Source organism: Mesorhizobium ciceri biovar biserrulae WSM1271 (assembly GCF_000185905.1).
GTDB classification, from domain to species: domain Bacteria; phylum Pseudomonadota; class Alphaproteobacteria; order Rhizobiales; family Rhizobiaceae; genus Mesorhizobium; species Mesorhizobium ciceri.
In genome coordinates this window covers 1,184,063-1,631,895 of record NC_014923.1, presented here as the reverse complement: position 1 = coordinate 1,631,895, position 447,833 = coordinate 1,184,063, and the positions used below count along the sequence as shown (strand labels likewise).

The following is a 447,833-nucleotide window of genomic DNA, read 5'->3' as shown; positions in this document are numbered from 1 at the left end:
CACGCCCAGGCCGGCGACGAGCAACGCCAGCCCTGCACGCCCAAGAGATTCTCGGCTGGTCAATCCTCGCCACATCACGATACGTGCCACCCCCGTGCGCAAACGCATGTTCTCGCCTCAACCTTGGCGGATCGATTTTAAGGAAAGGTTGCGTCAGGCATTCCGGTGCCATCGCTAACCGGCAAACAATTGCCGGCATGATTAAGGATCGGTATGCGCGAGCGGGCGAGCGTGGCGCAACGCTACCAGCGCACGAAAAACCGTCCGCCGAGCGCGCCAAGCAATGCGAGCGCTGCAATGGCTATCGTGTACCAGGTGGCGACGAAAAGCGGCGAATCGTCGAAGCAGTGGGCGGCATAGAAGGTTGCCGCCAGCCCGCCGGCGAGCAGGCCTGCCACCGCACCGGCAAGCACCGGCCGTGTCGGCGCCCCGTAGCGCAGCATCCACAGGAAGATGGCAAGCGGACCGAGGCCGATCAGCGGGATGAAAGCCATGCAGATCATCATGTTGGAGCCGACCATTTTGGTTCCCCACAGCGCCTCCGGCACCATGAAAAGCTCCAGAACCACCGCCACGGCTACCAGCACTGGCGCCGCAGCCATCCCAACCATCGCCCGGCCCGTTGATGCACCCGGCGTCGACAAGGCACGGATCAGGGCGAAGGCGCTGACGGCAAGCACGATGGTGAAGACGAATTTGGAAAGGAAGCGCATCGTGTGCGCGGCCGCCATGAAATCCGGACGTGGGCCGATGGTCAGCAGGAAAACGACGGCCGCGATCACCGCTGCCGCACCGGCGGCCAGCCACCAGGCCGATTGCAGCGGCATCGCCTTGCTGGTTGCATCGGCGTCCAGCGCCTTGATGAGATCGTCCGTTCTCATGTCATTCCCGCCCGAACCGCCCCTGCCCGAATCGCTTGGCTATCGCGGCAAGTCCGCGATGCAGCGACACCCGCACCGCCGTCTCACTGATGCCGAACTTTGCCGCCGTCTCGCCGATGGACCGCCCTTCCACCGACACGGCCGAGACCACGGAGCGCTGAGCCGGCGACAGACCGTCCAATGCACGGTTGATGTCGCGCTCGCTGACGGTCTCGGTTTCCGGCTCGGCGAACGTCTCGGCGATATCGTCGACGTCGATCTCGATGCGCCGTCCGCGCCGCCTGAACGCATCGATCAGCTTGAAGCGGGCAATCGCATAGACCCACGGCAACACCGGCGCATCCTGACGCCAGGTATGTCGTTTCACATGAATGGCCAGCAAGGTTTCCTGCACGACATCCTCGGGATCGACCCCGCCCTGCACGATCTTGCGCCTGGCAAAACCGCGAACCAGCGCGGCAATCCGGTGCAGAAAGTCGGCGTAAGCCCTTTCATCTCCCGCGATCGCGGCCCGCATCAGCCGGGAAAGTTCGGCCTCGTCCTTGCCGCTCACAAGAGTTCACTCCCCGATTTTCGCGTCTCGGCGCTGATTTGTTACGTGGCCGGCGAAATAATGTCCAAGCCAAACTGTCGGCAAATCACGAAAGTTTGCGGCATCGCCGAACCGTGAGCATCACGCGGAATTGTCCGTTCGGCACCGGCCTTTGCACGTCAGCGACCGATTGAAGCACATCAACAATGTTGACTATAGCTGTCAGGTATCGATAGGTGCAGCCGTGACAGACCTAGGACCCCCGAAATCGAGGACAATGCCATGAAATACGCTCTTTCCACCCTCGCCGGCGCCGCCGCGCTGGCAATCAGCCTCATCGCCGGTCCGGCAAAGGCGGAAGAGGATGGCATCATTGTCTACAACGCCCAGCACGAAAGCCTGACCAAGGCGTGGGCCGAAGGCTTCACCAAGGAAACAGGCATCAAGGTCACCGTGCGCAATGGCGGCGACAGCGATTTCTCCAACCAGATCGTCGCCGAGGGCGCTGCTTCGCCCGCAGACGTCTTCCTGACCGAAAACTCACCGGCCATGGCGCTGGTCGAAAGCGCCGGCCTGTTCGCGCCGGTCGACGCGGACACGCTGGCGCAGGTTCCCCAGGACTATCAGCCGGCCAGCGGCAAATGGGTCGGCGTTGCCGCGCGCAGCACGGTCTTTGCCTATAACAAGACCAAGCTGACTGCCGACCAGTTGCCCAAGTCGATGCTGGACCTCGCCGATCCGAGCTGGAAAGGCCGTTGGGCCGCCTCCCCCTCGGGCGCCGATTTCCAGGCCATCGTCAGCGCCCTGCTCCAGCTCAAAGGTGAAGCCGCTACCGCCGACTGGCTGAAAGCGATGAAAACCAATTTCACCGCCTACAAGGGCAACAGCACGGTGATGAAGGCGGTCAATGCCGGCGAGATCGAAGGCGGCGTGATCTATCACTATTACTATTTCGGCGATCAGGCCAAGACCGGCGAAAACAGCAAGAATGTCGCGCTGCACTATTTCAAGAACCAGGATCCGGGCGCCTTCGTCTCGATCTCCGGCGGCGGTGTGCTGGCTTCGAGCAAGCATCCGAAGGAAGCCCAGGCGTTCCTGAAATGGCTGACAGGCAAAGGCGGTCAGGACGTGCTGAAAACCGGCGATTCCTTCGAGTACGCGGTCGGCAAGGGTGCGGACTCCAACCCGAAGCTGGTGCCGCTCGCCGATCTGCAGGCGCCGAAGGTCGATGCCACGACGCTGAACTCCAAGAAGGTCACCGATCTGATGACGGCAGCCGGCTTGCTTTAGTTGCCATTCGTCCTAAAAGGACACCCGACCACGCTCCCGCGGGAATTCGCCTTCCGCGGGAGTGATTTTGTTTTTCGAGATGGCATTCGTCGATGACGACACGCTGTGTTCCCGACCGCGATCGCGGTCCTTCAATTGCTGCCGCTGGACGGCAACGGCACGGCGTCTGACCTGATGCAGTCCGCGGTCGATCTCGCGCATTCGGGCCTGCCTTCGGGCACAGGCCGAAGGGCTCGGCGACGCGCACCGCTTTGGCTGGTCCTCGCCGCCATCTTCGTTGCGCTGCTGGCGCTGGTGCCGCTTGCCTTCATCATCTGGATCGCGGTGCAGACCGGCTGGGAAACAGTCTCGGCACTGGTCTTCCGGCCGCGTGTCGGCGAGCTTCTGGTCAACACTGTCCTGCTGGTCGCGCTCTCGGTGCCGATCACCATCGTGCTGTCGGTTTCGCTGGCCTGGTTGACCGAGCGCAGCGACCTGCCGGGCGCCCGGCTCTGGGCCTGGCTGTGCGTGGCGCCGCTCGCCATCCCGGCTTTTGTGCACAGCTATGCCTGGGTCACCATGGTGCCGGGACTGCACGGCCTGTGGGCCGGCGTGCTGGTTTCCGTGATTGCCTATTTCCCGTTCCTGTATCTGCCGGTGTCGGCGGCGTTGCGCCGTCTCGATCCCGCCCTGGAAGACGCCGCCGCCGCACTCGGCCTTGGGCCCCGGCGCGTGTTCTGTCGGGTCGTGCTGCCGCAATTGCGGCTCGCCATCTGCGGCGGCTCGCTGCTGGTCGGCCTGCATCTGCTGGCCGAGTACGGCCTCTATGTCTTCATCCGCTTCGACACCTTCACCACGGCGATCGTCGACCAGTTCCAGTCGACCTTCAATGGACCGGCCGCCAACATGCTGGCCGGCGTGCTGGTCAGCTGCTGCTTCGTGCTGCTCGGCCTCGAAGTGCTGGTGCGCGGCGAGGAGCGCTATGCCCGTGTCGGCTCCGGCGCGGCGCGCCATCAGCAACGCACAAGCCTCGGACGCGCCACCCTGCCTAGCCTGCTCTTGCTTGTCGTCATCACGCTTTTGGCGCTCGGCGTGCCGTTCGTCACCATTGGCGGCTGGCTTGCCGCCGGCGGCGCCGCTGTCTGGCGCTTGGACGAGATCGGCCTGGCGCTTGGCCAGACGCTGTTCCTGGCGCTCGCCGGCGCGTTGCTCGCCACCGTCGCCGCCATGCCGATGGCCTGGATCTCGATCCGCGCGCCGGGGCCATTGCAGCGTCTTCTGGAGGGCTGCAACTACATCGTCGGCTCGCTGCCCGGGGTCGTCATCGCACTGGCGCTGGTCACCATCACCGTACGCATCGCGCTGCCGCTCTACCAGACCTTGTTCACCATCCTGGTTGCCTATGCGCTGATGTTCCTGCCGCGCGCCCTGGTCAGCCTGCGGGCATCGATCGCGCAGGCGCCGGTCGAGCTCGAACGCGCCGCTTCCAGCCTCGGCCGGCCGCCGCTGCAGGCGCTGTGGTCGACGACGATCCGCCTGTCGGCGCCGGGTGCCGCGGCCGGCATGGCCCTGGTGGCGCTCGGCATCATGAACGAACTGACCGCCACCCAGATGCTGGCACCGAACGGCACCCGCACGCTGGCGATGGCTTTCTGGTCCTACAGTGGCGAGATTGATTATGCCTCGGCGGCACCCTACGCCTTCATCATGGTGGCGATGTCGCTGCCCTTGACCTGGCTGCTCTATGTCCAGTCGAAACGGATGGCCGGACGATGAGCTTTCTCGAAATCAGCGGCCTGCACAAGCAATACGGTCCCGTGGCGGCCCTTGCCGGCGTCGACCTGAGCGTCGCCAGCGGCAGCCGCACGGCGATCGTCGGTCCTTCCGGTTGCGGAAAGACGACCCTGCTGCGGCTGATTGCCGGCTTCGAGGCTCCGGACCAGGGCCACATCACGCTCGACGGTGCCATATTGGCCAACGGCGGCGCTGCGGTGCCGGCATATCGCCGAGGCATCGGTGTGGTGGCGCAGGATGGTGCCCTGTTTCCGCATCTGACCATTGGCGACAATATCGGTTTCGGCATGGGCCGCGGCGAGGACAAGCGCGCTGAGCGCATCGTCGAGCTCGCCTATATCGTCGGGCTCGACAAGGCGATCCTCAAACGCCGCCCGCACGAGCTTTCCGGCGGCCAGCAGCAGCGTGTGGCGCTGGCCCGGGCCATGGCGATGAAGCCCAGGCTGATGCTTCTCGACGAGCCGTTCTCGGCGCTCGATACCGGCCTGCGCGCCTCGATGCGCAAGGCGGTGGCCGAACTTCTGGAGGCCGCCGGCATCACCACCATCCTGGTGACGCACGACCAGGCCGAAGCGCTGTCCTTCGCCAGCCAGGTCGCGGTGATGCGCGACGGCAAGTTCTCGCAAATCGGCACGCCGCGCGAGCTCTATCTCAAGCCGAAGGACAGGATGATCGCCGAATTCCTCGGCGACGCCATCATCCTGCCGGCCAAGATATCAAATGGCTTCGCCAACTCGCCGCTCGGCCGCATCGCGGTCGACACCCATGACAGCCGCGATATCGCCCGCATCATGCTTCGCCCGGAGCAGATCGCGCTGAAGAGAACGTCGCGCGAGGGTATGTCCGGCACCTCGGACATGCTGTTCGGCGAGGTGACGGAATCCGAATTCGCCGGCTCGATGTGCACGGTCGCGGTGCGGCTCTTGAACAATGCCGATCCGCCCGATGCGGCAGCGATCGGCAACACGCCGCTGGTCCTGCGCAAACCGGGCATGGACGCGCCGGCGGTCGGCGAGATCGTCCGGCTGACTGTATCGGGAAAGGCGCATGTCTTCGCCTGAACGCCGCGTGGGTGGAGCGTAGGCATATCTTTCTGATTAGCCGACGCGCTTTCCGGCCTGATCGAACCAGTGCAGCTTTTCTGCCTTGGCAACCACGCGCAATTGGTTGCCAACCGTGGCGGTGGCGCGACCCGCGACCCGCACGACGATCCTGCTGCCACCTGCAGCACAGTGAAGGAAACTTTCGGCGCCTACCGGTTCGACTGCCTCGACCAGCGCCGGCAGAATGAGCGCGCCGGACGGTGCCTCGGCTCCGAAGGTGACGTCGGCATCCTCGGGGCGGAAGCCGAGCGTGACGGCGTTCGCAGGCGCAAATTCAATCGTCTTGCCATCAGCCAGCGCCGGACCAGCCGGCCCTTGCGAAAGGGGCAGGAGATTCATCGGCGGCGCGCCAATGAAGGAAGCGACGAAGGTCGAGGCCGGCCTTTCGTAGACGTCGAGCGGCGCCCCCATTTGCTCGACCAGTCCGGCATTCATGACGACGAGGATGTCGGCCAACGTCATCGCCTCGAGCTGGTCATGCGTGACATAGACCGACGTGACGCCAAGCGAGCGCTGCAGGTTCTTTATCTCGACGCGCATCTGGCCACGCAATTTGGCATCGAGATTGGAAAGCGGCTCGTCGAACAGGAAAACCCTCGGATTGCGCACGATGGCACGACCCATGGCGACACGCTGGCGCTGGCCGCCGGAAAGCTCGCGCGGGCGGCGGTCGAGCAGCGCCGAAAGTTCCAGTATTTTCGCCGTCGCGCGGACCCGGCTGTCGATCTCATCTTTCGGCGTGCCGCGGTTGCGCAGCCCATAGGCCATATTGTCGTAGACTTTCATATGCGGATAGAGCGCGTAGTTCTGGAACACCATGGCGATGTCACGCTCGGTCGGACCGGTTGAGTTTACGATCTTGCCGTCGATCGCAACTGTTCCCGAGGAGATGGTTTCAAGCCCGGCGATCATTCTGAGCAGCGTGGACTTGCCGCAACCCGACGGGCCGACCAGCACGCAAAGCTCCTTGTCGGGAACCGCGATTGAAACGCCCTTCACGGCCTCGAAACCGCTGGGGTAGACCTTCTTCACATCCTTCAGATCGACGGTCGCCATCAGCTTCTCACTTTTCGGAATCGACCAGGCCGCGAACGAACCAGCGTTGCATCAGCACCACGACCAGGATCGGCGGCACGATGGCCAGCATCGCTGTAACCATGACCAGGTGCCATTGCGTATCGGCATCGGCGAAGGAGACCATCTTTCTGAGCGCGATGACGATCGTGTTCATGTTGCTGCTGTTGGTGACGAGCAACGGCCACAGATACTGTGTCCAGCCATAAATAAAGAGGATGACGAACAGCGCCGCGATATTTGTCCGCGACAGCGGCAACAGGATATCGAAGAAGAAGCGCCACGGCCCCGCACCATCGACCCGCGCCGCCTCAACCAATTCGCCAGGAATCGTCATGAAGAACTGGCGGAACAGCAGCGTGGCGGTGGCCGAGGCGATCAGCGGGATGATCAGGCCCGCATAAGTGTCGATCATGCCGAGATCGACCATCACCTTGTAGGTTGGCAGGATGCGCACCTCGACGGGGAGCATCAGGGTGATGAAGATCAGCCAGAAGAAGGTCATGCGCAGCGGAAAGCGGAAGAACACGATCGCATAGGCAGACAGGATCGAGATGAATATCTTTCCCACCGCGATGCCGAGCGCCATGATCGTCGTGTTGAGCAGCAGCCTGCCGACGCTGACGCCGCCGATGCGGCCGACACCGCCGAACAATGCCTCGCTGTAATTGTTCCAGAACTGATCGCCGGGCAGGAGCGGCAATGGCGGCCTGAGGATCGTTTGCAGCGTCTGCGTCGAGGCAACGAATGTGTAGTAGATCGGGAAGGCGACGATCAATATGCCGAGGATCAGCATGGCGTGGGCGATGACGGTGCGGAGCGGTGACTGGCCGATCATCGCTCGCCCTCAGCCGTAATGGACTTTGCGTTCCACATAGCGGAACTGGATGGCGGTGAGCGAGATGACGATGACCATCAAGATAACCGACTGCGCCGCCGAGTCACCGAGGATCAGATTGACGAAGCCGTCATTGTAGACCTTGTAGACCAGCGTCTCAGTCGTCTTGCCCGGACCGCCCCCGGTGACGGCATGGACGATGCCGAACGTGTCGAACAGGGCATAGACGGTGTTGACGACCAGCAGGAAGAAGGTCGTCGGCGCAAGCAGCGGGAAGATGATGGTCCAGAATCGCTTGGTCTCGCCGGCGCCGTCCATGGCCGCCGCCTCGATCAAGGCTTTCGGCACCGCCTGCAGGCCGGCGACGAAGAACAGGAAATTGTAGCTTATCTGCTTCCAGGCAGCGGCGGACACCAGCAGGATCATGGCGTGGGTGCCATTGAGCAGTGGATCCCAGGCGATGCCGAAACTCCTCAGCATGTAGGCCAGCGACCCGATCGAAGGGTTGAAGAGGAACAGCCACAGCATACCGGCAATCGCCGGCGCCACCGCGTAGGGCCAGATCAAGAGCGTGCGGTAGAGACCTTTGCCGCGCACCACCTTCTCTGCCATGACCGCAAGCAGGAGCGCCACGCACATGGCGACGATAGCGGTCGCAAGGGAAAACACCACCGTGACCTTGATCGAGTTCAGGTAGGCCGGATCGGCAAGCACTTTCCTGAAATTGGCGAACCAGACGAACTTGGTCCTCAGCCCGAACGGATCCTGCCTGAGCATGGATTGGTAGAACGCCTGACCGGCCGGCCAGTAGAAAAAAACGAGCGTGATGGCCAGTTGCGGCGCCACAAGCAGGTAGGGAAGGACCTTGTTGGGGAACACGACGCGAGGGGTCACGGAGCCACTCCGAGGTGATGAGGCGGGGGGCACCATGCGGCACCCCTCTCCGCCAAGATGGCTTTGATGAGCGTTTCGGACTGGGCATCATCGACCATTGGCGAAATCGCAAGGCACGGCAAAACTCCCCTCACGAGGGGAGATGCCCGGCGGGACAGATGGGTGCGCCGTAGAGCAAGGACCTGCGCTCGCTCTAATTCCCCAGCGCTTCCTTGATCGCGGCATTGCCACGCGTAACCGCATTGTCGAGCGCCTGCTGCGCGGTCTGCTGGCCGGCGAGCATCTTCTCGAACTCCTCGTTCTGGATATCGCGCACCTGCGGCAGATTCGGCAGACGTACGCCCTTGGAATTGTCGGTCGGCGTCTTACCCGTCATCTGCAGGATCGGGGTCTCGCGGCCGACATTCTTGTCATAGAAACCGGACTTCTTGGTCGCTTCATAAGCCGCCAGCGTTACCGGCAGATAACCCGACTTCTGGTGCAGGTATTCTTGCACCTCGGTCTTCGACAGGTAGGCGAAGAAGGCCGCGACGCCCTTGTATTCCTCATCGGATTTGTCCGCGAAAACCCACAAGCTGGCGCCACCCGGCGTCGTGTTCTGCGGCGCACCCTTGGCGTCGCTGTCATACGGCAATTGGCCAATGCCGTAATTCATGCCGGACTTGACGATATCGCCAAGTCCGCCGGACGATTCGGTCATGATCCCGCATTCGCCCGCAAGGAAGATCTGCTTGGCTTCGGAGGTGCGGCCGCCATATTTGAAGGTGCCGTCCTTGGCGAGGTCCGCCAGCGCCTGGAAATGGTTGACGAAAATCGGCGCGTTGATCTTGAGCTCGACATCGCCGCCGGCCAGACCGTTCTGCTGGGTGGCCCATGACACGTCATTCCAGGCCGCGAAATTCTCCAGATGTATCCAGGTCAGCCAGGTCGAGGTGTAGCCGCAGGCGGCCGCGCCGCTCGCCTTGATCTTCTTGGCGTCTTCCCACACTTCATTCCAGGTCTTGGGTGGGCTATCGACGTCGAGACCAGCCTTCTTGAAGATATCCTTGTTGTAATAAAGGATCGGCGAGGAGGAGTTGTAGGGGAAGGAGAGCATGGTGCCGTCCGGCTTCGAATAATAGCCGACTATGCCTGGCAGATACTGGCTCTTGTCGAAGGTCATTCCAGCGCTGGTCAACACATCGGCTGCGGGCTTGATGGCACCTTCGGCCGCCATCATCACGCCGGTGCCGACGTCGAACACCTGGATGATGTCTGGCGCCTGGCCCGCGCGGTAGGCGGCAATGCCGGCATTCAGCGTCTCGGGATACGTGCCTTTGAACACCGGAACGAGCTCATAGTCGCTCTGGCTGGCATTGAAATCTTTGGAGATCTTGTCGACGACTTCGGCATTGGCGCCAGTCATGGCGTGCCACCAACTGATCTGCGTGACGGCAAAAGCGGAGGTTGAGGAAAGCGTCATAAAGGTAGCGGCAACACCGGCCGCGAAGCCGAAGGACTTCATGTTTCATCTCCCGTTTGTCATTGGCGAAAGGGGGCACTCCCGCGAAGGCAATATGTGTCGCTCATGACAATCAGACAACGGTTTTGTTGCAGATCGACGAACTTCACCCTTTACCTGACGCAACGCTCGCCTCCGCTTGGAGGCATGGAGAGCGATGCGGTTAGCCGGCTTAGCGCGACGACAAGCGCGCCAGGAACCACCGTCGGGACCGTCAAGCTGGCTTTCGGCGTGTCAGCCCTGATTGCAGCCGCAGCAACCCGAAGAGACACGCCAAGGTTGCAGCCGACTTTATCGATCCCTCAACGGCAACGCGCTACTCAATCCTGCTGCCCTGTTTATTTCCAAAGCTCAGGTGAAATAAATGCTGACGGTCTACAATTGTATCGTCAACGAACATGATCTGAGACTGGTCGCACTCGCCGCGCTGATCTGCGGAATTTCCTGCTTCTCTGCTGTCAACCTGCTTCAGCACATAAGCCGTTCCACAGATCGGAACCGGCTTGCCTGGCTGATGATCGCGGCCACTTCGACCGGCTTTGGCATCTGGGCAACGCACTTCATCGCCATGCTCGCATTCACACCGGGCATACCCAGTGCTTATGATCCGGCACTCTCCGTGCTTTCGCTCGCTGCTTCGGTCACTTTGACGGCAGCCGGCATGTGGATCGCCACCTTGCGGGATGAGTTCGACTATCATCTCGTCGGCGGCGCCGTGCTGGGCGGCGGTATCGCAGCCATGCACTACATCGGCATGGCGGCGTTCGAGGTTCAGGGCCGTATCGAGTGGAACCTCTTGCTTGTCGCCGTTTCCCTGCTGGCCGGCGTAACGCTCGCGGCGCTGGCGCTGCGTGTCGTGCAGCGCCGCCCCTCCTTGAAGGCGACATCCGGCGGCGCGGTGCTGCTGACGCTGGCGATCTGCATCCTGCATTTCATCGGTATGGGTGCCGTCTCGATCTTCCCCGATCCCTCGATCGTCATATCCGAATACACGATCGAGCCGACCTCGCAGGCTTTCGCCGCCGCCGCCGCCACACTGGTGATCCTGGTTCTGTCGGCATCGGCGCTGTGGATCGATTTGCGCTTCCGTCGCCAGAAGCTCGAGGTCGACCGCATGCACGGCCTGGCCAATGCCGCCGTGGAGGGGCTGATCGTCTGCGACGGCAACCGCATCATCAGTGCCAATGACAGCATTGCGGCACTGACGGGCATAGCAACAGCGACCCTGAACGGAATGCAGCTTGGCGATCTCTTCGGATCCGATGTGTCGGGCTTCGGCGAACAGCCGCAGGAGGCCGAATTGAGCGGTCGCGATGGCACGAGCATTCCTGTCGAGCTGATCGCCAGGAGCATCGACTACTGTGGCAAACCGCACAACGTGGTCGCGGTCCGCGACATTCGCGAGCGCAAGAAGGCGGAACAGGAGATCCTGCGGCTTGCCCGTTTCGATCCCTTGACCGGACTGGCCAATCGCCGCAGCTTTTCCGGCCGGCTGGAGACGGAAATCGCTGCGATGGTCCGGACCAGGAAAGGCGGCCAGCTTGCGCTTCTGCTGCTTGATCTCGATCGGTTCAAGGAGGTCAACGACCTGTATGGGCACGGCGCAGGCGACGCCATGCTGCAGAAGGTTGCGCAGTGCGCGACCGGTATCCTTCGTCCAGGGCAGATGGTGGCGCGGCTGGGCGGCGATGAGTTCGCCATCATCGCGCCGAACCTGGCCGACCCGTTGGAGGCGGGCCGTATCGCCAACGCCGTGCTGACCGCCATGCGCGAGGAAAACCGGCTCTCGGTCGGCGGCGGCCTTGTGTCGGCAAGCATCGGCATTGCGCTGTATCCGTCGGATGCCGAAAACCAGGCCAGCCTGATAAGCCACGCCGATACGGCACTCTACCGGGCCAAGACCGAAGGCAAGGACACTTACCGTTATTTCGAAGCATCGATGGGGGCCGAGGCCCGCGACAAGCGCGTCATGGAGCACGAACTGCGCCAGGCGGTCGCACGCCAGGAGTTCTATCTCGTCTACCAGCCGCAGAAAGAGATCAGCAGCGGAAAGATGGTCGGCTTCGAAGCGTTGGTCCGCTGGCGGCATCCGACGCGCGGCGACGTGTCGCCGGCCATATTCATCCCGGTGGCCGAAGACAGCGGCGCCATTGGCCAGATTGGCGAATGGGTGCTGACGGCTGCCTGCGAGGAAGCCGCCCGCTGGGAAAATCCGCTGACAGTGGCCGTCAACGTTTCGGCGGTGCAGCTCCACAACACGAATTTCAGCCGCAAGGTCCACGAAACATTGCTGAATTCCGGCCTGGCGCCCGGCAGGCTCGAGCTTGAGATCACCGAGACGGCGCTTGTCAAGGACATGCCGCGGGCGCTGGCCACCTTGCGGCAGGTCAAGGCGCTGGGCGTGCGCGTGGCCATGGACGATTTTGGAACCGGCTATTCCTCGCTCTCCAACCTCCGCGCCTTCCCCTTCGACAAGATCAAGATCGATGGCTCCTTCATCAAGTCGGTCGACAAGAACGGCCAGGTCGCGGCGATCGTGCGCGCCGTCCTGGGACTTGGACGTGGTCTCGGCCTGCCGGTTCTGGCGGAGGGGGTCGAGACGCTCGGCGAACTGAAATTCCTGGACGCCGAAGCCTGCGAGATCGGCCAGGGCTATTATATCGGCAGGCCAGCTCTCATCGAAGAATTCGGCGAGCTGACCGGTGTCGTCGCACCCGCTGTCGGCAGCAAACCCGCTACCTTGCGCGACAGAAGCGTTCTGGCCTTCGCACCGGCACCTGCGCTAGCCACACGCTAGACTAGAGGCTCTCGGGCTTGAGTGCCGTCTCGACCAGCCGCCTGGCGTCCGGCCCCGACCATTCGGCCGGGCCGTTCATATGGGCGATCAGGCAGCCCTCGCCGTCGACCAGCATGGTGACAGGAAGGCCTAGCGCCAGGCCGCGCTTCTTGAGGTCGTTGAACAGCGCCATCGTCGAATCCCGGTAATAGCCAAGCGTCGCGACGCCGGTATCGCTGAGGAACTTCTTCGGCTTCACATCGTCGCCGGCATCGACATTGACGGCGATCACTTGAAAGGCGTCGCTGCCCTTTTCCTTCTGCAGCGCATCGAGCGCCGGCATTTCGGCACGGCACGGCGCGCACCATGTCGCCCACAGATTGAGCAGCACCGTCTTGCCGGCATGATCGGCAAGCGTCATCGGCTTGCCGTCCGGGCCGTTGAAGGCAAGGCTCTTCAGGGATTGTGGCGGATCGGCGGGCAAAAGTGCCGCGACCTCACCGGTGGCCGAAGCCGCGACCTTCTTGGCGCGGTCGCTCTTGGCCGCGCAGGCTACGTCGTCCTTCCTCTCACCCACGGCAGCTTGTGCCGGTGCATTGTTGCCAGACCGGCTCTCGCTGACATATACCGCGACCGCGCCCGCCAGCGCGCCCGCCACCAAGGCGGCGAGGATCAGGCGCGGGGCCGGGAAGAATCTACTACCGTCTGCCATTTTCTCAAAACTGCTCCGAAGCACGGGTTATAGCCATGAGCGACAAGAAAACCAGCAACCAGATGTGGGGCGGACGTTTTGCCTCGGGTCCGGCCGCGATCATGGAAGCGATCAACGCGTCTATCTCCTTCGACCGCAAACTCTATGCGCAGGACATCAAAGGCTCGATCGCCCATAGCGAGATGCTGGCGCAAACGGGCATTATTTCGGCGGCCGATCAAGAAAAAATCGCTGACGGGCTGAACACGATCCTGAGAGAGATCGAGGCCGGCAGCTTCGAGTTCTCGACGCGGCTCGAAGACATCCACATGAACATCGAGGCGCGGCTTGCCGATCTGATCGGCCCGGCCGCCGGCCGGCTGCACACCGCCCGCTCGCGTAATGACCAGGTCGCGGTCGATTTGCGGCTCTGGGTCAAGGACGAGTGCTTTCGCGTCGCCGAGGCGTTGAAGGGGCTGATCAGGGCGTTGCTGGAGCGGGCCGAGGAGCATGCGGCGACCGTGATGCCGGGCTTCACCCATATGCAGGCGGCCCAGCCGGTGACCTTCGGCCATCACTGCATGGCCTATGTCGAGATGTTTTCGCGCGACCTGTCGCGTGTCCGCGATGCGATCGAACGCATGGACGAAAGCCCGCTCGGTGCCGCCGCACTTGCCGGCACCAGCTTCCCGATCGACCGCCACCGGACCGCCAAGGGGCTCGGCTTCCGCGAGCCGATGCGCAATTCGCTCGACAGCGTCTCGGATCGCGATTTCGCGCTCGAGTTCCTTGCCATGGCCGCGATCTGCGCCACGCATCTGTCGCGGCTGGCCGAAGAGATCATCATCTGGTCGACGCCGCAATTCGGCTTCGTCAGGCTGTCGGACTCGTTTTCCACCGGCTCGTCGATCATGCCGCAGAAGAAGAATCCCGATGCCGCCGAACTGGTGCGCGGCAAGACCGGCCGCGTCACCGGCCATCTGGTCGGCCTGCTGACGGTGATGAAGGGCATGCCTTTGACCTATGGCAAGGACATGCAGGAAGATAAGGAATCGGTATTCGACGCCGCCGAGACGCTCGACCTGATGCTGGCGGCGATGACCGGCATGGTCTCGGACATGACGGTCAACGCAGCCGCGATGAAGAAGGCCGCCGGCTCCGGCCACGCGACAGCAACCGACCTTGCCGACTGGCTGGTGCGCACGCTCGGCCTGCCGTTCCGAGAGGCGCATCATGTCACCGGCCGGGCGGTGGCGCTGGCCGAAGACAAGAAGGTGGGGCTGGAGAAGCTTTCGCTGGAGGATTTGCAGTCGATCGATCCCGGCATCACGGCCGACATATTCTCAGTGCTGGCGGTGCAGAACTCGGTCAAGAGCCGCACCAGTTTCGGCGGCACCGCGCCGTCGGAAGTGAGGAAGCAGATCCGCGCCTGGAAAAAGCGACTGGCGAAAGCGTAATGCCGGATGTTGCGCCAGCAATATCCCGGACATGCGACCAGCAATATCCGGACGTTGCGCCAGATATTGCGACGAGCAATATCTCGGGGTGCAATGCGCCGAGAACTCGGCTAAAAGCGGCGGCTGACAAACGTTTCGGACGGATGGATCGATGACCGGAAGCAGGATTTTGGTGACGCTGACGCTGCTGGTGGCGATCGCGGCCGTCTCGGCCTGCGGCAGGAGGGGCGGTCTCGACACGCCCTATGAGGCGGCCGTGCAGGCGCGCAAGGATGCCTCGAAGGCCCATCAGCCCGTGCCGCCGGAGCCGGAAAAACCGGTCAAGGACAAGAAGTTCATCCTCGACCCGCTGATCTAGGCCGACGAGAGCGGGGCCTTCCAACCCGATCTCATCTTGCCGCAACTTCCGGAATCACTCCCGTGAACCATTTCGACTACCGCGACGGCGTGCTCCATGCCGAGGACGTGGCGATACCAGATATCGCCGCACAGGTCGGCACGCCATTCTACTGCTACTCGACGGCCACCCTGACCAGGCACTACCGGGTGTTTGCCCAGTCCTTTGCCGGGCTCGACACGCTGGTCTGCTACGCCATGAAGGCCAATTCCAACCAGGCCGTCCTGCGGACGCTGGCGAAGCTCGGCGCCGGCGCCGACGTGGTTTCGGAAGGTGAATTGCGCCGGGCGCTGGCCGCCGGCATTCCGGCCGGCAAGATCCTGTTTTCGGGCGTCGGCAAGACTGCGCGCGAAATGGACTTTGCCCTTGCCGCCGGCATTCTCTGCTTCAACGTCGAGTCCGAGCCTGAACTTGAGCTGTTGTCGGCGCGAGCCGTTGCCCTTGGCAAGGTGGCGCCGATCTCGCTGCGCATCAATCCCGATGTCGACGCCAGGACCCACAAGAAGATCTCCACCGGCAAGGCCGAGAACAAATTCGGCATCCCGTGGCAGCGGGCGCGGCAGGTCTATGCCCGCGCGGCAACGCTTCCCGGCATCAGGATCACCGGCATCGACACCCATATCGGCAGCCAGATCACGGAGCTGCAGCCCTTCGACGACGCCTTCGCCCTGCTTGTCGATCTGGTCGGCGCGCTGCGGGCGGACGGCCATGCCATCGAGCATATCGACCTCGGCGGCGGCCTCGGCATCCCCTATCGCGTCGACAACAACCCGCCGCCGCTGCCCGATGCCTATGCCCAGATCGTCAGGAAGCATGTCACCAAGCTCGGGCTGAAGGTGATGTTCGAGCCGGGCCGGCTGATCGTAGGCAATGCCGGTATCCTCGTCTCGGAAGTGATCTTCGTAAAGGAAGGCGACGCCAAGAACTTCCTCGTCGTCGACGCCGCCATGAACGATCTCATCCGGCCGACGCTCTACGATGCCTTCCACGATATCCGTCCGGTCGTGCAGCCGCCGGCGGACACGCCGCGCATGATGGTCGACGTCGTCGGCCCGGTCTGCGAGACCGGCGATTATATCGGCCTGGACCGCGATCTGCCCAGGCTGAAGGCCGGCGACCTGATTGCCGTCTCCACCGCGGGCGCCTATGGCGCGGTGCAGGCCGGTACCTACAACACCCGCTTGCTGGTTCCGGAAGTGCTGGTCGACGGCGACCGGTTCCACGTCGTGCGCCCACGCCTGACCTATGACGACCTGATCGGGCTGGATTCCGTGCCCGACTGGCTTGCATAGAAGCGCCGGAAACACACCGACCCGTCACAGGGAGCAATCATGACGAACGGCATCACCGTCACACGCGAGCGCATTGCCGCGATGGAACCGCGCATCCGCCCCTATATCAGGCACACGCCGGTGCTGCGCGTCGACATGGCCGACTTCGATCGGCAGCCGCTGGCCGTCGACCTGAAGCTCGAATGCCTGCAGCATTCCGGCTCGTTCAAGGCGCGCGGCGCCTTCACCAACCTGCTGGAGCGTGCGGTCCCAAAGGCCGGTGTCGTCGCAGCATCGGGCGGCAACCATGGCGCGGCCGTCGCCTATGCCGCCATGCGGCTTGGCCACAAGGCGACCATCTTCGTTCCCGAAGTGAGCCCGGCGGCCAAGCTGGAACGGATCCGCTCCTATGGCGCCGAGCTGATCGTCGGCGGCGCCCGCTATGCCGAAGCGCTGGCCGCCAGCGAACGGTTCGCCGAGGAGACCGGCGCCTTGCAGATTCACGCCTTCAACCAGGAGGAAACGTTGGTCGGCCAGGGCACGCTTGGGCTCGAAATCGAGGCCGATTTGCCTCGGATCGACACGCTGCTGGTCGCTGTCGGCGGCGGCGGCCTGATCGGCGGCATCGCTGCCTGGTTCGCGGGCCGCATCCGCATCATCGCCGTCGAGCCGGAAGGAGCGCCGACGCTGCATCGCGCCTTCGAGGCCGGACACCCCGTCGATGCGCCGGCCGAGGGCATCGCCGCCGATTCGCTGGCGCCAAAGCGCGTCGGCGAAATGATGTTCCCGATCGCCGAGGCCTATGTCGAACGCTCGATCTTGGTCAGCGACGACGACATCATCGCCGCGCAGAAGGCGCTGTGGAACCGAACCCGCATCATCTCCGAGCCGGGAGGTGCGGCCGCCTTTGCCGCAATCCTGTCGGGCCGCTATGCGCCGGCGCAGGGCGAACGGATCGCCGTGCTGGTCTGCGGGGCGAATGCAGACCCCGCTACCTTCTAAAGGGCCTGCTGCCTTCTAAGGCGATGCAGGATGGAACTATAACGGTCCACTTCACGTTTTTTCGAACCGCCTCGCCTTTGCCGTGTTTGCTGGTATTCTTTGAGTCGTGAGGCGTCGGGCTATCTGCCCGCTCCACAGCATGATCCCGAAACATGGAATCCCTTCGGAACAGATCATGCTCAAAGGGATAGGGCCGCATCCCGGTTTCGGGATGCCATAGGCTCAAGGAAGGGCCGATGACGCAACGACCCACCTTCAGCAGCGATCGCGGCCTCGCCGGGCGGCTGGCTTTGAGCAGGCTGGCCACGCGGGTCTCGATGGTGGTCGAGCGCGGCTGGCCGTTGCTGCTTCCCCTCGTCATCGTTGCCAGCCTGTTCCTCAGCATCTCCTGGCTCGGGCTATTCTCCCGGCTGCCGGATATGGCGCGCATCGGCCTGGTCGCTGCCTTTGCCATAGCAGCACTGGCCGCGCTTTATCCCCTGCGTTTCTTCCGCCTGCCGGGCGCCGGCGAAATCGACCGCCGCATCGAGGCAGCCAATCAACTGTTGCACAGCCCGGTGCTGGTGCAGACCGACCGGCCAAGCGGCCGGGAAAGCAGCTTCTCGCAGGCGCTATGGCGCGAACACCAGAAGCGCATGGCCGGAAAGCTCGACAACCTCGGCGCCGACCTGCCGCGCACGCGCGTGCCGGAGCGCGACCCTTGGGCCCTGCGCGCGGTAGCGGCACTTTTGCTCGTTACCGCCTTCGCCTTCTCCTTCGGGCCGACGGGCGGCAGGATCAGCGACGGCTTCAATGCCCATGGCGCGCGCGATATCGTGCCGCCGCGCATCGACGCCTGGGTGACGCCGCCGTCCTACACCGGCAAGCCGCCGATCTTCCTGACCGCCGACGCCAACCAGGCCATCCCGACCTTTACGGTTCCCGAAGGCAGTGACGTTTCGCTGCGCGTGACGGGCGGCTCAGGCGAGGAAACGCTCGGCTACGCCGACAAGAATGGCAATTCCCGCGCCATCGACCCGGCTGCGCCGCAGGCCGCCGCCAAGCCGGCTGCAAGCCCGGCGACGCCGTCCAAGGTGCGCCAGTTCACCAGCAAGCTGACCGGCGACGGCACGCTGACGCTGACGTCGGGCGAGGACCAGCTCGGCCGCTGGGCCTTCGCGGTCGTACCGGACAAGCCGCCGCAGATCCGCTTCGTCGGCGAGCCCAAGCGCGCCGCCAACGGCGCCTTCGAGCTCAACTACCAGATCGACGACGACTATGGCGCCGCCACCGCCAAGGCGGTGTTCGCGCTTGCCGATCCGCAGGCGCCGAATGCGCGTCCACTGTACGGTGCACCTGAAATGCCGCTGACGCTGCCGCGCCGCGGCGGCAAGTCGAACGCCGCCAGGACCTCGAAGGACCTGACCGAGCATGTCTGGGCCGGCAGCAGCATCAAGCTGACGCTGGTCGCCACCGACGATGCCGGGCACACCGCATCCAGCGAAACCAAGACGCTGCTGATGCCGGAGCGGCCTTTCGCCAATCCGCTGGCACGCGCCGTGATCGAACAGCGCCGCCTGCTGGCGCTCGACGCCAACGCCAAGCCGCGCGTGCTAGACCTGATGGACGCCATCACGCTGCGGCCGGAAGACACCTTCGACAACATGTCCCATTACCTCGCCATCATGAGCGCCCGCACCCGGCTGAAGATGGCCGACAGCGACGATCAATTGCGCAGCGAGGTCTCCTATCTCTGGGAAATCGCGCTCGGCATCGAGGAAGGCAATCTTTCGGCCGCCGAAAAGCGGCTGCGCCAGGCGCAACAGGCGCTGCAGGACGCCATCAAGAATGGCGCCAGCGACGCTGAAATCGAAAAGGCGATGAAGGAACTGCGCGAGGCGATGAACCAGTTCCTGCAGGAATTCGCGGAGCGCGCCAAGCAAAATCCCAACGCCCCGCAGATGCAGCAGAATGGCCAGGAACTGCGCCAGAGCGACATCGATCGCATGATGGACCAGATCGAGAACCTGGCGAAGTCCGGTGATCGCGACAAGGCCCAGCAATTGCTGTCGCAACTGCAGGACATGATGAACAATCTGCAGGCCGGCCGGCAGCAGCAAGGCGGCCAGCAGGACAGCGAGATGCGCCAGCAGATGGACAAGCTGGGCGAGATCCTGCGCCGTCAGCAGGAGATGATGAACGACACCTTCCGCATGGATCAGATGCAGCGCGGCGAGCGCCAGCGCGGGCAGAACCGTGACGAGCAGCTCGGCGAAGGCGGCCAGGATGAGGACAGACCCGGCGTCGGCGAAGACCGCGATCCGCTCGCCCGACAAAAGCCGATGACGCCCCAGGAGTTCGCCGATGCGCTGAAACAGCTGCAGCAGGGCCAGGGCCAGTTGCAGAGCGACCTCGAACAGCTGAAGAAGGGCCTCGAAGGCATGGGTATGGAGCCCAATGAAGGATTTGGCGAGGCCGGCAAGTCCATGGGCAATGCCGAACAGGCACTCGGCGAAGGCGAAGGCGATGCGGCCGTCGGCCATCAGGGCCGGGCGCTGGAAGCGCTGCGCAAGGGCGCCAAGGACATGATGAAGCAGATGCAGGCCATGCAGGGCGACCAGGGTGGCGGCGAGGAAGGCGGCCGCCAGCAGAACGCCGATCGCGATCCGCTCGGCCGGCCGCGCGCCAGCCAGGGTCCCGATTTCGGCGATTCGGTGAAGGTGCCCGACGAGATCGACGTCCAGCGCGCCCGCCAGATTCTGGAAGCGATCCGCAAGCGGCTCGGCAATGCGCTCAGCCCTGACATCGAACGCAGCTACCTGGAACGGCTGCTCGAGCTGAAATAGAGCAATTCCAGGAAATGTGTGAAGCGGTTTTCCGTCCGGAATTGCGAAAAAACAAGGGGATCGCCGCCCCCGTCCATCCCACCTGAAAGCCCTCTCGCACGGTTGCACCACCATGCCCAGACTTGGCGCCGTCACACCCATCCTGCGCATCTTCGACATTGCCAAGGCGCGTGAATTCTATGTCGGCTTCCTCGACTTCAAGGTGCAGTGGGAACATCGCTTCGCCGACGACGCGCCGCTCTACATGGCGATCGGCCGCGACGGCTGCGTCCTGCATCTCAGCGAACATCATGGCGACGGTGCACCCGGCATCGCCGTGCGCATCGAGGTCGAGGACATCACGGCTCTTCATGGCGAGCTGATCGGCAAGAACTACCGCTTCGCCAGGCCAGGCGTGGAAGAGACGCCTTGGAAGACCCGCGAGGTATCGGTCGCCGATCCGTTCGGCAACAGGCTGCATTTCTACGAGGATGCCGCCGGCTGACTGAGCCTGTTGACGAAGGCTTCGCGGATCGCATCCTGCATGCCGTCGATCGCCTCGCCTGACGCGTTCGGGTTGCGGTGCATCACCACGTTCGAGGAATCGATGGCGCCGAATCCGTCCGCCGTGGTCAGTTCACGACAGCCGTCCGGAATGTTGCTGCGCGAGATCGGCGCGATCGCCAGTCCGGAGGTGACGGCGAGCTTGAGGCCGCCGGTGGTGTCGCTGGTATAGGCGACACGATAGGCAAGATCGCGCTGCTCCAACGATTTGATGGCGAAGTCCTTGCACCAGCCGGCCCGGTTGTAGAGCGCGATCGGCACCGGCTGTTCCTCATGCATGTGATGCAGCGACGATGTCACCCACACGGTCGGGTCGTGCATCAGCACTTCGCCGCCGGCGGGATCCTGCCATTCGAACACCACGCACAGATCCAGCTCGCCGGCAGCGAGCGCCGCCATCTGTGCCCCGGAATGGGCATAGCGCACGGTGACCTCGACCTGCGTATGACGCTTCGAGAAAGCGCCGAGCGCGCGCGACAGGATGGCGTGGCCATATTCCTCCGGAATGCCGATGCGCACCGGCCCGCCAAGCGGCGCTGCTGCCATCGATGCCGACGTCTCGTCGAGCAGCGAGACGATGCGGCGGGCGTTGACGATGAGTTCGACGCCGCGCCGCGTCAACGCGACGCCGCGCGAACCGCGCTCGAACAGGCTGGCGCCGATTAGATCTTCGAGCTTCTTCATCTGCATCGACACCGCGGATTGGGTGCGGCCGGCCTGCTCCGCCGCCTTGGTGAAATTGCCGGTCTCGGCAATCGCCACGAAGGTGCGCAGGAGGTCGCTGTCGAGGGTCGGCCGCATGAAATCCGCCATAAGAGAATTTGATTGCTGGCATCATTCCAATTCGTTTGCAACATGTCAAACGGCGGATGATAGTCGCCTCACCCATTGGATATGCGGCTGCGAAATCAGCCGCGGACCAATCAAGAGTCCTCACTCGTGCCCGCTGCCCGAAACGGTGGCGGGTTCTTTTTACCCCGCAGGCGGCAGCTTCGGATCGTACGCGCAGGAGCCTGGATGCAGATGCAAAATCGGATGGTGGGCGGCATCCTGAGCCTGTGCCTCGGCGTGCTGGTCTTTTCGCTGCAGGATCCGCTCGTCAAAGCCGTGTCGAGCGGTTATCCAGTGACCGAGGTGATGGCGATCCGCTCGATCGTCGCTCTGCCGATCCTCATCGTTCTGGTCCATGCTGATGTTGGCTTGCGGGCGATCCTGTCGAAGCGATTCGGCATGCTGACGGTGCGCGCCTTCATCCAGTTCACCTCCTATACGATGTACTACCTGGCCATCGCCGCCTTGCCGCTTGCCGATGCGGTGGCGCTTTATTTCATGGCGCCGCTGTTCATCATGGTGCTGGCCGGACCCTACCTTGGCGAGCGCGTCTCCTGGCAGACACTGGCAACCGTGCTGATCGGCTTGTTCGGCGTCCTCGTGATGCTGCGTCCCGGCGCAGGGCTGTTCGACTGGGCAGCGCTGCTGTCGCTGGGCTCGGCGGCGCTCTATGGTTTTTCGCAGCTGATGGCCCGCAAGATCGGCGACACCGAATCGTCCACCGTGATGGCCTTCTATCAGAACGGCGCCTATCTGGTTGGCGCCGCCGTGGTTGCCGGCGCGTTTCACCTTGCCGGCATAACCCACGCCGTCCACCCCAGCTTGGAATTCCTGGTACGGCCATGGCTTTGGCCGACGCTGCCGGATTTTCTAAAGATGGCCGCCTGCGGCTTCGTCGCCTCCGCCGGCATGATCCTGCTGTCGCAGGCTTACCGGATGGCGCCGGCCAACCGCGTTGCCACCTTCGAATATACCGGCATCCTGTGGTCGCCGCTGTGGGGTTTCCTGTTCTTCGCCGAGGTGCCGCGGTCGACGACCGTGATCGGTGCCGCCTTGATCATCGGCGCCGGCCTGCTGGCGCTCAGCACCGAACGGCGCAAGAGTACTCCACCTGTGCTCGCTGCCGCCGACCCAGCCTGATCAGGCGAAGCAGATCAGCGCCCGTTCGACGCGCGAGCGGATTTCAGCCAGCGTGAAAGGCTTCTGCACGACATCGAGGATGATGCCGTTCAATTCCTCGGCGCGCTCGCGCTGGTCGGCATAGCCGGTCATCAGCACGATCTTGATGGCGGGAAACAATGCTGCCGCCGCTATCGCCATCTCGATGCCGTCCATCTCCGGCATGCGGATATCGGAGACGACGAGATCATAGCCGCCACGCGCGGCCTGGATCAGCGCAAGCCCCTGCGCGCCATCCGCCGCGATATCGATTGTGTGCCCGGCGCGTTCAAGCGCGCGGGCGGCCAGGGTGCGGACGGACTCATCGTCCTCGACGATCAGAAGCTTTGCCATGGCCGGCATATTTGGCCGCCAAAAGTTGACTTTTCCTGAAAGCGCTGAGGATCAGCAAACCTTTTTGCTGCCGCTCAGGCATCCCCTTTGACGACACCGACAAAGGGCAACTCGCGAAAGGCATGGGCTACATCCATGCCGTAGCCGACGACGAAATAGTCGGGGCAGTCGAAGCCGACATAATCGGCATTGAGTTCGGTCTGGCGGCGCATGCGCTTGTCGAGCAGCACGGCGATCGAACAGCTCTTGGCGCCCCGCGACAGCATCAGCTCCCGGGTGAAGCTCAGCGTCTTGCCCGATTCGAGAATGTCGTCGATCAGCAGCACGTCGCGGCCGGCGACCTCATTGTCGATGTCGCGCAGCACCCTCACCTCACCGCTGCTGGTGCCGGCGCCATAGCTGGAGATGAAGATGAATTCCACCTCCGGCGACAGGCCGACATCGTGCATGGCGCGGATGAGATCTGCGGCGAAGATGAACGACCCCTTCAGCACCGAGATCACCAGGAGGTCATGGTAGTCGTGTCCGGCAATCTCCTTGGCGAGTTCGAGATTGCGCCGCGCGATCGCCGATGCAGAAAACAGGACTTCGATGTCCTTGCCGCGTACAATTGGCATTTTTCGCCCCGCTGATTTTCTTGCCTAAACGCGTTCACGCCCAGCATGTGTTGAGATTCAGGTCAGGCTGAGTCGAAAACGGTGGTTTCCGAGAACCGGAGCGGAGCGTACTGAAGTACGTGAGCACCGGAAGCGCAGGAAACCGCCGTTTTCGGCCAGTCTCACCTGAATATCAGCACACGCTATTCGGCGAAGGTGACCGATACAGTTCTTACACCGTTTCTAGGCACGTCGAGCCGGCTGGCAAAGCCGAATCTTTCGCCAGAGGCCAGCGAACGGCCGGATGTCCCCAACGTATAGCGGGTGATGTGCCCGTCATTGCCGGTCACCCGGATTTCAAGCGGCGGCAGCTGCGCCGGTTTGGCGCCGTCATTGGCGGCCTCGCCATCGACGAACAGCGCAGGGTTCGGTCCGGAAGCATCGACGCGTGACGTGACGCCCGAAATGCTGAGCGCCGACGCTTGCGCGCTGGACAGGAACGGCACCTGGCGCACCAGCGCGTGCCCGCCCGAAACCCAGAAGGCGGCCAAGGCAGCGCCGATACCGGCGATCCAGAAGATCGGCCCGCCGCGCGAGGCTGGCGGCCGCTCCGGCGGGGCTTCGGGCTTGCGCAGCATGTCCATGCCCTCGATGGGTGGCATGACGATCGCACGCGGCAGCGGCGAAACGCTTTCCACGGCAGGTGCAGGGCGCGGCATCACCACGTAATCGGCATCGATGATGTCGGCGGCCGAACCGCGCATGAACCGGTCCGCCGCGGCAATTGCCGCCGGATCGGTCATGATTTCGCCGGAAACCGGGCGCGCGGTTCGATCGTCAGCCATCATGGCCCCAGCATTGCAGCACGTGTTCGCTTTTCGTTTCTTTTGCGTAAACACAAATGGTTAACGCTTCCCCACCGGAGCCCTCGTGACGAGTCGAAAGAGCCTAGGAATTAACCGCCGGTTAACCATGCCGGCCGATGGTCTTTACCCAGAACAGGCCGGCTCACTGCCGTGCCGAATTTCAGGTCGTCGAAATTGATTCGCTTCGAAAATGTCGGCCTCCGCTATGGCATGGGTCCGGAAATCCTCCGCGACATCTCCCTGCACATTCCGGAGCGCTCCTTCCAGTTCCTCAGCGGGCCTTCGGGCGCCGGCAAGACGACCTTGCTGCGCCTGCTGTTCATGTCGCTGAAGCCGACGCGCGGGCTGATCACCATCTTCGGCAAGGATCGCTCCCGCATTTCCCGCACCGAGCTGCCGCATCTCAGACGCCGGATCGGCGTGGTGTTCCAGGATTTTCGGCTGCTCGACCACATGACCACCTATGAGAACGTCGCGCTGCCGCTGCGCGTGCGCGGGCGCGAGGAGGCGAGCTACCGCACCGATGTCACCGAGCTGTTGAAGTGGGTCGGGCTGGGCGAACGCATGCATGTGCTGCCGCCGGTTCTGTCCGGTGGCGAGAAGCAGCGCGCCGCGATCGCGCGGGCGCTGATCGAGCAGCCGGAAATCCTGCTCGCCGACGAACCGACCGGCAATGTCGATCCGCCGCTGGCGCGACGCCTGCTGCGGCTGTTCATCGAACTCAACCGTCTCGGCACCGCCGTGGTGATCGCCACCCACGACCTCGGCTTGATGGAGCAGGTCGACGCGCGCCGCATGATCCTGGCCGGGGGAAGGCTGGATATCTATGACTGAACTGTCCGCCGAACATTTTGTGGAAAGGGAGCAGGACGCCGAGGCGACCGAAGCAAAGCCGCGCGCCCAGCGCAGGATGGCGCCGATCGTGCCGGCGCAGAACATCGCCGGCCGGGCGCTGGTGCTGGTCATCGCCATCATGACCTTCCTGTCCTGCCTGACTTTCGGCGCGGTGACGCTGGTGCGCGACACAGCGTCCGTCTGGGAAAACCAGATTTCACGCGAGGCAACGATCCAGATCAAGCCGGTCGACGGCCTCGACATGGAAGCAGCCCTTACCCAGGCCTCCCAGATCGCCGGCGAATTCCCCGGCGTCAAGGCGACCCGGATCATCGACCGCGAGGCGACCGCGCGGCTCCTTGAGCCCTGGCTGGGCTCGGGCCTCAACATCGACGAATTGCCGGTGCCGCGACTGATCATCGTCACCATCGACGAGAACAGCCCGCCCGATTTCGCCGCCATACGCGCCGCGATCACCCCGAAACTGCCGAGCGCATCGCTCGACGATCACCGCACCTGGGTCGACCGGCTGGTGGCGATGGCCCGCACCACGGTGACCATCGGCATCGCCGTGCTGGCGCTGATGCTGTCGGCGACGGTGCTGACGGTGGTGTTCGCGACGCGCGGCGCCATGGCCGGCAACGGTCACATCATCGAAGTCCTGCATTTCGTCGGCGCCGAGGCACGCTTTATCGCGCGCGAATTCCGCCGGCATTTCCTGGTCACCGGCATGAAGGGAGCGGCGGCCGGCGGTGCTGCGGCAGTGCTCGTGTTCATCGTCTTTTCCTGGTGGTCGTCGCGCAATATGGCGACGCCGCAGGCCGACCAGGCGACCGCCCTGTTCGGCAATTTCGCCATCGGTTCGGCAGGCTATCTCGGTGTCGTCTTGATGGTGCTGGTGATCGGCGGACTGACGGCGGCAACCTCGCACGCCACCGTCGTTGCCTATCTCAGCGACATCGATGTCCGCCAACCGGATGCAGGCTAATTCATGTCGTCCAAAGTGAGAACCGGTTTTGGGACAACGATATGGATAAACAGGGTGATCACGAATAGAGAATTCGCGTAACGCAAAGTGCGTCTTTTACCTACCCAAGGCCGCATTTCAGGACTAACCATATGGTGATGGACGCGCGGGATTCGACCGGTACGGCTGGGCAGATGCCAGTGGTGGTTGCACGTTCGCATGACCGCCGCGCTGTGAGCCGTCTAAGAGCCACGTTGCGCCTGTCCGCCCTCTCCGTCCTCATCCTCGCAACTTTGTTTGCCGGCGGTTTCGGTTGGTTCGCCAACAAGGTCAGTCACCTGACGACGCCCGCCAATCCGGCCAGGGCAGACGCGATCATTGTCTTGACCGGCGGCCAGTCCCGCCTCGATGCCGCGATGGATCTGCTGGCGTCCGGCAAGGGCGAACGGCTGCTGATCAGCGGCGTGCATCCTTCAGCCAGCCGTCGCCAGCTGCAGGCGGCAACCGGCGGCGACAAGAATCTGTTCTCCTGTTGCGTCGACATCGACCGCGCCGCGCTCGACACGATCGGCAATGCCGAGGAAAGCGCCAAATGGGTCGAGAGCCACGCCTATGGCACGGTGATCCTCGTCACCAACAATTATCATATGCCGCGCAGCCTGCTGGAAATGGGCAGGCTGCTGCATGGCGCCAAGCTCGAGCCCTATCCGGTGGTCAATTCCAACCTCGACAATGGCGGCTGGCTGACCAAGCCGCGGGCATTGCGCGTGCTGTTCACCGAATACAACAAATATCTGCTTGCGCTGGCGCGCGGCATCGTGCCTGTCAAGCCGACGCCCAACGGCATCGCGCTGGCCGAAACCGCGGCCGGCGGCTGATTATTCCCCTGCGGCCGCGCCCGAATTTCCCCTGAGCCGTGCGATCTCCTGCTCAAGGCGTTCGATACGCTTGTCCCGCTCGCCGAGTGCCGCCGCGACGTCGGCTGCCGCGAACCGTTGTGGAATATGCTGCGGGCAGTTGGCATCCCAGGCCGAGACCGTGAACAGGACGACCTGCTCGGGGCGCGCTCCGTAGCCTTGCGGCATCAGCTTCGCCATCAGTTCGGCATCGTTCTCGACGACGCGCGCGGTGCCCCAGAGCTTGATGCGCTGGCGGTGCATATAGTCGATCAGGAACAGGAACGCCCTTGGATTGTCGGCCAGATTGCCCTGCGTGATGAACTGCCGGTTGCCGGAAAAATCCGCGAAGCCGATCGTATGTTCATCCAGCACCTTGAGGAAGCCGGCCGGCCCGCCGCGATGCTGGACATAGGGCTGCCCCTCGCGGTTGGCGGTCGACAGGAAGACGCTGGTCTGCATTTCGATGAAGGCGGCAAGATCCGGGGTGATGCCGGCCTGCCAGCCGCCACGCTCCTCGACGCGGGCATAGGACTGACGTGAGCCCTTGCGGGCCTGGATCGCCTTGACGGTCGGCGTGAAGGCGACGTCGCAGGTGACAGCATGCGCGTTCATGGAAAGCTTCCTTGCGGCAAGATGCTAAAGTCCGAGCTCCGACAGTGTCGGGTGGTCGTCCGGCCGCCGGCCGAGCGGCCAGTGATACTTACGATCGGCCTCGCCGATCGGCAGGTCGTTGATGCTGGCGATGCGCAGACGCATCAGCCCGTGTTCGTCGAATTCCCAGTTCTCGTTGCCGTAGCTGCGGAACCATGAACCGCTGTCGTCGCGCCATTCATAGGCGAAACGCACGGCGATGCGGTTGCCGTGGAAGGCCCAGACCTCCTTGATCAGCCGGTAGTCGAGCTCGCGGCTCCATTTGCGCGTCAGGAAGGCCTGGATGGCGTCGCGCCCTTGCAGGAACTCGGCGCGGTTGCGCCAGCGGCTGTCCTTCGTATAGGCGAGCGCAACCCGCGCTGGATCGCGTGAATTCCAGGCATCCTCGGCCATGCGCGCCTTCTGCGCTGCGGTCTCGGCGGTAAACGGCGGCAGCGGCGGGCGGGCTTCGGACATGGCAACTCCTTTGCGGGCCATGCTGCAGGCAGGGCCGACAGACTGGAATATAAGCCTTCCATCATTCAAAGGCAGATGGCATATTCGTAACTTGTCCTTCCATTTTTCGGAAGAACCTATGGATCGTCTCGAGGCCATGTCGCTCTTTGTCGCCGCGGTGGAGGCCGGTAGCCTTTCCGCGGCCAGCCGCCGTTTTGGCATTCCGCTGGCGACGGTCAGCCGCAAGATTTCCGATCTCGAGCGCCATCTGAACACACGCCTCCTGAATCGTTCGACGCGACGGCTGACACCGACCGATGCCGGCCAGGCCTATCTTGCCGCCTGCCGCCGCATCCTGGACGACGTCGGCGAGGCCGAACGCACGGCCGCCGGCGAATACAGTGTTCCGACCGGCGAACTGGCCATCACCGCGCCGGTCGTCTTTGGCCGCCTGCACGTGCTGCCGGTCGTCACCGGCTTTCTCGCCGCCTATCCCGACGTGGACATCCGCCTGACATTGGCCGATCGCATAACCCAGTTGGTCGAGGACCATTTCGATCTCGCCATCCGCATCGGCCGATTGCCCGATTCGAGCCTGGTCGCCATCGGCGTCGGCGCGATCCGCCGCGTCGTCTGCGCCAGCCCGGCCTATCTGGCCGAACACGGCACGCCAACGACCCCGGAGGATCTGGAAACACACGATTGCATCACCTTCGAGGGGCTCGCCTCCGCCGCCAGTTGGAGCTTCATCAAGGGCAAGGCCGAAATCCCGGTTCGGGTCCGCTCGCGGCTTCAGGTCAACACCGCCGAAGCGGCCATCGATGCCGCGATTGCCGGCGTCGGGCTGACGCGTGTGCTTTCCTATCAGATCGAAGCCGCGCTGCGGTCCGGCGCGCTGCGCGTCCTGCTGCAGGAATTCGAGCCGGCGCCATGGCCGGTAAGCCTGGTGCATGCGGGCCATGGCCTGCTGCCGGTCAAGCTGCGCGCCTTCCTCGATTTTGCCGCTCCGCGCCTGAAGGCGCGGCTGGCGCGGCTGATGTAGCGGAACCAGGCCAACCCATCGGTGGCCGTTCTTCGTCGCCAACCAAAGCGCCTGCGGCCATTTCCTTTTTTCCCGCGCTTGGTGTAACCAACGCTCACCTCCTCACCGGGCTCCCCCAATGCTCTACATCAGATCGCTGACGTTCAATTTCGTCTTTTACGTCAACCTGATCGTCCAGATGATCCTCTGGACCCCCTACTATTTCCTGTCGCCCCGGCACCGCGCCTGGTTCGTGCCGAAATTCTGGTCGCGCACCTCGATGTGGCTTTACGAGAAGATCGCCGGAACGAAGAACGAGATCACCGGCCGGGAAAACCTGCCCGAAGGCTCCTTCATCCTGGCACCAAAGCACCAGTCGTTCTGGGACGCGATCGCCTTCTTCCCCTTCCTTCAGGACCCGCTCTACATCCTCAAGCGCGAGCTGACCTGGATCCCGTTCTTCGGCTGGTACATCATGAAGATGCGCATGATCCCGGTTCATCGCGGCAGCCGTTCGAAAGCACTGAAGGCCGTGGTCGCCGCGACCAAGGAAGAGATGGCGCGCAACCCTCGCCAGCTCATCATCTACCCCGAAGGGACAAGACGCGCGCCGGGCGACGAACCGGCCTACAAATACGGCATCGTCGAAATCTACACGCAGCTTGGTGTTCCGGTGGTGCCGGTTGCCCATGTCGCCGGCCTCTATTGGCCGCGCCGCAAATTCCTGCGCTATCCCGGCACCATCAAGGCGCGTTTCCTGCCGCCGATCCCACCGGGACTGAGCAAGGACGAATTCATGGCCCGGCTGATCGGCGAGACCGAAGCTGCCTGCGACCAGTTCCTGATGGATGCGGCGCGCGGCCCGAACCCGCCTGCCTTGCCGCCGACAGCGGTGAAAAGGCTGCAAGAGCTGGACAACGCCGCAAGAACCAAAGTCTGAACCGGAAGTCTCCGGCCGGCAATTCTCAGCCGAACACCGCCAGCGCGGTGGTCAACGCCAGCGTCGCGGCAAAGACCAGGTTGATGATCCGCGAGGCCGCCGGCCGGCGCAGGAAGCGCGCGAACCCAGCCCCCGCGACAAGCCACAGAGCGTGGATGGCAACGATCATCAGGGCAAGAACCGCCAGCTTCAGCCATAGACCAGGCTCAGTGGCGCCCTGTTTGGACGAAGCACCGGCGAACACGGCAGCGATCGCCACATAGGCCTTTGGATTGGCGACCGCGAGAAGAAATCCAGCCAGCCATGTGGGACGCGAAGTCTCGGCGGCGCGCGCGGCCAGCGGCGGCGCCGTAGCGATCTTGAAGGCGAGATAGAGGATGTAGGCCGCGGAAACCAAAGCCAGCAACGGCGCCAGCTTCGGCATCGAGGTGAGCACTGCCATGACCCCGGTCGCGACAACCAAAAGCACGGCGATCGTGCCCAGGATGATTCCCCAGGCATAGCCCAGGGAATGGCGCAAACCGAAGGCGGCACCAACGGCGGTGACGCTTATCGTTGCCGGCCCCGGGCTGCCCATGACGACGGCTGAGGCAAGCACGAGCGCGCACAACTGGCGCCAAAGATCCGGCTGCAAAAGAAGCGGCTCAGTCATTTCACCCTCTGTCTTGCCCCGTGCGAAGGAGGCTATGGGAAGACAAGAGGGTCGTCTTGGACGTTCGTGCGAGGAGCGGCCGCCGAAACTTCAGTCGCTCGCTTTGTCGAGTTCGGCCATGTCGGCGGCGCTCAGCTTCAGCGACGCCGCCTTGATCAGGCTGTCCATCTGCTCGGGCTTGGTGGCGCTGGCGATCGGCGCGGTGACGCCCGGCCGAGCGATCACCCAGGCAAGCGCGACTTCCGCCTGCTTGGCCGAATGCCTTGATGACACCGCGTCGAGTGCCGCAAGGATGCGCATGCCGCGCGCATTGAGATAGTCCTTCACGCCGCCGCCACGCGGGCTTTGGCCGAGATCGGCCTCGCTGCGGTATTTGCCGCTGAGGAAACCTTTGGCCAGGCTGAAATAGGTGATGACGCCGATGTCCTCGGCCACGCACAGATCGCGCAACGGCCCGTCAAAGGATGAGCGATCGTAGAGATTGTATTCCGGCTGCAGCACCTCGTAGCGCGGCAGACTGCGCAGGCTCGCCACATCGAGTGCCGCACGCAACTGGCCGGCGTCGAGGTTAGAGCACCCGGCATAGCGAATCTTGCCCTTGGCGAGCAGCTTCTCGTAGGCGCCAAGCGTTTCCTCATAGGGCGTCGCAGGATCCGGCCAATGCGACAGATAGAGATCGATGAATTCGGTCTGCAGCCGCTTCAACGATGCGTCGACGGCCTTTTCGATGTAGGCGGCGGACAGGTCCTTGTGCCCCTGTCCCATATCCGAACCGACCTTGGTGATCACCACGACCTTGTCGCGATTGCCACGGTCTTTCATCCATTTACCGATGATGGTTTCCGATTCGCCGCCCTTGTGGCCTGGAACCCAGCGCGAATAGGCGTCCGCCGTATCGATGGCGTTGAGGCCGGCGCCGACGAAGCGGTCGAGCAGGTCGAACGAGGTTTTCTCGTCGGCAGTCCAGCCGAAGACGTTGCCGCCCAGAACCAGCGGCGCGATGGACAAGTCGGTGCGACCGAGACGACGTTTCTGCAAGGCGGATCTCCGGGATGATTGGGCGGGCAAATGGCGCCCGCGGTCTGAGGGTTGGAGCCTAACCTAGGTCTTGCCTGAACGAGGTCAAAGGCCTGACGGCCTTTTTCCGCAGAGCCAGCTTCACAAAGGCGCGACCTGCAGCGCCACCTCTTCCAGCCAATGATCGCGAATGCCCAGCGCCTCGAGATGCTCCAGCGTGCTCAGCACATAGTCCTCGTTGTTGCCGGACTGGCCGACCGCACCGCGCACCACGGCCGCCGCATCTGCAGCGTCAAGCGCTCCGGCATATTGCTCGTGCTGGCGGTCGACAATGTAAACCACCGCGTCGACCGTACCGCCGCCGTCGAGGCGAACCTTGAGCAGACGCTCCAGATAGACATTGGTGACCAGCTCGCGCTCGCGCAGATAGGCCATAACCTCGTCGCGCAAGTCGCCGGGGACGCGGAATGCGAGGCCGACGCAGGACCCGCCACGATCGAGGCCGAGCACCAGCCCCGGCCGCTCGCGCGTGCCGCGATGCACGAAGGAATAGACGCACAGCGAGCGCCGGTAGCCATGCAGGCGGGCACGCTGTGTTTCGACATGCGCGAATCCCGGCCGCCAGATCAGCGAGCCATAGCCAAACACCCAAAAATCGCCCATATCGCCGCGCCTGATTGCAAAAGATGCCAACACCGCACCCGGACCGGTGTTTTTTCCGCCCGTCCCGTCTAACTATTCGTCTGTCCACCTGGCGGAATCGACTACCCGTCCGCAATACCCATGCGTTAACGAGAGCCAAAGCATGACGTCAAGTGACGAACGCCAGCCGAACAAACGTCGCCGCCTGATCTGGCTTGCAGCATTCATCGTCGTGCTGTTCGCGCTCTACAGCGGCGGCTGGTTCTATCTGGCTGACCGCGTCAGGAGCGAGGCCGACAAGGCGGTTGCCACGCTCAACAAGAATGGCGTCGAGGCCGGCTGCGCCAATCTCCAGGTCAGCGGCTATCCCTTGAGCTTTACCGTCTCCTGCGACAACCTCGCCTATGAGGACGATGCCAAGAACATTGCGGCCTCAGCCGGCAGTTTCAACGCAGCCGCCCAGATCATCCAGCCTCTGTCGCCGGTTGCCAATCTGCGCGGCCCGCTCAGGACCTCCGTTCCGGACATGGTGCCGCTGTGGATCGACTGGGACAATCTGCAGGCCAATTTCAAATTGTGGTGGCCGCTGCCGCGGCGGATTTCGCTGGAGGCAGAGGGCCTTTCCGGCCAGACCGATCCGGCCGACGATACCGATCCGGTGCAACTGTTCAGTGCCGGCAAGGCATCAGGTCAGTTGCAGCCCAACGGCGAGGATATCGACTATCTCGGCAGTTTCGGCGATCTCGAGGTCGACCCCGACGCAATTGGCGGGCGCGTGCTTCCGGCGTTCGATGCCAGCGGCGACGTGACATTGAAGAACGGCGTCGCACTGATCGGCACGCGGGTGAAGAGCCTTCGTGGCCAGGCGATCGAAATCCGCAACCTTGACCTGTCGTCGGGGACGGCGCGCATCACCGTTTCGGGACCGCTCTCCGTCGATGCCGAGGGCTTGGTCAACGCCGACCTGATGATCAGGTTGAAGGACCCGAAGGCGGTGGCGGCCATCCTCGGTACCGCCATACCCGAGCAGAAAAGCCAGATCGAGCAGGGTTTCTCTGCCCTGGCGGTGCTCGGCAACGAACCGTCCATGCCGCTGAAGGTGGTCAGGGGCAAGGCCTCGCTCGGCTTCATTCCGCTGGGCAAGATCAAGCCGGTCGAATAGCTCAGCCATGGCGAAACCCGTGAAGCTGCTGAGCGTTGGCGCTTTGACGCTCACCATCCTGCGCGTCGAGACGCTGCCCATGCATCAGGGCAAGTTCATGGCCTCCGACGGCGTCCAGATCGCCTCGGGCATGGCCACCAGCGCCGCCTGCGCCGCCCATCGCCTGGGCGCCGAGGTATCGCTGTGGGCGAGTGCCGGCGACGATGCCGTCGCCGACCAGCTCATCGCCGGCATAGAGGCCGAAGGCGTCGATTGCACCTTCGTGCGGCGCGTCAGAGGTGCCCGCTCGGCGCTGGCCTCGATCCTGGTCGACGCGCATGGCGAGCGCATCATCGTGCCGTTCTATGACAGGCTTGCCCAGGCCGATCCCGACGTCCTGCCGGTCGCCGACCTCATGGCATTCGATGCCGTTCTGGTCGATGTCCGCTGGCCGGGTGCGGCGGCACTCGCCCTGAAGGCGGCGCGCGCCATCGGCCGTCCGGCGATCCTCGATGCCGACACCGCGCCGCTGGAGGTCCTTGAGCAGTTGTTGCCGCTCGCTACGCACATCATCGCTTCGGAGCCGGCAGCGCGCATCGTCTGCGGCCAGGCGCTCGATCCGGAAACGGCTTGCGCCGATCTCGCCAGCCGCAGCGACGCTTTTGTCGCAGTGACAGGCGGCGCGGCGGGCAGTTGGTGGCACGACCGTCGCGCTGGCTGCGTGCGCCATGTCGCGGCGCCGAAAATCAAGGCGGTCGACACGCTTGCCGCCGGCGATGTCTTTCACGGCGCCTTCGCCGTCGGGCTGGCGGAAGCCATGCCGGTCGAGCAGGCTTTGCGGTTTGCCAGTGCGGCCGCGGCGCTCAAATGCCTGCGCTTCGGCGGCAGGCTTGGCGCGCCGAACCGAGCCGAGACGCTGGCCATGGTTGCGCAGACCTGGCCTGCCTGAGACAGACCTAGCCCTTCGCGGGGTGCTCGACCGCCTGACGGCCGAAATCGGGAACGTCGATGTCCTGGCCGGCTTCGATGATCGAGCGGCGCACGGCGCGGGTGCGGGTGAACAGGTCGAAGAGCTTTTCGCCATCGCCCCAGCGGATCGCGCGCTGCAGCGACGCCAGATCTTCCGAGAACCGCGCCAGCATTTCGAGGATGGCGTCCTTGTTGTGCAGGCAGACATCCCGCCACATGGTCGGATCGGAGGCGGCAAGGCGGGTGAAGTCGCGGAAGCCGGAAGCCGAATATTTGATCACTTCGGATTTGGTCACCGACTGCAGATCATCGGCGGTGCCGACGATGTTGTAGGCGATGATGTGCGGCAGATGCGAGACGATGGCCAGCGTCATATCGTGATGCTGGGGATCCATCGTGTCGATGTTGGCGCCGCAGCGCCGCCAGAACTCCGACAGCCTCTCCAACGCGTCCGGGTCGGTGTCGGGCAGCGGCGTGAAGATGCACCAGCGATTGTCGAACAGGTCGGCGAAACCGGCGTCGGGGCCGGATTTTTCTGTGCCCGCCAGCGGGTGGCCGGGAATGAAATGGACACCTTCAGGCACATAAGGCTGCATTTGCGCAATGACAGACGCCTTGGTCGAGCCGACATCGGTGAGGATCGCGCCCGGCTTCAGCGCCGGCGCGATTTCCTCGGCAACCGTGCCGGACGAGCCGACCGGCACCGAAATGATGACCAGGTCGGCATCGCGGACAGCTTCTCTCGCATCGGTGCTATAGCTATCGCCCAGCCCAAGCTCCTCAGCCCGCGCCAGCGTCGCCGCACTGCGGGTCGAGATGGATACGTGGCGGGCGAGGCCCTCGCGGCGGATGACGCGGGCCAGCGACGAGCCGATCAGGCCGATGCCGACCAGCGCGATCTTTTCAAACATCGGTGATGTCATGGTTTCTAGCTTTTCAGGAATGTCGTGAGAGCGGCGACAACGCCGCGATTGGCCTCTTCGGTACCGACGGTCATGCGCAGCGCGTTGGGAAAGCCATAGCCCGAAACGCGCCGCAATATATAGCCGCGCGCCGTCAGATAGTCGTCCGCCGCCGCTGCCGAATGTTTCTGGTCCTCGGGAAAATGAATGAGGATGAAATTGCCGACGCTGGGCGTCACCCGCAACCCAAGCTTTGTGAATTCCTCACTCAGCCAGGCCAGCCAGGTCTCGTTGTGCGCCACGCTGCGCTCGACATGGGCGCGATCGCGAATGGCGGCGATGCCGGCCTCGATCGCCGTCGCATTGACGTTGAAGGGGCCGCGTACGCGGTTGATGGCGTCGACGATGTGCATCGGCCCGTACATCCAGCCGATCCGCGCCCCGCCAAGGCCGATCTTGGAGAAGGTCCGGGTCATCACCACGTTCTCTGCGCTGCCGACCAGTTCGATGCCGGCCTCATAGTCGTTGCGGCGGACATATTCGGCATAGGCCGCGTCGAGCACCAGAAGCACGTTCTTCGGCAGTGCGGCATGCAGACGCCGCACCTCCTGGAATGGCACATAGGTGCCGGTCGGATTGTTGGGATTGGCGAGGAACACGATCTTGGTGAGCGGCGTGACGGCGGCCAGGATGGCGTCGATATCGGCGCGCTCGTCTGTTTCCTTGATCGTCACCGGAACGGCGCCCGCCGACTGGATGTAGATCTTGTAGACCATGAAGGCGTGCTCGGTGATGACGGCCTCGTCGCCGGGCGCCAGATAGGTCTGCGCCAGCAGGCCGAGGATTTCGTCGGAGCCGTTGGAGCAGATGATGTTCTGCGGGTTGAGGCCATGCACCTCGGCGATCGCTTCGCGCAGCCGCCTGGCGGTGCCATCTGGATAGACGTCAAGCTTTCCGGCAATCTCGCGCGCGGCTTCGATCGCCTTCGGCGAGGGCCCGAGCGGGTTCTCGTTGGAGGACAGCTTGTGGACCTTGGCGACGCCGGCAGGCGCCGTGCTCTTGCCCGGCACATAGGCGTCTATGTCCATGATGCCCGCGCGCGGGGTTGGACGTGCCTGGTCCGGTGTCTGGCTCATGTCGCAAAATCCGTCGAGAACGCTTCCTGAGGGAAGCCGCAGCGGAAATACAAGCCGTGGCCTGCAATGTCGAGAGGCGACAGCCTCCCGCCCAAGGCAGGCCGTTGACGCCGGCGCGCCACAGCCCTAGAAGGGGAGCGAACTTCCGTGGTGATTTGGCCGGTCGGCTTGCAGCCACGTTAAACAACTTGCTAAAGGGCCGTTTGCATCCTGTAACCGGCTTTGCGACCGCAATGCCGGTTTTTTGTTGTCCGCGCCGGCCGGACACCCGTATCGGCATCGACTTTCGACGAGTGCGATGCGTGGGCTCAAAGTGTGAGATGGATGTCATGGCCGTTCTGCGTGCCCGCAAAACCAACAACGAGGTCGACCAACCGTCGAGCCCGGTTTTGCGTTTTGGATCCGACAAGCCGCTCAAGCTGGACGCCGGTACGCTGCTGTCACCGTTCCAGATCGCCTACCAGACCTACGGCACGCTGAACGATGCCCGCTCCAACGCCATCCTCGTCTGCCATGCGCTGACCGGAGACCAGCACGTCGCCAGCACCAATCCGGTGACCGGCAAGCCTGGCTGGTGGGAAGTGCTGATCGGCCCCGGCAAGATCATCGACACCAATCGTTTCTTCGTCATCTGCTCCAACGTCATCGGCGGTTGCCTTGGGTCCACCGGCCCGGCCTCGACCAATCCCGCCACCGGCAAGCCCTATGGGCTTGACCTGCCGATCATCACCATCCGCGACATGGTGCGGGCGCAGCAGATGCTGATCGACCATTTCGGCATCGAGAAACTATTCTGCGTGCTCGGCGGCTCGATGGGCGGCATGCAGGTGCTGGAATGGGCGTCGAGCTATCCGGAGCGCGTCTTCTCGGCACTGCCGATCGCCACCGGGGCGCGCCATTCCTCGCAGAACATCGCCTTTCATGAGGTTGGCCGGCAGGCTGTCATGGCCGATCCGGACTGGCATGGCGGCAAATATTTCGAGCACGGCAAACGCCCGGAAAAGGGCCTGGCGGTAGCGCGCATGGCCGCCCACATCACTTACCTGTCGGAAGCCGCCCTGCACCGCAAGTTCGGCCGCAATCTGCAGGATCGCGAAGCGCTGACCTTCGGCTTCGACGCCGACTTCCAGATCGAAAGCTATCTGCGCCATCAGGGCATGACCTTCGTCGATCGCTTCGACGCCAATTCCTACCTCTACATGACGCGATCGATGGACTATTTCGACCTCGCCGCAGACCATGGCGGCCGGTTGGCCGACGCTTTCGCCGGCACGAAAACCCGCTTCTGCCTGGTGTCCTTCACCTCGGATTGGCTGTTCCCGACCGAGGAGAGCCGCTCGATCGTGCATGCGCTCAACGCCGCCGGCGCATCGGTATCCTTCGTCGAGATCGAGACCGACCGAGGCCACGACGCATTCCTGCTCGACGAGCCGGAACTGTTTGCCGCGATAAACGGCTTCATCGGCTCGGCGGCCCGGGCGAGAGGGCTGAGCGCATGATCTCAAAAAATTGCAGGCTTTTCCGATCGGGATCACGCGCCAGGCGGGAGGCGAAGCCATGAGCGTCAACCGCGACCAGCGCGTCGACCTCGAAGTCGTCGCCAACCTCATCCCGCCACAGTCGCGCGTGCTCGATGTCGGCTCGGGCGACGGCTCGCTGCTCGAACTGCTACAGGACACCAAGCAGGTCGACGGTCGTGGACTCGAGCTGTCGCAGCGCGGCGTCAACGAATGTGTGGCGCGCGGCCTCTCGGTCATCCAGGGCGATGCCGACAAGGATCTCGAATTCTATCCCGACAAGGGCTTTGACTTCGTCGTCCTGTCGCAGACGCTGCAGGCCACCCGCAACCCCAAGCTGGTGCTGGACGAACTGCTCAGGATCGGCAACCGCGCCATCGTCTCCTTCCCCAATTTCGGCCATTGGCGTGTGCGCCTGTCGCTGTTCCTCAACGGCCGCATGCCGGTGACCAAGGACCTGCCCTATTCCTGGTACGACACGCCCAACATCCACTTCTGCACCATCCGCGATTTCGTCAATCTGTGCGACGAACTCGGCGCGACAGTCGAGAAGGCAACCGCCCTCGACGCCGCCGGCCAGAAGATCGGCCTGTCGATGCCGTGGTGGTTCTGGAATTTCTTCGGCCAGCAGGCAGTGTTCTTGCTGAAACGGTAATTTCCGCACCGATCAAAGACCCGACTCGCCAAGCAACAGTGTGTTTGCCGCCGAGCAAAGTCGCCCTGTATGACGATCGCGAACCAGTGTAAATGGCGTCGACTGTTTGACAGCGGGCTAGTGCGGCTATAGCCACACTGACGGCTCGGGGGGGCAAAAATGGTCGAAGAACGCGCAACTTATTCACTCGTCGTCGAAATGGAGAATGCAAAGTCGATCGACTGGGACGAGATCGGCGTTGGGATGAAGGCCTTGGCTCGGGAAATCTCATCGGTTTCAGCAACCGGTTCAGCGCGACCAAGGATCGTCATCTCTCACGGCGGAGCAGAGTCGGACAAAGAGGCGTTGCGTCGTGAGATTTCGAATGAGGCCCCGCAGCTCGGTCAGGTTGCCGAACTCGTCTTCACAGCTTTCCCTGGTGGCCGATATTACGACCTGAAGAACAACGGTATGCTGGCATCGGATGGAGATATCGTCATCTTTCTGGATTCCGACGTGGTCGCGGAACCAGGATGGCTATCAGGACTGCTTGAACCCTTTGAAAACTCTGAAGTTATCTGCGCAAACGGATATACATACCTTTCATACGACGACTTCTTTTCAAGAACCTTTGCGTTGATCTGGTTTTTCCCGATGGCCCGTGGAGACGGTCGATTTGCCTCGAAGCGAGCGATCAACGCCAACAATGTAGCGTTTCGACGCGAGTGGATCCTCGGCCACCCTTTTCCAAAACATAACGGCTTCAAGGTTTCCTGCACTTTGCTGATGCGCGAACTGCTGCGGGAAGGCCACAAAATTCATAATGTCAACGCACGCGTTTATCACTATTCGCCGCGGGGCTGGCGGTTCTTTTACTGGCGCGCCCTGGTTACAGGTCGCGACGCCGACCGGAAGTTCGTTGCGCTCAATTCGCCGAGCCGCACGCGACGGATAGTCAAGTCCTTCAGCCGGTGGCTCACCATGTCATGGCGCACGACACGACGGATCGTAGGCCATGCCCGGGAAACCGGGATGCCGCTTTGGCAGGTTCCCTTTTCTCTGATTGTCGGTCAGGCATTTTATGGTTTGGCGTTTTGGGGCCAGTTCAGTTTCGCAACTGGCATGGTTCGCGACAAAATCGAAACGGTGCCAGACTATGTTGGGCATAGCTAGACGCTGTACCGCCATTCCTTGAACCGCAGTTCAGCGTCCAATTGATCCTTGATCCGGCGATTGCTCCAGAACATCCGTGGCCTTGTGCGGATGTTCGACGCCGTCGACGAACACCACATCGGCCTCCGAATTGTCCGTGCGCAGCGCCAGTATCGCTTGGTAGGCCGGCGAATTGTACCAGCCATGCACATGCTGCCTGTCGGGAAATTCTATGATGATCAGATGGCCAGGCCAGTCGTTCTCGATCACCTCCACATCGCCGCCATGGACCAGAAAACGGCCGCCGAAAGGTTCCAGCGTGGCATCTATCCTATGCAGATATTCGACGATCTGAGGACCCATTGTGGCTTGGCGCATATGGGCGACGGCGTAAGCGGCCATGACTGAACTCCCCTTGTCATCGAAGCCGAGTTGCCGGCCTCTGCATGGGCAATCTGACCAAAGGCCGAGCGCTAAGCGATTACGTCTGAGGTAATGGGATGTATGCTATCTGTCATGATGGGTTGCTTCCACGGTGATTCGTAATGCTATGTGCGGCGGTGCTGTTGCAATTGGAACGCTAAGAGCGGGGATTCGTTGTCTCGCCTGGATTGAGTACCGGCACGGTGGGTGACAGGGGCAGTCGTTTTTTATAGCGTCGCGCCGACTGTGATGTGGTGTAGAGAAAGGGAAGTCCAATCCATTCGACCGTTCTGAAAATCGAAAAGTCCTGGACAGACGCGCAACCCTGCGCAGGAAACAGCTGACAGACATGGCCGGGATCGATCCAGTACCTCTCATCACGGTCATTACGCCGACCCACAACCGACGCGAAACAGTGTTGCGCGCCGTGGAAAGCGTATTCTCCCAGAGCATGTCGAGGTTTGAGCACATTGTCGTCGACGATGGTTCGACCGATGGGACCGAAGCGGCGCTGGCCCGCATCCAGGACCCGCGGCTGATCTATGTCGGGGCGAAATGGCGAGGCGCCAACGCCGCCAGGAATGCCGGCATCGAGCGGGCGCGGGCACCATTGGTGACGTTCCTCGATTCCGACGACATCTACTTGCCGCACCGGCTTGAACGAACCCTGACCTGGTTCGATGAAAATCCTGCACTGCAAGTGCTGATCAGTTCGTTCGTGTCCCTGAAGGGCAATCGCATCACAAACTGCGCCAACCCAGAGGCATTCGTGAGCCCCGCAATGCTTGAGCGGACGCTGGTTGGGCAGACCATCTTCATCGCCGGCTCCGCGATCACTGCTCGCCGTGAAGCCTTGCTGGCCATCGGCGGCTACGACAGCGACATCACCCGCATGCAGGATCGCGAATTGCTGCTGCGCCTTGCCCGGCGCTTCGGCGCGCAACTGTCCGAGGACCTCGACTGGACGAAATACAATTCGGAGAACTCGATTTCCGGCCGCCGTGACGGCTATGTCGAGGCCTATGCGAACCTGATGGGCAAACATCCTCATATTGCCCACGCCTACCCGCACATTCCGCCTTACATGATCTCGCGGCAGCTCATCGCCGATATCCTGCGAGGCAGGATACCGGAGGCATTCCAGGGCTATATGGCCAACCGTTCGTCGAAAGCGCTTGGCTACTCGCTGCCGGAATTGATGCAAGGCTATGTCCATGGCCGACGCTGGCGCCGCGATCTCTCCAACGAGTTTCGCAACCAATGTGGCGCCCGGCTCGCCTGAACCCAGAGCAACTCCAGGAAAATCGTGGAACGGTTTTCCCTCCGGATTGCGTGAACCGCACTATCGAGAGCTCAGCGGTCAAGTTCGGGAAAATACGGATCCGATAAAAACCGCCTGTCCCGTTCGCCCTGCAGGCAGTCTATCGGCTTGGCCGCGTCGACGGGGGTGATTCTCGCCTTGTCCCGAATGCCGCTCACTTCGAGGATCAGCTTGCGCCGGATGGCTGTCGAAAACTCCGCGGCGGCATAGATGGGCAGCACGAAGGAACCGGGCCCGCCGGTCACGCATTGCGCGTAATACTGGTCGAGATGGCTGAAGGTGGGCGACGGGCTGATCAGGATCGGCAGGCCGTTGACGACGATGCCTTTGGCAGTCGCCGCATCACGCGTCGCGGTGACTGGCGGTCCGATATTGTTCGGTCCGTCGCCCGAAATGTCGATGACGCTACGTTCGCCCTGGAAAGACGTGCGGTCGAAAAGCTCGGCACCGAAGGCCAGCGCGCCGGAAATCGAAGTGCCGCGAAAGCTGCGGAACGGACGCGCCGCGACCTCGTCGGCAAAGCTGTTGGCGCTCTCGGCACTATCGATGATCTGCCAGCCGATGACCGCGTCGTCGCGCACCGTGCCGGCCCACTCGAAATAGGTCAGCGCTATGCGGCCCGTGGCGCCGGCGCGGACAGCCTTGATGAAGTCGGGATGCCGCAGCGCCTCGACATAACCGGCGCGCTGCAGCGCGAACTCCTTCTCGTCCATCGACAGCGAGATGTCGACTGCCAGCACCAGCTCGACGTCGACGGCGAGCGCATCCCGCGGCGAGGCGGCGGGGGCAGCCTGGGCGCAGGCAAGACAGGCAAGCAGGCGCAGAGCATCAAGCATGGCCGTCGCCAGGTTGTTCTCCCGAAGAGCTTCCCTCGCGATCACGGCAAAATAAAGCTTTGCTTCCCCGTCCGGATATCAGCTCATTTCTTGCGGCGGGCGGCGACTGGCGGCGGTTCGATCGCGCCGGCTCTGACGCGGGCGGGCTTCAGCGCTGGCGCACCGGAATCCTTGACGATCGTCAACGCGCGCGGGAAGAAGTGGTCGTTGTGCTGGCCGCGCCCGATGTTGAGGATCGCTGTCGCCGGCAAACGCTTCTCGAGCATCGACAGCACGCGTCTTAGCGATGGGCCGTCGAATGCATCCAGCGCCTCGTCGATGATCACCCATTTCGGCTGCCGCAACGCGAGCCTGGCGAAGGCCAGCGAGCGCTGTTCGTCATCGCCCAACTCATGGTCCCAACGCCCGGCGCGGTCGAGCGATGAGGATAGCCGTCCCAGACCGACCTCGGCCAGCACCGCCGAAATGTCGGCATCGTCCGCCGGCGCGGGGCCGTTCGGGTGATCGAGGACTTCGCGCAACGTGCCGACCGGAAAATAAGGCACGCGCGGCACGAATATGGGGGTTTCTCCCGCCGGCAGGCCGATCCGGCCGCTTCCCCATGGCCACAGGCCGGCAATGGCACGAAAGAACAGCGTCTTGCCCGCACCGGGATCGCCGGTGATCATGACGCGCTCGCCGGGGCGGATTTCGACATGCGGGTCGGCGAGCCTGGTACAGCCCTCCGGCGAGGCCACTTCGAGCTTCTCGAAAGTCAGGCTGCCACTGACGTTTTGGCCAAAGGCGATGCGCTTTTCGGTGTCGTGCAGCGCATCGGTTTCATCGAGCGCGATGCGGAAATCGGCCACGCGCATCAGCGTGGCGCGCCAATCGGCGATGCTGCCGATGTTGTTGATGAACCAGCGCAAGGAGGAGTGGACCTGGTTGAAGGCGCCGACCGCCATCATCAGCCCGCCAAAGCTGATATCACCTGAGAAATAGACCGGCGAAGCAACCAGTATGGGTGCCACGACGGTGATCCAGCCATAGGTGTCGGTCACCCAGGACAGATTGATCTGGGCGGTGTAGATGCGCCGCATGGCGCCCAGCACCGTGCCGAGATCGAGTTCGAGCCGCCGCCTGGCGTCGGCCTCGCCATGATACAACGCAATGGCATCGACATTCTCGTTGACGCGCACCATCGAGGAGCGCAGCTCGGCTTCGCGTGTATAACGGTCGCTGTTCAGGCGGATGAGCGGCCGCCCGACCAGCCAACTCAGCCAGGAGGCGATGCCGGCGTAAAGGATGGCGGCCCAGACCATATAGCCAGGTATGGCCAGCGAGGTCCCGCTGATGTGGAACACGAAGCCCGAGGACAGCTCCCACAGCACGCCGACGAAGGACACGAGCAGGATGCACGACTGCAGCAGGCCGACGCCGAGATCGGTTGACAGATCGGACAGATGCGCGGCGTCCTGCTGCATGCGCTGGTCGGGATTGACGCCGATGGCGCCGGCATTGGCCAGACGGAAGGCGCGCGCCGGCCGCATCCATTGATCGATCAGATCCAGCGTCAGCGCCTCGCGCAGCTTGAGCCTGATCATCTGGTTGAGCCAGGTCTGGCCGATATTGAGCACCAGAAGTCCCCCGGCTATGGCCGCGAAGACGAGGAGCTGGTGCAAAAAGGCCGCCATGTCGCGGCGGGCAAGCGCATCGTAGAAAGGCTGGTTCCAGCGGTTGAGCAGAACCTGGCCGATCGACGTTGCGATGATCACGGCCATGATGCCGACCGATGTCCACAGCAACCATCTGCGAACCGGCGATCCCGCAAGCGCCCGCCGGATCGTCATCACCTGATCGTGCAGGCTGCTGGCCTCGACCGCCACGGCAACCGGCTGAACGGCGGCGGCATTGTCCGGTTGATCAGCCATGGCCGAGGTCCTTGCGTCAGTGCTGCAACCGGATGGAGAAACTTGACAGGCGTTCGTATGGGCTGCCGGATGGGCTGTCGGTCTGCTTGCGACAGATAGGCAGGGAAACGACGTCAGGCACGCTTGCCGCGATCACGAAGCCGTCACCCGCGCAGCCAAGGGCTTGGCATCCGCTTTGTGACGGCCAAGCCGGGTGGCGCCATGCGGCGACAGCACCGGCACGAAGACGCGGCGCGATGCGCGCTGCGCCACCGGCACGCCTTGATAGAGCCGCTTCTGCGCCTCGACCACGATGACCCCGGAAAAGATCGGCCACAGCCGCCGGCCGGCGCGCTCCAGTACATTGTGGAAGCGCATCATGAAACGGCGCCGCGATGGCGGAAAGAACAGCGCATCGGACCAGGCGGCGGGCGTGAAATTGGCCTCGCGCAGCAGTTCCGTAAGCTGGCCTCGCGAAAAGGGCCGGCCGTTGCCGAATGGGGTGTGCTCGAAGCGCGCCCAGACACCGCGCCGGTTGGGCACGACGATGACCACCCGGCCGGCCGGCGACAGCACGCGCCAGATCTCGTTCAGCGTCTCACGCGGGTTCTCGACATGTTCGAGCGAATGGACGAGCAGCATGCGGTCGATGCAGGAATCGACCAGCGGCAGTTCCTCGTCGAAGACCAGTGCCGTCGCCGTCGGCCCCGTCGCCGGCCACACCACCGCGCCTTGCGTTGCCGGCATGAAGGCGAAGACCCGCTCGGCGTCGCTGCCGAACCGCTCCAGCCACGGCAAGGTGTAGCCCAGACCAACCAGCCGCTCGTTGGGAACGGCCGCCCATATCGACGACAACGCCATGGTGATCGAACGCTCGGCGAACCGGCCGAGCGTTGTCGAATAGAACGAGCGAAGATCGACGATGTCGGAATGCATGGCAGGGATGTAGCCGTGATGTCGCCAGGTTTCAACAAAAGGCCGCGACGACCCGACATTCCGGGAATGTCATTCGACATCCGGGATGACATCGACCCGCAAGCGCCCTATGTCTGCGGCCATAACGGAGAGATGTGATGCCGGTCGAAATCGAACAGTTCATGTGCCGCAGCGACAATTTCGGCGTGCTGGTGCATGACCCCAAAAGCGGCCAGACCGCGATCATCGATGCGCCCGAGGAAGCGCCAATCTTGGCCGCGATAAAGCGCACCGGCTGGACGCCGACGATGATCCTGACCACACATCATCACATGGATCACGTTGAGGCCAATCTGGCGCTCAAGGAGCGCTTCAAGCTGCGCATCGTCGGCCCGGAGGCCGAAAAGGCCAAGATCCCCGGCATCGACGAGACCGTCGAAGACGGCTCGGTTCTCCATCTTGGCGATGAAAGGATCGAAGTCATCGCCACCCCCGGCCACACTGCCGGCCACGTTTCCTATTATTTGCCGGCCTCGAGCGTGGCGTTCACCGCCGACACGCTGTTTGCGCTGGGTTGTGGGCGGCTGTTCGAATGCAAGCCGCCGGTAATGTATGATTCGCTGAAGAAGCTGGCTGCACTTCCAGCTGAAACGGCCATCTATTGCGGCCACGAATACACGCTCTCCAACGCCCGTTTCGCGCTGACCGTCGATCCGTCCAATTCAGCATTGAAGGAACGCGCCGCCAGGATCGAAAAGCTGCGCGCCGAGAACAAGCCGACGCTGCCGACGACGATCGGCGAGGAACTGTCGACCAATCCCTTCCTGCGCTGGCACGATCCGGCGATCCGCAAGCATCTTGGGCTGGAGAAGGCTTCCGACGCCGAGGTCTTTGCCGAAATCCGCAAGCGCAAGGACAACTTCTAGCGCCCGTGATATCGTCGACGCCGTGACCAGCTCCGCCGAAATCATCGCGACGCTCGGGCTGAAGCCGCATCCGGAAGGCGGCTGGTATGCCGAGACCTTTCGCGATGGCACTGGCGGCGCGCGCGGCCATTCGACCGCCATTTATTTCCTGCTTGAGGAGCATCAGGTTTCGGCCTGGCACCGGGTCAAGGACGCCGCCGAGGTCTGGCATTTCCATGCCGGCGCCCCGCTGGCACTGGCAATGTGGGAAGAAGGCAGCACCGTTGTGGAGCAGGTGCTTGGAATCGATCTCGCAGCCGGTGAGCGGCCGCAGATCGTCGTGCCGGCGGGCTGGTGGCAATCGGCGCGCAGCCTCGGCGAATGGACGCTGGTCGGCTGCACCGTCGCGCCGGGCTTCGAGTTTGCCGCCTTCGAACTGGCAGCACCCGGCTGGCAGCCGAAACAACCGTAGCTCAATAAGAGCCCGGATATAGCAGGGACCCAAGCGTGATCGCGAGTTGGGCGGCGTAGTACAGCGCCCAGACGGCGAAGCGCATCCAGGCGCGGTGCGGCGAGATGGCGGCCACCAGGAATTTCTCCGTGGCGAGCAGCCCGTCGGATGCCATGAACAACAGCGCGCCGCCGATCACGGAGACGTTGCTGGTGGTCAGCGCCGAGATACCCATTGCCAGGATCGCAGCGACATAGACGGCGATCGGGATACGCAGGCCGGGACCGACGCGCCGCCACAGCGCCGCCAGCATGACGGCCGCAAACACCGCCATGGCGAGCGCGATCGCTCCGCGCCACGACTCGACGCCAAGCACCCCCAACCCGCCACCGCTGCGCAGGAACAGCGCGACATAGACGATGTGGGCGACAAGAAAACTGGCCAGCCCGCCGAGGAAGGCCTTTTCACCGTCGCGCGACAGGAATGCGTCGCCAACGGCGCTGAGGGCGAGCGCGGCGGCCAGCAGCAGCGGGCCGCCCTGCAGCCCGGCCAGCACGGCAAGCATCGCCACGGCGAGCGTCTTTGCCGCCGAGCGGGCGAGCGTTGGTGGCATGCCAAGCGTAAAGGCGTAGATCACCGCCGCCGCCAGCGAAAAGATCAGTGTCGCATTGGCATTTGCGTCGATGCCGCCGGCAAACGGCATCGTCATGCCCCGGCTCCGCTTTGGGGTGCCCTGGCTCCGCTCTCAGCCGCCGGTTTGCGCAGGAACAGCGACTTCGCTGCAAGTGCGGCCCCGCCGGTGATGAGCACGCAGGCGGCGAGGATGCGCAGCGACGGCTCGGCGACGCCGGCCGCGATCAGCACCAGCGTCGACAACAGCGGCGCGGCGTAGCTTGCAGCACCCAGCACCTGGATATTGCCGCGCTTGACGCCGATGTCCCAGGCATAGAAGGCCGCCCCCACCGGCATCAGGCCGAGGCCGAGCACGGCCAGCCACTGGCCGGCACCGTCAGGCAGAACCGTCTGTTCCAGCGCCAGGTGGCAGGCGAGCGACAACACCGCGGTCGCTGCGCAGAACCAGGTGACGATGCTGGTCGGCACCGACGGGAAGCGCCGCGACAACAGCGAATAGGACGACCACAGCACGGCACAAACGGCGGCCATCGCATAGCCGAAGGCGTAACGGGCGTCGAAGGCGAGGCCCCCGCCCTTGGTGACGATCAGCACGGTGCCGGCAAGGCCGAGCAGCGCGCCGACGACATGGTTCCAGGCCAGTTTTTCGCCCGGCATCAGCGCCGAGCCAAGCACGATCAGCAAAGGCCATAGATAGGCGATCAGGCTCGCCTCCACCGCCGGCGCATTGCGCAGCGCGGTGAAATAGAAAAAGTGGTAGCCGAACAGCCCGGCAATGCCGATCAGCCACACCTGCGGCGGTATCCTCTGGCTCTTGTCGGGGGTCGGCATGAACAGCCGCGCGACCAGCCCGACACCGGTGCCGATCGAGAAGGTGATCGCCGACAAGAGGAACGGCGGCACCTGGCCCGACGCATCGGTGAGCAGTGCGAGCAGCGCCCACATGGCGACCGCCGAAAAGCCGATCAGTGTTGCGCGCCCCATTCTGTCTCCAGTGGCGCGCCAATTCTGCGCCTGGCTATTGTACCGCTTCGAAACGTCCGGCGCTGATGGTCAAGGTGCCGATCTGCGTGCCCACCGTGGCATGGATCGGCGCATATACGCCGGTTTGGCCGAGCGGTGCAAACGTCACCATCATGCGGCTTTTGTTCTTGAGATAGTTGAGCGCCTTGCGGCCCTTGCGATAGCCAGCCACCGGCGCGAAGCCCATCCGGCAGGTAACCGTGTCGCCCTTGTAGCCCGGCACCGAGATCGTGCCCTTCGAAGCGTAGGTCAGCGTCAGATCGGCGCGCATCTCGCCGTCGTAGAACTTTACTGTGCGGCCGCAGACCTGGTCGAGGCTGTCGGCATGGATGACGGTGGCAGCCATCGGATCGAGCACCGATGCCAGGTCGCCGGCACCGAGCGGCACCCAACTCTTGGGGTCGCGCTTGCCCGGCGCCGGGACGACCTGCGTCGAGGTGACCCTGCCATTTGCAAAGCGGATGTCGACCACCGATGCCTTCTTGCCGGAGGTGTAATCGGCGCGGAATGCCTGCGGCACCATCCTCTTGCCCGCAATCGTGCCTTTGGATGAGATCGTGCCACGCGTGTCGTCGAACAGTTTTGCCAACCCTGCCGCGCTGACGCTGCCTTCGATCGCGTAGGCGCCGTTCTCATAACGGCTGGAAAACGTTGATTTCGCTATCGAAAGTCCAAGGAACGACACCGTATACTCGCCCTTGAACGACTGCGGCGAGGCAGCAGACGCGGCGGACGGCAAGGCTGCGGCAAGCATGGCGGCAAAGGCATGTGACGAACGAAGCATGGCGGGATCGGTCCTTGATTTTCGGCCGGAGGCGGGCAACTCCGGTCTGGCATGTCCCTATGAGACCGCTTATAGGATGAATTCCGGCCTTAATATGAAAATGCCGGGCGCGCCGTGGGCAATGCAGGAGCTTGACGCCTCGGCGAAATGCAACTATGGAACGCCAACTTTTTCCATAAGGCCGCCTGACCAGAACCGCGCGCCACCCGGCGTGGGCTTGAGTGTTTGGCAGACCCCGAGAACTGAAGGTTAGAACAATGTCCCGCACCTGCGAACTCACTGCCAAGGCAGTCATGTCCGGCAACAATGTGAGCCACGCCAACAACAAGACCAAGCGTCGCTTCCTGCCGAACCTCGTCAATGTGACGCTGATTTCGGAAGCGCTGAACCAGAATGTGCGCCTGCGCATTTCGGCCAACGCACTGCGTTCGGTCGAACATCGCGGCGGTCTCGACGCCTTCCTGGCCAAGGCCGACGTCAAGGAATTGTCGCAGCGCGCCCGTCTGCTGAAGAAGCAGATCGCCAAGAAGACCGCCGAGCAGGCTGCCGCTTAAACAGTTCAAAGGCGGGGGACGACCGCCCTGGCCAACATCTTGTTGGCCTTGGGGCATCGGATCGAAGCCGCAAGGTTTTGGCAATCCGGTGCCCACATACGAAGGCGAGCATCGCCCGCATGGGCATGATGCTTGGCTGGTTCCATTACCCAGGATAAAAAAATGACTTCCTTCTCGCGGTATTTGCCCTTCGTGGCCGCCATGGCGCTTGTCGTCGTGGCATCGAACATTCTCGTGCAATTCCCGATGCAGGGCCAGATCGGGGGCCTCTCGCTGGCCGACCTTCTGACTTGGGGGGCCTTCACCTATCCCTTCTCGTTCCTGGTCACCGACCTCGCCAACCGCCGCTACGGACCCACTGTGGCGCGCCGGATCGTCCTTGTCGGCTTCATGACGGCGGTGATCTGCTCGATCCTTGTCCCGCCCTTCCTGTTCCGTCACGGCCTGATCGAATTCGAGACCGCCGCCGACCGGCTGGTGCGTATCGCGGCCGCGTCCGGAGCGGCGTTCCTTTCCGCGCAACTGCTCGATGTCACCGTGTTCAACCGGCTGCGCCGGCAGAGCTGGTGGCGGGCGCCGATCATCGGCACGCTGGTCGGGTCGGTGTTCGACACCGCCGTGTTCTTCACCGTCGCTTTCTCGGCTACCTTTGCCTTCGCCGGACCAAACGACGGCTTTGCGTTGGAAAACGCACCCTTGATGGGCGTCTTCCATGTCGAGGCGATGCGCTGGATCTCCTGGGCGCTTGGTGATCTCTCGGTGAAACTGATCATCGCCGTCGTCGCACTCATCCCCTACCGGCTGCTCGCCGCCCGCTGGAGCCAGCCCGCGGTTGCGGCTTAAACCATGATCCCGAAAAGTGGGACCCAGTTTTCGGAAAAGATCATGGTCGGACAAAGATCATGATCCCGTGGATCCAGCTCGATTCAGCGAAGACCCCAGACGGCGGACAAGAACTTCGCCTCAAGCGGCGCGGCACCGAATTCTCGATCATGCTGGGCACCAACGAGCTCATGAACAGCCGCCTCAGCGGTTCCGAGGAAGCGCTGGCAAAACTGTCCTGCGGGCGGATTGCCGGCCATAGCCAGCCAACAATCCTGATCGGTGGGCTTGGCATGGGTTTTACCTTGCGCGCCGCGCTTGCAGAATTGGCCAATGATGCCGGAATCGTCATCGCTGAACTGGTGCCGGCCGTTGTCGCCTGGGCGCACGGTCCGATGGCCGAAATCTTTGGCGGCTGTCTCGAGGATCCGCGCGTCACCATCCAGGAGACCGATGTCGGGCAGCTGATACGCTCGCAGCCCGCGGCCTGGGACGCCATCCTGCTCGATGTCGACAACGGCCCGGAAGGCATCGTCCACAAATCCAACGACGCGCTCTACAGCCTGCAGGGCCTCGCAGCCGCACGCAGCGCCCTCAAGTCGGGCGGCGTGCTGGCGGTGTGGTCGCACGGCCCCGACATCGGCTTCACGCGGCGGCTGAAGCAGGCAGGCTTCGGGGTCGAAGAGGTCAGTACGCGCGCCAACGGCAAGCGCGGCGCGCGCCATATCATCTGGATCGCCACCAAGACGTAAAGCCGGCGGGCTCAATCCTGGTGCAGGATGAATTCCAGATAGAGGTTGCGCTGCAGGATCGAGTGGTTGTCGTCGGAGATCAGCGACACCATCAGCGCGCCGTCGTCGCGGGTCCAGACGTCGAGCCCTTCCATATTGTCGATCTGGTAGCCCATGTCGGCCTCCAGCAGCACCGGCCCGTCGGCGACCGCGCCCTTCTCGACGCTTTCGCCATAGATGCGCCGCAGCCGCATCTTGACGCCCCTCGCCATCGAGAAACTGCGCTCCAGAAGCAGCAGATCGCCATCCGGCAGGAAGGCGCCGTCGGTGATGTCGAAATCGCCGTTGCGCTTGACAGTAAAGACGCCCTTGTGCGGCCCCTCGATGATGGCGGCATAGATGTTGCCGGCCTTGTCGAGGCTCTTTTCGGAGACCACGACCAGGCCGCCCTCATGCTGACCGTTGGCATTGGCGTGGGTGACGGTCTCGAAGCCGCGATTCTGGCGCAGCTCCTGGGCCGGAACGACGAAATCCAGCGGCTTGAACGGCGCCTTCATGTCGTTGGCGTCGATCTTGAACTGGGCGACGCGGTGGCTGCGCTCGAAGCCGACGGTGGCAATGCCGTCCTTGACCGCGAGGCCTTCCGCATCGACCTCCCATTTCCTGTCGATCGGCCGGCCGGTCTCGTCGACCATCTGCTGCATGCGGAAATTCTGGATGCCGGAGGGCCGCTTTTCCGCGTCGCGGACCACCGTGCCGAAGAACCAGAAGCCGGTGTCGGCAACGCCGATGAACTCACCGCCGGCCTTCAGGAAGCGGAAGGCCGACAGCGCGCCGAAATCGCGTGTCGGCGAGGTCATCTCCAGCCCGCCGACGAATTCGAAAGGGCCGAATTGCTTGTCGGCACGGCCAATGTGAAATTCGGTGATCGGGCGGGCCGAGATTTCGACCGGTTCGACAGAACCAGAGTCGGGCGAACCGGCTGCCGCCGAAGCCACACCGGAAAGCAGGGCGATGGCGGCGAAAAGCGTCTGCTGAAAGCCGCCGCGCCTGGAGATCATCCGGCGCGCCGCATACCACCGCCGCGCCGCGTATCCTTCGCGCTTTCCTCGGCAAACAGCGAAGCCAGCTGCTCGGTCATGGCGCCAGCCAGCTCCTCGGCATCGACGATGGTGACGGCGCGGCGGTAGTAGCGCGTGACATCGTGGCCGATGCCGATGGCCAAGAGTTCCACCGGCGAACGCGTCTCGATCAGCTCGATGACGGCGCGCAGATGGCGTTCGAGATAATTGCCCGGATTGACCGACAGCGTCGAATCGTCGACCGGCGCGCCGTCCGAGATCATCATCAGTATCTTGCGCTGCTCGGGCCGGGCGATCAGCCGGTTATGCGCCCACAGCAGCGCCTCGCCGTCGATATTTTCCTTGAGCAGGCCTTCGCGCATCATCAGGCCGAGATTGCGCCGTGCCCGCCGCCACGGATGGTCGGCCGATTTGTAGATGATGTGGCGCAGATCGTTGAGCCGGCCAGGATTCGGCGGCTTGCCGTCCTTCAGCCATTTCTCGCGCGCCTGCCCGCCCTTCCACGCCCGCGTGGTGAAGCCGAGGATCTCGACCGAGACGCCGCAGCGCTCCAGCGTGCGCGCCAATATGTCGGCGCAGGTGGCGGCGACCGTGATCGGCCGGCCGCGCATCGAGCCGGAATTGTCGAGCACCAGCGTCACCACCGTGTCGCGGAACTTGGTGTCGCGCTCCTGCTTGAACGACAGCGGCTGCATCGGATCGATGACGACCCGCACCAGCCGTGCCGGGTCGAGATAGCCCTCTTCCAGGTCGAAGTCCCAGGAGCGGTTCTGCTGCGCCATCAGCCGGCGCTGCAGGCGGTTGGCCAGCCGCCCGACGACGCCGGACAGGTTGGCGAGCTGCTTGTCGAGGAAGGCGCGCAGCCGGTCGAGCTCTTCTTCTTCGCACAGCTCCTCGGCGCCGACCGTCTCGTCGAAAGCGGTGGTGAAGACCTTGTAGTCGATCTCTTTCGGCAGATTGGTGAAGGGATTGTCGTTGCGGCGCGCTTCGCCGGGTGTTTCGGCATCGGCGTCGTCATCGTCGGACAAATCGTCGGCGGTGGCGTCGGAGGCTTCCGTCTCGGCCGACTGCTCGTCATCGGCCGAAGCTTCGGCATCCTCGGACTGCGACTGTTCGGAGCCGGAATCCTCTTCGCCGCCCTCCTCGCTCTGCTCCTCGCCTTGCGGCTGGTTGTCGTCATTGTCCTCGGAATCTTCCGTCTCCTGGTCGTCGCCGAGTTCCTCGGCCATCTCCATGGAAGCGAGCATCTCTCGCACGACCCGGGCGAACGCCTGCTGGTCGCCGAGCTTGGCCGACAATCCGTCGAGGTCGGCCTTGGCCTTCTCCTCGACCCAGGGGCGCCAGAGCTCGACCAGCCGCTCGCCGCTTTTCGGGACCGGACGGCCGGTCAGCTTCTCGCGCACCATCAGGGCAAGAGCTTCCTCGATCGGCGCGTCGGCCTTGTCCTTGATGTCGACGAGGTTGGCCTTGGCGTATTTGTCCTCCAGCATCGAGCCGATATTGTCGGCGACGCCCTGCATGGCGCGTGAGCCTATCGCCTCGACGCGAGCCTGCTCGACCGCGTCATAGATGGCGCGGGCCGCCTTGCCTTCCGGCGCCAGCTTGGTGTGGATGCGCACATCATGGCAGGCGCGCTTCAGCGCCATGGAATCGCCGAGGCCGCGGGTGATCGCGATATCGGTCTTCGATGCCTTCTTGGGCAGCTCCGGCAAGCGCGCGCGGCTGCCGGCGAGCGCCGGCCGGTCCTTGGCGAAACCGACTTCCAGTTCCTTGTCGCCGGCAATGGCGCGCATGCAGACGGTGACGGCACGCTTGAAGCTGTCGGCTTCAGAGCCCGTCTTCGACTTGTTGCGCGTGTTGTCGCCCGGACCCGCCATCATCTATCTCTATTGTACCGCTGGCCGCTGGCCAAGCTGAGTGCGCAGGAGGCCGATAATCTCTTCGACCGAGATCGTAAAATAGCCGCCTTTCCCACTGTCATATGCCTGTCTCCAATGACTGTATCCGTGGTCAAACCCGTCGGGAATTGGACGAACACCCTCAAGTTCAACCAGACTTTCTCTCAGTACGTCAGCCGCTACAGGGAGGTGAGGGATTGTTTGCAGCTGCTTTCCGTCATTAGGTATCGGCGCGTCAGAGACTGAGATCGATACGATCGGCTGACTTTCGCCTTCCAGATAATCGACAGCGCCTATGATCACACGCGAGGATACTGGTGTCGCGCCGTGATACGTCCAAGTCTGCCCAGGTTTGAGTGGTTGGTTCTGGGCCATGGCTGCCTGACTGAGACCAAAGCAGAGGAATACAAGACTCCAGGGGAACGTCCGGTGGGTCGTTCCCATGGAGCGGTCTTAGCCCAGCACCACGTTGGCGGCGCTCTCGGGCAGATCCTCGCCGAAGGCGCGCTGGTAGAACTCGGCCACCACCGAACGCTCCAGTTCGTCGCACTTGTTGAGGAAGGTCAGCCGGAACGCCATGCCGATATTGCCGAATATCTCGGCATTCTCTGCCCAGGTGATCACCGTGCGCGGGCTCATCACGGTCGACAGATCGCCGTTGATGAAGGCCGAGCGCGTCATGTCGGCGACGCGCACCATCTTGTTGACGATGTCCTTGCCCTTGCCGTCGCGATAGTGCTTGGCCTTGGCCAGCACGATGGCGACTTCATTGTCGTGCGGCAAATAGTTCAGCGTGGTGACGATCGACCAGCGGTCCATCTGCGCCTGGTTGATCTGCTGGGTGCCGTGATAGAGGCCGGTGGTGTCGCCAAGGCCGACCGTGTTTGCGGTCGAGAACAGCCGGAAGGCCGGATGCGGGCGAATGACCCGGCTCTGGTCGAGCAGCGTCAGCCGGCCCGACGATTCCAGCACGCGCTGGATGACGAACATCACATCCGGACGGCCGGCATCGTACTCGTCGAAGCACAGCGCGACATTGTGCTGGTAGGCCCAGGGCAGGATGCCGTCGCGGAATTCGGTGATCTGCAAACCGTCCTTGACGACGATCGCGTCCTTGCCGACGAGATCGATACGGCTGACATGGCTGTCGAGGTTGACGCGCACGCAAGGCCAGTTGAGGCGGGCGGCGACCTGTTCGATATGGGTCGACTTGCCGGTGCCGTGATAACCCGACACCATGACGCGGCGGTTGTAGGCAAAGCCCGCAAGGATCGCCATCGTCGTGTTCTTGTCGAACAGATAGTCCGGATCGATGTCCGGCACATGCTCCGATGTCACCGAATAGGCCGGCACCACCATCTTGGACTCGAAGCCGAATTTCTCCTTCACCGACACCGTCGTGTCGGGCAGGTTGGCGATGTCACGATCGACCTTGTTCATATCTCTCAACGTCTCCACGGGCGAAACGTCTGATTTCGCCGGCAATCGATTTTGTCCGGGGGCGGTCTTAGAGCCTTTTCCAACCTTATGAAAGTTGGAAAACGACACGAACCGTATGGCCGCTCAGCACAGGCCCGCCTGTTTGAGCACGCGATAGGCCTGCAGCACATCGCGGAACCGGTCTTCCGAACCTCTGTCGCCACCATTCGCATCCGGATGGTGCAGTTTCACCAGTTCCTTATAGCGCGCCTTGATCTCCTTGCCAGTCGCCTTTGTATCAAGACCAAGCGTTTCCAGCGCCTTGGCCTCAAGCGGCTTGGCCTTGCGCTCGCGCGCCTCGCGCGGATCCTTCGGTCCCTTGAACAGGTCAAACGGGTCGCGCATGCGGTTATAGTAGCCGGCCCGGCCGGAACGCATCTGGGCCATATCGGGCGACGATCGCGTCGAGGCCCCGTTGGCCCCCATCTTCCAGGTCGGCCGGTGCCCGGTCATGGCTTCCTTCTGGAAGCGCGCGACCTCGGTGTCCGGCACGCCGGAAAAGTAGTTGAAGCCCTTGTTGTACTCGCGCACATGATCGAAGCAGAAGTGGAAATACTCGCCTTCCTTCATGCGCCCGACCGGCGCACGATGGGTGCCCGCTTCCTTGCAGCCGTCCCACTGGCAGATCGGCGAGTGCGACTTCAACTCCGCGTCCTTGTCGGGGCGGACGCGAATCTTCTCGAAATATTTGGGGTACGGCTTCATCTTACCCATTTATGGGGCGTTCGCAGATGCGAAACAAGAATTGACATTTTCGCGATCATCGCCCTAACCGCTGAATCGCGGCATAAAGCAGGCGAATGGCGGATTTTGTTGCGCGGCGGCGGCCCCTCGCGAAACCGATTTTCGGTTTCCAGGCCGAGATGCCAACGATATGTGGTGAAGGGAGATGGCGATGTCCATACAGGCGACCATGGAAGACAAGCTCAACAAGGCATTTTCGCCGGACAGGCTGGTTATCATCAACGAGAGCCATCTCCATGCCGGCCACCACCATCACGGCTCCGACCATCACGGCACTTACGACGGCACCGGCGAGACGCATTTTCGCGTCCGCGTCGTCGCTTCCGCCTTTGCCGGCATGAGCCGCATCGACCGTCACCGCGCCGTCAACGAACTGCTTGCCGACGAACTGAAGGCCGGCGTGCACGCGCTGGCGATCGAACCTGCGGCTCCCGGCGAAAAGACCCGCTGGTAGGTCGCTTCCCCGCGCTCAGAGCACCGCTTCGATGAGGAACGGCCCGCGCCGTGACAGCGCACTGTCCAGCAACGCGTCGAAGCGCTCGCACGTATCGGCGCGAGCCGCCTCCACGCCCATGCCTTTGGCCAGCGATACCCAGTCGAGCGAGGGATGGTCGAGGTCGAGCATGCGCCTGGCGTTCTCGCCGATGGCGCCGACGCCGACATTCTTCATCTCGCCATGCAGGATCGCATAGGTTCGGTTGGAAAACACGATCGTCACCACGTCGAGCTTTTCCCGCGCCTGCGTCCACAATCCCTGCACCGTGTACATGCCGCTGCCGTCGGCTTCGAGATTGACCACCTTGCGGTCGGGACAGGCGATTGCCGCCCCGGTCGCCATCGGGATGCCGCCACCGATCGATCCGCCCGTGCCCATCATGTAGTCGTGCGGCGCGGCAAAGGCCGACAGCGCGAAGAAACGCCTGGCCGAGGTGACCGCTTCATCGCAGACGATAGCATCGGCCGGCAGTTTGCGCGCCACCGAAAGTGCGACGGCATCTTCCGTCAGCTTGCCGTTCGGCGTTGCCTCGTCGGGAAAAGCGGCCGCCAGCACCTTGTGTTGCGACGGCTGGATGCCAAGTTCGTCGCGAAGCGCCTCCAGCGCCGCATGCAGATCGTCGCCATGGGCGGCCAATGTCAGCACCTCGCAGCCTTCCCGGACAAGCCGTCCCGGTTTTCCCGGATAGGCGAAGAAGGCAACCGGCTCCTTTGCGCCGACCAGGATCAGAACATCGACGTCGCTCAGCACAGCCATCGCCGCATCGACCGGATAGGGGATGCGGATCGGCGCGGCACGCCCGCGCCCGCGTTGCATCCGTGCGATCAGAACCTCGCCGAACAGCCGGACGTCGCTGCCCGCCGAGATCTGCCCGGCGATGGCAAGCGCATCGGCGCGAGCGGCCTTTCCGCGAACGATCATGCCGGCCCGGCCCGGAGCGGCACGGATCGCCGCGGCGACCTTGCGTACCGCGTCCATATCGACGGCCGGCGCTGGCACCAGCCTCACCTTGCCGGGCAAAACCGCCTCGACTTCGCCCCAGGCGGCATCCGCCGGCAGGATCAGGGTCGCGACGCCGGGTGGTGTCAGCGAGGCGCGAAAGGCCGCTTCAGCTGCCGGCACGACATCGGCCGGACCCTTGACGCGGCCGACCCAGTTGGACATCGGCGCCGCAAGGCTCTCGATATCGCTGGTGAGTGGGGCATCGAGCGGCAGATGGTAAGAGGCGTGGTCGCCGACGATGTTGATCATCGGGCTGAAGGCACGCCGGGCATTGTGCATGTTGGCCAGCCCATTGGCCAGGCCGGGACCGGTATGCAGCAGCGTCGCGGCCGGCCGATCGGTCATCCGCGCATAGCCATCGGCGGCACCCGTCACGACGCCTTCGAACAGCCCGAGCACGCAACGCATTTTCGGCTTGCGGTCAAGCGCTGCAACGAAGTGCATTTCGGAGGTGCCGGGATTGGCGAAGCAGACCGTCACATCATTGGCCAGAAGCACGTCACACAGGACATCGGCGCCGTTCATGCAATTCCCTCCCGCTCAAGATCGCAGAGCAGTTGCACCCGCGAGCACCTGCAGCAATGTCTTGCCGCTACTTTTGATCTAATCCAGTGCCGTAAAGATCAGCCAACCGTCGATTTCAGGAATGCCAGCGCGGCCGCGGTCAGCGCGTCGCCGTCCTCGCCGAAATCGCGATTGATCGACATATGCGTATAGGCGCTGCCGTCGAACAGCGTAACCTTGGTGCCCGTCGAGCGCAGGCGCTCGGCAAAGGCCTTGGAGTCCTCGCTCCGGCCCGATGCCCGCGAATAGGCGATGAAAGTCGGCGGGTGCTTGCGGCCGTCGACATAGCTGGCCGGCGAAAGTGCCGCCCATTGCGCGGGATCGGAAAAGACGCGGGCATAGGCCCGGACCATACCGCCATTTTTGGCAAGTGCTGCAAGATCATAGGCCCTGGTGTCGTCGAGGATGAGCGCGGCTATGCCCGGCAATCCGCCGCGCATGCCGGTCAGCGCAACCAGATGGCAGCCGGCCGAATGGCCCATGCCGACGATGCGGTTGGGATCGCCGCCATGCCGGGCGATGTTGGCCCTGATGTAGGCATAGGCCTTTTCGACGTCACCAGCCTGGGTGGCGACATTGGCCTGCGGCAGCATGCGGTAATCAATGGAGACGAAGCAGAAGCCGTTGGCGAGCAGGAAGGCCGGTTTGGCGTCCACCTGACTGCGTTTGCCAAACTGCCAGGTGCCGCCATGAACGAAAAACACGACCGGCAGGCCGATTGCACCATCGGGCGCGTAGATGTCGAGCTTGGCCGGCCCGTAGTCGAAGGTTTCTGGCGTGGGCCGGCGTGTTTTCCACGCGGCCGACGCTTCCAACGGCAGCATCGCCGCCATGGAGGCCATGATCAGGCTTCGTCGATCGATCATCATTGTCTCCTGGCAAAGCAAGACTGCACGCGGCCGCCCCAGCCGTCCAGTCAGGGGTTCGCAACACACCCGCTACCCGCGCTGAATACGGCTCCGCAACGAGCGCTTTGGTCTCGCGGAGTAGCCTCAATCCTTAAGATCGCGGCCACCTCTTCACATGAAGGGAACAAACGGTGCCCCCCGGCAGTTGAATGCGTGGTGAGCCGAATGGAAGCCACAGCGGCTCCGAGGGCAAAAGCATCATGCGAGAGAACCAGTCTGACGTCTTCGATCTCTTTTCGGAAATTTACACCAACGCGGCGCAGGAAGAGATCAGCATCCAGCAATATCTCCTTGCCTGCCGCGAGGACAAGTCGATGTATGCCTCGGCGCCTGAACGGATGGTCGAGGCGATCGGCGAGCCGAACCTGGTCGACACCAGCAAGGATGAGCGGCTCGGCCGTATTTTCTCCAACCGGACCCTGAAAGTGTACCCCTCCTTCGCCGATTTCTACGGCATGGAGGATACAATCGAGCGCATCGCCGGCTATTTTCGCTATGCGTCCCAGGGGCTCGAGGAGCGCAAGCAAATCCTCTATTTGCTCGGCCCGGTGGGCGGCGGCAAATCCTCCCTTGCCGAGCGGCTGAAGAAGTTGATGGAACAGCGCCCGATCTACACGCTGAAGGTCGGCAACCAGGTCAGCCCGGTTTTCGAATCGCCGCTTGGCCTTTTCCATCCCGATCGCATGGGCGACCTGCTGGAGGATAAATACGGCATTGCCCGGCGCCGCTTGAATGGGCTCATTTCGCCATGGGCGGCCAAGCGCCTCGACGAACTTTCCGGCGACATTTCCAAGTTCAGCGTCGTCAAGCTGATGCCGTCGCGACTGCGCCAGATCGGCATCGCCAAGACCGAGCCCGGCGACGAGAACAATCAGGACGTCTCGGCCCTGGTCGGCAAGGTGGACATCCGGCAATTGGAAAACTTCAGCCAGTCCGATCCGGACGCCTATTCCTATAGCGGTGGACTGAACCGGACCACCCAGGGCCTGCTTGAATTCGTCGAAATGTTCAAGGCGCCTATCAAGGTCCTGCATCCGCTGCTGACGGCTACCCAGGAAGGCAGCTACAACGGCACCGAAAATTTCGGCGCCTTTCCCTACCAGGGGATCATCGTGGCCCATTCCAACGAGTCGGAATGGCTGCAGTTCAAGAACAACAAGAACAATGAGGCTTTTCTCGATCGCATCCTCGTCGTCAAGGTGCCGTATTGCCTGCGGATAACCGAAGAGCGGCAGATCTACGAGAAACTGTTGCGGGAGAGCGAATTGGCCGCCAGTCCCTGCGCTCCAGAGGTGCTGGACATCCTCAGCCGGTTTACCGTCTCGACCCGCTTGGCCGAGCACGACAATTCGCCGCTCTACACCAAGATGCGCGCCTATGATGGCGAGAACCTCAAGGAAGTCGACCCCAAGGCAAAGTCGGTTCAGGAATATCGGGACGCCGCCGGCGTCGATGAGGGCATGGCAGGCGTCAGCACGCGCTTTGCCTTCAAGATCCTGTCGCAGACCTTCAACTACGACACCGAAGAGGTGGCCGCCGACCCCGTGCATCTCATGTACATCCTGGAGGAGGCAATCAAGCGCGAACAGTTTCCGAAGGAGACGGAAGCCGCCTATCTGGAGTTCATCAAGTCCGAGCTGGCCGCGCGGTATGCCGAATTCATCGGCCATGAGATCCAGAAAGCCTATCTGGAATCCTACAGCGAGTACGGCCAGAACCTTTTCGACCGCTACATCGCCTATGCCGACGCTTGGATCGAAGACCAGGACTACAAGGATCCCGACACAGGCCAGATCCTCAACCGCGAGGTTTTGGACAACGAGCTTTCACAGGTCGAAAAACCGGCCGGCATCGCCAATCCCAAGGACTTCCGCAATGAGGTGGTGAAATTCACCCTGCGCGCCCGTGCAAGAAACCATGGCCGCAACCCGGCGTGGACAAGTTACGAAAAGCTGCGGGAAGTCATCGAAAAACGCATGTTCGGCCAGGTCGAGGACCTCCTGCCGGTGATCAGTTTCGGCTCCAAGCAGGACAGTGTCACGGAAAAGCGGCACAATGAATTCGTGCAGCGGATGGTCGAGCGCGGCTACACCGAGCGGCAGGTGCGTCGCCTTGTGGACTGGTACATGCGGGTGAACAGGGCGGGTTAGAGAACCCGGATGGTTCCATGCCGATCTTCATCGACCGCCGCCTGAACCCGAAAGACAAAAGCCTCGGCAATCGCCAGCGCTTCCTGCGACGCGCGCGCGAGGAATTGAAACGCAGCATACGCGATCAGATCCGCACCGGCAGGATCACCGACGCGGATTCCGAGCATGCCGTGCGCATGCCCGAAAGAGGCACAAGCGAGCCGAGCTTCAACAACGCCCGCGACAGCGGCAGGCGCCAGCACATCTTGCCGGGCAACAGGCATTTCTCCGCTGGAGACCTGATCCCCAAGCCCGGCGGGGGCGGCGGGGGAGCATCGTCGCCGGGAAACAAGGCATCTGAAGACGACTTTCGTTTCGTGCTGTCGCGCGAGGAAGTGCTCGATCTTTTCTTCGAGGATCTCGAGCTCCCGGACATGGTCAAGCTCAACCTCAAGGAGATCCTTGCCTTCAAGCCGCGCAGAGCCGGCTTCGCCGCCACAGGTTCGCCGACCAACATCAATGTTGGCCGCACGATGCGCAACAGCCACGGCCGCCGCATTGCGCTGAGGCGCCCCAAGCAGGTCGAACTGGATGCGATCCTCGAGGAAATCGCCTCGCTCGAGTCGACGCCATCCAGCGCCGACGCGCGCCAGCGTATTGCGGCATTGCGCGAAGAACTCGACCGGCTGGAACGCCGCCGCCGCCGGATTGCCTATGTCGATCCGGTCGACATCCGCTTCAACCGCTTCGATTCCCGGCCGGTGCCGAACGCCAATGCCGTCATGTTCTGTCTTATGGACGTGTCCGGGTCCATGGGCGAGCGCGAGAAGGATCTGGCCAAGCGCTTCTTCGTCTTGCTGCACCTGTTCTTGAAACGGCGCTACGACCGCATCGAGATTGTCTTCATCCGCCACACGCACCTGGCTCAGGAGGTCGACGAGGAAACATTTTTCTACAACACCCAAAGCGGCGGCACCGTCGTTTCCACCGCGCTGGAGGAAATGCACCGTATTATCACCAGCCGCTACCCGGCCCATGACTGGAACATCTATGCCGCCCAGGCCTCGGACGGCGACAATTTCGCCGGCGATTCGGAGCGATGCATTTCGCTGCTCAATGGCGAGCTCATGCGGCTGTGCCAGTATTTTGCGTATGTCGAGATCATCGACGAGCGTGAAGCTCATATTTTCGGCTCGACAGAAAACGGGACATCGCTGTGGCGTGCCTACAACTCCATCGACCAGAAATGGCCGAACTTCCAGATGAGCCGCATCGCCACACCCGCCGATATCTATCCGGTTTTTCGCCAGCTCTTCGGCAGGCAGCCGGCCGCCCTCAAGAGGGCATGAGGTTCCCGATGGCCAGACAAGCGAGCAAATCCAGCCTGCTTTTTTCAGGGTCCGACTGGGATTTCAAAACATTGTCGCGGGCCTATGACGCTATCGAGGCACTTGCGGTCGAAGAGCTTCATCTGGACACCTATCCCGTTCAGATGGAGATCATCTCGTCGCAGCAGATGCTCGACGCCTATTCGTCCATCGGCATGCCATTGATGTACCGTCACTGGTCTTTCGGCAAACATTTCCTCCACCAGGATCTGCTCTATCGCAAGGGCGGGCGGGGGCTTGCCTATGAACTGGTCATCAATTCCAATCCCTGCATCGTCTATCTGATGGAGGAAAACACCATGGCCCTGCAGGCCCTGGTGACGGCCCACGCAGCGCTCGGGCACAATCATTTCTTCAAGAACAATCAGCTGTTCAAACAGTGGACGGATGCGGGTGCGATCCTCAGCTACCTGGACTTCGCCAAGGGCTACATAGTCCGCTGCGAGGAGCGGCACGGCCTCGCCGCCGTCGAGGCTGTTCTCGATTCCGCCCACGCGCTGATGGATCAGGGCGTGTTTCGCTATCACCGGCCGCCGAGGTTGTCGTCGGAACGGCAACGCGAAGGAATTCGCGAGCGTCTCGAATACGAGGAGCGCTCCTACAACGACTTGTGGCGTACGCTGCCGGCCTCGCAGCAAGCGGCCAACGACAAGGGCCAGGACCCAGAGTGGAAGAAATCGCTCAATCTGCCCGAGGAAAACCTGCTCTATTTCCTGGAAAAGAACAGCCCAGTCCTGGAGCCCTGGCAGCGCGAGATCATCAGGATCGTTCGTGTCATCGCGCAATATTTTTACCCGCAACGGCAGACACAGGTGATGAACGAAGGTTGTGCCACTTTCGTGCACTATACGCTGATGAACATGCTGTTCGACCGCGGCCAGATCAGCGAAGGAGCCATGCTCGAAATCCTGCGCAATCATTCCAACGTGGTCTTCCAGCCGGCCTTCGACGATCCGCGTTTTTCAGGCATCAACCCCTATGCTCTCGGCCTCGACATGATGCAGGACATTCAGCGCATCTCGACCAAACCCACGGCCGAGGACCGCGATTGGTTCCCCGACATGGCCGGCCAGGGCAACTGGCGCGAGGTCCTGCTGGACGCCTGGGCCGAGCATCGCGACGAATCCTTCATCCGCCAGTACCTCAGCCCGGCCTTGATCCGGAAATGGCGGTTTTTTGTGCTCGGCGACGCTGCCGACCAGCCGCATTGCCTGGTCGCGTCCATCCACGATGAGCGCGGCTACGCCAAGATACGCGCCGCGCTCGCCAACAGTTATGATCTCGGCGCGAACCGGCCGGACATTCAGGTGGTGGATGTCGATCTGCTCGGCGACCGCCATTTGCGGCTGCAGCACAAGGTCAATGACGGCATCCTTCTCGAGGATGCCAGCCGCGACGCCACGCTTCGTCACATCCGCAGGCTTTGGGGTTATGAAGTCAGCCTGGCGGCCATGGATGCCGAGACCGGCGCGACGATCCACGAACGCTCGACGAGCCAGATCGCGGGATGACGGCACCCGGTCTCCCGGCGCACATCAGGCGTCGCCGGCTGGCCTGATCCTCAGCCTTGCGATCCGGTTCTTGTCGCGTTTCATGACGATGAAGCGCTTGCCGTGGAACGTAAAAGCCTGCTTCTCCTCGGGGATCGATTGCGTCTCGTGGATGACGAGGCCGGCAATGGTGGTTGCCTCCTCATCCGGCAGGTTCCAGTCGAGAGCCCGGTTGAGGTCACGGATCGGCACCGTACCGTCGACGACCACGGAGCCGTCGGCCTCCTGCTTGACGCCCTGTATGTCGACATCGTGCTCGTCGGCGATCTCGCCGACGATCTCCTCGATAATGTCCTCCAGCGTCACCAGCCCTTCGACCTCGCCATATTCGTCGACGACGACGGCGAAATGCGCCTTGCGGCGAAGGAAGGCGTTGAGCTGTTCCTGCAAGGTCGTGGTGTCGGGCACGAACCAGGGTTTCGAAGCGATCTTCATCACGTCGATCCTGGAGAAATCGTTGCCGACTTCGTTCAAGGCGCGCAGCAGATCCTTTGCATGCAGCACGCCGACGATGTTGTCGAGCGAGCCTTTCCACAGCGGCATGCGGGTGTGCGGGCTTTGCAAAATCTCGCGCACCACCGCTTCCGGCGCATTGTCGGCATTGACCGAGCGCATGTTGGTGCGGTGGACCATGATGTCGGAGACTTCGAGCTCGGCGAGATCGAACAGGCCGCCGACGCGGTCGCGATCCTCGCGCACCACCTGGCCGTCGCGGCGGAAATCGTCGACCGCGCCGCGCAATTCGTCCTGGCTGGAGCGCTGCGGCTCGATGCGCGAAAGCTCGTACCCGAACATGGCAAGCAGGCGCGTGCGCACGGCAACGAGCAGCACGATGAGGATGGCAAGGACGGCGACAACGATCCAGCCGGGCTCGTTCATCTCCGGTCGCTTTCCTTTGGGTGGTTCTCCCTCAGAAACGACAGCACTTCCGATGCCGGAACATCCTTGGCAATGAAAGCCTGGCCGACGCCGCGCGTCAGGATGAAGGTCAGCGCGCCGCGCGACACCTTCTTGTCCTGGGTGATGAAGGCAAGCAGCGCCTCGGCGTCAGGCAGATCGCCCGGGATGTCGGCTATTCGCCAGGGCAGGCCGACGGCGCGCAGATGCGCCTCGACGCGCGCGGCATCGTCGGGGCTGGCCAGATTGAGCCGCGACGAGAACCGGTAGGCCAGCGCCATGCCGATGGCGACCCCTTCGCCATGGACGAGGCGGCTTCCGTCATATTGGGTGGCGGCTTCCAGCGCGTGGCCGAATGTGTGGCCGAGATTGAGCAGCGCGCGGTCGCCGGTCTCGAACTCGTCACGCGCAACCACGTCGGCCTTGGCGCGGCAGGCTTCGGCAATCGCCTGCGCCCTCTCCGGCCCGCCGGCAAAAACCTGGACCCAATTCTTTTCCAGCCAGGCGAAAAATTCCGGCCGGTCGATGAGCCCGTATTTGGCGAGCTCGGCATAGCCGGCGCGGAATTCCCGGATCGGCAGCGTGTCGAGCACCCCTGTGTCGGCCAACACCAGTTTCGGCTGATGGAAGACGCCGACAAGATTCTTGCCGCGTGGGCTGTTGATGCCGGTCTTGCCGCCGACCGAGGAATCGACCTGCGCCAGCAGCGAGGTCGGAATCTGCACGAAATTCATGCCGCGCCGCACGATGCCGGCGGCAAAGCCGGCAAGGTCGCCGATAACGCCGCCGCCGAAGGCGATGACGATGTCGCCGCGCTCCAGTTTCGCAGCCAGCACACCGTCGACCACCTCTTCGAGGTGGGCAAAACTCTTGGTCTTCTCGCCAGGCGGCAGGGTGATCACTGCGGTCTGGATGCCACCCGTTTCGAGGCTGGCCTTCAGCGCACCGAGATGCGCTGCAGCGACATTGGCGTCGGTGACGACCGCGGCGCGTGTGCCCGGCAGCCGGCGCGCAATCTCGGCACCCGCGCGGGCCAACAACCCCGAGCCGATCAGAATGTCGTAGGTCCGGTCGCCAAGGCCTACTTCGACGACAACGGGTGCCTCGATGCTCACTGTTCCACCTCGCCCGTCGCAGCCGCCTGATCAATGCCGAAATGCCGGCACAGCGCGTCCACCACCTCGGTAGCGATGACTTCCTTGCGGTCGTCGCGGGTCGGCACTGTGACGTCCGATGTCGCGTAGACCGGATAGCGCTCGCCCATCAGCCGCTCCAGCACGGCGCGCGGGTCGGCGCTTTTCAGGAGCGGCCGGTTCTGTTTCTTGGCGACGCGATCCATCAGAAGGTCGAGTTCGGCCTTCAGCCACACCGAGACGCCGTGCGCTGCAATCGCCTCGCGAGTCTGCGCATTCATGAAGGCGCCGCCGCCGGTCGACAGCACCTGCGGGCCGTTTTCCAGCACGCGCAGGATGACGCGCTGCTCCAGCGCCCTGAATTCGGTCTCGCCGTAGCGCTCGAACAGTTCCGGAACGGTCATGCGCGAGACGCTTTCGATCTCCTGGTCGCTGTCTATGAAGGGCAGCGCCAGCATCGTCGCCACCTTGCGGCCGATCGCCGTCTTGCCGGCGCCCATCAGTCCGACGAAGACGACGGAACGGCTGCCCAGCCTGCCGAGCAACGCGGCGTGGTTCTCGTCTGGAGGATTTGCTGGCAGCGCGTTCATCGGATGTTTCGAAGGCCCTCTTTGCCGGCGTATCGACATGAAAAGCCCGTTTGCGTCAAGCGTGGCAAGTGCCTTGAACCCGATATGGACTGGCAGGGTCTGCATCAGAAGTTGCTAACAGGCCCCAGCTTCTTCCTTGAATTGGCCGGATTGGCGTCCCATAAGGGGACAGGGTTTGGAAACGCAGAACAAGAAGACGGGCGAAAATTGATGCCGACACTGTTTCGCTTTGTCGTGGTAACGGCGATTCTGGCTGGCATTGCCTATGGTACGATGTTCGCACTGGTGATGTTCGTCGAGCCAAAGAAGGGGGAAATGAGCGTGCGCATCCCTCCGGAAAAGCTCAATCCCAAGAAAAGCTGAATGACAAGACAGGCTGAATGAACAGCGCCGCCCGCATCGAAGCCTTTCTGGAAATGATGAGCGCCGAGCGGGGCGCGGCAGAAAACACGCTTTCCTCCTACCGCCGCGACCTCGAGGACGCTTCCGGCGCGATCGATGGCGGGCTGGCCGGTGCCGCCGCCGCCGATATCCGCGCCTATCTCGACGACATTGCCGCCCGCGGCTTTGCCGCCACGTCGCAGGCGCGCAAACTGTCGGCGATCCGCCAGTTCTTCAAATTCCTCTACGCCGAAGGCCTGCGCGGCGATGACCCGACCGGCACGCTGGACAGCCCGAAAAAGGGCCGCCCGCTGCCCAAGACGATGAGCGAGGCCGACACCGGCCGGCTGATCGACCGTGCAGCAATTGAAGCCGGCGATGTCTCGTCGGGCGATGGGGACAGCCTGGCATCACTGCGCCTGCATGCGCTGGTCGAGGTGCTTTACGCCACCGGCCTGCGCGTTTCCGAGCTGGTCGGCTTGCCGGTGACGGTGGCGCAACGCGACGACCGCTTCTTCATGGTGCGCGGCAAGGGCGACAAGGAGCGCATGGTGCCGCTCTCCGCCAAGGCACGCGCGGCGATGAAGACCTGGCTTGCCGCCCGCGCCAAGGTGCCAGCCTTCGCCGACAGTCCGTTCCTGTTTCCGGCCGCCTCGGACAGCGGCTATCTCTCGCGCCAGGTCTTCGCGCGTGACCTGAAAGGGCTGGCGGCAAGGGCCGGCATTGCCTCGGCGAAGATCTCGCCGCACGTGCTGCGCCATGCTTTCGCCAGCCATCTCCTGCAGAACGGCGCCGATCTGCGGGCCGTGCAGCAATTGCTTGGCCATGCCGACATATCGACGACACAGATTTACACCCATGTGCTGGAAGAGCGGCTGGTGCGGCTGGTCAACGATCATCATCCGCTTGCCGACTAGGCCTCATATCGCTATGTGAGGACGACATTTCACCGCCCGGAGCCTTAGATTCAAGGGTTCCGTCAGCCACTGCCTTCCGACGTATCGGTCCGCTCACGCATGTATAATTACCTCGATTTCGAAAAGCCGGTGCAGGACCTCGAGGGCAAGATCCTCGAGCTGAAGAAGCTTGCCGAGAATGGCGAGGCGGTCGATGTCGGCGACGAGATCAACCGTCTCGAGAAGCGCTCCCGCGACGCATTGCGCGATGCCTACAAGGCGCTGACGCCTTGGCAGAAGGTGCAGGTGGCGCGCCATCCCGACAGGCCGCATTGCGTCGACTACATCAAGGGCCTGTTCACCGATTTCACGCCGCTGGCCGGCGACCGCAATTTCGGTGAGGACCAGGCGATCGTCGGCGGTTTCGCCCGTTTCCGCGGCGAACCCATTGCCATCATCGGCCAGGAAAAAGGTTCCGACACAGCCAGCCGCCTGAAGCACAATTTCGGCTCGGTTCGGCCGGAGGGCTACCGCAAGGCGGTACGGCTGATGGAACTGGCCGACCGCTTCAAGATCCCGCTCCTGACGCTGGTCGACACGGCCGGCGCCTATCCCGGAGTCAACGCCGAGGAGCGCGGCCAGGCGGAGGCTATCGCCCGTTCAACCTCGACCTGTCTTGGCCTGAAAGTACCGTCGATCTCGGTGATCATCGGCGAAGGCGGTTCGGGCGGCGCCATTGCCATCGCCACCGCCAACCGCGTCTACATGCTCGAACACGCCATCTATTCGGTGATTTCGCCGGAAGGTGCCGCCTCGATCCTGTGGCGCGACACGACACGATCGAAGGACGCGGCGACCAACATGAAGATCACCGCGCAGGATCTTCTGGAACTGAAGATCATCGACGCCATCATCCCCGAGCCGCTCGGCGGTGCGCATCGCGGCGCCGAAACCGTGATCGCCGCGACCGGAGACCTCATCGCCAGGACGATGAAGGACTTCGCCGGCGCCAACACCGATTTCCGCGAACAGCGCCGCGAAAAATACCTGGCCATGGGCCGCAGTCTCTGACCACAGGCACCCTTGGCCGCAACAATGTGGCGGAGCGGAGCATTTTTGCCACAAAAATGCCGCTGCATTCGGCTCAATGAGACTGCCGCAGGGGGATGCGTCGGCACTTGCGGTAAGGAATTTATTAGGGTTAACGGGCTTAGGGTCCGTCGATGCGCAGTGTAGCAGCCGGGGCAGGAAACGTCCTGGCGCCAGAGAAAAGACGATATCCGTAGCCATGTTTGTCAAGCTTGCCCGCACCGGAATCCTGATCGCTGCCCTCGGCGTTGCCGGCTGCAACAATTCGTCGATGAAGGATTTTGCCCCGGAGGCCAACAAGCCGCTGCCCGACAAGATCCTCGCCGACATGAGGGCCAAGGGCATGGTCCGCACCTCGTCGGTGATGGCCCGCATCTTCAAGGAAGAAGGCAAGCTCGAGATCTGGAAGGCCAAGACCAACGGCCGCTATGACATGGTCGCCAGCTACGACATCTGCAAATGGTCGGGCAAGCTCGGGCCGAAATACACCGAAGGCGACCGCCAGGCGCCGGAAGGCTTCTACACGGTGCGCCCGGCGCAGATGAATCCGCGCTCGAACTACCATCTGTCCTTCAACATCGGCTATCCCAACGCCTATGACCGCGCCAACGGCCGCACCGGCTCCAATTTGATGGTGCACGGCGCCTGTTCATCGTCGGGCTGCTATTCGATGACCGATGCGCAGATCGAGCAGATCTATGCCTTCGGCCGCGATGCTTTCCAGGGCGGCCAGACCGAGTTCCAGATCCAGGCGTTTCCGTTCCGCATGACCGCCGCCAACATGGCGCGCTACCGCAACGACCCGAATTACGACTTCTGGAAGATGCTCAAGGTCGGCTACGACAATTTCGAGATCACCAAGGTGCCGCCGAAGGTCGATGTCTGCGAGAAGCGTTATGTCTTCAACCAGGTAGCCGCCGACGGTCAGACATTCGATCCGACTGGCGCCTGCCCGGCGACGACGCAGCCTGATTCGCTGAAGAGCGCCTACAATTCCTACATGAGCACCTATGACGCGGCGTTCAGCGGCGCGGTCAAGGCCAGCGTGCCGGCGCCCAAGCCGACCATCGCCGGTATCAAGGAAGCCAGCATCGTCTCCGACTGGTCCAAGCGCCGCGCACGCGGCGAACGCGTACCGATCGATCCGCCGTCGCTCAACAATGACGGCTCGGTCACCGAGACGGCACGCATGGGCCGCATCGATTCGCCCGCCGGCCGCAAGATGGCGGCTCTTGATGCCGAAAAAGCTGCCAAGCAGAAGGCCGAGGAGCAGAGGCTGGCTGCCATTGAGGCGGCCAAGCAAGCCAAGGAAGCCGCCAAGGCCCAGGCTCTGGCCGAAAAGGAGGCCGAGAAGGCCGCCAAGGAGGCCCCAGTCGCCACCGCGACCATCGCGGCCCCTTCGGAAGCGGCGCCAATGGCTGAAACGCAAGCGGCGAGTGCCGACGAAAGCCGGGTGACGAAGCTGAAGAACAAGCTGCTCGGCATGTTCGGCGGTTGATATCGCCCGTGGCTGATCGCGCCGCTATTTATGACCTCAAGGGGCTGAACTGCCCCTTGCCCGTGCTCAAGGCCAAGAAGCGCCTGGCGGGGATGCAACCGGGCAGTCGGCTCTGGTTGGAGACCACCGACCCGCTCGCCGTCATCGACATTCCGGCATTCTGCTCCGAGAGCGGCCACCAGTTGATTGAAACGGCCGCGGTCTCCGGCGGCCATCGCTTCCTGGTCGAGCGCGGCGCGCCGTAATCGTTGGGGGCTACCGCCCGGCGATCGCCAGCGGATTGTTTTCCAGCGCCGCGCGGTCGGGCGTGTCAACCGACGGCCGGTCGGTGAAGGCGGCGAACAGCCTGCGGATATAATCTTCCGGCATGTCGAGCGTGATCAGCACCAGCCGCGTGCCACGCTGACCATCCGGCCAGGACGGCAATTGCACCGGCGGATGCAGGATCTTCTGCACGCCATGGATCACCAGCGGCCGCGACGGGTCTTCCCTGAGCTCGATGACGCCCTTCATGCGCAGCAGGCGCTCGCCATGGGTCGAACGCAGCAGGTCGAGGAACATCTCGATCGCCGAAAACGGCACCGGGCCGTCATGCACCAGCGAATAGGAGCGCACGCGCTGATCGTGACGATGGCCGTGGTCATGCTCGTGATCATGACCAGCATGATGGTGATGATCGTGCGCCGCTTCCTCGCCAAGCCAGCGCCGCACGTCGGCGGATTTGGTTGCCGGGTTGTAGAGGCCGCAATCAAACAGCGCCGCCACGCCTGTCTCCGCGTCGTCGGCATCGAGCAGTTCGGCGCCCGGATTGATCTGCCGCAGGCGCGCCCGCAGCATTTCCAGCTCATTGGGGTCGGTGGCCAGATCGGCTTTGCTGAGCACGATGCGGTCGGCGACGGCAACCTGCTTGACCGCCTCGACATGGGCATCGAGCGTGGCGTTGCCATTGACGGCATCGACCAAAGTGATGACGCCGTCGAGCCGGAAGGCCTGGATCAGCGCCGGATGCGCCATGATCGACTGCAGCACCGGCGCCGGGTCGGCAAGGCCGGTGGTTTCGACGATGACGCGGGCGAGCCGGGCGATGCGGCCGGTCTGCAGCCGGTCGACCAGGTCGGCCAGCGTATCGACCAGTTCGCCGCGCACCGTGCAGCACAGGCAGCCGTCCGACAGCTGGATGATGCCGTCGGAAGACTGCTCGACCAGCAAATGGTCGATCGCCACCTCGCCGAACTCGTTGATGATCACCGCCGTGTCGGCCAGCGCCGGATCCTTGAGCAGCCGGTTGAGCAGCGTCGTCTTGCCGGCGCCGAGGAAGCCGGTCAGCACCGAGACTGGGATCGGGAAGCCGCTGCCCATTGGCTAGTTCGCAACCTTGACCGGCTGGTCGCCCTGCGCGGCGGAGCCGGCAATCTTCGGGCCGGTGCCGGCCGGTGCCGGCCTGTCGGGCCGCCAGCTCGGGATCGGCACATCGGCAAATTCCTGCGCGCCCTGGTCGAGGATGGCCTTCGGCGCCGGACCGGTGGCGCCGCCAAGGCCGACGGCAACCAGCGTCGGCACATGGTCGAGCTTTTCCTGATAGGGTGATTTCGGCACGTTCTTGGCGGCGGCCGGCGGCGCCTCGGACTGCTCCTGCGGCGTCTTCTTCTTGCAGACCTCGTCCTGCATGTCGTTGGGTGAGACCGTGTCGCCATAGGGCGCCAGCGTGGTGACGGTGGCCGAGCCGGCGACAGGCGTGTCGAACCCCTGATCGAGCAGTTTTGCCGCCGTCTCCGCGCGGGTGACCGCCGACTTCTCGCCAAGCACAACCGCGACCAGCGTGCGCCCGTTGCGCGTCGCCGAACCGATCATGTTGAAGCCGGAAGGGCAGACAAAGCCGGTCTTCATGCCATCGGCGCCGGGATAGCGGCCGATCAAGAGATTGTAGTTGGGGATCGCCTTCTTGCCGACGGCAAGGCCCTCGATCGAGAACCACGGCACATATTGCGGAAATTCGCGGCGGATCGCCATCACCAGCACGGCGAGGTCGCGCGCCGTCGTGTACTGATCCGGCGAATAGAGCCCGTTCGGATTGACGAAATGCGTGCCGTTCATGCCGAGCCGGGTCGCCTCGGCGTTCATCCGGTCGGCAAAGGCCGCCTGCGAACCGCCGACATTTTCGCCCACGGCCATGGCAATGTCGTTGGCCGATTTGACCAGCATCATCTTCAGCGCATTGTCGAGCCGCATCACCGAGCCCGGCTTGAAGCCCATCTTGCTTGGCGGCTCGGCGGCGGAGTGTTTGGTCACCTTGATCGGCGAATCGAGCTGTACCTCGCCGGCCGCGATCGCCCGAAAGGTGACGTAAGCGGTCATCAGCTTGCTCAGCGATGCCGGATACCAGCGCTTGAACGCATCCTGATGCTGCAGGATCTTGCCGCTGCCGAGGTCGAACACGACCACCGGATTGGCCAGCGCCGGCCCGGCCACAACCGACAGCGCGATTGTGCCAGCCGAGAATAGTTTGAGGAAATGCCTGTACCGCATGATCAAATCCGAAATCGCCTCTTGCCGTAGTCGCCCCTGGCTCCGTAAGATTTCGTTACGCGATCGCCAGCATATGGTCCGACCCTCAAAAACCGGACCCCATTGTTGCGGTGCTATTTACTCTATGTGACGCCAAGATGGCAAAGTGCCTGGCGATCACAATTGCAAGGCAGCGGCCAACACCCGCCGTCCCAACAGCGAGATGGAACCATCATGCCAATCCTGAACCGTGCCGCCGAAATGCAGGACGAAGTTGCCGGCTGGCGCCAGCATCTGCATCAGACGCCAGAACTGAACTTCGACGTCTTCAAGACCGCCGCCTTCGTCACCGAGAAGCTGAAGGCCTTCGGCTGCGACGACGTGGTCACCGGCCTCGGCAAGACCGGCGTGGTCGGCATCATCCGCGGCCGCCAGGGCGAAGGCCCCACTATCGGCCTGCGCGCCGACATGGACGCGCTGCCGCTCAACGAGATATCAGGAAAGCCCTACGCCTCGACCATCCCCGGCAAGATGCATGCCTGCGGCCATGACGGCCACACGGCGATGCTGCTGGGTGCGGCCAAATACCTCGCCGAGACGCGCAACTTCACCGGTTCGGTGGCGGTGATCTTCCAGCCGGCCGAAGAGGGCGGCGGCGGCGGCAACGAGATGGTCAAGGACGGCATGATGGAGCGTTTCGACATCTCCAGGGTGTTCGGCATGCACAACATGCCGGGCCTGCCTGTCGGGCAGTTCGCCATTCGCCCGGGCCCGATCATGGCGGCGACCGCCGAATTCACCATCACCGTGCGCGGCAAGGGCGGCCACGCGGCGATGCCGCACGGCACGATCGACCCGATCGTCATCACCAGCCAATTGGTCGGCGCCTTGCAGACGATCGCCTCGCGCAGCACCGATCCGGTCGAGGCCGTGGTGGTGTCGGTGACCAAGTTCCACGCCGGTGACGCCTACAACATCATCCCCGAAACCGCCGAAATCGCCGGCACCGTGCGCACCTTGCGAAAAGAAATCGCCAAGAAGTCCGAAGAGCGCATCCGCAGCATTTGCGACGGGCTGGCGACCGCGTTCGGGGCCAGGATCGAGGTCGACTACCAGGCGAATTATCCCGTGACCTTCAACCACGCGGAAGAGACGGTGTTTGCCGGTGACGTCGCGATGAGTGTCGCTGGCGACGCCCATGTCCACCGCGGCATCCAGCCGGTGATGGGCGGCGAGGATTTCTCCTACATGCTCGAAGCCCGCCCCGGCGCCTTCATCTTCATCGGCAATGGCGACACCGCCGGCCTCCACAACCCGGCCTACGATTTCAATGACGAGGTCATCCCGCACGGCATGAGCTACTGGGTGAAACTGGCTGAAACCGCGCTGGCCGCCTGACAGCGGCAGCGCAAAGCCGGCCGAATTGCCTTCGGCCGGCCTCTTGGCGAAACGATCCGAAGCGGCTATGTGTCTGGCCGCGTGGTCCCGTAGCTCAGTAGGATAGAGCGGCAGATTCCTAATCTGTAGGTCACAGGTTCGATTCCTGTCGGGATCACCATGCTTTTCATCAGCTTAGCAAATTGACGTCGTACTTTTCGCGAAACAGTACGACGAATTCTAATCTCGGCGGGAATGCATCACCGAACAAGGAACGATCAGCTTCGCTACGAAGAGCGGGCACTACAATGGCCCTTTTGTCTGGCCGAAGGCTGCCTGCAGGATCATTAGGAGCTGATGGTTGACCGTGGTGCGCTGTGACCTAGCTTAAAGTTCATGATGGACAGTCCTAAGCCCGGAAATGGCGAATTGTCCGCACCGGCGAACTCTCGCGAGGTTGCTATGCAGAGGCGCAAACCGGCGTTTCAGAGCCCTGCATGCGTCCTTGGTCGGCCATTGCCCGCTACGGAATATCAACTGCGGCGATCTGTCGGCACGCGACCGGCGCCCCGCCATCCGCAACAATTCGCAAGGACCAGAAGGATCCCGAAGAAAGCGACGCTCCGAGAGCGGTAAGGCCTTGGCGAATACCAAGGCGAATGACCAGACATCGCTTTATGAACTTGGCAATACACCCAGAACGCACGGGCACGGCAATGCCAAATTATCTTGCCGAAATGTATGCAAACGACGTAAATCTGGCCATTCTGAGCGCAGTGGTAACGCTTGCATCGGTGGGCGTCTATCTTGTGCTCCGGCGTATCCTTGCCGCGGTGCGACGGCGCCGCCTTGCAGCGTTTGACGAAGGCAGATCCGGTTTCGCCGACGAGGCTTCTTGGGAATGGGAAAGCCCGGCCGGACTTGTCGCCGGGCCTGCTTCTTCCAAGGCTGCCAACCCCTTGCATGCGGTCGGCCTGAATGTTCGGGCTCAAAATACCAACTACTCTCGGTTCGGAGTGCGAATCGAACATTTCGCCGCGACATCCGAACCCAGCGGGTGCTCGTCAGTGGTCGAGACCGGTGCTCCTGCACCGAACAGAGTGCAGTCTGGCCGGCTTGCAGCATCCATCAGCGCGATCGCGGAACGTGGGAAGCGGATTTGCGGGTCGGCATGGAACCGATTGCGCCATAAGGCTTCACCGCCAAAAATTGCTCCGTTGGCCTATGATGCGGATCGCGGTTTGAATTTCACAGCTCAGTTGAGAGATCCCGACCCGGCCATGGCGCCTGCCTCAAACCCTGTCGTTCGCAGGCCGATCGTTCTTGTATCGCGCTTGGGTCTCGCCGCCATTTGTCTGGCTGCGCCGATTGGCTATGCGATGACGAGACAAATCTGGGTCGAAAGCGCTTCCGCCATCTCGCAAACCCAAGACCAGGCCCATCGAGACCTTTCGCGCCCGTTGGGATTTCAGGCGAGTGCCGAATTGCTTGGCCCGGATCTCACGGCTAACCAGGCGCAAACCGGGACGGATCGTGCTCAGGCTGCCGCTGCGAGACAATTGGCCGACCAGGAGCACCGGGCGGCGGAAGGCGAGCGTGCCAGGAGCGCCGCTCTGCAGGGAGCGCTCCTCGAGGCGAGCAAGCAGATCCACACGCTGAGGGCAAGCATGGCAGCTGCCGATGACGCGCGCGAGGAGCGGTTGCGCAATGAACTCGCGGCAGCCCGCACTCTTGACGCGTTGCGGCGCATTGCGGGAGAGGTCCGCACGATGCTGAGCGAGGCCGCCAGCTATGTCCTTAAGGAGATGCCCGCTGCTCATCTCGAGCAGGAGCAAGCCCAAAGGCAGGCGCACGATTTCTCGCAAGCGCGCGTCCAAATTGAACAGCTTGAGACCGAGGCCGCCAAGGATCGCGCCACGGCCAAGGCTTCACTGGCGCAGGCGAGCGGCATACTCGACGACGAGCGCCGGAAAGCGGAGCTGCTTCGTGGCGATCTCGCCGAAGCGAAACTGGCCAATGCCGCACTCATGAAGCGTACGGCTGCGGCTGAGCGGGAACAGACCGACGCGGTCACAGCGAGACAACAAGTGGAGCGGACCGCAGCTGACACGGAGCGAACGCTCGCACGAGAACGCGCTGCAGCAGCAGCGGCCGTTGAGGAGCTGAAAGAAGCTCGCATCGAGCGCCAGGCGGCTGAACTGGAGCGAGCCAAGGCAGTCTCAGCGAAAGAGCGTGCCGAGCAGGCCGCAACCGAGACGGCACAGGCTCTGGCACGGGAACGTACTACAGCCGTCATGAATCGTGAGGATCTCGACAGAGCACGCATCGAGCGCGAAGCCGCCGCCCAAGCTCTTTTGGTGCGTGTCGCTAAGCTTCAGGAGGCTCTGGACGAGCAACGCGAGGCCACTGTTTCTCTTGCCCGCGACTTGGCTGCGGCGCGCGGGGACAACGACAGGCTCAGGACTGAGCGCCGCAGCGCGCAGATCGAATCGCCCCTGAAGCCGCGTTCTGGCCGCGCGGCAGCCAGCCAGGTGAAGGCCGTCAGCAAGAAGATTGGCAAGGTTCGCAACCCTTCGCGGATGACCCGGGTGCGTTCGATCACACTTCCTTATTCGCTCTTGCCAAAACACGTGACACCGCAGTGATTTCCGATTGCGCGGTCCCTTCCGTGGAAGGCCATTTTTGATGCCCCGCACCCCTTCGTAACACACCCGAGGCCTGCTGCCATTTCGGCCAAAGATGAATGGCCTCTCGAATTCACCCTGCTTCATCAGCGAGGTGTTCTGCGCGGTGCGACGTCAGGCCGATCACGCTGCCTGTCGCGTCCAATTCGCATTGGATCGCCGCCTGCCGCGTTTCCACGCTGCCTTGCCGCGCATAGTCGATGCTGACCTCGATGGGGGCCGAGATCGTCGCCCGACTCAACTGATGTACGAAGCCCGCGCTGGTGACGCGCACGCTGGTCGCCCCCAACGGAGCGGCGGCCGACTCGATGGCATCATGGCAGGCCCGAACGACTTTATCCGGGACGCCCGGCAGCGCCTCGGTTCGGCTGACTGTTGATTGAGTTTTGCTGTCGCCGGGAGGCTGGAGAGCGGCCGGGAGGTCGAGCGACTGTCCGCCCCTTGCGGACGCAACAGCAGTAGCGGTGGCCGAACCTACCGTCCCCGGGGCTGTCGTAGTGCCGCTTGTGCTGGTCTCGCCGTCGTCCGCCGACGAACTGGAGCCGCGGGCGTCGTCGCCAGTCCCTTTGTGCGAGCCGCCCTGGTTGCCGCCGGCGTCATGACCTCCGCCGCCACCATGGCCACCAGAACCATGGCCGCCGTTGCCATGCCCTCCGCCTTGCTGACCACCGGTTGCAGCTCCTGCGCAAACTACCGCGATCGAGCAAGCTAAGACGAAATACGCACAGGTGAATCCACGCGATTGACGCACGACGACCTCCATGGATGCGTCGGTCCAACCGTCTTTCCGCGGCGTGCAGTCAGAACGGCGCGAACCGCCGCCGCCCCCGAGGCAACCTCGCGATTGCCGCGCCCCCGAAAGAACTAGGGGATCAATCCGGTGTATCAAGGATACTTGGCCGGTAAGCACCGATGAGAGGGCGCTTGGCTGGCGAGTGCCGTATCATTCATGTCGAGGCCGACCGTCTGGATGACGCCACAGACGCCTTCATGACCCAATGACCGGAGTCCGAGGAGTGGCCGAGCCGAGGCCCCGGCGAATGCAGAGATCAGCGAATACGCTTACCGCGCCCAGGTCAGCGCACCTCCTCCGAGCCCATCGGCGACACCCAGGCGATGTCGGGTGGGATGGCCTCCAAAAGGCCCCCGGAGGCACGAAAAAGCGTTCGCTTGAGCACTCGCCGCGATGGCGGGCCAGACGGATCACCCCGCTTCAGCCAACCCGCACGACAAAATGCTTCGTCACCGGCTCGATGATCTTCCAGGTTCCCTTGAAATCCGCTTCCACGACGAAGGCATCGCCGGGGCCGACCTCGACCGGCGTGCCGCCGTCCGGCGTGATGATGATGCGGCCGGCGATCATGTGCACGAACTCATAGTCGGTATAGGTGGCGTGATAGGTGCCGGGCGTCGCCCGCCAGGTGCCCGACAGCACCTTGCCGTCCGCGGTCGTGTGCTGGACGGCGGTTTGCATGGTCGGCCTGCCCTCGACGACGATCCAGCCGGCCAGATCGCCTGCGTCCGCGTGTTCGACGGTGCCGAATTTGAGGATTGTCTCGCGTGTCATGTGCTGAGCTCCGTTTGGGGATTGCGTGGCGCTGTTTGCCTGGCCGGTCAGATAACCGATGCACCTGCCGCGAGCAATGCCGGCGCCATACGGCCGGCACCTTGGCTGACGGTGCATCAACAAAAACCCGCCTGTGCGGCGGGTCACTGGCGCAAATCAGCACCATAGGCAAAAATGTACCATAGCTGAGGTCACCGAGTCAAGAAAAAATTCCTAATTATATACTTGACGTACCACGACCAATTTGCGAAAGTGAATGCAAGGAGTTACCGCAATGTTCGATCTAACCAACGCCATTTACCACGACGCCGACAAGGCCCGCGAGCATTTGGAGGCTATCCATTGGCCCCATGGTCCGTTCTGCCCTCATTGCGGCAATGCCAATCCAGAGCGCATTACGAAGCTGGCGGGCAAGTCCACGCGCCCCGGCGTCTACAAGTGCAACGAATGCCGCGCGCCGTTCTCTGTCACGGTCGGCACCGTCTTTGAGCGTTCCAAGATCGGCCTGCACAAGTGGGTGCTGGCTTCGCATCTCTATGCCTCGTCAAAGAAAGGCATGAGCGCGCACCAGCTGCACCGCATGCTTGGCGTCACCTACAAGACCGCTTGGTTCATGGCGCACCGCATTCGCGAAGCCATGAAGGAAGACGTTGCGTCATCCGGCCCGCTTGGCGGCGAAGGCAAGACTGTCGAAGCGGACGAAACCTATATCGGCAAGCGCGAGACACCGCGCGTTTCAGCACAGCGCAAGGGCCGCCCCTTCACCAAGAAGGGCAAGGGCGGCGGCGCTCAGAAGCGTATTGTAGTTGGCCTTGTCGAGCGCGGCGGCAAGGCCCGCATGTTCCATTTGAACGACGCCACGGCCTCCACCGTCCGCGATGTGCTGGTTCGCAATGTCTCGCGTGACACGACGCTCTATACCGACTCGTCTCGCCTCTACACCGTGACCGGCGGGGAATATGCCTCGCATAAGACGACCAATCATTCGGCTGGCGAATACGTTCGCTACGAAGGCGCGGAGACGATCCACTCCAACACGATTGAAGGCGTGTTCTCTGTCTTCAAGCGCGGCATGGTCGGCGTGTATCAGCATTGCGGCGAGGCCCACTTGCACCGCTACCTTGCCGAGTTCGATTTCCGCTACAATCGCCGCACCGCGCTTAAAGTCTCGGATGCAGAACGCGCCGAAGACTTGCTTCGCATGGCCCGCGACAAGCGCCTTACCTATCGGCGGATTGGTGAAGCCGGTCACGCCTAAGCAGAAGGCACGCAAGCTACTTCTGCTGCGCAAAAAGAAAGGCCTGTGAAAACCGGGCATGGCGCCGGATTCAGCTTGCAGAGTCTGTTCTTTATCCGTTCCATTGAAAAGCCGAGGTGATTCGCAGTCACCTCGGCTTTGATGCAACCAAGCCACAGGACGGCTAGGCACATGAGAACGAGCACCAAACTAAACTTACCGGTGATTCCGTCAAGCCGTCCTGTGGCCCCACACAGGAAAAATACGCATGACCACTACCCATCAAGTCACCTGCCATACACCTGATAACAACGATGCCGACCGTCGCATACAGGGCCTAGGCGGCCCGGACGGCGGCGGCTGGTATCAGCCGCTCGACTACCTGATTGCCGGGATCGAGAGCGGTGCCTACAAGCTGTGGACAGTCTCCCCGGACGGCAAGTCCGTTTGGATCGTTGTCGCTCAGCGCCCCAACGGCAGGAAATACCTCAAGACCGATCCTGATGGCGTTGAGCCGAATAATTTGTTGGCGCTTCGCCGCTGCCAGTAGAGCCATCCGGCGCTACCGGCTTCTTGCCCTTCCCGGTCTTATGATCGGGAGGGGTTTTCAACAGGCGGCGCAACACCTCGTCGCCCTTTTCCTGGTCCTTGTCTTTGGGGGGTTCTGACATGCAACAACCATCCTTCGAACCTATGTACACCGCTATCGGCAGGGCCATGACCACATGGCAAGACGTCGAACTACAATTGTTTCTACTATATGCTCGATTGATAACCCCCCGAGGGAATTTCCATTCCCTAGCCGCAGCGTTCTACACCGTAAAGAATTTTAGCACTCGCGCCGATATGGTGACAAATACCGTGCTGATCAATTTCGGTTCCAAAAGCCCGTTCTACAAAGCGTGGCAGAAGCTCAGAACGCCCGAACTCACTGAGTGCAACGGGTTGCGAAACAGGATTGCGCATTTCAGACTTTCCAATTCGGGGAGAGGCCTATTCCTCGTTGATGAGATCATCAACATTGCGGGAATTGATTTCGATTCCCGAATTGATTTTCACCTCAAGAGGGAAACTAAGCACCTGTCAGTCGAGGATGTTGAGGCGCTCACGCCACGCTTTGCTAATCTCGCTGTCGGTCTCAGCCAGACAGCCGTTGACCCGTATGGCCACTAAGTCGGCAATGTCATCGGCGCGCGAGTGAGCTATTTCTACCTCGTCCCGCATCCAAAAATACTCATTTACCACTTCGAAAACCAAATCTCGAAGCAGGTCCTTATCTGCCGGCCTGTCGGCGCGAATCATAGGATTTTGTTCCTTGGTACGTCAAGTATATAATTAGGAAAAAATTCCTATCGCGAAAAAGCTGGCGGCGCAAAAGCTGCCAGCACTGGCTGCCACGAGGCCGTTTGTTGATTTGAAGTCAGAGCCCTGCCATGCGGCGCACGCCGCGCCCTCTCGACGGGCGGGTTAGGGTTTGTGGCGCGCCGAAACGAGTTCCGCCTTGCGCCTTGCCGTCTCCAGCCCGAGCCCGATGAAGGCGCGCGCGTGCTTGGCCAGCGCCATGTTGTCCGTCCACAGATTGCGCCAGATGGCGGTCTTCTTCGACAGGTGCTCATCGACGATTTCCGAAGAGAAGGATTCGAAGCTGAGATCGTCGCTGTAGCCGATCGCCGTCAGCGCATCGAAGATCGCGGCGAAATCGATATTACCGGTGCCGAGGAAGCCGCGATGGCTTTCGCCGATATGGACATAGCCGATCTTGTCCGCGGCTTGATGGATGGCCAGCCCGACATCGGCCTCCTCGATGTTCATGTGGAACGTGTCGAGATGCAGGAAGATGTTGTCCGAGCCAGTGTCCTCGATGAAGGCGAGCCCTTGCGCGGCGGTGTTGAGCAGGTTGCTTTCGAAGCGGTTGACGATCTCGAGGTTGAGCGTGACGCCGGCCGCCTTGGCTGTTTCGGCAACCTTGGCCAGCGTGCCGGCACTGCGCTGCCATTGATCGCGCGTCGGCGCCTCGACCTGCAATCCGTGGCTGGTCGAAAGAATGCCGGCGACCTTCCGGCCGCCGAGGTCACGCGTCAGCGCGATGGTGTCGTTGAGGATTTCGACGCCGCGCGCGGCAATTGCCTTGTCGGCGCTCGAAATATCGCCATCACCAGGCAATCCGATGCTGATCGCCACGCCGAGGCCAAGATCGGCGATGCGCCTCGCGAGCCCGCCGATGTCGACATTGGCGGGGTCGAGATAGGAGAATTCGATGAGGTCGAAGCCGGCCTCCCTGGTGTTGGCCAGCGTGCGCTCCAGATCGGCCTGAGCCGAGCTCGCCGACCAGACGAAAGAATGGATTCCAATACGCGACATCATCGTCTCCGGTGCTGACAAGGTGCGGCCGGGTCATCCCGGCCGCACCGGCCTTGGGAAGAATTTAGCGGGCTGCGGTCCAGCCCTTGTAGTCCTTCAGGTTCTCGGCCGTGATCAGCTTCGGGTCGAGCAGAACGGTCGGCTCCGCCGGCTTCTTGCCGGCCAGCAGTTCGGCCGCCATCGTCAGTGACTGGCCGGCCATCACATAGGGATCCTGCGAGGCCGAGGCCTTGATCATCGAGGTGCCGGAAGAGAGTTCCTTCTCGATATCGGGCGCGCCGTCGACGGCGGTGAAGATGAACTCCGAACGGTTGAGCTGCTTGGCCGCGAGCTGGGCGCCGATCGCCGTCGGGTCATTGATGGCAAACACCGCATCGATCTTGTCGAAGCGGGTGAGCAGCGACTGAAACACCTTCAGGCCGCCGTCGCGCGAGCCTTCGGCATTCTGGTCGTCGGAGAGGATCTTGATGTCGGGATGCTGCGAAAGCACGTTCTTGCAGCCCTTCACCCGCTCCAGGATCGAGGACGATGCCGGTCCGTTGAGGATGACGTAGTCGCCCTTGCCGCCGGTGTGGTCGACCAGGTACTGGCAGGCCTCTTCGCCGGCCTTGACGTTGTTGGTCATCACGGTGACGTCGGCGCCCGGCGCCGAAACGTCGAAGGCGGCAACGACGATACCTGCGGCCTGTGCCTTCTTCACCGCCGGCGCGATCGCCTTGGCGTCGACGGCATTGAGCATGATCACGTCGACACCGGCGGCGATGAACGAATCGACCTGCGAGACCTGCTTGTTGAGGTCATAGTCGGCCGATACCGAGGTCACCTCGACCTTCGGGTTGATCTTCTTGGCCGCGTCCTCGATGCCCTTGATGGTGGCGACGAAGAAGGGATTGCCGAGCAGGCCGACCGAGATACCGACCTTGTTGAGGTCCTTGGCCGAAGCAGGCGCGATGGCGAGCGACGCGAGTGCGACGCCGCAGAGCAGTTTGGCGATGGTCTTCATTGCTTTCCTCCGATTGCCCCGCGCCTCTCACGGTGCGTTACACAAACCGGTCGTTGACGCCGGCGACTAAGGTCAATCACGTTCTTGCTCCTGCCTGGAGCCTGTAGCGGTCGAGGGCGACCGCCACGATGATGACCAATCCCTTGATGATGTACTGCCAGATGTCCGAGACACCGGCCAAGATGAGCCCGTTGGAGAGCACCGCGATGATCAGGCCGCCGATCAGCGTTCCCCAGATCGAGCCGACGCCGCCGACGAAGCTGGTGCCGCCGAGAATGACCGCGGCAATAGCGTCGAGTTCGTAGGACTGGCCCAGCTGCAAGCCGTTGGCGGCGTAGAGCCGGGCCGCCGACATGGCGCCGCCGAGGCCGGCCAGCAGGCCGGAAACGCCATAGACGAAGAGCAGCACCAGCGGCACCTTGATACCGGTCAGCCGCGCCGCTTCGGCATTGCCGCCGACGGCGTAGATCCAGGTGCCGAGCACGGTGCGCTTGAGCACCAGCCAGGACAGCACCACCACCGACAGTGCGATGATGACCAGCCACGGGATGCCGAACAGCGAACCGTTGCCGATGAAATCGAACGGCAGGTCCGAATTGAACACCGTGGTGTCCTGGCCGAGCAGGCGGGCGACACCGCGCACCGCGGTCAGCGAACCCAGCGTGACGATGAAGGGCGGCAGCTTGATGTAGGCGATGAGCAGCCCGTTGATGAGGCCGAAGCCGAGGCCGACCAGAATGGCCGCCGGCACGCCGAGCAGACCCCAGTCCGGCACCAGCGATACGATCACCGCCACCATCGCCGATGCGGCGAGGATGGCGCCGACGGACAGGTCGATGCCGCCGGTGAGGATGACGAAGGTCATGCCGGCCGCCAGCACGATGTTGATCGACGACTGCTGGGTGACGATCAACAGGTTGGTCTCGGTCAGGAAGCGCGGGTTCAGGAACTGGAAGCCGGCCGCCAGCAGGATCAGCACCGGCAGCATGCCAAGGGCAGCGAAAGCCGTGCGCAACCGTCGGCTCGTGCCGGTCGCCTGGCCGACTGCGCTGATCTCGGTCGCCTTGTCGGTCATTGCTGGGCCGCTCCCGTTGCAAGTTCCATGATTTCCTCCTGGCTTAGCGGTTCGCCTTGCGATGCCGTCACCTCGCCCGATATCGTGCCGTCGCGCATCACCAGCACCCGGTCGGCGACGCCGATCACCTCGGGCAGTTCGCTGGAGATCATCAGGATGGCGATGCCCTGCTTGGCGAGATTGTCGATCAGCCGGTAGATTTCCGATTTCGCTCCGACATCGACGCCGCGGGTCGGCTCGTCGAGGATGACGACCTTCGGCTCGGTCTCGAGCAGGCGGGCGAGCAGCACCTTCTGCTGGTTGCCGCCCGACAGCGAGCCGGCATTGGCCTGCACCGAACTGGTGCGGATGGAGAGATCGGCAACGGCCTTGGAAGCGCGCCTTTCGGCGGCCGCGAAGTCGCGCAAGCCGCCGGCGCGCGAATCCCGCGCCAGCACGCCCATGCTGATATTGTCGGAGATCGACATGTCGAGGAACAGGCCGAGTTCCTTGCGGTCCTCGGTCAGATAGGCGATGCCGGCATCGAGCGCCTCGCGCGGCGAGCCGATGGTTACAGGTTTGCCGTCGAGTTCCAGCGTGCCTGAAATGTGCCTGTCGGCGCCGAAGATCAGCCGCGCAAGCTCTGTGCGGCCGGAACCGACCAGACCCGCCAGCGCCAGCACCTCGCCCTTGTGCAGGTCGAACGAACAGTTTTTCAGGAGACGGCCGTCGGACATGGCGCGCACCGAGAGCGCCACCGCGCGCTTTTCGTCCGGCGGCCGATGATCCTTCTTGTAGAAAGCCGACAAATCGCGGCCGACCATCATCGAGACGAGGCGCGAGGCACTGAGGTCGGCACGCTCGAGCGTGCCGACATAACCGCTGTCGCGCAGCACGCTGACGCGGTCGGCAAGCTGGTAGACCTCTTCCATGCGGTGGCTGATGTAGATGATGGCGATGCCTTGCGATTTCAGCGTCGCGATGACCTCGAACAGCCGGTCGGTCTCGCCCGAGGTCAGCGACGTGGTCGGCTCGTCCATGACGATGATGCGCGCATTGGTCGATAGCGCGCGGGCGATCTCGACCAGCTGGCGCTCGCCGAGCGACAGGCTGGAGACCATGTCGCGGGCCGAAAAGGAAACGCCGAGCCGCTTGATGATCTCGCTGGCGCGCCGCGTGCACTGGTCGCGATCGACGATGCCGAAGCGTCGCGGCTCGTTGCCGAGGAAGATGTTCTGCGCCACCGTCAGATTGGGCGCCAGCGACAGCTCCTGATAGATCACCGCGACGCCGCTGGCGCGCGCCTTGATCGGATCGCCGGTCGCAGCCGGCATGCCGTCGATCAGGATCTCGCCGCCGGCATCCGGCCGATAGGCGCCTGAAAGCACTTTCATCAATGTCGACTTGCCGGCGCCGTTCTCGCCCATCAAGGCGTGCAGCTCCCCGGCATGGACGCTGAGCGAGACATCGTGCAAGGCACGGATCGCGCCGAACGTCTTGGAGATGTGCCGCATCTCCAGCACCGGCTGGCGCGCCGTCTCGGCCTGGGCAATCGCACTCATCGCGCACCTCCCACTGCCGCACCGGCGACGCCCTGGTCCATCGTGGCGTCACGCCAGTTGCTGCGATAGCCTGCCAACCCGGTGAAACGCGACGCGTGCACCGGCTCTGGAACTTCGGCGGCGAATTCGCGCCCGACGCTCTCGAAGGCGAGCGCCGCTGCACCCGTGGCGCTGCCCTCCAGCGTGGCGCCCTGCAGGAAAGCCTGGCCGGGACGCAACTGCGCCAGCAGGCCGGCCAACACACCGCCTGTGTTCAGCCCGCCATCGACGATCACCGTGTTGTTCGAATGGATGAGGTCGAGCGACAGATCGACCATCAGCGCGACGTAGAGCAGCGCCGCCGCCGCGCGTTCCTCGGCATCGGGCGTGCGCCCCACCAGCCGGCCGGACTGACTGGGCATCGGCCCGCCTGGCGCGAAGCTCGGCAGCGCCATGATGCCGGCATCGATCACCCGCTGCACCACCGGACCGGCGATCTCGCCTTGCCAGCCGCCGCTGATGGTTGCGAATTCGCGCCCGCCCATGAAGCGGATGGTCGGCACCGGGCCGCCGTCGACATCGACGTTGACCAGCATGTCGCGATCCCGGTCGAGTGCGTCGAGCGGGCAGTCCGGATTGAGCACGACGACCCAGGTGCCGGTCGAAACGACGGTGACCGGGCCAAGCTCCTGCCGGCGATAGGCATAGAGCGCCGCATTCGAATCATGGACGCCGTTGTGGATGGCGATCGGTCGCGCCGCAGCGCCGAGGCGGTGCTCGCCGATAACGGTGCCGGCGCGCTCGAAGCCAGGCATCCGGCCACGCCAGCCCTGCGCGTCGACCAGCGAGGAAAAGTCCTGGCTCCGCGGCGCCCACAGATGCGAATGGCAGCCGAGATAGGACACTTCCGAGACCGCCCGCCCGCCAAGGCGCCAGCTCCAGTATTGCGGATAGCCGAGGATCGATTTCGACGTAGCGAACGCGTCGGGATCGACCTCCTGCAGCCACAGCATGTGGCGGCCGTAGTTGAAGCCGAGCGGCAGCCGCGGCGAAAAGGTCTCGGAAAAGTCCGGAATGCGGCGATCGATCCGCGCGGCAATCTCGGCCGGCGGCTCTTGCTCGTAATCGAGGATCGGATGCGTCAGCGCCGCTTCGTCGACCAAGGCAAAGGTGCAGCCATGGCCCGACACCATGACCCCTTCCATTCCATGACCGTCGACCGTATCGGCAACGGCGCTGAGCGCCCAATGGTGGAGCGCCGCCTCGTCGAGCACGCTGAAGACGCCTTGGCGCACCCATTTCGGCTGTGTCCGGCGCTCGTCGATGATCCGCCCGTCCTGGCCGAAGACGAACAGCTTCGAATTGGTCTTGCCGAAATCGAGGACAGCCACCTTCACTGGATGGCTCCCGAGGCTATCCGCACCATGACGCCGGCGTCCTCCAGCATGCGCGCATCGGCGTCGGAGAGACCGTCGTCGGTGACCAGCGTGCCGATGCGGGAAAGCGGCAGCGCGACGTTGCGCGCGTGGATCGACAGTTTGCGGCTGTCGGCCAGCACCACGATCTGGTCGGCGCAAAGGCTGAGATCGACGATCGAGCGTACCAGCAGCGGGTGCGATTCCATCACGCCTTCCTGGCCAAGGCCTTGCGCGCCGAGAAAGAATTTGGAGGCATAGAAGGGCACGGCCTGGCTGAGCGAATGGATGATGCCGGGTTCGCGATGCAGATCACCGCCCGCAACCGTCAGGCTGCAATGGCCGTGGTCGCTGAGATAGGCCGCCAGCGGCATCGAGTTGGTGTAGAGGCGGATGTTGCGCTCGGCGAGCTTGACGCCCAGATGGAAGCAGGTCGAGCCGCCATGCACGATGACGGCGTCGCCGTCGCGCACCATGGTCGCCGCGAGAGCAGCGATCTGCCGCTTGGCCTCGACCGCAAGGTCGCGGTTCTCGTCGTAGGGCCTGGCGTAGGCAACACCGGCCTGGGAAGCGCCGTCGAGCGCCGAGATGCCGCCATAGACCTTCCGCGCTTCGCCGGCCTCGTCGATCCTGTCGATATCGCGCCTGACCGTCGCGGCTGAAACGCCAAGCCGCTCCTGCAACTCGCGCACCGAAGCGAACGGACGATCCCGCAACAGTTCGACGATCTGACGCTGACGGCCGGAGTCGCTCAATTCTTTCCTCCCGGATGCCATTTTCCATGGCAATTGGCGTAACTTACTCAACATTAGTCGGATTGCAAGCGTGTTTGATGACAGTAGATCACTATTGACGTAGATCACTCGTTTCTGCGATATCAGCGCCAATTCGATCCCGGCAACGGGATTTCGCGCAGGACACGGCCGAGCCGTTGGAGGAAAAGCGCCATGGCGACCCAAGCTGACGCGCAGGAACTGGCGGCCTTGCGGGCGCTTTCGGCCAGCATCGGGCGGAGCCCGCATCTCACCCAGGCGGCAGGCGGCAACACCTCGCTGAAAGCCGGCGACACGCTGTGGATCAAGGCCTCCGGCACCTGGCTGAAAGACGCGCTCGTCGATGACATCATGGTGCCGGTGGCGATGGCGCCGCTGCTGAAAGCCGTCGAACAGCGCGATCGCGCCGCCGACCAGCCGCAGGGTTTCACCATTGCAGCGCTCAACCCGCGCGGCCTGCGGCCATCGATCGAGACCACGGTGCACGCTTTGATGCCGCAGCGCGTCGTTCTGCATGTCCATTGCGTCGACACCATCTCGCTTGCCGTGCAGGCCGATGGCGAGGCCGAGGTCGCCAAGCGGCTCGATGGCATCGAATGGGCCTATGTGCCCTATTTCCGGCCCGGCCTGCCGCTTGCACGCGGCATTGCCGAAAAACTGCGGCCTGGTGTCGACGTGCTGATCCTTGGCAATCACGGTCTGGTCGTCGCTGCCGAAACCGTCGCCGGGGCGGAGCTTCTGCTGCGCCGTATCAGGTCATTGCTGGCCCGGCCGGCGCGCGCGACCGCCGCACCCGACCTCGACGCCTTGGCCGCGCTCGCCGGCGACAGCGGCTACAGATTGCCGGCCGATGTCGAAGCGCATGCGGTTGCGCTCGACCCTGAGAGCCGCCGCGTGGCGCAGGCCGGCAGCCTCTATCCGGACCACGTCATCTTCCTCGGCCAGGGCTCCGTCGTGGCGAAGCCAGGCGAGGCCGTGGCTGATGTCGTTGCACGACTGGGCACGTCGCCTGCGGCGATCCTGTTTCCCGGCGCAGGCGTGCTGATGCGCGGCGACGCCAGTGCCGGCGCCGATGCCATGCAACGCTGCCTCGCCGACGTGACGGCGCGCATCGACATCGCCGCGCGGCTGAACTATCTCACCGCTTCCGAGAATGACGAGTTGGTCAACTGGGACGCCGAGCAGTATCGCCAGAAGCTCAACGCGGCTGGCGGCTAGCATGGACATGATGCCACTTGTCATCGGCATCGACATTGGCACATCAGGTGCGCGCGCCGTCGCCATGCGCCCTGACTTTTCCATAGCCGGGCATTCGGCCGTCCCACTCGACAGGTTTGGCGGCGATGGCCGAGCCCCCACGGCGTGGTGGCAAGCGGTGAAGGCGGTGCTGACGGAGCTGCTTTCCGGCATCGACCGCACGGCGGTCCGCGCCATCGCCGTCGACGGCACCTCCGGCACGCTGCTGCCGGTCGACGCCGCCGGGCGGCCGCTGGCCGAACCGCTGATGTACAACGACAAGGTCGATGACGACGACATCCTGGCCGCGATCGCCCGCACCGCGCCGGCTGCAAGTGCAGCGCACGGAGCGACATCCGGCCTCGCCAAGGCCCTGCGCTTCCAGCATCTGCCGGGTATTGCAATGGTGCTGCATCAGGCCGACTGGATTGCCGGAAACTTCTCCGGCCGCTTCGATGTCAGCGACGAGAACAATGCCCTGAAGACAGGTTATGATGTCGAGGCCCGCCGCTGGCCGGAATGGATCGCGGCGACCGGAATGCGCATGGAGTTGCTGCCGCGCGTGGTCGTGCCGGGCGAGGTCACGGGCGCCCTCACCGCGGAAGCCGGGGAACTGTTCGGCTTGCCGCGCGATGTGGCCGTCGTCGCCGGCACCACGGATGGCTGCGCCTCGTTCCTGGCGACCGGTGCTGCCGCGATCGGCGACGGCGTCACTGCGCTGGGATCCTCGCTGACCATCAAGATTCTGTCCGACCGGCCGATTTCGGCGCCGCGCTTCGGCATATACAGCCATCGGCTCGGCAACGCCTGGCTGGCGGGCGGTGCCTCGAACTCGGGCGGCAAGGTGCTGGCCCAGCACTTTCCGCTCGCCCGTATCATCGAACTCAGCGCGACAATCGACCCGGAGACGGGCACCGGCCTCGATTACTATCCGCTTCCCGCCACGGGCGAACGGTTTCCGATCGCCGATCCGGCGCTGCCGCCTCGCCTTGCGCCGCGGCCGGCGGACGACGCCGATTATCTGAAAGCGATGTTCGAAGGCATCGCCGCGATCGAAGCGCTCGGCTATGACAGGCTTGCCGAACTCGGCGCGCCCACGCTGATATCGGTCAGGAGCGTCGGAGGCGGGGCAGCGAACCCGGCCTGGACGGCAATCCGGCGTCGCAGGCTCGGCGTCGATTTCCTGCCCGCGCTTTCCGACGAGGCCGCCGCCGGCACGGCGCGGCTGGCGCTGATGGGTGCAAGCCGGGCAGGACTCCTATGAGCGCGAAAACGATCGAACGTCTCGACGGCCTTGGGCCGCTGGCGGAGCGCTATAATGTGTTTCTGCTCGACCAGTTCGGCGTGCTGCATGACGGCACGCGGCCCTATCCAGGCGCGGTGGCAGCGCTATCGGCGCTGAAACGCGCCGGCAAGACCGTGGTGCTGGTTTCGAACTCCGGCAGGCGGGCTCAACCCAATGAAAGCCGGCTCATGAAACTCGGCTTCGAAGCGGGAAGCTGGGATCATTTCGTTTCTTCCGGCGAGGTGGCGTGGCGATCCTTTGGGGAGATGGCGACGTCGGGAAAGCTGCGCCCGGGGACAAAATGCCTGCTGATCAGCCGCGACAATGACCGCTCCGCGATCGAAAGCCTGCCATTTGCGCTGACCGGGTCCGGAGATGAGGCCGAGCTGGTGCTGATCGCGGCCAGCGAGGGTGACCGCTTTGACCTTGACCATTATCGCAGGCTGTTCGCGCCGGCGGCGGAGCGGCGGGTGCCGTGTTTCTGCACCAATCCCGACATGATCATGCTGACGGCCGTTGGCCCTCGCTTCGGCGCCGGCCGGCTGGCCGATCTCTACGAGAGCCTGGGCGGCAGCGTTACCCGCATCGGCAAGCCCGACACGGCGATTTTCGAAGCCGCGCTGGCGCTGGCCGGCGAGCCGGACCGTCGCACCGTGGTCTGCGTCGGTGACAGCGTCGAACACGACATATCGGGGGGAAACAGCACCGGCCTCGCCACCGCGCTGGTGCTGAGCGGAATACTGGCGGACACACCGGATCTCGCCGCTGTTTTCAACGAACAGCAGGCCTGGCCGGACTACATCATGGACAGCTTCAGCTTCCGCTGACCGCTTCCAGCATGCGCCGCGCGCTCTCCTCGTCGGTGATCAGGATGGTTGGGGCGATGAGGGTCATGGCGCCGAGCAGCGCTTCGGTTTTCTCCTCGCCACCGGAGGTGAGGATGCGGATCGGTGCCTTGCGCAGACGGTCGACATCCACCGACATCACGTGGCTGTTGACGGGGTGGTCGACCAGATCGCCGTTGCGGTCGAAGAAATGGAACAGGAGGTCACCCACGGCGCCACGCGCAAGCAGGGCCTCCCGATCCGCCTCCTTGAGGAAGCCACCACGAGAGAAGGTGGTGGCCGAGGCGATCCCGCCGACGCTCAGCAGAACGGCATCGAGCACGTCGGCCATTTCGAAAATCTCCTGCAGGCCGCAGCGCTCGATCAGGGCGATCTTGGTCTCGACGCTGTCGACCACGGCTGGTGTCGGCATCAGATAGCCGTCGCCCTGGAATATCTGAGCGAAGCGCCAGGCGAACTCGGCTGGGTTGACCCGGCGCACGACGCCGACACCGCCAAGCAGCGAAATCACCTTGAAGTCGGTGAGCGACTTGGCGCTGATGAAAGGCAGGCTCGAGAACAGCGTCTGCCCCCAGCCGACGCCGACCCGCATGCCGGACTTCATCGTGTCCGACAGGAAGCTGCCGGTCTTGGCGCTGATCGCTGGTATCGGATCGGCATCGGCTGCCGAAAGCGGCGCCACCAGCGCCTGCTGCAGCCCGAACGTCTTCTCCAATGCGCGCTCAAGCCGCACGATTTCCGACAATTCGCTCTCGATGGTGATCTTCACTTCGTTGCGCGCCCGGGCATCCGCCAGCATGCGAACGATGGTGACGCGACCGACGCCGAGCACGTCGGCGATCTCGTTCTGCGTCATCTGTTCGACGAAATACATCCAGGCGGCGCGAATCCTGAGGCGATCCGTCCGGCTTTCGCTGGCGACCTGCTCGGTTGCCTCGCCTCGACCGTCTTCGCTTTCGCCCTGTCGTCGTCTGCCCAAGTCTGTCTCTCCCCCTGCGGCGACGGACGAGGGCGCCGCCGCCGATTCTGCATGCTGGTCTAGTATCGCCTATTGATCTACCTATCGATAGGAACAATGTAGAGAGTGGCGGCTGCCCCGGTCGGCTATCCGCAGCAAATTTCAAGGCGATCCGCGATGCTCCGACAAATCTCCGAAGATGTCCGCGTCAATCTGAAGGACCGGCTGCGGGAAGTCCGCGAAATCATCCGCCAGAGCCGCCATGACGGCAGCGGCGATGCTAGTATCCTGCGCGAAGCAACCAGCCATCTGCCACCGTTTCCAGGCAAGGGCATCGAAGGCCTGCTCAGCCATGCCGCGAGTGCCGTCGACGAAGCACTGTCGATCGCCGAAGCTTTCGTCCCGCATGAGCGCCCGATCAAGGTGGACGGCACCACGGTGAAGGGCCTCGGCACCTATTTCCCGGTCGGCAACGAGGATCGCCAACTGGACGCCGAGCGCCTGTTCCGGCGCGATATGTATTATCTGACCAAAGCGGTGCTTGCCGGCCTGAACATCGACAATGCCCGCATCCACGAAGCCGATTTCGCGGCCGTCCATGCCACGATGCGCAAGCGGCATGGCGATCTCCTGGCCGCATTGGCCGCGCCGGGTGCCGGACTGCAGGCAATCGCGGCCACCTGCTCGGCGCTGCTGGTCGAGTGCCTCAATCAACGTCCCGTTCGCTTTGCCGAGACCGTGCCGGGAACGCCGGCGGGCGGCCGGGCGCTCGACATAAGCTGCCTGGCGCCGCTCGCTTTGGCCTGCGGCCTGGCGACCACCGGCAGGGACGGCGCGCCGGAGCCGGATATGCTGGAGATCGCCATCCTGGCGGCGGATATTCGCCACGATCGCATCGTTCAGGCTTGCGCCAAGGCAAACCCGATCAGTGAATTGACACCGGTCTTCGCCACCTTGCTTGCCCATCTGCCGTAGTCAGCCGGCCTGGGCTAGCCTTCGGCGGCCATGGCCATAATCGCTTTCTTGGCGCGCTGGATCGAAGCCGGGCTCATCGAGAGTTCGGTCAGCCCCATCTTTACGAAGGTCGCAATCAGATCCGGACGGCCGGCCGCCTCACCGCACATGCCGACCATGATACCGGCGGCGACGCCGGCTTTTGCCGTCATTTCGATCGCCGACATGACGGCCGGATTGGTGACGTCGTTGAGCTTGGCGACGGTCGGATTGAGCCGGTCGGCGGCCATGATGTACTGGGTCAGATCGTTGGTGCCGATCGAGAAGAAAGCGACCTCCTTGGCCAGCGCCGGGGCGATGAGCACGGCGGCCGGGGTTTCGATCATGACGCCGAGATCGAATGATGCGTGCGGCACGCCTTCGGCTTTCAGCTCGGCCGTGCATTCGTCGACCAGCACGCGCGTCTGCCTGACCTCCGAGAGGTCGGACACCATCGGCAGCATCACCTTGATGTTGCCGTGCACGGCTGCGCGCAGCAGCGCCCGCAGTTGGCGCTTGAAGATGTCGGGCCGGTCGAGACACATGCGGATGCCGCGCCAGCCGAGGAAGGGATTCTCCTCGTCGGGAAATTCGATGCCGGCAATCGGCTTGTCACCGCCGATGTCGAGCGTGCGCACAATGACCGGATAAGGCGCAAAAGCCTTGGCCAGCGCCGCATAGGTCTCGGCCTGCATGTCTTCCGAGGGCAGATGCATATGGCGCATGAACAAAAGCTCGGTGCGGAACAGGCCGATGCCCATGGCACCAGCCTCTTGCGCCGCTTCGATTTCCTCGAGTGAGCCGATATTGGCCGCCACCTCGATGATCCTGCCGTCGGCGAGCTTCGGCGTCACCGTCTTGAAGACGGTCAGCCCGGCGCGCTCCTTTGCCGCCGCTTCGACGCGGCCGGCGAAATCGGCACGGGTCGCCTCGTCGGGGTCGATGATCACATGGCCGGCATTGCCGTCGAGCGCGACGTCTCGCGCGGTACGCAAGGCATTGACCTGGTCGCCGAGGCCGAGCACTGCCGGAATGCCGTGCGAGCGCGCGATGATGGCGATGTGCGAGGTGGCGCCGCCATGGCCGCACACCACGCCGCCGATACGCTTCAGCGGCGCGCGTGCCAGATCCCAGGCGCCGATGTCGTCGGCGATCAGGATAGCCCCTTCGGGGATGTTTTCGAGGCTGACATCGTCTTGGCCCAGCAACACCAGGCAAATCTGCCGCCCAACGGCGTGGACATCATCTGCCCGCGCGTTGAGATAGTGATCGTCGACGGCGCTGAATTCGGCGGCAATGGTGGAGGCGGCGGTGATGACGGCGGAAACCGCGTCGTTGCCGCCCTTGATCAGGCCCTCGGCCTCACCAGTCAGGCTGTCGTCGGCGGCGATATCGCGCAGCGCGGCGACGATGCCGCGGTCTCCAGCCGACAGGCTGTCCTGCGCCAACGCATGATCCATGCGGGCCTGGACCGCGCCGACAGCCGTGCGGAACCTGTCGATCTCGCCTTTTATCTCCTCGGCCCGCAACATGCGGCCCTGTCCGGCGATATCGGGTGGGAAATGCGCAAAGGCCGGGCCGATGGCGAAACCTTCGCTGGCGGCCACGCCACGCAAGCGGTTTGCCCCGCCAGGTGCCGCCGGCACGGATCCCGGCGCGGGTGCCGCTTCCTGCCCGGCATCGTTGGCTGGGCTCTGCGCTTCCGCTTCATCATCGAGGCCGGCCCGCGGATTCTCGAGATAGCCGATCAGCGCCTCGAGCGCCTCGATGGCATCGGCGCCATTCGCCCGCACCGTGACTTCCTGGTTCTCCTTGACCGCCAGCAGCATCAGCTTGACCGAACTCTTGGCGCTGACCGCCTTGCCGTCCTTGATCAGTTCGACGTCGGATTCGAAGCCCTTGGCGAGCTTCACGAACCGCGTCGCGGGACGGGCGTGCAAACCTTCATGCACTCTGACGATGGTCGAGCGTTCCATGGCAAATACTCTGGTTTTGGGCGCCGCTCCCAACATGGGCCGCGGCGCGAATGCTGTCAGGCGGCGATGGTGATGATCGCGCCGGTCTTCAGGGCGGCCACGAGCGCTTGCGGATCGACTTGCGACGCACAGATCTCGCCCGGTCTCTCGGCCTCGGTAGCGCCGTTGAACGAAATGACGACATGACCCATTTCCAGCACCTTGCTCCACGCGCTGGAGCCGACCGCTGTGATAACAGCGGCAACCGGGCCGAGGGTGATCGAAGCGCCCTTGGCGGGCGCTCCGTCACTTGGTCCCTGCTCCGCCTTGTGGAGCACCGAAACCTCGGCAAGCTCCGGCGGCGAGCCATCCGCAAACAGGATGACCACGCCCCCTTCGGCAAGGTCCGCCACTTCGGGGCCGATGGCAGTGACCCGTGTTCTCAAAAGAACCGTCATATGGCGAACCTCATTTTCTCAAACTTTCCCTAGAGCGGTGAACCGCTCTGTCTCTTTGTTTTGACGCAGTTTCCAAGGGAAAGCATTGTGCGCTTTTCCCGGAATTGCCTTAGAACACGATCAGGCTGACGACCCAGGCGATCAGCACCGAGACCGGACCCATGATCTGGCGGCTGATGAGCACCGCCGGAACGCCGATTTCGATCGTCTTAGGCTTGGCCTCGCCGAGCGCCAGGCCGACGGGGACGAAGTCGCAGCCCACCTGGGTATTGTAGGCAAACAGCGCCGGCAGTGCCATTGCCGGCGAAATCGTGCCGTTGGCGATCTGCGGGCCGATGATGGCGACGCCGATGACCTGCGCGATGACAGCGCCTGGCCCGAGGATGGGCGACAGGAACGGCAGGCCGCAGATCGCCGAGATGATCAGCAGGCCGACGATGTTGTTGGCCAGCGGACCCATCGGCTGCGCCAGCACATCGCCGATGCCGGTATACAGGATCAGACCGATGAGCATGGTCACGAAGGCCATGAACGGCAGCACGTTGCGGATGACCTGGTCGATGGTGCGGCGGCCGGCATTGAAGAAGATGCCGACGATACGTCCCATGACGCGGCCGATCGTGCTGATGAGGCCGATCAGCCCACCTTCGCTCGGCAGCGGCTGTGGTGCCGCGGTCGCATTGTTGTTTGAACTCATCGCTGCTGCTCCCCCTGCAGTCGTGATCGTTTCGGATCCGTCCGCCATTGTGATGTTGGCCGGCTTCACGCCCGAAACGTAGATGTCCTCGGTGATGAACTGGGCCAGCGGCCCGGATTGACCGACCGGCGTCAGATTGACGGTCGGGATACGTTTGCGCGGATAGACGCCGCATCGTGCGGTGCCGCCGCAATCGACGACGACAACCGCCATCTCGCTTTCGATCGGCGGTGCCCTGAAGCCGTCGACGGCCTCGGCGCCGGTCATGTCGGCGATGAGCTGCGCCACCGGGTGAATGCCACCACCGGTGACGGAAACCACCTTGCTGCGCTGTTCGGTCGGCTCGATGATGAGCGGGCCACCCCAGCCGGTTTTGCCCTGGGAGATTTTTACGGCTTTATATGTCTTGGCCATGATGTCCTCCCCGCCCTTACAGCTCGACGCCTTGGCGGCGTGCCATGATCGCGGTGATGCGTTCGGTCAGCATGCCCTTGAGCAGGATGACGACGAGGCCGACGATGGCGTACCAGATCGCCACCTTGACGTGGTAGCCGGCGACGACGACGCCCTTCTTTTCCAGCTCCAGCAGCGCGACGAGAATGCCACCCCAGACGAAATACTCGCCGGGATTGATGTGCGGGAACAGGCCGAGCGGCGGGTGCACATAGGACACGGCCGCGTCATAGAAGGCTGGCTTGTGCTTTTCTTCCAGGAACGATCCGAACGTATAGGCCATCGGATTGGTGAGGAAGAACACCGCCAGCAGCGGCAAAAGCGTGTAGCGCGTCAGCGCGATCCGGCCGGCGCCGCGCGCCAGGCCATGCACGCGCTCTTCACCGACCAGTTCGGTGACGGCATAGAAGGCCGTCATCAGCACGACCAGCGTCGGAATGATGCCGGTGACGAAGCCGGCGAAGACCTCGCCGCCCTTCTGGAAGATGCCGATGAAGTACTTGCCGATGGCGGTCAGCCAGCCGAGCTGCTCTTCCTGCTGGACGTCCTTCAGCTTTTCCTTGAACTGATCGACGGTGATCGGTCCGCTGTCCGCTTGTGCGAGGACAACGAGATGGTCGGAGGCATGCTCGACAGCGAGCTTGCCATGCAATGCGGCATCCGAAACCATGGCACCTGCGACATGCAGATTGTGCACGGCCATGTCGGCATGCTGCGCCAACAACGAAAATACAGACATTTCTCCTCCTTATGCCACCCGCCGGTTGATCCCAGTCGGTGCGCGGCGTCCTCTATCCCTTTGATTTAGAGCCCGAAATCATCCGGCTCTAAGCCCTTGCTACGTTCAAACCGGACAGGCCCGGCTTCTTCCCCGGCTCCGACCGTGTCTTGTCGATCTGCTCGATCGCCCGTTTCACGGCCTCGGCCACACCGGGTTCCCCCTCCCCCATGATTGCAGGGTTGGACCGGAGTCGATCGAGGGGAACACCCTCGAATTCTTCATGTCTCTTGAACTTGGTGAAGACGGAACGGCCGCTCATCACCATCAGGCGGCGCACGACCAGATCGGGCGTCACCACCACGAGCGCGATGGTGCCCTTGGCCAACCGGCCGCGAAAATTGCCGGCTCCGACGAAGCCGTCCTTGTACTGGTCGGTGACGCCCCTGAAGACATCCGAATAATGCCGCATCTGCAGCCAGACGCCGAGCGACTGCAGCGCCCACACGATAACCAGCAGAAGCAGTCCCCACTGCCAAATCGCCATTCGGTTCTCCTCCCGAAGCCTCAGTTGAATCGCACCTTGGACCGGCGCGTGACAACAGCAAAGTGAGAACATTTGTTTCCGAGAATGTCAATATGTATGATATTGGCCTCTGAAGCGGTCATCCACAGGGCCGCTGACAGATTTCGGCGGCGGCGCGCTTGTGCTAGGCTGACCGGGAAACAGGATACGAGGAAACATGGACCTGCCCTTCAGGGACGAACTGGCCTTGATGCCCGATCTTCGCCATCGGCTGCGGCAGTTGCGCTGGTTCCGCGCCACCTTTCGCGGCAGCGCCAAGGTGGTCTCGGACACGTTCGGCGTGCGCTTCGAGATCGACGAGGCCAAGCTCACCAGGGCCTTTCTCGACTGGGTCGAGATCATGGAGGGGCAGAAGCGCTTCGCCGCGATCGACCGCGCCGACTTCATCGTCTTTGCCGCCGGCCTCGTGCTGCGTGAGCTGATAAAACAGGCGCCGGCCAGGGAAATCTCCGGCCTCACGCAGCTGATCGAGACGGAAACGAACGCCGGCACGCTGGAAATCGTCCGCTTCTGGCCGGAGGGTTTCCTCTACACCAACTACTGCGTCTCGGTGATTTCGGCGATCCACGAGCAGGAATTCGGCACGACACCCGGGATCGACAAATGCGCCGACGATTTGCGCACCTGGTGGTCCTATCGCGAGAATGTGACCGAGATGCCGGCCTATGCGGTGGCTTTCCTCGACCGCTTTCTCGGCGCCGAACCCAACTGGATCACCCCGGATCGCGCGCAGTCCCGGCAAGCCATGCAACGGGCGCTCGGGTCTTCCCGTGCGAGCGATGCGTTGCGCCAGCTTTGAGCCCGCTCTTCGCGTCCCCAAAAACGCACGTGCTATTGAACATTTGACTTTTTGCCGATAGCGATGTGCGAAAATTGACTCGAGAGGGAAACGCGTGGCGCGACCAAGGCCTATTATTTTCGATTGCGACGGCGTTCTTGTCGACAGCGAGCCTCTGGCCGCCCGCGCCTATGAGCGCGTCTACGAAAAGCACGGCATGCCCGGCGTCAACACCAGCATCATCGCCCAATGCATCGGCATGAAGCAGTCCGATATCATCGCCAGGATCAAAGATTTGACCGGCCACCAGTTTCCGGCGGCGGCGGACGGCGACATCTGGGCCGAGACCAAGGTGCTGTTCTCGCAGGAATTGAAGCCGACACCGGGAATCACTGCCTTTCTGGAGGCGCTCGCGGGCGATCGCTGTGTCGCCTCGTCCTCCTCCGTCGAGCGCATAAACCACAGCCTTGCGGTGACCGGGCTGGCGCGTTTCTTCGGCGATGCGATCTACAGTTCCTCGATGGTCAAGAACGGCAAGCCCGCGCCGGACATCTTCCTCTTCGCGGCGGACAAGATCGGCGCCAATCCCGTTGACTGCATCGTCATCGAGGACTCGCCCTTCGGCATCCAGGGCGCGATCGCCGCCGGCATGACGGCGATCGGCTACACCGGCGGCGGCCATACCTATGCCGAGCACGCCGCGCGGCTGACGGCTGCCGGTGCCGATTTCGTCTGCGCCGACTGGCAAGAAGTTAGCCGGCAATTGGCTAGGTTTGGTGTGCCGGCCTAGTTTAGACGATACTTTGTGAATCCACGGCTGGCCCATTCGCCAGGCGGCACGAGTGAGCCCACACGGAAGTTGAAGGACAGGACCCTCGTCGCATCGGCGTCGACTTCGCATCGGAAATTTAGGTTGTACCAAGCGTTTCTGGTGCTGAAGGCGGCCTGCGGAGGATTGAGAACATTGCCTTTGTCCAGCGTAATGGTTGGCACCCATTTGACCGTATAGTCGGCACTTTGCAGTTCCCGGCTCAGAACGTTGCCGCAAAGGGTGGCTACCCGCTGACCGCGCGGCACATTCTCCATGGAGCTTGTAGCGAACGCATTGCCGGTTGCCCCTTGCGAGTAAAGCTTTCTGACGCCCGGAAGGCCGGAATAGATTGGTGATCCTGCAACGTCGTCGTTGGTGGGATTTGACCTTCCAGCATTCCCGATCGGCGCTTTGAAAGCTCTTGCGGGTTTGAACGTCATTGTCTTGGCAGGTTTGGACTTTGCCTTTCCAGTCGAAGCTGGAGGCGCCGGCTTGTCACCGGTCTCAGCCGTCAATGGCTTTGGCGTCACGACGGCTTGCTTTTCGTCAGGTTGCGGTGCGAGTTCTTGTTTGTCCGGCTGCTGTTTGTCGGTGTCCTCGGTCGCCTGCTTTTCCTCGCTTTGCGCGGGCTTTTCGTCCGGCGCAACGGTGGCCGGCTTCTCGTCAGGCTTGCTGGGGTCTGCCTTCTGCTGTGGCGTTGCAGCCGGGGCGGGCTCCGTCGGCGCGGGTGTCGGCGCGACAGGCGGCTTTGCAGCCTCATCCTTGGCCGGCGACGGCGTGTTGGGTTTAGCGCTGCTTCCGTCGAGCGATTTCTCCGGCCCGGTATCTTTCTGGCCGTACTGGAAAACGCGCTTCAGAACCTGGTCGTCTGGCGGTTTCGGCGGCGGCGGCTTTTGTTCAGGCGGCTTTTCAGCCTTCTTTTCAGGTGTCGGTTCCGGCGGCTTTGGAGCAGGTTTCGGCTTGGGCTTCTCGGGCGGCGGCACGATCGCGACATTGACGGGCTGTTCCTGCTGAACCGGCTGCTGCTCGGGTCTCGGCAGGCCATAGATCAGAAACGCTGCGATGAGCGCATGCAGGATCAGCGATGCGGGCAAAGCCCACAGCAGATGCCGCCGCCGTTCTCCTGTTTCGCCCTTCATCCGCACCGATGTGGAATGAAATAGCGGCGGCTTCAAGCAGAGGTAGTGGATTGGCTTGATTTAACCGCTGACAGGTTGGTGATCGGATGACGACGCGCAGACCTCAGGTCAGCCAGTTTGCCGCTGGCGCGGGATCCCGTCCAGAAACCGTTCGTCCAGCCGCGTCTCGCCAAGCCAGTTCAGCCGGTTGATGCTGATGAAGCCGGCATCGATCGCGTCGTTCTCGTCGCCCGGCTGGCTGTCGTGAGCCCGCCCGCGCGGCACGGTGATGACCGTGCGGTCGCCGTCGCTCTCCACGATCTCGGCCTTGCGGGCGATCTTGTCGCGACCGATGCGCGGCTGGCGGATTTCGGCCGGCAGCGAGGTCGGCAGGTTGATGCTCAGCCAATGACCCTCAGCGGCCCAGTCGGCGCGCGATTGCCACAGGGACACGATCAGCGCGCCAAGCCATTGGTCGTCGCCATCGGTGAAATCAGGATTTTTCACGCGTGAGAAGCCAATGGCCGGAACGCCCCAGAAAGTCGCCTCCCGCGCGATGCCGAGCGTGCCGGAATAGGCAAGGTCCTCGGCAACGTTGCGGCCATCGTTGACACCCGACAGCACCAGATCTGGCTTCTTCGTATCGGCGAACAACCAGGTCATGGCGCTTACCACGCAATCGGCCGGGGTGCCGGAACAGGCGTACCAGTTCGGTTTGAGGCGCCGCATGGTCAACGGCCTGGCAATCGTCAATGACGAGCCGGCGGCGGTGCGCTTGCCGTCGGGCGCGACCACCCAGACATCGCCGCTCAACGCGCTGGCGGCCGCGACCAGACGGGCAAGCCCCGACGCTTCGATGCCGTCATCGTTGCAGATCAGAATTCTCATCGTTTTCTTGCCTCCGACACCACTATGCGCTGGCCGGTGCGGCACTGCGTGCGCAGCGAGGGGATGTGGGTTTGCAGGTCGCCGAGAAGGTCCGGCGTGCAGGAATGGCCGAGTGCCGCGGGACGGCCGGCCTTCTCCCAGATATCGACATTGCCCGACAGCGTCGGATGGGTCGGCATGCGTACCCAGTCCGCCCGACCGGCCTTGTGCAACAGATCGCCCGGCGAACCTGACGGCAGATGCCCGGTAAGCAGCACCGGAAAACCGGAATGGTCGGCACGCGGCAAGAGGCGCGACGATGGGCCGGCTTCACCCATGCCGTCATCCGCCAGCAGCGGCATGGACGGCAGGGGATCGGCATCGGTCCAGTCGGCTGCGTCTTGCAGGCGGCGGCGCAGCAACGTTGAAACGCCCGGCAACAGGGCTGCCGTGGCGCCGATCTGCGCTTCCAGGGACGAGCGCATGCCGGCATGGATGGCGAACGGCCCTGGCAAGGCCGCGATCAGCTCCAGCGACCGACCCGAGAGCGGCGTCGGCAAAAGACACCCGCCCGAATGCCTCGCAACCCATTGCGAGATTTCGCGCGCACGCGCCGCCCCCGGCACCGGATCGGCGCCATAGGAAGCATCGAGGACAAGCAGGTCGCAGTGCGGGATCGTGTCCATGACGAAGACATTGCTGTCCGGCACCACATCGGCGGAATAGGCGACGCGGCTCTCGCCATCGTCGACGGCAAACCAGACGCCGCCCACGACATGTCCGGAGCGTCCCGTCCGGATCGTAAGATTGCCGCTGTTCAACGTGTCGCCGGGTTCGAACAATTCGATGCGATCTTCGGGAAAAGGAAACCGCCTGAAATCCTCGGGCTCAGCATAGCCCGCGAGCGTGGCAGGCGCCTCGTCGCGGGTCTCGGCCGTCATGAAGATCGGGCCGGCATAGCCGCGCGACAGCAGCCAGCTCAGCGCGCCGACATGATCCTCATGCGCATGCGAGACGAACAGCGCATCGATGTCGGCGACCGAGCCGTTCAGCGCCGGATAGTAGTCCGCCCCCGAGGCGCCGACCTTGATGCCGACGTCGAGCAGGATGCGATCCTTGCCGCTGCTGACAGCAAGGCTGGTGCGGCCCTTTTCGCCAAAACCACCGAGCAGGTCGAGCATCATCACGATGCCGCCCCCGCCGCCGGGATCAGCCAGCCGGAGCGTATCCGCAGGCGTGCCTGGGCTCCGCTCTCCAGCGCGACTGGATCGGGCTGTTCGAAATGCAAGGTGAGGTCGGGATTGGTCGAAGGCGTGAATTCGATGCGCGCCGAGCCACCCTGGTAGATCACCCGCTTGACCAGACCATCGAAGCCGGGACCGTCCGGCGACACGTCGAGATCGGCCGACCGGCAGCAGACCTTTGCCCCGGTTCGCGGCCGCTCGCCTGGCCGGCAGCGGACAATCAGTTCCGCGCCGAGAACGCGGACCTTGCAGTGCCCTCTTTCTTCCGCGCTCAACACATCCGCAGGCAGCAAAATGCCCTGCGAAATGAAGGAAGCCACCATTTCATTTGCCGGCTCATGATAGAGTTCGCGTGGCGTCGCCAGCTGGGCAAGACGCCCGCCATCCATCACCGCGATCCGATCGGCCAGCGCCATCGCCTCGGCCTGGTCATGGGTGATGTAGACGATCGTCGTGCCCGTGCGCTTGTGGAAGGACGCGAACTCGTCCTCCATCGAAGCCCTCAGATGCACGTCGAGATTGGCCAGCGGCTCGTCGAACAGAACCAACGAGGGCGCGGCGACAAGGCAGCGCGCCAATGCCACGCGCTGGCGTTGGCCGCCGGACAGATTGGCCGGCCGACGCTCGCCCAGCCCTTGCAGATTGACGAGGGCGAGTGCGTCTTCAACCTTCCGGCGGGCGACGGCCTTGTCGAGCTTCGCCACCTTCAGCGAATAGCCGATGTTTTCGGCGACCGTCATGTGCGGCCACAGCGCGTAGTTCTGGAAGACGATGCCGACGCGCCGCTTTTCCGGCGCGACGCTGCCGCCCTTGCCCGACACGACCTCGCTGCCGATACGGATCTCGCCTGACGTCACCTTCTCGAATCCGGCAACGAGCCGCAGCAGCGTGGTCTTGCCGCAGCCGGACGGCCCGAGCACTGCCAGGAACTCGCCGTCGCCGACATCGATCGATACGTCCTTGACGGCATCGAAATTGGCGAAGCTCTTGGTCACATTGTCCAGGCTCAATCGCGCCATGGCAGCACTCCGGTCGGAAGGTAGGGGGCAAGCAGATTGGTCACCAGCATCAACAGGAAAGTGACCGCCACAGTGATGACGGACATCGCCGCCGCATAGTTGGAATCGCCGCCCTGCTCGAAGGAAAACATCACGACACCGATCGTCTCCGACCCGGACGACCACAGCAGCGCCGAGACGGTGAGTTCGCTGAGCGCCGTCATGAAGATCAGTAGCCCGCCGGCGATCGCCGCCGGTGCCACCAGCGGAAAGATGATCGTGCGCATGCGCGTGAACAGCCCGGCGCCGGCCACTTGCGCCGCCTCCTCCAGCGCCCGGTCGATCTGGTGATAGCCGCTGATGGTCGGCCGCAATGCCAGCACCAGGAAGCGGGCGAGATAGGCGTAGAGGATGATCCAGACGGTGTTGTAGAGCTGGATGCCGGTCAGCGGGATCGGCCGCAGGAACATGAGCAGCGAGGCGATCGCCAGCACCACGCCGGGCAAGGCATAGGGCAGTTCGACCGACAGATTGAGCAGCCGCACCCAGCGCTGCTTGCCCCAGGCGATCAGATAGCCGATCGGCACGGCGACCAGAACCGCGAAGAAGGCCGCCGCGATCGACAGCCAGAAGCTGTTGAAGAAAGCCCTACTGGCGGCATCATGCTCGAACAGCACGAAGCGATAATTGTCGAGCGTCGCCGTCTTGGCGGTGAGCGCAATGCCGTAGCCCGGCACCAGCGATGTCAGAACCAGCCCGAACAGCGGCAGGACCAGCACCACGATGATCAGCAGCCACATGCCGGCGTGCACGGCGGGCCGCCAGCGGCCGAGCTCATAGGGCTCGGCCGGAAGCGACGTGGAGCTGATGCGATAGTCGCGGCGGCGGCTCATGATCTCCTGGGTAAGGATGCCCGCCATGGCGATAATGCCGATCAGCACCGATAGGAATGCGGTTTCGCCGAGCACGGCGGGGCCGCCGCCGGCCAGCTTCTGATAGATCAGCGTCGGCAGCACGAGATAGTTGGCGGGAATGCCGAGAAAGGCCGGAATGCCGAAATTGCCGACGCATGAGACGAAGGCAAGAGCAGCGGCCGCCATGATCGACGGCGTCATCAAGGGCAGCACGATGGTGACCAGCACGGTGAACCAGCCGGCACCGCCCGCCCGCGCGGCTTCGACCAGCTCGCGCGGCAGCTTGCGCAGCCCGGCGCGCACCAACAGGAAAACCAGCGGGCCATACTGCACGCCGAGCAGCAGGATGATGCCCGATGTCGAATAGAGCGGGTTCCTGGTACCGAGCGGCGGTGCCGCCCCGAACAGCTTGAGGAACGGGCTTGCCGGGCCGAACAATTGCAGCCAGGCCAGCGCCGTCACCTGCGGCGCGATCATCAAGGGCATGACGTAACAGAGCACCATGGCGCTGCGAGCGCGGATATCGGTCAGAGTGACGAGGACGGCCACCAGCGTTCCAGACAGCACCGCAAGCAGGGTGCCGCCGATACCGACGACCAGTGTGTGCCAGGTGGCGATCCAGGTCGCCGGACTGGCGAGCCCCGCCTTTATCGCGACGGTCGACAGCGTGCCGCCGGGCGCCACGATCTCCTTGATCAGGCGCAGCATCGGCAGCAGGGAAAGCAGGGCGATGACGATGGCTACCGCCGCCGTCAGGACCATTTCCTGGCCCCGGCTTTCCCTGATCCGTGTTGACATGATTGCGTTTCCTGGGGTCGATCAGCCGAGGCGATCGGGGTTTTGCCCGTCAGGGATACCGCTGGGACGGCACCCCTGACTGGATTGCCGGCTCAGCCGCCGAACAGTTCCGAGAACTTCGCCTTGTCGGCGTCGGTTTTGGCGACGATTGCCTTGGTGTCGAACGGCATCACCTTGACCTGGACGCCTTCCGGCAGCCATTCGGGGCGGCCGACCGAGGCGCGCGCCGGCAGATAGCCCATCGAAAGCGCAAGCTTCTGGCCGTCATCGGAAAGAATGAAGTCGACGAACTTCTTGGCGCCGTCGACATTCCTGGCAGTCTTCATGATGGCGACCGGTTCGGTCACTGCCGGCACACCTTCCGAGGGGAACACGAACTCGACCGGGGAACCCTTCTTCTTGGCGTTCATCGCCATGAAGTCGACCAGGATGCCATAGGGCTTTTCGCCCGATGCCACCGACTTCAGCACCGCACCATTGCCGCGCACGCTGACGGTGTTGTTGGTCTTCAGCTTCTGGAAGAAATCCCAGCCATAATTGGCGTCGCCGACGAAGCCCGAAAGCAGGTAGGCGGCGGCACCCGAATAGAGCGGGCTCGGCATGACCAGGCCATCGGCATAGGCGGGCTTGGCAAGATCGGCCCAATGCTGCGGCTTCTCGGTCGCAGCGGTGTTGTAAACGATGCCGGTGGTGATCAGCTTGCTGCCGAAATAGGTCTTGTCGGCGTCATAGGCATCCGCTTCGATGCCATCGAGCTTTGCCTCGGGATAGGGCAGTAGCCGGTCGTCCTTCTTCAACAGCTCCATCGAGACCGCATCGGCGATCAGAAGCACGTCGGGCTGCGGGCTGCCGGCGGCAAACTCGGCCGCCATCTTGGTCAGGATGTCGCTCGTTCCGGAGCGATAGATATTCACATCGATACCCGGCTGCGCCTTCTTGAAGGCATCCACGGTCTTGGCCGCGTCGGCTTCCGGCTGGGACGTGTAGAGCGTCAGTGTTTCGGCGTTTGCCACGCCGGCAAACAAAGTTGCTGCGAGCGCCAGCTGGCTGGCCAGCAGCTTGATGAAGTGCGTCTTCAATGAGACCTCCTGTCTTTCTGTGCATGACCGGTCCGGCTCTGGCCGGCTCCCCGTCTCTTCCTCCCTGCACGGCGCATATGACTGGTGGATGACACAGCGCGGGAAACCCACAAAATATGTTCATATGTACGATGTCAATTACAAATGAACAGAAATGTGCGACAATCGACACGCCGCAGATCCGGCATCAGTTGACATCCGGCCGGTATTTCCTTGATGAGCACCGGTCAGGCCACGGCTCATGAGGGACAGGAACCGATGACCACAGAAAAACCCAGACAGGCTCGCCTGCCGATGGTCTCGTCGGACCTTACCGTCAAGACGGCATGGCTCTACTATGTCGAAGGTTTCACCCAGGAACAGATTGCCGAAAAGCTCGATGTCTCCAGGGTGAAGGTCATGCGTACGCTGGCCTCCTGCACCGCCGAGGGCATTGTCGTCACCATGATCAACGCGCCGACCGCCGGGCAGGTGGCGCTCGAGCGGGGACTGGAAAAGCGCTGGGGTCTGAATGCCGCCGTCGTCATCCCGACGCCTTCGGCGCATGACCATCTGGAGAAAGCCATCGGCCATGCCGTCGCGGCCTATCTCGGCGAGCAGATGCAGGACGGCATGACGCTCGCCATCGGTGGCGGCGCGACCCTGCATGCCAGCCTCGGCTTCCTTGCCCGCCGGCAGTTGAAGCGTGCCTGTGTGGTGGCGCTCGTCGGCAGCCTGCCGCACTCGCAATGGATCAATCCGTCCATCGTTGCCGCCAAGGTAGCCGATGTCTTCGAGGTCGACAGCTACCAGATCACCGCGCCGGTCACGGTCGACAATCCCTCGCTGCGCGATCTCCTCTGGGCACAGCCGACCCTGCAGGATGTACGCCAACGCGCGGCCGCCGCCGACATCGCGCTGCTCACCGTCGGCGACATGTCGCCGGACGCCACCATCTTCCGGCATGGCATCGTTCCGTCATCGCTGATCGCTCCGTTGAAAGCGAAGGGCGCGGTCGCCAACATGCTGTGCTATTTCGTCGATGCCAATGGCCGTTTGGTGGACCACGAGGTAAACGGGCGTGTCATGGCCATCGATCTCGATGTGGTCGGCAAGGTGCCGAATGTGGTTCTCGCCGCGGGCGGCAAGCGCAAGGTCGCGGCGATCCTCGCCGCACTGAAAGCCGTCGACACCAATGTGCTGATCACTGACAGCGATACCGCCACGGCGCTGCTTGCCAAGGGCGGTTAGATCAGCCCGCGCTCGCGCAAAAAATCCTCGACGCCGACATGGGTCATGGATTCGAATTCGGCGATCGCCTCGGCCACCCGCTTGCGCTGCGCCGCCAACAGTGTGAACACCTGCTTCATCTCGCCGGAAACACCAAAACGGCTCCACCGCTCGGCGATATGCGTGGGCAGACCGATGTCGGCGCAGAACGCGTCCAGACTGTCATAGCCGAGGCTGGCGACGAGCTGCCTGGTCTCCTCCGCCGACATGCGAGGCTCGAAGGCGTGGTCGTGCAGGCGCTGCGCCACCAGCTTGATGTCGGATGGCGACGCACCCATGACCTTGCCGAACAGGGTTTTGACGTCAGATGGGTCGAATGCAGGCATATTTGGCCTCCCTGGATCGCAATCCAGATAGAACATGGGTCAAGGGTCAGCGCCTGACAAGTCGTTTCTGTCGCAAGCCGGCGCATCAGTCGGCGCCGGCTTCTGCTTGGTGGATCAGACCAGCAGGCCCATCGGATTTTCAAGGAGGTTCTTGAAGGCGACCAGCAGTTCGGCACCCAGCGCACCGTCGACGGCGCGGTGGTCGGTCGACAGCGTCACCGACATCATGGTGGCTATTCTGATCTCGCCATTCTTGACCACCGCCCGCTCCTCGCCGGCGCCGACCGCCAGGATGGTCGCGTGCGGCGGGTTGATGACCGCGGCAAAATCCTTGATGCCGAACATGCCGAGATTGGACACCGCCGTGGTGCCACCCTGATACTCTTCCGGCTTCAGCTTGCGGCTGCGCGCGCGACTGGCCAGATCCTTCATCTCGTTGGAGATGGTGGACAGCGTCTTTTCGTCGGCTTTGCGGATGATCGGTGTGATCAGCCCGCCGGGGATCGACACGGCAACGCCGACATCGGCGTGCTTGTGCTTGACCATGGCGCTTTCAGTCCACGAGGCATTGGCATCGGGCACTGCCTTCAGCGCCATCGCCATCGCCTTGATGACCATATCGTTGACCGACAGCTTGTAGGCCGGAGCATCACCCTTGTCGGTCTTCTTCACCGGGGCTGCCGCATTGATCTGCGTGCGCAGCGCCAGCAGCGCATCGAGCTCGCAGTCGAGCGTCAGGTAGAAATGCGGAATGGTGGTCTTGGCCTCGACCAGGCGGCGCGCAATGGTCTTGCGCATATTGTCATGCGGGACGAGGTCATAGGAGCCCTGTTCGAACAGTTTCAGGACCTGATCGTCCGACATCGCCTTTACCGGCGCGGCAGGAGCAGCAGCCGGCACGCCAGCCGGAGCCTTGGCGGCAGGCGCCGCCTGGGCGCCGCCACCGGCAATCGCCGCGTCGACATCCGCCTTCACCACCCGGCCATGCGGACCGGTGCCAGATACGGTCGAGAGGTTCAGGCCGGCCTCACGGGCCAGGCGCCGGGCAAGCGGTGTTGCACGGCCGGCCGATGGCGATTGGCCGATCTCCCCCCTTGTGGGGGAGATGCCAAGTGGCGGCAAAGAGGGCAGGGCAGAGGGGTGAGTGACAGAATGAGACGTTGGCGCGACAGCGCCCCCCTCTGTCGACTTCGTCGACATCTCCCCCGCGGGTGTGGAGATTGGCGCGACGTCCTGCTTTGCCGCAGCAGCATCAGCCCCATAGGCCTCACCGTCGGCATAGATCCACGCCACGGCAGCGCCGACCGCAATATCGACACCCTCTTTGCCGGTGACATCGCGCAGGACGCCGCTGGCCGGCGCATCGATTTCCATCGCCGCCTTGTCGGTCTCGATCTCGAACAGCACATCGCCCTTCTTGACGTGCGCGCCCTCCTCGGCAAACCAGCGCGAGATCTGTCCGGTCGCCATGTCCATGTCGACCTTGGGAAGAATGACTTCGGTCGGCATATCTCAGCGAACCCCTTTCACGAGGTCGCGCGCGGCAGTGATGATGTCCGGAATTTGCGGCACCGTCACCTTCTCGAGTTCCGGATTGTAGGGGATCGGCGTTTCGGCGCCGCCCAGCCGCACGATCGGCGCGTCGAGATAGTCGAACGCTTCGCTCTCGGCGATCATGGCGCTGACCTCGGCGCCGATGCCCAGCGTCTTGACCGCTTCGTAGACGCATAGCAGCCGCGACGTCTTCTTGACGCTGTCGATGACGGTCTGCTTGTCCATCGGCCGGATGGTCCGGAGATCGACGACTTCGACGTCGATGCCTTCGCTCTCCAGCACGGCTGCCGCGTCGAGCGCCTTCTGCACCATGATCGAGGTGGCGACGATGGTGAGATCCCGGCCTTCGCGGCGGATATCGGCCTTGCCGATCGGCACAGTGTAATAGCCTTCGGGCACCGGGCCCTTCATCTTGTAGAGCAACTTGTGCTCGAAGATCATGACCGGATCGGGATCGGCGACCGCTGCCAAAAGCATGCCCTTGGCATCATAGGGGGTCGCCGGCTGGATGACTTTCAGACCCGGCACATGGCCGAGCCAGGCTTCGAGGCTCTGGCTGTGCTGAGCCGCCGCACCGGTGCCGGAACCGGCGGGAAAGCGCATCACCACGGGAACAGAAACCTCGCCGCCCAGCATGAAGCGCATCTTGGCCGCCTGGTTGACGATCTGCTCCATGGCAAGCGTGGCGAAATCGGAAAACTGGAACTCGAAGATCGGCCGCATGCCGGTGAGCGCAGCGCCCACCGCGACGCCCGCGCCGCCCAGTTCCGAAATCGGCGTGTCGATGACGCGGTCAGCGCCGTAACGTTCGACCAGGTCGCCGGTGACCTGGAAGGCGCCGCCATAGACGCCGATATCCTCGCCCATCAGGAAAACGCGCTCGTCCATGTCCATGGCGATCGCCATGGCCTCCTGGATCGCCTGGGCGTAGCTCAGTTCACGCACCATCGCGTCCATCACGCCTGCTCCGTATACACGTAATTTCCCGTCTCGCTGATATCGGGCGAAGGGCTCGCCTTGGCGAACTCGATGCCCTCGGCGATCTCTTGCGCCACGGCATCGCGAATGGCCTCGATGCCCTTGTCGTCGATGAAGCCGAATTCCCTGAGCTCGCTTTCGAACAGGGTGATCGGATCGCGGTTCGACATCCAGTCCTCGATCTCTTCCTTGGTGCGATAGCGGTTGCGGTCGCTCTTGGAATGGCCGCGATGGCGATAGGTCTTGGACTCGATCAGCGTCGGCCCCTCGCCGGCGCGGGCTCGGGCAACAGCCTGATGAGACGCCTCGGCGACCTCGGAGAAGATGTTGCCGTTGACGATGACGCCCGGCATCGAATAGGCGGCGGCGCGCTCGGCGATGTTCTTGACCGCGGTCGAGCGGGCTGTCGATGTCGACATGCCGTAGCCATTGTTCTCGCAGACGAAAATGACAGGCAGCTTCCAGACCGCCGCCATGTTGAGCGCCTCGTGGAAAGCGCCTTCATTGTTGGCGCCATCGCCGAAGAAGGAGACCACGACCTTGCCGGTCTTCATCATCTTGGAGGACAATGCCGCCCCGACGGCGATCGGAATACCGCCACCGACGATGCCATTGGCGCCGAGATTGCCCTTGCCGACATCGGCGATGTGCATCGAGCCGCCACGGCCCTTGCAATAGCCTGTGGTCTTGCCGAAGAACTCGGCGAACATGCGCTTGACCTCGGCGCCCTTGGCAATGCAGTGGCCGTGACCGCGATGCGTCGAGGTGATCTGGTCATCCTCGGCAAGCGGCATGCAGATGCCCATGGCGCTGGCTTCCTGGCCGATCGACAAATGCATGGTGCCATGGATGAGGCCGCGCGTGTAGCACTCCTCCGCCCCCTCTTCGAAGCGGCGGACCAGGTACATCTTGTGGAGCACCTGCTTGAGCTGCTCGGCGCTGTACTGGCGGTAGACGAAGGGCAGATTGGCGCGACTGTTAGTGACGGCTTTGCTGGCTGTGGCCATGATCACGCTCCCACGGTCCCATAGACGAGCTTGTCCTGGCGAGCGCGCAGTTCGGCGATCTTGGAGCCCGCCGCGGGCGCTGCATTCGCATAGGTTATGAGTTCGCCCTTCTTGATCGGCGCGGTGACCGAGCCGCCCTGCAGCAGGCCGCAGGGAATGGCCTTGGCGGCGCGCGCCTCGGGCGTCGTCATGATCCAGGCGCGGTAGCAATATTCGCCGATCGCATCGAGCTTCTCGCCGGGCTTCATGTCCTTCTTGGCCATGGCGGCGACTTCGGCCACCGGCTTTGCCAGCGGCACCATGTCGGCCTTGCCGTAGAGCACGACGCGCGCGCAGGTCAGCGGCACCTCGAGCGAGGTCAGGTGATAGGGACGATGGAAAGTGAAATACGGGCCTTTGCCCATCTTCAGATCTTCCATGCGCTCGGAGATGCGCGGATGCGACATGTCGGCAACGACGAAGACGCCGGGCGCGACACCCTTGCCGATCGAATAGTCGACGACGCCGACCTTCGACAGAACGCCGCCATCCTTCTGCGGCACCAGCACCTTGGACAGTTCGCCAAGCGTCGCCGCCGGGCCATGCATGCCAGCCTTGTCTGGAACCAGGCCGGTGGCATTGGCGATTGCCGCCATCTCGACCATGGTCTTGGAGCCGTCGACGAATTCGACCAGCATGCGGACATTCATGTGCCGGCGCTTGGCTTCCTCCTCATAGTCCGGGGGAATGGCGTCGATGTTGAGCGGATTGTTCTTGCCCTTGCCGGCGGCAACGATCGGGTGACCCATGGCCGAGACGAACTCGATCAGCTCCATGCAGGAGGACGGCTCATCGCCGGCGCCCAGTGAATAGGTGACGCCGAGCCGGTCGGCCTCGCTTTTCAGATAGGCGCCGATGGTGACGTCGGCCTCGACATTCATCATCACCAGATGCTTGCCATGCTCCATGGCGCGCAGCCCGATCTCGGCGCCAACGGCGGGAACCCCGGTGGCATCGATGACGACGTCGATCAGATCATTGTTGATGACAAGGTCGGCGTCGTTGGTGACCGCCACCTTGCCGGCTTCCATCGCCGACGTCATAGCCGAAGCATTCGACACTTCGCGCGCATGCCCGGTTTCCTGGAAAGCGATATCGACGGCCTTGCTGGCAGCCGGCAGGTTCAGTTCGGAAATGGCGCCGATCTCGATGCCCGACATATGGGCGACACGAGTGACGATGTCGGTTCCCATCTCGCCCGAGCCGATCAGGCCGATGCGGATAGGCTTGCCCGACTTTGCGCGTTCCTCGAGATCGCGGGCAAGACCCGTCAACGAAACATTGGAAGCCATACCGCTCGTTCCTCCCATAATGCAGGCTTGTTCGATTGCCTGACGGGTATTGAACATCTGTATTTCTGTCAAGACTAATGTCCATATTCCCGTGCTTTTTGGACACTTTCACCGTAGTCCGGCGGGACGAGAAAGAGGCTGGGAAACCCGATGCCGCGCAGTCGCCGTCAGTGCGCGGATGGGCATCGGTTGGGATCGTTCAGTTCAGCAACGGCGCAGCCTGTTGCGCTGCCGTGCAATAGGCCGGCACATGCGACTGGCGGCATCTTGGCCCTCGCGGGAAGTCTTGCTCAGTGTCCCGCTAAGCCTGCCGGAGACGGGCAACCCGCCGCGTCGATCGGAAAATCATGGAAATGCACGACCACGGCATCCGCATCGATTAAGATCACGGCATAGGCGGGTGCTTTTCTGCCAGCGCCCAGCGGCACCAGCAGGCAAACGGAACGCTTGGATTATCCTCTACTGTGCCGTCCAGCCGCCATCCATCGGCAAGGTGGTGCCGGTGACCTGCCTGGCCGCGTCCGAACACAGGAACAGCGTCAGCGCGGCGAGCTCGTCGACGGTGACGAATTCCTTGGTCGGCTGGGCGGCGAGCAGCACATCGTGCTTGACCTGTTCCTCGGTCATGCCGCGCGCCTTCATCGTGTCGGGAATCTGCCTTTCGACCAGCGGCGTCCAGACATAGCCCGGCGCGATCGCATTGACGGTGACGCCGTCGAGCGCTGCTTCGAGCGCTACCGTCTTGGTGAGGCCCGCAATGCCGTGCTTGGCCGACACATAGGCCGACTTGAACGGCGAGGCGACCAGCGCATGCGCCGAGGCGGTGTTGATGATACGGCCCCATTTGCGCGTCTTCATGCCCGGCAGTGCCGCCTTGATGGCGTAGAACGCGGCGAGCAGATTGATGCGGATGATGGCTTCCCACTTGTCATCGGGAAACTCCTCGATCGGCGCGACATGCTGGATGCCGGCATTGTTGACCAGGATATCGAGACTGCCGAAGGCAGCCTCGGCCTCATGCACCATGGCGCTGACCGCCGCGCCATCCATCATGTTGGCACCGGAATAGCGGCACTTGACGCCGAAATCCCTCTCGATGCCGGTGCGCTCCTGCTCGATGGCAGCCGCATCGCCAAGGCCGTTGATGGTGACATTGGCGCCTTCGGCGGCAAAGGCGCGGGCGATGGCCAGGCCGATGCCGCTGGTCGAGCCGGTGACGAGGGCGTTCTTCGAAGACAGGAAACCCATGATGATCTCGCAAGAGGTGGGAGGGAACGAACGGGGCCGCCTTTGTGCGCCGCACCATGACAGTGCCATAGCCATATGTCGGTGCGATTACAGGGTTGAAACGGCCGTCGACAGGCCCCTTGGGCGGCTGTCAGGCGGCTGACACGGCACTGTCATGGTGCCGTGCAACATAATCCGGAGCGCGCGCAGTCATTCCTGAACCAAAATGGGGCTACAGCCTTGCAGATCGCCGATGTCATGAAGCGCGCCTATGCGATGCCGCTGACCAACCCCTCCTTTCCGCCCGGGCCGTACCGTTTCTTCAACCGCGAATACGTCATCATCACCTACCGCACGACGCGCGAGGCGCTAGAGGCTGTCGTGCCGGAGCCGCTGGAAATCGACGAGCCGCTGGTCAAATACGAATTCATCCGCATGCCTGACTCGACCGGTTTCGGCGACTACACCGAGACCGGCCAGGTCATCCCGGTGCGCTACAAGGGCCAGCACGGCGCCTACGTCCATTCGATGTATCTCGACGACGACGCGCCGATCGCCGGCGGCCGCGAACTGTGGGGCTTTCCCAAGAAGCTTGCCAATCCCAAGATCGTGCATGAAGGCGAGGTCATCGTCGGCACGCTGCACTATGGCAGCGTTCTGTGCGCCACCGGCACGATGGGCTACAAGCACAAGGAAGCCGATCACGGCTCTGTCCTCGCTTCGCTGGCCGCGCCCAATTTCCTGATCAAGATCGTCCCGCATGTCGACGGCACGCCGCGCATCTGCGAACTGGTCCGCTACCACCTCACCGACATCACGCTGAAGGAAGCCTGGACTGCGCCCGCCGCGCTCGATTTGCGGCCGCATGTCATGGCCGACGTGGCGCGGCTGCCGGTGCTCGACATTGTATCCGCCGTCCACTTCACCGCCGATCTGACGCTTGGGCTGGGCGAAGTGGTTCACGATTATCTCGCCGACCGCACCTGAGCTGCACAAGCCTTTCAGAGCCCAAACAGAAGTCGGAGACCAAAGCCGTGCTCGAACGCAATCGCAACAAGGAGGCCACCGCCACCATCGCGGAGATCTCGGCGCAGTATGACCGCGTCGCGCTGGTGTTTCAGGGAGGCGGCGCGCTCGGCGCCTACCAGGCTGGGGTGTACCAGGCATTGGCAGAGGCCGGCTGCGAGCCGAGCTGGCTTTCCGGCGTGTCGATCGGCGCCATCAATGCGGCGATCATCGCCGGCAATGAGTCGAGCCGCCGGCTGCAGCGCCTCGAGCAATTCTGGCAGACGATTTCGGGTCGCAAGATCTGGGCCTATACGCCGGAAGGCGACATCTACCGTGATATCCGCAATCGCACCAGTTCGTGGATGACCATGGTCATGGGGCAGCCGGGCTTCTTCAAGCCGCGCAATCCTAACCCCTGGATGGAGCAGCCCGGCGCCGAGGGCGCCACCAGCTTCTACGACACGGCCGAGCTGAAGGAGACGCTGCAAAGCCTGATCGACTTCGACATCCTCAACGACGGCAAGAAGCGGTTGAGCGTCGGCGCGGTCAATGTCCGGACCGGCAACTTCGTCTATTTCGACACCGACAAGGTCCGCATCGAACCGGAGCACATCATGGCCAGCGGCGCGCTGCCGCCGGCGTTCCCGTCGATCCGCATCGAAGGCGAATATTACTGGGACGGGGGCATCGTCTCCAACACGCCGCTGCAATATCTGCTCGACCAGGAAGAGGACCGTTCCTCGCTGGTTTTCCAGGTCGACCTGTTCAGCGCGCGAGGCGTCCTGCCGCGCCGCATGCCGGACGTGCTGTCGCGCCACAAGGACATCATGTATTCGAGCCGCACACGGCAAAACACTGATAATTTCAAACGCATCCACGGTCTCAAGATGCGCCTGCTCGATGCACTGAAACGGGTGCCGAAGGAGTTGCGGACGCCGGCCGAGGAAGCGCTGATCGAGGACTATTCGGACGCCGGCACCGTCAACATCGTGCACCTGATCTATCAGCACAAAGGCTATGAGGGTCACGCCAAGGACTATGAGTTCTCAGGCACCTCGATGCGCGAGCATTGGGAGACAGGGTTGGAGGACACGCAGCGCACCTTGCGCCATCGTGAGTGGCTGACGATGCCGACCAATGTCGACGGTGTCGCCATCCATGACCTGCATCGCGAAGACCCGACGTAGCCAGGCCGGTTATGCCCAACGGTTCAGCGTTGTTGGCCAGGATTCGTTTGAACGGCCATCGCCAACGCTCGAGATTGGCCGACGCCTCCAAACTTCGTCATCCCTGGGCGAAGCAGGAGCGAAGCTCCGTCGCGGAGACCCTGGGATCCATGCCGTGATCTTTGCCACGGAGTGCAGCGGAGCAGAATTCTGCACCGCGGCAACGCTCAGGAGTCGCGGCATGGATCCTATGGTCTGCGCCGCGTCGCTTCGCTCCCTGCTCCGCCACAGGATGACGAAGCGAAAGGCGTTTCGGCCAATTTCCTAGGCATGTTCCACGTCAACAGAAACGAATACGTCTTCGCCCCTTGAACGCAGTGCTCACTTAAAGAAAAAAGGCAGCGCCGGTCACCCGGCGCTGCCTTTTCTTTGGACGCTTATACGCTCGGCTCAGAACACCTGGCGGAAGATGATGAACAGCACGAAGGCCAGCGTGATCGAGCACGGCAGCGTCAGCACCCAGGCAAGCAGCAGATTGCGCACCGTCGCCCATTGCAGCCCCGAACCGTTCGCCGCCATCGTTCCGGCAACGCCCGACGACAGCACATGCGTCGTCGACACCGGCAGTCCCAGCCGATCGGCCATGCCGATGGTCACCATCGCCACGAGTTCGGCCGCCGCACCCTGGCCGTAGGTCAGATGGCTCTTGCCGATCTTCTCGCCGACCGTGACGACGATGCGTTTCCAGCCGACCATGGTGCCGAGGCCGAGCGCCAGCGCGACGGCGACCTTCACCCAGATCGGGATGAACTTCGTCGCGTTGTCGACGGCCTTGTGATAGTCGGTGACCGCTTTCAGATCGGCCGCCTCCATCGGCAGCAGCTGCTTCTTGTCGATTAGCTTGAGCGCTTCGCCGATCAAATAGATGTCGTTGCGGGCGTTGCTGACCAGATCGGTCGGCACCGTCTCGACCGAGGCATAGGGCTGCAGGCCAGCCGTCGTGTTGTGGATGTAGGTCTGCAGCGCAACCGTCGTCTGGTCGTTCCAGGTCCTGGTGCGCACGGCATCCTGGACGGCGGCCTTGGCATCGGTGACGGTGACCCCGGGCTTGGCATATTTGCCCAGCGCCGTTTCGACGCTGACCGAGGCAGACTTGTAGGCTTCGAGATAGTTGATGTCGGGGGTGCGGTTCAGCGCATAGGCCGTCGGCACGACGCCGATCAGGATCAGCATGATCAGGCCCATGCCCTTCTGTCCGTCATTGGAGCCATGCGCAAAGCTGACGCCGGTGCAGGTGAAGATGAGCAGGCCACGGATCCACCATGGCGGCGGCGTGTTGCCCTTCGGCGCCTCGTAGAGCGCCGGATTGCGCACCAGCAGCTTCATTACATAGAGCAGGATCGCCGCGGCGAAGAAGCCGATGATCGGCGACACCAGCAGGGTGACGCCGACATTGGTCGCCTGCGACCAGTCGACGCCGCTGGTGGCGCTGCCGGCGGGCGCCATGAACTGGTTGGCAAGGCCGACGCCGATGATCGAACCGACCATCGTGTGCGAGCTCGACGCCGGCAGTCCGAGGAACCAGGTGCCGAGATTCCACAGGATCGCCGCCACAAGCAGCGCGAACACCATGGCGAAGCCCGAGGACGAGCCGACCTGCAGGATCAACTCGACCGGCAGCAGCGACAGGATGCCGAAGGCGACCGCGCCGCTGGAGGTGAGAACCCCGAGGAAATTGAAGGCGCCCGACCACATGACGGCGAATTCGGCCGGCATCGAGCGCGTGTAGATGACCGTCGCCACCGCATTGGCGGTGTCATGGAAGCCGTTGACGAACTCGAAGCCGAGCGCGATCAGCAAGGCGATGCCAAGCAGGATCCACGGCACGGTCTTGGCCACCGCAAGATCCTGGCTGAGCGCGTAGCCGACATAGGCGATGCCGACGAGCACCAGCACGCCGAAGGCCGGCAGGAACCACTTCGCGCTGCCCGATTGATCCAGCGGATGATCCGGTCTCGGAATGCCCGCCTCGCTAGAAACTATGTCCACCATGTCCCACTCCAGATGCATTGCAGCAAAGAACTGGGAAGACGCTATGTCCGCACGATGAACCCTGTGTGACGCCGGCGAACGCCGCGTTCACGAACAGGCCCGCCGAAAAGCGGGTGGGCGGCGCCTATTTGGCAATCTCGAGCAGGGACGATACCAACAACTGGCGCTCGTCTTTCGACAGGACATCCGAATCGAAGAGGTTCATGCTGCGCAATCCCTCGATGGCGAGATAGCAGATCAACAGCGATTTGAGATCCGGCGTCTCGCCCTTCAGCCGCTCGAAAAGCTGCCGCTTGAAGGTCTTTATCGGCATCATGAAATCGGGATCCTCGGCGATAGCCGAGAAGATCCAGGACGCCGACGGCTGCTTTTCCTCGCAATCATTGGCCGACAGCCTGATGTAGACGGCCAGGGGATTTTCGTCCTTGTCATTTGTGCGGGCGGCTTCCAGCGCGTGCTCGAACTCGCGCAGATAGCCTTCGACCAAACCTTGCATCAATTTGGCCTTGGTCGGGAAATTGTAGAGGAGCCCTCCCTTCGACACGCCGGCACGGCTGGCGACGGCATCCAGCGACAGGCTGCCTGGTCCGGATTCCCGGGCAACATCAGCCGCCGCGGCGAGAATCTTCTCGCGCGAATTCGGTCTTTGGGCTCTCATGGTGCCTCCCATCGCAAGCTTAGGCCCAATTGACAAGACCGTCCAGACGGTACAGGAAGACCGCCATTATTTGAAATCGGGACCCGCAGTCGGTATGTGTCCCGATATCCGCGCTTCGCGCCGGATTTCGACTGAGGGGACTTCCTTGTTCAAGCGCATACTCCGTATCTTTATCATTGTTCTGGTTCTGGCCCTGCTCGTCGTCGTGGTCGGCGGCATCGTCGGCTTCAACTTCCTGCGCGACAACGGCATCAAGCAGTACTTCGCATCGATGAAGCCGCCGGCGGCAACCGTTTCGACGACCATCGCCAAGCCTTCGGCCTGGACGCCAGGCGTCGAGGCGATCGGCACGGTCAAGGCGGTGCGCGGTGTCGACCTGACGGTCGAGACTACCGGTATCGTCAAGGACATCCTTTTCCATGCCAACCAGAAGGTGGCGGACAATGCGGTTCTGCTGCAACTCGATGACGCCGTCGAGCGCGCCGACCTCGATGCACAGAAGGCGCAAGCCGCGCTAGACCAGACCTCACTTGCCCGCGCCATCGAACTGACCAGGCGTGGCGTTGGCTCCGACTCGACGCTGGACACGGCGCGTGCGGCGGCCTCGGCCTCGGCATCCCAAGTCACCAAACTGCAGGCCGTGCTCGACCAGAAGCAGCTGACGGCGCCTTTCGGCGGCACGGTGGGTATCCCGAAGATCGATGTCGGCCAGTATCTGGCGCCCGGCACCGCCGTGGTGACATTGCAGGACCTCGACACGATGCGGGTCGATTTCACGGTTCCCGAACAGCAACTCGCCTTGCTCAAGATCGGCCAGACGATTCGATTGGGCTTTGGCGGCGAGGACAGGCCATTCGCAGGCGCCATTCGTGGCATAGACCCGAAGATCGACTCGTCCAGCCGGCTGGTGAACATCCGGGCGGAAGTCGCCAATCCCGATGGCAAGCTGACCCCCGGCCAGTTCGTGCAGGTGCGTGTCGAACTGCCCGAAGAGCAGAACGTGCTGACCCTGCCGCAGACGGCGCTGACGACAAGTCTCTATGGCGACTACATCTTCGTGGTGCAGCCAGCCAAGCCCGCCGAGACAGCGCCAGCTGCCAAGCCGGAGGAAAAACCCGCTGCGCCGGCAGCCGACAAATCGGCTGACGCCAAGCCTGCGGACACCAAGCCGGCCGATGCCATGAAGCCGGCGGCTGATGCAGCCAAGCCTGCCGCCGATGCGGCAAAGCCAACTGACAAGGCTGCCGATGGGGCCAAGCCGGCGGCGGAAGGTGACAAGCCCGCGCTCGTGCTGTCGCAGGTGTTCGTCAAGCCCGGCCGCCGCAATCAAGGCATGGTCGAGATCGTCGAGGGGCTGAAGGCCGGCGACGAGGTCGTCACCGCCGGTCAGAACCGCCTCTTCAACGGCATGTCCGTCGTTGTGGACAACACCATCGACCCGACCAAATCGGCGAACAAGCAGGCCGACCAGCAATGAGCTTTTCAGATCTCTTCATTCGCCGGCCTGTTCTTTCGACGGTCCTTGCTTGCATGATCCTGCTCCTGGGTTTCCAGGGCATCTTCAACCTGTCGATCCGGCAGTATCCGAAGGTCGATGAAACGGCCATCACGATCACCACGGCCTATCCAGGCGCCAGCGCCGATCTGATCCAGGGCTTCATTTCCGCCCCGATCGCCCGCGCCGTCGCCTCGACCGAAAACATCGACTACGTCACCTCGTCCAGCCGCCCGTCCTCCAGCACCGTGACGGTGCAGATGAAGCTCGGCTCGAACCCCGACGTCGCGCTGACCGAAGTTCTGTCCAAGGTCCAGGGCGTGCGCGGCACTTTGCCGGACGCGTCGAAGGACCCTGTCATCGTCAAGGGCACCGGCCAGCAGTTCGCGATGATGTACATCTCGATGCAGAATCCGAACATGACGAAGGAGCAGCTGACGGAGTATATCGAGCGCGTCATCAGACCGCGCATGTCGACGGTCGAAGGCGTCGCCGACGTGCAGATCTTCGGCGCCCAGGAATACTCGATGCGCGTCTGGATCGATCCGGTCAAACTTGCAGCGCGCGGCGTGACCGCCTCCGAACTGCTGACGGCGATCAACAATTCCAACTTCCTGTCGGCGCCTGGCAACACCCAGAACGAGTATGTCGTTTCCTCGATCACCGTGCGCTCGACATTGCAGACGCCGGAGGCATTCGCCGAGCTGCCGCTGCGCTCGACCGACGGCAATGTGGTGCGGTTGCGCGACGTGGCTCGCGTCGAACTCGCCGCCGAGAACACCGATACCAGGGTCTCGTTCAACGGCAAGCCAGGCACCTTCCTCGCCATCTTCCCGACGCCGGCGGCCAATCCGCTGACCACGGCGGCTGCGCTCACCAAGCTGGTGCCGCAGATTCAGGAGACACTGCCGAAAGGCATGACGATCGAGGTCGTCTACGACGCGACCGGGCAGATCAGCGCCTCGATTGAAGAGGTGTTCAAGACCATCGGCGAGGCGGTTGCCATCGTCGTCGTCGTCATCCTTCTGTTCCTTGGCTCCTTCCGGTCGGTGATGATGCCGATCATCACCATCCCGTTGTCGCTGATCGGCGTCTGCTTCCTTTTGTTCGCGGTTGGCTACTCGATCAACCTTCTGTCGCTGCTGGCCATGGTGCTGGCGATCGGCCTGGTCGTCGACGACGCCATCGTGGTGGTGGAGAACATCCACCGTCACATGGAAGAAGATCACATGTCGCCGATGCAGGCTGCGTTCAGCGGTATGCGCGAAATCGCATCAGCCATCGTTGCCATGACCATGACGCTGGCCGCCGTGTTCGCACCGCTGGCATTTACCGGCGGCCTGACCGGCGCGCTGTTCCGTGAATTCGCGGTCACGCTCGCCGGCTCGGTGGTGCTGTCGGGTGTCATCGCCATCACCATCACCCCGATGATGTCGGCACGCCTCTTGAAGTCCGGCACGCCGGGCCGTTTCCAGCGCATTGTCGACGGCACCTTCGCGCGCGTCGAGCATGTCTATGAACGCGCCGTCACCGGATCGCTGAACTATCGCCCATTGACGCTGATCATCGTGCTTGCGCTTGTCGGCGTCACCGGCTTCATGTTCACCAAGACCTCGAGCGAACTTGCCCCGGAAGAGGACCAGGGCTTTCTGCTCTCGATTGTGACGGCGCCGCGTTATGCGACGTCCGATTACACCGAGACATACGTCAACCAGATCCTCGGCCTGGTGAAGGATATTCCCGAAACACGGGCGCAGTTCTCGGCCGTCGCCTTCGGCGGCACGACAAACAGCGCCTTCGTCGGCTATGCCTTCAAGGACTGGGCGGAACGCAAGCGCAATTCGAAGGAACTGCAGGCTGACATTACGGCCCGTATCGCCAAAGTGGCCGGTGTCGAGGCCTTCGTCTTCGCACCGCCGACGCTGCCGGGCTCCGGCGGCGGCCTGCCCATTTCCATGGTGGTGCGATCGACCGGCGCTTCCTCGGAAGTGTACGAGGTGGCCGAGCAGATCAAGAACAAGGCGCAGGCCTCCGGCCGCTTCATCGTCGTGCAGAATTCGATGGCTTATGACGCACCGGAGGTGACGGTGACCATCGACCGCGACCGCGCCGCCGCGCTGAACCTGCCGATCGCCGATATCGGCCGCACGCTGACCTTGCTGGTCGGCGGCGCCGAAGTGGCGCAGTTCGACCGCGATTCCAACAGCTACGACATCATCCCGCAGGTGCCGCAGGAGTTCCGCGACGACCCCGACAAGCTCGGCGAATATTTCGTACGCAGCGTGACCGGCGAGATGGTGCCGCTATCGGCGGTGGTCAAGATTTCGACCAATGCGGCGCCGGCGGCGATCGAGCAGTTCAACCAGCTGAATTCGTCGACGATTTCGGCGCTTCCGCTGCCCGGCGTCACCACCGGCGACGGGCTGAAGGCGCTGGAGGACATCGCCAAGGAGAGCCTGCCCGACACGTTCTTCATCGATTATTCCGGTCAATCGCGGCAGGAAAAGGAACAGGGCAACACCATCCTGATCGCTTTCGCGGCCGCAGTTGTCGTCATCTATCTGGTGCTGGCGGCGCAGTTTGAAAGCTTCCGTGACCCGCTGATCATCATGATGGCGGTGCCGTTGTCGATCTTCGGCGCGATCGTGCCGCTCAATCTGGGCCTCGGCACGCTCAACATCTACACGCAGGTCGGCCTGATCACACTGATCGGTCTGATAACCAAGCACGGCATCCTGCTGGTCGAGTTCGCCAACCAGCAGCGTGAAAAGCATGGCATGCGGCGGCGCGATGCCATCATCGCCTCGGCCAAGGTGCGCCTGCGGCCGATCCTGATGACGACGGCGGCGATGGCGCTCGGCGTTGTGCCGCTGATCACGTCCAGCGGCGCTGGTGCCGCGGCCCGCTATTCGATGGGCCTGGTCATCTTCACCGGCATCCTGGTCGGCACCATGTTCACGCTCTTCGTCGTGCCCATGTTCTACACCTTCATCGCCAGCAAGGACCTGCCTCATCTGGCGGAGAAGCCGGACCCCAAGCTGATGCCGGCACTGCCGAGCTAGGACGGTCTAGGGAGTCCCGCCCAGAAATGCGCGGGGCCAATCGATGGAAACAAAAGAAAAGAGGCCGGGAAATTCCCGGCCTCTTTTCTTTTTGGCTGGGCTCGATACCGCCGGTTTGAACTGTACGCAATACCGCAGCGTTTCCGGAGGGAGCTTTGAGGCGCGGCAGCATGCTGCCACGCCACCGTTTCCAGCCTGCTACTTGACGATGACGATGCTGGTGTTGGTCGCCCCGAAGGTTTCGACGAGCTGGTAGAAATCGGCGGCGTTGTCGGGGTGCAGCCGCACGCAGCCATGCGAAGCCGGCTGGCCGAGGCGCTTGATCGCATAGGTCGCGTGCACCGCATAGCCGCCGCTGAAGAAGACCGAGTGCGGCATCGGGGCGTTGTCGTATTTCTTCGAATACCACATTTCATGCATGCGGGTCGGCTTGAACGAGCCGGTCGGCGTCACATGGGCCCGGTCGCCGGTGGAGACTTTCCAGGCGAAGGTCGGCCGGCCGTCGACGGAGACTTCCATGATCTGCTGCGAAAGCGAAACGCGCGCCACGATCTTGTTGGCGGCATGCGCGGCGCCCGAGCCGAACAGCAGTGCGGCACCGGTCAGCGCGGCGGCGGCGATGTTGATGAGCTTGGCGGAAATGGCGGTATGCATGAAGAAAATCCCCTCTCTCTGCCGGTCCAGCCGGCTCCAATTCGATGGCTGCTTATCCCAACGTCATGTTTCGGAGAGATTTCGCAAAATGCTCATTTGTGTTTCGAATCTGTTTCCACTGGTTAACAAACGCCAACCCCATTAGAGCCGTCGGTGGCCCGCCAGCGAGACCCTAGCAAGACCCAGGTCAGGAACATGGGTATCCGTCGCTAAACGAAAGTGCGAATTAGCAGTATTCGAAAGGACCCCCGCAGATCTCGAAACCGAACTGCAACAAAGCGAGGTTTCAAGCGGCATGATCCGGATACGGGCCGCAAGCAAAGTTGACGCAACGAAAACAGCCGGTAACGAACATGGGAACGAAATCGAACGCGCTGTCCTGGCTTTTCAGGATCAGCATCGCGGCAGCGGTCATCTGCGGCGTCGGCACGGTTGCCGGCACCCCGCTGACAAGCCTCGGCGCGATGACTTCAGGCGAGATTTCGACCCTGCACGCCGCACTGTTTTTCGCCACGGTCTGGATTGTTTCCAGCCTGCGCATCGCCCGGCTAAAGGCCCTCTGGCGGGTCGGCCTTAGGCTGACGGGTTTGCGCGGCGCCTCCGGCAACTTGCTGCCGAGAGGACCGAAGGCCCGCGCCGAGACGGGGGGTTCCGTGGGCGGCGCGGGCGCTTCGGGGGTATCCTGAAGCGACCAGCAACAAACCATTTTGGGGAATTGGTACGATGAAAACGAAATTTGCCGCTTCGGTGCTTTCCGCACTGCTTTACGCCCAGGGCCTGCTCGGCTTTGCCGGCCTTGCCACCGTGCTGCTCAGGGACCGCGCCCACGCTGGCGAGCTGACCATGGGCAGTGACATGCCGGTGGGTCCATCGCTTCTGCTGGTACGCTGAGCGCCAAGACCATCGGGGCCGGAGATCGAAAATCCGATGCCCGAAACCAGAGACTGCGTCAGTGCCCGGCAATCAGTCCGCGAATTGCCGCGGCGGATCGAACCGGTAGCCGGCGCCGCGTATGGTGGTGATGGTTTCGGTGTCGAGTTTGCGGCGCAGCCGCACGATGCGCGAATCGATCGAGCGATCGAAGGCATCGGCGTTTTCGGCCGGCGCCGCGGCGATGATGTCGTCGCGCGTCAAAACCTTGCGCGGACTGGCCAGGAACAGCCTGAGCAGCGCCACCTGACCGGGCGAAAGCTGTTCCTCCGTGCCGGAGCGATGCATGACCATCGCCGATCTCAGATCGACGGTCGCGTTCTCCAGCACGATCAGTTCCTGGGTGCCCCTGCCGCGGCGCGAAAGCAGGCCGCCGACACGGGCGGCCAGTTCACGGACATTGAGCGGGCTCTCGACGACGTCGGCCGCACCAAGCTCCAGCGCCAGCACCTTGTCGACAAGATCGGCCGGGCGGCAGATCAGGATGAAATCCGGTCCGCCCTCACCGCCTCCTCCTTGGCCGCCATAACGTCTGAGCAGGTCCCGCCCCTCCGCCTGGCTGAGGCTGTCGCCGACGACGACGACGTCGATGCCCTTTCCCGACAGCAGAGATTCGGCTTCCCAGGGCTGGCGTGCCTGATGCACGTCATGGCCGCGCCGTTCAAGATGGTCGGCGAGTTCGGTCGCGACCACTTCGGCTACCGAAACGAGCGCAATGACGGATCGTGCGGCCATGTTTTCCAACCGTTCCCTGGCAACCCGGATATGAGTGCTGGACATGATGTTTATACCCAATCTACTTTCCACTGAAAGTGGGAGCGAAAGCATCGTGCGGGCAAGAATTGTCATCGTCGAGGATGAGCCCGACCTGAGGGACGCTGTCGCCGAATACCTTGGCGCCGCCGGATATGACGTGGCCACCGCTGAAAGTGCGGCCGCCGCGCGCAGCCTCGTTGAAACGCAGTCGTTTCATCTTGCCATTCTCGACATCGCCATGCCCGGCGAGGACGGCCTCTCGCTTGGCCGCTGGCTGCGTTCGAAACTGCCGATCGGCATCATCTATGCGACCGCGGCCGGCACCGCGCTCGACCGCATTGTCGGGCTGGAACTCGGTGCCGACGACTACATCGTCAAGCCTTACGAATTGCGCGAGGTGCTGGCCAGGGTGCGCAGCGTGTTGCGCCGGGTTCCCCAGCCCAAAGAGCTGCAGGACAAGAGGGCCGGGGCGGATCGCCGTTCCGTTGCCTTCGGCCCCTTCCAGGCCGATCTCGACGGCAGGCTGGTCACCGGCGCCAATGGCGTGGTGATCGACATGGCCAAGAGCGAGTTCGACGTGCTGGAGATTTTCCTCACCCGCGCCAACCGGCTGCTGACCCGCGCCGCTATCTCCGAGGCGATCGGTTTCACCGAAGATCCGGAATCGTCACGCGCGGTCGACATTCGCATCATGCGGCTGCGCAAAAAGATCGAGGCCGATCCCGCCAATCCGAAATTCCTGCGCACGGTGCGCGGCGAGGGCTATATCTTCTCGCTGCCGGCCGGCGACGGCAACTGAGCACCGGGCCAGAAGGATGTGGTTGCTCGCCGGTCGGATTGGCGCGACTCCGGAATGACAGCACAAGATGATCGCTGAAGCAGCAAGCACCCATATGCAAGGGTTCCGGCAGGGCGCGGCGATGGCGGCCGTGCGCGTCGTTCGCCGGCTGCGTGAGGCCGGCGACTGGCAGCGCGAGATGGACGGCATACTGGAAACGCTCTGCCGGGCCATGGATTGCCAGCGCGGCATCCTGTTTCGCTTGCGCGAACTGCCCGGCCAGGGCTTCGCCCAATCCGTCGCCGCCTACTGGATCGACCCTCTTTTCGGCGGCGAACTGGCATCACCGACCGTCATCATGCAATCGATCGTCAATTCCGACCCGCTGCTGGAGCGGCTTGCCGAGGACGAGAGGCAAGGCAAGATCTTCGCCGGTCATACGCGCGACCTCGAAGGCTTCCTGAGGACCGATTTCGAGAAGCAGAACATCAAATCGTTCCTCTCGGTCTCGGTCTTCGCGCACGGCCATCTCTGGGGCACGCTGGCGGTCAATGACTGCATCAACGAGCGTGCATGGACCGACGAGGAAGAGGCGACGCTGCACATCATCGCGCTGGCCATCGGCGACGCCATAGAGCGCTCGCCCTCCGACGCCCACGCCAGCGAGGTCATTCGCCGCACCATGCTGCAGGCCTCGCTCGACGCCATTGTCGTCATCGACGAGACCGGCTCGATCATCGAATTCAATCCGGCCGCCGAGAAGATGTTCGGCTTCCAGCGCAGCGACATCCTCGGCAAGGACCTGCTCGATACGATCGTGCCGATCTACTACCGCAAGGGCTATGCCTCAGGAGCCGAATACATGTCCGGCCGCGGCGCGCCGATGGTCGGCCAGCGGCTCGAGACGGTGACCCAGAATGCCGCCGGCGAAGTGTTCCCGATCGAGCTGACGGCCACCGAGATGCGGGTTGCCGACCGCCGCCTGATCTTCGGCTCCATCCGCGACCTGCGCGACAAATTGCGCGCCGAGGAGGAAATCGGCCGGCAACGCGAGAAGCTGCACCAGAACGAGAAGATGGCGGCGATGGGTTCGTTGCTGGCCGGTGTGTCGCACGAGCTCAACAACCCGCTGGCCGTGGTTGTGGCGCAATCGACGCTGCTGCACGAATTCGCCTCCGATCCGCAAACCAAGGTGCGCGCCGAAAAGGTCCGCGCGGCCGCCGAGCGCTGCGGCCGCATCGTCAAGAGCTTCCTGTCGATGGTCCGCCTCCATCCCGCGGCACAAGCCGAGACCGACCTCAACCAGGTGATCCGGGCGGCACTTGAAGTGACCGCCTATGGCGCGCGCTCAAGCGGCATCATCATCGACACCGATTTCGCCGCAGGCCCGCTGCTGGCCATGGCCGACGCCGACCATGTGACGCAGGTGGCGGCCAATTTCCTCATCAACAGCCAGCACGCTTTGGCTGGCATTGCCGGCGACCGGCTGATCAAGGTGCGGACGTTCCGCAGCGACCGGGATCATCCCTGCTTCTCGGTCGAGGACAATGGGCCCGGCGTGCCGGAAGCGATCCGCGGCCGCATCTTCGAATCCTATTTCACCACCAAGCCGGTCGGCGTCGGCACCGGCATCGGCCTGTCGATCTCGAAATCGATCATCGAGCGGCACAATGGCAATGTCTGGTTCGAGGAAGTGCTCCCGAGAGGCGCGCGTTTCGTCGTCCAGCTGCCGGCCATCGTGGCCGGCCTCGCCACCGCCGGCGACAACCAGCCGCGATCGAGCGGCCTGCGCCATGCCTTGATCATCGACGACGAGCCGGATGTCGCCGGGTCACTCTCCGACATCCTCGAACTGATGGGCATCAAGTCGCGGATCGTGCCGGTCTGGGAATCGGCCGCCGCCACCTTGAGCGGCCACATGCCGCCGGACATCGTTTTTTCGGACCTGCGCATGCCCGGCGTCAGCGGCATATCGATCTATCGTGAGCTGCTCGCCGAAAAGCCCGATTTGGCGCGGCGTTTCGTGCTGGTCACCGGAGACCTGATCGGTGCCAAAGCCGAAATCGAAGCCTTGCCGGCGCACCAGCGACCGCAGATTCTGGAAAAGCCGTTCAGCACGCTGGATGTGCGCAGCGTGCTCTCCGCCATCGCCGAACAGGCGGCCTTGAAAGGATAAAAAAAGAGGCTCCCGGGGGCGGGAGCCAAAAGGAGCGCACTGGAGGGCGCTCGGGGAGGTCAGAGCATGATCCACAAAACGGGAACGGTTTTCGGGACCATGCTTCGACGGAAATCAGAAAATATTCGGCGTGCCGGTCAACGGCGCGGCATTGGCGATCATGCGGATCGCCCGGCTTTTGTGTGTTCCGGACTGTTCGGCGATGGCGCGCAGGCAATCCATGCTCTCGGCACCCCAGGCCTGGCCCTTGCAGGCGAAGTCGGTCAACGGCACCGGCAGACGCGCGGTCCTGGTCGTCGTCTGCGCGCCGTCGATGAGATTGGCCGGCGGATTCAACGAAGCGAAGGCCGGCCCGATTGTCGGCGTGAACGCCATGCCGACGAAGGCGCAAGCAGCCAGCACCATGAACATCGCCATGGGGTGGTCGCTGGCCCGCTGGCGCAGCGCCAGTTTCGGACGGCGGTCATTGCGCTCTGGAGCCTGAAGGCGGCTCTCGCCGCGGATCGTCTGGATTTTTGCATGCATTACCTTCCCCTTCGCTGAGTTTCTTTTGGCGGTGAAATGAACTTATCCGCGCTTTGTAACGGTGATGGGGTGGCGAAGGATTGGCACTGTAACGAATTCGAAACAGCATTTCGGGCGAAGTCGGGCAAAATCGGGCATGGCTTCGACGGCGCCGAGGCTCGAGGCGCAACTTGACCGATCTTACCGAACAGTCTTTCGAAAAGATCAGGCTCAGCCCGGAGCTTGAAGCTCGGCAATGATCTTGTGCGCGGCGATGCGCCCGGCAATGATGGCGCCCTCGACATACCCCGGAAACGATGGCGAGAGTTCTGAAGAGGCGAGATACACCGGCGGTGCGCCGGCAAGGATCGTTCGCTCGGCGTCTGTCGCTGTAACATCGACAATAAGATCGCTGTACGCGCCGCCGCTCCAGCGATCTCCTGTCCAGTCACGCAAACTGAAATCGATGACGTCACCGGCATCCGGACCAAGGGCTGCCTCCAGCCGGCCGGTCACCTCCGCACGCAGTTCCGCCTCGCCGAGGTCGCGCCAACGCAGCGCGAGCGAGCCGCCGGCGAACACGACGAGCGCCGCATGCTCCGCATCCTTGCCGGCGTCGCAGGCAAACAGCCCCGGCGGCTCGAGCCACATCACCATGCCGCTCAAATGCCGCGCCCGCCAAAACGGTTTGGCATAGCGCACCAGGATCTTGATAGCCGCGCCGCTTTCCCAGGCGCCGAGCGCCCGCCCCAGTCCGGCCGGCAAAGCGGGGGCAAAGGCGAGCTCCGTCACCGTCGCCGGCGGGACGGCCAGCAGAACCGTGCGCGCCTCGACGGCACCCCCGGCCGAAACGACAAGAACACCTGGCGAACTGTGCTCGATGCGCGTGACCGGCTCGCTTAGCCGCAACCGATCGCCAAGGTCGCGGGCCAGATCGTCGGCCAGCGAATGCATGGTTTCGCGCACAGAATATTGCAGTTCCGTCACCTCGTTGGTGACCCGCCGGTCATTGTCGATCAAATACCAGAGAGGAATCTGGTCCAGCGCCATGCACCAGAGACCTTCGATCATCGAACGGAAAGCCATCCTTGCATCGGCCGAATCGTGCTGGCAGGCAAGCCAGTCGGCGACGGTCAGTCCGGCAATCGAGGCATCGTCCGGATCGATCCCGTTCATGCGCTCGCGGATCGCCATCGCGGCATGATAGGTCCGCTCAGCTCGTTGTGCGGACATCGTCGGCTGGGTGATGAAGTCGCCATCGACATAGGTTTCAACCAGCGTCTTGCCGCGCGCCTCGACCATGGCCATCAATTCCGGCATGTCCTCGCACAGGAACTGGCCACCACTATCGATGCGTTCGCCAAGTCCGTTCAATCGGGACTCGACGCGTCCGCCGACGCGGTCGCGTGCTTCGAGCAGGATGAAATCGATGCCGGCCTTCTTCATCTCAAGCGCCGCCGACAGGCCGGTGAAACCCGCACCGACGATGACGACATCGGCTCGCTCGAATTCGCCGCCCTCATCCGTGAAGGTCTTCAGCATTGCCGGCTATCCACCCAATCGTATCCGGCTTCCACCGACGAACTATGTCCTTGTCGACATATGCCGGCGGGCCGAACACACCATGCCGCAGGCTGTCTCTAACCTATCGTTTTCTCGAGCATATTGAGCCAGTTGCGATAGGCGATTTTTTCGATCAGCGCGCGGCCGAAACCGCGTGCCGCCAATGCATCGATCAGCTTCGGCAGGCCGGCGACATCGCCGATGACGGCCGGGATCATGGCGCCGTCGAAATCGGAGCCAAGACCAACGCCATCCTCACCCAGCGCCTGCAGCAGCGAATCGATATGGCGCACCATGATATCGAGGCTGGTGTCGGCATTCATGCGACCGTCCTCGCGCAGGAAGCCGGTTGCGAAGTTCAGCCCGACCATGCCGCCGGTTTCGCGGATCGCGCCGAGCTGCCAGTCGGTCAAGTTACGCGAATGGCCGCAGATCGCGTGCACGTTGGAATGGGTCGCCACCAGCGGCGCATCGCTGAGTGCGGCGACATCGCGAAAGCCCTTCTCGTTGAGATGCGACAGGTCGATCATGATCTTCAACTGGTTGCAGGCCTTGACCAGCGCCTTGCCGGCATCGGTCAGGCCAGGGCCGGTGTCGGGCGAAGACGGGAAGCGGAACGGCACGCCGTGGCCAAAGGCGTTCGGACGGCTCCAGACGATGCCGAGCGAGCGCAGGCCGGCTTCATGCAGCACGTCGAGCATGGTGAGCTCGGGATCGATCGCCTCGACCCCTTCGATGTGGAACACCGCGGCGATCGACCCTTGCGCCATGGCATTGCGCACATCGCCGGCGCTGCGGCAGACGGTGAGCGCTCCGGCCCGTTCCAGCCTGAACAGGATCGAGGCCATCGCGATGGTCGAGGTCAGCGCCTCATTGCGGGGAACCTCGGGCGGCAGCGGTTCGGCGGCGCCCGGCGCCAGGGGCACGGCGCCGCGCCTGGATTTCTCGACAGGCGGCGGAAAGATGGCGAACATGCCCCCGGCGAAGCCGCCGGCTTTCGCGCGTGGCAGGTCGATATGGCCGCCCGATTTCCCCTCGATGAACAGTTTTTCGACGTCCGTGTCTTTCGACTGATGGAGCCTGAGCAACGTATCGTTGTGGCCGTCGAAGACGGGAACGAGATCGGTTTCGGTCATTGGGGGATCATTCGGTTCGTTTGTCGGCGCGGCTAAGATATATCCTATCTACTTAGGCAGGATGCGCCACCCGCGCAAATGCCAAAGCCGCCCCGGTGGGATGGCAGCCGCTTGCCGCGCCGTTTCCAAGCAACGAATCCCTACCGCTTCAGCACGTCGGCCCATTCCTGATGGCGGCGGAACTGGGCGTTGGCGAACGGGCAGAGCGGGATGATCTTCTTGCCCGCCGCACGCGCATCCTCGACGGCGCGGGTGACAAGCCGAAGCCCGGCACCCTGGCCGCGAAAGACGTCCGGCACTTCGGTGTGGTCGATGATGATCTGGTGCTCACCGATCTTGGTGAAAGTCATCTCGGCCTCGGCGCCATCGGGTCCACGCAGGACGTAGCGGCCCTTGGAACCGCGATCCTCAAGTTCGATCTCAGGCAGTTGGTCAGGCATTGCTATGCTCCTTGGGCAGTATCGGCAAAGAACCGCCGTGCCGCCTCGATCTCGTTTGGCCGCACCTCGTGCCCGCCATCGTGCCATTCCACTGTGACATCGGCGCCGTCGGCACGCAAATAGGCCTCGAGCCGCGTGGTCAGGTTCGGCGGGCAGATCGGATCGCGCTTGCCGGCGGTCACCAGGATATGGCGGCCGGCGAGGCTGCCCTTGACCTCAGGTTCGAACGGGATCAGCGGATGCATCAGCACCGACGCGTCGAACAGCGCTGGAACCACGAACACCACCGAGGCCAGGACATTGGCGCCGTTGGAATAGCCGAGACCCAGCACGGCCGATGGCTTCGCTGCTTCAACATGGGCCTTGACGAAGCCCGCCATCTTGGTCGTCGCCCGCGCCAGGTCGTCCATATCGTAGATGCCCTCGGCGGCGCGGCGAAAGAAGCGCGCGGCACCTTGTTCCGACACATCACCGCGCGGCGAGACGATGGTTGCCTGGGGCGCGAGATCGCGCCCCAGCGACAGAAGCTGATTCTCATCGCCTCCCGTGCCATGGAAGACGAACAGCAATGGACCGCCCGGCGAACCGGGCAGCACCTTGTGGATGTAAGCGTCCTTGCTCATGGTCTCAGCCTTCCAACTTCTGCAGATGCTGCTCGAGATAGGGCCGCAGGTGCTGGTGCTGCGTCGGCAGCTTCAGCGCCTCGCCCAGATGAGCGGTATCCTCGTCGCGATCGAATCCCGGCTCGTTGGTGGCGACTTCGAACAGCACGCCACCCGGTGTGCGGAAATAGATCGCCCAGAAGTAGTCGCGGTCGATCACCGGCGTCACTCCATAGCCGGTATCCATCAACGCCTTGCGCACTTCGAGCTGCCTGGCGCGGTTCTCGACCGCGAAGGCGACGTGATGGACGGAGCCGGCACCGAGATCGGCGAAGGCCGTGCTCGGCAGCGATTCGATGTCGATGACATCGGCGCCATTGCCGTTCTTCACCGCCAGCCGCCTGAGATTGCCGGACTTGTCGACTTCCTCATAGCCCATGAACTTCAGCAGCTCTTCCGTGGCGCCGCCATCCATCAGCCTGAGCGACACGGAATGAAAGCCTCGGATCGCCTCATCCGTGGGAACGCCGCCTTTGGACCAGGGTGCTCTGCTGTCGCTCTTGCACTCGACCAGCGCGAAGCCGTCACCATCCGGTCCGGCAAAAGCCAGGCGCTTCTCACCGAAGGTTTCTTCGCGCGAGAGGCCGGTGACGCCCTCATCGGCAAAGCGTTTTTCCCAATAGCCAAGCGTGCCTTCCGGCACCGAGTAGACGGTGGTTCCGACTTCCCCGACCCCATGTCGGCCCTTGCCGATGTCGGGGAAGGGGAAATAGGTCATCACCGAACCCGGCGTACCGGCCTCGTCACCGTAATAAAGATGGTAAACATCGGGCGCGTCGAAATTGACGGTCTTCTTGACCCGGCGCTGACCGAGTTTCCTGGTGAAGAAATCGTTGTTCTGGCGGGCATCCCTGGCCATCGACGTGACGTGATGCAGGCCCTTGATCTGGTCGAGCATTGTCTTGCTCCTTCCCTTGGTACATGTGCGGCCCTCGCCGCTGTCCACGCCAATATGAGGACCAGGGCAGTTTCCGCAAAGGCGGCAAACACAGAATGGACTGTGTCATAAAAGTGAACGATGGAACAAGGTTCGTTCACCAATTGGCTCGCAGGTCAGACTTGCGCCATGGCCAGAATTCGGTTCCATAAACGGCGTTCGACATCCCGGGACAAAGGTATCGTGAGTGATTGGAAAAGCCAGGCGGCCTAACATTCTCCTGATCACATGCGACCAGTGGCGCGGCGATTGTCTGTCCGCCGCCGGTCATCCGGTCGTGCGAACGCCGAATGCCGACGCTTTGGCCGCGGAGGGCGTGCTGTTCAAGCGGCATTATGGCGGCGCGGCGCCCTGCTCGCCCGCCCGCGCCTGCCTCTACACCGGCCTCTACCAGATGAACAACCGCGTCTGCCGCAATGGCACGCCGCTCGACGCTCGCCACGGCAACATTGCGCTTTCGGCTCGCGCCCTGGGCTATGATCCGACGCTGTTCGGCTACACCGATGTGTCGCTCGATCCGCGCCTGCTGGCGCCGGGCGATCCGCGGCTGCAAAGCTATGAAGGCGTGCTGCCGGGCTTTACGGTGCGCCAGTTGCTGCCCGAGCATCAGAAGCAATGGCTATCCTGGCTGGAACTACAAGGTGTCGACGCCAGCGCCGGATCTCCCGACATCCATCGCCCGGTGGCCGACGGCGCGGTCGGAACCACCGTCGACAACGCGCCGCCCGTCTACTCCGGGCAGCAAACCCCGGCGGCCTTCCTGACCGGCGAATTCGCGCGTTGGCTTGGCGAACAGGAGCACGCCGCGCCGTGGTTCGCGCATCTTTCCTTCATCAGCCCGCACCCGCCCTTCATAGTGCCGGAGCCCTACAACACAATGTACGATCCGGCTGACGGCCCGGCCTTTCGGCGCGCGGCAAGCTGGCAGGAGGAGGCGGAAAACCATCCCTATCTAGCCTATGATCTCGGCCGGCAGAAACAGATGAAATTCCGCCCCGACGCCAGCGGCAAGGTGCACGACTGGAGCGAAGACGATTTTCGCGTCCTCCGCGCGATCTATTACGGCATGATTTCCGAGGTCGACGCCCAGCTCGGCCGCATCTGGCAAGCGGTCAAGGCGGCCGGCGCGTGGGACGACACCATCATCGTGCTGACCTCGGACCATGCCGAGATGATGGGCGACCATTTCATGCTGGGCAAGGGCGGCTATTTCGACGGCAGCTACCACATTCCGCTGATCATCCGCGATCCGCGCCACGGCAAGGCGGCCGGCGGCAAGGTCGACAGCTTCACCGAAGCGGTCGACATTTTGCCGACGTTTCTCGACCTGCTCGGCGAAGAGCCCGCGCCGCATCTCGACGGCAGGTCGCTGAAGCCGTTCCTGAGCGGAGAGGCCCCGGCGGCGTGGCGCGATGCCGCGCATTGGGAGTTCGATTTCCGCTCGGTTGCCGCGGGCGAGGCCGAACGCCATTTCGGCATCGCCTCACGCCAATGCAATCTCGCCGTTATCCGCACGGAACATTTCAAATATGTGCATTTCGGCGGCAACCTGCCGCCGCTGCTGTTCGATCTGGAAAACGATCCGGACGAATTGGACAACCTCGCGGCCGACCCCAGCCATCTCGCCGTGCGGCTGGAATTCGCCGAACGACTGCTCGCCTGGCGGGCCGAACATCTCGATCAATCGCTGGCACTGGCCGAATTGACCGAGAACGGCCTCGTCGGCCATGCCGCTGGCCTGCCTCCACGCCACACATGAACACAGGCCCGCATCGTTGCCGGCGCGGGCCTGTATCCGACTGGGTGGAAACTACCTGACGATCATGCGCTGCTGATCGCGCTTCTCGGCATAGCTGCCCTTGTCATAGGCGGTTTGTGCCTCGAGCTGTTCCTTGGTGAAGGTCGTGTACAGGTATTTGTTGCCCGCCTTGTCGGTCATGAATTTGAGATTATCCATGCCGACCGCGACTTCCTTCTCGCCAATGCCGAGGAAGCCACCGACATCGACGATCACCGCATCGGCCTTCTTGTCGGGCGCAAGCACGACATCGCCGATCTCGCCGACCTTGGCGTCGTTGGCGCCATAGACAGTCGTGCCCTTGAGGTCATCGGCGCGAATCTCACCAACCGGCATCTCGGTCAGCGTCGACTTGTCGATGGCTGCGGTCTTTGTCTGGTCCGGAGCCGAGGCATCGGGGGTCGTGGGCGCCGGAGCCTGTGCCGTCTTGTCGGACGGAGCGACGGCAGGGGCTGCGGCGGGCGCGACTGCTGCCGGCGCATTCGAAGCCGTCGTTGCCGGCGCAGGGTCATAGGCCTTGCGGTTGAAATCCGGCTGCGCCTGCAATTCTTCCTTGGTGGTCTGGGCGACCAGCCAGCGGTCGCCATTCTTCTCGGCCCACTGCGCCTTCGAGAAGTCATAGGTGACGTTCTTGGCGCCAAGGCCTAGGAAACCGCCGACGCCGATGACCAAGTACTGCGCCTTGCCATCCTTGGTCAGCACAATGTCGTTGACGTCGCCGATGTTCTGGGCGTCATCGCCGGTGCCGTTGTAGACGTTCTCCCCGATGATGTTGGTGGCGAGATTGCCATCGGCGCGCTTGACTGGTTCTGCCGAAGCGGCGTTCATGTCGACAGGCTTTTGCGCTGTGTCCGTCGTCGCGGGTGCTGCCGGCGCTGTTGCGTCGGTCGATGCCGCAGGTGCTGGGGTCGGGCTGTAAGGCTTTTTATCGAATTCTGCCTGCGCCGTCAGTTCGTCCTTGGTCGTCTGGGCCACCAACCAGCGGTCGCCATTCTTTTCGGCCCACTGCAGTTTGCCGTAGTCGAAAGCAACGCTTTTGGCGCCGACACCCAGAAAACCGCCGACGTCGATGACAACGGATTTCGCCTGCCCATCCTTGTCGAACACGACGTCGCTGACCTTGCCGATGTTTTCGGCATCGTCGCCGGTGCCGTTGTAGACGGACTCACCGATGATGTTGGTGACGATGCTGCCCTCTGCGCGTGGCACAGGAGCGGCGGCGGGCTCCTGGACGGCGGGCGTGGCAGGCGCCGTATTTGTTGCGTTCTGCGCATAGGCGCCGGTCGCGACAAAGGTTGCGAGCGCCGTCGTGGCTAAAAGCTTGCGGATCATGGTAGTCTCTCCTCGTGCCTGATCTCATGCGCCGCGTCTTCCTTGGGGAACGCGGCATCTACAGGTTCACAACGTCGTGACCGGGTCAGTTGTTCCGACAAAGCGCTGCGGTCCGGGGACGAAACCACGGAAATTATTGAGCCGCTGGGGTAGTCACCCCGTGGCAATAGGAACCTTTCTGTCGACGCCGCGTTTCAGCCGTTGGCTGGGTATATCCCGGCCGCCATTTGGCTGACCTGGTGGAGCGGGGCATGAGATTTGCAGCGGTGCTGAACCGGGACGGCGGCACTTTGCGCACCACCGACCTCGCCGCTTTCTCCGACAGGATGCATCAGACGTTGGAAACGGCAGGCCACTCGCTCAGCATCGAAATTGTCGCCGGCAAGGATGTGGTGGAGACGCTGGACAACGCCGCTTCGCGTCGCTCGGTCGACATCGTGCTGGCAGGTGGCGGCGACGGGACCATTTCCGCCGCGGCCGCCCGACTGATGGGCACGAAGAAGGCGCTTGCCATATTGCCAGCCGGCACCATGAACCTGTTCGCACGCGGGTTGGGCATTCCGCAGTCGCTCGACGGGGCGCTGAAATCCTTCGCCGACGGCGAAATCATTGCTGTCGATGTGGCGACGGCCAATGGCCAACCTTTCGTGCACCAGTTCTCGATCGGCATGCACGCGAAGATGGTGCAACTGCGCCAGAAGATGGAGTTCGGTTCGCGGTTGGGAAAGATCCGCGCCTCGGCCAAGGCGGCTTGGGCAACGATCAACAATCCACCTGCGATGAATGTGACGCTCAGCATCGGCGATGCCGAAATGGCGGCACGCATCACCGGCATCGGCATCACCAACAACTTATTCGGTGAAGGCCATCTGCCTTATGCCGACAATCCTGCGGGCGGCGTGCTCGGTGTCTATGTCACGGTGGCGAAGCAGCGCGCCGAACTGGTCAAGTTCTTCTTCAACATGGCGCGCGGCAAATGGCGCGACAACGAACATGTCGAAATCCACCAGACAAACAGAACGGTGCTGAAAATCCATTCGGGCAGCCGCAAATTTCGCGCCGTCATGGACGGCGAACTGGTCAGGCTTGACCGTGAAACGGTAATCGAGATCCAGCCTGGCGCACTGAATGTATTGGTTCCGGCGAGCGCGGCCCAGTCGAGAGCCGCCTGATGAGGTGCGACGCAACGGACAGGCCGGCTTTACCCGGCAGGAGCCTGCTCGGTGGTGTTGGGCGGTGTGGGCACATGCTGTTCATCGCTGTTAGGCGCCTTGATCAACACACCATAGATCTCGGCAATGCCCCATGCAGCAAACACCAGAAGCAGTGCGGCGATCAGGATCCGAAATCCATGCCAGCCCCATCGCCCCTGCCGCGCCTTGTTTTCTGGAATGATCTTGGCCATGCTCGATCCCTGTCTCATTCTGCACCAACTGGCGCGCCCGGCAAATCATGGTCGGGTAACGGTTCCTCGCTAGGATGGTTCCGGAAAAGCGTGCTGGCCTTGCACCAGCGCAAGCATGCGGCGACGAAGACCGGGACGAGGCAATTGGGGTGATTGGCAAGACGCAAACAGCACCCGATCTGCCGGCCGAAGTTGCGCTAGCAGTCATGGATGTCGACCGGCTGGCCGTGCTGCACGGATTGGAGATGCTGGATACGGCGGCCGACCCCGATTTCGACCGCGTCAGCAGCCTTGCCGCAGCGGTGATGCAGGTGCCGATGGCCCTGGTCACACTCGTCGACCTTGAACGGCATTGGTTCAAATCCTGCTTCGGCCTGGACGAGACCGAAACCGCGACCAACGTCTCCTTCTGCGCCCATGCGATTGCCGCCGGCGACGAGCCGATGGTGGTCGTGGATGCAACGGCGGACCCCCGTTTCAAGACCAACCCGCTGGTCACCGGAAAGCACCATGTCCGCTTCTATGCCGGCGCGCCGATGATCGTGGCAGGTGCCCGCATCGGCACGCTGTGCGTGCTCGACCGCGAGCCGCATGGTTTTCCATCCCGAGCCGAGCTCGACCAGTTGAAGGCGCTCGCCGGCCTCGCCGCCAGCCTGTTCACCCTAAAGGACGCAACCCGCAGCGGCGCGATCGCCGAGGCCGCACTTGCGCGCGAGGAAAAACGACGCGCCATCGCACTCGATGCGGCCTCGCTCGCCAGCTGGGCATGGGATATCCGCACCGATGTCATCGAATGCGACACATTGATGTCGGAGCTGTTCAACCTGCCGCGCTCCAACCGGCTGCGCGCACGCGACATCCTCACCGCCATCGATCCGCGCGACGTCTACCAGACCGAAACCCGCTTTCGCGACGCCTTGACCGGCAGCGACGACTATTTCGGCGAATACCGGGTGAAGGGCTTTCACCCGCCGCGCTGGCTCGCCACGCGCGGCCGTGTCATCGAGCGTGACGGCGACGGCAAGCCGACATTAATCTTCGGCGTCAATTACGACATCTCCGAGCGCAAGCTCGGCGACGAACGGCAACGGCTGCTGCTGCGTGAACTCAACCATCGCGTCAAGAACACTCTGGCGACCGTCCAGGCGCTGGCAACCCAGACCGTGCGCCATGCCCGCCAGCCAAGCCAGTTCCTCGAGGCCTTCGGCGCCAGGCTTCAGGCCTTGGGCATCGCCCACAATCTGTTGTCGGACCGCGAGTGGCGTGGCATCGGCATCAGTGAACTCGTCCAGATCGAGGTCAGACCTTTCGAAACGGCCGAGCAGCCGCGCATGACGATCTCCGGCGACGACCTGCTGCTGTCGCCCGACCAGGCCGTCGGGCTTGGCCTGATCCTGCATGAACTCGCCAGCAACGCGCTGAAATATGGCTCGCTGTCGGTGCCGTCAGGCAGGGTCGACCTCGGCTGGAGGACGCAAGGCAGGAAGGATGCCCGGCGTCTTGTGCTGACCTGGCGCGAAAGCGGCGGGCCGCAAGTCGCTCCGCCGGATCGGCAAGGCTTCGGCTCTATCCTCATTCGCCGCAGCCTGGCCAAGGTCATTTCCAGCGAAGTGACCCATGAATTCCGGCCGGAAGGCGTGTTTGCCGAAATATCGATGCCCCTGGAAGAGCTGTCGAAGTGATCTCCCAACAGCTCTACGTCCGCTCGCTCTCATCCGGATCGTCGGATTTCACATTCTCGCGGTAGATGGCGTAGGCCGCGAGCGCCACGGCCGGCCCCAGAATGGCGCCGAGACCGCCTTTTCCCTTGAGCAGGCTCGGCAGCACGGCGAGTGCGGCGGTGACGCCGATCGCCTTCATGTCGGCATTGCGGCGCTGCGCCCGGCGCCGGGCGCGCGAACCTGCGGATATCCGGTAGATCAGCAGGATAAGTCCGGCGAGCACCAGGAAACCGGCGCCAAACCCCAGCGCGGCGGCAAGCGACCCGTAGCGCATCGCCGTCCAGATATAGGCGGCCCCGACCAGAAAGCCGAGACCGCAAAGCGCAGCGGCCATGGCGATCACATAGACGATTGCCGCCGTGCGCGCCCGATGAACGGCGGCCACGGTTTCCCCCGAGGCGAGGCCCGAGATCAGGGTTGCCAACATTCCCATCTGTAGCGCGACTAGCGACGCGCGATGAGCGCGAAAAGGAAGCCGACGCCAGCGGCGATTGCCAGTGACGTCACCGGCTTTTCACGCACGCTTGCCATCATCTGCGCTTCGATGTCCTTGGCATTGCTGCGCAAGCTGTCAAAGGCTGCTTCGCCCTGCGCGCGCAACTGCTCGACCCCTTCTGTCGCTGCACGGCGCGCGGTGCCATAGCCATGCTCGCCGGTCTTGGCCAGTTGTTTGGTGAGCTTGTCGATGTCGGCCTTCAACTGCCTGATGTCGGCTTCCAGGTCCGCATTTGCACGGGCGTCGGTTGCGGTCTTTCCTGCGGCAGTGGCCATGGCTTAACTCCTTGTGATTGCTCGGTTTCAAACGCGCTGCGCGCCTCATGGTTCCGGCACTGCGGACAAAGTAGCCGAAAACGCATCGGCGCGCACCCGATCCGCCGGCTTCGCAAAAAGACGCTTCCTCAGATTAGTGGCCGGCGCGCCTCGCCCAGTCCTTCCCAGCCGGCGAGCCGCTTGAGCCCTTCATTGTCGGAGACCGCGCAGCCGCCGTCGCGCCAGACGATCAGCTTGCGATCCATCAGCTTGCGGATCGTCTTGTTGGTGTGAACCAGCGACAGGCCGAGCGTATCGGCAATGTGCTGCTGCGTGATCGGTATCTGGACGGATTGGCTGCCATTCAGTCCGACGACCTTGGCCCGGCTGCCGATGAAGGCGATGAGATAGGCGGCGCGCTCGATCGCACTGCGGCGCCCGAGGCTGAGCAGATTCTCGTCCAGCATCCGCTCCTCGCGCGATGCGATCCAGGTGATGTCGTAGGCCAGCCTGGGATGATTGCGGTACAGCTCGTGCAGATATTCGCGTTCGAAAACACACAGCAGCATCGGTGAGAGTGCCTCGACGGAATGCTGCATCTCGCCCATCACACTGCCTTGCAGGCCGATCAGATCCCCGGGCATGAGATAATTGAGGATCTGGCGACGGCCGTCCCGCAGCAGCTTGTAGCGAAACGCCCAGCCGGAGAGCACGGTGTAGAGATGGGCGCTATGGCTTCCCTCCACCAGCACCGTGTCGCCCTTGTCGACCGCGAGTTCACCCTTCTTGAATTTGCTGATGAAGGCCAGCTCCTGTTTTTCGAAGTCGCGGAAAACCGGCAACGGCCGCAATGGGCAGTTCTCGCAAGGATATTGGCGGCTGGAGAAAGCGTTATTGTTCTGGACTGACATTTCGCCCCCTTCGAAAGCCCGCTCGACCCCCTTCGAAAGCCGCTCTTGGAGAGCCGCGTTTCAACGCCTTGCAAGGATTGAGGTTCCGCCCGCTGGCCACATGTCTTTTTTAAATGACAGCGAGCCAATTAGCGATCATGACTCCGGCGTTTCAAGGAGTCTTTGCCCGTGCCCACATTGCTTGACGGATTGCGGATTCTCGTTTTGGAGGACGAATTTCTCATCGCCATGGATGTCGAGCAACTTTGCCGCGATCATGGCGCCGATGAGGTGGTGATCGCCCGTGACCTGACCGAGGTCGATGGCCGGGAAGTCGCCACGCGATTCGATGCAGCCATTGTCGACTTGATGCTGGGCGGCGCCTCGACGATCGATTTCGCTTCCGGGCTGCGCGCGGCAGGCATACCTTTCGTGTTTGCGTCCGGCTATTCGGATGCCGATGAAATCAAGGCATCGTTTCCGGGCGTCAGGCTGGTTGGCAAACCCTACTCAGGCGAAGACCTGGTGCAAGCGGTCGCGGCGGCCTGCGGACGCGCTTGAGACGCGATCGCGGTCAGCTCGCCGGCGAACTCGTTACCTGGGCCGAAATCGCGTCCGGACCATACTCGTCCTCACCTGATATTTTCAGGATCTCCTGCAAGCGGGTACGGGCTCGGCTGACGCGGCTCTTGATCGTCCCCACCGCGCAGCCGCAGATCTCCGCGGCCTCCTCGTAGGAGAAACCAGATGCGCCGATGAGGATGATGGCTTCGCGTTGGTCCTCCGGCAACTGCTCTAGCGCCCCGCGAAAGTCCTTCAGGTCGAGTTGACCGTGCTGGGCCGGATGAACGGCAAGCCTGGCCGTCATGATACCGTCGCTGTCCTGCACTTCGCGCCCGCGCTTGCGCATTTGCGAATAGAACTCGTTGCGCAGGATGGTGAAAAGCCAGGCCTTGAGATTGGTGCCGGGCTGGAAGCTCTCATGCTTGTCCCAAGCCTTGACGAGTGTTTCCTGGACGAGGTCGTCGGCTTTATCGGCATTTTGCGTCAGCGACACGGCAAACGCGCGCAGACTTGGGATTGCCCCAAGCAGATCAGTCTTGAAGCCTTGTGAGACCGCGGCCATGCCTCAGTCCTTCTTCTGTGCGGGTTCAGCCTGTTCCAGTTGGCTAAGCAACTGGGAAAAGCGATCCGGCACATCGTCGGAGACCAGCGCGTCGTAATATTGTTTGAGTTTGCGTCCGATTTCGGAGTTCGGCCCAAGAGCGTCACCAGAACCGTTCCGGCGCCTGCTCTCGGCGCCAGTCAGAATATCTTTCGTCATATCCTTCATTTTGCCCTTGTATTTCCCAGCGCTCAAGCCGCTCTTACCGTACTCAACACAGCGCAAGCGGCGCCCTCGTCTGGTTGCCCATCCCCACCACAAACGCCACTCCCCGGCTTTTGTTCCGTCGCGGTGGAACTTTTTCAAAAAATCCGCGTTATCAGGGCTTGCAGTCAGCTTGACCTGCTACGCAATCGCGTCATTCTGAGGGAGACGTCTTACCATGAGCTTATCCGCCACCATCGCACCACATCTGCCCTTCCTGCGCCGCTTCTCGCGGGCTGTTTCCGGGTCGCAAGAGAGTGGTGACGCGCTGGTCGCTGCGATGCTTGAAGCCATCATCGCCGATATCGAGATATTTCCCGAAGCATCGAGCGACCGCATCGCGCTGTACAAGGTTTTCGCCAAGCTTTTCACATCGGTCGCCATCCGCGTTCCACAGGAACAGGCGCAATCGGCGTGGGAACAGCGCACCGCCGCCAATCTGAATGCGATCGCGCCGCGGCCCCGTCAGGCCTTCCTGCTCGTGGCGGTCGAAGGCTTCAGCGAGGAGGAAGCGGCTGAGATCCTTGACGTCGGTGACCAGGAGTTTTCAGAGTTGCTTGCCCAGGCGAGCAACGAGATATCCCGTCAGGTGGCAACCGACGTTCTGATCATCGAGGATGAACCGCTGATCGCCATGGATATCGAAGAAATGGTCGAGAGCCTCGGGCACCGCGTCGTTGGAACGGCGCGCACCCATGCCGAGGCAGTGATGATGTTCGGCAAGACGCGGCCGAAGATGGTGCTGGCCGACATCCAGCTTGCCGACGGCAGTTCCGGCATCGAGGCCGTGAACGAAATCCTGTCATCGACGTCGGTGCCGGTCATCTTCATCACCGCCTTCCCCGAGCGCCTGTTGACTGGTGAACGACCGGAACCGGCCTTCCTGGTCACCAAGCCGTTCAATCCCGACATGGTCAAGGCGCTGATCAGCCAGGCACTGTTCTTTGACCGGCAGGCGAAAGCCGCCGCATAGTCGGGAATTGGGAGTGGAGGAATTGACGAACCCAAGGCGATAGCCTCGCTCCCGAATCTCTCCAGATGATCAATTCGTCACTTCGTGCCGCCTGATGCACCCGGGCGGCGAGGTGAATTCCTGCGGTTCCGCTCGAACGATTTGCAAGCACGGTCTTTTTCGGCAAAGGGTGGGAACAAACCGCAACCACCCACGTTTTCATCGCACCATTCGAAGGAGATGGATCATGCTTTACTGGGCGCTCGTATTTCTCGTCGTTGCCATCATCGCCGGCGCGCTTGGTTTCGGCGGCATCGCCGGTACCTCCGCCGGCATAGCGCAGATATTGTTTTTCATCTTCCTCGCCTTCCTGGTCATTTCGCTTCTTGCGGGCCTGTTCAAACGGGCTTCGTAAGGACGGACGGCCGAACACTGGAAGCCGCACCCCTCAAACGGTTTCCAGCCACCGCCGGGCGGTGTCCCTCAAAGGACGCCGTCCGGCGGACCGTTTTTGGCGGCGGGTTTTCCGGAAACCTGTTTGGAACCCATTCAACGATGAGCCGTTCAGCCTGAATTGGGTGGACAGATTGGCCGATGGGTTCCAGGACCGGAAACAGGAAAGACGCCGTGCAAAGCGATGAAGTCATCGCCCTCCATCCCGCCGACAGCGGCATGCAGCTCGGTCGTGCTCTTCTTCACGCGTTGCACAATGCCGGCATTTCCGTTCTCTACCAGGATCGCGAGATGAAAACCGTATGGGCGCGCAACATGCGTGCGCCCTGGGTTTCGGACACCGCCGACAGCATCGGCATCCTGCCGGAGGCGCAGGCCGACCGCATCGGCGCGGCCAAGCGCGACGTCATTGCATCCGGCAACCCCCAACGTCTCGAGATCAGCGTTCCCGTCGAGGATGGCAGCCGCTGGTTCGAGGTGTGGATCGATGCCGATCACGGCGATGGTGGCACCGTGCAAGGCGTCGTCACCACGATGGTCGAGACGACGGAGCAGAAGCGCCGCGAGCAGACCCTGACGACGCTGTTGCGAGAGGTGAGCCATCGCTCCAAAAACCTGCTGGCGATCATCCAGAGCATAGCCACCCAGACCGGCCGCTACTCCGACAGCATCGGCGATTTCCTGACACGCTTTCGCGGCCGGCTGCAATCGCTGGCCTCGTCCCAGGATCTCGTGACCTCTTCCAACTGGCGGGGTGCAGCACTTCGCGAACTCGTGTCGGGCCAGGTTGGCCGCTATGGCGGCGATCCGGTTCGGAGCCTGAGGTTTCAGGGGGCAAACCCCTATCTCAATCCCAACGCTGCCTTGCATATCGGCCTTGCGATGCATGAACTCGCCGTCAATTCGGTGAGCTACGGCGCCCTGTCGCGGCCCGGCGGGTACGTCAATGTTACAGCCAACCTGACCGCCGACGACACGGGAACCTCCCTGTCCCTGACATGGGCGGAGGCAATCGGCGCCAGTGACGTCAGGCGTAGCGAGAAGCGCTTCGGCAGCGTCGCACTCGAACGGGTCGTGCCGGCGTCACTGAACGGAACGGCGACGCTCGAAATCGCGGCTGGCCGCCTTGAATACCGCCTTGTCGTTCCGCACGGCAATTTCGAGACGGATTGAGCGACCTTCCTTAACCCGCCGTTCACCATAAAAGCAGATGCTGTTTTTCCCAGATACCGCTGGAACTTGTTGCATCACCGAACATTTCCGCAGCAGGATTTGCAGCATGGTGGGAGGAATGCCTTGACGGTTGCCGACATGAACAGACTGGAGCAGGCCGCCCGGATTTCCATGGGCGAGTTTGAGGACTCAGAGGCTTCCGCGCCACCGCTGGCTCCTGTTCCCAACGGAGCTTTGCGCCTGGTTGCGCTGGCCTTGGTGGCGGTGATCATGGCGGTCGCCCTGCACCAACTGGTCTACTAGGCCACCTCGTTTCGGCCGGTGGCCGAATCGGCTGTAGCGCCATCTTATTTCCCCAGCCGATCAAGCCAGCCAGGAACTTTGGCGAATGTAGACCGTTACTATGGCGAGAGGACTTCTCGCCATGGAACATATCGCTGCATTGTTGCTGGTCATCGGTTGCTCGAACACGATGGCCGACTGCCGTGAACTCCAGGTGCCCGTAAGCGTTTTCGCGACGGCCGAGCAATGCGTGGCCGAACGCCCATTCGTCTTGGGCGACGTGCAAGGGCAGGCTGACCACATCGTCGCCAAATGCCTTGCGGTCGATCCGGCGCTTGAGGACGACTATGATCAGATCGTCTGGAATGTGCGCGCCGATGGTACGCTTGACGCGTCTTTGGCAATTTCCAGCCTGGTAATGGCATCGAACACGATACGCCCAGAAAAAGACTATCTTCACCAACAATAGATTGCAGCAGCAAAGGCCGTCATTTCATGCTAAATGGCGGCTGGAGCTTACTAAAGTGAGGACACAAAGTGAGGAGTGACTCTATGCGGAAGATGATTATTGCCCTGGTTGCGGTGGTCGCGGTCAGCGGCTGCACCTCGACTGAGAAGGACGTGGTTGGCGGCGGCTTGATCGGCGCCGGTGTCGGCGGCTTGGTCGGCGGCGGTAAGGGCGCGCTGATCGGCGCGGCCGTGGGTGCCGGTTCCGGCCTGCTGGTGCGCAACCTGCGCAACGGCTATTGCCAATATCGCGATCATCGCGGCCGGATCTACACGGCTCGCTGCAACTAATTCGGCGATAATCGAAACGTCGATCCGGAGGCCGGTCCGCCGGCTTCCGGGTTTTTGATGTCTGGATGCTTCCCCTTGTCGGCAACGGTCGCGCTCAATTGGCGAGTGGAATTTTGATTTCCACGTTCAGCCCATTGGCTTGGTAATCCCGTTTGATCGTACCGCGCAATTCGCGCGTCACGTTGAGGTCGATCAGCTTGGTGCCGAATCCGGTCTCGGCGGGCGCTTCAAGTTTCTTCTGCCCGTTTTCGCGCCAGTTGAGAGCCAGCATCCTGTCGCGCCCTCGGCCTTCGAGCGACCAGTCCACCTTCAGCGCCCCAACGGAATTGCCGGCCTCGCCGTATTTCAGCGCATTCGTCGCCAGTTCGTGGAAGGTCAGGCCGAGCGCTTGCGTCGTGGTTTCGTCGAGCAGCACCTGTGGTCCCGACAACAGCTCATCGGGCAGCTCCTTGCCGAACACCTGACCCAGCTCGATGCGCAGGAGATCGCCAAGATCGGCCTTCTGCCAGCGTGAGCGCGTCAGCATGTCCTGGGAGGCCGCCATCGCCTGCAGCCTAGCCGAGAAGGACGCTGAAAACTCGTTGACGTCGGTCGCCCGCGATGCCGTCTGACGCGCGATCGCCAGCACCCTGGTGATCGAATTCTTGATGCGATGCTTCATCTCCTGCAGCATCAGGTCTTTTTCGACCAGGCTCTTTTCCGTCGTTTCGTGCAATCGCGACGCTGCCTCATAGGCCCGCTCCTGATAGCGCGCCACAAGCGCGATTGCGCCCGCCAACAGCAGGCCGAACAGCCCCAGCATCACCGGAATGGCGCGCGACGACGGCTGCGAGAAGGCGCTTGTCGGCCGGAACAGGACAGTCCATGGCTGTCCGGCGACGATGATCTTTCGCGTGACCAGCAGCCTGTTCCCGAAAGTGGAAGCCGGCGGCGTCTCCGACCGGAACAACAGATTGTCGCCGTTCACGGCACCATCGCCATCATAGATTTCGGTGTTGACCGGCAAAAGCGGCGACCGGCTGAGCGCGGTCTGGAACAGATCGCGAGCCCGAAAGGCCGCATAGAGAAAACCTGATGTCGAGGATCTCGAAGCATTGATGACGTCGGGAGCGGTTTCGACATTGAGCCGCACGAAAACGAAGAAGCCGGTGAACGTCTGCGCGGCGCCCGTGTCCTGGCCCAGCTGCACCAGCCCGCTGGCGTGCTGCTGGTCGTCGGACATCGCCTTTTCGATCGCCGCACGCCGCACCGGTTCGCTGAACATGTCGTAGCCGATGCCGGCCTGATTGGATGGATCCAGCGGTTCGAACAGCACGATAGGGGTGCGCCAGGGTTGCGTGGTATCCGGGTAGATTGGATGACTGACGCCATAATCGTGCAGCATGTCGCGTTCGACCGTCGCCTCGTCGCCCGTCTTTGCCAGCCTGAGAAAGCCGATGCCGCGCAAGCCGGCGAAATTCTTGTCGACATCGAGCGCGGTGAAGAACGCCTTGAACTCACTGCGAGAAATACCGCCATTGCGGGCGTCGAACAGGGCCTGCGTCGAGCGCAGCAGCGACAGATGCAGGTCGATGCGGCTCTCGATCCGGTTGAGCGCATCGTCGGCAGTCGCCTCGAACTTGATGCGCGCGGCTTCCTGCGTGGCGAAGTAGGCAAAACCTGCCATCACCATGCTGATCAGCGCGACGGCGATAAAGGCGATGATCGGGAAAAGCTTCTTCAACGGATCGTGCGGTCCCTGAGCAATGTCGGACCTTTATGCGCAAGTCGCCCTGCCAACACAATGCCAAGGCCAAGCCATCCCTACGGCTGGCATATCACGTGTCCGGCAACCGCGATCTGGCTTGATCTCAGGCCGCGATCTTCAGCGCGCCCGGTCCGGGAATGGCGCCTGGCGGGCATTTGCCCAGAATGATCATGCCCAGCACCTCGTCCTGGGTGACATCAGTGGTGCGGGCGGTGCCGACCACCTGGCCGTTCTTCATGACGCAGACCCGGTCGGCAAGCTCGAACACATCGTGGATGTCGTGGCTGATCAGGAAGATGCCGATGCCGTCGGACTTCAGCTGCTTGACCAGTTCGCCGACCTGCGCCGTTTCCTGCGGACCAAGTGCGGCCGTCGGCTCGTCCATGATCAGGATGCGGGCGTTGAACAGGATCGCACGCGCGATCGCCACCGATTGCCGCTGGCCGCCCGACAGCTTGATCACCGGCTCCTTGAAACGCTGGAACCGGGGATTGAGCCGACCCATCACCTTGCGCGCCTCGGCCTCCATGGCAACGTCGTCGAGCGTGCCCCAGGCGGTCATCAACTCGCGGCCGAGGAACAGATTGGCGGCGGCGTCGACATTGTCGGCCAACGCCAGCGTCTGGTAGATCGTCTCGATGCCGTATTTCTTGGCGTCGCGCGGGTTGGAGATCGATGCCTCCTCGCCGTTGACGAAGATCTGGCCCGAATCGCGCTTGTAGGCGCCGGACAGGATCTTGATCAATGTCGACTTGCCGGCGCCATTATGGCCAAGCAGCGCCACGACCTCGCCGGGGAAAAGATCGATCGAGGCGTCGTCGACGGCGCGGATGCCGCCAAACGCGATCGAGATGTTCCTCATGTCGATCAGCGCGGTGGCTGCAGGAGCAGTCTTGTCAGTCATGGCATGCCCTCCTAGACGCGCTTGCGATAGACGGTGTCGAGCCACACGGCGATCACCAGTACGGCGCCGACGACGATGCTCTGCAGCGGCGAGTCGACACCAAGCAGCACCATGCCGGACTGCAGCGACTGCATCAGCAGGGCGCCGAGCATGGCGCCGATGATCGTTCCCGACCCGCCGGCTAGCGATGTGCCACCGATCACGGCGGCTGCAATGACGAGCAGCTCGTCGAGCGTTCCAAGCACGTTGGTGGCCGAATTCTGCCGGGCCGAGGAGATCGCCGCGGCAATCGTGGCCAGCACGCCCATGATCATGAACACCTTCATGGTGATCCAGCGCGTGTTGATGCCGGCGAGATTGGCCGCCTCGGGATTGCCGCCGATGGCGAAGACATAGCGGCCGAAACGGGTGCGGTTGGTGATGAAGGTCATGACCAGCCCGACGGCGACCGCCATCAGCACCGGTATGGCGATACCGTGGGCGATGAACAGGCCGCCTTCGGGAACGGTGATGTTGTTGGCGGCCGCATATCTGTTCACGATGCCGATCGGCCAGGGGTAGGAGTTGGCGAGCCAGACCGCACCCATGATGGCGCCGCAGGTGACGACACCGAGCAGCGCCTCGGCCCAGATCGGACGTAGCGGAAAACGGAAACGCTTGCGCTGCACCCGCCCGTTGAACAGCCCAAACACCACGGCGAGGCAGGCGACGATCCCGACAACCCAGCTCCAGGTTGCGCCGATCGATCCCGCCGGCCCGCCGCCCATCAGCTGAAAGGTGGCGTTAAGCGGCGCCACGGTCTGGCCTGATGTGACCCACCAGGCAGCACCGCGCCAGACCAGCAGGCCGCCCAGCGTCACGATAAAGGCGGGCACTTCGAGATAGGCGATGACGAAGCCTTGAAAGGCGCCGATCAACAGGCCGAGCGCCAGGCCGATGACCAGCGCCAGGACCCAGATCCATGGATTGCCGAGTTCGAGCCCGACAAAACGCACCAGGAAATGCACCTGGGCAAATCCCATCACCATGCCGATCAGGCCCTCGGCGGAACCGACCGACAGGTCGATGTTGCGCATGACGATGACCAGCACCATGCCGCAGGCCATGATGGCGACCGCGGATGTCTGCACCGACAGGTTCCACAGATTGCGCGGCGTGAGAAAGGTGCGGCTGTCGAAATCGAGCGGGTTGACGCCGAGGCGCAGGCTGGAAATGACATGCAGCCCAATCCAGATGACCAGCAGCGCGCCGATCATGCCGAGCATCCGGGTGTCGATCTCGGTCGCCTTCAGGAACCGGGCGACGGCGCCGAGTTCCGACGCGCGCGCCGTATCGGCCTGCGGGTTGGACGTCGTGTCGGTCATGATTTCCTCCCACCGGCTGGCCGTCTGACGCGCATGCCGGAGCCCAGCCTAGAAGCTATCCGCATGATGCGGAAACACAATTCTTTGAGAAAACGCCGCGGCTTTTGGGCCGCGGCGTTCAGATATTTCGAAGTGGTCCGGATCAGTTACAGGCCGCGACGGTGCCGGCAGCGACACCCGCGCAGACTTCGTCCTTCTTGATCCAGCCAGCATCGATGACGACGTTGAGATTGTCCTTGGTGATGGCAACCGGAGTCAGGAACAGCGACTTGACGGTGTTGCCGCCCGGCGTCGTGAAGTCCTTGGCGCCGGCGATGTCGCTCGTCTTCTTGCCGTCGGCCAGTTGCGAGGCGATCTCGGCGGCATTCTTGCCGAGCTCGCGCGCGTCCTTCCACACCGACACGGTTTGCGTGCCCAGGGCGATGCGGTTCAGCGCGGCGTGGTCGCCGTCCTGCCCCGAGACCGGCACGGTGCCGGCCAAGCCTTGAGCCGTCAGCGCCGCGACGACGCCACCGGCAGTGCCGTCATTGGCCGCGACCACCGCGTCGACCTTGTTGTCGTTGGCGGTCAGGAACTGTTCCATGTTCTTCTGGGCGTTGGCGGGCAGCCAGCCATCCGTGTAGGCTTCGCCGACATTCTTGATCTTGCCGCTGTCGATGGCTTCCTTGAGCACTTCCATCGAGCCCGAGAACAGGAAGTCGGCATTGGGATCGGCACCGGAGCCCTTGATGAAGACGTAGTTGCCTTCCGGCTTGACCTTGAACACTTCGCGGGCCTGCATACGGCCGACTTCCTTGTTGTCGAAGGTCAGATAGAAAACGTCCTTGTTCTCGATCAACCGGTCATAGCCGACGACCGGAATGCCTTCGTCCAGCGCCTTCTGCACGGCCGGGCCGATGGCCGAAGCATCCTGCGCCAGGATGATCAGGGAATTGGCGCCCTGCGAGATCAGGCTTTCGACGTCGGTAAGCTGCTTGCCGGGATTGGACTGCGCATCGGCGGAGATGTACTTGTCGCCGGCGGCCTCGATCGCCGTCTTCATGGCGGCCTCGTCGGTCTTCCAGCGTTCCTCCTGGAAGTTGGACCACGAAACGCCGACGACTTTGTCCTTCGCCTGCGCGACAGACGCGAGCGTCAGCGACATGGCGGCACCCGCCAGGATGGCGGCTGTGAATCTTTTCATATTATCCTCCCTGCGCCGCGTATGGCGCGACCAAACTGGCCCGAAGGCCGCACAGAGGCCCTATTTTTTCGAGCCTCGAAAAAATACTGGGCCAACGCCCGAACGCTGTCAACATCGATTCTGATGGATTTTGATGTCGTTTCGAATTTTTTTCGGGCCTCGGAATAAATAAATGACACGGCGCGCGGCTTCTGCCAGTATTTGACCGCGTCACCGACAGCGTTCCAGGGCAGGAAGAACCGCGGCGACCGGGAGGATATGAAAGAGCATGTCGGTCGGAATCCGCCACGACGATTTGCGCCGCCGCAACCGCGCGATGGTGATCGCGGCGGTGCGCCGCGCCGGACAGCCGTCGCGCACCGAGATCGCCGCAACCACAAGCCTCAGCCATTCGACGATCTCGGCGATCTCATCCGACCTGATCGTCGAAGGCATCCTGACCGAAAGCAAGCCGAGCGAGGCCGGCTCGCTCAAACGCGGCCGTCCGCAGGTCGGCCTCAGCCTCAATCCGGAAGCGGCCGCGGTAATGACCGTGGTGCTGTCGCTGAACTTCCTCTCGGTCGCCGTCATCGACTATGCCGGCCAGGTAATATCCGAGGAACAGCGTCGGCTCGACACGCTGACGATGTCGCGCGACTCGCTGATCGGTGAGTGCACGGCAATCGTGCGGCGCCGCCTGGAAGATCCCGACCTGGACGTGCGCAGCATCGCCCGCATCGCGCTGGCCGTCCAGGGCATCACCGACACCCGTGCCCGCTCCATGCTGTGGTCGCCGATCACGCCGCACACCGACATCGCCTTCGCCGACATATTCGAAGAGGAGTTCGGCATCCCCGCCATTATGGAGAACGACTGCAACATGATGGCGGTGGCGCTGCGCTGGCGCGACCCCGATCGTTACCGCGACGATTTCATCGCCATCCTCCTGTCGCACGGCATCGGCATGGGGCTGGTGCTGAAGGGCGAATTGTTCACCGGCACCCATTCCTCGGGCGGCGAATTCGGCCACATGATTCATCGGCCGAACGGGGCGCTGTGTCGCTGCGGACGGCGCGGCTGCGTCGAAGCCTATGCCGGCAATTATGCCATCTGGCGCAACGCGCGGCAGATGGGCGAGGATGCAGAACCCGTCGCCGATGTCAGCGATGCCGACATGCGCGCCCTGGCTGCCGCCGCCCGCGAAAGGGACGGACCCGAACGGGAAGCCTATCGCAAGGCCGGCGAAGTGCTCGGCTACGGCCTCGGCAGCCTGTTCGCGCTGATCGATCCGGCCCCCGTCGCCATGGTCGGCGTCAGCGCCGCCGCCTTCGACCTGATCGAGCCGGCATTGCGGCAAGCGATTGCCCAGACCGCCGGCGGCCAGCATTCCAAGTCGATTTCCTTCGACACCGAGCCGAACGAACTGCCGCTGATCCGCGAAGGCTGCGCCATGCGGGCGCTGATCTTCGTCGATCAGGAGATTTTTGCGCCGGGCGTGCAGGCGAGATCCGGTTTCGGCGGCAAGAACGTGGCGTGAGTTCAAACGAGGGAGTTCAGTCCTCGCGAATGGCGTAACCCGCCCCACGGATGGTGCGGATGACATCGGGCATGCGGCCGTTGTTGACCGCCTTGCGCAGCCGGCCGACATGCACATCGACCGTGCGTTCGTCGATGTAGATCGTCTCGCCCCAGACATTGTCGAGCAGTTGGCTGCGCGAGAACACGCGGCCTGGATGGCGCATCATGAATTCAAGCAGGCGGAATTCCGTCGGCCCGAGCCGGATCTCGCTCTTCTTGCGATAGACACGGTGCGACTCGCGATCGAGCACGATATCGCCGACCTTGAGCACGCTGGACAGCACTTCCGGCTTGGCCCGGCGCAGCAGCGCCTTGACCCTGGCCATGAACTCCGGCGTCGAGAAAGGCTTGACCAGATAGTCGTCGGCACCGGTCGAGAGGCCGCGCACGCGGTCGCTTTCCTCGCCTCGCGCGGTCAGCATGATGATCGGCAGCCGCTCGGTCTCGGGACGCATCCTTAGCCGGCGGCAGAGTTCGATACCGGAAACCGCAGGCACCATCCAGTCGAGCACCAGAAGGTCTGGAACGTTCTCCTGCAGCCGGATTTCGGCCTCGTCGCCGCGCGTCACCACCTCGACCTGGTAACCTTCGGATTCGAGATTGTAGCGGAGCAGCACGCCTAGCGGCTCCTCATCCTCCACCACCATGATGCGTGGCGCGATCATCGGCTGGTCACCCCTGTCATGCCGCTGGCGCGGACATTGCCGTCTCGTCCTGCTTCGGACGATTGGCTGGCAACTGCGTGCCGGTCAAAACATAATAGGCATTTTCGGCGATGTTGGTCACGTGGTCGCCGATCCGCTCGAGGTTCTTGGCGCAAAACAACAGGTGCGTGCACGCCGTGATGTTGCGCGGATCTTCCATCATGTAGGTCAGCAGTTCGCGGAACACCGATGTGTATTTGACGTCGATGCGTTCATCATTGTTTCTGAGCGTGGCAAGCGCTGCCGCGTCAGCGGCGGCATACTCGTCGACGACCCCCTGCACCTGGATCAGCACCAGCTGCGCCATCGCGTCGATCGAATGCGAAAGGTCGTGCGGCGTGACGCTCAGCCCGACAGTGCCGACGCGCTTGGCGATGTTCTTGGCAAGGTCACCGATGCGCTCGAGGTCGCCGGCCATGCGGATCGAACCGACTACCGCGCGCAGATCGTTGGCCATTGGCTGGCGCTTGGCGATCAGCGTGATGGCACGATCGTCCAGCTCGCGCTGGCGTGCATCCATGATGGCGTCGTCGGAAACCACCCGCTGCGCCAGCGCATTGTCCGAATTGAGCAAAGCCCTGGTCGAGCCACCGACCATCGAGCGGGCGAGATCGCCCATGTCGCGGATCAGCTGGCTGATCTGCTCCAGATCCTCATCGAAAGATGCGACGGTATGTTCACCCATGATCTTCGTCCCTCATATGCCAGAGATCAGCCGAACCGGCCGGTGATGTAGTCCTGGGTGCGTTTGTCGTCGGGGGTGGTGAACATCTTGTCGGTGGCGCCCTCCTCGACCAGATAGCCAAGATGGAACATCGCGGTGCGCTGCGACACGCGCGCTGCCTGCTGCATCGAATGGGTGACGATGACGATCGTATAGTTCTGACGCAGTTCATCGATCAGTTCCTCGACACGAGCGGTGGCGATCGGGTCGAGCGCCGAACACGGTTCGTCCATCAGGATCACCTCGGGTGACACGGCGATGGCGCGTGCAATGCACAGGCGCTGCTGCTGGCCACCGGAAAGACCCGTGCCAGGTTCCTGCAAACGGTCCTTCACCTCGTTCCAGATTGCCGCCTTCTTCAGGCTGGACTCGACGATCTGATCCATGTCGGCCTTGCGCTTGGCCAATCCGTGGATGCGCGGCCCATAGGCGACGTTCTCGTAGATCGACTTGGGGAACGGATTGGGTTTCTGGAACACCATGCCGACGCGCGCCCTGAGTTCGACGACATCGATGTTCTTGTCGTAGATGTCCTCTTCGTCGAGCGTGATCTTGCCGGTTACCCGTGCTGAATCGATGGTGTCGTTCATGCGGTTGAGGCAGCGCAGGAAGGTGGACTTGCCGCAGCCGGAGGGGCCGATCAGCGCCGTCACCTGGTTCAGGCGGACGTCGAGATCGACGTCGAACAGCGCCTGCTTCTCGCCGTAGAACACGCCGACCTTGTCGCCGCGCATTTTGATCACTTCGTTCGACTTCATCTTGTCGCCCACTGCGTTTTCAAGGGACTGTTCGGTCATGATGTTCATACCAAAATGCCTTTTTTCTACCAGCGCCGCTCGAACCGACGCCGAAGCACGATCGCGGTGATGTTCATGGCCATGAGGAAGACGAGCAGGATGATGATGGCGCCGGACATGCGCTCGACGAAGGCGCGTTCGGCCTCGTTCGCCCACATATAGATCTGCACCGGCAGCGCGGTGGCCGGATCGAAAGGCGTCGTCGGTGGATCGGCGACGAAGGCGACCATGCCGATCAACAGCAGCGGCGCGGTTTCGCCGAGCGCGCGCGCAAGACCGATGATGGTGCCGGTGAGGATGCCGGGCGCGGCAAGCGGCAGGATGTGCTGGAACACCATCTGCATCTTGGAGGCGCCAAGGCCGAGAGCTGCCGAGCGGATCGACGGCGGCACCGCGGCAAGCGCGGCGCGCGTCGCGATGATGATCGTCGGCAGCGTCATCAGCGTCAGCACCAGGCCACCGACGAAAGCGGCGGAGCGCGGCATGCCCAGGAAATTGATAAACACCGCGAGGCCGAGCAAGCCGAAGACGATTGACGGCACTGCGGCCAGATTGTTGATGTTGACCTCGATAAGGTCGGTGAAACGGTTCTTCTTGGCGAATTCCTCCAGATAGATGGAGGCGGCGACGCCGATCGGCAGCGCGAGCAGCAGCACGATCACCATCATATAAAACGAGCCGATGATCGCCACGCCCATGCCCGAGGTTTCCGGGCGGCTGGAGGCGCCGTAGGTGAACAGGCCGCTGTTGAAGTGCTCGGCCATCGCGCCCTCGGCCTTGAGCTTGTTCATCCAGGTGATCTGCTGGTCCGAGACCTTGCGTCGCGCTTCCTCGACACTGAGGTCGATCTGGCCCTTGAAAGCGGAGTCGAGATTGGCGGCGGCGAGGATGTTGACGTCGCGTGTCGTGCCGATCACCGAGGGATCGGCGGCAACGATGTCGCGCAACTGGACGCGGGCGCCTTCCGAAAGGAAGCCCTTGAGCTTCTGGATCATCGGCTTGTCATCAGGAGAGATGCCGAGCTTGGCCACCAGCGCGTTTTCCGCGAGCTTGGGATAATTCGCCTTGATCAGAACGCTCGGATCGGTTGCGCGCTTGCCGGAAGGATCGATCACCTTCTCGTCGAACGTGATCGGCAGTGACACCGTCGTCTGCCAGAAGGCGGTGTAGCCTTTCGAGACGATGGTGATCAGCATGATTGCCAGGAACGCCAGGCCTACGGAAATCGCCACGACGCCATAGATGCGGAAACGGCGTTCGGCGGCGTAACGGGCCTTCAGGCCGATGTCGCGGCGCGGATGGGCCGCCGGCCTGACCATCGTATCCATGGGAATGTCGGTCATTCGTACTGCTCCCGATATTTGCGCACGATGTAGAGCGCGACGATGTTCATCACCAGCGTCAGCGTGAACAGCGTCAGCCCGAGCGCGAAGGCGACCAGCGTCTGCGGCGAATTGAACTCAAGGTCGCCGGTGAGCTGGTTGACGATCTTGACGGTGATGGTCGTCATCGCCTCGAACGGGTTGATGGTGAGGTTGGCGGCGACGCCCGCCGCCAGCACGACAATCATCGTTTCGCCGATGGCGCGCGAGGCAGTCAGCAGGATGGCGCCGACGATGCCGGGCAGTGCCGCCGGCAGGATCACCCGCTTGATCGTCTCGGAGCGGGTCGCGCCGAGGCCGAGCGACCCGTCGCGCATGGCGCGCGGCACCGCGGTTATGATGTCGTCTGAGAGAGAGGAGACGACCGGGATCAGCATGACGCCCATGACCAGGCCGGCGGTGAAGATGCTCTGGCCCTGGATGAACGGCGAGCCGCCGGTCAGCGCCGCTGACAGGTCGCGCAGGAACGGCCCAAGCGTGACGACGGCGAAGATGCCGTAGACGATGGTCGGTATGCCGGCCAGCAGTTCAAGCGCCGGCTTGACCACCGAGCGCACCCTGGGCGTTGCGTATTCGGCCATGTAGACAGCCGACATCAGCCCGACCGGCACCGCCACCAGCAGCGCGACGGCGGCGATATAGAGCGTGCCGGCAAGAAGCGGGATCAGGCCGAACTGGCCCTGGCTGCCGCCCGAACCGGCAGCGGCAAAACGCGGATCCCAGACCGTGCCGAAGAAGAAACTCATCGGCGAGACGCTCTCGAAGAAGGTGATCGTCTGGAACAGCATCGAAAGCACGATGCCGACGGTGGTCAGGATGGCGATGGTGGAGGCGGCAAGCAGCCCCCACAGCATCAACCGCTCGACATTGTTGCGCGCCCTGGCGCGCGGCTCGATCTGCCTGAGCGCATAGAAGGCACCGGCGATCGAGGAAGCGAGAATGACAATGGCACCGAACAGGCTGAGCCGGTCCTGGACCTTGTTCGCCTCGACGGCGATCGGGATCATGTAATCCTGTGTGTCGCTCGCCAGTGCCACGCCCTTGGCGGCGAGCAGCGGCTGCAACTCGGCAAAGCTGGCAGGCATTGCGGCCAGTGTGCCAGCATCGAGTTTGCGCAGGCCCCTGGCGAGGCTCTTTACCAGGCTGACATCCAGTGCCTCGCTGGCAACCTTGCTGTCGACGGTACGCTCGGGCAAGGCAGCGTGGATGTGCCGGTCAAGATAGACCGAAGAACCGACGGCCCAGACGGCAAGCAGCAAAAGAGCAGGCAGGACGGCGAGCAGGAAGGCCCACCAGCCGTGATAGTGGGCACGCGAATGCGGCTTGACCTTGCCATTGTCCTGGGCCGCGGCACGCTGCCGGCCGATGAAAAAGGCAACCAGGCCGACGGCAACGACGATGGCCAGTACGAGCAAGGACGACATGGACCCACCCCAAGGGAAATTCTAACGCAGCCGCCATTGCGGCCTGCGGTGAAACCGGGGCGCGGATTTGACCCGCACCCCGGTTCGGCAGCTTGATTACATCGACTTTCCGGCGGCGAAAGCGTCACGCTGGGCCTGACGCTCGGCATCCGGAGCAGCAACGAGGCCGTATTCGGCGAGCGGGCTTTCCGGGCCAACCATCTGGTCGTCGAGGAAGAACTCGACATATTCCTTGAGGCCGGGAACGACGCCCAGATGCGCCTTCTTGACGTAGAAGAACAGCGGGCGCGAGACGGGATACTTGCCGCTGGCAATCGTCTCGGTCGAAGGCACGATACCTTCCACGGTGGCGACCTTCAGCTTGTCGGCATTGTTCTCATAGAAGGCGAGGCCGAACACGCCGACGCCGGTCTTGTTGGAGTCGATGCGGGCGAGCGTCTCGGTATAGTCGCCATCGATGTCGACGGCCTTGCCGTCCTTGCGGATGGCAATGCAGGTTTTGCCGATTTCCTTGTCGTCGGCAACGCCGGCGGCCTTGAGAGCAGCCTTGTCACAGCCGGCATCGAGAAGCTTGGTCTCGAACACTTCGCGCGTGCCGTGCTTTTCGCCCGGAATGTAGGCGGCGATGTCCCAGTCGGGCAGCTTCGGATTGACCTGGCTCCACTTGGTGTTCGGATTGTCGACGAGCTTGCCGTCGACGACCAGCTTGGCCGCGAGCGCCTTGTAGATGTCGGCGGGAACCAGCGCCCAGTCCGGGCCCTTGATGTCGGTGGCGAAGACGATGCCGTCATAGCCGATCCGGACTTCCTGGACTTCCTTCACGCCGGCGGCGGCGCAGGACTTGAGTTCGTCCGCCTTGATCGGACGCGACGAGTTGGCGATGTCGATCGTGTCTTCGCCGACGCCCTTGCAGAATTCCTTGATGCCGGCGCCGCTGCCGCCGGATTCGACGACCGGGGTCTTGAAGTTGGTGAACGTTTCGCCGAACTGCTCGGCAACGATCTTGGCATAAGGTAACACGGTCGATGATCCGGCGACCTGGATCTGGTCGCGCGCGGCGGCGAAGCCGGACGACGCGGCGAGCGCAAGCGCAGCGGCCGACGCCGTATAGAGGAATTTCTTCATGTGGCCTGCTCCTGTTCGGAAGATGGTCTCTCGGCGCTCGTCAGTCGGCGCCCGCTGAGGCCAATAGCCTTCGATTATAACAGTCGCATGACAGTTTGATGTCACCCCGGTAACGCGTCATCGCGATGAGCAAAACGCCGCCTGGCCGGCACTGACCACGCAGCCCGGCTTTGTCCCCGGAATCAGAGACTTGCTCCGCTTGGGGCCGAGATTGGCCGGCGATTTGGGGTTAGCCGGCCTTTACGAAAAAAAGCCGGACGGGAGCGCGTTGCTCTCAGCCAGACGGTGTCATGGCCGGGCCATCGCCGAAAACAGGTCCGTTGGGGTAGGTTGACGCTGTCTCATGCCGGCGGTCGCTGCTCCCGCCCGTAACTGGAAAGGGAGGAATCGAACGCCGCCATTGTCTCGACTGGATACAACCTTTGATATGGTGCGATCGCACCATAGTCTTGGCCGCTGGCAGGGCGCGAATCTTCGCCGTATTTCCGGCACTCGGACAGGCAGGACCGGCCCTACCCGGCGTTGCGCTGAGCCTGCCGGCTGGCGCCGACCCAGCGCTCGACCTTCTCGAGCAGCGCCCGGGGACTGATCGGCTTGGGCAGATAGTCGTCCATGCCTGCCTCCAGGCAGCGCTCGCGGTCGCCCTTCAGCGCATGCGCGGTGACGCCGACGATCGGCACATGCGTGCCGGTTTCTTCCTCCAGCCGGCGAATGGCGGCGGTCGCTTCGAGACCGTTCATCTCCGGCATGGAGACATCCATCAGGATCATGCACGGGTTGAGCCGGCCGAAGGCATCGAGCGCCTTGCGGCCATTGCCGACGATCTCGAAACCATAACCGGTCTCGCCGAGAATCTGGGTGAACACCATCTGGTTTACCTCATTGTCCTCGGCCACCAGTATGTCCAGCCTGTCGCCACCAGCCGCCACCGGTGGCCGGGGACGAATCGAAGGCGGCTGCAGCAGCGCCCGCTGTTCGGACGGTGCCGAGGGCTGCGGCCGCGTCACATTGCTCGCAGCGACGTCGGCCGCGAGCGGCTGCGCGTCGCTGCCGCCAGTGTTGTGGCGATGCCGCTGGATGGTGGCGACCAGCGTTTCCAGCAGCACCGAAGAGCGCGCCGGCTTGATCAGCTGGGCATCGATGCCGAGATCGCGATAGCTGGTGTTGGCGAGCGACTGGTCGACCGAGGTCAGCATGATGATCGGCGTTCCGGCAAGGCCAGCGGTGTTGCGCACGATCCGCGCCATTTCGGCGCCGCTCATTTCAGGCATCTGGTAGTCGAGCACGACGCAATCGACCGGCACGCCATAGGCGGCTGCGGCGATCAGCACCTTGAGGCCTTCGGCGCCGCTTTCGGCCGCGCAGGAATCGAACGTCCATGATGTCATCTGCTCGGTCAGGATCGCCCTGTTGACGGCATTGTCGTCGACGATCAGGACGCGCGCGCCGGTCACGTCGATCGGCATGATGCGTTGTCCGTTCTGCTGTCCGGCCCTCGGCAGCGTCACCGAGAACCAGAACGTCGAACCCTTGCCTTCGGCGCTTTCGACCCCGATGTCGCCGCCCATCAGCTCGACGAGCCGCGAGGTGATGGCGAGGCCGAGGCCGGTCCCCTCGTGCCGCCGCGTCGATGAAGTGTCGACCTGGCTGAATTTCTCGAACACCAGTTTCAGTTTTTCCTCGGGGATACCGATGCCCGTATCGGTGACCGAAATGGTGAGCTTCGTTCCGGTTGGAACCCTCTCGCCGGTGACGTCGACCAGCACATGGCCCTCATCGGTGAATTTCACCGCATTGCCGAGCAGGTTGGTGACGATCTGCCTGATGCGGCCGACATCGCCGATGAATAGGCTCTCGAGCCGAGGCTCGACACGTACGATCAGCTCGAGGTCCTTCTCCTTGGCGCGCGTCGACACCAGCGTCGCCACGTCCTCGATCGCCTCGGCCAGATTGAAGGGCGCCGGATCGAGCACCAACTGACCGGCATCGATCTTGGAGAAATCCAGTATGTCGTTGATGATGGTGAGCAGCGCATTGCCCGACTTCACGATGATGTCGGTAAACGTCTTCTGCTTCGGGTCGAGGTCCGATTTGGCCAGCAGTTCGGCCATGCCGAGCACGCCGTTCATCGGCGTGCGTATCTCATGGCTCATATTGGCGAGGAATTCCGACTTGGCGCGGTCGGCGAGCACGGCGCGCTGACGCGCCTCGCGCAGTTCGGCCTCCCGCATCTTCAGCTCGGTGATGTCGGTGGTCGAGCCGATCAGGTAGAGCGAACCGTCGGAGGCGATCATCGCGCCCTTGCGGGCGAATTGATGCCTGACGCTGCCGTCGGCCAGCGTCACCGTCTCTTCGACCTCCTGAGTTTCGCCGGTGCGCAGCACGGCGAGGTCGCCATTGACGAAGGCCTCGCCATCCGGCCCGAAAATCTCGATGTCGGTCTTGCCGATGGCCTCTTCCTTGCTGAAGCCCGTCAGATCGCACCAACCCTTGTTGACATAGAACTGCCTGAGATCGGAGCGCTTGGCGTAGATCGATACCGGTACATTGTCGATCAGGCTGCGGAACACCTCGTTCTCGCGCATGCTTTCTTCCAGCGCACGCTCGCGTGCCTTGACGTCGGTGATGTCGGTGCTCGAACCGACCAGATGCACCGACCCGTCCAGCGCCACCAGGCGGCTCTTGCGGGTCATCAACTGCCGAACCGTGCCGTCGCGATGGGTGACGGGTTCCTCGACCTCCTTGACGACGCCCGTCACGGCGACTTGCGTGTCGTCATGGCTGTAGCCATCCGCGTCCTGCGCGCCGAACAACTGCCGGTCGGTGCGGCCGATGACATCCTCCTTGGCCAAGCCGGTGATCGCGCACCAGGCCTTGTTGACGAATTCGATGCTCAGGTCCTGCGCCTTGATGAAGGCGGCCACCGGCAACTCGTCCATCACATGCCGGAACAGGTCGATCTGGCGCATGGAATCGCGCAATGCCGCCTCGCGGCTCTTGATCTCGGAGATGTCGACGCGAACGCCGATGAAGGTGCCGTCGTCGGTCCGCATGTCGTAGACCTGATACCAGCGGCCATCGGGATTGTGACGCTCGTAGGAGGAACTGGGCAAGCGGTAGCGGGCGAGGATCGCGTCCAGCCAGCGGTCATGATCGCTGTCGTAGAGCTGGTCGATTTGCGGATCGCCGCTGCTGCGGAAATAGCCGTTCGCATGACCCAGCACGAGTGCTTCGCGGAATGTACAGCCGGGCTGCCACGCCGGCTTCAAGGCCGGCAGCGTATCCTGGATCTTGCGGTTGGCGAAAACGAACCTGTCGTCGCGATCGTAGATGATCACGGCGGCCGGCAAGGATTCCAGCACGCTGGCGAGATGCTTGCGTGCGTCCTGCGCCTCCGTCTCGCGGCGCTTCATGTCGGAAATGTCGAACAGGAAGCCGGCAACGTAGTTGCGGCCGCTGGCCATGCCGACGCGGCTCTTCCGGACGATGCGCGAGCGGCTGGCGCCGTCGACCTCGAAATTCTCTTCCACTTCGTACGGCCGCCCGGTGGCAAGGACGTCACGTTCGCTCTGCTCGAAAAGCGCGACAGCGTTCGTTGGGAGGAAATCGCCGCCGGGCTTGCCGAGCATGGCTTGCGGCGTCTGGCCAAACAGAGCGGCGAACGCCTCGTTGACGAAGACGAAACGCAGATGGTCGTCCTTGACGAAGATCGGATCCTTGACGGCGTTGATCACCGCTTCCGCCAGCCGCGCTTTCTCCAGCGCGTCGGCAAGTTCGGCCTCCCGGTCCTTCATGTCGGTGACGTCGACATAGGAGATCAGCCGCTTCCCGCCGGCCAGCGGCGCCATCGACGATATCAGCGTGCGGCCGTCATTGCGTGGGAACTGCCGCGATCCGGCGATACCGGCCCTGATTTCCGCCTCGCGCTCAGCGATATGCCGCTGCCATGACGCGTCGTCGGCACCGAACGGATCGATGTCGCGGCTGGCGTCCATCAGATCGCGGAAGCTGCAGCCGATCTCGGCGCGCCGGGCGTCGATCTGCCAGAAATCATAGAAAGCACGGTTGATGATCTCGGCGCGCATATCGGCGTCGAGCACGAGGACACCGATCGGCATCTGGTCGACCATTGTGCGGAGACTGGCGAAGGTCTCGGCATTCCTGGCATTGGCGCTTTTGATCTCCGCATCGCGCTGCTTGATCTCGGTGACCTCATAGTAGGTCAGCAGCCGCCTGCCCCCGGACAACGCCGTTACCGAAAACATCATCGTCCTGCCGTTGGCATGGACAAATTCGCGCGGCGCGACGGATCCGGCGCGAATCTCGTCGAGGCGAGTAGCGAGGTAGCGCTGCCATTGCTGTTCGTCGATGTCGCCATAGATGCCACTGCTGCGGTTGAGCTCCATCAACAGGCTGAACGGAGCGCCGACGGCAACAGCGCCGTCCGGAATCCTCGAGAGGTCGCGATAGGCCTTGTTGACGATCAGCGTGTCGAGCCTGGCATCGAGAAGCACGACGCCCATATGCATGGCGTCCATCGTCCGCTCGAGGTCGGCCAGATGCTGGTCGGGCTCGCCGTCACCCGATGGTTCCCGCCCCAGATTTTTGAAGGCGCCGGCCAGAGCCGTGACGTTGCGGCCGATGCCGCGATAGCCGGCAAATCTTCCTTCGTCGTCGAACTTTGGAAAGCCTGACGTCAAAACCCAGCGACAGTCGGCGCTGCCAGCCTTGAGCTCGTAGACGAAGTCGCGAAAAGGCCGGTGCGCCTGCAGATCCTCCAGATGCGCCGCGCCACTGCGATCGCCGTTCAGGACCTGGTTGAGGAAGTCGAAGCGGAACCGGCCAAGCACGTTTGCCGGATCGATGCCGGTGGCGGCCTGGTAATTTTGCGAAAGCCAGGAGAAGCGCAGTTCGGCGTCCGTTTCCCAGACCCAGTCCGAACCGGCTTCGACGAGTCGGCGAAGCGCATCGTTCGAATCCATGCAAGAGGCGGACGATGAGGCATCGTCGCCATGCACTGTGGATCTGCGAGGCCCGCGCTTGCCGCGCGCGCCGATTGTTTCGTCCGCTTCCGCCATGCCGTCCCCACCCCGAAAACCAAGGCCGAACCCTCCTCCGCGGTTCGTCGGCGGAATCTGCCCGAGAAGCATTAAGGATCCGCTAACCTTAACGGTCGGTTGGACAGGATTGCGCGGCGCGGTCTGCTTCATTCCGCCCGGTTGTCGGCGGGGTCGAACCCGCTATATAAGCAACGGCAGGGGTATTGCTGATGCTTGGACGGATTGTGCCTTTTTTCATGGGGCTGGCGCTGCTTTTCGGCGGCGGTTGCTCGCGCAGTTATGACGGCACGGTCGTCATCCCGAGACCGCTTGATGTCCGGCGATTCTGGGATCGGCCGCCACCGAATGTCGACTATGGGCAATCCGAGGTCGAGAACGGCGCTTTTCCTGTGGCGCCGCAGCCGGACCGGCGTTTTTCCGAGCGCAAGGTCAGCCATGCCGCACCGAGACGGCACCAGACGAGGTTGCCTGCGTCCGCTTCCCTATCGGCGCCAGCGAAACCGCTGACCTGCAGGAACGTCAGCGAGCCTGGCAAGAGAGCTCGCATGGTCTGCGATTAGATCGGAGCGGGTCCCCAAAAGCGGGACCCGGTTTTCGGATGGGATGCGATCAAGACGCGATCCGCTGATAGCTTCGGTGACCCGGCCTCACAGTGAAGCAGCGCCCTTTTTCGGCTCCTTCGCACCGAGCTTGTCGAGTGCGAGACGAACCTGACGCAGATCTTCCTGCCAGCCGTCATCGTCGTCCATCGGACCCTCCGAGGCAGCCCGCTGCAGCCCACGCGCCTCGGATTCGATCTCGCGCAGTTCGGCGATTTTCTGTTCGGTGGTCAGCGAGTCATCTTCGACGATCTCCAGCACCCGCATTTCCCGGAACGTAGCCACGGCGTTTCTCCCGGCTGATGTCGATCACAACGCCGTGAGCGCCTCTCTGTTCCAGCCGGATCAGGCAACCGCATGCAGCAGGCACGCCGCAGCCGGTGATCGCCAATTGGGGAAGCCGGCGATCATTCGGCCGGGAAAAACGCCGGGCCGACCACGCGCACCGACCGCTTGCCGGCCTCGATCGAAAGGTGCTGGGCGGCACCTGGCGCTTCGGCATCGATTCCAGGGACGGCCGCAACCGTGCCGAGATCCGGCTTCGCCGTCGGCAGCGGAATAATGGCATTGCGCATGTTGGCGGGCGTCACAGTCCTGGCTCGCAGTTCGGTGACCCGCTGGTAGTATCGCTTGACGTCGCATGCCTTGAAATTCGCATCATCGCGATATCTGAAGGCTGCCGGCAGTTCGGTATAAGGCTTGCGCGTGTCGAGCGCGACCATCTGGTCGGTTTCGAGGCTGGCATCGCTCAACGTGTAGAGGTCGACGCTGGGGTCATCGCAGATGTAACGGCATTGATCGGCCGTCTCCTTCAGATCGCTGCTGGCGGCGAATTGCGACTTTGGCGCCGGGAAGAAATACCCGTCCGACAGACGCACGCAAAACAGCATCGCATTGCCGCCGAACGTGGTGCTCGCCGATTGGGTGCCGGGCGCGGCGCGCGCAGACCGTTGCTTTGCCGAAGGCGCGCAGCCGAGCGCCACGAGGCGCGCTTGCAGACCCGCCGTGTCGCGGCCTGAATTCCCGGCGGCAGCGATCCGGCGCTGCACATCCGAGCGGCTCCTGGCGAGATCGGCGCAAGCGTTGAAGAGACCACCAAGCGAACTTTTCGCCGTGCACTGGCGCTGTCTCTCGATAGTCTGGATGGCTGCAAGTTGCCGGCGCAGTTGAGCAAGCTCCGGGTTCGCCCCGTTGCTGCGGCCACCCGAAAGCAACTGGCTTCTGATCGCGCCGCAGCTGTCCGCGTAGGACGAAAGCGTCCCGAACAAAACCGCCGCCAGCGAAATCAATGCGAGCATCATGGAAGGCCAGAAACGGATCATCGGGACAACTCGGTCCTTTTTGCGGAGAACCCGGAATTACAGTCCATAAATTACACAAGCTTCAGCTATATGAGTAAACTCTAATTATCTCAAGAACTTCAGCCCGAGTAAGCTTTTGTCTATTGTATTATGTCATCTCGTGTAAATTCGATATTACATTTTTATTTCAAGATTGAGACGAACCTCGAAGGAAAGCGCAAGCCCGACCCTCGCCGCGGACCTGCAACGAAACGGACCGCCATTATCGCCAGGCGTTCGAAACCTTTGCCCGGTCTTCCGCGTTGAAGGACCAAAGGGAGAACGCAGATGTCGATCCACTTCACCGTCTCGGACCTGACAAGAAACCTGTTTCACTCGCTGGGGCTGGATCAGCGCGCGCCAAGGCCTCTCAATCCCGAACAAAGCCTGTTGCTGGAATGCTATCTGGCCGGTCAGGTTCCGGAATCGGCCTGGAACGACTACGTCTTCGAAACGCCCGATCTTGCCCGGCATGCCGCGGCAAGGCGCAGTCACCATTGAGCCGGCGGCGGGTGCCTACTTGGGAGAGGCGAATTGCAACGTGAACACGTTGCCGGCGATGCCTTGCGCCAGTTTCGCTGAGAAGGTCAGGGGCAGACAATTCTGCAAGGCGGTCGTTGCGGCGTCGACAAAGGACTTCTTCGCCTTGGCATCGCCTTCTACCTTGATGGCTGTCGGCCTCGGTGGGCCGATCAGCGTGCCGTCCCGCTTGAAGCTGAAGCTCAAGGTGACGCTGGCGGTTCCCGCTCCCGCCGGCGGTGTCCAGCAAGCCTGGATCGCGGCCCCAACATCGTCCATCGTGTTGAGTTCGGCTGCACTTGACGCATGAACAGCGCCCGCCAGCATCACGCCCGCAACCGCAATCCGTCTCGCAACGCTTTTCATCGCCAGCCCTCACGCCTGACCACGGTCCATCTGGGACGCTCAATGGATGGTAGGGCCAACGTCGGCAATGGCAATATCTCTCGGCAAACTTGACGCCGAAAAAGCGACACCTGACTGGGCTTGCGCGGTCTGATCGCTGCTCGATCGCGCCTGGCGATAAAGCAATGCCGGTTAAGTGTGAAACGGTTTTCCCGGAAAAGCGCATAACGCTTTTCCCTTGGGAATTGCATCGAACAAAGAGAGGGCGTGCGAAAAGCAAAAGGCCGGCATTGCGCCGACCTTTCCTATCGCTGCGACGTTCTGCGCCAGTACATCCGTGGTCGCGGGCCGAAAGCGAATTGCCTGCAGTAGACAGGGCTTTGGTTAACGAACCCTTAAGCTCAGGCCTTGGCCTGGGACTTCACATGGGCGATATAACCGCGCACGTCGCCGGCCGGCTCGCTATAGGCCTTGCCGAGCTTCTTCTCGATCGCCGCCACATAGTCCTTCGCCCATTTGGGCAAGGCATAGTCGATGACGGCCAGAAATTCGAGCGTCGCCGCCAGCCGGATATCGGCGATCGACGGATGCTTGCCGCCGATGAACGGCTTGCCGTCCCTGAAGAACGAGTGGAAGACCTCCAGCGGCTCGGCAATCGCCGCCATCGCCGCCTTCTGGGCTTCGGACTTCTTGTCGGGATGGGCGTCGCTGTGGCCGACCTCGCCGGCATAGTGCGGGAAGCCGAGCGCCGGATAGGTGGCGCGCGCCACATAGGGGTAGAGCGTGCCGATCAGGTAGAACATCGCACTGTCGACCATCGCCCGCTTGGCCGGCGCCTTCGGATAGAATTTCTCCAACCCGTGCTTGTTGGCGAGATACTGCATGATGGCGCAGCTTTCCCACAGCACGCCTCTGGGCAGGCCCTTGTCTTCGATCATCGGTGTCAAATGGGCGGGATTTCGCGCCATGAACTCCGGCGAACGGGTATGGCCCCAGGCATCGGTCTCGGCGTGGTCGAAACCCGCCGCGCGCGCAAACACCCGCACGGTCATGTTGTTGACGCTGGGCTTCAGCATGCTGAGCTTCAGCGCCGGCTTCTTGGCCGGCTTGGCCTTGGCCCTGGGCGCGGCTTTTGCCGTCGCCTTCACCGCAGGCTTGGCGGCCGCCTTGGCTTTTGGCGTTGCCGCAGCTTTCGCCGCCGGCTTGGCGGCAGCTTTGGCCGCGGATTTCCCGGCAGTCTTCGTCGCTGTCTTGGCCATCTTGTTCCTCCCTCTGGTCTGTTCAGTATGGGTTCTTCGGCGCCCGATCGTCCGACAGGGTGGCACGGGAACGCTCTACGAGCGTCTGGATCGCATCGGCGAGATGCACTTCGGCGATGTTGTAGTCGCCGCGCCCGACCCGCAGCCTGTGCGCTTCCATCAGCACATCCGCATGGGTGAAGCCCGCCGGCGGTTCGAAGCGGTAGGACGCCAACTCGATCAGCAAGCCGAGCGGATCCTCGAAATAGATCGAATCCATGAAACCGCGATCCTTGACGCCGCTGTGCTTGATGCCGCGCTCGTCAAGCCGGGAGACCGCCTGCAGGAAGGTGACGCGCGACACCGAAAAGGCGATGTGGTGAACACAGCCCGGATCGGTCGGCGTGCGCCGCTTCTCCGGCGTCCGGCTCTCGTCGGTGAAGATAGTGATCAGCCGGCCGTCGCCGGGATCGAAATAGAGGTGGCTTTCCCTCGGCTTGTCGAGATTGGGCTGTTCGAAGATGAACGGCATGCCGAGCACGCCTTCCCAGAAATCGATAGAGGTCTGGCGCCCGGCGCCGACCAGCGTGATGTGATGGACGCCCTGCGATTGCAGCTTCTGCATTGGCCTTCCTCCCCCATGGATCAACTGGCCTTACGGACAGCGCGGCGTTCTGCGCGCCGCTGGAGCCGTACCCCAGGATCCATGATGTGATGCTAATGCAAACAGCTCCGCGGCGCCAGAAGCGACGAACGCGGTGACGCAACGGATAAAGCCGACCGATGGAAAGTGCGCCGTCCGCACTTCCGATGCCAGGCATCGGAAGCACGTACGCGCTGCGCTTTGGAGGCTGAGATCGGCGAATCCGGCCGATAGCCGACCGAATTGATGTACCGACTTACGAGCCGCTGCTGTTGACCGTAGTGCCGACGGTCGTGAAGATCCCGTTGAGCGAATTGCCAACCGCCCCGGCGCCGGTGATGATCGCGAGCGCGATGAGAGCCGCGATCAAGCCATACTCGATCGCGGTCGCGCCAGACTCGTCCCAAGCGAAACGACAAGCTATTTTCTGCATTTCAACCTCCTACAGCTACTAAAGCGAAAACTAATATTCGCCGTGAGTTGCGGGGACGTTAAGGTTCTCGGTTTCGCGTCCGTTAACATTTGCCAGACGAATGAAATAAAGGCCGGGCTGGTTGGTGCCACTGGCATTTTTTAAGGCTGCGGCTACCTGTGCAGAGCGGGTTTCCCGAACGCCACAGTATCGAGGCTCCGCGACTTCAGAAACGAAATCGACGGCATCCTGCAAAGTTGTCGAAAAACTTGGTACGCCCAAGGGGAATCGAACCCCTGTTCCCGCCGTGAGAGGGCGGTGTCCTGACCGCTAGACGATGGGCGCGTTCAAGAACCGGCGATATAGGCTGAGCGCTGGGAAAAAGCAACTGGGGTTAGGCCGCTTTCCCCGGTCGAGGAAAAGCCGGCCGTCAGCCTATCGTTTCGGTTGGATCAGATCCCAGAGATTGCCATGCAGATCGGCGAAAACCGCCACCGTGCCGTAGGGCTCGAAGCGCGGTGCTTCGCGGAATTCGACGCCTTTCTCCAGCATCGCCGCGTGGTCGCGGGCAAAGTCGTCGGTTTCCAGGAACAGGAAGACACGCCCGCCGGTCTGATTGCCGATACTTTTGCTTTGCGCCTCGTCGGAAGCCTCGGCCAGCAGCAGCCTGGCGCCCTGCCCGTTGGCCGGCGCCACTGTGACCCAGCGCTTGCCGCCGCCGAGATCGACATTTTCGACGAGCAGGAAACCCAGCCTCTCGACATACCAGGCAATCGCCTCGTCATAATTGGCGACGACCAGGGCGACCGTGGCGACGCGACGATGTTCGGCGAACCCGCTCATCCCCGAGGCTTGCTCATGGGCCTGCTGCCGTTCATCGTTGCGGCTCGGTCACTTGTTGCGGATCGCAAAGCGGCCGATGAGGCGTCGCTCAGTGATGTCGTAGACGAAGATCGTCCGGCTGCCGTCGGCAAGCTCGGCGTCGATCGAGACACGGTTGCCGGACAGCGACTGGCTGACCACCTTGGCCCCGACCGGCAGCACGATGTCGCCGCTGACCGGTTCGCCGGCGGGTGTCTGGATATCCCCGGCCAGCGGCGGGTTCGCCGGCGGTGCATTGCGCGCTTTGTAGACAAGGGCGCCGATCACCACCATAAGGGCGAGGAACAGCAGGCCGAGATTGATCCCGACGAAGCGGACGAGTTTCCTGCGCACCTTTTCGACCTCGGGGTCGAGCGGCTTATCCTGGTCTTCTTCGGCGATCGGGCTGGCCATGGCAAACAGTTCCGGAACGGTTTTTCAATGAGCGCTCATAACGAAGAGGCCCCTGAATTGATAGAGGCGGTACCGACCGTGCTGGTGGCGGATGCGGACGCGGCCGGTCAGCGCCTCGACCAGTGGCTGGCGGCAAGGCTTGGTCCGGACATGTCACGCAGCCGCGTGCAGATGTTGATCAGGCAAGGCGCGGTCTCGGTCGACGGCAAGCTGATCGATGAGACCAAGCGCAAGATGGCGCCGGGCGAAAGCGTGTCGGTTACCATGCCGGAGCCGGAGCCGGCGGAGCCGCAGGGCGAGAACATCGCACTCGATGTGCTTTATGAGGACGACGAGCTGATTGTCATCAACAAGCCGGCCGGGCTTGTCGTGCACCCCGGAGCGGGCAACTGGACCGGTACGCTGGTCAACGCGCTGATCCATCATTGCGGCGACAGCCTTTCCGGAATTGGCGGCGTGCGGCGGCCAGGCATCGTCCACCGCCTCGACAAGGAGACCAGCGGCGTCATGGTGGTCGCCAAGACTGACCGCGCCCACAAGTCACTCTCCGAGGCTTTCGCCGATCACGGCCTCACCGGCGATCTCGAACGTGCCTATCTGGCGCTGGTCTGGGGCATACCGCAGAGGCCGACCGGAAGGGTCGACGCCCCGCTTGGCCGCGCCGCCGACCGCGTGCGCCGTGCCGTGGTGCCGGAAGGACGCGACGACGCCCGCCATGCGGTCACCCACTTCGCCGTGCAGGAGCGCTTCGGCGAGAGCCAACAGGAGTTTGCCACCGCCAGCATGGTCGAATGCCGGCTGGAGACCGGCCGCACCCACCAGATCCGTGTCCACATGGCGCATATCGGTCATCCGGTGATCGGCGACCCCGATTATGGCCAGGCCTTCCGCACCAAGGCCAACCGGCTGCCGGAACCGCTGAAAAGCCAGGTCAAGGCATTTCCCCGGCAAGCTTTGCATGCCTGGCTCCTTGCATTTCGCCACCCCACTACCCATTTAACGATGAGGTTCGAGGCGCCGTTACCGAGGGACATGGAGGAACTCGTCGGCGGCTTCCGCAAACTCTGAACCCGTCACCGACAAGCCATCAAAAAACCTGACTGACATTGTTCACTTCACCGTGACACACTGTTTCGTGTTGAACAAATGCCTGTCTTTTCTGGTTTTGTTCCTGTATAAGATCCGATGTCGCGGGCGAGCCTTTTGGTGCTCGCGTCACATGCCCGCCGCGTTTCGGGGGCATCACTCCAATAGAGAGGGGGCGCTATCATGGCCCAGTCACTACCCAGTATCGTTTCCGGCGAAGGCGGCCTCAGCCGCTACCTGGAAGAAATCCGCCGCTTTCCCATGCTGCAGCCGCAGGAAGAGTACATGCTCGCCAAGCGTTATGCCGAGCATGAAGACACCTCCGCTGCGCACAAGCTCGTCACCAGCCACCTCAGGCTCGTCGCCAAGATCGCCATGGGCTATCGCGGCTATGGCCTGCCGATCGGCGAAGTGATCTCGGAAGGCAATGTCGGCCTGATGCAGGCCGTCAAGAAATTCGAACCCGAGCGCGGCTTCCGCCTCGCGACCTATGCCATGTGGTGGATCAAGGCCTCGATCCAGGAGTACATCCTGCGCTCGTGGAGCCTGGTCAAGATGGGCACGACCGCCAACCAGAAGCGCCTGTTCTTCAACCTGCGCAAGGTGAAGGGCAAGATCCAGGCGCTCGACGACGGCGACTTGAAGCCCGACCAGATCGCCGAGATCGCCACCAGGCTGAACGTTTCCGAAGCCGAAGTGGTGTCGATGAACCGCCGCCTGTCGGGCGATGCCTCGCTCAATGCCCCGATCCGGGCGAGCGAAGGTGAGTCCGGCGAGTGGCAGGACTGGCTGGTCGACGACCACGAAAGCCAGGAAGAGATGCTGATCGAGCAGGACGAGCTGGAAAACCGGCGCGGCATGCTGTCGGGCGCTCTTGCCGTGCTCAACGAGCGCGAGCGGCGCATCTTCGAGGCCCGTCGCCTCGCCGAGGAGCCGCTGACGCTGGAAGAGCTTTCGTCCGAATTCGACATCAGCCGCGAGCGCGTGCGCCAGATCGAGGTGCGCGCCTTCGAGAAGGTACAGGATGCGGTCAAGGCCGCCGCCAAGCGCCAGACCCAGGCGCTGCGCACCATTGAGGCGCAGCCCGCAGCTTAAGCCGGCTAAAGGCCACAAGATCTAAAGGCGGCGCCAGGAAACTGGCGCCGCTTTTTTTCTTATGTGGTTGGCGAAAGCGGAGACGACATCCGATCTCCCCCGCAAGGGGGGAGATTGCAGCTTCGCCGGCAGCGATCTCTCAAAGCCCATCCAGCGGAAACTTTAGATACCGCCGGCCATTCGCCTCGGGTTCGGGCAGCCTCCCGCCATTCATGTTGACCTGCAGCGCATGCAGGATCAGCCTCGGCATCGGCAGCGTCCTGTCGCGCGCTTCGCGCAGGGCGACGAACTCGGCCTCGCTGCGGACGGCGGCAAGATGGGTGTTGGTCGCCTTCTGTATGGCGACCGTGCTTTCCCACAAGGGTTCGCGGCCGCCGGCCTGATAGTCATGACCGACGAACAGCCGCGTCTCGTCCGGCAACGCCAGTATGTCCTGGATCGAGCGCCAGAGCCGCGCGGCACTGCCGCCGGGAAAGTCCGTCCTCGCTGTGCCGCTGTCGGGCATGAACAGCGTGTCGTGGACGAAGGCGGCATCGCCGATCACATAGGTGATCGACGCCAGCGTATGGCCGGGCGAGAACAGCACCTTGACCGGAAGCGTGCCGACCGTGAAGGTTTCGCCTTCACCAAACAGCCTGTCCCACTGCGAACCGTCGGCGGGAAAATCCGGCCAGTTGTAGATCGCCTTCCACAAATTCTGGACGTCGACGACCCTGTCGCCGATCGCTGTCGGCGCTCCGGTCTTCTCCCTCAGATAGTGCGCCGCCGAGAAATGATCGGCGTGCGGATGGGTGTCGAGGATCCATTCGACGCTCAGCCCCTGCTCGCTGACGAAGTCGAGCAGGATATCGGCATTCGTCGTTGCCGTAGCACCGGATTTCTCGTCGAAATCGAGAATCGGATCGATGATGGCGCAGCGTTTCGTCGCCTGGTCGGCGACGACATACTGGATGGCCCCGGTCGGCTTGTCGTAGAAGCCGCTGACCTGCGGCCTGGCCAAAGCTACGTCCAATTCTGGCTTCCCCAACTCTCGGTCGTCAGGAATGATTTTCTCTAACGACACCCGAGAGGAGCATGGTTGTCCGCTCGGGTGAGCCAGTCAAGCATCATTTCGCTCGCGGCGACAGGAAAGCCAAAAACTGTTCCGAGCAGCGGTCAGGCAGAGGGCTGCTTGGTCTTCCGCAGATACGGCAGGATGGTCTCATAAGCGCCGAAGCGCCTGATCGCGTCCTCGTTGGAGACGGCAGCGGTGATGATGACGTCCTCGCCCTGCTTCCAGTTTGCCGGCGTCGCCACCTGATGCTTGGCGGTCAGCTGCATGGAATCGACCGCACGCAGGATCTCATCGAAGTTGCGGCCCGTGGTCATCGGGTAGGTCAGCACCAGCTTGATCTTCTTGTCCGGTCCGATGACATAGACCGAGCGCACCGTGGCATTGTCGGCCGGTGTGCGGCCTTCCGACGTCTCGCCGGCACCGCCCGGCAGCATGTCGTAGAGCTTGGCGACCTTGAGGTCCTTGTCGCCGATCAGCGGGTAGTTCACCGAATGGCCGGTCGCCGTCTTGATGTCGTCCTGCCACTTGCCGTGGCTTTCGACCGGATCGACCGAAATGCCGATGATCTTGACGTTGCGCTTCTTGAATTCGCCTTCGAGCCCCGCCATCGTGCCAAGCTCGGTCGTGCAGACCGGCGTGAAATTCTTGGGATGACTGAACAGGATCGCCCATCCGTCCCCGATCCAGTCATGGAATTTGATCGTCCCTTGCGTGGTCTCGGCGGTAAAATCCGGCGCAATGTCGTTGATACGAAGGCTCATGATACATCTCCCCTGTAAACGGAACCCGTCGGCAGCGAGGAACGACAAGCGGCAACCCATGCCGCCATCGAGCTGCCCCGCCCGGGCATCGTTGCATCTTAGCGCAAAAATCGTGACTGCAAGATAATATGAAACTCTTGTCGGCGGCACGCGAGCATTTTTATGCTGCCGAATGCTCGGCACGCGGATGAGAGCCTGTTGGGCTGGACAGGAGAGATCCTGCCTCAGCTCTTGTTGACCGCCATTGTCACAGTCAGGTCTTCCATGCGCTGTGCCAGCGCGCTGAGCGCGTTGGTCAGCACGCTATCGCTCTTGTCGGCCTTGGTCAGAGCCTCGTCGCGGGTCTTGCGCAAGGTCAGCACTTCGCTTTCCATGCCCTTGACGCGTTTCTGCAACTCCGAGAGTTCATCCATCACCATGATGCCGGCCATCACGGTCAGCCGCTGATCGCCAATCTCGCCGAACGAGTCCTTCAGGTGTGAAACATAGCGGTCGAAACGTTCGGCAAGATCGATCAGATGCTCTTCCTGGCCCTCGTCGCAGGCCATGCGATACTGCTTGCCGTCGATTGAAACCGTGACCTGTGCCATCGGGCCAGCTCCTATCTGTCCAACACGGCGCGGATGGTTTCCATGGCGGTCACCAAACGTCGCGAGACTTCCTTGTTGGCATCTTCCAGCCGTTCGGCGCGCGCTTCGGAATTGTCGAGTTCCTGCGCCAGCCGCGAGCGATCGGCATTCATCCGCTGCACCTCGGCCTCGGCTTCGGAGTAGTCGCGTTCATGCTCGAGCTTGGCCGCGACGGCGTTTTCCAGCCCCTCGATGGCCTTGCCCAGCCTCGCGATGACTTCCTTGAGTGTGGCTTCCCCGGTCATGGCCTTCGTCCTGTGCCCTGCCCATCACCGAATCGTTCACGTTCAGAACGCGTTATCCCTGAAACATTAGGCACCGGGTGAAGGCAACGTCAACAAAGCTCTCGCGACTGTCCCCCGCTAACGCTAATGTAGGTCCGCCGCCGGCATCACAAGACCGGCAAATGTGCACCCGATTTGTTGACTAAAAGCCCGCGCCTGCTATGTGTCGCGCACCCTTTTCAAGGGCTCTCCCAAGCCCCCAAACCCCCACTTCTGGAGGAACCATGACGTCGCGTGAACAACATGACCGGATGGCCAATGCGATCCGCTTTCTCTCCATGGACGCCGTCGAGAAGGCAAACTCCGGCCATCCCGGCCTGCCCATGGGCTGCGCCGACATCGCCACGGTGCTGTTCACGAAGTTCCTGAAATATGATCCGAAGGCCCCCCATTGGCCCGACCGGGATCGCTTCATCCTGTCGGCCGGCCACGGTTCGATGCTGCTCTATTCGCTGCTGCACCTGACCGGCTACGAGGACATGACGATCGACCAGATCAAGCATTTCCGCCAGTTGGGCTCGAAGACCGCCGGCCATCCCGAATACGGCCATGCCACCGGCATAGAGACGACCACCGGCCCGCTCGGCCAGGGTCTGGCCAATTCGGTCGGCTTCGCGCTCGGCGAGCGCATCATGAACGCAGCCTTCGGCAACGACCTCGTCGACCATTACACCTACGTACTGGCCGGTGACGGCTGCCTGATGGAAGGTGTTTCCCAGGAAGCCATCGCGCTTGCCGGCCATCTCAAGCTCAACAAGCTGATCGTCTTCTGGGACAACAACAACATCTCGATCGACGGCCCGGTCTCGCTTGCCGACAACACCGACCAGGTCGCCCGCTTCCAGGCCTCGGGCTGGAACGCCAGCCACATCGACGGCACCGATCCGGAAGCCATCGCCTATGCCATCGAAGCCGCTCGTCACTCCGACAAGCCGACGATGATCGCCTGCAAGACGACCATCGGCTTCGGCGCTCCAACCAAGGCCGGCACCAACAAGGCGCACGGTTCGCCGCTCGGCGCCGACGAGATCGCCGGTGCGCGCAAATTCTTCAACTGGGACTCGCCGCCCTTCGAGATTCCGGCCGACATCCTTGACGCATGGCGCGCCGCCGGTAAAACCGGCGCCAAGCCGCGCACCGACTGGGAGGGACGTCTGGCCAAGGCCGAGCCCAAGTTGAAGGCCGAGTTCGAACGCCGCCTCGCCGGCAAGCTGCCGTCGAATTTCGACGCCGTCATCGCCGACTACAAGAAGAAGCTGTCGGCCGACAAGCCGAAGGTCGCCACCCGCAAATCCTCGGAAATGGCGCTGGAGGTCATCAACGGCGCCGTGCCGGAAACCATAAGCGGCTCCGCCGACCTGACCGGCTCCAACAACACCAAGACCAGCCAGACCAAGAACATTACGCCCGACGATTACGGCCAGCGTTATGTCCACTACGGCATTCGCGAACATGGCATGGCGGCCGCCATCAATGGCTTGACGCTGCATGGCGGCCTCATCGCCTATGGCGGCACCTTCCTGTGCTTCTCCGACTATGCCCGCCCGTCAATGCGTCTGGCTTCGCTGATGGGCATCCGCTCGATCTTCGTCATGACCCATGATTCCATCGGTCTGGGCGAAGACGGCCCGACCCACCAGCCGGTCGAGCATCTGGCGGCATTGCGCGCGATCCCCAACCACAATGTCTTCCGCCCGGCCGACGCGGTCGAAACCGCGGAATGCTGGCAGATCGCCCTGGAGTCGGAAAAGACGCCGTCGACCTTGGCGCTGACCCGCCAGAACCTGCCGACGGTGCGCACCGAATTCTCGGCCAAGAACCTCAGCAGCCAGGGAGCCTATGAGCTGGCCGCCGCCAGCGGCGAGGCGGCGATAACGATCTTCGCCACCGGCTCCGAGGTCGAGATCGCACTTGGCGCGCGCGAGCTGTTGGAAAAGCACGGCCATCCGACCCGCGTCGTCTCGGTTCCCTGCTTCGAACTGTTCGACCAGCAGAGCGACGACTACCGCAAGAAGACGATCGGCAATGCGCCGATCAAGATGGCGATCGAAGCCGGCATCCGCCAGGGATGGGATCATCTGATCGGCTCAGACGGCATCTTCGTCGGCATGACCGGCTTCGGCGCGTCGGGCACGATCGAGCAACTCTATCCGCATTTCGGCATTACCGCCGAGGCCGCGGCCAAGGCGGCGGAAGCCCGCCTGCACGCCAAGTAAGATTCTGGGCCAGTTCGGCGAAACCGCGAAAACGGCTTCGCCGGGCCGGCTCAACTTAATCGATTTAAATCCACGCCAGTGCGGCTGGATTCTTTCTGCTTCCGCCGCTATGAAACTGCAGACCCCTCGTCCGCCCTCCAACTCCCAGGGAGAGAATTATGACCGTCAGAGTTGCCATCAACGGATTTGGCCGCATCGGCCGCAACATCCTGCGCGCTATCCATGAATCCGGCCGCAAGGACATCGACGTCGTCGCCGTCAACGACCTCGGCCCAGTCGAGACCAATGCGCACCTCTTGCGCTATGACAGCGTGCACGGCCGCTTCCCGCATGAAGTCTCGGTATCCGGCGACCAGATCACCGTCGGCAAGGAGACGTTCAAGGTCACCGCGATCAAGGACCCGACGCAGTTGCCGTGGAAGGAACTCGGCATCGACATCGCGCTCGAATGCACCGGCATCTTCACCGCCCGCGACAAGGCAGCGGCACACCTGACCGCCGGCGCCAAGCGCGTCATCGTTTCGGCCCCTGCCGAAGGCGCCGACCTCACCGTGGTCTACGGCATCAACCACGACCAGTTGACCAAGGATCATATCGTCATCTCGAATGCCTCGTGCACCACCAACTGCCTGGCGCCGCTGGCAGCCGTGCTGCACGAAACGGTCGGCATCGAAAAAGGCATGATGACGACGATCCACTCCTACACCGGCGACCAGCCGACGCTGGACACCATGCACAAGGATCTCTACCGCGCCCGCGCCGCGGCGCTGTCGCAGATCCCGACCTCGACCGGTGCCGCCAAGGCGATCGGCTTGGTGCTGCCCGACCTCAAGGGCAAGCTCGACGGCATCTCGATCCGCGTGCCGACCCCGAACGTCTCGGTCGTCGATTTCAAGTTCATCGCCAAGCGGTCGACCACGGTGCAGGAGATCAACGAAGCGGTGATCGCCGCCTCCAACGGCAAGCTCAAGGGCATTCTCGGCGTCACCCATCACCCGAACGTGTCGATCGACTTCAACCACGATCCGCGCTCCTCGATCATGGCGCTCGACCAGACCAAGGTGATGGACGGCAACTTCGTATCGGTGCTGTCCTGGTACGACAATGAATGGGGTTTCTCCAACCGCATGGGCGACACATCGGTCGCCTTCGGCAAGACCATCGCCTGATCACAAAGGCCTCTTTTCGAGACTTGGAACGCCCGGCTTTGCCCGGGCGTTTTTCATGAGCGCAGTTTGCGCCTTCCCAAATTGTGTCCCGGGCGCCAAAACATCCGAAAATCAGCGGCATAGGCCAAAAAGCCACCCTGCCGCCTTGCACTGGTCACGTCTTCGCCCCACTCTCTCGCAAAGCAGGAGACAGACGAATTTGAGGGGCTGATTTCAGGATGGAGCATGCGATCTATCTCGTCACGCTGGTCGGCACAGCGCTTGTCGTCGCCGCCGCGTTTTCGAGCCTGATCGCCTTCCGCTTCGGCGCCCCTCTTCTGCTCCTGTTCCTCTGCATTGGCCTCGCCACCGGCACCGACGGTCTCGGCATCCAGTTCGACAATGCCCGCATCGCCTATTTTGCCGGCTCACTGGCGCTGGCCGTCATCCTGTTCGATTCCGGCTTCGGCACGCCGCTCAACGCCTTGCGGCAGGCAGCCGGCCCGGCGTTGTCGCTGGCGACCTTCGGCGTAATTCTGACCACCGGCCTGTTCGGCGCCGCCGCCCACTATCTGCTCGACCTCACCTGGCTGGAATCCTTCCTGCTCGGCGCCGCCGTCGCCTCCACCGATGCGGCCGCCGTGTTCTTCCTGCTGCGTGCCGGCGAGATCAATCTGCGCGAACGCGTGCGCTCGACGCTCGAGGTGGAATCCGGCACCAATGACCCCATCGCCATCTTCCTGACCATCACGCTGGTCGAGATCATCGCCGCTCATGCCAATCCCGAGACCAACGTCCTGGTCACCAGCCTTTTCCTCGGCTTCCTCCTCAACATGGGCCTTGGCGCTGTCGTCGGCGTGCTCGGCGGCCTCGCCATCGTGCGTCTCGTCGACCGGCTCAATCTCGACCATGGCCTGCTGCCGATCTTCGTGCTGACCTTGTCGTTGATGGTCTTTGCCGCCGCCGGCGCCATTGGCGGCTCGGGCTTCCTGGCGGTCTATATCGCCGGCCTCATCTCGGGCAATTCCGATATCCGCGCCGTCACCATCCTCAAGCGCTTCCAGGACGGCATGTCATGGCTGGCACAGATCATCATGTTCCTCATCCTCGGCCTGTTCGCGACGCCCTCGCAATTCCCGGCGATCATGGTGCCGGCGGTGCTGCTCGGCCTGTTCCTGATGTTCGTGGCGCGGCCGGTCGCAGTCTGGCTCTGCCTGATTCCGTTCCGCATGCCGCGCCCCGAAGTCGCCTTCGTCTCGTGGGTCGGCCTGCGCGGCGCGGTGTCGATCCTGCTTGCCATCACCCCGCTGCTCGGCGGGCTGGAAAATGGCCGTGTCATCTTCAACACCGCCTTCATCATCGTGCTGGTGTCCCTGGTCATCCAGGGCTGGACGGTGGGACCGCTGGCGCGCCGCCTCGGTTTGATCGTGCCGGCGCGGCTCGGACCGCTGGACAAGGTCGAGCTGGAATTGCCGGGTTCGGCCCATCACGAGCTTCTCGCCTATCGCGTCGCACCCGGCAGCCCGGTGGCGCGCGGCGAGCGCATCCCACGCTGGGCGCGACCCTCGCTGGTGCTGCGTGATGGCCGTTCGATGCGCTTCCAGGACATGGGCCGGCTCGCCGCCGGCGACCAGGTCTACATTTTCGTCCCGGATCGCTATCCGCGCCTGCTCGACAAGCTATTCGCCAGCCGTGCCGTGGTCGATCCCGAAGATGCCGATTTCTTCGGCGCCTTCGCCGTCGATCCAGCGCGCCCCGCCGCCGAACTGGAAGCAGCCTATACGCCAGGTCTAACCGAAGCGGAGCAAAAGCTCACCGTTGGCGCGCTGGTCACGGCGCGGCTCGGCGGCCATGCCGAATATGCCGACCGCGTGCTGCTCGGCCCGATAGAACTGATCGTCCGCGACGTCGACGACAAGGGGAAGATCATAGGCCTCGGCCTGTCGTTCGAGCCGACCGCGCCGGTGGCGCGGGTGCCGGTCTTCCTCAGCGCGGGAGAAATCGGCGACCGTCTTTCCGCCTTCATCCGCAATTGGCGCAAGCCGACCGAGGCGCAGGCGGACGAGGCGCGGGCGGACGAGAAACCGGCCCCGGAGCCAGCGCCGGAAAAGGCAGCAACCGAAAGCTGATAAACCCGCTATTGAGCGCTGCCATTCATCCGCCCGCCAGTGCAAGATCGTGCCCACTTCAAAATTTTGGTTCGAGCGCGCCCTAAGCCTTGCATCGTCGCCGATGCGGGGTATGGTCCCCCGGTTTTTCGCGAAAGGAACCCGCATGGCCGCCTTCAAGACACTCGACGATATCGGCAACATCAGCGGCAAGCGCGTGCTGGTGCGCGTCGACCTCAACGTGCCTGTCACTGAGGGCAAAGTCACCGACGCCACCCGCATCGAACGCATCGCACCGACCATCGCCGAGCTATCGGCCAAGGGCGCCAAGGTCATCCTGCTCGCCCATTTCGGCCGACCCAAGGATGGGCCTTCGCCCGAATTCTCGCTGGAGCCGATCGCCAAAGCCACGGCAGAAGTGCTCGGCCGCCCCGTCGGTTTCGCCTCGGATTGCGTCGGCGACACGGCCGGAAGCGCTGTCGCCGCCATGAACAAGGGCGACGTGCTGCTGCTCGAAAACACTCGCTTCTACAAGGCCGAAGAAAAGAATGACCCGGCCTTCACCGAAAAACTCGCCGCCAATGGCGATATCTTCGTCAACGACGCCTTCTCGGCCGCGCACCGCGCGCATTCTTCGACCGAGGGACTGGCGCATCTGTTGCCGGCTTTTGCCGGCCGCACCATGCAAGCCGAGCTTGAGGCGCTGGAGAAAGGTCTGGGAAAACCGGTCCGTCCGGTCGTCGCCATTGTCGGCGGCGCCAAGGTCTCGACCAAGATCGATCTGTTGATGAACCTGGTGAAGAAGGTCGACGCGCTGGTCATCGGCGGCGGCATGGCCAACACCTTCCTCGCCGCGCGCGGCACCGATGTCGGGAAATCGCTGTGCGAGCATGATCTCGCCTCAACCGCCAAGCAGATCATGATCGAGGCGGCCGAGGCCGGCTGCGCCATCATCCTGCCGGTCGACGGCGTCGTCGCCAGGGAGTTCAAGGCGGGCGCGGCCTGCGAGACCGTCGCCATCTCCGATGTGCCGGCCGACGGGATGATCCTCGATGTCGGCGCCAAAACCGTGACGACCATCGGCGAATGGATCGACCGCGCCGCGACACTGGTCTGGAACGGCCCGCTCGGCGCCTTCGAGATCGCGCCCTTCGACCATGCGACGGTGGCGGCGGCCAAGCATGCGGCGTCGCGCACCAAGGAAGGCAAGCTGGTCTCGGTTGCAGGCGGTGGCGATACGGTCGCGGCGCTCAACCACGCCGGCGTCGCCGACGACTTCACCTATGTCTCGACCGCCGGCGGCGCCTTCCTGGAGTGGATGGAAGGCAAGCCGCTGCCCGGCGTCGATGTGTTGAAGCGCTGAGGCTCCGAGGCGATCAACACTCGGAGAGCGAACAAGGCCGCCCGAGGCTTCAATCGATTCGAGCTTTCCGATGCCATTCCTTTGGCGGTAGACTTCCGTTAAGCGCGGAACAACCGTTTCAGGAGAAGCAACAATGAGCGAACGTCTCGAAGACATTGCCGCTGCGATCGTCGCCGATGGCAAGGGCCTGCTGGCCGCCGACGAAAGTTCCGGCACCATCAAGAAGCGCTTCGACGTCATCGGCGTCGAATCGACCGCCGACAGCCGCCGCGACTACCGCGAGATGATGTTCCGCACCAGGGAGGCGATGACCCGCTACATTTCCGGTGTCATCCTCTATGACGAGACGATCCGCCAGAAGGCCGCCGACGGCACGCCGCTGGTCGACATCATCAAGGCCGCCGGCGCCATCCCCGGCATCAAGGTCGATGCCGGCGCCAAGCCGCTGGCCAGGTTTCCCGGCGACACCGTCACCGAAGGCCTCGACGGCCTGCGCGAACGGCTTGCCGACTACTACAAGCTCGGCGCCCGCTTCGCCAAATGGCGCGCGGTGATCGACATCGATATCGCCAAGGGCGTCCCTTCGGCGACCTCGATCGGCTCCAACGCTCATGCGCTCTCCCGCTATGCCGCCCTCTGCCAGGAAGCCGGCATCGTACCGATCGTCGAACCGGAGGTGCTGATGGACGGCGCCCACGACATCGACACTTGTTACGACATTTCGAAGGCAACGCTGATCAAGCTTTATGACGAGCTCCATGCGGCGCGCGTCGTGCTGGAAGGCACCATCCTGAAGCCCAACATGGTGCTGGCCGGCAGGAAATCGGGCAAGGTGAGCAGCCCCGAAGAAGTCGCCGAAAAGACCATAAAACTGTTCCGCGAGACAGTGCCGGCAGCGGTGCCGGGCATCGCCTTCCTTTCCGGCGGCCAGGAAGACGAAGAGGCGACCGCCAATCTCAACGCCATCAACGCCATCGGGCCGCACCCGTGGAAGCTGACCTTCTCCTATGGTCGCGCGCTGCAGGCCGCGCCACAGAAAGCCTGGAGCGGCAAAGCCTCGAACGTTGCCGCCGGCCAGGCCGCCTTCACCCATCGCGCCCACATGAACCATCTGGCAGCGCTCGGAAAATGGAAGGCGAGCCTGGAACAGGCCGCCTGATCACAGTCCTTTCTTCCTCCTTCGAACCCGGGCCGATGCGCCCGGGTTTTTTTGTTTGTGACTTGCAGGGCTTGGGGCGGAGCCTCTCCGTCCTTATTTCCTCTCCGGCGATGTCGGGTTGCGCCCATCCCCAACGTCCTTGGGATGACATTCAGGGAGAGGTTCATGCATCGCAACAAGATCGTTTCGCGCGAAGACTGGTTCCAGGCGCACAAGGCACATCTGGCGCGCGAGAAAGAACTGACGCGGTTTCGCGAGCGGATCGCCGCGGAACGGCGTGAACTGCCCTGGCTGAAGATCAGGAAAGACTATGTCTTCGAGACCGAACAAGGGCCAAACAGACTGACCGACCTGTTTGGCACTAACAGCCAGCTGATCGTCTATCACTTCATGTTCGGGCCGGGCTGCACCCATCATTGCGAGGGCTGCTCATTCCTTGCCGACCATATCGACGGCGCCAATCAGCATCTGCGGCATCACGACGTGTCGCTGGTCGTGGTTTCGCGCGCTCCCCTGGCGGAACTTCTGCCTTACAAGCAGCGCATGGGCTGGAAGTTCGACTGGGTGTCGTCCTATGCCTCGGATTTCAACTTCGACATGCAGGTCTCCTTCACCGACAAGCAGATCGCCGCGGGCTGCACCACCTACAATTTCGAGACCCGTCCACGGACATCGAAGGAGCTTCCCGGCACCAGCGTCTTCTACAGGGACGAGACCGGCGACATCTTCCTCACCTTCATGTCGCGCGCCCGCGGCGGCGAGGCGCAGATCGGCGCCTACGACTATCTCGACATGACGCCGAAGGGCCGCAACGAGAACGGCCCCTATCACGGCCTGATGGATTGGGTGCGGCTGCACGACGAATATCAGGGCAAGCAGGCGGGGCAGGCGAGTTGCTGCGATTGAAGATCGTTCCCGTCGGCCAAAACATGCGCTAAGGCTGCCGCTGATCGTTTAACGGTACTGCCATGCGCTTCCCGGCCCTACTCACCTGGCTCGCCTTCCCGGTCTATATCTGGCAAGGCCTCGGCGTGCGACGCCGCACCACGCGCATGCTGCCAGCGCAAGGGCCGGTCATGCACGAAATATCAGGCACAGCACCGGCAATCTCGCTTCTGGTGCTGGGCGATTCCTCCGCCGCTTCGGTCGGCATCGGCAATTCGGAAGACGGACTTGCCGCGCAACTCGCCGTGCTGATTTCACAAAGCACCGGCCGCGCCGTGCGCTGGCGGGCGGCCGGCTTCAATTCGGCAACGTCCGGCCAGATCCGCGACCATGTGCTGCCCAATCTGTCGGCCGATCCGTGGACGCATATCGTGCTGGCCATCGGCACCAACGACACCAAGAATTTTCACTCCGTGCCGCGCTTCAAGAAGGAGTTCGGTGGCCTGCTCTACGGCCTGCGCGCCAAATGGCCGGAAGCGCGCGTGGTGTGGTCGCCGGTGCTGGAGTTCACGCGGGCGCCAGCCATGCCGCCGCTGCTCGGAAATATCCTTGAGATCCGCGCCACCGACATGAACCGGATGGGCGAACGCCTTTGCCTGGAGCGCGGCGCGGTGCCGGCGCCGCGCCTGCCGATCACCAATCCGGAAGCCGGCTTTGCCTCGGACGGCTTTCACGCCTCGGAAGCAGGCTACCGGGCCTGGGCCGAGCATCTGGTCGGCCCGGTGCTTGGCCATTGAGCAGCGACGACAAGTGCGTCCTACGTCAAATGCCCGAGCACGGCCGCCAGTGAAATCGCGGCCATGGCGAGCAGTGCCAGCTTCCAGAAATCACCGCGTCGCTTGAGGCCTGGCCAGCCAAGCGGCTTGATCAGTTGAATGACCATGAAACCGGCGATGACAAGGGCGAGGAATTTCGTCATGCCGCCTTTGACCAGCAACGCGCCCGGCTGTCAAAGCACGTCGTTCATTGCCTGAGAAAGAACGGACGCCGAGATCCCGAACCGGAACGCGGCGCCCTTTGACCGGCAAACGATCTACTTCAGCGGCTTGAGGCCAGCCTCGATCGAAGCGCGCTTCGGTTCGAGGAATGGCGGCAGGGCGAGGCTTTCCCCCAGCGTTTCCAGCGGCTCGTCGGCGGTGAACCCCGGACCGTCGGTTGCGATCTCGAACAGGATGCCGTTCGGCTCGCGGAAGTAGAGCGAACGGAAATAATAGCGCTCGACCTCGCCGCTCGACGGCAGCCGGAACTCGGCCAGCCGCGCCGTCCATTGATGCAGCGTTTCCTGGTCCGGCGCCCTGAAGGCAACATGGTGAACCGCACCGGCACCTTGCCGTGCCGGCGCCAGTCCCGGCTGCACCAGGACATGCAGCTCCGCCGCCGGCCCGCCCTCGCCCATTTCGAAGACGTGAACCTGGCCCTCCGGCGAGGCATAGTCGCGCGCCTTGCGCATGTTCATCACCGTGGTCACCACCGCCTCGGTGTTGGTGATGTCGGGAACGCTGATGACGATCGGCCCGAGCCCGCGGATCTGGTGCTCGACCGGTACCGGGCTTTGCGCCCAGGGATGGCTGCCGCCCTTGCCGCCATCGCTGACCAGGCGCAGACGCTGGCCCTCGGGATCTTCGAAGTCCAGTGACGCATAACCGCCGATGTCGCCGATCTCTCCCGTTGCCAGGCCTTCGTCGGTCAAGTGTTGCTTCCACCAGGCAAGGCTCTCCTGGCTGCCGACCCTGAGGCTGGTCCGCACGATGCTGTGCGTGCCGCGCCGCTCGCGGCCGACCGGCCAGTCGAAGAAGGTAAGGTCGGTGCCCGGTGTCGCTTCGCCGTCGGCATAGAAGAGGTGGTAGGCCGAGGTGTCGTCCTGGTTTACGGTCTTCTTGACCAGCCGCAGACCCAGCACCTTCGTATAAAAATGAAGATTGCCAGGCGCATTGGCGGTGATGGCGGTCAGATGGTGGATACCTGTCAATTGCAAGCTCATCGTCGTCTCCCTGCTGTTGGGGAAGAATTTTCTCCCTCCATATCAGAACTGCGGCCACCCCGCTGAAGGCCTCGTATTCCGACAGTCCGTCGCCGGAAACTGAACAGCGGCGCCCAGAGCACGTCCTCGCTATGAACAATCGGAAGTCGCGAACCTGCCTTCGGCACCGTTCTATGCGGCGAAAAGCGATGCCTTGCCTGCGGCGCGCGCACTGGTCGCAACTATCGTCTCGCGCCTGACATCCTCCTGACAGACTGCTGTCAGGAGGGGTATGCGATAGTACCTCCATACAGAGAGAGGAGACTGGCCATGAACGGTTACACCATTCTGCGCGGCATGCAGCACTATGTCGGCAAGATCCGCACGATGCGCAACGAGATCCGCACCCAGCGGTTCATGAACTCGCTGCCGGCGGATATTCGCAAGGATATCGGCTGGCCGGACATGTATGCGGACCGTGGCCCTCGCGGCAATTGAAGCCAATTTTTCGACCCGGCGATTGGATGTGGGCGCGTCAACGCCCAGATAACAGGTCCGGTGCGTGAGGAATGGGAGCGAGCTTATGCCCGAACAGAAGACGATCGGTTTCCTTTTCATCGAAGGTTTTGCCGACTGGGAGTATGGGCTGCTGGCGGCCTCGGCGGTCGAATGGTTCGGTGCCCGTGCCGTGTCGCTGACGCCTGATGGCAACCCAGTGACCGGGATCAGCGGCTTTCGGCTGACGCCCGATCGATCGGCCGGGGCGGATGAGAATGATGATCTCGACGCCATCGCCGTGATCGGCTCCGATGAGTGGGCCGGCAAGGCACCGCCGGAAGTTGCTGATCTGCTCAATGCTGTTGCATCGCGCGGCGGCGTGGTCGGCGGCATCTGCGCCGGCACGCTGGCGCTAGCCCGCGCCGGCCTGTTCGAGAAGGCCAGGCATACGAGCAATGGCCGCGACTGGATCAATGGTCATGAGGCCGGCTATGCCGGCGACAACCTCTATCAGGATGTGCCGCATGCCATGGCCGACGGCAAAATTGTTTCCGCGCCAGGCTCGGCGCCGGGCACCTTCGCGCTCGCCTTTCTGAAGACGCTCTACCCCGAAAGAGGCAGCGATCTCGCTCGGATGCGGACGCTGTTTGCCAAGGAGTATGCTGAAGCCTCCTGACAGTATGCTGTCAGGAGGGCCGTGCAATGGTGCCAGCTTCGGGCACCCGTGCATTCGGCGGTCGAAAGGACGATCGATGAAGAGTTGGAACGACAGACTGAGCACACCAGGCATCAACGGCGTCAAGCCGACGCCGCGCACGATGGCCGATGTCGTCGAAGGCCAGCCTATGCTGGTGCCGACAGCGCGCCAGGTCGATGATTTCATCCGCTCGATTCTCGAAGGCGTCGAGATGGATGTGCGTGCGCTGCGTACGGCACTTGCCGTCGAGCATGGCGCCGAAGTGACATGCCCGGTCACCATAGGCTATCATCTGCGCACTGTTGCCGAAGCCGCCAACGAGGACCTCCAGCGCGGCATGACGCCGAGTGACGTGGCACCGTTCTGGCGCGTGCTCGATGCGAAAACGCCGACGACGAAGAAATTGTCCTTCGGCGCGGAGTTCGTCGCCGCGCAGCGCAAGCGCGAAGGGCTGAAACCATGAGGCATGCCGCCCAAAAGTGTTCTGCGGTTTTGGGATAACGGCATGCGCGAAAACACGATGCATGCCACCCAGAGGTGGACCGGTTTCGGGCGACATGCATAGAGACAACGCCGAGGGACCATACGATGCGCCGCGCCGACAGGCTCTTCCAGATCGTGCAGCATCTGCGCGGTGGCCGACTGGTCACCGCCCAGAAGCTCGGCACATGGCTCGAGGTTTCCGAGCGAACCATCTATCGAGACATTGCCGATCTGCAGTCAACCGGGGTGCCGATCGACGGCGAGGCCGGCGTTGGCTACATGATGAGGGAGGGTTTCGACCTTCCGCCGCTGATGTTCACGCGTGACGAGATCGTCGCGCTGGTCGCCGGCGCCCGCATGGTGCGTGCCTTTGGCGGTGCCGCCATGGCGCGGGCCGCCGACGAAGCGCTGGTCAAGATCGGCGCCGTATTGCCCGATGCGGAGAAAGACCGCATCGCCCGCACCGAGATCCACACACCGATGTGGGTGGTCAGCGACGCCGCCCGCGAGGCGATCGACCTGATCGAGCGCGCGGTCGAAAAGCGCCAGGTGCTGACCATCGACTATTCCGACGAGGCCGGCCGCGGCACCGCCCGCGATATCCGCCCGCTCGGCCTGTGGTTCTGGGGCAAGGTGTGGACGCTGGTCGCCTGGTGCGAGATGCGCGACGATTTCCGCGCCTTCCGCATCGATCGCATCGCCTCGGTGGTCATCGCCGGCCGCATCTTCAAACCGGAGCGCGGCAAGCAACTTGCCGACTTCTACCGCGCAGTGGAGCGCAGCGAGGACTATGGCATGGCGCCGGATCGCGCCGCGCGCAGCTGAGACCTGGCGCAGCTACAAAAAAGCCCGCTCGAAGCGGGCTTTTTCTTGGAATGTCAGACAACCTCACTCGTCGTCGTCATTGTCCGTGTTCTTCGACTTCAAGGCCGAAAGCTTGGCGAACACGGCGTTGGCGTCGAGTTCGGCGTCCTCGTCCTTCGGCTTCTCGGGAGCCGGCACCAGCCGCTCGGTCAGGGCCGCCGGCAGCAGCGTGTCGCCCACCGGCTGCGCCTGTTCGCGGCCGCGCGAGGCGCGGTTGACTTCCATGTCGAGGTCGATCTGCGAGGCGAGACCCAGCGTCACCGGGTCCATCGGCTGCAGATTGGCTGAGTTCCAGTGCTTGCGCTCGCGGATCTGTTCGATCGTCGACTTGGTGGTGCCGACGAGGCGCGAGATCTGCGCGTCCTTGAGCTCGGGATGGTTGCGCACCAGCCACAGAATCGCGTTCGGCCGGTCCTGGCGCTTCGACAGCGGCGTGTAGCGCGGACCCTTGCGCTTGGATTCGGGCACCCGCACCTTGGGGTCCGAAAGCTTCAGGCGCTGGTTCGGATCCTTCTCGGCACGGGCGATCTCGTCGCGGGTCAGCTGTCCGGTCATGATCGGGTCCATGCCCTTGATGCCTTGCGCCGCTTCGCCATCGGCGATTGCCTTGACCTCGAGCGGATGCAGCCCGCAGAACTGCGCGATCTGCTCGAAGGAAAGTGCGGTATTGTCGACCAGCCAGACGGCGGTCGCCTTGGGCATCAGCAGCGTATTGGCCATTTTACAAATCCTTCTCGTTCGCCCGCGTTCCCGCGCGGGCGGTGGTTTAGAGCCACCAAAATGGGAAATTCGCGGTCTGTATAACCGCTCTCGGGTCCTTTCGCAACGTTTTTGGAGCAAAGACCGGAAGCCGTGGGTACTTACCGAAAACGTTCCGCGCTCTTGAGCAGAACGACAAGCTGGCTTTGCTGGCGAGTTCCGGTCTTGGCAAAGATCGGTTGAGATAGGGGCACCCCTGTCATGCCGGAGCCGCTGCTTCCATCAGGGTTCGCCCTTGTGAAAGCGCCGAGCCAAGATGCCATGCAGGAAACTGAGGTCAACCCTGCTCGATGGCCGGTATCGGTTGGGACGGTCGTTGATCTCCCGCCCAAAACGACAAAACCCGCCGGACTGGGTCCAGCGGGCTCGGAACCGCGACAAAGTTCGTCTGGTGCGGCTCTGGCTTCCACGGCTTGGGCCCGCCGGAGCGGACCAGGACGTGGCTTTAGATAGCCCTGCGGGCGATCTTTTCGATGTCGGCGCGGTTGATGCCGAGATCGCTGAGCTGACGTGCGTTGAGACGGTTCAGTTCGCGGACGGTCTCGGTGTACATACGCCAGTTACGGAAAGCGCGGATCGGGTTCATGGTAGTCCCTCCAGAATGATGTTCGTTTCGATGGTGCTCAAATAGGCGTCATCGATGAGGACTTGAATGGCTGATTTTGCATAGCAATGATGCAAATGCTGCATTGCAGCATTAAGCTTCTGTTCATCTTGTGGGCAGCGAGGCGCTGACCTCGCGCGCTGTCAGCCTACGTCGAGCACGATCTTGCCGATATGCTCACCCTCTTCCATGCGCTCATGCGCCCGCCAGGCTTCGCTGAGCGGGAAGATCATGTCCATCACAGGGGCAACCTTGCGCGTGCCGAGCAGCGGCCACACCTGCGCTTCCAGCGCCGCCGCGATCGCCGCCTTGAACTCGACGGTTCGCGGCCTCAGCGTCGAACCTGTGTGGGTAAGCCGCTTGACCATGATCTTCGAAAAGTCCGCGCTTGCGACAGCGCCGGCCTGAACGGCGATCTGGACGATGCGGCCTTCGACCGCCGCGGCCTCATAATTGCGCGCCACATAGTCGCCGCCGACCATGTCGAGGATGACATTGGCGCCTTTGCCACCCGTTGCCTCCTTCACCGCGGCGACGAAATCCGCCTCGCGATAATTGATCGCCCGGTCGGCGCCGAGCTTCAGGCAGGCGTCGCATTTCTCCTTGCTGCCGGCAGTGGTGATGACATAGGCGCCGAAGGCGGAGGCAAGCTGGATTGCTGTCGTGCCGATGCCGGACGAGCCGCCATGGACGAGCAGCGTCTCGCCTTTCTTGAGGCCGCCACGCTCGAACACATTGTGCCAGACGGTGAAGTAATTCTCCGGCACCGCCGCGGCTTCGGTGTGGGTGAAGCCGGCGGGCAACGGCAGCACGCTCCCTGCATGGACCTTGACATATTCGGCATAGCCGCCGCCGGGCGTCAGCGCACAGACGCGGTCGCCAATGCGCCAGCGTGATATGTCGTCGCCAAGGGCGGCGACTTCACCCGATGCCTCGAGGCCCGGCAGGTCGGATGCGCCGGGCGGTGGCGGATAGGCGCCTTTGCGCTGCTGGACGTCGGGCCGGTTGACGCCGGCGGCATGCACCTTGATCAGGATCTCGCCGGGGCCGGGCTGCGGCACGTCGCGTGTTTCCGGCTTCAGCACCCGAGGGCCACCTGGCTCCGAGATCGCGATGGCCGTCATTCTTGCCGGAATTTTCTGTCCGCTCGCCATGAGATTTCCCGTCTTTCCTCGCCGTTATCCGACCGGCTGTTTGCATCGACGCCCCTGCCCTATGTATGCTGATTGCCAAATCAGGCAAATGGCCAATCTGGTCTTGGTGGAGGAGGAGCGACGATGGCGATCTTCGACGACGAACCCAAGAAGAAGGCGCGCCCGCACGAGATCGGGCAGGACCTGTCATTGCTTTCCGTCAGCGACTTGACTGAGCGGATCGGCATCCTGCGCGAAATCGCCCGCCTGGAAGCCGAACTCAAGGCCAAGGACACCACCAAATCCGCGGCCGAAGCACTGTTCCGCCGCGGATAGGCGCTCGGGCGTAAAGCCCGCCGCCGAAAAGCCCGAATGCGACTGTCTTCAGACGCAGCGTCCCCGCCAAACCTGAGCCGGATCAACCAATGTTCGCAACCTACCGACCGATCCTCTCGCTGCTTCGCGGCACCGCTTTCCTGCTCGCGGCATCTGGTTTGCATGGGCTGCTTCTGCCCCTGCGCGGTCAGCTGGAAGGCTTCTCGACCGCATCGCTCGGCCTGATGGGCACGGCCTGGGCCGGCGGCTTCGTCACCGGCTGCTTCTTCGCACCGCGCATCGTGCGCCGCGCCGGCCACGTGCGCGCCTTTGGCGCCTTTGCCGCATCCGGCGCCATCGTGGCGCTGCTCACCGGGCTGATCATCGACGAGTATGTCTGGATCCTGCTGCGCGCCTTCACCGGCTTCACCATGGCCGGCGCCTTCATGGTCATCGAAAGCTGGTTGAACGAGAAGGCCACCAACGAGAACCGTGGCACCGTCTTCGGCCTCTACATGATGGTGACTTATGGCTCGATCATGGGCGGGCAGATGATCGTCGCCGGCGGCGACGTGAAGTCCGCGTCGCTGTTCATGATCACCGGCATCCTGTTTTGCCTGTCGCTCATTCCGACGGCGGTCTCGACCGCCTCCCACCCCAAGCCGCTGCAGGATGTCTCACTTGATGTCAGGGGCCTTTATGCCAATTCGCCGGTGTCGGCGGTCGCTTGCGTGTTGATCGGCATCGCCAACGGCGCCTGGGGCACGCTTGGCGCGGTCTATGGTGCACGCATCGGCATTTCCACGGCCGAGATCGCCCTGATGATGAGTCTTGTGGTCGTTGCCGGTGCCGCCATGCAGCTTCCGGCCGGGCGCCTGTCCGACAAGACCGACCGGCGCTTCGTGCTGGCGGGGGCGGCTTTCGGCGGGGCCTTCTTCGCGCTAATGATCTTCCTGTTCGAGCCACGCTCCGGCGTCTTCGTCATCGTCTTCACCGCCGCTTATGGCGCCTTCGCCTATACGCTCTATTCCATCGCCGTGGCGCATGCCAACGACCACGCGCGCTCGGAGGATTTCGTCAAGGTATCTGGCGGGCTGTTGCTGCTCTATGGCTTCGGCACGATGATCGGACCTTTGCTTGCGGCTGCCCTGATGGGCTGGATGCGCCCGGAAGGTCTGTTCCTGGCGACCGCCTTCGCGCATCTCTGCCTGGCGGGCTACACGCTGCTGCGCATCAGCCGCCGCGCGCCGGTGCCGATCGGGGATCGTGACGCCTTCAAGACGCAGCCGGCCGACCGTTCGGTCACCCCGGAAGCATTGCGGCTTGATCCCAGAAGAAAAGCAGAAGCAGACGGTTGAGATTCGAAAGGCTTTGCCTCACTAATACAGGCATGATGTTTTCCGACGCCTTCATGGCGATTGCCGATCCCAACCGGCGCCATCTTCTGGAAGAACTTCGCCGCGGCCCGAAAACCGTCACCGAATTGGCCGCCGGCTTGCCGGTCTCGCGCCCAGCCGTGTCGCAACATCTGAAAGTGCTGCTCGATGCCGGCCTGGTCCACGCCAAGCCGGAAGGAACAAGGCGCGTCTATACAGTGAGCGGCACTGGCTTCCTCAAACTCAACATCTGGCTCGATCAGTTCTGGGAAGCCTGACCCGATCAACCGTTGTTGTAGGGGAAGAACTTGAAGTAGGGCTGCGCCTCCCCGATCACCCGAGCGAAGGCGGGGCGCTGCAGCAGCCGGTCGTGATAGCGCTTCACAGCCGGGTACCTGTCGCCCAACGGCTCGACCTTGTTGGCATAGAACAGCGCGGGGGAGGCTGCGCAATCGGCCATGGTGAAGCTGTCGCCCATCGTCCAGATCTTCGACTGCATGTCGTGTTCGATGATGGCGTAGGAATTGCGCAACTGGTCGCGAGCCTGCTCGACGCCGAACGGGTCGGTCTTGTCGCCGGGACGCAACCGGTCGCCGACAATCTTCTGCATCGGCTCCTGCACATAGAAATCATAGAAACGGTCAGCTTGGCGGACGGCCAACGCCATGTCGATCTCGGCGGGAACGAGGTCGACCGGCCCCGGATAGTGCGCGGCCAGATATTCGACGAGGATGCTCGATTCCAGCACCGTACGGCCACGCGCATCGTCGCGCAGCGCCGGCATCTTGCCGGCCGGCGAAATCTTCAGGAAGGCCTCGCGCGATTCAGCATCGCCAAGGTCGACGATGACAGGCGTGAACGGCGTGGCGTTCTCGTAGAGCGCGATCAACGGCTTCCAGCAGAAGGAGGCCAGCGGATGGAAATGAAGTGTCAGGGACATTTTTTGCTCGTCTGTTTCGTGGATTGTCGGTGGCCGCTACCATGCGGCACGCCTGTTGCGGTTAGCCTTGTCCGTCAAACCAGCCTATGCTGCTTCAACCGGCTTGGACATGCGCGATGATCGCTGCGGACATCTCGGCCCAGTCGTCCGGATGCAGCTCGTGGCCGCCACCTTCGATGCGAATGAGTCTTGCGCCGGTGACCGTCTCGGCCAGCGCCTCGCCGTGTTCGACCGGAAAGATCGGATCCGCCGTGCCGTGAATGACCAGCAGCGGCGCCGCGATCTCGTGCAGGCGGCCCTTCCAGGCGTCGCCGCCCTTGAGCATGAAATGGTTGGTCGCGCTCAGGAAGCCGCCGGAGCGGTCGTAATCCTGCTCGACAAAGGCCCGTATCCCCGCCGCATCGAATGGATGCGTGGTGCTGGCGATCGCCCGCGCATCCCTGACGATGAAATCGACCACCTGGCCACGGTCCGACCAATCGACTTTGGCGCCCTCGGCCGAGTGTTCCATGTAGGCTTCGGTCGTCCCGGGAAGGCCGGATGTGTCGATTCCCACCGGTGAACTGCTGATCACAGTCAGAGATACGACACGCGAGGGATGTTTCAACGCCACAAGCTGCGCGATCATGCCGCCCATCGACATCCCGACGACATGCGCCTTGCCGATGCCGTGGTCGTCCAGAACATGCATTGCATCGTCGGCCATATCATCGAACGTGTAGGGCGGCTCTCCCGGCTTGTATTTCGTCGAACGGCCGGTATCGCGATTGTCGTAGCGGATCACGAACAGGCCGGCACCGGCCAGTTTCCGGCAGAACGCCTCCGGCCACCACAGCTTCGAGGCCATCGCTCCCATGATCAGCAACAGCGGCGGGTTCGCCGGATCGCCAAAGACTTCGGATATAATCTCAGGGCGTTCGGTGGTCCTCATCACGCAGTCTCCTCTCTGCAAAACTGATTGCATTTTGCAATCGGTTGCACGATAATAAAACTGCTACGATAATGCAACCGGTTTTGGAGAAAAATCTCATGAGCATGGATCGCCGGTCCGGGTGCCCGATCAATCTGTCGCTGGAAGTCTTCGGCGACCGCTGGAGCCTGATCATCCTTCGCGACATGATCTTCGGCGGCAGGCGCCATTTTCGCGAGCTGCTCAACGGATCGATGGAAGGCATCGCCTCCAACATCCTCGCCGACCGGCTGAAGCGCCTGATGGAGCTGGGCATGCTGACCAAGGCCGACGATCCCTCGCACAAGCAGAAGGCGATTTACAGCCTGACCGAGATGGCGATCACGCTGGTTCCGATCCTGGCCCATCTCGGCGCCTGGGGCCGCGTCTGGCTGCCGGTCAGCGACGAATTGTCGATCCGCGCCGAACTGCTGGAAAAGGGCGGACAGCCTATGTGGGACAAATTCATGGACGAGTTGCGGCACGAGCATCTCGGCATGCCGCTCGATACAATGTCTGGCCCTTCTGTCCGCGCGACCTTGCAGGCCGCCTACGAGGCGGTGGTTGCCAGCAAGGCCCTCGCCGCCAGCCCGGCCGCGTAACCAACTTATTTTCCCGTTTTGGGGCCGGCTCTGCTAGAAGAAGCGGAAAATCACAATTCACGGGATTGGATAAGGTCTTGGTTGAGAACTCTCGGGATGCTGCGCGCGCACGCGCCGACCTGCGCTTCAAGAAGCAGGAAGAGGCGGCAACCGTCCGCCAGAAGGCGATGGCCGAATACGCCGCCGAGAGCGATGCCCGCCAGGCCAAGACCAACAAGCTGCGGGCACTGCGTCTCGCCAAGGAAGCGGAAGACCTCGCCAACGCGCCGGCGGAACCCGCCAAGAAACCGGCCCGCGCCAAGAAGAAGTAGCCCAGCCACGTCCGGAGCCATACAAGCGGCAACGCTTATCCGGATGAGCGGGCGAAGGCTGCTTTCCATCCTGCCTTTTCACGCGAAGCAATTTCAACCGGAACGGGGATGTTATCTCGCCCGCCGACGATCGATGATCGACGCGTTTCAAACAGGAGACCGCCATGACCGCACTGCCGCTCGAAAAAGCCAGGCAAATCATCGAAACCGCCTTTGCCAAGGGCTCCGATCTCAAGCTCAAGCCGCTCGGCGTCTCGGTGCTCGACGCCGGCGGGCATCTGGTCGCCTTCCAGCGCCAGGACGGCGCCTCGTTCCTGCGTCCGCAAATGTCGGCCGGCAAGGCCTATGGTGCGCTCGCCATCGGCATGGGCTCGCGCAAAGTCGAGGCCTTCGCCAAGGAGCGCCCGCATCTCGTCGCCGGCATCTCGGACGTCTCGGGCGGGCGCGTGCTGCCGGTCGTCGGCGGCGTGCTGATCCGCGACAAGGCCGGTGCCATCATCGGCGCCGTCGGCATTTCAGGCGACACGTCGGACAATGACGAAGCCGCGGCAATCGCCGGCATCGAGGCCGCCGGTTTCACCGCCGATCCGGGGTGAGGTCGGGAACTTCGTCATCCACGGGCGGAGCAGGAGCGAGGCTCCGTCGCGCAGACCCGAGGATCCATTCCGTAACATCAGCCGTAGAGTGCAGCGGAGCAGAATTCTGGACCGCTGAAACGCTCACGTGTCGCGGCTTGGACCCTGGGGTCTGCGCCGCGTCGCTACGCTCCTTGCTACGCCCTGGGATGACGACGTTAGGGGCGTTTGCGCCAACTGTCAGCGCAAGCGCCCGTCAAACTTCCGCCTTCCGCGCCGGGGACCTAATTCAAATTGATGTCCCGGCTGGCCGACCGCATCGACACCGCGAATCCGGCCAGCACGTCGAACAGCGCGATGACCATCAGGGTGAAGAAGACGGAATGGGCCGCACCCTTCACCAGCAGGAACTCGACCAGGAAGGCCACGAAGACCAGCGTCGACAGAAGATGGTCCATGATCGAGGCATTGGTGGTGCGCACCGACTTCGCCATTTCGAGGAACAGAAAGATCAGCCCGATCAGCACCATCAGATCGCCAAGCGTCATCGAGAACACGCCACCCGACATCATGCTGAATGAGAAGACCTCGCTTGCCCACGGATCGTCACCGCTGCCGAATATTCCCAGCAGTCCGAGATTGTAGAGCACGAAAGGCACGATCAGCAGCGGAATGGCACCGAACATCTGGCGTCTCCATGTGGGGGCAATCCTTTGTAGAATGCGCCACAGGCACGCCGTCAAGATGTTTCGATGGCAGCGTTGAACACGGTCGAAGACCGCACGCAACAACAATGTCAGCCGGTTGCCTGCAACGATTGCCGCCCACGCGTCGAGATGCGCGCTACCCCGCCCCCCAAACGCAAAAGGACCGGCCATTGGCCGGTCCTTTTGGAATTCAAACCTTTGGAAGGCTGGTCTCAGCTTTCCTTGGGCGTCAACACCTGGCGACCGCGATACATGCCGGTCTTCAGGTCGATATGGTGCGGACGGCGCATTTCGCCGGAATTCTTGTCCTCGACATAGGTCGGGGCCTTGAGGGCGTCGGCCGAGCGGCGCATGCCGCGCTTGGACGGAGATGTTTTACGTTTCGGAACGGCCATGGATATGCTCCACTACATGGTCAAAAGCCCCGCCCGCCCTCGTGAAAGGGCCATGTCGGGGCCTAAATCTGAGAAAGTCGGGTGCCTATACACGCCCTGTGCCGTTTTGGCCAGCACTGGCGCGAATTTTTTTGGATCGGCTAGCGGAGACAACCGACATAGGCGCCCGAGCGGCCGGCTCGCCGCTCGATCAGATTGGCAAGCCGCCTCAGGCCAGGCCCGGGCTTGGCCGGATTGCGGGCGATCGGATTTGGCAAAGAGACCGCAAGCAGGGCGGCCTGCCGTCGCGACAGCTGTTTTGCCGAGACGCCGAAATGGTGCTGTGCCGCGGCCTCGATGCCGTAGATGCCCGGCCCCCACTCGGCGATGTTGAGATAGATTTCCATGATGCGCCGTTTCGACATCACCGCATCGAAATAGACGGCCAGCGGCAATTCGACCACCTTGCGCACCGAGCCCAGCGGCCGCGACCAGAGATACAGGTTCTTGACCGTCTGCATGGTGATGGTTGAGGCGCCGCGCGTCGCTTCGCCGGCCAGCGCATCGTCGACGACGCCTCTCAGCTCGCCGAGATCGACGCCACGATGAAAGCAGAACTGCCCGTCCTCCGACATGATGACGGAATTGGCCAGCACCGGCGACACGTCATCGATCGACACCCAGCGGCGGTCGTAACCGGAGAAGGTCGCCAGGTCCTTCAGCATCAGCGTCGAGACAGGATGCACGAAGAACGGCAGGTACAGAAATGTCAGCACGACCGGAATCAAAGCCAGCACCGCGGCCACGACGATGCCGCGCCGGACCCAGCGCTTGAGACCACGGCGGTTTACGCCCCGCGATCTCGTCGCCATGTCCAGCTTTTCGGTTTCATGATCGACGATCGGTTCCGCCAAGCCGCCCAACCCGTGCCAGAGAGCTCGTTTTGAAACGCGTTCCTGTGAGTCATGTGACGGTGTTTTCGAGAACCGGAGCGGAGCGTACATTAGAGTACGCAAGCACCGGAAGCGCAGAAAACGCCCTCAGATGACCGCAGGAGTAGAGTTTCCGAACGGGCTCATACTGCTCCGGCATAATGGCGCTTGCCTTCTTGCGCAACGTCTGAGTGTCGGCTACCGGTCCCGGCCATGACGAATGACGACCAAATGGCGTTCGAAATGGCGCTGATCAGGCGGGCAGCCGCCGTCGAGGTGCTGCTGCGGCGACTGCTCGACGACCGCGCGCTTTCGGGCGAGATCGCCCGGCCGGACCGGCTGATGGCGGCGATGCGCCATGGCGTGCTGAACGGCGGCAAGCGCCTGCGGCCCTTCCTGGTCATGGAAAGTGCCGCCCTTTTTTCCGCCGACGGCGAGGCGGCACTGCGTGTCGCCGCCGCACTTGAATGCGTGCATTGCTATTCGCTGATCCACGACGATCTGCCCGCCATGGACGACGACGACCTGCGTCGCGGCCAGCCGACCGTGCACAAGGCCTTCGACGAGGCGACCGCGATCCTGGCCGGCGACGCCCTGCTGACGCTGGCCTTCGACATCATTGCCGGCGAGTCGACTGCGCTGCCGGCGGAGCGGCGGGCAGCCCTGGTGCTGGCGCTTGCCCGCGCCGCCGGAGCAGGCGGCATGGTCGGCGGCCAGAAGCTCGATCTCGAAGCCGAACAGACGCCGCCGGACGAGGCCGGCATCATCCGGCTGCAGGCGATGAAGACCGGCGCGCTGATCCGCTTCGCCTGCGAGGCAGGCGCCCTCATCGCCGGCGCCCCGGCCGATGACCGCGAGCGGCTGGCCGAATTCGGCTCGGCGATCGGTCTTGCCTTCCAGCTTGCCGACGACCTGCTCGATTTGACCGGCGACGCCAGCCAGATGGGCAAGGCGACCGGCAAGGACGCCGCCGCCGGCAAGGCGACGCTGGTGGCCTTGCATGGTGCAAATTGGGCACGCGGCCAGCTGCACGGCCTCGTCCAACAGGCGCATGCGCTGCTTGAGCCCTATGGCGACGATGCCCAGTTGCTGAAAGAAGCGGCGACATTCGTGGCGGCGCGTAACAGCTAAGGTTGGTGCCAGCCGGAACATCGAGCTGATTGCACGCACGTCCCCGCCGGCCGGTTCTGAAATAGAACTTGAGCGGAAGCCTGCCGAGGCAGAGGATTGACATCCGCACGGCAAGCACGCGGTGCGGATAAGAGTTGGAGGATGCCATGTCGACCACCGACAAGCTGTTCAGCGGTTCCATTCCCGAGATCTACGACCGGGCGATGGTGCCGCTGATCTTCGAGCCATATGCGCGGGATCTGGCGGAGCGGGTGTCGAAGCTCGGGCCGCAATCGGTGCTCGAAGTGGCGGCGGGCACCGGTGTGGTGACACGTGCGCTCGCAGCAAAGCTGCCGGCGCAAGCGCGCATCGTGGTCACCGACCTCAACCAGCCCATGCTCGACCACGCACGCACGCGGATGGTGGACGATCCTCGCATCACCTGGCAGCAGGCCGATGCTCAGGCGCTGCCCTTCGAGGACGCACAGTTCGACGCCGTGGCCTGCCAGTTTGGCGCGATGTTCTTCCCCGATCGGGTGGGCGCCTACGGGCAAGTTCGGCGCGTGATGCGGCTGGGCGGACACTTCCTGTTCAACGTCTGGGGTGCCATCGAAGAGAACGAGTTTGCCGATGAGGTGACGCGGGCGCTCGGCCATTTTTTCCCGGCCGATCCGCCTCGCTTCATGGCAAGGACACCGCATGGCTATCACGATGCGGACGTCATCCGCGCCGACCTGCATGCTGCCGGCTTCCGTAACATCACCATAGAGCCGCTGGATGCCGTCAGCGCCGCTTCCTCGCCATATGAGGCGGCCACGGCCTATTGCCAGGGCACGCCCCTGCGGGCCGAGATCGAGGCGCGCGGTGGCTCGCTGGAGGAGGTGACGCGATACGTGGCGAATGCCCTTGGGAAACGGTTCGGGGAAGGCCCGGTGAGTGGCCGCATCCGCGCCCTCGTCGTGGAAGCGGCCTAGGCGCGCTGTCCATCCGGCGGCTCGCACGGCTCGCCTGCCCGCACGAACGAAATTTTAATGTAAATGAAGCGTAATCCCGGCCATTAAAATGGTGCGTATGTGTTGGGGTTGCGCATGCCTGAATATTCGTCCTTCATCCGGTCGGTCCGGATCCGCTATATTTCAGGGTTGCTGATCTTCGCGCTGGCTTCCGCCGGCATCGTGATTGCGCTTGATCGCGTCAATTCCTTTCGCCGCGACATCGATGCGCTGAGCAGCAATCTCGTCATCTTCACCCGAGACCTGCGCAACGCGACCAGCTTTGCCGAGACGACCGGCACCGCCTGGCGGGCGGAGACACGCGATGCCCTGACCACATCGGCGCGCGGCCATTCGGAGCGCCTGACCGGCGAGATCGAGACGCTGACCGCCCAGCTTGCGGCGATCAAGCCGCGGCTGTCGATCAAGACCGTCGACGAACTCCAATCCGCTTCAGTTAACGGCGATCTGTTCTGGTCGCCGCGCGACATGGTGCGCAATTTCAACCTGATGTCGGTGGCGCAGAAGGTCGACGAGTGGAGCTATCGCGAAATCCGCAACCAGAATGACCTGTTCGCCCAACCCATGCTGGTTCGCGTCCGCACCGCCATGGATGATGAGCGCCATCTGGCCGATGCCTCCAGCGACAGGCTGTTGTTGTGGGCCAGCGGCATCCTGTTCGCGGCCCTTGCCATCGTCGCCTTCTGGATTTTCCGCCCGATGGAAGTGGCGATCCGCCGCGCCTTTGCCGAATCCGCCGAATCCCTGTTCAAGGCCGAGGCCGCCGACCGCGCCAAATCGGAATTCCTGGCCAATATGAGCCACGAAATCCGCACGCCGATGAACGGTGTGCTCGGTATGGCCGAACTGCTGGCCAAGACCGATCTGACCCCACGCCAAAAGACCTTCACCGACGTTATCGTGAAGTCCGGCAACGCGCTGCTCACCATCATCAATGACATCCTCGATTTCTCCAAGATCAATGCTGGCCAGCTCACCCTCGACCCTGCTCCCTTCCGCCTTTCCGAGGCGGTCGAGGACGTGGCGACGCTGGTCTCTGCTCGCGTCGCCGAAAAGAACCTCGAACTGATCGTGCGCGTCGATCCGCGCCTGCCGGCCCATGTCGTCGGCGACGCCGGCCGGTTCCGGCAGATCATCACCAACCTGCTCGGCAACGCAGTGAAGTTCACCGAGAAGGGTCACGTGCTGATCGATGTCGGCGGCGAGATCGTCAACGACGTGGTCCAGCTCAAGATCCGCGTCGAGGACACCGGCATCGGCATACCGGCCGAGAAACTGCAGAACGTGTTCGAAAAATTCGCGCAGGTCGACGGCTCGTCCACCCGCCGTCATGAGGGCACGGGGCTGGGCTTGGCCATCGCAGCACGCCTCGTCGACCTGATGGCAGGCAAGATCGGCGTCGAGAGCGAGATCGGCCGCGGCTCGGTGTTCTGGTTCGCGGTGCCGCTGCCCGCGCATCAGGCCGCGGCGCGCGACGAGATCGTGCCGGTCGACGTCACCGGCGCGCGCGTGCTGGTCATCGATGACAATCCGGTCAACCGCGAAATCCTGCTCGAGCAGCTCAGAAGCTGGAGCTTCGACTGTGCCGCCGCCGAAAGCGGCGCCGTCGGCCTGGCCTTCCTCGACCGCGCCTTTCAGTTGGGCGCCGCCGTCGACTGCATCATCCTCGACTACCAGATGCCCGGCATGAACGGCGCCGACGTTGCCAGGGCCATTGCTTCCGACAGCCGGCTGTCCTCCATCCCGGTGGTGTTGCTGACCTCGGTCGACCAGGTCGATTTCGGCAAGATGATCATCGACTTCGGCATTGCCGCGCATTTGACGAAGCCGGCGCGCTCCGCGGTCCTGCTCGGCACCGTTATCTCGGTCGTGCAGAAGGCCCGTTCGCAGGTCGGCAAGGCGCAGTTTGTCCGCGAACCGATCGTCCAGGCTCCCCCGGCAGCGCCGCCTGCCTTTACCGTCATCCGCGGCCCGGCGCTGCCAGTCGCGGCAGCACCGGAATCGACAACCACGCCGAACGGACCGATCGACATCCTGATTGCCGAGGACAACGACGTGAACCAGCTGGTCTTCGGCCAGATCCTCAATGGCTTGGGCTTGAGCTACCGCATCGCCGGCAACGGCCGCACGGCGGTCGAGATGTACCGGGCGCTGCGCCCCAAGCTGATCCTGATGGACGTCTCGATGCCGGAGATGAATGGCTACGAAGCGACCCGCGCGATCCGGGCCATGGAGACCTCGACGGGCACCCACATTCCGATCATCGGCGTCACCGCGCATGCGCTGAAGGGCGATCGCGACAAGTGCATCGAATCGGGCATGGACGACTATCTGCCGAAGCCCGTTTCGCCCGACCGACTGGGCACCAAGATCGGCACCTGGCTCAGCGAGACCGTGGTGGCCAAGACGGCGTAAAAGCCGGCCCTATTGGTCAGGCCGGATCAGCGCAACCGGCCGATCGGGATGATTTCCGGCGAGGTCACACCATAAGGTGTGCCCTGCCAGTCACCCAGCCACAGCTCGACCAACAGGCCAGTCTCGTCCAGCATCCCCGCAAGATCTTCCTTCTTGGGGAACGCGATCTTGGATTCGGCGCCCAGAACAGGTCTACCGCCCGGAATGTCATAGAAGGTCGAGTAGGTGACGATGCCGGTAGCGGCATCGTGTTCGGCATCATACCAGGCTTTGACCGTGCCGAGGCCGGGATGTGTAACTGCCCGTTCGGAGCGCTGCGGTGTCCATTCCAGCCATTCCTCCTCGGCGGGATTTCGTGTGTCGAAAATGAAGAGCCCGCCGGGAGCGAGATGCTCGGCGATGGTGCCCAGCACCGCCATCTGATCCTCGCCTGTCAGGAAAACCTGGAACGCATGCCCGGTGAGCAGGACCAGGTCGAAACGCCGCCCGAGCCGAACAGTTCGCGCGTCGGCCTCGACCCAGTCGACCCTGTCGCCGCCGGCCCTGCGCCGCGCCACGTCGAGCATCGCCGATGCCGGGTCAACGCCAGTGACATTATGCCCATCGGCAAGTTCGGCAGCCAGTTGGCCAGTGCCACAGCCGAGATCGAGGACCGAGCCGCGATTTACGGCAAGACCGATACAGTAATCAAAATCGGCACGGCCGCTTTGGTTCTCGATATCATAGAACTGGACGAAGTCGGGATCGCTGTAGATAGGGTCGGTCATAGTCTCTGCCCATACTCCAATTTCCAGCTGCAGCCCATCAAGCGTCAGGCGGCTGCGTCCAGACGATAGCGGCGCATCCAGTCGAGGCTCGTGTCGTCGGAGAGCTTTGCAACGCCGGGCCTCACGTCATCGGCATTCGGCGCTTGAACGCCCAAGACTTCGCAGATGCCTAGCAATGTCGCCGCCGGATTGCTCGAAAGGCGCTCGTAGCCAACCCGATGCGGGGATATGCCTTGTGCTGCGAACCAGATGTTCCAGGCCGCATCATAGGTCTCGAGTTCCGCGACCTCACGCCTGATCCGCTCGAAATCATATTGGGGCTCTTTCGGCGGTGCGACCCTTTCGATCTCGGTACCGTCGGGAGCGATATGCCAAAGACCGGTCTGCTCTGCCTTGATCAGGGAGACAGCCTGCGCAAGCTTGTCTTCCCGCGAGAGGTGTATGTAGAGAACATTGCCGAATGCTCTTTCGAACCGTGCTCTGTCGGATGGCCGTTTTGGGAAAATCCGGTCGAGGATCGCCGAAAGCTCATCCAGATTTTCGCGCATCAAGCGGAGGCCGAAGAGGCCGGTCCCACCCTTACCGGCGGCGATCGCGGCATCGAGATACGCGGCATCGAATTCGAGCTCGCTCATCGCGGCGCGATCGGGCAGCTTCCACTCTTCGGCCCACTCCACCACGTCCTGGCGCCGATAGAATGAGTGTGGATCGCCGGCCGTCTTGGTGGATGCCAGAAGCTTGCACAGCAGCGTGCTTCCGGTCCTCGGTGTGCCGCAGATAATGTATCCATCGAACATGTTGTGCCCACGCGGCTTGTCAAAGGCAGGGGCTGTCGCTCCTGGTAAGATGGCCGCCGCCATAGCTGAAATCCTTGCTGGATGCGACGTCACGGCTGTCGCTTTTTTAAATGCCTCTCTCAGACAAAACACCCTGCCGGCAGGGGTCAAATCACCGGTTGCGCACCACCACGCATGCCCCACCGATGCTTTGCAATTTCTGGCAGATGACGTTTGCATCGGCGCGGTGGTCGACACCGATCCTGACCGCATAGATACCCCGCCGGCCGATTGGCGTGCGCACCCGGCTGACCACGGGATCGTGCCCGTTGAGCAGGGCCGGGAACCGGCTCCTTACCCTGAGCCACTGGTTGATCGCGGCACTGCGGCGGAAATTGCCGGCCACCTGGATGCCCCATGGCTTTACGTTGATCGAGGCCATCGCCACGGTCCGCGACATGATCACCGGCAGTTTTCGGCAAGCGACGGCAAAATCCGCCTTAGCGTCGAGCGGTTCGACCCTTCCGGCATAGGCTCGGTCGGTGAACTTGTCGGCTGGTTCGCCCATGATGTCGAAGACATAGCTTTCGGTTTCCATCGGCAGGAAACCGCCGGAACTGAGCCAGCGCGACACCCGGCTCTCGCCGGCATTGTAGGCGGCGGCCGCCAGGCCGAGATTGCCGTAGCCGGTTTTCATTTCGGCGAGATATTTCGCCGAAGCCGGGATCGCCTGATTGATGTCGAAGGAATTGGCAAGCCCGCGCATCTTGGCGGTTCCCGGCATGAACTGGGCAATGCCTTCGGCGCCGACGGGACTGACTGCGTTGGGATCGAAACGGCTCTCCTTCCAGATCAGCCGGGCGAAGAAATCCCTGGGCAAACCATTCTGGTCGGCATGCGCCTGGATCAGGTTGCAGACCTTGTCGATAAGCCGTTGCTTGGCGGATTGCGGCGGATCGGCCTGAGCCAGTGTCGACCAGACTAGCCCACACAGCAGGACCAGCGTCGCCCACAGGAAACGCTGCATTTGACCTACTCTGCCGCGGCCTTGCCGCCGCGACCGAACCGCTGTTCGATATAATCGGCGACCATTTTCTCGAAATCCGCCGCGATCGACGGTCCGCGCAGCGTCGCCGCCTTCTTGCCGTCGACGAAGACTGGCGCCGTCGGCGTCTCGCCGGTGCCGGGCAGCGAAATGCCGATATCGGCATGCTTGGACTCGCCCGGGCCGTTGACGATGCAACCCATCACCGCGACCTTGAGGTTCTCGACGCCGGGATATTTGTCGCGCCACACCGGCATGTTCTTCCTGAGATCTGCCTGGATGTTCTGAGCGAGCTCCTGGAACACGGTCGAGGTCGTGCGGCCGCAGCCGGGACACGCGGCGACGATCGGCACGAACTGCCTGAACCCCATCGTCTGCAGCAATTCCTGCGAAACCTGCACCTCGCGCGTGCGGTCGCCATTCGGCTCCGGCGTCAGTGAGATGCGGATGGTGTCGCCGATGCCTTGCTGCAGCAGGATGCCCATGGCGGCCGACGAAGCGACGATGCCTTTCGAGCCCATGCCGGCTTCAGTCAGGCCGAGATGCAGCGCATGGTTGGAGCGGGTGGCGAGTTCGGCATAGACGGCAATCAGGTCCTGCACGCCGCTGACCTTGGCCGACAGGATGATTTTCTCGCGGCCAAGGCCGATCTCTTCCGCCATCTCGGCCGAGAGAATGGCCGACTGCACGATCGCCTCGCGCATCACCTCTTGCGCCGTCAGCGGAAAACCCTTGTCCTGGTTGTCGTCCATCAGCCGGGTCAAAAGCTCCTGGTCGAGCGAGCCCCAGTTGACACCGATGCGCACCGGCTTGTCATGCCTGATCGCCATCTCGACGATGTCGGCGAACTGCCGGTCCTTCTTGTCCTTGAAGCCGACATTGCCGGGGTTGATCCGATATTTGGCCAGCGCCTCGGCGCAGGCCGGGTGATCGGCCAAGAGCTTGTGGCCGATATAGTGGAAATCGCCGACCAGCGGCACGTTGATGCCAAGCCGCCGAAGCCGCTCATGAATGCGCGGTACGGCGGCGGCACTCTCGTCGCGATCGACGGTGATGCGCACGATCTCGGAGCCGGCCCGGTGCAGTGCTGCGACCTGCGCGACGGTCTGGTCGATATCGGCCGTGTCGGTGTTGGTCATCGATTGGACGACAACGGGCGCGCCGCCGCCGACGACCACGCCGCCGACATCGACGCCGACCGAGGTGCGGCGGGGGAAAGGAGAGGAAAAATATCCGGTCATGCCGGCAGCCTTTTGTCTCTGGAGCATCTTGTGTCCTGCATGGGCGCACAACGACGCCCCGGGCCGATGCGCTGAGGTCCGGGCATGAGGTGGAGGAGCAAAGATGGCTTGTCAATGGCGACAGGTCGCCACTGGCCGGAATCGGCACGCCGCCAACGACCAAAAACAATCGATGATCTGGCGAACGGGCGACAGCCGAAGCGGATATTAAGCCGGGTGCAAGTCCAGCTTCGGCTGACAGACCGGTGCTGGGAAATCAAACCCCTCCACGCCGGCGGCGGGGAGCCGCCGGGAAAAGAGGCCGCGGATACCGGGCGGCTATGTCAGGAGGGCATCAATGCGTGGTCGGTTTTCCTCTTAGTTTTTCAATCTCGTCCTTGAGTGCCAGCTTGCGTCGCTTAAGATTCACGATTTCGAGGTCGTCGACCGATGGATGATTCATCGCGTCATCGATTTCACGTTCGATGTCGCCGTGTTTCCGCTGCAACTCATCAAGATGGGATGCAAGAGACATGATTGGTTCTCCCTTTCATGGTTTTCCTCGATTGCAACCGTCACGGCGCGTCCACCGCAGGTTCGCTTCTGTGACGGCACGGTGACAGTGTGTCACCTTCCGCGGGCGATGTCGAATGATCCGTGGTAGCATTCCACGACACTGTGAAATGTGATATGGGCTGCACGCCGGTGACAAAACATCCGGCCCCGCCCAATCAGGCCCAGCTTTGGGCGCCGCAGACGTGCAGACGGTAGAGAATGTCCGATCAGGAACAGGCCGATATTCGCCTCGAATTTTCCCGCCTGAAGCAGGAACACGCCGATTTCGATGCAGCCATCAACGCGATGATCGCCATGGCCTGCGATCCGCTGCAGATCCAGCGCATGAAGAAGAAGAAGCTGTTCCTCAAGGACCGGCTGATGGCGCTGGAAGACAAGATCATTCCCGACATTATTGCGTGAACGATGTGATGTGCTGATCCCGCTCGAGCGCCAGGCAGCGGCGATCTGCATCTCCCTGCGCGGTCGTGTGACGGTGCCTTTGGCCGGTCAATCGTTGGGCTCTTTTTCGCCGGTGCACTAGCCGCGACGGCGCGTCCTGCCGGGCGATCTCGCACATGGAGCACCTCGAACTCGACGGCTTCGTCGCACGCTCTCGGTCAGTGATCCCACCGTTCTGACGGATTGTCCGGCGACGCCGCTGGGAAACCTGCGCCTTCGCGCGGCTCAGCCCCGGCCGTCGACACAGCTCACCGCCCGCCCCTCAAAACAATAACTTTACAAATATTTGTATTTATGTGAAGTCATGACGATTGAAGGATCGACCATGACAGCCACTCGTTTCGCCACGCGCCTGAATTCCTTTGCCTCGCGGCCGCAGGCCGAATGGCCTGATCTTACCGGCAAGCCGTCGCTGCTGCAGATGGCGGCGCGCGCCGCCAAGGTCGGCGGGCTTACCGATCTCGACCTCAACTTTCCCGACCATGTCAGTGAAAAGCCTGCGGAAATCGCCCTCAAACTGAGCGATCTCGGGCTTTCCATCAATGGCTTTGCCATGCGCTACTACTCCAACCCCGCCTTCAAGCTCGGCGCCTTCACCAATCCGGATCCGGCGGTGCGCCGCGAGGCCATCGACCTGACCAAAGCCGGGATCGATGCCCTGCGTGAGGCCGGCGCCAGCCTGATGACGCTGTGGCTCGGCCAGGATGGCTTCGACTACGCCTTCCAGGCCGACTATGCGACGCTTTGGCAACACGAAATCGATGGGATTCGTGAAGTATCCGCGCATGATCCCGACTGTCAGATCAGCCTTGAGTACAAACCGAACGAACCACGCTCCTACAGCCTGATGCCGGATGCGGCGACGACCTTGCTGGCGATCCGCGATGTCGGCGTGCCCAATCTGGGCGTCACCCTCGATTTCGCCCATGTGCTCTATGCCGACGAACAGCCGGCCTTTGCCGCGGCCCTGGTGGCGCGCCACAGCAAGCTGCTCGGCGTGCATCTGAACGACGGCTACGCCAAGCGCGACGACGGCCTGATGGTCGGCGCGGTGCACACGCTGCAGACCATCGAGCTGCTCAGGCAGATTCGCCGCGACGGTTACGCCGGCGCCATCTATTTCGACACGTTCCCCGACATGACCGGGCTCGATCCGGTGCGCGAGTGCGAAGTCAACATCGCCACCGTCAAGCGCATGCTGCGCGTCGTTGACCGGCTGGAGCAGGACAATCGCCTGTCCGCCGCCATGGACAGCCAGGATGCGGTGACGTCGCAGGCCATCATCCAGGAAATCATGCTCGGGCCGGATAGCTGAGGCATCCGCACCATTATCGTTTTCAACAAGGGAGGAATACAATGAAACTTCTGCTTGCCACTGCTACCGCCGCACTGATGGCGCTGTCGATCGGCTCTGCCTTTTCGGCCGACCTCGCGCCGCTCAATTCCGACACGGAAAAGGACCGCATCGACTGGTCGCAGGTCGAGGCCAAATTCGGCGCGTTCCCCAAGCTGCCCGAAGGCACCAAGGCAGGCGCCGTCTCCAAGACGCTGACCAATGAATACTGGCGCTCGCTGGGCGAGGGCTACACGGCATTCGGCGCCAAGGTCGGCGTTCCCGTCGTCTATCAGGCAGCGCAAAGCGAGGGCGACCAGCTCGGCCAGCTCACCATCGCCGAAGGCCTGGTGACGCAGGGCTACAACGTGCTGCTCGTCTCGCCGCAGACGGATGCCAATCTGCAGCCGATCATGGAGCAAGCCAAGGCCGCCAACGTGCCGGTGGTCAACGTCAATGACGCCGTGATCCCGCAGGCCGAACATTATGTCGGCAATGTCCAGCGCGACAATGGCGTGCGCGTCGCCAAATGGTTCATCAAGAACCGTCCGGATGGCGGCAAGGTCGCCATCGTCGAAGGCCAGGCTGGCGTCTATGCCGCCGTGCAGCGCACCGACGGCTTCAAGTCGACCATCACCGAGGCAGGCAAGTTCGAGGTCGTCGCCAGCGTTCCCGGCAACTGGGACCGCCAGACCTCCTATGATGCGGCCACCAACATCCTGCAGCAGCACCCCGACCTGATCGGCTTTTATGCCAACAATGACGGCATGGCGCTCGGCATCGTCGAGGCAGTCAAGGCCGCCGGCCTGCAGGACAAGGTTGCGGTCTTCGGCACCGACGGCATTTCCGACGCCTATGCCTCCATACGGGCCGGCGAACTGACCGGCACGGTCGACAGTTTCCCGGTGCTGACCGGCGAAGTGGCGTTGGAAACTGCTCTGCGTCTCGTCGCGGGACAGAAGCTGCCCCGCGTCGTCGCCACGCCCCAGGCACTGATCACCAAGGACAATGCCGACCGCTATTCCGGCGGCGGCGCGCGCAAGGCACTGCTCGAGGACGCGGCTGCGGGCCAGTAAGGCCAATCGGCGAGTGCCGGCCAGAGCAATTCGCTCCCGCCGGCACCGTTGCCCGGAGATAGAACCCAATGTCACCCCGGCTGCAATTCCAGGGCATTTCCAAGCTGTTTCCGGCCGTGCGGGCGCTTGACGGCGTGTCGTTCTCGGTAGGTGCCGGTGAAATCCACGGCCTGCTCGGGGAAAATGGCGCCGGCAAGTCGACGCTGCTGCGCATCCTGTCTGGCGTCTACAGGCCGACAGCGGGAAGCGTCCTCATCGACGGCAAGCCGGTTACACTCGTCAACCCGGTCGCCGCACGCGCTGCGGGCGTCGCCATGATCCATCAGGAATTGCAGCAGGTACCACGCCTTAGCGTCGCCCAGAACATGTTCCTAGGCCATCCGCTGACGCGCGGCGCCATCTTCGTCGCCCGGCGCGAACAGGAGCGCCGTGCTGCGGAGGCTCTTGCGGCCATCGATCCCTCCATCGATCCGGCTGCACCCCTCGGTACCCTGAAGGTGGCGCAGCGGCAGATTGTCGAGATCGCCCGCGCGCTGCTCGATCGCGCCCGCATCGTTGCCATGGACGAGCCGACATCGAGCCTGACGCCGAGCGAATTCGAACGGCTGGCGCAAGTCATCACCGGCCTCGCCCGCGACGGCGTCGCCGTCGTCTATGTCTCGCACAAGCTGGACGAGGTGTTCGGCATCTGCCGGCGCGCCACCATCATGCGCGATGGCGTCGTCGTCGATTCCGTCGATCTGAACGACCTGTCGGAGAAAGCGGTCGTGGCGATGATGGTCGGCCGCGAACTGGCGCAGGAGCAGCATAATTCCCATGCCACGAACAAGGTCATGCTGAGCGCGCGTGGCCTCTCCTCGGCGACGAAGGTGCGCAACGTGTCGTTCGATCTGCATCGCGGCGAGGTGCTGGGCATTGCCGGCCTGGTCGGTTCCGGCCGCACTGAACTGCTGCGGCTCTTGGCCGGCGCCGATCGCGCCACGGCCGGGACGATTGCAATCGACGGCAAGGCGGCACGGTTCTTCAGCCCGCGTGACGCGATTGCCGCCGGCGTCGGACTGGTGCCGGAGGAGCGCAAACGCGAAGGCATCGTGCCGCTGCGCTCGATCACCAGCAATATGGCGCTGGCCTCGATGGCCGTGTTCGCGCCGCGCGGCCTCATCGATCACGCCAGGTTGAAACAGGTGGCGGCCGAGAAGATGAGCCGCGTCAATCTGCGCCCATTCCTGCTCGACCGGCCGATCCGCCTGTTCAGCGGCGGCAACCAGCAGAAGGCGATCATCGGCCGCTGGCTGGCGGCGGGAACACGCATCCTCTTGTTCGACGAGCCGACGCGCGGCATCGATGTCGGCGCCAAGGCGGAGATCTATCATCTGATCGAGGAACTCGCCGCCGAGGGCCATGCGGTGGTCGTCGTCTCCTCCGAACTGCCCGAGGTGATCCGGCTTGCCGACCGCGTGTTGGTCATGCGCGACGGCACCATCGCCGCCGAACTCGATAGGGCAAATCTCTCAGAACAGGCGATCGCGGCGCACGCCATCCCGCAAACGCAAACGCCGGCCGCACAGCCGGCAAGGCAGTAGTAGGTGACGGATATGTCGGATGCCACTCTGGTGCGGCCCCAGGCCGAATTCCTGCGCGGTGTTTCCATGCGCGACGCCGGCACGCTGATCGGGCTTGTCGTGATCCTGGCCGTGTTCGGCGCGCTGGTGCCCGGCTTCTTCGCCGAGCGCAACCTGATCAACATCCTGCAGCAGTCGAGCATCAATGCCTGTCTGGCGCTGGGCATGACGCTGGTCATCATCTCCGGCGGCATCGACCTGTCGGTCGGGCCGACGGCGGCACTCTCGGCCGTCATCTCGGCCTCTATGATGGTCGCCGGCGTGCCGTTTCCGCTGGCCATCGCCGCCGGCTTCGCCATTGGTCTTGCCTGCGGCCTCGTCAACGGCGTGCTCGTCGCCCATGTTGGGCTGCAGCCCTTCATCGTCACGTTGGGAACGCTCAGCACCTATCGGGCACTGGCGCTGATCTACACCGGCGGCAATCCGGTCCTCGGCCTGCCCCCAGGCTTTCGCGCCGTCTTCAACGGTTCGCTGTTCGGACTGCCTCTGGCGGTCGTCATCGTCGCCTGCGTGGCTGTCGTCGCCTGGGTCGTTTTGAAGAAGACGCCCTTCGGCGAATATCTGCTCGCCGTCGGCGGCAACGAGGAGGCGGCCTACATCGCCGGCGTGCCGATTGCCCGCACCAAGATCGCCGCCTACATGATCTCAGGCCTGCTGGCGGCGCTTGCCGCGCAGATCCTGATCGGCCGGTTGGGCGCCGCCGAACCCATCCTCGGCAATCTCTGGGAGCTCGACGCCATCGCGGCTGCCGCCATCGGCGGCGCCTCGCTGATGGGCGGCAAGGGCAGCGTCGTCGGCACCATCCTGGGCGCCGTCATCCTCGGCGCCATGCGCAACGGTTTGACGCTGATGAACGTCCAGTCCTTCTATCAGCTTTTGGCAACTGGTCTTATAATCCTCGCCGCGATGCTTATCGATCGCGTGACGAGGGGGCGTGGATGACCTTGAGCGGGCTGGACCTGAAAGCGGTAGGACCGCGCATCCGCATGATGATGCCGCATCTCACTCCGCTGGAGGCGAAGGTGGTGGAAACCGTCTTCGGCCGGCGCGGCTTCGACGAGAGCATTCCGCTGAAGCAGATCGCCGAGGAATCCGGCGTGTCCGAGGCGATGGTGGTCAAGATCGCCAAGAAGCTCGGCTTTTCCGGCTATCGCGACTTCCGCACCGCCGTCTATGAGTACAGTCGCCTGCCGACCGCCGAGATGCACCAGGAACTGTCATCCGACGACAGTTCGGCCGAGATCGTGCAAAAAGTGTTCCGCACCTCCATCCAGGCGCTGGAGGAGACGCTGGCGATCCTCGACATCGAGGATTTCGACCGCGCCGCCGAGCTGCTCTTCCGTGCCAAGAACCGGGATTTCTATGGCGTCGGCGGCTCGGCGCAGATCGCGCGCGACGTTTCGCACAAATTCCTGCGCATCGGCATCCGCGCATCCGTCTACGACGATTCGCACATGATGCTGATGTCGGCCTCGCTGCTCGGCGGCGACGACATCGCCGTCGGCTTCTCGCATTCGGGCAACACGTCGGCCGTTATCGACGCCATCCAGTTGGCTCGCAAGAACGGTGCCCGCACGCTGGCCATCACCAATTACGACAACTCGCCCCTGGCCGCCGTCGCCGATATCGTTCTGTGCTCGACCGCGCAGGGTTCGCCGCTGATGGGCGAGAACGCAGCGGCCCGCATTGCCCAGCTCAACATTCTCGACGCGTTGTTCGTCGCGGTGGCGCAGCGCGACTATCAGGCGGCGGAGCGCAATCTCGGCCGCACCATGTCGGCGGTGACATCGAAACGAAAAGACCGGGGCTCATGACGACAACGCCGCTGGTGACCGTGTTCGGCAGCCTGCATTACGACATTATGGTCGACGCGCCCGACCGCCCGCGCAAGGGCGAGACGGTGACCGGCCATGCCTGGCACCCCAAATGCGGTGGCAAGGGCGGCAACCAGGCCGTCTCGGCGGCGCGGGCCGGTGTGTATGCGGCGATGATCGGCGCCGTCGGCGACGATGATTTCGGGCGGGCGTTGCTGGCCAATCTCGATCGCGCCAAGGTCGACCGCCGCTTCGTGCGGGTGGCCGCTGGCGCCGGCTCCGGCATGAGCGTGGCGATCTTCGACCAAGGCGGCGACTATGGCGCGGTGATCGTCTCGGGCAGCAATCTGGCACTGGGCCATGCCGACAGTGCCTCTGCTTCCGATGTGGTGGGACAGACGGCGGTGCTCCTGCTGCAGAACGAAGTGCCGGAAGCCGCCAACATTGCCGCCGCACGCGCAGTCAAGGCACGGGGCGGTCGCGTCGTGCTCAACGCGGCCCCCGCGCGCAAACTCTCCGAGGAGTTGATCGCCCTGGTCGACATATTGGTGGTCAACGCCATCGAGGCGGAATTCCTGGCTGGCACGGCAGTGGTCGAGACACTCGACGGGGCCGCGCAAGCCGCACGGCTATTGGCCGATCTCTATCCGGTGGCAATTGTCACGGCGGGCGGCGAAGGTGTCGCCTGTTGCGACCGGAGCGGCGAGGCCTTTGCGCTGTCCGCCATCCCGGTCAAGGTCGCCAGCACGCATGGCGCCGGCGATGAATTCGTTGGCGCGCTGGCCGCGGGACTTGCCCGTGGGCAGACCATGCGGGCGGCCATCACCGCCGCCAACGCGGCTTCGGCCTTGCTGGTCTCGACGCCAGAGGCCGAGCGCGACGGCATCTGACCGGCTGGTTTCCGTCTTGCCAGACCGCAGCAGCGGCCGCCTATCCTTGCGGCCTCGCGCGAATTCCGCTAAGGCGCGCCTTTGTCGCCGGGGAACACGGACTTGGACGATCAACGCGCCGACGTCGCCATCATCATGGGCAGCCAGTCCGACTGGTCGACGATGCGCCATGCCGCCGAAACGCTGGAAGCACTTGGCATCCCGCACAAGCGGCTCATCATCTCCGCGCACCGCACACCGGACCGGCTCTATGATTTCGCCAAGGGCGCCAAGGCGGCCGGTTACCAGGTGATCATCGCCGGCGCCGGCGGTGCAGCACACCTGCCCGGCATGACGGCGGCGATGACGCCATTGCCGGTGTTCGGCGTGCCGGTGGAATCGAAAGCGCTTTCCGGGCAGGATTCGCTGCTGTCCATCGTCCAGATGCCAGCCGGCATTCCCGTTGGAACGCTGGCCATAGGCAAGGCTGGAGCCGCCAACGCAGCCCTTTTGGCCGCCGCCGTGCTGGCCCTGAACGATGACAGCCTTGCCGTCCGTCTGGATGCCTGGCGCGCCGCGCAGACTGCCAAGGTCGCGGCTGAACCGACGGATACGCCGTGAGCCTGCCCGCCGGATCGACCATCGGTATCATTGGCGGCGGCCAGCTCGGCCGCATGCTGGCTGTTGCTGCCGCCCGCCTCGGCTACCGCACCGTGGTGCTGGAGCCGCAAGCGGATTGCCCGGCCGCACAGGTCGCCAACCGGCAGATAACAGCCGCCTATGACGACCCGGCCGCCCTTGCCGAACTGGCAGCGTCGAGTTCCGTCATCACCTACGAGTTCGAGAACGTCCCGGTCGCGGCGGCCAGCGCGCTGGCGGCCAAGGTTCCGGTCTATCCGCCGGCGCGTGCGCTGGAAGTGGCGCAGGACCGGGTGGACGAAAAAACATTCCTCAACGGCATCGGCATTGCCACCGCCGATTTCCACGCCGTCGACAATGATGACGAGCTGGCGGCGGCGCTGAGAGCATTCGACGGCAGCGGCATCCTGAAGACCCGGCGCATGGGATATGACGGCAAGGGCCAGCGCGTCTTCCGCAACATGGAAGCCGGCGGTTTTGCCGGCACATGCGAGGCGATGGGCAATGTGCCGCTGATTCTGGAGTCCTTCGTGCCGTTCGAGCGCGAGATATCGGTGATCGCGGCGCGTGGGCTGGACGGTGCGGTTGTCGCCTACGATCCAGCCGAGAATATCCATCGCAACGGCATTCTCCACACATCGACCTTGCCGGCCGCCATTATGCCGGAGACGGCGCAAGCAGCCCGAACGGCCGCATCGAAGATCCTTGCGGCGCTCGACTATGTCGGTGTCATCGGCGTCGAGTTCTTCGTGCTGGCCGATGGCTCGCTGCTGGCCAACGAGATCGCGCCGCGCGTGCACAATTCCGGCCATTGGACGGAAGCCGCCTGTGTCGTTTCGCAGTTCGAGCAGCATATCCGCGCCATCGCCGGCCTGCCGCTCGGCGGCCCGGACCGCCATTCCGACTGCGTGATGGAAAACCTGATCGGCGACGATGTGATACGCGTCCCGGAGCTTCTCGCCGAGCCCGATCTGATGCTGCATCTCTACGGCAAGGCCGAAGCGCGGCCCGGCCGCAAGATGGGTCATTTCACTCGGATCAGACGTCGCGCCTCATAAGGTTGCCTACTGCGCGTCGTCGCTCTCGTCCTGCCCTGTATTGGCGCAACTCCCATCGCCTTCCTCGCAATTGGCCGCGGCAGCAAGCTGCTTGACGCGGTCATTGGTCAATCTGGTCAGGCATTGCGAAACTTCCATCGAATGGATCGACCCGCCTTCGCTGGCGGCGGTGGAATGCGCGCACTCGGCATCGCGAAAAGTGATCCAGGCGCGTTGCGCCACCTGCAGCAATCTCTTGCCGTTGGCATCGTCCGAGCTGATGAGGTTCTGATAGGCCGTGTTGAGCCTGGCGTCGGCCGCCTGGTAGTCCTCGCCGGCACAGATGTTCATCATTTGCTGGCTGTCGTCGCTGCGGTCGCATTCCTGCGCGCGCGCAACCGAAGCTGCCGCCAGCAGGACAAGGCAGGCGGCCAGGAACATCCGGCGCATAGTCGTCTCCAAATCATTTCACGGCGACCGCATCATCCCAGCCGGCCCAGGGCCGCGCAATGCCGCAAGGCCGACATGGCGGATAATTGATGACAGGGATGATTCACAGCCGCTATGGAGCACGCTTGCGGTTGACAGGGACAAGGCTCCTCGTTTATGAGCCACCCACAGTTCAAAGGCGCGTCTTCTGGCGCGCCTTAAAATTTCGACCCAACCGGGTCCACACCGACAGGCAAGACCATGAAGATCAAGAATTCGCTCAAGGCGCTGAAGGCGCGTCACCGCGACAACCAGCTGGTTCGCCGCAAGGGCCGCATCTACATCATCAACAAGACCGCCCCGCGCTACAAGGCACGTCAGGGCTGAGTTTTCGGGCAGGAGGCTGTTGCCTCCGCCCATTTGATGCTTGTCGCCGTCTGCCGGCCTTTTCACGCCAAATTCAGTTTGACGTTCTCTCGCCCGGGACTAGAGTCCGGCGATGCGGATTCTTTTTGCATTTTTGACATCTCTGCTTGTTTCCGGCGTCATTTATGGCCCGGCATGGGCGGATGGTGCTGTCGCGCCGCCGTCCACTCAGGATGCGCCGCCCGCCCCAACGACGAAACAAGCCCGCCTCGATCAGCTGTTCAGCGACTTGAAACGCGAACGCAACGAAAAGGCGGCGGAGCGCATCGCCGGCAACATCTGGAGCGAGTGGTCGCAATCCGGCAGCGCCTCGATCGACCTGATGATGCAATGGTCGCAAAAAGCCGTCGAGGGCCAGAAGTTCGACGTCGCGCTCGATTTCCTCGACCAGGTGGTGACTTTGCAGCCTACTTATGCCGAAGGCTGGAACCGACGTGCCACCGTCCATTTCATGATGAAGAACTACGGCAAGTCGATGTCCGACATCGACCATACGCTGCAGCTCGAGCCGCGCCATTTCGGTGCGCTGTCCGGCCTGGCGCAGATCATGGCGCTGACCGGCCACAAGCAATCGGCGCTCGAGGCCTGGCAAAAGGTCCTGGCCATCTATCCGATGATGCGCAGCGCCCAGGACCAGGTCGGCACGATTTCGGAGGAACTTGCCGGTGAAGGCATCTGATTGCTCTAGGGGAGTAAGGGAATAGGGCAGTAAGACCGTAGGGGCAGATCGCACCTGCGGAACACACACCCTACTCCCCTACTCCCCTACTCCCCTACTCCCCTACTCCCCTACTCCCCTACTCCCCTACTCCCCTACTCCCCTACTCCCCTACTCCCCTACTCCCCTACTCCCCTACTCCCCTACTCCCCTACTCCCCTACTCCCCTACAACTTACCCCCCTCCACCTCCGTATCTTCCCCCATGAACCTGATCTACGCCGCCCTTGCCTTCCTGATGGCGCTTGTCTTCGGCTTTGTCGGCGTCACCCGCGTCGGCTCATGGCTGATCGAGCGCCGCGATCCGCCGCTCGGCGAGTTCGCCGACATCGACGGCGCCCGCATCCACTATGTCCATGTTCCGGCACCCGCCAACGCCGAGCTGCCGCCGATCGTCTTCATTCACGGCGCCAGCGCCAATCTCAGGGACCAGATGCTGCCGCTGCGTCCCTTGCTCGAAGGCCGCGCCGAAATGCTGTTCTTCGACCGGCCAGGCCACGGCTGGTCGGGTCGCGGCACCCATAACGAGAACCCGTCGGCGCAGGCCAACACCATTGCCGCACTGATGGACCATCTCGGCATCAGGAAGGCTGTCATCGTCGGCCATTCCTTCGGCGGCGTGGTGACATCGGCCTTTGGCCGCGAGCATCCAGACAAGACACTTGGACTGGTCTTCCTCGCACCGGCGACCCATCCATGGCCGGGCGGCGCAACCGCCTGGTACTACGATCTGACCACCATTCCCGTGCTCGGCTGGCTGTTTTCCGAAACGCTGACCTATCCGGCCGGTACACTGCAGATGGCCGACGCCACCACCTGCGTTTTCTCGCCCAACAAGGTGCCGGACAATTATCTGGGAATGGCCTCTATCCCGCTGGTGCTGCGACCAAAAGCCTTTCGCGCCAACGCCACCGATGTCGCCGGGCTCTATCGCTATGCCCTCGACGCCGCACCGCGCTACAACGAGATCAAGGCGCCAACCGTGGTCATTTCAGGCGATCGCGACAAGGTGGTCTATGCACATATCCATTCGGTCGGTCTGGCGCGCGACATAGCCGGTGCCGAACTCGTCTGGGTGCACAATCTCGGTCACAAGCCAGACTGGATCGCGCCCGACCTGACCGTCGGCGCCATCGAGAAGGTCGCCGGCAAGAATATAGACCTGCAGGCGATGGCCAGGACCGTGGAGGCGCGCATCGCCGGCGACGCCTACGGCGCCGGCAGATGCGCCGATATCAAGGTACCGCAGGCCGAACTCGCGCCGACCTAAAGCGGGTCGCCCGAACCGTTCAGAGCCGACACGCTTTAGGAATCTAGCGGCTGACTTGTGTGTCCGACCCGATATAGGCGATGCGCAGCATGTTGGTTGAACCCGGTGTCCGCAGCGGTACGCCCGCGGTGATGATGACGCGGTCGCCCGGCTTGCCGAAGCCTTCGTCGAAGGCGATGCGGCAGGCGCGGTTGACCATGTCGTCGAGGTCGACGGCGTCGGGCGAGACAACGCAATGCGTGCCCCACAAAAGCGACAGCCGCCGCGCCGTGTTGAGGATCGGCGACAGCGCGATAACAGGCACTTGCGGCCGCTCGCGGGCGGCGCGCAGGCCCGTGGTGCCTGATGCGGTGTAGGTGATGATCGCCGACAGCTTCAGCGTTTCGGCGATCTCGCGCGCGGCCAGCGAAATGGCGTCGGCGCCGGTCGCTTCCGGCTCGGAGCGCTGGGCGTTGATGATGCCGGCATAGGTCGGATCGGTCTCGACCTTGGTGGCGATACGGTTCATCATTGCCACGGCCTCGACGGGATAGGCACCCGCCGCCGATTCCGCCGACAGCATGATGGCATCGGCGCCTTCGAAGACGGCGATCGAAACATCGGACACCTCGGCGCGGGTCGGCACCGGTGCCGTGATCATCGATTCCAGCATCTGCGTTGCAACCACCACCGGCTTGCCGGCGCGGCGTGCGGCGCGCGTGATCTGCTTCTGGATACCGGGCACCGCCTCGAGCGGCATCTCGACGCCGAGATCGCCGCGGGCGACCATCAGCGCGTCGGACAGTTCGATGATTTCGGCCAGCCGGGCGACAGCCTGCGGCTTCTCGATCTTGGCCATGATCAGCGCCCGGCCGCGTGCGATCTTGCGCGCTTCGGCCAGATCCTCCGGCCGTTGCACGAAGGACAGCGCCACCCAGTCGACACCCGTGGCCAGCACGGCATCGAGGTCCTTGCGGTCCTTCTCGGTCAACGCGCCGACCGGCAGGTCGGTGTCAGGCAGGCTGACGCCCTTCTTGTCGGAAATCGTGGTGCCGGCGACGACGGTGCAGACGATCGACTTGCCGTCGCTCTTCACCGCCTTCAGCTCGAGCTTGCCATCGTCGATCAGCAGGCGATGGCCGGCTTCGACCGAGCTCAGGATTTCCGGATGCGGCAGATAGACCCTGGTCGAAGTGCCGGGCTCGGGATTGTCGTCGAGCGTGAAGGTCTGGCCTTGCGTCAGCACTTCCTTGCCGTTGGCGAACTTGCCGACGCGCAGCTTTGGCCCTTGCAGATCGGCGAGGATGCCGATCGGCCTGCCAACGGCTTCCTCGACAGCGCGGATGCGTCCGACCAGCGTGCGCATCAGTTCATGGTCGGTATGGCTCATATTGATGCGGAACACATCGGCGCCCGCTTCGAACAGTTTCTTCAGCATCTCCTCCGAGGAGGAGGCAGGACCGATGGTGGCTAGGATCTTGACCTTGCGGCTACGTCTCATTGACTGTTTGTTCCCGGGGTGGCTGGAGCGCCTCCCGTTGTGGACTCATCGGTCAGCTGGACCATCCAGCTTGCCTGTTCGCCCGTGTCATATTCCTGGAATCCGGCGCGCTGAAAGCCCCGGGCGACGCAGTCGGTTACGCCTGCGATCTTGAACTCTTTTTCAGCCACGCACATGTTGATCGGGCCGTCCCAGCGTCCACCGCGTTCGGCGTCTTCTGCATAAAGATAGTAAAACCTTGATGACAGCGGCCCTTCGATCAGCGTCTTGCAGCTCGATCCCTCGATGTGCCACCAGCCTTCGGTGATCCAGCCGGCCTTGGCGCGATAGCCGATGCCGACACCGACCAGGTTCTGCGTGGCGTTGCAGACGCGGAAATCGGCACGCGCCGGCGAAGCCACGACCATGGCCGACAGGCCGATGGCAAGAGTGAGGAGCGGCATGGCAAAGGCAGAGCGCATGCGCTGCCCGCCGGCGGAACTCATCCGAAAACCCCTCAAAAACCACATCAGCATCTCTCTGCGCCCCTTTTCGGAAAAGTCCGGGCGCATGTCAACGCACCGTTTTGTCCAATTCCAATCGATTTAGAAAGGCTCCGGCGCACAATTCGCCGACTTGTGCCAGATTTCCCGGGAAACCTTGGCCAAACAACGGCATTGCGCAAGCGTCGTCTTCGTGGAATGACGATAGCATCCTCCCCGGAAGCCAGCGAACAGACCATTTCCCGCCAATGACCCGATCCACAGTTTTCGCGCCTTTCGAGATCATCGAGGGCGACCGCAAGCGAGGCATCGTGCTGTTGGGCGATCATGCCCGTCGCGACCTGCCCGACGACTATGGCAGCCTCGGCCTGCCCTCAGCGGAGTTCGACCGCCACATCGCCTATGACATCGGCGTCGAGGGCGTGACGCGCGAACTGGCTGCCCTGCTCGGCGTGCCAGCGGTGCTCGCCAATTTTTCGCGGCTGCTGATCGATCCCAATCGCGGCGAAGACGACCCGACGCTCATTCGCCAGCTTTATGACGGCACTGTCGTACCTGGGAATTACCCCATCGCTGCCGAGGAGCGCGAGAGGCGGCTCGACGGGTTCTACCGGCCCTATCACGACGCCGTCAACGCCATGATCGCCTCGGTCGCACAGGCTTCCGCCCAGGCGCCCTTCATCTTCTCGGTGCATTCCTTCACCCCGGCCATGCAAGGAATCCAGCGTCCTTGGCACGTCGGCATCCTGTGGGACCTCGACGACCGCGTGGCGCGGCCGTTGATAGACATGCTGGCGCAGGACAGGAACCTCGTCGTCGGCGACAACGAACCCTATGACGGCGCGCTGCGCGGCGACACCATGTACAAGCACGCCATCGTCAACGGCTTCGCCCATGCGCTGATCGAGATCCGACAGGATTTGATATCGGACCAGAAGGGCGCGCTCGCCTGGGCCGAACGGCTGGCGCCGATCGTTGACGCCATCGACCGCCGTCCCGATATACATGTGGTGAAGATGTTCGGCTCGCGCACCGGGCCGCTATGACGGAGGTTTCGATGACCGAACTCAGCGACGAGCAGCAACGCGATTTCGAGGCGGCCGCCTTCCGCCGGCTGGTCGAGCATCTGCGCGAACGCAACGACGTGCAGAACATCGACCTGATGAACCTCGCCGGCTTCTGCCGCAACTGCCTGTCGAACTGGTATCGCGAGGCAGCCAATGCCGAGGGCGTCGATCTCACCAAGGATCAGTCGCGCGAGATCGTCTACGGCATGCCCTATGCGCAATGGCAGGCGCTCAACCAGACCGAGGCCTCCGACGCCAAGAAGGCCGAATTCGAGGCAAGGCGCCCCAAGGACCATTAAGGCCGGCGATCACTCAAGGCTGTGTTTGGCTCAAAAAATGCTTCCCGAAAGAGCCTTGACTGAAAATTGAATCGATCTAATTTGCCGCGCGAAGCCATTTCTTGCGGGATTCGCCTCATGAACGCGTCAACTGCCAAGCTGACTGCCATTCGCGGCCGATGGGCGCTCGCGGCCATTTTCCTCGCCAACGGCTTCCTGACGGGCAGCTGGGCGCCGCAGATTCCGGTGTTCCTGACCCGGCTGGAGATTTCGAAGTTCACGCTCGGTCTGCTGATTCTCTTGTTTGGGGTCGGCGCCGTCGTCGCGATGACCTGGTGTGGCCATTTGATCTCCAGACATGGTTCGCGCACCGTACTGCGTTGGTTCGCGCTGTGCGGCAGCCTCGGTCTCATGGTCGTGGCGCTGGCGCCCGACGTACCCTTGGCGGCCGTTGCCATGATCATCTTCGGCGGCTCGATCGGTGGCATGGACGTTGCGATGAATGCCAACGCCGTGGTGGTCGAACGGCGGCTCTCCCGCGCCGTCATGTCGTCTTCGCACGGCTTCTGGAGTCTCGGCGGTTTTGCCGGTGGCGGCCTCGGCGGCTTTGCCATCCAGCATTACGGCCACCTCGTCCACGCGGCGGCAGTAACGGCGTTTGCCTTCGCGGTGATCGCGGTGGCCGTTCGCCATCTCCTCGCCGAAGACAGACCGCAGGCGGCCGAGCACCACAAATTCGCACTGCCGGCAAACCCGCTGGTTTATCTGATCGGGCTGATGGCGTTGCTGGCGATGATCTCCGAGGGCGCGGTGCTCGACTGGGCAGCCCTGTATCTGCGCCAGGAGCTCGGCGCCGATCTCGCTGTCGCCGGCCTCGCCTACGCCGGATTTTCAGGCGTCATGGCGGTTACGCGGTTCTTCGGCGACGGCATACGCAATCGCTTCGGCGCGGTGACGACGCTACGCGCGTCGGCCCTCGTAGCCGCGGTCGGCATGCTGGTGGCTGGCCTGGCGCCCTCGCCCTGGCTCGTCATTGCAGCCTTTGCCTTTTGCGGCTTCGGCATCGCCAATATGGTGCCGATCATCTTTTCGGCCGGCGGCAACCAGGAAGGCATGTCTTCCGGCACCGGCATGAGCGTGGTCACAACGATCGGATACTGCGGCATACTGGTGGCGCCGTCGGCGATCGGCTTCGTTGCCGAGCATTCCAGCTTCGGCCCGATCTTCATCACCATGTCGGGACTGCTGATCATCGTGTTGCTGATGGCCGGGCTCGCTCACCGCGCCGAATTCGCGCCAGCACCCGCCGAATAGCGTTTCAGCTCCTCGTGAAGGAAATCCACCACACGGCGGATGCGCACGCTGGTACGCACGTCGCGATGCATCGCCAGCCACACCGGCAGAACTGGCAGCGGCAGGTCAGGCAGCACCTTCTCAATCAAAGGATCCCTGTCGGCCAGCGGCTCCTGGCCAAGACCAATGCCGTTTCCCGCCCGCACCGCTTCCCACAAAACGATCTGGTTGTCGGCCCTGAAGCGGAAGCTGCTCCGGGTGACGGGGATGCCGTGCCGGGTAAAACCCCTGATGATCTCGTCGCCGCGGTCGAAGCCGACCAGATCGTGGTCGACAAGATCGGCAGGCTTCAGCGGACGGCCGCGCCTGTCGAGATAGGATTTGGCCGCGCAGGCGCAGAGCTCGATGTCGCAGACCTTGCGTGCCATCAGCTCGTTCTGCGCCGGCTTGACCATGCGGATGGCGATGTCGGCATCTCGACGCAGCAGGTTCTCGACCTGATTGGAGGCGACGATCTCGACCTCGATGCCGGGCTCCTCGATCCCCAGCCGCATCGTCATCTCAGGCAGGACATAGGCCGCCACGACCTCGCTGGCGGCGATACGCACCGTGCCTTCGATAGCCTCAACCGAACCCAGTGCCAGGAGTGAGAAGGCGCTTGCCTGCTCGCTGACCGCCTTGCCGCGTTCCAACAGCGTGCTGCCGGCCTCCGTCAGTTCGTAGCCGTGCCGTCCTCGACGGAACAGCGTGACGCCCAGCGCCTGTTCCAACTCGCCGATGTGACGGCCAAGCGTCGGCTGGCTGGCCGAAAGCTTCCGCGCGGCAGCCGACAGGCTGCCGGATTCCGCCACGGTGACAAAGCTCTTGATCAGGTTCCAGTCGATTTCTGTCATTCATTTATGAATATCAGAACGCCATCTGTAGTCAATTTCCATTCGCATTCGGAGCGACCATATTCCAGCTGCAGACACCAACACGGACTGCAAACACCAACCAGGAGAACTCAGATGACCAAGATCGCTCTCACCACCGCCGCTATCCTCACTTCCATCAGCGCCGCTTTTGCCGGCAGCGACAAGTTTGGTTCGAACGACGCCAGCCAGCCGGCTGCCGCCAGCACCGACGACACGACCACCGCTTCGATTCACAACCCCGATGCGGCCATCCGGAAGCCGGTCACACAGGGCAGCAACCGCGATCTCTTCGGCAGCCGCTGATCCCGATCGCGCTTGCCGCTGATCTCGATCGCCCGACCGACCACCTAAATCCCAACCAGGAGTGCTTCCAATGACCAAGATCGCAATTCTCGGTGCCGGTGGCCGGCTCGGCCGCGTGGTCGCCAAGGCCTTCATCGACGCGGGCTACGAGGTCCGCGCCGTCACCCGCAACGGCAAGGTGCCGGCCGAACTCAAGGGCGCCACGGCCGTTGCCGGTGACGCTCTCGACCGCGAGGCCCTCATCCGCGCCACGCAAGGTGTCGATATCGTCTTCAACGGCCTCAACCCGATCTACACCGACTGGGGCAAATGCCTGCCGATGGCGCAGAATGTCATGGCCGCCTGCCATGCGAACGGCGCACTGCATCTCTTCCCCGGCACCGTTTACAATTACGGCTCGCCGATGCCGGCGGTGATATCGGAAGACACACCCTTCCACCCGACCACGCAAAAGGGCCGCATCCGCTGCGCCATGGAGGAATTGTTTCGTCGCGAGGCCGACGCGGGCCGCGTCCGCACCATTCTTCTGCGGGCCGGCGATTTCTTCGGCGGCACCGGCAGCGGATCATGGTTCGACCTGATCGTCGCCGCCAAGATCAACAAAGGTATCTACACCGCGCCTGGCCCGGTCGACCTCGTGCATGAATGGGCCTATCTGCCTGACTTCGCTATGGGCTTCGTCGCGCTGGCGCGCAATCTGGACAAGCTCGGCTTCTATGAAGCGCTGAACTTTCCGGGCCACGCCGTCACCGATCTGCAGATCAAGGCCGCTGCCGAGAAGGCTATTGGTCGTCCGCTCAAGATGACTTCGATGCCCTGGTGGGTGCTGCGCGCTGGCAGCCCGTTCGTGGCGATGTGGCGCGAGATCGTCTCCATGTCCTACCTGCGCTTCGAGCCGCATCAGCTGGCTTCGATACGGCTGGAAGGCATCGTCGGCGAGATCCCGCACACGCCGTTGGATCAGGCGGTTGCTGAAGCTCTTGGCGATATCGGCATTGCCACCGTGGATGGCGTTGCGAAAGCTGCCTGACTTCCGCGATCACGGGCGCCGCCCCTCCGCACACTGAACAATCTCCCACGAGAGGGCGCCTCAGAGCCGTCCCATCAACAGCAACACCATGAGCACCACCAGCACGACGCCGACAATACCCGACGGCCCATAACCCCAGGAGCGCGAATGCGGCCAGGCCGGCACCGCGCCGATGAGGACAAGGATCAGGACGATGATGACGATGGTGGTGATCGGCATGAGAAGCCCTCGCTTCGACGTTTCGCTCAGAGACAATGCAGAGGCCGCCCGGTTGTTCCGGGCGGCCTCTGCCGGTCAAATCGGCGATGGGGTCTATTCGGCGGCTTTCGGAAAGGCGATTTCCGGTTCGTCGCCTGCTTCCTGGCCAGGCCTGTCGGTCGGCGAAACCGTTCCCTTGCCGCGCCGGAACAGCCGGCGGAAAAACGCATAGAAGCGGCTGTTCTTGCTGCGCGTGAAAATCATCAGCATCGACGGCGTCACCACCAGCGTCAGCAAGGTGGCGAAGGACAGGCCGAAGACGATCGCCGAGGACAGCGAAATCCACCATTGCGTCGACGGCGCGTTGATCGTCGTCTCGTGATGGAAGATTTCCAGCCCAAGGCCGAAGGCGATCGGCAACACGCCGAGGATCGCCGACACCGCCGTCAGCACCACCGGCCGGGCGCGCTCGCGGCAGGTCTGCAGCACCGCGTCCATCTTGTCCCAGCCTTCTTCGCGCAGCCGGTCATAGGTGTCGATCAGCACGATGTTGTTGTTCACCACCACGCCGGCCAGAGCGATGACGCCAATGCCCGACATGACGATGCCGAAGGTCTCGCCTGTGATCAGCAGCCCCAGGAACACGCCAACCGTCGCCATGACCACGCAGGACAGCACCATCAGCACGCTGGTGAATTTGTTGAACTGCATCAGCAGCACCAGGAAGATCAGGAAGATCGCCGCCCCGAAGGCCTTGCCAAGGAAGGCGCTGGCCTCGGCGCTGTCTTCGTTCGAGCCGGCCAGCTTCCAACGTATGCCGCTGCCGAGATCCATCTCGGAGACGGCCTTGGTGACCTCCGCCTGCACGGCCGCGACCTGGGCGCCTGCGGCAACGTTTGCCTGGACGACCACCGTGCGCGCGCCGTCGATACGGTTGAGGATACCAACCGTCGGCTCCGGCTTGCGCACGACGAAATTCGAGATCGGCACCGAGCCTTGCGAGGTCTGCACCCTGAGCTCGTCGAGCGTCGACAGCGTGCGCCGGTCTTCCGGCAGACGCAGCCTGATGTCGACGGCGTCGTCGGCGCCGGCAGGCCGGTATTCCGAAAGCTTCAGCCCGTTGGTCACCAGTTGCACCACTGTGCCGACAGCGGTTGGGCTGATGCCATATTGCGCTGCCTTGGCACGGTCGACCTCGAGCGCCCAGTCGACGCCGGGGGGCGGGAGGCCGTCGGAAATGTCGATGACGCCAGGCACCTTGCCGATGCGTGCCGCAACCGCGCGCGCTTTGTCGTCGAGCCCCTTGGGGTCGACGGCCGAAAGCCTGATCTGGATCGGCTTGCCGGTCGGCGGACCGGCCTCCGGCACGCGCACCTCGACATCGACGCCGGGAATGCCGGCCATGACGCCCCGCAAATCGTTCAGGATCTGGTTCGCCGACTTGCGCTCGCGCCAATCTATGAATTCGTACTGGATGACGCCGACGACGTCTTCAGGGACATCCTGGCCGCCGCCTTGTGTCTTGCCGACGCGGGTGTAGACCGACTTGATGCCGGGCCAGCCGAGCATCCTGTTTTCGGCAATCTTGGTCGCCGTATCCATTTCGGCCAGCGAAAGGTTGCCGCGCGCGTGCACGTAGAGCAGGCCGTAGTCGGGCTCGACACTGGGGAAGAATTCAACACCGGCGCCATATTTCGAATAGGCAAAGCCGACGCCGAACAGCAGAGCGACCGTCAGCAAAACCACCGTAATCGGAAACCGCACCGCCTGCTTGACGATCGCCATGTACCAGCCGTCGCGATTATCATCCTCATGATGCTCCGGCGCCTTGGCGAAGATCGCCCCCAGCGTCGGCGCGAACACCAGCGCATAGAGCATCGAGGCCGATAGCGTGACGATCAGGGTGATCGGCATGTACTTCATGAAGTCGCCGATGATGCCCGGCCAGAACAGCAGTGGCGAGAAGGCGGCTATGCGCGTCATCGTCGCGGCAATGACCGGACCGGCCATGCGCTTGGCGGCCAATGCGAAGGCTTCCGCCTTCGGCATGCCTTCGCTCATCCGCCGTTCGGCGAACTCGGTGACGATGATGGCATCGTCGACCAGCATGCCGACAGCCAGGATCAGGCTGAACAGCACGATCATGTTGATCGTGTAGCCCATCATCGCCAGCAGCAGGATGCCGATCAGGAAAGACGACGGAATGGCCAGGCCGATCAGCAGCGAGGCACGACCCGACAGCGCGTAGAGGATGACGATGAACACCAGGATGACGGCGATCATGACGTGGTTCTGCAGATCGCCGAGCAACTGGTTGACGAAGACCGACTTGTCCTGCGTGTAGGTGACGTTCATGCCTTGCGGCATCGTCTTGACGTAGGCGTCGGACACCTCCCTCACCTTGGCGAGCGTGTCGATCAGATTGGCGCCGATGCGCTTCTTGACTTCGATGGCGATGGCCGGCTTGCCATTGAGGCGCGTGATCGTCGTGGCATCGGCGAAGGTCGAGCGGATCGTCGCGATGTCCTTGGCCTGCACCACGGCATTGGGGCCGGCGACCACGGGCAAGGCCGCCACGTCCTCGGGCGTCTCGATCAGTGACGGCACCTTGACGGCGTATTTGCCTTCCGAGCCTTCGATATTGCCGGCGGCGACCAGACTGTTGGAGGCCCCGACAGCGCCGATCAGCTGATCGAGTTGCAACCCGTAGGACGACAGTTTCATCGGATCGATGACGACTTCGACAAGATCGTCGCGCGAACCCTGCAACGAGCCCTCCAGGACGCCTGGCACTTCCTCGATACGGTCGCGCAGTTCGCGCGCGGCGGCGGTCAGCACGCGTTCGGGCAATTCGCCCGACAGGGTGACGACGAGGACGGGGAATTCGGAAATGTTGACTTCGGTAACGACCGGCTCTTCGGCCGCCTGCGGCAGGTCGGCCTTGCCGTCCTGCACCTTGGAGCGCGTGTCCTGCAAGGCCGTCGCCAGATTTGTCTGCGGCTGGAACTCGACCAGCACATAGCCGCCGCCCTGGAAGGCGGCCGAGCGCATTTCCTTGAGGCCTTTCAGGCTCTTCAGCTTGCTTTCCATCGGCCGCAGCAGAAGGCGCTCCGAATCCTCAGGCGAAATGCCCTGATAGATCAGGCTGATATACATCATCGGAATCGGAACGTCGGGCTCGGCTTCCTTCGGCGTCGACTGATAGGCGACCCAGCCGGCGAGCAGAAGGAAGACGAGGACCGAAATGGTCAGGCGGGCATTGTTGATTGCGAGTCTGACGATATCCATGGCTAACGCCTGTTCTTGAATTTCACGAGCTGCGTCGCAGCCAAGTGTCCCCGCCCGGGGTCTGTCCGCCGTACCCCATGCTACTGCGTGCCGGCGGTCGCTTCGCCCAGCAGTTTCTGGATGGTTGCCTGGTCGGCTTCGACCGGCTTGACCTCATCGCCTTCCTTCACCAGTTCCTGGCCGGCAACGATGATGCGCGCATCGGCAGGGATGCCGCCAAGCACCAAGCCGGTCGGCGTGTCGTCGACGAGGTCGATGGGGAAGAACGCAACCTTGTTGTCCTTGCCGACGGCACGGATGCCGAGGTCGCCCTTGTCGCCGAGCGTCACCACCGAGCGCGGCAGCAGCACCGCATCGGTCGGCAGCGCGCTGAGTGCGATTTCCGCCGTCATGCCGGCCGGCACGGAGCCGTCGGCATTGGGGACGGCAACCTCGACGCGGAAGGTGCGGGTCGCCGAAGAGGCGTCGCGGCTGATGTAGCGCACGGTGCCTTCGACGGTCTGGCCGCTGACCAGCCGTATGGTGGCCTTGTCCCCGAGTTTCAGGTAGCCGAGATCGCGCTCGCTGACTTCGCCGCGGGCAATCACCGGATCGAGCTTGAGGATGGTTGCCACCTCGCCGCCCTGCATGATGGAACTGCCAAGTTCCACCGGCACCCGGTCGATAACGCCGTCGAAGGGCGCCTTCACCTCGTTGCGGTCGAGTTCGGCCTGTGCCGTTTCCAGTTGCGACTGCGCCGAGGTCAGGTTCGAGCGCGCGGTATCGAGCTGCAGCTTCGGCAGATTGCCGGTCTTCATCAGCCGCAAGGCTGCGTCCAACTCGGCCTGGCGCTGCACCACCAACTGCTTTGCATTGTCGACCATCGAGATCTTTTCTTCCGCCGCAAGCATCAGCACCAGATCCCCCGTCTTGACGTGATCGCCTTGCTTGACAGGCAGCTTGTCGATGACACCGGCGACGCGCGTCGCCAGCACCGCCCGCTTGTCGGCTTCGGTCAGCCCGGAAATGCGGATGGCGCGTGCATAGGTCTTGCGTGGCGGCGTCACCACCGCAACGGTGCGCAGCGGTGCCTTCGGCTCGGCTTCAGCCGTCTTCGGCTTGGCCGCGTCCGGCGCCTTGGCCTGTTCGGCTCCGGCTGCCTTGGCTTTGTTGGCGGCTACGCTGCCGACCGACGAAAACTCGCCTGTCGCCATCCACGCCGCGAAACCAATGAGCACAACAATGGCTGCAAGCTTGTGAAACCTGATTCTCGGCATCGTCGTTGTTTTCCACTGCGGGTTCGGCCAGCGTCCTCATAACGCGGGCGCGTCGCCGATATGGGTGCGCGCCAAGCCGTGTTCAATTTGCCGTGATCGGCGAAGCGCGCTTCTACATCAAAGTTGCACCGCAATATAGTCTGAAAGTTGCAAGATCATTGCCCCGGCGGACAAGATGCGCCCGCCGCGGCCCAGTCTTCGATCGCTTGATAGGTCGCTTCGGCAGAGCCCGGAGCCGGTTCACGATCCGGCCCCGGCGCCCAGCCCCAGGCGACCAATCTGTCGTCGCGAACATGCAGCGCGATGTCCTTCAAGCTGCGGTTGCCATTGCGCAGGGGATCCTTGATCTGGGCGCAGATTTCGGCCGAGGATTTGCCGAACCAGGCCATCTCGGCCGGCGCCAGATGCCAGTTCTCGGCCCCGGGCGGCCCGTGCAATGCATTGGAATTGCTGGAGAAATGGCAAGTCGTGCAGCGCAGGCCCGGATTGCCGAAGCCCGACCCGTCAGCACCGCGCTGGACATTGAAGGCGTGAACGCGCGTACCGCGATAGTGCGCACCCGACCATCGCGGCCGGTCGTCCGCGACATGACAGTCGGCGCAGCGCGGATGCGAGAACACCGCATAAACCTTGTCCCATTCGGACAGGCCTTTCGCCGCGTCGACGGTCGCCGGCGCCGGCGTCTGGCTCTCTTGCGCAATCGCAAACGGCGCTGCGAGCACGAGCATGGCAGCAGGCGTCAGCATGATGAGGAGCTTCTTCATGCGAAGGCCACCGTTTTCGACAGCGGCAGCGTGCGGATGCGCTTTCCGGTGAGCGCGAAGATGGCGTTGGCGAGTGCTGGAGCCGCCGGCGGTGTGCCGATCTCGCCGACGCCGCCCATCTTGTGGAAATTTTCCAGGATGGCGACTTCGAAGACCGGGCACTGGAAGATCCGCATGGCATCGAAATCGTGGAAGTTCGACTGTTCGACCATGCCGTCGGCGAAGGTGATTTCCTGACCCATCGCCGCCGAAAGGCCGTAGATGGCGGCGGAAATCAACTGCGCCTCGATGATGCCGGGATCGAGCGCGGTGCCGACATCGGCGGCGATCCAAACCTTCTCGATGCGGATGCCGGCCGGCGTGTCCGCCACCTGAACGATCTCGCCGACCCAACTGCCGAAGGACAGCGTGAAGGCCATGCCCTTGGCCTTGCCGGCGGGCAGCGCCTCGCCCCATTTCGCCATCGCGGCGACTTTCTCGACCACCTTCACCGCCGAGGGATAGGCGGCCATCAGTCTCTTGCGCATCTCGACCGGATCGATTTTTCCGGCGACCGCGATCTCGTCCATGAAGCCCTCATGGAAGAAGCCGTTGACCGAACTGCCGACCGAACGCCAGGAGCCGACAGGGATGGAGACCGGCGCCGCGATACCCCTGACCCGATAATTCGGGATCGTGTAGGGCTGGTCATAGGCGCCGTCGACAATGGTCTTGTCGGGACCGAGCGGCGATACCGAGGGGAACAGCCGGCGCAGCGTACCGGCAATCACCGATGGCGAGGCCATCTTCATGTCGACCGCGATCGGCATGCCATCGTCACCGAGCCGCGCCTGGAACTTGCCGATAGCAGCCGGCCGATAGGCGTCGTGCCGCATGTCTTCTTCACGCGTCCAGGTCACCTTGATCGGGCGTCCGCCCGTCTCCTTCGCCATCAGCGCGGCACACAGCGCGTAGTCCATCTCGACGCGCCGGCCGAAACCGCCGCCCATGAAGGTGGTGTGCACATTGATCTTGTCCTGCTCGATGCCGACCGCGTTGGCGCAAAGCTGCCGCACCAGGGTCGGCGCCTGGTTGCCGCACCAGATGTCGAGCGCACCGTCCCTGAACTGTGCCGTGGCGTTCATCGGCTCCATCGTCGCATGCGCCAGATAGGGCACGGCATAGTCTGCCTCGATGATGCTTTCGCGCGGCGCGTCGGCAAAGGCGGTTTCGACATCGCCATTGTCGCGCATCACCGACCCCTTGGTGGCAAGCGCCTGCTTCAGCACATCTGAAATGGCGGCGCTGCTGAGCGGATATTCAGGATCGGACCACTGGGCGTCGATCGCCTCGGCCGCCTTGAATGCTGCCCATGTATTATTCGCGATGATACCGAAGCCATGGCCGTAATTCGTCTCGAGCGGCACGATCTTGATCACCCCAGGCATTTTCTCGGCTTTGGAGAGGTCCGCCTTGACCGGCTTCGACCAGAAGCGCGGGCTCATCTTGACCGTGCCGTAGACCATCTCCGGCAGCCGGACATCGATGCCGAAGATCGGCGCCCCGGTGAGCTTTGCCAGCATGTCGATGCGCTTCTGCGGCTTTCCCAGCAGCTTCCAGTCGGCCCGGTCCTTGAGCCTGACTTCGGCCGGCCGCGCCATCGCGGCGGCAGCAGCGGCGACCGCGCCGTAGGTCAGCGATTTGCCCGACGCCTTGTGCAGGATCGAACCGTCGGCCGTTTCCAGATCGGCCGCCGCGACACCCAGTTTTTGCGCTGCCGCTGCGACCAGCATCTGCCGGGCAGCGGCACCCGCTTGCCGCATCTTGTCAAAACCGTCGCGTGTCGAAGCCGAACCGCCGGTGCCCTGCAGGGCAAGGAATTTGCCGACCACACCGAGACCGGAACGCACCGCCTGCGCGGTCATGCTTTCATCGAAGAAGGCGAACGGACCGCCCTCCTCGAGGATCGCGGCGTTGTAGTAGGCATGGGATGCCGGTCCATGCTCGACCATGACCCGGTCGAGCCCGACGTCGAGTTCCTCTGCGACCATGGCCGCAAGCGTCGTCGAAATGCCTTGCCCCATCTCGGCGCGCGGCGCGACGATGGTGATGGTGTTGTCGGCGCCGATTTTCACATAAGGGTTGAACGTCGCCTCGCCCTTGCCAAGCTCGGCCTCGAGCGGGTTCGGGAACGGCTTGCGATAGTAGTAATAGCCGACGGCAACGCCGCCAGCGACAGCGGCAGCGCCGATCAGAAACGTGCGGCGGGCGATCTTTCCGACACTGGCCATGGTCAGAGCCCCGCCGTCTTGAGCGCCGCGGCCTTTTTGATGGCCGAGCGGATTTTGGGATAGGTGCCGCAGCGGCAGAGATTGCCGCCCATGGCGTTGTCGATGTCGGCATCGCTTGGGTCGGCGACTTCATCGAGCAGCGCCACCGCGCTCATGATCTGGCCGGCCTGGCAGTAGCCGCATTGCGCGACCTGTTCCTCCAGCCATGCCTGCTGCACCGGATGCAGTCCGCCTGCCGTGCCGATGCCTTCAATAGTCGTGACAGCGCCGCTGACCTGCCCAACTGGGAGTGAGCAGGAACGCACCGGCTGACCGTCGACATGCACGGTGCAGGCGCCGCACGCGGCGATGCCGCAGCCGAATTTTGGCCCTGTCTTGCCAATGAGATCGCGCAGTGCCCACAGCAGCGGCATGTCCGGATCGGCGTCGATATCGAATGACTGACCGTCGACGGTGAGGCGCATGGGATACCCTTTGTTGTCGTCCACTGCCAAGGGCGAAGCGGCCTCCCGGCCGTTTCGCTCCGATACAGATTGACAAATTTCGTCATTTTGTCAATTAGGATTTTGCAGGATAGAATTGCTCTATGAACCAGATCGAAGACACCGCCACCGCCGATCCCAAACGCGTCCGTATTCTGGATGGCGCGATGAAGGTGTTTTTGGCCTATGGCTTCTCGCGCACCACCATGGACGACATTGCCCGTGCCGCCGACATGTCGCGCCCGGCGCTCTATCTCCTGTTCAAGAACAAGACCGACATTTTCCGCGCCATCGCCATGATGATCCTGTCGCGCTCGGTCGAGGCGGCAAGGTTTGCCCTTTCCGGCGACGGCCCTTTCACCGAGCGCATGATGCGAGCCATCGATGAGGCCTTTATCTCGATGATGAGCGCGGTCGTTGCCTCGCCGCACGGCGCCGAATTGCTGGACATGAAATCGAGCCTTGGCGATCTGGTGGGCTGCTGGCGCGGCGGGCTTGGCCAACACATCGGCGCCGCGATAGAGGGCGAGGCAGCCAGGAACGGCGTCGATCTGGCGGCCAGGGGCCTGTCGGCGCAACTGCTTGCCGACATGCTGCTCGACGGGCTGGAAGGCATGAAGGCGCGGATCAGAGATCCGGAAGGGCAGCGGCAGGCAGCCGCTGCCCTGATCAGGGTGATCGACCTGACCTTGAAAGCATGATTGCGGACCAATCGATGCACATCGATTGGTCGCTCAGGCGCGCCGGCGCTCTGCCTCCGGGTTCTTGCGGGCCGCAAGAAATTCCTTGACCCGCCGGCCGGGTGCCGGACCGCGCACCGGCTTGTAGCCGTCATCCAGTTCGCCGGAGAGATCGAGCGTCGGTCGCTTGCCGACGGCGTCGTAATTCTCTTCCAGCCAGTCGCTGGCGGCGGTGCGGCCGAGATCTCTGAGGTAGGTCAGAAACGCCCATTCGGCGTTGACCTTCGAGGACGCCGACAGGTCCTTGAACGCCTCGTCGGCATCGATGCGGTGCATGCGGATGTCGCGGTACTCGCCATGTGGCAGACGGCCGGCGGCGATCAGCTCCTTGACGAAGGCAATCGAGCGGAATTCGCGCAGCAACCCGGCGTTGAAGGTGATCTCGTCGATGCGGTTCTGGATCTCGTTGGCGCTTCTTGGTGTTCCCTCGCGCACCACCGGATTGATCTGCACCAGAAGCACGTCCTCGGTCGCAGCCGTCTTGAAGAACGGATAAAGCGCCGGATTGCCGCCATAGCCGCCATCCCAATAGGGCACGCCCTTGATCTCGACGGCGCGGAACAATTGCGGCAGGCAGGCCGAGGCCATCACCGTATCGAGGTCGATCTCCCCGTCGGAAAAGACGCGCAACTGTCCGGTCTCGACATTGGTCGCCGAGATGAACAGTTCCATCGACTTGCAGGCGCGGACGTTCTCGAAATCGATCTCCTGCTGCACCACGTCGCGCAGCGGATTGAGGCCGAGTGGGTTGGCGACATAGGGCGAGAACACCCGCGACATGGTGTCGAAGAAGAGATAGCCGGGCGTGTTCTCGATCGACCAGTTGCCCCAGGCGACGTCCCACGGCATGCGCTGCACCGGGCTGAACCGCCCCTTGGCCGCCACCGCGCGCCAGAAATCGTCAAGTTTTTGCCGCGCGCCTTCGACACCGCCGCGCACATATCCGTCGGCCAGCGCCACCGCGTTCATGGCGCCGGCGCTGGTGCCGGACACTGCTGATATCTCCAGCCGTCCGTCCTCCAGCAGCCGGTCGAGCACACCCCAGGAAAAGGCCCCGTGCGAGCCGCCGCCCTGAAGCGCTACGTTGATCTTCTTCGTCTCCTCCGCCTTGCCGTTCTTGGTCATGGCGTCGTCCTTGATCTGTCCCTTTGGGTGGATAAGAGAGTTTTGCGCCTCACGCGGCGGTCCAGCCGCCGTCGACCGAGAGATGCGTGCCGTTGACCTGCGCTGCCGTGTCCGAGCACAGGAACACCGCCGCTGCCGCGATCTGCTCCACCGTGACGAATTCCTTGGTCGGCTGCTTGTCCAGCATGACCTCACGGATGACGGTCTCGCGGTCCATCTGATGGGCTTTCATCTGGTCGGGGATCTGCGCCTCGACCAGCGGCGTCAGCACATAGCCGGGGCAGATGGCGTTGCAGGTGATTTTTTCGCGCGCCAGTTCGAGCGCAACGGTTTTGGTCAATCCCATGATGCCGTGCTTGGCCGAGACATAGGCCGATTTGAACGGCGACGCGACCAGGCCATGCGCCGAGGCGATGTTGACGATCCGGCCGCCGCCGGCCTTTTTCATCAGCGGGATGGCGGCCGCGATGGTGTGGAACGCCGACGACAGGTTGATGGCAATGATGGCGTCCCATTTCTCGATCGGGAACTCTTCCACCGGCGCGACATGCTGGATGCCTGCATTGTTGACGAGAATATCGACCGAACCGAATGTCTCGGCCGCCTTGGCGATCAGCGCCCGGCATTCGGCCGGCTTCGACATGTCGGCCTTGATATAGGCCGTCTTCGCCTTGTGCTGTCTGGCGATCGCGTCAGCGACGGCGTGGTCGGCAGCCGTGTCGGAGAAGGAGTTGACGACGACATTATGGCCTTCGGCCGCCAGCGCCTGGGCGATGGCCAGGCCAATGCCCGATGTGGAGCCGGTGATGACTGCGGTTTTTCTGGCGGCCAAGGTCGAAATCCTCTGGTTGCGGCAAGAGCGATCTTATGTTGCAGTGCAGCATATATGCTCAATGCGAAGCAATAACAGCGGCCAGAATTTTTCGACGAGATGAAATTTTCGTCATGAGCGGCCACACGGCCGCTCACCAGGAGGATCTGATCGGATCGGTGTCGCTCGCCAGGCGCCGAAAGAACCTCAGGCGACCAGGTCCGGCACCGGCCCGACATAGCGCGACTGCGGTCGGATCAGCCGTCCAGTCGTCTGCTGTTCACGCGCATGCGCGATCCAGCCGGCCACGCGCCCGGCGGCAAAGACATTGCTGAAAGCTTGCGGCGGAAAGCCCGCCGCTTGCAGCACCAGCGCGGTGTAGAACTCGACATTGGTCTGCAGCGAACGCTGCGGCTTGGCGATCCTAAGCACCTCGAGCGCCGTTTGCTCGACGGTCTCCGCAAAGGCCAGCCGGCGACCGGTTTCGCCCTCGCCGCCGAGTTGCCGCACGACGGCCTTCAGCACATCGGCGCGCGGATCGCGCACACGGTAGATGCGATGGCCGAACCCCATGATGCGCCTGCCCTGCGCGATCTCGTTGCGCAGCCAGCCGGCGGCATCGCCATGCGCCTGGATTGCATCCAGCATCTCGATGACGGGGCCAGGCGCGCCACCATGCAGCGGCCCTTTGAGCGCGCCAAGCCCGGCCAGCACAGAGGATGTCAGGCCGGCCTGCGTGGAGGCGACCACGCGCGTCGCAAAGGTCGATGCGTTGAGGCCGTGGTCGCAGACGGTCACCAGATAGGTGTCGAGCGCTTTTGTGAGCGCCGGCGAGGCGACGCGGCCGCTCAGCATCCTCAGCATGTCGGCGGCATGATCGGTGCGGCTGTCCGGCGCGATCGGCGCCTCGCCGCGCCGCAGGCGCAGCAGCGCCGGCGTCAGCACGGCGGGCGCCGCGATCAGCAGCAAGGCGTCGGTCAAGGTCTCGCCATCCGGCAACTGCGCCATGCCGGCGCGCATGGCGCTGTAGACATCGAGCGGCGCCAGCGAAGTCAGCGAGGGCAAGAGCCGTTCGAACACGTCCGCACGCGCCTGTCCCAGCGCCCGCGTCAGTTGCGCATCATCGGGAAGGTCGTTGAAGAAGCCGTCGAGCAGCAGCCTAACCACCTGGGCATAGTTCCAACGGCCGGCCAGTTCCGGCAGCGAATGACCTCGGATCGTCAGACGGCCGCCAAGACCATCCACATCGGAAAGCACGGTTTCCGCCGCCACCACATCATCGAGCCCATTCGCCATAGCCTGTCTCCTTGAAGCATTTCCGGATCGGAGATAGAGATGAGCAACGTTTCCATCAATCTTGATCAATAGAATCAATATCAGGGCTCGATATGTCCGAGTGGTTGTCCCGGGAAGAGGCGCTGGAGAGACTCAAGGTGCGGGCGCAGACGCTGTACGCCTATGTCAGCCGTGGGCGCATCGGCATGCGGCCCGACCGCGCCGATCCGCGCCGCAGCCAGTACCGCGCTGACGATATCGCCGCACTGGCGACCCGCCGGGCGCGCGGCCGCAGCCCGTCAGTCATCGCCGAAAGCGCCATCGCCTGGGGCGAGCCCTCGATCGTAACGGCGATTTCGACCGTCTCGCACGGTCGGCTCATCTATCGCGGGCAGGACGCCGCAGTGCTCTCCGGGCACGCCACACTGGAAGAAGCCGCCGCCGTTCTCTGGGCTCTGCCGAAACCGGTGGCTTTCGAAGCAGCGTCGCCGGACGCACCCCATCAAGCTGGCCGAGCCTCGGCCTTTGCGCAACTTGCCGTGCTTGCCGGCCAGGGGCGCCCGTCGCTCGGGCGCAGCGCCGCCTCGCTGCATGCCGATGCCGCGCACGCGGTCGGCGTGCTGGCCGCCGCGCTGGGCGCACCGGCGGGGTCAAATCCCGTCCATCAGCGGCTTGCGCAGGACTGGTCGGTGGATGCCGGCCGCGCCGATGCGATCCGCCGTGCGCTTGTCCTGCTTGCCGATCATGAACTGAATGCGTCGACCTTCGCCGCGCGCGTCGCAGCCTCGACCGGCGCGCCGCTGGCCGCTTGCCTGCTGGCAGGGCTCGCGACGCTGTCAGGCCCGCGCCATGGCGGCGCCGGCGAGGCGGTGATGCAACTGGCGGAGGATGCGGCGCGGCATGGCGCCGATGCGACGATCCGGCGCTGGCTCAGCCATGACCGGCCGCTGCCGGGGTTCGGTCATCAGCTCTATCCTGACGGCGACCCCCGCGGGGCGGCGCTGCTGTCGGTGATCGAGGTTGACGGCACACTATCGTCGCTGCGCGACGCTGCCTTTGCGGCGACCGGCGCGCTTCCCAACATCGACTTTGGGCTGGCCGCGCTGACGCGCAGCCTAGGCTTGCCGCGCGATGCACCGTTCCGCCTGTTCGCGCTCGCACGCAGCGTCGGCTGGGCCGCGCACACGGTCGAACAGATGACAAGCGGAAGTGTCATCCGGCCGCGCGGCCGCTATGAGGGCGTGCTGGTGTAAGGCCGCAAGAACGCCAGGCGCTCAGGACATCGTGTCGAGCTTGCGCTGCATGGCCGCGATCTGGTCCTTCAGTTCCTGAAGATCGTCGGGCTTGTCAGGCGTTTCCTTCCTGGCCGGCTCGGGCGACGTCGCAGCGGCTGGCGTGGAGCCCGCAGGCGGGAACGGCGTGAACAGCCGCATCGCATTCTGGAACATTTCCATGTTGCGGCGTGTCTGTTCCTCCAGCGCCTTGATCGGCGTGGTGATCTTCATCATGTCGAGCGGCGACTTGCCGAGCGCCCCCTTCATCTGCTCGCGAAAGCGCTCCTGCTCCTTGGAAAAGGCAAGCATCGACTGTTCGAGGAAGCTCGGCACGATCATCTGCATCTGGTCACCGTAATAAGCGATGAGCTGGCGCAGGAACGGGATCGGCAGCATGTTCTGCCCGTCCTTGTTCTCCAGTTCGAAGATGATCTGGGTCAGCACCGGATGCGTGATGTCGTCGCCGGTCTTGGCGTCCTGGACGGTGAACTCCTCGCCCTTCTTGACCATCTCGGCGAGGTCCTCGAGCGTCACATAGGTGCTGGTGCCGGTGTTGTAGAGGCGGCGATTGGCGTATTTCTTGATGATGATCGGATCGTCTTTAGCGGCCATCTACATCCTCCCGGGGACACCGGCGCGCCTCTGAGTAAGCCGCCGATAACGATTGTGCCTTTTTTGAGGATATGCGCAAAAGCCTCACAATTCCAAGCAGTTTGTGCAGTGCGGGATCACTAAATGCTGCATGGCAGGCAAAATATGCTGCGCAGCAATGGACGAATGGCCGCCATGGCAAGGCATGGCCTGCTTGCGGCGCATGGGCGCCATGCCCATTTCCGGTTTGACTTGGGGTTGGGAAAGGGCAAGAAAAGTCCCCAACGACAGAACAACACCCTTGAAGTCTGGAGAAGAAAATGTCCGCTTCCATCGTCATTGCCAGTGCGGCGCGCACGCCGGTCGGGTCCTTCAACGGCGCCTTCGCCGCCACCCCGGCGCATGAGCTCGGGGCCGTCGTCATCAGGGAATTGCTGTCACGCGCCGGCGTCGAACCAGGCGAGGTCGACGAGGTCATCCTCGGCCAGGTGCTGACCGCCGCGCAAGGCCAGAACCCGGCCCGCCAGGCATCGATCAATGCCGGCCTGCCCAAGGAAACCACCGCCTGGGGCCTCAATCAGGTTTGCGGCTCGGGCCTGCGCGCCATCGCGCTCGGCATGCAGCAGATCGCCATCGGCGATGCCAGGGTGATCATCGCCGGAGGCCAGGAATCGATGTCGCTTTCGACGCATGCCCAGCACCTGCGCGCCGGCGTCAAGATGGGCGACTTCAAGCTGATCGACACCATGATCAAGGACGGGCTGTGGGACGCCTTCAACGGTTACCACATGGGCAACACAGCCGAAAACGTCGCGCGTCAGTTCCAGATCACCCGCGAAGACCAGGACCAGTTCGCGCTCGCCTCGCAAAACAAGGCCGAGGCCGCGCAGAAGGCCGGCAAGTTCAAGGACGAGATCGTCGCCGTCACCATCAAGGGCAAGAAGGGCGACACCATCGTCGACCAGGACGAATACATCCGCCACGGCGCCACGATCGACGCCATGACCAAGCTGAAACCGGCTTTCGACAAGGACGGCACGGTGACCGCCGCCAACGCCTCCGGCATCAATGACGGCGCCGCCGGCGCGCTGCTGATGAGCGAAGCGGAAGCGGTGAGGCGCGGCATCACCCCGCTGGCGCGCATCGTGTCCTGGGCAACCGCCGGCGTCGATCCGCAGATCATGGGCACCGGACCCATTCCCGCCTCGCGCAAGGCCTTGGAAAAGGCCGGCTGGTCGGTCGGCGATCTCGACCTGGTCGAGGCCAACGAAGCCTTTGCGGCGCAGGCCTGCGCCGTCAACAAGGACATGGGCTGGGATCCCTCGATCGTCAACGTCAATGGCGGCGCCATCGCCATCGGCCACCCGATCGGTGCGTCCGGCGCTCGCGTCTTCAACACGCTGGTCTTCGAAATGCGCCGGCGCGGCGCCAAGAAGGGTCTCGCTACCCTGTGCATCGGCGGCGGCATGGGCGTCGCCATGTGTGTCGAAGCACTCTGAAGAAAGTCACTAAAAGGGCGGCGTGCATGCATGTCGCCCAAAAGTGCGCAGCGGTTTTGGGAACACCGACATGCATAAAACCAAACATCTGAAGCGCATCGCCTGAATCTACCTCAGCGCGACGCGCTTTAGCCGCCCGTTCTGTATCCAGTGCCTGCCAAGCCCGACAACAGGGCGATATCAAAAAAGGGGAAATGCATGACCAAGGTAGCAATCGTCACAGGCGGATCGCGCGGCATCGGCGCGGCGATCTCGATCGCATTGAAGACCGTCGGCTATTCGGTTGCGGCGAACTATGCCGGCAATGATGCCGCAGCGGCGAAATTCAAGGCTGAGACCGGCATTCCGGTCTACAAATGGTCGGTCGCCGACTATGATGCCTGCGCCGCCGGCATCAAGCAGGTCGAGGCCGATCTCGGCCCGGTCTCGGTGCTGGTCAACAATGCCGGCATCACCCGCGACGCCATGTTCCACAAGATCACGCGTGAGCAGTGGAAAGAGGTCATCGACACCAACCTGTCCGGCGTCTTCAACATGACGCATCCGCTGTGGAGCGGGATGCGCGACCGCAAGTTCGGCCGCATCATCACCATCTCCTCGATCAACGGCCAGAAGGGCCAGGCCGGCCAGGTCAACTATTCCGCCGCCAAGGCCGGCGATATCGGTTTCAGCAAGGCTCTCGCCCAAGAGGGGGCTCGCGCCGGCATCACTGTCAACGTCATCTGTCCCGGCTATATCGCCACCGAGATGGTCAAGGCGATCGACGAGAAGGTGCTCAACGAGCGCATCATTCCCCAGATTCCTGTCGGCCGCCTCGGTGAGCCCGAGGAAATCGCGCGCTGCGTCGTCTTCCTCGCATCCGAAGATGCCGGCTTCATCACCGGCTCGACCATCACGGCCAATGGCGGCCAGTATTTCGCCTGACGACGGCGATGTAGGCGCAGAGATCGACGGGCCGGCGCGCCGGCCCGTTTTCGTTGGCGCCATGGTCCTTCGAAGTGACAGCACGGCTGCTGACCCAATCCGGCACGCAGAGGTTAACAGCGGCCCGGCCGGCCTGTGCGAAACCTGCTTCCAAGCCTGTGGATTCTCGGTGGATAAGCTGTTCACAACACGAGATATTGGGGTGAACAAAACGGGAAAATTCCGCTATCGCTGATTCGTCGCCGATTCGTTCCGGCTTTGAGCTGAACGTTAACGACGACAGCCGGAATCCCCTGCCAATTGCTTAACGCAGATTAAGAAAGATCAACAATTTCATGACCTTGGTCGAGGCACGCCAAGCCACTGTGATCGTTTATCGGCAAAGGTTAATGGCAATCCCTCTTAGCACGAAACGGGCCAGTTCAGCGATTCAGCATGTGGTGCGTGTCGCGGCCGCGAAATCCACATATAGCCGTGAACAAAAGCTGAATCTGCAGGAGTCACTGATTCGTCGCCGATTCGTTCCAGACTCGTTCTATCCGTTAATCCGCATCTGATTGAGAGCTTGACAGAACCACCTTCTGGCTGCCGACGGAACATTCCGCTTTCGCTTCGCGCCCGAAATCCCTATGTGTCGCCTGTCATACGCGCCCATTTGAGGCACGCTCCCGACAACCAGAGGCCAGAAGCCTTATCTCCAGGTCCCGGAAGCCTTATTCTAGGTTGATGAACATCCAGCCCAAACACACTGAGCCGCTGATCCTGTCGGGCCGCGACGTGACCGCCGTGCTCGGGCCGACCAACACCGGCAAGACCCATCTCGCCATCGAGCGCATGGTGGCGCATGAGAGTGGAATCATCGGCCTGCCGCTCAGGCTTCTGGCGCGCGAGGTCTATGCCCGCGTCTGCGAAAAGGTCGGCGCCCACAAGGTTGCGCTGATTACCGGCGAGGAAAAGATCCAGCCACCGGGCGCCAAATATTCGGTCTGCACCGTCGAGGCCATGCCGCGCGAGACCGACGCCGCCTTCGTCGCCATCGACGAGGTGCAGCTCGCCGGCGACCTCGAGCGCGGCCACATCTTCACCGATCGCATCCTGCACCTGCGCGGCCGCCAGGAAACGCTGCTGCTGGGCGCAGCCACCATGCAAAGTATCCTGCAGCGCCTGCTGAGGGGTGTCTCGGTGGTGACGCGGCCGAGGCTGTCGCATCTTGCCTATGCCGGCTCCAAGAAGCTGACCCGCCTGCCGCGGCGCACGGCGATCGTCGCTTTTTCCGCCGACGAGGTCTACGCCATCGCCGAGTTGATCCGCCGCCAGCAGGGCGGTGCCGCCGTCGTGCTCGGCGCGCTCTCGCCGCGCACCCGCAACGCCCAGGTGGCGCTGTTCCAGTCCGGCGATGTCGACTACCTCATCGCCACCGATGCCATCGGCATGGGTCTCAACCTCGATCTCGACCACGTCGCCTTCGCCCAGAATCGCAAGTTCGACGGCTTCCAGTACCGCAATCTGACGGCGGCCGAGCTTGGCCAGATCGCCGGCCGCGCCGGCCGGCATCTGCGCGACGGCACGTTCGGTGTCACCGGCCAGGTCGACCCGCTGGACGAGGATCTGATCAAGAAGATCGAAGGCCACGACTTCGACCCGGTGAAGGTGCTGCAATGGCGCACCGCACATTTCGACTTTGCCAGCCTCGACGCGCTGAAGCGCTCGATCGAAACCAACGCCCCGGTCGAGGGACTGACACGGGCATTGCCTGCCGTCGATGCACAGGCGCTCGAGCATCTGTCGCGCGACGAGGATATCCGCGCACTCACCACCAATGCCAAGCGCGTGGCGCTGCTGTGGGAAGCCTGCGCGCTGCCCGACTACCGCAGGATCGCGCCGGCCCAGCATGCCGATCTCATTGCCTCGATCTACACGGACCTCGCACGCCACGGCCATGTCGATGAGAATTACATGGCCGAGCAGGTGCGCCGCGCCGACACAACAGAGGGCGACATTGATACGCTCTCGCATCGCATTGCCCAGATCCGCACCTGGACATTCGTGTCGAACCGGCCCGGCTGGCTGGCCGATCAGGCACACTGGCAGGAAAAGACGCGCGAAATCGAAGACAGATTGTCGGATGCGCTGCATGAGCGGTTGACGAAACGCTTCGTAGACCGCAGGACTTCCGTCCTCATGCGGCGCCTTAGAGAAAATACCATGCCTGAAGCCGAAATTAGTTCTACCGGAACCGTCCTTGTCGAAGGCCACCATGTCGGCGAGCTGCAAGGGTTCCGCTTCACCGCCGACCAGACCGCCGGCGGCGAAGACGCCAAGGCGGTGCGCACCGCTGCCCAGAAGGCGCTGGCCGCCGAGTTCGAGGCGCGCGCCGAACGCTTCGGCGCCTCGGCCAATGGCGATATCGCGCTCGGGTCGGATGGCACGCTGCGCTGGATCGGTGCGCCGATCGGCACGCTTGTATCAGGCGAAGACGCGCTGAAGCCGCGGCTGGTGCTGCTGGCCGACGAACAGCTGACCGGCCCGGCGCGCGACAAGGTCGCCGCGCGTGCCGAGCGTTTCGTCAATTTCCAGATCGAGTCGCTGCTGAAGCCGCTGGTCGACTTGAAAAACGCCGACCAGATTTCCGGCATCGGCCGTGGCATCGCCTTCCAGCTGGTCGAGAATTTCGGCCTCATCAACCGCCGCGACATCGCCGAGGAGATGAAGTCGCTCGACCAGGAAGGCCGCGCAGCCCTTCGCCGGCTTGGCGTGCGCTTCGGCGCCTACCATGTCTTCGTGCCGGCGCTGATCAAGCCAGCGCCTGCCGGGCTGGTGACGCTGCTGTGGGCGCTGAAGAACGACGGCAAGGACAAGCCAGGTTTTGGCGACGTGGTCCATGCGCTCGCCTCGGGTCGCACCTCGGTGGTCATCGACCCCGCCTTCGACAAGACCTTCTACAAGCTTGCCGGCTACCGCAATCTCGGCCGTCGCGCCGTGCGCATCGACATCCTGGAACGGCTGGCGGATCTGATCCGTCCGGCGACCAACTGGAAGCCCGGCCTCGGCCAGCGCCCGGACGGCGCCTATGACGGCCAGTCCTTCATGGTGACGCCGCCGATGATGTCGATCCTCGGCGCCACCGCGGACGACATGGAAGAGATCCTCAAAGGTCTCGGCTACCGTGCCGAGCCGAAGCCGGCCGTCGAGGTCAAGGCGCGGCTCGAAGCACAGGACAATGCCGCGCGCGAAGCAGCGATGGCGAAGCTTGCGGCGGAAGAGGCTGCACGAGCCGAGCAGACCAAGGCGGCGGACGCCGCAGCAGAGGCAGCAGTCGAAGGGTCGGAGCCGGCATCGGACGCAGTGGCCGTTTCGGAAACGGCGACCGAAATGACCTCCGACGCCGCGGCGGAACCTGCTGCGCCTGCCGTGGAAGAACAGGCGGACGCTCCGGTCGAAACCGTGCAAGACGAAGCGCCTGTTGCCGAGGCTGCTGCTGAACCGGAACCGGTTGAACCGCAGGCAGAGGCTGAAGCCGCAGCGGCAGAAGAAGTTGCACCGGCCGAGCTGGTGTCAAATGCCGCGCCGGCAACGGACGCCGCGCCGGACGAACCCGTGACGGTGACTGAAGCAGCCACCGGGGAACCCGCTCCGGAAGCCGAAGCGCCAAAACCCATCCTGTTGTGGCGTCAGGGTCGTTTCGAACAGCGCCCGCACAACCGCAGGAACAATCGCCAACGCAACGGACAAGCGCGCGGCCGAAGCGATGCGCCTGCGGACGCCGGCGCACCGAACGCCGCTGCACCCGGAGAGCGTCCGGCCCATGAAGGACGGCGCGATGGAGCCGGCAAGCCGCGCTTCGACCGCTCGAAGTTCAAACCCAAGCCGCAGGCCGAAGGCGAACAGCGACGTGACAGGCCGCAGGGCGAGCGTCCCGACCGCCGCGAAGGCCGTCCCGACTGGAAGGGTGGCAGGCCGGATGGCAAGGGTGGTCCGCAAGGCGGCAAGCCCGCCTTCCAGCCGAAGCCGCGCGAGGAGCGCCCGGTGCGTTTCGATCCGGATTCGCCCTTCGCCAAACTCGCCGCTCTGCGCGACCAATTGAAGAAGTAGAACCCGGCTCGCTTCGATGGTTGCCGAAGGCCGCCAGCGCATCGACAAATGGCTGTTCTTCTCCCGCGTCGTGAAATCGCGCTCGCTGGCGGCGAAGTTGGTCGTCGCCGGCCGGGTCCGCATCAATCGCGACAAAGCAGCGCAGGCTTCCGATCAGGTCAAGCCAGGCGACGTCCTGACCATCACGCTCGAGCGGCGCATCTTCATCTGGAAGGTCCTCGGCGCGGGTGCGCGACGCGGCCCGGCCGAGGAAGCCCGTACGCTCTACGAGGATATGTCGCCACCGCCCGCACCGAAGGGCGAAGCCCCTCCCGATGCAATTCCGGGGCTGCGCGAGGCCGGCAGCGGCCGCCCGACCAAGAAGGAACGTCGCCAGACCGACCGATTGCTCGGCGAAGATTGATGCCTGGCGTCCAAAAACAGGCGGCGCTTGCCAGGATAACGACGTGTTTGAAGCAAAACTGAACCCGGCAAACAGGAAGCCCTGCATGAGGTCGCCGGCCTCTGGGGCGCCGGCTGCCTGGAATTCCATTTCGAAACGCTGATGCCGACAGGAATGGCTGCCCTTGCAAGCAGCGGCCAAAGGCGTTACCTGACGGAAAAAGCCCAACAAAATGGGACGTCCCGGAGCCGACCGATGACCTATGTCGTGACCGACAATTGCATCAAATGCAAATACATGGACTGCATCGAGGTCTGTCCGGTCGATTGTTTCTACGAAGGCGAGAACATGCTCGTCATCCATCCCGACGAGTGCATCGACTGCGGTGTTTGCGAGCCGGAATGCCCGGCCGACGCGATCAAGCCCGACACCGAGCCCGGCCTCGACAAATGGCTGCAGGTCAATACCGAATATGCCGAGAAATGGCCCAACATCACCGCCAAGAAGGAACCGCCGGCAGACGCGAAATCCTTCGACGGCGAGGCCGGCAAGTTCGAGAAATACTTCTCCGCCGAGCCCGGCGAAGGCGATTGACAATACGGCCGCAAAGGCCGGTATTACGCAGGGTAAGAGGCACGTCACATTAACCGGCTTGACAGCCGGCGCCGGGTTGTGGCCTTCGCGTATGCAGCAAAACCTTGATTCTTCCGACTTTTTGTGTTACATCAGCGAAACATGCCGGTGACACAACGTCGATTTATGGCGCAGACGCCCCAAATCACTGAAAGGTGAAAATCCCATTCGGACCAGAGCGATCTGGGCCAGGCGGTCGCGATGTTGCGGTTTGCCGGTCCGGCTTTTCCGATGGGTTCATCTGTTGTGCGGCTAACGGTCGGTTTCTCCGATCGCGCGAGTTCGGGCCGGCAGGACGCCGGTACCACAACAAGGAGTTCAGTGCGCAATGGCAACGATCACCCCGCAGAAGAAGTCCACCGCTGCGCGTCACGGTTTCAAGACCGGCGAGTACATCGTCTACCCGGCGCATGGCGTCGGCCAGATCGTCTCGATCGACGAGCAGGAAGTTGCTGGACACAAGCTGGAACTGTTCGTCATCGACTTCTCGAAGGACAAGATGCGCCTGAAGGTGCCGGTCGCCAAGGCGACCTCCATCGGCATGCGCAAGCTGTCGGAAGAGGATTATGTCGAGCGCGCGCTGAAGGTCGTGCAGGGCCGCGCCCGCGTCAAGCGCACCATGTGGTCGCGCCGCGCCCAGGAATATGATGCAAAGATCAATTCGGGCGACCTGATCTCGATCTCGGAAGTCGTGCGTGACCTCTACCGCGCCGACAACCAGCCGGAGCAGTCCTATTCCGAGCGTCAGCTCTACGAGGCGGCGCTCGACCGCATGGCCCGCGAGATCGCGGCCGTCAACCGCATGTCGGAAACCGAAGCCGTGCGCCTGATCGAGGTCAACCTCAACAAGGGCCCTAAGCGTGGCGCCAAGGCCGACAATGAAGAGGCCGAGCAGGAAGAAGCTGCCTGATCTTTCTCACCTTTCGAGAAATCCTGCCAGAAACGATTGGAGGCTCCGGTTTGACCGGGGCCTCTTTTGCTTTCGGGCGGCAGCTTCGATGTTGGTAGGCCCTGCGCACCAGCGTGCTGCATCGCGGCTTGCCGGCGCGCCGAGCCGTCGAGCGCGCGTTTCGTTTTAACGTGTGTCGCCACTTATCGCCTTGCCGCCAAAGCAGACCGCGGCAATGGTCTCGCGCAATTCCTCGTCGGCGATCGGCTTGTGCAGGATGCGGCTGCCGCTGGCGCTGATCTCCTTGAGGCGCGCCGGCGACGTATCGCCAGTAATGATGATGGTCGGGACAAGCCGGCCGATATGGGCGTGAAGCGCACGGATCGCGTCGGTGCCGGTGGTGTCATTCTCGAGACGGTAGTCTGCGATGATCAGGTCGACCGGCGCATCGCCGGCAGCCAGCGCCGCCGTATGGGCCTCCTGCGCCTCTGCGGCGGAGCGGCCGGGATAGACACGATGTCCCTCCAGGCTGAGCAAGCGCACCATGGCATCGAGAACGTCGCCCTCGTCCTCGACCACCATGATGCCGGCGGCACTGCTGGCCGGCGATGTCGTGTCGACCTCCAAGCGAGCTTGCACCGCGCCGGCCTTCGCGACGGTGATGGAAAACAGGGAACCGCGCCCGGACGTCGAAGCCAATTTCAGGGGGTGCCCCAACAGCTCGGCGGTGCGGCGAACGATGGCGAGCCCGAGTCCCAAGCCTTGCGTGCGGTCCCGCGCCGGGTTCTGCAACTGCACGAACTCCTCGAAGACCATCCCCTGCTGATCGGCGGGGATGCCGGGGCCGCTGTCGAGGACCTGTATCTCCACACATGCGCCGCGCCGGCGACAGCCCAGCAGGACACCACCTTGCTTGGTGTAGCGAAGGGCATTCGAGACCAGGTTGTTGAGGATGCGCTTCAACATCATCGGGTCGCTGTCGACGTAGAGACTGCTGTCTACCACGCGCCACGTAAGTCCGCGTTGTTTTGCCTCGGCGGCGAATTCATTGCGAAGATCACCAAAGAGGTCGCGCAGCGGCACCGCCTCGCTCGTGACCGTGACGATGCCCGCATCGAGCCGCGAGATATCGAGCAAAGCGTTGAGCAGCCCACTGAAGTTGCTGACAACCGATTTCGCCCGGCTGGCCAGATCGCGCGCCTCGCCGGAGGTTACGTCGCCGCGCTGCCCCAATATGGCAAGCGTCGAGACCAGCAGGCTCAGGGCATGGATCGGTTGGCGCAGATCGTGACTCGCCGCCGCCAGAAAACGCGTCTTGGCACGGTCGGCGGTCTGCGCCCTGTCGCGTTCCTCTTGCAGGTGCTCGACCAGCGTTTCGTTCTCCAGTCGCAGGCTGACGGTTTCGCGCAGCATGCGGTAGGTGATACGGCAGTAGTAGAAATTGATCGCCACCAGCGATGCGAGCAGGAACAGGAAGGCGCCGGAAATATCGCTTTGGGTGGTCAAGCAGCGCAAGGCGACCGGCACCACCGTGGCCAGGATGGAACCGACCAGCGCCGGCGGAAAGGCCGACAGCGACGGCACCGTACCGCAGACGAGACCAGTCAGGACGATGACCGTGAAGGACAGCACGATCGGCGCCTCGGGCATAAAGCCGACCCAGCCAAGCACCCCCCACAGAAGGCCCGACATACAGGAAAACGCCGTGGCCAGCCATGCCCAGTGCAAGATCGAGCCGCGATCCCTTGAGCGGCTGAAAAAACGGCGCGACGCCAGCACCCGGATAGCCGTCAGCAGATACAGCGCCGCCAGCCAGCCGGTCAGCCAATTGGCGGAAACGGCCGTTCTCAGAACATAGACCGCCGCCATCGAGATCACGATGTTGGAGATGACCACGCCGTAGGAATTGCGATACAGGAGTTCGACCAGGGCCTGGCGTATCTTGTCTTCCTGCATCGAATCCCTCCAATTGTCCCAAGTAATTCTCCGGCCGGTCTTCCCCGGTACCGTTGATCTACCGGCAACCTGTTTCGCATAAGTTGGCGATCGATCCATATACGCCGCTGCAGCCCTGGATGGTGCCCCGATGAACCGCTCGCTCACCGCCATACTCGCCGACGACCATGCCATCGTGCGCGAGGGGCTGAAGCTGCTTATCTCGGCTATGGACAATATCTCGGTCGTCGCCGAGGCTGCGGATGGCGAGGCGCTGCTTGGCCAGCTGCGAAGCACGCGCGCCGACCTTTTGATCCTCGACCTCGGCATGCCAGGTGTGACCGGGATGCAGTTTATCGCCACCATCAGGACCTTGGCGCCACGCCTGCGGATCGTGGTGCTGACGGCCAATGTCGAGCCGAGGACAGTACGCGCCGCGCTCAGCGCCGGCGCCAACGCCTACCTGACCAAGGATGGCGATCCAGAGGAACTCGGCGCTGCCATCGAAGCGGTCAAGAACGGAGGCACCTATCTGGCGAAAACCGTTCGCTTCGCGGTCAGCGATATAGGCAGGGAAAGCGAGCCGATAGCCGCGCAGGAAATCCTGTCCCCGGTACCGCTGACGCGGCGCGAACGGCAGATCCTTCAACTGGTGGCGCAAGGCATGATCACGCGCGACATCGCCGAACGACTGGGCATCAGCCTGCCGACCGCTCGCAAACATCGCGAAAATCTGATGGGCAAGCTCAGTCTCCACAACACCGCCGAACTGACCGCCTACGCGGTTCGTCTGGGATTGCCCACCGGCTGATATCGCAGCCGCGACAATGGGCAACCCGGCAACGTCCCCTTAACCATCGGCAGATTAGCCAAACCCGATCATCATCCAAATACGGCATCCGCCGTATGTTTTCGGCCTGCCCCCCGGCCTACTCCTCCCACGGCTTGATCATGGGAGGAGCTGTCATGCCATCGCTGGATCTCTGGATTCCGTTCGCCCTCGCAACGCTCGCCTTCGCCTGCATGCCAGGACCGGCGATTCTCTACATGACAGCGCAGACGCTGGCCCATGGCCGTCAGGCCGGATTGATGGCGGCACTGGGTGTCCATCTTGGTTGTTACGTGCACATCCTGGCCGCGGCGGTCGGGCTCGCCGCACTGATGGAACACGCGCCGGTCGCTTTCTTGGTGATCCGATGGGCGGGCGCCGCATATCTCATTTCGCTGGGCCTTGCCATGTTCCTGGGCTGGAACCGGATGGGTGAGGATGGTGCCAGGCCGGCCCCGAATACATTTCGCGACAGCATGGTCGTCGAGATCCTCAATCCCAAGACGGCACTGTTCTTCCTGACCTTCCTGCCGCAGTTCGTGGATCCGTCAGCCGGCATGGCCGTCGGGTTGCAGTTCCTCATCCTCGGCATCATCGTCAATCTCGTCTTCTCGATGGCCGACCTTGCGGCGGTCGGCATCGCCTCGCTCGCCGTTGGCCGGTTCACTGGCGCCGGATGGGTGATTCCCAAGACATGCGGTTCGATCCTCATCGGACTTGGCGTGGCGCTCGTCAGCCATCATATCTGAACCTGCAAATGAAGAGCCGCGATTTCGGGGGAGATCTGACGGTGAAATTTCAGCGGCTGCTGGCGGCAAGGCCCGATATGCCGAAGGATGGCTGACGGCCTGCTCGCGCATCCGGCAAGATATACCGGAACCGGCGCGCCTTCGGGGCCATCGCCCGAATTCTACAGACCCTAGGCCGCGCCTACCCGCCGCCGCCTTCCTTCTCAGCCTCCTGCTTCAGCGTCGCAATGAACCGCTTCGTCCGTTGCTGCTCCGGATTGTTGAACAGCACCGCGGCCGGTCCCTTCTCGACGACGACGCCGGCATCGAGGAACACCACTTCCTTGGCAATCTTGGAGGCGAGGCGCAGATCATGCGTCGCCATCACCATGGTCGTGCCTTCACTGGCGAGCTTGCCAAGCACGTCGACCACCTCTTGCGCCAGTTCCGGGTCGAGTGCCGAGGTCGGCTCGTCGCAGAGCAGCACTTTCGGCGACGGCGCCAAGGCGCGGGCGATCGCCACGCGCTGCTGCTGGCCGCCCGACAGCGTCGCCGGCCAGGCGTCGGCCTTGTGCGCCATCCCCACCTTCTCCAGCAGAGCCAGCGCCCGCTCGCGTGCCCTCTCAGGCGCCCATTTCAGCACCGTCACCAGCCCTTCCATGACGTTCTCGATCGCGGTGCGATGCGGAAACAGCTGGAAGTTCTGGAACACCATGCCGGTCTGCAGCCGCAGGCGCTGGATATCCCTGGCCGGAACCCTGCCACCAGGATGGAATTCGAGCGTCTCGTCGCCGATGCGCACCGTGCCCGAGGTCGGGATCTCCAGGAGGTTGATGCAGCGCAGCAGGGTGCTCTTTCCCCCGCCCGACGGGCCGACCAGCGCCGTGACGCTGCCTTCGGCAATGGTGACCGTCACGCCCTTCAACACGAGATTGTCGCCAAAGCGCTTTTCGATGTTGCTGAGGCCGATCATGAGCGTGCCTCCAGGAAGCCGCCATAGCGGTTGAGCCGGGTCTCCAGCCGCGTCTGCAAGGCCGATAGCACCGAACTCAGCGCCAGATAGAGGATCGCCGCCTCGACATAGAGGATCAGCGGCTCATAGGTGGTGGCGACGATGCGCTGCGCCGCCTGGAACATCTCCGGCACGGTGATGGCGGCGGCCAGCGACGTATCCTTGACCAATGAGATGAAGGTGTTGGAAAGCGGCGGCACCGCGACCCGGCCGGCTTGCGGCAGGATGGTGCGCCGCATCGCCTGGCTCCAGGTCATGCCGATCGAATAGGCCGCTTCCCACTGGCCCTTCGGCACCGACCCTATAGCCGCGCGGATGATTTCCGACGTGTAGGCGCCGATGTTGAGCGTGAAGCCGATCAACGCCGCCGTGAAGGCGTCGAGCAGGATACCGACCGACGGCAGGCCGTAGAAGATAAGGAACAGCTGCACCAGCAGCGGCGTGCCGCGGAAGATCCAGACATAGAAGCGCACCAGCGCGACCAGCGGTTTCGGACCAAACAGCCGGGCAAGCGCCGCACCCAACCCAACGGTCAGCCCAAGGACGAAGGACAACAGCGTCAGCGGCACGGTGAAGATCAGCGCCGCCCACAACAGCGAAGGCAGCGACTCCAGCATCAGTTGCAGCCAGTGCGGCACGTAACATCCTCCAAATAAGTCGAGGCTTCGTCGAGGCGCGACATATCACGACAAAAGCGGCGGACCGTCAAAGACGGCTCGCCGCTCGATATGTCCTGTGGGCCGCGGAGCGGCCCGCCTATAGATTACTTCGAAACGTCCTGGCCGAAATAGGTGTCGGAGATTTTCTTATAGGTGCCGTCGGCCTTGATGTCGGCCAGCGCCTTGTTGATCGCCGCGACCAGCTCCGGATCGCCCTTGCGCACGATGACGCCGGAATAGTCGGCGTTTTCCTCTTGCGCGGCGATCTTCACATTGGCGTCGGGCTTGTGCTTCTTGAAGTCGAGGAACGACAGGCTGTCATTGATCGTGGCGTCGGCACGGCCTGTCAGAAGCAGCTGGATCGATTGGTCGAAGCCATCGGTGCCGACCAGCTCGGCGCCGTTCGTTTCGGCCAGCTTGCCGAAATTCGAGGTCAGCGACTGCGCCGACTTCTTGCCCTTGAGATCGGCAAAGGTCTTGATGTCTGTGTTGTCGCCGCGCACGATCAGCACCGCCTTGGAGGCGATGTAAGGATCGGAGAAGTCGTACTTGGCCTTGCGGGCATCGGTGATGCCGACCTCGTTGATGACGGCGTCATAGCGATTGGCGTCGAGGCCGGCGATCAGCCCGTCCCACTTGCCTTCGAGGAATTCGACCTTGACGCCGAGCTTGTCGGCGATCGCCTTGGCGATTTCGACGTCGAAGCCGACCAGTGCGCCCGAAGTGTCATGATAGGTGAATGGCGCATAAGTGCCTTCCGTGCCGACCTTGATGACCCCGGCCTGCTTGATCTGGTCGAGATTGGCGCCGGCATGGCCTGCGGTGACAGCCAAGGCCTGCAGCGTTCCGGCGATGATGAGCGACTTGAGCCATTTCATTTTTCTGTGATCCCGTCCTTGGCCGGCCGACCGGCATATTGTGAGCGCTGGAAACTGACAGATGCAAGCCGAAAAAATAAGGAACAGAATTCCAAAAACAACCAGTTTCTGAAATCGTATACTCAAACTGGCGCTTTCCAGCCGACACCAGAACTGTCGCGGATCATCCCCGGAGCCCGTCGGGCAACACAATCCCGCAGCCACGGTCGCGGAACCTTTCCCGCGCATGGCAGTTCTGGCTGTTCTAGGGCACGGCGCCGCCATTTCAACCCGGGCGCCAGCCAAGTTTGCAAAGTCATCCGCACCACCCAGGGAGCGCCTCATGATGGAAGACACGGCAGGACGGATCATGGTCCGCGCGGCAATGAAGGCTCCCTACCTCGAACGTGACGAAGAGCATCGGCTTGCATTGCTCTGGAAAGAGGACAACGACCAGAACGCGCTGCACAGCATCACCGTCGCGCATATGCGGCTGGTCATTTCCATGGCCTCCAAATTCCGCCATTACGGCCTGCCGCTCGGCGACCTGGTCCAGGAGGGTCATGTCGGGCTGCTCGAGGCCGCCGCCCGCTTCGAGCCGGAGCGCGAGGTGCGGTTCTCGACCTATGCGACATGGTGGATCCGGGCCTCGATGCAGGACTACATCCTGCGCAACTGGTCGATCGTGCGTGGCGGCACCAGCTCGGCGCAGAAGGCGCTGTTCTTCAACCTGCGACGCCTGCGCGCGCGGCTGGCGAATGGCGCCGAGCCACTGTCAAACGCAACGCTCTATCGCGAAGTATCGGAAGCACTCGGCGTCTCCGAAGCCGACGTGGCGATGATGGATTCGCGGCTGTCGGCTCCCGACTCCTCACTCAACATGCCGGTTGCCGACGATGCGGGTTCGACCGAGCGCATGGAATTCCTGGTCTCGGACGATCCGCTGCCCGACGAGATCGTCGGCGACAAGATCGATGTCGCGCGCCGCTCGCTCTGGCTGAGGGAGGCGCTTCGCGCGCTCAACGCACGGGAGTTGAGGATCATCGAGGAACGCCGGCTTAACGACGAGGGCGCGACGCTGGAAGCGCTCGGCGAAACCCTCGGCATCTCCAAGGAACGCGTCCGCCAGATCGAGGCCCGCGCCATGGAAAAGCTGAAGGTCGCGTTGGTGAAGCAGAATCCGGAGTTCATGGCGACTGCCGCCTGAACGGCGGCAGGCGTCCAGGGGCTCTTACTTGTCCGTGACGATCTTGACCTTGTCGCCGGCCGAAACCGCGGCACCAGGCGACAGCGCGTTGAGGACGCGGAACAGGTCGAGCTTACGGTCGACGCCGACCATCTGCGCCGAAAGCGAACCCATCGTCTGCCCAGGCTGGACAGTGACGACGCGGATGCGCAGCGGCTTCAGCGCCGCCTTTTCGGCGGCACTCAAGATCCGGAACGAGCCGCTGACCGAGCGGGCGATTGTGTCCAGCGACGTGCTGGCCGAAGGGGCCGCGGTCAGCAGCCGATAGACCTGGCCGCCGGCGCGGATCACCGCAATGTCGAACTGCCAGCCTTCGGCGCCGGCATGCGCGGTCGCTGCCTCGTTGCCGTTGATGGTTTCCTGCCTGACGCTGCTGTCGACGAGACCAGCCACCCAGCCGCTGCGGATATAGTCCGTCAGCGCCCGGTTCTTGTCGATCGACACGCCATCGAAACGGATCGCTATGTCGCCGGGGCCGGTGGCCGTCACCGCTGCCGCCGAATTGTCGATGATGAAGCCGTCCGGTACCGTGAACGAAACGCCAAGGCCCGGATGCAGGAAGGTTTCGCCGCGCACATAGCCTTCTTCCGGCGTGTCGCCATAGAGCAGGCCGTCTATGCCGGCGAGGAAGGAATCGCGGTCGCGCGTGCCGACGCCCGGCGCGCCGAACTGGCGGGCATGGCGCTGCGCCAGATCGATGCGCTGCGGCGTATTGGGGTGCGTGGCCAGGAAGTCGAGGCTGGCGTCGGTGGCGCCGCTGATCGAGCGGAAATCCGTGTAGGCCGACATTGATTGCAGGAAGCGGCCGGCGGCGAAAGGATCGTAGCCGGCCTCGCCGATCGACTTGATGCCGATGGCGTCGGCTTCCAGCTCCTGGTTGCGCGAGAATTGCGCGAGCCTCAGCTTGCCGCGGATCAACGCCGCCTTGGCGGTCGGGCTGTCGCCGAGCACATCGGAAACCACCTTGGTCGCCAGGCCTTCCTCTGCCTCGAGTTGCTGGCGCTGCAAGCCGTGATTGGCGGTGACGTGGCCCATCTCATGCGCGATGACAGCTGCAAGCTCGGCCGAATCATTGGCCAGCGCCAGGAGGCCGCGCGTGATGTAGAGATAGCCGCCCGGCAGCGCGAAGGCATTGACATTGGGCGAATTCAAAATGGTGATGCGATAGGTCTGTGTCGGGTTGGCGGACACCACCGTCAAACTACCGACCACCTTGGCGACCATGCGCTCGAGCTTGGGATCGGAATATTCGCCGCCATAGGTCGCCAGGATGCGCGGATGCTGCGCCCTGGCCAATTCGGCGAGCTTGTTGTTGGCGCCGACATTGTCCACCGTGATCGGCTTGTCGGAAGGCTGGAAGCCGGATTCCTGAACCTCCGGCGGCGTGAACATCTGGCAGCTTGCCAACGCCACGGCAAAGCCGGCCAGCGCGAGGAAGCGCGCCAGCGGTTTCATTCCCAATGTGTTAGCGCCGATCGCCAGAACGGCTTCCTTTCGGGTCCCGGCACATGACATTGAAAATCGGGGACGATCTTCAGAATGTTCACGTGCCATATCTCAAACTGCTGCAGTATCCGCGGCCCATCCCAGGGGCGGGCGCCGGATACTGCAGGCAAATCACGGCCTGTGCCGGACCGGTAGGGCGGACCTAGCCACACTCCCCCGGTCATGGCAAGCAAACGCCACATCGCCTGGAGCCGGTTTGACCGTAAATTATGTCCGCTTCCGGGCAACATCGCGTGATGTGGAATATCCGGCACCCGCGCCGATATAGCGCCGGAACGCCTCCGGACCAGCCCCGGCAAAGAAATCATCAGCCTTGCCGGTCGCAGCGACCAACCCATTGTCGACAAACACCATATGCTCGCCGATGCGGCGTGCATCCTCCGGCTGGTGGGTGACGAACAGCACTGTCATGGCGCGTTCGGCATGAACGGCGGCAACCAGGTCCAGCATCTCGTCGCGCAAAGCCGGCCCGAGCGAAGCGAAGGGCTCGTCGAGCAGCAACACCGGTCGGTCGCGCACCAGCACGCGGGCCAGGGCGACGCGCTGGCGTTCGCCCCCGGAGAGCTCGCGCGGCAGGCGTTTCTCCTTGCCCGCAAGACCGGTGCGCGCAAGCGCCTCGGCGACCGCGGCGCGGTCCGCCTCGGTCAGCCGCAGGGATGGCGAGCGGCCGAGCCCGACATTCTGCTCGACGGAAAGATGCGCGAAGAGATTGTTCTCCTGGAACACCATCGACACCGGCCGCGCCGAGGCCGGCTCGGCGCTGACATCGACACCGCCGACCAGCACGCGGCCCGACCGTGGGGTCTCGAAGCCGGCGACCAGATTGAGCAGTGTCGACTTGCCCGAACCGCTCGGCCCCATGATGGCGGTGATCGTCGCCGCGGCAAACTCGACATCGAAAACAAGCGGCGCCTCGCCATAGCTGCCATAGCTGCCGTAGCTGAACGACACTTTGTCCAGCCGCACCGGCGCGCCCTTCGCGAGCCCGTTGGCCGCCTTTTCACGCATCACGGACCTCCTCCCTTCCCAGCCAGTGCGCCGCCACGATCAACGCGAGACAGACGAGGCCGAGCAGCAGTGCGAGGCCGGCGGCATCCTCGGTGCGGTAGCTGCCCATCCGAGCCAGAAGAAGGTAGGGCAATGTCTGCACGGAATCACTGCCGAACAAGGCAATGACACCGAGATCGCCGAGCGACAGCGCCATGGCGAAAGCGAAGGCCGTGGCGAGCGGTCGCCGCAGCGACGGCCAGTCGACCAGCATCAGCCGGTTCCAGCCCGCAATGCCGAGCTGTGCACAGAGCCGTTCGTGACGCTCGCTCGCTGCATCATAGGCGGGACGCACGGCGCGGAGCGCAAACGGCATCGCCATCACCGCGTTGACGGTGACGACCATGACCGGGGCGATGGCGAAGACATCGCCGACATGGCGCAACAACAGGAACCAGCCGGCGCCGACGACGATCGGCGGCACGACCAGGACAAAACCGGCGCCTGTATCGGTCGCGTGTTCGAGCAGTGTCTTTGCGCCGGCACGGCGGTTCAGCGCCAGTGCCCGCCGCGCCATGGTCAGCGCCAGCGACAGCATCACCGAAAGCAGCGCCGACAGGAAGGCGAGCGCCGCGCTGGTCAGCGTTGCCTGCCGGACAGTGGCCTCGCCGGCCAAGCGGGCGAGATCGGCACTCAATCCGGCCATCACGGTTGCCGCCATCGGCCCGACAACGAACAGCAGCGCCAGGACGATGAGTAGCGCGTTCAACCAGGTCTCGCTCCGATTGACCGAAAGATAGCGGCGTTGCGCGACCGGCAAATTGGTGTCGCCGACCACATTGGCGCCTAGCCGCGTCAGTGCCAGCACCACGATAAAGGTCAAGGCGATCTGCAGCAGCGTCAGTGTAACGGCCCGCGCGGGATCGAAATCGAAGCGCAGCGCCTGGTAGATGCCGACCTCAAGCGTCGTCGCGGCCGGCCCGCCGCCGAGCGTCAGCACGATCGTGAAGGATGTGATGCAGAGCATGAAGACCAGCCCGGCGACGCCGGGCATTGCGGCGCGCAGCATTGGCCATTCGATCAGCCGGAACGCCGGCCGGGCCGCCATGCCGAGTTGGCTCGCCAGCCGCCATTGGTCGGCCGGTATGGTCTGCAGCGCCTCGAGGAACAGCCGCGTCGCCAGCGGCAGGTTGAAGAAGACATGGGCGACGAGAATGCCGGACAGGCCATAGATGCCCGGCCAGCTTCCGCCGCCGATAACGGCAAGCACGCCGGCGAAATAGCCGGCACGGCCATAAAGCGCCAGGATGCCGAGCGCTGCAACGATGGCCGGCAGCGCCAATGGCACGGCGAAGATCTGCAGGATGAAGGCGCGGCCGAAGAAACGTGGATGCCGCGACAGAGCGCGCGCCACAAACAGCCCCGGGATGACCGAAAGCAGCGTCGACAGGACCGCTTGCCAGAGCGTGAAGCGAATGACGCGAAGCAGATAGGGATCGAAGGCTGCCCAGGCGCCCGAGAAATCATGGGCGCCCTCGAAAAGCAGGCCGGCAAACGCGCCGCCGATCAGCAGCGCGATTGCAGCGAGCGCGACAATGCCGGCACTGACGCGGGAATCCGTGGAATGCGCCGGCGCCATCGCGCTGCCTACTTGCTCATCACCGCCAGCCATTCATCGACCCAAGCCTTGCGGTTGGCGGCGACCTCTTGCGGGCTGAACAGCAAGGTCTTCGTCGGCTTGACCAGTTTGTCGAAGGCCGGATTGAGCGGCTTGTCGGTCTTGCCTGCCGGGAACATCCAGTTGGTCTCGGGGATGGCATCCTGGAATTTCGGCCCGGTCATGAAGGCCATGAACTTGGCCGCCAGCGGATTCTTGGCTCCTGTCGTGGTGATACCCGCCACCTCGATCTGCAGATACTCGCCCTCCTCGAAGGAGGCCGCCTGGTAGCGCTCCGTGTTCTCGGCGACCATGTGGTAGGCTGGCGACGTCGTGTAGGACAGCACCATCGGCGCCTCGCCCTTGGTGAACAGCCCATAGGCCTCGCTCCAGCCCGGCGTCACGGTCAGCACCTTGGCCTTGAGCTTGGCCCAGGCCTCGGGTGCCTTGTCGCCATAGACCGACTTGACCCAAAGAAGCAGGCCGAGGCCTGGCGTCGAGGTGCGCGGATCCTGGATGACGATCTTGTCGTTGGCACTGCCTTCGATCAGCTCCTTCAGGCTCTTCGGCGGCGTCTTCATCTTCTGCGTGTCATAGACGACAGCGAAATAGCCGTAGTCGAAGGGGACAAAAGTGTCGTCGCTCCAGCCGCCCGGCACATTGACATCCGTCACCGCGCCATGCGGCGCGAACAAGCCTGACGCCTTGGCATCGGCGGTGAGATTGGTATCCAGGCCAAGCACGATATCGGCCTTGGTCGATGCGCCTTCCAATCTGACGCGGTTGAGCAGCGCGACGCCATCGGCGACCGAGACGAAGTCGACGTCGCAGCCGCATTCGGCCTCGAACTCCTTCTTCACCACGGGACCCGGACCCCAGTCGGCGGTGAAACTCTCATAGGTGTAGACGGTGAGCTTGTCCTTGGCCAAGGCGGGCCCGGACAAGGCCACGACCGTTGCTGAAACAAGAGCGTATAAAAGCGTGCGCATCGGCGCCTCCTTCGTTTGAATTGAAAGGAATTGAGGCGTCGGACTGTCCGAAACGTCTAATCCCTCCGCCGGTACAAACCGGATCAGGTTCAGCGGGTTGGCGAGACTGCCTCTCAGCCGGTCCGCGAAGATCGCGTCCGGCACCCCGTTAGAGCGTTTCGACACATAGGCCGGGCCGATCCGCCATGCAAGCGGGAGTTTGCCGCCTTCCGTTTCCCGTGCCGGGCTGGTAAGGGCCACACGATATGAGCACATTCACCATCCTGCTTGGCGGCGATCTCATCCGTACGCTACGGCTCGACCGTCAGGTCAAAGGCTCCCGCGTCATCGCCGCCGACGCCGGCATCGGTCATGCGCGGTTGCTGGGTCTCGTGCCGGAGCTGTGGGTGGGTGATTTCGATTCGGTGCCGGCCAACCTGCCGGACGATCTCGCTTCCGTGCCGCGCCGGACCTTCCCGGCGGAAAAGGACCAGACCGATGGCGAACTTGCCGTCGCCGCGGCACTGGAGCGCGGCGCGACCCGCCTGGTGCTGGCCGGCGCCTTTGGCGGCAAGCGCGCCGACCACGCTTTTCTGCATCTGTCGCTCGCCCTGCGGCTGGCGGAGGCGGGAACGGACGTGCTTTTGACCAGCGGCGCTCAGGAAGGCATCCCCCTGCTGCGCGGAACGGCCGGCTTCGACTATGCCGACGGCACGCTGTTTTCGGTGCTCGGCTTTTCCGAGCTCGACGGCCTGACCGTCACCGGCGCCAAATGGCCGCTCGCTCACGTCAAGGTGGCGTTCGGTTCGTCGCTGACCATTTCCAACGAGGTCAAGTCCGACAAGACCGGGGGCCGCCTCGAAATCGCGCTCGGCCATGGCCGCGCGATGCTGCTCGCTCATCCCTATCCCTTACCTGAAAGCTGACATGGCCCCGCCCCTTCTCAACCTCGACGGGATAAAACTGACCTTCGGCGGCACGCCGCTGCTCGATGGCGCCGCCTTGACGGCTTCGGCCGGCGACAAGATCGCGCTGGTCGGCCGCAACGGGTCCGGCAAGTCGACCCTGCTGAAGATCGCCGCCGGCCTGATCGAGCCGCAGGACGGCGAAGTGTTCCGCCAGCCTTCGGCGACCGTCCGCTATTTGCCGCAGATGCCCGACATGGAAGGTTTTGCCACTGTCCGCGCCTATGTCGAGGCCGGGCTTGGCCCCGCCGACGATCCCTACCGCGCCAGCTATCTGATGGAGCATCTCGGCCTGTCGGGTGAGGAACGTCCGAACGACCTGTCGGGCGGCGAGGCGAGGCGCGCCGCCCTTGCCCGCGTCATGGCGCCGGAGCCCGATATCCTGCTGCTTGATGAGCCGACCAACCATCTCGACCTCTCGGTCATCGAATGGCTGGAAGAAGAACTCATCCGCACCTCCTCGGCGCTGATCGTCATCTCGCACGACCGCCGCTTCCTCGAACGCGTGTCGCGCGCCACGGTCTGGCTCGATCGCGGCCAGACCCGCAGGTTGGACAAGGGCTTCGGCCATTTCGAGGAATGGCGCGACCTGGTTCTGGAGGAAGAAGAACGCGAGCAGCACAAGCTCGGTCGCCAGATCGTTCGCGAAGAGCATTGGCTGCGCTACGGCGTGACGGCGCGGCGCAAGCGCAACATGCGCCGGCTTGGCGAGTTGCAGACCATGCGCCAGCGTTTTCGCGGTCATCGCGGGGCCGAAGGGTCGGCGACCATGGTGGCGAGCGACGCCACCGAGTCCGGCAAGCTGGTGATCGAGGCGAAAAACATCGAAAAGAGCTTTGGCGATCTCACCGTGGTCAAGGCGTTTTCGACCCGCATCCAGCGCGGCGATCGCGTTGGCCTGGTCGGGCCGAACGGCGCCGGCAAGACCACGCTCTTGAAAATGCTTACCGGCGAGATGAAGCCGGACGCCGGTTCGGTGCGGCTCGGCACCAATCTGGAGATCGCAACGCTCGACCAGAAGCGTGAGGCGGTCGACCCGCAGGAGACGCTGGCACAATATCTCACCGATGGGCGCGGCGAAAACCTCGTCATCAATGGCGAGCAGCGCCACGTGGTCTCCTACATGAAGGATTTCCTGTTCAAGCCGGAGCAGGCGCGCACGCCGGTGCGCGAGTTGTCCGGCGGCGAGCGGGCGCGGCTCCTGCTGGCGCGCGTGCTGGCGCGGCCCGCAAACCTTCTGGTGCTCGATGAGCCGACCAACGATCTCGACATGGAGACGCTTGAACTGCTGCAGGAACTGGTCGCCGGTTTCGCCGGCACCGTCATCCTGGTCAGCCACGACCGCGATTTCCTCGACCGCACCGTGACCAGCCTGATCGCGCCGGATGGTGAAGGCCGCTGGATCGAATATGCCGGCGGCTACTCCGACATGTTGGCGCAGCGCGGCGGCACGAAGCTGGACGACCGCAAGGCGCGGGCGAGAGCCGAAAATGGCGAGGCGCCCGCGTCAGGCAAGAGCGAAGCCGCCGCGCCAAAAGTGCCGGCGAAGAAACTGTCGTTCAAGCAGAAATTCGCACTGGAATCCCTGCCGAAGAAAATCGAAGCTGTGATGGCCTCTATCTCGCGGCTGGAGAACAACATCGCCGATCCGGCCTATTACGAGCGCGATCCGGCCTCGTTCCAGAAAACCATCGCCGCCCTCGACAAGGAGCGCGCCACGCTGGCCGCGCTCGAGGAAGAATGGCTGGAACTGGAGATGTTGCGCGAGGAGATGGAGGGGTGAGGAGTGTTTCGGCCGTAGGCCGATCAATCGACGACGATTTGTCGATTGAAGCGACGAACGCCCGGAGCCATAGCGAAAGGGGCCGAGCGCCCCTACCTGCAGCTAGAACCGACTGATTGCCTCCATACAGAAATGCGCATATATTATGCGCATGTTGCGGAGGCTATTATGCGCAAAATTGCCTTGAGTGCGATCCGTCAGCCAGCAAATCTGTCGATCGATTCGAACCTCATGAGGGAAGCCAAGGGACTTGACGTGAATGTCTCGCGCGCTGCGGAGGCCGGCATCGCGGAGGCGGTGGCTGCCGAAAAAACGCGACTGTGGAAGCTTGAGAACCGCGCCACGATGGACGCGTGGAACGACTATATCGAGAAACATGGCATCCCGCTGGAAGAGTACCGGCAGTTCTGATGCCCCGCTATGATGTCTTCGCCGGTCGCATCGAAGGCAGCTATGTGCTCGACGTTCAGTCAGAGCTTCTCGACAATTTCAAGACGCGGGTGGTCGTGCCGCTTCTGCCGGTAGCAATGGTGCCACCGCCGATGCGAAAGCTTCATCCGATTTTTGAGATCAACGGTCGAAAGCTCGTTATGGCAACACACCTGGTTGCCACCGTTCCGGCCAGCGAATTAGGCGAAAGTCGGCTGAACCTGATCAAGCACCACGACGACATCGTCGCTGCGCTCGACATACTGTTCCAGGGCTTCTGAACGGCGGCTACAGCGTCTCAGCCTGCCGTCTTGGCCTGCCAGGCCTTGATTGCCTCGTCGAACACCTTCTCTCCGGGAATGCCCTTTTCCATGGTCAGCAACGCCCGCCGTCCGGTCTTGTAGACCACCGGCACGTCGATCCAGTCCTGGCCGCGCAACAAGGTCATGTTGGCGTCTTCGTCGGCCTTGGTGTCGTTGAGCGCGACGAGGAAGAAGCCGTCGGCAATCTTGGCCGGAATGCCGATCAGCGGGCTGCCGGCATCCTGCTCCGAAGCCTTCATGGCAACGCGCAGGATGTTGTCGACACCGCCGCCCTCGAAACCGTCGGGCGTCAGGAAGATCATCTCGATGATATGGCTGGCCGGCAGCGTCTGGTCGGTGTTGCGGCGGATGGTCATGCGCAACTGGATGTCCTTGCCGGGAATGGTCGCCTCGGCGCGGATCGCCGGCTCCGGCGGCAGGTCGCCACCGGGCGATTCCTGCACCAGCGACCAGACGATGTTGCCGGGCTCGGCGGAGCCCTGGGCGGTGCTGGTGCGCTCCTCATAGAAGATCGCCTTCTGGCCGACAGGCAGGGCGGCTTCCGCAGGCGCAGCCGCCGGGGCGGGCGGCGCGGCACCTGCCGGTGCTGGCGGCGTGCCGGCAGCACCGGCCGGCGCTGCAGGCGCTGCTCCGTTGGCAGGCGGCGTTGCGGGGGCGGCATCTGTCGCCGGAGGCGTAGTCGCGGCAGGCGTACCGGCGGCCGGTGCGGAAATCGCCGGTGCGTTCGTGGCCGAGGGCGGGGTGGTCAGCGCCGCGACCGATTCGCCTTCGCCGATGCCGCTTTGGCCACCGGCCGGACCCGGGTCGACTTCACCACCCTGCGGTGTCAGCCGCTGGGTGAATTTCGTGCTTTCGGCTTCCGTGCCGCCAGCCGCGGGCGCCGGCGGCGCTGCCGCGGCATCGGTTGCCGGCTTGGCCGGCGCCGGCTTCACGGGTTCGGTTTTCGCTACCTGATTGCCGCCAAGCCCCAGCATCTTGCCGAAGGCGTCCTTGTTCAGCCAGATGCCATAGCCGCCGCCGGCAACGACCAGCAGCGCGACGACGGCCGCGATCAGCCCGCCATAGCTGCGCTTGCGCTCGGCGGGACGCAGGCGCTGGAAGGTGTCCTGTACCGGCTCTTCATTGTCTTCGTTGCTGGAAAAGACATCGGCCTCGTCGTCCGCCTCCTCGGCGTTCATGCCTGGAAGAGGCGTGTCGGCGCGAGCCGGCTGGGCAGGCGCCGGCGTCGATCTTTGCCAGCTTGGCTCGACCTTGGCGGCAGGCGGCGGCGCGGGTTGATAGGGCTCGGGCTTGGCGACGGGCGGTGCCGGCCAGGCCGATTCCGCCTTCGCCGGCTGCCTCGTATGGCTTGGCTGGTTCTTGTTGCGATCGATCGACGAAAAGATGTGTTCCAGCTCCGCGAGCGGGTCGGTCTCCGGCACGCTCTTGGCATAATCGCGCTCGACGCTTGTAATGGCGTCTTCCAGCGAACGCATCTGCGTGGCTATGGCTTCGGGAGCCCACGGCGGCGAACGTTCACCAAGCTTCTTCGCCAGCATGGTGCGAACGCTGGCATAGATGCGCGTACGCTTTTCCGGCGTCTCGTCGCCATGCTTGTCGAGCGCGTTTTTCAGAATAGCAACGAAATCTGCCATGCTTCAGTCGACCTGTATTTTGCTTCCGCGTCGGCCCCCGCAAATCAGCCGCGATGCCCGGAAAGGCTCAGAAACTAGTCTTGAAACGGATCGGTCACAAGTATCGTGTCGTCGCGTTCCGGGCTGGTGGAAAGGAGCGCGACCGGTGCGCCGATGAGCTCCTCGATGTAGCGGACATACTTGACCGCCTGGGCCGGCAGATCATTCCAGCTGCGCGCGCCGGCAGTGGTGCCTTTCCAGCCCTCGAGCGTCTCGTAGACCGGTTCGACACGTGCCTGCGCGCCCTGGCTGGCCGGCAGATAATCGATCATCTCGCCGTCGAGACGGTAACCGGTGCAGACCTTGATCTCGTCCAGTCCGTCAAGCACGTCGAGCTTGGTCAGCGCGATGCCCTTGATGCCGTTGACCGCGACGGCCTGGCGCACCAGCACCGCGTCGAACCAGCCGCAGCGGCGCTTGCGACCGGTGACGACGCCGAATTCATGGCCGCGCGTGCCGAGGAATTCGCCGACCTCGTTCTTCTGCTCGGTCGGGAACGGACCCTCGCCGACGCGTGTCGTATAGGCCTTGGTGATGCCGAGCACATAGCCGATGGCGCCCGGGCCAACGCCGGAGCCGGCGGCAGCCTGTCCGGCAACCGTGTTCGACGAGGTCACGAACGGATAGGTGCCGTGGTCGATATCGAGCAGTGTGCCCTGCGCGCCCTCGAACAGGATGCGCTCGCCAGCCCGGCGCTTGTCGTCGAGGATCTTCCAGACCCGGTCCATATAGGGCAGGATGTCGTCGGCGACCGAGGTTAGTTCCTGCATGATCGTGTCATGCGTGACTTCCGCATGACCAAGCCCGCGACGCAGCGCATTGTGGTGCGTCAGCAGCCTGTCGACTTTCAAGGGCAGTGTTTCCAAATCCGCCAAATCCATCACCCTGACCGCGCGCCGGCCCACCTTGTCCTCATAGGCGGGGCCGATGCCGCGACGGGTCGTGCCAATCTTCGTCCCGGAATTGGATGCGGCGTCCTCACGAAATCCGTCCAGCTCTCGATGCAGGGACAGGATAAGCGCTGTGTTTTCGGCTATTTTCAGGCGATCCGGCGCTACTTCGACACCTTGCGCCTTGAGTTTTGCCACCTCGGCGACGAAAGCGTGCGGGTCGAACACGACGCCATTGCCGATGATGGACAGCTTGCCCTGGCGCACGACGCCCGACGGAAGCAACGACAGCTTGTAGACCTTGCCGTCGACGACCAGCGTATGGCCGGCATTGTGGCCGCCCTGGAAACGCACCACGACATCGGCGCGCTCCGACAGCCAGTCGACGATCTTGCCCTTGCCTTCGTCACCCCACTGCGAGCCGACGACCACCACATTGGCCATGTTTCTTTTCCCTTGAGACGCCGCCAAGCGGCTTGAATATGGTTCGAAACGACAGGCCTCTATAACGTCAAGACCTCGCGAGCGCGACCTTTCTTTGCCGTCGAAAATGCCCTGAGGCACAACAATTTTCGGCTTTGACATCATTTACTTGGGCGAGCGAGGGCAATAGGCCGGCAAACACCGCAGCTCCGGCGACTGGAATCCCGCGATGCATCGAAGCGCCTACATATTCCTGCTGCTCACCACCTTGCTTTGGGGTGGAAATTCGGTGGCCGGCAAGCTGGCGGTCGATCACGTCTCGCCGATGACGCTGGTCTTCCTGCGCTGGGTGCTGGCCGTGGCGATCATGCTGCCCATCGGCTGGAAGACCATCCAGAAGGACTGGCCGATGGTCCGCAAGCACTGGTTCGTGCTGGTCGCCCTCGGCGCCAGCGGCTTCACCCTGTTCAACACCATCTTCTACACGGCGCTCAACTACACGACAGCGATCAATGTCTCGATCGAACAGGCGGCGATGCCGATCCTGATCATGACTGCCAATTTCGTCTTCTTCCGCCTGCGCGTGAACTGGGCGCAGATTGTCGGCGTCGTGCTGACCATCGCCGGCGTGATCCTCACCGCCTGCCATGGCGACCCGCGCCGGCTGTTGACGCTGGAACTCAATTTCGGTGACGCCATCATGCTGGTCGCTGTCTTTCTCTACAGCGGCTATTCGGTGGGGTTGCGGCTGAAGCCGGTGATGCGCTGGCAGAGCCTGATGCTGGCCCTGTCGGTTTCGGCACTCGTCACCTCGTTGCCGTTCTTCCTGTGGGAGGTCCTCGCCGGCAAGGTCATCATGCCCGACGCGCGCGGCTGGACCGTCATCGTCTATACGGCGATCGGCGCATCGGTCGTTTCGCAGATCTTCTACATCAGGGGCAACGAGCTGATCGGCGCCAACCGCGCCGGCCTGTTCATCAATCTGGTGCCGATCTTCGGCACGCTGCTGTCGGTGCTGATCGTCGGCGAGACGTTCCAGCTCTATCAGGCGCTGGCCTTGGTGCTCGTGCTGGGCGGCATCGGGCTTGCCGAATACAGCGGGCGCAAGATGGCAATGGCGGACCACCGCGGATGACATTTGGCGGCTGACGCCCTCCGCCGTCGCGGTAATCACGCGAACGGCCTGGACTTCGCCAATGGCGCGGAAACAGCGGCATGAATCCTGCCGCGTCCCCTACTTGGAACATTTCACCTCCAGCGGAGTTTGAACGCCAGGGAGGCGACATGATGAGCCACAACCCTCGCAGCACGGCAAGCATTGCTGGTCACCCTATCCACCCGATGCTGATTCCGTTTCCGATTGCCTTCTTTGTCGGCACCTTCGTTTGCGACCTTATCTTCTGGCGAACAGCCGATCCCGGATGGGTCACCGGGTCGCTTTGGCTTCTCGGCGCAGGCCTGATCATGGCTGCCCTGGCTGCGCTTGCTGGCTTGACGGATGTTCTCGGCGATGTTCAGGTCCGCAATCTCACGACGGCATGGCTCCATGCCGGCGGCAATGTGCTCGTCGTGTTGATCGAGCTTTACAACTGGTACTCGCGGTATGCCGGCGGAGCGGCGGCCGTGATGCCAACCGGCATCGTCCTATCGCTGATCGTGGTTCTCATCTTGCTGTTTACGGGCTGGAAGGGCTGGGAACTGGTCTACCGACATCGCGTGGGTGTCTCCGATGGCTCGGATGAGTTGACATGAACCGGCCGCCGCGGCGGCCGGCGTCAACGAGGTGGGTCGGCGACCGCCTGTCCTCAATCACATCGCGTTGACGTCGAACTGCAGCCGCTTGGCCGAGTCGATCGACTTGTGCGCCTTGACCTTTTCCAGCACGGCTTCCGGGAACGGCGCGTCGAGATAGAGCAGCGCTATGGCATCGCCGCCCGGCCGGTTGCGGCCGAGCTGGAAGTTGGCGATGTTGACGCCATTCTCGCCGCAGACGGTGCCGAGCAGGCCGATGATGCCCGGCGCGTCCGCATTGGTGGTGTAGAGCATGTGCTGGCCGACCTCGGCATCGAGGTTGATGCCCTTGATCTGGATGAAGCGTGGCTTGCCATCCGAGAAGCATGTGCCGGCGATCGAGCGCGTCATGTGCTCGGTCTTCACCGTCAGCTTGATATAGCCGTCGAACACGCCCGACTTGTCGCGCTTGACCTCGGCCACGATGATGCCGCGCTCCTTCACCATGATCGGCGCCGACACCATGTTGACGTCCGAGACCTGAGGCCGGATCAGCCCGGCGAGTGCTGCACTGATCAGCGCGCGCGTGTTCATCGTCGCGGTCGAGCCGTCGAACAGGATCTCCACCTCCTTGATCGGATCCTCGGTGACCTGGCCGACAAAGGCGCCGAGCACCTCGGCGAGCTTGACGAACGGCTTCAGCCGCGGCGCCTCCTCGGCGGTGATCGACGGCATGTTGATGGCGTTGGAGACGGCGCCCTTGATCAGATAGTCGGCCATCTGCTCGGCAACCTGCAGCGCGACATTCTCCTGGGCCTCCGTCGTCGAGGCGCCGAGATGCGGCGTCGCCACCACATTCTCCATGCCGAACAGTTCGTTGTTCGCGGCCGGTTCGACCTCGAAGACGTCGACGCCGGCGCCGGCCACCTTGCCGCTCTTCAGCGCTGCGACCAGATCGGCCTCGACGATCAGACCGCCGCGTGCGCAATTGATGATGCGCACGCCCTTCTTCATCTTGGCGATCGCCGCGGCATCGATGATGTTGCGCGTCTTGTCGGTCAGCGGCGTGTGCAGGGTGATGAAATCGGCGCGGGCGAACAGCTCGTCGAGCTCGACCTTGTCGACGCCAAGCTCCTCGGCACGGCTGTCCGACAGGAACGGATCGAAGGCGATGACGTGCATCTTGAGGCCAACGCCGCGCGTCGCGACGATCGAACCGATGTTGCCGCAGCCGATGACGCCCAGCGTCTTGCCGGTGATCTCGACGCCCATGAAGCGGTTCTTTTCCCATTTGCCGGCATGGGTCGAGGCGTTGGCTTCAGGGATCTGGCGCGCCAGCGCAAAGATCATCGCCACCGCATGTTCGGCTGTGGTGATCGAGTTGCCGAAGGGCGTGTTCATCACGATGATGCCCTTGCGGCTTGCCGCCGGGATATCGACATTGTCGACGCCGATGCCGGCGCGGCCGATGACTTTGAGATTGGTAGCGGCGTTGATCAGCTTTTCGGTGACCTTGGTCGCCGAGCGGATGGCGAGGCCATCATACTGGCCGATCACTTCGGCGAGCTTATCCTTGTCCTTGCCGAGATCGGGCAGATAGTCGACCTCGACGCCACGATCCTTGAAGATTTGCACGGCGGTGGGGGAGAGTTTGTCTGAGACGAGAACGCGGGGCGCCATGGCGGCCTCCTTGAAATGGATTTGATCCTGATGGGAGTGGGCGGCCCGAAGGCCGCCGCGAACGATCTCAGGCCGCCGCTTTGAGCGACGCCTTCTGTGCGGCGAATGCCCAGTCGAGCCAGGGCAGCAGCGCTTCGAGATCCGACGTCTCGACCGTCGCGCCGCACCAGATGCGCAGGCCGGGCGGTGCGTCGCGATAGGCACCGATATCATAGGCGACGCCTTCCTTGTCGAGCACCGACACCAGCCCCTTGGCGAAGGCCGCCTGCCCGTCGGCGTCGAGCGCGGACACGTCCGGATCGGTGAAGGACAGGCAGACGGACGTGTTCGACCGTGTCGCCGGCTGGACGGCGAGATGACCGAGCCAGGAGGACTTGCCGACAAAGCGATCGAGGACGGCCGCATTGGCATCCGCCCTGGCGATCAGCGCGTCGAGGCCGCCGGTCGACTTCGCCCAGTTGAGCGCATCGAGGTAATCCTCGACGCACAGCATCGAGGGAGTGTTGATGGTCTCGCCCTTGAAGATGCCTTCGATCAGCTTGCCGCCTGAGGTCAGGCGGAAAATTTTCGGCAGCGGCCATGAGGGCTTGTAGGTTTCCAGCCGCTCGACGGCGCGAGGCGACAGGATCAGCATGCCGTGAGCGCCCTCGCCGCCCAGCACCTTCTGCCAGGAGAAAGTGACGACATCGAGTTTTTCGAAGTCGAGCCTCTGCGCGAATGCGGCGGAAGTCGCATCGCAGACGGTCAGGCCCTTGCGGTCCGCGGGAATGAAATCGCCGTTCGGCACGCGAACGCCCGACGTGGTGCCGTTCCAGGTGAACACCACATCGCGGTCGAAATCGATCTTGGTGAGATCAGGCAGCTCGCCGTAGCCGGCTTCGATCTTGCGCACGTCGGCGAGCTTCAATTGCTTGACCACGTCGGTGACCCAGCCGGAGCCAAAGCTCTCCCAGGCAACCATGTCGACGCCGCGCTCGCCGAGCAGCGACCACAGCGCCATCTCGACCGCACCGGTGTCCGACGCCGGCACGATGCCGATGCGGTAACCCGCCGGGACCTGGAGAATCTCGCGCGTCAGCTCGATCGCCTGTTCGAGCTTGGTCTTGCCGATCTTGGCGCGGTGGGAACGGCCGAGCGCAGCATTTCTTAGCGCCTCGACCGACCAGCCGGGGCGCTTTGCGCAGGGACCTGAGGAGAAATTGGGGTTTGCCGGACGGAGTCCGGGCTTCGTATGCGTCGTCATCGTGGTCTATCCTTCCAGATAGTGGCCCCTCGTTGGGGAGGGGTGGCCCACGGACGGCGATATTCGTTCGGGCTTCAGGCGTCAAGAGGAAAGTTTTTGTCGTTGCCGGGATACCGGCGATCCCCGATCAGGATGTCGTGACTTCAAACGCAAACGACGGACCCCATGATCCGCCGTGCTGGTCCTCGTACTCGCCGCGCCTACCAGAGATCGTAGCGCAGCCCGACCTTGACCTGATGATAATCGAGGCCCTTTTTGAACTCAGGGTTGCCGACAGCGTCTGCTGTCACGTATTTCGCGGAAGGCAGAGCCGTGTATTGATAGCCGACATCGACTGCAACATTCTTGCTGACCTGATAAGCAAAGCCGGCGCCGAGCGTATAGGCGAAGCTGAACTGCTTCTCCGACTGCGTCGTCCCATCATAGCCGTTTGGATCGTCGCATTCAAAGATGGTCGTGGTTGTACCTGATGTTGTCGATGAATTCTGACAGTTGCGAGCGCCTTGAGCGTACTTGTAGGTGCTGTACGCTATGCCGACACCGCCTCCGACATAGGGCGTGAAGCCGACATAAGTGCCCAGGTCGACAAAGGCGCTGGCCATCACATCGTAGGCCTTGTTGTTGCCGTCGTTGGAGCCTTCGCATCCACGGGTGCTTGGGCCGGCGAACGCGCTTGTGCTGCCACCGCTGGTGACAGTCACCGTCTGCGTTCCATCGCAAGTACTGTCGAATTTGCTGGCGAATTTGCTTGTCGGCAGCAGACCGAAATTCAATTCACCACGGAAGTAATCGTTGAAATGGTAGCCCATACCTATCGAACCAGACAGCGGGCTGGTATCCGTAACCAGACCGGCCGGAGTTTCCGAAAATTCATAGGGCTTGTTGAAGGCATAGCCGAGATCACCGCGCAGATACCAGCCGGAGCCGACCTCGACCGGGACGTAGTCGGGCGCCTGGTCGACATAGATCGGCGGATCGTAGTCGGCCGCGTGCACCGGCGTCAGCGGCAGGAGGGCTAGTGCACCGAGCGCCAGCGCCATACGCGATGTAAGTTTCATGGTCCCCGACTCCCGAATTTGGCGCAGCCCGCAATCGCAGCGGCAGCCATCGTTTCAAGGAGCATTGTTAACCATAGTGGTTAAGTGGCGGTTAAGGCTAACAGAGCGTTAGCGAATTCATTTCCCCTGTCGATTCCAGGCGGCCAACGAAAAACCGCCCGGCTGAGGCCGGGCGGTTTGTGAAGAATTCAAGTAATGTAGATGCTGTTACTTGGTGTAGATCGGCTCGGGTTCGGGCTGGTAGGCAACGACCGGCGCGGCGCAACCGTTGTTGCCACCGAACTGGTAACGCAGGCCACCGCGCACTTCGTGTGTGTTGATGCCACGATCGAAGCCGGGACCGGAGCTGGTGATGTTCCAGTCGAACATGCGGCCGCCCTGGATATGGGAGAAGCGGTAGCCGGCATCGAGAATGATCTTGTCGGTCAAGCAGTACGAAGCGCCGGCCATCAGACCGTAGGCGAAACGCCAGCTTGATCTGCCGGGATTGAACTCGGTGGTGTTCGGGTCGTAGACATCATCCCACTTGACGCGGGCGCCGCCGATGCCGGCGCCAACGTAAGGCGTGATGCCGTGATAGGTGCCGAGATCGACATAGGCGTTGGCAAGCAGTAGCAGGGCGCTCATCTTCGATACTTCGGTCGAAGTACCGTTGATATCCGAGGTGCCGCCGTTGAAGTTCGACTTGAACCAATAGTCGGCGGTCAAATCGGTCCGGAAGTGATCGTTGATCTTGTAGCCGACGCCGGCGCCGAGCGAGAAACCGCCCTTGAGCTTGCCGAAATCGAAGCTTCTGGTGCCGGGCGTAACCGTACAGTTACAGGGATCGACGGTGTAGGTCATATAGTCGATGCCGCGCACGGTCGACTTGTGATAGTCGATGTCGCCACGGATATACCAGCCGCCGACTTCTACCGGCTGCTCGTAGACGGCCTGAGGCGGAGCCTCTTCGACGATCGGTTCCGGCAGGTCGGCCGCGAACAACGGCCCCGCCAGGCCTGCGAACAGTAAGGCGAGCAGGGCCTTTCTTGCTGTCTTGAACATGCTTGTCACCCCTGAGAAGCTCGGAACGGCAAACCCGCCCGAAATGCGATTGGCTTTCAGTCGTGGATAATGAATTGCAAAGGTTAAAAGGCGTTTAACCCTGTTGCTTAACCACGAATCTCGAAACTTCTGGGAACCGGCGCGAGATTTCCGAACAGCGAACAGACTGGGAGCCGACAAGAAAAAGCCCGCCGAGAGGCGGGCCTTGGACAGGTTCAGGCGACGACGTCCTGCCGGGCGCTGTGGGGGTCAGGCGGCGCTGCGCGTTTCCGAGATGATGTCCACGATGCCATTCACCACGGACTCGACCAGTTGCGGGTCGTCGCCCTCGGCCATCACGCGGATCAGCGGCTCTGTCCCGGATGGCCGGATAACCAGCCGTCCGGTCTTGCCGAGCCGGCTACGCGCGTCTTCGATGGCGGCCTTGACCGGCGCCTCCTCGAGCGGCTTGCCGCCGGAAATGTGAACGTTCTTCAAGAGCTGCGGCACGGGTTCGAATTTCTTCGACAGTTCGCTGACCGGCCGGCCCTGCCGCTTGATGCAGGCCAGCACCTGCAGCGCCGAAACCAGGCCGTCGCCGGTGGTCGAAAAGTCAGACAGCACGATATGGCCCGACTGTTCGCCGCCGACATTCAGCCCGTGCGCGCGCATATGCTCGACGACATAACGGTCGCCGACCTTGGTCCGGTGCAATTGCAGCTTCATGTCGCCGAGGAAGCGTTCGAGGCCCAGATTGGACATGACGGTTGAGACGACACCGCCGCCGGCAAGCCGCCCGCTCTGGTGCCAGGATTCGGCGATCAGCGCCATGATCTGGTCACCATCGACGATCGCGCCGTTTTCATCGACGATGACGACGCGATCGGCGTCGCCGTCGAGCGCGATGCCGATATCGGCGCGCACTTCGTGCACCTTCTTTTGCAGGCCGGCCGGGTGGGTCGAGCCGCATTCCTTGTTGATGTTGAAGCCGTTGGGCTCGACATTGATGGCGACGACCTCGGCGCCCAGTTCCCACAGCGCCTCGGGCGCCACCTTGTAGGCCGCGCCATTGGCGCAATCGACGACGATCCTCAAGCCCGCGAGCGACATCGAGCGCGGCAAGGTGCGCTTGGCGAATTCGATGTAGCGGTCATGTACGCCGTCGACGCGCTTGGCGCGGCCAAGCCCGTCGGAATCGGCGAGCGCCAGTTCGATATCCCTGTCGAGCATGCTCTCGATGCGCTCCTCGATCTCGTCGGAGAGCTTGTAGCCGTCGGGTCCGAACAGCTTGATGCCGTTGTCGTAATAGGGGTTGTGCGAGGCCGAGATCATGACGCCGATATCGGCGCGCAGCGAACGCACCAGCATGGCGACAGCCGGCGTCGGGATCGGGCCGAGCAGGAACACGTCCATGCCGGCGGCACAAAGACCGGCGACCATGGCATTCTCGATCATATAACCGGAAAGCCTGGTGTCCTTGCCGAGCACGACACGATGTCGATGGCTGCCGCGCTGGAAGGAAAGGCCGGCGGCCATGCCGACCCGCATCGCGATTTCAGCGGTCATCGGAAACTTGTTGGCGCGTCCGCGAATGCCGTCCGTGCCGAAATAATTCCCTGCCATGCCAGTCAGCTTCCTCGACGTTTCTTCCCCGGCACGTCATGCCACAATTGGCCAGGGCGCTATGATCACATTGTGTGATTATACGTTACCAATCCTTAGAAAACCATTGTTGTGCACTGCACACAACGTGGCCGCAACCTGACATGCCCAGACTGCCATGCTGCAATATACAAGTCATTCGAGCCTTTCAGCGCGGATGCACCAGGAAAATCTTGCTCTGAACCAGGCAACGGACAACGATTTCATCACCTTATCGGGAGAAGCCGATTTTCGGCGATATATACGCCACTTAGCATCTGGCGCAACCGACCGTTGAGCGTTATTGATTTGCAGGGACGTATCATGGGCTGCTGCAACGGAGAAACGCTATGCTCATCCACCGACTTGCCACTTTGACCGGCCTCGCCGTCGCGACCTTGTTCCTGGCCGCGCCAGCCAACGCACTGACGATGGCCGAGTGCAGCACGAAGTATAACGCCGCCAAGGATGCGGGGACACTGGCCGGAGCGACCTGGAACCAGTTCCGCAAGGCTCAGTGCGGCACCGACGCCACAGCGACGACCGACGCCAAGCCGGCCGATGCCAAGAAAGCGACCAACACCACGAAGGCTGCCGCGGCGGACGACAGCACGGCCAAGGGCCTGACGGCGAAGGAATGCAGCACCAAGTATCAGGCGGCGAAGGCTGCCGGCACGCTGAACGGCATGAAGTGGAACGACTTCCGCAAATCCGAATGCGCCGCCGGTGCATCCGCCGCTGCCGCCGCCAAGCCGGCGACCACCAAGGCCGCCGCGGCTCCCGCCGCTCCCGCAGACAATGGCGGCAAGGGCCTGAGCATGGCCGAATGCAGCACCAAGTATCAGGCCGCCAAGACGGCCAACACGCTGAACGGCATGAAGTGGAACGACTTCCGCAAGACCGAGTGCGGCGCAGCCGCCTCGGATGACGACACCGTGCCGGCCGCTGACGAGGCGAGCTACACCAAGGAGCCGGCGAAGCCTACGACGGCTGCGCCCAAGGGCGTCACCTTCCCGTCCGCGATCTCGCCGAAATATACCAGCGAGACCCCCGGAAAGGGCCGTATGCACACCTGCCTCGACCAGTACTATGCCCTCAAGGACGCCAATTCGCTTGGCGGCCTGAAGTGGATCCAGAAGGGCGGCGGCTTCTACAGCCTGTGCAACGCCAAGCTGAAGAGCTGATCGCTTAGCCATAGTCTCCAAACAAAGGCCCGCGCATCGCAAGATGCGCGGGCCTTTTTTGTTGCGCGAAGACGCACACTGCCTTGCTCGCATCTGCATGTCGCCGGGCTGCCGGCATCATCAATTCGCCTACACTGCCCAACGCCAAGCTCATCGGTAGTCCGTAAAGATTCTGGTTGAACATATAGAGAACAAACCATATACAAAAAGACGTCAAACTTATTATCAACCAGGAGGGTCTTATGCACGGTTTGAAATTGGCGGTATTGGCTGCGACCGCATTTGTCGCTTGGAGCGTCGCCCCCGCAAGCGCACTGACGATGAAGGAATGCGGCGAGACCTATCGAACAGCCAAGGAAGGCGGCACTCTGAACGGCATGGACTGGACGGCTTTTCGCAAGGAGAAGTGCGCGACATCAGCAGCGGACAGTGTCAGCGAGGATACGGTCAAAACCGAGCCGCAGACGAAAAAAGAAACCAGCGCGGCGGTCGCCCCCACTGTAGCGCCCGCGGGCGTGACATTTCCGACCACGCTGGCCGCCGAGTTCAAGACCGAAAAGCCCGCGAAGGCGCGCATGAAGACCTGTCTCCAGGGCTACCATGGCAACAAGGACGCGGGCACGTTGAACGGCCTTCGCTGGATCCAGAAGGGCGGCGGTTATTACAGCCTGTGCAATGCCAAGCTGAAGAGCTGAGCGACAAGACATCTGAAGAAGAGAAGGCCTGCGAACCGCAGGGTTCGCGGGCCTTTTTGTTGCCTTCGAGGGCACGCCAGCGGCGACGTTGCCAATCTCCCCCTTGTGGGGGAGATTGGCTACCACCTAGAGCCAATCGTCACCGTCGCAGATGCGAGGTCGCGGACAACTCCTCCCCAACGCCAAAAACAAAAAACGCCGCGGAGCAAGCCGCGGCGTTCGATGAAATCGGTGGCCGAACTCAGCTCGACGGCTGTGGTTCCATACCGCCTTCGGGCTCAGGACCCTTCTTGCGGCGGCCGCCGGACTTCGGCACGGCCGAGCCACGACTTGGCGGCGTATCGTCGCCGAGGTCGCGTGCGGGCTTGTGGCCGGCGATCAACTGCTTGATCTCCTCGCCGGACAGCGTCTCGTATTCCAGCAGGCCCTGCGCCAGCGCGATCCATTCCTTCTTCTTCTTGGTCAGGATGGACTTCGCCGACGAATAGGCCTCATCGATCAGGCGGCGCACTTCGGCGTCGATGATCTGCGCCGTTTCTTCCGAGACGTTCTGCGTGCGCGCCACCGAATGGCCAAGGAATACTTCTTCCTGGTTGTCGCCATAGGCGACATGGCCGAGCTTGTCGGAAAAGCCCCAGCGCGTGACCATGGCACGCGCCAGCTTGGTCGCCTGCTCGATATCCGAAGAAGCTCCGGAGGTGATGTTCTCCTTGCCGAACTTGAACTCCTCGGCGACACGGCCGCCCATCATGATGGCGAGCCGCGAGATCATGTATTTGTAGCTCATCGAATAGCGGTCGCCTTCGGGCAACTGCATGACCATGCCGAGCGCACGGCCGCGCGGGATGATGGTGGCCTTGTGCAGCGGATCGGCCGACGGCACGTTGAGCGCGAGGATGGCGTGGCCGGCCTCATGGTAGGCGGTCAGCTCCTTCTCGGCCTGCGTCATGGCCGACGAGCGGCGCTCGGCGCCCATCATGATCTTGTCCTTGGCGTCCTCGAATTCAGCCATGGTGACGAGGCGCTTGTTGCGTCGTGCCGCCATCAGCGCGGATTCGTTGACGAGGTTCATCAGGTCGGCGCCGGAGAAGCCAGGCGTGCCGCGCGCGATCACCTTGAGGTCGACATTGGGCGCCAGCGGCACGTTGCGCACATGCACCTTGAGGATCTTCTCGCGGCCGACGATATCAGGGTTCGGCACCACGACCTGGCGGTCGAAGCGGCCTGGCCGGAGCAGCGCCGGATCGAGCACGTCGGGCCGGTTGGTGGCAGCGATCAGGATGATGCTTTCGTTGGATTCGAAACCGTCCATCTCGACCAGCAGCTGGTTCAGCGTCTGCTCGCGTTCGTCATTGCCGCCGCCGAGGCCGGCGCCGCGATGACGGCCGACTGCGTCGATTTCGTCGATGAAGATGATGCAGGGCGCGTTCTTCTTGGCCTGGTCGAACATGTCGCGGACGCGGCTTGCACCGACGCCGACGAACATCTCGACGAAGTCAGAACCGGAAATGGTGAAGAACGGCACATTGGCTTCGCCGGCAACCGAGCGCGCGAGCAGCGTCTTGCCGGTTCCCGGAGGGCCGACGAGCAGCACGCCGCGCGGAATCTTGCCGCCGAGCCGCTGGAACTTCTGCGGATCGCGCAGGAACTCGACGATCTCTTCCAGATCTTCCTTGGCTTCGTCGACGCCGGCAACGTCCTGGAAAGTGACGCGGCCATGCGCTTCGGTGAGCAGCTTGGCCTTCGATTTGCCGAAGCCCATCGCGCGGCCGGAGCCGGACTGCATCTGGCGCATGAAGAATATCCAGACGCCGAGGATGAGGATCATCGGCAGCCAGGAGATCAAATAGCCGAACAGCGAATTGGAACCGTCCGTTTCAGGCCGCGCATTGATGGTGACGTTCTTGTCCTGCAGCCGCGAGACCAGCGAAGGATCGCCGGGCGAATAGGTCTGGAAACCGCTGGAATTGTCGGTGTAGGTGCCGCTGATACGAGCGCCAGCAATGGTCACCGTCTTGACCCGCCCCGCCGCGACATCCTGCAGGAACTGCGAATAAGGCACATCGCTGGAAGCCCCTCGCGTCTGCGGCGTCTGGAACAGATTGAACAGGGCTATGAGCAGGACCGCTATGATCGCCCAGAGCGCGAGGTTGCGATAGTTCGGATTCATCAATTGTCCCGTTGGCGTCCGCGAGGCGGACACGCGTCATGAGAGGAAACTTGCGCCTAACATAGGGAGAGCGTCCCCCCTTGCCAAGCAGAACAGCACGTCTGGGTTAAGCTTTCGCGCAACCCTCAGCCGGCACTGTGGCCGCTGAAAGGCAAGGGCGGGACCGGGGCCGCGCCAATCAGCCCGGCGACGGCCCGCGCCAGCGCTAGGTCGAAGGATGGCAGGAAGCGGCCGAAGGGGGCAACGACCGGCCGCGCTTCCACCGTCGCGGACTTCAGTCCATATCCAGGCAAACCAAGGCATTCACCGGCCTGCCACACCGCCGGTTCGGCCGCGAGCGCGGCGCGCATCAGGCTCGACGGGGTTTTTCCTTCACCCGTCGCCAGCCGCTTCGCCGCTGCCGCGCCTAACGGGGCAATCAACAATGCGCTGCTGCTGTCGTTCAATGTGATGTGCCGGCGGCCGTCCCACAGGGTGCTGCCGGTGGCGGCAGCGGCGGCGGGCAGTCCGCGCGCCTCGCGGCGCAGGAATATGCCGGAGCGCCGGGAATCGACAACCGTCCGCGACAATGTGGCGCAAAGAAATCCAGCCCTCAGCCGACCGAACAGAGCCTCGCTGCGGGCCTCATCCGGCAGGAAGGCAATCCCGCCGGTCGTGGCCAGAAGGATGCGCAACGCATAGATGGCCGCCTGCTCGTCACCGGAGGAGAGCAGGCACGGGTCGAGGCAGATGAGGCCGATGGCTGGCTGGCTGGCGAAGCCATCGATCAAATCGGTTGCGCTGGCGCCAAGCTGCCTGCGCTCGAGGGCGGCCTGGCCCGCGAGCATCAACATGCCCTTCACATGCTCGACACTCTCGCCGGCAAGTGCGGCCCGCACACGCGGCCGCTCGAAAGCCGCGTCGACATTGGTCGGATCGTCAGCCCAGCCGACATTTTGACGGCGCAGGACGTCGCGCAATACCGCGCGCCGCACGCCGAGGAGCGGCCGCACGATCCAGATGCGCCAGTCATAGAGGGTGGCCGGTGCCATGCCGGCAAGTCCCCGGCCGGCCATGCCGGCATGGCCTTGGCCCGCGTCCCGCGCGTGCCGCATCAGCACCGTTTCCGCTTGGTCGTCGGCGGTATGGCCGGTGAGGATCATGCCGATGCCTTCCGCTTGTGCCGCCTCGGCTAGCAGCCGGTAGCGCGCCTCGCGAGCGGCGGCGGGCAGACCGGTCGATGGCTTTGGACCCGACCATGTCAGGATGCGGTGTGAAATTCCGAGCCTGGCGCACAGCTTCGCCACTGTTTGCGCTTCCGCAGCCGAACCGGACCGCAAACCGTGGTCGATCGTCACTGCCAGCAGCTTGGTTGCCGGCGCCCTACGGTCGAGATGGTGTTTGAGAAGAAGGAGCAGGGCGGTCGAGTCGCTGCCGCCGGACACGGCCGCAACAGCGCCGCTGGTAAAATCGATATGCGAAAAAGGGTTAGTCGAAAGGTCCGGCTCGGTGTCGAGCATGATGCATGTCGCCCAAAAGTGATCCCGGTTTCAGGACAACGACATGTATGACAAGGATCAGCAGGCAGCCAGAGCCTTCTCCTGCTTGACGCGTTCCTTGAGCGCGCTGGAAATATCGGGGTAGCGCTTGCCGACCTCGCTGAAAGTGGCGCAGGCAACGTCATGCTGCTTGAGGCCGACCAGCGACACGCCGAGCTTCAGCAACATGTCGGGAGCTTTCTTGGCCTTGGGGTAGTCCTTGCTGGCGGCAAGGAACGTCTCGGCCGCATCGCGGTATTTCTGCTGGCCGAGCAATGACTCGCCCAGCCAGTAATGCGCATCCGCTGCTTTCGCATCCTTGGGGAAGCGGGCGATGTGGTCGCGAAAACCCTGCTCGGCGGTGCCGTAGTCGCCCGAGAGGATGAACTGGTATGAGTTGCGGTAGAGCTCTTCCGGATTGTTGGTGGCGGGCAACGCCGCGACCACCGTATCGGATTTGCCGGTCTTGGGCGCCGCCCCGGCGACTGGCGCGGTATCCTGCGCCGGCGCGGTCGATTGTGTGTTGCCGCCAGCATCGATGACATTGCCGTTCTTGTCGACGGTGATGCTGCCGAAGGTCTTTTCCGGCGCTCCCGTACCGGGAATAACCTTGCCGGGGTCGCCATCCGGAGATTCGACGATGACGTCCTCGACCGTCTTGCCGCCTGCCGATTGATCGTTGGCGGGCTCGGCGCCGGCATCGGCCGGCGCCCGTGTTGCCGGGGCCGCCGCCACGTTGTTGTCGGTGCCGGTGGTGGCGTCCGATTTCTTCTGCGCCGGCGGCTGCCCGCCTTGCGTGCCGCCACCTTCCAGCTGCTGGAAGCGGAATTCATTATCTTCCTGCTGCTTGCGGATCTGCTCCTGCATTTGCAGGACCTGGAAATTGAGTTCCTCGATCTTGCCGTTCATCTGCCGCAGCTGCTCTTCCAGGCTGGTGACAGCGGTAGGATCGGACTGCACCAGCTGAACCTGGTCCGGTTTCTTCTTTTGACCAAAAAAGCTGGGCAATTCGATACCGGAAAGATGGAAGGTAAAGCCGCTGTCGGTTGATTGCCCTGTGCCGCTCGCCCCGGTGCCGCTAGCCAGGGCGGTGACGCCTGATAGGAGCAGCAGCGCAAGCGTGCCGCTCAGAACCGATCTCAAATGCATGTGCCTCTCGCAGTGATTTCGTTAGCTTGTTCGCGCCTTCCAATCAGAATGGGACCAGCCAAGCGCCCTCGGCTCATAGCAGGAGCCGAGACTTCGGCCAAATTTTGTTTCGGGCATCCGGATATGAAAAAGGCGGCCCCAAGGCCGCCTTTCGCACAAGTATGTTGCATTTTTACCGCTAGACGGCCACGCGTCCTTTGACGCGCCGGTCCATGATGCCTCAGGAGCCAGCGCCGCTAAGCGTAGTGACCGCGCGGCGATTCTGCGACCAGCAAGAGATGTCGTCGCAAACCGCGACCGGACGTTCCTTGCCGTAGGAAATGGTCTTGAGACGGCTGGCCGAGACGCCCTTGGCGACAAGGAAGTCACGGGTAGCGGCTGCGCGGCGGGCGCCGAGCGCCAGATTGTATTCGCGCGTTCCGCGTTCGTCGGCATGGCCTTCGACGACGATGGCATACTGCTTGTACTGGTTCAGCCACTGTGCCTGGCGCGAGAGCGTCGTCTGCGCGTCGGCACGGATCGAGGTCGAGTCCGTATCGAAGAAGATGCGGTCGCCAATGTTGACGGTGAAGTCCTGCGCCGATCCGGGTGTTGCGGCGCCGGCGCCGTTAAGGCCAAGATCGGCCGCGTTGTTCGGCGTCTTTTTCGAGGCGCAACCGGCGATGGCGAGCATCGCCACCAGCGCGATCATGACCGGGTTTCTGGTAAGTGCTGCAATACGGCCCATGCCGCCTCTCCTTCGTAATTCGAGTGGTCTAATTTGAGTGATTTCGTTGATCACCCAGTAACCACGTTTGGGTTAACCGGCATTCAAGAAACACGGTTAAATTTTGGTTTAAGCTGCCCGTCCGCAGCCATTGGCCATGAGCCACAGTTGGCGCGGACCCTAGGCGGAAATACGGCCAAAACGCGACAAAGAGATGGAAAAGAGGAATTGAAGAGTTGGGGAATTGAGGAACTGAAGAGAGAATTCACTTCAGCTTTTCTCTCAGATTGATCAGCATGCCGTAGATATGGGCATAGGATCGCAGCCAATCGTCGTGTTGTGCCTGGCTGATGTATCCAAGGTCGAACGCGTAGGAAATCCACGTCTCCACTTCGCTGCATGACCCATTGCCATCGAAATGAACCGCGCGAATTCGGGTTTGGAGTGAGTCTGCTTGGCAAATCCCTCAGCCAAATTGGCGCAGATTCCCTTGCTGGAGCGACGCAACTGATCAGCCAGTGCGTATTGCTCCATTTTCGGGAAGGCGAGCGTAGCTTTATGCACGTCAAGAGAGACCACATAAGCGCGCTTATAAACCTCTAGATCCTTCGCACGCTTGATGTAGCCGCCCGCCTTCTCCATTCTTCAGTTCTTCAGTTCTTCAGTTCTTCAGTTCTTCAATTCCCCAGTTCCTCAGTTCGTCTCTTACTCCAGCAGCGGCGACCAGGCAGGGTCCGAAGCGAAGTTCGCCGTCGGGATCGATTGCTCGTTGCGTCCGGTCAGATCGACCGAAACCAGTTTGGGGCCACCGGCGGAATCGCGGAAGAACATCAGCACGCGGCCATTCGGCGCCCAGGTCGGTCCCTCCTGCTGGAAGCCGGAGGAGAGGATGCGCTCACCCGATCCATCGGTCTTCATGACCCCGATCTGGAATTCGCCGCCGGTCTGCTTGGTGAAGGCAATCAGGTCGCCGCGCGGCGACCATACCGGTGTCGAATAGACGCCGTCGCCAAAGGAGATGCGGGTCTGGCCCGAGCCGTCGGCGCCCATCACGTAGATCTGCGCGCGGCCGCCACGGTCGGAGGTGAACACCACCTTGCTGCCGTCGGGCGAATAGGACGGCGAGGTGTCGATGGCGGTCGAGTTGGTCAGCCGCGTCGTCGAGCGGCTGCGCAGGTCCATGGCGAAGATGTTGGAATTGCCGTCGTCGCGCAGCAGGCTCATGATCACCTTCTGGCCGTCGGGCGAAAAGCGCGGCGCAAAGGTCATGCCTGGGAAATTGCCGACCAGTTCGCGTTGGCCGGTCTCGATCTGCAGCAGGTACACCCGCGGCTGACCGCTTTCATAGGACATGTAGGTGATTTCCTGCCGGTTCGGCGAGAAACGCGGCGTCAGCACGATCGACCTGCCGTCCGAAAGATAGCGGACGTTGGCGCCGTCCTGGTCCATGATCGCGAGGCGCTTCTTGCGCGCATTCTTGGCTCCGGATTCGTCGATGAAGACGACGCGGGTGTCGAAATAGCCTTTTTCGCCGGTCAGCCGCTCATAGATGGCGTCGGCGATGATATGGGCGACACGCCGCTGATTGGCATCGTTGGCGAAGAACTGCTCGCCAGCCATCTGCTGGCCGGCAAAGGTATCCCACAACCGGTACTGGGCGCGGATGCGGCCGTCGGCTTCCTTGCTGACGCTGCCCGTGACCAGCGCCTGCGCGTTGATCACCTTCCAGTCGTCGAAGCGCGGTGCTGCATCGGGGTTGGTGATTTTCTCGATAAAGGCGCTCTTGTCGATCGGAGCGAACAGACCCGAACGCTTCAAATCGGCGGTGACGATCTGCGAAATCTGCGCCCCAAGCGCGTCGCCGCCCTGGAAATCCGTGATGGCGATCGGCAGCGGCTCGACGTTGCCCTTGTTGACGTTGAGCTCGACGAGCGCCAGCGCCGGCAACGTGCCTGCCGCGGTCATGCCCATCGCCATTGCTGCGACCATCAGGAGCGGCTTGAGGATTGATTTCATGTCTTCTCGCTTCTCGTACTGATTTTCGGATGACAGGGCCTTAGAGGCCGAGCATCTCCCTTGGATCGAAGGTGACGCGGACGTCGGCCCAGATGTCCTGCTTGCCGGCGGGAACTTGCAGGCCGGTGACATCGCATTTTTGCACCGCACGAACGGCACTTTCGTCGAACTGGCGATTTCCGCTCGACTTTTCGACCGCCGGGCGCCCGTCCAGCTTACCGGATGCATCCAGGTTGAACCGCACCACGACGAGGAAGTTCTCGGAACCTTCAAGGCCGACAGGAAGGGTCCAGCAGCCGCCGAGCTGGCTTTCCAGGGCACCCATTTCGGACCTGGAGAGCTTCTGACCTTGGTCCTTGTCGCCGCCGAGCGACGCCTGCTGGGTCGAGCGCTTGGCGCCGCCGCCGGATGGTTTCTGCTTGTCGAGGAGCGCGGAGATCTCGTCGGCGTTGAATTGCTTGTCATCGGATTTCGGCTTCGACGACGCTTCCTTGACCGGCTTGTCGGCGTCCTTGCGCTCCGGCGCCTTGGCGCTTTCGGCCTGCGCCGGCTGCGGCTTCGGCCGCGCTTCCGGCGCGGGAGCGGAATCCGGCAGCTGCGTCGCCTCGGCGGGCGGCTCCTGCGCTATGGCTTCAGCGACGGCGTCGGGCTTGACCTCGGGCGTCGGATCGATGGCAGCGGTCTTGTCCTGCGGCGGCGGGGTCGGCGCCGGCTTGGCCGGTGTCGGCTTGGGATCGGCCTGCTTGACCGGCTCGGGCTTGACCTCTTCCTTGGGCGTCGGCGCCGGCGCCACTTCCGTTGCCGGGGTGGGCTTGGGCTTCTCCTGCGGCTTCGGCACGTCCTCAGGCTTCGGCTTTTCGATCGGGGTCGGTGCGGGCGGCGGAGCCGAGGTCATGTCGACGGGCTTGGGCTTGGCTTCCGGCGTTATCGGCTTGTCGGTGTCGACACTGTTCTCACCGACCTTCTGCGCATCCGGCACGATGTCCGGGCGCTGCGTCGGCACAGGGGCCGGCTTTTCATGCATCACGGCCTTTTTGTCGCCCTGCAACGTCTGCGCAATGGCTTCCATCGGCACGATATCGACCGCAACCGACTCGACGTCGGACGACGGAAGTGCCGCCGGCGCCGTCAGCGTGAACAGGCCGAAGGTCAGCGCCGCCGTATGCAAGATCACCGATGTGGTGAGGCCGGTCTTCATCGCGCGTCTACTGGTCCTGTTCCTGCAGTGAAACCAGGCCGATGTTCTTGTAGCCGGCGGCCGAAATGCGGGCCATCACCTTCATCGCCGTACCATAGTCGGTGGACTTGTCGCCGCGGATGAAGATGCGCTCCTCATAGCCGGTCTTGGAAATTGCCTGCAGCTTGGCTACCAGTTCCTCGATCGGGATTTCGGTTTCCTGCAGGTAAATCTGGCCGGCGGCGTTGATCGAGACGGTGATCGGCTGCGTGTCGGCATTCATCGCCTTAGCCTGCGTATCCGGCAGGTCGATCGGCACGCCGACCGTCAGCATTGGTGCCGCGACCATGAAGATGATCAGCAGCACCAGCATCACGTCGACCATCGGCGTGACGTTGATCTCGGACATCAGTGCATGGTGACGGCCGCGCCGCCTGTGGCCGCGCCCGCCGCGTCCTGCCATGCCCATGGACATACCCATCTGCTACTCCTCAGGCCTTGGGGGCCACTTTTTCATCGATTTGGCGCGAGAGTATGGCGGAGAACTCGTCGGAGAACCCTTCCATGCGCACGGCTATCTTGCTCGCGTCGGACGACAGCTTGTTGTAGGCGATGACGGCGGGAATGGCGGCGAGCAGGCCGATGGCCGTCGCCAGCAGCGCTTCGGCGATGCCCGGCGCAACCACGGCGAGACTGGTATTCTTGGAGCCGGCGATCGCCTGGAACGACGTCATGATGCCGATGACGGTGCCGAACAGGCCGATGAAGGGTGCCGCCGAGCCCGTGGTGGCAAGGAAGCCGAGGCGCCCTTCCAGCTTTTCCATCTCGCGGGTCAGCGCTAGGTCCATCGCCTTGTCGATGCGGGTTTGCAGGCCGAGCGGCGACTTGGCGCCCTTCTCGAAACTCTTCTTCCACTCGCGCATGGCCGCCACGAAAATGGCGCCCATGCCGGTGGTCTTGCGATCGGCGAGCGTGCGGTAAAGCTCCTCCAGCGACTGCCCCGACCAGAACACCTGCTCGAACCGGTTGAGCGCCAGCCGCATGCGGGCATAGGAAACCAGCTTGTCGACGATGATCGCCCAGGTCCAGACCGAGGCGCAGAGCAGGCCGATCATGACCAGCTTGACCACCCAGCTGGCCGAAACGAACAGCGACCAAACCGACAATTGCGCGCCCGGATCGGCGAGTGCGATATTTTCCATCGTTACGTCCTTAAGATTTTCCGGGCGAAGCTGGCGGCTGGCCCCTGGCATCCCTTGTGGTCGGTTCGCACGAAGCTACCGGAACAACCCCAAACTGTGCCGTTGTCGGCCTTTTCAGGGCAAATATTGGTGAAAGGAAGGCGTTCGATAACGCCAATCTTCACCAATCTCTTCATGAACCGTTATGGTTAAGGATGGGTTAGTATATAAGGCGCGGCGCATTGCCACGCCCGCACAGTTGTAACGCCATCATCCAAGCGCGAAGTCAGGATGGGTTGAGATTCAGGTCAGGCCGAGCCGAAAGCGGTGGTTTCCGAGAACCGGAGCGGAGGGTACTTGAAGTACCCGAGCACCGGAAGCGCAGGGAATCACCGTTTGCAGGCCGGCATCACCTGAATATCATCCCATCCGGGGCATGAATGCCGCCACCCATTCCTTGGGAAAGCGCCTTGGGCGGCCATTCTCGCCGATGATCGCCGCCTCGACCTTGGCCTCGACCAGCACCTCGTCGCCGCGCTTGAGCTGCTGCGCCATGAAGATGCGCGCGCCGGAAATCTCCTCGGTGCGGGTGTCGACGGTCAGGATGTCATCGATGCGGGCCGGGCCGCGAAAGTCGATCTCCATGCGACGCACCACCCAGACTATTCTTTCGCCATGCTTGCCGTCGGCAAGCTCTGTGTGGTGCACGCCGGTCAGCCTGAGATAGTCGGAGCGGCCGCGTTCGAAGAACTCGAGATAGCGTGCATGGTAGACGACGCCGGAGAAATCGGTGTCGGCATAGTAGACTCGCGCCATCAGCCGGTGGCCGAACGCCGTCAGCGCACCGGAAAGCCCGGCCAGCAGCGTCGCCGATTCACCATGATCGCCCATTGCGCTTCCTTTTTCAGCCCCGACGAGGCACCTGTTTCCCGCGTGACACAGCATCGGATGGCACTGTTGACGGCGATGATCAAGAGTTTGATGGCGGCGCTGTTCGTGTTGGTGGCTTTGGCGCTGCCTGGCCAGACCGCGACATTCTCGATGAAGCGCGGCCTCAATCTCGACCAGTGGGTCACCTGGCCCGGCGAGGACCAGTGGGGCGACGCCAAGGCCATCCTGCCCTATCCGGAGTGGCGGAAATTCCTTGGGGAGGACGACCTCAAGGCGTTGAAGGATGCCGGCTTCGATTTCCTGCGCATGCCGGTCGATCCATCGCCCTTTCTGTCCGACCAGACCGTGGCCTTGCGTGACGATCTCTATGCCAGCGTGCTGGACTCGGTGCGCATGATCAACCGCGCCGGGATCAAGGTGATCGTCGACATGCACCTGATCCCGGCCGGCGGCAGCCGCAAGATCGGAATGGCTGAAGTGATGGGCGACCCACGGACCTTCGACGCCTATGTCGAGATGGTCCGCAAGATGGCCCGCACGCTGGCCAGCGAAGATCCCGCCCAGGTCGCCTTCGAGCCCATGAACGAACCGATCGTGGACTGCGACAGCGACGGCACCAGCCTGTGGCCGGACCGCCAGCGCAAACTGTTCGCGGCGGCGCGATCCTCGGCTACGAAACTGACCCTGGTGCTGACCGGCGCCTGCTATTCCGCCGCGAGTTCGTTGGAAAAGATCGACCCGAAGACGATTCCGGACGACAACGTCATCTGGACCTTCCATTCCTACGATCCGTTTCTGCTCACCCATCAGGGCGCAACCTGGGCCGGAGACTTCATTCCTTACGTGACCGGCCTGCCCTATCCGCTGAGTGCGGTGCCCAAGGCACAGCTCGACGTGACGCTCGACACCATCCGCGCCAGGATCAAGGCCGAGGCGCCATGGGCGCGGCAAAGCGGCCTGCTTGCCTATCTTGACGAACAGGTCGCCAGCATGGACAGCCCCGACAGACTGCTCGGCTTGATGGATGCGCCGTTCGAGAAGGTCGAGGCGTGGGCGAGGGCCAACGGCGTCAAGCCTGGAAACATCACGCTGGGCGAGTTCGGCATGATCCGCCAGGAATACGGCAATTCCTATGTGATGCCCGCTGGGTATCGGGCCGCCTATGTCAGGGACATGATCGCGCGTGCCGAAGCACACGGCTTCTCATGGTCGGTGTGGAGCTATGGCGGCGCCTTCGGCATCGTCGACGCCTTCAACGGCGACAAGGCCGAGCCGGACGTGTTGGACGCGATCAAATCGCTTCACTGAGGCGATCTGGATTAGCCAAGGTCGATCGACAGGATTTCCGGCCGCATCCCGAAACGCACCGGCAATATGCTGAAACCGAGCCCGCTGGAGACGATCAGATTGCGATCCTTCTCGACGACGTGGCCATAGGCGTAGCGGTTGCCGAAACGCGATGGCACGACCGGCGAATAGCCGAACAGCCGAATTTGTCCGCCATGGGTATGGCCGGACAGGGTCAGCGAAACCCGCCACGGCACGGTCGGAAAGATATCCGGCTCATGCGCGAGCAGGATGACAGGCGATGCGTCGCTGACCTTGGCCAACGTGCCGTCGAGATCGTCCAGCCCGGTAAAGCCGGGGCGGTCCCTGGTCGGCAGCAGAGCGAGCTGGTCGGCGAGCCCGGCAATCCACACACCATGCCCATCCTTTTCCAGGCGCACGACATCGTTCTCCAGCACCGGAATGCCGACTTTCTCCAGGGCCTTGCCCGCTACGGTCGGGCCGGCTCCGGCGCGCTGCGCGAAGCCATCTGCCCACCAGTCATGGTTGCCGAGAATCGAGAGCACGCCGAGCGGTGCCTTGAGGTTTGAGAGGGCGGAGGCCCATTGCGACGGCGTCACCGGGCCGGTCACCAACGGCATGCCGGCGATATAATCGCCGAGCAGGACGATCACGTCCGGCTGCAGGGCATTCGCGTCTTCGACAAGTGAGGCGATCCGCTCCGGCGTCATCCATGGCCGGCAGGCATGGATATCGGCAAGCGCGACGATGCGCAGCTTCAGGCCATCAGGCCAATGCGGCGGCGTTAGCGCATAGCGTTTCACATGCGTCAGCAGCATCGGCTCTATGCCGGCCGCATAGGCGCTGAACGCGGCAACCGACAGAACCGACCCGCCGATGAAGCGCAGGAATCCGCGTCTGGTGATCATTGCATGGCTCCGGCAAACCATCGGAGCGAGATTGCCCCGGGATGGCACCGCCACCAGAGCCGACGAATGCGCCGGCAAACCGGCGAAGCCGAGGATATTTTGCGCAGGCCGCTCACAGATCCTTCGTCGGCCCGGAACCTGCGCCTGATCGCCCGGCCGCTATTCTTCCTGGAACAGGTTGATCTGCTGCTGCGCCAGATCCTTCGGCGCGTCGAGGCCGAGATGGCGCCAGGCATTGGCCGTCAGCATGCGGCCGCGCGGCGTGCGCTGGATGAAACCCTGCTGGATCAGATAAGGCTCGATGATGTCCTCGATGGCATCGCGCGGTTCGGACAGGCCTGCGGCGATCGTCTCGATGCCGACCGGCCCGCCGCCGAAATTGCGCGCGATCATCGACAGATACCGGCGGTCGAGCGCGTCGAGGCCGAGCGCGTCGACTTCCAGCCGGGTCAACGCTTCGTCGGCGATCTTGCGGTCGACATGGCCATCGCCGGCCACCGAGGCGAAATCGCGCACACGGCGCAACAACCGGCCGGCGATGCGTGGCGTGCCCCGCGCGCGCCGCGCGATCTCCAGCGCGCCGTCGTTGCCGAGCGGCATTTGCAGGATACGCGCGCCACGCCGCACGATCTGCTCCAGCTCCTCGACCGTGTAGAAATTGAGCCGTACCGGAATGCCGAAACGGTCGCGCAGCGGATTGGTCAGCAGGCCAAGCCGCGTGGTGGCGGCGACGAGGGTGAAGCGGGCGAGGTCGATCTTGACCGAGCGCGCCGCCGGGCCTTCCCCGATGATCAGGTCGAGCTGAAAATCCTCCATCGCCGGATAAAGGATCTCCTCCACCGCCGGGCTCAGCCGATGGATCTCGTCGATGAACAGCACGTCGCCTTCCTCGAGATTGGTCAGCAGCGCGGCAAGATCGCCGGCCTTGGCGATGACCGGACCCGAGGTCGAGCGGAAATTGACGCCGAGCTCGCGCGCCATGATCTGCGCCAGCGTCGTCTTGCCGAGACCAGGCGGCCCGACGAACAGCACATGGTCGAGCGCCTCGCTGCGGCTCTTGGCGGCCTCGATGAACACTTTGAGATTGGCCCGCGCCGCCGCCTGGCCGACGAAATCGTCGAGCGTCTGCGGCCGCAAGGTCTGCTCGGCATCCTCGCCGCGTTTTTCCGGTGCAATCAAGCGGGGCGACAGGCTCATGCCGCCTTCCTTGCACACGGCAAGGGGCTGAACAAGCGGCGGCTCACCGCGCAAGTTCCTTCAGCCCGAAGCGAATCAGCTTCGGCGCATCGGCATCCTCGCCCGCCGTCTTCAGCGCCGCCGCCACCGCATTGGCGGCCGTGTCGCGCGAATAGCCGAGATTGACCAGCGCCGAGACCGCATCGGTGATCGGCGCGGATGCCACGCCGTCGCCGAGCTCCTGTTTCAGGCCGATGGTGCCCGAAGCGGTTCCGGCATAGGCCGGCGCCTTGTTCTTCAGTTCGGTGACGATGCGCTCGGCCACCTTCTTGCCGACGCCGGGTGCGCGAGAAACCATGGCGATGTCGCGCAGCGCAATCGCATTGGCGAGGTCGGCCGGCGCCAGCGTCGACAGGATGGCCAGCGCCACCTTGGCGCCGACGCCGGGAACATTGTTCATCAGCAGCCGGAACCACTCGCGTTCCAGCACTGACTGGAAGCCGTAGAGCCGCAGCATGTCCTCGCGGACATAGGTCTCGATGAACAGCACCACCGCTTCGCCGGGCGAAGGCAGCGCCGCCAGCGTGCGCGCTGAACAATAGGCGACGTAGCCGACGCCATGGATATCGACGAGGCAATGATCCTCGTCGACCTCGTCCAGCGTGCCCTTGAGCTTGCCGATCATTGGACGCAATCCCCGTTAGGGATGAGTATCGGGCGTGATGAGCTCGACATCTGGAAAGTACTTTCTGAAACCTGCGGGATCGCGAGTAAGAATGGGATAGCCTCGGATGGCAGCGTGAGCCCCAATCAAGAAGTCGGGCATCACCTTCTCTCGAGGTCCGCCCAACCGCCGATAGACCGAGAACGCTCTCGACGCAGCAAAGGCCGCCTCGAACGGGAGACTTTCGCGCCGGAACTCGTCTTCAGGCAAGGCATCATCGACATCGTCTATCGCCTCATAGCGCATCGAAAACTCGGCGTAGATAATCTGATTGATGACCAGGCTGCCTTGCTCGAGGGCAGACACCATTTTGGACCACGACCACTTTGACCAGACTGGATCGCGAACGGCGATATCGACAAGCACGTTGGTGTCGACAAGCGTCGCCAAGATTAGCGATCCCGGGTCAAAGCCATGACGGCATCGGCATTCATTGTCTGATCGCCGCTGCCCTCAAGCCGATCGAGCGCAGCAAGAAAACGATCGAGTCTTTCGCGGTCGGCCAACCGCCCCTTGTCATGCTTCGGCGTGATCGTGATCTTGCCGCCCTCGATGCCGAAGATGACTTCGCTGTTGGCGCCAATCCCAAATGTCTCCCGCAGATCCCGTGGGATTGTCACTTGGCCTTTGCTCGTCACACGCATGAAACACCCCTTTCTTACAAGTAAGGATTATTCCAACCCGACGAACAAGTCAAGAACATCGCTAACCAGCGAGTGCCATCCGGTAGGCCACGCTTTGCCGGTGATGCGCGTGGCAGATGGCGATGGCGAGCGCGTCGGCGGCATGCTCGGTATCGAAGACGGCTTTCGGCAACAGCACCTTCACCATCATGTGGATCTGCTTCTTGTCTCCATGGCCGACGCCGATCACCGCCTTCTTGACGGCGTTGGGCGCATATTCGGCAACGACAAGCCCGGCACGCGCCGGCACCAGCATGGCGATGCCGCGTGCCTGGCCGAGCTTCAGCGTTGCCACCGCGTCCTTGTTGACGAAGGTCTGTTCGACCGCCGCCTCGTGCGGCATGGCGGCATGCAGGACTTCGGCAAGCCCGTCATGCAGCTGGCACAGCCGCGTTGCCAGCGCGGCCTTATCGTCTGATTTCACAGTGCCGGAAGCAATGAAGCGCAGCGAATTGCCGAGGCTTTCGACGATGCCCCAGCCGGTGCGCCGAAGCCCGGGATCGATGCCGATGATGCGAATCGCTTCCGCCATTTGCCGAGTTTACCTCCGGCGGACAGCGATGCCAGCGAAATGTGAACAAACCGGAAACAGAAGGCGGACCGCGGTCTAACCCCGAGCGAAAGCCGTGTTGAGCAGGCTGATCTGGTCGGAAACCGGGTTGGGGCGGCGAGCCATCGGTTGCATGTCGACCATGGCGCCGGAGCCATAGATCTCGTCGTCCATGCGGCGCACCAACGCTTGCAGGCGCAGCGAGCGGGTGACGAGGTCGAGGAAATCCTCGGGCAGTTCGGCCCAACCGGCGGCTTCGTCATGGGCGGAAGCGGTGTCGAGGCGCACCTTGGACTTTTCCGACGCCACCTGGTCACGGGTCATCTCGCCGGAATTGGCGGCGCGCTGCAAAAGCAGCCAGGAGGCAACCTGCATCAGCCTGGTGGTCAGCCGCATCGATTCGGCCGCGTAGAGCGTGGCGGCCAGCCGCGACAGCTTCTTCGCCTCGGCCCGGCCCTTGCCGTCGAGATATTCGGCGGCCTGTTCGACCAGACCCATGCCTTCCTGGTAAAGCGGCTTGAAGGATTGCGAGAAAACCCGGCGTTCCGCCAGCTTGACGGTTTTCGCACTGCCCTTCGAAGGCTCGTTCATTGATACGCCCCTGCACTTGCAACCGGCCGATTCGGCTCCCTGCCGATACACCCGGAACCCTATCTGACTGAAGCTTGAAAATGCGCTTCGTCACCGGTGAAGGCAAGCACATGTTTAACAGAAGGTTAACGGCACCCCTGTCGGACGGCCCCGCTGGGGTGCGGACAAAAAAAGAGAAATCGAGACAAAAAAAGAGCCGCGGATAAGGCGGCTCTCAGGAGTTTAACAGGGAGGCGTCAAACAAAGTGGCTCCAACCACTCGGTAAGAATCCAGATCACTGGATGAACATAGTAAACACCTGTAAAGCTTAATGAAGCCTTAACGGTGCGGATGTTTTTTTTTGACCGAACGCCGCCATACTGTGCCGTAACAGCACAGCATCTCCTGCGTCAGGCTCGGTCAAGCGGTCTTCCAGACCGCCGGCACAGCCTCACCTTCCCTTAGGCTCGGCTCAAGCGGTCTTCCAGACCGCCGGCAAGGCGATGAAGGCGAACAGCAGCATGGCTGCGTAGAAGCCCATCGAGGAGGCCGCCACCAGCGGTTCGATCGCGGCATTGCCGGCAAGCAGGAAATAGAGGCCGATCAGCAGGCCGATGCCGCTGACCGCCGTCAGCCAGAAATGAACTGTGGCGAGCGTCTTCTGCCCGATTGCCGGAAACAAATGGTAGAAGAAGGCGAAGACCGCCGACATCAGCCATCCGGCCACCATCGTGTGGGCGTGGGTCGGCATCTGGCCGTGATCCTGGCTGATCGCCATGTACAGGCCGAGCGCCATGCCGCACAGCGAATAGATGATGGCCAGCGTGAAGAAATTCCGTGCTATCCCTTGCATAATGGTCCCCCGAATTGCCTTTTCCCGCTTGCGGGAATGGGTTGATCGTCAGGCGATTGTTGTCGCCACCGGGCTCCCGGCATTGGCGCACTAATATCGGCAGCGTATCCAGACGATGTCGCGCCAACCCCCTCCTGACGATTCGTACATTAGCAGAAAATCAGATAATGCGTTCACAATCTGCGACCTCGCGCGTTGGCCGTAAGCTGAAACAGAGCCGGATTTTTCGCGACATCGTTCCGAAACAGGCGCCACGCTAAACGCCCGCTCCTCTGACGGCCGGCGCAAATCGGCGCCGCCGCAAACCTGACCGGACACTGCAGGAGCAACCCATGGACTGGTACTCGATCGTCAAATTCCTCCACGTCACTACCGCCATTCTGTGGGTCGGCGGCGGCTTCGTACTGTTCCTGCTGGGCATGCTTGCCGAGCGCGCGGGCAACATCGAGGAAAAGCTGCAGGCAATGCGCGCCAGCGGTCAGCTGGGCGGCAGGTTCTTTGCGCCGATGTCGATGCTGACGCTGATCTTCGGCCTCATCATGTGCTGGTTCTGGGTCGGCTTCTCCGATTTGTGGGTACTCATCGGCCTGGCGGGATACGCCACGACCTTTTCGATCGGCATGTTCATCTTCAAGCCGACCGGGGAGCGCATGGGCGCAATGATCGCCAAGGAGGGCGTCACGCCAGAGGTTCTTGCCATCGGCCAGCGCATGATGAGCGCGGCACGTTTCGACTATGCGGTGATGCTGGTGATCATTGCGGACATGGTGCTCAAACCGACCGTGCATGACATCGGCATCCTTGCCGGCATGGTGCTGGTCGTTATGGTCGGCGCGACACTGGCTTTTGGCGGCAACCGTCGTCTGGTGCCAAGCACCGCCTGACCCCTGATGACGGGGCGGCTGCGCGGCGGCCTTTCTACATCAGGCCGACAATGCCATCCCACAGCAGCTTCAGCGCCACGACCGCGACGGTTGCGTAGGTAAAGGGATAGAAGGTTTCCGGCCGCATGCGGCGCACCAGCCACGCTCCGGCGATGGTCGACAGCGGCGCCAGCGGCATCAGCACCGCCGATGCCGTCAGATTGGCGGTGTCGAACTGGCCGAGCGCGAAATAGGGCACCAGCTTCAGCGCGTTGGTGGCGGCAAAGAAGATCGCTGCGGTGCCCGACAGAACTTTCGGATCGAGACGGATCGGCAAGGCATAGACCTGGAAGGGCGGGCCGCCGACATGGGCAACGAAGCTGGTGAAGCCGGCGACCGTGCCCCACACGGCGGCGGCCACGCGGTTGGGCGCGGCCGCGTGATCGGCGCCGTGGCGGAACTGCAGATAGAGCCAGCGCAGGACGAAGATGATGGCGACGGCGCCAACGATCAGCCGCACCGCCTCTTCGGTCACCAGTGCCGCCGTCAGCCAGCCAAGGCCGATGCCGATGACGGCGCCCGGCATCATGTCGACCAGCATCTTGCGGTCGTAAACGCCCCACCACGTCCACACCGAGACGATGTCCATCAGGCACAGGATCGGCAGCAGGATGGCCGCCGCCTGCACCGGTGGCATGGTCAGCGCCATCAGCGGCACGCCGACGAAACCGACGGCACCGCCAAAGCCGCCCTTCGACAGGCCGACCAGAATGACCGCCGGAATGGCGGCCGCATAGAACCACGGATCGAGAAGCAGGCCTGACATGGGAGGGGACTGGTCCGGAGGGAAAGCGTGTCGACGCTTGAATAGCCCAGAATGTCGGGCGGAGCGACAGCAAATATGAGCGTGGCGGCCGCACATGCGGGCCGACGCAGGCCTGTGCCTACCGACGCACCGAGACCAGCAGGAACATCGGCCGCTCGAGCTCTTCCGCCAGTTCGGGTTTGGCCGCGATCTGCTCTGATGTCGGACGGAACTCCTCGACATGCGCGATGGTGAAGCCGGCCTGCAGGAGAGCGTTGAGCGTGGTGCCGATCGTGCGGTGATGTTTCACGACGCCCTTGGCCAGCCAGTCCGTGCTGCGCGGTCCTTCCACCAGATACTGGTCGACAGGCCACGTCTTTCGGCCTTCGCTATCGATCACCCAGCCGGGTTTGGTCGGCGCCATGAAGATCGGATGTTCCGTCGAAAAGACGAAATGCCCGCCAGGCGCCAGGGCCCGATGCACGGTCCCGAACAGACGCGACACATCCTCGACATAGTGCAAGGCGAGCGAACTGTAGACGAGATCGAAGCTGGCTTCCGGCAGGCTGAGCCGATCGAGATCGGCCGTCTCATAGCTTATCCCTGCATCCGGGCCGGCGGCCCTTGCTCGGGCAAGCATCTTCTCCGACAGGTCCAGGCCAAGCACCTGCGCCGCCCCATGCTCGCGTGCCCATCGGCAGAACCAGCCGAAGCCGCAGCCGAGATCGACGACCCTCAAGCCGCCGACATCGGGCAGCATCGCGCGCATCGCCGGCCACTCGGCGGCACCCTCCAGCCCTTCGACCGAACGGCCGAGTTGGCTGTAGCCTGCGAAGAAATCCTCACGGTCGTATATGTTCTGCGCCATGACAGTCTCGGTCTCATTTGGTCGGCACACTAACCAAGCGGCCATCGGCTTTCCACCCGGCTCGATCAGGAGGCATGCAAGACCTTTGCCCTATCCCGAGAAGCAGCCGCGTCGAGCGGTGGCGGCCGCCGCCGGATCGGCTGCGCCTTGATGATGGCGGTGCTTGTCTCCGCCTTGTCGGCGATACGGTCGAGAATCCCGTCGAGATCGCCGATCGAGCGTACGAACAGCCGGGCGACGAAGCAGTCATCGCCCGTTACCTTGTCGCATTCGCCGAATTCGGGGATGTCCTCGATCAGCTTCTGAACGATGTGCAGCTTGCCCGGCAGAGGCCGGATGCGCACGATCGCCTGCAAGGTATAGCCGAGCGCGAGCGGATCGATCTCGACGGTGAACGCCCGGATGACGCCGCGCTCCTCGAGTCGTCGCAGCCGCTCCGAAACGCTTGGCGACGACAGCCCGACCTGGGCGGCCAGCTCCTTCAGCGAGGTCCGCGCATCCTTGACCAGGATTTCAAGGAGATTTCGATCGAGATCGTCCAGCATCTTTTTCCTTTTCCCGACAGCTTGGAGCTTTCTCCTAATATAATTAGGCCAATAGGCCATACACCCTTTCCAATCTGATGGAAAGCTTCGCGACCGCATGAGATTATGGCGGCTCAACCGATACGGAGGTTTGTTGTGAACGAGACAGTACGCGGCACGGTCGAAATGTCCGCCGCAATGGCCATCCTGGGAACGATCGGATGGTTCGTCGTCCTGTCCGGCCAGCCGATCATGGATGTGGTGTTTTGGCGTTGCGCTTTCGGCGCGCTGACGCTGCTCATCATCTGCGCCGGGCTGGGGTTGCTGCGCAACAGGCTGTCGCTGCGCATCATCGGCATCGCCGCGCTCGGCGGCGTCGCCATAGTCTTCAACTGGCTTTTGCTGTTCAGCGCTTTCTCGCGCGCGTCGATCTCGATCGCCACCGCCGTCTACAACACGCAGCCCTTCATGCTGGTCGGCTTCGGCGCGCTCTTCTTCGCCGAGCGGCTGAGCCTGACCAAGCTGACCTGGCTGACCATCGCCTTCGCCGGCATGGTGCTGATCGTGCAGTCGGCTCCCGATGCCGGCCCCAATGCCGGCATGGCCGGCACGGATTATTTCACCGGCATCGTCATGGCATTGGGCGCGGCCTTCTTCTGGGCCGTCGCCGCCATCGTCACCAAGAAGCTCAAGGGCACGCCACCGCATCTGATTGCGCTGATCCAGGTCTGCGTCGGCGTCGTCATGCTGGCGCCGTTCGCCAATCTATCCCGGCTTCCAGCCGATGCCTGGAGCTGGACCATGCTGGCGACGCTCGGCATCGTCCACACCGGCCTGATGTACATACTGATGTACGGCGCCATCCAGAAGCTGCCGACGCATCTGCAGGGATCGCTGTCGTTCATCTATCCCGTCGTCGCCATCCTGGTCGACGTCGTCGCCTTCGGCCATCGGCTGCATCTGAGCCAGGTCGTCGGCGCCACCGCCATCCTGATCGCCGCCGCCGGCATGAATCTCGGCTGGACGCTGTGGAAGGGCAAACCGCCCGTCGCGAGCCCGCACCCGATCAAGTGAAGCGGCCCGCCGGCTGCCCGGCGGATCAAACATCGCGATCCCGGCTGCCCGCCTGTTCAAGGCGGGCACTTTGCTCTATGCCGCAATCCAACCATCTTCGCCCGGCATAGGCGAAACGCGGGACCCGAAGAACCATGAATGAAGCAACGCCCCCCAATCGCTGTCGCATCGTGCTGATCGCGCCGCCCGGCGTGCCGGCGGCCCGTATTGTCACGGCATTCGATGGTGGCGATGTCGCTTCGCTGATCCTGCCCGAGAACGGCATGGATGAAGCCTCGTTCCAGGCTTTCGCCGAACGGATCGTGCCGGCAGCGCAAGCCGCCGGCGTTGCTGTCATCATCGCCGGCGACACCCGCATAGCCGGCCGCGTCCAGGCCGACGGCATCCATGTCGAAGTCTCCAAGGCCGAACTCGCCGAGACGATCGAGCATTTCCAGGCAAAGATGATGGTCGGCACCGGAGGCGCCAAGACGCGTGACGACGCGCTCGAGCTTGGCGAGACGCGGCCAGACTACATTTTCTTCGGCCGCTTCGGCTACGACAACAAGCCCGAACCGCACCCGCGCAACCTGTCGCTCGGCGCATGGTGGGCGGACATGATCCAGATCCCTTGCATCGTCATGGCCGGATCCGACATCGCCTCGGTCGAAGCCGTGGGCGCCACCGGCGCTGAATTCGTGGCGCTGTCGAGCGCCGTGTTCGCCGACGGCACCGACCCCAGGACAGCGGTCGCCACCGCCAACGCGCTGCTCGACGAGACTGCGCCGCGTTTCGAGGACTGAAATGTCATCGGCGACGCTTCCCCTCCAGGCTCTGCTTGCGGTGCTGATGGTCCAGGCGGCGGCCGCGGAGACCATCCCCTTGCCGCAGCCCAAGCCGGAAATCGGCGTCCACACCGATAAGCCGATCGACAAGCCGTTGCCGCAGCCCGCCACCACGGCCGAGCCTGCGCCGCTGCCGTCGGCCGACGCCGTCAATCCCGACCGCTTCGGCGCAAAACCCGCCGACGCGGCCTATGGCGCCTTCCAGCGCGGCCTCTACAAGACAGCTTACAATCTGGCATTGGTCCGGGCGCAAAACGGCGACCCGGCGGCGCAGACCCTGGTGGCCGAGATCCTGTCGCGAGGTCTCGGCGTACCGGTCAATTCGGCGCAGGCGGCGAAATGGTACGCCTTGGCCGCCGAACAGGGTGTGCCGGAATCGCAGTTCCAGTATGCGCTGATGCTGCTCGACGGCCGCTATGTCAAAAAGGATGGAAAAGAGGCCTACGCCCTGATGCAGGCCGCAGCCGAAGCCGGCAACCGGCTGGCGCAATTCAATTTCGCGCAGATGCTGGTCCAGCAGGACCCCGGCGACGCCGGTATGGCCAAGGCGGTCTCCTACTATGAACGCGCCGCTGCGACCGGCCTCGCGGACGCGCAATATGCAATGTCGCAGATCTACGCCAACGGTGTCGGCGGCAAGCCACGCGACGATGCCCAGGCAAGGCGCCTGCTGGCGCAGGCCGCAAGGCAGAACTACGACACCGCGCAAATCGATCTCGCCGCCTGGATGATCGAAGGCCGCGGCGGCGCGCGCGACCTGAAATCCGCCTTCGGCTGGATGAAGCAAGCGGCGGAGGGCGGCAATGTTGCCGCCCAGAACCGCCTGGCCAAGCTCTATATGCAAGGCATCGGCACCGATCCGGACCTGGTCCTTGCCGGTGCCTGGTACATCATTGCCCGCCGCGCCGGCCTCATCGATCCGCAGATGGACGACTTCCTGCAGGGGCTGGACGACGACCAGACCAAGCAGGCGCTGCAGAAGGCCAACCGACTGCCTTGACGGCGGTTCTCACGGTCATTGCAAGTGCAACCCCGGCTCCCTTGCCTGGTCCCAACCTGCCCGCTCCCTTGCCTCTTCTGGCGATTTGTGGTCTTGGGAGCCCGAAATCGCTTTCCCAGCGAATATCCCTTACCGACGGCGTGGCCGTAGGCATCATTCCGGATCATCTCATCATGGCCAAGATCAATGGCAACGAAATCCGTCCCGGCTATGTCATCGAGCATGATGGCGGCCTTTGGGTGGCGGTCAGGACCAACACCGTCAAGCCTGGCAAGGGCGGCGCCTACAATCAGGTCGAACTGAAGAACCTCATCAACGGCACCAAGCTCAACGAGCGCTTCCGCTCGGCCGAAACGGTCGAACAGATCCGGCTCGACCTGAAGGATTTTTCCTTCCTCTACGCGCAGGAAGACGCCCTGGTGTTCATGGACACCCAGAGCTACGAGCAGCTCGAATTGAACAAGGACTTCGTCGGCGATCGCGCCGCCTTCCTGCAGGACGGCATGATGGTAACGGTCCAGCTCTACGAAGAGCGGCCGATCGGCATTTCGCTGCCCGACTATGTGACGCTGACCATCACCGAGGCCGACCCGGTGGTGAAGGGCCAGACGGCGGCATCGTCCTACAAGCCGGCGATCCTGGAGAACGGCATCCGCGTCCTGGTGCCGCCCTTCATCGGCGCCGGCGAACGCATCATCGTCGACACCAACGAAATCACTTACGTGCGCCGCGCCGACTGACGCATGTCGCCCAACAGTGGCCCGGTTCCGGGTCACCGACATGCATCGAGGCAGAATTTAAAGCGCAGCACCGGGAAAAAGCACTATGGCACGCTCAGCCCTTCTCAACGTCATGGTCCAGGCCGCAATGAAGGCCGGCCGCTCGCTGTCGCGCGACTTCGGCGAAGTGCAGAACCTGCAGGTCTCGATGAAGGGCCCCGGCGACTATGTCAGCCAGGCCGACCGCAAGGCCGAGGACATCGTCTTCGCCGAACTGTCCAAGGCACGGCCCGGCTATTCCTTCCTGATGGAGGAGCGCGGCGTGGTCGAAGGCGACGACGGCCAGCATCGCTGGATCGTCGACCCGCTCGACGGCACCACCAATTTCCTGCACGGCATTCCGCTCTTTGCCGTTTCGATCGCGCTGGAGCGCCAGGGCCAGATCGTCGCCGGCGTCATCTACAATCCGGCGATGGACGAACTCTACACCTGCGAACGCGGCGGCGGCGCCTTCATGAACGACCGCCGCTTGCGCGTCGCCGGCCGCATCAAGCTGGTCGACACGGTCATCGGCTGCGGCATGCCGCATCTCGGCCGCGGCCACCACGGCAATTTCCTCGTCGAGCTGCGCAACGTCATGGCCGAGGTTTCCGGCGTCCGCCGCCTCGGCTCCGCATCGCTCGATCTCGCCTATGTCGCTGCCGGCCGCATGGATGGCTTCTGGGAAACCGGCCTGTCTGCCTGGGATATCGCCGCCGGGCTGCTTTTGATCCGCGAGGCAGGCGGCTTCGTCTCCGACATGGATGGCGGCCAGGACATGCTCGACAACGGTTCGGTCGTCGCCGGCAACGAGATCATCCAGCGCGCTTTGCTCAAGGTCGTGAAGAAGCCGCTCTCCTCTCGTTGACAGGCAAGCCGCGCCGACAAACCGCCGCGCTGATGCGCCGCAGTCGCAAAACCGCAACGGAAGCTTGAAATACTGCCCGGCGAGCGCCCAGATTGGAGGGCGCGGCGCAGGAACCCGGCTTAGTGAGAGACAACGAACCCTACCCCGATATCCCGTTCATCGGACGCTGGCACTATTCGCGTGCCGAGATGATCGCCGACGGTATCGTCCACGCGGTCGGCATCGTGCTGGCGATATCGGCCGGTTCCGCGCTGCTGGCGCTGGCGGCGTTTCGTGTCGGACCCGGCGAATACATCGCCGCCGCCTTCTACGTGGTTTCGCTGCTCACCGTGCTCTCGGTGTCGATGACCTACAATCTGTGGCCGGTCTCGTCGCCGGCAAAATGGGTGTTGCGGCGTTTCGACCACGCCGCGATCTATCTGCTGATCGCCGCGACCTATACGCCTTTCCTGGCGCAGCTCGAAGGCTCGCCGTTGGCGCGCTGGATGATCGTGCTGGTCTGGACCGCGGCAGCGCTGGGCATTGCCATCAAGGTGTTCTTTCCCGGCCGTTTCGACCGGCTGGCGATCGGCTTCTATCTCGCCATTGGCTGGAGCGGCATCATCCTGGTCAAGCCGCTTGTCCAGACGCTGCCGACGACATCGATAGCGCTGATCGTTGCCGGCGGCATCGTCTACTCCTGCGGCGTCATCTTCTTCGCCTGGAAGGGGCTGCGCTTCCACAATGCGCTGTGGCACGGTTTCGTCGTCACCGGCGCCAGCCTGCATCTGGCCGCCATGGTCGACTGTCTGGTCATCAATCGCCTCTGACACTATCGACGCGGCAATATTGCCAAGCGCCATTCAATTTGGTCACAATTCCGTTTAGAGTCGCGGTTTACGTGATCGGCGGCGGCATCGGAAACGGGGCACGGATGGCTTTTCTCAGATCCTTCGGCATGGGCAGACGTTCTGATGTCCTGATCTACGACCCGCATAAATTATCGAGCCCGCAGGTCTTTCTGCTGACCATGGTGATCTTCCTGGTCATCGTCGCCTTCATCGCCGCCATCCTCACCCGACAGATCTCAACCGCCTTTGGCAGCAATCCCGGCCTCAATGGCCTGATCGTCGGCGTGCTGGTGGTCGGCATCCTTTTGGCCTTCGCCCAGGTCGGGCGACTGTTTCGCGAAGTGCGCTGGGTCAACTCCTTCCGTGCCGGCTCGGAGACGACCGAACCGGTGCTGCTGGCGCCGATGAAGGCGATGATCGGCCGTTCCTCGGCGATGGCCTTCTCGACCAGTTCGATGCGCACCATGCTCGATTCCATCGCCACGCGCCTCGACGAAAGCCGCGACACCTCGCGCTATCTCGTCGGCCTGCTGGTGTTCCTCGGCCTGCTCGGCACCTTCTGGGGATTGTTGAACACCATCGGCTCGATCCGCGAAACCATCGAATCGCTCGATCCCGGCACCGGTGACGCCGCCGCGGTGCTCGATTCCCTGAAGCAGGGGCTTTCGGCGCCGCTGGCCGGCATGGGCACCGCCTTCTCGTCCTCGCTGTTCGGCCTCTCCGGCTCGCTGGTGCTCGGCTTCCTCGACCTGCAGGCCGGCCGCGCCCAGACGCGCTTCTACACCGAACTGGAAAACTGGCTTTCCTCGGTCACCGACCTGTCGTCGGACATCGTCGTCGCCGACCCGGCCAAAACCGAATCCTCCGACGAGATCCGGGTGCTGTCGGAACGGCTGCGCTCGATGCAGGAGAATGGCGGCGGCTCCAACCCGCGCGTCGCCACCGCCATGGCCAATCTCGCCGACGGCATTTCCGGCCTGGTCAAGAATATGCGCTCGGAACAGCAGATCATGCGCGACTGGGTCGAGGCCCAGTCCGACGAGCAGAAGGCGATGCGCAACACGCTGGAAAAGATCGCCGATGCCCTGAAGAAGCCCGGAGTGCACTGAAGTGGCGCTCGCCAGGGGCCGGCGCACCGATCGCCGCATCGACTATTGGCCGGGCTTCGTCGACGCGCTGTCGACGCTGCTTTTGGCGATCATGTTCCTGCTCACGGTCTTCGTGCTGGCGCAGTTCCTGCTGGGACGCGAAATCTCCGGCAAGGATACGGCGCTCTCGCGCCTCAACTCGCAGATCAACGAACTGACCCAATTGCTGGCGCTGGAGCGCTCGACGGCGCAGGACAAGGATGATTCCCTGGCCAATCTGCAGGCGTCGCTGTCGGCCGCGCAAGCGGAAAAGAGCCGGCTCGAACGATTGCTGGCGCAAGGTGCCGGTGCCGGCGACGCCGCCAACCAGCGTGCAGCGGCGCTCGGCGGCGAACTCGACAGCCAGCGCCAGATCAGCCAGCAGGCGCTGAGCCAGGTCGAGATCCTCAACCAGCAGATCGCGGCGCTGCGCAAGCAGATCGGCGCGCTCGAGGATGCGCTCAACGTCTCCGAAATCCGCGACCGCGATTCCAACACCAAGATCGCCGATCTCGGCCGCCGCCTCAACGTCGCGCTGGCGCAGCGCGTGCAGGAGTTGAACCGCTACCGCTCCGACTTCTTCGGCCGTTTGCGCGAAATCCTCGCCGACCGCGAGAACATCCGCATCGTCGGCGACCGCTTCGTCTTCCAGTCGGAAGTGCTGTTCCCGACCGGCTCTGAGGTGATCAACGATGCCGGCAAGGTCGAGATGAAGAAACTCGCCGACGCCATCATCGAGTTGCAGAAGGAAATCCCGCCCGAGATCAACTGGGTGCTGCGCGTCGACGGCCATACCGACAACAAGCCGCTCTCCGGCACCGGCCGCTACCGCGACAATTGGGAACTGTCGACGGCGCGTTCGACCTCGGTGGTGAAATTTCTGATCGAGAACGGCGTGCCGGCCAACCGCCTGGTCGCGGCAGGCTTCGGTGAGTTCCAGCCGCTCGATCCCGCCGACACCGAAGAGGCGCGCAACAAGAACCGCCGTATTGAACTGAAGCTCACCGAACGTTGATCCAAAATCACGCGAACTTGTTCGCCGGCTCAACCCTAGGGCGCAGATGGAGGCCGGCAAGGCCTGAAAAGATTATCTTTTTTTAATTACACATTATCGCAGGGCGGTCCTAGCCTGCCGCCCGGGCCGAGAACCGCCGGCGATGAATCCCCCTCATCGCGACGCGACGGAACCGGACGGCCCAAGGCTGGAAGGCAGGCGGACAACCGCCGCCTCCCTCTACAAGAGGAGACGCGTGATGCGCTCTTTCACTCCCAAGACCTCGCTTAGAACTGCAACACTCACGGCGCTCCTCATCGCCGTTCCGCTTGCCGGCGCCTATGCCGCGGGCCATCACAAGGGCGCTCTCGACGCGACCGATCCAACCGATATGACTGGCCCGCGTGTCGAGGCGCTTATCCAACAGGTGCAGGGCGTCCGGCAGGGCATCGTGGACGCAAGACAGGCCAACAACATCACCCCGGCTGTGGCGGAACGCCTGGAAATGCGCACGGCCCACATCAGTCAGGCGGCAGAGAAAGTCGCCGCCTCCGATCACGGCAGGATACCGGCCGCGCAATACCATGAGCTGCTGCGCCGTCTCGACAATGTCGACCAGCGGCTGATGATCGACACCGGCAGCGGCTTCATGATCGGCGACGGCGCCGACGGCGGCAATTACCCGAACGGCTGAGGCCATAGCGCCCGAAACGGTCCAAGAGGAAGGAACTGCCTGGCGCCTTCGAAAGCGATCCCGCGGGCGCCCTTTTTTACCAGCCGAGCCACACCGCGATCAGGGCGATCACCGCCGGCACGGTCTGGATGAACAGGATCTTGCGCCCGACCGTTGCCGCGCCATAGAGGCCGGCAATGGCCACGCAAGCCAGAAAGAAGACCTTGACCTGGAAACCGGCCGCACCAAGGTATAGCCCCCAGATCAACCCGGCGGCGAGGAACCCGTTATAAAGTCCCTGATTGGCCGCGAGCACTTTCGAGGCACTGGCGAATTCCGGGGTCAGGTTGAAAGCCTTGTGCCCGCGCGGCGTGTCCCACAGCACCATCTCCAGATAGACGATGTAGGCATGGATCAAGGCCACCAGCCCGACCAGGATGTTGCCGATCATTTTTTCCCCCCTTGATGTGTTGCCGGCAGCATTTCATGCGTGGCCTCGCCTGCGCAAGGTGCATTTGCCGGACGGCATCCGAGGGTTGCCAACGCTTTTGCGTTGGTGTCTTTTCGCGCCGTCCCAATCACGGAAGTCGCCATGTCCTTTCAGAAACTCGACGACCTCGGTCACAAGCTCGAAGCGCTCGAGCATGCGCTGGCCATCCTCGGTGCCGATGAGGCCACGCACATGGCCGTCGGCGGCGGCGAGAAGCGTGCCGAGGCGATGTCGGCACTGGCCGGCATGTATCACACCAGGGCAACGGCGCCCGAGATAGCAGACTGGATCGCCGCGGCCGAACAGGAAGCGCTGGGGGAGGAGCAGCGCGCCGCCGTCTCGGAACTGAGGCGGCAATACACCAACCTGACCTGCCTGCCGGTCGAATTCGTCGAACGCCAGACGACCGCGCGCATGCGTTGCGAGCAGCTGTGGCGCGGCCTGCGCGCCAAGAACGACTGGGCAGGCTTCCAGCCGGCGCTGGAAGGCGTCGTGGCGCTGGTGCGCGAGGAGGCGGCGCTGCGTGCCGATGTGCTCGGCCTGGCCCCCTATGACGCGCTGATGGAGCAGTACGACCCCGGCAACCGCACCGCCGACATCACGCCTGTGTTCAGCGACCTGAAGGCTTTTCTGAAAAGTTTCGTGCCGGAGGCGCTGGCGATCCAGGACGCACGGCAGCGCAAGCGCCCGCTGAAGCCGCTTTCGGGCACCTATGCGATCGATCGGCAGCGCGAGCTCGGCCTTGCCATGATGACGGCAGTCGGCTTCGACCTGACGCATGGGTCGCTGTCGGTGTCGCACCACCCTTTCTGCGGCGGCGTGCCGAGCGACGTGCGTATCACCACCCGCTACAAGACGTCCGACTTCCTGTCGGCGCTGATGGGCGTGCTGCACGAGACCGGCCATGCGCTCTACGAACAGAACCTGCCCAAGGCATGGTCGCACTGGCCGCTCGGCAAAGCGCGCGGCATGGCCGTGCATGAAAGCCAGAGCCTGTTCGTCGAGAAGCAGCTAGGCCGCAACCCGGCCTTCTGGCGCTGGGCGCTGCCAGTGGTTGAAAAGCATCTCGGCGAAGCCTGGTCGCTCGACGACATCCTGCCGCACGTGCATCGCGTCGGACGCGGCCTGATCCGGGTCGATGCCGACGAGGTGACCTATCCCCTGCATGTCATCCTGCGCTACGAACTGGAACAGGAACTCGTCTCGGGCCGGCTGGAGGTGGCCGATCTGCCCGAAGCCTGGGACGCCAAGATGCGCGACTACCTCGGCCTTTCCACCATCGACAACCCAGCCGACGGGCCAATGCAGGACGTGCATTGGCCAGGGGCAGCTTTCGGCTACTTCCCCTCCTACACGCTTGGCGCGATGATGGCGGCACAGCAATGGGCGGCGCTGACGCGGGAGCATCCTGCCGCCGACGAGGATCTCGCCAAAGGCAATTTCGAGGCGATCAACGACTGGCGCCGCCAAAAAATCTGGTCACAGGGGTCACGCTGGTCGACGCCGGACCTGCTCGAACGCGCCACCGGCGAAAAGCTCAATGCTACCTATTTCGTGAACCATCTGAAACAGCGCTATGGAGCCGCATAGCGGCTCTCGCCACAGCGGCAGATCTGCCTATTCCGCCGCGCCCCTGAAAGCACTGGCGCCGGTTTCAAACTGCAGCTTGGCCAGCCGCGCATAGATGCCGCCCTTGGCGACAAGGCTCTGATGCGTGCCTTCCTCGACGATCGAGCCGCCATCCATGACCAGGATCCTGTCGGCCTTCAGCACCGTTGCCAGGCGGTGGGCGATGACGATCGTGGTGCGGCCATGCATCAGCCGTTCCAATGCCGTCTGCACGAGCGTTTCGCTTTCGGCGTCGAGTGCCGAGGTGGCCTCGTCGAGCAACAGGATCGGCGCGTCGCGCAAGATGGCACGGGCGATCGCAACCCGCTGGCGCTGACCGCCTGACAGCGTCACGCCGCGCTCACCGACTTGGCTGTCATAGCCCTTTTCCAGCTTGAGGATGAATTCATCGGCAAGTGCATCCTTCGCCGCCGTCTCGATTTCGGTCTTGCTGGCTCCCGGCCGGCCGAAACCGATATTGTCACGCGCGCTTGCCGCGAAAATGGTGACGTCCTGCGGCACGATGGCGATGCGCTGGCGGACCGAAACGGGATCGGCCTCGCGCACATCGACGCCGTCGATCAGGATCTTGCCTGTTTCGGGATCGTAAAAACGCAGGATCAGCGAAAACACCGTGCTCTTGCCGGCCCCTGACGGCCCGACGATCGCCACCGTCTCGCCCGGCATGACCTGAAAGCTTAAGCCGTGCACGGCGGCGCGGTCGGGCCTTGCCGGGTAGGAGAAGGAGATATTGTCGAAGACGATCGCGCCCTTGGCGACGGCCGGCAGCGGCTTCGGATCGGCGGGAGCCTGGATCGCCGGCTTCTCGGCCAGGATCTCGGTCAGCCGTTCGGCAGCACCCGCCGCTTGCGCAAGTTCGCCCCACACTTCCGACAGCGCGCCCAGCGCGCCGGCGGCGAACACCGAATAGAGCAGGAACTGGCCGAGCGTGCCTGGCGATATCGAGCCTTCGAGCACGTCGCGCGAGCCGAACCACAGCACCGCCACGACGGACGAGAAGATGGTGAAAATGGCGAAGAAGGTTAAGAAGGAGCGCGCGAAGATCGAGGAGCGTGCCGCCTCGAAAGCAGCTTCCACCGCAGCCGAGAAATGCCCGGTGACCAGCTTCTCATTGGTGAAGGCCTGCAGCGTGCGCACCGCGCCGATCTGCTCGCTGGCATAGGCGGTGGCATCGGCCAGCGTATCCTGCGCCTGGCGTGATTTGCGCCGCACCGAACGGCCGAAGGCGACCAGCGGCAGCACGATCACGGGTATTGCCGCGATGACCAGGCCGGACAGTTTCGGGCTGGTGATGACCATCATCCCCACCGCGCCAAGGCCGAGGATGACATTGCGCAGCGCCACCGAGGCCGTCGCTCCGACCGCCGACTTGACCTGCGTCGTGTCGGCGGCAAGCCGCGACACGATCTCGCCCGACTGGGCGGTGTCGAAGAAGGCAGGCGACAGCGTCGTCACATGGGCAAACACATCGCGCCTGATATCGGCGACGACGCGCTCGCCCAGCGTGATGACGAAATAGTAGCGGCCGGCCGATGCTGCCGCCAGCAGGGCGGCCATAGCCACCAGCGCTGCGAAATATTCGGCAATGAAGGTCGTGCTGGACGACGAGAAGCCATGATCGATCATGCGACGCACCGCCAGCGGCAGCGCCAGCGTGGTTGCCGCCGCGATAACCAGCGAGATAATGGCGCCGACGACCAGCGTGCGGTAGTGCGTGATGTAGGGGAACAGGCGCTTGAGCGGCTTGAGCGAACGCCGGCGCTCGTCTGCGCTGGTGATTTGCGCCATCCCGATGTTTCCTCCAGCCGTCCTTGGGGTCTGCGCCTCAATATGCGCTTGCCGCGGCCTTGTGATTCAATTCCGGCTGATGTATAGGCTCGCCGACCGTTTTAGAAGCCGTGGCTCCTCAATAGCTGCGGCTTCGAGTTTTAAAAAGGGGCGCATCGACGCAGGCTTATGCCCGTCGGCAGCGCCGGCAAGCCAGGAACCGAACCATGAAGACCGACATCCATCCCGATTATCACACCATCAAGGTCGTCATGACCGACGGCACCGAATACACGACCCGTTCGACCTGGGGCAAGGAAGGCGATACGATGAACCTCGATATCGACCCGACCACCCATCCGGCTTGGACCGGCGGCCAGCAGACCCTGCTCGACCGCGGCGGCCGCCTGTCGAAGTTCAAGAAGCGTTTCGAAGGTTTCGGCATCTAATTGCATGTCGCCCAAAAGTGCCAAGCGGTTTTGGGATAACGACTTGCGTCAAGTAAGAACTTAAGCCAAACGAGCTTTCACAGATCGAAAACCCGCCCTTGTGGCGGGTTTTTTGTTGCGGCGCGGTCCTACTCGGCCAGCAATTCCCTTAACGCCATGCGCTTGTAGGCGGCGACCAGCCTGTCGCCCTCCTGCCGCTCAACCGAGATCGCCAGCCGCATGGCGGCCTCGCCCATCTGCCAGACCAGAAACGCCGTGGTTTCCAGTGTCGCCGGATCGGCTGCCGGCCGCAGCCGTTTCAGCACCGCGCTGAGGAACTCGGCGTTGGCGCGGCTGTCGGCGAGTTCGAGCTGGCGCAGCGCCTTGTCGGCCTGCGTGCCCGACCAGATGTCGCGTATCACCGGCTCGGCCAGGAACAGCCGGTAATAGATGTCGACCAACTCTGAAAACGCGGACTGCAGGCGTTCGGCGTCGCTGATACCAGCCAGTGCTGCCGAAATGCAGGACTGGCTTTCGGCGGTGTAGCGCTCGGCCAGCGCCCAGATGATCGCCCGCTTGTCCGGAAAGAACTGGTAGAGCGACCCGATCGACACCCCAGCGCGCTCCGCCACCTCACCCATGCGCATGGCATCGCTGCCTTGCTCGGCGATCAGCGCCGAGGCAGCCGCCAGCATGCGCTCGACCCGCTCGCGGCTGCGCTGCTGGCTCGGCGCCCGACGCGGTGAAGCAGCCTGCTTCTGTGCGGAAACGGGGGTTGCCGCGTCTTCCATACCTGACTCCAAATGCCGCCAAAATCACTTGACTCGAAAAATACGAGGGTTTATCACGTTTTGCAAATGTGAGGATTAATCACGTTTATGCGGAGGAAAGCACAATGGGCATCTGGAGCAACTGACATGATCGCGAAACTTCTTCCCACTCTCATCTTCATTGCCGCACTTGGCTCAGGCGTCGTCGGCGGCGTCTTCTTTGCTTTCTCCAGCTTCGTCATGCCGGGCCTCGCCCGCATGCCAGCCGCAAGCGGCATTGCCGCGATGAATTCCATCAACGTCACAGCGGTGACGCCGCTATTCATGACAGCACTGTTCGGCACGGCTCTCGTCTGCATCGTTGTCGCCATCGGTGCGGTGATCGGCTGGAACCAGCCAGGCTCGCTCTGGCTGGTTGCCGGCAGCCTGCTCTATCTCATCGGCATCGTGGTGGTGACGATGATCTTCAACGTCCCGCTCAACGATGCGCTCGCCGCCCTCGATCCGGCCAGCAGCAATGGCGCAAGCCTGTGGTCGCGCTACCTCAACGAGTGGGTGATGTGGAACCATGTCCGCACCATCAGCGGCATAGCCGCGCTGGCATCCTTCTGGTTCGCCGCGCGTTGAAAAGGATGGATGGAGCCACCGATGAAGGATCAATATTCGAATATGGCCTTCGGCATGGCGATCGGAGTTGGTGTCGGTGCCGCGGTCGGCACCGCTCTGGATGACCTTCCGATGGGCGTCGCCGTGGGTATTGCGATCGGCGCCGCCTTCGGAGCGTGGCGACGCAAGTGACGGCAGCGCCGGCGGCCTCTACGCCTTTGTCTTCCGATCGGAATGACCGAGGTCGCGGTCCGGATCAATGACATCGCGGACCAGTTGCTTCAGCTTGGCCGCGTCCGGAAAACCGCCGTCGCGCTTGCGATCCCAGACAAGCACGTCATTGCAGGAAATGGTGAAGATGCCGCCGGTGCCCGGCACCAGCGTTACTTCGCCGAGGTCCGTGCCGAAGGTCGACAGCAGCTCCTGCGCCATCCAGCCGGCGCGCAACAGCCATTGGCACTGCGTGCAGTAGGTGATGCGGATGGCGGGGAGCACTCTCTCGCTCATGCCGGGCTGAGCTCCGCTCATGCCGCGCTGAGCTTGGCCATGGTCTCGTCGTCGACTTCGAAGTTGGCGTAGACGCTCTGCACGTCGTCGTCGTCCTCGAGCGTGGCGACCAGTTTCATCAGCGACTGTGCCCGCTCCTCGTCGACCGGAACGTTGTTCTGAGGCCGCCAGATCAGCTTCACCGATTCTGCCTCGCCGAGCGAGGTTTCCAGAGCCTTCGACACCTCACCGAGATTCTCGAAGGCGCAATAGATGGTGTGGCCTTCCTCGTCGGTTTCCACGTCGTCGGCGCCGGCTTCGATTGCCGCTTCCATGACCTTGTCGGCGCTGCCGGCCGATGCCGGATAATAGATCTCGCCGACGCGGTCCCACATGAAGGAAACCGAGCCCGTTTCCCCCATCGCGCCGCCGGCCTTGGTGAAGGCAGCACGCACATTGGACGCCGAGCGGTTGCGGTTGTCGGTCAGCGCCTCGACAATGACAGCGACGCCGCCCGGGCCATAGCCCTCATAGCGCACGGCTTCGTAATTCTCGGCATCGCCCATCGAGGCCTTGTTGACGGCGCGCTGGATGTTGTCCTTCGGCATCGACACCGCCTTGGCGTTCTGGATCGCCAGGCGCAAGCGCGGGTTCATCGATGGATCGGGCGTCCCGCTTTTAGCGGCGACGGTGATTTCGCGCGCCAGCTTGGAAAACATTTTAGACCGCACCGCATCCTGGCGGCCCTTGCGGTGCATGATGTTCTTGAACTGTGAATGGCCAGCCATGGCACCCCTGTCGTCTTCTCGGCTAGAGCATCGCGAAGCGAAGTGATCTGACCTCGTCTTCCGCAATGCCCGAATTCAAAATTTCAGAGCGTCCCAGGTGCACCTCTTGGAAGCACGGCGTTCTCTGTCGGAATGGCCGGCTTATAGATAAATCGGCTCAATTCGTCCAGCCGCACCGCGCATGCGGCGCAAGACGTGACCTGCTGCGGCCGCTCACGCCTCGAGGTCCGACTTCAGTCGGTCGATGATGCTGAGCGCATGGCCGGCATACTGGCTGATCCAGCGGTCGTGGATCTGCTTGATCGGCAGCGCGTTGAGATGGTTCCAGCGCTCGCGGCCGTCGCGCCGCGCAACGATCAGGTCGGCCTCCTCCAGCACCTTCAGATGCAGCATGACCGTGCAGCGATCGATAGCGGGAAAGGCCTCGCACAGCGTGCCGGTCGTCTTCGGCGCGTCCTTCAGCTGATCCAGTATTTCACGCCGGCGCGGATGCGCCAGCGCCTTGAAAACATTGTCGTCTTGCGATCTGCTTGACATGTTATGTTTATATAACATATCTTTGGACCGATCAAGGGAAGGAGCTGTGGATATGTCACTTGGATTCAGTGTTTCCGGACGCATCGGCAAGCCGGTCGCCGACGTCTTCGACGCAGTCGTCAATCCGAAGAAACTGAGCGGCTATTTCACCACGATCGGCGGCGCCAGCGCCCCGCTGGAAGCCGGCGCCGGCGTCGTCTGGTGGGGCAAGGTGCCGGTTGAGGTCGACGAAGTGGTCAAGGACCGCCGCATCGTGCTGCGCTGGGATGCCACCGATGAGGACGGCAAGCCGGCCTACAAAACCCGCATCGAGATGAACTTCGAACCGCTGGACGATGGCGGCACCTTCGTCACCATCGCCGAGAGCGGCTGGCAGGAAGGCGCGGTCGGCCTGAAGAAGTCCTACCTCAATTGCGAGGGCTGGTCGCAGATGCTGGCCTGCATGAAGGCCTATGTCGAGTACGGCATCAATTTGCGCGACGGTTACTACCGCAGCGAGATGAAAGGCGAACCCGCCAACGAGACCAATATCTGACCATTAGGAGCATTCCATGGACATCCACGAAAAACCGACCGCCGAAGCCGGCATGCTGATCCGGCGGCCTGTCGCCGAAGTGTTCGAGGCCTTCGTCGACCCGGCCATCACCACAAAATTCTGGTTTACCCATGGCAGCGGCCGGCTGGACAGCGGCGAGCAGATCCACTGGGAATGGCGCATGTACGGCGCCTCGACGACGGTCGACGTCAGCGAGATCGTTCCGAACGAAAAGATCGTCATGCAGTGGAGCGATCCACCGACCACCGTGGTCTGGACTTTCACCGAAATGCCTGGCGAGACAACTTTTCTCGAGGTTCGCAATTTTGGCTTCGCCGGCGATGGCGACGGGCAGGTCAAAGAGGCCGTCGGCTCAACCGGCGGCTTCACGCTGGTGCTGGCCGGTGCCAAGGCGTGGCTGGAACAAGGCCTGACGCTCGGCCTGATCGGCGACCGTCACCCGAAGGGCGTGCCGGCTAACTGAACCGGCGGGCTTGGGATCGCCGCTTTTCCTGCTCACGACGAGCTTGAGCCCAATTCTCGGCCGGAGCTTCCGGAATGTCCAAGATATCGATCTCGCTGTCAGGCAATTCAGCCAGCTTGGCCAACTGATCGCGCTGATCCTGGCTAAGGTCCCTGCTGCTCATGCCTCAATGCCCGCCGCCCGGCTTCTTGCGCCGCCGCGCCAGCATGTTGAGCCCCTCGACCAATGCCGAAAAGCCCATCGCCGCATAGATGTAGCCCTTGGGCACATGGTAGCCCATGCCGTCGGCGATCAGTGTCATGCCGATCATCAAAAGGAAGCCCAGCGCCAGCATGACAATGCTCGGGTTCTTGGCGATGAAGTTGGCCAGCGGCCCGGCCGCCAGCATCATCACGCTGACCGCCACGATCACGGCGATGTACATGATGGCGATCTCGTCGGTCATGCCGACGGCGGTGATGATCGAATCGATTGAGAAGACCAGGTCGAGCAGTAGGATCTGGAAGATCGCGCCGGCGAGGCTGATCTGCAGCGTCTCGCCCATCATCGTATCCTTGTGGTCGTCGGGATCGACCGTGTGATGGATCTCCTTGGTCGCCTTCCAGACCAGGAACAGGCCGCCGGCGATCAGGATCAGGTCGCGCCAGGAAAAACCGTGGCCGAAGGCCGTGAACACCGGCGTGGTCAGCTGGACGATGATCGAAATGGTGGCCAGCAGCACCAGCCGCATGATCAGCGCCGCCGAGATGCCGAGCCGGCGGGCACGGGCCCGTTGTGCTTCCGGCAGCTTGTTGGTCAGGATCGAGATGAAGATCAGATTGTCGATGCCGAGCACGACCTCGAGCACAATCAGCGTCAGCAGCGCGACCCAGGCGGTTGGATCGGACACAAATTGAAAATGCGGCGCCAGGAATTCGATGAGCTGCATGGAGGTCGTCCCCTCTTTTAACGATCTAGAGCAGTGTCGCCGGCAGTTAGGTACTAAGCGTGCCTATATCAATGTCATGACCAGAAGGACGGTGCGGTTTCCTCCAGCCGCGGGCCGCGACGAAACGGCGCGATCCGGTCGGTCAGCCCGGTGCGGTCGGAAATATCGACGCCGACGCCGCACAAGGTCGCCGGTCCGGTCGCCGCTTCGAAGCGGCCTTTCGGCACTTTCGACAGGAACCGGTTGAGCGGCTCCTCCTTGTCCATGCCGAGCGAGGAATCATAGTCGCCGCACATGCCGGCGTCGGACATATAACCGGTGCCGCCATTGAGGATCTGGTGATCGCCGGTCGGCTGGTGGGTATGGGTGCCGACGACGAGGCTGGCACGGCCGTCGACGAAATGCGCGAAGCACATCTTTTCCGAGGTCGCCTCGGCGTGGAAGTCGATGATCACGGCATCCGCCTGCTCGCCGAGCGGACAGGCGGCAAGCTCGCGTTCGCCGGCCTGGAAGGGATCGTCGAGTTCGGGATGCATGAACACCCGGCCCATGATGTTGGCGACCAGCACGCGCGCGCCGCTCCTGGCGATGTAGACGCCGGAGCCGCGCCCGGGCGTGCCCTTGGGAAAGTTCGAGGGGCGCAGGAAGCGCTCTTCGCGCGGCGCGAAGGCGAGTGCGTCGCGCTGGTCCCAGACATGGTTGCCGGTTGTGACGACATCCGCACCGGCCGCGATCGTCTCGCGAAAGATATCTTCGGTGATGCCGAAGCCGCCGGCGGCGTTCTCACCGTTGACGATGACGAAATCGAGTTTGAAGTCGGAGATCAAGCCGGGCAGCTGTTCCCACACCGCCGTCCGTCCTGTCTTTCCAACCATGTCACCGAGGAAGAGAAGTCTCATATGATCCCGCACCGAAGGTCAGCGAAGCAAAAGCTGCATGACGTCTGTGAAAGATCATGCGTCCTTTTATCTACAATTTTGACGCGAAGCGGCGCAACCCGCTCTCGGTCAGTATTTCCGGAATGACGACGTCATGTTCCTCATCCGGCACCATTGCCACCTCCTGGCAGTCGAAGGCGATGCCGACCAGCCGCGGCGGCTGTCCCTTGTCGATCAGCTTGGCGATGGCGCGGTCGTAATAGCCGGCACCATAGCCGATGCGATGGCCGCGCGCATCGAAGGCGGCGAGCGGCACCAGCATCACCGAGGGGTCGAGCACTTCTGCTTCTTCATGCGGGCCGACCGTGCCGAAACCCATCTCGACCATCGGCACGCCGCGCACCAGTTCGCGAAAGACGATCGTGGTTTTGTCGAGAATGGCCGGCAGGCAAAGCCGCGCGCCCCTTTCGCGCAAGGCAAACATCAGCGGCCTGACGTCGACTTCCGAGCGCATCGGCCAGAAGCCGGAAACGATCTGGCCCGGCTCGACATGGAGATGATCGCGTGCCGTCTCTGCCATTTCAAGCGCGACCTCCACCCGCCAGAATTCGTCGAGCGCATCGCGGCGTCCGAGGGCCTCGCGGCGAAGCTGCTTTTTGAGGTCTTTGAGAGAGGTCATGCAGTCAGGGTAGAAAAGGTCAGATCTGGATGGAGTGTTGGGAGCGACGTTTTCCACCGCAATCATCCACCGAAATGCGGGACGCGTGGCAATAAGTGACGATCCACACAACCGGTGGAGAGAGCGATCCCGGGAACCTACAAAGTAGGTGGGCGCCGTGTGAGAAAACCCACGGGTCTTCCCAGGGACAGCTCCCTAAGGATCGTTAAGGCCCCGGGGAAAATGTTCTCCTGCCGGGAAGCACAGACCGTCCCGCCCAATATAGGCTGCCGGCCGGCTAAGCGCCAGTGAGACGGGCACTCTTTCCGTGTTGGGTTCAGGCCCTCGCGCCGCCAACACCTCACCCTTGCACAGGCACGGCCTCGTCCTTACGGTCGCGATGACCAACCGAGGAGTAAGAATGCGTTTCGAAGGCACGGCGGCCTATGTCGCCGACAAGGATCTGATGGTGGCCGTCAATGCGGCGATCGCGCTGGAGCGGCCCTTGCTGGTCAAGGGCGAGCCCGGCACCGGCAAGACGGAACTGGCCCGCCAGGTGGCGGCTGCACTCGGCCTCGACCTCATCGAATGGCACGTCAAGTCGACGACGCGGGCGCAGCAGGGCCTGTACGAATATGATGCCGTCTCGCGCCTGCGCGACAGCCAGTTGGGCGACGAGCGCTTCAACGACATCAGGAATTACATCAAGCGCGGCAAACTCTGGGAGGCTTTCGCCGCCGGCAGGAAGGTCGTGCTCTTGATCGACGAGATCGACAAGGCCGACATCGAATTCCCAAACGATCTCCTGCAGGAACTCGATCGGATGGAGTTCTTCGTCTACGAGACCGGCGAAACCATCCGCGCCGCCGTCAGGCCGATCGTCATCATCACTTCCAACAACGAGAAGGAGTTGCCGGACGCGTTCCTGCGCCGCTGCTTCTTCCATTACATCCGCTTTCCCGACGTCGACACGCTGCACAGAATCGTCGACGTCCACTATCCCGGCATCAAGCAGAACCTGGTTCGGGCAGCCCTCACCCAGTTCTACGAGATCCGCGAAGTGCCGGGGCTGAAGAAAAAACCGTCGACCTCCGAGGCGCTCGACTGGATAAGGCTGCTGGTCGCCGACGACATCGCGCCCGAGGATCTGCGCGCCGACCCGAAGAACGCGTTGCCCAAGCTGCATGGCGCATTGCTGAAGAACGAACAGGATGTCCATCTGTTCGAGCGGCTTGCCTTCATGGCACGCAGGCAAGGGTGAGGCGCCGGGCACTGGCTACGATCGAGCTTCGCTTGCGCCCTGAGCAAGATGACGGTCCCTTGCCTCTTGCGGCGCGACGTTTCTGGGGCCGAAGACGACGAAGCTGATGACGGCAAGGGCAAGAACGCCGATCCCGCTATAGAGCATGACCCAGCCAAAACCGTTGACCAAGGCGGCATGCGCAAGCGCGCCGGACGGGTCGAGGGTCGCCAGCCTGGGCGAATATTGCGAGAGCCCATCGAGATTTCCGGTGGCGATCTTTTCCGCCAACGCGCGCAATTCGTCCGGGTCAAGGGCAGTGCCCAATGCGGTTTTGAGATAGGAAGCAATTCCCTGCGTCAACAGCAGGCCCAGCACCGCGATGTTGATGGCGAGCGTGATCAGCCGCGCGCTGATATCGATGCCCGAAGCCATGCCGGCGCGATCCGGCGACACCGAACCCGTCGTGGTGTTGGTGGTCGGTGAGTTGGTGAGGCCGATACCGATACCGGCGATCAGCGTACCGGGCAGCATGGTCAGCCAGCTGGTTCCCTCAAGGCTCGAACCTATCCTCATGGCGATAAAGCCGACCCCCAATGTCAGCAACCCGAGCGGGATCGCCACCCGCGCCTGATAGCGGGCGCGCAGGCGCTCGGCGGTCGAGGACATCAGCATCAAGGGAAGCGTGTAGACGAGCAGCAGCAGGCCGGTCGTGGTGCTGTCGTAGCCGAGCACACCCGAAAAATAGATCGGCAGATAGATGATGAACGGCCAATAGCTGAAATTCATGCCGATGCCGCCCATGATCGCTCCCGAAAATTGACGGATCCGAAACACCGAGAAATCGAACATCGGGTAGGGGCTGATCTTCTCGGCAACGAGGAACGCGGCGAAGGCCAGCACGGCAGCACTTGCTACGCCGATGCGGGCGCCAGAGCCGAGATCGGCCCCTTGCGTGATCAGATAGGAGAAGCCGAACACCGCGAACGAGAGCGTCAGGATACCGGCACGGTCAAGCTTCTGGGCATTGTGGTCGCGTGATTCGGTGACACCGGCACCGATGAAGACCAGCGCAAGGATGGCAAGCGGCACATGGATGAGGAACACCCACTGCCAGCTCGAGAACGCGACGCAATCCACCGATGGCGGGACCAAAGCCAAGCCCGATCCCCGAGACGACGCTCCAGGCCACAAAAGCCTTGCCGCGTTCGCTGCCGTCCTGAAACTGGTGGGACAAGACGGCCACGCTGCAAGTGAACATCGCCCCTCCCGCCAGGCCTTGCAGGAAGCGTGCAATGATGAGGAGCGAAGCGCTCGGCGCGAGGCCGCACAGCAGTGAGGCCAGGCCGAAGGCGATGGTGGCGATCACCATCACCCGTTTGCGGCCGAAGCGGTCGGCCAGCGTTCCTGTCGCCATCAGCACCGTGGTGCAGGCAATGGTGTAGGCGTTCATGATCCATTGCAGATCCTTGAAGTCGGCGGCGAGCACGCTTTCCAGTCTCGGAAGGATCACCGGGACGCTGGAGATTTCGAGGCCGAACAGCAGCGAGGCAAGGCAGGCCCCGGCAAGCGCAACGGTGTTTCGGTCGATTTGAAACGTCATGTCGATCACTTTCTGTCGAAGCATTCTGGAACCGGGCTGGCTCTTCAAACTGCGGTCGAGATGACATAGACGAGGCTTGACCATGAAAAAAGACTATGCATTTCTATTTCAGAGATAACAAAATGGAATGACGGAGATGGCCAGTCTCGATGTCGATGCCGTGCGCACTTTCGTCATGGTGGCCGACCTGCAGAGCTTCACCCGGGCGGCTGCAGCACTTGGCAGCACCCAGGCGACGATCAGCGTCAAGTTGCGGCGGCTCGAGGAAAAGCTCGGCGCACGTTTGATCGAACGAACCCCGCGCCGCGTGGCACTGTCGGAAAGGGGGGCTGTCTTCCTGCCCGTGGCCCGCGAATTCCTTGCCGCCCATGAACGCGCCGTCGCGGAATTTTCCGCGGCGCCATGTCGGCTTGCGCTCGGCTTCGTCGATCATGTCGCGGGGCCTGAGCTTTCCACGCTGATCGCCCAGCTTCATGCCCACGATCCGTCGCTCGCGCTCAACATACGGATCGATACCAGCTCCATGCTGGAAGAAGCTTTCGATCGCGGCGAACTCGATGCGGTGATTGTGCACCAGGAAGATGACAGTCGACGCGGTGAAGCTTTGTCGCGCACCCACTATGGCTGGTTCGCGGCACCTGGCTTCGAATGGCGACCAGGCACGCCCCTGCGCCTGGCTCTTTTAAGCACCAGATGCAATTGCCCGGACCGTATGAGAGCGGTCGAGGCGCTGGACCGGGCAGGCATCGCCTGGAATGAGGCTTTCGTCGGCGGCGGCGGCGCTGCCGTCAACATCGCGGTATCGGCGGGCTTTGCCCTTTCCGCCCTCGCTTACCGGGTTGTGCCCCCGGGCTTGATCGAGGTGGGCCGCAAACTCGGCCTGCCACCAATTCCCCCGTCCGAGATCGTTTTGCAGTCGCACGCTCTGCCGCCGCGGGCGCGGGAGGCGCTGCACATGCTCGCGACCGCTTTTCGCGAATATAATTCGCCTGCCGAATAGGCAAGGGTGTTCCTGATCCCGATTCTATTGGTATGGATCGGGTTCCAGACTTCAGAGGGAACGAAATGTCCGAAATAATCGTCCGCCCGCTCGCGCAGTCCGACCACGCCGATTGGCGGCGCCTGTGGACCGACTATCTCACCTTCTATGAGACGAAGCTGCCGGAAGAGGTCTACGCCGTCACCTGGAAGCGGCTGTTCACTCCGGGCGAATTCGAGCCAAAAGGCTTCATCGCCACACTGGACGGCAAGGCGGTCGGTCTCACGCACTACCTGTACCACCGCTCCGGCTGGTCGGAGAAAAACAACTGCTATCTGCAGGATTTGTTCGCCGACCCGGATGTGCGTGGCAAGGGGATCGGCGCCGCCCTTATCAACGCAGTGAAGGAAGAGGCGGCAAAGATCGGCGTCAAGAATGTCTACTGGATGACGCACGAGACCAACGCCACCGCGCGCAAGCTTTACGACCACGTCGCCCGCCGCACGGGCTTCATCGAGTATGATTTGCTGTAACCGGCCATGTTCATCCCCTTCTTCCTTGAACTGAAGGCTGCACGCGTTCCCGTCTCGCTCAGGGAATATCTGTCGCTGCTCGAAGGGCTGGAAGCCGGGTTGGTCGACTACGACGTCGAAGGTTTTTATTACCTCGCCCGCGCCGCCCTGGTGAAGGACGAGCGCCACATCGACCGCTTCGACCAGGTGTTCGCGCATGTCTTCAAGGGCATTGAAGCGCTGGGCGGACCGGACGCGCTGGACGTCGCCAATATCCCCGAGGAATGGTTGCGCCGCCTCGCCGAAAAGCACCTGACCGACGAGGAGAAAAGACTGGTCGAGGCGCTCGGCGGGTTCGAAAAGCTGATGGAGACTTTGAAACAGCGACTCGAGGAGCAAAAAGGTCGCCACCAGGGCGGCTCGAAATGGATCGGCACCGGCGGAACCTCGCCATTCGGCGCCTATGGCTACAATCCCGAAGGCGTGCGCATCGGCCAGCATGAAAGCCGCAACCGCCGCGCGGTGAAGGTCTGGGACAAGCGCGAGTTCAGGAATTTCGACGATGCCGTCGAACTCGGCACCCGCAACATCAAGATCGCGCTGAAACGCCTGCGTCGCTGGGTGCGCGAGGGCGCCGAGGAAGAGTTCGACCTGCCCGGAACCATCCACGCCACGGCCGAACACGGCTATCTCGACGTGCAGACGCGGCCAGAGCGGCGCAACGCGGTGAAGCTGTTGATGTTCTTCGATGTCGGCGGCTCGATGGACGACCACATCAAAAGCGTCGAGGAGCTGTTCTCGGCCGCCCGCGCCGAATTCCGCCAGCTCGAATATTTCTATTTCCACAACTGCCTCTATGAGGGCGTGTGGAAGGACAATCGCCGCAGGCATGCCGAGGTGATTCCGACCTTCGACCTGCTTCACAAATACGGTCCGGACTACAAGGTGATCGTCGTCGGCGACGCCTCGATGAGCCCTTACGAGATCGCTCACCCCGGCGGTTCGGTCGAGCACTGGAATCCGGAGGCGGGCAGCGTCTGGCTCGGCCGTCTGCTGCAGCAATGGCCGAACGCGGTATGGCTGAACCCCGAAGATCCCAAGAACTGGGGCTACACCCATTCGGTTGCGATGATCCGCGACATTTTCGGCGGCCGCATGTTCCCGCTGACGCTGGCCGGGCTGGAGGGCGCGACCAAGCAGCTTTCAAGAAAGCACTGAAAGACCGACAGGAGATCCGATGACCTGCTTCCTCTGCCTGCAATGCGGCGTCCAGTTCGCGGCGACAGAGACGCCGCCAGAACATTGCCCGATCTGCGAGGACGAGCGCCAATATGTGCGCTGGGAGGGCCAAGCGTGGATCACGCCGGAGGAACTTGCCGAAGGACACCGGCTTGTTATGAAGGACGATGCCGGCGTTCTCGCCTTCGGCATCGAGCCGCGCTTCGCCATCGGGCCAACGGGCGCTGCTGGCGCAGACGCCGCACGGCAACGTGCTGTGGGACTGCGTTCCGATGGTCAGCGACGAGGCGGTGGCCGAGATCAACCGCCGCGGTGGCCTGGCGGCGATCGCCATCTCGCACTGCCACTATTATTCGGTGATGGCCAGTTGGAGCGAGGCGTTTGGCGGCGTGCCGATTTATCTCCATGCCGACGACCGCCAATGGATCATGCGACCGCACAAGGCGATCGTCAGTTGGGAAGGCGAGACGCTGGCCATAAACCCTTCGCTGACGCTCATCCGCTGCGGCGGCCACTTTGCCGGCGGTCAGGTGCTGCACTGGAAACGCGATGTCGGCGACGTCTTGCTGGCCGGCGATATCTTGCAGGTGACGCCGACGCGCCGCCATGTCAGCTTCATGTACAGCTATCCGAACTACATTCCGCTCAATGCAGCGGCCGTGCGCCGCATCGCGGCGGCACTGGAGCCATTCGCGTTCGACCATATCTATGGTGCATGGTGGAACCAGAATGTCATCGGGGGCGCAAAAGCGGCGTTCGCTGCTTCGGTCGATCGCTATCTCGCGGCAATCGCATGACAATCCGATCGAAATGCGGGCAAATCGCGTAACAAATGCCTATCTTGGTGCGAATATGAGGTTGCAATCCGCGCATGGTCCCGAACCTCCGGTTCGGAAAGGATCATGCGCAAAACCAAAGTACTACAGCGTCCTTTGCGCGTCCGATGGGCGCGCGGCGCTGTAGTGGCGAGCCGGCAAGGCTGAGGAGATCGAATGGACACCCACACCTACCCTGTAACCCGCACCGACGCCGAATGGCGCGCCCGGCTGACGCCGGAGCAGTATGCCGTCATGCGCGGCCACGGCACCGAGCGGCCGGGAAGTTGCGCTTTGCTCTACGAGAAGCGCGCCGGCACCTTTTCCTGCGTCGGCTGCGACCAGCCTTTGTTTGAATCCAAGCTGAAGTTCGAGAGCGGCACCGGCTGGCCGAGCTTCAACGACCCGGTGCCGGGTTCGGTCGAAAACACCGTCGACCGCAGCTACGGCATGGTTCGCACCGAATGCCATTGCGCCCGCTGCGGCAGCCATCTCGGCCATGTCTTCGAGGACGGCCCGCCGCCGACCGGCCTGCGCTATTGCATCAACGGCGTGGCGCTGAAATTCGAGCCGGCGGCCTGAACCGAAATTCGATTGAATGAATGAAAAGGGCGGCTGCGGCCGCCCTTTTCATTGCCCCCCGGCCGAACCCGGCGAACGCGGTGGGCGCCCGTGTCCGCTCTCAGACCACGACCGTCAGGATCAGCCATAATGTGGCGCCGAGCGTCATCAGTGAGGCCTTGGCGCCACCGGCCTTTTGCGTGGTTCGCCATACGGAAAAGGTCAGAAAGAGGTTGTAGGGCACCGGTGCGAAATGCACCGCCAGAACCAGCGCGAGCGGCAGCTTCAGTCCGAGCAGGACGATCGCGGCCACCAGAGATGCTACGTTGAGCGCCGTGCCGACAAGAACAAGGTCGCGCCAGAACAGCCGGTCGAGCGGCACCTGGCCTTGCCAGCGTGAGCGGAAAAAGGAGCCGATACCCTCTGGCAACACCGGATGTCTATCCCTGCCTCAGGACTTCGGTTACCGCGCGCTCGAAACGCGAACATTCGGTCACCAGCCAGTCGGCCATGGCTGGCCAGTTGTCCTCGGCATAGCAGTTCACCCGCCACATCGAATTGATGCCGAGATCCTCGCAACTCTGTTCCGGCCTGAGCTTCAGCCTGGCTTCGATATCAGGCTGGAACGGTTTCAACCGCGACCACGCTTGCGTGGCGCCGAACTTCTCGTTGCGGCCGAAGAAGACGCCGACCTGGCTCTGCGCCGGCGCGACATACATGGAAAGGACCAAGGCGAAATCGGGCAGCCCGCGCTGCCAGAACCAGGGTCCGCGCCTCGCCATCAGAGCCCTTTCTTCCGGATGCCGCTCGGCGAACAGCGTCCAGAAGCCGCGCTGGCGGAATTCAGAGGCGCGGCGGGCGCCGAAGTCGAATTCGCTCATGGCTCGATGCTCGCTCCGGCATCATGCTCGGCCGGAGACTGTTTCGAAATTCGCTCCGGCGAGTCATATGGTGGTGGTTTCGAGAACCGGAGCGGAGCGTACTTAAAGTACGTGAGCTCAGTTCTACTGCATTGCAGTAGAACTAGGGAAGCGCAGAAAACGCCACCAGATGGCCGCCGGAGTAGAATTTCCAGACGGTCTCTACACCATGCCGAGTGCGGCCTTATACAGATCGAGGATGGTTTCCTCTTCCTGACGCTCGGCCTGGTCCTTCTTGCGCAGCCGGATGATCGTGCGCATCGCCTTGGTGTCGAAGCCTGTGCCCTTGGCCTCGGCGAACACTTCCTTGATGTCGTCGGAAATGGTCTTCTTCTCTTCCTCGAGCCGCTCTATGCGCTCGATGAAGGCACGCAGCTGGCCGGCGGCAACAGTCTGGCTGGTATCGGTGATATCGTCGGCCATATTTTTCTCCACATCGTTTCTGCGCCGCGACTCGGGATGCATGCAGCGGCGAATTGAGCGGGCTCGATGCCCGACCGGCGGCGGCGGGTCAAGCTGTTATCGATGATCGAACTGACGCTGCCGCCACGATGCGGACAGCGATCCCCCAGGAAGGTATCAATTAGCTGAAAGCGATCAGCAGATCCTTGGCATCGATCTGGTCGCCTGCCTTGACCAGCACCTCGGCGACCGTGCCGTCGCGCTCGGCATGCAGCGCCGTCTCCATCTTCATCGCTTCGATGGAAAGCAGCACGTCACCGGCCTTCACAGCCTGGCCGGCAGCCACCGAAAGCGCAGAAACGACGCCCGGCATCGGTGCGCCGACATGCGCCTCGTTGCCGGGTTCGGCCTTGCGGCGGGCCTTGGCGGCGGACGCGCCATGCGCCCGGTCGGGCACCTTGACACGGCGCGGCTGGCCGTTGAGCTCGAAGAACACGGTGACCATGCCCTTCTCGTCGACATCGCCGATGGCCAGGCACCGCACCACCAGCGTCTTGCCCTTCTCGATGTCGACGAAGATCTCGTCTTCCGGCTTCATGCCGTAGAAATACGTCGGCGTCGGCAGCACGCTGACCGGCCCATAGGTTTCCTGCGCGCCGGCGAAATCCGTGAACACCTTCGGATACATCAGCCACGAGGCGAATTCGAATTCCGACAGCTTGCGCTCGAGCTTCTCCTCGATTTCCTTGCGGTTGGCCTTGAGGTCGGCTGGCTTGAGAAGCGAGCCGGGCCGCACCGTGATCGGCTTGTCGCCTTTGAGCGCCTTCCTCTGCAGCGCCACCGGCCACCCGCCTGGCGACTGGCCGAGGTCGCCGCGCAGCATCGAGACGACCGAATCCGGGAAGGCGATATCCCTATCCGGGTTTTCGACATCGGCAACGGTCAGGTCCTGGCTGACCATCATCAATGCCATGTCGCCGACGACCTTGGACGACGGCGTCACCTTGACGATGTCGCCGAACATCAGATTGACGTCGTGATAGGTCTGCGCCACCTCGTGCCAGCGCGTCTCCAATCCGAGCGAGCGAGCCTGTTCCTTCAGATTGGTGAACTGGCCGCCCGGCATCTCGTGCAGATAGACTTCCGAGGCCGGCCCCTTGAGGTCGCTTTCGAAGGCGGCGTACTGGTTGCGCACCGCTTCCCAGTAGAACGAGATCTTCCTGATCCATTGCGGGTCGAGACCGGGGTCGCGTTCGGTGCCCTTCAGCGCCTCGACGAGTGAGCCAAGGCATGGCTGCGAGGTGTTGCCGGAGAAGGCATCCATCGCCGCGTCTATGGCGTCGACGCCGCTTTCCACCGCCGCCAGCACCGTCGCCGCCGACAGGCCCGACGTGTCGTGGGTGTGGAAATGGATCGGCAGGTCGGTCGCCTCGCGCAGCGCCTTGAACAGCACGCGTGCTGCGGAAGGCTTCAGCAGGCCGGCCATGTCCTTGACGGCGATGATGTGGGCGCCGGCCGCCTGCAATTCCCTGGCCAGGCCGACATAGTATTTGAGGTCGTATTTCGCCCGCGCCGGATCGAGGATATCGCCGGTGTAGCAGATCGCCGCTTCGATCAGCTTGCCTTCGGCTCCGACCGCATCCATGGCGACGCGCATGTTGTCGACCCAGTTCAGGCAATCGAAGACCCGGAACAGGTCGATGCCACCGCTTGCTGCCTGCTTGACGAAATGCTGCACGACATTGTCGGGATAGTTGGTGTAGCCGACGCCATTGGCACCGCGCAGCAGCATCTGCAACAGCAGATTGGGCGCCGCCTCGCGCACCAGCGACAGCCGCTCCCACGGATCCTCGGTGAGGAAGCGCATGGCGACGTCGAAGGTGGCGCCACCCCAGCATTCCAGCGATAGAAGCTGCGGCAAGGCACGCGCATAGGTACCGGCGATGCCGGCAATGTCATGCGTGCGCATGCGCGTCGCCAGCAGCGATTGATGGCCATCACGCATCGTCGTGTCGGTGACCAGAACCTCCTTCTGATCGCGCATCCAGGCGGCGAACTTCTGCGGGCCCAGCACATCCAGCTTCTGCTTGCTGCCGCCGGGCACATTGCCGTTGAGGTAAGGCACCACGGGTGCCGCGGCGTCGGCCTTCGGCTGCGGTCGGCCGCGCGTCTCGGGATGGCCGTTGACGCTGACGTCGGCGAGATAGTTGATGAGCTTGGTGGCGCGGTCCTGGCGCTTGACCTGCTGGAACAGTTCCGGCGTCGTGTCGATGAACTTGGTCGTGTAGGAATTGTCGGCGAAGCTCGGATGGTTGATGATCGCTTCGAGGAAGGTCAAATTGGTGGCGACGCCGCGGATGCGGAACTCGCGCAGCGCCCGATTCATGCGGGCGATCGTCTCGGCCGGCGTCGGCGCCCACGCCGTCACCTTCTCCAGCAGCGGATCGTAGAAGCGGGTGATGACCGCGCCCGAATAGGCGGTGCCGCCATCGAGGCGGATGCCGAAGCCCGTCGCGCCGCGATAGGCGGTGATGCGGCCGTAATCCGGGATGAAATTGTGCTCGGGATCTTCCGTGGTGATGCGGCACTGCAGCGCGTGGCCGTTCAGCCTTATGTCCTTCTGTGCCGGCACGCCTGATTCCGGTGTGCCGATGGCAAAGCCGTCGAGGATATGGATCTGCGCCTTGACGATATCGATGCCCGTCACCTGCTCGGTGACGGTGTGCTCGACCTGGATGCGCGGGTTGACCTCGATGAAATAGAATTTGCCGGTGTCGGCATCCTGCAGGAACTCGACCGTGCCGGCGCCGATATAGCTGGTTTCGCGGGCGATCTTGAGCGCATGGCCGCAAAGCTCCTCGCGCTGCGATATTTCGAGATAGGGCGCCGGCGCCCGCTCGACGACCTTCTGGTTGCGGCGCTGGATCGAACAGTCGCGCTCGAACAGGTGCACGGCATTGCCATGGGTATCGCCCAGCACCTGCACCTCGACATGACGGGCGCGCTCGATCAGCTTTTCGAGATAGACCTCGTCCTTGCCGAAGGCGGCTTTCGCCTCGCGCTTGCCTTCGGTGACTTCACGGGCAAGGTCGGCTTCGGCGCGGATGGCCCGCATGCCGCGGCCGCCGCCGCCCCATGATGCCTTCAGCATCACCGGATAGCCGATTTCCTTGGCCAGTGTCTTGACCGTCTCCATGTCATCCGGCAACGGATCGGTGGCGGGGATCACCGGCACGCCGACCTCGATGGCGAGATTGCGCGCCGCGACCTTGTTGCCGAGCCGCCGCATTGTGTCCGGCCTCGGCCCGATGAAGGTAATGCCGGCTTCGGCACAGGCGTCGGCGAATTCGGGGCTTTCCGACAACAATCCGTAGCCGGGATGGATAGCATCGGCACCCGACAGCCTGGCGACGCGGATCACCTCCTCGATCGACAGATAGCTTTCGATCGGCCCCATGTCCTTGGTCAGATGCGGCCCGCGTCCGACCTGGTAGCTCTCGTCGGCCTTGAAGCGATGCAGGGAGTATTTGTCTTCCTCCGCCCAGATCGCCACGGTTTTGAGCCCGAGTTCGTTGGCCGCGCGGAAGACGCGAATGGCGATTTCGGACCGGTTGGCGACGAGGATCTTCGTGATGGCCAAGGACTGGGCTCCAGCAACGGAAGGAAGAGAAATCGGCGCAATGATTAGCGTGAAAATGCTGCAGTGCAAACGAAATTGACGCGCATTTAAACCGATTGAAATGGAATCATTGCGCCAAGGACCCTTCCCATTCCTCCGAACAGCCAAAAAAGAGCCGGCTTTCCGGTTAATGCACGATCATTGCCCGGCTAAGCATCGGCTCCATCGGCCGCCCCTGAACATGACGATGGCAAAAGAAAATGCCCGGCGCGAGGCGCCGGGCATCCGTAAATGGTCTGGAGACTGACGAGCTTACATCTTCTGGACGTAGGTGTACTTGCCGTCGTCGCCCTTCTTCCATTCGTACATGACGTAGCCGGGCAGCGTCGGATCGCCCTTGGCGTCATAGGACAGGTCGCCGAGAACGGTCTTGAAGGGGCCGTTTTCATGCAGCGCCTTGGCAACTGCCTGCGGGTCGTTCGACTTGGCAGCGGTCGCTGCTTCCGCGATCGCCTGCACGGCGGCGTAGGAGTAGAGCGTGTAGGCTTCCGGCTCGAAACCCTGCGCGCGGAACTTCTCGACGAGTTCCTTGTTGGCGGGGATCAGGCGCGGATCCGGGCCGAACGTGTTGAGCGTGCCCGCAACTGCGTCGCCAGCGATCGAAGCCAGTTCGTTCGACACGATGCCATCGCCGGAAACCAGCGTTGCCTTGAGGCCCTGGTCGGCCGCCTGACGGATGATCAGGCCGGCTTCGGTGTGCAGGCCGCCCCAATAGATGATGGAAACGCCGGCTTCCTTCATCTTGGCGATCAGCGCCGAGAAGTCCTTGTCGCCGACATTGATGCCTTCATACATGACTTCCGTCACGCCCTTGGCGTTCATCGCCTTCTTGGTTTCGTCGGCAAGGCCCTGACCATAGGTGGTCTTGTCGTGAACGACAGCGATCTTGGCGTCCTTGAAGTTGGCGGCGAGATACGCGCCGGCAATGCTGCCCTGCTGATCGTCGCGTCCGCAGGTGCGGAACACGTTCCACAGACCGCGCTCGGTGAATTGCGGGTTGGTCGCGGCCGGCGTCACTTCGACGATGCCGTTTTCCGCATAGACTTCAGATGCCGGGATAGAGACGCCGGAGTTGAAGTGGCCGACCACGAACTTGACGCCGTCGCCGACGAACTTGTTGGCGACCGAGATACCCTGCTTCGGATCGGAGACGTCGTCGCCGACTTCGAGCTTGATCTGCTCGCCGTTGATGCCGCCCTTGGCATTGATGTCGGCGACAGCAGCTTCCGCCCCCTTCTGCAGCTGCGCGCCGAAGGCGGCGTTCGGACCGGTGATCGGGCCCGCGACGCCCATCATTACGTCAGCCCACGCGCTGCCGCCGAACGCGACAAGCGCGGTCAGGGCGACGGCGGACAAAAGTGACTTTTTCATTTAAACGCTCCCATTAACGGAGTGGGCGTGGATGAAGCTTTCATGCGATGCCCACCCTTATCGCAGAAAGCATAGTTTGCCGATTTTCAGGCACTTGTCACGCCGATTCAATTTCGAGGCGGCGTTAATGATGAACGTCAACCTTTCGGTTTCCAGCTCAAGAGTGAAGCTCTTTCGTAGAGCCAATTATACTGTGTCACCATCTGGTTGGTGCGCGTGTATTGATAGCCGACGAAGCCGAGGATCATCAGCACGATGGTGTCGACGACATAATAATGCAGCGAGAACATGGTGCCGCCGAACAGCGCGTGATGGATGAAGCGGATCGCGATGCCGAGGCCCAGCACATAGGCGAACAGCTGGATGAAGCTGCGCCACGTCTGGGCACTGGCCTTGCCCGTCATCCACGCCGCCCAGCCGCCGAGCAGACAGGTGACGAAGAAGAACTGCCAGATCGAGGGTTCCTCGTAAAGAATGCCCTGCATGGTGAAGTCTCCTTAGCATGATCCCGAAAGTTGCGGACTTTCCGGACAAAGATCATGCGACAAACAAACAATCTGGAGCGGAATAGCGGTGCACGCATTCCGCTTCGAACTCAGTGGTGTCCGCCCTCGAGATAGGCGGCGCGCACTTCCGGATTGGCGAGCAGTTCCTTGCCGGTGCCGCTCATCGTCACATTGCCGTTGACCATGACGTAGCCGCGCGTGGCGAGCTTGAGCGCGCCGAAGGCGTTCTGCTCGACCAGGAACACGGTCAGCCCCTGGGTGCGGTTCAGTTCGCGGATGGCGTCGAAGATCTGTTTGACGATCAGCGGCGCGAGACCCAGCGACGGCTCGTCGAGCAAAAGCAGCTTCGGCCGTGCCATCAGCGCGCGTCCGATCGACAGCATCTGCTGCTCACCGCCCGACAGCGTGCCACCGCGCTGGGTGATGCGCTCCTTCAAACGCGGGAACAGCGTGAACACCTTCTCGACGTCCTCGTCATAGTGCTTGAGGTTGTCGAGGCTGGCGCCCATCTGCAGGTTTTCCATCACCGTCATGCGCGGAAAGATCCGCCGGCCCTCGGGCGATTGGGCAATGCGCATGCGCGCGATCTCGTGCGTCGGCATCTGGGTTATGTCGGTGCCGGCAAAGGTGATAGTCCCGGCGCGAGCCCGCGGCGCACCGAAAATAGTCATCATCAGCGTCGACTTGCCGGCGCCATTGGCACCGATCAGCGCAACGATCTCACCCTGCTTGACGGTGACATCGACGCCGTTCAGCGCCCGGATGTTGCCGTAATAGGTCTGCACGCCCTTGATATCGAGCAGCGTTGTCGCGGCCATCACTTGCCCCCTCCACGCTTGCCCGCCACGGGCTTGGCAGCGGTCTTGCTCGCGGTCTTTCCGGAGGCTGCCTTTGCAGTCTTTGCGGAAGCATGGCTCGTCGCCACCTTGCCCGCATCCACGCGGCGCGAAAATTCCGTGTCCCTGCCCTGGCCGAGCAGCCTAGCCTGTTTGACCCATTCCTCGCGCGCGATACGTCCGTCAAAAGCAAGATAGGCTTCGGCGGCCTCGACGTCGGCCTTTTTCCAGGCGCCGATCTGGTCGAAGTGGAAGATGCCGTGGTCGTTGAGCTTCTTCTCGTTGACCGTACCGATGCCCTTTATGCGGGTCAAATTGTCGGCCTTGCCGCCGCGAGGCGCAGCCAGCCGGTTGGAGATCTCTCCAGTCTTCGCCGCAGGCTTGGCGGATGCGGTCGACTTCGCCGCCGTGCCGGTTGCCGCCTTCGACGTCGCTTTCGGAGCAGGCTTTGCCTTCGCCGGCGGCACGGCTGCCTGCGAGGCTGCCTTGTTTGCCGCGGCGAGCGACCTGGCGTCGACCTGACCGGCCTTTGACGCTCCCTTGGCCACCGTAACCCGCTCGCCCGAACTATGGCCGACCGTGTCGGTCACCGGCCCGGCGAGATAGGACGACGATGTTCCCGGACCGTGCGCGGCATCCGGCCCCGTATCGAGCTGTTCGATGACATCTTCGTCGCCGACTTCGGTAAGGACCGCTTCGACTTCCTCGTCGTCGACGCCGAGATAGGCGGCGATGACGCGCGGATCGGTGCGCACCGACTGCGGACTGCCGTCGGAGATCTTGCGGCCATACTCCAGCACCACGACATGGTCGGAGATCTGCATGACCACCGACATGTCGTGCTCGATCAACAGGATCGAGGCGCCGGATGTGTTCTTGATGTCGATCAGCAGCTCGTTGAGCGCCGCCGATTCCTTCGGATTGAGGCCGGCCGCCGGCTCGTCGAGGCACAGAAGCTCGGGTCCCGTGCACATGGCGCGAGCGATCTCGAGACGGCGCTGCGCGCCATAGGGCAGGTCGCCGGCCGGGTCGTCGGCACGGTCGACAAGATCGGCCTTTTCCAGCCAATGCTTGGCGAGCTCCACCGATTCGGCCGAGGCCTTGCGATAGCCGCTGAAGCCGAACAGGCCAAGCACCGTGTAGCCCGATGCCTTCATCAGTTTGTTGTGCTGGGCGACCAGCAGGTTCTCCAGCAGGGTCATGCCGGAGAACAGGCGGATGTTCTGGAAGGTGCGCGCCACCTTGGCGCGCGCCGGGATTTCATGGTTGGGCAGCCGCTCGAGCAGGAAGGTCGAACCATCGTTCCGGTTGAGCGTGATCATGCCTTCCGAGGGCTTGTAGAAGCCGGTGATGCAATTGAACACCGTGGTCTTGCCGGCGCCGTTGGGGCCGATCAGCGCGGTGATCTCGCCGCGCTTGGCGGCGAAAGACAGATCCCCGATGGCCACCAGGCCACCGAACTTCATCGACAGATGATCGACCTGAAGGATAGCGTCGTTCATGCCCGAAGCGGCTTTCTGAACAGGGTTCGCATTCATCAGCCGTGTCCTTCCTTGGTGAAGGAGCTTGAGACGGCCTTTCGCTCCTTCAGGAAGGCGGTTGGTTCACGACTGCCGACGAAGCCGCGCGGCTTCCACAGCATGACGATGACCATGGCCATGCCGAACAGCAGCATGCGGTAGAGTTCCGGTGTGAAGTCCGGTCCGAAGACCTGCTTGAGGAAGTCGAGTTCGCGCAACGCCTCGGTGCCGCCGATCATCACCATTGCGGCGACCGCTATGCCGACCAGCGAGCCCATGCCACCGAGAACCACGATGGCCAGGATGATGGCCGATTCCAGGAAGACGAAGGATTCCGGGCTGACGAAGCCCTGCCGTGCGGCGAAGAATGCGCCGGCGAAGCCGCCGAACATCGCACCCGTGGCAAAGGCCGTAAGCTTCGTGGTGGTGGTGTTGATGCCGAGCGAGCGGCAGGCGATCTCGTCCTCGCGCAACGCTTCCCAGGCACGGCCGACCGGCATGCGCCGCAGCCGGATGGTGACGAAGGCTGTCAGCAGCGCCAGCGCCAGGATCAGGTAATAGAGGAAGATCTTGTAGTAGGCGCTCGATGTCGCCAGATGCAGCACCTTGGCGACGTAATTGGGGTCCGACACGTTGAAGGTCATCAGGCCGAAGAAGGTGACCTTCGGGATGCCGGAAATACCGGCTGAACCGTTGGTGACCTCCCGCCAGTTGATCAGCACCAGGCGGATGATCTCACCGAAAGCCAAGGTGACGATCGCCAGGTAATCGCCGCGCAGGCGCAGCACCGGGAAACCGAGCAGCACGCCCCAGAAGGCGGCCATGGCGCCGGCGGCCGGCAAAAGGATCCAGAACGACAGGCCGTACTGCGTGCCGAGCAGCGCATAGGCATAGGCGCCGACCGCGTAGAAGGCGACATAACCGAGGTCGAGCAGGCCGGCGAGGCCAACGACAATGTTCAGGCCCCAGGCCAGCATCACATAGATCAGGATCTGGATGCCGAAATTGTCGACCCATTTCAGCGAGCCTTGCAGTCCGCCGACGAACGACCAGGACATCAGCGACAGGATCGCCACCACCAGGATCGGATAGAGGATCAGCGCGGCAATGCCGAGTTTGGTGAAGTTGGCATGAATGAAGCCGCGGAAATAATAGATCACGCAGGCCAGCACATAGATGACCGACAAGGCGCGCAGGAACTGCAGATAGCCCGCCGGCTCCGCTCCCACCCATCCGACGAGAGAGCTGTTGACCGCAAACAACACCACCGCCGCGACCAAGGCCACGATGAAGGCCGGCAACTGGAAGAAGCGTGACGCCACGCTGGCCGGCAGCAGGCCGGTGGCGACGTCGGTGATCTTCTGGTTGGCCAGGAAGGGCTGTCCATAGGCGACATAGAGGAAGCGCCCGACAGCCGTGGCGATAACCACGGCGGCAAGCAGGCCCCAGCGTGTCGTCAGGACCAGTTCATTGGAAATGTTCTGGCCGGTCTTCAGGCCGATGAACAGCACGAACAGGCCAAACGATATGGCAGCGGCATAGAGCGCCTCACGCAATGCGCGCTGCATGGGGGTGGCGACGGTGTCGCGCTCCGGAGATACGGTGACGGCCATAGTCTCAGACCTTTTCGACTTCTGGCCGGCCCAATATGCCGGAAGGCAGGAAGATCAGCACGATGGCCAGGATCGAGAACGCCGCGACATCCTTGTAGTCGATCGAGAAATAGGCCGACCACATGCTCTCGATGAAGCCGATCATCAGCCCGCCGACCACCGCGCCCGGCAGCGAACCGATGCCGCCCAGCACCGCCGCCGTGAAGGCTTTCACGCCCGGCGTGAAACCATCCGAGAAGGCAATGACGCCGTAATACATCAGGAACAAAGTGCCGGCGACCGCGGCAAGGGCCGCACCCATGATGAAGGTGATCGAGATGGTACGGTCGACATCGATGCCGAGCAGCGCCGCCATCTTGCGGTCCTGCTCACAGGCCCGTTGCGCTCGTCCAAGCGAGGTCTTGTTGACCAGATACCAGAACAGCGCCAGCAGCAGCGCCGTGACGACGACGATGATGATCTGTTTCAGCGACACGCTGATGCCGTTGATGTTGTAAACCTGGCTGACCATCGGCGGGATCGGCTTGTTGCGGGGACCCTGCGTCACCTGGACGAAGTTCGACAGCGCGATCGACATGCCGATGGCAGTGATCAGCGGGGCCAGTCGGAACGAACCGCGCAGCGGCCGGTAGGCCACCTTTTCGATCGTCCAGTTGTAGAGGCTGGTGAGCAGCATCGCCACGATCATCATGATCAGCAGCGCCAGCACAACCGGCACGGAATAGAACAGCGCGCCAAGGGCGAGGAAGACGATCAGTGCCGTGAAGGCACCCACCATGAAGATGTCGCCATGGGCGAAATTGATCATACCGATGATGCCGTAGACCATCGTGTAGCCGATCGCGATCAGCCCATAGATCGATCCCAGCGTCAGCCCGTTGATAAGCTGCTGGACAAAGTACTGCATGTGTACATGGCTCCCCTGGAATGTCGCCCATGCAGACGCATTCCTTTTCGTATTTCCCCTAGTCGTAAAGTTTCGAGCCCGGATTGCAACGTCATTTTTCAATCGTCATGCGTGTTTTCGAAGCACGCCGCCCGATTGCCCGTTTTCCATCATCCGACCCCTGGACTATCGCGGACCCTACCATTGGCATAACGCAATGTCTTTGACGATTCGACCGCATCATGCGCCCCGTTTCGAAGAAATCGCCGTCAAAATTAGGTGATGAAAGGAATCCTTGCGTTTTTGGCACGATCCATTTTTCAGGTCGTTGCTTTCCGCAAGGTCAGGATTCCCATCACTTGACAACAAACCCGTGCGCGAACGGGTCGCGGTCGTCGATGAAGATGGTGTTCAGTCCGGTCATGCGCGCCCAGCCGCCGATCGAGGGAATGATGGCCGGCTTGCCGGCCACGCTGACATCCTTTTCGACCTTGCCCTTGAACAGCGAACCGATGATCGATTCATGCACGAAGCTGTCTCCGGCCTTGAGTTTGCCCTTGGCATGAAGCTGCGCCATGCGCGCCGAGGTGCCGGTGCCGCAGGGCGAGCGGTCGATCGCCTTGTCGCCGTAGAACACGGCATTGCGGGCATCCGCCCCATCCACCGTCGGCGCACCGGTCCACAGCATGTGCGACAGCCGGTTGATGCCAGGATTTTCCGGATGCACGAAGGAATATTTCTCGTTGAGCCGCTGCCGCACCACCGGGCTCCAGGCGATGAAGTCGCCCGCCGAATGATCGGCCATGTCGCGATAGTTCTCCTGCGGTTCGACGATGGCGTAGAAGTTGCCGCCATAGGCGACGTCGACGGTGATTTCACCGAGCCCAGGGCATTCGACCGTCAGCCCCTCGGCATGGAGGAAGGATGGCACATTGGTGATGCGCACCTCCTCGACATAGTCGCCGACCTGCTTGTATTCGGCGACGACCAGCCCGGCCGGCGTGTCGAGCCTGAGCACGCCCGGCGTCTTTGGTTTGATCAGTCCGTGCTCGATGGCCATCGTCACCGTACCGATCGTGCCATGGCCGCACATCGGCAGGCAGCCGGAGGTTTCGATGAACAGGATGGCGATGTCGCAATCCTCGCGCGTCGGCGGATAGAGAATCGAACCGGACATCACGTCGTGGCCGCGCGGCTCGAACATCAACCCGGTGCGGATCCAGTCATATTCGGCCAGAAAATGCGCACGCCGCTCCATCATCGTCGCGCCCTGCAACAGCGGGCCGCCGCCGGCGACCAGCCGCACAGGATTGCCGCAGGTGTGGCCGTCTATGCAGAAGAAGGATTTCTTGGCCATGACGCTCCTCGAAAATCAAAAACCCGAAAAAATCAAAATCGTTGCGGACTGAAGGGGGCCAGATCGATCGGCGGAGTCTGCCCCAGGACAAGATCCCTGATCAACCGTCCGGTGGCCGCCGCCTGGGTCAGGCCGAGATGGCCATGGCCGAAGGCATAGACCACCGACCGCTTTCCCGGCGCGCCGCCGATGACGGGCACTGAATCCGGCAGCGAGGGGCGGAACCCCATCCATTCGCGCCCACCCGAGGGATCGAGCCCCGGCAGGAATTTCTGTGCCTTCTGCAGCAGCGCCTTCGACCTGGCATAATTGGGCGGCCGCTCGATGCCGCCGAGTTCGACGGCGCCGCCGACGCGCAGGCCCGTTTCGAGCGGCGTGACGACGAAACCATGGCCGGAGAAGATCAGCATCCGCTTCACGTCGAAGGCACTCGTGGGCAAGGTGGTGTTGTAGCCGCGCTCGGTCTCCAGCGGAATGCGATCGCCGAGTTGCTTGGCCAGCAGATGCGACCAGGCGCCGGCGGCGACGACGAGGTGCCGGGCCTGTCTGGTCGTGCCGTCTGCCAACGTCAGCGTCGCTCCATCCTGATCCGCCGCGACTTGGCTGATCCGGACCAGCTCAAAGCGAGCGCCCTTGGCCTGCGCATAGGTCCACACCGCTTTGCCCAGCAGTTTCGGGTCGGCGACCGTCTTCCATCCCGGCACGAACGTGCCTTTGATGAAGCGCGGCGACAGGCCCGGCTGCAAGGCGGCCAGTTCCTCGCCCTCGACGTGGCGGAAACCGATGCCGAAACGCTTACGCGCCGCCCAGCCGGGCAGCCCGGCCTGAAATTCGGCTTCGCTTTCGTAAAGCTCGAGCGAGCCATCCTCGCGCAGCATCGACCGCGTGCCGGAGCGATCGAGCAAGCCCATCCACTCCGCCTCGGCAAGCTTCATCATGCCTGCTTGAGCGGCAAGGCTCGCCTCGTATTTCCCCGCAGCACCGGCGCGCCAGAAGCGGATCAGCCAGGGCAGAAGCGTCGGCAGGTAGGCGGGCGGGATGCTGAGCGGGCCGAGCGGATCGGCCAGCCATTTCGGCAGCTGCCGCATCATGCCCTTGTGCGCCAGCGGCAGCACGTCGGAGAAGGCGAAGGCGGCGGCATTGCCCGAGCTCGTCTCCTCGCAAATGCCTGTGCGATCGAAGACGGTGACCCTGCGTCCCGCCTCAGCGAGAGAAGCAGCGGCACAGATACCGATGATGCCGCCACCGACGACGGCTATGTCCAACCCTTCTCCCCGTTCACGGGGCGAAGGCGCCCGAAGGGCGGATGAGGGGCTGCGCCCCGCTTCTGTCGACCTGGAATTTCCTTGCACGTGGGCGCTGCCCCTTATCTGGCTGCCACCATCTTCTCCCTGCGAACAAGAAGAAGAAGCCTCAGAACTGCGGCAGTGTCGGCCGCACCGCGAGCGCATCCTTGACGATCTTCTCGACGGACTTGCGGCGATCGCCAGACAGCGGCTGTCGCGGCATACGAACGCGGTCATTTGTGTTGATCGCGAACACTTCGGCCAGCTTGATGTTTTGGACCAGATGGGTCGAGACGTCGAGATCGAGCAGCGGCCGGAACCAGCGGTAGATGCCGAGCGCCTCTTCGCGGCGACCCTGCTTCATCAGCTGGTAGATGGCGACCGTCTCGCGCGGGAACGCGGTGACCAGTCCGGCCACCCAACCGATGGCGCCGACCGACAGCGCCTCGAAGGCCAGATTGTCGACGCCGGTGAACAGGTCGTAGCGAGTGCCCAGGCGATTGATGATCTCGGTCGAACGACGGATGTCGTCGGAGGATTCCTTGATCGCGACAAAGCGCTCGTCCGACGCCAGCTCCTCCATCTGGTCGACGCTGACGTCGACGCGGTAGGCAAGCCGGTTGGAGTAGATCATGACCGGCAGGTCGCCAGCCTGCGCGACCGCGCGCAGCGCCGCGACCGTCTCTTCCGCATTGGTGTGGTAGATCGGGCTCGGCACGACCATCAGGCCGTTGGCGCCTTCCCGGCTCGCGCGCTTGGCGATGCTGGCGGCTTCGCGTGTGCCGGCCTCGTTGACCGTCAGCAGCACCGGCTTCTTGCCGGCGACCTTTTGTGCGGTCTTCAGCACCTCGATCTTCTCATCGGGCGACAGCATCGGCCCCTCGCCGAGCGATCCGCAAACGATGATGCCGTCGCAGCCAGCTTCCATCTGCAGGTTGAAGCAGCGCTCCATCTCGGCATGATCGAGGCGATCATCCGCGGTGAATTTGGTCGTGACGGCAGGAAAAACTCCGGTCCACATGATCATCTCTCCATCTGATATATCACTGGTATATCTATTAACAAACCCGCTGTCAATGCGGAATCCGTTATGATATATTCAAGATATATCAGGAGAGCGCATTTGATATCCACGCCAGCAAGCACCTCGGCGGAGCCGGCCGCGACCAGGGCCTACCATGTGCTCGAGCACATGATCGTCACGCTCGAACTGGCCCCGGCAAGCTTCGTCACCGAGGGCGCCCTGATCGACAGGCTCGGGCTTGGCAGGACACCGGTGCGCGAGGCGATCCAGCGGCTGGCCTGGGAAGGGCTGCTCGACATCAGGCCGCGCGCAGGCATCGCCATCGCCCCGCTGCATCCCGGCGACTGGCTGCGCGTGCTCGACGCGCGTCGCGGCGTCGAGGTGGTGCTGGCCCGCTCGGCCGCCCGCTTCGTCACCCGCGAGGCCGCCGACCTGTTTCACGAAGCAGCGCTTGCCATGCAGAAAGCGGTGATCTCGGGCAACGTGCTTGCCTTCATTCAGGCCGACAAGGCACTTGACGAAGCGTTGGCGCTCGCTGCCGACAATCCCTTCGCCGCCCGTTTGGCCGCTCCTTTGCAGACCCACAGCCGCCGCTTCTGGTTCCGCTACAAGGCCGAGACCGGTCTTGCCGAATCCGCCGAGCACCATGTCGCGCTGATCCGCTCGATCCTTGCCGGCGACGAGGAGGCCGCGGCCAAGGATGCCAAACGCCTGATGGCGCTGCTGCGCGGCCACGCCGAAACGGCTGCGACGCGCTGAGCGTCTTTTAATCCGATGCGCTTTCGTCGCCGGTGCTTCCTCGAAGCTCGGATCACGTCCCTGGCAAGGCAGCCGCCGCCATCAACGAACCGTCCCAGCCTTCGCCCGCCGTGACGACGCAGCTCTGACCATGCGTGTCGGTGGCAAGGATCGTCCAGGTGCCCTGGTCGGAGACGAATATCTCAAGAATGACGCTCGGGTTGACCAGGCCGCGCGCAGCCTCGCTTTCGTGGAATTTTTCCCCGAGCGCTTTGATCATATCCGCACGGGCTGCGCATTGCTCCGCCATCGCCGGGACGGCGGCAAACGCGGAAACCGCCGCGAAAAATAGCGTTGCCACAAGACGGGTCATCTGACACCTCCTTGCGCCAGACGATGTCCCCGAAGCTGTCGCCAGCGCCGTTGCTTGATCTGCCGTACCTCCTTGCGGCAGGACTGCAAACCAAGACGGCAGATGCCCACTTGGTTCCATCACATTAGCGTTCACGCAGATAGGGTCGTCGCCGGACTGCAAAAAGGCCCGGGCGCGAGCGCCCGGGCCTCAAATTCAAAATCAATCTGTTGTCCGGTCAGTTCATCGTCGGGATGACGAATTCGGCACCGTCCTTGATGCCTGCCCGCGCGACCGCAGCCGAAGGCGAGGACGCGCAACCAGGAAATCGTCCGGTCAGTTCATCGTCGGGATGACGAATTCGGCACCGTCCTTGATCCCGGACGGCCAGCGCGAGGTCACCGTCTTGGTCTTGGTGTAGAAACGGAACGCGTCCGGGCCGTGCTGGTTGAGGTCGCCGAAGGAAGAGGCCTTCCAACCGCCGAAGGTGTAGTAGGCGATCGGCACCGGGATCGGCACATTGATGCCGACCATGCCGACCTGGACACGGCTTGCGAAGTCGCGCGCGGCATCGCCGTCACGGGTGAAGATGGCGACGCCATTGCCCATCTCATGGTCGTTGGCGAGCTTGATCGCGCTCTCATAGGTCGGCGCGCGCACAACCGACAGCACCGGCCCAAAGATCTCTTCCTTGTAGATGCGCATGTCCGCGGTGACGTTGTCGAACAGGCAGCCGCCCATATAGTAGCCGTCTTCATAGCCCTGCATGGAGAAGCCGCGGCCGTCGACCACCAGCTTGGCGCCTTCCTTGACGCCGGTGTCGACATAGCCCTTGACCCGCTCCAGGGCTTGGCGCGTCACCAGCGGGCCGAAATCGGCGGAAGAGTCGGTCGAAGGACCGACCTTCAGGCTTTCGACGCGCGGGATCAGCTTTTCCATCAGCCGGTTGGCGGTGTCGTTGCCGACCGGGACGGCAACCGAGATCGCCATGCAGCGTTCGCCGGCCGAGCCGTAGCCGGCGCCGATCAGCGCGTCGACCGTCTGGTCCATGTCGGCATCGGGCATGATGATCATGTGGTTCTTGGCGCCGCCGAAGCACTGCACGCGCTTGCCGGCGGCCGTGCCGCGCGAATAGATGTAGTGGGCGATCGGCGTCGAGCCGACAAAGCCGATGGCCTTGATGTCGGGATCGTCGAGGATGGCGTCGACCACGTCCTTGTCGCCGTTGACGACATTGAGGATGCCCGCCGGCAGGCCAGCTTCGAGGAACAGTTCGGCGATACGCATCGGCACGCCCGGATCGCGCTCCGACGGCTTCAGGATGAAGGCGTTGCCGCAGGCGATGGCCGGCGCGATCTTCCACAGCGGGATCATTGCCGGGAAGTTGAACGGCGTGATGCCGGCGACGACGCCGAGCGGCTGGCGCATCGAATAGACGTCGATGCCGGGGCCGGCGCCGTCGGTGAATTCACCCTTCATCATGTGCGGCGCGCCGATGCAGACTTCGACCACTTCGAGGCCGCGCTGGATGTCGCCCTTGGCGTCGGCGATCGTCTTGCCGTGCTCGCGCGCCAAGATGTCGGCCAGTTCGTCATAGTCGCGGGCGACCAGTTCGAGAAACTTCATCAGCACGCGCACGCGACGCTGCGGGTTGGTTGCGGCCCATTTCGGCTGCGCAGCCTTGGCGTTCTCCACCGCAGCGCGCAGTTCCGCCTGTGATGCCAGCGCCACCGTGCCGCGCACGGAGCCATCCATCGGCTGCATGACATCCTGCTTGCGGCCGCTGGTCCCGGCGACATGCTTGCCGCCGATGAAATGACCATAGTCGATCATGATTTCTCTCCCTTGTTTGTGATGCTGCATTGTCCGCCTTTGGCCGGCGGATGGCAACGCGACGGAGAACGCAACCGTTGTGCGGAAAGTAGATAGCGGTTGACGGACGAGCATCAATTCTCGCAAATGCGGAGACCCGTCTGATAGCAGCAGGGATTGAGAGATTGAGTTCCCACCACAGGACGCGGCGTCAGCGATTGTCATCTGGACCATCCCCATGAACTGGGATGACGTCCGCATCTTCCTTGCCGTGGCGCGTGCCGGCCAGATCCTTGGCGCCGCCAAACGGCTGGAGCTCAACCACGCCACCGTCTCACGCCGCATCGCCGCACTCGAGGATGCGCTGCGGACAAAGCTGTTTCGCCGGCTGACCACCGGCAGCGAGCTGACTCCCGCCGGCGAGCGCTTCCTCGACATTGCCGAGCGCATGGAGGGCGACATGATCGCCGCGCGCTCGACCATATCAGGCGAAGGCGACGATGTTTCCGGCACGGTGCGCATCGGCGCCCCGGACGGTTTTGGCGTTGCCTTCCTGGCCAAGCGCCTTGGCGCGCTGACCGCCCTGCACCGCGAGTTGACGATCCAGCTGGTGCCGGTGCCGCGCTCCTTCTCCCTGTCGCGCCGCGAGGCGGACATCGCCATCACTGTCGAGCGGCCGACCGAAGGCCGGCTGGTGGCGGGAAAGCTGGTCGACTATTCGCTCGGCCTGTTTGCCTCGCGCGCTTATGTCGATGCCAATGGTCTGCCCAAAACAGCGGCCGAACTCGGCCAGCACACCCTTATCGGCTATGTGCCGGATCTCATTGTCAGCCCTTCGCTCGACTACGCGGCCGAATTCAGCGCGGACTGGCGCACCAGTTTCGCCATCTCCTCGGCGCTCGGCCAGGCCGAAGCAGTGCGCTCGGGCGCCGGCATCGGCATCCTGCACACCTTCGTCGCCCGCTCGATGCCGGAACTCGTCCCGGTCGATGTCGTGGCACCCATCCGCCGCGCCTACTGGCTGGTCTATCACGAATCGGTCAGGCCGCTGCGCCGCGTCCAGATCGTCGCCAGCTTCATCACCAAGATGGTGGAGCGGGAGCGGAACCTGTTCGTCTGAGGCATGTCGCCCAAAACTGATCTCGGTTTTGGGCGAACGACATGCATAAACTAAGACGCTAAAGCGCATCGCATGAATCCGATCAAACGCGATACGCTTTGGCCGTGCCGCCTTTTCCTTGCCACAAAACCGGCCAGTGTGGCATCAGGCGTGCGGTCGCCGGCCACGGGCAGGTCGCCGGGTGGGAAACCTTTCAGAAAGCTGGCGCGGATAGACATGCGAGCCGTTCTTGCCATCCTGCCGCTGCTTTTCGTTTCCGCTTGCGCCAATCCGTGGACGAAGGTTCCGGAGGCCGAACTGCCCAAACCGATCCGCTACGCCATGGCGCGGCCTTCGCCTTTCGTCTTCGGCAATTATTGCGGCCCCGGCACCCGCACCGGCGATCTGTCGGCCCGACCGGCCGACCGCCTCGACGCGGCCTGCCAGACGCATGATGCCTGCTACATCGCCCGCCACAACCATTGCGACTGCGACGGCGCCCTGGTCGCCTCGGCGAAAGCGATCCGTGACGACAACGCAACGCCGCGCAAGATGCGCGGCGAGGCCGAACTGCTGATCGCCACCTTCGCCATTCCCGTCTGCAAGGTCTTCCCCCAGGGCTTCATGCCGCCGCGCGATCCGGCGCAATTGAGCGCTCTGAAGACCGGAGCGGCCGGGTGAAGGGTCGCGCATTCATCGCCGTCGTTCTGTTCGGGCTGGCTGTCCTTGCCGGCTGTGCCGGCGCTGGCCGCAATGCCTGCGATCTCCTGCAAGGCCAGAGCGCTTGCGCGCGACCCGCGCTCTCCGCCGAGACAGCTGGGCCGCGGATCGCCGCCGCGCAGTTTTTCGGCGACGCCGGCACCAGCGACTACGAAAAACGCTTCCTGGCGCTGCTCGCCCGCCATCAGCTTGGCGCCATGGACCGAGCCAACGGCACCGGCCTTTTCGGCCACGACCGCTATGAAATCCGCAACAGCAATTTCCAGGCGACCTACCGGACGCTGCAAAAACTGGCCGGGCCGGTCGCCGAAACGCATCTGCCGCCGGCCGACGCCAACAGCGGCGAGGGTCATTTTGACGGACGCTGGCGGGTGTCGCGACAGACGCTCTACATCGATGCAGCGGCGCGGCCTTCGGCGCCCAAGACCTTCGATTTCTCCGGCCTGCAAGCGCGCGGCGTCGAGATCGTGCTGCGCCAGGCCGGCAAGCAACCGGCCGACATCGAGGGCACATGCGACGGCACGCTGGCGATCCGTGCCGGCGGCGCTTCACGCACCATCGCCACCGGCACGGCATTTCGCTTTCGCCTGTCCGGCGAGGACGATACGGTCAGCCTGTTTCCAAGTGACGGCCTGAACCGCTGCGCGACAAGAATCCGCTCCAGCCTTGCTCCGGCCGGCGCGCCGCTCACCATCCGGCGCGAAGAGACCGCCGATCCGGCGCTTGCCGCTTTCGACAGTCGCTACGAGCGTTGCCCGACGCCCGACCCCACCGGCCTCGATCCTCTCAGCCGCGCCTTCTATGCCAGCCGCTGGCTGTCGCAGACCTGTGCCTTGCCGATCGGAAAGCCGCGCCTGCTGCGCAAATCGCGCGATGGCTTCAACGCCAAGGTCGAGGCGCTGATGGGAGCGCCGCTGTCCGACAGCGCCATCGACAAGGGCGACCCGGAGCTGCCGCTCGACTTCTCCAGGGCCCCAAAACTGAAGCTGATCTATCTATCATCCCTGGAGTTCAAGGCCGACTTCTCCGGCCGCATCATCGAACGGCTGATCCGTCATCATGCAGCCCTCGGCACCAAGGTGCGCATCCTGGTCACCGACGTGCTGGAGCGCGACAAGGACGACGCCATGCTGCATCGGCTGGCGGCCGAATTCCCCAATGTCGGGCTGCAGGAATATCGCTGGCGGGCGGACCGGGGCGCGCCGATCGACGAGCAGATTTCACAATTGCACAAGGTCCATCACGTCAAGATGCTGGCGACGCTTGCCGACGATCCACGGCGGTCGCGCGCCATCATCGGCGGCCGCAACATCCATGACGGCTTCCTGTTCCACCAGCCGATCGATCTGTCGCGCTATCCAGACCTTGAGCAATACGGCAAGACCGACGGGTTGTCGCTGAACTACTATTCGAACTGGAGCGACTTCGACATCGAGTTCGCCGATCCGGCCACGGTCGAGACCCTTGCCGCGCATCTTTCGACAGTGTGGCTGCGCGACGCCGACACCAATCTGGCGCGCCCCTTCTCCATTCCGGTCCGGTCCGACGGCGCCCGTCCTTCAGGCACGGCACGACACTTCATTTCGGTGCCTTACGAGGATGGCCATGCGCTGGAGGATTATTTCGTCGAGTTGGTCGACGCCGCCCAGCACCATATCCAGATCGTTAATCCCTACCTCAACCTGACGCCCAAGCTTGCCCAGGCTGTTGACCGGGCGCTCGCGCGCGGCGTCAGGATCGACATTGTCGGCCGCATCGATCTCAAGGGCGATATCGGCGGCAAGTTCCTCACCGCGCTCAACAAGCTGTTCGTCGAGAAATATGGCGACCGCATCAACATCCGCGAGTTCAAGGCGCCTGACGTGGTGCTGCATTCCAAGATCATGATGATCGACGAAAGGCTGGTCGCCATCTCGTCGGTCAATCTCAACAACCGCAGCTTCTTCCACGACAGTGAGAACGGCATGATGGTGCTCGATCCGGCCTTCTACACCAGGATGAAGCCGATCTATGACGACTATGTCGCCCACTCCAATCCGGTCGCCACCAATGTGACGATCCCGTGGGCGTATCGGCTGCTTTTCGACGAGGACTGGGTCCGGCAGGCGTTCTGACTCTCTAGCGCAGATAGCGCTCCTGCGCGAGGTCGCGGACGTCGATGTCAGGCACCCGGTTGGAGATGATGTCGGCCAGCACCTTGCCCGAGCCGCAAGCCATGGTCCAGCCGAGCGTGCCGTGGCCGGTGTTGAGATAGAGATTGGAAAGCTCGGTGCGGCCGATCAGCGGCGGGCCATCCGGCGTCATCGGCCGCAGCCCGCACCAGAACGTCGCGTCCCGCATCGCGCCGGCGCCAGGAAAGAGATCGCCGACCGAGTGTTCCAGCGTGCGCCGCCGCGATTCGTGCAGCCTGAGGTCGAAACCGGAAATCTCGGCCGTGCCGCCAACCCGGATGCGGTCGCCAAGCCGGGTGATCGCCACCTTGTAGGTCTCGTCCATCACCGTCGACACCGGTGCCGCGGCGGCGTCCTTGATCGGCACGGTGATCGAATAGCCCTTGACCGGATAAACCGGGATCGGCCGCTTCACCCGGCGCATGAAACCCGCCGAATAACTGCCCAGCGCCATCACATAGGCGTCGGCGGTCTTCCAGCCCTTGCTGGTGCTGAGATTGGCAATGCGGTTGCGGCTGCGGATGACGCGCCAGATCGTCACGTCGTACTCGAACTTGACGCCGCGCGCCACGCAAAGCTCGGCCAGCCTGTCGGTGAACATCTTGCAGTCGCCGGTCTCGTCGTGCGGCAGCCTGAGGCCGCCGACGAACTTTTCGCGCACCCCGGCAAGGCCAGGCTCAGCCGCGATGCAACCGTCCTGGTCGAGGATCTCGTAAGGCACGCCATACTTCTTCAGCACCTCGACATCGCCGCCGGTGCCGTCAAGCTGCTTTTGCGTCCGGAACAGCTGCAGCGTGCCCTGGGTCCGCTCGTCATAGGCGATGCCGGTCGCTTCGCGCAGCGCCTTGAGCGTATCGCGGCTGTATTCGGCCAGCGGCACCATGCGCGCCTTGTTGATCGCATAGCGCTCGGCCGTGCAGTTGCGCAGCATCTTGATGAGCCATGTCCACATATGCGGATCGAAGGCCGGCCGCACCACCAGCGGGCCATGCTTCATCAGCAGCCATTTGATCGCCTTCAGCGGAATGCCGGGCCCGGCCCAGGGCGAGGCGTAGCCGGGCGAAATTTCGCCGGCATTGGCGAAGCTGGTTTCCAGCGCCGGGCCTTTCTGGCGGTCGAGAACCGTCACCTCGTGGCCGGCCTCGGCGAGAAAGTACGCCGTGGTCACTCCGATGACGCCGCCGCCCAGCACCATGATCTTCATCGTTTACTCCTTGCCGCGTCGCACGCCCTTGAGGACGCCTGGACGCGGCGCATTCCGATTTGCGCATGATCCCCGGCGAAAATCGATGCCGATTTTCGAGATCATGCAGTGTTGCCTGTTCACGCCGCCGCAGGACCGGGGTCGTCATCCCCTGTCTGCCGCATTCCGGCCCTTTCGCCAAGGGGCCGCCAATCGGCTGCGGCGCTGTAGACGAGGGTGAGCCCATGCGGCCGTCGCGCCTCGGCCTGGGATTTCTCCCTGACGGCACGCCGCGCGGCCTCCGGCTGGTAGAGCACGGTCGCGATCAGGACCGACTCCCGCCTGCCGTCGGCCTGTTCGATCCATGCAGTCTGGCCCTCGGCCATGCCGAGCATGCAAAGCCCCCGCCTTGTCATGATCGACAGGCTGGAGCCGACCGGGCCGCGCACCTCGTTCTGCACCAGGGTCCGGGTCTGGGCGGGGCCGGCATCGACACGGAATACCAGCCTGCTGTTCAGCGTCACGATATCGGATCCGACCGAATCGATCGCGACGACCTCGGCCTTGGAAAGCTTGTCTTCAAGCATTGGAACAATCGGATCCGCGAAAGCCCGCCGACGCTCCAACATGATTTCGAGGACGGCGAAGTCCTTTGTCGTCAGCTGGAAATTCGCGCCTGTCATCACCGTCTCCATGATCAGGCCCCCTCCCGCCCGCAGGCCGGCGTATCGACCACTTCGATGGTCGCCGACAGTTCCCGGCCGCCACGGCTGCTCCAGCACACCGTCTGCCCAGCGGTCGCGCCGATGAGCGCCGTCCCCATCGGCGTCAGCACCGAGATCCTGTTTTCACTGATGTCTGCTTCGCCGGGATAGACCAGCGTGACGCGCTGGATGTTGCCGCCATCGTTGCGGATTGTCACCGCCGAGCCCATCCGCACGACATTGGCCGGCATGGAAGCCGCTGCCGTGACAACGGCACGGTCCATCTCCGAAAGCAATTCTTCGGCCGTCTCGGGCACGCGGTCGAGCGACGCCCGCGCCAGGCCCGTCAGCCTGAGATGGTCGGCATCGGTGACCAGAAGCCGACTCGGTGGACGCAATCCTGTTGCATGTTGCATGGCAAACCTCATGACTTGGCGCATCGAACAGACGCGCGCCTGCCGCCGCGCAAACGGTGGCTTGATGAAAAACCGGCAGCCGCGAAGCTGTCTGGCTCGGGAATGATAATGTCAGGTAGAAATGCCCCGGTTCGGACGGACGCCAAAAGGCGACCGCGCCGGGGCTACGATCCCGCGATCGGGCAGACCCTGAACAAGGTTCTGATATAAGCTGGGTTGCTCATGCATGGAGCCTTGCCGACAGGCGTCCGCTTGTCAAGCGCGGCCAAACCGCTCAACCGCCGACATAGCGCCGATGGAAGCGCGGACCGAGGCTGGTCAGGATCTCGTAGCCGATGGTGCCGGCATGGCCGGCGGCGTCATCGACGCTTTGCGAGGGACCGAGCAGTTCGACCAGATCACCCTCGCGCAGCCTGCCGGCCGGCAGGGCGGAAATGTCGAGAATGATCGAATCCATCGACACCCGCCCGACGAAAGGTAGCCGCACGCCCTCGAACCAGGCGGCGGACGCGGCGCGGCGTTGCCAGCCATCAGCGTAGCCGAACGAAATCGTCGCCAGCCTGAGCGGGCCTTGCGCATGATAGCTGTGGCCATAGCCGACGCCGGCGCCTTTTTCGACGCTTCGCGTCTGTGCCACCTTTGCCTGCAACCGCACCACCGGCAGCATCGGATTGGACTTTGGCGGCGTCGGATTGATGCCGTAGAGGGCGGCACCGGGGCGGGCGAGATCGTAGTGAAAGGACGGCCCAAGAAAGATGCCGGAGGAATTGGTCAGCGAGGCCGGCGCCTTCGGCAACATTGCGCGCAGCCGCTCGAACACCGACCGCTGCTTCTCATTGGCCGGATGCTCCGGCTCGTCGGCGCAGGCCAGATGGCTCATCACGTAACGGATGTCGATGCCGTCGAAAGCCTGCGGATCGGCGGCGATGCGATCCACATCCCGAGGCGCCATGCCGAGCCGCGACATGCCGCTGTCGACCTGGACCGCGGCCGGCAGTTTTCGGCCGGCGCGGCGGGCCGCAGAACGCCAGGCTGCCAGTTGCTCGGGGCTGTTGATAACAGCGCAAAGGTTTGCTGCCACGGCGTCCGTCTCGGCACCGGGCGGAATGCCGTTCAACACGAAAATGGCAGGGCCGGCCCCAAGCGAGCGGCGCAGGGCGACGCCTTCGCCCAGAAGCGCAACGAAGAAGATATCGCAGCCTTCGCGCAGCAGTGCCGCCCCGACCTGGCCGGCGCCAAGGCCGTAGCCGTCCGCCTTGAGCACACCAGCGCAGGCAACATCGCCCAACCGCGCCTTCAGCCGCCGGTAGTTTTCACGGATTGCACCGAGGTCGATGGTGAGGATGGCCCCAGCCGCCACTTCGCTTGTGGCGGTGACCTCTTCTGGCGGCGATTTTTGGAGGGCGTCGTTCATGGCGACCGTTCTTGTGGTGGATGGGTTAGTCAGTAGTCAGTAGTCAGTAGTCAGTAGTCAGTAGAATTTGGCGCGGACCGCAACAGAACATTCAACCCTACTCCCCTACTCCCCTACTCCCCTACTATCGCACCAGATGCCGGAACGCCGCCACCACATCCTCATAGACATGGCGCTTGAACGGCACGATCAGGTCGGGAAGGTCCTGCATCGGCCGCCATGCCCATTTGTCGAACTCGGCGGTGTGGCCGCCCGGCGGCGGATTGATCTGGATCTCGCTGACATCGCCGTGGAAACGAAAGGCGAACCATTTCTGCGTCTGGCCGCGATACCGGCCCTTGAAGGCGATGCCGACGAGATGCTCCGGCAAATCATAGTTGATCCAGTCCGGCGCCTCGGCCAGTAGCGAGACGCCGCGCATGCCGGTCTCCTCATAGAGCTCGCGCTCGGCCGCCTGCAGGGGCTCCTCGCCCTCGTCGATGCCGCCTTGTGGCATCTGCCAGAGCTGCGTCGTGCCGGCAAATTCGCTGTCCGGTTCGGCAATGCGGTGCCCGACCCAGACCAGGCCCTCGGCATTGAGGATCATCAGCCCGACGCAGGGTCGGTAAGGCAGCGTTTCGCGGTCGATTTTGTTCGTCTTTGGCATCAGTCACTCTTTCCAGCCGTCTTCCGAGGGCTAGCCTTTTTGCGGATCGATAGCCACCGCTGAAATCGGCACGATCTCGATGCCGCGCTTCTTGGCCTCGACCACCCAGGATGACACGGTATCGACCGTCAGGTCGAAGGCCGAACCGATGCCGACGGCAGTGCCTTTGGCCCGCGCGGTCGCCTCCAGGCTGTCGAGCTTCTTCAGGATTTCGCCGCGATCCTGCACGGCATCGATCGCCATGTCGCCGGCGACGAAGGGCACGCCGTCTTTCAGCGCCAGATCCGGCGCCAGACTGCGCGCCGACGAGCCGTCATCGATATAGGCGAGGCCGCGTTTGCCGAGCTCGGCGATGAACGGCTCCATCGCCGCCGCGTCAGCGGAAAAGCGGGCGCCCATATAGTTCATGACGCCGGTATAGTTGGTCGTCCGCGACAGCGCCCAGTGCAGGCTCTTCAGGTTCTCGTCCGCGCTCGCCGCCACCGTCAGCGTGTTGCGTCCCGGATTGACCTTGGGATAATCGAACGGTTCGAGCGGCACCTGCATGACGATCTCGTGGCCGCTCTGCCTGGCTGCCTGCATCCAGCGGCCGATGCTGTTGCCTTGCGGTGCGAAGGCCAGCGTCACTTCCGCCGGCAGCTTGGCGATGGCCGCCTGGGTGCCGGTCTGCGAAACCGAAAGCCCGCCGATGACGATCGCCACCCGTGCGCCGCGCCCGCCCGACCAGGGCCGCGCATAGACGTCGAACGGCCGCCTGCCATCGGCGGCGCGCACCGGCAACGGCCCGGTCTCGCTGGCCTCGATCAGCGCCTTGTCTGGAATATGCGCGACCTTCAGGTTCTGGCCGACGGTCGACGGGTCGCGAATGACGATCGCTGCCTTGGGCGGCCCATCGCCCTCCTCCGTCTGCACATGGATGATCTGCGGCCCACCTGATTTGACCGGCGCCTCCGGCTTCGGTGCCGCCGGGGCCAATGCAGGCGGCGCGGCGGCAGGTTCGGCCGCCGCGGTCACTTTCGGCGTTGAAACGGCAACCTCTTGCGGCTTACGAAACGGCTTTTCCCTGAGCGCGATCGCGCCGGAGATGCCTGCCACCACCAGCACGGCCACTGTCGCCATGATCGCACCGCCGCTGAGCTTGCCGGCGGCGCGCGGCGGCCGGACTGCCTGTCCGAGCGGGCGTTCGATGTCCTTGCCGATATCAGTCAAGCGTAATCCCCGGGCGCATGGCTCCGAAGGCGAAGCCACTTCGAAACGGCATGCGCGAATTCATCAATCCCGGCGCACCCCCGCGCCATGCCTTGGGAGCTTTGCCTCGCCCCCGAATCAAACTGCCGGAACCTTTCGGTCCCGGCAGCATCGCATTGCTTCCATCATGCTCAAACAGAAAGATGGAGCGGCGCGTGCGCCGCTCCAGATGCTTACTGGTTGAGAACCGCCTTTTGCGGATTGGGCGGGAAGGACGGATCGGTCTTCTGGCCGCGCAGCAGCTGCTCGGCATAGATGAGCTGTAGATCGTCCTTCGGATCCGGTGGCACATAGGCCGCAGAGCCCGAACCCGTCGTGCTCTCGTCGGCGCCCTTGATATGGCCCTTGAGATCGGATTCGCCACGCGTCAGATCCCTGCCCTGCAGTTCCGGCGGCAGTGGCTGTTCGACCTTGATGTCGGGCGTGATGCCCTTGCCCTGGATCGACTTGCCGGACGGCGTATAATAGAGCGCCGTCGTCAGCCTGAGCGCACCATTCTCGCCGAGCGGGATGATGGTCTGCACCGAACCCTTGCCGAAGGACTGCGTGCCGACCACCGTGACGCGGCGCAGGTCCTGCAGCGCGCCGGCGACGATTTCCGAGGCACTGGCCGAACCGCCATTGACCAGGACGATCATCGGCTTGCCGTTGATGTCGTCGACCTGCTTGGGCTTGGCGTCGAAGCGGGTGACGTCCTTGGGGTCGCGGCCGCGCGTCGAGACGATCTCCCCGCGGTTGAGGAAGGCATCGGACACGCTCACCGCCTGGTCGAGCAGGCCACCCGGATTGAGGCGGAGATCCAGAACGTAGCCCTTCAGCTTGTCGTCGGGAATCTGCTTCTTGATGGTGTCGATGGCGTTCTCGAGGTCGTCGTAGGTCTTTTCGGTGAAGGAGGTGATCTTCATGTAGCCGATGTCGTTCTCGACCCGGAACTTGACCGCCTTGACCTTGATGATGTCGCGCACGACCGTCAGTTCGATCGGCTTGTCGGCGCCCTGGCGCAGGATGGTCAGCTTGATCGGCGTGTTGACCAGGCCGCGCATCTTGTCGACCGCATCGTTGAGGGTCAGGCCGCGAACCTCTTCGCCGTCGATCTTGGCGATGTAGTCGCCGGCCAGCACGCCTGCCTTGGCGGCCGGCGTGTCGTCGATCGGCGTGATCACCTTGACCAGATCGTTCTCCATGGTGACTTCGATGCCGAGGCCGCCGAACTCGCCCTTGGTCTGGACGCGCATATCCTGCGCCTGCTCGGCATTCATGTAGGAGGAGTGCGGGTCAAGCGAAGCCAGCATGCCGTTGATGGCATTCTCGACCAGCGACTTGTCGTCGGGCGGCGTCACATACTGTGCCCGCACGCGCTCGAAGATATCGCCGAAGATCGCCAGTTGCTTGTAGGTCTCCGACCCTGCAGCGTTCGCCGCCGAGCCGGGTGCGCCATAGACCAGGCTCATGGCGGACGCGCCCATCAGCGCACCGGCAAACAGAAGCGACAGTTTCCGCATTATTCACGTCCTTCCAGAAAAACGGTCCGCCCACCATGGGGCCGGATCGACGGGTTTTCCATCCTTGCGGAACTCGACATAGAGTTCCGGCGTGGCATTTCCATTCTTCGAAACCGAGGTGCTCGCCACCCGGGCCTCTCCCATCGCACCGATCGGCTCTCCTGCAAGCACTGATTGACCGGTCGCGACGCTGATTCTGCTCATCCCCGCCAAAACGACATGATAGCCGTCGCCTGCGTTCAGGATCAAGAGTTGACCATAAGAGCGAAACGGCCCCGCATAAAGCACATTTCCATCCGCCGGCGCGGTAACGATGGCTCCCGATTGTGTCGCAACCATGTCGCCTAGCATCACCGCGCCGTTACCGTCGTCGGCGCCGAATCGCCGCTTGATGCGGCCGGTCACCGGCAGTGCGATCTGTCCCTGCAGCGCCGAAAAGGGCACCGCGGCTGCAAGTTGGTTGCTTTCCGGAACGGGCAGCGACGCCAGTTCCGCCGGCGCGGATGTCTTGTCGCCATCCGCCGTCTTCTGCTCAGCGGCCTTGGCAGCATCGGCAGCCTTGCGGCTCTTGTCGGCCTGCGCTTCGAGCGAGGCGATCAACTCTTTCAGGCTGCCGGCCTTGGCCGCCAGCGCTTCGGATCGCTGCTTTTCCGCGGCCATTTGCGTTTGCGTGTCGGCTTCGAGCTTCTGCTTGGCCTCCAGCAGCATGCCGAGCCGCTTCTTTTCCGCCGTCTGGTCGCCGACCGCCGCCGTCAGCCGCGCCCGTTCGGCCTCGATCGACGCCGTAATCCTGGTCTGTTCCTTGAGATCGGCAAGCAGGCTATCGGTCTGCTGGCGCAGTTCCGGCACAACCGCGCCGAGCAGGATGGCGCTGCGCACCGACGACAGCGCGTCCTCGGGCTTGACCAGGATCGCCGGCGGCGGGTTGAGGCCCATGCGCTGCAGCGCGCCCAGCACTTCGGCCAGAACGTCGCGCCGCGTCATCAGCGAGGCGCGGATCTTCTGTTCCTGGCCCTTCAACCCTTCCAGCCTGGCGCCGATGTCCTCGATGTCCTGGCCGAGCTTCTGCTCGGTCATCGCCGACTGGATCAATGCGGCGGTGATCGAGGCGTGATCCTTCTTGATCGTCGCGATGTCGGCGGAGAGCTTGGCCAATCGCTCGGACGACAGCGTGATCTCCTTCGAGACCCGTTCATATTCGGCCCGGCTCTGGTCCGGATCGGGAGCCAGGTCGAGCGTGTTTTCCGCCCGCCCCGCATGCAGCGACAGCACAAGCACCGCCGCCGCGATGCCGCAGCGCGCGCGCCATGAGCCCGTTCTTGATTTTCTGTCTTCAGACATTGAAGCCCGACTCTATGCGTGGCTTCGTTAACGAACAATCAACCATGTTCGAAACCGCCCACTCGATGCAATGTTACGTTGGCATTGGGGCGGAAATCCGGGTGTGTCGCACCAATTCACCGGCTTACGAGCGATGGTAGGGATGTCCCGAAAGGATAGTGGCCACACGATAAAGCTGCTCTCCCAGCATCACGCGCACCAGTTGATGCGGCCATGTCAGCAATCCGAACGACATCACCAGTTCGGCCTGGTCGCGCAGCGACTGATCGTGGCCGTCGGCGCCGCCGATGGCGATGATCAGCGCCTTGCGGCCACCGTCACGCAACAGGCCGAGGCGCCCGGCGAAATCTTCCGAGGAAAAGCTTTTGCCGCGTTCGTCGAGCAGGATCAGCGCGGTGCCGGGCTGCAACTGCGTCTGCAGTTTCTGGCCTTCCTCACGCCGGCGCTCGTTGGCAGTCTGGCCGCGCCCCTCGGCTATTTCGGCAATGCCGCCAAATTCAAGCCCCACCGCCGGGCCGCTCTTGGCGAAGCGCTCGAAATAGCGGTCGGCCAGCAGCTTCTCGGGGCCGGCTTTCATCCGGCCCACGGCATGAACTGATATCTTCATCCTTGCCTTGTAAGCCGCGCGAACGACTTAGTGGAGCGTTTCTTCCTCGAGGTCCGGCGCCTGCCACATCTTTTCGAGATTGTAGAATTCGCGGACTTCGGGGCGGAAGACATGGACGATGATGTCGCCAGAATCGATCAGGACCCAGTCGGCGCCGGACAGCCCCTCGACGCGCGCGGTGCCGAGACCGGCATCCTTGATCGCTTTGAGAAGATGATCGGCGACCGCCGCGACATGACGGTGCGATCGGCCCGAAGCGACGACCATATAGTCGCCGAGGCTCGATTTCCCCTGGATGTCGATGGAGACAATGTTTTCGGCCTTGGAGTCTTCCAGACTGGCAAGGACTGTCTTGATGGCGCGGGACACGGCGTCGTCTACGCTGATCCTGGCCGGCGAAGGCATGATATCGGCCTTCTTCCGCAGTGCTGTTCTCAGTGTATTTCCTTTCGCAGCAAGAACAACCAAATCACCCCTTGAAGCAGGTGACACCACTTAGATAGGCAGAGTTCCCTGACAGTTTCAAGACGGGACCCTGCCTCGCACGAACGTATTGTCGCTCCTGTGGTTCCACCGCACACCGGAAAAGATCGGAACCCTCGCCGTCGGCATGGGTTATCGGCTCACCGATCAACCGGATTTCCCCCATGCCGATCGACCCGCAAAACGCCTTCCTCAGCGTCCAGGCTGGCCTCGCCCAACTAAGCACGCTGATTGTTTCCTACTCCTTCTCGGCCATCGGTGCCGTTATCCTCTTGATCGTCGGTTATATCGTCGCCGGCCTTGCCGAACGTTCGATCTTCGCCGGTCTCGGCCATATCCATGGTTTCGACGCGACGTTGCGGCATTTCTTCTCCAAGATCGTCCGCTATGCCATCCTGATCCTCGTCACCATCATGGTGCTCGGCCAGTTCGGCGTGCAGACGGCCTCGATCATTGCCGCGATCGGTGCCATTGGCCTCGCCATCGGCCTGGCGTTGCAAGGCACGCTGCAGAACATCGCGGCCGGCATCATGCTTCTGGCACTGCGGCCGTTTCGCATCGGCGAGTCCGTCGAGGTCGGTTCGATTGCCGGTACGATCGAGGAGATCGGCCTGTTCGCAACCAAGCTCAGGACGGCCGACGGGGTCTACATATTGGCGCCCAACTCGACGCTGTGGAACCAGCCGGTGCGCAACTTTTCGCGCAATGGCGTGCGCCGTAGCGACATCACACTCAGCATCGGCTCCTGGAACGACATCGACAGGGCCCAAAAGACCTTGCTTGCCATTGCCGCCGCCGAACGGCGGGTCAAGCGTGAGCCGGCACCGATCGCTTTCGTCGCGACATTGGGCGACAGCACTGTTTCGATTGCCTTGCGCTACTGGACATCGTCGGCCGACTTCTTCGCCACCCAGACCGATCTCACCAAGCGCGCCAAACAGGAATTCGATAGCGAAGGCATATCGATCCCGCTGCCGCCACCGGAAGCCCCGTCGCCGGAAGCCCGTCGACAATAGTCGGGTGGCTCAGTGCCGGCCCTCATCGTCCGGTGCGAAGGCGAGTTCGACCGGCAACGGCGCCTGCGCCGTCATCGGTGCGAAACTGCCGGTTTCGCCGACCGGGACCGCACGCGTCGTGAACACACGCAAAAGCACGAACAGGCAGAAGGCTGCGGCGATGAGAACAGCCACATAGATGAAAGCCTGCGTTCCGAAGACGGCCGACAGCGCCGTCACGATGCCGGGCACGACGAAGCCCGACAGCGACCAGGCAAACAAAAGCGAACTGGACAGCGCCACCATGTCGTCCTTGCCGGCGCGGTCGGCGGCGTGCGCACTGGCCAGCGAATAGATCGATTCCGAAGCGCCGTCCCACACGATATAGATCACAACCAACGCGGCCAGCGCGCCGCCATCGAACCCGAGTGCAAACAGGCCGGCGACCATGGCGAGCGCGGATGCGGCGATCAGCACATAGCGGCGGTCGGTTCGGTCGGAAATCCAGCCAAGCGGGATCTGCAGGATCAGCGTGCCGAGAGGCATCGCCGAAAGCAGCAGCGCCACGTCGGCCTGGCTGTAGCCCTTGGCCGTGGCGTGGATCGGTGCGAAGCCAGCAATCGACATCGACAGGCCGCCGACGGCAAGCATGCCGGCGACGCCGACCGGTGAAACCCGCCAGGCACGGCGCAGCGCCACCGAGGCCGCCTGCGGCGCCGGCGGCTGGGCAAGTTTGGTCATCCCGACAGGGAGGATCGACAGCGCGGTGAAGACGATGCCGATCAGCGGCGCATCCGCTGTCCTGATATCGACCAGCGCTAGCGTCGCGTAGCCGACGCCGAGCCCGGCGACATAGGCAACGTAGAAGAAAGCCATCACCCGGCCGCGGATGGCGTTGGCAACCGCATCGTTCAGCCAGCTCTGCGCGACGATGAACAGGCCGCATATGGCAAAGCCGTAGAGCGCGCGGGCGGCTATCCACAGCAGCGGAAGGACCCCGGCGCCGACAGCGGCGTTGGCCAGCGCGATCAGCGCCGACAGCACCATGAAGGCGCGGGCATGGCCGACCCTTCGCACCAGCGGTCCGGTCAAGATGCAGCCGGCGAGCCCGCCGGCCGAAAGCCCGGTGATGATCAGCCCGGCCCAGGTCGGATCGAAACCCTCGGCGCCAAGCCGGACCGGGATGTAGGCAAACATCAGCCCGTTGCCGACGGCAATCAGCGCCATCGACACGATGACGCTGGCAATCGCGATCAGCGGCGTGGGCTCGGCGCCCTGCTCGGCTTCGCTGCGGTTTTTCCTGGGAATCGACATGCCTGCTCAGGATTGCCCATGAAACGGGCAAAGGAAGCGATAAAAGCGACATGGCCGGGCGGCCGGGCTCACCCCTTCGCCAGCTTGCGGATCGCGCTCGATGACAGCGACGAGCGCGGGCCGTGAATGAAGGTCCAGGCCGGCGCCTTCATGCGGGCAAGCCGCGGCGCATCGCCCTCGTCGATGCGGGCATAGTCGAAGGTCTTGGCGACGACCGAGGACAGGAACGACAGCGTCGCGCCCGGGCGGTCGATGACGGCGATCGGGAAGGTCATGACGATCTCGCGCCAGCGCTGCCAGCGATGGAAATCGCGCAGACTGTCGGCACCCATGATCCAGACGAAATCGACACCAGGGTTGCGCGCCTTGACCAGCGCCAGCGTATCGGCGGTGTAGCGGACGTGATGGGCGGCTTCGAAAGCGGTGACCTTGATCTTCGGGTTCTTGGCGATCTGTTCCGACAGCTGCAGCCGTTCGCCCAGCGGCGCCAACTCCCTGGTGTTCTTCAGCGGATTGCCCGGCGTCACCATCCACCACAACTGGTCGAGCGCCAGGCGTCTGAGCGCGATCTCGGCGACCAGCGCATGGCCGGCATGCGGCGGATTGAACGAGCCGCCGAACAGGCCGACGGCGAGGCCTTTCTCGGCGTGCGGCATTTTGAGATAGTGGGAGGGGATAGCCTCCTTACCCTCCCCCTTGTGGGGAGGGTCGATCCGCGAAGCGGAGCGGGGTGGGGGTATCGTGGAATTCAGCGTCGTCCCCCCACCCGGCTCGCTATGCTCGCCACCCTCCCCACAAGGGGAAGGGTAAGACCAGCGCTCAAGGTCTCACCTGTCCCGACCCGCGCACACGGTATTTGAACGACGTCAGCTGTTCGACGCCCACCGGTCCGCGCGCATGCATCTTGCCGGTGGCGATGCCGATCTCGGCGCCCATGCCGAATTCGCCGCCGTCGGCGAACTGCGTCGATGCGTTGTGCAGCAGGATCGCCGAATCGATCTCGTTGAAAAACCGCTCGACGGCTTGCGCATCCTCGGCGACGATCGCCTCGGTGTGATGCGAGGAAAACGTCTCGATATGCTCGATCGCACCACCGATACCGTCGACCAGTTTTACCGCGATGATGGCATCGAGATATTCTGTCACCCAATCGGCATCGGTCGCCGGCTTGGCGTCGAAAAACACTTTCAGCACCTCGGCATCGGCATGGATTTCGCAGCCGGCGGCGCGAAGTGCGTCGAGGATCGGCACCAGATGCGTGGAGGCAACCGCCCGGTCGACCAGCAGCGTCTCGGCGGCACCGCAGACGCCGGTGCGTCGCATCTTGGCGTTGACGGCGATCCGCACAGCCATATCGAGCTTGGCGGAACGGTCGATGTAGAGATGGCAGATGCCTTCGAGATGCGCGAAGACCGGGACCCGCGCCTCGGCCTGCACCCGTCCGACCAGGCTTTTGCCGCCGCGCGGGATAATGACGTCGAGGTTGCCGCCCAACCCCTTCAGCATTTCGCCGACGGCGGCGCGGTCGGTGGTCGGCACCAGCTGGATGGCATCCTCCGGCAGGCCCGCTTGCTTCAGCCCTTCGACCAGGCAGGCGTGGATGGCGGCGGAAGAATTGAGCGAATCCGAACCGCCGCGCAGGATCACCGGATTGCCGGCTTTGAGGCACAGCGCGCCGGCATCGGCGGTGACGTTCGGGCGGCTCTCATAGATGACGCCGACGACGCCGAGCGGCGTGCGCACGCGCTCGATATGCAGACCGTTCGGCCGGTCCCACTGCGCGATCACGTCGCCAACCGGATCCCGCAGCGCGGCGATTTCGCGGATGCCGTCGGCCATGGCGCGGATGCGCGCCGGATCGAGCTTCAGCCGGTCCATGAAGGAGGTGGAAAGCCCGGATTCATGACCATTCGAAACATCGATGGCGTTGGCGTCGAGAATGTCCTGCTCACGGGCCACGATCGCCTCGGCCATGGCCAGCAGTGCGGCGTTCTTGGCGGCGGTCGTGGCAATGGCCAGCGGCCGGGCGGCAGCCCGGGCGCGCCGGCCGATATCGGCCATCAGCGCGACAGTGTCATCCCCGGATTTTTCATGCAGTTTCAGCATGGCTCATCCTCCGCTTACATCGCCACCGACCGTGACTTGGTCACCGGCCCCTGTTTGGTCGCCAGCCCGTACTTGGTCACCCGAATGGCTCACCACAAGGTCATCGCGGTGGATCATCGCCGAACGCGCCTCGTAGCCGAGCACGGTTTCGATCTCGGCCGTCTTCAGGCCCGCGATCCTTACGGCATCGGCGGCATCATAGGCAACCAGCCCGCGCGCGATCTCGCGGCCCTCGGGCGACAGGATCGCCACCGTGTCGCCGCGCGAGAAATTGCCGCTGACCAGCTTGACGCCGGCCGGCAGCAACGATTTGCCCGACAGCAGCGCGCCGATGGCGCCGGCATCGACCGTAAGCCGGCCGGCCGGCTCGAGCTGGCCGGCGATCCAGGTTTTGTAGCCCTTGACCGGGTTGCTGCTCGGCCGAAAGAAAGTAGCGCGCTCGCCGCGTTCGATCGCCATCAGCGGCGACAGCCGAGTGCCCGACGTGATGATCATCGCAGTGCCGGCGGCGGTGGCGATCTTGCCGGCATCGAGCTTCGTGCGCATGCCGCCGCGCGACAGCTCGGAAGCGGCCGCACCCGCCATCGCCTCGATATCAGGCGTGATGCGGTCGACCACCGGAATGAATTTGGCGTTGGGGTCGCGCGCCGGCGGCGCGGTGTAGAGCCCGTCGATGTCGGAAAGCAGCACCAAAAGATCGGCGCCCATCATGGTGGCGACGCGGGCCGCCAGCCGGTCATTGTCGCCGTAGCGGATTTCGGAAGTCGCCACCGTGTCGTTCTCGTTGATGACCGGCACTGCCTTCATCTTCAAGAGTGTCGAGATCGTCGCCCGCGCGTTGAGATAGCGGCGGCGCTCCTCGGTGTCGCCGAGCGTCAGCAGGATCTGGCCCGATTTCAGGCTGCCCTTGCCGAGCGCGTCCGACCAGGCGCCGGCCAGCGCGATCTGTCCCACGGCTGCCGCCGCCTGGCTCTCCTCCAGTTTCAGGGCTCGCTTGCCGAGGCCAAGGATGGTGCGGCCAAGCGCGATAGCGCCGGACGAGACGACGAGGATTTCAGCGCCGCCCTGGGCCAGCCCGGCAATGTCGTCGGCGAGCGAAGCCAGCCAGTCGCGCTTCAGGCCCGTCGCGCGGTCGACGAGCAGCGCCGAGCCGATCTTGACGGTGATGCGCCGATATTTTCTCAGCGACTGCATGACCCTATTTGTCCCAGCGCGTCTCGACCGGCGCCGCGATCTGCGCGCGCGCCTCAGCAATCACCGCCATCAGCGCCCGCTGCACCGCCTCGACGCCCTCGCCGGTGACCGCCGACAACAGCATCGGCGCGCGGCCGGCAGCGCGTTTCAGCGAGGCGACCTTCTTCTTGCGCGCATCGGCGTCGAGCGTATCGACCTGGGAAAGCGCCAGGATCTCGACCTTGTCGGTGAGGCCATGGCCATAGGCGTCGAGCTCGGCTCGCACGGTCTTGTAGGCCTTGCCCGGATTTTCCTCCTGCGCCGAAACCAGATGCAGCAGCACACGCGTGCGCTCGACGTGGCCAAGGAAGCGATCGCCGATGCCGACGCCCTCATGCGCGCCTTCGATGAGGCCCGGAATGTCGGCGATGACGAATTCGCGCGCGTCGATGCGGGCAACGCCGAGGCCGGGATGCAGCGTCGTGAACGGATAGTCGGCGATCTTCGGCTTGGCTGCGGTGACCGCCGCCAGGAATGTCGACTTGCCGGCATTGGGCAGCCCGACCAGCCCGGCATCGGCGATCAGCTTCAGCCGCAGCCAGATGTTGAGCTCTTGCCCCGGCAGGCCGGGATTGGCGCGGCGCGGCGCCTGGTTCGTCGAGGTCTTGAAATGCTGGTTGCCGAAACCGCCATTGCCGCCCTTGGCCAGCAGAAAGCGCTGTCCGACCACGGTCAGGTCGCAGATCAGCGTCTCGTTGTCTTCTTCGAACACCTGCGTTCCGGCCGGCACTTTCAGCGTGACGTCGGCGCCCTTGGCTCCGGTCATGTTGCGGCCCATGCCGTGGACGCCGGTCTTGGCCTTGAAATGCTGCTGATAGCGGTAGTCGATCAGCGTGTTCAGCCCGTCGACCGCCTCCAGCCAGACATCGCCGCCGCGGCCGCCGTCGCCGCCATCCGGCCCGCCGAACTCGATGAATTTTTCGCGCCGGAACGACACCGAACCGGCGCCGCCGTCACCGGAGCGGATGTATACCTTGGCTTGATCGAGAAATTTCATGAGATTGTACAGTTTCTACTAGTGGCTTTGCGGCATTGCTCTAAACCTTGGCCCTTGCTCTAAACCAAGGCGCGGCGAAGGGCGAGGCCGTTTTGTGACAATGGCTATGTGGGGTTGGCCGGAGAGACGTCGGAATGAAGCTTGTAACCTACAACATCCAGTACGGCATCGGCCTCGACGGGCAGTACGATGTCGGGCGCATCGCCGATGCCGTGCGCGGCGCCGACGTGATCGCTTTGCAGGAGGTGACCCGCAACAATCCTCGGAATGGCGGCCGCGACATGGTCGCCGAGATCGGCGAGGCGCTGCCCGACTATTTCGCCGTCTATGGCAGCAATTTCGAGGCCAATATCGGTTCGCACATCGACAACGGCCGTGCCGTCACGAAAACCTTCCAGCTCGGCAACATGGTGCTGTCTAGAACGCCCATTCATCTGTCGCGCAACCTGCTTTTGCCGCGCAGCCGCAGCTTCGAGATGATGAACTTCCAGCGCGGCGCGCTGGAAGCGCTGATCGAGACGCCGCTTGGTTTCATCCGGTTCTATTCCATCCATCTCGATCACCGCAGCCCCCTCGAACGCGCCAGCCAGATCCAGTTCCTGCGCCAACGCATGCTGAACTATGCGCTCGAAGGCGGAGCACTGTCCGGCGTCGCCGAGATCGGCCTGCCGGAACTGCCGCATCCCGAAGCCTTTGTCGGCATGGGCGATTTCAACATGCTGGCCGGCTCACCCGAATATGTCGAACTCGCCGGCCGGCCGGACCATGAATTCGGCATGCCGCTGACCGCCGACTTCGCCGTCGATGCCGCCTTGCGGCTGAACGCCACCGGCGACGATCTCATCAGTTGGGTCGATCCCAAGCAACCCACCGATCCCAGCCGGCACAAGCGCATCGATTATATCTTCACCAGCGCTTCGCTTGCCAGATCCCTGCAGCGTCTGTGGGTCGACCGAAAGGCAGTCGGCTCGGACCATCTGCCGGTGTGGGTCGAACTGGGCTGATGGCCATTCATCTGGCGGCGTTTTCGCGTTCGACGATCGCCATCATAATCGTATCGCGGTATTCCCCGTCGACATGGACGGCATCGCTCTGCACGCCCTCCCTGACAAACCCGACCTTGTCGTAGAGAGAGATGGCGCGAGCATTGTCGGAATGCACGGAGAGTTCGATGCGGACGAAACCGGCCCTGCGCGCTTGCACCAAGGTTGCATTGATGAGCCGCAGTCCAAGCCCTCGCCCCCGATAGGGAGGAACAATCCCCATCCCGAGGGAGCCGCGATGGGCATGGATGAGCCGATCATGGCGTGAGATGTCGCACCAGCCGACGACCTCGCCACGAACAACGGCCACGAACCCCGGATCGCCTCTCCCGATACGGTCCATTGCGAAACTTCTGACTTGATCCAGCGGTGGCGCCTCAAGGAAGGACAAGTACTTTCGCTCACGCGCTACGACATCGAGCGCGCGATGAAAGCTTTCGATATCCCCAGGCGTCATCGGCGCGATCGCGGCCGTTTCAATATCGCTGCTGTCGACCATTGGCTTGACCGCCGTCATCCATCAGAAATGCACCCAGTTCCGCAGGCTGGTCCAGGTCTTGCGATCGAGCCGGTAGCGCTCGACGGGAACCTGGCCGGCGACAATCGAGTTCAGCATGCCCTGGCCAGCATACTGGAACCCGCATTTGTGGATGACGCGGCGCGAGGCCGGATTGATGACCCGCGTCGAGGCATGCAGGACCTGGATCGACGTCCTCTGGAAAGCGAGATCGACCAGCGCGTGCGCTGCTTCCGTCGCATAGCCCTTCTTCCAGTGCGGCTCGCCGATCCAGTAACCGAGCTCCAGCCCGCGATCGGTGGTGTTGAGGCCGGCGCAACCGACGAAGGTGTCGGTGCCGGCCAGCGTCAGGGCATAAGCAATGCCGGCCCGGCGCGATTTGGTCATGGCCAGGAAAGCGCGCGCCTCGGCCTCGCCATAGGGGTGCGGCATGCGTGCCAGCATTTCGGCGACATGGCGGTTGTCGGCAAGCTCGACCAGCTGCGCGATATCGCCCTCGTGGGGCGCCCGCATCACCAGCCGCTCGGTGACCAGCACCGGGCAGTCTATCGCGTAACTTTCGTCTTCTGAGTCTTCCGCTTCGGCAACCATTTGAAAGTCCTCCAGGCACAAGAAAAAGGGGAGATGGAAACCCATCTCCCCTGATCCTTTTCCTGGCTTTGCCAGACACCGGTTCCCGAGATGGGCGCCGGTGTTCTAGTGCGGAACCGGCTACTCCGCGGCTTTGGCAATCGGGTTGACCGATACGTAGGTTCGGCCGTTGGCTTTTTTGTTGAACGTCACGGCGCCAGTCTCGAGCGCAAAAAGCGTATGGTCCGTGCCCATGCCGACATTGACGCCGGGATGCCACGTGGTGCCGCGTTGACGAATGATGATGTTGCCCGGGATGACGGCTTCGCCGCCGAACTTCTTCACGCCCAGACGCTTGGAATGCGAGTCGCGACCGTTGCGCGACGAGCCGCCAGCTTTCTTGTGTGCCATCTAACTAACTCCGTTGCGCCGCAAGGCGCCTAAAAGGCCTTATGAACGCGTTCGCGTTCCGTTTCAAGTCCGATCCGGCGACCTGGTCGCCAGAAAATTACTTCGCCGCCAATTCCTTGGCCTGCTCGCGCCAGTCCTTGATCTGGTCGGCGCTGAAGGGCATGTGCTCGTCGATCTTGGCGACATCCTTGTCGGTCAGCTTGGCGAGCTGCGCGAAGGTGATGATGCCCTGCTCGTTGAGATCCTTGGCTGCGACCGGGCCGATGCCCTTGATCACGGTCAGATCGTCCGGCTCACCCTTGGGCGCCTTGAACAGCGGCGCTGCCGCGGTCTCGGCTGCCTTTGTCTCGGCTGCCTTGGCCTTGGGCTCCTTCTTCGGCGCGGCTTCCGCCTGCACCTCGGTGGCGGCCTCGGCCTTCACCTTCTTCGGCGCCTTGACCGCTGCCGTCTTCGTCGGCTTGGCGCCACCCAGCAGGATCTCGGAGATCCGCACGGTGGTCAAAAGCTGGCGATGGCCGATCTTGCGGCGCGAATTCTGCCGGCGGCGCTTCTTGAAGGCGATGACGGTGCGGTTCTTGCCCTGCTCGACGACTTCGGCGGTGACCACCGCGCCGTCGACGAACGGCGCGCCGAACGTGACATTCTCGCCTTCGCCATGTGCGAGGACGTGGCCGATCTCGACCATATCGCCGACAGCGGCTTCGAGTTTTTCGATCTTCAGGAGATCGTTGGCGGCAACGCGATACTGCTTGCCACCCGTTTTAATGACTGCGAACATTTTTTGCCTTTCGCTGTTCGGTCGGCCTTGATGAGCCGCCTCTGGCGGTTCAGCCGTCTTTTTGTCAGTCTGCGGGTTCAAAAAACAAGCGGCGCGGAAGAACCCTCCACGCCGATTGCGCGCTGTCCCTAACCGAAGGTTGAGTGCGAGTCAAGGCAAACAGCTGTTGTCGGGAACTGTTGTTGGCGGGCAGGCACTGGCCGTATCGGCAGATACCGCACCACGTTGCCGCAGTGGAGGCAAGCACGCGTGACTGCTCTCCGACCTGCCCAGGCCTCGCCGCAGCTGAACCGTCGCGAATCCGCTGCTTGTCCGGCAAGCCAAATAACTGACGGATTGGCCTTGTAACCTGCCCGTTCAGCCGTTATCTAGTGCGCCGCGCCGGCAACGGCCGACCATGACCGCGGAGAGGTGGCAGAGTGGTCGAATGCACCGCACTCGAAATGCGGCATGGGTGCAAGCCCATCGGGGGTTCGAATCCCTCCCTCTCCGCCATCGATTTCCCATAACAGCCTGATTCGCCACGATTTTTCCGAATATCGGCTCTCTTTTGGTGCATTTCTTGGTGCAAAGAGCTTCCGCACAAGCCCCTATGGATCGACATCATAAGAACCTCGATCTTATCGTCTCAGCGCCGCCACGATGCAGGAGGAGATAGAGAACATGTTCGGCTGCCTCCACCGCTTCGAGGAGAAACCAAGAAGCAGGTGAACGAAGTCTGCCGTGGTGATGCCAGGATGAAGATCAAGATTGATGCTGCGGGAAAGATTTAAGAGCCCCGCTTTGACAATCGTGACCGGCTTCCTTCGTCCTTCAATTCACTCCGCGTCAGGATTGTCGACAAGGCAGCCTGCACCATGGCATCCTTGGTAGTTGCCATGCACATCAAAGTTTGGCTCTCCCTGCCTGTCAAATTGCGGTCGGGTATCGATTGCCTGGTCAGGATTGTCGACCTTGCATCCCATGCCATGACAACCATTGTAGCTGCTATCGGGGCGGTAGTTACTCGTCGTGTGCCGTCGATTGTGATGATCGTCCGCCATCCCCTCGATCAGAGCGCCGAGAATAGCTCCGCCAACCACTGCGCCGACGTCATGACCGCGATGGTCATACATGCGGGCATTGGGATCAAAGCTGTCGCCACGTCCATGGTGGTAGCCGCCGACATCGGCGAAAATTCCGGAGCAGCCTTGCGCGACCCAAATATATTTGCTGCGTGGATTGTAGCCCCAGGTCCGGTTCAAAATACAAGGACTTCCAGAAGTCTGATGAATGAGTTGCGGCTTGCTCAGCGGGCCCGCCCAGCATTCGCCATACTGATAGTGCCTCGATTGGCATTCGACAGTCGATTGTGCGCGGGCATCAGAGATCATCCACGATGAGCCGAGCGCGAGCAAAGCAATGAACATGTAACGTAGCATGTGAACCCCTCCGGAGTGGTCAACGACCGGTTGCGTCGGTGTCATCGAAATGGAATTTCTTCCGCCAGGTGTCAGTCGTTGATCGCGGTGATCTTGATGGTGTTGCCGTCTCCGACGCCGGAGAACCAGACCTCGCCATCACCGATTGAGACGCCTTGCCAATTGGCGAACAGCGTCGGGTAGGTCTGCTTGAGGACGGTCTGTTTGACCTTGGCGGTAACGATCTTGTCGTAATCCGTCACGAAATGCGCGGCGTCGTTTATCTTGATCGCCTTGCCGCCGATCCGGGCGCGGAAGGGATAATCGATCATCGACGCGACGGTCTGCTTGTCACCGGCACTGACAGCCTTCTGCAGCTTGTCGAAGAACTGCTGATAGGTTGTGTGACTGCCGAACAGCGCGTCAAGGGTCTGGTTTGTTTCAGCGGCGGTCTGCGCTGCCGCTGGACCCGCAACGGCGGTACTCAATAGCGCGGCGGAAACCAGCATGAATAGAGAGCGCCTCATCATAGGTCCTTTCACTCGGTGCGTTCAATTGCCAACCCGTCAGCCTGGATTTGTCCTTCGGACGTTCGCGCCCTGACTGATGCCGACGGCGAACTGGAAGACGAATGGCATGCCGTCACTGACGAGAACTGACATATAGACGCGTCCATTGAATTTTTTTATTTCAATACACGCAAAAGGTGTAAAAAGAATACCTAAACGTCGATTATGACGGACAGAGATGACGGTTAAGGTATCCAAAACCTTATTCGCGAGTGATATCGATACGAGCAGCGACGCCTATGTCTTAAATTCTCCCTCTATGACGCAATATGGATAGAAGCAGAAATCTGCCGTCACCTGTGCCACCGGCGTGGGTATTGTCCAACGGCATCCGACAGCAAGCGTTGGCCTGTGCCTGTTCAATTCGCGTCACTTCACGATGACCTTTGCTCCCTTCGGCACCAGACTGTAGAGTTCGATCACATCCTCGTTGAGCATGCGAATGCACCCTGAGGACGCTTCAGTTCCTATGGTCCAGGGCTCTGAGGTGCCGTGGATACGATAAAGCGTATCCACGCCGTTCTTGTACAGATAGAGAGCTCGCGCGCCGAGCGGATTGTGCGTGCCGGGCCTGATCATGCGCGGCAGGTCGGGCGACTGGTTACGCATGTCGTCAGTCGGATGCCATGCGGGCCACTCCGCCTTACGCCCTACGCTGGCAATGCCCGACCAACTGTAACCGCTAGCCCCGACGGCGACACCATAGCGCCGCGCCATCCCATTGAGGCGGTATAGATAGAGGAACCTCTGCCGTGTATCGATCAACACCGTACCGGCAGGCAAGCGTTCCGGGGGCGTCACATCGACAGGCAGAAAGCGTTGGTCAAACTTGCTGCGATCGACGATGAAGACCTCATGCGGCTCCCTCGCGTAAGCGGCTTTCACGCGAACTAACTCTGTAGCCGTATTCGGGCTACCTTTTCCATCCGCCAGGCAACCGACAAGGAGCGCCGCCAGCGCCAATACAAAGCCCGACCGCACGAACTGGCGGATGCATTCCGGTCTTTCGTCTCTGCTCGAAACCGACCCGTTAATCGAACGGCCAAATGCTAGCGATCCAACTGGAGGAATGCGCACAGGCCGCTTACTCTTGGCTAGCTTCATCTACTGGCGAACCTTTTCCTGGGCCCGCAACTGGTCGATGTGGATCGGCCGCTTTAGAGTTCGCTTTACTCGGTGAGTGTCATCCGCGACCGATTTCCCCGTCGGCGAAACACCCTGCAGATAGTGCTTCTGCCACTTCATCTCCTTGGTAAGCTCGTCGTTCATCTGCAGGCCGGCCGAAAACCGTCGACGTTCGCTATTCCAAACCTTATGTTCTTTATGGAACTCAGGATCGTCCTCCATCGGACGAATGACCGGCTGCACCTGCTCGATAGCGACACTTGGCATCATGGTGACGAAACAGAATGGCTCGCCCTTGGCAAAAGTGACAGACCCAGGGCGGGTGAAGCGCCAATTCATGGTGAAACTGAACGGCAGCCAGTTGGTTTCCACCAAGCCGTCCAGGGGCGCGATTCCGTCCTTCATCCGGTTGGGAGAGCCGCGAGCCCACACCATCCAGCCCGGCTCGGTGCGAAACACGTAACCCGGATGAAAGGTTACTATGCCGTGCCCGAAGGTCGAGCTGATGAATCGGTGCGTGACGTTCGGTTCGTTTACATGGAAGGCGATGTCTTTTGTAGTGTTGTATCCGTTCCAAGTAACAGTCACATTTATGGGGTTCAACAATTCCCATCCGCTGGCATTGGCGATTGAAAGCGGCGTGCAGCGGTAGGCGAAATGCTGGTCGGTCGCATCCATCCAATCTCGCGTCCCCTCCGCGGCGACAAGCTCAGGCGGGTTCGGAGCCTGGATCATGCAGTCAAGACGAGGGCCGGTCATACTCTCCGCTATCCTCAAACGATTCGATTCTAAGTTGCTGATCACGTCGCCAACCGTAGCGGCATGACCAGGATAGAAGGAGGCACTATGGGCCTGCCGGTCCGGTAGGTCCCTCCGGTCCCACCGGCCCCACCGGTCCTACCGGTCCGGCAGGTCCCTCCGGTCCCGCAGGTCCCTCCGCACCGGGCGCGCCGGGAGGTCCAGACGCGCCGGTATCGCCGGGCGCTCCAGGTGTCCCGTCCGATCCGGGCAGTCCGACAGGCCCAGCAGGTCCGCCAGGTCCCTCCGCGCCGGGCGCGCCGGGAGGTCCAGACGCGCCGGTATCGCCGGGCGCTCCAGGTGTCCCGTCCGATCCGGGCAGTCCGGCAGGCCCAGTGGGTCCAGCAGGCCCCCCCGCGCCGGGCACTCCAGGCGTACCAGCCTCGCCGGGTGCGCCAGGCGCCCCCGGCTGTCCCCAAACATTGGTGGAAGGCGTCGGCAAGCTGCCAACGTCTTTTACGATGTGCGATGGAAGGAAGTCGCCACGATCACGCTGAATCAAGGAACGACCTGGCTTGTCGGCATAATAATCGTTCTGACCATCCGTGACCGCGCACTCGAAATTCTGGTCCGGATCCTTGCAGAAGACTGTCTTCGGGGCGCTTCGATCGCCATTGGTGCCGAAGTGGAATCTCAAACCGGCCATCGCAGAAAAATCGCCGCTTGAGGAGACGTCGCTGTTCGTCAGATCGAAGCTGAAATCACTGTAGATAGAAGTCGCTATCCCGCTTCCGAACTCGGTCAGGTACTCGGCGCCGCCAACAAGTTGCGTTCTACCACCAAAGGCGTCGCGATGACGCAGGCCGCCATTAACCTTGATGTTATCCGTAGGATAGTACCCGACCCTGCCTTCGGCGAACGGGCTGACGTCCTCTTCAAGTGAGTTCCATTCTATACCGGCAAGTCCCTCAAGCGTGACCCGGCCCAGATAGTACTGGCCTTCAACGCCGAGCTTGCCTTCGACATAACCGTTTTCAAGAACTCCACCATCATCGTAACCACCTCCGCCGTGAAGGTAGCTTCCATACAGACCCAGCGCCCCAACTTTCGGATCACGGCGGAACAGATGCGCGGCGGCACCTGTGAAGTTACTGTTTGGCGTCACGCCACCAATCGCATCGACCTGGAAGCCGTATTTTTCACCGAGCGGGAGCGCCACGGAACCGTCGGTAAAGGCATACGGGTCGTGACCGTTGGTTCCCGCGCCGAATCCGACACGCACATTGGGCGCGGCAACGGCACGAGTGTCGGATTGCGGATTTGACAGGTACATGCGCCTCTCAACCGAGGATAGCGCAGCCATCTCGCGACTCTGGGCCACCGAACCCTTGAGGGTGGCCAGTTCTTCTTTAACCTGAGCAGTCTCGGCGTACGCGGCCTCAAGTTTGCGCGCCATCTGCTTCTGATTTCGCTGCAGGTCCAAAATCATCTGATAGAGTTGTTCGTTGCTTGGCGCCCCGGCTAGCGCGGGGGTAATCGCGACATAGATGGATGCGAACGTTAGAATAGAACAACTGGCAAATAAAATTCTCTTATGCTGCCGCATCCCGCACCCCTTCTGCGCACCGCCGCCCTCGTTATCTACCTCGCCATGCGCACGATACATTCCTGTTCGATTATGCATAGAATGCGAGCCATCTAACGAATGCCGATTTATCCAACCCTTTCCTTGAAGTAATTAATCTCGCGATTATTCACAATCGCAGTAACTGTCATATCCTTACACTTACTGTCAGTCGCTTGAGGATGCTTCTCGAATTCCTTCCCTATCATCTTCCAAATTGATGAGATCGGCAATCTTCTCTCTGGACAGGGTCGGCACGATCATTCTAATCGGGGAAGGCGAAGCCTGACCCGCGAATTGCGTGCAAGGGGAGAAGCATGTCGGATTTCTTGGCTCTTCGACGCAGCCGGCTCACGATGGTGTCCAGGTGGGCATAGTTGAAGTCATAGATGTCTGCGCCCATGGCTTCGACGAGCGCGCGGCGATCGACGGTCTTGCCACGCTCACTGAACAAGCGTTCCAAAAAGTGCCGTTCCGAGGTGGTCAAGCGAAGGCGATGGCCCATGCCGTCGGTAAGCACCCAGCCGCCTTCCTCCAGGGCCCATCGTGGGGCCGGAGACGACGAAGGGGCGCGGCGCCTGTTGAGACGTTCATTGACCGCCATCACCGTGGCAGCAAGCTCCCGAACATCAATGGGTTTGACGAGGTAAGCGTCAGCGCCCGCTTCAAGACCATTGAGCCGGTCGTCGATGGAACTCCGGGCCGTCGCCATGACGATCCCGACCGATTGTAAGGCCCGCAAATGGGTAGCTATGGAAAGGCCGTCTTCGCCCTCCAGGCCAATGTCGAGAATGACGATTTCAGCCGGCTTGGCGGCACAGGCTCGGTAGAGGGCGGCAGCATTGTGGAATCCATGTACGTTCAGGCCCAATCTGGATAGTCCGAAGACCATCTCCTCGCGGAAATCCCTGTCGTCATCGACAAGATAAACAAGGGGGGAGATCACGACAACGCCATGCTTGTAGCCTTCTCCGATCATCTACGGACCCCATGCAGCAATCTGATACCATTCGATTTCATTTATTCGCCGCATTGTCTATATTGTTTGTGTGTCTTGTGCCGCAAACGTTATGGGCGCTTCCGCTGAAACCGACGGACGGCCTCAAGGCTCCGGTTTCACTCAGCGGTCACCTCGCAATCTTTCATGATCCCACCGGCGCGCTCACGTTCAATGATATCGTTTCCAAGCGCTCCAACATCCAGTTCGAACCCATCCCTTCGATGCTCACGCAGGGCTATCAAAAGGGCGCAATCTGGGCCCGGTTCTCCCTGTCTGCCTCCACGGCTCCAAGGCAATGGCTGCTGCAGGTAGAACGGCCCTTGATCGAACACATCACGCTGTATGTCTCTGACGGGGCGGGAGGTTATTCGGTCTTGCCCCCTGACCGACTCAACCTAGGGGATGGAGCAGACGCCGACGCATATCCGGCCGTCTTCCCAATTTCCGTGCCGTCCACCCGAACCGATTATTACATCCGACTCCAATCGTCGACCTCGATCACGACTTCGCTGAACCTTTGGCAGAGTCAAGGCTATGAAGAGTATCGCCGATCCGACGATTGGGTCATGGGCATGGTGGTTGGCGCGATTTTCGTCATGATCTTCACCAATTTTCTGTATGCCGTATGGCTCCGGGATTCTTTATATCTTCTATACATCGCGGTTATCATAGAGTCTGGGCTAATAAGTCTCTTCCACATGGGATACGCATCCGAAATTCTGAGGTCTCTAGAGCCGAAAACCATACACCTCATTTGGGGTATTATCGTTTGCTTATACAGTATAGTGCTGATATTATTTTTATCTAGACTGTTTGATTTTCACCGCCAATTGATCTGGGCGTGGCGCATCTCCCAGGGCGTTGTACTGCTCAATGGCATCGCCTTGGCTTTTGCGATTGTGGGACGCTACGGCGACGTCGGGTTTTTCGTATCGCGACTGCAGCAGCTGTCTCTCATCTTCATTTCGCTGCTGGTGCTCTATCTGCTCATTGTGCGGCGACGGTATCAATATCTGCTGTCGGCGATTGCATTTTTGAGCGTAATCTCTGTCATGCTGGTGATGCAGATGATGTATACTGGGGCCAACCCGTTCCAACTGGATGGCTCTTTGTCCAGATTCTTGGCCGGCGGGACCGTGATTCACCTGGCGTTGCTCAGCGCGGCCGTCGCGAAGAGAACGCGGCTTGCCGAGCGCAGCTTGAGCGAGGAAAAGGACCGCGTCATCGCAGTGTCGCGCTTGGCCGAGCAGGAGCTGACTATCAAGGTGCGCGAAAGGACCGCTGAGCTTGGGGAAAGAAACACCTCGCTCATGGTGGAAGTGGATCGACGTCACCTGCTTGAACTCAAGCTCAGGCAGGCTCTGGACACCGCCAACGATGCTCTGGCTCAGCAGCGAGACTTTGTGGCCTTGGTATCTCATGAGTTTCGCGGCCCGTTGGCCGTCATCTCTGCCGCCGCCGACAATCTGTCATCTTCTGCAGGTGAAAGCGCCGACAATATCAAGTTGCGCACCACAAGGATCCGCCAGACCGTCAAAAGGATGTCATCGCTGATTGAAAACGTCCTAGCCTTCGACCGGCTCAATGGCGGGCACGAAACTCTTCCCAGGATCAAGATGTTCGACCTGAATGAGGTTTTGCGCGCCGCCGAAGCGGGATTGGATGATGCTGCGGCCGGACGTGTTAGCTTCACTCACGGCGATGAAGTGATTGTGAAAGGTGACCGCAACCTGCTGGAGATTGTGATACAAAATCTGATCCAGAACGCCCTGAAATACTCATCGGTGACCAGCTCTGTGACGATCCGGCTGTCGACTGAGCAGGGCGTGGCGTTTGTACACGTGGCGGATCAGGGCTCTGGCGTAGCGCCCGACGACCACGAGTTCATATTCATGAGGTACTATCGCGCCGCGGGCCAACTGGTAAACGGCTCCGGTTTAGGGCTCTACATTTCACGCGAGATCGCCCGGCAGCATGGCGGCGGTCTCATACTGGCCGCCAGCGACGTCAACGGGTCGACATTCCGCCTCTCACTGCCCGTCGAGCGGAACTGGCCTGCCCCTGAAAAGTGATCCCCCTGACATATGGCCTTTGGGCCGAACCAGGACTGAAGAAAATGGCCGGAAAGAGACACAGTTGCGGCCGCTCATTGTCTACCGTTAACCTCCGGCAAATCTTGCGGATCTGGTAGAGAGGCGGCGATAGAGCCGCTCGAGCCGGGACACTCTGGCCTTCGCGGAGGCCGTAAAGCTTCGGCGATGGGCAGGCCCATTCGGCATCTCCGCACATCGCTTCTGTCCGCAAGCGCAGCCATGCCGCCGTGAATTTACCAGCCGGTTTAGCCCAAATGGGGAAGAGGCCCGGCCCACGATCTCGTAACGGTTGGTTCGCCGAACCCAGTTAGGAGACCACGATGCGCAAAGCCTCTCTCGCCATCGCAGCTTTCTTCAGCCTTGCCACTGTTGCATCGGCATGCGTGTCGATGGACGGCAACGTCGTCGTGAACAACTGCAATTATCGCGTCATGGGAAATTACAAAGGCTCGGATGGCAGTTGGGGTGGCTTCGGACCCATCCGCGCGGGCGGTCGTGAGGCAACTTTCAAAAGACGCGATGCCGGCTGGGACATCAGCTTTTTCAACTATGAAGCATGGGGGGGCCGGCACATGTCGGCCGAAGGATCCCAGGCAGATGTAAGCTTTCAAGCACGTCACTTCGCGCGCTTGGCTCGTTGCCGACGATGTGGCCGGCATCGTACGCCTGCCACTCTGTCGGCGCACGATAAATCCGTTACTGCTCCTTCTTGAACAGGTCCTGGAAGATCAGTTGGCCCCAAGTGCGGCCGCGTGCGTGCACCAGCGTGCCGCCCTCGTTGAGCTTCCCCAGCTTGACCGGTGCGAACCCGAGTTGTCTGGCCAAGGCCGCCACGGGAGCGATCGCGTCCTCGTCGTCGCTCGACAGAAAGACGACCCGGTGCCCGCCCTCGACGATCGGATCGGCAGCCAGGGTGGCCGCAATCAGGTGATTGAAGCCTTTGACGAGCTTGGCGCCGGTGAACGCCTTCGCGACGAAGGCGGAGGACGGCAGACCGTCCAGCTCTTCGGGGACTGGAAACACGTTCGTCGCGTCGATGATCGTCTTGCCTTCCCAGCTTGGCAGCGCCTTCGCGACATCCGGGTGCGATTCAAAGCGGACAGCCAAAAAGATGATGTCCGCCTTGACGGCGTCCGCCAGTGTTTTCGGGATGATCGTGGGTCCGATCGCGGCCGCGTCGGATGCAAAGCTTTCCGGGTCGCGCGTGGTTGCCACGGACACTTCGAGGCCCTTGCGGGCAAATGCCTTGGCAAGAGCCTGGCCGATCTTGCCGAAGCCGATAATTGCGTAGCTCATGTATACTCTCCTTCAGTTTACCAGGCCCTGCGGGCTCGGGATATCGAATGGAATGAACGGCGGGGCGTAGCGGGTCAGATTTGCGCCAAGCCCCCGTCGACGGCGACCTCGCTGGCAGTCATGAAGCTGCTGTCGGGCGACGCGAGAAACGCAGCCGCCGCCCCGATCTCCGCTGGATCGGCCATACGCTGAAGCGGATTCATCGAGGCGAAGACCTTCAGGCCCTCCTCGCCTATCGCTGCCTTCGCGAGTTCGGTCGCCGTCGGCCCGGGCGACAGCACGTTTACCCGGATGCCGGTGCCTTTCAAGTCTTCCGCCCAGGTCCGCGCGAGGTTGCGCACCGCCGCTTTGCTCGCGCTATAGACGCTGAATGCGGGCGCGCCCGTGGTGCCGGCGCTCGATCCGGTCAGGATAATCGAACCGCCCTCGCCCATCAGCGGCAGCGCCTTCTGGACCGTGAAGATCGTACCCTTCACATTGGTGTTGAAGGTCTCGTCAATGTGCTCGGCGGTGAGCTTGCCGAGCGGAAGCAGGCTTCCCACCCCGGCGTTGGCGAAGATGATGTCGAGGGTTCCGCGCTCGGCCTTCACCGCCGCGTAGAGCCGATCGAGGTCGGCCTCATCCGAGACCGAGCCCTTCACCGCGCGGGCATTGGGCCCGAGCTCGGCCACAGCGGCGTCTAGCGCTTCCTGCCGGCGGCCGAAGATGAAGACGAAGGCGCCCTCCTCGATGAAGCGCTTTGCAGCGGCGAGGCCGATGCCGGTGGCACCACCCGTTATAACCGCAACCTTACCGTCCAGTTTTCCCATGACTTAATCCTTCCAGGCTCTGTCCTTGGTCGTTCGGGGACGCCCCGAGAACCTCTAGATGGGCCCGCCGGGGTCGCGCGGTGAGTGCGGAAGCGCGCACATCGGTGGTGCAGAATCGATCCGCTTTCAGGATTGACGCCAGCCCGCGACGATCCGTGTCCGCCGTTCGGAATAGCGTCGCCCTTGTGACACAAGCCACGATATCCCGCCCCTACTGCTGTAGGATGTGTTAGATACGGGCTTTGGAAGGCGCACCGCGCGGTGCCGGATTGCACCATGATCGACTGGGATGACGTTCGCTACTTTCTAGCCGTCGCACGCGGAGGCTCGGTGCGGGCTGCCGGCGCGCAGCTCGGGGTGAATCACTCGACCGTGCTACGACGCATCGCACAGCTTGAGGAACGCCTCGGGGCGCAAATGTTCGAAAAGCTGCCTTCGGGCTACCGCCTGACCGCTGCGGGCGAGGAGGTCCTCGAGCTCGCGAACCAGATGGAAGCGTCGTCGCACCAGCTGGAGACGCGCGTCTTCGGGCGCGACCAGAGCGTACGCGGGCTTCTGCGGGTGACGCTGGCACCGCCCCTCGCGACGCACCTGCTCATGCCGGACTTCGCCGATTTCGCGCACCTGCATCCAGACATCGAGATGGAAATCCTGTCGTCCGGCGAGCTGGCAAATCTGACCAACCGAGAGGCCGACGTGGCGATCCGTGTCGTCTACGACCGCAAAACCCTGCCGCTCAATCTTCACGGCCTGAAGGGAGCGGAGGTGTTTGGCGGCGTCTACATGTCCCGCGACCGCCTGGCCGCGTGGCGTGCGGGCGCACCTGATCCCATCCGGTGGATCGTCATAAGCGTTCATGGAATTCCAGAGTGGGCCAGCGCGGGTGAGGTTGGCACCACGGGAGTTCCATTCAGGATCACGGACGCCGAGGCGCAGATCGTTGCCGTACGGCAAGGTCTCGGGATCACGACACTGCCGTGCTTCGTCGGAGATGCCGACCCCCTGCTGGTGAGGGTGCCGGGCACCGACCTGCACCTGTACGGAACGCTCTGGCTTCTCACACATGGGGAGACACGCAAGACGAAGCGCGTGCGGCTCTTCACTGAGTTCGTATCCCGCAGGCTCGCCGCCTACGCTCCGCTTCTCGCGGGACTGTCCACATCGCGCGACTGACGTCCGGCGGGTCGCCCGCGACGCTTGCGGCGGATAGGTGCCTGCAAGCGGACAGCGGCATCTATTGCGGTTGCAAATGCTCGGCCATGAAGTCGATGCACGCCTCCGTCTGGGCCTGATCTGTCGACCGGCCGGCCAGAAAACGTTGAACTAATCGGTCCCTGGGGGGCATGGGCGGTGGAGGAATGGGCGGCGGCGGCACAGGAGGTTTCGGAACGGATGCCTTCTCCGAAGATCCCTCTGCTTCACGGCGCGTGACCAGTCGCTGATCTGACCTCAGGCCGCCTCACCCGACCGGTGCTCGGCAATCGCACTCAGAAAAACCTGGCCGAATTCCTTGAGCTTTGCCGCCCCAACCCCATTCACTTCAGCGAAGGCGTCGAGGTCGTTCGGGCGGCGCTCTGCCATGTCGATCAGCGTGCGATCGGAGAACACCACATAGGCCGGCACCTGGCGCTCCTTGGCGAGCCGCAGGCGCAAGGATTTGAGCGCGGCCAGTAGCCCGGTGTCCACAGCCGACTGCCCGAGATCCTGCCCGGAGCGCATCTTGCCGCGCAAGGCGCGGCTGCGTACCTCGACACGATAATGGAACGGCACCTCGCCACGGCCAAGCGCATGACCCTTTTCGGCGATGGCGAGGCCGCCATGACCGGCCGGATCCGGCATCAGGAACCCGCCGGCGACGAGTTGCCGGATCAGCGATAGCCAGAAATCCTTCTTGTGCGCCAGACCACTGCCGAAACTCGTGAGCCTCTGGTGGTTCCTGGCAAGCACCTTCTCGGTTTCATGGCCGAGCAGGATGTCGATGACATGACCGGCACCGAAACGCTCACCGCTCTGGGCGATCGCCGTCAGGATGATCCGAGCCTCGGCTCCGCCATCGGCGCGCGGTGCCTGGTCGAGGCAGGTGTCGCAATTGCCGCAGGGCTGCGCTTCCTCGCCGAAATAGCCGAGCAGCACCTGGCGGCGGCACTGCGCCGTCTCGCAATAGCCTATCAGCGTGTCGAGCCGGCCATGCGAGCGCCTCTTGTGCTCGGGCGGCGCATCCTCGTCGTCGATGAACAACCTGCGCATGCGGATATCGCCCAGGCCGAACAGCATATGCGCCTCGGCGTCCCGCCCATCGCGGCCGGCGCGGCCTATCTCCTGGTAGTAGGCCTCCAGGCTGCCCGGCATGTCGGTGTGGAAGACATAGGCGACGTCAGGCTTGTCGATGCCCATGCCGAAGGCGATGGTCGCCACCATGACGACGCCGGACAAGGTCATGAAGCTGTTCTGGTTGGCGTCACGCGCCTCCTTGCTCATGCCGGCATGATAGGCGAGCGCGGTGACGCCGTTCTTCTCGAGGAAGGCCGCCATCTCCTCCGTCTTCTTGCGCGACAGGCAATAGACGATGCCGCTGCGGCCGGGATGGCGCTCGACGAAGCGCAGCAATTGGCGCTTGCTGTCCTGCTTGGCCTCGATGGCAAGCTTGATGTTCGGCCGGTCGAAGCCCAGCACCAGGGTCTCGACGCGCTCGGCAAACAGCCGGGATTCGATGTCGGTGCGCGTGCCTTCGTCCGCCGTTGCCGTCAGCGCGATGATCGGCACGCTGGGAAAGATGCCGCGCAGACGCGACAGGTCCTCGTATTCGCGCCGGAACGCCGGCCCCCATTGCGAGATACAATGCGCCTCGTCGACGGCGATCAGGCTGATATCGAGCCTGGCCAGCGCCTCGAGCATCCGTTCGGTCATCAACCGCTCCGGCGCGAGATAGAGCAGGCGCGTCTGGCCCGAGGCGACGCGACGCCATGCGGCAATATTGGCATCGCGGTCGATCGAGGAATTGATCGTATCGGCGGCCACGCCGGCAAGCCGCAAGGCGGCGACCTGATCCTGCATCAGCGCCACCAGCGGCGAAACGACAATGGTGAGCCCGCCCAGGACAAGCGCCGGCACCTGGTAGCAGAGCGATTTGCCGGCACCAGTCGGCATGACAGCCAGCACATGACGCCCGGCCAGCAACGCGTCCATGACATCGGCCTGCCCGGGGCGAAAATCATCGAAGCCGAACACGTCCTTCAGCACGCGCCGCTTGGGATCCAGCTCTTCTGTCGCGAGGGCCGCCGGTGCCTGCATCACCGCGCGTCCACCGTCGGCGTGCTTATTGGCATGTCATAGCCGAACTCGGCGCAGAAACGCTGGACGCGGGCGAGAAATGCCGGGGGCAGGCCGCCGAGATAGGTCCTGAATTCTTCATTCCGTTCCCATTTTCTCAACGAAGCCACCCGGATCGGATTGTCCGGGTCCTCGCTGAAACGAATGCGCGGTGTCAGTCCGAATGACTGCGCGATTCTGTCCTGCTGCGCATCGGGCGCGCCGATCATGTCTTCGTAGCGGACGAAAAGGATCTGCCGGTGCGGTTGTGCCTTCTTCAGCCGGATCAGCGCGTCGTATTCGGTCAGCCAGCGTTGCGGCGTGACGTGGAACCGACGCTGGTTGCGTGTTTGCGGATGCGAACTTGTCAGCGTGTCGAATGGATGGCGCGCGCAATAGATCAAGCCGATGGAGGTCGGTAGCTTCGCCAGATGCGCAAAACCGCGCGCATCGCGCTTGACGACGAGGTTCGATTCCGGCCGGTCCAACATGTCCAGCATTGCGTATCGCGCTTCGGGCGGATGGACGAAAATGTCCTCGAAACACCTCATCAGCCGCTGTGTCAGCGTCGTCCCGCTGCGTGCGCAGCCCGAAATGAAAATTCTGTTGGCGGGCGTCGCGCGTGCATATGTGCGTCTTTGCATGCGCTGTCTCAGAGACAGCGGCACGAACCGCAGAAACTCCCGCACAACCCTTCGCGCAGCCGCTCCAAACGCAGCCTCAAGCCTGTGAGCGCCCTTCATCCGCAATTCCGCTGGGCCGCGCGGCGCGGAACGCGCCGCTTGGGGTCCATGGCCAAGATGCTCGTCGCCGACATCAGCATCAGGCGGACACCGGGCTGGAATTTCGTAGACTGGAGAGGATGTGGAAACCGGTCAAGACGACTCTCTGGCGTGACGCTTTGGAGTAGCGCAGCCGTCATCCAACCACAACGCCCCCTTTGCAGGAACCTGTCGTTGATGCGGCCATCGGCGCCTGCCAGCCGGATGCCGTGCACATCCGAAAGCGGCTTCCCCTAGGACACCTGCACCCCCGCTGGATTCCGCCACGCACCACGATGTAAGCTCCGTCCGGCAAGCCAGGGAGGGCGTGATGCTGCAGACCAGACAGAATGTTCTCGGCGAGCGGTTCCACCTGCAGCGCGCCGCCTTCGAGGCGCAGCCTTTCCCCAACTTTGACGTTCGCAAGGATCGCCTCAAACGCCTGCTCGCGCTGACCGAGCGGCATGAAGCCGACATCTGCACCGCCATCGACACCGACTTTGGCGGCCGTTCCGCGCATGAGACGCGTCTTGCGGAACTGTTCGTCGTACGTGCCGGCATCCGCCACGCGCTGTCGCACCTCAGGGGCTGGATGCGCGAACGCCGCGTTGCCACCACCATGCCGTTCCTGCCCGGCAGAAATCGCCTCATCCCGCAGCCGCTCGGTGTCATCGGCATCGTGTCGCCCTGGAATTATCCTTTCCAGCTCGCCGTCGCGCCGGTCATCGCGGCACTCGCGGCCGGCAATCGCGTGCTCATAAAACCTTCCGAATTGACGCCGGCTTTTTCGGCGTTGCTGGCCAAACTTGTTGCCGAGCATTTCGCACCCGATGAGCTCAGCGTCATCAGCGGCGACGCGGAGATGGGAAAGGCCTTCGTATCGATGCCTTTCGATCATTTGCTGTTCACCGGCTCGACCGCGGTCGGACGCCAGGTCGCGATCGCCGCGGCCGCCAACCTGACCCCGGTCACGCTCGAACTCGGCGGCAAGTCGCCGGCAATCTTCGATCCGTCATGCGACCTCGACGCGGCAGTATCGAGCATTGCCTACGGCAAGCTGTTGAATGCCGGGCAGACCTGTATCGCGCCGGATTACCTTCTGGTGCCGAAGGGGCAAGCAGGCACGGTCGCTGCCAGGCTCGCAACGGCGATCGCTAAGCTCTACCCGACTCTACGCGACAACCCCGACTATACCGCCATCATCAGCGATCGGCACCACCAGCGCCTGCGCGACATGGTCACTGAAGCGCGTGACGCCGGCGCCGATGTCACCGAAATCAACCCGGCCGGCGAGGAACTTGACGCCAATAGCGGGAAGTTGCTGCCGACCCTGGTCCGCAATGCCGGCGCAAACCTGCGACTGATGCGCGAAGAGATCTTTGGGCCGGTGCTGCCCATCGTAGAATACACCGGGATCGACGAGGCGATCGCCCATGTGAACGGGGCCGACCGCCCGCTGGCACTCTACTGGTTCGGCCGCGACAGCGGCAACCGTCAACGCATCCTGCACGAGACAATTGCCGGCGGCGTCACCGTCAACGACTGCATGCTGCATCTGGTACAGGAAAACCAGCCCTTCCGCGGCGTCGGCGCCAGCGGCATGGGCGCCTATCACGGCGAATGGGGCTTTCGCACCTTCAGCAAGGAGAAGCCGGTTTTCCTGCAGTCGCGGCTGAGTGCGGGAAGCCTGCTGCGCCCGCCCTACGGCAAGACGTTCGAGCGGCTTTTCAGCCTGCTGCGGCATATCACCTGACCGACCGAGCTACGCAGCCCCGGTGCATTAAGACTATCTTCACCACGGTGCGGCAGGGTCCTCATCCTGCGGTGATGTCTTGAGTACCGCGGCGCCACAAGCGCCCAGGCAACAGACCCGCGCCTCTTTCTGGGGTGCGGGTCATTCCCGCTCGATCTCTTACCCCTCGTTAGAGCAATTCCAGGAAAAGTGTGAAGCGGTTTTCCGTCTAGAATTGCGTCAAAACAAAGAGTTAGAGCAGCTCGCCGTTTCCGTGAAACGGTGAAATGCTCTAGCCGAGGAAATCGGCCCGGTGCGGCGTAAAGCTGTCGACCAGCCGCCCCGCTTCCAGCGCCTTGACGCCGTGCACCAGGCCCGACGGCACGATGAAACTCCCGCCCGTCCCAACGATCTCGGTCCGACCGTCGATGGTCACCTCGAAGCGGCCCTCGGCGACGTAACTTGCCTGGACGTGCGGGTGCGAATGCAGGGCGCCGACGCCACCCTTGTCGAAGCCGAATTCGACCAGCATCAACTCGTCAGTGTGCAGGAGAATGCGGCGCCTGTTGCCGTCCGGTGTCGCCGTCCAGGCGCCCTCGCCGGCATGCGCGAAGATCTTTGCGGTCATCGTCGTCTCCTCAGAGCAATTCCAGGAAAAGTGTGAAACGGTTTCCGTTCGGAATTGCGTCAAAACCTAGCGTGCCAGCCAGCCACCATCCACCGGCACCACCGCGCCATGCATGTAGTTGGACGCCGGCGCCAGCAGGAAGACGGCGGCATCGCCAATGTCGCCCGCCTCGCCCCAGCGGCCGGCCGGGATGCGCGCCAGGATGGCGGCGCTGCGGTCGGGATCGGCGCGCAGCGCCTGCGTGTTGTTGGTTTCGATATAGCCTGGCGCGATAGCGTTGACGTTGATGCCTTTTTGCGCCCATTCGCAGGCAAGCAGCCGGGTGATGCCGAGCACGCCATGCTTCGAGGCGGTGTAGGACGCGACGCGGATGCCGCCCTGGAAGCTCAGCACCGAGGCAATGTTGACGATCTTGCCTTTCCGCTCAGCGGCCAAGGCACGCCTGGCAAAGCTTTGGCAGAGCAAAAAAACCGTCTTCAGATTGACGTCCATGACGTCGTCCCAATCGGCCTCGCTGAGATCGACGGCATCGGCGCGCCGGATGATGCCCGCATTGTTGACCAGCCCGTCGAGCGGGCCGCTTTTGTCCCAGACGCGGTCGAGCAAGGGGCCGGCGGCTGACGTGTCGGCAAGATCGGCGCTCACCGCCTCGAATTGCCCGCCCATCGTTGCGATTTTTCTTGCCGTATCGTCCATCGACGAGCGGCCGACGCCGATCACCGTGCCGCCGGCGCGTGCGATCGAAACGGCGATGCCCTGGCCGATGCCGGTGTTGGCGCCGGTGACCAGGATACGTTTTCCGGCAAGGCTGAAGGGGTCGCTCACCGCAGATCGCCCAACGCCACCGGGTCGACATCGGTGTAGTCGACATTGTCGCCGGCCATCGCCCAGATGAACGCATAATTGGAAGTGCCGGCGCCGGAGTGGATCGACCAGCCCGGCGACAGCACGGCCTCTTCGTTGCCCATGACGATATGGCGCGTTTCGTCCGGCTCGCCCATGAAGTGGAAGACGCGCGCCGTCTCGGCCAGGTCGAAATAGAGATAGGCCTCCATGCGCCGGTCATGCACATGGCAAGGCATGGTGTTCCAGATAGAGCCCGGCGCCAGCTGGGTCATACCGACCACCAGCTGGCAGGTCTTTGCGCCATCGGCATGGATGAACTGGAAGATCGAACGCTCGTTGCAGGCATCCTTGCTGCCAAGATCGAGGCGCTTTGCATCGCCGATGCGGATCAGCCGGCTGGGATGAGCCAGATGCGCCGGCGCGCTGAGCAGATAGAACTTCGCCGGCGCCCCCTCGTCCGCTGAGGCGAAGGACACATCCTGTGTGCCCATGCCGAGATAGAGCATGTCGCGCGCCTGCAATTCGAAGGACTGGCCGCCGGTCGTGATGACGCCCACGCCACCGATGTTGACGGCGATCAACTCGCGCCGGTCGAGGAAACCTTTGGTGCCGGTCGGCTTGATCGCCTCCAGTTGGAGCGGCGAGCCTATCGGCACGGCGCCGCCGACGATCATGCGGTCGTAGTGGGTGTAGGTCAGGCTGATGCGGCCGGACTGGAACAGGCCGTCAATGTGGAAATTGTGACGGAGTTCATCGGTTCCCATCGCCGCGGCGGCAACCGGGTCTATGGCAAAGCGGGATGTGTAATCGGTATGGCTCTGGCTCATTTTCGTCCTGACTTGAAATGGGTCATTCGCCGGCGGCGGCCCTGACCGAACTGGCATAGAAAGCCTGACGCGCATGCAGGCGCTCGCGGTAGCGCTGCTGGCTGGCTGTGAGGTGCGCGCGCATTGCCTCGCGCGCCGCTTCGGCATCGCCCGATGTGATCGCATTGAGGATCACCAGATGTTCGCGCTGCAGCCCGCGCTGGTAGCTGTCGGATTGCGCCAGTTCGGTCGACCAGGGCGAGGTCACGTCGCACGGAATGGCGCGCCGGCCGAGCACGTCGAGCATCTCGACATAGAATGGGTTGTTGGTCGCGCTGGCGATGGCGCGGTGGAAGGCGAGGTCGGCCGGGCCGGTCGGCTCGCTGGCAAGCAGCAGCCGCTCGAATTCGAAGAAGGCTTCCTGGATCGCCGCCTCCTGCGCGGCGTTGCGGCGAATAGCGGCGATCCCGGCCGACTCGATCTCGATTGCCAGGCGTACCTCGAGCACGTTGAGCGCGATCGAATCCTTGGCTCCCATGTCGGCGGCAAGCGCTCCGAACATCGTCGAGAGATGCTCGGTGACGAAGACGCCGGCGCCTTGACGCGGCTCGACCAGGCCGTCGGCGGCAAGCTTGGCCAGCGCCTCGCGGATGACGGTGCGGCTGACGCCGAAGGTCTCGGTCAGCTGGCCCTCGGTCGGCAATTTGTGGCCAGGCAGGATTTCGCCCGCCTGCAGTTGCTTGCGGATCGCCGCAACGACGGTCTCCGACAGCTTGGGTTTTCTCTCGACCTTGAGATCGGCGGATGCAGCGGACACGTGATGGTCTCCTAAAGCAATTCCAGGAAAAATGTGAAACGGTTTCCGTCCGGAATTGCGTCAAAACAAAGGGTTAGAGCAGTTCGCCGTTCCCGTGAACTGCTCTAGTGGAACAGGTGCGGCAACCACAACGAAATTTCCGGCACGTAGGTGACAAGCATCAACACAGCGAAAGCCGCCCCATAGAATGGCCAGATCGAACGCATCGCCGTCCAGATCGGGATCCGACCGATCGCGCAGCTGACGAACAGCACGGCCCCCACCGGCGGTGTGCACAAGCCGATGCCGAGATTGAGAATGAGGATCACGCCGAAATGCACCGGATCGACGCCGTAGGCCATGACCACCGGCAGGAAGATCGGCGTGGTGATGATGATCAGCGGCGACATGTCCATGAACGTGCCGAGGATGAGAAGCACGACGTTGATCAACAGCAGGATGACCAGCTTGTTGTCGGATACCGACTGCAGGAAGGCGACCAGAGCGGCCGGCACCCTGAGATAGGCCAGCAGCCAGCCAAAGGCGGCGGCGCAGCCGATGATCATCAGCACCATCGCGGTTGTGCGCACGGCAGCGGTGGTCGCGGTGACGAAGTCGTTCCAGCTCATTGAGCGATAGATCAGCAGGGTCACCAGGAAAGCATAGACGATGGCGATGCAGGAGCTTTCGGTGGCGGTGAAGACGCCGGAGCGAACGCCGCCGAAGATGATGCCGATCAGGATCAGCCCGGGAATTGCGGCAACGAGCAATTGCAGCGCCCTGCCGAAGCCGGCGAACGGCTCGGTCGGATAGGCGCGGCGGCTGGCGACCCAATAGGCCGTGACCATCAGAGATAGCGCCAGCAGCAGGCCCGGTATGATGCCGGCGGTGAACAGATCGGCGATCGAGATCCGGCCGCCGGCCGAAATCGAATAAATGATCATGTTGTGCGAAGGCGGTATCAGCAGCGCAATGATGGCGCCGACTGAAGTGATGTTGACAGCATAATCGACGCCGTAGCCGCGCGCCTTCATCTGCGGGATCATCAGCCCGCCGACCGCCGAGGCATCGGCCACCGCCGAGCCGGAAATGCCGCCGAACATGGTCGAGGCGGCGATGTTGACCTGGCCGAGCCCGCCTCTCAGGTGGCCGACCAACGCCCCGGCGAGCGCAACAAGGCGAGCGGCAATGCCGCCGCGCACCATCAGGTCACCGGCGAAGATGAAGAACGGGATGGCCATCAGCGAAAACACGCTGACACCGGAGTTGAGGCGCTGGAACACCACCAGCGGCGGCAGCCCCAGCACCAGAACCGTGGCGAAGCTGGCGACACCGAGGCAGAAGGCGATCGGTGTGCCGATGATCAGAAGAAAGACGAAGGTGCCGAACAGAACCGTCAATGCCATCTAGAGACCCTCCTCGCCCGTGGCGTATTGATCGGCATCGACCGGCAGTCCGGCAAACCGCCCGGCAAGCCGCTCGAGCGAAAACAGGCAGACAAGCGCGCCGCCCAGGATGACCGGCAGGAAACTGACGCCGCCCGGGAAAGCGAGAGACGGCATCACCGTGTTCCATGTCAGCCGGGTGAGCTGGGCGCCGTAGACGATCATGCCGAGACCGAAGGCGAGCACGACGACATCCGAAATGCTGCGCAGTACCGCCTTTGCGGCGGGCGGCAGGAAATAGAGCAGCACATCGAAGCCCAGATGCGTGCGTTCGCGGACACCGACGGCCGCGCCCAAAAAGATGAACCACCCCATCAAAATCACCGAGAAGGGTTCCGTCCAGCTTGGCGAACTGTTGAGCACATAGCGTGAGAACACCTGCCAGAAGATGATCACCGTCATCAGCGTCAGGCCGATGCCGCTGACCCACAGCGCAAGCCTCGCCAGCCGTGACAGCAGCCGTTCTATTGCCAGCCAGAATGGTTTCATATGCGCACTTCCCCCTGGACGGTGGCGCGCAAGCTCGCGCCACCATTGCCGCGAACGGATTATTTGGTCGCCTGGATGCGCGCGGCGAGATCTTTCAACTCGGGGGTCGAGAGATATTTCTCGTAGACCGGCTTCATCGCATCGATCAGCGGCTGCTTGTCGATCTCACTGACCTTGACGCCGGCTTTCTCGACGATGTCGCGCGACTTCTTCTCCTGCGCGTCCCACAATTCACGCATCTTGACGACGCTGTCCTTGGCCGCCTGCCGCACGATCGCCTGGTCTTCCGGGGCGAGCTTGTCCCAGCTCGCCTTCGACATCACCAGAACCTCTGGCACGATCTGGTGCTGGTCGAGCGTGTAATGCTTGGCGACCTCGAAATGCTTGGCGGACTCGAAGCTCGGCCAGTTGTTCTCGGCGCCGTCGATGACGCCTGTCTGCAAAGCCGAATAGACCTCGCCATAGGCCATCGGCGTGGCGTTGGCGCCCAACGCATTGACCATGTCGACGAACACGTCGGATTGGATGACGCGGAACTTCATGCCCTTCATGTCGGCCATCGAGGTGATGTCCTTCTTGGTGTTGTAGAAGGAGCGTGCCCCGGAATCGTAGAAGGCGAGACCGACAAGGTCGTGAGTCTCAAAAGCTTTCAGGATCTCGTCCCCGATCGGCCCGTCCATGACATGGCGCATATGCTCGACCGAGCGGAACATGTAGGGCAGCGACGGCACCGCGGTCTGTGGAACGATGCCGTTGAACGGCCCCATGGAGACGCGGTTGAGATCGATGACGCCGGTCTGCGTCTGCTCGATCGTGTCCTTCTCCTCGCCGAGCTGCGCCGAATGATAGACCTCGACCGAATAGCGGCCATTGGTGCGCTGCTTGATCAGCTCGCCCATATATTTGACCGCTTCGACGGTTGGATAGCCGTCGGGATGGGTATCGGACGACCGCAGCACGGTTTCGGCGTTGGCGATGCCGACCAGCAACGAGCCGAAAACGAATGTTACTGCCGTCAATTTCAAAAGATGCAACATGACTTCCTCCCTATGAAACCAAAACGCCCGGCTCAGAGCCGGTAGGCCTTTTTCGCAAGTGTATAGGCAAGCTCGCGCGCCAGCTCATGCGCCTCGTCCTCGCGCAGCCGATGCTCGGCGACGAGACGCGCCAGGAACGCGCAGTCGACCCGCCGCGCCACATCGTGGCGCGCCGGGATCGAGGGAAAGGCACGGGTGTCATCGTTGAAGCCGACGGTGTTGTAGAAGCCGGCGGTCTCGGTGGTCATCTCGCGGAAGCGCCGCATGCCTTCCGGGCTGTCGTGGAACCACCAGGCCGGCCCGAGCTTCAGCGCCGGGTAGACACCGGCGAGTGGCGCCAGTTCGCGCGCATAGCTTGTTTCGTCGAGCGTGAAGAGAACGATTGTGAGGTCGCGCTCAAGTCCGACGCAGTCGAGCAGTGGCTTCAGCGCCGTGACATAGTCAGTCCGGGTCGGGATATCGAAACCCTTGTCGCGGCCGAATTTTTGGAAAACAGCCGACGAATGATTGCGCCAGGAGCCGGGATGGATCTGCAGCACCAGCCCGTCGTCGAGGCTCATCTTGGCCATCTCGGTCAGCATCTGGGCGCGGAACAGTTTCCGTTCGCGCTCGTCGTCGGAGCCACGGCGAACGCGATTGAACAGCTCCTGCGCTGCAGCATCCGAAAGATTGGCGGTCTCGGCCGTCGGATGGCCATGGTCGGACGAGGTCGCGCCGAAGCTTTTGAAGAAGGCGCGCCGCTGGCGATGCGCATCGAGATAGCCTGCCCAGCTGCCGGTGTCGCAGCCGGTGATCTCGCCGAGCCGGTCGAGATTGGTTGAAAACCCCTCGAAGTCGGGATCGACGACGGCGTCGGGGCGATAAGCGGTGACCACACGGCCCTGCCAGCCGCTGTCGCGGATCATCTGGTGCCATTTGAGATCGTCGAGCGCGCCTTCGGTGGTCGCGATGACCTCGATGTTGAAGCGCTCGAACAGGGCGCGCGGGCGGAAATTCTCCCACTGCAGCAGCGTCGCGATGGCGTCGTAGTGGCGGTCGGCGGTCGCTGCGGTCAGCGGCTCGTCGATGCCGAACAGATCGGCAAGCACATGATCGAACCACAGCCGGGTCGGTGTGCCCCGAAACAGATAATAGTGCTCGGCAAAACGACGCCAGATCGTCCGGCCGTCTGTCTCGACAGGCGCGCCGTCCAGCGTCGCCACGCCGAGATCCTCAAGGCGGATGCCTTGGCTGAACAGCATGCGGAAAATGTAGTGATCCGGAACGATGAGCAGTTGCGCCGGATCCGGAAAAGGCTCGTTCAGCGCATACCAACGCGGATCCGTGTGGCCATGCGGGCTGACCAGGGGCAGGTCCTTGATCCCGGCATAGAGATCGCGGGCAACCGAGCGCGAATGCGCATCGGCGGGAAACAGCAGATCCGCATCGGTCAGTGGCACGGCAATCCTCCCAGGGCCGCTATCGGTAGGGGCGGCAAGAAATAATGTCAACATACAAAAATTAGATTGTTGTATGATGACTTTTCGGCCCATTGTGTGGCGGGAAATCGAATGTTACGCCGCTTTGCCGATCCCTGCCGAGGCCACTCATGTCATCCGACCAGACCAGTCGCACCACGACGACCGAACGCCTTTCCACGAAGACGGTGCGCGCACTGCCGGCTTCGATCGCGACGCCTTCGTATGACCGCAGCCGCATCGTCCCGGGCATCGTGCATCTTGGCGTCGGCGCCTTCCATCGCGCCCACCAGGCCGCCTATGTCGACGATTGCCTGGCGGCCGGCGAGACGGATTGGAGCATAACAGGCGTTTCGCTGCGCAGCGCCGACACGCGCGACGCACTCACGCCGCAGGATGGGCTCTATACGCTGGCGATCAGAAGCAGTGGAACCGAAAAACTTCAGGTCATCGGCTCGATTACCGCGATGCTGGTGGCGCCGGAGGATCCGGGCGCGGTGCTGGCCGCGCTGACCGATCCGCGCACCCGCATCGTCACGCTTACGATCACCGAAAAGGCCTATCTGAGGGCGGCTGGCGGCGGATTGGACGCTGCTCATCCCGATATCGCCCATGATCTGGCCAATCCGCAGATGCCGAAGACAGCGCATGGTTTCCTGACCGAGGCGCTTGCCCGGCGACGCGCCGCCGGCACGCCGCCCTTTACCGTGCTCTGTTGCGACAATCTGCCGGCCAACGGCGCCACGCTGCATCGGCTGTTGGTTGAATTCGCCCAGTTGCGAGATGCCAAGCATGGCGTGAAGAGCGACGTTAGAATCGCCGACCACATCGCCCATCAGGTCGCCTTTCCTTCAAGCATGGTCGACCGCATCGTGCCGGCAACCACCGATGCCGATCGGGCGCGGATCGCTGAAGAACTCGGTGCCGAGGACGCTTGGCCTGTCATGACCGAGCCGTTCTGCCAATGGGTGGTCGAAGACAATTTCCCAGCGGGCCGCCCGGACTGGGAACAGTTCGGCGTCACCATGGTTCGCGACGTCGGCCCGTTCGAGGACATGAAGCTCAGGCTGCTCAACGGCTCGCATTCGGCCATCGCCTATCTTGGCCTGCTCAGCGGTCATGCCACCGTCGACCGCGCCTTCGCCGACCCGGCGATCCGGCAATTCGTCGATGCATTGTGGGCGGAAGCCATCCCGACCCTGCCCGAGGATGCCGGGCTCGACACGAGCGCTTATACTGCGGAGCTCGCTGAGCGTTTTTCCAACACTGCACTTGCCCACCGTACGGCTCAGATCGCCAATGACGGCAGCCAGAAATTGCCGCAGCGCATCGTCGCTTCCGCCATCGAATGTCTAGAAGCCGGTACCGAGCTGGTCCATCTCACGTTGGTGGTGGCTGCCTGGATCGCTGCTTGCGCCGCACGAGGAAAAACCTTGCCGGAGGGCCATTTCAGCGACCCACTCGACGCGGCGTTGACGGCACTTTTGGGCGAGCAACTGCCGGCGAACGAAACCGTGACCGCGGTGTTCGACCTCGCCGGCTTCGCCAGGGACCATGCCGAGCGCCAGACCTTGATCGAGCTCGTGGCCGTGCATCTCGTCCACCTGCGACGAGACGGCCCGACATTGGCTTTCGCAGCCTTGGGCATTTAAACAAAAAGCGAGGCAAGGCCCCGCTTTTTACTCTTTCATCGAACCGAATTTCAAGCCGGCAGGATGGCGCCTTCCAGCGTGGTGAGCTGGCTAAGGAACTGTTCCGCCTTGCTGCGAGCCTCGTCGTCCTTGGCATCAGTGGCGTCTTCTTTGGCTTCCTGGATGCGGCGCGCGAGATCGGCGCGGTCGACATCCTTCACCGCGACAGCCGATTCCGCCAGCAGCGTGCAGCCGGCCGGAACGATGTCGGCGAAGCCGCCGAACACCACATAGCGTTCTTCGCCGCCCGCTGCGGTCTTTACGGTGACGACACCCGGCTTGATCGTCGTCATGACCGGCGCGTGATGCGCCATCACGGTCATCTCGCCTTCGGCGCCCGGAATGACGACGGATTCAACCTGCTCGGAAACAAGCAGGCGCTCCGGCGAGACCAGTTCGAACTTGAAAGCTTCAGCCATGATCAATTTAGCGAATAGCGAATAGCGAGCAGCGAGTAGTCAGAAGAAGAATTCGCCGGCCCATATTCCCTATTCGCTACTCCCTATTCGCTATTCGCTTGATTACGCCGCTTCAGCCGCGAGGCGCTGTGCTTTCTCGACCGCTTCCTCGATGCCGCCGACCATGTAGAAGGCAGCTTCCGGAAGGTGATCGTAGTCGCCGTTGCAGAGGCCCTTGAAGCCCTTGATGGTGTCGGCGAGGTCGACCAGCTTGCCCGGGGCGCCGGTGAACACTTCGGCGACGAAGAAGGGCTGCGACAGGAAGCGCTCGATCTTGCGGGCGCGGGCCACGGTCTGCTTATCTTCTTCCGACAGCTCGTCCATACCCAGGATGGCGATGATGTCCTGCAGCGACTTGTAGCGCTGGAGGATCGACTGCACCTGGCGGGCGACGCCATAATGCTCGTCGCCGACGACCAGCGGGTCGAGCATGCGCGAGGTCGAATCCAGCGGATCGACGGCCGGATAGATGCCCTTTTCGGCGATGGCGCGGTTCAGCGTCGTGGTCGCGTCAAGGTGGGCGAACGAGGTCGCCGGCGCCGGATCGGTCAAGTCGTCGGCGGGCACGTAGATCGCCTGCACGGACGTGATCGAGCCTTTGGTGGTGGTGGTGATGCGTTCCTGCAGCGCGCCCATGTCGGTGGCGAGCGTCGGCTGATAGCCCACGGCTGAAGGAATACGGCCGAGCAGAGCCGACACTTCCGAACCAGCCTGCGTGAAGCGGAAGATGTTGTCGACGAAGAACAACACGTCCTGGCCCTGGTCGCGGAAATACTCCGCAACCGTCAGGCCGGTCAGGCCGACGCGGGCGCGCGCGCCCGGCGGCTCGTTCATCTGGCCGTAGACGAGCGCGGCCTTGGAGCCTTCGCCGCCGCCCTTCTTGTTGACGCCGGATTCGATGAACTCGTGATAGAGATCGTTGCCTTCGCGGGTGCGCTCGCCGACGCCGGCGAACACCGAATAGCCGCCATGCGCCTTGGCGATGTTGTTGATCAGTTCCTGGATCAGCACGGTCTTGCCGACGCCGGCGCCGCCGAACAGGCCGATCTTGCCGCCCTTGGCGTAGGGAGCCAAGAGGTCGAGCACCTTGATGCCGGTGATCAGGATCTGTGCTTCCGTCGACTGCTCGACATACGTCGGAGCCGGCTGGTGGATGGAGCGCATTTCGATCGCGTCGACCGGGCCTTCTTCGTCGACCGGCTCGCCGATGACGTTGATGATGCGGCCGAGCATGCCCGGGCCGACCGGCACGGTGATCGGCGCGCCGGTGTCACGCACTTCCTGGCCGCGAACCAGACCTTCGGTCGAGTCCATGGCGATGCAGCGCACGGTGTTTTCACCCAGGTGCTGGGCGACTTCGAGCACCAGACGGTTGCCGACATTGGTCGTCTCGAGCGCGTTCAGGATCGCCGGCAGGTGATCGCCGAACTGCACGTCGACGACGGCGCCGATGACCTGGCGGACCTTGCCGACAACGCCGGTTGCCTTGCTGGCCACTGCCGATGTCTTGGCAGCTGCGGTCTTCGCCGGTGCTGCTGCCTTGGCCGGGGCCGCCTTCGCGGCTGCTGCTGGAGCCTTTGCCGCCTTCGCGGGGGCTGCTGCCTTCGCGGCTGCGGCCTTGGGGGCTGCCTTCTGGGGGGTCGCTGCTTTCGCCATCGTCTTTACCCTTTTTCGTCCTTTGTTTCTCACGCGGTCCGGTCGCGGGCAAAAAACCCGCGGACCGCGCCTAGAGCGCCTCGGCGCCCGAAATGATTTCGATCAGTTCCTTGGTGATCTGCGCCTGCCGCTGGCGGTTATAGGTGATCGACAGTTTGTTGATCATCTCGCCAGCGTTGCGCGTTGCATTGTCCATGGCGCTCATCTTGGCGCCCATCTCGCCGGCCGCGTTTTCGAGCAGTGCCCGGAAAACCTGCACGGAAATGTTGCGCGGAATGAGATCGGAGAGGATTTCGCCCGGCTCCGGTTCGTATTCATAGACAGCGTTGCCGCCATCCGTCACTTCCGCCTGAGCCGAAGCAACGCCCGCCGGAATGATCTGCTGCGCGGTCGGGATCTGGCTGATCACCGACTTGAACTGCGAATAGAACAGCGTGCAGATGTCGAAGCCGCCCTCGTTGAAGAGATGGATGACCTTCTTGGCGATGGCATCGGCATTGACGAAACCGAGTGTCTTGACCTCGCGCAGATCGACGCGATCGATGATCAGCGACGCGTAGTCGCGGCGCAGGATGTCGAAACCCTTCTTGCCGACGCAGATGATCTTGACCTGCTTGCCGTCGGCCAAAAGCTTGCGGATGTGGTCGCGGGCAAGACGGGCGATCTGCGAATTGAAGCCGCCGCACAGGCCGCGCTCGGCGGTGCAGACGACGAGCAGATGCACATCATCCTTGCCGGTGCCGGTCATCAGCGCCGGGGCATCGCCACCGCCGCCGATCGCCTGGGTGATGTTCGCCAGCACGGAACCCATGCGCTCCGAATAGGGGCGCGCCGCTTCCGCAGCCTCTTGCGCACGGCGCAGCTTCGCCGCAGCGACCATCTGCATCGCCTTGGTGATCTTCTGCGTCGCCTTGACCGAGGCGATACGGTTACGAAGGTCTTTTAATGAAGGCATGCTTCAAACCTGATCCCGTCTTGTCGCTTCGCTCAGGCGAAGGTCTTGGCGAAAGCGTCGATCTCGGCCTTCAGCTTGGCGCGCAGATCGTCCGACAGTGCCTTTTCCTTGCGGATGGCGTCGAGAACGTCCTTGCCGGCCGCACGCATGTGGCTGAGCAGGCCATGCTCGAACTTGCCGACCTGGTTGACCGGCAGCTTGTCGAGATAACCGTTGACGCCGGCGAAGATCACCGCGACCTGCTCTTCCGTCTTCAGCGGCGAGAACTGCGGCTGCTTCAGGAGTTCGGTCAGGCGCGATCCGCGGTTGAGCAGGCGCTGCGTGGCGGCGTCGAGATCCGAGCCGAACTGCGCGAAGGCCGCCATTTCGCGGTACTGCGCGAGCTCGCCCTTGATCGAGCCGGCAACCTGCTTCATCGCCTTGATCTGCGCGGCCGAGCCGACGCGCGACACCGACAGACCGACGTTCACCGCAGGACGGATGCCCTGGAAGAACAGGTTGGTTTCGAGGAAGATCTGGCCGTCGGTGATCGAGATCACGTTGGTCGGGATGTAGGCCGACACGTCGTTGGCCTGCGTCTCGATGATCGGCAGAGCGGTCAGCGACCCGCCGCCCAGATCGTCGTTGAGCTTGGCGGCGCGCTCGAGCAGGCGCGAGTGCAGGTAGAACACGTCGCCCGGATAGGCTTCGCGGCCCGGCGGGCGGCGCAGCAGCAGCGACATCTGGCGATAGGCGACGGCCTGCTTCGACAGATCGTCATAGCTGATCAGCGCGTGCATGCCGTTGTCGCGAAAATATTCACCCATGGTGCAGCCGGCGAACGGCGCCAGGAACTGCATCGGCGCCGGGTCGGAAGCGGTGGCGGCGATGATGATCGAGTATTCGAGCGCGCCGCGCTCTTCCAGCACCTTGACGAACTGCGCGACGGTCGAGCGCTTCTGGCCGACGGCGACGTAGACGCAGTAGAGCTTTTCCTTCTCGGGGCCGTTGTCGTGCACCGACTTCTGGTTGAGCATCGTGTCGAGGATGATGGCGGTCTTGCCGGTCTGGCGATCGCCGATGACCAGCTCGCGCTGGCCGCGGCCGACCGGGATCAGCGCATCGATGGCCTTGAGACCGGTCGACATCGGCTCGTTCACCGATTTGCGCGGGATGATGCCGGGCGCCTTGACGTCGACGCGCTTGCGCTCGACTGCCTTGATCGGACCCTTGCCATCGATCGGATTGCCGAGCGCATCGACGACGCGGCCGAGCAGGCCTGGGCCGACGGGAACGTCGACGATGGCGCCGGTGCGCTTGACGATGTCGCCTTCCTTGATGTCGCGGTCGGCGCCGAAGATGACGACGCCGACATTGTCGGCTTCGAGGTTGAGCGCCATGCCGCGGATGCCGCCGGGGAATTCGACCATCTCGCCGGCCTGGACATTGTCGAGGCCGTAGACACGAGCGATACCGTCACCGACGGACAGCACCTGTCCAACTTCGGAGACCTCGGCCTCCTTGCCGAAATTCTTGATCTGGTCTTTCAGAATTGCGGAAATTTCCGCGGCGCGGATGTCCATCAGCCGACCTCTTTCAGTGCAAGCTTGAGCGAATTGAGTTTGGTTTTGAGCGACGTATCGATCTGGCGCGAGCCCATCTTGACCACCAGCCCGCCGAGCAGCGACGGATCGACGGTGACGGAGATAGCCACGTCCTTGCCGGCAACGCTCTTCAGCGCCGCCTTGAGTTCGGTCTGCTGGACAGCCGTCAGCGCGTGAGCCGACGTCACTTCAGCAGCGGTCTCGCCACGGTGTTCGGCTGATATCTGGCGGAACGCCCTGATCATGCCGGGAATGGCGAACAGCCGGCGGTTGCGGGCGACGACGCGCAGGAAATTTCCGGTGAGGCCGGTGATCCCGGCCTTGTCGGCGATCGCCGCGATGGCCTTCGCCTGGTCCTCGCTGGAGAACACCGGGCTGTTGATCAGCCGGGTGAGATCAGCGCTGCCCGCGAGCATGATTTCGAAACTGTTGAGGTCGGCTTCGACCTTGGCCACGGAATTTGCCTGCAGGGCGAGTTCGAACAGCGAACCCGCATAGCGTTCTGCGACACCTGAGATTGGCGATGACGATTGAGCCACGGACCGTCTTTTCTCTTGTCTGACAGGCCGTAGATTGTTGGCGCGAGCAAAAACTCTGGCTAAATCTTTGACCTTACTGCATTTTTTCGAGCACGGAGGCGCGGCTTCCGCTATCCCCGGCCGAAAGTCGATTGCCGTCTAGCACAGGCATTTTAAGACCGCAATGCGTCGTTCCGCATGGTTTTCAGGCACTATTGTCGCATCCGGCGAAAGTCGCCCGTCTTCCATCGCGGAATACCCAATGATTCAAGGCAGAAAGCCGAAGGCGAAGGCGAGCGGCAACGCCGCCAGGACCAATTCCAGCACAATGGAAACCCAATTGAAAGGCGTGTTGGCGCCATCAGACATCATCGACAGCAGCCGGCCGAAGGCAGTGAACAGCCAGGAGAAGCCAAGCGCCATGTAGATCAGCGGCTGCGCCAGCAGGATACAGCACAGGCCGACACCGAGATAAAAGCCGGACATCCTGCCGCGCCCCTCGGCGATCGCGGCAGCCTTCTCTGGCTTGACCTGCAGGCGCAGGGCACGGAAGGCGAGACCCGGCGCCAGGAAGAACAAAAGCCCGAGCAGCACCGTGAAGACGGCGCTCGACCAAGCCAGCCATTCGCCCTGGCTCGTCGGCCATGGAAGCGCAAAATCCATCTTGTCCCCTCGAAATGCCTGTTTTGAAATTCCGGGCATTCTAACGGAGGAAAGCCCCCGCGCCAGATGGGTCCAGGTACTTTAGGCAGCGCGCATCAACCGAGCGCGAATTCCACAGCCGCCTCGGCATGGATGCGCGTCGTGTCGAAGACCGGGATGTCGAAATCCTGCTGGCCGATGAGCATGGTGATCTCGGTGCAGCCCATGATGACGCTGTCGGCCGCCTCTTCGCGGCGCAGGCGTTCTGTCTCGGCGATATAGGCCGCCTTGGATGTTTCGGTGACGATGCCCTGGCACAATTCCTCGTAGATGACACGGTGCACCATGTCGCGCCCGGCCGCATCAGGCACCACGGGGTCCAAGCCAAATCTGTCAGCGAGCCGGCCTTTGTAGAAATCCTGCTCCATGGTGAAGCGCGTCGCCAGCAGCGCCGGACGCTGCATTCCGGCACGCTTGACCGCCACTGCGGTGGCATCGGCGATGTGGATCAGCGGGATCGACACCGACGCCTGCACCTGATCGGCCAGTTTGTGCATGGTGTTGGTGCACAAAAGCAGACCTTCCGCGCCGCCGGCCTCAAGCTTGCGCGCCGCTTCTACGAGGAGCACGCCGGCACCGTCCCAATCGCCGTGATGCTGCCGCTCGGCGATCTCTGCAAAGTCGAACGACCACAGAAGCAGTTTCGCCGAATGCAGCCCACCCAGCCGTTCGCGCACGATCTCGTTGAGCAGGCGATAGTAGATGGCGGTCGATTCCCAGCTCATGCCGCCGAGCAGGCCAAGGGTCTTCATATGAGTTTCCACATCTCGCTGGCTTGCGGGCAACCTATCGCTGAAAGCGCAACCTTACAAAAAACTCTGCGGGTCGACGTCGACCTGCACCCGGACCGAGCCGCGTTGCTTCGGCCCGTTGGCCAGCATGGTCCTGATAAAACCTTGCATGTCGGCGCGCCGTTCGCCCTGGATCAGCAGCCGGAAGCGGTGGCGGCCGCCGAGCAGTGACAGTGGCGCCTCGGCTGGCCCCAGCACGAACAGATCTGACGCCTCGGGTGCGGCGCGGCGCAGGCCACGTGCGTGGCCCTCGGCTTCCGCTCGTGTCACCGCACTGACGATGACACCCGCGAGCCGGCCGAAGGGCGGCAGGGCAGCCCGTTCGCGCTCGGCGATCTCACGTTCGTAAAATGCCTCGGCGTCGCCCGAGACGATCGCCCGCATCACCGGGTGGTCGGGCTGAAAAGTCTGCAGCAGGCCAAGGCTCTTCTTGCCGGTGCGGCCGGCGCGGCCGGTGACCTGGCTGAGCAGCTGGAACGTGCGCTCGGCGGCGCGCGGATCGCCATTGGCAAGTCCGAGATCGGCGTCGACGACGCCGACCAAAGTCATGTTGGGAAAATTGTGTCCCTTGGCGACGAGCTGCGTGCCGATGACGATGTCGGCTTCGCCATCGGCGATCGCCTCCAGCTCCAGCCGCAGCCGCCGCACGCCGCCCATCAGGTCTGACGACAAGACGATGGTGCGCGCGTCGGGAAAATGCGTAACGACCTCTTCGGCGATCCGCTCGACGCCCGGTCCGCAGGCGACCAGATGATCGAGCGTGCCGCATTCCGGGCAGGCTTCGGGGCGGCGCTCATTGTGCCCGCAATGATGGCAGACCAGCTGGCCGCGAAAGCGATGCTCGACCAGCCAGGCCGAGCAGACTGGGCAGCCGAAGCGATGACCGCAGACCCGGCACAGCGTCAAGGGCGCATAGCCGCGCCGGTTGAGGAACAGTAACGACTGCTCCTGCCTCTCCAGCGTCTGGCGCATCTGGTCGAGCAGCACCGGCGACAGAAAGCCGCCACGCGCCGGCGGCGCCCGCCGCATGTCGACCGCCTTCAGATGCGGAAGTGCTGCCTCGGCGAAGCGAGCGGAAAGCACCGCCCTGTTATATTTACCTTGGCTCGCATTGACCCGGCTTTCGACCGACGGCGTCGCCGACGCCAGCACCACGGGGAAGCTGCCGATATGGCCGCGCACCACCGCCATGTCGCGCGCATTGTAGAAGACGCGGTCCTCCTGCTTGTAGGCAGGGTCGTGCTCCTCGTCGACGACGATAAGGCCGAGCTCCTTGAACGGCAGGAACAGCGCCGAGCGCGCGCCGGCGACGACCCGCACGCCGCCCTCCGCCACTTGCCGCCAAACCCGCTCGCGCATCCGCGGCGGCAGGTCGGAATGCCATTCGCCCGGCTTGGCGCCGAAGCGCTGCTGGAAGCGCTCGAGAAAGGCATGCGTCAGCGCGATTTCCGGCAGCAGGATCAGAACCTGCCTCCCCTGGTCGAGCGCAGCCGCCACCGCCTCGAAATAGACCTCGGTCTTACCCGAACCGGTGACGCCGTCGAGCAGCGCGACGTTGAACACGCCGGCTGCGACATTGGCGCGCAGCATCTGCGCCGCGGCGCCCTGGTCCGGCATCAGTTCCGGAATAGCGTAGCCGGGATCGGGCGCGGCCACCACCGGGCGCGGCGGGATCATCACGGTCTCGAACACGCCTTGCGCCCTCAGGCCGTCGATCACCGTCGAGGACACGCCGGCGGCGTGAGCGAGGCCGGAGCGCGTCCAGGCAAGGCCGCCTTCGGCCGTCTCCAGCACGCGCTGCCTGGCGCCCGTCATCCGGTCAGGTGCGAGAAGCGTGCGCTGCAACCCCTCGATCCACGGTTCGGGGTCGAAAGCCTCCGGCGCCCTGAGCAGCATGCGCGCCACCATGCCGGGCGGCGATAGCGTGTATTGCGCCACCCAGTCGACGAAACGGCGCATCGCGCGGTCGATCGGCGGGCAATCGAAGACCTGTTCGATGGGGCGCAGCTTCTTCGCATCGACCTTCTCGACCGCGCCGTCCCAGACGATGCCGGCGACCTGGCGCGGACCGAGCGGCACGCGCACGATCGAGCCCGGCGCCACGCGCATGCCGGCCGGCACGGCGTAGGTGTAGGGGCGTTCGGCGGGCATCGGCACCAGCACCGGTGCGGCTGCGACAAAGGGCGAATCTTCGATCATGAGGCGTGACCTTGCCCTGACTTTGGTCTAGATCAAAGGCCGACCCCAAATGTGCATGACATGCACATGAAAATCTTCAGGAGACCCGCCATGAAATTTTTTGTCGACACCGCCGACGTCAAGGATATCCGTGAGCTGAACGATCTGGGGCTGCTCGACGGCGTCACCACCAATCCGTCGCTGATCCTCAAATCCGGCGGCAAGATCGCCGAGGTCACCAAACAGATTTGCGACATCGTCAAGGGTCCGGTCTCGGCTGAAGTCACCGCCACCGAATATTCCGAGATGATGCAGCAGGCCAAGGTTCTGGCCAAGATCGCCGACAATGTCTGCATCAAGGTGCCGCTGACGCTGGACGGCCTCAAGGCCTGCAAGACGATCCGCACCGAGATGAACCGCCTGGTCAACGTCACCCTGTGCTTTTCGGCCAACCAGGCGCTGCTTGCGGCCAAGGCCGGCGCCTCGTTCATCTCGCCCTTCGTCGGCCGCATCGACGACATCGGCATCGACGGCATGGAGCTGATCCAGGAAATCCGGCAGATCTATGATAATTACGATTTCCAGACCGAGATCCTCGTCGCCTCGGTGCGCACCGTGAACCACGTCAAGCAGGCGGCACTGATCGGCGCCGACGTCGTGACCGCGCCGCCGGCGACCCTGAAGGCCCTGGTCAACCATCCGCTGACCGACAAGGGCCTCGCCGCCTTCCTCGCCGACTGGGCCAAGACCGGCCAGAAGATCGGCTGACGATGGTGATCGGCTGAAGCCAATTCGTTTGTGATGAAAAAGGCCGGGCAACCGGCCTTTTTCATGTGCGCTCCAAGCAGACTGCCGCTCAATCCGCCCCGTCATCCTCGGGCGGGCTCGCCGGCTGGCGCCGGCCCATGATGATTTCGCGTTTGCCGACATGGTTGGGTGTGCCGACCAAGCCTTCCTTTTCCATACGCTCGACCAGCGACGCGGCGCGGTTGTAGCCTATGCCGAGACGGCGCTGGATGTAGGAGGTCGAACACTTCTTGTCGCGCACCACCACCTTGACCGCCTCGTCGTAGATGGCATCGCTGTCTTCGGCTGCAACCGATCCCTTGTCGAAGACCGCGCCCTGGTCGTCTTCCTCCTCTTCCTCATCCTCGTCGGCCGTCACGGTTTCCAGATATTCGGGGCGGCCCTGTACCTTCAGATGCGCGACCACATGCTCGACCTCCGCGTCGGAGACAAAGGGACCGTGCACGCGGGAAATGCGTCCCCCACCCATCATGTGCAGCATGTCGCCCTGGCCAAGCAGCTGCTCGGCGCCCTGCTCGCCCAGGATGGTGCGGCTGTCGATCTTGGATGTCACCTGGAAGGAAATCCGGGTTGGGAAATTGGCCTTGATCGTACCCGTGATGACGTCGACCGAGGGGCGCTGCGTTGCCATGATCAGGTGAATACCGGCAGCGCGTGCCATCTGCGCCAGACGTTGGATCGCGCCTTCGATCTCCTTGCCGGCGACCATCATCAGGTCGGCCATCTCGTCGACGATGACGACGATGTAGGGCATCGGCGCGAGGTCGATTTCCTGCTGTTCGAAAAGCGGCTCGCCGGTGCCCTTTTCGAAGCCGGTCTGCACCGTCATGACGACGGTTTCGCCCTTGTCGCGGGCAGCGGCGGCGCGCTCGTTGTAGCCATCGATGTTGCGCACGCCGAGCCTGGCCATCTTGCGATACCGGTCCTCCATCTCGCGCACCGCCCATTTCAGCGCGGTGACGGCTTTTTTGGGATCGGTGACGACGGGCGTCAGCAGATGCGGAATGCCGTCATAGACGGACAGCTCGAGCATCTTGGGATCGACCATGATCAGCCGGCATTCTTCCGGCTTCAGCCGATAGAGCAACGACAGGATCATGGTGTTTATGGCAACCGACTTGCCGGAGCCGGTGGTTCCTGCAACGAGCAAATGCGGCATCTTCGCCAGCTCGGCAATGACAGGCTCGCCGCCGATCGTCTTGCCGAGACACAGCGCCAGCTTGCAGCTCGTCTTGCGGAAGCCCTCCGATTCGATCAGCTCCCGGAAATAGACGGTTTCGCGCATCTCGTTCGGGAGCTCGATGCCGATGACGTTGCGGCCGGGCACGACGGCGACGCGCGCCGAAATCGCCGACATGGAGCGGGCGATATCGTCGGCAAGCCCGATGACGCGAGAAGATTTGACGCCCGGCGCCGGTTCGAACTCATAGAGCGTGACGACCGGGCCGGGACGAACATGAATGATCTCGCCACGCACGCCGAAGTCTTCGAGCACGCTTTCCAGCAGATCCGCGTTCTGCTCGAGCCGCTCCTGCGACATGTAGAAACCTTGTCCCTCCGGTGGCTGCTGCAACAGCTCTTCCGAGGGAAGCTCGTAGGGATCGCCCGCGGTTGACAGCACCACCTTTCCAGCCCCAGGCAAGCGTGCAGAGCGGGCGCCAACGGCCTTGGCAGGGACGTTCGCATTTGGCGCGGCCGGCGCGGAAACGGCATCGCTTTTGGCGGCTGGAATTATGACAGGCTGGACCGGCGACAGCGCATTGCTCGCCGGCACGTCAGGTTGGGCGACGGCCTGGTTCGAATTGGCCGGCCAAACATCCGGCAACGGCTTCAAGGCCTGGCCCGGCAGGCAGTCGATGACACGAAACAAGGCGGTGGCATCGGTCCCTGTCGTCGGGCGGATGTCGATCGGCATGGTGGTGACTGGCGCTGCGGCGAGCGGCGCAGGCGACGCTGAACCGGTTTGCCGGGCCGACGGCGAAACGTCGACCAGATAGGGTGCCATAGCCTCGAAGAAGGCATGATCCGAAAGATAGGGCCAGCGCTGCCTTTCGGTTTTGGTCGGGGCGCCCGGAGCAACGGACGCACGCGCGGATGCCCGTCCCGTTGCGACCGTCCTCGGCGGCACCGGCGCAACGGCTGGCACCTTCTCCCTGGCGCGCACGGACGGGACAAAAGCAGCAGCCGGCGGCAGTGGCCCTTGCGTGGCGTGCCCGGTCTGCGGCTGGGAGGCAGGGCTTTTCACCGACGCCGGCAATGCCAGGAGCGAGGGCGCGGAGGACGCCCTGCCGACCATGGGTTGCGCAACGGCTTGCTGTGCCGGGCGCGTCGCGCCGTGTTCGACGACACGCTCGTGCTGCGGATGATGCTTCCTGGCCTCATAATCCGGCGTGCGTGTAAAACGCACGTTGGGTGCAAGGAAGAAATATTCCTGCCAGGCAGGGCTCTCGATATCGCCGATTTTCGAAGGCGTGTCGTCGGAGCCACTCCGCGGCTCCATATAGGGCCGCTTGTTGCCGCCGAGATCGACCACCGGCGCGGAATAGCCGGCCTGGCGTGTGGCGGGCTGCCGGCCGGCCGTTTCCTTGCGAGCCGGACGATCAAGGTCGCTTGCCGCGGAAGAACTTCGCTGACCACCCCTGTCGCCGATGCTCTCGGAGCGCTTCCCCTCGGGATCATCAGGCGATGCGGCCGTCGACAAATTGACCCGGGAAAAACGCTTGGCTTCCATTCTCAAGACTCACTGTGAAATGTCTGCCGAGCAATAGGGAGCGAGTGGTTAACAGTTGCTTCCCGGATGGGTCGCCGACGATCCTGAGCGCCAAAATCTTCGTGGCAGTCTGCGAGCGACGTGGCACGATCGTCGCCTCGCCGCACCCACCGCTGTGGCGCGATCTACTCGCTGTGCTATAGCAGGCCGATGGGTCTCTTCGGACAATCTCTGTTCAGAATCTGGCTCTGTTCGGGAATCTGGTCATGATCCCACGATCATCCCGTCATGCCTGGGGCGCCAGACCGTTTTCGTGAAGCAGATGAGGTGCGCTAGCCGGTCTTGCCGTGCCGGACAAGGTCCTGGGCAATGGACAGCTGCAGCGCTTCCGCCAACTCTCGCGCCGCGCGATTCTCGGCGTCGATCTGCGCCCGGTATGCGGCGAATTCCTGACGCGGCCTGTCGAAGGACGAGGTGATCGAACGCTTGCCGGATGCGATCACCACGCCGGTCTTCGCATCGGCCAGCGTATAGCTGCCGGTCAGCGTCACGGAACCGGCGGTCGGCTCGTCTTCGTCGGTTCCGACCTGCACAAGTGCCGCGGACTCGACCGCTTCGGTCACGCCGAGATTGAGCGAATAGGCCGGCGAGGCCGGCTCGCCGGCGCCTCGTCCAAACCCGAAAATGAGATTGTTGCGCACCTGTTGGCCGTAACGCGTATTGACCGGCTTGATGCCGATCAACGCCAGTTCGGCACTGGCACTGGCCTGCGAACCCGACAGTGGCGCGCTCGAATAGAGCGGCCGCACCGTGCAGGCCGAGACAAGCGCGAGCGAACCTATCAGGCCGGCAAGCGCCATGCGGCGCAGCAAATGGCTCAACTCTGTCTTTTCCCGATCAGGCAACGACATTGACGATCCTCTGCGGCACGATGATCACCTTGTGCGGAGCCTTCCCTTCGAGTGCTTTCTGCACGAAGTCGAGAGCCAATACCGCTTTTTCGACCGCACCTTGGTCCGCGTCGCGGGCAATTGTCAAATCCCCCCGCTTCTTGCCGTTGACCTGTACCGGATAGGTGACTTCGTTGTCGACGACCAGCGCCGGATCGAAGACCGGCCACGGCCGTTCGGCAACGAGATCGGTGCCGCCGAGCGTTGCCCAGCACTCCTCGGCCAGATGCGGCATGACCGGCGCGATCAGATGCACGAGAATCTCCACCGCCTGCCGGCAGGCGCCTTTCAGCGCTGCATCGGCCTTGCCTTCGGCCACCTCGTTAAGCGGCGTGGTCAGCGCGTTGGCCAGTTCGTAGATGCGGGCGATGGCGCGGTTGAAAGCGAGCTTCTCGATATCCTCTCCGACCGCCTTGAGGATCTTGTGCGCGGCCTTGGAAACCACCGCGGCCTCGCCGCTGCTGGCCGCCACGGGCTTGATGCCGGCCAGTGTTTCGGCCGCCGTCGACACCAGGCGCCAGATGCGCTGGATGAAGCGATGCGCGCCGGCGGCGCCATCGTCGGTCCACTCGACATCGCGCTCGGGAGGCGAATCCGACAGCATGAACCAGCGCGCCGTATCGGCGCCGTAGCCATCGGTGATGTCTTCCGGGCTCACCGTGTTCTTCTTCGACTTCGACATCTTTTCCAGCGGGCCGATGGAGACGGTTTCGCCGGTGGCGATCTCGATGGCGCTGCGCTTGCCGTCGACGTCCTCCAGCCGAACTTCGGTGGGCGCCAGCCAGCGGCCGTTCGATGCCGAGCCAACGCGATAGGTTTCGTGCACCACCATGCCTTGCGTGAACAGGCCCTTGAACGGCTCGGCCAGATCGACATGGCCGGCCTCGCGCATGGCGCGGGTGAAGAAGCGCGAATAGAGCAGATGCAGGATCGCGTGCTCGATCCCGCCAATATACTGGTCGACCGGCAGCCATTCGTTGGCCGCCTTGGGATCGGTCGGTTCATGTGCCCACGGCGCGGTGAAGCGGGCAAAATACCACGACGAATCGACGAACGTGTCCATCGTGTCGGTTTCGCGCCGCGCATCCCTGCCGCATTGCGGACATTTCACATGCCGCCATGTCGGATGACGGTCGAGCGGATTGCCCGGGCGGTCGAAATCGACATCGTCGGGCAGCTTCACCGGCAGGTCCGCCTTCGGCACCGGCACCACGCCGCAAGCCTCGCAATGGATCATCGGGATAGGGCAGCCCCAGTAGCGCTGGCGCGAAATGCCCCAATCGCGCAGGCGGAAATTCACCTTGCGCTCGGCCATCGGCCGGTTGCCGATCGTCTTCTGCTCCAGCAGTTTGGCGACTTCGTCGAAAGCCTGATCCGGCTTCATGCCGTTGAGAAAGCGCGAATTGATCATCACGCCGTCATCGACATAGGCTTCATCGATGATCTGGAACGTCGCCGGATTCTCGCCTTCCGGCATCACCACCGGAATCACCGGCAGGCCATATTTGTTGGCGAAGTCGAGGTCGCGCTGGTCGCCGGACGGGCAGCCGAAAATGGCGCCGGTGCCGTATTCCATCAGCACGAAATTGGCGACATAGACAGGCAGCGTCCAGTTGTCGTCAAACGGATGGACGACGCGGAGGCCGGTGTCAAAACCCTTCTTCTCAGCTGTCTCCAGCGCCGCCACCGAGGTGCCCATATGGCCGATATCCTCGATGAACTTCGCCAGTGCCGGATTGTGCGCAGCGGCCTTCTTGGCCAACGGATGATCGGCGGCGACAGCCATGAAGGAAGCGCCGAAGATGGTGTCGGGCCTTGTCGTATAGACTTCCAGCTCATGCTCGCCATCAGAGGCGTCGGCCAGAGGCCAACGGATCAGCAGGCCTTCCGAGCGGCCGATCCAGTTCTGCTGCATCAGCTTCACTTTTTCCGGCCATTCGTCGAGGCCTTCGAGCGAATCCAGCAGATCCTGGGCGAAGTCGGTGATCCTGAAGAACCACTGCGTCAGTTCGCGCTGTTCGACCAGCGCGCCCGAGCGCCAGCCGCGCCCGTCGATGACCTGCTCGTTGGCAAGCACCGTCATGTCCTCCGGATCCCAGTTGACCTTGGAGGATTTGCGCATCACCAGCCCCTTCTCGACAAAGTCGAGGAACAGCATCTGCTGGCGGTGGTAGTAATCGACGTCGCAGGTGGCGAATTCGCGCGCCCAGTCCAGCGACAGCCCCATGACCTTGAGCTGCTCGCGCATGGTGGCGATGTTCTGGTAGGTCCACTCCTTGGGGTGGACCTTATTCTGCATCGCCGCGTTTTCGGCCGGCATGCCGAAGGCGTCCCAGCCCATCGGGTGCAGCACGTTGAAGCCCTTGGCCCGCTTGTAGCGCGCCACCACGTCGCCCATCGTGTAATTGCGGGTATGACCGATATGGATGCGCCCCGACGGATAGGGAAACATCTCCAGCACGTAGTATTTCGGGCGCGGATCGTCATTGTGCGCTTCGAACAGCTTCTTGGCGTCCCAGGCCTTCTGCCATTTGGGCTCTGACGCGCGCGGATTATATCGTTCGGTTGCCATGGGACGTTTTTCACTTAAAAGCATGCGCGAACTGCGGGCGACGGCTCGGCAGTTCAGGGAATGTGGTCCGGGTGTTCACCATGGTTTGGCAAACCCGTCAACCATATGGGTACCGCGTCTGACAAAAACGCCGGTCAAAACAGCAGGATTTGCATATGGGTGACGCCGTTCAGCAATTTTTCGCGGTCAAGGCGAAGATCGCCGCCGCCGAACGCGAGGCCGGCCGCGAAGCCGGCGCCGTGACCCTGGTCGCGGTCTCAAAGACCTTTGATGCCGCCGACATCGGCCCGGTCATCGAAGCCGGCCAGCGCGTCTTCGGCGAGAACCGGGTGCAGGAGGCGCAAGCCAAATGGCCTGATCTGAAGGACGCATTTCCCGACATCGAACTGCATCTGATCGGCCCGCTGCAATCCAACAAGGCTAGGGAAGCGGTAGCACTGTTCGACGTCATCGAGACGGTCGATCGCGAGAAGATCGCCGCCGAACTCGCCAAGGAGATCGCCAAACAGGGCCGCGCGCCAAAACTCTATGTCCAGGTCAACACCGGCTCCGAGCCGCAGAAGGCCGGCATCGAGCCCCGCGACGCCGTGGCCTTCGTCGCCCGCTGCCGCGAGGTGCATGGCCTCGCCATCGAAGGCCTGATGTGCATCCCGCCGGCCGACGAGAATCCCGGTCCGCATTTTGCGCTGTTGGAGAAGCTTAGCAAGGAAGCCAACGTCGCCAAACTCTCGATGGGCATGTCCGGCGACTACGAAACAGCAATCGCCTTCGGCGCCACCAGCGTCCGCGTCGGTTCGGCGATCTTCGGCACTCGCTGAGACGCAACGGCGTTTGGGCCAATCCGACAGGCTCGTTGCTCCAGGACTGGAAACGAAACGTACCGTTCCTATTTGCTTTGCGTCATCACAAACTCTCTGGAGCCGCCACCATGCGCTACAACCAGCTTGGAAATACGGGGATGTTCGTCTCCGAACTGTGCCTCGGCACCATGACCTTCGGCGCCGCCGGTCAGAATGCCCAATGGGGCCTGATCGCCAGCCTCGACCAGAAGGGCGTCAACGAGATCGTTGCCCATTCGCTTGCCGCCGGCGTCAATTTCTTCGATACGGCCGACGTCTACTCCTTTGGCGAATCCGAACGGTTGCTCGGCCAGTCGCTCAGGGATCTCAAGGTCAACAGGCAGAATGTGGTCATCGCCACCAAGACGCATGGCGCCATGGGTGAAGGCCCCAACCAGCGCGGCTCGTCACGCGGCCACATCATGGATTCGGTCGATGCCAGCTTGGAGCGGCTGCAGCTCGACCATATCGATCTCTACCAGTTGCACGGCACCGACACGGTGACGCCGATCGACGAGACGCTGCGAGCGCTCGACGATCTGGTTGCCAGCGGTAAGGTCCGCTATGTCGGCGTCTCCAACTGGGCGGCATGGCGCATCGCCAAGGCGCTCGGCATCGCCGAGCGCAAGGGCTTTGCCCGTTTCGAGACCGTGCAGTCCTACTATTCGATCGCCGGCCGCGATCTCGAGCGCGAGATCGTGCCGCTGCTCAATGAGGAGAAGCTCGGCCTGATGGTGTGGTCGCCGATGGCCGGTGGCCTGCTCTCCGGCAAATATGGTCCCGGCGCACCCGGCAATGGCGAAGGCCGCCGCGCGTCCTTCAACTTCCCGCCGGTCAATGAGGACCGCGCCTGGGCGGCCGTTGCCGTCATGCGCGACATCGCCAAAAAACATGATGTGAGCGTCGCCACGGTGGCGCTCGGCTATGTCCTGGCCAAGCCCTTCGTGATGAGCGTCATCATCGGCGCCAGCCGCATGGAGCAGCTTGAACAGAACCTTGCCGCCACTGAGGTGAAGCTCGACACCGACGATCTGGTTCGTCTCGACGAGGTCAGCGCCCTGCCGTCCGAATATCCAGGCTGGATGCTGGAGCGCCAGGCAGCGGGCCGCCGTCCGGCGGCGTTCACGCCGAAAGCATAAATACAGCCCACGCTGACATCTCGGGAGCCGTGGCTCCGGAGATGTCAGGTCAGCCGGACGCTCTCGCCCAGAAAATCGAGAAAGGCGCGCACCCGCGCCGGCAGATGCCGGCCCTGGCCGACATAGACGGCGTGGGTCGGCTCCTCGTCACCCGGATTGAATGCCTCCAGCAGCGGCGCCAGTCTGCCGGCCGCTATGTCTTCCGCCACATGCCAGCGCGCCAGCCGGGCGATGCCCGCGCCCGCCAGTGCCATGAGCCGCATCGCCTCACCATCGCTGACCAGCGTGTTGCCGGTGATCGGAATCATGATGACGCGGCCTTCCGCGTCGAGGAACGGCCAGCCATCGAGGTGCCTGACGAAGCCGAAGCCCATGCGGTTGTGTTTGTCGAGATCGGCTGGCGTCAGCGGTATGCCGTGCGTCTCGAGGTAAGAAGGTGCTGCAACAACGACCACCGGGCTTTGCCCGAGCTTGCGCGCCACCAGCCGTGACTCACTCAATGGCCCGGCACGGATGGCAACATCGGCGCGCTCCGCCATCAGGTCGACGACGCTGTCGGTCAGCACCAGATCGACCGAAATCTCGGGGTAGCGTTCCAGGAACCGAGGCAGAAGCGGGACCAGCCGATGCACCCCGAAGGGCACGTAGCTGTTAATGCGCACACGTCCGCGCGGTGAAGCACCGGCCGCTGCCTCCTGCTCGGCTGCCGCCATGTCGGCAAGGATGCGCAGGCCGCTCTCGTAGAATGCTGTGCCTTCCGGCGTCAGTTGCAGCTTTCGCGTCGAGCGGCTGACCAGCCGCGCGCCAAGCCGGGCCTCCAGCCGCGCGATCAGCTTGCTCACCGCCGACGGCGTCATGCGCAACGCGCGTGCCGCGGAGGAGAAACTGCCTTCCTCGACGACGCGCACGAACACTTCGATCTCACCGGAGCGATTGACGTCGGGCCTGGCCATTTATGAATCTATTTCACAGAAAATATGCCCAAGGCAAGCCTGGTTCACAATGCAGGGAAGCACGATCTCAGGGGTCGGGGCGCGGGACGGCGCTCTTCGCCATCGAAGTGGAAACCGCCATGCCTCTTGCTCTCTACGCCCTCGCCGCCGGTGCCTTCGGCATCGGCGTCACCGAATTTGTTATCATGGGTCTGCTGCTCGATGTCAGCAAGGATCTCGGCGTTTCGATTTCGGCTGCCGGCCAGCTCATTTCGGGCTATGCGCTTGGCGTCGTCATCGGCGCGCCCTTGCTGACCATCGCCACCGGCAACTGGCCGCGCAAGACCGTGCTTCTGGCGCTGATGGCGATCTTCACGCTCGGCAATCTCGCCTGCGCGCTGGCGCCCGACTACTGGACGCTGATGGGCGCCCGCATCATCACCGCCTTTGCCCACGGCACTTTCTTCGGCGTCGGCTCGGTGGTCGCCACCGGCTTGGTCGCGCCCAACAGACAAGCCTCGGCGATCGCGCTGATGTTCACCGGCCTGACCATCGCCAACATCCTCGGCGTGCCCTTCGGCACATGGCTCGGCCAGGCCTTCGGCTGGCGCGCGACCTTCTGGGCCGTGACAGTGGTCGGTGTGGCCGCCTTCGCCGTCATCCTGGCTCTGGTGCCACGCAGCCGGACGGCGCCCGAAAAGAGCGACCTGCGCGCCGATCTCGCCGTTTTGCGCCGCACCCCCGTCCTGCTCGGCCTCGCCACCACCGTGCTCGGCTATGCCGGCGTCTTCGCCGTCTTCACTTATATCGCTCCGTTGCTGACCGAGATAAGCGGCTTCAAGGAAGCAGCCGTGTCGCCGATCCTGCTCGTCTTCGGCGGCGGTCTCATCGCCGGCAATTTGCTTGGCGGCAAGGTCGCCGACCGCTGGCTTGTGCCGTCCGTGCTGGGCAGCCTCGTGGTGCTGGCCCTGGTGCTCGCAACGATGACCTTCGCCATCCACAGCCAGGTGATGGCCGTCATCTATGTCGGCCTGCTCGGTGCCGCCGCCTTTGCTACCGTGGCGCCGCTGCAGATGTGGGTGCTGGACAAGGCGCAAGGTGCCGGCCAGAGCCTCGCCTCGTCCTTCAACATCGCCGCTTTCAATCTCGGCAACGCCGCAGGCGCCTGGCTTGGCGGCGCGGTGATTGCCCACGGCCTTGGTCTGGGTTCCCTCACCTGGGTCGCCGCCCTGCTGCCGCTCACGGCACTCGCCGTGGCGGGCCTGGCGCTGCGTCTCGATCGCACCCCAGCGCTCGGCGAGCCTGCCTCCATCCGGTCGTGACCGTCCTCTGCAAACCCGCTTTCGACACCCCTTCATACCACCAGGAGTAAAAAGATGGATTATCGACGTCTCGGTGCATCGGGCTTGAAAGTGCCCGCACTCTCCTTCGGCGCGGGAACCTTTGGCGGTTCCGGCCCGCTGTTCGGCGCCTGGGGCAACAGCGACGCCAGGGAAGCGCGGCGGCTGATCGACATCTGCCTGGAGGCCGGTGTCAATTTGTTCGACACGGCCGACGTCTATTCGAACGGCGCTTCTGAACAGGTGCTTGGCGACGCGATAAAAGGCCGCCGCGATGCCGTGCTGATCTCGACCAAGACCGCGCTGCCGATGGGCGATGGGCCGGGCGATTACGGCTCGTCACGTTCGCGGCTGATCAGATCCGTGGATGATGCGCTGAGGCGCCTCGGCACCGACTACATCGACCTTTTGCAGCTACACGCCTTCGATGCCGGCACGCCGATCGAGGAGGTGCTGTCGACGCTGGACAACCTGATCCGTGCCGGCAAGCTGCGCTATGTCGGCGTCTCCAACTTCTCCGGATGGCAAGTGATGAAGTCGTTGGCGCAAGCCGACAGCCAAGGCTATCCGCGCTATGTCGCCCATCAGGTCTACTATTCGCTGGTCGGCCGCGACTATGAGTGGGAGCTGATGCCGCTCGGCCTCGACCAGGGCGTCGGTGCATTGGTGTGGAGCCCGCTTGGCTGGGGCCGCCTGACCGGCAAGATCCGCCGTGGCCAGTCCCTACCGGAAAAGAGCCGGCTGCACGACACGGCAAGCTTCGGTCCGCCGGTCGAGGACGAGCATCTCTATCGAGTGATGGATGCCCTCGATGTCGTGGCCGAGGAAACCGGCAAGACCGTGCCGCAGATCGCCATCAACTGGCTGCTGCAGCGCCCGACCGTATCGTCGGTCATCATCGGCGCCCGCAACGAGGAGCAGTTGCGCCAGAACCTCGGCGCCGTCGGCTGGACCTTGACGCCGGAGCAGGTGAAAAAGCTCGACGCAGCGAGCGAGGTCACAGCACCCTACCCGTACTTCCCCTATCGCCGCCAGGAAGGCTTTGCCCGGTTGAACCCGCCGGTGGTTTGAGCGCATCGGGCCGTCATGGCGCAAGGTTCGCGGGCCAGCGCCCCCCTCTGTCCTGCCGGCGATCTCCCCCTCAAGGGGGGAGATCGGATGTCGCGGCGACTTTCGCCAATCGCAGGCGTAACAAGGGGCGGCGTTGTCGGTGGAGCTGCCAATCTCCCCACTTGAGGGGGAGATGTCCGGCAGGACAGAGGGGGGCGTCGTAGAACGCCGACCTCAAGAAGCCGTTGCTGCGAAACTCGTCCCTAATGCAGCACGAACTCCCCATCCACCTTGCGCCATTCATTCGGCGCGATCAGCTTCTGGTGGGTGTAGCTGATCGAATGCAGCGGCCCGTCCAGCTTGGCCTTCCAGAATTCGATGAACTTGATCAGCACCGGAAACTTCGGCGCGAGATCGTAGTCCTGCCAGATGAAGCTCTGCAGCAGATGCGGGTGATCGGGAAAGTGATAAAGAATCTTGGCAGTGGTCAAGCCATAGCCTTTGAGCATCAGGTCCATTTCGGCATGGTCGCGCATGACGGTCCCCAGGTTGATTCGCCTGTCCTCCCACGGCTGATTGTGCGCGCCGCTGATTAACCGTCTATTGATTTTTTCTTCATCTGAACCGGCTTTAGCATGCGAAAACATGCAGTTAGCAGCGCACCTCTTCGAGTGCTGACAGCCCTGGAGAAGCCCCCTGCGGCATCCCGCCGCGCGAATCCAACGTCTAATGTTGCCGTAACGGCGGAACTGGTAATAATGCCGCCGAATTCGCGGCCGTGTCGCCGCGATCCCGCCGGCATTTCAAGCCGGCGATTGGTTCGGGAGGAAAGTCAGGAATGTCCGAGGTTCATGTCCATCGCGTCCAGCCGGCGTGGAAGAAAAACGCGCTGATCGACAATGACACCTACCTGAAATGGTATGCCGACAGCGTCAAGAACCCGGACAAATTCTGGGGCAAGCACGGCAAGCGCATCGACTGGTTCAAGCCGTTCAGCAAGGTCAAGAACACCTCCTTCGACGGCAAGGTCTCGATTAAATGGTTCGAGGACGGACTGACCAACGTTTCCTACAACTGCATCGACCGGCATCTGAAGAAGCGCGGCAACCAGACCGCCATCATCTGGGAAGGCGACAATCCCTACGACGACAAGAAGGTCACCTATAACGAGCTCTACGAGCATGTCTGCCGGCTCGCCAATGTGATGAAGAAACACGGCGTCAAGAAAGGCGATCGAGTCACCATCTACATGCCGATGATCCCGGAAGCCGCCTATGCGATGCTGGCCTGCACGCGCATCGGCGCCGTCCATTCGATCGTCTTCGGCGGTTTCTCGCCGGATGCGCTGGCCGGCCGCATCGACGACTGCAAGTCGACCTTCGTTATCACGGCTGACGAAGGCCTGCGCGGCGGCAAGCCGATCCCTTTGAAGGAAAACACCGACAGGGCGATCGAGATCGCCGCGAAAGCCGGAACGAAAGTCGAAAAGGTGGTGGTCGTGCGCCGCACCGGCGGCAAGACCGGCTGGGTTTCAGGCCGCGACGTCTGGTATCACGACGAGATCGCGACGGTGAAAGCCGAATGCAAGCCCGAGAAGATGAAGGCCGAGGACCCGCTGTTCATTCTCTACACGTCGGGTTCGACCGGCAAGCCGAAGGGCGTGCTGCACACCACCGCCGGCTATCTCGTCTACGTCTCGATGACCCACCAATATGTCTTCGACTACCATGACGGCGACATCTACTGGTGCACCGCCGATGTCGGCTGGGTCACCGGCCACAGCTACATCGTCTACGGCCCGCTCGCCAACGGCGCCACCACGCTGATGTTCGAAGGCGTGCCGAACTATCCGTCGCAGTCGCGCTTCTGGGAAGTCATCGACAAGCACAAGGTCAATATCTTCTACACCGCGCCGACGGCGTTGCGCGCGCTGATGGGCGCCGGCGATGCGCACGTGAAGAAGACGTCGCGCAAGTCGCTGCGCGTGCTGGGTTCGGTCGGCGAGCCGATCAACCCGGAAGCCTGGGAGTGGTATTTCAACGTCGTCGGCAACGGCAAGGTGCCGATCGTCGACACCTGGTGGCAGACCGAGACCGGCGGCATCCTGATCACGCCGCTGCCAGGTGCGACCGACCTCAAGGCGGGTTCGGCGACGCGGCCTTTCTTCGGCATCAAGCCGCAGCTGGTCGACGGCGAGGGCAAGGTGCTGGAAGGTGCGGCCGACGGCAATCTGTGCATCACAGATTCCTGGCCGGGCCAGATGCGCACCGTCTATGGCGATCACGACCGCTTCGTGCAGACCTATTTTTCGACCTACAAGGGCAAGTACTTCACCGGTGACGGCTGCCGCCGCGACGCCGACGGCTATTACTGGATCACCGGCCGCGTCGACGACGTCATCAACGTCTCCGGCCACCGCATGGGCACGGCCGAAGTCGAATCGGCGCTGGTCAGCCATGAGAAGGTTTCCGAGGCCGCGGTCGTGGGCTATCCGCACGACATCAAGGGCCAGGGCATCTACAGCTACGTCACCTTGATGAAGGGTGCCGAACCGACCGAAGAGCTGCGCAAGGAGCTTGTTGCCCATGTCCGCAAGGAGATCGGCGCCATCGCTTCGCCCGACAAGATCCAGTTCGCGCCGGGCCTGCCGAAGACGCGTTCCGGCAAGATCATGCGTCGCATCCTGCGCAAGATCGCCGAGGACGATTTTTCTGCCCTGGGTGACACCTCGACGCTTGCCGACCCGGCCGTCGTCGATGATCTGGTCGCCAACCGGCAGAACAAGAAGAGCTGATGCAGACCGCGCTGGGCACTGTCAGCGAACTCTGGCGCTATCCGGCGAGTTCGCTTGCCGGCGAGCGCCTGAAAACAATCTCGGTCGACGTCGAGAGCATCGACGGCGACCGCCTGTTCGGCCTTGTCGACGTGTCCGACAACGAGATCGCACGACCCGACCGCGACGCGAAATGGCACAAGGTGCCGCGCATCCGCACCCGGCTGTCGCCGACCCTGGAACTCGAGATTGCCGTTCCCGAGGGCGACTGGCTGGCCGCGCCAAGCATCGAGAGCGACCGCGCGGTGTCGGCCTATCTCGGCTTCGAGGCCTCGCTCCGTCCGTTTCGCCGCGAGAATACCGGGCCTGACTATGCCGGCCCGCTGACCGCGGAGCGCTACCGCAAGGCGCCGATTCATCTATTGACCACGGCTTCGCTGGCACGCCTGAAAGCATTGCACCCGGAAGGGGTCGCCGACCCGCGCCGCTTCCGCCCCAACATCGTTGTCGACATGGCGGCGATCGAAGGCTCGTTTCCCGAAACGGAATGGATCGGCCGCAAGCTTGCCGTCGGCGATCTCCTGCTGACCATCTCGGAACCCTGCCGCCGCTGCGGTTTCACCATCGTCGCCCAGGATGGCTTCGACCATGATCCGGCGATCCTGCGCAACCTGGTCCGCCACAACGCCCACAATCTCGGCGTCTATTGCACGGTCGACAGGCCGGCGCGCGTCGAAGTCGGCGACGCGATGCGCTTCCTGTAAGCTATCGATACAGATCCGCCCGTGTCGGCGGCAGGCCGCTTGGACCGCGCGCGCGCTTGGTCACGACGGTCTGGAAAATCTGTGCCGAGGCGCGCTCGAAGGTGATCGAACAGCCCGTCAGGTAAAGCAGCCATAGCCGCGCCCTAGCCTCGCCCACCTCGGCGATAGCCTCGTCGAACCTTTCGTTGAGTCGCTCCGCCCACAGCCTGCAGGTGCGGGCATAGTGCTCGCGCAGGTTCTCGACATCGTAGACGAGAAAACCATGCGCCTCGAGATTGCCTGTTGTCATGCCGATGGTGTCGAGTTCGCCGCCGGGAAAAATGTATTTGAGCAGCGCCTTGAACTCCGGCCCCTTGCGCAAGGTCTTCTTGATGTCGCCCTTGCTGCGCCGGGTGATGGCGTGGTGCAGATAGATGCCGCCCGGCTTCAGCAGGCGATGAATGGTCTTGAAATAAGTCGCATGGTTGGCGAGCCCGAGATGTTCGAACATGCCGATCGACGAGATCTTGTCGAAGCTGCCGGTGAGTTCCGCATAGGATTTGATCTCGATGGTGATGCGGTCCTCCAGCCCCTCGGCGCGAATGCGTTCGCGGGCCAGCTCGGTCTGCGCCTGCGACAGCGACACACCGTGGCCGACGACGCCGTAGTTCTTTGCCGCATGGATCAGCATGGCGCCCCAGCCGCAGCCGATGTCGAGCAGTCGTTCGCCCGGTTTCAGCCGGAGCTTGCGGCAGATGTGGTCGAGCTTGTCGACCTGCGCCTCGTCGATGCCATTGGCGAAATCCTTGAAGTAGCCGCAGCTATAGACCATGCGCTCGTCGAGAAAGAGCCGGTAGAAGGCGTTCGAGATGTCATAGTGATGCTGGATCGCCTCCTGGCTCGAACCGCTGACATAGGGATTGCGCCCCGACAGATCGGTCCGCGCGCTCATCTGCTTGCGTGCCAAAAGCACGGAAGGCAGGTCGCGCAGGATCGCCATTTTCGGCAGCGACTTGAGCTTGGTTCTGAGCTTGCCTTGCGACGGCAGGGCATAAAAATCGAAGATCGTCCCGTCTTCGATGTCGATCGTCTTGGAAATCCACATCTCGATCAGCGTCGACAGGGACGGTCGCTTCACGATCTGCCAGACGATGTCCTGGTCGTTGATGGTGAGCACCGGACCAGTGGCGGGGCCGATCCGCTCCCCGGTCCACAGCCTGACCGCAAAACCCGGCTTCAATGTTTCGATCACCGTTCGAACGATGCGAGCGGCCTTTTCGGCTGCCTCCATGCGATTCCTCCGAATGCTGGCTCAGGGGCAGAAGTTTGCCCGGTCGGCCTGGCAATCGCAAGCCGGCCCGCACCAGGCCCGCCCGTTGGTTAATTTCAGACCTGCACCTTGTCTTTTGCTGCAATGCACCCCATCATGAGTATGTGTTCAACAAATCGAAAGGAGGTGATCCGATGTCGAGTGATTTCGTTTTCCAGAACGTGGCCTCAGCGGATTGCACTTTCGGGAAGCAGTCTTCCCGTTAAGGCGCGAAATGCGCGGCGGCTGACCTGATAGGTCATCGCCATGGGCCGCGCCACGGACGGAAACACGGAAGGCCGCCGGCTTCGAAAGAAGCGGCGGCCTTTTCCGTTTGCGGACTAGACTACTGGGTCAATGCGACCTTTTCGGTGTTGCGAATGATTTCCTGAAAGGCGTCGTCCAATTCGGCTCCGGTGGACACGTCGAAGAAATGCCTCTTGGCGCCGGAGGTATCCTTCGACGAACAATCCTTCAGCACCGCCTTTGCCTGGTCCCGCTCGGTTGTCGACATATCCTTGTCGTCCAGATCGAAGCCGATGGTGAAAATCTCGATGCCGTCGTTTTTCATGTTGTCGCACAGCGTTTCGGCGTTGCCGCGCGCAAGGGTGCCCTGCCTGTTGTAGCTGTCCCCAGCACCGGCGAAGGCGGTATTGAACTGGCCATCGGTCATCAGGATCGCGACCTTGGCGATCTTCTTCGGATCGGCATCCGAAGCGCCCTTGCCAAGACCGGCATTCCTGATCGCAGTGCGCCATTGCGGCGACAGCATATAATAGGTCCACTGAATGGCGATCGCGCCGGCCGTAAACCCATTGGCCCGGAAGTCCTCGATCGATTCAAGCAAGGCATCGGAATCGGCGGTCAGCGGGATCACTTTGGCATCAGGGCACCTGTTCATGTCCCCGTCACCGAGATGATCGTCCCGGTTGACCAGGGCATAGAATTTCTTGCCGTTCCCGTCGGTGCGAACAGTATCCGGGCCGTCGGCGCTCATATCCGCGTTGCCGTTCTTGTCCTTGCGCTCGGTGGCGCAATTGTCGGGGCGTGGCATCGCCGCGCCGACAATGGAGATGTAGTCGCTGAACGACGGCAGCAGATTTTTGCCCGTCTTGGCGACGAGAAGCGGACTGCCGGCGACGGGTGGGAGCTCAGTGCTGGCTTGTTTTTCGGCATAGACGTTTTCCGCCAGCTTGCCGGCGTTGACGCCAGATGCGTAAGGCACAATCGCGACGCGGATGCGGGGGTTCTGCGGATCCTGTTTCTGCAGCATCGTCTGGACGGCGTTTTTTGCAGCTGTTTTCAGATCGCCGATTTTGTCGACCTTGCCGCGCTTGGCCATCGACCCCGTTATGTCGAGCATCATCGCCACTTCGACGGTCTTGTCCGAATAGAGCGCCGTCGTGGAGGCGGCGACGCGTTTCATGTCGCCCGTGCCAAAAATCGGGAAATACAGCCCGACATCGACATGGGCGTCAGCCTGGACCGTCTTGGCGGTCCTGTTGACGATCAGCCTGTCGAGTACGATCTGGTCGGCCTGCAGAATGCCTGCCTGGCTGTTGGCGTCGAGAAAGGCCTGCACCGATTTGTTGGCATCGGCTTCCTTGATGGCGCCGGTCGTTAGGTCGCGTGCCGTCGATGTGACCGCGGCGTCGACGACGCCTTGGAGGCTCGATCTGGCATTGTAGAGCTGCGATACGTTGACCGAGAAGCCAACAGCCAGCGCCAAGACCGAGGCGCTGAGGCCGAACAGGATTGCGAAATTTCCACCGCGATCCCGGGCGAACCCGCCGACCGCGTGAACAAGACCCCCGTAATTCCGCATCCTACAGCCTCCATTCGCCTCGGCCTCGTCGCCGCGGACAGGGCAATGCAGGATTCCCGCCGGATGACGCCGCTGGCTGGCAGAAGGCCGGCCGCTTGCCGCCAAATCATTGTTTTTGTTCGGCTTCAAGCTCCGCAAAGGTGAATGACTGGTAAACAGAAAAGCGCGGCCGCGGCTGCGTTTACGAGCCGGTTACCATGCTCAAGACGAAGCAATCAGGGAATCCCGATGACGTCCTGTTGCGGGACAGGGTCCGTGTGCCGAAGCGGGCCAGTTGTCCCGAGACTGCAAGGCGCGAAATGATCGGATCCAACGCCTCCGGCCGTCGAAAGACCAAAGCGCCATCACGTTTGAAAACCAGGGCCGCTTTTGGCCGCGCCTCAAGGGGTGTTGAGATTCAGGTAAGGCCAGGTCGAAAATGATGGCTTTCGAGAACCGGAGCGGAGCGGACATTTGGTCCGTGAGCACCGGAAGCTCAGAAAGCCGTCATTTGCAGACCGGCCTCACCTGAATCGACATACCTTTAGGCCAGCATCTGTGCGCCGACGGTCCTGTCGATACCGTGGTAGGGCGGGTTGAACAGATTGCCTTCCTGTTCATAGGTCCATACCTTGAACAGGCTGAGCCGGTGGGCGCCGAAACTATGCAGCAGCGGCACGTCGGTGGCGTCGCGGCCGCGGGCGATGACGATGCGGCCGATTCTTGGCGTGTTGTGGCGAGGATCGAACGTGTACCATTTGCCGTCGAGGAACACTTCCAGCCACGCCGAAAAGTCCATCGGTGCCGGATCGGCTGGCACGCCGATATCACCGAGATAGCCGTTCACATAGCGTGCCGGAATATTCATGCAGCGGCAAAGCGTGATCGCCAGATGAGCGAAGTCGCGGCAGACCCCGACGCGTTCCTCATGCGCCTGAGCCGCCGTGCGGGTCGAGCGCGCATAGCCATAGCCGAACGACAGCCGGTTGTGGACATAGTCGACGATAGCCTGCACGCGCGCCCAGCCGGACGGAATGTCGCCGAAGAGCTGCCAGGCCAGGCTGCTCAGATGATCCGTCTCGCAATAGCGGCTGCCCAGGAGATAACCGAGAACTTCGTCCGGCAGGTCCGCCACCGGCACTTCCCTGGCCAGCGTGTTTACCTCGTCCGTCTCGCCGCTGTCCTCGACGACCGCGTCGTACAGGATGCGAAAACCACCGGCGGGCGCTGTGAAGCGCCGGCAGGCATTGCCATGCAGATCGTGGTACAGCCTTGTCGGCACCGCGGGCGAGGTCAGCACCCGCGTCTGCCGCTTGATATCAGCCTGCCTGTCCCGATGGATCTCGAGCACTGAAATCACCGGCGTGGCGGCTACGCATTCGATGGCGATTTCGTAGCCGAGCCGGATCAGCATCGTTGGTCCCCCCTTCGGTCTTGTGAGAAGCAGTCCTTCCCAAACGCCCGGAGGATACCGTGGTTCCCTGGGCCGATCGAAAAGCCCACCCCGTGTCTTCCCCTGCCGCGGTCGAGACGTTAGGTTCGGCAACCCCACCAGCGCTCCCCGGACTCAAGGAAAATCATGTATTCAGGCAGAAAATTCGCGGCCTTCCTCTTCGACATGGACGGCACGCTCATCAATTCCATCGCCTCGGCGGAACGGGTGTGGAGCGATTGGGCACGTCGCCAGGGCCTCGACGTCGCCGCCTTCCTGCCGACGATCCATGGCGTACGCGCGATCGAGACCATCACCGGCCTGGCACTGCCGGGCATCGACCCGGCACACGAGGCTGATCTGCTGCTGAAGGCCGAGGCGGCCGATCTCGAAGGCATTATCCAGATCGCCGGCGCCGTGGCATTTCTCGATTCGCTGCCGCCCGAACGCTGGGCGATCGTAACCTCCGCCCCACGTGAGCTGGCGCTGTTGCGCATGAAGGCCGCCGGCATCCCCGTCCCGGCCGTCATCGTCGCAGCGGAAGATGTCACCCGCGGCAAGCCGGCGCCCGATTGCTTCCGGCTTGGCGCGGAACGGCTCGGCTTCGACGCGCGCGACTGCCTCGTGTTCGAGGATGCCCCGGCCGGCATAGCGGCAGCCGAAGCGGCGGGCGCGGCGGTCATGGTCATCAGCGCCACGCACAAGCACCCCTTGCCAACGCAACACGCCGCGATCGCGGGCTACGACATGGTGGGCATCACCGTCGACGAGCGTGGCTGGATCGCGCTCGAGCCGCAGCGCAACGCCGCCTAGGCGGCGTCTAGAAATCGCTGGTCAGGCCCTTTACCTCCCAGTCGCCGTAGCGGCCGGGCTCCTTGCCACCGCGGCCGCCGATTTCCTTCGGCGCCGAGGCTTCCTTTTCCAGGTACTTTGCACGCCGTGCTTCGGCTTCCGCGAGCGCACGTCTGGCTTCCGGCGTCAGCGCCTTTGGCTCGACATCATGGGCAAGCTCGGCATCGGTTTTACTGGCTTCGTCGTTCATGCGATATTTCCAGCGGATTGAAACGGGAACTGGTGTTTCCCATCATATAGCGATGAGACCAAGCGGATCGACCCCTTTTCGCTATCACCTGGACAGGAGCAGACGATGAACACACTTCGTACCGCCATGCTTCTTGCCGCGATGACCGCGCTGTTCATGGGCGTCGGCTTTTTGATCGGCGGAACCGGCGGCATGATGATCGCGCTGCTGATCGCCGCCGGCACCAATCTGTTCAGCTACTGGAATGCCGACAAGATGGTGCTGTCGATGAACCGTGCCGTCGAGGTCGACGAGAAGAACGCGCCCGAATATTACGCCATCGTCCAGTCGCTCGCCAAACAGGCCGGCCTGCCCATGCCGAAGACCTACCTGATCGACAATCCGCAGCCGAACGCCTTTGCCACCGGCCGCAACCCGCAGAACGCGGCGGTCGCTGCCTCCACCGGCCTGTTGCAGGCGCTGACGCCTGAAGAGGTCGCAGCCGTCATGGCGCACGAACTCGCCCATGTGCAGCACCGCGACACGCTGACCATGACGATCGTCGCCACCTTTGCCGGTGCCATTTCGATGCTCGGCAATTTCGCCTTCTTTTTCAGTGGCAATCGCGACAACAATCCGTTCGGCTTTGTCGGCGTGCTGGCGGCGATGGTCGTAGCGCCCTTTGCCGCGATGGTCGTGCAGATGGCGGTCAGCCGCACCCGCGAATACGAGGCCGACCGACGTGGCGCCGAAATCTGTGGACACCCGCTCTGGCTGGCATCGGCGCTAGACAAGATCGCCCGCGGCGCCGAACGCATCCGCAACCCCGATGCCGAGCGCAATCCCGCGACCGCGCATCTCTTCATTATCAATCCCCTTCACGGCGAGCGCATGGACAGCCTGTTCTCCACCCACCCCGCCACTGAGAACCGCATTGCAGCCTTGCAGGCGATGGCGCGCGACATGGCCGGCAGCGAAACCCGGGCTGCACCGCGCCAGGCCCCAACGCCACGCCAGGCGGACGAACTGCGGCCATCCGGCCCGTGGGATCAGACAGCACGGCCCGAGCAGCCGGCGGAGCCCGCCAAGCCCAAATCCAACCCATGGGGCCGCAATCCGACCGGGCCCAGGGGCCGGTGGTCGTGAGCGTGGCGGACAGAGGACCTCGACGCACGGTTTCAGGTGATCAGGAACACAGGGACGGCGGCGACTTCGTCGCCGGTCTCGCCGCGCGCAAGGCAGCGGCCCGCCTGCTTGCCGCCGTCATCGATGCCAGGACACCGCTTGACGGGCTGACCGATCACGAGAACGGCCACCCGCAATACAAGGCGCTCGATTTGCGCGATCGCGGCCTTGTCCGCGCCATTCTGGTCACCGCGCTGCGCTATCGCATGACCATATCGGGGCTCTTGGCGCGGCGCCTGGAAAAGCCGCTGCCGCCCAATGCCACGGCGCTGTCGCACATATTGCATGTGGCGGCCGCACAGATCCTGTTCCTCGATATTCCCGACAGCGCCGCCGTCGACATTGCGGTGACCCATGCCAAGTCCGATCCACGCACGGTGCGGTTCTCCGGCCTCGTCAATGGCGTGCTGCGCACACTGGCACGGGCCAAGGAAACGGAATTGCCTGCCGCCCTTGCCGCCACCGACGAGGCGCCCAAATGGTTTTCCGAAAGGCTGAAGACTACCTACGGCAACGAAAAGGCCAGACAGATCCTCGAAGCGCATCGCGTTGAGGCGCCGGTCGACTTCTCGGTCAAGGCCGATCCCGGACTCTGGGCCGAAAAACTCGGCGGCATCGTCCTGCCGACCGGCACGGTGCGGGTCGAGAATCTTGTCGGTCCTGTCACCGAATTGCCTGGCTTTGCCGAGGGCGCCTGGTGGGTCCAGGACGCCGCGGCCAGCCTGCCCGCCCGACTGTTCGGCGATGTCACGGGATTGCGGGTTGCCGATCTCTGCGCCGCGCCCGGCGGCAAGACCGCGCAGCTGATCGTTGCCGGCGCGAAGGTCACCGCCGTCGACACGTCAAAAAACCGGCTTGTGCGGCTGACGCAGAATCTCGAGCGCCTCGGCCTGTCCGCCGAGATCGTCCAGGCCGACCTGCTCAAATACGAGCCGAAAGAATTGTTCGACGCCGTTCTCCTCGACGCACCCTGCTCGTCGACCGGCACGGTGCGGCGGCATCCCGACGTGCCATGGACCAAGACTTCGGCCGATGTGGAAAAACTGGCCGACCTGCAGCGCAGGCTGCTCGCCCGCACTGTGACGCTGGTGAAGCCTGGCGGCAGGATCGTCTTTTCCAACTGTTCGCTCGATCCGCTCGAAGGCGAGGATCTCTGTCGCGCCTTTCTCGCCGGCACGCCTGAAATCACCAATGATCCGCTGCTGCAAGGCGAGATCGCCGGCATCGATCCATTCCTGACGCCGCAAGGCACGCTGCGCACCACGCCCGCCGACCTGGACCTCGGCGCGCCGGAACGCTCGGGCCTCGACGGCTTCTTCGCCGCTCGCATGCGGCGAGCCGGCTAGGGCTTGAACTGCCGGATTTGCTGCCTTTTTTAGGCAGGACCGGGGGCAGAAGCAGGTGAACCGGCCCGGGCTCGTGGAATTCGCCTTCGCACGAATCGTGCAATCATGTAGACTCGGCGCCGGGGTAGAGGACGATCAGGAGGGGTTTTGGCACTTGCTGCCAGCAGCACGACGCGTCTGTGGACGCTTGTCGCGAAGGAGTTCTGGCGCAAAACGCGCCGGCGCCTGCGCGCCGGGCCTGTCTATCGCTGGCGCTATTCCGGCCGCACGCCGGAACGTGTGCTGATCGCACCGCCGGACCTGCGCCTCGCCGACCCGCAGATCGCACTCGAGATCTATTACGGCCGCTATCCCCTGTCGGGGCATCTGGTCGAGACCGGCGGCAAGTCGCCTTTCCAGATCAACGTGCCCAATCACGGCTGGCAGAAGACGCTGCACGGCTTTCGCTGGCTGCGCCATATGCGCGCCGCCGGCACGGAGCTTGCCGCTGCCAATGCCCGCGCCCTGGTCTCCGATTGGATCACCATGCATGGCAGCCATATTTCCGGCATCGCCTGGGAGCCCGGCACGACGGCCAAGCGCATCATCGCCTGGTTGCAGCACTCCTCGGTCGTATTGCAGGGCGCCGAGTTCCCTTTCTACCGCGCCTTCCTGAAATCGGTTGCCATGCAGATCCGCTACCTCAGGTCGATGGCGCGTGAAATGCCCGACGGCAAGGACAGGCTGCGGGCGCGCATCGCGCTCGCCTTCGCTGCCTTGTCCCTGCCGGCGCCGGCATCGGCGCTGCGTGGCGCGACCCGCAATCTTGCCGAGGAACTCGACCGCCAGATCCTCGCCGATGGCGGGCACATTTCGCGCAATCCGATGGTCGTCCTGGAAATCCTCGCCGACCTCCTGCCACTGCGCCAGACCTATGCCAACCAGGCAGAAACGCCGCCGCAGGCGCTGATCGGCGCCATCGACCGCATGCTGCCGGCGCTGCGCTTCTTCCGCCATCAGGATGGCAGCCTCGCCCGCTTCAACGGCATGGGCGCCACCATCCACGACCGCATCGCCACCATCCTGCGCCACGACGACACCGCTGGCGCGCCGCTGCTGCATGCGCCGCATTCCGGCTATGAGCGCCTGTCTATGGGCGGCACCACGGTCATCGCCGACACCGGCCCGCCGCCGCCGGTCGACGTGTCCAATGCCGCACATGCCAGCTGCCTTGCCTTCGAACTGTCGTCCGGGCGCCAGCACTACATCGTCAATGCCGGCATCGACACCTACGGCGCGGCTGAATTCCGGCCGCTGGCGCGCGCCACCGCCGCGCACTCGACCGCCACCATCAACGACACCTCGTCGGCGCGCTTCAGCCACTCGTTGCGCGTCAACGACCTGCTCGGTTCGCCGTTGATCGGCGGCCCGCAGCATGTGCAGTGCAAGCGCACCGATCAGAAAGGCGTTCAGGGTTTCATCGCCCGCCATGACGGCTATGTCGCGCGCTTTGGTTTCCTGCATGAGCGCGAGCTGAAGCTGTCGTCGAACGGCAATGTGCTGGCCGGCCGGGACCGCTTCCAGCGCCCCGGCAGTGCCGCGATCCGCAACAATGGCCGCGACTTCGTCACCGTCCGCTTCCACGTTCATCCCGATGTCAACCTTTTGCAGGACGAGCATGACCGCCTGGTGCTGGCCGCCGATCAGGCCGACACCTGGGTGTTCACATCGGCCGAAGTGGTGCCGGAGGTCGAGGAATCGATCTATTTCGCCGGTCTTGGCGGCCCGCGCCGCAGCCGCCAGATCGTGCTTGCCTTCAAGGCCTCGGAAATCGCCGAAGTCCACTGGCAGCTGACCCGCACCAGCATCGCCGGCTACCCGGAAAACAACTGACCCACCTGACCGCTGGTTTGATTTCCGGGCGGCATGTGCTACGGGCCGGGCATCCACCACACCAGTCGTGAAAGGCCGCCAGCCCATGGCCGTCGCCGCCAAGAACATTCCCGCACCAGACCTTGTTCCCGTGCGCCGCGCCCTGCTCTCCGTTTTCGACAAAACCGGCCTCATCGATTTCGCCAAGGCGCTGGCAGCCGCAGGCGTCGAGCTGGTCTCGACCGGCGGCACGGCAAAGGCGATCGCCGACGCGGGCCTTCCGGTGCGCGACGTCTCCGAGCTCACCGGCTTTCCCGAGATCATGGATGGCCGCGTCAAGACCTTGCATCCCGGCGTGCATGGTGCGCTGCTTGGCGTGCGCGACGACCCGGAGCATTCCGCCGCAATGCGCAAATACGGCATCGAGCCGATCGATCTCGTCGTCTCCAATCTCTATCCGTTCGAGGAGGTCCGCCGCTCCGGCGCCGACTACGCATCGATCGTCGAGAACATCGACATTGGCGGCCCGGCCATGATCCGCGCCTCGGCCAAGAACCACGCCTATGTCGCCATCGTCACCGATCCCGGCGACTATGCCTCGGTGCTGAACGCGCTGGAGATGAACATCGGCTCGCTGTCGCTGGATTTCCGCAAGAAGCTGGCCGCCAAGGCCTTCGCCCGCACCGCCACCTATGACGCGGCGATCTCGGGCTGGTTCGCCGAAGCGCTCGAGATCGAACACCCGACGTGGCGCGCCTTTGGCGGCAGGCTGGTCGAGGTGATGCGCTATGGCGAGAACCCGCATCAGAGCGCCGGCTTCTATATCGATGGCGACAAGCGGCCGGGCGTCGCCACGGCGCGTCAGTTGCAGGGCAAGCAGCTATCCTACAACAACATCAACGACACCGACGCCGCCTTCGAACTGGTCGGCGAGTTCGATCCGGCGCGTTCCGCCGCCGTCGCCATCATCAAGCACGCCAACCCGTGCGGCGTTGCCGAAGGCGCCTCGCTGAAAGCCGCCTACGCCAAGGCGCTCGCCTGCGACCCGGTTTCGGCCTTCGGTGGCATCGTCGCGGTCAACCGCACCCTCGACGCCGAGGCGGCGGAAGAGATCGTAAAAACCTTCACCGAAGTCATCATAGCGCCCGGCGCCACCGACGAGGCAGCGGCCATCGTCGCGGCGAAGAAGAATTTGCGCCTGCTGGTCACCGGTGGGCTGCCGGATCCGCGCACGCCGGGCACGACGGTCAAATCCGTCGCCGGCGGTCTGCTCATCCAGGGCCGGGACAACGCTGTCGTCGACGACCTCGAACTGAAAGTGGTGACCAAGAGGGCGCCGACGCCGGTCGAAATGGCCGACCTGAAATTCGCCTTCCGCATCGCCAAGCACGTCAAGTCCAACGCCATCGTCTACGTCAGGGACGGCGCCACCGTCGGCATCGGCGCCGGCCAGATGAGCCGGGTCGACTCCTCACGCATCGCTGCCCGCAAGGCACTCGACGCCGCCGAGGCCGCCGGCCTTGCCGAACCGCTGACCAAGGGCTCGGTCGTCGCCTCCGACGCCTTCTTCCCCTTCGCCGACGGATTGCTGTCGGCGATCGCCGCCGGCGCCACTGCCGTTATCCAGCCGGGTGGCTCGATGAACGACAAGGACGTCATCGCAGCTGCCGACGAGCACGGCATCGCCATGGTGTTTACGGGCGTCCGGCATTTCAGGCATTGACGCACTTCTTCCTTCTCCCCTTGCGGGGTGAGAAGCGGTTCGCGCAGCGAACGAAAAGCCAATTGCCTGGCTTTTCGAGCTTCGAACGCCCTGAGCCTGCGAAGGGCCGGGCGGTGGACGATCCGCCCTGCCGGGTCCCCGCTGCTCCGCAGCGTCCCGGCGTTCGCCAGCCTTTCATCGTGCCACTGGCACGATGAATTCGCTTCGCGAACCGGCCGCTCACCCCACAGGGGGAGAAGGAAGAAAGAACTCAATCCGCCGGCCGGTCCGCTGGATAGGGCGTTTTGACCAGGATCGCCATGCCGATCCCGAGGAACAGCACGATCACCGCCATGCCGAGCCGTGCCGAGCCGCTGGCCAGGGTGACGGACGCGACCATGAACGGCGCCAGGAAACTGGTCGCCCGCCCGGCCAGCGCATAAATGCCGAAATAGCGGCCGGATTCGGCCGCCGTGACGCTGCGCGCCATGTAGGATCGCGACGACGCCTGCACCGGCCCGAAAGCCACACCGATCAACAGGCCGAAGAAGATGTAGGCCTTTTCCGCTGCGGTGCCGAACAGGCCGCCACTGTCCGGTCCAGGCATCATCCAGAGGCCGAACAAAGTATAGCCCGGTCCGGTCGAGACGATGCCGATCGTGGCGATGCTGAGCAGGACCAGCGAGATCATGACGATGGTTTTTGAGCCAAGCGCCGTGTCGAGACGGGCCGCAACCAGGCAGCCGAAGATGGCGACGACGTTGAGAATGATGCCGAAAATACCGATTTCGGTGATCGACCAGTGGAACATCGCTGCTGCGAAAGTGCCCCCCAGCGCCAGCACCGCATTGACACCGTCCTGATAGATCATGCGGGCGACCAGGAAGCGGAAGATGCCGCTGCGCTTGCGCACCTCGCCCAGCGTCACTTTCAGCTCCGCCAACCCCTCTCGCACCGCAGGGCCGATCGGCAGGCCCTTGATGGCATCGGGGGTGAAAAAGAACATCGGCAGGATGAACAGGAAGTACCAGCCGGCTGACAAAGGCCCGGTTGCGCGCGCGTCCTCGCCGAGCTTCGGGTCGAGCCCAAAGAGCGGGTCGGTGCCGATGATCGTCTTGCCGGTCTCCGGCGAACCGGCCAAGCAAGCGACGACGAAGATCAGCGCGATCATGCCGCCGAGATAACCAAGGCCCCAGGCCATGTTGGAGATTCGGCCGATCTCGCTCTTCGGCACCAGGCGCGGCATCATCGAATCGTTGAACACGGTCGAAAACTCGGCCGCGACCGACGCCAGCGAAAAGAACAGCACGACCAGGAAAAGGTTCGAACCGGGGGCCGCGAACCAAAGCATGCAAAGGCAGGTGACCTTGACCGCGGCAAAGAATGCGATCCAGGGCTTGCGCGGGCCGGTCTGGTCGGCAATCGAGCCGAGGATGGGCGACAGCACGGCGATGACAAGACCGGCCGCGGCAATGCCGTAGCCCCAGGCCGCCTGGCCGGTCTCCGGATCGCTCGCCATGCGCGAGACGAAGTAAGGTCCGAAGATGAAGGTCGTCACGACCGTGAAGAACGGCTGCGCCGCCCAGTCGAACAGCATCCATCCCCAGATGCCGCGCCCGGACGCACGCTGCACTGTCTCTACCGTCATCATGATCCCTCGGCACCCGTTCCGTGTCGGGCGCCATGTCTGCATGTTTCATGCCCTCATGCAATGAACGAAGCTCGGTGCCGTACCCTTGACGCTGCCGGGCGTTCACTGTTCGAAAGTCATGCAACCGGCTTTCGTCCGCTACGCGAACCAAGCCCGTATTTTTCTCGTGGGAAGTCGGACCGTAGGTCCGGCGCCGTCCTCCACCCCCTGCTTCGCAACGATTGTCGCCGGCGTGGATCTCTTGATTATTAAGTTGACTCTTTTTGTCCGCTTTGACTAATTGCGCTCGCGCAGGGCCGGAACGGTGACCGGCCGAACTGCTCGAAATTGGTCTGACAGGGAATAAGAGATGACGATTGGTCGACAGGCATTGTTGCGCATTCAGGCAAGGCGATTGATTGCGAGCAGTGCCTTGATAGCGGCATCTTTTGGAATGGTGGGGACCGGCCGGGCCCAGGACGTTTCGCCGGACGATGCAACTCAACTGGAAACGATCGTCGTCACCGGCAAGTCGGACCGCGTTGGCGGGCCCGATCAAACGATCGTCGCCAAGGATACGGCGACCGCCACCAAGACCGATACGCCGATCGTCGACGTTCCCGCCTCGGTTTCAGTTGTAACCCAAAAGGAACTGGAGGCGCGCCATGTCGAAAGCCTCCAGCAGGCCGTGGCCTACACATCCAGCGTCCTCACCGACGAGTTCGGCAACGATGACCGATACGACTATATTCGCATCCGCGGTTTCGACCAGACATCGCTCGGTACCTATCGCGACGGCTTGACGGCGCGCATCCCCGCCTGGTTCACGGCCAGCCGTCTCGAACCTTACGGACTTCAGCGCGTGGAGGTCCTGAAGGGATCGACATCGACGCTTTTTGGTCTCAACGGCCCTGGCGGACTGGTGAACGCCATCACCAAGCGGCCGCTGGACCAGAAGCAGGGGGAGATTTACACGTCCTATGGCGACGGCACCAAGGAGATTGGCGTTGATTTTGGCGGGCCGATCGACGCCGATGGCGTGTGGACCTATCGGCTCACCGGGCTGGCCAAGGATGGCGATCAAGGGTGGGATTATTCCAACGACGACCGGCTTTACATCGCACCTGCGTTGACCATCAAGCCCGAGGAAGGAACCTCGCTCACCATCCTGACTGACTATTACAAGCGAGATGGCACAGGCGCACGCGGCACCCCGGCCGGCGCCAACATCGACATCGGCACCTTCCTGGGCGAGCCGGATTTCAACCGCTTCAACACCGAGCAGGTCGATATCGGCTACCAGTTCGAGCATGAGTTAAACGAGAACCTCACCTTCCGCTCCAATGCCCGCTACACGCATTTGAGCCTCGACTACGCCGAGGTCTACGGCGCGTCGCTTGACCCCACGGCGGACCGCACGGCATTTTCCGTCGGCGGCCTGTCCAACCGCTATGCCTTCGACAATCAGTTGCAATACGATACGGGCTGGGACCGGGTCGCCAGCAAGACGCTTGTCGGCGTCGACTACGCCAACGACAACACCCGCGAAAACATCCTCTTCGGCACCGCCGGCCCCATCGACATCGACAACCCGACCTATTGCGGTCTGTCCTGCATCAACCTCGGTCCCTATGTGAACTGGCGGGTCAAGCAGCAGGCGGTCGGTGTCTATGCCCAGGAGCAATTGACGTTTGACGACCGCTGGATCGTCACCCTGGGCGGGCGCTGGGACCGTGTCCATACGACGGCGGACTATCTCGATCTGGGAACGCAGGACGACGACACCGCATCGGCCTTCACCAAGCGCGCCGGCCTGACCTACAAATTCACGCCGAACCTCGCGGTCTACGCCAACTATTCGGAAAGCTTCCAGCCGCTCGTGTCGCCAAGCGCCAACGGGTATGCGGTCTCGGGCTCGTTGAAGCCTCAGGAGGGCAAACAGTATGAGGCAGGCATCAAGTACAAGCCCGACGGCTTCGACGGCCTGTTCACAGCCGCGGTCTTCGACCTTACCCAAACCAATGTTCCGACCTATGTCACGCCTGTTGTCCAGCAGCAGATCGGCAAGGTTGGCGTCCGCGGCATCGAACTCGAGGGCAAGGCCGCCATCGCGGAAAACCTGAACCTGACGCTTGCCTATTCCTACTGGGATGCCGAGATCCTGGAAGACGGCATTGGCGGGAATGCCGGCAATCGGCCGCAGCGCGTTCCTCGCCACCTGGCGTCAGCCTGGGTCGACTACACGCTTCCCGAGGAAGGACCGCGTGGCGACCTGACCATCGGCGGTGGCGTGCGCTATATCGGACAAACCTACGGGGATGACGCGAACACCATTTCGATTGGCGGCTACGCACTGGTGGATGCGGCGATTAGCTACAAGATGACCAAGGACGTGACGTTGGCCTTGAACGCAACGAACCTGTTCGACCGGAAGTATCTGACAACCAGCTATTACGGGACCGAATTCTACGGCGACCGGCTGAAAATCGTCGGCACCCTCAAACATTCCTGGTGAGCTTGCTGAACGCCAAGCGCCGACAACATTGGAAAAGGCGCCACACGCACCCGACAACGCGTGTGGCAATCACGGACGGTTCACATCCCCGTCAGATCGCTCATCAGCCCCGACGCCACCGACAGCCGCGACACGGTGATGTCGCCGCCCTCGGTCAACGCCTGCAGCCGCTCGCGGATGCGCGCCACCCGCTCGCCGCCGGCGTCCAGCCAGGCAGCCACCGGATCGGCCGTCTTGGCGTGGCCGGTGAGCGCCGCCACCGCGATGCCGCGCCGTGCCGCATCGATCGTGTCGGTGGCGCGCGAAAGCGCCAGCTGATCGTAGTAGTCCGATGGCGTGATCGAGCGTGCGGCATCCTCGACACGCGGAATGCGGAAGGCATCGCTGACGGCGAAGAACGCCTTGGCCGCGGCGACGATATCGGCGCCGGCGGTGCGCGCCGTCAGCGCGATGTCGGGGATGAGTTCCGCCACCTCGCTCAGTGCCAGCTGCCCGGCCAAGCTTTCCGGCGCGCCGGCCTTGAACAGCCCATGCCGCTTCTCCTCGATGCGCTCGCGTGAAAAGGCCGGCAGCAGCGAAACGAGCTTGGGCTCCAGCGCCTTGCGGGCTTCCTGCAACTCGGCAATGCGCTGGCTGAGGGGTGCCGTGCCGGCATCGTTCTTCAGATACCAGCCGCTGGTCACATAGATCAGCCGGCTGACCATCTGATAGAGATCAAGCTGCACCTGGCCGTCGATCTGGTTGTCGAGCGCGTCGATCTCGCGATAGAGCGCCGGCAAGGCAAAACCGTCACGCACCACCGCGAAGGTCCGCACCACGTCGGCGGCGGTGCGCCCGGTGGCCTCCTGCAGCCGGTTGACGAAGGACGGGCCGCCGCGATTGACCAGATCGTTGGCGACGACCCGTGTGATGATCTCGCGGCGCAGCCTGTGGCCATGGATCTCGGCGGCGTATTTCTTCGCCATCTGGTCGGGAAAATAGCCCATCAGGTCGCGGTCGAAATGCGCGTCATCAGGCACGTCGCTGGCGACGATGTCGGAAAACAGCACGATCTTGGCATAGGCGAGCAGCACGCCGAGTTCGGCTCTGGTCAGCGGTTCGCCACGCGCTTCGCGCTCGGCCAGCGCTGCCGGCGACGGCAGCGTCTCGACGGCACGGTCGAGCAGGCCGCGCGCCTCCAGCGCTGTCATGAAACGGCTCTGATGCGCGATGTCGGCGAGGCCACGCTTGCGGGCGATCGAAAGCGCCAGCGTCTGCTGGTAGTTGTTGGACAGCACCAGCGAGCCGACCTCCTCGGTCATCTCGGCCAGCAGCTTGTTGCGTGCCGGGCGTGTCAACGACCCCTTGCGCATGGCGGAAGCCAGCGCGATCTTGATGTTGACCTCGACGTCGGAGCAGTTGACGCCGCCCGAATTGTCGATGGCGTCGGAGTTGCAGCGGCCGCCATTCATGCCGAACTCGATGCGCGCCCGCTGCGTGACGCCGAGATTGGCGCCCTCGCCGATCACTTTCGCCCGGACGTCGAGCGCGGTGATGCGAATGGCATCGTTGGCGCGGTCGCCGACCTCGGCATTGGTCTCGGTCGATGCCCTGAGATACGTGCCGATGCCGCCGAACCACAGAAGATCGACCGGCGCTTTGAGGATGGCGGTCATGATCTCGACCGGCGTGGCGGTGGTCTTGGCCAGGCCGATCGCCGCCGCCGCCGCCGCCGGCAAGGTGATCGATTTCTGGTTGCGCGAGACGATGATGCCGCCTTCCGACAGTTTCGTCTTGTCGTAGTCCTGCCAGCTCGAACGCGGCAGCGCGAACATGCGCTCGCGCTCGGCCATCGAGGCTGCCATGTCGGGATCGGGATCGATGAAGATGTCGCGATGGTCGAAGGCCGCGATCAGCCGGGTTTTCGGCGACAAAAGCATGCCGTTGCCGAACACGTCGCCCGACATGTCGCCGACCCCAACGACGGTGAAGGACGAGGTCTGGATGTCGCGGTTGATCTCGCGGAAATGCCGCTTGACCGCTTCCCAGGCGCCCTTGGCGGTGATGCCCATTTTCTTGTGGTCATAGCCGGCCGAGCCGCCGCTGGCGAAGGCGTCGTCGAGCCAGAAGCCGTGCTTCTCCGAGATCGCGTTAGCGGTATCGGAGAAGGTCGCCGTGCCCTTGTCGGCGGCAACGACGAAATACGGATCGTCCAGGTCGCGTCTGATAACGCCGGCCGGCGGGATGACGCCGTCGAGGCCGATATTGTCGGTGATCGACAGCAGGCTGGAGACGAAGTTCTTGTAGGCCGAAGTACCGGCCTCGAAGATCGCGTCGCGGCCGGCGCTCATCGGCAGCTTCTTCGGATAGAAGCCCCCCTTGGCGCCCACCGGCACGATGACGGCATTCTTGACCTGCTGTGCCTTGACCAGGCCGAGCACCTCGGTGCGGTAGTCCTGGGCGCGGTCGGACCAGCGCAGGCCGCCGCGCGCCACCGGACCGAAGCGCAGATGCAGACCTTCGACCTCGGAGCCGTAGACGAAGATCTCCCGCCACGGCCGCGGCGCCGGCAAGCCCTCGACCGCGTGCGAGTCCAGCTTGATCGCCAGCGACTGGCCCTTTTCTTTCGTATCGGCAACGAAATGATTGGTGCGCAGCGTGGCTTCGATCAGATTGAGGTAGCGCCGGATGATGGTGTCGTCGTCGATGTTCGGCACATCCTCCAGCGCATCCTTGATCTTGGCCTTGAGGTGCTTTGCGGCCACCACGCCTTCGGTCTCCGCTGTCGGGCCAAGCCGGGCGATGAACAGCGCATGCAGGCCACGCGCTATGTCGGGATAGCGGTTGAGCGCGGCGGCGATGAAATCCTGGCTTTGCGGAATGCCGACCTGCTGCAGATAACGGCCATAGGCGCGCAGGATGGTGATCTCGCCAGACCACAGGCCGGCGGTCTGGGCGAGGCCGTTATAGCCGTCATTGTCGACGTCGCCGCGCCAGACGGAGAGGAACGCATCTTCGAACAGCGCGCCGCCATCGGTCAGGTCGATCGGCTGGCCGTAGCTGTTCTCAAGCTCCATGTCATGAATAAAGACTAAGCCGGGCCGATCACTATTGATCGTGCCGACCTGGTCGTCGCCGACCTCGAAAGTGCGCTCGCTGATGACGCGGAAGCCGATGTTTTCCAGCACCGGCACCCGGCGCGACAGCGCCACCGGGCTGCCATGGTGATAGATTTTCAGCGACGCCTGATGCGGCTTCTGCTCGGCATGGCGATAATAGTCGATGGCGATCGGATTGCCGGCGCTGATCTTGGCAATGCGCCCGGCATCGGCCAGCGCCACCGCCGCGCTGAACGAATCGCGGTAGCTTTCCGGCAGCCGCGCGGCGATCGCCTTCAAAGCCTGGTCGCCGCCACTGGCCTCGGCCGCATCGGAAAGGGCGTCCTCCCAGGTACGCACGATGTCGCGGATCGCCGCCTCTATCGTCGCTTGCTCGACCTTCGGCGTCTTGCCGCCGGAGCGGCCGATGATGAAGTGCACGCGCGCCAGCCCGCCCTCGGGAAAGGCCGGGTAGTAGGCCGACAGCCGGCCTTCGAATACGGTTTTCAGATAGGAGCCAATCTTCTCGCGCACGACGCTGTCGTAACGGTCGCGCGGCACGAAGACGAGGATCGACACGAAACGGTCGAACTGGTCGGCGCGCACCAGCGCCCGCACGCGTGGCCGCTCGACCAGGCCCAAAATGGCGGCGGCATGTTTGCGCAGGATCGGCACCGGCACCTGGAACAGCTCGTCGCGCGGATAGCTTTCCAGCACGTTGATCAGCGCTTTGCCGGAATGATCGTGCCGGTCGAAGCCGGACTTGGCGATGATGGTTTCGGCTTTTGACCTCAGATACGGGATCTTCATCACCGAGCGCGTGTAGGCGGTCGAGGTGAACAGGCCGACGATGCGCAATTCGCCCGCGAGCGTACCCTTGGCGGTGTAGGTCTTGATGCCGATGTAATCGAGATAGATGCGGCGGTGCACGGACGACTTGGCATTGGCCTTGGTGACGATCAGCGGCTCCGGCCCATGCAGGAAGGCGCGGATCTCCGGCGTCGTCGTTACCGCTTCGGTGCCGCGCCTGAGCACCAGCACGTCGGGATCGGACAGGATGCCGAGGCCAGGCTTTTCAGCGCGCTCCAGCGTGCCGCTTTCCTCGCCGCCGGTGTATTTGAACTCGCGCATGCCAAGGAAGGTGAAATTGTCGTCGCGCAGCCACTCTAGGAAGGCGAGAGCCTCGGCAACGCTCTTCTTGTCGAGCGGCACGGCCGTATAGCGGAATTCCGAGATCGCCTGATCGAGGCGGGCCAGCATTGGCCTCCAGTCGTGAACGGCGGCATGGACCTGGCCAAGGATCTTGCGCAGCCGCTCGCTCAATCCGCTCGCCTGCTCGGATGTCAGCCGCGGGATGTGGACATGGATGACGCTCAGCCGATCGTGGCTGCCATCGTCCTTGGCGAAATTGCCGTCGCCGAGGATTTCTTCCACGCCGCCCTTGCCGTGGCGCACCACGATAACCGGATGGGTGACCAGGGTCGGTTCGCCCGATGTCTCGGTGATCTCGCCGAGGATGGAATCGAACAGGAACGGCATGTTGTCGTTGACGACCGTGACAACCGTCATCGGGCGGCCGTCTCGCACAACGCCCGAATCGGCATCGACGGCGACGACGCACTCGCCTTTCTTGTGAGCGGCGACTGCCTGGCCGGCGAGATCGGCAGCCCGCTCCAGGTCGGCCACATCGTAGGGAGCAATGTCTTCAGCTGGCGCGCGGGCGAGCAGATAGTCTGCAAGCCTGGCTGGCCTTTCCACCGCTTTAAGCGCTGCCGTGGCTTTTTTCTTCGGCTTGCTCGCGGATTTCACGCTGGCCATGACGCACGTCCCTCCCGTCGAATGCTTTTACGACTATGGTAGCAGATGACCGCTGTTTGGCGACAAAGGTTTGACGGCTTGCCAAGAATTATCGGAATTTGGCGACAAGATGCCGCGCAACGAGGAGAAATGACCCATGACCGGCAAAATCAGCGCGCTTGATCTTGGCCAGGGAGAGCTGAGCGAGGCGACAAAAACCTATTTCGCCAAATGCGAGGAGAAGCTCGGCCTCGTCCCCAACGTGCTCAGGGCCTATGCCTTCGACGACAAGAAGCTGCGCGCCTTCACCGACATGTACAACGATTTGATGCTGGGTGAGTCCGGCCTGTCGAAGCTGGAGCGCGAAATGATCGCGGTCGCCGTCTCCTCGATCAATCATTGCTATTATTGCCTGACCGCGCACGGCGCGGCGGTGCGCCAGCTCTCCGGCGACCCGCCGCTCGGTGAAATGATGGTGATGAATTTCCGCGCCGCCGATCTTTCGCCCAGGCAGACGGCAATGCTCGAATTCGCCGTCAAGCTGACGCAAGAGCCGGCCAAGATCGTCGAGGCCGACCGGGCCGCGCTGCGTCAGGCCGGCTTCACCGATCGCGACATCTGGGACATCGCCTCGACCGCTGCCTTCTTCAACATGTCGAACCGAGTGGCTGCGGCAATCGATATGCGGCCGAACGACGAATACCACGCCATGGCAAGGTGACGGATTGCGGCAGGGGCGAGACCGGGGCGTTATATTAGCAGTGTCGCATTCTCGTTGCTTGTTTGCCGGTTTGGTCCGATGATCGGCAGGCGGCATGACCGCATGCCGGTTCGATGCCGCTCACCAAGGGAGGAGAACATGGCGAAGTATCTCTACGTCTATCATGGCTCGGGCAAGATGCCGACCGACGAGGCCGAGCGGAAGGCCGCAATGGACGCCTGGAACGGCTGGTACGGCAAGCTCGGCTCGGCCGTGGTCGACGGCGGCAATCCGGTCGGCATGTCGAAGATGGTGCTGCCCGGCGGCAAGGTCGAGAACAATGGCGGCAGCAATCCGGCCGCCGGCTACACGATCGTCGAAGCGAAAGACATCGACGATGCCGTCGCCAAGGCCAAGGACTGCCCGATCCTGATGAACCCGGCCTTCAGCGTCGAGATCGCGCCGATCATTGAAGTGATGTGACGCGCCGGCTCAGGACCGCGTCGCTATGGCGGCCGCCGCACCGGCCATCGTCGTGGCGCTGATGCGATTGGCGATCTTCATGGCGCGCTTGCTCTTCAAAAGCTTGCGCGCCTGTGATGCGGCGAGCACCCAGGCGAGATCGATGGCGACCAGCACCACGGCCATGGTCGCCGTCAGCTCGACCCAGCCGACGATGCTGACCGAAGCGAGGTCGATGATGGTCGGCAGCAGCGCCAGGTAGAACATCATGATCTTGGGATTGCCGAGCGTCACCGCCATGCCGGCGAAGAACAGTTTTATCGCCGAATCCTCGCGCGGCATCTCGCCCTCTTTTGCATCGACAGGCGCGGTCCACATCTTGCAGGCGAGGTAAGCGAGATAGGCAACGCCGACCCATTTCACCACGACGAAGGCGAAATGGAAGGTCTGCGCCACGACAGCCAGCCCGAACACCGCCAGCGATAGCCAGATGCCCTCGCCGATCCACATGGCGAGCAGGAACGGGAACACGTCGCGAAACCCTTTCGAGATGACGCGGGCGACAAGCGCCGCGATCGATGGCCCAGGCGAGCCCGCGGCAACGAACAGAGCGGCGGCGAAAATCAGGAGCGAGGTGGGGTGCATAACCGGGTCTCTGGTTGAAAACCTTCGATTTCGGATATTAACGCAAGTGGCTCGGCTGCGGTAGCACCGACAAAAGACCCTTGTCGGTCCGGCATGTCGCGGCTAGAAAGGCCATCGCGAAACAATTTTGAGCTTCACTTTGCCTACGTAACCGCCGGTCTCGCCAACTCCCCCGACACACTGCATGACACCGCATTTGCGGTATCTGTTTTCATTTTCATGTGTTCTTCTGGGCGGCGGTTCGAGACCGGTTTGGCACTGCTGAACCGTTGTTGCGCGCTGCCGCCCGTGACATCCGATTTCCGATCATAGCAAGCGACCGCCACGCCGCGCCCGCATGGGCATCTCGACATCGCCGGCCTGATGAACTTCCCGACGGGAAGGGCTTATCGGCATGTCTGGACTTCTGCGTATCCACTGGGCAATCGCGCCCAAGACCGCACCTCGACCGCTCATCAATTGCAACCGCTGCGGCACCGTGAGGGCCTATTGCAGCAGCGGAAAGTTCCGCGTCAACGCCAATGGCAAACGCATCGACGTGTGGCTGATCTATCGCTGCATCGACTGCGACAATTCCTGGAATTTCGGCATTTTCGAACGCTGCAACCGCCGCGACATCGACCCGGCGCTGCTGGCGGCGCTCGAAAGCAACGATCCTGCACTCGCTCACCGTCATGCCTTCGATGCGGTGGCGTTGCGCAACCGGATCGGGCGCGTCGAGGAGTTCTCCGATGTCAGCGTTCACAAGCGCAGGCTCGGCGACACCAGGGAAGCCGCGACCGTGTTGGAACTCCAGCTTGGGCTCGAAATGCCGACATCGCTGCGGCTCGACCGGCTGCTCGCAAGCGAACTCTGCATCTCGCGATCACGGCTTCAGGCGCTGGAGGAGAAGCGGCTGCTCATCGTTGACCCGGATGGAGCAAAGGCCCTGCGCAAGCCGGCCCGTGCGGGAAACACGATCCGCATCGATCTGGCCGGCGAGGCCGATCGGCAGGCCATCATCGCGGCTGCCGGTGGATGAACGAAAAAGGGGCGGAACACTGGTTGCTCCGCCCCTCTCCGCTGTTGGAAAAAATAAGAGCTTACGCCGCGCCGACCACCTTGGACGACTTCTCGAACCGCTTGCGCTCGTTCGGATCGAGATAGAGCTTGCGCAGCCGAATGGTCTTCGGCGTCACTTCGACCAGCTCGTCGTCCTGGATCCAGGCCAGCGCGCGTTCCAGCGTCATGCGGATCGGCGGGGTCAGCTTGACCGCCTCGTCCTTGCCGGCGGCACGGATGTTGGTCAGCTTCTTGCCCTTGAGCACGTTCACTTCAAGGTCATTGTCGCGGCTATGGATGCCGATGATCATGCCCTGATACACCTTGACGCCCGGATCGATGACCATCGGGCCGCGATCTTCCAGGTTCCACATGGCGTAGGCGACCGATTCGCCCTGTTCGTTGGAAATCAGCACGCCATTGGTGCGGCCTGGCAGCTCGCCCTTGTAGGGCTCATAGGCATGGAAAAGCCGGTTCATCACGGCGGTGCCGCGCGTGTCGGTCAAAAGCTCCGACTGGTAGCCGATCAGGCCACGGGTCGGTGCATGGAAGACAATGCGCTGACGATTGCCGCCGGATGGGCGCAGTTCGACCATCTCGGCCTTGCGCTCGGACATCTTCTGCACGACGACGCCGGCATGCTCCTCGTCGACGTCGATGACGACTTCTTCGACCGGCTCCAGCAATTCGCCATTCTCGCCCTTCTGCATGACGACGCGCGGACGCGACACGGCGATTTCAAAGCCTTCGCGCCGCATCGTCTCGATCAGCACGGCCAGCTGCAATTCGCCGCGGCCGGAGACGAAGAACGAATCCTTGTCAGGCGATTCCTCGATCTTCAGCGCGACATTGCCTTCGGCTTCGCGCAGCAGGCGGTCGCGGATGACGCGGCTGGTCACCTTGTCGCCTTCGGTGCCGGCCAGCGGACTGTCGTTGACCAGGAACGACATGGTCACGGTCGGCGGATCGATCGGCTGCGCATGCAGCGGTTCGCTCACGCTCGGGTCGCAGAACGTGTCGGCGACGGTGCCCTTCGACAAGCCGGCAATGGCGACGATGTCGCCCGCCTGCGCTTCTTCGATCGGCTGGCGCTCAAGGCCGCGGAAGGCCAATATCTTGGAAATACGGCCGGTTTCGATCTGGGTACCGTCATGGTGCAGCACCTTGACCGGCTGGTTGGCCTTCAGCGTGCCGCTCTCGATGCGGCCGGTGATGATGCGGCCGAGAAACGGATTGGCTTCCAGGATGGTGCCGATCATGCGGAACGGACCGGGATGAACGGTCGGCTCCGGCACATGCTTGATGACGAGGTCGAACAGCGGCGCCAACTGCTGGTCCTTCGGTCCTTCCGGATTTTCCGAAACCCAGCCATCGCGGCCTGAGCCGTACAGAATCGGGAAGTCGAGCTGCTCGTCGGTGGCGTCGAGCGCTGCGAAGAGGTCGAACACCTCGTTGACCACCTCGACATGACGGGCGTCCGGGCGATCGATCTTGTTGATGACGACGATCGGCTTCAGGCCGACCTTGAGCGCCTTGCCGACGACGAATTTGGTCTGCGGCATCGGCCCTTCGGCGGCATCGACCAGCACGATGGCTGAGTCCACCATCGACAGGATGCGTTCGACCTCGCCACCGAAATCGGCGTGGCCGGGGGTGTCGACGATGTTGATGCGGGTATCCTTCCAGTCGACCGAGGTCGCTTTGGCCAGGATGGTGATGCCGCGCTCCTTTTCGAGGTCGTTGGAATCCATGGCGCGCTCGGCCACGCGCTGATTGTCTCGGAAGGAGCCGGACTGCTTCAAAAGCTGGTCGACCAGGGTGGTCTTTCCATGGTCGACGTGCGCGATGATCGCGATATTACGGATTTTCATGTTCTGGTCTCGGAAGCGTTGCAGGCAGCAGGCCAAAAGGCGCTGCCTCTTTCGGTTGCGCGGCTCATACAGGGTTTTTCGCAGTTGCGAAAGAGGAGGCGCGTCACCAAATACTCATCAAATCTTAAGCATCTGCGTGTGAGATGATTTTGTTAACCAAGGCGGGAACCCTTCGGGGCCTGGGCAGTTCGAACGTCATGACCGATAAACTCAACCGATTCTGGCCGCTCATCGCCTCTGTTGCCTTCGCCGTCCTGCTGGCGGCCAACGCCGCGCAGTCGGCCGCGACGACGAAGGAATCACGGCCTGCCTTGCCGTCAGAGGCACAGTCGGCCGAGCAGATTTTCGCCGACGCGCCCGACGGCGTCGACCCGGTGGTGACCGGCCCGGTTAGCGCCGCCTTCAAGCAGCGGCAGGACGCCGCCAACTGCGACAGCGCCGTCTGGCCGAATATCCCTATGGTCTGCTACCCGGACTAAGACATCGCGCGCCCTAGACGCGCGACACCTTTCCATCAGCGCGCGCTTATGCCGACCGTACCGGGTCGAGCGTCACCTTGTAGAGTTCATTGTCGTCGCGATCCATCAGCCGCACCGTCATCTGCTCGCTGGCGCCTGAAATATCGACCAGCCCGAAGAATTGCAGACCTGCCGAGGGCGGCAGGTTCTGTCCCTGTTCGGCGGTCGGCGCCTTGATGAACTTCAGCTCCGGACCGAACGTCATGTCGAAATCGTTCGGCCCGAATGTTCCGGCATGGATCGGACCCGAAACGAATTCCCAGAACGGATTGAAATCCTGGAACTGCGCCTTGTCCGGGCTGTAATAATGCGCGGCCGTGTAATGCACGTCGGCGGTGAGCCAGACGGTGTTGCTGATGCCGGCATTCTTGATGAAGCGCAGCAGGTCGGCGATCTCGAGCTCACGCCCTTTTGGCAAGCCATTGTCGCCATTGCTGACTGCTTCGGCACCAACCTTCTTGGTGCCGTCGTCCCAGACGACGAGGCCGAGCGGCATGTCGGCGGCGATGATTTTCCAGGTCGCCTTCGAATTCGCCAGTTCGCGCTTCAGCCATTTCGTCTGCTGTTCGCCGAGCATGCGCGATTGCGGCGTCATCTCATCCTGCATGTCGGGACCATTGGGGCCGCGATAGGAGCGCATGTCGAGGAAGAACACGTCGAGCAGCGGCCCGTAGGCGATCTTGCGATACACGCGGCCGGGCTCGGAAGGTTCGTAGCGGATCGTCGTCATCTCGTGGAAAGCCCGCGCCGCACGGGCCGCCAGCACGTGGATGGATTTTTCCGTATAGCGGCTGTCGGCGCTGAGATCCTTCGAATCCGACCAGTTGTTCAGGACTTCATGGTCGTCCCACTGGTAGAAAGTCGGGCAGATGGCGCTGAGGCCGAGCACGTTCCTGTCCATCATGTTGTACTTCCACTGGTCCCGGTATTCGTCCAGCGTCTCGGCAACCTTGCGCTTGCCGTCGATCAGCACGACGTTCTTCCACTTGCCGCCGCCGGGCAGGTCGACCTCGTCCTTCATGGCGCCGTCGGCATAGATGGTGTCGCCCGAATGCAGGAAGAAGTCGGGCGTGTGCTTGCCGATCGTGGCGTAGGTCTTCATGCCGGTCTCATCGATGCCCCAGCCCTGGCCGGCGGTGTCGCCCGACCAGGCAAAGCGGATGTCGCGCTTCGAGGCCGGCGCCGTCCTGAAGCGCCCGGTGATCGGCTCGGAAACGGCGTTGATGTCGGCGAGATCGGCTGCCGTCATGCGATAGAAGATATCCTGGTCCGAAGCGAGGTCGGTGAGCAGCCGCTTGACGGTGTAGTCGCTGGCCGGCGACGTATCGAGCGGCGCCAGGCGTGTCGCAGTGGCGAAATTCTCCGTCGACGACACTTCGAACATGACGCGCGACGGGCGATCGGTGCGCGTCCACACCATGCCGCTGGTTGCGTCGACATCGCCGGACTGGACGCCATGGGTGAAGGCCGGCCGCTGACTGGCGCGCGAATAGTAAGGCAGCGCCAGGCTCGAGACGCCAGCCAGGCCAACGGCGCTGGCGGAGGTGACGAAAGCGCGGCGAGTCATCGAAAGCTTGTTCACGGCTGTCTCCTGGATGGCTTGAACGGTGCCACCAAAATCCAGCGTCAATGTTTCAGGGACATCTCGGGATCATGAAGTTTTTCTGACGATCAACAGGCGGGTGGGCGTTTGCGCGGACGGCGAAGCTGCCGATCTTCCTCCGTGTGGGGGAGATGGCAGCTTGGCCGGTAGCGTCTCTCCCTACGCCGCCTGCGGCTCCGGCTCGAATGCCGGCTTGCTGGTGTTGATCAGCAGCGAGATACAGGCAGCGGCTATTGCCGTCATGCCGGCGATCAGGAAGGCCAGTTCGTAATTGCCCTGCAACTCGCGCATGGTGCCACCGAAGGCGGCGGCGGTCGCCGCACCGATCTGGTGGCCGGCGACGATCCAGCCGAACACGATCGGCCCACTGCGATCGCCGAACGCCTCATTGGCGAGCCTCAGAGTCGGCGGCACGGTGGCGATCCAGTCGAGACCGTAGAGCACGGCGAAGATGATCAGGCTGGTCGCTGAGAAGCCGGAATAGGGCAGGTAGATCAGCGACAGGCCGCGGATGCCGTAATAGACGCCGAGCAGCTTGCGCGGGTCGAAACGGTCGGTGAGCCAGCCCGACAATGTCGTGCCGATCAGATCGAAAATGCCCATCATCGACAGCAGGCCGGCGGCCTGCACCTCGCCGATGCCCATGTCGCCGCAAAACGCGATCAGATGCGTGCCGACCAGCCCGTTGGTGGTGAAGCCGCAGACGAAGAAGGTGGCGAACAGATACCAGAACACCCGCGTGCCGGCGGCACGGCGCAGCGTCGAGAACGTATGCGCCAGAAAGTTGCCCTGTGACGCAGGCGGCGTCGGCGGCACATCGTCAGCCTCGGCGCCATAGCGCACCATGCCGATCGATGCCGGCCGCTCCGGCACCAGCAGCCAGACCAGCGGTATCAGGGCAGCGGTCGCGATCGCGACCGCAATGACAACCGGCTGCCAGCCGCCCGACTGTGCCAGAGCGGCGATCAGCGGCAGGAACACCAGCATGCCCGAGGCACTGGAGGCCGACATCAATCCCATGACAAGGCCGCGATTGGTCTTGAACCAGCGATTGACGATGGTCGCGCCGAGCACGCTGGCGACGGCACCGGAACCAATGCCCGAGAACACGCCCCAGGTGATGAACAGATGCCACGGCTTGGTCATCAGCAGGCTGAGCATGGTCGAGCCCGACATCACCACCAGCGAGGCGAGCAGCGTGCGGCGCAGCCCGATGCGCTCCATCAGGGCTGCGGCAAATGGCCCCGTCAAACCGTAAAGCAGAATGCCGACACCGGCGGCCAGGGAGATGATGTCGCGGCGCCAGCCGAAACTGTTCTCGAGTGGCAGCATCATGACCGAGGGTGCGGAGCGCAGGCCAGCCGCGACCAGCAGGCTGAGGAAGATGACGCCGACCACGACGAAAGCGTAGCGCTGGCCAAAGGGGCGAGATTGAGTTATCATGTTACTGACCGGTACGTTGCAGGGTGGGAACATGTATACGTACCGATCGGTAACATTGTCAATCGAGTCACACGATGCCAACCGACAAAAATATTGAACTGACCATCAGCGACGGTCATGCATCCGCTCCGCCGAAAGCCGCCAAGAAGATCCTCGATGTGGCCTATGACCTGTTCTACCGGCGCGGCATCAGGGCGATCGGCGTCGACGAGATCGTCAAGCGTGCCGGCGTCACCAAGCCCAGCCTCTACCGCAGCTTTCCGTCAAAGGACGAACTGGCCGCTTCCTATCTCAGGCAATATGACCGTGAATACTGGGAGCGCTTCGACGAAGCGGTCGCCGCTCATCCCGGCGACCCGCGCGCTCAGATCAAGGCTTTCCTGACCCGCATCGGCAAGCGCACGCAGGTGGCGGACTATCGCGGCTGCGGCATGACCAATGCGGCGGTCGAATATCCCGACCACAGCCATCCGGCCCGCGTGGTCAGCGAGGCCAACAAGCAGGAACTGCGCCGCCGCCTGCGCGCCATGGCGGCTGCGATGGGCGCGCAAGACCCAGACACGCTCGGCGACGGCCTGCTGCTGCTGATCGAGGGCGCCTATATCAGCGGC

431 protein-coding genes, 3 tRNA genes, 1 other RNA gene, 3 pseudogenes and 2 riboswitches (2 of these 440 running past the window's edge) are annotated in these 447,833 nt (G+C 63.1%); of the genes and pseudogenes, 179 read left to right on the top strand and 259 right to left on the bottom strand.

Translation table 11 applies throughout. The features are described from left to right. From MESCI_RS07835 to MESCI_RS07825, 3 genes are all read right to left on the bottom strand, one after another. On the bottom strand, positions 1-108 hold the beginning of the coding sequence (locus MESCI_RS07835; RefSeq protein WP_013529422.1) for a PAS domain S-box protein. 1,932 nt of this gene lie to the left of the window's left edge; 108 of the gene's 2,040 nt are visible here — the first part of the coding sequence; the start codon lies at positions 106-108; the stop codon falls past the left edge of the window. A 134-nt stretch (positions 109-242) separates the two neighbouring features. Further along, complete coding sequence (locus tag MESCI_RS07830) at positions 243-881, bottom strand: NrsF family protein (protein ID WP_013529421.1); 639 nt, start codon at positions 879-881, stop codon at positions 243-245. A 1-nt stretch (position 882) separates the two neighbouring features. Beyond that, positions 883-1,434, bottom strand: a complete 552-nt coding sequence (locus tag MESCI_RS07825; RefSeq protein ID WP_013529420.1) for a sigma-70 family RNA polymerase sigma factor — start codon at positions 1,432-1,434, stop codon at positions 883-885. Between the two features lie 261 nt (positions 1,435-1,695). Here MESCI_RS07825 and MESCI_RS07820 point away from each other — a divergent pair, with 261 nt between their 5' ends. The 3 genes from MESCI_RS07820 (at position 1,696) to MESCI_RS07810 (ending at position 5,537) form a co-directional block, all read left to right on the top strand. Further along, positions 1,696-2,703 carry an iron ABC transporter substrate-binding protein gene (locus MESCI_RS07820; protein WP_013529419.1) on the top strand — a complete coding sequence of 336 codons (1,008 nt, stop codon included), beginning with the start codon at positions 1,696-1,698 and terminating at the stop codon, positions 2,701-2,703. A 174-nt stretch (positions 2,704-2,877) separates the two neighbouring features. Continuing rightward, positions 2,878-4,458: an ABC transporter permease gene (locus tag MESCI_RS07815; protein WP_164920013.1), complete on the top strand. Its 1,581-nt coding sequence runs from the start codon at positions 2,878-2,880 to the stop codon at positions 4,456-4,458. Continuing rightward, positions 4,455-5,537 carry an ABC transporter ATP-binding protein gene (locus tag MESCI_RS07810; RefSeq protein ID WP_013529417.1) on the top strand — a complete coding sequence of 361 codons (1,083 nt, stop codon included), beginning with the start codon at positions 4,455-4,457 and terminating at the stop codon, positions 5,535-5,537. The genes MESCI_RS07815 and MESCI_RS07810 overlap by 4 nt, the downstream gene beginning before the upstream one ends. A 36-nt stretch (positions 5,538-5,573) precedes the next feature. Here MESCI_RS07810 and MESCI_RS07805 read toward each other — a convergent pair whose 3' ends face one another. The 4 genes from MESCI_RS07805 to ugpB form a co-directional block, all read right to left on the bottom strand. Beyond that, the gene (locus MESCI_RS07805) at positions 5,574-6,635 is read right to left on the bottom strand and encodes a sn-glycerol-3-phosphate import ATP-binding protein UgpC (protein ID WP_013529416.1); all 1,062 of its coding nucleotides are present in this window, start codon (positions 6,633-6,635) and stop codon (positions 5,574-5,576) included. 7 nt (positions 6,636-6,642) lie between these two features. Then, positions 6,643-7,491: a sn-glycerol-3-phosphate ABC transporter permease UgpE gene (gene ugpE, locus MESCI_RS07800; protein WP_013529415.1), complete on the bottom strand. Its 849-nt coding sequence runs from the start codon at positions 7,489-7,491 to the stop codon at positions 6,643-6,645. Between the two features lie 9 nt (positions 7,492-7,500). Further along, positions 7,501-8,421, bottom strand: coding sequence for a sn-glycerol-3-phosphate ABC transporter permease UgpA (gene ugpA, locus MESCI_RS07795; protein WP_013529414.1), 921 nt, complete (start codon positions 8,419-8,421; stop codon positions 7,501-7,503). 157 nt (positions 8,422-8,578) lie between these two features. After that, positions 8,579-9,889 (bottom strand): sn-glycerol-3-phosphate ABC transporter substrate-binding protein UgpB, encoded by a 1,311-nt coding sequence (gene ugpB / locus MESCI_RS07790; protein ID WP_013529413.1) that lies wholly within the window; start codon positions 9,887-9,889, stop codon positions 8,579-8,581. Positions 9,890-10,250: 361 nt separating this feature from the next. On the opposite strand from ugpB, the gene MESCI_RS07785 reads away from it, so the two are divergent. Then, the gene (locus MESCI_RS07785; RefSeq protein WP_013529412.1) at positions 10,251-12,683 is read left to right on the top strand and encodes a sensor domain-containing diguanylate cyclase; all 2,433 of its coding nucleotides are present in this window, start codon (positions 10,251-10,253) and stop codon (positions 12,681-12,683) included. 1 nt (position 12,684) lies between these two features. Here the strand turns inward: MESCI_RS07785 and tlpA are convergent, their stop codons facing one another. Further along, the gene (tlpA, locus tag MESCI_RS07780) at positions 12,685-13,374 is read right to left on the bottom strand and encodes a thiol:disulfide interchange protein TlpA (protein ID WP_013529411.1); all 690 of its coding nucleotides are present in this window, start codon (positions 13,372-13,374) and stop codon (positions 12,685-12,687) included. A 35-nt stretch (positions 13,375-13,409) separates the two neighbouring features. On the opposite strand from tlpA, the gene argH reads away from it, so the two are divergent. The 6 genes from argH to MESCI_RS07750 all read left to right on the top strand — a co-directional run bounded on the left by argH (position 13,410) and on the right by MESCI_RS07750 (position 20,789). Next, on the top strand, positions 13,410-14,810 hold the full coding sequence (gene argH, locus MESCI_RS07775) for an argininosuccinate lyase (RefSeq protein ID WP_013529410.1): 1,401 nt from the start codon (positions 13,410-13,412) through the stop codon (positions 14,808-14,810). A gap of 151 nt (positions 14,811-14,961) precedes the next feature. After that, on the top strand, positions 14,962-15,168 hold the full coding sequence (locus MESCI_RS07770; protein ID WP_013529409.1) for a lipoprotein: 207 nt from the start codon (positions 14,962-14,964) through the stop codon (positions 15,166-15,168). Positions 15,169-15,230: 62 nt separating this feature from the next. After that, the gene (lysA, locus tag MESCI_RS07765) at positions 15,231-16,499 is read left to right on the top strand and encodes a diaminopimelate decarboxylase (protein ID WP_013529408.1); all 1,269 of its coding nucleotides are present in this window, start codon (positions 15,231-15,233) and stop codon (positions 16,497-16,499) included. 39 nt (positions 16,500-16,538) lie between these two features. Further along, entirely contained in the window at positions 16,539-17,480 is a 942-nt protein-coding gene (locus MESCI_RS07760) for a threonine/serine dehydratase (RefSeq protein ID WP_013529407.1), read from the top strand. Between the two features lie 236 nt (positions 17,481-17,716). Beyond that, positions 17,717-20,305 carry a TIGR02302 family protein gene (locus MESCI_RS07755; RefSeq protein ID WP_013529406.1) on the top strand — a complete coding sequence of 863 codons (2,589 nt, stop codon included), beginning with the start codon at positions 17,717-17,719 and terminating at the stop codon, positions 20,303-20,305. 112 nt (positions 20,306-20,417) lie between these two features. Next, positions 20,418-20,789 (top strand): glyoxalase superfamily protein, encoded by a 372-nt coding sequence (locus MESCI_RS07750; RefSeq protein WP_013529405.1) that lies wholly within the window; start codon positions 20,418-20,420, stop codon positions 20,787-20,789. Here the strand turns inward: MESCI_RS07750 and MESCI_RS07745 are convergent. After that, positions 20,768-21,649 carry a LysR family transcriptional regulator gene (locus MESCI_RS07745; protein WP_013529404.1) on the bottom strand — a complete coding sequence of 294 codons (882 nt, stop codon included), beginning with the start codon at positions 21,647-21,649 and terminating at the stop codon, positions 20,768-20,770. The genes MESCI_RS07750 and MESCI_RS07745 overlap by 22 nt on opposite strands. Before the next feature lie 222 nt (positions 21,650-21,871). Here MESCI_RS07745 and MESCI_RS07740 point away from each other — a divergent pair, with 222 nt between their 5' ends. Continuing rightward, on the top strand, positions 21,872-22,819 hold the full coding sequence (locus MESCI_RS07740; RefSeq protein WP_024503766.1) for a DMT family transporter: 948 nt from the start codon (positions 21,872-21,874) through the stop codon (positions 22,817-22,819). Here MESCI_RS07740 and MESCI_RS07735 read toward each other — a convergent pair whose 3' ends face one another. The 3 genes from MESCI_RS07735 to MESCI_RS07725 all read right to left on the bottom strand — a co-directional run bounded on the left by MESCI_RS07735 (position 22,820) and on the right by MESCI_RS07725 (position 24,635). After that, positions 22,820-23,191, bottom strand: coding sequence for a response regulator (locus MESCI_RS07735; protein WP_024503765.1), 372 nt, complete (start codon positions 23,189-23,191; stop codon positions 22,820-22,822). 74 nt (positions 23,192-23,265) lie between these two features. After that, the gene (gene hpt, locus MESCI_RS07730) at positions 23,266-23,808 is read right to left on the bottom strand and encodes a hypoxanthine phosphoribosyltransferase (protein WP_013529401.1); all 543 of its coding nucleotides are present in this window, start codon (positions 23,806-23,808) and stop codon (positions 23,266-23,268) included. A 182-nt stretch (positions 23,809-23,990) separates the two neighbouring features. Further along, the gene (locus MESCI_RS07725) at positions 23,991-24,635 is read right to left on the bottom strand and encodes a hypothetical protein (protein WP_013529400.1); all 645 of its coding nucleotides are present in this window, start codon (positions 24,633-24,635) and stop codon (positions 23,991-23,993) included. Positions 24,636-24,827: 192 nt separating this feature from the next. On the opposite strand from MESCI_RS07725, the gene ftsE reads away from it, so the two are divergent. From ftsE to MESCI_RS07710, 3 genes are all read left to right on the top strand, one after another. Further along, positions 24,828-25,487, top strand: a complete 660-nt coding sequence (gene ftsE, locus MESCI_RS07720) for a cell division ATP-binding protein FtsE (protein ID WP_010911739.1) — start codon at positions 24,828-24,830, stop codon at positions 25,485-25,487. Beyond that, positions 25,480-26,475 carry a cell division protein FtsX gene (locus tag MESCI_RS07715; RefSeq protein WP_013529399.1) on the top strand — a complete coding sequence of 332 codons (996 nt, stop codon included), beginning with the start codon at positions 25,480-25,482 and terminating at the stop codon, positions 26,473-26,475. The genes ftsE and MESCI_RS07715 overlap by 8 nt, the downstream gene beginning before the upstream one ends. 131 nt (positions 26,476-26,606) lie before the next feature. Next, a complete protein-coding gene (locus tag MESCI_RS07710) occupies positions 26,607-27,332 on the top strand; it encodes a YdcF family protein (RefSeq protein ID WP_013529398.1) in 726 nt (241 codons plus the stop codon). Here MESCI_RS07710 and MESCI_RS07705 read toward each other — a convergent pair whose 3' ends face one another. Next, entirely contained in the window at positions 27,333-27,965 is a 633-nt protein-coding gene (locus MESCI_RS07705; protein WP_013529397.1) for a pyridoxamine 5'-phosphate oxidase family protein, read from the bottom strand. Positions 27,966-27,989: 24 nt separating this feature from the next. After that, positions 27,990-28,460 carry a nuclear transport factor 2 family protein gene (locus MESCI_RS07700; protein WP_013529396.1) on the bottom strand — a complete coding sequence of 157 codons (471 nt, stop codon included), beginning with the start codon at positions 28,458-28,460 and terminating at the stop codon, positions 27,990-27,992. Positions 28,461-28,578: 118 nt separating this feature from the next. Between MESCI_RS07700 and MESCI_RS07695 the strand changes: the two genes are divergently transcribed. Both MESCI_RS07695 and MESCI_RS07690 read left to right on the top strand, forming a co-directional pair. After that, entirely contained in the window at positions 28,579-29,481 is a 903-nt protein-coding gene (locus MESCI_RS07695) for a LysR family transcriptional regulator (protein WP_013529395.1), read from the top strand. A gap of 118 nt (positions 29,482-29,599) precedes the next feature. Beyond that, positions 29,600-30,400 (top strand): lysophospholipid acyltransferase family protein, encoded by an 801-nt coding sequence (locus tag MESCI_RS07690; protein ID WP_013529394.1) that lies wholly within the window; start codon positions 29,600-29,602, stop codon positions 30,398-30,400. A gap of 25 nt (positions 30,401-30,425) precedes the next feature. Here the strand turns inward: MESCI_RS07690 and MESCI_RS07685 are convergent, their stop codons facing one another. The 3 genes from MESCI_RS07685 to MESCI_RS07675 form a co-directional block, all read right to left on the bottom strand. After that, positions 30,426-31,052: a LysE family translocator gene (locus MESCI_RS07685; protein ID WP_013529393.1), complete on the bottom strand. Its 627-nt coding sequence runs from the start codon at positions 31,050-31,052 to the stop codon at positions 30,426-30,428. A 90-nt stretch (positions 31,053-31,142) separates the two neighbouring features. Next, entirely contained in the window at positions 31,143-32,090 is a 948-nt protein-coding gene (locus MESCI_RS07680) for an aldo/keto reductase (RefSeq protein WP_013529392.1), read from the bottom strand. A 120-nt stretch (positions 32,091-32,210) separates the two neighbouring features. Then, complete coding sequence (locus MESCI_RS07675) at positions 32,211-32,732, bottom strand: gamma-glutamylcyclotransferase (RefSeq protein ID WP_013529391.1); 522 nt, start codon at positions 32,730-32,732, stop codon at positions 32,211-32,213. 142 nt (positions 32,733-32,874) lie between these two features. On the opposite strand from MESCI_RS07675, the gene MESCI_RS07670 reads away from it, so the two are divergent. Together MESCI_RS07670 and MESCI_RS07665 are read left to right on the top strand one after the other, a co-directional pair. Then, positions 32,875-33,873, top strand: a complete 999-nt coding sequence (locus MESCI_RS07670) for a DUF2125 domain-containing protein (protein ID WP_013529390.1) — start codon at positions 32,875-32,877, stop codon at positions 33,871-33,873. Positions 33,874-33,880: 7 nt separating this feature from the next. Next, a complete protein-coding gene (locus MESCI_RS07665; RefSeq protein WP_013529389.1) occupies positions 33,881-34,801 on the top strand; it encodes a sugar kinase in 921 nt (306 codons plus the stop codon). Positions 34,802-34,808: 7 nt separating this feature from the next. Here the strand turns inward: MESCI_RS07665 and MESCI_RS07660 are convergent, their stop codons facing one another. Then, positions 34,809-35,744 (bottom strand): prephenate/arogenate dehydrogenase family protein, encoded by a 936-nt coding sequence (locus MESCI_RS07660; protein ID WP_027162911.1) that lies wholly within the window; start codon positions 35,742-35,744, stop codon positions 34,809-34,811. Positions 35,745-35,749: 5 nt separating this feature from the next. Beyond that, the gene (gene hisC, locus MESCI_RS07655) at positions 35,750-36,859 is read right to left on the bottom strand and encodes a histidinol-phosphate transaminase (RefSeq protein WP_013529387.1); all 1,110 of its coding nucleotides are present in this window, start codon (positions 36,857-36,859) and stop codon (positions 35,750-35,752) included. Between the two features lie 137 nt (positions 36,860-36,996). Next, positions 36,997-37,074: riboswitch (SAM riboswitch) on the top strand. Positions 37,075-37,188: 114 nt separating this feature from the next. Between hisC and metX the strand changes: the two genes are divergently transcribed. From metX to MESCI_RS07640, 3 genes are all read left to right on the top strand, one after another. Beyond that, positions 37,189-38,358: a homoserine O-acetyltransferase MetX gene (gene metX, locus MESCI_RS07650; protein WP_013529386.1), complete on the top strand. Its 1,170-nt coding sequence runs from the start codon at positions 37,189-37,191 to the stop codon at positions 38,356-38,358. A gap of 58 nt (positions 38,359-38,416) precedes the next feature. After that, complete coding sequence (gene metW, locus MESCI_RS07645; RefSeq protein WP_013529385.1) at positions 38,417-39,031, top strand: methionine biosynthesis protein MetW; 615 nt, start codon at positions 38,417-38,419, stop codon at positions 39,029-39,031. Between the two features lie 159 nt (positions 39,032-39,190). After that, positions 39,191-40,183, top strand: a complete 993-nt coding sequence (locus tag MESCI_RS07640; protein WP_013529384.1) for a glycosyltransferase family 2 protein — start codon at positions 39,191-39,193, stop codon at positions 40,181-40,183. 30 nt (positions 40,184-40,213) lie between these two features. Here MESCI_RS07640 and MESCI_RS07635 read toward each other — a convergent pair whose 3' ends face one another. Beyond that, the gene (locus MESCI_RS07635; protein ID WP_013529383.1) at positions 40,214-40,564 is read right to left on the bottom strand and encodes a DUF1330 domain-containing protein; all 351 of its coding nucleotides are present in this window, start codon (positions 40,562-40,564) and stop codon (positions 40,214-40,216) included. Between the two features lie 370 nt (positions 40,565-40,934). Here MESCI_RS07635 and MESCI_RS07630 point away from each other — a divergent pair, with 370 nt between their 5' ends. Next, complete coding sequence (locus tag MESCI_RS07630; protein WP_013529382.1) at positions 40,935-41,867, top strand: glycosyltransferase family 2 protein; 933 nt, start codon at positions 40,935-40,937, stop codon at positions 41,865-41,867. Between the two features lie 71 nt (positions 41,868-41,938). Here the strand turns inward: MESCI_RS07630 and MESCI_RS07625 are convergent, their stop codons facing one another. The 3 genes from MESCI_RS07625 to MESCI_RS07615 all read right to left on the bottom strand — a co-directional run bounded on the left by MESCI_RS07625 (position 41,939) and on the right by MESCI_RS07615 (position 45,567). Then, on the bottom strand, positions 41,939-42,742 hold the full coding sequence (locus MESCI_RS07625; RefSeq protein ID WP_063169101.1) for a DUF1194 domain-containing protein: 804 nt from the start codon (positions 42,740-42,742) through the stop codon (positions 41,939-41,941). Between the two features lie 83 nt (positions 42,743-42,825). Next, entirely contained in the window at positions 42,826-44,652 is a 1,827-nt protein-coding gene (locus MESCI_RS07620) for an ABC transporter ATP-binding protein/permease (RefSeq protein ID WP_013529380.1), read from the bottom strand. A 132-nt stretch (positions 44,653-44,784) separates the two neighbouring features. Beyond that, positions 44,785-45,567: a class I SAM-dependent methyltransferase gene (locus tag MESCI_RS07615; protein ID WP_013529379.1), complete on the bottom strand. Its 783-nt coding sequence runs from the start codon at positions 45,565-45,567 to the stop codon at positions 44,785-44,787. 137 nt (positions 45,568-45,704) lie between these two features. Here MESCI_RS07615 and gloB point away from each other — a divergent pair, with 137 nt between their 5' ends. Next, entirely contained in the window at positions 45,705-46,472 is a 768-nt protein-coding gene (gene gloB, locus MESCI_RS07610; protein WP_013529378.1) for a hydroxyacylglutathione hydrolase, read from the top strand. A gap of 22 nt (positions 46,473-46,494) precedes the next feature. Then, positions 46,495-46,923 (top strand): cupin domain-containing protein, encoded by a 429-nt coding sequence (locus MESCI_RS07605; RefSeq protein ID WP_013529377.1) that lies wholly within the window; start codon positions 46,495-46,497, stop codon positions 46,921-46,923. A 1-nt stretch (position 46,924) separates the two neighbouring features. Here MESCI_RS07605 and MESCI_RS07600 read toward each other — a convergent pair whose 3' ends face one another. Genes MESCI_RS07600 through MESCI_RS07590 form a run of 3 tightly spaced genes read right to left on the bottom strand, consistent with a single transcriptional unit; the run spans position 46,925 to position 49,342 of the window. Beyond that, positions 46,925-47,611, bottom strand: coding sequence for a lysoplasmalogenase (locus MESCI_RS07600; protein WP_013529376.1), 687 nt, complete (start codon positions 47,609-47,611; stop codon positions 46,925-46,927). After that, entirely contained in the window at positions 47,608-48,519 is a 912-nt protein-coding gene (gene yddG, locus MESCI_RS07595; protein ID WP_013529375.1) for an aromatic amino acid exporter YddG, read from the bottom strand. Before yddG ends, MESCI_RS07600 begins: the two co-directional genes overlap by 4 nt. A gap of 34 nt (positions 48,520-48,553) precedes the next feature. Further along, positions 48,554-49,342 (bottom strand): DUF3108 domain-containing protein, encoded by a 789-nt coding sequence (locus MESCI_RS07590; RefSeq protein WP_013529374.1) that lies wholly within the window; start codon positions 49,340-49,342, stop codon positions 48,554-48,556. 257 nt (positions 49,343-49,599) lie between these two features. Between MESCI_RS07590 and rpmB the strand changes: the two genes are divergently transcribed. From rpmB to MESCI_RS07575, 3 genes are all read left to right on the top strand, one after another. Next, entirely contained in the window at positions 49,600-49,896 is a 297-nt protein-coding gene (gene rpmB, locus MESCI_RS07585) for a 50S ribosomal protein L28 (RefSeq protein ID WP_013529373.1), read from the top strand. 162 nt (positions 49,897-50,058) lie between these two features. Next, complete coding sequence (locus tag MESCI_RS07580; RefSeq protein ID WP_013529372.1) at positions 50,059-50,739, top strand: queuosine precursor transporter; 681 nt, start codon at positions 50,059-50,061, stop codon at positions 50,737-50,739. 59 nt (positions 50,740-50,798) lie between these two features. Further along, positions 50,799-51,470, top strand: coding sequence for a spermidine synthase family protein (locus tag MESCI_RS07575; RefSeq protein ID WP_013529371.1), 672 nt, complete (start codon positions 50,799-50,801; stop codon positions 51,468-51,470). Positions 51,471-51,481: 11 nt separating this feature from the next. On the opposite strand, the gene MESCI_RS07570 is transcribed toward MESCI_RS07575, so the two are convergent. From MESCI_RS07570 to MESCI_RS07555, 4 genes are all read right to left on the bottom strand, one after another. Continuing rightward, positions 51,482-52,510: an esterase-like activity of phytase family protein gene (locus tag MESCI_RS07570; protein ID WP_013529370.1), complete on the bottom strand. Its 1,029-nt coding sequence runs from the start codon at positions 52,508-52,510 to the stop codon at positions 51,482-51,484. Beyond that, entirely contained in the window at positions 52,507-54,408 is a 1,902-nt protein-coding gene (gene cobT / locus MESCI_RS07565; RefSeq protein ID WP_013529369.1) for a cobaltochelatase subunit CobT, read from the bottom strand. The genes MESCI_RS07570 and cobT overlap by 4 nt, the downstream gene beginning before the upstream one ends. 474 nt (positions 54,409-54,882) lie before the next feature. Further along, positions 54,883-55,869 (bottom strand): cobaltochelatase subunit CobS, encoded by a 987-nt coding sequence (gene cobS, locus MESCI_RS07560; protein WP_013529367.1) that lies wholly within the window; start codon positions 55,867-55,869, stop codon positions 54,883-54,885. A 123-nt stretch (positions 55,870-55,992) separates the two neighbouring features. Beyond that, entirely contained in the window at positions 55,993-56,622 is a 630-nt protein-coding gene (locus MESCI_RS07555) for a J domain-containing protein (RefSeq protein ID WP_013529366.1), read from the bottom strand. 181 nt (positions 56,623-56,803) lie between these two features. On the opposite strand from MESCI_RS07555, the gene MESCI_RS07550 reads away from it, so the two are divergent. Next, entirely contained in the window at positions 56,804-57,106 is a 303-nt protein-coding gene (locus MESCI_RS07550) for a BolA family protein (protein WP_013529365.1), read from the top strand. A 15-nt stretch (positions 57,107-57,121) separates the two neighbouring features. Here the strand turns inward: MESCI_RS07550 and MESCI_RS07545 are convergent, their stop codons facing one another. Both MESCI_RS07545 and MESCI_RS07540 read right to left on the bottom strand, forming a co-directional pair. Continuing rightward, entirely contained in the window at positions 57,122-58,675 is a 1,554-nt protein-coding gene (locus MESCI_RS07545; protein WP_013529364.1) for an acetolactate synthase large subunit, read from the bottom strand. Between the two features lie 98 nt (positions 58,676-58,773). Next, positions 58,774-59,580 carry an alpha/beta hydrolase gene (locus MESCI_RS07540; RefSeq protein ID WP_013529363.1) on the bottom strand — a complete coding sequence of 269 codons (807 nt, stop codon included), beginning with the start codon at positions 59,578-59,580 and terminating at the stop codon, positions 58,774-58,776. A gap of 242 nt (positions 59,581-59,822) precedes the next feature. On the opposite strand from MESCI_RS07540, the gene MESCI_RS07535 reads away from it, so the two are divergent. Genes MESCI_RS07535 through MESCI_RS07525 form a run of 3 tightly spaced genes read left to right on the top strand, consistent with a single transcriptional unit; the run spans position 59,823 to position 64,650 of the window. After that, complete coding sequence (locus MESCI_RS07535; protein WP_013529362.1) at positions 59,823-61,772, top strand: PrkA family serine protein kinase; 1,950 nt, start codon at positions 59,823-59,825, stop codon at positions 61,770-61,772. Positions 61,773-61,789: 17 nt separating this feature from the next. Next, complete coding sequence (locus tag MESCI_RS07530; protein WP_013529361.1) at positions 61,790-63,100, top strand: YeaH/YhbH family protein; 1,311 nt, start codon at positions 61,790-61,792, stop codon at positions 63,098-63,100. Positions 63,101-63,108: 8 nt separating this feature from the next. Continuing rightward, on the top strand, positions 63,109-64,650 hold the full coding sequence (locus MESCI_RS07525; RefSeq protein ID WP_013529360.1) for a SpoVR family protein: 1,542 nt from the start codon (positions 63,109-63,111) through the stop codon (positions 64,648-64,650). Positions 64,651-64,674: 24 nt separating this feature from the next. Here the strand turns inward: MESCI_RS07525 and MESCI_RS07520 are convergent, their stop codons facing one another. From MESCI_RS07520 to MESCI_RS07510, 3 genes are read right to left on the bottom strand one after another with little or no spacing between them, the layout of a single operon-like run. Next, the gene (locus MESCI_RS07520; RefSeq protein WP_013529359.1) at positions 64,675-65,568 is read right to left on the bottom strand and encodes an HlyC/CorC family transporter; all 894 of its coding nucleotides are present in this window, start codon (positions 65,566-65,568) and stop codon (positions 64,675-64,677) included. Next, positions 65,565-66,701 (bottom strand): 3-dehydroquinate synthase, encoded by a 1,137-nt coding sequence (gene aroB / locus MESCI_RS07515; RefSeq protein WP_013529358.1) that lies wholly within the window; start codon positions 66,699-66,701, stop codon positions 65,565-65,567. The genes MESCI_RS07520 and aroB overlap by 4 nt, the downstream gene beginning before the upstream one ends. Further along, positions 66,698-67,309 carry a shikimate kinase gene (locus MESCI_RS07510; protein WP_013529357.1) on the bottom strand — a complete coding sequence of 204 codons (612 nt, stop codon included), beginning with the start codon at positions 67,307-67,309 and terminating at the stop codon, positions 66,698-66,700. Before MESCI_RS07510 ends, aroB begins: the two co-directional genes overlap by 4 nt. Before the next feature lie 210 nt (positions 67,310-67,519). On the opposite strand from MESCI_RS07510, the gene MESCI_RS07505 reads away from it, so the two are divergent. From MESCI_RS07505 to MESCI_RS07485, 5 genes are all read left to right on the top strand, one after another. After that, positions 67,520-67,672, top strand: a complete 153-nt coding sequence (locus MESCI_RS07505) for a hypothetical protein (protein WP_013529356.1) — start codon at positions 67,520-67,522, stop codon at positions 67,670-67,672. Positions 67,673-67,689: 17 nt separating this feature from the next. Then, complete coding sequence (locus MESCI_RS07500; protein ID WP_013529355.1) at positions 67,690-68,607, top strand: site-specific tyrosine recombinase XerD; 918 nt, start codon at positions 67,690-67,692, stop codon at positions 68,605-68,607. Positions 68,608-68,706: 99 nt separating this feature from the next. Next, positions 68,707-69,657: an acetyl-CoA carboxylase carboxyltransferase subunit alpha gene (locus tag MESCI_RS07495; protein ID WP_013529354.1), complete on the top strand. Its 951-nt coding sequence runs from the start codon at positions 68,707-68,709 to the stop codon at positions 69,655-69,657. Between the two features lie 217 nt (positions 69,658-69,874). Next, positions 69,875-71,173 carry a L,D-transpeptidase family protein gene (locus tag MESCI_RS07490; RefSeq protein WP_013529353.1) on the top strand — a complete coding sequence of 433 codons (1,299 nt, stop codon included), beginning with the start codon at positions 69,875-69,877 and terminating at the stop codon, positions 71,171-71,173. A gap of 8 nt (positions 71,174-71,181) precedes the next feature. Further along, positions 71,182-71,418 (top strand): sulfurtransferase TusA family protein, encoded by a 237-nt coding sequence (locus tag MESCI_RS07485; RefSeq protein ID WP_024503732.1) that lies wholly within the window; start codon positions 71,182-71,184, stop codon positions 71,416-71,418. A gap of 10 nt (positions 71,419-71,428) precedes the next feature. On the opposite strand, the gene MESCI_RS07480 is transcribed toward MESCI_RS07485, so the two are convergent. Both MESCI_RS07480 and MESCI_RS07475 read right to left on the bottom strand, forming a co-directional pair. Next, a complete protein-coding gene (locus tag MESCI_RS07480; protein WP_013529351.1) occupies positions 71,429-72,532 on the bottom strand; it encodes a CobW family GTP-binding protein in 1,104 nt (367 codons plus the stop codon). Between the two features lie 3 nt (positions 72,533-72,535). Then, entirely contained in the window at positions 72,536-73,699 is a 1,164-nt protein-coding gene (locus MESCI_RS07475; RefSeq protein ID WP_013529350.1) for a D-alanyl-D-alanine carboxypeptidase family protein, read from the bottom strand. A 213-nt stretch (positions 73,700-73,912) separates the two neighbouring features. Here MESCI_RS07475 and MESCI_RS07470 point away from each other — a divergent pair, with 213 nt between their 5' ends. The 3 genes from MESCI_RS07470 to MESCI_RS32555 all read left to right on the top strand — a co-directional run bounded on the left by MESCI_RS07470 (position 73,913) and on the right by MESCI_RS32555 (position 77,700). Next, a complete protein-coding gene (locus tag MESCI_RS07470; RefSeq protein ID WP_013529349.1) occupies positions 73,913-75,076 on the top strand; it encodes a M20 aminoacylase family protein in 1,164 nt (387 codons plus the stop codon). A gap of 83 nt (positions 75,077-75,159) precedes the next feature. Next, a tRNA-Arg gene (locus MESCI_RS07465) sits at positions 75,160-75,236 on the top strand. 535 nt (positions 75,237-75,771) lie between these two features. After that, a complete protein-coding gene (locus MESCI_RS32555; RefSeq protein WP_245268597.1) occupies positions 75,772-77,700 on the top strand; it encodes a coiled-coil domain-containing protein in 1,929 nt (642 codons plus the stop codon). Between the two features lie 112 nt (positions 77,701-77,812). Here MESCI_RS32555 and MESCI_RS07455 read toward each other — a convergent pair whose 3' ends face one another. Continuing rightward, entirely contained in the window at positions 77,813-78,502 is a 690-nt protein-coding gene (locus MESCI_RS07455; RefSeq protein ID WP_013529347.1) for a hypothetical protein, read from the bottom strand. A gap of 450 nt (positions 78,503-78,952) precedes the next feature. Continuing rightward, positions 78,953-79,306: a cupin domain-containing protein gene (locus tag MESCI_RS07450; RefSeq protein WP_013529346.1), complete on the bottom strand. Its 354-nt coding sequence runs from the start codon at positions 79,304-79,306 to the stop codon at positions 78,953-78,955. Positions 79,307-79,580: 274 nt separating this feature from the next. Here MESCI_RS07450 and MESCI_RS07445 point away from each other — a divergent pair, with 274 nt between their 5' ends. Then, positions 79,581-80,564: an IS1595 family transposase gene (locus MESCI_RS07445; RefSeq protein WP_013529345.1), complete on the top strand. Its 984-nt coding sequence runs from the start codon at positions 79,581-79,583 to the stop codon at positions 80,562-80,564. Positions 80,565-80,811: 247 nt separating this feature from the next. Continuing rightward, entirely contained in the window at positions 80,812-81,093 is a 282-nt protein-coding gene (locus MESCI_RS07440; protein ID WP_013529344.1) for a DUF3892 domain-containing protein, read from the top strand. Between the two features lie 248 nt (positions 81,094-81,341). Here MESCI_RS07440 and MESCI_RS07435 read toward each other — a convergent pair whose 3' ends face one another. The 8 genes from MESCI_RS07435 to MESCI_RS07400 all read right to left on the bottom strand — a co-directional run bounded on the left by MESCI_RS07435 (position 81,342) and on the right by MESCI_RS07400 (position 88,672). After that, positions 81,342-81,509 (bottom strand): hypothetical protein, encoded by a 168-nt coding sequence (locus MESCI_RS07435; RefSeq protein ID WP_164919862.1) that lies wholly within the window; start codon positions 81,507-81,509, stop codon positions 81,342-81,344. Positions 81,510-81,626: 117 nt separating this feature from the next. Then, positions 81,627-81,845: a hypothetical protein gene (locus MESCI_RS07430; protein ID WP_013529343.1), complete on the bottom strand. Its 219-nt coding sequence runs from the start codon at positions 81,843-81,845 to the stop codon at positions 81,627-81,629. Positions 81,846-82,010: 165 nt separating this feature from the next. Beyond that, positions 82,011-82,904 carry a sugar phosphate isomerase/epimerase family protein gene (locus MESCI_RS07425; protein WP_013529342.1) on the bottom strand — a complete coding sequence of 298 codons (894 nt, stop codon included), beginning with the start codon at positions 82,902-82,904 and terminating at the stop codon, positions 82,011-82,013. A 64-nt stretch (positions 82,905-82,968) separates the two neighbouring features. Beyond that, the gene (locus MESCI_RS07420) at positions 82,969-83,907 is read right to left on the bottom strand and encodes an ABC transporter substrate-binding protein (RefSeq protein WP_013529341.1); all 939 of its coding nucleotides are present in this window, start codon (positions 83,905-83,907) and stop codon (positions 82,969-82,971) included. Positions 83,908-83,983: 76 nt separating this feature from the next. Next, positions 83,984-84,982 carry an ABC transporter permease subunit gene (locus tag MESCI_RS07415; RefSeq protein ID WP_013529340.1) on the bottom strand — a complete coding sequence of 333 codons (999 nt, stop codon included), beginning with the start codon at positions 84,980-84,982 and terminating at the stop codon, positions 83,984-83,986. Next, entirely contained in the window at positions 84,979-86,523 is a 1,545-nt protein-coding gene (locus MESCI_RS07410) for a sugar ABC transporter ATP-binding protein (RefSeq protein ID WP_013529339.1), read from the bottom strand. Before MESCI_RS07410 ends, MESCI_RS07415 begins: the two co-directional genes overlap by 4 nt. Beyond that, a complete protein-coding gene (locus MESCI_RS07405; protein ID WP_013529338.1) occupies positions 86,520-87,899 on the bottom strand; it encodes an acetate and sugar kinases/Hsc70/actin family protein in 1,380 nt (459 codons plus the stop codon). Before MESCI_RS07405 ends, MESCI_RS07410 begins: the two co-directional genes overlap by 4 nt. Beyond that, complete coding sequence (locus tag MESCI_RS07400) at positions 87,896-88,672, bottom strand: DeoR/GlpR family DNA-binding transcription regulator (RefSeq protein ID WP_013529337.1); 777 nt, start codon at positions 88,670-88,672, stop codon at positions 87,896-87,898. Before MESCI_RS07400 ends, MESCI_RS07405 begins: the two co-directional genes overlap by 4 nt. Before the next feature lie 192 nt (positions 88,673-88,864). Between MESCI_RS07400 and MESCI_RS07395 the strand changes: the two genes are divergently transcribed. Genes MESCI_RS07395 through MESCI_RS07385 form a run of 3 tightly spaced genes read left to right on the top strand, consistent with a single transcriptional unit; the run spans position 88,865 to position 92,038 of the window. Beyond that, positions 88,865-89,908, top strand: a complete 1,044-nt coding sequence (locus MESCI_RS07395; RefSeq protein WP_013529336.1) for a class II aldolase/adducin family protein — start codon at positions 88,865-88,867, stop codon at positions 89,906-89,908. Between the two features lie 7 nt (positions 89,909-89,915). After that, positions 89,916-91,190: an FGGY-family carbohydrate kinase gene (locus MESCI_RS07390; protein WP_164920012.1), complete on the top strand. Its 1,275-nt coding sequence runs from the start codon at positions 89,916-89,918 to the stop codon at positions 91,188-91,190. Beyond that, entirely contained in the window at positions 91,187-92,038 is an 852-nt protein-coding gene (locus tag MESCI_RS07385) for a TIGR01459 family HAD-type hydrolase (protein ID WP_013529334.1), read from the top strand. Before MESCI_RS07390 ends, MESCI_RS07385 begins: the two co-directional genes overlap by 4 nt. Here the strand turns inward: MESCI_RS07385 and MESCI_RS07380 are convergent. Then, the gene (locus MESCI_RS07380; protein WP_013529333.1) at positions 92,025-93,035 is read right to left on the bottom strand and encodes a sugar-binding transcriptional regulator; all 1,011 of its coding nucleotides are present in this window, start codon (positions 93,033-93,035) and stop codon (positions 92,025-92,027) included. The two genes, MESCI_RS07385 and MESCI_RS07380, sit on opposite strands and share 14 nt — an antisense overlap. Before the next feature lie 156 nt (positions 93,036-93,191). On the opposite strand from MESCI_RS07380, the gene MESCI_RS07375 reads away from it, so the two are divergent. Next, complete coding sequence (locus MESCI_RS07375; protein ID WP_013529332.1) at positions 93,192-93,989, top strand: hypothetical protein; 798 nt, start codon at positions 93,192-93,194, stop codon at positions 93,987-93,989. A gap of 14 nt (positions 93,990-94,003) precedes the next feature. On the opposite strand, the gene ptsP is transcribed toward MESCI_RS07375, so the two are convergent. The 5 genes from ptsP to MESCI_RS07350 form a co-directional block, all read right to left on the bottom strand. Continuing rightward, positions 94,004-95,983 carry a phosphoenolpyruvate--protein phosphotransferase gene (ptsP, locus tag MESCI_RS07370; RefSeq protein WP_013529331.1) on the bottom strand — a complete coding sequence of 660 codons (1,980 nt, stop codon included), beginning with the start codon at positions 95,981-95,983 and terminating at the stop codon, positions 94,004-94,006. Between the two features lie 56 nt (positions 95,984-96,039). Next, positions 96,040-96,420, bottom strand: coding sequence for a PTS glucitol/sorbitol transporter subunit IIA (locus tag MESCI_RS07365; protein ID WP_013529330.1), 381 nt, complete (start codon positions 96,418-96,420; stop codon positions 96,040-96,042). 109 nt (positions 96,421-96,529) lie between these two features. Further along, a complete protein-coding gene (srlE, locus tag MESCI_RS07360; RefSeq protein WP_013529329.1) occupies positions 96,530-97,531 on the bottom strand; it encodes a PTS glucitol/sorbitol transporter subunit IIB in 1,002 nt (333 codons plus the stop codon). A gap of 16 nt (positions 97,532-97,547) precedes the next feature. Continuing rightward, positions 97,548-98,309, bottom strand: coding sequence for a PTS glucitol/sorbitol transporter subunit IIC (srlA, locus tag MESCI_RS07355; RefSeq protein WP_013529328.1), 762 nt, complete (start codon positions 98,307-98,309; stop codon positions 97,548-97,550). Between the two features lie 88 nt (positions 98,310-98,397). Continuing rightward, on the bottom strand, positions 98,398-98,835 hold the full coding sequence (locus MESCI_RS07350; protein WP_013529327.1) for a transcriptional regulator GutM: 438 nt from the start codon (positions 98,833-98,835) through the stop codon (positions 98,398-98,400). Positions 98,836-99,031: 196 nt separating this feature from the next. Here MESCI_RS07350 and MESCI_RS07345 point away from each other — a divergent pair, with 196 nt between their 5' ends. Further along, on the top strand, positions 99,032-99,673 hold the full coding sequence (locus tag MESCI_RS07345; protein WP_013529326.1) for a hypothetical protein: 642 nt from the start codon (positions 99,032-99,034) through the stop codon (positions 99,671-99,673). A 94-nt stretch (positions 99,674-99,767) separates the two neighbouring features. Further along, positions 99,768-100,442, top strand: a complete 675-nt coding sequence (locus tag MESCI_RS07340; RefSeq protein WP_013529325.1) for an HAD family hydrolase — start codon at positions 99,768-99,770, stop codon at positions 100,440-100,442. Here MESCI_RS07340 and MESCI_RS07335 read toward each other — a convergent pair. The 6 genes from MESCI_RS07335 to MESCI_RS07310 all read right to left on the bottom strand — a co-directional run bounded on the left by MESCI_RS07335 (position 100,439) and on the right by MESCI_RS07310 (position 107,481). Then, a complete protein-coding gene (locus MESCI_RS07335) occupies positions 100,439-101,602 on the bottom strand; it encodes a DUF930 domain-containing protein (protein ID WP_013529324.1) in 1,164 nt (387 codons plus the stop codon). The genes MESCI_RS07340 and MESCI_RS07335 overlap by 4 nt on opposite strands. Before the next feature lie 108 nt (positions 101,603-101,710). Beyond that, on the bottom strand, positions 101,711-102,469 hold the full coding sequence (locus MESCI_RS07330) for a 5'/3'-nucleotidase SurE (protein WP_013529323.1): 759 nt from the start codon (positions 102,467-102,469) through the stop codon (positions 101,711-101,713). Further along, positions 102,466-103,632, bottom strand: coding sequence for an MBL fold metallo-hydrolase (locus tag MESCI_RS07325; protein ID WP_013529322.1), 1,167 nt, complete (start codon positions 103,630-103,632; stop codon positions 102,466-102,468). Before MESCI_RS07325 ends, MESCI_RS07330 begins: the two co-directional genes overlap by 4 nt. Next, positions 103,632-104,711, bottom strand: coding sequence for an ABC transporter ATP-binding protein (locus MESCI_RS07320; protein WP_013529321.1), 1,080 nt, complete (start codon positions 104,709-104,711; stop codon positions 103,632-103,634). The genes MESCI_RS07325 and MESCI_RS07320 overlap by 1 nt, the downstream gene beginning before the upstream one ends. After that, positions 104,699-106,402: an ABC transporter permease gene (locus MESCI_RS07315; protein ID WP_013529320.1), complete on the bottom strand. Its 1,704-nt coding sequence runs from the start codon at positions 106,400-106,402 to the stop codon at positions 104,699-104,701. Before MESCI_RS07315 ends, MESCI_RS07320 begins: the two co-directional genes overlap by 13 nt. Positions 106,403-106,494: 92 nt before the next feature. Continuing rightward, the gene (locus MESCI_RS07310) at positions 106,495-107,481 is read right to left on the bottom strand and encodes an ABC transporter substrate-binding protein (RefSeq protein ID WP_013529319.1); all 987 of its coding nucleotides are present in this window, start codon (positions 107,479-107,481) and stop codon (positions 106,495-106,497) included. Positions 107,482-107,739: 258 nt separating this feature from the next. Here MESCI_RS07310 and MESCI_RS07305 point away from each other — a divergent pair, with 258 nt between their 5' ends. Next, entirely contained in the window at positions 107,740-108,711 is a 972-nt protein-coding gene (locus MESCI_RS07305) for a sugar-binding transcriptional regulator (RefSeq protein WP_013529318.1), read from the top strand. Here MESCI_RS07305 and MESCI_RS07300 read toward each other — a convergent pair. The 6 genes from MESCI_RS07300 to MESCI_RS07275 all read right to left on the bottom strand — a co-directional run bounded on the left by MESCI_RS07300 (position 108,708) and on the right by MESCI_RS07275 (position 115,194). After that, positions 108,708-109,076: a hypothetical protein gene (locus MESCI_RS07300; RefSeq protein WP_013529317.1), complete on the bottom strand. Its 369-nt coding sequence runs from the start codon at positions 109,074-109,076 to the stop codon at positions 108,708-108,710. The genes MESCI_RS07305 and MESCI_RS07300 overlap by 4 nt on opposite strands. Before the next feature lie 114 nt (positions 109,077-109,190). Continuing rightward, positions 109,191-110,585, bottom strand: a complete 1,395-nt coding sequence (locus MESCI_RS07295; RefSeq protein ID WP_013529316.1) for a pyruvate dehydrogenase complex dihydrolipoamide acetyltransferase — start codon at positions 110,583-110,585, stop codon at positions 109,191-109,193. 3 nt (positions 110,586-110,588) lie between these two features. Beyond that, positions 110,589-111,587 carry an alpha-ketoacid dehydrogenase subunit beta gene (locus tag MESCI_RS07290; protein ID WP_013529315.1) on the bottom strand — a complete coding sequence of 333 codons (999 nt, stop codon included), beginning with the start codon at positions 111,585-111,587 and terminating at the stop codon, positions 110,589-110,591. Further along, the gene (locus MESCI_RS07285; RefSeq protein ID WP_013529314.1) at positions 111,587-112,615 is read right to left on the bottom strand and encodes a thiamine pyrophosphate-dependent dehydrogenase E1 component subunit alpha; all 1,029 of its coding nucleotides are present in this window, start codon (positions 112,613-112,615) and stop codon (positions 111,587-111,589) included. Before MESCI_RS07285 ends, MESCI_RS07290 begins: the two co-directional genes overlap by 1 nt. 2 nt (positions 112,616-112,617) lie before the next feature. Next, the gene (locus MESCI_RS07280) at positions 112,618-113,946 is read right to left on the bottom strand and encodes an NAD(P)H-dependent oxidoreductase (RefSeq protein WP_013529313.1); all 1,329 of its coding nucleotides are present in this window, start codon (positions 113,944-113,946) and stop codon (positions 112,618-112,620) included. A 459-nt stretch (positions 113,947-114,405) separates the two neighbouring features. Then, positions 114,406-115,194, bottom strand: a complete 789-nt coding sequence (locus MESCI_RS07275; protein WP_013529312.1) for a 3-hydroxybutyrate dehydrogenase — start codon at positions 115,192-115,194, stop codon at positions 114,406-114,408. A 219-nt stretch (positions 115,195-115,413) separates the two neighbouring features. Between MESCI_RS07275 and MESCI_RS07270 the strand changes: the two genes are divergently transcribed. Further along, positions 115,414-116,160: an acetoacetate decarboxylase gene (locus MESCI_RS07270; RefSeq protein WP_013529311.1), complete on the top strand. Its 747-nt coding sequence runs from the start codon at positions 115,414-115,416 to the stop codon at positions 116,158-116,160. Positions 116,161-116,207: 47 nt separating this feature from the next. Next, positions 116,208-117,368, top strand: a complete 1,161-nt coding sequence (locus MESCI_RS07265) for a patatin-like phospholipase family protein (protein ID WP_013529310.1) — start codon at positions 116,208-116,210, stop codon at positions 117,366-117,368. 429 nt (positions 117,369-117,797) lie between these two features. On the opposite strand, the gene MESCI_RS07260 is transcribed toward MESCI_RS07265, so the two are convergent. Both MESCI_RS07260 and MESCI_RS07255 read right to left on the bottom strand, forming a co-directional pair. Then, positions 117,798-119,399, bottom strand: coding sequence for an inorganic phosphate transporter (locus MESCI_RS07260; RefSeq protein ID WP_013529309.1), 1,602 nt, complete (start codon positions 119,397-119,399; stop codon positions 117,798-117,800). Positions 119,400-119,523: 124 nt separating this feature from the next. Beyond that, positions 119,524-120,057, bottom strand: coding sequence for a TetR/AcrR family transcriptional regulator (locus tag MESCI_RS07255; protein WP_013529308.1), 534 nt, complete (start codon positions 120,055-120,057; stop codon positions 119,524-119,526). 145 nt (positions 120,058-120,202) lie between these two features. Between MESCI_RS07255 and MESCI_RS07250 the strand changes: the two genes are divergently transcribed. Then, the gene (locus MESCI_RS07250; RefSeq protein ID WP_013529307.1) at positions 120,203-121,534 is read left to right on the top strand and encodes an efflux RND transporter periplasmic adaptor subunit; all 1,332 of its coding nucleotides are present in this window, start codon (positions 120,203-120,205) and stop codon (positions 121,532-121,534) included. After that, complete coding sequence (locus tag MESCI_RS07245) at positions 121,531-124,614, top strand: efflux RND transporter permease subunit (RefSeq protein WP_013529306.1); 3,084 nt, start codon at positions 121,531-121,533, stop codon at positions 124,612-124,614. The genes MESCI_RS07250 and MESCI_RS07245 overlap by 4 nt, the downstream gene beginning before the upstream one ends. A gap of 198 nt (positions 124,615-124,812) precedes the next feature. On the opposite strand, the gene MESCI_RS07240 is transcribed toward MESCI_RS07245, so the two are convergent. Further along, positions 124,813-125,268 (bottom strand): L,D-transpeptidase, encoded by a 456-nt coding sequence (locus MESCI_RS07240; RefSeq protein WP_013529305.1) that lies wholly within the window; start codon positions 125,266-125,268, stop codon positions 124,813-124,815. A gap of 353 nt (positions 125,269-125,621) precedes the next feature. On the opposite strand from MESCI_RS07240, the gene MESCI_RS07235 reads away from it, so the two are divergent. Continuing rightward, on the top strand, positions 125,622-125,954 hold the full coding sequence (locus MESCI_RS07235; RefSeq protein ID WP_013529304.1) for a hypothetical protein: 333 nt from the start codon (positions 125,622-125,624) through the stop codon (positions 125,952-125,954). 37 nt (positions 125,955-125,991) lie between these two features. After that, on the top strand, positions 125,992-126,159 hold the full coding sequence (locus MESCI_RS32240) for a hypothetical protein (RefSeq protein ID WP_013529303.1): 168 nt from the start codon (positions 125,992-125,994) through the stop codon (positions 126,157-126,159). 72 nt (positions 126,160-126,231) lie between these two features. Here the strand turns inward: MESCI_RS32240 and MESCI_RS07230 are convergent, their stop codons facing one another. Then, positions 126,232-126,933 carry a response regulator transcription factor gene (locus MESCI_RS07230; RefSeq protein WP_013529302.1) on the bottom strand — a complete coding sequence of 234 codons (702 nt, stop codon included), beginning with the start codon at positions 126,931-126,933 and terminating at the stop codon, positions 126,232-126,234. A gap of 46 nt (positions 126,934-126,979) precedes the next feature. Here MESCI_RS07230 and MESCI_RS07225 point away from each other — a divergent pair, with 46 nt between their 5' ends. Together MESCI_RS07225 and MESCI_RS07220 are read left to right on the top strand one after the other, a co-directional pair. Next, on the top strand, positions 126,980-127,753 hold the full coding sequence (locus tag MESCI_RS07225) for a response regulator (RefSeq protein ID WP_174299078.1): 774 nt from the start codon (positions 126,980-126,982) through the stop codon (positions 127,751-127,753). Positions 127,754-127,820: 67 nt separating this feature from the next. Continuing rightward, on the top strand, positions 127,821-129,908 hold the full coding sequence (locus MESCI_RS07220; protein ID WP_164919861.1) for an ATP-binding protein: 2,088 nt from the start codon (positions 127,821-127,823) through the stop codon (positions 129,906-129,908). 114 nt (positions 129,909-130,022) lie between these two features. On the opposite strand, the gene MESCI_RS07215 is transcribed toward MESCI_RS07220, so the two are convergent. The 6 genes from MESCI_RS07215 to MESCI_RS07190 all read right to left on the bottom strand — a co-directional run bounded on the left by MESCI_RS07215 (position 130,023) and on the right by MESCI_RS07190 (position 135,111). Further along, on the bottom strand, positions 130,023-130,433 hold the full coding sequence (locus tag MESCI_RS07215) for a hypothetical protein (RefSeq protein WP_013529299.1): 411 nt from the start codon (positions 130,431-130,433) through the stop codon (positions 130,023-130,025). Positions 130,434-130,643: 210 nt separating this feature from the next. Beyond that, positions 130,644-131,954 carry a flavin monoamine oxidase family protein gene (locus tag MESCI_RS07210; RefSeq protein WP_013529298.1) on the bottom strand — a complete coding sequence of 437 codons (1,311 nt, stop codon included), beginning with the start codon at positions 131,952-131,954 and terminating at the stop codon, positions 130,644-130,646. A gap of 98 nt (positions 131,955-132,052) precedes the next feature. Beyond that, entirely contained in the window at positions 132,053-133,111 is a 1,059-nt protein-coding gene (locus tag MESCI_RS07205; protein WP_013529297.1) for a dipeptidase, read from the bottom strand. Between the two features lie 140 nt (positions 133,112-133,251). Beyond that, on the bottom strand, positions 133,252-133,551 hold the full coding sequence (locus MESCI_RS07200) for a GNAT family N-acetyltransferase (RefSeq protein ID WP_013529296.1): 300 nt from the start codon (positions 133,549-133,551) through the stop codon (positions 133,252-133,254). 2 nt (positions 133,552-133,553) lie between these two features. Next, the gene (locus MESCI_RS07195) at positions 133,554-134,174 is read right to left on the bottom strand and encodes an alpha/beta hydrolase (protein ID WP_013529295.1); all 621 of its coding nucleotides are present in this window, start codon (positions 134,172-134,174) and stop codon (positions 133,554-133,556) included. Between the two features lie 4 nt (positions 134,175-134,178). Beyond that, positions 134,179-135,111, bottom strand: coding sequence for a VOC family protein (locus tag MESCI_RS07190; protein WP_013529294.1), 933 nt, complete (start codon positions 135,109-135,111; stop codon positions 134,179-134,181). A gap of 226 nt (positions 135,112-135,337) precedes the next feature. Here MESCI_RS07190 and MESCI_RS07185 point away from each other — a divergent pair, with 226 nt between their 5' ends. Beyond that, a complete protein-coding gene (locus MESCI_RS07185) occupies positions 135,338-136,909 on the top strand; it encodes an alkaline phosphatase family protein (protein ID WP_013529293.1) in 1,572 nt (523 codons plus the stop codon). A 51-nt stretch (positions 136,910-136,960) separates the two neighbouring features. On the opposite strand, the gene MESCI_RS07180 is transcribed toward MESCI_RS07185, so the two are convergent. Next, positions 136,961-138,280 (bottom strand): PRC-barrel domain-containing protein, encoded by a 1,320-nt coding sequence (locus tag MESCI_RS07180; protein WP_013529292.1) that lies wholly within the window; start codon positions 138,278-138,280, stop codon positions 136,961-136,963. A gap of 251 nt (positions 138,281-138,531) precedes the next feature. On the opposite strand from MESCI_RS07180, the gene MESCI_RS07175 reads away from it, so the two are divergent. Then, complete coding sequence (locus MESCI_RS07175; RefSeq protein WP_013529291.1) at positions 138,532-139,452, top strand: diacylglycerol/lipid kinase family protein; 921 nt, start codon at positions 138,532-138,534, stop codon at positions 139,450-139,452. A 29-nt stretch (positions 139,453-139,481) separates the two neighbouring features. Here MESCI_RS07175 and MESCI_RS07170 read toward each other — a convergent pair whose 3' ends face one another. Next, on the bottom strand, positions 139,482-139,685 hold the full coding sequence (locus tag MESCI_RS07170) for a hypothetical protein (RefSeq protein WP_013529290.1): 204 nt from the start codon (positions 139,683-139,685) through the stop codon (positions 139,482-139,484). 206 nt (positions 139,686-139,891) lie between these two features. Here MESCI_RS07170 and MESCI_RS07165 point away from each other — a divergent pair, with 206 nt between their 5' ends. Next, on the top strand, positions 139,892-141,367 hold the full coding sequence (locus MESCI_RS07165) for a sensor histidine kinase (RefSeq protein WP_164753653.1): 1,476 nt from the start codon (positions 139,892-139,894) through the stop codon (positions 141,365-141,367). A 13-nt stretch (positions 141,368-141,380) separates the two neighbouring features. Here the strand turns inward: MESCI_RS07165 and MESCI_RS07160 are convergent, their stop codons facing one another. The 3 genes from MESCI_RS07160 to MESCI_RS07150 all read right to left on the bottom strand — a co-directional run bounded on the left by MESCI_RS07160 (position 141,381) and on the right by MESCI_RS07150 (position 143,067). Next, positions 141,381-141,839, bottom strand: coding sequence for a hypothetical protein (locus MESCI_RS07160; protein WP_013529288.1), 459 nt, complete (start codon positions 141,837-141,839; stop codon positions 141,381-141,383). Positions 141,840-141,850: 11 nt separating this feature from the next. Beyond that, entirely contained in the window at positions 141,851-142,177 is a 327-nt protein-coding gene (locus tag MESCI_RS07155; protein ID WP_013529287.1) for an ElaB/YgaM/YqjD family protein, read from the bottom strand. 128 nt (positions 142,178-142,305) lie between these two features. Beyond that, the gene (locus tag MESCI_RS07150; RefSeq protein WP_013529286.1) at positions 142,306-143,067 is read right to left on the bottom strand and encodes a Crp/Fnr family transcriptional regulator; all 762 of its coding nucleotides are present in this window, start codon (positions 143,065-143,067) and stop codon (positions 142,306-142,308) included. A 228-nt stretch (positions 143,068-143,295) separates the two neighbouring features. Between MESCI_RS07150 and MESCI_RS07145 the strand changes: the two genes are divergently transcribed. Then, positions 143,296-143,607 (top strand): response regulator, encoded by a 312-nt coding sequence (locus tag MESCI_RS07145; RefSeq protein WP_050580453.1) that lies wholly within the window; start codon positions 143,296-143,298, stop codon positions 143,605-143,607. A 13-nt stretch (positions 143,608-143,620) separates the two neighbouring features. Here MESCI_RS07145 and MESCI_RS07140 read toward each other — a convergent pair whose 3' ends face one another. Together MESCI_RS07140 and MESCI_RS07135 are read right to left on the bottom strand one after the other, a co-directional pair. Next, complete coding sequence (locus tag MESCI_RS07140; protein ID WP_013529285.1) at positions 143,621-144,172, bottom strand: RNA polymerase sigma factor; 552 nt, start codon at positions 144,170-144,172, stop codon at positions 143,621-143,623. 3 nt (positions 144,173-144,175) lie between these two features. Next, positions 144,176-144,379, bottom strand: a complete 204-nt coding sequence (locus MESCI_RS07135; RefSeq protein WP_032809255.1) for a NepR family anti-sigma factor — start codon at positions 144,377-144,379, stop codon at positions 144,176-144,178. Positions 144,380-144,593: 214 nt separating this feature from the next. On the opposite strand from MESCI_RS07135, the gene MESCI_RS07130 reads away from it, so the two are divergent. The 6 genes from MESCI_RS07130 (at position 144,594) to MESCI_RS07105 (ending at position 148,073) form a co-directional block, all read left to right on the top strand. Continuing rightward, the gene (locus tag MESCI_RS07130; protein ID WP_013529283.1) at positions 144,594-145,388 is read left to right on the top strand and encodes a response regulator; all 795 of its coding nucleotides are present in this window, start codon (positions 144,594-144,596) and stop codon (positions 145,386-145,388) included. 226 nt (positions 145,389-145,614) lie between these two features. Further along, complete coding sequence (locus MESCI_RS07125) at positions 145,615-145,782, top strand: DUF1328 domain-containing protein (protein WP_013529282.1); 168 nt, start codon at positions 145,615-145,617, stop codon at positions 145,780-145,782. Positions 145,783-145,961: 179 nt separating this feature from the next. Beyond that, positions 145,962-146,993: a sensor histidine kinase gene (locus MESCI_RS07120; RefSeq protein WP_063169141.1), complete on the top strand. Its 1,032-nt coding sequence runs from the start codon at positions 145,962-145,964 to the stop codon at positions 146,991-146,993. A gap of 123 nt (positions 146,994-147,116) precedes the next feature. Beyond that, on the top strand, positions 147,117-147,296 hold the full coding sequence (locus tag MESCI_RS07115) for a hypothetical protein (protein ID WP_013529280.1): 180 nt from the start codon (positions 147,117-147,119) through the stop codon (positions 147,294-147,296). Between the two features lie 121 nt (positions 147,297-147,417). Then, a complete protein-coding gene (locus MESCI_RS07110; protein ID WP_013529279.1) occupies positions 147,418-147,744 on the top strand; it encodes a hypothetical protein in 327 nt (108 codons plus the stop codon). Positions 147,745-147,827: 83 nt separating this feature from the next. Continuing rightward, a complete protein-coding gene (locus MESCI_RS07105) occupies positions 147,828-148,073 on the top strand; it encodes a YMGG-like glycine zipper-containing protein (RefSeq protein WP_013529278.1) in 246 nt (81 codons plus the stop codon). A gap of 94 nt (positions 148,074-148,167) precedes the next feature. Here MESCI_RS07105 and MESCI_RS07100 read toward each other — a convergent pair whose 3' ends face one another. The 4 genes from MESCI_RS07100 to xylF all read right to left on the bottom strand — a co-directional run bounded on the left by MESCI_RS07100 (position 148,168) and on the right by xylF (position 153,271). Next, positions 148,168-149,796 (bottom strand): CHASE domain-containing protein, encoded by a 1,629-nt coding sequence (locus tag MESCI_RS07100; RefSeq protein ID WP_013529277.1) that lies wholly within the window; start codon positions 149,794-149,796, stop codon positions 148,168-148,170. Between the two features lie 127 nt (positions 149,797-149,923). After that, positions 149,924-150,724, bottom strand: a complete 801-nt coding sequence (locus MESCI_RS07095) for an ATP-binding cassette domain-containing protein (RefSeq protein ID WP_013529276.1) — start codon at positions 150,722-150,724, stop codon at positions 149,924-149,926. Positions 150,725-150,735: 11 nt separating this feature from the next. Continuing rightward, positions 150,736-152,088 carry a sugar ABC transporter permease gene (locus MESCI_RS07090; RefSeq protein ID WP_013529275.1) on the bottom strand — a complete coding sequence of 451 codons (1,353 nt, stop codon included), beginning with the start codon at positions 152,086-152,088 and terminating at the stop codon, positions 150,736-150,738. A gap of 142 nt (positions 152,089-152,230) precedes the next feature. Beyond that, positions 152,231-153,271, bottom strand: a complete 1,041-nt coding sequence (gene xylF / locus MESCI_RS07085; RefSeq protein WP_013529274.1) for a D-xylose ABC transporter substrate-binding protein — start codon at positions 153,269-153,271, stop codon at positions 152,231-152,233. A gap of 268 nt (positions 153,272-153,539) precedes the next feature. On the opposite strand from xylF, the gene MESCI_RS07080 reads away from it, so the two are divergent. After that, positions 153,540-154,787 (top strand): ROK family protein, encoded by a 1,248-nt coding sequence (locus MESCI_RS07080; protein WP_013529273.1) that lies wholly within the window; start codon positions 153,540-153,542, stop codon positions 154,785-154,787. Between the two features lie 16 nt (positions 154,788-154,803). On the opposite strand, the gene phoB is transcribed toward MESCI_RS07080, so the two are convergent. The 9 genes from phoB to MESCI_RS07035 form a co-directional block, all read right to left on the bottom strand. Then, positions 154,804-155,493, bottom strand: a complete 690-nt coding sequence (gene phoB, locus MESCI_RS07075) for a phosphate regulon transcriptional regulator PhoB (protein WP_010911896.1) — start codon at positions 155,491-155,493, stop codon at positions 154,804-154,806. A gap of 16 nt (positions 155,494-155,509) precedes the next feature. Further along, a complete protein-coding gene (phoU, locus tag MESCI_RS07070) occupies positions 155,510-156,217 on the bottom strand; it encodes a phosphate signaling complex protein PhoU (RefSeq protein WP_013529272.1) in 708 nt (235 codons plus the stop codon). Positions 156,218-156,243: 26 nt separating this feature from the next. Next, positions 156,244-157,062 carry a phosphate ABC transporter ATP-binding protein PstB gene (gene pstB, locus MESCI_RS07065; RefSeq protein ID WP_013529271.1) on the bottom strand — a complete coding sequence of 273 codons (819 nt, stop codon included), beginning with the start codon at positions 157,060-157,062 and terminating at the stop codon, positions 156,244-156,246. A 17-nt stretch (positions 157,063-157,079) separates the two neighbouring features. Beyond that, complete coding sequence (gene pstA / locus MESCI_RS07060) at positions 157,080-158,396, bottom strand: phosphate ABC transporter permease PstA (RefSeq protein ID WP_013529270.1); 1,317 nt, start codon at positions 158,394-158,396, stop codon at positions 157,080-157,082. Then, positions 158,393-159,859, bottom strand: coding sequence for a phosphate ABC transporter permease subunit PstC (gene pstC, locus MESCI_RS07055; RefSeq protein ID WP_013529269.1), 1,467 nt, complete (start codon positions 159,857-159,859; stop codon positions 158,393-158,395). The genes pstA and pstC overlap by 4 nt, the downstream gene beginning before the upstream one ends. 96 nt (positions 159,860-159,955) lie before the next feature. Beyond that, a complete protein-coding gene (locus tag MESCI_RS07050; protein WP_013529268.1) occupies positions 159,956-160,984 on the bottom strand; it encodes a PstS family phosphate ABC transporter substrate-binding protein in 1,029 nt (342 codons plus the stop codon). A 512-nt stretch (positions 160,985-161,496) separates the two neighbouring features. Further along, positions 161,497-166,062 (bottom strand): PAS domain-containing protein, encoded by a 4,566-nt coding sequence (locus tag MESCI_RS07045; RefSeq protein WP_164919860.1) that lies wholly within the window; start codon positions 166,060-166,062, stop codon positions 161,497-161,499. A gap of 629 nt (positions 166,063-166,691) precedes the next feature. After that, positions 166,692-166,928: a hypothetical protein gene (locus MESCI_RS07040; RefSeq protein WP_013529265.1), complete on the bottom strand. Its 237-nt coding sequence runs from the start codon at positions 166,926-166,928 to the stop codon at positions 166,692-166,694. Positions 166,929-167,050: 122 nt separating this feature from the next. Continuing rightward, positions 167,051-167,965, bottom strand: a complete 915-nt coding sequence (locus tag MESCI_RS07035; protein ID WP_013529264.1) for a DUF2865 domain-containing protein — start codon at positions 167,963-167,965, stop codon at positions 167,051-167,053. Positions 167,966-168,271: 306 nt separating this feature from the next. Between MESCI_RS07035 and MESCI_RS07030 the strand changes: the two genes are divergently transcribed. Next, on the top strand, positions 168,272-168,484 hold the full coding sequence (locus MESCI_RS07030) for a hypothetical protein (protein ID WP_013529263.1): 213 nt from the start codon (positions 168,272-168,274) through the stop codon (positions 168,482-168,484). Positions 168,485-168,499: 15 nt separating this feature from the next. Here MESCI_RS07030 and MESCI_RS07025 read toward each other — a convergent pair whose 3' ends face one another. From MESCI_RS07025 to MESCI_RS06995, 7 genes are all read right to left on the bottom strand, one after another. After that, positions 168,500-168,868, bottom strand: coding sequence for a hypothetical protein (locus MESCI_RS07025; protein WP_013529262.1), 369 nt, complete (start codon positions 168,866-168,868; stop codon positions 168,500-168,502). A gap of 380 nt (positions 168,869-169,248) precedes the next feature. Then, complete coding sequence (locus MESCI_RS07020) at positions 169,249-170,106, bottom strand: glutathione S-transferase family protein (RefSeq protein ID WP_013529261.1); 858 nt, start codon at positions 170,104-170,106, stop codon at positions 169,249-169,251. A gap of 22 nt (positions 170,107-170,128) precedes the next feature. Beyond that, positions 170,129-170,710, bottom strand: coding sequence for a VOC family protein (locus tag MESCI_RS07015; RefSeq protein ID WP_013529260.1), 582 nt, complete (start codon positions 170,708-170,710; stop codon positions 170,129-170,131). Between the two features lie 274 nt (positions 170,711-170,984). Beyond that, the gene (locus MESCI_RS07010; RefSeq protein ID WP_013529259.1) at positions 170,985-171,161 is read right to left on the bottom strand and encodes a Flp family type IVb pilin; all 177 of its coding nucleotides are present in this window, start codon (positions 171,159-171,161) and stop codon (positions 170,985-170,987) included. A 249-nt stretch (positions 171,162-171,410) separates the two neighbouring features. Then, positions 171,411-171,485, bottom strand: a tRNA-Glu gene (locus MESCI_RS07005). A 90-nt stretch (positions 171,486-171,575) separates the two neighbouring features. Then, complete coding sequence (locus tag MESCI_RS07000; protein WP_013529258.1) at positions 171,576-171,983, bottom strand: VOC family protein; 408 nt, start codon at positions 171,981-171,983, stop codon at positions 171,576-171,578. A 48-nt stretch (positions 171,984-172,031) separates the two neighbouring features. After that, positions 172,032-172,415, bottom strand: a complete 384-nt coding sequence (locus MESCI_RS06995) for a fimbrial protein (protein WP_013529257.1) — start codon at positions 172,413-172,415, stop codon at positions 172,032-172,034. Between the two features lie 27 nt (positions 172,416-172,442). Between MESCI_RS06995 and MESCI_RS06990 the strand changes: the two genes are divergently transcribed. Both MESCI_RS06990 and rpoH read left to right on the top strand, forming a co-directional pair. Continuing rightward, positions 172,443-173,483 carry an RluA family pseudouridine synthase gene (locus MESCI_RS06990; RefSeq protein ID WP_013529256.1) on the top strand — a complete coding sequence of 347 codons (1,041 nt, stop codon included), beginning with the start codon at positions 172,443-172,445 and terminating at the stop codon, positions 173,481-173,483. Positions 173,484-173,684: 201 nt separating this feature from the next. Continuing rightward, positions 173,685-174,596, top strand: coding sequence for an RNA polymerase sigma factor RpoH (gene rpoH, locus MESCI_RS06985; protein ID WP_013529255.1), 912 nt, complete (start codon positions 173,685-173,687; stop codon positions 174,594-174,596). A gap of 139 nt (positions 174,597-174,735) precedes the next feature. Here rpoH and MESCI_RS06980 read toward each other — a convergent pair whose 3' ends face one another. The 4 genes from MESCI_RS06980 to MESCI_RS06965 form a co-directional block, all read right to left on the bottom strand. After that, complete coding sequence (locus MESCI_RS06980) at positions 174,736-175,608, bottom strand: MBL fold metallo-hydrolase (protein ID WP_013529254.1); 873 nt, start codon at positions 175,606-175,608, stop codon at positions 174,736-174,738. Between the two features lie 143 nt (positions 175,609-175,751). After that, on the bottom strand, positions 175,752-176,411 hold the full coding sequence (locus MESCI_RS06975; protein WP_013529253.1) for a peroxiredoxin: 660 nt from the start codon (positions 176,409-176,411) through the stop codon (positions 175,752-175,754). 224 nt (positions 176,412-176,635) lie between these two features. Then, positions 176,636-177,001, bottom strand: a complete 366-nt coding sequence (locus tag MESCI_RS06970) for a cell division protein ZapA (RefSeq protein ID WP_013529252.1) — start codon at positions 176,999-177,001, stop codon at positions 176,636-176,638. 11 nt (positions 177,002-177,012) lie between these two features. Next, complete coding sequence (locus MESCI_RS06965; protein ID WP_013529251.1) at positions 177,013-177,285, bottom strand: DUF4164 domain-containing protein; 273 nt, start codon at positions 177,283-177,285, stop codon at positions 177,013-177,015. A gap of 263 nt (positions 177,286-177,548) precedes the next feature. Here MESCI_RS06965 and tkt point away from each other — a divergent pair, with 263 nt between their 5' ends. The 7 genes from tkt (at position 177,549) to MESCI_RS06930 (ending at position 187,000) form a co-directional block, all read left to right on the top strand. Beyond that, the gene (gene tkt, locus MESCI_RS06960; RefSeq protein ID WP_013529250.1) at positions 177,549-179,540 is read left to right on the top strand and encodes a transketolase; all 1,992 of its coding nucleotides are present in this window, start codon (positions 177,549-177,551) and stop codon (positions 179,538-179,540) included. Between the two features lie 158 nt (positions 179,541-179,698). After that, positions 179,699-180,709, top strand: a complete 1,011-nt coding sequence (gene gap, locus MESCI_RS06955) for a type I glyceraldehyde-3-phosphate dehydrogenase (protein ID WP_013529249.1) — start codon at positions 179,699-179,701, stop codon at positions 180,707-180,709. 218 nt (positions 180,710-180,927) lie between these two features. Then, positions 180,928-182,817 carry a potassium/proton antiporter gene (locus tag MESCI_RS06950; RefSeq protein ID WP_013529248.1) on the top strand — a complete coding sequence of 630 codons (1,890 nt, stop codon included), beginning with the start codon at positions 180,928-180,930 and terminating at the stop codon, positions 182,815-182,817. 145 nt (positions 182,818-182,962) lie between these two features. Continuing rightward, entirely contained in the window at positions 182,963-184,159 is a 1,197-nt protein-coding gene (locus MESCI_RS06945) for a phosphoglycerate kinase (protein WP_013529247.1), read from the top strand. 133 nt (positions 184,160-184,292) lie between these two features. Then, complete coding sequence (locus MESCI_RS06940; protein ID WP_013529246.1) at positions 184,293-185,318, top strand: class I fructose-bisphosphate aldolase; 1,026 nt, start codon at positions 184,293-184,295, stop codon at positions 185,316-185,318. A 165-nt stretch (positions 185,319-185,483) separates the two neighbouring features. After that, a complete protein-coding gene (locus MESCI_RS06935) occupies positions 185,484-186,224 on the top strand; it encodes a DUF899 domain-containing protein (RefSeq protein WP_013529245.1) in 741 nt (246 codons plus the stop codon). A gap of 62 nt (positions 186,225-186,286) precedes the next feature. Continuing rightward, on the top strand, positions 186,287-187,000 hold the full coding sequence (locus MESCI_RS06930) for an SGNH/GDSL hydrolase family protein (RefSeq protein WP_013529244.1): 714 nt from the start codon (positions 186,287-186,289) through the stop codon (positions 186,998-187,000). A gap of 20 nt (positions 187,001-187,020) precedes the next feature. Here MESCI_RS06930 and MESCI_RS32235 read toward each other — a convergent pair whose 3' ends face one another. Together MESCI_RS32235 and MESCI_RS06925 are read right to left on the bottom strand one after the other, a co-directional pair. Continuing rightward, on the bottom strand, positions 187,021-187,182 hold the full coding sequence (locus tag MESCI_RS32235; protein ID WP_013529243.1) for a hypothetical protein: 162 nt from the start codon (positions 187,180-187,182) through the stop codon (positions 187,021-187,023). Positions 187,183-187,296: 114 nt separating this feature from the next. Next, the gene (locus MESCI_RS06925) at positions 187,297-188,244 is read right to left on the bottom strand and encodes a ring-cleaving dioxygenase (protein ID WP_013529242.1); all 948 of its coding nucleotides are present in this window, start codon (positions 188,242-188,244) and stop codon (positions 187,297-187,299) included. A 309-nt stretch (positions 188,245-188,553) separates the two neighbouring features. Here MESCI_RS06925 and MESCI_RS32230 point away from each other — a divergent pair, with 309 nt between their 5' ends. From MESCI_RS32230 to MESCI_RS06910, 4 genes are all read left to right on the top strand, one after another. Then, on the top strand, positions 188,554-188,721 hold the full coding sequence (locus MESCI_RS32230; RefSeq protein WP_013529241.1) for a hypothetical protein: 168 nt from the start codon (positions 188,554-188,556) through the stop codon (positions 188,719-188,721). 85 nt (positions 188,722-188,806) lie between these two features. After that, positions 188,807-189,397, top strand: a complete 591-nt coding sequence (locus MESCI_RS06920; protein ID WP_013529240.1) for a DJ-1/PfpI family protein — start codon at positions 188,807-188,809, stop codon at positions 189,395-189,397. Positions 189,398-189,473: 76 nt separating this feature from the next. Next, positions 189,474-189,881 carry a hypothetical protein gene (locus MESCI_RS06915; protein WP_013529239.1) on the top strand — a complete coding sequence of 136 codons (408 nt, stop codon included), beginning with the start codon at positions 189,474-189,476 and terminating at the stop codon, positions 189,879-189,881. A 125-nt stretch (positions 189,882-190,006) separates the two neighbouring features. Beyond that, positions 190,007-190,726 (top strand): helix-turn-helix transcriptional regulator, encoded by a 720-nt coding sequence (locus MESCI_RS06910; RefSeq protein WP_013529238.1) that lies wholly within the window; start codon positions 190,007-190,009, stop codon positions 190,724-190,726. Between the two features lie 63 nt (positions 190,727-190,789). On the opposite strand, the gene MESCI_RS06905 is transcribed toward MESCI_RS06910, so the two are convergent. The 3 genes from MESCI_RS06905 to MESCI_RS06895 form a co-directional block, all read right to left on the bottom strand. Then, positions 190,790-191,485 carry a DUF1013 domain-containing protein gene (locus tag MESCI_RS06905; protein WP_013529237.1) on the bottom strand — a complete coding sequence of 232 codons (696 nt, stop codon included), beginning with the start codon at positions 191,483-191,485 and terminating at the stop codon, positions 190,790-190,792. Between the two features lie 484 nt (positions 191,486-191,969). Beyond that, positions 191,970-192,110 carry a DUF1127 domain-containing protein gene (locus MESCI_RS06900; RefSeq protein WP_013529236.1) on the bottom strand — a complete coding sequence of 47 codons (141 nt, stop codon included), beginning with the start codon at positions 192,108-192,110 and terminating at the stop codon, positions 191,970-191,972. Between the two features lie 161 nt (positions 192,111-192,271). Next, on the bottom strand, positions 192,272-193,282 hold the full coding sequence (locus tag MESCI_RS06895) for an NAD(P)H-quinone oxidoreductase (protein ID WP_013529235.1): 1,011 nt from the start codon (positions 193,280-193,282) through the stop codon (positions 192,272-192,274). 123 nt (positions 193,283-193,405) lie between these two features. Here MESCI_RS06895 and MESCI_RS06890 point away from each other — a divergent pair, with 123 nt between their 5' ends. From MESCI_RS06890 to MESCI_RS06880, 3 genes are all read left to right on the top strand, one after another. Beyond that, positions 193,406-193,597: a DUF1192 domain-containing protein gene (locus MESCI_RS06890; RefSeq protein ID WP_013529234.1), complete on the top strand. Its 192-nt coding sequence runs from the start codon at positions 193,406-193,408 to the stop codon at positions 193,595-193,597. Between the two features lie 89 nt (positions 193,598-193,686). Beyond that, a complete protein-coding gene (locus MESCI_RS06885; protein WP_013529233.1) occupies positions 193,687-194,934 on the top strand; it encodes an MFS transporter in 1,248 nt (415 codons plus the stop codon). Positions 194,935-194,966: 32 nt separating this feature from the next. Then, positions 194,967-195,230, top strand: a complete 264-nt coding sequence (locus tag MESCI_RS06880) for an ArsR/SmtB family transcription factor (RefSeq protein WP_013529232.1) — start codon at positions 194,967-194,969, stop codon at positions 195,228-195,230. 5 nt (positions 195,231-195,235) lie between these two features. On the opposite strand, the gene MESCI_RS06875 is transcribed toward MESCI_RS06880, so the two are convergent. Next, positions 195,236-195,892 (bottom strand): glutathione S-transferase family protein, encoded by a 657-nt coding sequence (locus MESCI_RS06875; protein WP_013529231.1) that lies wholly within the window; start codon positions 195,890-195,892, stop codon positions 195,236-195,238. Positions 195,893-195,986: 94 nt separating this feature from the next. Then, positions 195,987-196,823 (bottom strand): alpha/beta fold hydrolase, encoded by an 837-nt coding sequence (locus tag MESCI_RS06870; protein WP_013529230.1) that lies wholly within the window; start codon positions 196,821-196,823, stop codon positions 195,987-195,989. 98 nt (positions 196,824-196,921) lie between these two features. Between MESCI_RS06870 and MESCI_RS06865 the strand changes: the two genes are divergently transcribed. From MESCI_RS06865 to MESCI_RS06855, 3 genes are all read left to right on the top strand, one after another. Beyond that, positions 196,922-197,443, top strand: a complete 522-nt coding sequence (locus MESCI_RS06865) for a winged helix-turn-helix transcriptional regulator (protein WP_013529229.1) — start codon at positions 196,922-196,924, stop codon at positions 197,441-197,443. A 77-nt stretch (positions 197,444-197,520) separates the two neighbouring features. Beyond that, entirely contained in the window at positions 197,521-197,754 is a 234-nt protein-coding gene (locus MESCI_RS06860) for a hypothetical protein (protein ID WP_013529228.1), read from the top strand. Between the two features lie 164 nt (positions 197,755-197,918). Beyond that, positions 197,919-198,350: a GlcG/HbpS family heme-binding protein gene (locus MESCI_RS06855; protein ID WP_013529227.1), complete on the top strand. Its 432-nt coding sequence runs from the start codon at positions 197,919-197,921 to the stop codon at positions 198,348-198,350. A 263-nt stretch (positions 198,351-198,613) separates the two neighbouring features. Here the strand turns inward: MESCI_RS06855 and MESCI_RS06850 are convergent, their stop codons facing one another. The 3 genes from MESCI_RS06850 to MESCI_RS06840 form a co-directional block, all read right to left on the bottom strand. Further along, on the bottom strand, positions 198,614-199,015 hold the full coding sequence (locus MESCI_RS06850; RefSeq protein WP_013529226.1) for a hypothetical protein: 402 nt from the start codon (positions 199,013-199,015) through the stop codon (positions 198,614-198,616). 233 nt (positions 199,016-199,248) lie between these two features. Beyond that, entirely contained in the window at positions 199,249-199,431 is a 183-nt protein-coding gene (gene rpmF / locus MESCI_RS06845) for a 50S ribosomal protein L32 (RefSeq protein ID WP_008834724.1), read from the bottom strand. Between the two features lie 140 nt (positions 199,432-199,571). Then, positions 199,572-200,333: a transglycosylase domain-containing protein gene (locus MESCI_RS06840; RefSeq protein WP_013529225.1), complete on the bottom strand. Its 762-nt coding sequence runs from the start codon at positions 200,331-200,333 to the stop codon at positions 199,572-199,574. 222 nt (positions 200,334-200,555) lie between these two features. Between MESCI_RS06840 and MESCI_RS06835 the strand changes: the two genes are divergently transcribed. From MESCI_RS06835 to MESCI_RS06825, 3 genes are all read left to right on the top strand, one after another. Further along, positions 200,556-201,473: a polyprenyl synthetase family protein gene (locus tag MESCI_RS06835; protein ID WP_013529224.1), complete on the top strand. Its 918-nt coding sequence runs from the start codon at positions 200,556-200,558 to the stop codon at positions 201,471-201,473. 146 nt (positions 201,474-201,619) lie between these two features. After that, on the top strand, positions 201,620-202,426 hold the full coding sequence (locus MESCI_RS06830; protein ID WP_013529223.1) for a class I SAM-dependent methyltransferase: 807 nt from the start codon (positions 201,620-201,622) through the stop codon (positions 202,424-202,426). Between the two features lie 114 nt (positions 202,427-202,540). After that, positions 202,541-204,880 carry a response regulator gene (locus MESCI_RS06825; RefSeq protein WP_013529222.1) on the top strand — a complete coding sequence of 780 codons (2,340 nt, stop codon included), beginning with the start codon at positions 202,541-202,543 and terminating at the stop codon, positions 204,878-204,880. Positions 204,881-204,906: 26 nt separating this feature from the next. Here MESCI_RS06825 and MESCI_RS06820 read toward each other — a convergent pair whose 3' ends face one another. From MESCI_RS06820 to MESCI_RS06800, 5 genes are all read right to left on the bottom strand, one after another. After that, positions 204,907-205,647, bottom strand: a complete 741-nt coding sequence (locus tag MESCI_RS06820; RefSeq protein ID WP_013529221.1) for a class I SAM-dependent methyltransferase — start codon at positions 205,645-205,647, stop codon at positions 204,907-204,909. 44 nt (positions 205,648-205,691) lie between these two features. Continuing rightward, entirely contained in the window at positions 205,692-206,507 is an 816-nt protein-coding gene (locus tag MESCI_RS06815) for a Stf0 family sulfotransferase (RefSeq protein ID WP_013529220.1), read from the bottom strand. Positions 206,508-206,595: 88 nt separating this feature from the next. Beyond that, positions 206,596-207,450, bottom strand: coding sequence for a lytic transglycosylase domain-containing protein (locus MESCI_RS06810; protein WP_013529219.1), 855 nt, complete (start codon positions 207,448-207,450; stop codon positions 206,596-206,598). Positions 207,451-207,455: 5 nt separating this feature from the next. After that, positions 207,456-208,709: a flavodoxin-dependent (E)-4-hydroxy-3-methylbut-2-enyl-diphosphate synthase gene (ispG, locus tag MESCI_RS06805; RefSeq protein WP_164920010.1), complete on the bottom strand. Its 1,254-nt coding sequence runs from the start codon at positions 208,707-208,709 to the stop codon at positions 207,456-207,458. A 334-nt stretch (positions 208,710-209,043) separates the two neighbouring features. Next, positions 209,044-209,223 carry a YdcH family protein gene (locus MESCI_RS06800; RefSeq protein WP_013529217.1) on the bottom strand — a complete coding sequence of 60 codons (180 nt, stop codon included), beginning with the start codon at positions 209,221-209,223 and terminating at the stop codon, positions 209,044-209,046. A 239-nt stretch (positions 209,224-209,462) separates the two neighbouring features. On the opposite strand from MESCI_RS06800, the gene MESCI_RS06795 reads away from it, so the two are divergent. The 9 genes from MESCI_RS06795 to MESCI_RS06755 all read left to right on the top strand — a co-directional run bounded on the left by MESCI_RS06795 (position 209,463) and on the right by MESCI_RS06755 (position 218,116). Further along, positions 209,463-209,666, top strand: coding sequence for a YdcH family protein (locus MESCI_RS06795; RefSeq protein WP_013529216.1), 204 nt, complete (start codon positions 209,463-209,465; stop codon positions 209,664-209,666). Between the two features lie 364 nt (positions 209,667-210,030). Then, positions 210,031-211,020 (top strand): TIM barrel protein, encoded by a 990-nt coding sequence (locus MESCI_RS06790; RefSeq protein WP_013529215.1) that lies wholly within the window; start codon positions 210,031-210,033, stop codon positions 211,018-211,020. 41 nt (positions 211,021-211,061) lie between these two features. Continuing rightward, the gene (locus MESCI_RS06785; protein WP_013529214.1) at positions 211,062-212,114 is read left to right on the top strand and encodes a sugar ABC transporter substrate-binding protein; all 1,053 of its coding nucleotides are present in this window, start codon (positions 211,062-211,064) and stop codon (positions 212,112-212,114) included. A 68-nt stretch (positions 212,115-212,182) separates the two neighbouring features. Continuing rightward, positions 212,183-213,697: a sugar ABC transporter ATP-binding protein gene (locus tag MESCI_RS06780; protein WP_013529213.1), complete on the top strand. Its 1,515-nt coding sequence runs from the start codon at positions 212,183-212,185 to the stop codon at positions 213,695-213,697. Positions 213,698-213,709: 12 nt separating this feature from the next. Next, positions 213,710-214,678 (top strand): ABC transporter permease, encoded by a 969-nt coding sequence (locus MESCI_RS06775; RefSeq protein WP_013529212.1) that lies wholly within the window; start codon positions 213,710-213,712, stop codon positions 214,676-214,678. After that, entirely contained in the window at positions 214,675-215,550 is an 876-nt protein-coding gene (locus MESCI_RS06770) for a MurR/RpiR family transcriptional regulator (RefSeq protein ID WP_013529211.1), read from the top strand. Before MESCI_RS06775 ends, MESCI_RS06770 begins: the two co-directional genes overlap by 4 nt. Next, the gene (locus MESCI_RS06765; RefSeq protein WP_013529210.1) at positions 215,547-216,440 is read left to right on the top strand and encodes a ribokinase; all 894 of its coding nucleotides are present in this window, start codon (positions 215,547-215,549) and stop codon (positions 216,438-216,440) included. Before MESCI_RS06770 ends, MESCI_RS06765 begins: the two co-directional genes overlap by 4 nt. A gap of 102 nt (positions 216,441-216,542) precedes the next feature. Further along, a complete protein-coding gene (gene purE / locus MESCI_RS06760) occupies positions 216,543-217,040 on the top strand; it encodes a 5-(carboxyamino)imidazole ribonucleotide mutase (RefSeq protein WP_013529209.1) in 498 nt (165 codons plus the stop codon). Beyond that, positions 217,037-218,116, top strand: coding sequence for a 5-(carboxyamino)imidazole ribonucleotide synthase (locus tag MESCI_RS06755; protein WP_013529208.1), 1,080 nt, complete (start codon positions 217,037-217,039; stop codon positions 218,114-218,116). The genes purE and MESCI_RS06755 overlap by 4 nt, the downstream gene beginning before the upstream one ends. Before the next feature lie 6 nt (positions 218,117-218,122). Here the strand turns inward: MESCI_RS06755 and MESCI_RS06750 are convergent, their stop codons facing one another. Next, entirely contained in the window at positions 218,123-218,545 is a 423-nt protein-coding gene (locus MESCI_RS06750; protein ID WP_013529207.1) for a lysozyme inhibitor LprI family protein, read from the bottom strand. A gap of 240 nt (positions 218,546-218,785) precedes the next feature. Here MESCI_RS06750 and ykgO point away from each other — a divergent pair, with 240 nt between their 5' ends. The 3 genes from ykgO to MESCI_RS06735 all read left to right on the top strand — a co-directional run bounded on the left by ykgO (position 218,786) and on the right by MESCI_RS06735 (position 220,937). Beyond that, entirely contained in the window at positions 218,786-218,911 is a 126-nt protein-coding gene (gene ykgO, locus MESCI_RS06745) for a type B 50S ribosomal protein L36 (protein ID WP_006203764.1), read from the top strand. A gap of 112 nt (positions 218,912-219,023) precedes the next feature. Then, a complete protein-coding gene (locus tag MESCI_RS06740; protein WP_013529206.1) occupies positions 219,024-219,629 on the top strand; it encodes a tetratricopeptide repeat protein in 606 nt (201 codons plus the stop codon). Between the two features lie 243 nt (positions 219,630-219,872). Next, positions 219,873-220,937, top strand: coding sequence for an alpha/beta fold hydrolase (locus tag MESCI_RS06735; protein ID WP_013529205.1), 1,065 nt, complete (start codon positions 219,873-219,875; stop codon positions 220,935-220,937). 43 nt (positions 220,938-220,980) lie between these two features. Here the strand turns inward: MESCI_RS06735 and pyk are convergent, their stop codons facing one another. Both pyk and MESCI_RS06725 read right to left on the bottom strand, forming a co-directional pair. Then, positions 220,981-222,417: a pyruvate kinase gene (pyk, locus tag MESCI_RS06730; RefSeq protein ID WP_013529204.1), complete on the bottom strand. Its 1,437-nt coding sequence runs from the start codon at positions 222,415-222,417 to the stop codon at positions 220,981-220,983. Continuing rightward, on the bottom strand, positions 222,414-222,902 hold the full coding sequence (locus MESCI_RS06725) for a DUF1036 domain-containing protein (RefSeq protein WP_013529203.1): 489 nt from the start codon (positions 222,900-222,902) through the stop codon (positions 222,414-222,416). Before MESCI_RS06725 ends, pyk begins: the two co-directional genes overlap by 4 nt. Before the next feature lie 245 nt (positions 222,903-223,147). Between MESCI_RS06725 and MESCI_RS06720 the strand changes: the two genes are divergently transcribed. From MESCI_RS06720 to MESCI_RS06710, 3 genes are all read left to right on the top strand, one after another. Continuing rightward, positions 223,148-223,945, top strand: a complete 798-nt coding sequence (locus MESCI_RS06720) for an N-formylglutamate amidohydrolase (protein ID WP_013529202.1) — start codon at positions 223,148-223,150, stop codon at positions 223,943-223,945. Positions 223,946-223,956: 11 nt separating this feature from the next. Further along, positions 223,957-224,265 (top strand): DUF1244 domain-containing protein, encoded by a 309-nt coding sequence (locus MESCI_RS06715; RefSeq protein ID WP_013529201.1) that lies wholly within the window; start codon positions 223,957-223,959, stop codon positions 224,263-224,265. 117 nt (positions 224,266-224,382) lie between these two features. Further along, positions 224,383-225,558, top strand: a complete 1,176-nt coding sequence (locus tag MESCI_RS06710) for an MFS transporter (RefSeq protein ID WP_013529200.1) — start codon at positions 224,383-224,385, stop codon at positions 225,556-225,558. Here MESCI_RS06710 and MESCI_RS06705 read toward each other — a convergent pair. After that, entirely contained in the window at positions 225,522-226,430 is a 909-nt protein-coding gene (locus MESCI_RS06705) for a LysR family transcriptional regulator (RefSeq protein WP_013529199.1), read from the bottom strand. The genes MESCI_RS06710 and MESCI_RS06705 overlap by 37 nt on opposite strands. Positions 226,431-226,544: 114 nt before the next feature. Here MESCI_RS06705 and MESCI_RS06700 point away from each other — a divergent pair, with 114 nt between their 5' ends. Together MESCI_RS06700 and MESCI_RS06695 are read left to right on the top strand one after the other, a co-directional pair. Further along, a complete protein-coding gene (locus MESCI_RS06700) occupies positions 226,545-226,754 on the top strand; it encodes a DUF680 domain-containing protein (RefSeq protein WP_013529198.1) in 210 nt (69 codons plus the stop codon). A gap of 70 nt (positions 226,755-226,824) precedes the next feature. Then, positions 226,825-227,784 carry an SDR family oxidoreductase gene (locus MESCI_RS06695; protein WP_013529197.1) on the top strand — a complete coding sequence of 320 codons (960 nt, stop codon included), beginning with the start codon at positions 226,825-226,827 and terminating at the stop codon, positions 227,782-227,784. Positions 227,785-227,844: 60 nt separating this feature from the next. Here MESCI_RS06695 and MESCI_RS06690 read toward each other — a convergent pair whose 3' ends face one another. The 6 genes from MESCI_RS06690 to MESCI_RS06665 all read right to left on the bottom strand — a co-directional run bounded on the left by MESCI_RS06690 (position 227,845) and on the right by MESCI_RS06665 (position 236,024). After that, positions 227,845-228,003, bottom strand: coding sequence for a DUF3309 family protein (locus MESCI_RS06690; protein ID WP_013529196.1), 159 nt, complete (start codon positions 228,001-228,003; stop codon positions 227,845-227,847). A 93-nt stretch (positions 228,004-228,096) separates the two neighbouring features. After that, the gene (locus MESCI_RS06685) at positions 228,097-231,270 is read right to left on the bottom strand and encodes an efflux RND transporter permease subunit (protein ID WP_013529195.1); all 3,174 of its coding nucleotides are present in this window, start codon (positions 231,268-231,270) and stop codon (positions 228,097-228,099) included. Between the two features lie 80 nt (positions 231,271-231,350). Continuing rightward, positions 231,351-232,526 (bottom strand): efflux RND transporter periplasmic adaptor subunit, encoded by a 1,176-nt coding sequence (locus MESCI_RS06680; protein ID WP_013529194.1) that lies wholly within the window; start codon positions 232,524-232,526, stop codon positions 231,351-231,353. Between the two features lie 155 nt (positions 232,527-232,681). Further along, complete coding sequence (locus tag MESCI_RS06675) at positions 232,682-233,290, bottom strand: hypothetical protein (protein WP_013529193.1); 609 nt, start codon at positions 233,288-233,290, stop codon at positions 232,682-232,684. Beyond that, positions 233,287-235,560, bottom strand: coding sequence for a xanthine dehydrogenase family protein molybdopterin-binding subunit (locus MESCI_RS06670; protein ID WP_013529192.1), 2,274 nt, complete (start codon positions 235,558-235,560; stop codon positions 233,287-233,289). The genes MESCI_RS06675 and MESCI_RS06670 overlap by 4 nt, the downstream gene beginning before the upstream one ends. Before the next feature lie 2 nt (positions 235,561-235,562). Then, positions 235,563-236,024, bottom strand: coding sequence for a (2Fe-2S)-binding protein (locus MESCI_RS06665; RefSeq protein ID WP_013529191.1), 462 nt, complete (start codon positions 236,022-236,024; stop codon positions 235,563-235,565). A 122-nt stretch (positions 236,025-236,146) separates the two neighbouring features. Here MESCI_RS06665 and MESCI_RS06660 point away from each other — a divergent pair, with 122 nt between their 5' ends. Further along, positions 236,147-236,743 carry a TetR/AcrR family transcriptional regulator gene (locus tag MESCI_RS06660; protein ID WP_013529190.1) on the top strand — a complete coding sequence of 199 codons (597 nt, stop codon included), beginning with the start codon at positions 236,147-236,149 and terminating at the stop codon, positions 236,741-236,743. A gap of 33 nt (positions 236,744-236,776) precedes the next feature. Here MESCI_RS06660 and MESCI_RS06655 read toward each other — a convergent pair whose 3' ends face one another. The 3 genes from MESCI_RS06655 to MESCI_RS06645 form a co-directional block, all read right to left on the bottom strand. After that, positions 236,777-237,907, bottom strand: a complete 1,131-nt coding sequence (locus tag MESCI_RS06655; RefSeq protein ID WP_013529189.1) for a patatin-like phospholipase family protein — start codon at positions 237,905-237,907, stop codon at positions 236,777-236,779. 49 nt (positions 237,908-237,956) lie between these two features. Then, positions 237,957-238,739: a 3-hydroxybutyrate dehydrogenase gene (locus MESCI_RS06650; protein WP_013529188.1), complete on the bottom strand. Its 783-nt coding sequence runs from the start codon at positions 238,737-238,739 to the stop codon at positions 237,957-237,959. A gap of 186 nt (positions 238,740-238,925) precedes the next feature. After that, complete coding sequence (locus tag MESCI_RS06645) at positions 238,926-240,014, bottom strand: citrate synthase/methylcitrate synthase (RefSeq protein WP_013529187.1); 1,089 nt, start codon at positions 240,012-240,014, stop codon at positions 238,926-238,928. A gap of 92 nt (positions 240,015-240,106) precedes the next feature. Between MESCI_RS06645 and MESCI_RS06640 the strand changes: the two genes are divergently transcribed. Beyond that, positions 240,107-241,246: a citrate synthase gene (locus MESCI_RS06640; RefSeq protein WP_013529186.1), complete on the top strand. Its 1,140-nt coding sequence runs from the start codon at positions 240,107-240,109 to the stop codon at positions 241,244-241,246. A gap of 21 nt (positions 241,247-241,267) precedes the next feature. Here MESCI_RS06640 and phaR read toward each other — a convergent pair whose 3' ends face one another. Both phaR and MESCI_RS33035 read right to left on the bottom strand, forming a co-directional pair. Beyond that, the gene (gene phaR / locus MESCI_RS06635) at positions 241,268-241,879 is read right to left on the bottom strand and encodes a polyhydroxyalkanoate synthesis repressor PhaR (protein WP_013529185.1); all 612 of its coding nucleotides are present in this window, start codon (positions 241,877-241,879) and stop codon (positions 241,268-241,270) included. A gap of 84 nt (positions 241,880-241,963) precedes the next feature. Then, positions 241,964-242,092, bottom strand: a complete 129-nt coding sequence (locus MESCI_RS33035) for a hypothetical protein (protein WP_255337222.1) — start codon at positions 242,090-242,092, stop codon at positions 241,964-241,966. 86 nt (positions 242,093-242,178) lie between these two features. On the opposite strand from MESCI_RS33035, the gene MESCI_RS06630 reads away from it, so the two are divergent. The 6 genes from MESCI_RS06630 (at position 242,179) to MESCI_RS06605 (ending at position 250,298) form a co-directional block, all read left to right on the top strand. Next, complete coding sequence (locus MESCI_RS06630; protein ID WP_013529184.1) at positions 242,179-243,357, top strand: acetyl-CoA C-acetyltransferase; 1,179 nt, start codon at positions 242,179-242,181, stop codon at positions 243,355-243,357. Positions 243,358-243,555: 198 nt separating this feature from the next. After that, positions 243,556-244,281, top strand: a complete 726-nt coding sequence (gene phbB / locus MESCI_RS06625; RefSeq protein WP_013529183.1) for an acetoacetyl-CoA reductase — start codon at positions 243,556-243,558, stop codon at positions 244,279-244,281. A gap of 726 nt (positions 244,282-245,007) precedes the next feature. After that, on the top strand, positions 245,008-248,373 hold the full coding sequence (locus MESCI_RS06620) for a DEAD/DEAH box helicase (RefSeq protein ID WP_013529182.1): 3,366 nt from the start codon (positions 245,008-245,010) through the stop codon (positions 248,371-248,373). Positions 248,374-248,389: 16 nt separating this feature from the next. Further along, positions 248,390-248,776, top strand: coding sequence for an RNA-binding S4 domain-containing protein (locus MESCI_RS06615; protein ID WP_013529181.1), 387 nt, complete (start codon positions 248,390-248,392; stop codon positions 248,774-248,776). A 234-nt stretch (positions 248,777-249,010) separates the two neighbouring features. Then, complete coding sequence (fdxA, locus tag MESCI_RS06610; RefSeq protein WP_013529180.1) at positions 249,011-249,349, top strand: ferredoxin FdxA; 339 nt, start codon at positions 249,011-249,013, stop codon at positions 249,347-249,349. 367 nt (positions 249,350-249,716) lie between these two features. Further along, positions 249,717-250,298, top strand: a complete 582-nt coding sequence (locus MESCI_RS06605; protein ID WP_013529179.1) for a CarD family transcriptional regulator — start codon at positions 249,717-249,719, stop codon at positions 250,296-250,298. 165 nt (positions 250,299-250,463) lie between these two features. On the opposite strand, the gene MESCI_RS06600 is transcribed toward MESCI_RS06605, so the two are convergent. Next, the gene (locus MESCI_RS06600; protein WP_245268596.1) at positions 250,464-252,386 is read right to left on the bottom strand and encodes a hybrid sensor histidine kinase/response regulator; all 1,923 of its coding nucleotides are present in this window, start codon (positions 252,384-252,386) and stop codon (positions 250,464-250,466) included. Between MESCI_RS06600 and MESCI_RS06595 the strand changes: the two genes are divergently transcribed. Together MESCI_RS06595 and MESCI_RS06590 are read left to right on the top strand one after the other, a co-directional pair. Beyond that, on the top strand, positions 252,364-253,023 hold the full coding sequence (locus MESCI_RS06595) for a response regulator (protein ID WP_013529177.1): 660 nt from the start codon (positions 252,364-252,366) through the stop codon (positions 253,021-253,023). The genes MESCI_RS06600 and MESCI_RS06595 overlap by 23 nt on opposite strands. A gap of 155 nt (positions 253,024-253,178) precedes the next feature. After that, positions 253,179-253,790 carry a LysE family translocator gene (locus MESCI_RS06590; protein WP_013529176.1) on the top strand — a complete coding sequence of 204 codons (612 nt, stop codon included), beginning with the start codon at positions 253,179-253,181 and terminating at the stop codon, positions 253,788-253,790. Between the two features lie 181 nt (positions 253,791-253,971). On the opposite strand, the gene MESCI_RS06585 is transcribed toward MESCI_RS06590, so the two are convergent. The 3 genes from MESCI_RS06585 to MESCI_RS06575 all read right to left on the bottom strand — a co-directional run bounded on the left by MESCI_RS06585 (position 253,972) and on the right by MESCI_RS06575 (position 256,318). Next, the gene (locus MESCI_RS06585) at positions 253,972-254,742 is read right to left on the bottom strand and encodes an amino acid ABC transporter ATP-binding protein (RefSeq protein WP_013529175.1); all 771 of its coding nucleotides are present in this window, start codon (positions 254,740-254,742) and stop codon (positions 253,972-253,974) included. Continuing rightward, complete coding sequence (locus MESCI_RS06580) at positions 254,739-255,419, bottom strand: amino acid ABC transporter permease (RefSeq protein ID WP_013529174.1); 681 nt, start codon at positions 255,417-255,419, stop codon at positions 254,739-254,741. The genes MESCI_RS06585 and MESCI_RS06580 overlap by 4 nt, the downstream gene beginning before the upstream one ends. Positions 255,420-255,544: 125 nt before the next feature. Continuing rightward, complete coding sequence (locus MESCI_RS06575; protein WP_013529173.1) at positions 255,545-256,318, bottom strand: amino acid ABC transporter substrate-binding protein; 774 nt, start codon at positions 256,316-256,318, stop codon at positions 255,545-255,547. 322 nt (positions 256,319-256,640) lie between these two features. Between MESCI_RS06575 and MESCI_RS06570 the strand changes: the two genes are divergently transcribed. Continuing rightward, the gene (locus MESCI_RS06570) at positions 256,641-257,504 is read left to right on the top strand and encodes an RNA polymerase factor sigma-32 (RefSeq protein WP_013529172.1); all 864 of its coding nucleotides are present in this window, start codon (positions 256,641-256,643) and stop codon (positions 257,502-257,504) included. A gap of 24 nt (positions 257,505-257,528) precedes the next feature. Here the strand turns inward: MESCI_RS06570 and MESCI_RS06565 are convergent, their stop codons facing one another. The 4 genes from MESCI_RS06565 to thiB form a co-directional block, all read right to left on the bottom strand. Continuing rightward, positions 257,529-258,998 (bottom strand): M48 family metalloprotease, encoded by a 1,470-nt coding sequence (locus MESCI_RS06565; RefSeq protein ID WP_024502938.1) that lies wholly within the window; start codon positions 258,996-258,998, stop codon positions 257,529-257,531. A 258-nt stretch (positions 258,999-259,256) separates the two neighbouring features. Next, the gene (gene thiQ / locus MESCI_RS06560) at positions 259,257-260,057 is read right to left on the bottom strand and encodes a thiamine ABC transporter ATP-binding protein (protein WP_013529170.1); all 801 of its coding nucleotides are present in this window, start codon (positions 260,055-260,057) and stop codon (positions 259,257-259,259) included. Further along, positions 260,050-261,675, bottom strand: a complete 1,626-nt coding sequence (thiP, locus tag MESCI_RS06555) for a thiamine/thiamine pyrophosphate ABC transporter permease (RefSeq protein WP_013529169.1) — start codon at positions 261,673-261,675, stop codon at positions 260,050-260,052. Before thiP ends, thiQ begins: the two co-directional genes overlap by 8 nt. A gap of 8 nt (positions 261,676-261,683) precedes the next feature. Continuing rightward, positions 261,684-262,682 carry a thiamine ABC transporter substrate binding subunit gene (thiB, locus tag MESCI_RS06550; RefSeq protein WP_013529168.1) on the bottom strand — a complete coding sequence of 333 codons (999 nt, stop codon included), beginning with the start codon at positions 262,680-262,682 and terminating at the stop codon, positions 261,684-261,686. A 43-nt stretch (positions 262,683-262,725) separates the two neighbouring features. Next, a riboswitch (TPP riboswitch) is annotated at positions 262,726-262,840 on the bottom strand. An 87-nt stretch (positions 262,841-262,927) separates the two neighbouring features. On the opposite strand from thiB, the gene MESCI_RS06545 reads away from it, so the two are divergent. From MESCI_RS06545 to MESCI_RS06530, 4 genes are all read left to right on the top strand, one after another. Next, positions 262,928-263,587 carry a thiamine diphosphokinase gene (locus MESCI_RS06545; protein ID WP_013529167.1) on the top strand — a complete coding sequence of 220 codons (660 nt, stop codon included), beginning with the start codon at positions 262,928-262,930 and terminating at the stop codon, positions 263,585-263,587. Between the two features lies 1 nt (position 263,588). Further along, positions 263,589-265,409, top strand: coding sequence for an ABC-F family ATP-binding cassette domain-containing protein (locus MESCI_RS06540; protein WP_013529166.1), 1,821 nt, complete (start codon positions 263,589-263,591; stop codon positions 265,407-265,409). A gap of 168 nt (positions 265,410-265,577) precedes the next feature. Next, entirely contained in the window at positions 265,578-265,820 is a 243-nt protein-coding gene (locus tag MESCI_RS06535) for a type II toxin-antitoxin system CcdA family antitoxin (protein WP_013529165.1), read from the top strand. Beyond that, positions 265,820-266,119 (top strand): CcdB family protein, encoded by a 300-nt coding sequence (locus tag MESCI_RS06530; protein WP_013529164.1) that lies wholly within the window; start codon positions 265,820-265,822, stop codon positions 266,117-266,119. The genes MESCI_RS06535 and MESCI_RS06530 overlap by 1 nt, the downstream gene beginning before the upstream one ends. A gap of 17 nt (positions 266,120-266,136) precedes the next feature. On the opposite strand, the gene MESCI_RS06525 is transcribed toward MESCI_RS06530, so the two are convergent. Both MESCI_RS06525 and MESCI_RS06520 read right to left on the bottom strand, forming a co-directional pair. Continuing rightward, positions 266,137-267,795, bottom strand: coding sequence for a hypothetical protein (locus tag MESCI_RS06525; protein WP_013529163.1), 1,659 nt, complete (start codon positions 267,793-267,795; stop codon positions 266,137-266,139). Between the two features lie 74 nt (positions 267,796-267,869). Then, positions 267,870-269,168, bottom strand: a complete 1,299-nt coding sequence (locus tag MESCI_RS06520) for an adenylosuccinate synthase (protein ID WP_013529162.1) — start codon at positions 269,166-269,168, stop codon at positions 267,870-267,872. Between the two features lie 208 nt (positions 269,169-269,376). On the opposite strand from MESCI_RS06520, the gene MESCI_RS06515 reads away from it, so the two are divergent. Both MESCI_RS06515 and MESCI_RS06510 read left to right on the top strand, forming a co-directional pair. Then, positions 269,377-270,282: a DMT family transporter gene (locus MESCI_RS06515; protein WP_013529161.1), complete on the top strand. Its 906-nt coding sequence runs from the start codon at positions 269,377-269,379 to the stop codon at positions 270,280-270,282. 152 nt (positions 270,283-270,434) lie between these two features. After that, positions 270,435-270,899 (top strand): DUF2231 domain-containing protein, encoded by a 465-nt coding sequence (locus tag MESCI_RS06510; RefSeq protein WP_013529160.1) that lies wholly within the window; start codon positions 270,435-270,437, stop codon positions 270,897-270,899. A 57-nt stretch (positions 270,900-270,956) separates the two neighbouring features. On the opposite strand, the gene serA is transcribed toward MESCI_RS06510, so the two are convergent. The 5 genes from serA to glmM form a co-directional block, all read right to left on the bottom strand. Further along, on the bottom strand, positions 270,957-272,558 hold the full coding sequence (gene serA / locus MESCI_RS06505; RefSeq protein ID WP_013529159.1) for a phosphoglycerate dehydrogenase: 1,602 nt from the start codon (positions 272,556-272,558) through the stop codon (positions 270,957-270,959). 67 nt (positions 272,559-272,625) lie between these two features. Then, positions 272,626-273,801, bottom strand: a complete 1,176-nt coding sequence (locus tag MESCI_RS06500) for a phosphoserine transaminase (protein WP_013529158.1) — start codon at positions 273,799-273,801, stop codon at positions 272,626-272,628. A gap of 200 nt (positions 273,802-274,001) precedes the next feature. Further along, positions 274,002-274,859: an outer membrane protein gene (locus tag MESCI_RS06495; protein ID WP_013529157.1), complete on the bottom strand. Its 858-nt coding sequence runs from the start codon at positions 274,857-274,859 to the stop codon at positions 274,002-274,004. Positions 274,860-275,066: 207 nt separating this feature from the next. Beyond that, a complete protein-coding gene (locus MESCI_RS06490; RefSeq protein ID WP_013529156.1) occupies positions 275,067-275,903 on the bottom strand; it encodes an outer membrane protein in 837 nt (278 codons plus the stop codon). A 249-nt stretch (positions 275,904-276,152) separates the two neighbouring features. Next, positions 276,153-277,505, bottom strand: a complete 1,353-nt coding sequence (gene glmM / locus MESCI_RS06485) for a phosphoglucosamine mutase (protein ID WP_013529155.1) — start codon at positions 277,503-277,505, stop codon at positions 276,153-276,155. Between the two features lie 368 nt (positions 277,506-277,873). On the opposite strand from glmM, the gene MESCI_RS06480 reads away from it, so the two are divergent. Next, entirely contained in the window at positions 277,874-278,707 is an 834-nt protein-coding gene (locus MESCI_RS06480; RefSeq protein ID WP_013529154.1) for a hypothetical protein, read from the top strand. A 242-nt stretch (positions 278,708-278,949) separates the two neighbouring features. After that, a complete protein-coding gene (locus tag MESCI_RS06475; protein ID WP_013529153.1) occupies positions 278,950-279,402 on the top strand; it encodes a hypothetical protein in 453 nt (150 codons plus the stop codon). Between the two features lie 241 nt (positions 279,403-279,643). Here the strand turns inward: MESCI_RS06475 and ftsH are convergent, their stop codons facing one another. From ftsH to ybgC, 10 genes and pseudogenes are all read right to left on the bottom strand, one after another. Beyond that, entirely contained in the window at positions 279,644-281,572 is a 1,929-nt protein-coding gene (ftsH, locus tag MESCI_RS06470) for an ATP-dependent zinc metalloprotease FtsH (protein ID WP_013529152.1), read from the bottom strand. A gap of 125 nt (positions 281,573-281,697) precedes the next feature. Next, entirely contained in the window at positions 281,698-283,071 is a 1,374-nt protein-coding gene (gene tilS, locus MESCI_RS06465) for a tRNA lysidine(34) synthetase TilS (RefSeq protein WP_013529151.1), read from the bottom strand. Positions 283,072-283,128: 57 nt separating this feature from the next. Next, complete coding sequence (gene ybgF, locus MESCI_RS06460; protein ID WP_013529150.1) at positions 283,129-284,238, bottom strand: tol-pal system protein YbgF; 1,110 nt, start codon at positions 284,236-284,238, stop codon at positions 283,129-283,131. A 220-nt stretch (positions 284,239-284,458) separates the two neighbouring features. Beyond that, a complete protein-coding gene (gene pal, locus MESCI_RS06455; protein ID WP_013529149.1) occupies positions 284,459-284,965 on the bottom strand; it encodes a peptidoglycan-associated lipoprotein Pal in 507 nt (168 codons plus the stop codon). Between the two features lie 244 nt (positions 284,966-285,209). After that, a pseudogene (locus MESCI_RS06450) lies at positions 285,210-285,586 on the bottom strand (four helix bundle protein). A 63-nt stretch (positions 285,587-285,649) separates the two neighbouring features. Next, positions 285,650-286,960: a Tol-Pal system beta propeller repeat protein TolB gene (tolB, locus tag MESCI_RS06445; protein WP_013529148.1), complete on the bottom strand. Its 1,311-nt coding sequence runs from the start codon at positions 286,958-286,960 to the stop codon at positions 285,650-285,652. Between the two features lie 40 nt (positions 286,961-287,000). Then, positions 287,001-288,158 carry a TonB family protein gene (locus MESCI_RS06440; protein WP_013529147.1) on the bottom strand — a complete coding sequence of 386 codons (1,158 nt, stop codon included), beginning with the start codon at positions 288,156-288,158 and terminating at the stop codon, positions 287,001-287,003. Positions 288,159-288,165: 7 nt separating this feature from the next. Then, the gene (gene tolR, locus MESCI_RS06435) at positions 288,166-288,618 is read right to left on the bottom strand and encodes a protein TolR (RefSeq protein ID WP_013529146.1); all 453 of its coding nucleotides are present in this window, start codon (positions 288,616-288,618) and stop codon (positions 288,166-288,168) included. A gap of 10 nt (positions 288,619-288,628) precedes the next feature. After that, positions 288,629-289,339, bottom strand: coding sequence for a protein TolQ (tolQ, locus tag MESCI_RS06430; RefSeq protein ID WP_013529145.1), 711 nt, complete (start codon positions 289,337-289,339; stop codon positions 288,629-288,631). Positions 289,340-289,738: 399 nt separating this feature from the next. After that, positions 289,739-290,209 (bottom strand): tol-pal system-associated acyl-CoA thioesterase, encoded by a 471-nt coding sequence (gene ybgC, locus MESCI_RS06425; RefSeq protein ID WP_013529144.1) that lies wholly within the window; start codon positions 290,207-290,209, stop codon positions 289,739-289,741. A 57-nt stretch (positions 290,210-290,266) separates the two neighbouring features. On the opposite strand from ybgC, the gene MESCI_RS06420 reads away from it, so the two are divergent. Then, positions 290,267-291,517 carry a glycoside hydrolase family 5 protein gene (locus MESCI_RS06420; protein ID WP_013529143.1) on the top strand — a complete coding sequence of 417 codons (1,251 nt, stop codon included), beginning with the start codon at positions 290,267-290,269 and terminating at the stop codon, positions 291,515-291,517. An 11-nt stretch (positions 291,518-291,528) separates the two neighbouring features. On the opposite strand, the gene MESCI_RS06415 is transcribed toward MESCI_RS06420, so the two are convergent. The 8 genes from MESCI_RS06415 to MESCI_RS06380 all read right to left on the bottom strand — a co-directional run bounded on the left by MESCI_RS06415 (position 291,529) and on the right by MESCI_RS06380 (position 296,982). After that, positions 291,529-292,425, bottom strand: a complete 897-nt coding sequence (locus MESCI_RS06415; protein ID WP_013529142.1) for a metallophosphoesterase — start codon at positions 292,423-292,425, stop codon at positions 291,529-291,531. A gap of 159 nt (positions 292,426-292,584) precedes the next feature. Further along, positions 292,585-293,622 carry a Holliday junction branch migration DNA helicase RuvB gene (ruvB, locus tag MESCI_RS06410; RefSeq protein ID WP_013529141.1) on the bottom strand — a complete coding sequence of 346 codons (1,038 nt, stop codon included), beginning with the start codon at positions 293,620-293,622 and terminating at the stop codon, positions 292,585-292,587. A 43-nt stretch (positions 293,623-293,665) separates the two neighbouring features. Further along, positions 293,666-294,286, bottom strand: coding sequence for a Holliday junction branch migration protein RuvA (gene ruvA, locus MESCI_RS06405; RefSeq protein WP_013529140.1), 621 nt, complete (start codon positions 294,284-294,286; stop codon positions 293,666-293,668). Positions 294,287-294,301: 15 nt separating this feature from the next. Further along, the gene (locus tag MESCI_RS06400) at positions 294,302-294,715 is read right to left on the bottom strand and encodes a type II toxin-antitoxin system VapC family toxin (RefSeq protein WP_013529139.1); all 414 of its coding nucleotides are present in this window, start codon (positions 294,713-294,715) and stop codon (positions 294,302-294,304) included. 2 nt (positions 294,716-294,717) lie between these two features. Next, the gene (locus tag MESCI_RS06395) at positions 294,718-294,969 is read right to left on the bottom strand and encodes an AbrB/MazE/SpoVT family DNA-binding domain-containing protein (protein ID WP_013529138.1); all 252 of its coding nucleotides are present in this window, start codon (positions 294,967-294,969) and stop codon (positions 294,718-294,720) included. Between the two features lie 61 nt (positions 294,970-295,030). Next, entirely contained in the window at positions 295,031-295,540 is a 510-nt protein-coding gene (ruvC, locus tag MESCI_RS06390; protein WP_013529137.1) for a crossover junction endodeoxyribonuclease RuvC, read from the bottom strand. 75 nt (positions 295,541-295,615) lie between these two features. Next, positions 295,616-296,149, bottom strand: coding sequence for a protease adaptor protein RcdA (gene rcdA / locus MESCI_RS06385; RefSeq protein WP_013529136.1), 534 nt, complete (start codon positions 296,147-296,149; stop codon positions 295,616-295,618). 452 nt (positions 296,150-296,601) lie between these two features. Beyond that, positions 296,602-296,982 carry a hypothetical protein gene (locus MESCI_RS06380; RefSeq protein WP_013529135.1) on the bottom strand — a complete coding sequence of 127 codons (381 nt, stop codon included), beginning with the start codon at positions 296,980-296,982 and terminating at the stop codon, positions 296,602-296,604. A gap of 332 nt (positions 296,983-297,314) precedes the next feature. Between MESCI_RS06380 and MESCI_RS06375 the strand changes: the two genes are divergently transcribed. After that, positions 297,315-297,866: a DUF2269 family protein gene (locus MESCI_RS06375; RefSeq protein WP_013529134.1), complete on the top strand. Its 552-nt coding sequence runs from the start codon at positions 297,315-297,317 to the stop codon at positions 297,864-297,866. Positions 297,867-297,900: 34 nt separating this feature from the next. On the opposite strand, the gene MESCI_RS06370 is transcribed toward MESCI_RS06375, so the two are convergent. The 3 genes from MESCI_RS06370 to MESCI_RS06360 form a co-directional block, all read right to left on the bottom strand. Then, complete coding sequence (locus tag MESCI_RS06370) at positions 297,901-298,671, bottom strand: sulfite exporter TauE/SafE family protein (protein WP_013529133.1); 771 nt, start codon at positions 298,669-298,671, stop codon at positions 297,901-297,903. Between the two features lie 118 nt (positions 298,672-298,789). Further along, a complete protein-coding gene (locus tag MESCI_RS06365; protein WP_013529132.1) occupies positions 298,790-299,518 on the bottom strand; it encodes a class I SAM-dependent methyltransferase in 729 nt (242 codons plus the stop codon). Between the two features lie 65 nt (positions 299,519-299,583). Further along, positions 299,584-300,063 (bottom strand): Lrp/AsnC family transcriptional regulator, encoded by a 480-nt coding sequence (locus MESCI_RS06360; RefSeq protein WP_013529131.1) that lies wholly within the window; start codon positions 300,061-300,063, stop codon positions 299,584-299,586. A 135-nt stretch (positions 300,064-300,198) separates the two neighbouring features. Here MESCI_RS06360 and MESCI_RS06355 point away from each other — a divergent pair, with 135 nt between their 5' ends. The 9 genes from MESCI_RS06355 to MESCI_RS06315 all read left to right on the top strand — a co-directional run bounded on the left by MESCI_RS06355 (position 300,199) and on the right by MESCI_RS06315 (position 308,211). Further along, positions 300,199-301,116 carry a DMT family transporter gene (locus tag MESCI_RS06355; RefSeq protein WP_013529130.1) on the top strand — a complete coding sequence of 306 codons (918 nt, stop codon included), beginning with the start codon at positions 300,199-300,201 and terminating at the stop codon, positions 301,114-301,116. Between the two features lie 134 nt (positions 301,117-301,250). Continuing rightward, positions 301,251-301,898 carry a thiamine phosphate synthase gene (locus tag MESCI_RS06350; RefSeq protein ID WP_013529129.1) on the top strand — a complete coding sequence of 216 codons (648 nt, stop codon included), beginning with the start codon at positions 301,251-301,253 and terminating at the stop codon, positions 301,896-301,898. A gap of 1 nt (position 301,899) precedes the next feature. Further along, the gene (locus tag MESCI_RS06345) at positions 301,900-302,940 is read left to right on the top strand and encodes a tetratricopeptide repeat protein (RefSeq protein WP_013529128.1); all 1,041 of its coding nucleotides are present in this window, start codon (positions 301,900-301,902) and stop codon (positions 302,938-302,940) included. Positions 302,941-303,113: 173 nt separating this feature from the next. Further along, positions 303,114-303,680 carry an elongation factor P gene (efp, locus tag MESCI_RS06340; RefSeq protein WP_013529127.1) on the top strand — a complete coding sequence of 189 codons (567 nt, stop codon included), beginning with the start codon at positions 303,114-303,116 and terminating at the stop codon, positions 303,678-303,680. A gap of 85 nt (positions 303,681-303,765) precedes the next feature. After that, the gene (locus tag MESCI_RS06335) at positions 303,766-304,566 is read left to right on the top strand and encodes an inositol monophosphatase family protein (protein WP_013529126.1); all 801 of its coding nucleotides are present in this window, start codon (positions 303,766-303,768) and stop codon (positions 304,564-304,566) included. Positions 304,567-304,688: 122 nt separating this feature from the next. After that, the gene (trhA, locus tag MESCI_RS06330; RefSeq protein WP_027162532.1) at positions 304,689-305,375 is read left to right on the top strand and encodes a PAQR family membrane homeostasis protein TrhA; all 687 of its coding nucleotides are present in this window, start codon (positions 304,689-304,691) and stop codon (positions 305,373-305,375) included. 104 nt (positions 305,376-305,479) lie between these two features. Further along, the gene (locus MESCI_RS06325) at positions 305,480-306,505 is read left to right on the top strand and encodes a MotA/TolQ/ExbB proton channel family protein (RefSeq protein ID WP_013529124.1); all 1,026 of its coding nucleotides are present in this window, start codon (positions 305,480-305,482) and stop codon (positions 306,503-306,505) included. A gap of 1 nt (position 306,506) precedes the next feature. After that, entirely contained in the window at positions 306,507-307,538 is a 1,032-nt protein-coding gene (locus tag MESCI_RS06320; protein WP_013529123.1) for a peptidoglycan -binding protein, read from the top strand. A gap of 238 nt (positions 307,539-307,776) precedes the next feature. Further along, positions 307,777-308,211: a hypothetical protein gene (locus tag MESCI_RS06315; protein WP_013529122.1), complete on the top strand. Its 435-nt coding sequence runs from the start codon at positions 307,777-307,779 to the stop codon at positions 308,209-308,211. 76 nt (positions 308,212-308,287) lie between these two features. On the opposite strand, the gene MESCI_RS06310 is transcribed toward MESCI_RS06315, so the two are convergent. Further along, entirely contained in the window at positions 308,288-308,641 is a 354-nt protein-coding gene (locus MESCI_RS06310) for a DUF1304 domain-containing protein (protein WP_013529121.1), read from the bottom strand. A 141-nt stretch (positions 308,642-308,782) separates the two neighbouring features. Here MESCI_RS06310 and MESCI_RS06305 point away from each other — a divergent pair, with 141 nt between their 5' ends. After that, entirely contained in the window at positions 308,783-310,270 is a 1,488-nt protein-coding gene (locus tag MESCI_RS06305; protein WP_013529120.1) for a carboxypeptidase M32, read from the top strand. 27 nt (positions 310,271-310,297) lie between these two features. On the opposite strand, the gene MESCI_RS06300 is transcribed toward MESCI_RS06305, so the two are convergent. Next, entirely contained in the window at positions 310,298-312,097 is a 1,800-nt protein-coding gene (locus MESCI_RS06300) for an ABC transporter transmembrane domain-containing protein (protein WP_013529119.1), read from the bottom strand. Between the two features lie 206 nt (positions 312,098-312,303). On the opposite strand from MESCI_RS06300, the gene rpmE reads away from it, so the two are divergent. Next, on the top strand, positions 312,304-312,525 hold the full coding sequence (gene rpmE / locus MESCI_RS06295; protein WP_013529118.1) for a 50S ribosomal protein L31: 222 nt from the start codon (positions 312,304-312,306) through the stop codon (positions 312,523-312,525). Between the two features lie 128 nt (positions 312,526-312,653). Here the strand turns inward: rpmE and MESCI_RS06290 are convergent, their stop codons facing one another. After that, complete coding sequence (locus MESCI_RS06290; protein ID WP_013529117.1) at positions 312,654-313,295, bottom strand: TetR/AcrR family transcriptional regulator; 642 nt, start codon at positions 313,293-313,295, stop codon at positions 312,654-312,656. Between the two features lie 126 nt (positions 313,296-313,421). On the opposite strand from MESCI_RS06290, the gene MESCI_RS06285 reads away from it, so the two are divergent. Together MESCI_RS06285 and MESCI_RS06280 are read left to right on the top strand one after the other, a co-directional pair. After that, positions 313,422-313,901, top strand: coding sequence for an anthrone oxygenase family protein (locus MESCI_RS06285; protein ID WP_013529116.1), 480 nt, complete (start codon positions 313,422-313,424; stop codon positions 313,899-313,901). A gap of 21 nt (positions 313,902-313,922) precedes the next feature. Then, on the top strand, positions 313,923-314,072 hold the full coding sequence (locus MESCI_RS06280) for a glycine zipper domain-containing protein (RefSeq protein WP_013529115.1): 150 nt from the start codon (positions 313,923-313,925) through the stop codon (positions 314,070-314,072). An 18-nt stretch (positions 314,073-314,090) separates the two neighbouring features. Here MESCI_RS06280 and MESCI_RS06275 read toward each other — a convergent pair whose 3' ends face one another. From MESCI_RS06275 to MESCI_RS06265, 3 genes are all read right to left on the bottom strand, one after another. Further along, a complete protein-coding gene (locus tag MESCI_RS06275) occupies positions 314,091-314,387 on the bottom strand; it encodes an Rdx family protein (protein ID WP_127224143.1) in 297 nt (98 codons plus the stop codon). 17 nt (positions 314,388-314,404) lie between these two features. Further along, positions 314,405-315,154, bottom strand: coding sequence for a YebC/PmpR family DNA-binding transcriptional regulator (locus tag MESCI_RS06270; RefSeq protein WP_013529113.1), 750 nt, complete (start codon positions 315,152-315,154; stop codon positions 314,405-314,407). Positions 315,155-315,367: 213 nt separating this feature from the next. After that, positions 315,368-315,691 carry an ArsR/SmtB family transcription factor gene (locus MESCI_RS06265; RefSeq protein ID WP_013529112.1) on the bottom strand — a complete coding sequence of 108 codons (324 nt, stop codon included), beginning with the start codon at positions 315,689-315,691 and terminating at the stop codon, positions 315,368-315,370. A 52-nt stretch (positions 315,692-315,743) separates the two neighbouring features. On the opposite strand from MESCI_RS06265, the gene MESCI_RS06260 reads away from it, so the two are divergent. Both MESCI_RS06260 and MESCI_RS06255 read left to right on the top strand, forming a co-directional pair. Next, positions 315,744-316,226 carry an SRPBCC domain-containing protein gene (locus MESCI_RS06260; RefSeq protein WP_013529111.1) on the top strand — a complete coding sequence of 161 codons (483 nt, stop codon included), beginning with the start codon at positions 315,744-315,746 and terminating at the stop codon, positions 316,224-316,226. Positions 316,227-316,242: 16 nt separating this feature from the next. After that, on the top strand, positions 316,243-316,710 hold the full coding sequence (locus MESCI_RS06255; protein WP_013529110.1) for an SRPBCC family protein: 468 nt from the start codon (positions 316,243-316,245) through the stop codon (positions 316,708-316,710). Here MESCI_RS06255 and MESCI_RS06250 read toward each other — a convergent pair. The 5 genes from MESCI_RS06250 to ssrS form a co-directional block, all read right to left on the bottom strand. Beyond that, complete coding sequence (locus MESCI_RS06250) at positions 316,703-316,873, bottom strand: hypothetical protein (RefSeq protein ID WP_164919823.1); 171 nt, start codon at positions 316,871-316,873, stop codon at positions 316,703-316,705. The genes MESCI_RS06255 and MESCI_RS06250 overlap by 8 nt on opposite strands. A 3-nt stretch (positions 316,874-316,876) precedes the next feature. Further along, positions 316,877-317,638 carry a TerC family protein gene (locus MESCI_RS06245; RefSeq protein WP_013529109.1) on the bottom strand — a complete coding sequence of 254 codons (762 nt, stop codon included), beginning with the start codon at positions 317,636-317,638 and terminating at the stop codon, positions 316,877-316,879. Between the two features lie 74 nt (positions 317,639-317,712). Then, entirely contained in the window at positions 317,713-318,537 is an 825-nt protein-coding gene (locus tag MESCI_RS06240; RefSeq protein ID WP_013529108.1) for a TIGR00282 family metallophosphoesterase, read from the bottom strand. A 70-nt stretch (positions 318,538-318,607) separates the two neighbouring features. Continuing rightward, positions 318,608-319,195 carry a 5-formyltetrahydrofolate cyclo-ligase gene (locus MESCI_RS06235; protein WP_013529107.1) on the bottom strand — a complete coding sequence of 196 codons (588 nt, stop codon included), beginning with the start codon at positions 319,193-319,195 and terminating at the stop codon, positions 318,608-318,610. A gap of 96 nt (positions 319,196-319,291) precedes the next feature. Continuing rightward, positions 319,292-319,447, bottom strand: a non-coding RNA gene (gene ssrS, locus MESCI_RS06230) — 6S RNA. Between the two features lie 148 nt (positions 319,448-319,595). On the opposite strand from ssrS, the gene MESCI_RS06225 reads away from it, so the two are divergent. Next, positions 319,596-320,435, top strand: coding sequence for an AAA family ATPase (locus MESCI_RS06225; protein ID WP_013529106.1), 840 nt, complete (start codon positions 319,596-319,598; stop codon positions 320,433-320,435). 15 nt (positions 320,436-320,450) lie between these two features. Here MESCI_RS06225 and MESCI_RS06220 read toward each other — a convergent pair. Next, positions 320,451-322,041: pseudogene (locus MESCI_RS06220) on the bottom strand (MFS transporter). Between the two features lie 112 nt (positions 322,042-322,153). On the opposite strand from MESCI_RS06220, the gene MESCI_RS06215 reads away from it, so the two are divergent. From MESCI_RS06215 to msrB, 5 genes and pseudogenes are all read left to right on the top strand, one after another. After that, complete coding sequence (locus tag MESCI_RS06215) at positions 322,154-323,017, top strand: LysR family transcriptional regulator (RefSeq protein WP_013529105.1); 864 nt, start codon at positions 322,154-322,156, stop codon at positions 323,015-323,017. 65 nt (positions 323,018-323,082) lie between these two features. Then, the gene (locus tag MESCI_RS06210) at positions 323,083-323,529 is read left to right on the top strand and encodes a GNAT family N-acetyltransferase (RefSeq protein ID WP_013529104.1); all 447 of its coding nucleotides are present in this window, start codon (positions 323,083-323,085) and stop codon (positions 323,527-323,529) included. A gap of 6 nt (positions 323,530-323,535) precedes the next feature. Next, a complete protein-coding gene (locus MESCI_RS06205) occupies positions 323,536-324,726 on the top strand; it encodes a vWA domain-containing protein (RefSeq protein ID WP_013529103.1) in 1,191 nt (396 codons plus the stop codon). 19 nt (positions 324,727-324,745) lie between these two features. Further along, positions 324,746-325,544, top strand: a pseudogene (locus MESCI_RS06200) (MBL fold metallo-hydrolase). A gap of 195 nt (positions 325,545-325,739) precedes the next feature. Beyond that, entirely contained in the window at positions 325,740-326,144 is a 405-nt protein-coding gene (gene msrB / locus MESCI_RS06195) for a peptide-methionine (R)-S-oxide reductase MsrB (protein ID WP_013529102.1), read from the top strand. A gap of 100 nt (positions 326,145-326,244) precedes the next feature. On the opposite strand, the gene MESCI_RS06190 is transcribed toward msrB, so the two are convergent. The 13 genes from MESCI_RS06190 to MESCI_RS06130 all read right to left on the bottom strand — a co-directional run bounded on the left by MESCI_RS06190 (position 326,245) and on the right by MESCI_RS06130 (position 341,520). Further along, positions 326,245-326,556 carry a hypothetical protein gene (locus tag MESCI_RS06190; protein ID WP_013529101.1) on the bottom strand — a complete coding sequence of 104 codons (312 nt, stop codon included), beginning with the start codon at positions 326,554-326,556 and terminating at the stop codon, positions 326,245-326,247. A gap of 7 nt (positions 326,557-326,563) precedes the next feature. Continuing rightward, the gene (locus MESCI_RS06185) at positions 326,564-327,004 is read right to left on the bottom strand and encodes a hypothetical protein (protein ID WP_013529100.1); all 441 of its coding nucleotides are present in this window, start codon (positions 327,002-327,004) and stop codon (positions 326,564-326,566) included. A gap of 201 nt (positions 327,005-327,205) precedes the next feature. After that, positions 327,206-327,466, bottom strand: a complete 261-nt coding sequence (locus MESCI_RS06180) for a DUF2312 domain-containing protein (protein WP_013529099.1) — start codon at positions 327,464-327,466, stop codon at positions 327,206-327,208. Between the two features lie 160 nt (positions 327,467-327,626). Then, positions 327,627-331,085 (bottom strand): pyruvate carboxylase, encoded by a 3,459-nt coding sequence (gene pyc / locus MESCI_RS06175; protein WP_013529098.1) that lies wholly within the window; start codon positions 331,083-331,085, stop codon positions 327,627-327,629. 291 nt (positions 331,086-331,376) lie between these two features. Next, the gene (locus MESCI_RS06170) at positions 331,377-332,495 is read right to left on the bottom strand and encodes a branched-chain amino acid ABC transporter substrate-binding protein (protein WP_013529097.1); all 1,119 of its coding nucleotides are present in this window, start codon (positions 332,493-332,495) and stop codon (positions 331,377-331,379) included. A 137-nt stretch (positions 332,496-332,632) separates the two neighbouring features. Further along, on the bottom strand, positions 332,633-332,980 hold the full coding sequence (locus MESCI_RS06165) for a DUF6867 family protein (RefSeq protein ID WP_013529096.1): 348 nt from the start codon (positions 332,978-332,980) through the stop codon (positions 332,633-332,635). Between the two features lie 110 nt (positions 332,981-333,090). Then, on the bottom strand, positions 333,091-333,819 hold the full coding sequence (locus MESCI_RS06160) for an ABC transporter ATP-binding protein (RefSeq protein ID WP_013529095.1): 729 nt from the start codon (positions 333,817-333,819) through the stop codon (positions 333,091-333,093). After that, a complete protein-coding gene (locus tag MESCI_RS06155; protein ID WP_013529094.1) occupies positions 333,819-335,375 on the bottom strand; it encodes an ATP-binding cassette domain-containing protein in 1,557 nt (518 codons plus the stop codon). Before MESCI_RS06155 ends, MESCI_RS06160 begins: the two co-directional genes overlap by 1 nt. Beyond that, positions 335,375-336,970, bottom strand: coding sequence for a high-affinity branched-chain amino acid ABC transporter permease LivM (livM, locus tag MESCI_RS06150; protein ID WP_013529093.1), 1,596 nt, complete (start codon positions 336,968-336,970; stop codon positions 335,375-335,377). The genes MESCI_RS06155 and livM overlap by 1 nt, the downstream gene beginning before the upstream one ends. Before the next feature lie 4 nt (positions 336,971-336,974). Then, a complete protein-coding gene (locus tag MESCI_RS06145) occupies positions 336,975-337,877 on the bottom strand; it encodes a branched-chain amino acid ABC transporter permease (RefSeq protein ID WP_013529092.1) in 903 nt (300 codons plus the stop codon). Between the two features lie 334 nt (positions 337,878-338,211). After that, positions 338,212-339,213, bottom strand: coding sequence for a 4-hydroxyproline epimerase (locus tag MESCI_RS06140; RefSeq protein ID WP_013529091.1), 1,002 nt, complete (start codon positions 339,211-339,213; stop codon positions 338,212-338,214). Positions 339,214-339,245: 32 nt separating this feature from the next. Continuing rightward, positions 339,246-340,565, bottom strand: a complete 1,320-nt coding sequence (locus MESCI_RS06135) for an NAD(P)/FAD-dependent oxidoreductase (RefSeq protein WP_165447100.1) — start codon at positions 340,563-340,565, stop codon at positions 339,246-339,248. A gap of 61 nt (positions 340,566-340,626) precedes the next feature. Then, positions 340,627-341,520: a dihydrodipicolinate synthase family protein gene (locus tag MESCI_RS06130; RefSeq protein ID WP_013529089.1), complete on the bottom strand. Its 894-nt coding sequence runs from the start codon at positions 341,518-341,520 to the stop codon at positions 340,627-340,629. Between the two features lie 69 nt (positions 341,521-341,589). On the opposite strand from MESCI_RS06130, the gene MESCI_RS06125 reads away from it, so the two are divergent. Continuing rightward, the gene (locus MESCI_RS06125) at positions 341,590-342,282 is read left to right on the top strand and encodes a GntR family transcriptional regulator (RefSeq protein ID WP_164919859.1); all 693 of its coding nucleotides are present in this window, start codon (positions 341,590-341,592) and stop codon (positions 342,280-342,282) included. A 52-nt stretch (positions 342,283-342,334) separates the two neighbouring features. On the opposite strand, the gene MESCI_RS06120 is transcribed toward MESCI_RS06125, so the two are convergent. Both MESCI_RS06120 and MESCI_RS06115 read right to left on the bottom strand, forming a co-directional pair. Beyond that, on the bottom strand, positions 342,335-342,634 hold the full coding sequence (locus tag MESCI_RS06120; RefSeq protein WP_013529087.1) for a hypothetical protein: 300 nt from the start codon (positions 342,632-342,634) through the stop codon (positions 342,335-342,337). Positions 342,635-342,949: 315 nt separating this feature from the next. After that, positions 342,950-344,446: a CoA-acylating methylmalonate-semialdehyde dehydrogenase gene (locus tag MESCI_RS06115; RefSeq protein WP_013529086.1), complete on the bottom strand. Its 1,497-nt coding sequence runs from the start codon at positions 344,444-344,446 to the stop codon at positions 342,950-342,952. Positions 344,447-344,663: 217 nt separating this feature from the next. On the opposite strand from MESCI_RS06115, the gene MESCI_RS06110 reads away from it, so the two are divergent. The 3 genes from MESCI_RS06110 to MESCI_RS06100 all read left to right on the top strand — a co-directional run bounded on the left by MESCI_RS06110 (position 344,664) and on the right by MESCI_RS06100 (position 348,358). Then, complete coding sequence (locus tag MESCI_RS06110; RefSeq protein WP_013529085.1) at positions 344,664-345,545, top strand: LysR family transcriptional regulator; 882 nt, start codon at positions 344,664-344,666, stop codon at positions 345,543-345,545. A 216-nt stretch (positions 345,546-345,761) separates the two neighbouring features. Further along, on the top strand, positions 345,762-346,205 hold the full coding sequence (locus tag MESCI_RS06105) for a phospholipase A2 family protein (RefSeq protein ID WP_013529084.1): 444 nt from the start codon (positions 345,762-345,764) through the stop codon (positions 346,203-346,205). Beyond that, entirely contained in the window at positions 346,202-348,358 is a 2,157-nt protein-coding gene (locus MESCI_RS06100; RefSeq protein ID WP_013529083.1) for a phospholipase D-like domain-containing protein, read from the top strand. The genes MESCI_RS06105 and MESCI_RS06100 overlap by 4 nt, the downstream gene beginning before the upstream one ends. A 4-nt stretch (positions 348,359-348,362) precedes the next feature. On the opposite strand, the gene MESCI_RS06095 is transcribed toward MESCI_RS06100, so the two are convergent. The 10 genes from MESCI_RS06095 to rsfS all read right to left on the bottom strand — a co-directional run bounded on the left by MESCI_RS06095 (position 348,363) and on the right by rsfS (position 357,881). After that, the gene (locus tag MESCI_RS06095; RefSeq protein WP_013529082.1) at positions 348,363-349,619 is read right to left on the bottom strand and encodes a D-amino acid dehydrogenase; all 1,257 of its coding nucleotides are present in this window, start codon (positions 349,617-349,619) and stop codon (positions 348,363-348,365) included. Between the two features lie 119 nt (positions 349,620-349,738). Continuing rightward, positions 349,739-350,293: a GreA/GreB family elongation factor gene (locus MESCI_RS06090; protein ID WP_013529081.1), complete on the bottom strand. Its 555-nt coding sequence runs from the start codon at positions 350,291-350,293 to the stop codon at positions 349,739-349,741. 2 nt (positions 350,294-350,295) lie between these two features. Beyond that, the gene (gene rnk / locus MESCI_RS06085) at positions 350,296-350,718 is read right to left on the bottom strand and encodes a nucleoside diphosphate kinase regulator (protein ID WP_013529080.1); all 423 of its coding nucleotides are present in this window, start codon (positions 350,716-350,718) and stop codon (positions 350,296-350,298) included. A 274-nt stretch (positions 350,719-350,992) separates the two neighbouring features. Further along, entirely contained in the window at positions 350,993-352,132 is a 1,140-nt protein-coding gene (gene alr / locus MESCI_RS06080) for an alanine racemase (RefSeq protein WP_013529079.1), read from the bottom strand. A gap of 124 nt (positions 352,133-352,256) precedes the next feature. Further along, positions 352,257-352,778 (bottom strand): RNA pyrophosphohydrolase, encoded by a 522-nt coding sequence (locus MESCI_RS06075; protein ID WP_013529078.1) that lies wholly within the window; start codon positions 352,776-352,778, stop codon positions 352,257-352,259. 30 nt (positions 352,779-352,808) lie between these two features. Next, positions 352,809-353,987: a divergent polysaccharide deacetylase family protein gene (locus MESCI_RS06070; RefSeq protein ID WP_013529077.1), complete on the bottom strand. Its 1,179-nt coding sequence runs from the start codon at positions 353,985-353,987 to the stop codon at positions 352,809-352,811. A 212-nt stretch (positions 353,988-354,199) separates the two neighbouring features. Continuing rightward, a complete protein-coding gene (locus MESCI_RS06065; protein ID WP_024502881.1) occupies positions 354,200-355,531 on the bottom strand; it encodes a S41 family peptidase in 1,332 nt (443 codons plus the stop codon). Further along, positions 355,532-356,869: a murein hydrolase activator EnvC family protein gene (locus MESCI_RS06060; RefSeq protein WP_013529075.1), complete on the bottom strand. Its 1,338-nt coding sequence runs from the start codon at positions 356,867-356,869 to the stop codon at positions 355,532-355,534. It abuts the gene before it with no gap. A 124-nt stretch (positions 356,870-356,993) separates the two neighbouring features. Beyond that, entirely contained in the window at positions 356,994-357,476 is a 483-nt protein-coding gene (rlmH, locus tag MESCI_RS06055; protein WP_013529074.1) for a 23S rRNA (pseudouridine(1915)-N(3))-methyltransferase RlmH, read from the bottom strand. Positions 357,477-357,503: 27 nt separating this feature from the next. Continuing rightward, a complete protein-coding gene (gene rsfS / locus MESCI_RS06050; RefSeq protein WP_013529073.1) occupies positions 357,504-357,881 on the bottom strand; it encodes a ribosome silencing factor in 378 nt (125 codons plus the stop codon). 242 nt (positions 357,882-358,123) lie between these two features. Between rsfS and MESCI_RS06045 the strand changes: the two genes are divergently transcribed. Beyond that, positions 358,124-358,975, top strand: coding sequence for a mechanosensitive ion channel family protein (locus MESCI_RS06045; RefSeq protein WP_013529072.1), 852 nt, complete (start codon positions 358,124-358,126; stop codon positions 358,973-358,975). 9 nt (positions 358,976-358,984) lie between these two features. Here the strand turns inward: MESCI_RS06045 and MESCI_RS06040 are convergent, their stop codons facing one another. The 5 genes from MESCI_RS06040 to obgE form a co-directional block, all read right to left on the bottom strand. Next, positions 358,985-360,268, bottom strand: coding sequence for an MFS transporter (locus MESCI_RS06040; protein ID WP_013529071.1), 1,284 nt, complete (start codon positions 360,266-360,268; stop codon positions 358,985-358,987). Positions 360,269-360,336: 68 nt separating this feature from the next. After that, positions 360,337-360,924, bottom strand: a complete 588-nt coding sequence (locus tag MESCI_RS06035; protein ID WP_013529070.1) for a nicotinate-nucleotide adenylyltransferase — start codon at positions 360,922-360,924, stop codon at positions 360,337-360,339. Positions 360,925-361,087: 163 nt separating this feature from the next. Next, positions 361,088-362,374, bottom strand: coding sequence for a glutamate-5-semialdehyde dehydrogenase (locus MESCI_RS06030; protein WP_013529069.1), 1,287 nt, complete (start codon positions 362,372-362,374; stop codon positions 361,088-361,090). 3 nt (positions 362,375-362,377) lie between these two features. Beyond that, entirely contained in the window at positions 362,378-363,568 is a 1,191-nt protein-coding gene (gene proB / locus MESCI_RS06025) for a glutamate 5-kinase (RefSeq protein ID WP_013529068.1), read from the bottom strand. A 4-nt stretch (positions 363,569-363,572) separates the two neighbouring features. After that, positions 363,573-364,604: a GTPase ObgE gene (obgE, locus tag MESCI_RS06020; RefSeq protein ID WP_013529067.1), complete on the bottom strand. Its 1,032-nt coding sequence runs from the start codon at positions 364,602-364,604 to the stop codon at positions 363,573-363,575. A gap of 134 nt (positions 364,605-364,738) precedes the next feature. Between obgE and MESCI_RS06015 the strand changes: the two genes are divergently transcribed. After that, entirely contained in the window at positions 364,739-365,608 is an 870-nt protein-coding gene (locus MESCI_RS06015; protein WP_013529066.1) for an endonuclease/exonuclease/phosphatase family protein, read from the top strand. Between the two features lie 7 nt (positions 365,609-365,615). Here the strand turns inward: MESCI_RS06015 and MESCI_RS06010 are convergent, their stop codons facing one another. The 4 genes from MESCI_RS06010 to MESCI_RS05995 form a co-directional block, all read right to left on the bottom strand. Then, on the bottom strand, positions 365,616-366,146 hold the full coding sequence (locus MESCI_RS06010) for a GNAT family N-acetyltransferase (protein ID WP_013529065.1): 531 nt from the start codon (positions 366,144-366,146) through the stop codon (positions 365,616-365,618). Positions 366,147-366,167: 21 nt separating this feature from the next. Continuing rightward, the gene (locus MESCI_RS06005) at positions 366,168-366,755 is read right to left on the bottom strand and encodes a GNAT family N-acetyltransferase (protein ID WP_024502874.1); all 588 of its coding nucleotides are present in this window, start codon (positions 366,753-366,755) and stop codon (positions 366,168-366,170) included. A gap of 120 nt (positions 366,756-366,875) precedes the next feature. Beyond that, complete coding sequence (rpmA, locus tag MESCI_RS06000; protein WP_013529063.1) at positions 366,876-367,145, bottom strand: 50S ribosomal protein L27; 270 nt, start codon at positions 367,143-367,145, stop codon at positions 366,876-366,878. Positions 367,146-367,242: 97 nt separating this feature from the next. Next, positions 367,243-367,923 carry a 50S ribosomal protein L21 gene (locus MESCI_RS05995; protein ID WP_013529062.1) on the bottom strand — a complete coding sequence of 227 codons (681 nt, stop codon included), beginning with the start codon at positions 367,921-367,923 and terminating at the stop codon, positions 367,243-367,245. Between the two features lie 405 nt (positions 367,924-368,328). On the opposite strand from MESCI_RS05995, the gene MESCI_RS05990 reads away from it, so the two are divergent. Beyond that, positions 368,329-368,418 (top strand) — tRNA-Ser (locus MESCI_RS05990). 323 nt (positions 368,419-368,741) lie between these two features. Here the strand turns inward: MESCI_RS05990 and MESCI_RS05985 are convergent. From MESCI_RS05985 to MESCI_RS05960, 6 genes are all read right to left on the bottom strand, one after another. After that, positions 368,742-369,344, bottom strand: a complete 603-nt coding sequence (locus tag MESCI_RS05985; RefSeq protein WP_013529061.1) for a DUF3011 domain-containing protein — start codon at positions 369,342-369,344, stop codon at positions 368,742-368,744. 71 nt (positions 369,345-369,415) lie between these two features. Continuing rightward, positions 369,416-369,832, bottom strand: a complete 417-nt coding sequence (locus MESCI_RS05980; protein ID WP_245268594.1) for a hypothetical protein — start codon at positions 369,830-369,832, stop codon at positions 369,416-369,418. Positions 369,833-370,261: 429 nt separating this feature from the next. Beyond that, positions 370,262-370,996, bottom strand: coding sequence for a L,D-transpeptidase (locus MESCI_RS05975; RefSeq protein ID WP_082826592.1), 735 nt, complete (start codon positions 370,994-370,996; stop codon positions 370,262-370,264). Next, positions 370,997-371,752 carry a DUF6065 family protein gene (locus MESCI_RS05970; RefSeq protein WP_245268628.1) on the bottom strand — a complete coding sequence of 252 codons (756 nt, stop codon included), beginning with the start codon at positions 371,750-371,752 and terminating at the stop codon, positions 370,997-370,999. It lies immediately after the preceding gene. 109 nt (positions 371,753-371,861) lie between these two features. Further along, the gene (locus tag MESCI_RS32550; RefSeq protein ID WP_013529058.1) at positions 371,862-373,361 is read right to left on the bottom strand and encodes a collagen-like domain-containing protein; all 1,500 of its coding nucleotides are present in this window, start codon (positions 373,359-373,361) and stop codon (positions 371,862-371,864) included. A gap of 283 nt (positions 373,362-373,644) precedes the next feature. Beyond that, on the bottom strand, positions 373,645-374,358 hold the full coding sequence (locus MESCI_RS05960) for a response regulator transcription factor (RefSeq protein ID WP_013529057.1): 714 nt from the start codon (positions 374,356-374,358) through the stop codon (positions 373,645-373,647). An 11-nt stretch (positions 374,359-374,369) separates the two neighbouring features. Here MESCI_RS05960 and MESCI_RS05955 point away from each other — a divergent pair, with 11 nt between their 5' ends. Then, a complete protein-coding gene (locus MESCI_RS05955) occupies positions 374,370-376,451 on the top strand; it encodes a sensor histidine kinase (protein ID WP_013529056.1) in 2,082 nt (693 codons plus the stop codon). Positions 376,452-376,792: 341 nt separating this feature from the next. Beyond that, entirely contained in the window at positions 376,793-377,185 is a 393-nt protein-coding gene (locus tag MESCI_RS05950; protein ID WP_013529055.1) for a cytochrome c oxidase subunit III, read from the top strand. Here the strand turns inward: MESCI_RS05950 and MESCI_RS05945 are convergent. Together MESCI_RS05945 and MESCI_RS05940 are read right to left on the bottom strand one after the other, a co-directional pair. Continuing rightward, positions 377,169-377,768 (bottom strand): NADPH-dependent F420 reductase, encoded by a 600-nt coding sequence (locus tag MESCI_RS05945; RefSeq protein ID WP_013529054.1) that lies wholly within the window; start codon positions 377,766-377,768, stop codon positions 377,169-377,171. The genes MESCI_RS05950 and MESCI_RS05945 overlap by 17 nt on opposite strands. A gap of 74 nt (positions 377,769-377,842) precedes the next feature. Next, the gene (locus tag MESCI_RS05940) at positions 377,843-378,577 is read right to left on the bottom strand and encodes an SDR family NAD(P)-dependent oxidoreductase (protein ID WP_013529053.1); all 735 of its coding nucleotides are present in this window, start codon (positions 378,575-378,577) and stop codon (positions 377,843-377,845) included. A 276-nt stretch (positions 378,578-378,853) separates the two neighbouring features. Here MESCI_RS05940 and MESCI_RS05935 point away from each other — a divergent pair, with 276 nt between their 5' ends. Next, the gene (locus MESCI_RS05935; protein WP_013529052.1) at positions 378,854-379,750 is read left to right on the top strand and encodes a LysR family transcriptional regulator; all 897 of its coding nucleotides are present in this window, start codon (positions 378,854-378,856) and stop codon (positions 379,748-379,750) included. A gap of 276 nt (positions 379,751-380,026) precedes the next feature. On the opposite strand, the gene recQ is transcribed toward MESCI_RS05935, so the two are convergent. Both recQ and MESCI_RS05925 read right to left on the bottom strand, forming a co-directional pair. Next, on the bottom strand, positions 380,027-381,868 hold the full coding sequence (recQ, locus tag MESCI_RS05930; RefSeq protein WP_013529051.1) for a DNA helicase RecQ: 1,842 nt from the start codon (positions 381,866-381,868) through the stop codon (positions 380,027-380,029). Then, entirely contained in the window at positions 381,868-382,530 is a 663-nt protein-coding gene (locus MESCI_RS05925; RefSeq protein ID WP_244514242.1) for a sulfotransferase, read from the bottom strand. Before MESCI_RS05925 ends, recQ begins: the two co-directional genes overlap by 1 nt. A gap of 448 nt (positions 382,531-382,978) precedes the next feature. Here MESCI_RS05925 and MESCI_RS05920 point away from each other — a divergent pair, with 448 nt between their 5' ends. Further along, entirely contained in the window at positions 382,979-384,400 is a 1,422-nt protein-coding gene (locus tag MESCI_RS05920; RefSeq protein ID WP_013529049.1) for a coniferyl aldehyde dehydrogenase, read from the top strand. A 271-nt stretch (positions 384,401-384,671) separates the two neighbouring features. Here the strand turns inward: MESCI_RS05920 and MESCI_RS05915 are convergent, their stop codons facing one another. From MESCI_RS05915 to uxaC, 8 genes are all read right to left on the bottom strand, one after another. Then, positions 384,672-385,007: a cupin domain-containing protein gene (locus MESCI_RS05915; protein WP_013529048.1), complete on the bottom strand. Its 336-nt coding sequence runs from the start codon at positions 385,005-385,007 to the stop codon at positions 384,672-384,674. Between the two features lie 66 nt (positions 385,008-385,073). After that, positions 385,074-385,832: a 2-dehydro-3-deoxy-D-gluconate 5-dehydrogenase KduD gene (kduD, locus tag MESCI_RS05910; RefSeq protein WP_013529047.1), complete on the bottom strand. Its 759-nt coding sequence runs from the start codon at positions 385,830-385,832 to the stop codon at positions 385,074-385,076. Beyond that, positions 385,829-386,680 (bottom strand): 5-dehydro-4-deoxy-D-glucuronate isomerase, encoded by an 852-nt coding sequence (gene kduI, locus MESCI_RS05905; RefSeq protein ID WP_013529046.1) that lies wholly within the window; start codon positions 386,678-386,680, stop codon positions 385,829-385,831. Before kduI ends, kduD begins: the two co-directional genes overlap by 4 nt. A gap of 22 nt (positions 386,681-386,702) precedes the next feature. After that, positions 386,703-387,476, bottom strand: a complete 774-nt coding sequence (locus MESCI_RS05900) for a FadR/GntR family transcriptional regulator (protein ID WP_013529045.1) — start codon at positions 387,474-387,476, stop codon at positions 386,703-386,705. 104 nt (positions 387,477-387,580) lie between these two features. Continuing rightward, the gene (locus MESCI_RS05895) at positions 387,581-388,861 is read right to left on the bottom strand and encodes a TRAP transporter large permease (RefSeq protein WP_013529044.1); all 1,281 of its coding nucleotides are present in this window, start codon (positions 388,859-388,861) and stop codon (positions 387,581-387,583) included. Then, entirely contained in the window at positions 388,862-389,389 is a 528-nt protein-coding gene (locus tag MESCI_RS05890) for a TRAP transporter small permease (protein WP_013529043.1), read from the bottom strand. It abuts the gene before it with no gap. Between the two features lie 59 nt (positions 389,390-389,448). After that, positions 389,449-390,426: a TRAP transporter substrate-binding protein gene (locus tag MESCI_RS05885; protein ID WP_013529042.1), complete on the bottom strand. Its 978-nt coding sequence runs from the start codon at positions 390,424-390,426 to the stop codon at positions 389,449-389,451. A gap of 32 nt (positions 390,427-390,458) precedes the next feature. Continuing rightward, positions 390,459-391,919, bottom strand: a complete 1,461-nt coding sequence (uxaC, locus tag MESCI_RS05880) for a glucuronate isomerase (RefSeq protein ID WP_164919856.1) — start codon at positions 391,917-391,919, stop codon at positions 390,459-390,461. Between the two features lie 95 nt (positions 391,920-392,014). On the opposite strand from uxaC, the gene MESCI_RS05875 reads away from it, so the two are divergent. Next, the gene (locus MESCI_RS05875; protein ID WP_013529040.1) at positions 392,015-393,535 is read left to right on the top strand and encodes a mannitol dehydrogenase family protein; all 1,521 of its coding nucleotides are present in this window, start codon (positions 392,015-392,017) and stop codon (positions 393,533-393,535) included. 50 nt (positions 393,536-393,585) lie between these two features. Here the strand turns inward: MESCI_RS05875 and MESCI_RS05870 are convergent, their stop codons facing one another. The 8 genes from MESCI_RS05870 to MESCI_RS05835 form a co-directional block, all read right to left on the bottom strand. Beyond that, positions 393,586-393,993, bottom strand: coding sequence for a F0F1 ATP synthase subunit epsilon (locus MESCI_RS05870; RefSeq protein ID WP_013529039.1), 408 nt, complete (start codon positions 393,991-393,993; stop codon positions 393,586-393,588). Between the two features lie 102 nt (positions 393,994-394,095). Next, entirely contained in the window at positions 394,096-395,688 is a 1,593-nt protein-coding gene (gene atpD, locus MESCI_RS05865; protein ID WP_024504228.1) for a F0F1 ATP synthase subunit beta, read from the bottom strand. A gap of 70 nt (positions 395,689-395,758) precedes the next feature. Then, a complete protein-coding gene (locus tag MESCI_RS05860) occupies positions 395,759-396,643 on the bottom strand; it encodes a F0F1 ATP synthase subunit gamma (RefSeq protein ID WP_013529037.1) in 885 nt (294 codons plus the stop codon). Positions 396,644-396,675: 32 nt separating this feature from the next. Beyond that, positions 396,676-398,205 (bottom strand): F0F1 ATP synthase subunit alpha, encoded by a 1,530-nt coding sequence (gene atpA / locus MESCI_RS05855; RefSeq protein WP_013529036.1) that lies wholly within the window; start codon positions 398,203-398,205, stop codon positions 396,676-396,678. Then, positions 398,205-398,765, bottom strand: coding sequence for a F0F1 ATP synthase subunit delta (locus MESCI_RS05850; protein WP_013529035.1), 561 nt, complete (start codon positions 398,763-398,765; stop codon positions 398,205-398,207). Before MESCI_RS05850 ends, atpA begins: the two co-directional genes overlap by 1 nt. A 246-nt stretch (positions 398,766-399,011) precedes the next feature. Further along, the gene (locus tag MESCI_RS05845; protein ID WP_013529034.1) at positions 399,012-399,407 is read right to left on the bottom strand and encodes an AGROH133_08824 family phage infection protein; all 396 of its coding nucleotides are present in this window, start codon (positions 399,405-399,407) and stop codon (positions 399,012-399,014) included. A 95-nt stretch (positions 399,408-399,502) separates the two neighbouring features. Then, on the bottom strand, positions 399,503-400,198 hold the full coding sequence (locus MESCI_RS05840; protein ID WP_013529033.1) for an aspartate/glutamate racemase family protein: 696 nt from the start codon (positions 400,196-400,198) through the stop codon (positions 399,503-399,505). Positions 400,199-400,252: 54 nt separating this feature from the next. Further along, positions 400,253-402,436 (bottom strand): primosomal protein N', encoded by a 2,184-nt coding sequence (locus tag MESCI_RS05835; RefSeq protein WP_013529032.1) that lies wholly within the window; start codon positions 402,434-402,436, stop codon positions 400,253-400,255. Positions 402,437-402,526: 90 nt separating this feature from the next. Here MESCI_RS05835 and fsa point away from each other — a divergent pair, with 90 nt between their 5' ends. Further along, positions 402,527-403,183: a fructose-6-phosphate aldolase gene (gene fsa / locus MESCI_RS05830; protein ID WP_013529031.1), complete on the top strand. Its 657-nt coding sequence runs from the start codon at positions 402,527-402,529 to the stop codon at positions 403,181-403,183. 88 nt (positions 403,184-403,271) lie between these two features. On the opposite strand, the gene MESCI_RS05825 is transcribed toward fsa, so the two are convergent. From MESCI_RS05825 to leuS, 3 genes are all read right to left on the bottom strand, one after another. Further along, a complete protein-coding gene (locus MESCI_RS05825; protein ID WP_013529030.1) occupies positions 403,272-405,953 on the bottom strand; it encodes a DNA translocase FtsK in 2,682 nt (893 codons plus the stop codon). Positions 405,954-406,264: 311 nt separating this feature from the next. Further along, the gene (gene lptE, locus MESCI_RS05820; protein ID WP_013529029.1) at positions 406,265-406,843 is read right to left on the bottom strand and encodes an LPS assembly lipoprotein LptE; all 579 of its coding nucleotides are present in this window, start codon (positions 406,841-406,843) and stop codon (positions 406,265-406,267) included. Continuing rightward, positions 406,830-409,454, bottom strand: coding sequence for a leucine--tRNA ligase (gene leuS / locus MESCI_RS05815; RefSeq protein WP_013529028.1), 2,625 nt, complete (start codon positions 409,452-409,454; stop codon positions 406,830-406,832). The genes lptE and leuS overlap by 14 nt, the downstream gene beginning before the upstream one ends. Positions 409,455-409,609: 155 nt before the next feature. Between leuS and MESCI_RS05810 the strand changes: the two genes are divergently transcribed. Then, positions 409,610-410,272 carry a YggS family pyridoxal phosphate-dependent enzyme gene (locus tag MESCI_RS05810; RefSeq protein WP_013529027.1) on the top strand — a complete coding sequence of 221 codons (663 nt, stop codon included), beginning with the start codon at positions 409,610-409,612 and terminating at the stop codon, positions 410,270-410,272. Positions 410,273-410,382: 110 nt separating this feature from the next. Then, on the top strand, positions 410,383-411,432 hold the full coding sequence (locus MESCI_RS05805) for an aldo/keto reductase (protein ID WP_013529026.1): 1,050 nt from the start codon (positions 410,383-410,385) through the stop codon (positions 411,430-411,432). Between the two features lie 44 nt (positions 411,433-411,476). Here MESCI_RS05805 and MESCI_RS05800 read toward each other — a convergent pair whose 3' ends face one another. Continuing rightward, positions 411,477-412,385 (bottom strand): LysR family transcriptional regulator, encoded by a 909-nt coding sequence (locus tag MESCI_RS05800; RefSeq protein WP_013529025.1) that lies wholly within the window; start codon positions 412,383-412,385, stop codon positions 411,477-411,479. Between the two features lie 119 nt (positions 412,386-412,504). Between MESCI_RS05800 and MESCI_RS05795 the strand changes: the two genes are divergently transcribed. Together MESCI_RS05795 and MESCI_RS05790 are read left to right on the top strand one after the other, a co-directional pair. Next, the gene (locus tag MESCI_RS05795) at positions 412,505-413,686 is read left to right on the top strand and encodes an MFS transporter (protein ID WP_013529024.1); all 1,182 of its coding nucleotides are present in this window, start codon (positions 412,505-412,507) and stop codon (positions 413,684-413,686) included. 54 nt (positions 413,687-413,740) lie between these two features. Next, positions 413,741-414,775, top strand: a complete 1,035-nt coding sequence (locus tag MESCI_RS05790; RefSeq protein ID WP_013529023.1) for an aldo/keto reductase — start codon at positions 413,741-413,743, stop codon at positions 414,773-414,775. 242 nt (positions 414,776-415,017) lie between these two features. On the opposite strand, the gene MESCI_RS05785 is transcribed toward MESCI_RS05790, so the two are convergent. Beyond that, the gene (locus MESCI_RS05785) at positions 415,018-415,290 is read right to left on the bottom strand and encodes an usg protein (protein ID WP_013529022.1); all 273 of its coding nucleotides are present in this window, start codon (positions 415,288-415,290) and stop codon (positions 415,018-415,020) included. Between the two features lie 302 nt (positions 415,291-415,592). On the opposite strand from MESCI_RS05785, the gene acs reads away from it, so the two are divergent. Both acs and MESCI_RS05775 read left to right on the top strand, forming a co-directional pair. Further along, positions 415,593-417,548: an acetate--CoA ligase gene (acs, locus tag MESCI_RS05780; RefSeq protein WP_013529021.1), complete on the top strand. Its 1,956-nt coding sequence runs from the start codon at positions 415,593-415,595 to the stop codon at positions 417,546-417,548. Beyond that, the gene (locus MESCI_RS05775) at positions 417,548-418,291 is read left to right on the top strand and encodes an MOSC domain-containing protein (RefSeq protein ID WP_013529020.1); all 744 of its coding nucleotides are present in this window, start codon (positions 417,548-417,550) and stop codon (positions 418,289-418,291) included. The genes acs and MESCI_RS05775 overlap by 1 nt, the downstream gene beginning before the upstream one ends. A 1-nt stretch (position 418,292) precedes the next feature. On the opposite strand, the gene MESCI_RS05770 is transcribed toward MESCI_RS05775, so the two are convergent. From MESCI_RS05770 to MESCI_RS05760, 3 genes are all read right to left on the bottom strand, one after another. Then, positions 418,293-419,561, bottom strand: a complete 1,269-nt coding sequence (locus MESCI_RS05770) for an SAM-dependent methyltransferase (protein ID WP_013529019.1) — start codon at positions 419,559-419,561, stop codon at positions 418,293-418,295. A gap of 364 nt (positions 419,562-419,925) precedes the next feature. Continuing rightward, the gene (locus tag MESCI_RS05765; RefSeq protein WP_013529018.1) at positions 419,926-421,404 is read right to left on the bottom strand and encodes a TadE/TadG family type IV pilus assembly protein; all 1,479 of its coding nucleotides are present in this window, start codon (positions 421,402-421,404) and stop codon (positions 419,926-419,928) included. 523 nt (positions 421,405-421,927) lie between these two features. Then, positions 421,928-422,797: a transglutaminase-like domain-containing protein gene (locus tag MESCI_RS05760; protein ID WP_013529017.1), complete on the bottom strand. Its 870-nt coding sequence runs from the start codon at positions 422,795-422,797 to the stop codon at positions 421,928-421,930. Between the two features lie 165 nt (positions 422,798-422,962). On the opposite strand from MESCI_RS05760, the gene MESCI_RS05755 reads away from it, so the two are divergent. Next, the gene (locus MESCI_RS05755) at positions 422,963-423,628 is read left to right on the top strand and encodes an HAD-IA family hydrolase (RefSeq protein ID WP_013529016.1); all 666 of its coding nucleotides are present in this window, start codon (positions 422,963-422,965) and stop codon (positions 423,626-423,628) included. Between the two features lie 7 nt (positions 423,629-423,635). Here the strand turns inward: MESCI_RS05755 and MESCI_RS05750 are convergent, their stop codons facing one another. Continuing rightward, complete coding sequence (locus MESCI_RS05750) at positions 423,636-423,857, bottom strand: DUF1674 domain-containing protein (protein ID WP_013529015.1); 222 nt, start codon at positions 423,855-423,857, stop codon at positions 423,636-423,638. 105 nt (positions 423,858-423,962) lie between these two features. On the opposite strand from MESCI_RS05750, the gene htpX reads away from it, so the two are divergent. From htpX to purH, 4 genes are all read left to right on the top strand, one after another. Next, on the top strand, positions 423,963-424,982 hold the full coding sequence (htpX, locus tag MESCI_RS05745; RefSeq protein WP_013529014.1) for a zinc metalloprotease HtpX: 1,020 nt from the start codon (positions 423,963-423,965) through the stop codon (positions 424,980-424,982). Further along, on the top strand, positions 424,940-426,367 hold the full coding sequence (locus MESCI_RS05740) for an RsmB/NOP family class I SAM-dependent RNA methyltransferase (protein WP_013529013.1): 1,428 nt from the start codon (positions 424,940-424,942) through the stop codon (positions 426,365-426,367). The genes htpX and MESCI_RS05740 overlap by 43 nt, the downstream gene beginning before the upstream one ends. A gap of 147 nt (positions 426,368-426,514) precedes the next feature. Continuing rightward, positions 426,515-428,239: a heparinase II/III family protein gene (locus MESCI_RS05735; protein ID WP_013529012.1), complete on the top strand. Its 1,725-nt coding sequence runs from the start codon at positions 426,515-426,517 to the stop codon at positions 428,237-428,239. Positions 428,240-428,324: 85 nt separating this feature from the next. Then, a complete protein-coding gene (gene purH, locus MESCI_RS05730; RefSeq protein ID WP_013529011.1) occupies positions 428,325-429,941 on the top strand; it encodes a bifunctional phosphoribosylaminoimidazolecarboxamide formyltransferase/IMP cyclohydrolase in 1,617 nt (538 codons plus the stop codon). A 250-nt stretch (positions 429,942-430,191) separates the two neighbouring features. On the opposite strand, the gene MESCI_RS05725 is transcribed toward purH, so the two are convergent. Next, positions 430,192-431,568, bottom strand: a complete 1,377-nt coding sequence (locus MESCI_RS05725) for an MFS transporter (RefSeq protein ID WP_013529010.1) — start codon at positions 431,566-431,568, stop codon at positions 430,192-430,194. Positions 431,569-431,920: 352 nt separating this feature from the next. On the opposite strand from MESCI_RS05725, the gene MESCI_RS05720 reads away from it, so the two are divergent. Further along, positions 431,921-434,065, top strand: a complete 2,145-nt coding sequence (locus MESCI_RS05720; RefSeq protein WP_013529009.1) for a TonB-dependent siderophore receptor — start codon at positions 431,921-431,923, stop codon at positions 434,063-434,065. Positions 434,066-434,145: 80 nt separating this feature from the next. On the opposite strand, the gene MESCI_RS05715 is transcribed toward MESCI_RS05720, so the two are convergent. Beyond that, the gene (locus tag MESCI_RS05715) at positions 434,146-438,960 is read right to left on the bottom strand and encodes an NAD-glutamate dehydrogenase (protein WP_013529008.1); all 4,815 of its coding nucleotides are present in this window, start codon (positions 438,958-438,960) and stop codon (positions 434,146-434,148) included. A 136-nt stretch (positions 438,961-439,096) separates the two neighbouring features. Between MESCI_RS05715 and MESCI_RS05710 the strand changes: the two genes are divergently transcribed. Together MESCI_RS05710 and MESCI_RS05705 are read left to right on the top strand one after the other, a co-directional pair. Continuing rightward, the gene (locus MESCI_RS05710) at positions 439,097-439,660 is read left to right on the top strand and encodes a peroxidase-related enzyme (protein ID WP_013529007.1); all 564 of its coding nucleotides are present in this window, start codon (positions 439,097-439,099) and stop codon (positions 439,658-439,660) included. Between the two features lie 138 nt (positions 439,661-439,798). Further along, positions 439,799-440,122 (top strand): YciI family protein, encoded by a 324-nt coding sequence (locus MESCI_RS05705; protein ID WP_013529006.1) that lies wholly within the window; start codon positions 439,799-439,801, stop codon positions 440,120-440,122. 9 nt (positions 440,123-440,131) lie between these two features. Here the strand turns inward: MESCI_RS05705 and MESCI_RS05700 are convergent, their stop codons facing one another. Beyond that, positions 440,132-440,746: a LysE family translocator gene (locus tag MESCI_RS05700; RefSeq protein ID WP_013529005.1), complete on the bottom strand. Its 615-nt coding sequence runs from the start codon at positions 440,744-440,746 to the stop codon at positions 440,132-440,134. A gap of 394 nt (positions 440,747-441,140) precedes the next feature. Here MESCI_RS05700 and MESCI_RS05695 point away from each other — a divergent pair, with 394 nt between their 5' ends. Next, on the top strand, positions 441,141-441,767 hold the full coding sequence (locus tag MESCI_RS05695) for a DUF1062 domain-containing protein (RefSeq protein WP_013529004.1): 627 nt from the start codon (positions 441,141-441,143) through the stop codon (positions 441,765-441,767). A gap of 61 nt (positions 441,768-441,828) precedes the next feature. Here MESCI_RS05695 and typA read toward each other — a convergent pair whose 3' ends face one another. Continuing rightward, a complete protein-coding gene (typA, locus tag MESCI_RS05690; RefSeq protein ID WP_013529003.1) occupies positions 441,829-443,658 on the bottom strand; it encodes a translational GTPase TypA in 1,830 nt (609 codons plus the stop codon). 197 nt (positions 443,659-443,855) lie between these two features. Between typA and MESCI_RS05685 the strand changes: the two genes are divergently transcribed. After that, a complete protein-coding gene (locus tag MESCI_RS05685) occupies positions 443,856-444,137 on the top strand; it encodes a hypothetical protein (RefSeq protein ID WP_224618852.1) in 282 nt (93 codons plus the stop codon). A gap of 46 nt (positions 444,138-444,183) precedes the next feature. On the opposite strand, the gene MESCI_RS05680 is transcribed toward MESCI_RS05685, so the two are convergent. Both MESCI_RS05680 and MESCI_RS05675 read right to left on the bottom strand, forming a co-directional pair. Beyond that, positions 444,184-445,743, bottom strand: a complete 1,560-nt coding sequence (locus MESCI_RS05680) for an alkaline phosphatase D family protein (protein ID WP_420845287.1) — start codon at positions 445,741-445,743, stop codon at positions 444,184-444,186. A 195-nt stretch (positions 445,744-445,938) separates the two neighbouring features. Continuing rightward, on the bottom strand, positions 445,939-447,222 hold the full coding sequence (locus MESCI_RS05675; protein ID WP_024504198.1) for an MFS transporter: 1,284 nt from the start codon (positions 447,220-447,222) through the stop codon (positions 445,939-445,941). A gap of 74 nt (positions 447,223-447,296) precedes the next feature. Between MESCI_RS05675 and MESCI_RS05670 the strand changes: the two genes are divergently transcribed. Further along, positions 447,297-447,833 carry the 5' portion of a TetR/AcrR family transcriptional regulator gene (locus MESCI_RS05670; protein ID WP_013528999.1) on the top strand. The gene runs 81 nt beyond the window's last position, so only the first 537 of its 618 coding nucleotides appear in the window; it begins with the start codon at positions 447,297-447,299; its stop codon lies off the right edge, out of view.

What these genes read in the sequence shown, in the direction of transcription:
- MESCI_RS07230 (WP_013529302.1), bottom strand. Translation starts at nt 126,933, where the DNA reads ATGGCCGCACGATCCGTCATTGCGCTCGTTTCGGTAGCCGAAGTGGTC.
- MESCI_RS06290 (WP_013529117.1), bottom strand. Translation starts at nt 313,295, where the DNA reads ATGGAAGACGCGGCAACCCCCGTTTCCGCACAGAAGCAGGCTGCTTCA.
- MESCI_RS06310 (WP_013529121.1), bottom strand. Translation starts at nt 308,641, where the DNA reads ATGATCGGCAACATCCTGGTCGGGCTGGTGGCCTTGATCCATGCCTAC.
- MESCI_RS07505 (WP_013529356.1), top strand. Translation starts at nt 67,520, where the DNA reads ATGCCGACACTGTTTCGCTTTGTCGTGGTAACGGCGATTCTGGCTGGC.
- MESCI_RS07785 (WP_013529412.1), top strand. Translation starts at nt 10,251, where the DNA reads ATGCTGACGGTCTACAATTGTATCGTCAACGAACATGATCTGAGACTG.
- MESCI_RS06520 (WP_013529162.1), bottom strand. Translation starts at nt 269,168, where the DNA reads ATGGCCAATGTGGTGGTCGTCGGCTCGCAGTGGGGTGACGAAGGCAAG.
- MESCI_RS06665 (WP_013529191.1), bottom strand. Translation starts at nt 236,024, where the DNA reads ATGCGCCTCACCGTCGACGGTCAGTCATTCGATATCGACGCCGATCCG.
- acs (WP_013529021.1), top strand. Translation starts at nt 415,593, where the DNA reads ATGTCCGAGGTTCATGTCCATCGCGTCCAGCCGGCGTGGAAGAAAAAC.
- MESCI_RS05945 (WP_013529054.1), bottom strand. Translation starts at nt 377,768, where the DNA reads ATGAGCTACGCAATTATCGGCTTCGGCAAGATCGGCCAGGCTCTTGCC.
- MESCI_RS06240 (WP_013529108.1), bottom strand. Translation starts at nt 318,537, where the DNA reads ATGAGACTTCTCTTCCTCGGTGACATGGTTGGAAAGACAGGACGGACG.
- MESCI_RS06890 (WP_013529234.1), top strand. Translation starts at nt 193,406, where the DNA reads ATGGCGATCTTCGACGACGAACCCAAGAAGAAGGCGCGCCCGCACGAG.
- srlA (WP_013529328.1), bottom strand. Translation starts at nt 98,309, where the DNA reads ATGTCTGTATTTTCGTTGTTGGCGCAGCATGCCGACATGGCCGTGCAC.
- MESCI_RS06420 (WP_013529143.1), top strand. Translation starts at nt 290,267, where the DNA reads ATGGCACTGTTGACGGCGATGATCAAGAGTTTGATGGCGGCGCTGTTC.
- MESCI_RS07335 (WP_013529324.1), bottom strand. Translation starts at nt 101,602, where the DNA reads ATGAAGGGCGAAACAGGAGAACGGCGGCGGCATCTGCTGTGGGCTTTG.
- cobT (WP_013529369.1), bottom strand. Translation starts at nt 54,408, where the DNA reads ATGGCGGGTCCGGGCGACAACACGCGCAACAAGTCGAAGACGGGCTCT.
- MESCI_RS06515 (WP_013529161.1), top strand. Translation starts at nt 269,377, where the DNA reads ATGCATCGAAGCGCCTACATATTCCTGCTGCTCACCACCTTGCTTTGG.
- thiB (WP_013529168.1), bottom strand. Translation starts at nt 262,682, where the DNA reads ATGCGCACGCTTTTATACGCTCTTGTTTCAGCAACGGTCGTGGCCTTG.
- htpX (WP_013529014.1), top strand. Translation starts at nt 423,963, where the DNA reads ATGAACACACTTCGTACCGCCATGCTTCTTGCCGCGATGACCGCGCTG.
- MESCI_RS05835 (WP_013529032.1), bottom strand. Translation starts at nt 402,436, where the DNA reads ATGATCGAAGATTCGCCCTTTGTCGCAGCCGCACCGGTGCTGGTGCCG.
- MESCI_RS07190 (WP_013529294.1), bottom strand. Translation starts at nt 135,111, where the DNA reads ATGCTCGACCAGATCAAGGGCCTGCATCACGTCACGTCGATGGCCAGG.
- MESCI_RS06800 (WP_013529217.1), bottom strand. Translation starts at nt 209,223, where the DNA reads ATGTCTCTTGCATCCCATCTTGATGAGTTGCAGCGGAAACACGGCGAC.
- MESCI_RS07010 (WP_013529259.1), bottom strand. Translation starts at nt 171,161, where the DNA reads ATGCAGAAAATAGCTTGTCGTTTCGCTTGGGACGAGTCTGGCGCGACC.
- MESCI_RS06090 (WP_013529081.1), bottom strand. Translation starts at nt 350,293, where the DNA reads ATGGAGACGGTGATGACAGGCGCGAATTTCCAGCTGACGACAAAGGAC.
- MESCI_RS07105 (WP_013529278.1), top strand. Translation starts at nt 147,828, where the DNA reads ATGCGGAAGATGATTATTGCCCTGGTTGCGGTGGTCGCGGTCAGCGGC.
- MESCI_RS07255 (WP_013529308.1), bottom strand. Translation starts at nt 120,057, where the DNA reads ATGAGAGCCCAAAGACCGAATTCGCGCGAGAAGATTCTCGCCGCGGCG.
- MESCI_RS05680 (WP_420845287.1), bottom strand. Translation starts at nt 445,743, where the DNA reads ATGACTCGCCGCGCTTTCGTCACCTCCGCCAGCGCCGTTGGCCTGGCT.
- MESCI_RS06440 (WP_013529147.1), bottom strand. Translation starts at nt 288,158, where the DNA reads ATGAAGACCGGCCTCACCACATCGGTGATCTTGCATACGGCGGCGCTG.
- MESCI_RS06030 (WP_013529069.1), bottom strand. Translation starts at nt 362,374, where the DNA reads ATGCTGAAACTGCATGAAAAATCCGGGGATGACACTGTCGCGCTGATG.
- MESCI_RS05675 (WP_024504198.1), bottom strand. Translation starts at nt 447,222, where the DNA reads ATGATAACTCAATCTCGCCCCTTTGGCCAGCGCTACGCTTTCGTCGTG.
- MESCI_RS07155 (WP_013529287.1), bottom strand. Translation starts at nt 142,177, where the DNA reads ATGGCCACTGCCGCAGGAAAGACCGCAACCGACGCCCGTGCAAATGCG.
- MESCI_RS06970 (WP_013529252.1), bottom strand. Translation starts at nt 177,001, where the DNA reads ATGGCACAGGTCACGGTTTCAATCGACGGCAAGCAGTATCGCATGGCC.
- msrB (WP_013529102.1), top strand. Translation starts at nt 325,740, where the DNA reads ATGGACACCCACACCTACCCTGTAACCCGCACCGACGCCGAATGGCGC.
- MESCI_RS07125 (WP_013529282.1), top strand. Translation starts at nt 145,615, where the DNA reads ATGCTTTACTGGGCGCTCGTATTTCTCGTCGTTGCCATCATCGCCGGC.
- MESCI_RS06710 (WP_013529200.1), top strand. Translation starts at nt 224,383, where the DNA reads ATGAACGCGTCAACTGCCAAGCTGACTGCCATTCGCGGCCGATGGGCG.
- MESCI_RS05790 (WP_013529023.1), top strand. Translation starts at nt 413,741, where the DNA reads ATGGATTATCGACGTCTCGGTGCATCGGGCTTGAAAGTGCCCGCACTC.
- MESCI_RS05805 (WP_013529026.1), top strand. Translation starts at nt 410,383, where the DNA reads ATGCGCTACAACCAGCTTGGAAATACGGGGATGTTCGTCTCCGAACTG.
- MESCI_RS07450 (WP_013529346.1), bottom strand. Translation starts at nt 79,306, where the DNA reads ATGACACGCGAGACAATCCTCAAATTCGGCACCGTCGAACACGCGGAC.
- MESCI_RS06640 (WP_013529186.1), top strand. Translation starts at nt 240,107, where the DNA reads ATGTCCGAGTGGTTGTCCCGGGAAGAGGCGCTGGAGAGACTCAAGGTG.
- MESCI_RS06785 (WP_013529214.1), top strand. Translation starts at nt 211,062, where the DNA reads ATGAAACTTCTGCTTGCCACTGCTACCGCCGCACTGATGGCGCTGTCG.
- MESCI_RS05770 (WP_013529019.1), bottom strand. Translation starts at nt 419,561, where the DNA reads ATGGAGGCAGCCGAAAAGGCCGCTCGCATCGTTCGAACGGTGATCGAA.
- tolR (WP_013529146.1), bottom strand. Translation starts at nt 288,618, where the DNA reads ATGGGTATGTCCATGGGCATGGCAGGACGCGGCGGGCGCGGCCACAGG.
- MESCI_RS32230 (WP_013529241.1), top strand. Translation starts at nt 188,554, where the DNA reads ATGAACGGTTACACCATTCTGCGCGGCATGCAGCACTATGTCGGCAAG.
- MESCI_RS06595 (WP_013529177.1), top strand. Translation starts at nt 252,364, where the DNA reads ATGAACCGCTCGCTCACCGCCATACTCGCCGACGACCATGCCATCGTG.
- MESCI_RS05775 (WP_013529020.1), top strand. Translation starts at nt 417,548, where the DNA reads ATGCAGACCGCGCTGGGCACTGTCAGCGAACTCTGGCGCTATCCGGCG.
- MESCI_RS07260 (WP_013529309.1), bottom strand. Translation starts at nt 119,399, where the DNA reads ATGGTGGACATAGTTTCTAGCGAGGCGGGCATTCCGAGACCGGATCAT.
- MESCI_RS06775 (WP_013529212.1), top strand. Translation starts at nt 213,710, where the DNA reads ATGTCGGATGCCACTCTGGTGCGGCCCCAGGCCGAATTCCTGCGCGGT.
- MESCI_RS07165 (WP_164753653.1), top strand. Translation starts at nt 139,892, where the DNA reads ATGGATGTCGACCGGCTGGCCGTGCTGCACGGATTGGAGATGCTGGAT.
- srlE (WP_013529329.1), bottom strand. Translation starts at nt 97,531, where the DNA reads ATGGCCAAGACATATAAAGCCGTAAAAATCTCCCAGGGCAAAACCGGC.
- MESCI_RS07755 (WP_013529406.1), top strand. Translation starts at nt 17,717, where the DNA reads ATGACGCAACGACCCACCTTCAGCAGCGATCGCGGCCTCGCCGGGCGG.
- MESCI_RS05765 (WP_013529018.1), bottom strand. Translation starts at nt 421,404, where the DNA reads ATGCGGAATTACGGGGGTCTTGTTCACGCGGTCGGCGGGTTCGCCCGG.
- MESCI_RS06015 (WP_013529066.1), top strand. Translation starts at nt 364,739, where the DNA reads ATGAAGCTTGTAACCTACAACATCCAGTACGGCATCGGCCTCGACGGG.
- ykgO (WP_006203764.1), top strand. Translation starts at nt 218,786, where the DNA reads ATGAAGATCAAGAATTCGCTCAAGGCGCTGAAGGCGCGTCACCGCGAC.
- argH (WP_013529410.1), top strand. Translation starts at nt 13,410, where the DNA reads ATGAGCGACAAGAAAACCAGCAACCAGATGTGGGGCGGACGTTTTGCC.
- MESCI_RS06280 (WP_013529115.1), top strand. Translation starts at nt 313,923, where the DNA reads ATGAAGGATCAATATTCGAATATGGCCTTCGGCATGGCGATCGGAGTT.
- MESCI_RS05970 (WP_245268628.1), bottom strand. Translation starts at nt 371,752, where the DNA reads ATGATCCAGGCTCCGAACCCGCCTGAGCTTGTCGCCGCGGAGGGGACG.
- tolQ (WP_013529145.1), bottom strand. Translation starts at nt 289,339, where the DNA reads ATGGAAAATATCGCACTCGCCGATCCGGGCGCGCAATTGTCGGTTTGG.
- MESCI_RS07295 (WP_013529316.1), bottom strand. Translation starts at nt 110,585, where the DNA reads ATGCCGACCGAAGTCATTCTTCCCAAGGTCGACATGGACATGGCGACC.
- MESCI_RS06575 (WP_013529173.1), bottom strand. Translation starts at nt 256,318, where the DNA reads ATGAAATGGCTCAAGTCGCTCATCATCGCCGGAACGCTGCAGGCCTTG.
- MESCI_RS07000 (WP_013529258.1), bottom strand. Translation starts at nt 171,983, where the DNA reads ATGAGCGGGTTCGCCGAACATCGTCGCGTCGCCACGGTCGCCCTGGTC.
- pstC (WP_013529269.1), bottom strand. Translation starts at nt 159,859, where the DNA reads ATGTCGTCCTTGCTCGTACTGGCCATCGTCGTTGCCGTCGGCCTGGTT.
- MESCI_RS06165 (WP_013529096.1), bottom strand. Translation starts at nt 332,980, where the DNA reads ATGCAGGGCATTCTTTACGAGGAACCCTCGATCTGGCAGTTCTTCTTC.
- hpt (WP_013529401.1), bottom strand. Translation starts at nt 23,808, where the DNA reads ATGCCAATTGTACGCGGCAAGGACATCGAAGTCCTGTTTTCTGCATCG.
- MESCI_RS07615 (WP_013529379.1), bottom strand. Translation starts at nt 45,567, where the DNA reads ATGCATTCCGACATCGTCGATCTTCGCTCGTTCTATTCGACAACGCTC.
- MESCI_RS06110 (WP_013529085.1), top strand. Translation starts at nt 344,664, where the DNA reads ATGAACTGGGATGACGTCCGCATCTTCCTTGCCGTGGCGCGTGCCGGC.
- MESCI_RS07590 (WP_013529374.1), bottom strand. Translation starts at nt 49,342, where the DNA reads ATGCTTCGTTCGTCACATGCCTTTGCCGCCATGCTTGCCGCAGCCTTG.
- gloB (WP_013529378.1), top strand. Translation starts at nt 45,705, where the DNA reads ATGCCGGTCGAAATCGAACAGTTCATGTGCCGCAGCGACAATTTCGGC.
- MESCI_RS06850 (WP_013529226.1), bottom strand. Translation starts at nt 199,015, where the DNA reads ATGTTCGGTGCCATTCCGCTGCTGATCGTGCCTTTCGTGCTCTACAAT.
- MESCI_RS07180 (WP_013529292.1), bottom strand. Translation starts at nt 138,280, where the DNA reads ATGATCCGCAAGCTTTTAGCCACGACGGCGCTCGCAACCTTTGTCGCG.
- MESCI_RS07215 (WP_013529299.1), bottom strand. Translation starts at nt 130,433, where the DNA reads ATGCATGCAAAAATCCAGACGATCCGCGGCGAGAGCCGCCTTCAGGCT.
- MESCI_RS05695 (WP_013529004.1), top strand. Translation starts at nt 441,141, where the DNA reads ATGTCTGGACTTCTGCGTATCCACTGGGCAATCGCGCCCAAGACCGCA.
- MESCI_RS07140 (WP_013529285.1), bottom strand. Translation starts at nt 144,172, where the DNA reads ATGGCCGCGGTCTCACAAGGCTTCAAGACTGATCTGCTTGGGGCAATC.
- MESCI_RS07235 (WP_013529304.1), top strand. Translation starts at nt 125,622, where the DNA reads ATGGGAACGAAATCGAACGCGCTGTCCTGGCTTTTCAGGATCAGCATC.
- MESCI_RS07050 (WP_013529268.1), bottom strand. Translation starts at nt 160,984, where the DNA reads ATGAAGAAATTCCTCTATACGGCGTCGGCCGCTGCGCTTGCGCTCGCC.
- MESCI_RS07325 (WP_013529322.1), bottom strand. Translation starts at nt 103,632, where the DNA reads ATGATGCTCGACCTGCTCGGTGGTTTTGGCGAAAAGGGCCGCACCAGC.
- MESCI_RS07635 (WP_013529383.1), bottom strand. Translation starts at nt 40,564, where the DNA reads ATGGCCGCTTACGCCGTCGCCCATATGCGCCAAGCCACAATGGGTCCT.
- MESCI_RS06700 (WP_013529198.1), top strand. Translation starts at nt 226,545, where the DNA reads ATGACCAAGATCGCTCTCACCACCGCCGCTATCCTCACTTCCATCAGC.
- MESCI_RS07455 (WP_013529347.1), bottom strand. Translation starts at nt 78,502, where the DNA reads ATGGAGGTCGTCGTGCGTCAATCGCGTGGATTCACCTGTGCGTATTTC.
- MESCI_RS07725 (WP_013529400.1), bottom strand. Translation starts at nt 24,635, where the DNA reads ATGATGGCTGACGATCGAACCGCGCGCCCGGTTTCCGGCGAAATCATG.
- MESCI_RS06645 (WP_013529187.1), bottom strand. Translation starts at nt 240,014, where the DNA reads ATGGCGAATGGGCTCGATGATGTGGTGGCGGCGGAAACCGTGCTTTCC.
- MESCI_RS07820 (WP_013529419.1), top strand. Translation starts at nt 1,696, where the DNA reads ATGAAATACGCTCTTTCCACCCTCGCCGGCGCCGCCGCGCTGGCAATC.
- MESCI_RS06275 (WP_127224143.1), bottom strand. Translation starts at nt 314,387, where the DNA reads ATGAGCGAGAGAGTGCTCCCCGCCATCCGCATCACCTACTGCACGCAG.
- MESCI_RS07475 (WP_013529350.1), bottom strand. Translation starts at nt 73,699, where the DNA reads ATGCGGTACAGGCATTTCCTCAAACTATTCTCGGCTGGCACAATCGCG.
- MESCI_RS06715 (WP_013529201.1), top strand. Translation starts at nt 223,957, where the DNA reads ATGACCGAACTCAGCGACGAGCAGCAACGCGATTTCGAGGCGGCCGCC.
- MESCI_RS06885 (WP_013529233.1), top strand. Translation starts at nt 193,687, where the DNA reads ATGTTCGCAACCTACCGACCGATCCTCTCGCTGCTTCGCGGCACCGCT.
- MESCI_RS05715 (WP_013529008.1), bottom strand. Translation starts at nt 438,960, where the DNA reads ATGGCCAGCGTGAAATCCGCGAGCAAGCCGAAGAAAAAAGCCACGGCA.
- MESCI_RS06380 (WP_013529135.1), bottom strand. Translation starts at nt 296,982, where the DNA reads ATGCAAGGGATAGCACGGAATTTCTTCACGCTGGCCATCATCTATTCG.
- MESCI_RS32235 (WP_013529243.1), bottom strand. Translation starts at nt 187,182, where the DNA reads ATGACGAAATTCCTCGCCCTTGTCATCGCCGGTTTCATGGTCATTCAA.
- MESCI_RS06820 (WP_013529221.1), bottom strand. Translation starts at nt 205,647, where the DNA reads ATGACCGACCCTATCTACAGCGATCCCGACTTCGTCCAGTTCTATGAT.
- MESCI_RS05800 (WP_013529025.1), bottom strand. Translation starts at nt 412,385, where the DNA reads ATGGCCAGGCCCGACGTCAATCGCTCCGGTGAGATCGAAGTGTTCGTG.
- alr (WP_013529079.1), bottom strand. Translation starts at nt 352,132, where the DNA reads ATGAACGACGCCCTCCAAAAATCGCCGCCAGAAGAGGTCACCGCCACA.
- yddG (WP_013529375.1), bottom strand. Translation starts at nt 48,519, where the DNA reads ATGGGGCGCGCAACACTGATCGGCTTTTCGGCGGTCGCCATGTGGGCG.
- MESCI_RS06235 (WP_013529107.1), bottom strand. Translation starts at nt 319,195, where the DNA reads ATGACCTCTCTCAAAGACCTCAAAAAGCAGCTTCGCCGCGAGGCCCTC.
- tilS (WP_013529151.1), bottom strand. Translation starts at nt 283,071, where the DNA reads ATGCTCGACACCGAGCCGGACCTTTCGACTAACCCTTTTTCGCATATC.
- MESCI_RS07300 (WP_013529317.1), bottom strand. Translation starts at nt 109,076, where the DNA reads ATGCCTGCATTCGACCCATCTGACGTCAAAACCCTGTTCGGCAAGGTC.
- MESCI_RS07530 (WP_013529361.1), top strand. Translation starts at nt 61,790, where the DNA reads ATGCCGATCTTCATCGACCGCCGCCTGAACCCGAAAGACAAAAGCCTC.
- MESCI_RS06620 (WP_013529182.1), top strand. Translation starts at nt 245,008, where the DNA reads ATGAACATCCAGCCCAAACACACTGAGCCGCTGATCCTGTCGGGCCGC.
- MESCI_RS07095 (WP_013529276.1), bottom strand. Translation starts at nt 150,724, where the DNA reads ATGACTGACAAGACTGCTCCTGCAGCCACCGCGCTGATCGACATGAGG.
- MESCI_RS07110 (WP_013529279.1), top strand. Translation starts at nt 147,418, where the DNA reads ATGGAACATATCGCTGCATTGTTGCTGGTCATCGGTTGCTCGAACACG.
- hisC (WP_013529387.1), bottom strand. Translation starts at nt 36,859, where the DNA reads ATGAGCCAGACACCGGACCAGGCACGTCCAACCCCGCGCGCGGGCATC.
- MESCI_RS07245 (WP_013529306.1), top strand. Translation starts at nt 121,531, where the DNA reads ATGAGCTTTTCAGATCTCTTCATTCGCCGGCCTGTTCTTTCGACGGTC.
- MESCI_RS06565 (WP_024502938.1), bottom strand. Translation starts at nt 258,998, where the DNA reads ATGAAACCGCTGGCGCGCTTCCTCGCGCTGGCCGGCTTTGCCGTGGCG.
- MESCI_RS06875 (WP_013529231.1), bottom strand. Translation starts at nt 195,892, where the DNA reads ATGTCCCTGACACTTCATTTCCATCCGCTGGCCTCCTTCTGCTGGAAG.
- MESCI_RS06145 (WP_013529092.1), bottom strand. Translation starts at nt 337,877, where the DNA reads ATGCAGTACTTTGTCCAGCAGCTTATCAACGGGCTGACGCTGGGATCG.
- MESCI_RS07470 (WP_013529349.1), top strand. Translation starts at nt 73,913, where the DNA reads ATGCCAATCCTGAACCGTGCCGCCGAAATGCAGGACGAAGTTGCCGGC.
- leuS (WP_013529028.1), bottom strand. Translation starts at nt 409,454, where the DNA reads ATGGCAACCGAACGATATAATCCGCGCGCGTCAGAGCCCAAATGGCAG.
- MESCI_RS06530 (WP_013529164.1), top strand. Translation starts at nt 265,820, where the DNA reads ATGCCCCGCTATGATGTCTTCGCCGGTCGCATCGAAGGCAGCTATGTG.
- MESCI_RS06615 (WP_013529181.1), top strand. Translation starts at nt 248,390, where the DNA reads ATGGTTGCCGAAGGCCGCCAGCGCATCGACAAATGGCTGTTCTTCTCC.
- MESCI_RS07345 (WP_013529326.1), top strand. Translation starts at nt 99,032, where the DNA reads ATGGACCTGCCCTTCAGGGACGAACTGGCCTTGATGCCCGATCTTCGC.
- typA (WP_013529003.1), bottom strand. Translation starts at nt 443,658, where the DNA reads ATGAAAATCCGTAATATCGCGATCATCGCGCACGTCGACCATGGAAAG.
- MESCI_RS06535 (WP_013529165.1), top strand. Translation starts at nt 265,578, where the DNA reads ATGCGCAAAATTGCCTTGAGTGCGATCCGTCAGCCAGCAAATCTGTCG.
- MESCI_RS07415 (WP_013529340.1), bottom strand. Translation starts at nt 84,982, where the DNA reads ATGACCGACAAGGCGACCGAGATCAGCGCAGTCGGCCAGGCGACCGGC.
- MESCI_RS05700 (WP_013529005.1), bottom strand. Translation starts at nt 440,746, where the DNA reads ATGCACCCCACCTCGCTCCTGATTTTCGCCGCCGCTCTGTTCGTTGCC.
- MESCI_RS06170 (WP_013529097.1), bottom strand. Translation starts at nt 332,495, where the DNA reads ATGAAAAAGTCACTTTTGTCCGCCGTCGCCCTGACCGCGCTTGTCGCG.
- MESCI_RS06590 (WP_013529176.1), top strand. Translation starts at nt 253,179, where the DNA reads ATGCCATCGCTGGATCTCTGGATTCCGTTCGCCCTCGCAACGCTCGCC.
- MESCI_RS06345 (WP_013529128.1), top strand. Translation starts at nt 301,900, where the DNA reads ATGTCATCGGCGACGCTTCCCCTCCAGGCTCTGCTTGCGGTGCTGATG.
- efp (WP_013529127.1), top strand. Translation starts at nt 303,114, where the DNA reads ATGGCCAAGATCAATGGCAACGAAATCCGTCCCGGCTATGTCATCGAG.
- MESCI_RS06780 (WP_013529213.1), top strand. Translation starts at nt 212,183, where the DNA reads ATGTCACCCCGGCTGCAATTCCAGGGCATTTCCAAGCTGTTTCCGGCC.
- MESCI_RS07410 (WP_013529339.1), bottom strand. Translation starts at nt 86,523, where the DNA reads ATGAGTGCGATTGCCCAGGCCGAGACGGCGCGCCAGCCGGTGCTGGAG.
- MESCI_RS07315 (WP_013529320.1), bottom strand. Translation starts at nt 106,402, where the DNA reads ATGTCAACACGGATCAGGGAAAGCCGGGGCCAGGAAATGGTCCTGACG.
- MESCI_RS07205 (WP_013529297.1), bottom strand. Translation starts at nt 133,111, where the DNA reads ATGACCGAAACCGATCTCGTTCCCGTCTTCGACGGCCACAACGATACG.
- MESCI_RS07760 (WP_013529407.1), top strand. Translation starts at nt 16,539, where the DNA reads ATGACGAACGGCATCACCGTCACACGCGAGCGCATTGCCGCGATGGAA.
- MESCI_RS07580 (WP_013529372.1), top strand. Translation starts at nt 50,059, where the DNA reads ATGACTTCCTTCTCGCGGTATTTGCCCTTCGTGGCCGCCATGGCGCTT.
- MESCI_RS07210 (WP_013529298.1), bottom strand. Translation starts at nt 131,954, where the DNA reads ATGCTGAAGACCTTCACGGATGAGGGCGGCGAATTCGAGCGAGCCGAT.
- rpoH (WP_013529255.1), top strand. Translation starts at nt 173,685, where the DNA reads ATGGCCCAGTCACTACCCAGTATCGTTTCCGGCGAAGGCGGCCTCAGC.
- recQ (WP_013529051.1), bottom strand. Translation starts at nt 381,868, where the DNA reads ATGCAGGCACCGGCGGCCCTCGCGACAGAAGAGCTGGATCCCAAGCGG.
- MESCI_RS06660 (WP_013529190.1), top strand. Translation starts at nt 236,147, where the DNA reads ATGAACCAGATCGAAGACACCGCCACCGCCGATCCCAAACGCGTCCGT.
- MESCI_RS06035 (WP_013529070.1), bottom strand. Translation starts at nt 360,924, where the DNA reads ATGCCGCACGCCGAGAAAGGCCTCGCCGTCGGCCTGTTCGGCGGCTCG.
- MESCI_RS07620 (WP_013529380.1), bottom strand. Translation starts at nt 44,652, where the DNA reads ATGGCTGATCAACCGGACAATGCCGCCGCCGTTCAGCCGGTTGCCGTG.
- MESCI_RS07495 (WP_013529354.1), top strand. Translation starts at nt 68,707, where the DNA reads ATGTATAATTACCTCGATTTCGAAAAGCCGGTGCAGGACCTCGAGGGC.
- MESCI_RS07500 (WP_013529355.1), top strand. Translation starts at nt 67,690, where the DNA reads ATGAACAGCGCCGCCCGCATCGAAGCCTTTCTGGAAATGATGAGCGCC.
- MESCI_RS05710 (WP_013529007.1), top strand. Translation starts at nt 439,097, where the DNA reads ATGACCGGCAAAATCAGCGCGCTTGATCTTGGCCAGGGAGAGCTGAGC.
- phoB (WP_010911896.1), bottom strand. Translation starts at nt 155,493, where the DNA reads ATGATCGCGCCACGCATCATGGTGGTGGAGGATGAGGAGCCGCTAGGC.
- MESCI_RS06675 (WP_013529193.1), bottom strand. Translation starts at nt 233,290, where the DNA reads ATGAAGAAGCTCCTCATCATGCTGACGCCTGCTGCCATGCTCGTGCTC.
- MESCI_RS06525 (WP_013529163.1), bottom strand. Translation starts at nt 267,795, where the DNA reads ATGGCAGATTTCGTTGCTATTCTGAAAAACGCGCTCGACAAGCATGGC.
- MESCI_RS06350 (WP_013529129.1), top strand. Translation starts at nt 301,251, where the DNA reads ATGAATGAAGCAACGCCCCCCAATCGCTGTCGCATCGTGCTGATCGCG.
- MESCI_RS06815 (WP_013529220.1), bottom strand. Translation starts at nt 206,507, where the DNA reads ATGGCGGCGGCCATCTTACCAGGAGCGACAGCCCCTGCCTTTGACAAG.
- MESCI_RS05915 (WP_013529048.1), bottom strand. Translation starts at nt 385,007, where the DNA reads ATGACCGCAAAGATCTTCGCGCATGCCGGCGAGGGCGCCTGGACGGCG.
- MESCI_RS06545 (WP_013529167.1), top strand. Translation starts at nt 262,928, where the DNA reads ATGAGCACATTCACCATCCTGCTTGGCGGCGATCTCATCCGTACGCTA.
- MESCI_RS07160 (WP_013529288.1), bottom strand. Translation starts at nt 141,839, where the DNA reads ATGGGAATGTTGGCAACCCTGATCTCGGGCCTCGCCTCGGGGGAAACC.
- MESCI_RS06965 (WP_013529251.1), bottom strand. Translation starts at nt 177,285, where the DNA reads ATGACCGGGGAAGCCACACTCAAGGAAGTCATCGCGAGGCTGGGCAAG.
- MESCI_RS06915 (WP_013529239.1), top strand. Translation starts at nt 189,474, where the DNA reads ATGAAGAGTTGGAACGACAGACTGAGCACACCAGGCATCAACGGCGTC.
- MESCI_RS05705 (WP_013529006.1), top strand. Translation starts at nt 439,799, where the DNA reads ATGGCGAAGTATCTCTACGTCTATCATGGCTCGGGCAAGATGCCGACC.
- MESCI_RS33035 (WP_255337222.1), bottom strand. Translation starts at nt 242,092, where the DNA reads ATGGCGCCCATGCGCCGCAAGCAGGCCATGCCTTGCCATGGCGGCCAT.
- MESCI_RS05875 (WP_013529040.1), top strand. Translation starts at nt 392,015, where the DNA reads ATGTCATCCGACCAGACCAGTCGCACCACGACGACCGAACGCCTTTCC.
- MESCI_RS06995 (WP_013529257.1), bottom strand. Translation starts at nt 172,415, where the DNA reads ATGGCCAGCCCGATCGCCGAAGAAGACCAGGATAAGCCGCTCGACCCC.
- MESCI_RS06865 (WP_013529229.1), top strand. Translation starts at nt 196,922, where the DNA reads ATGAGCATGGATCGCCGGTCCGGGTGCCCGATCAATCTGTCGCTGGAA.
- MESCI_RS07375 (WP_013529332.1), top strand. Translation starts at nt 93,192, where the DNA reads ATGCTCCGACAAATCTCCGAAGATGTCCGCGTCAATCTGAAGGACCGG.
- MESCI_RS06335 (WP_013529126.1), top strand. Translation starts at nt 303,766, where the DNA reads ATGGCACGCTCAGCCCTTCTCAACGTCATGGTCCAGGCCGCAATGAAG.
- MESCI_RS06770 (WP_013529211.1), top strand. Translation starts at nt 214,675, where the DNA reads ATGACCTTGAGCGGGCTGGACCTGAAAGCGGTAGGACCGCGCATCCGC.
- MESCI_RS07035 (WP_013529264.1), bottom strand. Translation starts at nt 167,965, where the DNA reads ATGATCCGTTTCTGGCCTTCCATGATGCTCGCATTGATTTCGCTGGCG.
- MESCI_RS05740 (WP_013529013.1), top strand. Translation starts at nt 424,940, where the DNA reads ATGGGGCCGCAATCCGACCGGGCCCAGGGGCCGGTGGTCGTGAGCGTG.
- MESCI_RS32240 (WP_013529303.1), top strand. Translation starts at nt 125,992, where the DNA reads ATGAAAACGAAATTTGCCGCTTCGGTGCTTTCCGCACTGCTTTACGCC.
- rpmE (WP_013529118.1), top strand. Translation starts at nt 312,304, where the DNA reads ATGAAGACCGACATCCATCCCGATTATCACACCATCAAGGTCGTCATG.
- MESCI_RS06945 (WP_013529247.1), top strand. Translation starts at nt 182,963, where the DNA reads ATGGCCGCCTTCAAGACACTCGACGATATCGGCAACATCAGCGGCAAG.
- MESCI_RS06725 (WP_013529203.1), bottom strand. Translation starts at nt 222,902, where the DNA reads ATGAGTTCCGCCGGCGGGCAGCGCATGCGCTCTGCCTTTGCCATGCCG.
- MESCI_RS07145 (WP_050580453.1), top strand. Translation starts at nt 143,296, where the DNA reads ATGGATGTCGAGCAACTTTGCCGCGATCATGGCGCCGATGAGGTGGTG.
- MESCI_RS06810 (WP_013529219.1), bottom strand. Translation starts at nt 207,450, where the DNA reads ATGCAGCGTTTCCTGTGGGCGACGCTGGTCCTGCTGTGTGGGCTAGTC.
- MESCI_RS07705 (WP_013529397.1), bottom strand. Translation starts at nt 27,965, where the DNA reads ATGAACGCGCATGCTGTCACCTGCGACGTCGCCTTCACGCCGACCGTC.
- MESCI_RS06040 (WP_013529071.1), bottom strand. Translation starts at nt 360,268, where the DNA reads ATGTCGATTCCCAGGAAAAACCGCAGCGAAGCCGAGCAGGGCGCCGAG.
- MESCI_RS06325 (WP_013529124.1), top strand. Translation starts at nt 305,480, where the DNA reads ATGGCTTTTCTCAGATCCTTCGGCATGGGCAGACGTTCTGATGTCCTG.
- ugpB (WP_013529413.1), bottom strand. Translation starts at nt 9,889, where the DNA reads ATGAAGTCCTTCGGCTTCGCGGCCGGTGTTGCCGCTACCTTTATGACG.
- MESCI_RS07080 (WP_013529273.1), top strand. Translation starts at nt 153,540, where the DNA reads ATGTCGGTCGGAATCCGCCACGACGATTTGCGCCGCCGCAACCGCGCG.
- MESCI_RS07430 (WP_013529343.1), bottom strand. Translation starts at nt 81,845, where the DNA reads ATGATTCGCGCCGACAGGCCGGCAGATAAGGACCTGCTTCGAGATTTG.
- MESCI_RS07130 (WP_013529283.1), top strand. Translation starts at nt 144,594, where the DNA reads ATGAGCTTATCCGCCACCATCGCACCACATCTGCCCTTCCTGCGCCGC.
- MESCI_RS06655 (WP_013529189.1), bottom strand. Translation starts at nt 237,907, where the DNA reads ATGACCAAGAACGGCAAGGCGGAGGAGACGAAGAAGATCAACGTAGCG.
- MESCI_RS07770 (WP_013529409.1), top strand. Translation starts at nt 14,962, where the DNA reads ATGACCGGAAGCAGGATTTTGGTGACGCTGACGCTGCTGGTGGCGATC.
- MESCI_RS05825 (WP_013529030.1), bottom strand. Translation starts at nt 405,953, where the DNA reads ATGGAAGCCAAGCGTTTTTCCCGGGTCAATTTGTCGACGGCCGCATCG.
- MESCI_RS07385 (WP_013529334.1), top strand. Translation starts at nt 91,187, where the DNA reads ATGAGCGCGAAAACGATCGAACGTCTCGACGGCCTTGGGCCGCTGGCG.
- MESCI_RS06160 (WP_013529095.1), bottom strand. Translation starts at nt 333,819, where the DNA reads ATGGCCGCGACAACGCTGCTCGATATCAAGGGCGTGCAGACCTATTAC.
- rpmB (WP_013529373.1), top strand. Translation starts at nt 49,600, where the DNA reads ATGTCCCGCACCTGCGAACTCACTGCCAAGGCAGTCATGTCCGGCAAC.
- MESCI_RS05870 (WP_013529039.1), bottom strand. Translation starts at nt 393,993, where the DNA reads ATGGCTGAAGCTTTCAAGTTCGAACTGGTCTCGCCGGAGCGCCTGCTT.
- MESCI_RS06125 (WP_164919859.1), top strand. Translation starts at nt 341,590, where the DNA reads ATGATATATTCAAGATATATCAGGAGAGCGCATTTGATATCCACGCCA.
- MESCI_RS06250 (WP_164919823.1), bottom strand. Translation starts at nt 316,873, where the DNA reads ATGAGCAGCAGGGACCTTAGCCAGGATCAGCGCGATCAGTTGGCCAAG.
- MESCI_RS05785 (WP_013529022.1), bottom strand. Translation starts at nt 415,290, where the DNA reads ATGCGCGACCATGCCGAAATGGACCTGATGCTCAAAGGCTATGGCTTG.
- MESCI_RS06475 (WP_013529153.1), top strand. Translation starts at nt 278,950, where the DNA reads ATGCACGGTTTGAAATTGGCGGTATTGGCTGCGACCGCATTTGTCGCT.
- MESCI_RS06975 (WP_013529253.1), bottom strand. Translation starts at nt 176,411, where the DNA reads ATGAGCCTTCGTATCAACGACATTGCGCCGGATTTTACCGCCGAGACC.
- MESCI_RS06300 (WP_013529119.1), bottom strand. Translation starts at nt 312,097, where the DNA reads ATGGCGCAAATCACCAGCGCAGACGAGCGCCGGCGTTCGCTCAAGCCG.
- MESCI_RS07350 (WP_013529327.1), bottom strand. Translation starts at nt 98,835, where the DNA reads ATGGCGATTTGGCAGTGGGGACTGCTTCTGCTGGTTATCGTGTGGGCG.
- MESCI_RS06930 (WP_013529244.1), top strand. Translation starts at nt 186,287, where the DNA reads ATGCGCTTCCCGGCCCTACTCACCTGGCTCGCCTTCCCGGTCTATATC.
- MESCI_RS07690 (WP_013529394.1), top strand. Translation starts at nt 29,600, where the DNA reads ATGCTCTACATCAGATCGCTGACGTTCAATTTCGTCTTTTACGTCAAC.
- MESCI_RS07805 (WP_013529416.1), bottom strand. Translation starts at nt 6,635, where the DNA reads ATGGCGACCGTCGATCTGAAGGATGTGAAGAAGGTCTACCCCAGCGGT.
- MESCI_RS06670 (WP_013529192.1), bottom strand. Translation starts at nt 235,560, where the DNA reads ATGGCCAGTGTCGGAAAGATCGCCCGCCGCACGTTTCTGATCGGCGCT.
- MESCI_RS07305 (WP_013529318.1), top strand. Translation starts at nt 107,740, where the DNA reads ATGACCACAGAAAAACCCAGACAGGCTCGCCTGCCGATGGTCTCGTCG.
- MESCI_RS06500 (WP_013529158.1), bottom strand. Translation starts at nt 273,801, where the DNA reads ATGACGACGCATACGAAGCCCGGACTCCGTCCGGCAAACCCCAATTTC.
- MESCI_RS05920 (WP_013529049.1), top strand. Translation starts at nt 382,979, where the DNA reads ATGCTGCAGACCAGACAGAATGTTCTCGGCGAGCGGTTCCACCTGCAG.
- MESCI_RS06105 (WP_013529084.1), top strand. Translation starts at nt 345,762, where the DNA reads ATGCGAGCCGTTCTTGCCATCCTGCCGCTGCTTTTCGTTTCCGCTTGC.
- MESCI_RS07445 (WP_013529345.1), top strand. Translation starts at nt 79,581, where the DNA reads ATGTTCGATCTAACCAACGCCATTTACCACGACGCCGACAAGGCCCGC.
- MESCI_RS07740 (WP_024503766.1), top strand. Translation starts at nt 21,872, where the DNA reads ATGCAAAATCGGATGGTGGGCGGCATCCTGAGCCTGTGCCTCGGCGTG.
- rpmF (WP_008834724.1), bottom strand. Translation starts at nt 199,431, where the DNA reads ATGGCCGTTCCGAAACGTAAAACATCTCCGTCCAAGCGCGGCATGCGC.
- MESCI_RS06365 (WP_013529132.1), bottom strand. Translation starts at nt 299,518, where the DNA reads ATGGCGCAGAACATATACGACCGTGAGGATTTCTTCGCAGGCTACAGC.
- ugpE (WP_013529415.1), bottom strand. Translation starts at nt 7,491, where the DNA reads ATGATCGGCCAGTCACCGCTCCGCACCGTCATCGCCCACGCCATGCTG.
- MESCI_RS06060 (WP_013529075.1), bottom strand. Translation starts at nt 356,869, where the DNA reads ATGTCTGAAGACAGAAAATCAAGAACGGGCTCATGGCGCGCGCGCTGC.
- thiP (WP_013529169.1), bottom strand. Translation starts at nt 261,675, where the DNA reads ATGGCGCCGGCGCATTCCACGGATTCCCGCGTCAGTGCCGGCATTGTC.
- MESCI_RS06570 (WP_013529172.1), top strand. Translation starts at nt 256,641, where the DNA reads ATGATGGAAGACACGGCAGGACGGATCATGGTCCGCGCGGCAATGAAG.
- MESCI_RS06360 (WP_013529131.1), bottom strand. Translation starts at nt 300,063, where the DNA reads ATGCTGGACGATCTCGATCGAAATCTCCTTGAAATCCTGGTCAAGGAT.
- MESCI_RS06375 (WP_013529134.1), top strand. Translation starts at nt 297,315, where the DNA reads ATGGACTGGTACTCGATCGTCAAATTCCTCCACGTCACTACCGCCATT.
- MESCI_RS06155 (WP_013529094.1), bottom strand. Translation starts at nt 335,375, where the DNA reads ATGAATGCGAACCCTGTTCAGAAAGCCGCTTCGGGCATGAACGACGCT.
- MESCI_RS06095 (WP_013529082.1), bottom strand. Translation starts at nt 349,619, where the DNA reads ATGAAGATCATGGTGCTGGGCGGCGGCGTCATCGGAGTGACCACGGCG.
- MESCI_RS07045 (WP_164919860.1), bottom strand. Translation starts at nt 166,062, where the DNA reads ATGGCGGAAGCGGACGAAACAATCGGCGCGCGCGGCAAGCGCGGGCCT.
- MESCI_RS07540 (WP_013529363.1), bottom strand. Translation starts at nt 59,580, where the DNA reads ATGATCGATCGACGAAGCCTGATCATGGCCTCCATGGCGGCGATGCTG.
- MESCI_RS07630 (WP_013529382.1), top strand. Translation starts at nt 40,935, where the DNA reads ATGGCCGGGATCGATCCAGTACCTCTCATCACGGTCATTACGCCGACC.
- pstA (WP_013529270.1), bottom strand. Translation starts at nt 158,396, where the DNA reads ATGACCGACATTCCCATGGATACGATGGTCAGGCCGGCGGCCCATCCG.
- MESCI_RS06245 (WP_013529109.1), bottom strand. Translation starts at nt 317,638, where the DNA reads ATGCAGCTCATCGAATTCCTGGCGCCGCATTTTCAATTTGTGTCCGAT.
- MESCI_RS06395 (WP_013529138.1), bottom strand. Translation starts at nt 294,969, where the DNA reads ATGCGTGTGACGAGCAAAGGCCAAGTGACAATCCCACGGGATCTGCGG.
- MESCI_RS07525 (WP_013529360.1), top strand. Translation starts at nt 63,109, where the DNA reads ATGGCCAGACAAGCGAGCAAATCCAGCCTGCTTTTTTCAGGGTCCGAC.
- MESCI_RS07810 (WP_013529417.1), top strand. Translation starts at nt 4,455, where the DNA reads ATGAGCTTTCTCGAAATCAGCGGCCTGCACAAGCAATACGGTCCCGTG.
- MESCI_RS05980 (WP_245268594.1), bottom strand. Translation starts at nt 369,832, where the DNA reads ATGCTGGTTTCCGCCGCGCTATTGAGTACCGCCGTTGCGGGTCCAGCG.
- MESCI_RS07200 (WP_013529296.1), bottom strand. Translation starts at nt 133,551, where the DNA reads ATGCCTGACCAACTGCCTGAGATCGAACTTGAGGATCGCGGTTCCAAG.
- MESCI_RS07745 (WP_013529404.1), bottom strand. Translation starts at nt 21,649, where the DNA reads ATGCGGCCGACCCTCGACAGCGACCTCCTGCGCACCTTCGTGGCGATT.
- MESCI_RS07715 (WP_013529399.1), top strand. Translation starts at nt 25,480, where the DNA reads ATGACTGAACTGTCCGCCGAACATTTTGTGGAAAGGGAGCAGGACGCC.
- MESCI_RS07490 (WP_013529353.1), top strand. Translation starts at nt 69,875, where the DNA reads ATGTTTGTCAAGCTTGCCCGCACCGGAATCCTGATCGCTGCCCTCGGC.
- metW (WP_013529385.1), top strand. Translation starts at nt 38,417, where the DNA reads ATGAGCGTCAACCGCGACCAGCGCGTCGACCTCGAAGTCGTCGCCAAC.
- ybgF (WP_013529150.1), bottom strand. Translation starts at nt 284,238, where the DNA reads ATGCATTTGAGATCGGTTCTGAGCGGCACGCTTGCGCTGCTGCTCCTA.
- metX (WP_013529386.1), top strand. Translation starts at nt 37,189, where the DNA reads ATGGCCGTTCTGCGTGCCCGCAAAACCAACAACGAGGTCGACCAACCG.
- xylF (WP_013529274.1), bottom strand. Translation starts at nt 153,271, where the DNA reads ATGAAAAGATTCACAGCCGCCATCCTGGCGGGTGCCGCCATGTCGCTG.
- obgE (WP_013529067.1), bottom strand. Translation starts at nt 364,604, where the DNA reads ATGAAATTTCTCGATCAAGCCAAGGTATACATCCGCTCCGGTGACGGC.
- fsa (WP_013529031.1), top strand. Translation starts at nt 402,527, where the DNA reads ATGAAATTTTTTGTCGACACCGCCGACGTCAAGGATATCCGTGAGCTG.
- livM (WP_013529093.1), bottom strand. Translation starts at nt 336,970, where the DNA reads ATGGCCGTCACCGTATCTCCGGAGCGCGACACCGTCGCCACCCCCATG.
- MESCI_RS07440 (WP_013529344.1), top strand. Translation starts at nt 80,812, where the DNA reads ATGACCACTACCCATCAAGTCACCTGCCATACACCTGATAACAACGAT.
- MESCI_RS05935 (WP_013529052.1), top strand. Translation starts at nt 378,854, where the DNA reads ATGATCGACTGGGATGACGTTCGCTACTTTCTAGCCGTCGCACGCGGA.
- MESCI_RS07735 (WP_024503765.1), bottom strand. Translation starts at nt 23,191, where the DNA reads ATGGCAAAGCTTCTGATCGTCGAGGACGATGAGTCCGTCCGCACCCTG.
- atpD (WP_024504228.1), bottom strand. Translation starts at nt 395,688, where the DNA reads ATGGCGAAAGCAGCGACCCCCCAGAAGGCAGCCCCCAAGGCCGCAGCC.
- MESCI_RS05725 (WP_013529010.1), bottom strand. Translation starts at nt 431,568, where the DNA reads ATGACGGTAGAGACAGTGCAGCGTGCGTCCGGGCGCGGCATCTGGGGA.
- MESCI_RS07175 (WP_013529291.1), top strand. Translation starts at nt 138,532, where the DNA reads ATGAGATTTGCAGCGGTGCTGAACCGGGACGGCGGCACTTTGCGCACC.
- MESCI_RS07195 (WP_013529295.1), bottom strand. Translation starts at nt 134,174, where the DNA reads ATGAGCAAGGACGCTTACATCCACAAGGTGCTGCCCGGTTCGCCGGGC.
- MESCI_RS05955 (WP_013529056.1), top strand. Translation starts at nt 374,370, where the DNA reads ATGCAGCAATCTGATACCATTCGATTTCATTTATTCGCCGCATTGTCT.
- MESCI_RS06895 (WP_013529235.1), bottom strand. Translation starts at nt 193,282, where the DNA reads ATGGCGAGCGGACAGAAAATTCCGGCAAGAATGACGGCCATCGCGATC.
- fdxA (WP_013529180.1), top strand. Translation starts at nt 249,011, where the DNA reads ATGACCTATGTCGTGACCGACAATTGCATCAAATGCAAATACATGGAC.
- MESCI_RS05985 (WP_013529061.1), bottom strand. Translation starts at nt 369,344, where the DNA reads ATGCTACGTTACATGTTCATTGCTTTGCTCGCGCTCGGCTCATCGTGG.
- MESCI_RS07685 (WP_013529393.1), bottom strand. Translation starts at nt 31,052, where the DNA reads ATGACTGAGCCGCTTCTTTTGCAGCCGGATCTTTGGCGCCAGTTGTGC.
- pal (WP_013529149.1), bottom strand. Translation starts at nt 284,965, where the DNA reads ATGGGCCGTATTGCAGCACTTACCAGAAACCCGGTCATGATCGCGCTG.
- MESCI_RS05975 (WP_082826592.1), bottom strand. Translation starts at nt 370,996, where the DNA reads ATGAAGCTAGCCAAGAGTAAGCGGCCTGTGCGCATTCCTCCAGTTGGA.
- MESCI_RS06210 (WP_013529104.1), top strand. Translation starts at nt 323,083, where the DNA reads ATGTCCGAAATAATCGTCCGCCCGCTCGCGCAGTCCGACCACGCCGAT.
- MESCI_RS07275 (WP_013529312.1), bottom strand. Translation starts at nt 115,194, where the DNA reads ATGGGTTTCCTGTCTTCGAAGAACGCCCTCGTCACCGGCTCGACCAGC.
- MESCI_RS06855 (WP_013529227.1), top strand. Translation starts at nt 197,919, where the DNA reads ATGACCGCACTGCCGCTCGAAAAAGCCAGGCAAATCATCGAAACCGCC.
- MESCI_RS07320 (WP_013529321.1), bottom strand. Translation starts at nt 104,711, where the DNA reads ATGGCGCGATTGAGCCTGGACAATGTGACCAAGAGCTTCGCCAATTTC.
- MESCI_RS07285 (WP_013529314.1), bottom strand. Translation starts at nt 112,615, where the DNA reads ATGGCCACAGCCAGCAAAGCCGTCACTAACAGTCGCGCCAATCTGCCC.
- MESCI_RS06045 (WP_013529072.1), top strand. Translation starts at nt 358,124, where the DNA reads ATGCCGATCGACCCGCAAAACGCCTTCCTCAGCGTCCAGGCTGGCCTC.
- ptsP (WP_013529331.1), bottom strand. Translation starts at nt 95,983, where the DNA reads ATGGAACGCTCGACCATCGTCAGAGTGCATGAAGGTTTGCACGCCCGT.
- MESCI_RS07675 (WP_013529391.1), bottom strand. Translation starts at nt 32,732, where the DNA reads ATGGGCGATTTTTGGGTGTTTGGCTATGGCTCGCTGATCTGGCGGCCG.
- MESCI_RS05950 (WP_013529055.1), top strand. Translation starts at nt 376,793, where the DNA reads ATGCGCAAAGCCTCTCTCGCCATCGCAGCTTTCTTCAGCCTTGCCACT.
- MESCI_RS07665 (WP_013529389.1), top strand. Translation starts at nt 33,881, where the DNA reads ATGGCGAAACCCGTGAAGCTGCTGAGCGTTGGCGCTTTGACGCTCACC.
- MESCI_RS07425 (WP_013529342.1), bottom strand. Translation starts at nt 82,904, where the DNA reads ATGTCGCGTATTGGAATCCATTCTTTCGTCTGGTCGGCGAGCTCGGCT.
- MESCI_RS07600 (WP_013529376.1), bottom strand. Translation starts at nt 47,611, where the DNA reads ATGACGATGCCGTTTGCCGGCGGCATCGACGCAAATGCCAATGCGACA.
- MESCI_RS06825 (WP_013529222.1), top strand. Translation starts at nt 202,541, where the DNA reads ATGCCTGAATATTCGTCCTTCATCCGGTCGGTCCGGATCCGCTATATT.
- MESCI_RS05995 (WP_013529062.1), bottom strand. Translation starts at nt 367,923, where the DNA reads ATGTTCGCAGTCATTAAAACGGGTGGCAAGCAGTATCGCGTTGCCGCC.
- MESCI_RS07225 (WP_174299078.1), top strand. Translation starts at nt 126,980, where the DNA reads ATGTTTATACCCAATCTACTTTCCACTGAAAGTGGGAGCGAAAGCATC.
- MESCI_RS07695 (WP_013529395.1), top strand. Translation starts at nt 28,579, where the DNA reads ATGGATCGTCTCGAGGCCATGTCGCTCTTTGTCGCCGCGGTGGAGGCC.
- MESCI_RS07030 (WP_013529263.1), top strand. Translation starts at nt 168,272, where the DNA reads ATGTCGATCCACTTCACCGTCTCGGACCTGACAAGAAACCTGTTTCAC.
- MESCI_RS07750 (WP_013529405.1), top strand. Translation starts at nt 20,418, where the DNA reads ATGCCCAGACTTGGCGCCGTCACACCCATCCTGCGCATCTTCGACATT.
- MESCI_RS05845 (WP_013529034.1), bottom strand. Translation starts at nt 399,407, where the DNA reads ATGGATTTTGCGCTTCCATGGCCGACGAGCCAGGGCGAATGGCTGGCT.
- MESCI_RS06605 (WP_013529179.1), top strand. Translation starts at nt 249,717, where the DNA reads ATGGCAACGATCACCCCGCAGAAGAAGTCCACCGCTGCGCGTCACGGT.
- MESCI_RS05895 (WP_013529044.1), bottom strand. Translation starts at nt 388,861, where the DNA reads ATGGCATTGACGGTTCTGTTCGGCACCTTCGTCTTTCTTCTGATCATC.
- MESCI_RS07015 (WP_013529260.1), bottom strand. Translation starts at nt 170,710, where the DNA reads ATGCAGAAGCTGCAATCGCAGGGCGTCCATCACATCACGCTGGTCGGC.
- uxaC (WP_164919856.1), bottom strand. Translation starts at nt 391,919, where the DNA reads ATGTTGACATTATTTCTTGCCGCCCCTACCGATAGCGGCCCTGGGAGG.
- MESCI_RS05890 (WP_013529043.1), bottom strand. Translation starts at nt 389,389, where the DNA reads ATGAAACCATTCTGGCTGGCAATAGAACGGCTGCTGTCACGGCTGGCG.
- MESCI_RS07640 (WP_013529384.1), top strand. Translation starts at nt 39,191, where the DNA reads ATGGTCGAAGAACGCGCAACTTATTCACTCGTCGTCGAAATGGAGAAT.
- MESCI_RS06750 (WP_013529207.1), bottom strand. Translation starts at nt 218,545, where the DNA reads ATGCGCCGGATGTTCCTGGCCGCCTGCCTTGTCCTGCTGGCGGCAGCT.
- MESCI_RS07395 (WP_013529336.1), top strand. Translation starts at nt 88,865, where the DNA reads ATGGCGACCCAAGCTGACGCGCAGGAACTGGCGGCCTTGCGGGCGCTT.
- MESCI_RS07120 (WP_063169141.1), top strand. Translation starts at nt 145,962, where the DNA reads ATGGGTTCCAGGACCGGAAACAGGAAAGACGCCGTGCAAAGCGATGAA.
- MESCI_RS06540 (WP_013529166.1), top strand. Translation starts at nt 263,589, where the DNA reads ATGGCCCCGCCCCTTCTCAACCTCGACGGGATAAAACTGACCTTCGGC.
- proB (WP_013529068.1), bottom strand. Translation starts at nt 363,568, where the DNA reads ATGCAGTCGCTGAGAAAATATCGGCGCATCACCGTCAAGATCGGCTCG.
- atpA (WP_013529036.1), bottom strand. Translation starts at nt 398,205, where the DNA reads ATGGACATCCGCGCCGCGGAAATTTCCGCAATTCTGAAAGACCAGATC.
- MESCI_RS06990 (WP_013529256.1), top strand. Translation starts at nt 172,443, where the DNA reads ATGAGCGCTCATAACGAAGAGGCCCCTGAATTGATAGAGGCGGTACCG.
- MESCI_RS07710 (WP_013529398.1), top strand. Translation starts at nt 26,607, where the DNA reads ATGGTGATGGACGCGCGGGATTCGACCGGTACGGCTGGGCAGATGCCA.
- MESCI_RS06935 (WP_013529245.1), top strand. Translation starts at nt 185,484, where the DNA reads ATGCATCGCAACAAGATCGTTTCGCGCGAAGACTGGTTCCAGGCGCAC.
- MESCI_RS06215 (WP_013529105.1), top strand. Translation starts at nt 322,154, where the DNA reads ATGGCCAGTCTCGATGTCGATGCCGTGCGCACTTTCGTCATGGTGGCC.
- glmM (WP_013529155.1), bottom strand. Translation starts at nt 277,505, where the DNA reads ATGGCAGGGAATTATTTCGGCACGGACGGCATTCGCGGACGCGCCAAC.
- MESCI_RS05940 (WP_013529053.1), bottom strand. Translation starts at nt 378,577, where the DNA reads ATGGGAAAACTGGACGGTAAGGTTGCGGTTATAACGGGTGGTGCCACC.
- tkt (WP_013529250.1), top strand. Translation starts at nt 177,549, where the DNA reads ATGACGTCGCGTGAACAACATGACCGGATGGCCAATGCGATCCGCTTT.
- MESCI_RS07020 (WP_013529261.1), bottom strand. Translation starts at nt 170,106, where the DNA reads ATGGCCAAGACAGCGACGAAGACTGCCGGGAAATCCGCGGCCAAAGCT.
- MESCI_RS06185 (WP_013529100.1), bottom strand. Translation starts at nt 327,004, where the DNA reads ATGAGCGAATTCGACTTCGGCGCCCGCCGCGCCTCTGAATTCCGCCAG.
- MESCI_RS07240 (WP_013529305.1), bottom strand. Translation starts at nt 125,268, where the DNA reads ATGCATACCGCCATTTCCGCCAAGCTCATCAACATCGCCGCCGCCGCG.
- MESCI_RS06130 (WP_013529089.1), bottom strand. Translation starts at nt 341,520, where the DNA reads ATGTGGACCGGAGTTTTTCCTGCCGTCACGACCAAATTCACCGCGGAT.
- MESCI_RS06925 (WP_013529242.1), bottom strand. Translation starts at nt 188,244, where the DNA reads ATGAGCTTGCAATTGACAGGTATCCACCATCTGACCGCCATCACCGCC.
- MESCI_RS05795 (WP_013529024.1), top strand. Translation starts at nt 412,505, where the DNA reads ATGCCTCTTGCTCTCTACGCCCTCGCCGCCGGTGCCTTCGGCATCGGC.
- MESCI_RS06415 (WP_013529142.1), bottom strand. Translation starts at nt 292,425, where the DNA reads ATGATCACCAGACGCGGATTCCTGCGCTTCATCGGCGGGTCGGTTCTG.
- MESCI_RS07815 (WP_164920013.1), top strand. Translation starts at nt 2,878, where the DNA reads ATGCAGTCCGCGGTCGATCTCGCGCATTCGGGCCTGCCTTCGGGCACA.
- MESCI_RS06510 (WP_013529160.1), top strand. Translation starts at nt 270,435, where the DNA reads ATGAGCCACAACCCTCGCAGCACGGCAAGCATTGCTGGTCACCCTATC.
- MESCI_RS06315 (WP_013529122.1), top strand. Translation starts at nt 307,777, where the DNA reads ATGCGCTCTTTCACTCCCAAGACCTCGCTTAGAACTGCAACACTCACG.
- ybgC (WP_013529144.1), bottom strand. Translation starts at nt 290,209, where the DNA reads ATGGGCGATCATGGTGAATCGGCGACGCTGCTGGCCGGGCTTTCCGGT.
- serA (WP_013529159.1), bottom strand. Translation starts at nt 272,558, where the DNA reads ATGGCGCCCCGCGTTCTCGTCTCAGACAAACTCTCCCCCACCGCCGTG.
- rsfS (WP_013529073.1), bottom strand. Translation starts at nt 357,881, where the DNA reads ATGCCTTCGCCGGCCAGGATCAGCGTAGACGACGCCGTGTCCCGCGCC.
- MESCI_RS06910 (WP_013529238.1), top strand. Translation starts at nt 190,007, where the DNA reads ATGCGCCGCGCCGACAGGCTCTTCCAGATCGTGCAGCATCTGCGCGGT.
- MESCI_RS05810 (WP_013529027.1), top strand. Translation starts at nt 409,610, where the DNA reads ATGGGTGACGCCGTTCAGCAATTTTTCGCGGTCAAGGCGAAGATCGCC.
- MESCI_RS06950 (WP_013529248.1), top strand. Translation starts at nt 180,928, where the DNA reads ATGGAGCATGCGATCTATCTCGTCACGCTGGTCGGCACAGCGCTTGTC.
- MESCI_RS07550 (WP_013529365.1), top strand. Translation starts at nt 56,804, where the DNA reads ATGTCCATACAGGCGACCATGGAAGACAAGCTCAACAAGGCATTTTCG.
- MESCI_RS07570 (WP_013529370.1), bottom strand. Translation starts at nt 52,510, where the DNA reads ATGATCTCCAGGCGCGGCGGCTTTCAGCAGACGCTTTTCGCCGCCATC.
- MESCI_RS06940 (WP_013529246.1), top strand. Translation starts at nt 184,293, where the DNA reads ATGAGCGAACGTCTCGAAGACATTGCCGCTGCGATCGTCGCCGATGGC.
- MESCI_RS06680 (WP_013529194.1), bottom strand. Translation starts at nt 232,526, where the DNA reads ATGCCGAGAATCAGGTTTCACAAGCTTGCAGCCATTGTTGTGCTCATT.
- tolB (WP_013529148.1), bottom strand. Translation starts at nt 286,960, where the DNA reads ATGAAATCAATCCTCAAGCCGCTCCTGATGGTCGCAGCAATGGCGATG.
- MESCI_RS07330 (WP_013529323.1), bottom strand. Translation starts at nt 102,469, where the DNA reads ATGAGAATTCTGATCTGCAACGATGACGGCATCGAAGCGTCGGGGCTT.
- MESCI_RS05840 (WP_013529033.1), bottom strand. Translation starts at nt 400,198, where the DNA reads ATGAAGACCCTTGGCCTGCTCGGCGGCATGAGCTGGGAATCGACCGCC.
- MESCI_RS07025 (WP_013529262.1), bottom strand. Translation starts at nt 168,868, where the DNA reads ATGAAAAGCGTTGCGAGACGGATTGCGGTTGCGGGCGTGATGCTGGCG.
- MESCI_RS06265 (WP_013529112.1), bottom strand. Translation starts at nt 315,691, where the DNA reads ATGTCAAGCAGATCGCAAGACGACAATGTTTTCAAGGCGCTGGCGCAT.
- MESCI_RS06735 (WP_013529205.1), top strand. Translation starts at nt 219,873, where the DNA reads ATGAACCTGATCTACGCCGCCCTTGCCTTCCTGATGGCGCTTGTCTTC.
- ftsH (WP_013529152.1), bottom strand. Translation starts at nt 281,572, where the DNA reads ATGAATCCGAACTATCGCAACCTCGCGCTCTGGGCGATCATAGCGGTC.
- kduI (WP_013529046.1), bottom strand. Translation starts at nt 386,680, where the DNA reads ATGAGCCAGAGCCATACCGATTACACATCCCGCTTTGCCATAGACCCG.
- ruvB (WP_013529141.1), bottom strand. Translation starts at nt 293,622, where the DNA reads ATGAGCCTGTCGCCCCGCTTGATTGCACCGGAAAAACGCGGCGAGGAT.
- MESCI_RS06695 (WP_013529197.1), top strand. Translation starts at nt 226,825, where the DNA reads ATGACCAAGATCGCAATTCTCGGTGCCGGTGGCCGGCTCGGCCGCGTG.
- MESCI_RS07480 (WP_013529351.1), bottom strand. Translation starts at nt 72,532, where the DNA reads ATGGGCAGCGGCTTCCCGATCCCAGTCTCGGTGCTGACCGGCTTCCTC.
- MESCI_RS07170 (WP_013529290.1), bottom strand. Translation starts at nt 139,685, where the DNA reads ATGGCCAAGATCATTCCAGAAAACAAGGCGCGGCAGGGGCGATGGGGC.
- MESCI_RS07390 (WP_164920012.1), top strand. Translation starts at nt 89,916, where the DNA reads ATGATGCCACTTGTCATCGGCATCGACATTGGCACATCAGGTGCGCGC.
- MESCI_RS06075 (WP_013529078.1), bottom strand. Translation starts at nt 352,778, where the DNA reads ATGCCAAAGACGAACAAAATCGACCGCGAAACGCTGCCTTACCGACCC.
- MESCI_RS06835 (WP_013529224.1), top strand. Translation starts at nt 200,556, where the DNA reads ATGACGAATGACGACCAAATGGCGTTCGAAATGGCGCTGATCAGGCGG.
- MESCI_RS07555 (WP_013529366.1), bottom strand. Translation starts at nt 56,622, where the DNA reads ATGGGTAAGATGAAGCCGTACCCCAAATATTTCGAGAAGATTCGCGTC.
- MESCI_RS07280 (WP_013529313.1), bottom strand. Translation starts at nt 113,946, where the DNA reads ATGGCTTCCAATGTTTCGTTGACGGGTCTTGCCCGCGATCTCGAGGAA.
- MESCI_RS07545 (WP_013529364.1), bottom strand. Translation starts at nt 58,675, where the DNA reads ATGAACGGCGCCGATGTCCTGTGTGACGTGCTTCTGGCCAATGATGTG.
- MESCI_RS06705 (WP_013529199.1), bottom strand. Translation starts at nt 226,430, where the DNA reads ATGACAGAAATCGACTGGAACCTGATCAAGAGCTTTGTCACCGTGGCG.
- MESCI_RS06180 (WP_013529099.1), bottom strand. Translation starts at nt 327,466, where the DNA reads ATGGCCGACGATATCACCGATACCAGCCAGACTGTTGCCGCCGGCCAG.
- MESCI_RS06740 (WP_013529206.1), top strand. Translation starts at nt 219,024, where the DNA reads ATGCGGATTCTTTTTGCATTTTTGACATCTCTGCTTGTTTCCGGCGTC.
- MESCI_RS05685 (WP_224618852.1), top strand. Translation starts at nt 443,856, where the DNA reads ATGACCGATAAACTCAACCGATTCTGGCCGCTCATCGCCTCTGTTGCC.
- MESCI_RS06790 (WP_013529215.1), top strand. Translation starts at nt 210,031, where the DNA reads ATGACAGCCACTCGTTTCGCCACGCGCCTGAATTCCTTTGCCTCGCGG.
- MESCI_RS07670 (WP_013529390.1), top strand. Translation starts at nt 32,875, where the DNA reads ATGACGTCAAGTGACGAACGCCAGCCGAACAAACGTCGCCGCCTGATC.
- MESCI_RS06255 (WP_013529110.1), top strand. Translation starts at nt 316,243, where the DNA reads ATGGACATCCACGAAAAACCGACCGCCGAAGCCGGCATGCTGATCCGG.
- MESCI_RS05720 (WP_013529009.1), top strand. Translation starts at nt 431,921, where the DNA reads ATGACGATTGGTCGACAGGCATTGTTGCGCATTCAGGCAAGGCGATTG.
- MESCI_RS32555 (WP_245268597.1), top strand. Translation starts at nt 75,772, where the DNA reads ATGCCAAATTATCTTGCCGAAATGTATGCAAACGACGTAAATCTGGCC.
- MESCI_RS06900 (WP_013529236.1), bottom strand. Translation starts at nt 192,110, where the DNA reads ATGAACCCGATCCGCGCTTTCCGTAACTGGCGTATGTACACCGAGACC.
- gap (WP_013529249.1), top strand. Translation starts at nt 179,699, where the DNA reads ATGACCGTCAGAGTTGCCATCAACGGATTTGGCCGCATCGGCCGCAAC.
- MESCI_RS07220 (WP_164919861.1), top strand. Translation starts at nt 127,821, where the DNA reads ATGATCGCTGAAGCAGCAAGCACCCATATGCAAGGGTTCCGGCAGGGC.
- MESCI_RS06830 (WP_013529223.1), top strand. Translation starts at nt 201,620, where the DNA reads ATGTCGACCACCGACAAGCTGTTCAGCGGTTCCATTCCCGAGATCTAC.
- ruvA (WP_013529140.1), bottom strand. Translation starts at nt 294,286, where the DNA reads ATGATCGGCAAGCTCAAGGGCACGCTGGACGAGGTCGACGAGGATCAT.
- MESCI_RS06480 (WP_013529154.1), top strand. Translation starts at nt 277,874, where the DNA reads ATGCTCATCCACCGACTTGCCACTTTGACCGGCCTCGCCGTCGCGACC.
- MESCI_RS06225 (WP_013529106.1), top strand. Translation starts at nt 319,596, where the DNA reads ATGCGTTTCGAAGGCACGGCGGCCTATGTCGCCGACAAGGATCTGATG.
- lptE (WP_013529029.1), bottom strand. Translation starts at nt 406,843, where the DNA reads ATGTCGTTGCCTGATCGGGAAAAGACAGAGTTGAGCCATTTGCTGCGC.
- MESCI_RS06370 (WP_013529133.1), bottom strand. Translation starts at nt 298,671, where the DNA reads ATGTCAGGCCTGCTTCTCGATCCGTGGTTCTATGCGGCCGCCATTCCG.
- tlpA (WP_013529411.1), bottom strand. Translation starts at nt 13,374, where the DNA reads ATGGCAGACGGTAGTAGATTCTTCCCGGCCCCGCGCCTGATCCTCGCC.
- MESCI_RS07625 (WP_063169101.1), bottom strand. Translation starts at nt 42,742, where the DNA reads ATGCTTGATGCTCTGCGCCTGCTTGCCTGTCTTGCCTGCGCCCAGGCT.
- MESCI_RS05885 (WP_013529042.1), bottom strand. Translation starts at nt 390,426, where the DNA reads ATGTTGCATCTTTTGAAATTGACGGCAGTAACATTCGTTTTCGGCTCG.
- MESCI_RS06285 (WP_013529116.1), top strand. Translation starts at nt 313,422, where the DNA reads ATGATCGCGAAACTTCTTCCCACTCTCATCTTCATTGCCGCACTTGGC.
- MESCI_RS06720 (WP_013529202.1), top strand. Translation starts at nt 223,148, where the DNA reads ATGACCCGATCCACAGTTTTCGCGCCTTTCGAGATCATCGAGGGCGAC.
- MESCI_RS07535 (WP_013529362.1), top strand. Translation starts at nt 59,823, where the DNA reads ATGCGAGAGAACCAGTCTGACGTCTTCGATCTCTTTTCGGAAATTTAC.
- MESCI_RS05860 (WP_013529037.1), bottom strand. Translation starts at nt 396,643, where the DNA reads ATGCCTTCATTAAAAGACCTTCGTAACCGTATCGCCTCGGTCAAGGCG.
- MESCI_RS06795 (WP_013529216.1), top strand. Translation starts at nt 209,463, where the DNA reads ATGTCCGATCAGGAACAGGCCGATATTCGCCTCGAATTTTCCCGCCTG.
- MESCI_RS07520 (WP_013529359.1), bottom strand. Translation starts at nt 65,568, where the DNA reads ATGAACGAGCCCGGCTGGATCGTTGTCGCCGTCCTTGCCATCCTCATC.
- MESCI_RS06490 (WP_013529156.1), bottom strand. Translation starts at nt 275,903, where the DNA reads ATGTTCAAGACAGCAAGAAAGGCCCTGCTCGCCTTACTGTTCGCAGGC.
- MESCI_RS06585 (WP_013529175.1), bottom strand. Translation starts at nt 254,742, where the DNA reads ATGATCGGCCTCAGCAACATCGAAAAGCGCTTTGGCGACAATCTCGTG.
- purH (WP_013529011.1), top strand. Translation starts at nt 428,325, where the DNA reads ATGGCCGTCGCCGCCAAGAACATTCCCGCACCAGACCTTGTTCCCGTG.
- MESCI_RS07575 (WP_013529371.1), top strand. Translation starts at nt 50,799, where the DNA reads ATGATCCCGTGGATCCAGCTCGATTCAGCGAAGACCCCAGACGGCGGA.
- pyk (WP_013529204.1), bottom strand. Translation starts at nt 222,417, where the DNA reads ATGAGACGTAGCCGCAAGGTCAAGATCCTAGCCACCATCGGTCCTGCC.
- MESCI_RS07700 (WP_013529396.1), bottom strand. Translation starts at nt 28,460, where the DNA reads ATGTCCGAAGCCCGCCCGCCGCTGCCGCCGTTTACCGCCGAGACCGCA.
- phbB (WP_013529183.1), top strand. Translation starts at nt 243,556, where the DNA reads ATGACCAAGGTAGCAATCGTCACAGGCGGATCGCGCGGCATCGGCGCG.
- MESCI_RS06010 (WP_013529065.1), bottom strand. Translation starts at nt 366,146, where the DNA reads ATGGTCGACAGCAGCGATATTGAAACGGCCGCGATCGCGCCGATGACG.
- rnk (WP_013529080.1), bottom strand. Translation starts at nt 350,718, where the DNA reads ATGCAACATGCAACAGGATTGCGTCCACCGAGTCGGCTTCTGGTCACC.
- MESCI_RS07435 (WP_164919862.1), bottom strand. Translation starts at nt 81,509, where the DNA reads ATGCGCAATCCTGTTTCGCAACCCGTTGCACTCAGTGAGTTCGGGCGT.
- MESCI_RS07150 (WP_013529286.1), bottom strand. Translation starts at nt 143,067, where the DNA reads ATGTCAGTCCAGAACAATAACGCTTTCTCCAGCCGCCAATATCCTTGC.
- MESCI_RS06115 (WP_013529086.1), bottom strand. Translation starts at nt 344,446, where the DNA reads ATGATCGACTATGGTCATTTCATCGGCGGCAAGCATGTCGCCGGGACC.
- MESCI_RS07830 (WP_013529421.1), bottom strand. Translation starts at nt 881, where the DNA reads ATGAGAACGGACGATCTCATCAAGGCGCTGGACGCCGATGCAACCAGC.
- MESCI_RS06260 (WP_013529111.1), top strand. Translation starts at nt 315,744, where the DNA reads ATGTCACTTGGATTCAGTGTTTCCGGACGCATCGGCAAGCCGGTCGCC.
- rcdA (WP_013529136.1), bottom strand. Translation starts at nt 296,149, where the DNA reads ATGAACGAGCCTTCGAAGGGCAGTGCGAAAACCGTCAAGCTGGCGGAA.
- MESCI_RS07090 (WP_013529275.1), bottom strand. Translation starts at nt 152,088, where the DNA reads ATGACCGACACGACGTCCAACCCGCAGGCCGATACGGCGCGCGCGTCG.
- MESCI_RS07290 (WP_013529315.1), bottom strand. Translation starts at nt 111,587, where the DNA reads ATGGACGCGATGGTGCGTGAACTGAGCTACGCCCAGGCGATCCAGGAG.
- ugpA (WP_013529414.1), bottom strand. Translation starts at nt 8,421, where the DNA reads ATGGTGCCCCCCGCCTCATCACCTCGGAGTGGCTCCGTGACCCCTCGC.
- MESCI_RS06685 (WP_013529195.1), bottom strand. Translation starts at nt 231,270, where the DNA reads ATGGATATCGTCAGACTCGCAATCAACAATGCCCGCCTGACCATTTCG.
- phoU (WP_013529272.1), bottom strand. Translation starts at nt 156,217, where the DNA reads ATGGGTGAACATACCGTCGCATCTTTCGATGAGGATCTGGAGCAGATC.
- MESCI_RS05960 (WP_013529057.1), bottom strand. Translation starts at nt 374,358, where the DNA reads ATGATCGGAGAAGGCTACAAGCATGGCGTTGTCGTGATCTCCCCCCTT.
- MESCI_RS06765 (WP_013529210.1), top strand. Translation starts at nt 215,547, where the DNA reads ATGACGACAACGCCGCTGGTGACCGTGTTCGGCAGCCTGCATTACGAC.
- MESCI_RS06495 (WP_013529157.1), bottom strand. Translation starts at nt 274,859, where the DNA reads ATGAAACTTACATCGCGTATGGCGCTGGCGCTCGGTGCACTAGCCCTC.
- MESCI_RS06140 (WP_013529091.1), bottom strand. Translation starts at nt 339,213, where the DNA reads ATGGCCAAGAAATCCTTCTTCTGCATAGACGGCCACACCTGCGGCAAT.
- MESCI_RS06270 (WP_013529113.1), bottom strand. Translation starts at nt 315,154, where the DNA reads ATGGCTGGCCATTCACAGTTCAAGAACATCATGCACCGCAAGGGCCGC.
- MESCI_RS06905 (WP_013529237.1), bottom strand. Translation starts at nt 191,485, where the DNA reads ATGGCCAATACGCTGCTGATGCCCAAGGCGACCGCCGTCTGGCTGGTC.
- MESCI_RS06880 (WP_013529232.1), top strand. Translation starts at nt 194,967, where the DNA reads ATGATGTTTTCCGACGCCTTCATGGCGATTGCCGATCCCAACCGGCGC.
- MESCI_RS07365 (WP_013529330.1), bottom strand. Translation starts at nt 96,420, where the DNA reads ATGACGGTTCTTTTGAGAACACGGGTCACTGCCATCGGCCCCGAAGTG.
- MESCI_RS06870 (WP_013529230.1), bottom strand. Translation starts at nt 196,823, where the DNA reads ATGAGGACCACCGAACGCCCTGAGATTATATCCGAAGTCTTTGGCGAT.
- rlmH (WP_013529074.1), bottom strand. Translation starts at nt 357,476, where the DNA reads ATGAAGATATCAGTTCATGCCGTGGGCCGGATGAAAGCCGGCCCCGAG.
- MESCI_RS06690 (WP_013529196.1), bottom strand. Translation starts at nt 228,003, where the DNA reads ATGCCGATCACCACCATCGTCATCATCGTCCTGATCCTTGTCCTCATC.
- cobS (WP_013529367.1), bottom strand. Translation starts at nt 55,869, where the DNA reads ATGAACAAGGTCGATCGTGACATCGCCAACCTGCCCGACACGACGGTG.
- phaR (WP_013529185.1), bottom strand. Translation starts at nt 241,879, where the DNA reads ATGGCCGCTAAAGACGATCCGATCATCATCAAGAAATACGCCAATCGC.
- MESCI_RS07135 (WP_032809255.1), bottom strand. Translation starts at nt 144,379, where the DNA reads ATGAAGGATATGACGAAAGATATTCTGACTGGCGCCGAGAGCAGGCGC.
- MESCI_RS05925 (WP_244514242.1), bottom strand. Translation starts at nt 382,530, where the DNA reads ATGCAAAGACGCACATATGCACGCGCGACGCCCGCCAACAGAATTTTC.
- MESCI_RS06920 (WP_013529240.1), top strand. Translation starts at nt 188,807, where the DNA reads ATGCCCGAACAGAAGACGATCGGTTTCCTTTTCATCGAAGGTTTTGCC.
- ispG (WP_164920010.1), bottom strand. Translation starts at nt 208,709, where the DNA reads ATGACCGGATATTTTTCCTCTCCTTTCCCCCGCCGCACCTCGGTCGGC.
- MESCI_RS32550 (WP_013529058.1), bottom strand. Translation starts at nt 373,361, where the DNA reads ATGCGGCAGCATAAGAGAATTTTATTTGCCAGTTGTTCTATTCTAACG.
- MESCI_RS06630 (WP_013529184.1), top strand. Translation starts at nt 242,179, where the DNA reads ATGTCCGCTTCCATCGTCATTGCCAGTGCGGCGCGCACGCCGGTCGGG.
- MESCI_RS07660 (WP_027162911.1), bottom strand. Translation starts at nt 35,744, where the DNA reads ATGACATCACCGATGTTTGAAAAGATCGCGCTGGTCGGCATCGGCCTG.
- MESCI_RS05755 (WP_013529016.1), top strand. Translation starts at nt 422,963, where the DNA reads ATGTATTCAGGCAGAAAATTCGCGGCCTTCCTCTTCGACATGGACGGC.
- thiQ (WP_013529170.1), bottom strand. Translation starts at nt 260,057, where the DNA reads ATGCGTGAAAAGGCGGCCAACGGGCTCGCGAAGGGCGCGCCGGTGCGG.
- MESCI_RS05760 (WP_013529017.1), bottom strand. Translation starts at nt 422,797, where the DNA reads ATGCTGATCCGGCTCGGCTACGAAATCGCCATCGAATGCGTAGCCGCC.
- MESCI_RS07420 (WP_013529341.1), bottom strand. Translation starts at nt 83,907, where the DNA reads ATGAAGACCATCGCCAAACTGCTCTGCGGCGTCGCACTCGCGTCGCTC.
- MESCI_RS06005 (WP_024502874.1), bottom strand. Translation starts at nt 366,755, where the DNA reads ATGGTTGCCGAAGCGGAAGACTCAGAAGACGAAAGTTACGCGATAGAC.
- MESCI_RS06600 (WP_245268596.1), bottom strand. Translation starts at nt 252,386, where the DNA reads ATGGCGGTGAGCGAGCGGTTCATCGGGGCACCATCCAGGGCTGCAGCG.
- MESCI_RS06205 (WP_013529103.1), top strand. Translation starts at nt 323,536, where the DNA reads ATGTTCATCCCCTTCTTCCTTGAACTGAAGGCTGCACGCGTTCCCGTC.
- ruvC (WP_013529137.1), bottom strand. Translation starts at nt 295,540, where the DNA reads ATGGCGGAAGCGATTCGCATCATCGGCATCGATCCCGGGCTTCGGCGC.
- MESCI_RS07510 (WP_013529357.1), bottom strand. Translation starts at nt 67,309, where the DNA reads ATGAACGCGCTGCCAGCAAATCCTCCAGACGAGAACCACGCCGCGTTG.
- MESCI_RS05750 (WP_013529015.1), bottom strand. Translation starts at nt 423,857, where the DNA reads ATGAACGACGAAGCCAGTAAAACCGATGCCGAGCTTGCCCATGATGTC.
- MESCI_RS06305 (WP_013529120.1), top strand. Translation starts at nt 308,783, where the DNA reads ATGTCCTTTCAGAAACTCGACGACCTCGGTCACAAGCTCGAAGCGCTC.
- rpmA (WP_013529063.1), bottom strand. Translation starts at nt 367,145, where the DNA reads ATGGCACACAAGAAAGCTGGCGGCTCGTCGCGCAACGGTCGCGACTCG.
- pstB (WP_013529271.1), bottom strand. Translation starts at nt 157,062, where the DNA reads ATGAACATCATGACCGAACAGTCCCTTGAAAACGCAGTGGGCGACAAG.
- MESCI_RS06120 (WP_013529087.1), bottom strand. Translation starts at nt 342,634, where the DNA reads ATGACCCGTCTTGTGGCAACGCTATTTTTCGCGGCGGTTTCCGCGTTT.